The following is a 461,373-nucleotide window of genomic DNA, read 5'->3' on the forward strand; positions in this document are numbered from 1 at the left end:
GACCTATTGCGATACTCATGACATTGCGGTGGAAAAGAAGAAGGGCAAATCTCCTTATTCCATGGACGCCAACCTGCTGCACATTTCTTATGAGGGCGGCATTCTGGAAGATCCTTGGGCGGAAGCGGAAGAAGATATGTGGCGCTGGTCCGTATCTCCTGAGGCGGCGCCGGATCAGGCGACCTATCTGGAACTGACTTATAAAAATGGCGATATCGTCGCCATCGACGGCGAAGCCTTGGCGCCGCACGAAGTCATCGAGAAGCTAAACAAGATTGGCGGCGCTAACGGAGTGGGACGTCTCGATATCGTTGAGAACCGCTATGTGGGGATGAAGTCCCGCGGCTGCTATGAAACGCCAGGGGGAACCATCATGCTGCGCGCGCACCGCGCCATTGAGTCCATTACTCTGGATAAAGAGTTGGCTCACCTGAAAGACAGTCTGATGCCCAAATATGCTGAGCTGATTTACAACGGTTACTGGTGGTCGCCAGAGCGTCTTGCTCTGCAGAAATTGATCGACGAGTCACAGCAGCATGTCAATGGCGTGGTGCGGGTTAAGCTCTACAAAGGCAACGTGGTTGTCGCGGGACGTAAGTCTGAAGATAGCCTGTTCGACGACCGTATCGCCACTTTTGAAGATGACGGCGGCGTATACAATCAACGCGACGCCGAGGGCTTTATCAAGCTGAATGCGTTGCGCATGCGCATTGCCGCCGATAAAGGCCGTAGCATGAAATAGCGCCGGACTCGGTCCAAAATAAAAAAAACCGCCTGAATGGCGGTTTTTTTATGTCTGTCCAGCAGCCCTCCTCGCAACGGAGGGCGCTTTCTTTGTTGCTTGCCTTAGTTGCTAAGGTTTAACTGTTTGTTGGTTCTGGCTTGATAGTTCGCCTCTGTCTCCAGGCCGGTCGTTTCACCCGCCAATGCTGCGGTGGTGTCTACAGCAGCGGATGAGATTTCACCGCCCAGCGTGAAGAATGCGATGGATTCCGTTACGCCTTCAGCAAATGATGCTTGGCGGCGCGCAGTTTCTGCGGCTACGTCTGGGTAAGACGAGGACTCCGACGATGAGACGATCGGCAGTACGTACATAGCATGAGAACCATAGCTGAGGCGGCTGATTAATGTGTCAGGCGAGCCTGAGGGCGCTGCAGCGTCAAGCGTATTAGTGGCGCCCATTTGCTCGGCCAGTTTGTCCACGCCGGATAACAAGTCTGGATAAGGGGTTCCAAAGCTGGTTGTCAGCTGGGTGGTTTCCGTCTCAATAACATTGGTTTGATCGCTAATGTAGCCAGCTTGCGCGTTGCCGTTCACGTCAGGGCGTCCCGCCAATTCAATCATCAATACGCCTGTATCGTCAGCGGAAGTTTGGTAATTCCCGCTATAGTTAACCGACGTATTCAAGTTGTCAGCGAAGCTGATAGGGTCAACGGCGTCCAGCGCAGCCTGAAATACTCCCAGGAAAGTTTCATAACTGGTAGTTCCCTGGGCGATTCCGGCTGCGGACAAGCCGCCAATAATGGTGGGTGCGAATGATGGCGAATTCTCCAGCATGCGTACAATGCCTGAGGCCGGGGTTAATAACGCTGCGGCTTTAATGTTGTCCATTGGCGTGCTGTTGGCGACGGCGACAAACGGCGTGCCAATAAGTGTCCCTAATGAGTGACCCATAAAGAACACATTGTTGTTATCCAGATCGCCTGCATTGAAATCTGTGCCGTCTCCATCCAGGTCAATCGAGCTGATGGTCTGTCTCAGGTTTAGCAGGTCGATAACGCCTTGGCGATTCTTGTCGCGGCTATTGATAAAGCCAGTCAAGTTGATAAACAGACTGCCGGACGAGCCCGAGGCGCTGGCAGGGTCAAAGTTCATTGCTATCGCTTGTTGCGCTGCGTTGGCGGTGTAATCGAAGTGACGTTCGTTATCCGTGTGGGCGATGCCAGGGATGGTGCTGCCGGCGTTGGCGACAGTGTTCTCAAATGAGGCCAGCGCTAGAATGGCTGCGTTAAGGCTCGCATCTCCGCTTGAGCCGCCAGCTAAAACGCTGTTAATGATCGTTTGAGCTGTCGCCGCATCGACAGAGGCGGCCGCCATCACGAAACCAAGATTAAGCTGGCCATCCACTACTGCTTGGTTATTTGTGTCATTTGGGGCGAGTGATGCTGGTAGTCCGCTCTCTTGGCCTGCAGCCAAGAGCGTTGCAGCCAGGCCAAGCTTTTTCGCAGTCGAAGCGGGGGCTACGCCATGTACGACTTGATCAATCGCGATCGTGGCGAAACACTTTTCAGCCAAAGCTGTTCCGATTGACAATGCTGCGCTCCGATCTGTGGTAATACCGTGTTGGAATATCACGGTTTTCAGCGGAGGCGGGCAGTCAGTGGTGTTGTTTGGATAAATCGCTAACCAAGGGATGGATAATGCATCAACTCCGCTAGTGGTGGTGTCTGCGTCAGTCTGCTGTGGAAATGGGAAGACGTAGTTGACCACGGAAGAGGTTGCGTCACGAGTGGTGGTATCCCCTTGCGGTAATGCCAATCCTGCGGAGCTAAAGGCTGTATTTAGAGCGTCCGCCAATGCTTTGTTTGCCGTCCATGTGCTGGACTGAATTGTCGATCCGTCGGAGTCGGATGGAACGCCCAGATAATACGGTACACCAATGGTTCCTTGTGACACCATTGGTGTGATGCCATTGGTGTTGTCCAGTAAAGAGCTGGTTAATGCGGAAACCAGATTTACCGGTGTGCTGGAGCCGCTATTCGTCACTGTGCGCGCTTTTGGGGTAGGTAAAAGTGCGGAAAAGCTGGAGGTTAATGCTGTAGCTGCGCAACCTATCGCTGTGGCGCCTGTGAGGCCGTCACAACCAAATGGTGGAGCTGCGCTGAAAATAGGGCTGAAAGCCGCCTTTTGTGCGGTGGTTGGGAATGCAGTAACCGCCGCGTCTGCAGCAATTTTTATGTCAGAGTAGTCTACATCTGAATCGCTATCTACGCTTGTACCTGCCGTTATCACTGCTTTGGCGGCGCTGATGCGAATAAAGCCTGTTAATTGGTCGTTAAACCACTCCGCAGGGTTAGCTATGTACTCCATTACCTTCTCGTCCCCAGAGGTGGTGAAAGAGTAGGTTAGCGCTATATTGTTGACAGAAAGCGGGTTCATGCTCAGAGCGGAGCGCGTCGTGTTATTCAGTGTGAAGTAAGTTTCCGCAACAGGCTCCCAGAAGCTGTTAATAATGGTGCGCACAGGCTCAAGCTGGGAAGAGGGCAGATTGCCGCTACCGGTTAACAGGTAATAGTTGGGATCCATAGATATGGCTTGCCCTGTGGCGTCCTCAACTTCGTTGGTGACTATGACTAAATAGCGGGTCTTGGGCTTGAGGGGTTTGGTCGGTTGAATTCTTAAAGTGCTGGCGCCAGATAGCTCGATGACAGAGGCTTTGATGGCTGGCGCATCCGCTATTGCGGCGCCAAGAATAGCGGCTGCGGTAGCGGGGTCGCTTTCAGCGGACGCCAATAGTGCTCCGGCTGCTAAAGGTATAGTCGGCGGTTCAGAAATGGTTAAGCCCTGAATCGGTTCCCCGCTGGCATAGGCCAGCTCAAGTAAGAAAACGTTTTGATTAGGATTGGGGACCAGGCTTCCGCCGGAAGAAATAAACGAGTCGGTGCTTAAACTGCCGCCATCAAGCTCGCCGGAGAATGATATGTCGATGGGAGCGATGGTGGAAGCGCCGCTTAAAGACCCTAAAGCCGCGAGGACAGGATTGGCTGTAGAATCTGAAAAAGTGCCGTCTGCCGCGGTCTGGTCAAGTAGAAGATCGTTGGGAACGGGGACCAGGCTTGCGATAGGGTTGAATAGTGGCCAAATTTTGCCCTCAAACTGCCCCTCTAATGAGTCAGGCAAATCCCCATCAAATTCATTTTGCGCGCCAGCATTAGCATTGCCGCCGCCGTTGCCTCCACACCCCGATAAAGTGACCGCCGACGCTACCGCCAGACTGAGAAAGGTTTTCTTGAACATAGGTAGGACCTTCTTCCTTTTATTATTGCTTTCAGAATGTTCCCGGCGTGACTGAATTATTCGCTCCAGTTCTGCGCCAAAAAAGTTTTATCAGCATAGGTTAGATTTCATCGGCCTGAAAGCCGTGAAATCATACGCCGCACAATAAAATAAGCCTTTCGCCCGATGTGTTGGCGTCATCAGGGCGCAGGCATTTGGTGATTTTCTCATGCATCGTCAGGAGTTTAGCTCATTTTTTCTATGAGCGGACTCCCTAATTCACAAATGGGAAAAATAGATTAGGCCCAGTCCTTAGGGCTACGGTTGCAAAGGCGCTGTATTCGTTAACAGTTTAAGGCTGAACTTGGGGGGCGAATTAGGTACAATTTCCGCCTAAATCAAATAAGGCGGGCACTTGGCGTCCTTTGGGAGGCGTCGCTGTCAGCCAAAGCTGTGACTACTCCAAGAACCATGTAACAAGAGAGTGCGTGCATGACCACCGTGATCCGTCAAGACGATCTCATCGACAGCGTATTCGACGCGCTGCAGTTTATCTCCTACTACCATCCCGTCGACTTTATCAAAGCGGTTCATGCTGCCTATGAGCGCGAAGAGTCCACCGCCGCTAAAGATGCGCTGGCGCAAATTCTGATCAACTCCCGTATGTGCGCGGAAGGGCGTCGTCCTATCTGTCAGGATACCGGCATCGTGACGGTGTTCCTGAACATCGGAATGGATGTGCAGTGGGATGCGGATATGAGCGTCGAGGATATGGTAAATGAAGGCGTACGTCGCGCCTACCTGCACCCTGACAATATTCTGCGGGCGTCCGTCTTGGCTGATCCTGATGGCGCGCGCAGAAACACGAAAGACAATACTCCCGCCATTATTCATATGAAGGTCGTTCCTGGCGACAAAGTGGACGTGCACGTCGCGGCGAAAGGCGGCGGCTCTGAAGCAAAATCCAAGTTCGCCATGCTGAACCCGTCTGATTCTGTTGCAGAGTGGGTGCTGGAGCAGGTGCCGAAGATGGGCGCCGGCTGGTGTCCGCCTGGAATGTTGGGTATCGGTATTGGTGGAACCGCCGAAAAAGCAATGGAATTGGCCAAAGAGGCGTTGCTTGACCCTATCGACATTCAGGACTTGCAAGCGCGTGGCGCAGCTAACCGCAGCGAGGAGTTGCGTCTGGAGCTTTTCGAGAAAGTAAATGCGTTGGGCATCGGGGCGCAAGGCCTGGGTGGTTTGACGACGGTGCTGGACGTTAAGGTAAAAGACTACCCGACCCATGCCGCCAATAAGCCCGTCGCTATTATTCCCAACTGTGCGGCGACCCGCCATGCGCATTTCGTGCTCGACGGCAGCGGGCCTTCTCTGCAAACGCCCCCTAATCTGGATGAGTGGCCGGAAATCACCTGGGAGGTCGGAGCCAACGTTAAGCGTGTGAATATGGATTCGATCACTCGCGAGGAAATTGCGTCCTGGCGTCCCGGCGATACCGTGCTTCTGTCAGGAAAAATGCTGACGGGCCGCGACGCTGCGCACAAGAAAATGGTGGATATGCTCGCACGCGGCGAATCCTTGCCGGTGGATTTGAAAAATCGCTTCATTTATTACGTGGGCCCTGTGGACCCCGTGGGCGATGAAGTGGTTGGGCCTGCCGGGCCAACTACATCTACGCGGATGGATAAGTTCACTCGCACTATGCTGGAGCAGACCGGTCTTATGGGTATGATCGGCAAAGCTGAGCGCGGCCCTGTGGCGATTGAAGCGATTCGTGACAATAAGGCTGTCTATCTGATGGCTGTGGGCGGCGCAGCCTATCTGGTTTCTAAAGCAATCCGTTCTTCCAATGTCGTGGCCTTCCCTGAGTTGGGAATGGAGGCGATCTACGAGTTCGAAGTAAAAGATATGCCGGTTACCGTGGCGGTGGATGTAAATGGCGAGTCTGTGCATCAAACTGGTCCAGCGGAATGGCGTAAGCGCATTGCGGAAAGCGCTGTGAAAATAGTCGGCTAAGATAAATGTTGGCGATCTTTTTCTTGTGGAGTTAGGCTACAGCGACGCTGGGGCGAGCGCTCCGGCAAACGCTTAATTCAAAACAAGGAGAAAAAGCATGAGCGATACAATTCCAAGCTGCGAGGCCTGTAGACCTGACGCTGAAAAGGTGGATCCAGCGAAACTTGAGAAGTACTTGAGTCAGGTGCCCGAGTGGCGTTTGGAAGAGCGTAACGGCGTGCAAATGATCAGCCGCAACTACAAATTCAAAAACTTCGCTTTGGCGTTAGAGTTCACCAATAAGGTTGGCGCTATTGCTGAGGAAATTAACCACCACCCTGAACTGGTGACCGAGTGGGGTAAGGTCAGGGTTACCTGGTGGAGTCATACTATTAAAGGTCTGCATGAGTTGGACTTTGCGATGGCTAAGCGGTGCGAAGCAGTCTTTAACGCATAGAGGTCTGTCGCGTCCCGCTGGCGTCTCACAGCTGGTAGGAAAATAATGGAAAGAACATATCGACTGGTAATCGCCTGTCCTGATCGGGTCGGCATTGTTGCGAAAGTGACCACATTTCTGGCTACTTATAATGGCTGGCTGACCGAAGCGAGCCATCACTCGGATCCAACCAACGGCTGGTTCTATATGAGGAATGAGATAAAAGCGAGCTCGCTCCCTTTTGATCTGAACTCATTTCGCATAGCGTTTGAGCCAATCGCCCGGGAGTTCCAGATGTGCTGGCATGTGGCGGACTCGCAGCAACCCAAGCGTATTGTTCTGATGGCGAGCAAGGAGTCTCACTGTCTGGCGGACTTGCTGCATCGCTGGCATGCGAAAGAGATGGATGGAGAGATTGTCGGGGTTATCTCCAATCATGATGACTTGCGTCGCATGGTGGAGTGGCATGACATTCCCTATTATCACGTGCCGGTGGATGCAGATGACAAGTCCGTCGCATTCGCTGAGGTGGAGCGATTGGTGGATGCGCTGGATGCAGAGGTCGTCGTTCTTGCGCGCTACATGCAGATTTTGCCGCCGGAGCTTTGCGACAGGTACACGGGGCGCATCATCAATATCCATCACAGCTTTCTGCCGTCTTTCGCGGGCGCTCGTCCGTACCATCAGGCGTACAAGCGTGGCGTCAAGCTGATCGGCGCAACCTGTCATTACGTCACTCAGGATCTGGATGAAGGTCCAATTATTGAGCAGGATGTGATCAGGGTGAATCACAGCGATACCATTGAAGACATGGTGCGGCTGGGGAAAGACGTAGAGAAGCAAGTGCTTGCGCGAGGCTTGCGCTATCACCTGGAGGACCGGGTGATTGTTCATGAGAACAAGACCATCGTATTTGAATAAGGTCATTATTGACTGACATCAAACCCGGGGCGTTCGCTCCGGGCTCATGAGTTGGCGTTTCAGGTATATGGGCGTATCTTTAAGGTATCAGCGTAATTAAAGGAAGACGCTGACAGGGCGGTTAACAATAACCATCAGCAAATGCCTGCCTTAGGAGAGTCCCATGTTGCGATCCGTGAAAGTGCGCGATTATATGACCACCAATTTGGTTGTCTTTTCCCCTGAAACAGAACTGTTTGAAGCCATTCATAAACTCCTTAAAAACAGTATTTCCGGCGCCCCTGTCGTAGATGGTAGGGGGAATCTTGTGGGGATGTTGTCGGAAGTGGATTGCCTGAAAAGCATCCTGAGTGGTAGTTATTACGACTACGAATCTCTGGGCGGCACTGTTGCTGAGTATATGACCGTGGATGTGGATGTCGTCGGGCCGGAGGAGGACATTCTTGCTGTCAGTGAGCGCTTCATTAATGATCGTCGGCGTCGCTTTCCTGTAGTGGAGGAGGGGAAGTTGGTGGGGCAAATCAGTCGTAAGGATGTGCTGCGCGCTGTTGCGGACTTTGTCGCCCCCCAGCGGTTTCATCAGTCGGCCTGACTCGCTAAAAAGAGTGGCGCGCGTTGGCTGATGCGCGCCGCCAACTAGCCTCTCCTGTTGCTGGAGGGAGCGGTTTTTTGCGCCTAAAAAATATCTTATTCTCGCCCTAATTAACTTCGTTGCCGCCGCCTTCTATGCTAGACTTGACCGCTTGTGGCGCAGCCCTTGGTCGAGTAAAGAGTGTGCGATTACATGCCGCTTGAACTGACTCCCCGCCGGGTTCAACGACTGCAAGACGAGCGAACCAGGGTTTGGACAGACTGTGGGTAGAACAAGAACCGAACTATCCTTTCTAGAATAGGTTATTGCTATATTATGGCTGAACTCGCCAAAGAAATACTTCCCGTCAATATTGAAGATGAACTGAAACAATCCTACCTCGACTACGCGATGAGCGTTATCGTAGGCCGTGCCTTGCCGGACGCGCGAGACGGCCTTAAGCCGGTGCATCGCCGCGTTTTGTTTGCGATGAACGAGTTGGGGAACGATTGGAACAAAGCCTATAAGAAATCCGCCCGTGTGGTCGGTGACGTCATCGGTAAATATCACCCCCATGGCGACTCCGCCGTATACGACACCATTGTGCGTATGGCGCAGCCATTCTCGCTGCGATACACCCTGGTGGACGGGCAGGGCAACTTCGGCTCCATCGACGGCGATAGCGCAGCGGCAATGCGTTATACGGAAATCCGTATGGAGAAGATCGCCCATGAAATGCTGGCCGATCTCGATAAAGAAACGGTCGACTTCGCCCCTAACTACGATGGCTCTGAGCAGATTCCCGTCGTACTGCCGACCAAAGTGCCCAATCTCCTAGTGAATGGGTCCTCAGGCATCGCGGTAGGGATGGCGACGAACATTCCTCCTCATAACCTGACCGAAGTGGTCAACGGATGCCTCGCTTACCTGGATAACAGCGACATAACCATCGATGAGCTGATGGAGTTTATTCCGGGACCTGACTTTCCCACTGCCGCCATCATTAATGGTCGCGCGGGGATTTTGGAGGCGTACCGCACTGGCCGAGGCCGGATTTATATTCGTGCTCGCTATGAAATTGAGCAGGATAAGAAAACCAGTAAGGAAACGATTGTCATTACTGAGATTCCTTATCAGGTTAACAAGGCCAAGCTGGTTGAGAAAATCGCTGAGCTGGTCAAAGAGAAAAAGGTTGAAGGCATCACCGAGCTGCGTGATGAATCCAGTAAGGAAGGGATGAGGGTCGTTATTGAGTTGCGTCGCGGCGAAAACGCGGACGTACTCATGAACAACCTGTTCGCCCTTACGCCATTGGAAACCGTATTCGGCATCAATATGGTCGCCTTGATTAATGGCGAGCCCAAGCTGCTGAACCTGAAAGACTGTATTGAATGTTTCGTACGTCACCGTCGTGAAGTGGTGACGCGCCGGACCATTTACGAGTTGCGTAAAGCTCGTGAGCGCGGCCACATCCTGGAAGGTCAGGCGGTTGCGCTGGCGAACATCGACCCGGTTATCGCTGTTATCAAGGCTTCTTCCACTGGCGCGGAAGCCAAAGAGCGTTTGATGGCGCAAGGCTGGTCTCCGGGTGCGGTGACAGGCATGCTGGAGCGCGCAGGCGAAGACGCCTGTCGTCCTGATGACTTGGCGCCTGAATTTGGTCTGCGTGATGGCCTGTATTTCCTGTCTGAAGTGCAGGCGCAATCTATTCTCGACTTGCGTCTGCAAAAGCTGACTGGTCTGGAAATTGAAAAAATTAACGACGAGTACCGCAGCATCATCGAGCAAATTGCTGAGTTGCTGGAGATTCTGCAGAATCCAGAGCGTCTGATGGAGGTTATCCGTGAAGAACTGGAAGCTGTCCGCGAAGAATTTGGCGACGCTCGCGTAACGGAAATTACCGCTTCCAAGCGAGATCTTACGATTGCTGACCTGATCGCCGAAGAAGACATGGTGGTTACGTTGTCTCACAAAGGCTACGCGAAGACTCAGCCGCTGGAAGCGTATCAGGCGCAGAAACGAGGCGGCAAAGGCAAGGCCGCGACGGCGATTCGCGACGAAGATTTTGTCGAGAAGCTTTTGATCGCCAGCTCTCACGATACGATATTGTGTTTCACCTCTCACGGTAAACTGTATTGGCTTAAGACCTATGAAATTCCTCAGGCAAGCCGTACTGCCCGTGGTCGTCCGATCGTAAATATTCTGCCGCTGGCGGAAGATGAGCGCATCACTACCATGTTGCCGGTGCGTGAATACGCGGCTGATCACTATGTGTTCATGGCCACCCGTCAGGGGACCGTCAAGAAAACGCCATTAGAGAACTTCTCGCGTCCTCGCAGCAGCGGCTTGATCGCTTTGGCGCTGGATGAAGGCGATATGCTGATCGGCGCAGCCATTACCGATGGTAAGAAAGACGTCATGCTGTTCAGCAGCAGCGGTAAAGCCATTCGCTTCAATGAAGACGACGTGCGACCAATGGGGCGCACCGCTCGCGGCGTTAGAGGTATTCGTATGGCGGAAGGGCAAACTGTCGTTTCCCTTATCATTCCGCAAGAAGATGCATTCATCCTTACTGCAAGTCGTAAAGGCTACGGTAAGCGGACTGCGGTGTCGGAGTTCCCTGTATACGGGCGTGGAGGCCAGGGTGTTATCGCTATCCAGTGTTCTGAACGGAATGGCGACCTGGTAAGCGCGGTGCAGGTAATCAGCGGCGATCAGCTTATGTTAATCAGTAACCAGGGAACATTGGTGCGGACTCGTTCGGACGAAGTCTCTATCGTCGGAAGAAATACTCAGGGCGTGCGATTGATCCGTCTGTCTGAATCGGAAGACTTGGTTGGCGTAGAGCGGATTGCAGAGCCGGAGGAAGACGAAAATGACTTCCAGGGCGAAGAAGGTGAAGGCGCTGAAGTCATTGGTGGTGATGAGTTGGACTCTGGCGAATCAGGTGAGGAAGGCTCCGAGGCGGAAGAATAACTTTCGCTTCGGTTGGCTTGTCTGAGAAGTTTATTTGACCAAATACCGGAGAGCGGCCTGTATGGCTGAAAGAAAGTTTAATTTTTGCGCGGGCCCTTCCGCGCTGCCTACGGAAGTGTTGTTGCAGGCTCAGGCGGAACTGCTCGATTGGCGGGGTAAAGGCCTGTCAATTATGGAGATGAGCCATCGCAGTGACGATTTTGTCTCTGTGGCGGTTGAGGCGGAACGTGACTTTCGCGAACTGATGTCTGTGCCTGACAATTACAAGGTTCTCTTTGTGCAGGGTGGCGCTGCGACCCAGTTTGCGTCAGTGCCGCTTAATCTGCTGAAGCTTGGCGCTGAAGCGGATTATATCGACACGGGTATTTGGTCGAAGAAGGCGATTGCTGAAGCGGGGCGCTACCTTAAGGTGAATGTTGCCGCGTCAGCTAAAGATAATGGCTATTCCCGCATTCCTGCTCGCAGTGAGTGGCGTTTGAGTGAAAGTGCAGGTTATGTGCACTACACGCCGAATGAAACGATTGGCGGCGTTGAGTTTCTCGATATTCCTGACGTGGGTGATAAACCCTTGGTGGCGGATATGTCTTCCACCATATTGTCCCGTCCTGTAGATATCAGTCGCTTCGGGGTGATATACGCTGGCGCACAGAAGAATATTGGGCCCGCTGGCCTGACGCTGGTTATCGTGCGAGAAGATTTGCTGGGTTATGCTTCCGACAGTCTGCCCACCATGCTGAACTATAAAGTGGCTAGTGAAAATGACTCCATGGTCAACACTCCGCCTACTTTTTCCTGGTACTTGGCTGGCCTGGTATTCAAGTGGCTGAAAGGAAAAGGGGGGGTGCAGGCTATGGAAGCGATTAACTGCCGCAAAGCTGACAAGCTCTATTCGTACATAGACGACAGCGAGTTTTACGCGAACCCGATAGACCTGTCTTGCCGCTCTTGGATGAATGTGCCTTTTACCCTGAAAGACGACAGTCTGGATCAGAAGTTTCTACAAGAAGCAGAAGAGGCTGGTTTGCTTAATTTGCAAGGGCATCGTTCTGTTGGAGGGATGCGCGCCAGTTTGTATAACGCATTGCCGGAAGAGGCGGTGGATGCGCTGGTTGGATTTATGCAAGATTTCGCCGGGAGGAACGCCTGATTCATGACCTCTGAGCAGACCGAACTCGCCAAGCTGCGCGAACGAATAGATCAGATTGACCGTCAACTACTGGCGTTGATTTGTGAGCGGGCCAAGTGCGCGCAAAATGTCGCGGAAGTGAAAATGCGCGGCAATACAGGGCAGGATGTCGTTTTTTATCGCCCAGAGCGGGAAGCTCAGGTTTTACGGAAAATAATGGACGATAACCCGGGGCCGCTGAGTGATGAAGAGGTGGCCAGGCTGTTTCGGGAAGTTATGTCGGCCTGTCTTGCCCTTGAGGCGCCATTGCATATTGCGTTTTTGGGGCCTGAGGGCGCCTTTACTCATGCGGCTGCGCTTAAGCACTTCGGGCATTCCGGTGTCTGTCTGCCTCATTACGCTATTGATGAGGTTTTTCGTGAGGTCGAAGCGGGGGCGGCTCATTACGGCGTAGTCCCGGTGGAAACCTCCAATGAAGGCGTGATCAGCCACACTCTGGATGTGTTTGTTAATTCGCCTCTGCTGATCTGCGGTGAGGTGGAGGTGCGCACTCACCACTTCTTGATAGCCCCAGAACAAGTGGATGCCGCTGATATCAAGGTTGTTTACTCCTTGGCGCAGTCATTTTCTTTGTGCCGGCAGTGGCTGGATGAAAAGTGGCCGGGGGTGGAGCGTATTGCGGTACCCAGCCATGCGGACGCTGTAAAACGGGCGTCTGAGCGTCAGGATGCAGCTGCAGTAGCTGGTGAGCACTGCGCCAGACTGTATGGTATGAAAGTGCTGGCGAAAAATATCGAAGATCATCCTGATCAGATCGCCAGGTATTTGATTATTGGTAAAAATTCGGCTCCGCCAAGTGGGGATGACAAAACATCTCTGATGGTTACCATTCGCGATGAGCCGGGCGCTCTGTACAAGATGCTAGGCGTGTTTCATCGTCAAAATCTGAGCCTGACAAGAATTGATTCGCGTCCCGCCCTCAGTGGCGCACGTCGCTATCACTTCTTTGTGGACTTTATCGGCCATAAAGATCTGCCAGAGGTTGGTGTGGCGATTCAGGAGTTATCCCGGGACGCTCTTGACGTGCGATGTCTGGGGTCGTATCCCAAAGGCGTGCTTTAGGCGCGCCCTCCGCTGGTCTCAGTAGGTTGGCTTTTTTGGTATCTTAGCCCTTGAGGGCGTTTCAATTTATTCTTTATACGGACATGGCCGTCAAGCGCGCCTGATTAACAATGTTGCAATCCCGAGTTAAATGTTTGGCTGTTGTCGGACTGGGTCTGATCGGCGGTTCTTTAGCCAAGGCTGTGAAAGAGCGCAGTTTGGCGGAGAAAGTAATTGGTTATGATCGGCGCGATTCTGAGGCTGCATTAGCCGTGCGTTTGGGGGTTGTTGATGAGGCTGCCCCGGATCTTGTCACGCTTGCTTCACGGGCGGATGTCATTGTTTTGGCGGTGCCGGTTGGCGCGGTCGCTCCAGTGTTGGAGGAAATGAGATCGGCTTTGCGAAGCGATCACATTCTGACGGATGTGGGAAGTGTGAAAGGTGAGATAGAAAAAGCCTTTATCTCTGTATTTGGTGAAATGCCAGCGAATGCTGTGCTGGGGCACCCTATCGCTGGCTCTGAAAAGAGCGGCGTTCAGGCCGCTAATAGTGCTTTGTTTGAGAATCATAAAACCATATTGACGCCGGTTCCGGTGACGGACTCTCATGCGCTGGGAGTGGTGGCGGCTCTGTGGCGCGGCATTGGGGCGGAAGTGCTCTTCATGTCGGTGGCTCACCATGATGAGGTGTTGGCTGCAACCAGTCACTTGCCTCACTTGATCGCTTTTTCGCTGGTCGATACGCTGGCGGGGGCGGATGATAATAAAGAAATATTTCGCTATGCGGCGGGCGGCTTCAGGGATTTTACCCGAATTGCCGCCAGCGACCCGGTGATGTGGCGGGACGTTTACCTGACTAACCGGGATGCGGTGCTGAAAGTGTTGGATGCGTTTGACGCGGATTTAAAAAAGCTGCGCAGCGCTATTGCTGATGGGGACGGACAAACGTTACTTGGTGTGTTCACCCGGGCCCGGGCGGCCCGCGAACATTTCACAAAAATGCTTGAAGGAAAGGCTTACAAGACTGATATGGCTAACAATGTGACCTACGTTGCCGGGAAAGGCGGTCCGGTGTGCGGCGATATTCGCGTGCCCGGAGATAAATCGATGTCCCATCGCTCCATCATGCTGGGTTCGCTGGCGGAAGGCGTTACGGAAATTGAGGGTTTTCTTGAAGGGGAGGACGCTCTGGCCACCCTGCAGGCGTTCCGGGATATGGGTGTCGTCATTGAGGGGCCGGATCGCGGTTCAGTAAGAATAAATGGTGTGGGCATGCATGGCCTGAAACAGCCGCCAGGGCCTCTGTATTTGGGTAACTCCGGAACTTCCATGCGTTTGCTTGCAGGTTTGTTGAGTGGTCAGTCGTTCGATGTTGAACTGACGGGCGATGAGTCCTTGTCCAAGCGGCCTATGGAGCGGGTTGCAAAGCCGCTGCGGGAAATGGGTGCGGAAATCTCCACATCTGAGGGCGGACGCCCCCCTGTCAAAATTAAAGGCGGCTCCAAGCTATACGGTATTCATTATGACATGCCTGTCGCCAGCGCCCAGGTTAAGTCCAGTCTGGTCCTCGCAGGTCTTTATGCCGATGGTGAAACCTCTGTGACGGAGCCTGCGCCCACACGGGATCACAGCGAGCGAATGCTGCGTGGTTTTGGTTATCCTGTGGATGTGAATGGCCCCAAGGTGACGATTGAGGGCGGCCATAGGCTGAACGCTACCAAAATCGATGTCCCTTCGGATATCTCTTCCGCAGCGTTTTTCCTGGTTGCGGCGAGCATTACTCCCGGCTCGGATCTGACCTTGCGCCATGTCGGTGTCAATCCGACTCGTGTTGGCGTTATTAGTATTCTTAAGTTGATGGGCGCTGATATTGAGTTGTCCAACCATAAAGAAGTGGGTGGTGAGCCGGTGGCTGACATCCGTGTGCGCTATGCTCCTTTGAAAGGGATCCGTATTCCAGAGGACCAGGTGCCTTTGGCGATTGATGAGTTTCCGGTTCTGTTTATCGCTGCCGTGTGCGCTGAGGGAGAAACTGTGTTGAGTGGCGCGGAAGAGTTGCGGGTCAAGGAAAGCGACCGTATTCAAACCATGGCGGATGGTCTGGCGGCGCTGGGAGTCGGTAGCGAAGTAAAAGAGGACGGTATTGTATTGCGTGGCGCGGAAATCGGCGGCGGCGCAGTAGATAGTCATGGCGATCATCGCATAGCAATGGCTTTTGCCGTGGCGTCTTTAAGAGCTACCGGCGCTATTGTTATTAAAGATTGCGCTAACGTCGCTACGTCATTCCCTGGCTTCACGACTCTGGCGAATGAGGTTGGTTTTAATCTTCGGACTGAGGAGACAGCATGAAGGTGAGTTCTGGCATTCCTGTCATCACCCTTGATGGTCCCTCTGGCTCAGGCAAGGGAACCATCGCGCAGCTGACTGCGCGGGCGTTGGGATGGAATATTCTGGACTCCGGCGCACTGTATCGACTGACTGCCTTGAGCGCTGAGCGGCAAAGCGTTGATTTGGCTGATGAAGTCGTCGTAGCGAAAGTCGCTGAAACCTTGGATGTGCGTTTTGAAGCGGGAACTCCCGGTCAGCCGGTGTCCGTTATTTTAATGGGCGACGACGTGACTCTGGAAATCCGGACGGAAACCTGTGGCGCTATGGCCTCGCGGGTGGCAGCGTACCCTATGGTGCGCGCCGCTTTGTTGCAGCGGCAGCGGGACTTTCAGTCCGCGCCGGGGTTGGTGGCGGACGGGCGAGACATGGGGACGGTCGTGTTTCCTGACGCTCCATGTAAGATATTTATGACTGCAAGCGCCGAAGTAAGGGCGCGGCGAAGATATGATCAGTTGAAGCAGCAAGGCGAGAGTGTTAAAATTTCGCACCTTTTAAAAGAGATAAAGGAACGCGATGAGCGTGACACGAATCGGTCAAACGCTCCTTTGCGACCTGCGGATGACGCCGTAGTCCTTGATACTTCTGACTTTTCGGTGGATGAGGTGTTGGAGAAAGTACTCCAGATCTGGTCTTCCCGTCAATCCTGAGTGTCCATCACTACGGTAAATTAATTAACCGGTGATCTTTTTTCGGGAGTATGCCAGTAATGCCCGGAATAAGATTTTAATCGAACAGACCGTGCTTGCTGGCCGCGCGGATGAAAATGTTCAACAGGAAACACAATGAGCGAGAGCTTTGCTGAGCTTTTTGAAGAAAGTTTAAAACAAATTGATATGAAACCCGGCTCTATCGTTAAGGGCGTAGTGGTTGATATCGATGAAGACTGGGTTACTGTAAACGCAGGCCTTAAGTCCGAGGGTGTAATCCCTGTAGCACAGTTCCTGAACGAGAAAGGGGAACTGAATCTGCAAGTCGGCGACGAAGTTGAGGTTGCTCTCGACGCAGTTGAAGACGGCTTTGGCGAAACCCGCCTGTCTCGCGAAAAAGCGAAGCGTGCGGAAGCCTGGAAAGATCTTGAAAAAGCTTTCGAAGCAAACGAAGTTGTTAACGGCGTTATCAACGGCAAGGTCAAAGGTGGTTTCACTGTTGAACTGGGCGGCATCCGCGCATTCCTTCCTGGTTCCTTGGTAGATGTGCGTCCTATTCGCGACACTGCGCATCTGGAAGGAAAGGATCTCGAATTCAAAGTTATCAAGCTGGATCAAAAGCGTAACAACGTAGTTGTTTCACGCCGTGCGGTTCTGGAAGCGGAAAACAGCGCTGAGCGCGACGCTCTGCTGCAAACTCTGCAGGAAGGTATGGAAGTCAAAGGTATCGTTAAGAACCTGACTGACTACGGCGCATTCGTTGATCTGGGTGGTGTTGACGGTCTGTTGCACATCACTGACATGGCTTGGAAGCGTATCAAGCATCCTAGCGAAATCGTTAACGTTGGCGACGAAATCACCGTTAAGGTGTTGAAGTTCGATCGTGAGCGTAACCGCGTATCTCTGGGTCTGAAACAGCTGGGCGAAGATCCATGGGTTGCTATCAAAGAGCGTTACCCAGAGAACACCCGCGTTACTGCGCGCGTTACTAATCTGACTGACTACGGCTGCTTTGCTGAGTTGGAAGAAGGTGTTGAAGGTCTGGTTCACGTTTCAGAAATGGATTGGACCAACAAGAACATTCACCCATCCAAAGTTGTTCAACTGGGCGACGAACTGGAAGTGATGGTTCTGGATATCGACGAGGAGCGTCGTCGTATCTCTCTGGGTATCAAGCAGTGTCACGCTAACCCATGGGAAGAGTTCTCCGGCAACTTCAACAAGGGCGACCGTATCTCCGGTAAGATTAAGTCTATTACCGACTTCGGTATCTTCCTTGGTCTGGAAGGCGGCATCGACGGTCTGGTTCACCTGTCCGACATTTCTTGGAACGAGCCAGGCGAAGAAGCTGTTCGCAAGTACAAGAAGGGCGACGACCTGGAGACTGTGATCCTGTCTATCGATCCTGAGCGTGAGCGTATCTCTCTGGGTATCAAGCAGCTGGAAAGCGACCCATTTGCTGAGTTCACTCAGTTGAATGAGAAAGGCTCTATCGTTACTGGTACTGTTAAGTCCGTTGACGCCAAAGCTGCTGTGATCGCTCTGAACGACGAAGTTGAAGCAACTTTGAAAGCGTCTGAAATCAGCCGCGATAAAGTTGAAGACGCTCGCAACGTGCTGAAAGAAGGCGACGAAGTTGAAGCGAAAATCATCAGCGTTGACCGTAAAAACCGCGTGATCAACCTTTCCATCAAGTCTAAGGACATTGATGAAGAGAAGCAGGCGATTCGCGATGTCAAAGAGAAGCAAACTGAAGCTCAAGGTCCGACCACTATCGGTGATCTGATCAAAGAGCAATTGCAGCAGCAACAGTAATTTCTCTTAGATATATTCTCTAAAAAAACGGGCTATATGCCCGTTTTTTTTGTGTTTTTTTAAATCTTTAACTACACTTCTGACGAAGGCTACGATAAGGAAGCTTCTATGACCAAATCAGAGTTAGTCGAGATTATTGCGCAAAAACAACCACAACTTTCGATAAAAGACGTTGAGCTCGCGGTTAAAACGATCATAGAGTACATGTCACAATCTCTGTCCCAGGGGCAGCGCATAGAAATACGGGGATTCGGCAGTTTTAGTCTCCATTATCGCGCTCCACGGGTAGGGCGTAATCCCAAAACAGGTGAGACTGTCCATCTTCCTGCGAAGTATGTACCGCACTTCAAGCCTGGTAAGGAATTGAGAGATGAGGTTAACGCAAGTCTCAAGGCCGGTTATTAATCGCCGGCGTCAAACCGCTAATTAATTGTAAGTGCACGTTTTTCTATGCCTGACATCAAATCCAGGTATGGTAAGATAGTGCACCCAATTAGACCGGTTCGGGTGCGCTAATGTCCAAGCTTAAAAAAATCTTTTTGCTATGCCTTGTCTTCCTGATGGTGATTGTTGGTGTAGTATTTGTGCTGCTGAATAATTCCAAGCTGGAGCTAGACCTCTTCTTCTACCACACGGGGCCTGTGAATGTTTCCATTCTGATCGGGTTGGCGTTTGTTGTAGGGTTTCTATTGGGGATGGCGGTAACTAGTTTGACCGTTCTGAAGTTGAAAATTTTCGGTAAAAAAGGGCGTGATCGCGCCATAAAGTCATCTACGCAGGTTGTCGCCAGCAAATCATAAGGGCTTATGGAATACCTTGGCCAATTGTTGTTAATTGCCGTTGCAATAGGCATTGGTTGGCTGATCTGTTTTATTCAGGGGCGAGTTGGTCAGACTGCCAGAGCTATTAGGCGGGGCGGCGAATATCCTAAGTCCTTGCAATATCTTTTTGAGGCGTATGATGCGCCGACTCTGGACTCTTTTGTTCAGGAGTTAGAGATAAATCAGCATACGGTTCAGCTTCACCTCTCAATCGCCAACTTCTTTCGCCGTAAGGGCGAAATCGAAAAAGCGACGGCGATCCATCAGAATCTTCTTTCACATCCAGACGCAAGAATCAAACACGGTGAGCAGCTTACTTATGAGCTGGCTCAGGACTATATGTTTGTTGGTCTGTATGACAGGGCTGAAGCTCTTTTCATTGAGCTGGCGGCGTCCCGGCAGTGGCGGAAGCTGAGTACCGAGTGTCTTCTTGAAATCTATGAGCACGAAAAGGAGTGGGGAGTTGCGCGTGAGCGCGCTTTAACGCTGGACTTTAAGCGGGATCGAGACGTGCAGGTGCGGCTGGCTCAATACTGTTGTGAGATGGCTGAGCGCAGTATGCGGCGTAAGGAATATTCAGACGCAACGCGCCATCTTCGAGAGGCGCTGATGTATGACAAGTTTTGCGCTAGAGCAAGTATTCAAGTGGCTCAGGTTTGCGTCGCCACGGAGCAGTATCCTGAAGCGCTGGCGGAATTGAAGCGTATTGAGCAGCAGAACCCAATGTTTCTCTCGGAAGTCGTTGGGTTGGTGAAAGAGATATGCGAAAAGCTTAATGAGCGGGAGCGACTGCTGAAAATACTTCAAAGAATGTGGGAGCTGCAGCCGTCAGCGAAAGTAATGATTGCGCTGTCCGGCGCTCTCAACGAAAACGAGAATATGGAAGAGGCGATAGAGTTTCTTTTAGGGCAGTTAAATGCTCACCCTACTCTTGGTGGTGTGAAAGCGTTGTTGGTGTTGTTGGTTCCTTATGCGGACCCTGAGCCCAAGCGTTGGATTATGATTGTGAAAGGGGTGCTGGAGACGCTTTTGGAGAAGAATCACTCCTATTTATGTGAAAGTTGTGGCTTTTCGGGGCGGCATTTGCACTGGCAGTGTCCCAGTTGCAAAAAATGGGGAGTGGTGAAGCCGTTGCCATGGGTGTAGGTTTGGCGCGGTTAGTGGTTGGGTTATGGTAATAAGTGACGTGAGAGAAAGGTGAGACGATGGTAAGTGGACCAAGAGTTGTGGTGGCTTTGGACTTTTCTGATAGAAAACAGCTTGATGAGTTTGTCGCCAAGCTTGATCCAGGCTTATGTCGGCTTAAGGTTGGCAAGGAGCTGTTTACAACATTTGGGCCCGCTATAGTTGAGCAACTGCAGGTGCGCGGCTTTGAGGTATTTCTAGACCTTAAGTTTCATGATATTCCCAATACAACGGCGCAGGCGGTGAAAGCAGCGGCTGGTTTGGGGGTATGGATGGTGAACGTGCATGCGTCCGGTGGCAGAAGAATGATGGAGGCGTGTCGCGAGGTGTTGGAGCAAGGGCCTCATGCGCCGTTGCTGATTGCTGTTACGATGCTAACCAGCTTGAGTGATGAGGAGATCGTTGAGATAGGGTTTCCCTGCTCAGCTCAAGAGATGGTCGGCAGGCTTGCGGGTTTGGCGCAAAGTAGCGGAATGGATGGCGTCGTGTGTTCTGCTCAAGAGGCTCCCTTGTTGCGTCGTGCGCACGGCGAGGAATTTTGCTTGGTAACGCCGGGCATCAGACCTGCCGCGGCTGCGGCGGATGATCAGACGCGAATTGTTACTCCAGCTCAGGCGATTCTGGATGGAAGCTCATATTTGGTCGTGGGAAGACCTATTACCCGAGCATTAAATCCTCTGGATGCATTGCAGCAGATCGTCAAAGAAATTGAGTCGGTCTAAATTGGAGTTAGCTGTTGGTGGGCGAGGAGAGGTTATTCTCGTCGACCGATGGTGTGTAGAAAAAGTGGGCTTAATTTAGACAATAAAAAAGGCTGGTAAAACCAGCCTTTTTAAATTTGGCTCCCCGAGCTGGACTCGAACCAGCGACCCAATGATTAACAGTCATTTGCTCTACCAACTGAGCTATCAGGGAATGAAACCGTTAGTGGCGCGTATGATAATGACCTTTAATTTAAAGGTCAACACTTCGGAAGTGGTTTTTCTTTAGTGTTTTCAGCAAATAAAAAGCCCGCTGAACCGCGGGCTTTTTAACGCTCTTGGAGACTGTCTTGAGCGTTTATTTGATCGCTTTCGCGATGCGCTCCATGGCTTGTTCCAGATTTTGCATGCTGGTGGCGAAGGAGATACGCAAATGTCCAGGCGCGCCAAAAGCGGAGCCTGGAACCAGGGCGACGCCTGCTTCGGTCAGGAGATACTCAGCCAAGTCCAGATCGTTATAGATATTTTCCATACGATCGATCACGCCTTGGAATCCTGGGAATGCGTAAAAGGTTCCGTCCACGGGCAGGCAAGTTACGCCGGGCATGTCGTTAAAGGCTTTAACGACAAAGTCGTGACGTTTCTTGAACTCTTTTACCATTTCTCCAATGCACTCCTGTGGGCCGTTCAGCGCGGCGGCTGCGGCGGCTTGGGAGATGGAGCAGGGGTTGGACGTGCTTTGCGACTGAATTTTTTTCATGGCCGCGATCGCTTTGGCGGGGCCCGCCGCGTAACCGATGCGCCAGCCGGTCATGGAGTAAGCTTTGGAAACGCCATTCAGGACAAAAGTGCGGTCGTAAAGGTCTGGGCATACACTCAAAATATTGACGAAATCTTCGCCAGTCCACAGCGTATGCTCGTACATATCGTCTGTCGCCACCATCACGGATGGATGTTTGCGCAGCACTTCGCCTAAAGCGGACAGCTCTTCTTTGCTATAAGCCATACCGGTTGGGTTGGAAGGGCTGTTCATTACTACCAGGCGGGTTTTGCTGGTGATTGCGGCGTCCAACTGCTCCGCAGTGATTTTGAACCGCGTCGCTTCGGTGGTCTCAATGATGACAGGTTTGCCGTCCGCGACAATAACCATGTCGGGGTAAGACACCCAATAAGGCGCGGGGATAATGACTTCGTCACCTTCATCCAAAAGAGCTAAAGCAAGATTGAAAAAGCTTTGCTTGCCCCCGCTGGAGACCAAAATCTGGTTGGCTTCGTAATTCAGGTTATTATCGCGTTGGAATTTGCTGATAATCGCGTTCTTTAGTGCAGGGGTTCCATCGACTGAGGTATATTTGGTCTGGCCCGCGTTAATCGCGGCGATAGCGGCGTCCTTAATATGCTGGGGGGTATCAAAATCAGGTTCTCCGGCGCCTAAACCAATAATATCTTTCCCGGCGGCTTTGAGTTCCGCCGCGCGGTTGGTGACAGCCAGAGTGGGAGAGGGTTTGATTGCTTGAACACGGCGTGAGAGATCGATTTCCAACGGAGTAATTCCTCGATTTTGGTGGTTAAGCTTGATAAGTTGGCCAATGGCTTGAATTAAGGCGAACGGCGCGCCCAATCAATGGCCAAACGGTATAATTCTACAATGTCGTCGATTCATACGTAAGTGAGTAATGCAAAAGTTTCAGCTTAAAGCGAATTATCAGCCAGCGGGCGATCAGCCCGGCGCCATCGCCGGATTAGTGGATGGACTGCGCGACGGTCTGCTGCACCAGACATTGCTGGGAGTTACCGGCTCAGGGAAAACGTTCACCATGGCCAATGTCATTGCGGAAATGCAGCGGCCCGCTATGGTGATGGCGCACAACAAAACCCTGGCGGCGCAGTTGTATGGAGAATTCAAAGAGTTTTTCCCAGATAACGCAGTGGAATACTTTGTCTCCTACTATGATTACTACCAGCCGGAAGCTTACGTGCCGTCTTCCGACACCTATATCGAAAAAGACTCCTCTATTAACGACCACATTGAGCAAATGCGTCTGTCGGCCACCAAAGCGCTGATGGAGCGTAAAGATGTGGTGATCGTCGCCACTGTCTCCGCGATCTATGGTTTGGGCGATCCGCAGTCCTACAAAAAGATGATGTTGCACCTGGATCGAGGCGATAAGGTTGATCAACGATCTTTGTTGCGCCGGCTGGCGGAATTGCAGTACACACGCAACGACCTGGAGTTGCACCGGGCTAACTACCGGGTGAGGGGGGACGTCATTGATGTATTTCCTGCGGAATCCGAATCGGACGCGCTGCGTATTGAGCTATTCGACGACGAAATTGAATCGCTGTCCTGGTTTGACCCTTTAACGGGAGAAGTATACCGGCGCGTGCCGCGAGCGACTATCTATCCGAAAACCCACTATGCCACGCCGCGCCAGGTCATACTGGATGCGACGGATCAAATAAAGACGGAGCTGCAGGAGCGTTTGCAGCAGTTTCGCGGCTCCAGCAAGTTGCTGGAGGCTCAGCGGCTGGAAGAGCGCACCAAGTATGATCTGGAGATGATGTTCGAGCTGGGTTACTGCAACGGCATAGAGAACTACTCCCGGTATCTGTCCGGCCGTCAGGCGGGAGAGCCGCCGCCGACCTTATTTGATTATCTCCCTTCCGATTCCCTGCTATTTATAGATGAATCTCACGTGACGATTCCGCAGATCGGCGCTATGTATCGCGGCGACCGTTCCCGTAAGGAAACGTTGGTGTCCTATGGGTTCCGGTTGCCCTCTGCGTTGGATAACCGTCCTTTACGCTTTGATGAGTGGGAGCGTCTGGCTCCGCAAATGATTTTTGTATCAGCGACGCCCGGCAACTACGAGGCTGACCATCAAGGACAAGTAGTAGAACAGGTCGTGCGTCCCACCGGCTTGGTTGACCCGGAAATAGAAGTATTGCCGGCCTCCACTCAGGTTGATGATCTGTTAGGACAGATCCATGATCGGGTGGAGCGCAACGAGCGTGTGTTGGTGACCACACTGACCAAGAGAATGGCGGAGGATTTAACGGACTTCCTGTTGGATAAAGGCATTCGTGTGCGTTATCTGCACTCAGATGTGGAAACTGTCGAGCGGGTGGAGATCATTCGCGATTTGCGCTTAGGCGAGTTTGACGTGCTGGTAGGCATCAACTTGCTGCGTGAAGGTTTGGACATGCCGGAGGTTTCCCTGGTCGCCATTTTGGATGCGGATAAAGAAGGCTTCCTGCGTTCAGATCGTTCACTGATTCAGACTATCGGCCGGGCGGCGCGGAACGTGCGCGGCAAAGCGATCTTATATGCGGATAAAATCACTGGCTCCATGCAGCGAGCGATGGATGAAACCGAGCGTCGGCGTAATAAACAGATCAGCTATAACGAAGAGCATGGCGTTGTGCCACGTGGGTTGGACAAGAAAGTCGCCGACATCATGGAAGGCGCGCGGGTTCCTGGCTCCAAGAAAGGCGCGTCACAGCGCAGAGTGGCGGAAACAGCTTCTTCCTATAATGTAGAAACCGAAGCGAGAACGCCGCAGGAATACGCGAAAATGATACAGAAGCTGGAAACCGCTATGTACGAAGCCGCCCGTAATCTGGAGTTTGAGAAAGCCGCACAGTTGCGGGATCAACTCAAAGAACTGAAAGAAAAAGGCCTGCAATAAAAGAAGAAGTAATGGCGTTATTACAACTATATTGGCCCTACCTGACGGCGGGGGGGATAGGGCTTGCTCTCGCGCTTCTTGCGTTGATGGGGATGATGAGGCAACGCCGGCAGCGAAGAGAGCTTGAGCTGCGCAATGCTCAATTAATGGAAAAGCTCTTGGCTCGTGAGGACGAAGTGGCGCGTCTTCAGGATGCGTGTGCGGAAAAAACGCAACGCTGCGAGTCCCTGCAACGGGAAGTTGGTTTGCTGCAACAAAGTAATGCAGCGGTGAAGGCGCGGATGGAGTCTATCCATGAGCGTTATGTCAGTGCGGAGGCGGCGACCAGAAACAAAGACGCTGATTTGTCTGAGTTAACGCAGGCGCTTAGCGCCGCTCAGAGTGAGCTGGCGTCCTTGAAAACCGCCGCAGCGAAGGAGCAGTTACATCATCAGGAGAAGCTGAAGTTGTTGGAAGCGTCACGTGAGGCGCTGACGCAGGAATTTCAACTGTTGGCGAATCGCATCTTCGAAAGTAGCACGCAGAAACTGTCCGAGTTCAGCCAGAACAATCTGAAGACCATCCTCGATCCTTTGAATACGCAGTTGAATGACTTCCGTAAGAAAGTGGAAGACGTGTACGACAAGGAAGCGCAGCAGCGTTTCTCGTTATCTGCGGAAATCAAAAAGCTGCAAACCCTGAATGAGCGCATCAGTGATGACGCTATTAAGCTGACCAATGCGCTGAAAGGCGATAATAAGGCGGCTGGAACCTGGGGAGAAGTCATTCTGGAGCGCATCCTGGAGCGTTCCGGGCTGGTGAAAGGGCGCGAGTACGAAGTACAGAGCGCTCAACGAAATGAAGCCGGGCGCCGTATTCAGCCGGATGTGATTATTCGTCTTCCAGAGAATAAAAATGTTGTCGTCGACTCGAAAGTCAGTCTGGTAGCCTATGAGCAATACCATAACGCTACGGACGACAGCGCCCGCATGGACTACCTGAAACAGCATGTATTGTCTGTGCGGCAACATATTAAGGGGTTGAGCGGTAAGCGCTATCAAGACGCTTTAGGTCTGAACTCATTGGATTTTGTGCTGCTGTTTATCCCCATCGAAGGCGCCTTTGCGGCAGCGGTGCAGGGGGACCAAAGCCTGTTCAATGAAGCGTTTCAACAGAATGTGGTGATCGTCTCTCCTTCGACGCTTCTCGCGACTTTACGCACCATTCACAATATCTGGCGCTATGAGCATCAGTCGCAAAATGCGCAGGAAATCGCGCGGCAGGCTGGTTATTTGTACGACAAGTTCGTCAATTTCGTGCAGGATCTGGAGGAGGTCGGCCAGCGTTTGCAGCAGACGCAAGGCGCCTATGATACGGCTATGGGACGCTTGGCCACAGGGCGAGGCAATTTGATTACCCGGGTGGAGAAGCTGAAGCAGTTGGGCGCCCGCGCCGGTAAGCAATTGAGTGAATCTACACTGCAGCGGGCGCAAATGTCGGAAGAGGGCGACTCCCGAACGGCGTCGCTATCACTCGGTGACGGCGTCGGATTATGACGGAATGGTTTGCGGGCCTCTCTTGGCTCGAAGTCGCAACGCTGCTGGGAAGCAGTTTTCTAGGCTCTATGTTGACCGCCGCGCTTGGTGTTGGCGGCGGCGCATTTCTGATTGCCGTGATGGCGGATGTCGTGCCGCCGTTAGCCCTGATTCCCTTGCATGGCATTGTGCAAATGGGCTCTAACGCCAGCCGGGCCGCCTTGACCCGCAAGCATATTCAACCGCGTACAATTGCTTTCTTTTTGAGCGGCGCTCTCGTGGCGGCGCTCGCCGCAGTTTGGCTATTGGGGCGCGTCGATCCCGCCTGGATTCCTCCGCTGGTGGCGCTTTTCATCATCTGGTTGTGCTGGGGACCCATTCCTGAACTGGGATTGGGGAAAACCAAAGCAGGTTTGTTTTGCGGCGGTTTGTTGACGACACTGGCTACAATGATCGTTGGCGCAACCGGTCCCCTCGTGTCCGCCTGGCTCGGGCGTAGCGGCGTCGACCGCTGGACCTACACCGCTAACTTCTCCAGTTGTATGACGGCGCAACATTTGTTGAAAATTATGGTGTTCGGGTTAGCGGGGTTTGTTTTCACTCCCTGGCTTCCTTTGCTGGGTTTGATGGTGCTGGCGGGGTTTTTAGGCACCAAAGTCGGCTTGAAAATACTCGGTAAACTGCCCGAAGCGCGTTTTAAATCACTGTTCAAATGGGTGCTGACGTTGTTGGCGCTGCGTTTGTTGTGGCTATGGTGGCGAGGATTCTCCGCCTGAAACGCTGAACCCTGAAGTTGAATTCAGCCAGGGTTCAGGTAAGAAAGGATGTAATAGCGATAGTAATGATAGTTCCGCCTGTGACGCTGACGATGCGCCTCAGGTGGGAGATGAATAACCCAGAGTGGTTGAGGTGGTTTAATGGAAACCTATGATAGTTTGGTCTCCACAATTGCATTAATGATGGGCGTGTCCTGGGCCAGCGGCGTGAACCTGTACGCCGCAGTGCTGATGCTGGGGCTGGGCGGCGCCACCGGACATATCGATTTGCCGCCGGATTTGCAGACTCTGCAGGACCCGCTGGTGATCGCAGCTGCCGGATTTATGTACTGTGTGGAGTTTTTCGCGGACAAAACCCCTGGCGTGGACAGTGGTTGGGACGCGCTGCATACCTTTATTCGTATTCCTGCCGGCGCGGTGCTGGCGGCGGGCGCGGTCGGCGATATTTCGCCGGCGTTGCAGATCGCGGCTGGATTGGTCGGCGCCTCAATGGCGGCGACGTCTCACGCTACAAAGGCCGGAACGCGCCTGGCGATCAATACTTCTCCTGAGCCGTTCACCAATTGGGCGGCCTCGATTGGCGAAGACGTCATGGTTTTGGCAGGTTTGTGGGCGGCGCTGAATCACCCCTTTATTTTCCTGGTGCTATTGGGGCTGTTTATTGCATTGGCGATCTGGCTGCTGCCGAAACTATGGCGATTCCTGAAGCTGGTATTGCGCAAGATTGGCGGTTTTCTGGGGCTGGTGGATAAAGAGAAGGAGCCTTCTCCTTCAGTGGGGAGTTATCAATTTGGCTCCTTTTCCGCTGCGTCTGGTCCTTCTACACCCGGCGATGCTGACTTTACGACGCCAAATCCCGCGATTGAGGATAATCTCAGTCGGATTAAGAAGTTAAAGGAGTTATTGGACGCTGGCGCGCTCACACAGGAAGAGTTTGAGGCGGAGAAAAAGCGCATACTTGGGCCTTAGCCAATAACTAAAGGGAGGCGTTGTGGGCGAATTGCTCAGGGCGCTTCCTTCCAGACTTTGATCTCACCCAGCCAAGCCAGGTCGGCGGTACTTTCACGCATGCTTTTTACCATCTCCTGGGAAAGATGGCGCTCGTTTCCGGAAATCATCACTTCCACATGCACTTGGCCGTTGATGTAGTGCAAAATCAGCCGTTTGACTGAGCCTTCGGGCGTCAGGTCGCGCCAGCGTTGTTGCAGGATCTCTGTCACGTCATGGCGTAGCGGCAACAGAGGAGATCCGGCCCGCTTTTTGCCGTCAGTGTCATTCTCTGTATCTATGTGGTAGGTGATGTCGCTGATGTGCTCAAACTTCTCTCGAATCTTTCTAGCGACGTGCACGCCAATATAGTGCCCTTCCGAGACGCTTAGCGCTGAGTCCACTTGTAAGTGCAGGTCAATGACAATGTCCGGCCCCAGATAACGTCCGCGCAGATCATGCACGCCGCGAACGCCTTCCACCGACAATGCAAGTTCTCTAAGGGCGAGGACCTGTTCCTCTGGTAGCGCGGTTTCCACTAGTTCCTTGACGCTTTTGCCCGCCAGCTCAATGCCAATCTTGCCGACGAGAATCGCCACAATGATCGCCGCCACAGCATCGAGCCATGGGAAACCGGCTATAACGCCGAGTAGTGCGACCAGGACGACAACCGAGGAAAGGGCGTCACTGCGTGAATGCCAGGCGTTGGCGATAATCAGATCGGAACGTAGTTTCTTGCCGATATCCAGCGTGTAGCGATAGATCCACTCTTTACCGGCGATAGACAGGGCCGCCGCCAATAGCGCTGGCCATCCCGGAGTGACTTGGGCGTCTTGCTCCCATAGGCGCAGAATGCTGTCATAAGCCATGGCCCCCGCGACGGCGATAAGCATGGAGCCCAGCACCACTGTGCCCAGCGTTTCGAATTTCCCGTGACCGTAGGGATGTTCCCGATCAGGCTTCTGGTGGGAGTAGCGAGTGATGACAATCACCAGGATATCCGTTCCTGCATCAGTGAAAGAGTGGATGCCGTCCGCCACTAACGCGTGAGACTGTGCGATGACCCCAACAATGATTTTCAGCAACCCCAGCGCAATATCCAGAATCATTCCAATCAAGGTGACGCGATGGGCGGCGCGAGTCTTTTCGGCGGGGGTAGAGTATGTCATGCTGCTGTTTTACAAAGCTTTATCGTGAGAGCGATGAAGAATTGTAGCATGTTCCAACTATCCTGCGGAGAAGATGGAGGTTACGTGGGATGGGGCTGAGGATAATAGTTGAACCAGAGGCTTTAAGTTTTTTATACTGGTCAAAAAATAACCATAATAAATAGCGGAAAAGGTGCATACTATGAGTTCCCACACAGAAAGGCGTCGTTTTGAACGACTATCCGCGTCGATGAGCGTTCTGCTTGATCACCCTGTGACAGGGCTCCACGAGTTGAAAACAGTCGATCTTTCCGAAGGCGGCGTATTAGTGACCGGTGACTTTACCGGTAACGCCGAGGTCGGAGATCTGGTTTCACTGAAAGTCGTTGGCTTATTGCAGGAACGCAGTCCGACTGTCCCGTTGAAAGTGGTGCGCTGTGGCGCTAATGAAATGGCCTTGAACTTTGTTTGATGTCCGCCATTGCATTCATCAATTAAATCCACGTTAAACATTTTCAGTTGAGACAAAAAGGGGAGCGGTAGCTCCCTTTTTTGTTATTCTGACGGTTGTGGATAACTTGTCACCCTCTATAAATGAATGACTTACATATAAATCTGTGGAAATCCCGGCGAACTTTGCCATGTTTCGCGCCAAACCTAAGCGGCGATTTTGATAGATTTGAGTATCCTATTCCGGTGCAAAAAGTGACGTTATTCTCGGATTGGGGGAGGTAAGGTTAATAAGTGGTTGAAATTTAAGCGCAAAAAATAACTGATTAAAAAGTGATCAATTCGCTGGGAGGGCTGGAATTTCGTGGGGTCTGAGATTTTTCCCTACCGATATTAACAAAGTTATCCACAGATTTAGTGGATAAATTACAGTTCTGTCACAGATATCCCCAACATGTAGTTGTGGGTGGTCAAAAATAGTGCAAAACGCAATGTGAAGTTACTTTTCGTGAGGGGCGGGCGTCGATAAGCGTCGCGCCGGTGATGGGAAATAAACCTTTTAATGCGATTCTGGTTGGTTATAATACCGCGCCTGAAGTTCACCCCTCTTTTAAACTGTTCTACAGCAGTGGAATAGCCTTATGTCATATCAGTTAGCCCGACAGTTTCTGTTTCGCCTTCCGGCGGAAGCCTCCCATAATATTTCCCTGAAAATGCTTAAGATGGCTGATAACGCCGGCATGTTGGGAATGTTTATGCCCCAAATGTATTCCCGGCCGGTCGAGTTGATGGGAATTACCTTCCCCAACGCGGTGGGTCTGGCGGCGGGGTTGGATAAAAACGGCGATTACATCGATGGCCTGAGTAAACTGGGTTTCGGCTTTATCGAAGTCGGCACAGTGACTCCTAAGCCTCAGGACGGGAATCCGCTGCCGCGGCTCTTCCGTCTGGAGGAACGCAACGCAATTATCAACCGCATGGGATTCAACAATTATGGCGTTGATTACATGGCGGAGCGCTTGCGCAAGAAAAAATACGACGGGGTGATCGGCGTTAACGTCGGAAAGAACAAAGACACTCCCGCTGAGGAAGCCGCTTCGGACTATATCACTTGCATCAATAAGGTGTATCCCTACGCTTCCTATATCACGATCAACATCTCTTCGCCCAATACGCCTGGATTGCGCGCACTCCAGTTTGGCGACTCTTTGCGCAGCATGTTGCAGGATATCAAAGACTGTCAGGAGCGTTTGAACCAGCAGCATGGGCGCTATGTGCCTTTTGTCGTGAAAATTGCGCCAGACATGTCTGACGACGAGGTGCATATGGTTGCGCGCACTCTGCTGGACTACAACATGGACGGCGCTATCGCCACGAACACCACGTTATCGCGCGAGGGCGTTGAGAGTCTGGCTCATGGAAAAGAGCAGGGCGGCCTGAGCGGCGCGCCGCTGACCAAGCGTTCCACTCATGTGGTGAAAGAGCTGTGCGCAGCGCTGGAAGGGCGGATTCCTGTCATCGCATCCGGCGGCGTGATGAGCGCCCAGGATGCGGTGGAAAAAGTGCGTGCTGGCGCCAAACTGGTGCAGGTGTATAGCGGTCTTATTTATCGAGGACCGGTGCTGGTGCGGGAAGCGGCTGAAGCGATTGGCGGTCTGGAGGGCTAATCCCTCAATGAAAAGGCCCGCGATGCGGGCCTAAATGGGGTTGGGTGAACCCCTCCTTTATGAATGAGTGTCTAAGTGAATCAGGATGCTATGCCAGGGCTTCTGTGTATCCCTGAGACGCCGGTGTAACCATCCCAATGGTCCGCTCGGCCGTCGCGCCAGCCGTTAATCCACTCTTGACGCATGTGAGGATTGGCGGCGGGACATAAATCTTTTGACCGGCCGCTTACGCCGGCACGGTAACCCTTGAGGTACGCTCTTTCGAACATATCGCGCTTCTGTCTTCTCATTCTTTAATGACCTCACCAATTTCTGGGTTAGACAGGAATTCAAACAGATAAACTTTTGAATCGGAATTTGGACTAGAAAGCATCTCCTTATCATCTGATCGTGTACGAGGGATATATATCAGAGTAATAGCGCTACACTTTCAAGTTAAGCCAAATTTAATTTCGATGTACACGAATTATTTCATCTATGTGACGGTTTTTTTATAGTTTTGTGGAATTAAATCCGGTTAAGCGCTTGATCGCCTTAGAACCGTCTTTAACCCTTGATATGCAACGATTTGTAACGGCGTAGGAATATGAATGAATTTTCATTGTTTGCGAGCTGCCCCAAAGGACTGGAGTATGTGCTCGCAGACGAATTAAAGACTCTGGGCGCGGAAGTGCTTAAAACCAATCCCGCTGGAGTTGAGGCGAAGGCGGATCTTGCCGGCGTTTACCGAATTTGTCTGGGCTCCCGTCTCGCCAACCGAGTGCTGCGATTATTGCAGTCCACCCGCACTGCCACCCGGGATGGTCTGTATCAGGCTGCTTCCGAGGTGAATTGGAGTGAGCACCTGCGTCCGGGAGAAAGCTATTGGATCGCGGCGTTCGGCTCCAGCGGCGATATTCGGCACTCGCGCTTTGGCGCACAGGTAGTCAAAGACGCTATTAATGACCATTTTCGCGACCGTGATCTGGAGCTGCCGGTTATCGACAAGCGGTCCGGCGTACAGACCGTACAGTTGAATCTGGCGAAGACCATTACCCTTGGTCTGGATTTGGCGGGCAGAAGCCTGCACCAGCGCGGATATCGACAAGAGGGCGCGGCGGCGCCATTAAAAGAGAATCTGGCGGCGGCCATACTTTATCGCGCTGGCTGGCCGGAGTTGTGTGGAGAGGATGGGTGCTTCGTCGATCCCATGTGCGGTTCCGGCACTTTGGTGGTGGAGGCGGCGATGATTGCTATGAATGTCGCGCCGGGGCTGCTGAACCCGCACTTTCTGTTTGAAAAAGCGCCCTGGCATGATCCGGAAGTCTGGCGTGGAGTCTACGAAGAGGCCATGGAGAAAGCGGTGCTGGGCAAGCGACGCTGGCGCGGCGCCATATTCGGCTGCGACCTGAACCCCGCTGCTATCCGCACCGCTAAACGTAATCTGTCGCGCGCTGGACTTGATCGCTGGGTGAAGCTGGAAACCGCCAGCGCCATGGACTTCACTCCTGATACGGAAGGGTGTGGGCAGCGCTTGCTGGTATGTAACCCGCCCTATGGCGAGCGTTTGGGGCAGGAGTTGGAGCTGCGCTCGCTGTATCGGGCGCTGGGGCGGAGGCTGAAAACCGCATACGGTGAATGGAAAGCGGGTATTTTTACTTCCAGCGTCAACCTGGCCAAAGAAATCGGGCTGCGAGCGGACAAACAATACCATCTTTACAACGGACCTCTGGCCACAACGCTTTATTTGTTCGATGTTTATGGGAACCGACCTGAAGCAGAGGTCTCGCGCAAGCCGCAGAACGCCTCTCTAGAGGGGATCTCTGAGCAGGCGCAAATGTTCCGCAATCGACTGAGTAAGAATTTGGCGAAGTGGAGCAAATGGGCGAAGAAGCAGCAGCTTAGCGCTTATCGGATCTATGATGCGGATATGCCGGAGTATGCGGTCGCCATCGACTGGTATGACGGCGGAATCATCGTGCAGGAATATGCGCCGCCGAAATCAGTGGATGAAGAAAAGGCGCGCCAACGCCTGCTGGACGTGTTGGAAGTAACCCCGGCGGTGCTGGGGATTGATGGCGGGCAGCTGTTTCTCAAGCAGCGTAAAAAGCAAAAAGGCATGCTGCAGTATGAGAAAACGGACTCCAGTCGCAAGGAGCGTACGGTAGAGGAGCATGGTTGCCAGTTCTGGGTGAACCTGTCTGATTACCTGGACTCAGGACTTTTCCTTGATCATCGTCCAACCCGCTATTGGATTCAGAAGCATAGCTCGGGTAAGCGCTTTCTGAATCTGTTCTGCTACACCGGAGCGGCGTCTGTCCATGCGGCGGCGGGCGGCGCCGCGACCACCACCAGTGTGGATATGTCGCAAACCTACCTGGGCTGGGCGGAGCGTAACTTCCACCTCAATAAACTGACCGGTCCCCATCGTTTTGTGCGCGCCAACGTGCTGGAATGGCTGAAAGCTGAGCGCAACACTTACGATCTGATATTCCTTGATCCTCCCACCTTCTCTAACTCCAAGAAAATGGAGGATGTGCTGGATATTCAGCGGGATCATGCCGGGCTGATTGAAGATTGCATGCGCTTGCTGGCGCCGGGAGGCGTATTGATCTTTTCCTGCAACTATCGACGTTTCAAGCTGGACTCAGGCATTGAAGAGCGTTTTGTGGTGGAAAATCATACCGCCGCCAGTATTCCTGAAGACTTTAAGCGCAACGAACGGATTCACCAGTGCTGGCATATCCGCCATAGCGCTTGAGTGTGTGACGCTTGGCGCCGGGCCTAGAACTCGTATTTCAGGCCGGCGCTGAGCTGCATGGTGCGGATCGCCGTTTCCGTATCGCGGTGAATGCGGCCGAACTCCAGGACGCCCCAAAGGTCGCCAGTGACCTTGATTTCCGTTCCTAACGCATAACTGACGCTGAAGCTGCTTTCGGTGAGGTCTTCAGGGATGCTTTGATACGAGTCCGGGTCGTCTTTGGAGACCTTGCCTTTCATATGGGTGAACCCGAACAGGGCGTAGACGGATAGATAATCCGTAGCTGGATACTGTGCGCCCATATACCAGCTGGCGAAGTAGTCCATGCCGATATCCAGCCCTGGTTTTGCTTCTTCCTCATCTAGCCCCATGCCGGCGCGAAACTCGGTTTTGACGTAGTCGGTAAGATAGGAGCCATAGGTTAGCGTGACGCCTGTCGTGCTGGCGCTGTTACTGCCGTCGACTCGTTTGAAATCGAACTGGGTGGCGCTCAGCCCGACATAAGATTTGCCTTCTTTTTCTCCCTCCGCACGGCTGCCGGGGCTGGCCAGCAAAACCGCCAATACGGTGAGAGCAGTTGTGATCGAACGCGGATGACGAATGCTGCGCTTCATTATTTTTAGCTTTCCATGAGTTGTTTTTATCGGTGCGGCATGCGGCCAGAGTGGAGGCGCAATAGCTCGGGATTGTGACTTAAGCGGTTGGCGCAGTCACGGAAAAGCGTCACAAATCAATTTTCCGCCCTCGGTGAGGGGGTTAGAGTTCACCCATGTCCTGCATCTTGGTTTGGATGACCCTGCGCAGCTCGCTTTTTTCGAATTCGCTGGCGCGATGGATTAGCGGTAGGCGCAAGCGATGCAGGTGCAGACAGGGGATCTGGTCCTGGAATGGCTTCAGGTCGCCTTTGACCAGAATAGGCAGGAAAGGGTCGGACTCCGTGCGCATTTTATTAAGCACTTCCAGCGCCTTGCGCATAGCGATGGGCTTCGCTGGCGCTTCCGGGTCTTTGGGCTGTATCAGCATGAACATCCCTTTCTGCTTGATCAGTTCGCCGGGGATAATGTGAAAGCCGGTGCGGGTGACAGCCTCTTCTTCAATATGGTTGAACGTGTCGTGAAAGGCGTAAGGATCGGGCAATATGACCAGATTACGGTTATAGTCTTCAGGGAAGTGCATACTGTAATTGGTATAGATTTGCCGTACGGAGCCTGAGAAGACGCATAGTTTGTTCTCAAACTTCAAGACGAACTCCTGGGCTTTGCTACGATCGGCGAGCAAATCCAGGTCCCAGATCAGGTCTGAGTTCACGTTGTTCGATATTTCCATGTAGGCGCGTTTAATTGGCTGATACGTCTGATTAAAGCGTGAAGACACTGGAAGTTATCTGCAGTCCAGTAAAAACTTAGCAGTGAAGCGAGTAACCAACAAGCCACAAAGGTTTTCAGCAAGGTAATATATTGTTACTTAACCTCCGGCGAGCTTCGGCTTCCGATGAACAAACCAATAAATTCAATAATAAAGGTGCAAGTGAAATGAGTCAGGGAACTACCGGCAGTCTCTCCGCAGTCTCCAAGTCGCAGGGGGCGGAGCTTATCCATCAGGATGGGGCGTTGATGCAGGCGCTGGGGCAGGCGTTTTTTGAAGTGCAGGCTCTGGAACATGTGCTGGCCTGCTTGTACGGCGCCAGCCCTCATGGACTGGGGGATTCATGGAGTCGCGAACTGCGCAGGATGCTGTACACCATAGAAAGCGGCGGTGTGGAAAAAACCGTGGAAGAACTGATATTTGATCTGGAGTTGCCGCAGGATCACTGGTTGCAGTTGCAGCAGGCGCTGTACCTGCGCGAGTGGGTGATCAGCGGTTTCTTCAGCGAGTTCGGCAGCCGATTGCAGGTGCTGGAGGCGGAGGTCGGCGAAAAACTGGTGGAGCGTATGCGCGCCGCTTCTGAGGAAATTTCCAAGGCGGTGATGGATTTGCAGGAGCTGGTGTTTCAGCGCGAGATGGATTGCGATGAGCCTATGTCGGAGCAGGTCCAGCGGGCGGCGCGTTTTTATTGGGTTGGTGCGGAATAGGGCGGCTGCGCCGCCCGGCGTAATCAGCGCAGACGGCGGGTCAGTTCAGCCATGACAAAAACGTTGTTCTCCGCATTGAAGCCGGAAAGGCCGTTTTCCAGCAGTATTTCCTGGCGTCGCTCAAGAAAGGTCTCGAAGTCCAGTTCCGGCAGAAAATCCGTGATCCGCGCCAGTTCAAAGGGCATGTCGGCGTCGAAGGCTTCGTACAGGCGTTCCAGCAACTGGGAGTCAGGATCGAGGCCATCGACGTAAACGGTGGCTTCCGCCAGATCGCTGGACAGGGCGCGGATGACGTCTTTGCCGGTCTCGCCCTGTTCAAATAAATGCTCCCGGGATAAGCCGTGACTGTGCTGGTAACCGAAGTCCCAATCCTCCCAGTCGTCCTCTGGAATGATCAGCGCCTTTTGGATGGCTCCATCCGGGTCGGTCCAGGCGATACAGATAGGGTAGGCGTCATCGTCCGGGCTGCTGGCTTCGATGTCCAGGAACAGGGCGTCTTCCAGATGTTTGCTTTTCATAATCAGACTATTTGGGCTCGGCAAGTTATTGACATTCAATTATATTTGCTCAACCTTATTTCACCAAACAGACTTTGCAGGCGCCCGGGAGTCTGAATACGAAGGACGGCGTTGGAATCGGTTGTCGAGAGATTCCGGCGACTTGAGTCGTATTTTGTCCGTTTTATAGCTATGGATATATTAATGAAATCCTGTCTAGTCGCATGTTTTCTCTTTCTTTTTTGCATTTCCCCGGCTCAGGCCGCCTCTTCTGATATCCCGCAGCAGCTCGCCGACTGGTCCGGCTGGGTGTTGCACGACCATCTTGATAAAGACTGCACCGCAGCTCATGACGGGACTGGTGCGAAAGTGTGCCTTTGGCTCAGCGCGCTGGAGCTGGATCTGGACCTGAAGCGGCTGGACTTCCGTTTTCAGGCGGAAAGTCAGTATGAGGGCTGGCTGTCGTTGCCGGGCTCCGCGCAATTCTGGCCTCATGAAGTGAAGCTGTCCGGTAATCGGGTGGCGGTCATAAACGTGGACGGCGTGCCTTCTATCTGGCTCCAGCCTGGAAGTTACCGGGTTCAGGGACGCATCAGCTGGGAGCAATTACCGCAAAGCGTTCCACTGCCTAAAGCATTCGCCATGACCAAGCTGGGCGCCGTGGCGGCGCTGGAAGGTCGCGCATACGTGGATAGCGGTTCCGCGCTCTGGCTGGTGCGTGACCAGCTACAGGCGAACCTGCAGCCGGATTCATTGAAAATCAATGTGTTTCGCAAGCTGATCGATGACGAGCCAAAAATGCTGGAGACGCGTTTGCAGCTCGACGTTTCCGGTGGGGAGCGCGAGGAAGTCCTGGGCGGCTTTCGTTTGTCCGGCTGGGAACAGGTTTCTCTGACCAGCAACCTGCCCGCGCGCGTTGAGAAGGATGGTCGTCTGCGGATTCAGGTGCGTCCAGGCTCCTGGACGCTGGTGGCGCGCTTTCGGCAGACCAATCGTACGGATGCGTTCTCTATGGAGCCGGAGCCCGGGGGCGTCTGGCCTGAATCGGAATTGTGGGTAGTGGAGACGCAGCCGCAGTTGCGTCGCGTGGAGATAGAAGGGCGCGCCGTTGATCCGCAGCAGACGCTGTTGCCTGAGGAATGGCGGACATTGCCAGCGTTTCGGGTGGCGGAAGGTTCGCCCCTGGATTTGAAAGAAATTGAGCGGGGGATGACTTCTCTGGCGGGAAATCGTATTCGGCAGCGCACCCAGGGGTGGCTGGCGTTTGATCAAAGTCGCTGGATCTGGCGTGATCGCCTGACGGGTGAAATGTCGCAGGGATGGCGTCTGGAGCAAGGCGCGCCTTATGAGTTAGGCAAGGTGGATCTGTCGGGGCAGGCGCAGTTAGTCACGCAGTCTCGTCAGGACTCCAGTCGCGGCGTGGAAGTGCGGCGCGCTGACCTCGATATGACGGCGGTCAGCAGCTCGCCGGTTGAGCGTGAGGCCGCCGCATTTGTGATTCCTGCCAGTGGCTGGCGTGACGACAGCGGCAGTCTGGATCTTGAGAATGTCTCCAGCGACGTCAATCTTCCGCCGGGGTGGTGGCCCTTGGCTGCCTCCGGCGTGGACCGCAGTGCGGGAACCTGGTTTGACCGCTGGTCTCTGTGGGATTTGTTCCTACTCCTGTTGATTACTGCAGCGGTGGCGCGTATGGAGGGTATCGTGTGGGGCGGCGTGACGGTGGTGGCGCTGGGGTTCGCCTATCACGAAATCTATGCGCCAGTGGCGGTGTGGTTACTGTTGATTATCCCCAATGCGCTACTGCGCGTGGTTCGTCCCGGCTGGATGCTGAAACTGGTGACCGGCTGGCGTTGGGGTGCGTTGCTGATTCTGGCGGGTATGCTGCTGAACTATGGTGTGGCCCAGGTGCGTATGGCGATATATCCGCAATTGGAGCGTGATTCCGGTGTGGTTTACTTTGCGGATAATGCTGCGATGATGCGTGATATGGCGGTGGAAGAGGATGTGCAGGCTGATTATATGCTGCAGGAGTCGATGGAGCCCGCGCCGCCGGCGCTGATGAGCGCGCCTATGTCTTTGAGGGAAAAACAGCCCGAGGACGTGGCGCCGGAGGCTCCCGCGCCCACGGGGCCCGGGGTGCCGGACTGGAGCTGGCGAAAAGTGAATCTTACCTGGCAAGGGCCGCTTAGCGGGGATGAAAGCGCGAAGTTGTATGTGTTGAGTCCCATGCAGACGGGACTTGCGCGTATTGTTCATTTTGCGCTGTTAGTGGTGCTGTTGGCTTGCCTTGTGGGGCGGCGTGGCGGGCGCAGCGACAAGGGGGGGGATGATTCGCCGCAACCCGGCGTCACCACCAAGCTGGCGGGATTGGCGTTACTGGCCCCTCTGGCGTTGATGGCGCCGGCGGAGCGGGCGCATGCCGATACCGATTATCCCAGTCCAGAAATGTTGCAGGCTCTGGAGCAGCGTTTGACTGCGCCGCCGCCCTGTACTCCCCGTTGTGTGGATGTTAATTCCGCCAACCTGATTCTGGATGGTTACAGTCTGACCTTGTCGCTGGAAGTCAGCGCGCTGCAGCCGATTGCGTTGCCGATTCCCGCGCGCGCTGGTTTCTGGCGTCCTGAGAATGTGTTTGTCAACGGGAAGCGCTGGGATCGCTGGAGCGCTGGCGAAGATGGCGTCTGGCGTATTCCGCTGGAGGCCGGCGTGCAGGAAGTGGTGTTGGAAGGCGGCGTGCGCGAGGTCGATCAGTTTCAACTGGCGTTTCCCCTGCGGCCCCATCGATTTTCGGCGAAAGTGGCGGACTGGTCGATGTCCGGCGCAGGTAGCAATGAGCTGCTGAGTTCTAATATCAAGTTTGAGCGCACCAGCGTCAGCCAGCGAAGTTCGGAGTCGCGGCAATCTCTGTTTCAGGAACCGGCGCCCGCCTTCGTCAAGGTCTATCGGGAACTGGATCTGGGACTGAAGTGGCGCGTTCGCACCCGGGTGGAGCGAGTGGCGCCATTGCGGGGCTCTATTTCGGCCAGCATTCCGCTGCTGATGGGGGAGTCAGTGACGTCGGGAGATATCGACGTCAGCAATCAGCGGGCGTTGGTGACTTTGGATGATCGTCAGGACAGTATGGAGTGGGTGTCTAACTTGAGCTTCCGTCAGCGTATCGAGTTGCTGGCGCCGACGAATAGCGCATGGAGTGAGCACTGGTCGATTCTGGTAGGGCCGCAGTGGAGCCTTGAATACACTGGGCCAGCGCCTTACGAAATTATTCAGTCCGGCTATTGGCGGCCAAAATGGCGGCCTCAGCCGGGAGATTCCCTGTTCTTGTCCGTTTCGCCGAATAAGGCCGTTGAAGGTCGCATGCTGACGGTGGACAGCCTGAATGTGACTCAGAAAGTGGGCGGCAAGCAGTTGCAATATACGGCGGATATTCGTCTGCGCACCTCGCGCACTCAGCGCTACAGCTTTGACTTGCCGGATGGCGCAGTCCTGGATGCGGTAGAGCTGGATGGAAGAAATGTCGCCCGCAGTGAAGAAACCAATCGTGTGGATGTCGTGCTCGGTTATGGTGAACAATTCTTAAGCATACGCTGGCATGAGGAGACGCAAGGAACGCAATGGCGTTATCAGACGCCGGCTCTGCAGTTGCCGGCTCCTGTCAGTAACGTTCAACTTCAAATTCAGTTGCCGGATCGCCTGTGGCCGTTATGGGTGGGAGGTCCGCAAATGGGGCCGGCCATATTGTTCTGGGGCGTGCTGGCGGTGATGTTGCTGTTGGCGTCAGTGCTGGGTTGGCATAGCGGCAATCCACTGGGCGTGGGGCGCTGGGCGGTGCTGGCGGCCGGAGCGGCGTTGGGCTGGGTGCAGGGCTTGCTGGTGCTGGCGGTGTGGTTTTACGCGTTCAATTACCGTTATGAGCTGGTCCACGCCTTGCCGCGTTGGGGGCGTAGATTATATAGCGCGCTGTTGGTGCTGTTGACGCTGGCTGTGTTGGGGTGGGTAATCGCCAGTATTCCCAAAGGCTTGATTGGGCAGCCTGCGGATTATGTCGCCGGCAACGGATCTTTTGCGGGGCAATTGCGCTGGTATCAGGATGCGGCGGCGGGAGAGCTGCCGACGGCGTCGGTATGGACGGTTCCTGTTTTGTTCTATCGGGTGGCGATGTTGGTTTGGTCATTATGGTTGGCTTTCGCCATGATCAACTGGCTGCGCTGGGCCTGGGAAAAATTCTCTGAGCGTCTGCCGGAGGCGCCGGTCAAGCCTGGGCGCAAGGATAAGAAAGCGAATGCGGGGAAGGGAGATGAGAATTCTTCGCAAAACCAACTGGCCAAGCCGGAATCTCCCGTATAGGCTATGTGCAGTGCTTACGGTCGCTGTCGGCCCAGTGTCGACAGCCGTATAGAATCGGATAACGCGGTTACTTGAGTGAAGTATGAAAAAAGAAGAGTTTAATGAAGGATTATTGGCGTTTCTAAACGCCTCGCCGACCCCTTTTCATGCGGTCGCCAATATGGTGGAAATGCTGGAAAAAGCTGGTTTCAAGCGTTTGCACGAAGAATATGAATGGTCTCTGCAGGCCAATGAGCGTTACTTTATTACCCGTAACGGTTCTTCGCTGATCGCATTCAGCGGCGCGCAAGGACCGCTGGAGGTTAGCGGGGCCAGAATGTTCGGCGCGCACACCGACAGTCCCTGTCTGAAAATCAAACCCAACCCGGAATTGCTGCGCAAAGGCTATTATCAGCTGGGCGTTGAAGTGTACGGCGGCGTTTTGCTGAACCCCTGGTTTGACCGCGAGCTATCGCTTGCGGGTCGGGTGACTTATCTGAGCGGCGCCGGGGAAGTGAAAAGCACGTTGATCAATTGGGTGCGCCCGATTGCAATGATCCCCAGTCTGGCGATTCACCTGGATCGGGAGGTTAACAACAACCGCTCCATTAATCCTCAGAAAGATCTGCCGGCGGTATTGATGCAGTGTCGCGCTGACAGTCCGCCCGAATTCCGTGGCCTGTTGCTGGAGCAAATCAAACAAGAGCATCCTGCATTGGATGCGGAGCGCGTGCTGGATTATGAGTTGTGTCTGTATGACACTCAGCCCGCCAGTATTCACGGTCTGCAAAACGAATTCCTCAGCTCCGCGCGCCTGGATAACCTGCTGAGTTGCTATATTGGTCTGCAGGCGTTGTTGGATGCAGGTTCCAGTCAGCCTTGCTTCCTTGTCTTCAATGATCATGAAGAAGTGGGCAGCGTGTCTGCAGAAGGTGCGCAAGGGCCTTTCCTGCGCTCAGTGCTGCTACGTATTACGGAAGATGAGGCGCGTTTGAGTCAGATGATCAGCCGATCCATGATGATTTCCGCTGACAACGCTCACGGCGTGCATCCCAATTATGCGGATCGCCATGATGAAAATCATGGACCTCTGCTGAACAGTGGGCCGGTCATCAAGGTGAATTCGAATCAGCGTTACGCCACCAACAGCATCACCAGCTCGTTTTACCGTCGTCTTAGTGAGGAGCTTAAGCTGCCTTATCAGGTATTTGTGGTGCGGACGGATATGGCGTGCGGCAGCACCATCGGACCGCTTACTGCGGCGGAGTTGGGCGTCAAAACCCTGGATATCGGCGTGCCGCAATTTGCGATGCATTCCATCAGGGAAACCTGCGGTAGCGCAGATCCGCTGACGCTTTATGAAGTCAGCAAATCATTCTTCAATACGGCGACAATTCCACAAGCATGACGTAATCAAGGCCAGGGTAGGCGAGATAGTCCAAGGATGGGCTTTCTTGTGTAAAGTGTTTGCGCTTGAGGATTTACGTAAAGAAAGACAACGGCGCGACGCAGCTTTTGTGTCAGAAACGCATGGAAAAGCGAGTGATTAAAGACTAAATATGATTTCTAAATCTGGAAAAAGAAAAACAAGAAGGGAAGTGAAAAAGTGGTCGGGGTAGAGAGATTCGAACTCCCGACATCCTGCTCCCAAAGCAGGCGCGCTACCAGACTGCGCTATACCCCGAATGATCTTGACGATCCGAAAAGTTTGGCTCCCCGAGCTGGACTCGAACCAGCGACCCAATGATTAACAGTCATTTGCTCTACCAACTGAGCTATCGGGGAACGTCATTTTCGAGGCCGCAATAATAATGAGATGGGACTATCTCGTCAACCTTTTCTATTATTAAAAACGAAGGAAGTTGAAAAAAATTTTAAATCGCTGGGGAGAGGCTATGGAAATCAAGAAGCTGGCGGAGATTAAAAAGATATTGCTGGTTGTGGACCCGACCAAGGAAAGGCAGGAAGTCATTCCCCGTACGATTCGTCTCGCCAAGGCGCTGGGCGCGGAAGTGGAGCTGATGGTGGCGGAATATCAGCGGGCGTTGGAATCCAGTTACCCCTTCGACGCCAAGGCGCTCAGTTCGGCGAAAGAAAGTTGTCTGGCCAGTCGTGAACGCTGGCTGGAGGCTTTTGCGGAGCAGATGCGCGCGCATGGTATCGCCGTCACTCAGCATGTGCGCTGGGAGAAGCCTCTCTATAAAGCGGTGGTGGAGCGTTGCCGGGAGACGCAGGCGCAATTGATCATCAAAGCCACTCACCATCACTCGATTCTGCAGCGGGCGTTATTCACCAATACGGACTGGCATTTGATGCGGGATGCGGATGCGCCGATCTGGTTTGTGCGGGAAGAGCACCGCTGGGACGGGCATATCCAAGTGTTGGCGGCGGTGGACCCGATTGAGACGGAAGGCTCCATCAATCATTTGAACCCGCGCATCCTGGATATCGCCCACGAAATTTCCTGCCGCTTGCCCGCGGAGTTGAATGTCGTGCATGCCTATGAGCCGATTCCTACCGGCATGCTGGTGGAATTCGACGCCATCGTCGCCGACTACGAAGAGTATCGTGAGAAAGTGAAATCCAAGCATCAAAAGGCGCTGGATCGTCTGTTGGAGAGCTATGTGGAGTCAAGCACGCATGTGTTTTTCGAAGAAGGCTCGCCGGAGAAAGTGTTGCCCGCCTGCGTCAATCAGCATGGACATGATCTGGTGGTCATGGGGGCGGTATCCCGCAGCGGCGTCGACCGCATTTTTATCGGCAGCACCGCGGAGCGCGTGCTGGATAATCTGGAGTGCGATGTTCTCGTCATCAAATAGCAGCGTCCGCTGGCGGCGCAGCCTACTGCGCCTAACAAGTCTTGAAGCGGCCGACGTTTTCCTGCAACTGCGATGACAGTTGATTGATATTCTCGCTGTTGGATGAGGTGGTGTTCACCTGCCGCCAGCTTTCATCCAGCAACGTCTCCAAGGTATGCATGCTTTGCGCGATGCCTTCCGCGTGCTTGGCCTGTTCCTCGGTGGTTTTGGCTACCTGGTCGATCAAATCGCTGGCCTCTGCAATGCCGCTGTTGGTTTGATCCACGGTGACAGCCAATGTGCTCATCTGCGAGACGCTGTTCTGCGTCATGCTGTTGCTCAGATTGATCATCTTTTCCGTTTCTTCAGCGTCTTTTTGCAGACCTTCCATGATTTCGCGGATTTCTTCAGTGGAGTCCCGGGTGCGTAACGCCAACTGTCTGACTTCATCCGCCACCACGGCGAAACCGCGGCCATGCTCGCCGGCGCGGGCGGCTTCGATCGCCGCGTTCAGCGCAAGCAGGTTGGTTTGCTCGGCGATATTGTTGATGACCTGCAGCACTTCTGAGACTTTCTGGCTGCTGCTGGCCAGGCGTTGCATGGAGGCGTAGGAGGTCTCCATTTGCTGGGCCAGTCGGGAAAGCGTGTCGGTGTTGTTTTGCAGCAGGCGTTTCCCATTATCCGACTGCGAGGCGATGGACTGGGCGATTTCCAGCAATTTGCCCGCCTGTTGCGCAATGTCCCGGAAACTGTGGGAGATCAGTTGAGTGGATTCAGAGACAGTGACAAATTCGGCTTTTTGCTGTTCCAGACAGTTTTCGCCCTGATGAGCTACATCCTGCAAGGACTCCGCGGACTGCCCCAGTTCCTGAGACTTGTCGTTGATGCTGATGCATATCTGCTGAATGAGTTCGACGAAACGGTTGAATGCCCGCGCAAGCCGGCCAAGCTCGTCCTGCCCCAGATAGGTCAGGCGCCGGGTGAGGTCGCCGCCGCCCTGGGCGATGTCCTCCATGGTGGCGACTACATCTTTGATGGGTTTGCTGATCAGCCGCGACACCAGTGCAGTCAACACTGTGGAAATGACCAGCGTAACTACGAGAAACAGCAGCATTTTCACAATATTGGAGTCCAGTGACTCCGCGATGTAGCCGCTGACGCTGCGCAAGTCGCTCCAGATGCTGGCTTGTTCCTCCGCCACAATGTTCAGGGTGTTGTTGACTAGGGGGCGCAGCTCGCTGTCCAGCAGACTGTTTTGGCTGCGCGCGACATCGAAGATGGTTTTGGCCTTGCTCTCAAATTCTTTCACCAGTCCGTCGATCTCTCCAATCCATTTTTCATGTTCCGGTTTGCGCAGATGTTTTTTCAGATCGATCACGGCGTTTTGCGCGCCGTAGATCTCCATCAGGAAGGCGTCGGTCTCAGTAGGGGAGCCGGTGCGCAGGAACGCGTTCAGGTTGATGAGGGCGGCTTGTATGTGATTGCTGACCAGGATGGTCCACTGGATCAACACCTGGGCGCTGGAGGGGTCAAGCGTCACCCTGATATTGTTGGATAACTCCAGGGTTTTCGGCACAAGGGTTTCCTGCACCGTGGCGATGCCGCTGCGTAGCTCGCGGTTTTTCGGCAGCAGGTTGCTGCGAAACAAATCGTCGATGCGCAGGCTGGCGGTTTGCAGGGCGTCAGCGCTTTTCAGTTTGGTGAAATTGGCGTCGGAGAAATACTCTTGCGCCTGCGCGCTGGCCTGATTGTATTCCTCCAGTGTTTTATCCGTCGGCGTGCGTAGATATTGCTGTTGCAGGCTGGCGCGGGTGGACAGATTGGCGCTGAGATCGCTGGTCAGGCGCGCAGTTGGCTCGATGACAGTGGAGAAGTGGTTGGCGCGAGTGGTGATTTCCCGCAGCGATGCGATCACCATCAGCGCATAGGCCAGCAACAGGATCAGTATCAGCGCTGGAACCAGGCTCAACTTCAGCATCAATGGAAGATTCTGCAGACGCATTCCGCACCTCAGTTGTTACATCGCTATTGGCCAGCCGGGGTCATACCGCTCAGCAGGCTTATCAGCAAATCATGGATTTTTTTCGCTTGCGCATACAGGCTGTTCAGGGAAGCGTTGGCTTCTCCTGACGGCGCCGGGCTGCGCTGCTCAATATTGAGGCCGGCTTTCATGCGATGGATCTCCGCCAGCACGCTGCGCGCGCCGTCGTAAGCATCCAGCACGGTCAAGGCGCCGCTGGGGATGGCTTCCGGACTGGTGGGCTCCACCTCCAGATTGCGTTGCAGCCTGCCAAGCAGATGGTAGTCCTGGTACAGCGCAAGCATCACGTCACGCACGCTCTTATCGCTGTACTGATTCTTTTGCGGCTCGGTAAATTTAAGATTTTGCGCCCGGGCCAGCAGCTTCAGCTCATCTTCGATCAACTTGAATTGTTTTTGCGTATCGCCGATGTCCGGCGGCGGCGCCAGCACGGACAACACGTTGGTGAGCTTCCACAAACTTTGATAAACATCGGCGCCGGACTTGCCCAAAGGGCGTTCGAACTCTGCTTCCGTACTGATGGACTTGGCCTCCAGAATGGCGTTGAGGCCCTGGTCCGCTTGCTCTAACAGATCGTATACGTCTTTAGGTCTGAAAATCTGGAAGGGGAGTTGCTTATCTTCGATGGGAGTCAGGTTATTCAACGTCATCAACTGACGAATTTGCGCATAGGCGTCCAGCGCCTTCGCGTAGACCTGGTTGGGCAGCTTGTCCTGAAACACCGGTGCGTCAGATTCATCAACAGATTTGTTCTGAGCGGCGATCAGGCGCTGGGCCTTGATCTGCATCTGTTCGCTGATCTGGAAGACGTTGTTGTTATTGATTATCGCCGCGCCGACATGGCCGCTAAACGCCCACGCCGCCAGCAGACACAACAACCATCCCGGTCGAATCCGCGGGATCACCATATGGCCGGCCTCAATAGTATGACTTACTTTAAGACTAGCAATAGCTATTAAGAGTGCAAATAAGCGTCGCTTGGATCAATGACTTAGCAGAGAATTTAAATGCGGCAACACATTCTCCACCAGCTGCGGCTGGCCTTTGGCGTTGGGGTGAATGCCGTCAGATTGCATCAAGCTGGGATCAAGCGCGACGTTATCCAGAAGGAAGGGTACTAACGTGACTTTTTGTTCACTGGCCAGGTCTTGGTAGATCTGATGGAATCCTTCAGCATAGGCCGGTCCATAGTTGGGCGGAATGCGCATGCCGATCAGCATGGCCTTTGCGCCGGCGTCAGAGATGCTTTCCAGCATGGCCGCCAGATTGTTTTTAATGATGTTGAGGGGAAAGCCGCGCAGCCCGTCGTTGCCGCCCAGCTCCAGCAGGACGATATCCGGTTTGTGTTCCTTCAATAACGCCGACAGGCGGGCGCGACCGCCACCGGTGGTTTCACCGGAAATGCTGGCGTTGATCAACGTAAGCTTGGGGTAGGTGGCGCGCAGCTCGTTTTCCATCAGCGTGATCCAGCCGGATTCCAGCGGGATGCCGTAAGCGGCGCTGAGACTGTCCCCCAGCACGACGATTTTTACCGGCTGCGATTTATCTGTGACAGCCTGTGCGATAGGGCTTACCATCAGGCAGCAGAGCGCGAACAAAGTCCAGATGGACTTGATGACATGACGTTGAAACAGATTGAGGAATGAGGTTGCTAGCATGACTTCGGTTGATGTGCTTGAGGTTAAATCGCTGATGAAAAGTGTCTCCAATGGTAGCGGTCGTCTGGACATATTGAAAGGCGTCGATTTGCAAATCAAGGTGGGCGAGTCGCTGGCGATTATCGGACGCTCCGGTTCCGGCAAGACCACTCTGCTGAGCATCATGGCGGGCCTTGATCTGCCGTCAGCCGGTCAGGTGCGTATGCTGGGCAAGGATCTGGCGCAGCTGGACGAAGATGGCCGCGCGGCAATTCGCGCTCAGCATGTCGGCTTCGTTTTTCAATCTTTTCAACTCATTCCCACCATGACCGCACTGGAAAACGTGATGCTGCCGTTGGATCTTACCGGCGCGGCGGACAGCCGTGAGCGGGCGCGCCAGTGGCTGGATCGGGTTGGACTGCTGGAGCGGGAGGGGCATTATCCGCGTCAATTGTCCGGCGGCGAGCAACAGCGGGTTGCGGTGGCGAGGGCTTTCGCCACGGAGCCGGATATTCTGTTTGCGGATGAACCCACTGGAAATCTGGACCTGGAAACCGGACTGCACATCATGGATTTGCTGTTCGACCTGAACAGGCAGCATTCGACGACGTTGATTCTGGTCACTCATGACCGCGAACTCGCTGGCCGCTGCGGGCGTTCTCTCGCCCTGGATCAAGGCGTTCTGGAGGCCGCGTAATGACAGGTTCTACGCGATCGCTGCAACTCTGGCTGAGAGAGTGGCGACAGTCTTCATTCCGTTTGTTGTGGCTTGCGCTGTTTGTCGCCGTGCTGACGGTAGCGTCGATCACCGCTTTTACCGGGCGTTTGAAAGCCGTTTTTGATGACGGCGCTTCCCGCTTCCTCGGCGGCGATCAGGTGATCGAAAGCTCCGGTAATCTTTCTGACGCCTGGGTGAAAGAGGCGCAGCAATTGGGCTTGGATACGGCGTTTACGCTGGAATTCTCCACCATGCTGAACAGCGGCGACCAGTTTCAATTGGTCGCAGTCAAAGCGGTGGACGCAGGGTATCCGCTGAAAGGCGAAGTGGGTGTGGTGACTACGGCTGGCGCGCCATCGCAGGTTGTGAAGCAGGGGCCGGCGCAAGGCGAAGTCTGGCTGGCGCCAAGACTGTTCTCCCTGCTAGGCGTGCAGTTGGGGGACGCCGTTGGCGTTGGGCGTAAGCAGTTAAAAGTGACCGGGTTACTGACGAAGGAGCCTGACCCTTCTTTTTCTTTCATGAATGTCGCCCCCCGCGTTTTGATGAACTACGAGGATGTCGCCGCCACGGCGGTGGCGCAGCCTGGAAGCCGATTGAAATATCGCCTTTTGCTGGCTGGCGACGAGGCGCGACTGGAGCAGTTCAATGCGGGTATCGCGTCATCACTGACTGCCTCTGAACGCATTGTCTCGGCGAAAGACGGTCGTCCAGCGGTGTCGCGGGCGATAGAGCGGGCTGAGCGTTATCTGTTATTAGGCGGTGTACTGGGCGTACTGCTGGCGGCGGTGGCGCTCACTGTCACTGCGCAGTACTACGCTCAACAGCAGAAGGATACGGTAGCTCTGCTGAAAACCCTGGGGTGCCGCAGCGGTCAGCTACGCATGCGTTTTGCGTCACTGTTGTTAATTTCCGCTGCCACCGCGTCGATATTGGGTCTGGGGTGCGGACTGCTATTTGAGCAATGGGCGGTATGGGCCATGGGCGACATGCTGCCGCCGCTGCACACATCCCTGCCTCTGAACTGGATCTGGTTGCCGTTGCTGACACTGGCGATTGTGCTGGCGGCGTTCGCCTGGCCGGTGTTTCGGGCTCTGGCCAAACAGCCCCCTATGTTTATCCTGCGGCAGGCGGCGGCCAATGCGGACTTTCAGCGCATGCTCGGGTTCTCCAAGTCGCGCATGCTATCCGCTCTGATCGGCTTTGCGGCGTTGTTGATGGTCTACAGCGGCGAATTAAATATCGTTGCTGCTGTGTTGATCGGGTTGGCGGTGATGATCGCCGTGGCGGCCTGGCTCATGAATATGTGGGTGAAGCTGCGTCCGCCGCGCCGCACGGTCACTCCAGGCGCTCTGCGAGCCGGCGCCGATCAGTTGAAGCGTCGCCCCTGGTCGACGGTGCCGCACGTCCTGGCGCTGGGTAGCGCCTGGGCTTTGCTGCTGACCCTGTTTCTGGTGCGAACGGAGTTGGTGGATAACTGGCGGGCGCAAATTCCGGAAAATGCGCCTAATCACTTCTTTATCAACATCGCTCCTTATGAAGTGGAGCCGATGCGAACCATGTTTGAGCAGAATCATATCGCTGCGGCGCCGTTGTATCCCATGGTGCGCGGCCGTCTGACTCACATCAACGGCGAGCCCGTGCGGACGGTGGTCAGCAAGGAGCGGGAAGTCGGCGCCTTGAATCGGGAGCTTAATTTAACCTGGATGGCGGATCTGCCGGAAGATAATCGAATCCTGAGCGGTACTTGGTGGGTTGGGGCGTCAAGCGCGCAAGGCGGCGTTCCCGGCGTGTCCATTGAAAGCCAGTTGGCGCAGCGACTCGACGTGAAGTTGGGGGACTCTCTGACCTTTCAGATTGGCGGCGCCGCGTTGGAATCGAAAGTACAGAGCATCCGCAGCGTGCAGTGGGACAGCCTTAAGCCTAACTTTTACATGGCTTTTGCGCCCGGCGCACTGGATGGCTTCGCCGCCACTTATCTGACCAGCGCTTACTTGAGCGATAACAAAACCGAGATGGTGAATCAGGTTAATCGTCAGTTTCCCACCGTGTCGGTGCTGGAATTGGATCAATTCGTGGTGAAAGTGCGGGAAGTCATCGCGCAGGTGTCGCTGGCGATCGAAGCGTTGCTGGCGCTGATTTTCGCGGCGGCGCTATTGGTGGTGGCGTCGTTGCTGGCGCGCGAGGCGCCTTCGCGACGGGCGGAGACTGCGCTGTTTCGCGCGCTCGGCGCACACCGACGCGTCGTGATTGGCGCGACCGTAGGAGAATTCAGCCTGATAGGCGCCTTTGCTGGCGTCATGGGCGTTATCGTGGCCGAGAGTGTGGCGGGATTTCTACAATATCGCCTGTTTGAACTGCCTTTTAGCCTGCACTGGGAGTTGTGGTTGCTGGCGCCGTTAATCAGCGCCGCCGCGACGGCGGCGTACGCCTACTGGCGTCTACGGGGCGCTCTGCTGGCGCCGCCTCACGCGACGTTGCAATCCGGCTTTGTAGAGTAGGCTGGCGTAAATGGCGGAGGCGGGTGCACTGGCGTACAAGCCCGGTAAGGCGATGGCCAAGTATCTGCGTGAGTACGCGGAAGCGGAAAGCCATACGCTTGCGGGAATAGAAGGGCATTGGCGCGGCGTGATAATCATCCCGGCGTTTGCGGAGGATTATGAGGGGCTTGAGCGCGTCGCCGCAGCTTTATCCCACGCCGATTGCTTGCAAATCTGGGTGATCAACGCGCCGGTGGCGGCGGACGCGGATGCATTGACGATGACCCGTGCGTGTTTACGGCGCGCGCAAAGCGAAGGCCGCACCCTATGGCGCTACGCTAATCTGGAGCTGCTGGAGATCGATGGCTCAGCTATTCTGCTGGTGGATCGGTGCGGTGAGGAAACTCTGATTCCCAAAGAGCTGGGGGTGGGGCTGGCCCGCAAAATTGGCGGCGACATAGCTTTGGCTTTGATCGCGGGCGGCCATCTGCAAACGACTTGGATTCACTTCACCGACGCTGACGCGGAGCTTCCTGCGGATTATCTCAAACAGGCGGCCCAAGCTGACGGCGGCGTGGCGCTGGTTTACCCGTTTCGCCATCGTGGCGAAGGCGACGACAGACAGCGGCGCCTGATGCGAATTTATGAAAACAAGTTGCGCAGTTACGTGGTGGGCTTGCGGGCGGCGGGGTCTCCCTATGCGTATCACACTATCGGCAGCACATTAGCCTGTCGCGCGGACGCCTACGCCATGGTGCGAGGAATGCCTTTGCGTGCGGCGGGGGAAGACTTTTACCTGCTTAACAAGCTCGCTAAGCTGGGTCCGGTGTTGCAGCCGACGGGCGAAGCAATTGTTTTAAGCGGGCGGCTGAGTAGCCGGGTTCCTTTTGGAACCGGACCAGCATTGCAAACGGCGCTGGAAGGTGAGGGGACGATGGCCTTCTATCACCCGGCGACTTACCCCTGTTTGCGCATACTTCTGCAATCCGTGGCGATACTGTGGCGTTTGCGGGAGCAGCCGGAAGCGGCGATATCAGAGCTTGTCGGGGCGCTAAGCGCTTACACTGGGCGCGAGGATTTAGCCAACCAGGCTCTGGAGGCGTTCGCCGTCGCTGGAGCGGTGCGTCGTTTTGCTGCGCAATCCTCCACTGAGCAAGCCTTCCGTCGCCACTTTCACTGCTGGTTCGACGGATTTCAGACGTTGAAATGGATACACTGGTGGCGGGACAACCTGTACCCCAGTATCTACTGTGATCGCGCCGAGCAAGTACGCGCTTTGATGAATGAAATAGAGGATAAGGACGAAGTATGAGCCAAGCCTCACTCTCTGCTATGGCCGATGTGCACAAGGCGGCGCAGGAGTCTTTACTAATGACGTTGACTCCCTGGGAGTATGCCGCGGAGCCGGGAATGACGATTCGAGGCTGGCGCAGCCGCCCCTCGGGCAAACCGATACTGCACTTTATGCATGGCAACGGTTTCTGTGGATTAACCTATGAGCCTTTGTTGCGCCAGCTCGCCGAGCATTACGACTTGTTTCTCAGCGACGCGCAGGGACATGGCGACAGCGACGCCGGTGGGGCGTTTCGCGGCTGGAATGCAACGGCGGAAACCGCCTACGCCGCCTGGCGGCATTTTCGTGCGGATTATGGCGCGGTTCTGGCGCTAGGCATGGGACACAGTTTTGGCGGCGTGTTGACGACGCTGATCGCCGCGGCCCACCAGGATGCGTTTGATCAGGTGGTGGCGCTGGACCCGGTTTATTTCACTCCAACCATGTTGCGAGCGCTGACCGCTTATCGCTGGTTGCGATTGCGTGCGCCCAATCCCTTGGCCGCGCGGGCGGAAAATCGACGTGACGGCTGGGACGACAGAGCGGCTGCGCGTGAGTATTTTGAGGGGCGCGGCATGCTCAAAGGGTGGCGCGCCGACGCATTGGAGGCTTATATCCAACATGCGCTGCAGGAAACTGATAAGGGATTGACCTTGAAGTGTCCACCACGTCTGGAAGCGGCGGTGTTCGCTACCTTCCCGGATAGGTTGTGGCCTTCCATCAAACATGTGCGCCAACCCATGGCGATTATTTATGGAGAGAGTTCTTATCCGTTTGTCGTGAAATCCGCGCTGCGGGCGGCGTCAGTGAATCGTCGGGTGCGATTGCAGTCGCTTCCGGGCGGACATTGCTTTATGCAGGAAGATCCAGACGCCGCCTTAGCACATATCCTGGCTTGGGCGGCGTCCGCTGAGGGTTAGCGTAAACGGTAGCTATGCAGACGGGTGAGCAGCGATAAATCCTTGCGCTGCGCCGCCTCAGTCGCAATGGCGCTGAACACCGGCTTTGCCTGCTGGCCGGGACTGGCTGGCCCCAGGGTAAGAGTATCCTGCTTCATGACCCAGCCGCTGGCGTTTATCAAGGCCACTTCGACTACAATATTGTTCACTTCCAACGCGCTTTGATTGCTATAGGTAATGAAGGCGCGCCCCTGCTTATCTTTCAATGTCTGCAGTTGCAGATAACGCTCAGGATTCTTCGGCAAATCCAGGCGCGATAGCTTCTGGCGCGCTTCCTGGCCGTAAGCCCCTGACGCCTCCGCCGCTGCGCTGTAATGGCTGATGGCGGCGGCGGAGTTATTGCTTTGCGCCTCAATATCGCCCAGCGCCAGGTTGGCTACGGACGTCGGCAGTAAATCGTTGGCGCGGCGTAGATCCTGGGCGGCTTTGGCGCCGTCTCCCATCTCTTTATAAGCCAGGCCGCGCTTGAGAGTGTGGGCGAAGTAATCCGGGTTCAGCGACACGGCCTTGTCATACTCTTTCAAAGCGGCGGACTCTTTATTCTGCTTTTTATAGATGTCGCCGCGCAGGGAGTAAAACATCGCTTCCTCCGGCTCCAGCTTGATGGCCTGATTGGCCCGTTGCAGCGCTTTGTCGGCGTCGCCCGCTTTCAGGGCCTGGACCCCCTCGTCGTAGGCGTCATAGGCGGGAACCGTTTTGCGCAGGCGCGCCGTCGCTTTCATGAAGGCGTCTTTGCCGCGATAGTTGGACTTGGGTAGCGTCAGCGCGGTGCGTCGATTTTCCTCCACACGTTCAGGGGAGGGCGGATGTGAGGCGAACAAGCCTTCCAGCCAGTTCTGTGAATGCCCTTCAGCGAGTTTTACAAATAGTTGCTGCAGTTCCACTGCCGCCTGGGTGTCGTAACCGGCGGCGGCCATGTATTGCATGCCGTAGTGGTCGGACTCCAGCTCATGATCGCGACCATATTTCGCCACCGCCATCGTGGCGCCCATGGCGGCTCCGCCTACTAATATGTCTCGATAATCCTGATTGTCCAGCGCCAGTCCCAGGCCGGCCACACCGGCTGAGATGAGTAAATTCGACTGCATGCGCTTGGCGCTGTGACGGGCGGCGGCGTGAACGATTTCGTGGCCGAGCACGGCGGCCAGTTGCGCCTCGTCATCCAGCTTCGCCAACAGGCCCCGGTTGATGGCGATCTTGCCGGAAGGCAGCGCCCAGGCGTTGGGAACAGAGTTATTCAGCACCACGAATTCGTAGGGCAGGTCAGGGCGATCGCTGACTTTGGCGAGCTTTTCCCCCACTTGGCGAACATAGAAGGTCAGCTCCGGATCAAGATAATACAGTCCGCCCTGGGATTGTTGTGCGGGTTGGTACTGTTCCTGTCCCAGGCTCATCTCCTGCTGCTCGCTGATGATCATGATCTCGCGTTTGCCGGTGACCGGGTTCACGCTGCATCCTTGCAGCAAGATCAGGATTAGGCACAGGCTACATGTAAAGAGGCGTAGCATTATCTTCTCCAAGCGTCTAAATGAATTTCTACAAAAAATGGTCAAAAATAATATCAAAGTATCTAACGATTAAGGTGTTATGAATCTACTGGATTATTTTGCTCTCGTCTGGTTCTTATTGAATTGCGTCGGTTACACCTATTATTCGGAGCACCGCGCTAAAACCCGGCCCTGCCTGTCCAATACGTTGGACCTGTATCGCGCCGACTGGATGCGTCGTACGCTGATGCGGGACGCTCGCATCGCCGACGCTTCCGTAGTGGGCAGCCTGGAGCGCAACGGCGCTTTCTTCGCATCCAGCAGCTTGTTGATCCTTGCGGGTTTGATCACTGCTATAGGGTATACGGACAAAGCCATGTCCGTCTTTAGTGATCTACCCTATATCGCCCAGACCGGCAAGTTCATGTGGGAACTCAAGCTGGTGGTGCTGTGCGCAGTGTTCGTGTATTCCTTTTTTAAATTCACCTGGTCAATGCGGCAATACAACTTCTGTGGCGTGCTGATCAGCAGCGCGCCGTTGACCTATGAGGACAAAGTCAGCTCCGGCGCGCGCGAGGCGCTGGCCCAGTCCGCCGCACGGGTGGCGAATCTGGCCGGGGATTCTTTTAACCTGGGTTTGCGGTCATACTATTACGGACTCGCCGTACTGACCTGGTTTATCCATCCGATATTGTTCATGGCGATAACCAGCGCAGTGGTGGCCATCCTGTTTCAACGGGAGTTCCGGTCCCGCGCTCTGAAAGCGCTGCGCGCCGGTAAGACCTTTGAGGATGCGGCGGCGGGGAAAGAGTAATCGCGGAGCGTCGACAATGTATCGCATGTGACGTCGCCGCGGTTGAATCACTTCTGCGCTTGGGGCGATTGAGATTGATGAATTTGGTCGCCGCCACGCAGGACGTTCATTCAATTTATATAGCGACGGATAACTGAAACATGCAGCAGTACGAACCCTGGGAGAACGACGAGATTCGTTTCGGCCGGGTATCGAGGTTTCTGGATAGCCTTAATCAATGTCGAGAACTTGGCATCAAAGTGACTTGCGCCAATGCGGATGGCCTGGAGCTGGAACTGCCTTACAGCGAACACATCGTTGGCGACACCGATACGGGCGTCATTCATGGCGGCGCCATCACAACGTTGATGGATACCGCTTCCGGCGGCAGCGTATTGTGTTGTCTGCCCGAGCTGGAGTTGTGTCCCACCCTGGATCTGCGGGTGGACTATATGCGTCCGGCGCAGCCCGGCAAAACGGTCTACGCGCGCGCCCGGTGTTATCGGGTGACCGGCACGATCGTCTTCACTCGCTGTGAAGCGTTTCAACGGGGCCCGGATACGACAGTGGCCAACTGCGTCGCCACGTTCATGCGGATTGGGCGTGATGCGTCCCCCGATTGGTTCTGGGAAAAGATCGAGGGCAGGAAGTAATCATGGAGTCTTTACAGCAACACGTCGCCCAGGCGCACCGCAGCGGCGACTACAACAAACTCCTGGAACTGATTCCTTACGCCAGCACCCTTGGCGTGCGCTGTGAGCGTTTCGGCAATGAAGTGGTGTTTATTCTACCCAAGCGGGAACAGAATTTGGGCAATCCCATTTTGCCAGCGATTCACGGTGGCGTGATCGGCGGATTCATGGAGTTGGCCGCCGCCTTCCATCTTGCCATTTTCCTGGAGATCGACACTTTTCCCCGGATTGTCGACTTTTCGTTGGACTATCTGCGTGCAGGTCTGTATCAGGAGACCTATGCGGAATGTAAGCTGACCCGTCGCGGCAACCGCGTCGCCAATGTCAGCGTCAGCGCATGGCAGAAGAAGCGAAAGGACCCGATTGCTTTGGCGCGCGCGCACTTTTTGCTCGGCTGAGCCGCTTTATTGAGCCGCGGGTTGTCACCTGCGGCTTTTCCTTTATATACCTTCTTATATATGTTCTCGGTTTCCGAAGCTATTTGAGGGCTCGTCGCGCCAATGCGGGGATTAACCTGAGCCTTCTTAGCTAGGCGGGGGCGATCACTTCGCAATGAATCTCACCGTCGCTGAGACGGGCTTTGACTTTTTGTCCCGTGCGCACCTCTTTCTCGCTGCGAATAATCTGGCCGTTTTCGTCAGAGACGATGGCGTATCCTCGCGCCAGGGTGGCGATAGGGCTGACCGCTTCCATGTGTCCGCACAACTTGGCGAAGTGCTGAGACTTGTGTCTTAACACAGACAGAACGGCGGTTTGCAAACGGTGATCAAGGGCGTCCACGGTGGCGTAGCGGTTTTTTAAGGATTGCTTGGGGCTGGACGCCAACAGGCGGTCATGTAGATGCGTCAACTGATTGCGACGGGCGGATAGCAGGTTTTGCGCTTGCCGGTGCAGACGCATCTCCAGGTCATCCAGGCGTTGCGCGGATTCCTGCAGACGCCGACCAGGATGCTTGAGACGCTCCCGAAGCTGGTTGAGACGCATGCCTTCCTGGCGTAGCAGGCGCTGCGCGGCGGCCCCGAGCCTTTGTTCATAAACCAGAAAGCGGTGTTTCCACTCGGCCTGGTCCGGGCTGACTTTTTCCGCCGCAGCGGACGGCGTGGGCGCGCGCAGGTCGGCGACCAGATCGGCGATGGTGATGTCGGTCTCGTGGCCGACGGCGCTGACGATGGGAATAGCGCTCGCTGCGATGGCGCGGGCCACGGGTTCTTCATTAAAGGCCCACAGATCCTCCAGTGAGCCGCCGCCGCGGCCGACAATCAGCACATCGCAGGCATTAAGTCGGTTTGCGCTCGCTATCGCTGCAACGATGGCTGGCCCAGCTTCTTTGCCTTGGACAGGTACGGGGAACAGCAAGACGGGAATGGCGGGAAAGCGTCTTTTCAGTACGGTGAGAATATCGCGCACTGCCGCGCCGGTCGGAGAGGTAATCACGCCAACCTGTTTGGGCATGGCTGGTAATGGGCGCTTGCGGCTCTCTTCAAATAGCCCTTCACGGGATAGTTTGAGTTTCAGCTCCTCGAATGCGCGTCGCAGTTCGCCTTCTCCCGCCAGTTCCATACCTTCCGCAATCAACTGAAACTCGCCGCGTCCTTCATAAAGACTGACTTTGGCGCGCAAAGTAACCGCCTCGCCATCCCGGGGGCGCTGTTTCACAAACATATTGCGATTGCGAAACATGGCGCAGCGCACCTGTGCTTTGTCGTCCTTTAGAGAAAAATACCAATGTCCTGAACTGGGGCAACTGAAGTTGGAAATTTCGCCCGTCACCCAGACTTGCATGAAGCTGACTTCCAAAAGTCGGCGCACTTGACGGTTTAATTCACTGACGGAAAGGGGAGAATGGGGGCTGAGTTCGCTCATTACGCTGTATTTTTATCCAACTCTGTGGCTTGTTTTGCCCATTTGCAGGCGAAATACGGAATTTCTTAGAGAAAAGCGGGTATTAGGGAAGTCCGTAAGTTTACTGATTATGCCTTAAAATTTATAATAGTCCGATTAACTTATTTGCAAGCAAAAAGGCGATTCATATGCTGCGCATAGCTCAAGAAGCGCTAACCTTCGACGACGTTCTTCTCATCCCCGGTTATTCTGAAGTCCTGCCCAAAGACGTCAGCCTGACCACCCGACTTACCCGCGACATCACGATCAACCTCCCCCTTGTCTCCGCCGCCATGGATACCGTAACGGAAGCCCGTTTGGCTATCGCATTGGCGCAGGAAGGCGGCATCGGCATTATTCATAAGAATATGACGATCGACCAACAAGCGGCGGAAGTGCGTACGGTGAAGAAATTTGAAAGTGGTGTGGTGAAAGACCCCATCACTGTCTCACCGAGCAACACGGTCAGTGAAGTCCGCGCTATCACCATGGCCAATAATATTTCTGGTCTGCCGGTGGTGGACGGTAAGGATCTGGTGGGCATTATCACCGGTCGCGACATCCGTTTTGAAAATAACCTGAACAAGAAAGTTCAGGAACTGATGACGCCAAAAGAGAAGCTGGTCACCGTCACCGAAGGTTACGACATGGAAACGGTGAAGAACCTGTTGCACCGCCACCGTATCGAAAAAGTGTTGGTGGTGAACAACGAGTTCGAGCTTAAGGGCTTGATCACGCTGAAAGATATTCAGAAGGCGCAGGACTACCCGCGCGCATCCAAGGACGAGCAAGGGCGTTTGCGCGTCGGCGCTGCGGTCGGCACTGGCGATGGCACTGATGAGCGTATCGCTGCATTGGCCGCCGCTGGCGTAGACGTCATCGTGGTCGATACCGCGCACGGTCACTCCCTCGGTGTGTTAAATCGCGTGCGTTGGGTGAAGACTCATTTCCCTGAAGTACAGGTCATCGGCGGCAACATCGCCACGGGCGAAGCGGCTCTGGCGCTGGTTGAAGCCGGCGCAGACGGCGTCAAAGTGGGTATCGGCCCCGGCTCTATCTGTACTACCCGTATTGTCGCAGGCATCGGCGTACCTCAGATGTCAGCCATTGCGAATGTGGCGGCGGCCCTGAAAGACAGCGGCGTCCCCTTGATCGCAGACGGCGGCATCCGCTTCTCCGGCGATATCGCCAAAGCGATCGCCGCAGGCGCCTCCAGCGTCATGGTTGGCGGTCTGTTGGCGGGTACTGATGAATCTCCAGGTGAAGTGGAGCTGTATCAGGGCCGTAGCTACAAAGCCTATCGCGGCATGGGGTCTCTGGGCGCCATGGCGCAAAGCCAGGGCTCCAGCGACCGTTACTTCCAGGACGCCAGTTCAGGCGTTGAAAAACTGGTGCCGGAAGGCATTGAAGGTCGCGTCGCCAGCAAGGGGCCGTTGACCAATGTCGTGCATCAGTTGATGGGCGGCCTGCGTTCCTCTATGGGATACACCGGCTGCGCAACAATAGAAGAAATGCGCACCAAGCCCCAGTTCACCCGCATTACCAACGCCGGCATCCATGAGAGCCACGTTCATGACGTGACGATCACCAAGGAAGCGCCTAACTACCGTTCAGGCGGATAGGGACGCTCGGGTTGAAGATGGCGCTTATGCAATTCTCGTCAGGCTCGGCTCATAAACCGGGCCGCGCGTCGAGATTGCGCGCCTCGGCGCTCAGTGATAGCGGCTGGCGCCGAAAAGATGTTTTTTAAACTATGGCGGGGCTGAAAGGCCCCGCCCTTGTTTCTGTCTGAGGAAGGCTTCGAATGTCCGAAAATATTCATTCCCATCGTATTTTGATCCTGGATTTCGGTTCTCAATACACGCAGTTGATTGCACGCCGGGTTCGCGAAATCGGCGTTTACTGCGAAATTTACCCCTTCGATATGAGCGAAGCGGATATTCGCGAGTTCAATCCTAAAGGCGTGATCCTGGCTGGCGGCCCTGAGTCTGTGACGGAAATGGGCTCGCCGCGTGCGCCTGAGTGTCTGTTTGGCATGGATCTTCCTCTGTTGGGTATTTGCTATGGCATGCAGACCATGGCGGAGCAGATGGGCGGCAAGGTTGCAGGTTCGAATGTGCGGGAGTTCGGCTATGCGCAGGTGAAGATCGAACGCTCCGAAGACGGTTTATTTGAAAATATCAAAGATCATGTGGCGGACGACGGCAAGCCTTTGCTGGATGTCTGGATGAGCCATGGCGATAAAGTCGTGACTTTGCCGGAAAGCTTTGTGATTAGCGCTTCTACGCCCAGCGCGCCTATCGCTGCGATGCAGCATGAGAGCAAGCCCTGGTTTGGCGTGCAGTTCCACCCGGAAGTGACCCACACGCTACAGGGACGTCGCATGCTGGAGCGGTTCCTGGTGAATATCTGCGGATGTAAGCAACTGTGGACGCCTGGACGCATTATTGAAGACGCCATCACGCAGATTCGTAATCAAGTGGGGCAGGACAAGGTGCTGTTGGGTCTGTCCGGCGGCGTGGACTCCTCTGTGGTTGCTGCGCTGCTGCATCGCGCTATCGGAGATCAGCTGACTTGCGTATTCGTGGACAATGGTCTGCTACGTTTGAATGAAGGCGATCAGGTCATGGACATGTTCGCCAAGAATATGGGCATCAAAGTCGTGCGCGCCAATGCGCAGGAGCAGTTTCTGAGTAAGCTGGCGGGCGAAAACGATCCAGAGCGCAAGCGCAAGACCATCGGCCATACTTTCATTGAAGTATTTGATGAAGAAGCCGCCAAGATCAAAGACGTGAAGTGGTTGGCGCAAGGCACTATCTACCCTGACGTTATTGAGTCCGCCGCAGCGAAAACCGGTAAAGCCCATGTCATAAAATCCCACCACAATGTTGGCGGATTGCCGGAAGACATGGAGATGCAACTGGTTGAGCCTTTGCGTGAGCTGTTCAAGGACGAAGTCCGTAAGATCGGTCTGGAGCTGGGCCTCCCTTACGATATGGTATATCGCCACCCCTTCCCGGGACCGGGTCTGGGCGTGCGTATCCTTGGCGAAGTGAAGAAAGAATATGCGGATATTCTGCGCGAAGCGGACGCGATCTTCATCGAAGAGCTGCATCACGCGGAGCTGTATCACAAGGTGTCGCAGGCGTTTGCAGTGTTTCTACCGGTTAAGTCGGTTGGTGTAGTCGGAGACGCTCGTCGTTATGAATACGTCATCGCGTTGAGAGCGGTGGAAACCATCGACTTTATGACGGCTCGCTGGGCGCATCTGCCTTATGAACTATTGGAAAAGATCTCCAATCGTATTATTAATGAGATTTCCGGCGTGTCACGGGTGGTTTATGACGTTTCGTCCAAACCGCCTGCTACTATTGAGTGGGAATAATCACACTGATAGTAATCTGTTAATCGGAATAGCCTAGAGGGATTTGTCCCCATATAGAAGGAGCCTGAGGGCTCCTTTTTGTCGGAAGGTCCCTGGCGAAATTTGTAAAGTTGAAAGAGTATTATGCAGGACGGTTTTGATTCGTTTCCCGGGAAACCGGATGAGGACGAATACTGGATGCGGCGGGCGCTTGGCCTGGCGGCGCAAGCGCTGGCGTACGACGAAGTGCCGGTGGGCGCCATTCTGGTGCGGGATGGTCAGGTATTGGGGGAAGGGTGGAATCAGCCTATCCGCAGCCATGACCCTACCGCTCATGCGGAAATCAGTGCGATTCGCAAAGCCTCCGCGGTAGCGGGGAATTACCGCTTGCCGGGCTCCACGTTGTATGTGACGCTGGAGCCTTGTGTCATGTGTCTCGGCGCGCTGGTGCATGCGCGTGTGTCCAGACTGGTGTTTGGCGCCTATGAACCCAAAGCCGGCGCCGTATGCAGTAGCAGCCGCCTGCTGGATGAGCATAACTTTAATTGGAAACTGGAATGGACCGGCGGCGTGCTGGAACAACCCTGTTCGCAACTTCTCAGTGGTTTTTTTCAGCGCCGGCGTTCTGAAGCCAAAGACGAGCGACGGAAGCAACAGCCATCCTCTTAAGAATTCAGCTAACCTCAATGAAAATATTTAAGGATACGGATTAATGAAAGTATTAGTTACAGGCGGCGCCGGCTATATCGGCAGTCACGTAGTGCGTCAGTTGGGCGAAGCCGGGCATGACATCGTAGTGTACGACAACCTGTCCACTGGCCACCCCTGGGCTGTCACTTACGGCGAGCTGGTGCAGGCGGACCTGGCGGATACAGACGCGCTGGATGCGGTGTTCGAGAAAGGGCAGTTTGAGGCGGTGTTGCACTTCGCCGCCAACATTGTGGTGCCGGAGTCGGTAGAGAATCCGCTTAAGTATTACAGCAACAATACCCGTAATACGCTCAACCTGTTGGGCGCGATTCAGAAGCACAAGGTTCCATACATGGTGTTCTCTTCCACGGCGGCGGTCTATGGCATGCCGGAGAACACGATGATCACTGAAGAAACGCCATTAATGCCGATTAATCCATACGGCGCTTCCAAAATGATGAGTGAGCGCATGATTCAGGATCTGGCGTTCGCAACCGACCTCAACTACACCATTCTGCGTTATTTCAATGTGGCGGGCGCTGACCTGGAGAGCCGCATCGGCCAGGCGACGCCGGAAGCGACTCACTTGATCAAAGTGGCCTGTGAATGCGTACAGGGCGTGCGCGCCGGTATGAAAGTGTTCGGTACTGACTACGATACCCGCGACGGCACCTGTATCCGTGATTACATCCACGTAGATGACCTGGCCAAAGCCCACGTAATGGCGCTGGATCATATGAAGGCGGGCGGCGGCTCCAATATTTTCAATTGCGGCTACGGACGCGGCTTCACCGTGAAAGAAGTGATTGATGTCGTTAAAGCGGAGTCCGGCAAAGATTTCTCGGTTGAGGAAGTTGATCGTCGCGCAGGCGACCCTGACGCGCTGGTGGCGATGAACGATAAAATCAAATCTGTCCTGGGCTGGAAGCCCGATCATGATGATCTGAATGTCATCGTTAAGTCCGCTTTGAATTGGGAAGCGGTCTGGCAGAACAAACAGAAAGAGATCTGAGATTAAGCAATAGGAACGTGCACTCATGAAAATAGCCATCTTCGGCACCGGATACGTAGGTTTGGTGACGGGCGCCTGTCTGGCGGACGTCGGACATCAGGTGCTCTGCGTCGACGTGGACGAAAAGAAGATCCAGAACCTGAAAAACGGTTTGATTCCAATCTATGAGCCAGGGCTTGAGCCCATCGTGAAGCTGAATGTGGAGGCGGGACGCCTGTCATTCACAACCAATGCTGAAGAAGCCGTGGCGTTTGGCGACTTGCAGTTTATCGCTGTCGGTACGCCGCCGGACGAAGATGGTTCTGCGGATCTGCAATATGTTTTGACCGTGGCGCGCACAATCGGGCGCCACATGCAGGACTATAAAGTGGTCGTGGATAAGTCAACGGTGCCGGTTGGCACCGGCGATAAGGTTGGCGCCGCTATCAGCGATGAGCTGGCGAGACGAGGCGTTTCCTTGGATTTTGACGTTGTCTCCAACCCTGAGTTTTTGAAGGAAGGCGATGCGGTGGGCGACTTTATGAAGCCGGATCGTATTGTCGTGGGAGTGCAAAGTGAGCGCGCCGTCAGTCTGATGCGTGAAGCCTACGAGCCGTTCAACCGTAATCACGACCGAATGGTGGTGATGGATGTGCGTTCGGCGGAGCTGACCAAGTACGCCGCCAACGCCATGTTGGCCACCAAAATCAGCTTTATGAATGAAATCGCCAACCTGGCGGAACTGCTCGGCGCGGATATCGAACAGGTGCGTAAAGGCATTGGCTCTGACCCTCGTATCGGGTACCACTTCATTTATCCTGGCTGTGGTTATGGCGGGTCTTGTTTCCCGAAAGACGTCAAGGCGCTCGTACGCACCGCCAAAGATGTGGCTTACGATGCAAAGTTGCTGTCTTCGGTAGAGTCTGTAAACGACTCCCAGAAGCACGTGCTGTTCCGTAAACTCAGTGAACACTTCAATGGCAAGCTGGCGGGACGCACTTTTGCGTTGTGGGGATTGGCGTTCAAGCCGAATACGGACGACATGCGGGAAGCCTCCAGCCGTGTTCTGATGGAGTCGCTGTGGGCTGCTGGCGCCAAGGTGCAGGCGTTTGACCCGAAAGCGATGGAAGAAACCCAGCGAATTTACGCCGACAAAGACGAGCTGATGTTGTGCGGTACGAAAGAGCAGGCGCTGAAAGGCGCGGACGCGCTGATTATCTGTACGGAGTGGAAAGAGTTTCGCTCCCCGGATTTCGGCTATATCGTCAGCGCGCTGAAAGAGCCTGTGATTTTCGATGGCCGCAACCTGTATGACCCTGAACGCGTGCAGCGTAAAGGCGTGCAGTATTACGGCATTGGTCGTGGGCTAAGTATCAGCAAGGGTGCGGAAGCCTGAGTTCAGATAAAGGAGAAACGCTGTGAGTTTTGAGCTGCACGCGCAGTTGGCGAAAGACACGATAGTGATCGGCGATTTGCCTCTGTGCCGCCTGTTGCTGATGAATGACGCCCAGTACCCCTGGTGCATTCTGGTTCCGAGAGTGGAGGGTGTTCGCGAGGCTTATGAGTTAGGCCACGAGGCGCAAGAGCAGTTGACGCGCGAGTCGGCGATAGTCGGCAAGACGCTGATGGCGCTGTTCGATGGATATAAGCTGAATGTGGCGGCCCTGGGCAATATGGTGCCGCAGCTGCATCTTCACCATATCGTTCGCTTTCCCACGGATGCAGCCTGGCCGAAGCCGGTTTGGGGCGTGAGCCCGGCGCAGCCCTATTCAGAGCAGGATTCGCAGGCGCTCAAACAGAAGATTCACGGGGCGCTCAGTCCGCTGATCGCCATCACTGGTTGAGCCGCTGATATCACCCGCCTGGGCCGCTTGTTTTGGCGGCGCCAGGCTTCCTTTCTTGCACAAGTCCGCCTCTCAACACCATACGTAGCTGAGTGGACAGTTTTAGTTTCAGTTGCTTTCTTTCCGCTGCGTCGGCGTCCAAACCTTCTGAGCCGCAGTTAAACACCAGCACCACCAGCGCATCAGCGACTGCTTTCGGGTCTCGTAACGGCGCGCCGCCATTTTCTCCAAATCGCCCCAGGTCCGCCGCCAGCTCCGTAATAAAATGATCGGTTTCCGCTTTAATGGCTGTGCGAAAGCGCAACGAGACGCCGTTTTTTTCCCTCAGCAGTAAGCGAAACAGGTTGGCGTTGGAGTTCAGATACTCGAAAAAAGTATCGATGGAGGTTTCCACCAGGCCTCCTTTCTTGGCGACCCTTTTACGCGCTTGCCGCATTAGTCGGCGCAGGGTGATGCCTGCTTCGTCCACCAAAGCCAGGCCAAGCTCTTCCAGATCGTTGAAGTGGCGATAAAAAGAGGTGGGAGCGATGCCTGCTTCGCGCGCGACTTCTCTCAGGCTGAGGCTGGCGAAGTTGCGGTCTGGGCCGAGTTGTTGCAGGGCGGCGTTCATTAGCGCCTGACGGGTGCGCTCTTTCTGTTGGGCTCTCGTGGTCAATAGCGAAATCCTGATTGGACGATCGGCGTGCGCCGCACTCCTTCATAGGAGTGCGGCTTGTTCAAGGCGGGCTAGTATAACTCGTATTTCAGTGGTCGGATGACGGCGTTAAATACATCGACCCATTTTTGTGAGAACTGGCTGCCGGAGCGGCTGTTGATTTCCAGCACCGCTCTGATAAAGGGACGTTTATAGCGACTGGAGTAAATGCGTGGGTGAGAAATTGCTTCGAAGGCGTCCGCGATGGCGATGATCTTGGCGCCATCGCAAATCTCCCGGTCCCGCAGTCCAATAGGGTAGCCCTTGCCGCTGACATGCTCATGGTGTTGATCAATGATGCGGCGTGACTCCTGCCACTCAGGCATGTTGATCAGCAAGGCGCTGCCTACGCTGGTGTGCTTATGAATGCTGTGGTCTTCTGACTCGGAGAGACTGCTGCTTTTATGCAGGATATCGAGGGGAAGGAAGGACATGCCGATATCATGCACCAGCGCGGCGGCGCTGAGCTGAGCTGGATCTACTGGTTCGCGCGCGTGCCGATTCATCGCCAGGGCGAGTAAAAGCACACGTCTGTTTTTACCCAGCCAAAAACGTGACCGTGCTTCAGCCGGCGTCGCGAGACTGAGGAAGAACAGCAGGTCGGCGTTGGTATGGACATCGTACTTGCGCCACAGCGCCAGCAACTCGGAATAAACGTCATTCGCGTTGCGTCCCGCCGTTTGCGCGCTGACTTCCGGGGCGAGCAGCGCCAAAAGCTCCTGCATGGCCTCGTTGCGACCGTTCGCGACGGTCTTGGGAAGCTGACAAAGCAGATCGCTGATTCTGGCGTTCTCCACCATTTGAATATTTTCGAAGCTGCCGTTATCGATAGCGACGGCGCAAACCTGGATGCGCTCCATCGCCAGCAACAGCAGGTCGCTGATTTCCGGGCGGAAGTTCAATTGCTTGTCAGCAATTCCGGCCATGATGGTGTAAATGCCCTGCATCAATGATCCCAGTTCGATCTCGGCGAACTTTATTTCCTGTGCGATGGCTTCGTAGTTTGCACAGAGACGGGCGATCAGTGTGGCGTCGTTGGGCGCGGCTTCCAGCTCTACCAGATTTTTTTCGAAACTTTCACGCAAGTCCGACAGTATGTCTGGCCTGAGAGTGGTTGCATGGAAATAGGGAAGAGGGGATGGTTGGGCCATATCTTATTACCAGCATGGATACAGTCATACTTTGAAGTATAGCCAGAAAAATAGTTATTGCCCGACTTCGCCGCACGGGCGCCTTGGACCTCCCGGCGGCGTATGGGGAGCTAATGCGAGTGATTACGCAGTAGCGCGCTGCAGGCGGCTCATTTCGTCGTGACAGCGTTTCAAAGTGGGATAGATATCCTGCAGAGTGGCTTGAACGCCGGGGGCCTTCACTTCTTCGATGGCGTCGCGGATTTTTTCCAGGGTTTTGTCCTCGACTTCCTCCAGTTGCTCGATATACACATGTTCCGAATCGTCCTTGATGGCGGCCAGGATTTTTGCGTAATGCTCGCGCAGAATGCCGCCGAGAGTGTGTCCGGTCTCTTTTTCACCTTTTTCGAAGACAATATAGGGCTGCAACCGGCCTACTGCGCCTTCGCGAATGGCTGACATGCGTTCGAACACCAAACGCACCGCATTGCTCTTTACCTTGTCTTTGGCTTCGGTGTAGAAGTCAATGCCGTCGTTAAGCACCTTTACCAGATCTCTCAAGCTGTTTGTTTCTGAATTAGTCATCATTGATCTCCTCAGTATTCCTTGGATCTACTTCTTGCGGTTTGTCCGCAGTTCATAAGTAGTACAGCAACAGCCGTGCCAAGCGTAAAAACCCATTTAATTTATTGAAAAAATATGGGTTTTTGTCTGTGATAGGCGATCGACGGGAAATAATGGGAAGAAAGTCGTGTAAATAAGAAAAAAGGAAGGCCGCTTTGTTGTGGCTTTTACAAGGCGACCTGGAGGTAGAGAACGCCAATAGGCGTTAAAGCGAGTTTTTAGCGGGTAGCACGGCTGTCAGTTCGCCCAGAGAAACAGGCTTCATCAAGTGGTGCTGAAATCCTGCCTCTGAGGAGCGTTGTTTGTCCTCAGCATAACCGCTCAATGCAATGAGGCGGGCGTCTGGAAGGCCTTGGTCGCGTATTCTCCGGGCTAGACTGTAGCCGTCAGTATCGGGAAGGTTCAAATCCAACACGACCACAGAAGGCTTTATCCGCTCCGCCATTTCCAGCGCTTCGGCGCCGTTTGCAGCGCAGTGTACGCGCCAGCCCAAGTGCTCCAGCAGGGCGGCGGTAGCGGCGCTGGCGTCCGCATTATCTTCCACTAGTAATAAAGAGGGTGACTTGGCCTGTGTGTTCGGTAGATGACGCTCAATCAGTGTGAATAGCTGACTGACGTTGACCGGCTTGCTCAAATGATCCGTACAGCCGCTGGCCAGGCAGCGTTCCCGTTCACCACGCATGGTGGCGGCGGTCAGCGCCAGGACTGGCGTTTCGTGGCCGCGGCGACGCAGTTCGCGGGTAGCGGAGTGTCCGTCCAGCACGGGCATATGCATATCCATGATCACCAGATCAATCGGGCTATCCGATTGCGCGGCCTCAGATACGATGCGTACCGCCTCTGCGCCATTTTGCGCGTAACTGACTCGCGCTCCGGCGCTTTCCACCAGGTGGCCGATCAGGCGGCGAATATCCGGCAGATCATCAGCGACCAAAAGGTGGCCCTGCACTTGATGGGTTCGCGTCGCATGAGGTTCCGCCGCGCCGCCTGTTTCCAGGTCTGGTTGAATGCGTTTCACGCCTTCCAGCGGGCCGGGTTTGACGATAGCGGTGAAATCGCTGCCTTCACCAGGTCTGCTGCTCAGTCGAATGTCGCCGCCCAGTCGGTGCGCCAATTGACGACTGATGGCCAGGCCCAGCCCCGCGCCTTCGCCGCGGCGCATACTGTTGGCGTAAACCTGAGTGAAGGGCTGAAAGAGGCGCTTTTGGTCCGCGAGGCTGATGCCGGGGCCGGTGTCCAGCACTTTGAACTGGACTTTCTCCTGCTCCTCTTCCTTGATCATCTGTACGCGTACGGTGACTTCCCCTTGTTCGGTGAACTTGATGGCGTTGCCGATCAGGTTCAACAATATTTGTCGCAGACGAATAGGGTCGGTTTCAATATTTTCCGGTAGTGGCGAGTCGGCGATAAAGCTCAGTTGCAGGTTTTTATCCTGTGCGGACACCGCCATGAGAGAGTAAAGGTCGGCCAGAAATGCCTGCAGGTTGACGCGCACAAACTCCATTTCGAGCTTGCCCGCCTCGATCTTGGAGATGTCCAGAATGTCGTTGAGCAGGCTTAATAGATGCTGCCCATTACGTTGGACGATCTGCAGATAAGACAGGTTGTCGGGCGCATTGTCCTGCGCGATGAGCAGCTCGGTATAACCCAGGATGGCGGTCAATGGCGTGCGCAACTCATGACTCAGGTGCGCCAGGAATTCACTTTTGGAACGGTTTTCCGCTTCCGCCTTCAGTCTTTCCAGTCTCTCCGTTTCCATTTCCCGGCGCGCTAGCGCATAACGGATGGATCTGGCCAAATGGGCGGAATTAAGATCGGATTTCACCAGATAATCGACGGCTCCTCCACGAAGCGCGTCGGCGTCAAGGCGGCTGTCATCCTGGCCCGTAAGCATGATTATCGGGCCGTGAAAGCCCAGCTTGGGAGCCTCCCGTAATAGCATCAGGCCGTCATCCGGGCCTAAGCGATAGTCCATAAGACAGACATGGTGTTCGTCTCTGGCCAGGGCGGCGCGGGCTATTTCCGCGTTGCTGGCCCAATCCAGCTCGAATTGCGAGGGTGCTATCTGCTCCAGGAGATCCTTGGCGATGATATAGTCGTCTTCGTCGTCCTCCACCAGCAACAATTTGATCGGTGTGGGGAAGTTCGTCTGGTTCTCCGTCATTAGCGCCCTCCGTGATGATCAATGGCCGTGATTGGGCAATTCCACGAATTCGACCCAGTAATGTCCCAGCGCGCGCATGAGGGCGACCAGTCCTTCAAAGGTCACTGGCTTGGTGATGTACGACGCGGCGCCCAGATCATAGCCGCGCAGCATATCCTGCTCTGCTTTCGAGGTGGTGAGAATAACGACTGGCGTGCGTCGCAGCGCTGGGTCCGCCTTAATCTCCGCCAGCGCTTCGCGGCCGTCTTTGCGAGGCATATTCAGGTCCAGAAGTATGATGCCGGGAGTCGGCGAGTTGGCGGGATCTTCAAACTCGCCTTCTCGACGCAGATACTGCATCAGTTCAAAACCATCTTTCACAAATCGCAGCTCGTTCAGCACGCGGCTTTCGCGCATGGCTTCCAGGGCGAGCTGTCGATCATCTTCGTCGTCATCCGCCATTAAAATGACCAGTGGTCTCTTGGTGTCAGGCATATTGTTCAGGCTCCATTTCAGAAATAGGCGTATGCTGCAGCGGCAGGTGCACAATGAATGTGGCGCCCTGGCCGGGGGCGCTCTCGGCGTTAATGGCGCCGCTATGGCGTTCAACGATGCGACGGCATACTGCTAGCCCTATGCCGGTTCCCTCATATTCTCCGCGCTGGTGCAGGCGCTGGAAAGGGGTGAATATCCGGTCTTTGAATTTTTCTTCAAAGCCGATTCCGTTATCGCTGAAACGAAGCTCGCACCACTCCGTTTCCTCGCCTCCTTCCAGCAGTGAATGTTGATAGCTCTTCACGCTGATGGTGATTAGCGGCTGCTGTTCAGGAGGAATAAACTTCAATGAGTTGCCAATCAGATTTTGCATCAGCTGGCGCATTTGCGTGGGGTCCGCATCCAGAGTCGGTAGCGGAGATGCATTGATTTTGGCGCCGCTTTCATTGATGGGAATCTCCAGGTCCTCCAGCACCTCGTCGAGAATCTCGTTCAAATCCACTTGCGTGAATGGTTGCGCCTTGGTGGAAACCCGGGAAAAGGAGAGCAGGTCATTAATCAGGCGAGACATGCGCTCTGCGGCGGATTGCATGCGCCGAATATAGTCGGCGCCGCTGTCTTCCAACTTATCTGCGTACTTCTGTTGCAGGCGGTCGCCAAACGCGCGAATTTTTCTTAACGGCTCTTGCAGGTCATGGGACGCGACAAAGGCGAAATCCTGCAACTCCCGATTGCTGCGTTCAAGCTCTTTGGAAAAGTGAGTCAGCACAGCGGTGCGTTCGGAGACTTTTTCCTCCAGTCGATCATTCTCTGTCTGCAGAATTTCTGTGATGCGGGTGTGTTGGCGAAGATTTCTCTGCAGCAGGTAATAAACGAAGCCAATCAGCCCCAGGCTGGCCAGTGTGGCGGCCACCAGGGTGAAGATGGTTTCCCGCTGGTTCAAATAGGACTCGTGGCGTCGTTGCGCCAGTAGCGCATATTCTTCCGCCTCCATTTCCTCCACCAGCTTGCTGATGATGTCCATGAGGCGCTTGCCTTTGTCGGTATTCACGATTTCCGTGGCCGCCGCCACGTCGCTGTTTTTGCGCAGTTGGATCACTTCGCGCATTTCGCTGATCTTGCTTTGGGTGACCTGACGTAGGCGCAGGAAGCGTTCCTGCTGCCCTGGTATTTCCGAGTCAGTCGCCTGCAGCTGATTAAGGTAAATCTCCAGCGAATTCATGGCGTCATGGAAAGGCTCCAGATAGGCCTCGTCGCCGGTGATCAGGTAGCCCCGTTGACCGGTTTCAGCGCCTTGGATGGCCGAGAAGGTGTTCCTGATAATGCCGATCACTTGCAGAGTATGGGAGACGCTGCTCTCAATGCGCACCAACTCGCGCATGGCGCGGTAGGAAGTGAGTCCATTGATGACCAGTAGCAACGCCACGGCGGCGAAGGCGAAACGCCAGCGCCGGCTCAGCAATATTGGACTGTGATCCAGAAGTCTGTTAGGCATTATCCGCATCCGTTGCGCTGGCGTTGACCAAGTCGTTGATGCGCGCGCTACAGCGTTTGCATTCTTCCAGTATGCGCTCCACGCACACCAGGATTTCTTCCTTGTCGCGATTGGTCTGAAGTTGGAGCTTGGCCAGCTCCGCATTCACTGAAATGCTGTTCAACGGATTGCGGAGGTCGTGCGCTAATTTGGCGATATCGGCTTCCTGGGTCATAGGGGCATCCTGTCTCTTTTATTGGGAAATGACTTATACGGGCGTTTCCGTGTTTTCATTCTCTCCATAGCTGTTCAGGCGGTTATAGAGGGTTTTCAAGCTGATGCCGAGCATGTCCGCCGCGCGGCGCTTGTCGCCATCTAACTGGGCGAGGGTGAGGGTGATAAGCTCGCGCTCCATCTCCTCTATGGTTTTGCCCACCTGCAGTCCGGGGGAGCCCTGTCGCTCGCGGGCGAAAGGAGAGGCGAGATTGTCCGGCAGGCTCAGTTCGGATTGAGCTGGATCAGTCATAATGAACGCGCGATGAATAGCGTGACGCAGCTCGCGCACATTGCCTGGCCAGTCGTAATCCTGTAGTCGTTTGAGGCTGTTTTCCCCCAGTCCGAAAGCGGAGCCATTCTCTTCGTTCAGCTCCTGCAGGAAGCGTCTGGCCAATAGTGGAATATCTTCCCTGCGCTGCCGCAAAGGCGGAATCTGAATGGGGAATACGGCCAGACGGAAGTAGATGTCCTCACGCAGGCATTCGTCTTCCGCCAGCTGTTGCTGGGTGCGGTTGGTGGCTGAAACCACTCGGCAGTCCACTGGAATCTCTTCGGCGCCGCCGACTCGGATGACTTTATTGGTTTCAAGTACTCTCAACAGCGTTGGCTGCATGTCGATCGGCATCTCGGTGACTTCGTCGAGAAACAACACGCCGCCTTTGGCTTGTTCGAATAGACCGATTTTTCTGCTGACTGCGCCGGTAAATGCACCTTTTTCATGTCCAAACAGTTCGCTGCCGATTAACTCGCGGGAAAGCGCGCCGCAGTTGGCCGCCACGAATGGCCCTTGAGAGCCCCCGGCGGCATGGATGGCGCGGGCGACCAGTTCTTTGCCGACGCCGCTTTCGCCTTGCAGCAGCACATTGGCTCTGGTTTGGGCGACGCGTTCGATCATCTGGTAAAGCTCGCGCATGGCCGGCGATTCGCCGATCAAACTATTGAAGTGGCGGGGCGCGTCGATTTCCGACTGTTCCGGGCTGGTCTTTTCGATCAGCGCTTTTATCTGCTCAATATCAATGGGTTTGATCAGATAGCTGATGTTGGGGCCGCAGACCGTTTTCACTAGCGATTTTACAGTCGGGTGGCCCGTAACGATGGCGATGTGGTCGGGTTGCTTGCGGGAGCCATTCAGGGCGTCCAGCACATGTAGACCGCTTCCATCAGGAAGCATCAGGTCAAGTAATACAATATCGAACTGATCAGCCTGCAGAATCGCGTTGGCTTCAGCGACGCTGGCGGCGGAGCGGGCGTCATGCCCCAGCATTTCTAGGAGTGTCCGCGTGGCTTGTACGAAACCTTCATCGTCGTCCACGAGCAATATACTTGCCAAGGTGTGTTCCCTCGTGTGATTTTGAGTTCCCGCCGGTTAATATACCAACCGGCCGAATTGGGCGCTACCTGATAGTTGGGGCGAAAGTCGCTAGTATCAAGGGTTTACAGGTTAGGACTGATTTTGCGAAAAATAATGTTTATAATACAGCGCTTTTTTTGTCCGTCTGCGGTTGTTCCCTCTGTGGAATGACCTGTCCAAGGGCGTCTAGAAGCCTTCTAAACTTAATATGATTTTTTAGTTTTTTCTGGAAAAGAGGTCAGAGAAAAATGCCGATTTACGAATACGTTTGTAAATCCTGCGGGTTTGAGAAAGACGTTCTACAAAGCTTGAGTGAAGCGCCGTTAACCGACTGCCCAAGCTGCGAGAAGCCCGAGTTTAAGAAGAAGATTTCAGCGGCGGGTTTTCGTCTGAAGGGCGGCGGCTGGTATGAGACAGATTTTAAAACCGGCAAGAAGAAAAACTTGGCGGGCGATAGCGGCTCTTCGTCCTCTAGCGCGGGTTCCAGCTCTAAAAGCAGCAGTTCCGCGGACTGATCGGCGCGGCCCTTTATACATATCATGCAGCCGGAGCGCGGTCTCCGGCTGAAAATTAACAGACAGTAATCAGAATTTAAGACAGGATCAGGATTATGCGCAGTCATTATTGCGGTGAGGTCAACGAATCTCTTGTAGATCAAGAAGTTACGCTGTGCGGTTGGGTTCATCGCCGTCGCGATCACGGAGGCGTCATCTTTTTGGATCTGCGAGATCGGGATGGTGTCGCGCAAGTAGTGTATGACCCTGATACAAATGAAGTTTTCCAGTTGGCAGAGCAGATTCGCGATGAGTTCGTGGTGAAAGTCACGGGTCGCGTGCGCTTGAGACCGGATGGAAAGGCCAACGCCGATATGTCCACTGGTAAGGTGGAAGTTCTGGGCAAACAGCTGGAGATTCTGAGCACGGCGAAAACGCCTCCCTTCCAGTTGGACGAATTCGTTCAGGTGGGCGAGGACGTACGTTTGCGTTATCGCTACATGGACTTGCGTCGCCCTGAAATGCTCAACAAGCTGCGCTTCCGCTCCAAGGTCACCAGCTACATCCGTAACTTCCTTGACAGCAATGGCTTCATGGATGTGGAAACGCCAATCCTGACTCGGGCTACTCCAGAAGGCGCACGGGATTATCTGGTACCCAGCCGTACTCATGAAGGCAGTTTCTTCGCCCTGCCGCAGTCTCCGCAGTTGTTCAAACAGTTGCTGATGATGTCCGGCGTAGATCGTTACTACCAAATCGCCAAGTGCTTCCGCGATGAAGACTTGCGTGCAGACCGTCAGCCTGAATTCACCCAGGTGGATATTGAGACTTCCTTCTTAAGCGAAGACGAAATTATGTCCATCACCGAGCGTTTGGTGCGGGATATGTTCCGCGATCTGCTTGAGGTGGAATTGCCGGAATTTCCGCGTATGCCGTTCGCCGAAGCGATGAACCGTTACGGCAGCGACAAGCCTGACCTGCGTATTCCTTTGGAACTGGTGGATGTGGGCGACCTGCTGACCAACGTGAGCTTCAATGTTTTCAGCGGTCCGGCTAACGATCCGAAGAGTCGTGTGGCGGCATTGCGTCTTCCAAAGGGCGGCGAACTGCTGTCCCGTAAACAGATTGATGACTATACCAAGTTTGTTGGCATCTACGGCGCCAAAGGCTTGCCTTATATTAAGGTTAACGAAAAAGCCAAAGGTCTTGAGGGGTTGCAGTCTCCAATCGTTAAGCACATCGCTGACGTTATCGACCAGTTGTTGGAGCGTGTGGGCGCGGAAGATGGCGACATTATCTTCTTCGGCACCGACAAGACCCGCGTTGTCAACGAAGCGCTGGGCGCATTGCGCGTTAAGCTGGGCCATGATCTTAACCTGCTTGAGAAACAATGGGCGCCGCTGTGGGTTGTCGACTTCCCCATGTTTGAGGAAGACGGTGAAGGCGGCTGGACCGCTATTCACCACCCATTCACTGCGCCTTCCTGTGCGGTGGAAATGCTGGAATCCGATCCTGAAAACGCATTGTCCCGCGCTTATGACATGGTGTTGAACGGCACCGAATTGGGCGGCGGCTCCGTTCGTATTCACGATTCTGACATGCAGGAGACGGTGTTGCGCATTCTGGGCATTGGTCAGGAAGAAGCGCAAGAGAAGTTCGGCTTCCTGCTGGATGCGCTGAAGTTTGGTTGCCCGCCACATGGTGGTTTGGCGTTTGGTCTGGATCGTCTGGTTATGTTGATGACAGGCGCTCAGTCTATTCGTGAAGTGATTGCATTCCCGAAAACCCAGAGCGCGATGTGCATGATGACGCAGGCTCCTGGCAAAGTGGACCCGAGACAACTGCGCGAGCTGAATATTCGTCTGCGTAAAACCGAGCAGCCTGAATAAGTTTGAGTGACGCCAAAGCGCTGTCTTTGGCGTCGGCATGGCAAATCTATTTGTTGAAAGTAAAAGTATTTAGCGGAGAGTAACATGGCGGGGCACAGTAAGTGGGCCAATATCAAGCACCGTAAAGCGTCTCAAGACGCCAAGCGCGGAAAGATATTCACCAAGCTGATCCGGGAAATTACCGTGGCGGCGAAAAATGGAGCATTGCCTGAAGACAACCCAAGGTTGCGCGCGGTCATGGATAAAGCCCTGACCGTGAATATGAAAAAGGACACCATTGAGAAAGCGATTCAGCGCGGCGCAGGCGGCGGCGATGACTCCAACTTTGACGAGCTGACCTACGAGGGCTACGGTCCTGGCGGCGTCGCCGTGTATGTTGAGGTCATGACTGATAACCGTAATCGCACCGTAGCGGAAGTGCGCCATGCATTCAGCAAGCATGGCGGCAACCTGGGCACCGATGGTTCCGTTGCATACTTGTTCAGTAAGACTGGCGTAATTTTATTCGCGCCAGGCGTTGATGAAGATGCAGTGATGGAAGCGGCTCTGGAAGCAGGCGCTCAGGATGTTATCGCTAATGATGACGGTTCTGTGGAGGTGCAAACCGCCGCTGAAGACTTCATGTCTGTCAAAGACGCGCTGATGGCGGCGGGCTTGACGCCAGAATCGGCGGACGTCTCCATGGTGCCGGCGACCATGGCGCCTTTGGATGTGGAAAACGGCGAAAAGGTCATGAAGCTGATCGAAATGCTGGAAGACCTGGATGATGTGCAGAATGTCTACAGTAATGCGGACATTCCTGATGAAGTGCTGGAGAGCATGGGCAGTTAATTCGCGACATGCTGTACATGAGCTTCTCCTGAAAGGCGGCCTTAGCCGCCTTTTTTGTTGGCGTTGCCGCAGTTATTGAGGCTTGCGTCATCCGGGCGGCTCATATAGAAATGAAACGGTTCTGACGGGCTAAGTGGCCAATTTATGTTGAAAGTGTTAGGTATAGACCCCGGTTCGCGATTCACGGGTTATGGTGTGGTGGAATGGGGAGGCGGCAAGCCTCGCTATGTCGCCAGCGGTTGTATTCGCGTCACCGGGGAGACATTGGCGGAGCGCCTGCGGTGTATCTATCTGGGGGTGACTCAGGTCGTCAGCATGTATGCGCCTCACGAAGCGGCGATTGAGCAGGTTTTTATGGCTCGTAACGCGGACTCCGCGCTGAAGCTGGGGCAGGCGCGAGGCGTGGCGATTCTGGCCATGGCGGAACAGGGACTGCAGGTGGCGGAATACTCCGCCAAAAAGGTAAAGCAGTCTGTCGTAGGTAAAGGGAATGCGGAAAAGTGGCAGGTGCAACATATGATGCAGGCAATGCTGGCTTTGGAGGCCAAGCCGCAGGCGGACGCGGCGGATGCCCTGGCGATCGCTGTCTGCCATCTGCATACCCAGCAAAGTTTGATGCGTATTGGATCGGTGTCGGGCAGTCGCCGTGGTCGCATGCGATAAGTCCTTTTTACTGAGCGCTGGTTAATTGTTGGCCGCTTATGGTCGCATGTTAGGTTTTTGATGCGATTGCGCTCTTGAAATTATTGGCTGATATATAAAAGAAGAGGTTTCCCTTGATCGGAAGACTGGTCGGTAAGTTGGCGGAAAATCATCCGCCTTTCGTATTGTTGGATGTGAATGGCGTAGGTTACGAGGTGGAAGTGCCTTTGTCTGCACTGGGATATTTGCCCAAGTTGGGCGAATCCTGCTCTTTATTTACGCATTTCGTGGTGCGTGAAGACGCGCAACTGTTGTACGGGTTTATCCGTCGCGAAGATCGCGAACTGTTTCGCTTACTGCTGAAGGTCAATGGCGTGGGCCCGAAAATGGCGGTGGCGATTCTGTCTCACATGTCCCCGAATGAGTTTGTTGAGTGCGTTCGCGGCGATAATCTCACTCGCCTGACCAAGATGCCTGGCGTGGGTAAAAAAACGGCAGAAAGGCTGTTGATCGAAATGCGTGACCGGATCAAAGACTGGGACGCAGGAGATCGTGAATCGGCGACGCCGGAGCTGCTGAATCAGTCTGCTGGCGGGCATTCCCATCTTGAAGAAGCGGAAGCCGCTTTACTGGCTTTGGGCTACAAGCCGCAGGAAGCCAGTCGCGCGATTAACGCGGTATATAAGGACGGCATGGGGCGTGATGAGCTGATCCGCCTGTCCCTGAAGGGGATGGTAAAAACCAAGTAGCCACGCTATGATGCCCCGAACGTTTGACGCCAATAAAGACCTCAAAAACACCCCATGATCGAAGCAGATCGCATTATCTCGCCAAGCGCCACTCTGCAGGAAGATTCTCAAGATCGAGCCATACGCCCTAAAAGGTTGGAAGACTATGTCGGCCAGCCTCAGGTGCGTGAGCAAATGGAGATCTTCATCAATGCTGCGCGTGGACGCCAGGAAGCATTAGACCACACCCTGATATTCGGTCCTCCTGGGCTGGGTAAAACCACGTTAGCGAATATCATCGCCAACGAGATGGACGTCTCCATCAAAACCACCTCTGGCCCCGTATTGGAAAAAGCCGGCGATCTTGCTGCGCTATTGACCAATCTGGAGCCGAAGGACGTGCTGTTCATCGATGAAATTCATCGGCTCAGCGCGGCGGTTGAAGAGGTGTTATACCCGGCGATGGAAGACTACCAGCTGGATATCATGATCGGGGAAGGGCCGGCGGCGCGCTCCATCAAACTGGATCTGCCTCCGTTTACCCTGGTGGGCGCCACCACCCGGGCGGGACTGCTGACGTCGCCGCTGCGAGACCGTTTTGGAATTGTGCAGCGCTTGGAGTTTTACTCGGTTGAGGATTTGCGCCATATCGTTTCCCGTTCGGCCAGCTTGCTCGGCGTCTCTATTGATGACGGCGGCGCCCATGAAATCGCCAGACGCTCAAGAGGAACGCCCCGTATCGCCAACCGCTTACTGCGTCGCGTGCGCGATTATGCGGAAGTAAAAGCGGACGGCGCCATTACCAATGATGTGGCGGACAAGGCTCTCAACATGCTGAACGTGGATTTGCACGGCTTCGATCATATGGATCGCCGTCTGTTGCTGGCCGTCATGGAAAAGTTTGATGGCGGTCCGGTGGGCGTGGAGAGTTTGGCTGCGGCTATCGGTGAAGAAAAGGGCACGATCGAGGATGTGGTGGAGCCATATCTGATTCAACAGGGTTTCCTAATGCGCACGCCGCGCGGCAGGGTGGCGACTCAGGCGGCGTACGATCACTTCGGATTAACTATGCCGGAGTAGAGATGACAAGGCTTTTGGCGAAATTTTATTAAGGGAATTTAATGACTTCCGGCTCGTTTGTGTGGCCCGTTCGAGTATATATTGAAGACACTGACGCTGGCGGTATCGTTTTCTACGCCAACTATCTGCGTTTTATGGAAAGAGCTCGCACCGAGTTCATCCGGTCTCTTGGGTTCCCCAGACTGGAGACGGTGGATCTTGACGCCCAGTTCGTCGTGCATAGTTTAGCCTTGCAATATCACAGCCCGGCGCGACTTGACGACGAAGTGGCGGTAAGCGCCAACATTGTCAAATTGGGGCGCACCTACATGGAGTTTGAGCAGAACATCACTCGAGGCGCTAAGGCGGAACTGCTGGTCTCGGGTAGAGTCAAAGTCGCCTGCATCGACAAAGTCAGCTTTAAGCCCAGGCCGATTCCAGGAAATTTGGCCTCGGCGCTGCAAAAAGGTATAAACGTTTAGTTTTTGCGGCTCCGCTATGAAAGGCGGCGGCCCGCTCACGATAAAAACAGCAATAGGAGTCCTATAAGTGGAGGATAAACTTTCAATTTGGGCGCTGATTAGCAACGCCAGCTTTTTGGTGCAGATTGTCATGCTGATCCTGCTCGCAGCCTCGATTGTCTCCTGGATGATTATCTTCCAGCGCGCCAGAATATTTGGCTTGGCGCGCAGGGCGACCACCAAATTTGAGGAGCGTTTCTGGTCCGGTATGGATCTTAATCAGCTCTACCGCGAGTCCAGCGCCGCGCCGAACCCTAATAGCGGCATGGAGCAAATCTTCCGTTCCGGTTTCAAAGAATTCTCTCGTTTGCGCCAGCAAACCGGCGTCGATCCTGATGCAGTGATGGAAGGCACGCAGCGTTCAATGCGCGTCGCCATGTCCAGAGAGATGGATCGGTTGGAGGCCCACTTGCCGTTTCTGGCGACAGTCGGCTCCACCAGTCCTTATATCGGACTGTTCGGTACGGTATGGGGGATCATGAACTCCTTCCGTGGGCTCGCGCAAATTCAGCAGGCCACTATCTCTACCGTGGCGCCGGGTATTTCTGAAGCGTTGATTGCAACGGCCATGGGGCTTTTCGCCGCAATTCCGGCGGTAATCGCATACAACCGTTATTCGGCCAGAAGCGAGAGTCTCGCCAATTCCTTTCAGACTTTTGCGGAAGAGTTTTCCAGCATCCTGCATCGCAGAGTTCACGCAAAGTCCTCTTAAAAGGAGAACCAATCCTTGGATTTTACTCGCGTAAAGAAAAAGCAGATGGCGGAAATCAACGTCGTCCCCTACATCGACGTCATGTTGGTGCTGCTGGTCATTTTTATGATTACGGCGCCCATGTTGATGCAGGGCGTGGACGTGGATTTGCCGCAAACAGAGTCAGAAGCGTTACAGATTTCTCCCGATACGCCCCCTCTAGTGGTGTCGGTTGACGCGTTTGGCGCTTACTTCGTGGAAGTGGGCGACGACCGTTCCAAGCCCATGCCTCTGGATGATGTAGTGAAGCGGGTGAGCACCGTGCGGGAGGCCAATAAGTCTGTGATGGTCCTGGTGCGAGGCGACCGTAATGTGCCGTACGGAACGATAGTGGGGCTGATGGCGGCGTTGAAGGACGCTGGCGTGGCGAATGTCGGGCTGATTACAGAGAAGCCTTAAGCTGTTATGGGTGAAAGATAAGCTGTGATGGATAGCCCCGGTAATCAACCAAAAAGCGGATACATCGGTCCGGCGCTGTTTTCCGTTATCTTGCACTTGGGTATTGCGGGTCTGGCGTTTCTGGGCTGGTCCGCGCATACGCCCCCGACTCCTGTTGTTCCACATATGCAGGCGATGGTGATTGACGCCGAAACGTTGAAGCAAATGACCAAGCCTCAGCCTAAACCCGCGGTCAAGAAAGAAGAGCCGAAGCGGGAAGAAGAGCAACAAAAGAAACAGCAAGATCAGGAAAGGCAGCGCCAGGAAGAGTTGAAGCGTCAAGAGCAGGCGAAGCAGGAAGCTGAGCGTAAGGCTGCGGCGGAAAAAAAGCGTGAACAAGAGGCCATTGCGCTGAAGAAAAAGCAGGAAGAGGAGCGCAAGAAGAAAGAGGAAGAAAAACGTCAGGAAGACGAAAAGCGTAAGGCCGAAGAAAAGAAAAAGGCTGAAGAAAAACGCAAGGCGGAAGAAGAGCGTAAAAAGAAAGACGCTGAGCGTAAGAAAAAAGTGGAAGAAAAACGTCTGGCCGAGCAAAAGCAAAAAGAGCTTGAGCGTCAGATGAAAGAGGCGCGTGAGAAGAAGCGCCAGGAAGAGCTGAAAAAAGCGGAAGAGCTGAAAATGGCTCAGGAAGCGGCCGAGTATGAGCGTCGCTTGCAAGAGCAGCTTGAAGCGGAGAGTTCTGCACAGCGGCAACAGCGTGAACTAACTGAAGTTGAGAAGTACAAAGCGCTGATTTATTCCTCTTTGGTTCAGGCTTGGCTGCAGCCTCCGGGGGAGATCAAAGGCTTGAAGGCGGAGCTACAGCTTCAGTTGCTGCCAACTGGAGAACTTTTGTCCGTCAAGGTTGTTAAATCTAGCGGCAATAGCGCTTTCGATCAGTCTGCGATTGGCGCCGCGAATGCGGTAAGAAAATATTCTGTACCCTCTGATCCCAGTTTGTTTAATCGGGAATTCAGAAACGTAACCATTATTTTTAGTCCCAAATAAAAATCACTGCCTATTTGTAAATGTTCCAATGAAAAAACATATTTTTTTTACACTGGTGTTATTGATAAGCGGGTTGGCGAGAGCCGATCTGGTCATTGAAATTGATAAAGGGAGTCGGGCCGCTATACCTGTGGCGGTGGTTCCATTCGCCAATGAGTCAGGGCAACCGCTGGCGGAAGATATCGGGCAAATTGTCACTGAGGATTTAAAGCGTTCTGGAGATATAGAGCCTCTAGACCGCACCAAAATGCTAAGTATTCCCAGCAAGGCTGAGGAAATATATTTTCGCGATTGGGGATTGCTGGGGCAGCGTTACCTGCTGGTCGGCGGTGTTCAATACGATGCGCCATCGCAGGTCTATAAGGTGCGCTATGAACTCTACAACGTTCAATCGCAGCAACGTGTCCTTGGCAAAGTTCTCAGCGGCAAAAGCGAGAAGTTGAGAGACATGGGGCATGCTGTTGCTGATGCTGTGTACGAGGCGGTTACTGGGATTCGTGGTGTATTCTCCACACGTATCGCTTACGTCACTTTGGAAAAGAGCGGCAATAAGAATATTTACAGGTTGGAAGTGGCGGACGCCGATGGTCGCCGTTCGACGGAGCTTCTTAAGAGATCTATGCCCATTATTTCGCCTGCTTGGTCTCCGGATGGGAAAAAGTTGGCTTATGTTTCATTTGAGTCTCAGCGTCCTGCTATATATGTTCAGGATACTATCACCGGTACGCGCACGCAGGTTACTTCCTTTAAAGGTCTGAATAGTGCGCCGACTTGGTCTCCTGATGGAACCAAACTGGCGGTGACTTTGTCGAAAGACGGCAATGCCGAACTTTATGTGCTGGACCTGCGTAATAATTCCCTGAAGCGATTGACCAATCACTGGGCGATCGATACTGAAGCTTCATGGTCTCCAGACGGCAGAACTATTGCTTTTACTTCGGATCGCGGCGGCGGCCCGCAAATCTACTTGATGGATGCTTCTGGCGGCTCTCCCCGCAGATTGACCTTCGAAGGTCGCTATAATTCACGTCCTCGTTTTAGCGTTGACGGCAAGAAGGTCTATTATGTTCATCAACGTGACGGTTCATTCAATGTGGCGTCACTGGATTTGGAGTCAGGACAGGATCAGATTTTGACGCAAACCGAAATGGATGAATCTCCAAGTGTCGCGCCCAATGGAAGTATGATAATTTATGCAACCCAGAAAAACGGTAAGGGCGTATTGGCGGTTGTAGGAGTGAATTCCGGATCGAAGTATACCCTGCCGGCCCAGTTTGGCGACGTGCGGGAACCGGCCTGGTCCCCGTATATTTCAAGATAAAACAAGCTAAGTATGTAAGGAAAAGCTATGAATGTACTGAGTATTCGTAATATTTTCGCGCTGGTGTTGGTCTCTTTTATTGCAGCAGGTTGTACTTCAACCGATACCAAACCAGACGAAACTGTTGGCGTAGTTGATCAAGACGGCGCTGACGCAGGCGGCGTTGGCCTGGGCAACGGTTCTGGTTTGTCTGAAGAAGAATTGGCTGAGCAGCAGCGTCTGGCTGAGCAAAACGCAATGACTGCAGAGCAAGACGCTCTGCGTGAAGTGCGCGTATTCTACTTCGATTTCGACAAAACTATCGTGAAGCCAGATTCTCACATGTCTCTGCGCGCTCACGCGGCGTTGCTGGCGGCTAACCCTGCGGTAAAAGTGGTTCTGAACGGCTATGCGGATGAGCGTGGCACTAAAGAATACAACCTTGCGTTGGGCGAGCGTCGCGCGCAGGCGATCGAGCGTTTCCTGGTAGTCAATGGCGCCAGCGATAGCCAGATCGAAACTGTTAGCTATGGTGAAGAGTTCCCGGTTGATCCTTCTCACAACGAAGCAGCTTGGAACAAGAACCGTCGCGTAGTGATTGAGTACAAGTAATCTTATTTGAACTATTAAGGACGGATAGCCGAACTGATGTCTAAGAAAACTATTCGGAAGGTAACTCTCCTTGGCGTATTGGCGTGTGGAGCATTGTCTCCACTGGCGTTGGCGGCTTCGTCAACGACGACGCCAGTGCTGCAGGTGCGTCCGGCGCAACAGCAAGCCCCTTCTGCGGGCGGTTCTGCGGCGGAAATGCTCTACATGTTTGAGCAGATGCAACAGGAGGTGAGGGAGCTCAGAGGGCAAGTGGAAGAGCTCAGGCATCAGGTTGACCAGATGAAGAAGCAAGAGCGTGAGCGCTACATTGATCTGGATCGGCGAATATTGGAGTTGCAGCGCCAGGGGACTCAGACGCGGGAAACCCGTCCCCCTGTCGCTGTTGACGGACCTGCGCCCACGACGGGCGTGGATGCGTCAGTTACGCCAACTCCAGGTCCTGCGAGCAGCTCTGATGAGTCGCTGGTGTTGACGCCAAATAAAGCGCCTCCCTCTGCAGCGGAGCAGCAAGAGTATGATCAGGCGTTTGATTTGATCAAGCGGCGTGAGTATGACAAAGCGGTGGAAGCCTTACATGCTTTCATCAAAAAGTATCCGGAGTCTGATCTTTCCGCTAATGCGTATTATTGGTTGGGAGAGGTGTATCTGGTGATTCCTAAGCTCGAACAGGCGCGTCAGGCGTTTGTTGTGGTTGTGGGAAAGTATCCAGAACATAGAAAGGCTCCAGACGCCATGTATAAGCTTGGCGTTACCTTTCATCGTTTGGGCGATAACGCTGAAGCGAAGAAGTATTTGAGTGAAACTGTCAGCCGTTTTCCGGGCACTTCCCCTGCAAATTTGGCGAAAGATTATTTAAGACAGGTGCAGTGAGGGCGTCTGAAAAAAAGATGCGTTTTTTCTGAAAAAAATTTGAAAAAACCTCTTGTCATTTCCCTCAGAATCAGTAGTATATGCGCCTCGCTTGGGTCGTTAGCTCAGTCGGTAGAGCAGTTGGCTTTTAACCAATTGGTCGATGGTTCGAATCCATCACGACCCACCATTAAATTCCAGATTGTCGTCATCGAGACGATAGTCATCCAAGAAAGTTTCTTGGGTCGTTAGCTCAGTCGGTAGAGCAGTTGGCTTTTAACCAATTGGTCGATGGTTCGAATCCATCACGACCCACCATTCTTTGCAAAGCGGGGCCTTCAAGGCCCCGTTTTTGTTTCTCCCGCACTCCAGTTCCTTGCGCTCCTTATCTGTATGTCGATGAAAGGCTTAATCGGCGTTCATCATGTCGTATAATGTCGCTATGGCGGTAAAATGCTGTGGATACAAAATACTATTAAATACGGGTCAAAATTGATGAGTGCTATAAGCGACCGAATTTTTGTTCAGGAGCATCTCGCTCGAGAGCACGAAGCCAGTGAATTAAGTCCGGAGGAAGCGGAGCGCCTGAAGGCGGAGATAAAAGAGCTGTTGGTGCAGGAAGACGCTGTGCTGGTGGCTCATTATTACACTGATCCTTTGTTGCAGGCGTTGGCGGAAGAGACCGGAGGCTGCGTCGCAGACTCTCTGGAGATGGCCCGTTTTGGCAATCAACATCCAGCGTCCACTCTGATGGTGTGTGGCGTTCGTTTTATGGGGGAGACGGCGAAGATCCTTAACCCTGAGAAAACGGTTCTGATGCCCACTCTGGAGGCGACATGCTCACTGGACATCGGTTGCCCCGTAGAAGAGTTCTCTGCGTTCTGTGATGAACACAAAGACCGCACGGTAGTGGTGTACGCGAATACTTCCGCGGCGGTGAAGGCGCGCGCAGACTGGGTGGTCACATCCAGCATCGCCCTGGATATCGTCGAATACCTGCATGAGCGGGGCGAGAAGATCATATGGGCCCCTGACAAGCATCTGGGCGGCTATGTGAAAAACAAGACTGGAGCGGATATCTTGCTGTGGGATGGCTCCTGTATCGTGCATGAGGAGTTCAAATCAAAAGGTTTGTCTGACCTCAAGCAGCTCTATCCTGACGCTGCGGTATTGGTGCATCCTGAATCGCCGGAGGCTGTCGTGGATATGGCGGACGTTGTAGGCTCTACGTCGCAGTTGATCAACGCGGTCAAGAACATGTCGAACGAGCAATTCATCGTCGCAACGGATGCTGGCATTTTCTATAAGATGCAGCAAATGGCTCCAGAGAAAACGCTTATCGAGGCGCCGACGGCGGGGAATGGCGCTACTTGTAGAAGCTGTGCGCACTGTCCCTGGATGGCGATGAATGGGCTGGAGAATTTGCGTGACGTTTTGATCAGTAAGCGTCAGGAAATTATCGTGGAAGCGGATTTGCGGGAGAAGGCGCTTATCCCATTGCAGCGGATGCTTAACTTCTCCAAAGAGCGCCAGATGGCCGTAAAAGGCAACGCGTAATCATATGGCTATGAAGGCGCTTCGATATGGAGCGCCTTTAGTGCTAAAACTTAAATTCCTTTCCTGCCTCGGCAAAGTCTTTCATCCGTTTTTGGATGACCGTCATTCTTTGATAGTTCCCTTCACTTTTGCTGAGCGCCTGGCGTAACTGTTGCGTCGCTTTGGCGATATTTCCGGTCAGATAGAAATATTCCGCTCGCGCTTGATGTAGCTCGGCGATTGAGCCAGCCAATCCATGGGTTTCCGCCAGTTCATACCAGAGGCTGGGCTCGGCGCCGTAACTGGAGGTTAATCCGCGTAGCAGGCGCTCCGCCTCCTTGTGATCGCCCCGTTGATTCAGCAGGCGGGCCAAATCCATACTGAGCGGATAGTTGCCTGGATTGCGCTGCAGATGCTTGTTAAGCACCTGAATGGCTTCATCGTTTCTCTTGCTTGCCGCCAGCCAGTCCGCGTAGGCGATGACGATGGAGATTCGATTGCTGTCTACTTTAAGCAGTTGCTCCATTGCCTCTTTGGCGTCCTGCGGGCGCTCCACTTTGTTGGCGCTGATCACCTGTCCGTACAACGCAGCCAAGCGCGAATTTTCTGTGCCGCCGGTGGCTTGCGCCTTGAAAAGATTAAAGGCGTCCTCGGCGTTCTTGGCGTAATGCAAAAGCACGCGGCTTTGCATGATATAGTAGTCAGGGTCTTCTTTGTATACGCCGGCTGGATAGTTGGCGGCTCTGGCGGCGGTGTCCGATACGCGGCTCTCTGTCAGAGGGTGAGTGCGCAGGTATTCAGGAAATTGCTGTGCGTAGCGGTTGTTGCGCAGCATCTTTTCAAACATGGTGGACATGGCGCGAGGCTCCATGCCGCTGGCTGCGAGGGTTTCCAGACCGAGCCGGTCCGCCTCTTGCTCGTTCTGTCTGCTATAGCTCAATTGTTCCTGTATCGAATAGGCCTGTGTTGAGGCTAAGGCTGCGACGCCAGCATCTGAACCGGCGGTGGCGGCGATAATCACGCTCGCTAGAATTCCCGCCATGTTGAGAGCCGTGTGCATCTTGCTTTCTTCCAGGCGTCGGGCGAAATGGCGTTGGCTTAAGTGGGCGATTTCGTGAGCGAGCACGCCGGCCATTTCCTGTTCGCTTTGGGCATACAAAAACAAGCCGGCGTTGACGCCTATAACGCCGCCGGGAACGGCGAATGCGTTCAGGATATTAGAGTCGACGACTACCGTGGTCAGGTTGTGGTCCTGCAGCTCGCTGTTGGGCGCCAGTTTGTAGATCAGGTCTCGCACGTAAACTGTCAGTAACGGATCGGCGTACGTAGGAAGCTGAGAGCGCAGAGAGCGCAGCCAAGCCTGCCCCAACGCTTGCTCTTGGGCGGGCGTAATGATTGCGCCGCTGCTGTCGCCCAGCTCCGGTAGCGTTGATTCGTCAGCGTGAGTGACGGGGGGAAGAGTCAGGCTGAACAATAATGGGATAAGGTATTTTTTGCGCATGGGACCAGGTTTCGGCAGCAGAATCCGTCAAATGGCGGAATGCGTGATTTACACGACTTTAAGCTGTTTTGGAGAAATCTTCTAATACTTTAACGCCTGAGATTGTACGTCAATCGGCGGAAAGAAGTGACGTCTTATCAATTACAATATAGCAATATGTAGTTGATATCCCTATCATGCGGGGCGAATCAACCGGTATTTGGAGGGGCGATGTCTAATCAGGAAGCGGCGGTCAGCACGCTTGATTTGAGGGGCTTGAAATGCCCGATGCCGTTGTTGAAGACCAAGCAGAAACTGAATGCGATGGCCGCTGGCGAACAATTGTTGGTGTTAACGACGGATCCAGGTTCGCAAAGGGATTTTTCTTCCTATTTGCAACTTAGTGCGCACACTCTGGTGGAGAGCAGGGTGGAAGAGGGCGAGTTTCATTTCCTGATCTTGCGCGGCTGATTCTCTCCGGTGACATTAGATGTGAGCGCATTTCGATGTTAAAAGTATTTAAGAGCTGGTTTGACAAGTACTTCTCTGATGAGGAGGCCGTCATTCTGTTTATCCTGCTGGTGGCGGGCGTTCTGGTGATGGCGTTTTTCGGCGCCATGCTGGCGCCGGTGATCGGCAGTATTGTCATTGCTTATATTCTGCAGGGGCTGGTGATCAAGCTGCAGCGTCTGGGAATGGGGCATATTTATGCAGTGCTTTCCGTATTTGCGCTATTCGTAGGCGTGACGCTGGCGAGCGTGCTGCTGATCCTCCCGTTGATGGTGCGTCAGGTCACCTCCTTATTTCAGGAGCTGCCCACCATGATGACCAATCTGCAAACCTTGATAAAACTCCTCCCTGAGCAATACCCTCAATTCTTTACGGAAGAGAGTGTGGTGGGGCTGTCTCGTCAATTGACGACGGAAGTGAGCAAAATCACGCAGTGGGTTTTCTCTTTCTCTTTATCCAGCATTCCCACTTTGCTGGCGATCATGATCTATGCGGTGCTGGTGCCGATTATGGTGTTTTTCTTCCTGAAAGATCGCGGCGTCATTTTGAATTCGCTATCGACGCTGCTGCCTACAGAGCGTCGCTTAATGACCAATATCTGGGCGGAGGCCAACATGCAGTTCGCCAACTACATCCGCGGCAAGGTGTTGGAGATTCTGATCGTGGGGGTGGCGACCTATGTCGCATTCGTACTGATGGGGCTCAACTATTCTCTGCTGTTGGCGGTTCTGGTTGGGCTGTCGGTGGTGATTCCCTACATTGGTGCGGCGATTGTGACCATTCCTGTGGCGTTGATTGCGCTGTTTCAGTGGGGGTGGGGTCCTGATTTCATCTGGTTGATGGTGGCCTACGGCGTTATTCAGGCGCTGGATGGTAATGTATTGGTGCCATTGTTGTTCTCCGAAGTGGTGAACCTGCATCCAGTGGTGATTATTGTCAGCGTATTGGTATTTGGCGGGTTGTGGGGTATTTGGGGAGTGTTTTTCGCGATTCCTCTGGCGACCTTATTGAAGGCGATCTTTTCAGCCTGGCCAACCGTCAAAGCGGCGGGAGTGTAATGTCAGGACGAGCCCGGCGATCCGGGCTCGTCCATAAAATCAAGAAAGTTCTTTGGCTGCCTTTACAACGCTTTGGCGGCTTCCAGTACTTCCGCTACGTGTCCTTTCACCTTTACTTTGCGCCACTCGTTGCGCAGCACGCCTTCGGCGTCAATGAGAAAGGTTGAGCGATCAATTCCCATGTATTCCTTGCCATAAAGCTTCTTTAGTTTGATTACGTCGAATACCTTGCATACGACCTCGTCCGGGTCCGTGATGAGTTCGAATGGGAAGTCGTGTTTGGCTTTGAAATTTTGGTGGGTTTTCAGGCTGTCTTTAGAGACGCCGAACACCACTGTGTTCAGCTTTTCGAATTCGGCGTAGTTATCTCTGAAATCCTGGCCTTCTGTGGTGCACCCTGGAGTATGGTCCTTAGGGTAGAAATAAATGACGACATTTTTGCCTTTCAGGTCGCTCAGTCGAACGGTTTGATCTGGAGTGGCCTGGGCCTCGAAATCGGGAACGGTTTGTCCTGGTTGCGCCATGGTGGCTCCTTATTTCTGTTTTGGTCGAATTGATGGGGATTAATAGATGCGCGGAGCGCCTAACTGTGCGTTTTACGTTGGCGCTCTAATGACGGATGTGTGTCGCGCTAAGTTAAATTGAGCGCATTGGCTCCAGTACTGCGTCCAGATTAAGGTCGTCGCAGAACAGCATGAACTCTTCGCGCAAACTCGCCAAGTGCATATCCGCAGGAATGTTTACGGTCATGTTGATATTAAACATCTGCGTGCCGGAATGCGGGGCGCTGTAGGTGTTGGTCTGTAGCTCATCGATATTGATTTTGCGGGAATAAAAGAACTGCGCAATCCGGTAGACGATGCCTGGGTGATCCAGCGCCACTACATTGACGTTATAAGTGAGCGCGCGCGCTGGGCGTCGGGCCTGAGTCTGTTTAATGATCAGGTTTAGATCAAGCTTGCGGGCCAGGGGGGGGATTATATTTTCCAGTTTGGCGATGGCGTCCCAGCTGCCGGACACCATCATAACCAGGGCGAATTCAGTTCCCAGCACCGTCATGCGACTGTCGACAATGTTGCACTGGTAGTCTGAGCAGGCTTTGGCCAGTTCGTTAACGATTCCAGGGCGGTCTTCGCCAATAGCGGAAATGACCAGATAATTTTCTCTAGGCAATGTATTTCCCATTCTTAATGTATATGTGTAGATGGATTGCAACGCACATACTCCTCCGGGCCCCCGCCACTGTCAAGTGTCCCCGGGGCGTGGCGTTGCGGGTCCTTTTATCCGCGCCAGTCTTGTTAATATTAAGGGTGGGAAGTACCATACCCGGGTTAGTAGAGGAAGGGCTCTCGGCGCCGTCCAAGCGCTGTTGTGAAATCGCTTTACAGCACATTCCGGAATTATTCATGGCATTCCTATTCCGCATGGATGGCGAGCGTTGTCCATAGGCGGCGCGTTTTATTCCACAAGCGTCCTGCGACGCCGGTTTAGTGCGTAAAGAACTAGTTGTTAATACGTGGAGAACAAGATGATAAAAGGTAGCTTGGTTGCATTGGTGACTCCCATGCTTGAGGATGGCGCCATTGACTGGCCAAACCTTGACCGATTGCTCGATTTTCATATTGATAACGGCACTCACGGCATTGTCGCCGTAGGCACCACAGGGGAGTCCGCGACCCTGGATTTTGAAGAGCACGAAACAGTTATCAAGCGGGTGGTGGATTACGTCAACGGACGCATCCCCGTTATTGCAGGCACGGGCGCCAACTCCACGACCGAAGCCCTGCATCTCACGGCGCAGGCGAAAAAAGCCGGCGCTGACGCCTGTCTTCTGGTAACTCCCTACTACAACAAGCCCACTCAGGAAGGTCTTTTCCAGCATTTCAAAAAGCTGGCGGAAGCCGTCGATATTCCACAGATTCTTTACAACGTGCCAGGGCGCACCGCCTGCGATATGTCCAATGAGACCGCGCTGCGATTGGCGCAGATCCCTAATATAGTGGGGATTAAAGACGCGACGGGTAACCTGGAAAGAGGGCGGCAGCTTATTAACGCCTCCCCTGAGGGGTTTTCGGTTTACTCTGGGGATGACGGCACTGCGGTTGAGTTAATGCTCGCCGGCGGCAAAGGCAATATTTCCGTCACCGCCAACGTAGCGCCTAAATTATTGTCCAGCCTGTGTGAGTTTGCTTTGAAAGGCGATGCGGACGCCGCTCGCGCCCTGCAGGAGAAACTGCAACCGCTGCATAGCGCCATGTTCGTAGAATCCAACCCTATCCCGGTGAAGTGGGCGATGGCTGAAATGGGGCTGATCAGTTCCGGGATTCGTCTCCCGCTGACGGAGTTGAGCCCTGAACGCAGACCACAAGTGCGCGACGCTCTGCTGGCGTTGGATCTGATTAGCGAATAACGGGCGGCCTCTGTTTTGATGAAACGTTTATTAAGTAGTGTTCTTATTGCGGCGGGGCTGTCGGGATGCAGTCTCATGACTGACCGTTCCAATCAATATATGCAGGCTGAGCGCGGCGATCCTTTGGTCGTGCCGGAGTGGTATTCCACCCGTCGCTTACAGGACCGTTTCCCTGTGCCGCACGCGGAAAAGGCGTTTGTCGCCAGCAAGGACTTCGTGGTTCCGCCTCCGCCAGCGCCTGGCTCTGATCTGTTGCAAGAGCATTTCGCCATCAAGAAAACGGCTGACGATATCTGGTTGCTGGCCAGTGAGCCGCCAGGGAAAGTCTGGCCTGCGCTGAAACGCTATTGGGAGTCCATCGGCGGCAGCGTGGCGGAAGTGGATACCGCGGAAGGGCGCATGCAGGTGAGTCTGCCGATGAACTCGCTGAAAGCGTCTGAGTTTGTCAGCAAAATGCAGTTGCAGCCTTATGTCAGCAATGAGCAGTTGCAACTGCAAGTGAGAGTGCAGCAAGGTTTGAAAAGACTGAGCTCGGAGGTTCGAGTGACGGTCCAGGGTATGCCATTGATGGGGCCAACGCCTCAGCAGGAAAGCCTGTTGACGGATATGCGTCAGTATATGAGCGATCAAGGCGAGAGCTTGGGTAGTTACTCGCTGGTGGCGCAGAATATCGGCGGCGAGTCTCGCGTATCGCTGGTGGAGAATGCTGATCAACCCTATCTGCGGGTGGATCTCAATTATGACCGCGCTTGGTTTGCGCTGGGGCAGGCGTTAAATGACAGCCGCATTCCCGTGATTGATATCAACCGGAGCGAGGGTGTGTACTTCGTGCGCTTCGTCGAGAAAGAGCATGAGAAAAACACAAGCTGGTGGTCTGGCTGGTTTGGCGGTAAAGAGGAAGAGAAACTGTCCGACAGGTTCAACTTCCGTGTTTTGCTGTCTCCCGCAGACGATGGCGTACACATATCCTCCGAACCAACGTCGTCGGACGTTGGCCGGCAAGAGCAGTTGATCCTGCTGAACAAGATTCTGGATAACATGTCTTAATTCAACTAACTGCGGAGACGCCCTCAATGCAAAAGCTCGAAGAGCTGTATTCTGGAAAAGCCAAGTCGATCTTTAAAACGGATGACGCGGACCTGTTTGTAATGGAGTTCCGTGACGATACTTCCGCTTTCGACGGTGTAAAGAAAGCGAAGCTGAGCCGCAAGGGTGAAGTAAACAATAAATTCAATGCTTTCATTATGGGCAAGCTGGCGGAAGCTGGCGTGCCCGTCCATTTTGTTCGCCTGCTTTCCGAGCGTGAGTCCCTGGTGAAGCGTTTGCAGATGATTCCTGTGGAGTGCGTTGTGCGTAACGTGGCCGCCGGCAGCCTGTGTCGCCGTTTGGGAATTCGTGAAGGCATGGAGCTGACTCCTCCTACTTACGAACTGTTCCTGAAGAACGATGAGCTGCATGATCCGATGATTAATGAGCATCATGCGCGGGCTTTCGGTTGGGCGACGGACGAGCAGCTGGAGGAAATGAAGGCGCAGACTTTCAAAGTGAACGAGATTCTGAAGTCTTTGTTCGACGCCGCCGGCATGACCCTGGTGGATTATAAGCTGGAGTTCGGCTTGGTTGACGGCAAGGTTACGCTGGGTGATGAATTCAGCCCTGACGGCTGCCGTATCTGGGACAAGGCCACTGGTGAGAAAATGGACAAGGACCGTTTTCGTCAGGATCTGGGCGACGTCATCGAATATTACGAAGAAGTCGGCCGCAGGTTAGGCGTCCAGTTCTAATCACTCTCCTAATCGGGCCGGCCATCGCCGGCCCTTTTTGTAAATAAAGTTGGTTCAGCAAGCGTTCATAATCAATAATTAAGCTGTGCCCGGGAGCCTTCGCACGACGCCCGGCCTGACGCAGGCTCCTCTCATTACTTTAAGCCCATCTGGTAAAGCAGGGCGGGCTATTCGCCAATGAAATAGAGGAATAATTAATGAAAAGAGCAACGATGACGTTATTGGCGGCGATTGCCTGTAACGGCGCTTATGCTGATACGATTGGGCTGTTCGCCGGCGTGAGCGGCTGGAACGCGGACTTTACCGGCGACGTCCAGTCGGGTTCAGAATCCGTGGACCTGGAAAATGATCTGGGGTTGGGCGACGACACATTCATTCAGGGCTATGTGGCGTTTGAGCACTTTGTTCCCGGGCTGCCCAATTTGCGCCTGCAGTACACCGAGCTGAGCCAGAACGGCCAAGGCACGTTGACCAAAACATTCGATGGCGTGACCTTTACTGGCGATGTCGACACCGACGTGGATCTGACCCATACCGACCTTATAGCCTATTGGCGTCTTTTAGATAATGTCGTATCACTTGACCTTGGTCTGCAGGCCCGTATTTTTGACGGTGAGATCACAATTAAGCAAAAAGGCGCATCCACAAATGAAAGCACCACAGCCATCGACGAAGTCGTGCCGATGCTGTACGGCGCAGTGGGTGTGGACCTTCCTCTTACCGGCTTAAGCGCCGGCGCATCTCTTGCAGGCCTGAAATACAGCGACAACCGTATGCTCGACGTTACCGCCCGCATCAACTATGAAATTGAGGTGGTGGGCGTTGAGCTGGGTTGGCGTGAAATGCAACTGGAGCTGGACGATGTCAGCGATGTGGACGCTGATGTGAATATCGGCGGACCATATCTCGGAGTAAGCGTTCATTTCTGATGTGACTGCGCCCTGATTGTTTGCAGGGCGCTTGAGTTGTTTTTGAGCGCCTGGCGCACTGTTTTTCGTCAGGCGCGCTTCGAGACTGAATTCGTATAGGGGGATGTAAAATGAAAGTATTAGTAACAGGAACGGCCGGCTTTATCGGCTCTCATGTCGCATTGAGGTTGCTGGATCGTGGGGATGAGGTTATCGGTGTTGATAACCTCAATGATTATTATGAAATTTCCCTGAAAGAAGCCCGTCTCGCACGTTTGACGCCATACAAAGGCTTTACTGATGTGCGCCTGGATGTCGCGGATCGCGAAGGCATTGAAGCGCTATTCGCCAAACACAAGCCTGATCGCGTGGTGCACCTTGCCGCTCAGGCCGGTGTTCGTTACTCCATCGAAAACCCGCATGCCTATGTGTCCGCGAACCTGGTGGGACACATGAATATTCTGGAAGGCTGCCGTCATAACAAGGTTGATCATCTGGTTTATGCTTCCAGCAGCTCTGTATACGGCGCTAACGAATCCATGCCTTTCTCCGTGCATGACAATGTGGATCACCCTTTGAGCCTGTATGCTGCGACCAAGAAGTCCAATGAGCTGATGTCCCATACTTATAGTTCGCTGTATGGGATTCCGACGACGGGTTTACGCTTCTTTACCGTGTACGGTCCTTGGGGGCGTCCGGATATGGCGCTATTTATTTTTACACGCAAAATCATCGCTGGCGAGCCAATCGACGTATTCAACTATGGCAAGCACAAGCGCGACTTCACTTATATCGACGATATTGTGGAAGGCATCATCCGTACGCTGGATCACGTGGCTCCGAGCAACCTCGAATGGGACGGCATGCAGCCTGATCCAGGCACCAGCAAAGCGCCGTATCGCATTTACAATATCGGCAGCAACAATCCGGTGGAGTTGTCCCGCTATATAGAAATTCTGGAAGAGTGCCTGGGCAAAAAAGCGGAAAGAAATCTGCTGCCCATGCAGCCTGGCGATGTGCCCGCCACCTATGCGGATGTGCAGGCGCTGATCGACGATGTGGGTTATCGTCCCTCCACGACAGTGGAAGAGGGCGTTAAGAAATTTGTTGAATGGTATCGTGACTATTATCGTGTGTGATAGATGGACGAAATTAATCAGCTTCTTATAAACAACAAAAAATGGTCGGAGAAAATCCGTAAGGCTGATCCCGACTTTTTTCCAACTTTGGAGCGCCAACAGGCGCCCACTTTCATGTGGATCGGCTGCTCCGACAGCCGCGTGCCGGCGAATGAAATCGTCGGCATGCTGCCCGGAGAGGTCTTTGTGCACCGCAACGTCGCTAACGTGGTGGTCAACTCTGATCTCAATTGCCTTTCCTCCATCCAGTTTGCGGTGGAAGTCCTGAAAGTGCGGCATATTATCGTCACCGGCCATTACGGCTGTGGCGGCGTGCGTGCGGCGCTGGGCGCGGATCAGTTCGGCTTGATCGATAACTGGCTGCGGCATATCAAGGATATTTACGCCCAACATCAGGATGAAGTGGACGCCATTGAAGACATGGGCGAGCGCGTCAACCGCATGTGCGAGCTCAATGTCATGCATCAGGTGCGCCACGTTTGCCATACAGGCATCGTTCAGAACGCCTGGAGCAGAGGGCAGCCGTTGTCAGTGCATGGATGGTGCTATGGGCTTAGCGACGGGTTGCTCAAAGATCTGCAGGTGACTCAATCCGGCCCTGAGCAACTGGGTTCCGTGTATACCTATATTGGGAAATAGTAATTTCTGCCTGCTCCCGGCAGAATCCGACACAAATGGTCAAGGTGTAAAATCATGGGACAGCATATCGTAGCCGAGTTCATGCCGCTCAATGTGGCGGTGTTGACCGTTTCCGATACTCGCACGCAGGAGACGGATACCTCCGGACAGGCTCTTGTGGACGGCGCGCGGGGAGCGGGACATGAAATTGTTGATCGGACGTTGATTCCAGATGACGTCTATCTGATGAGGGCGGTGGTTTCCGCCTGGATTGCGGACCCGCAAGTGCAGGTGGTGTTGATCACCGGCGGCACTGGTTTTACCGGCAGAGACAGTACCCCGGAAGCGATCAAGCCGCTGTTCGATAAAGAAGTGGAAGGGTTTGGAGAGCTGTTTCGCGCCATATCCTATCAAGAGATTGGCACCTCTACTGTGCAGTCCAGAGCCATTGCCGGGCTGGCTAATGGCACGGTGGTTTTCTGCATGCCGGGCTCTACCAACGCCTGTAAAACCGCTTGGAATAAAATCATCGCCGAACAACTGGATGCGCGACATAAGCCTTGTAACTTTGTTGGCTTGTTGAAGCAGCCGGGAAAGTCTGCTGAGGGCTCAGAGAAGCCCGGCTGCGGACCTCGCGGATGAGCGCCTCCAATACTCAGGCGCATAGTCGCCACGGTTGTGACGCGCCGTCTTCTGGGCTGCGCCCTGTCGCGGACGCCAAGGGTATTCTGCAAGCGGCTGCGCAGCCCATCGTAGGGGATGAAATTGTTCCTCTGCTTGAAGCGGCTGGCAGAGTGCTGGCGGAGGATGTGGTATCGGCCATTATGGTCCCTCCAACGGATAATAGCGCTGTGGATGGTTACGCCATTCCCAGAGAGGCATGCGAGGCGGAGTTGGAAATAGCGCTGCCAATTTCTCAGCGTATCCCCGCGGGAGAAAGTCCGGCGCCCTTAAAAGCGGGTTCTGCGGCGCGCATTTTTACGGGGGCGGCTATTCCTGAGAGCGCCGCCGCTGTCGTCATGCAGGAGCACTGTCGGCTGGAAGGCGAGACCGTGGTTGTTCCCGCTGGGGTGCGACAAGGCAATAATCTGCGTCAGGCCGGTCAGGATATCCAGGTAGGACAGACTGTTGTTGGCGCAGGTAAGAAGCTGCTTCCGCAGGACCTGGGTCTGATCGCCTCCGTAGGCGTGGCGCAGGTTAAAGTGCGTCGCAAACTTCGGGTGGCGGTGTTGTCCACGGGCGATGAGTTGGTCGAGCCTGGCGCGCCTCTGCCGGCGGGAAAGATTTATAACTCGAACCGCTACACCCTGTGTGGCCTGTTATCTCGCTTTCAGTGCGAGATTATCGATCTTGGCGTGATAGCCGACACCTACGAGGCGACGGAGCGGGCGTTATTGCAGGTGGCAGCGGGTGCGGATTTGATTATCTCCAGCGGAGGCGTTTCGGTGGGAGAAGAGGATCATGTCAAGGCTGCGGTGGAAGCGAACGGGGAGCTGAATATGTGGCGGTTGGCCATAAAGCCCGGTAAGCCCCTTGCTTTTGGTCAGGTTGGCGCAACCCCGTTTCTAGGCCTTCCTGGTAACCCTGCCGCAGTGTTCGTGACTTTTTGCATACTGGCGCGCCCCTATATTTTGAAGATGCAGGGCGCTGCTGAGAGTGGGGCGTCTGCGGTGGCGCGCCTGCCCGCGTTGTTTGATATCCCCAGGCCTGGCGGGCGTGAGGAATATCTGCGCGTGAGAGTCTCAGTGGACGATGAGGGAAGGGCGGGGCTGGAAATGCATCCCAATCAAAGCTCAGGCGTGCTGTCTTCCGCAAGCTGGGCGGATGGCTTTGCTGTAGCGCCAGCAAATACGACGATTCAACGTGGAGATCTGGTAGAGTATATTTCCTTTATCTCCATGGGCTTGTGAGTACGTTTTTTAGCCGCATTTCGTGGAAAGAATCAAATATTTATCGGATGTGCGTAATATGAATAAAAGTGCTTGCTCAGGTCAGGCTTCTTTGTTATCTTACGCACCCGCTGACAGCAGGACCGTAGCTCAGTTGGTTAGAGCGCCACGTTGACATCGTGGAGGTCACCAGTTCGAATCTGGTCGGTCCTACCAATTCCCTTCTTTGTCAGTGATCTTTTTTAGTTTCTGAAATTATTCAAAAATAGTTTGTTGTCTTCGGCCCTTGTGGCGTCCGAATGGCTGGTTTGTATTGACTTTTTAGTGATACGATTGCCGAAAACCAGTCACGGAGCGGGGCATGAAGTATCTTCGAACCTTCTATCAGCGCCTTCGGGATTTTCGGCACAAGAAAAAGCTTACCCTTGAGGACATCGCTACCTTTTGTCAGGTGGATGTCACGGTTGTGGCTGGTTGGGAAAATCCCATTGAATCCCAGCGTTGTTTCCCTTCTATCGATAATCTGTTTGACCTTTGCGTAAAGACGGGCGTTTCCCTGGATGCGCTGCTGGACTTTGATCAGAACGAAAAAACCAATCCTCAGTTGGACTTACCCGGTTTTGAGTTGGGCGAGGATGGGGACTTGGATACGGTCATTGAGCGCCTGACCAAAGTGATGGAAGAGGCATTGCCCGACTCGACGGAGCGGCTGTTGCTGAAACGCTTTCGCGCCAGTGACGAAGATAAAAAGCGCTTTATCCTGCAGTTAATGAATAGCGGAGAATGATGCTTCCCTCAGTTCGCGTCTATTGTCTTTGTCTGTATGCTCTGTTCTGGATAGCAGGGCGCCCCAAATAAAAAAGCGCCCGTTTAGGCGCTTTTTTGGTGCATGGAAAAAGGTGATGAATTACATCAGGCCTTTTTTGTACACGTTTTCGTAGACATAGTTGGTGGCTTCAACAAAGCCATCGATGCTGCCACAGTCAAAGCGACGTCCCTTGAACTTATACGCCAGCACGCAGCCGTCTTTGGCTTGCTTCAGCAGTGCGTCGGTCACTTGAACTTCGCCGTTCTTACCGGGCTCTGTGTCGCGGATGATGTCGAAAATATCCGGCGTCAGAATATAGCGGCCGATAATGGCGTAGTTGGACGGAGCCTGGTCGACGGGCGGCTTTTCCACCATGTCTGTGACGCGGAACAGGCCTTCTTTCATTGGGTCGCCGGCGATGACGCCATACTTATGAACTTCGTCGTGTGGAACTTCCTGGATGGCCACAATGCTGCAACGGAATTGATTGTACAGCTTGGTCATCTGGGCCAGCACGCTGTCTTCGCCTTCTTCCACCATGCAGAGGTCGTCTGCAAGTACAACTGCGAACGGCTCGTCGCCGATCAGAGTCTGTCCGGAAAGAATAGCGTGTCCTAAACCTTTCATTTCATTTTGGCGGGTGAATGAGAATTTATTGTTATTTATCAGGCTGCGAATGCTGGAGAGAAGCTCTTCCTTACCGGTTCCCTTGATCTGTTGTTCCAGCTCATAAGAAATATCAAAGTGGTCCGCAATGGCCCGCTTACCCCGGCCGGTAACAAAACCGAAAGAGTTCATGCCGGCGGCGACTGCTTCTTCTACGCCGTACTGAACCAGTGGTTTGCTTACGACAGGCAGCATTTCTTTAGGCATGGCTTTGGTGGCGGGCAGGAATCGGGTTCCATAACCCGCTACCGGAAACAGGCACTTTTTAATCATATATTCTCCTTGAAGTTGTGTAGGGCGTTAGTCTACTTGGATTTAGTTATCTTGCAAATCTCGGTCCACCGTTTCCAAAAACGAAAAAAGGAGGGACTCACCCTCCTATTTTGACATTGATTTCATAACAACTTTATTAACAGTTGTTCAGCCGCACTTACTGTCGCCACAATTGAGACAGGTTTGGCATCCATCCATCAAGATCACAGATTTTTGGCTGCATTTCTTACACATTGTCGCGTTTGCAGGGAAGGCGGAGCCATCCGCATTCGCTTCATTTTTCTGCCGCGCCTCGTACTCTGCGCGTTTCTCCGCGATCATGCGTTTATGAGCGTCGCTCATTTCCTCGGACTCGATAATGCCCAGCGCTTTCATGTGCTTTTCAATGACTGCGCCGATTTCCGCCACCAGGGAGGGGACGAAAATACCACCTTTCTTGTAGTAGCCGCCGCTGGGATCGTGCACGGACAGCAGCTCTTCCAGCAGGAAGGTGATGTCGCCGCCTTTGCGGAACACGGCGGAGATAACCCGCGTCAGTGCGATAACCCACTGAAAGTGTTCCATGGATTTGGAGTTGATGAAGATTTCATACGGACGACGAGCTTCGTGGTCGGTGCCTTCATTCAACAGGATGTCGTTGATGGTGATATAAAACGCATGCTCCGACACCGGGGGTTTGATCTTGTACGTCGTGCCGAGAAGGAAATCCGGGCGCTCGATTTTTTCATTCATTTCAACCGGCTGTGGTTGCTCCTGAACCGGTTCGCTCGCCGGCGCAACGTCACTGGGCTTGTGAACTTTGTAGCCGACAATTTTCTTTTCAATTTTAACAGCCATGACTGTATACCCTTGTGTACGGTGGCTTTGCTCAGGTTTTCCCAGGAAAACCTAGCTGCAGGCGCATATTATGCGCCCATTTTTAACATTTTCTATGGAGAAACCCGGCGATTTTACGAAATCGCCAGGACTTCGCCTCAGTATTTTCCGTAAGTGCCTTCTTTCAAGGCGTCGAACAGGTTAGCGGCGGTGTGGGTTTCACCGTCGTACTCAACTTCTTCGTTGCCTTTCAGCTTAATGGTTTGGCCATCTTCGGTGGTGAACTCGTAAAAGGTGTTCTCCAGGTCTTTCTCTTTGACCAGTACGCCCTGGAAGGCTTCCGGGTTGAAGCGGAAGGTGGTGCAGCCTTTCAGGCCTTTTTCGTAGGCGTACATGTAAATGTCCTTGAACTCCCCATATGGGAAATCGGTCGGGACATTGGCGGTTTTGGAGATGGAGGAGTCCACCCACAGTTGCGCCGCCGCCTGAATATCCACGTGCTGCTTGGGCGTCACGTCGTCACTGGTAGTGAAGTACGCAGGTAGTTGCGCTTCGGCGTCCTCTGAGAATGGCATCGCTTTGGGATTGACCAGGTGGCGATACGCCAGCAGCTCATAGGAGAAAACGTCCATTTTCTCTTTGGTCTTCTTGCCCTGGCGAATCACGTTACGGGAATAGTGATGGGCGAAGCTGGGCTCAATACCGTTGCTGGCGTTGTTGGCCAGAGACAGGGAAATGGTGCCAGTAGGAGCAATGGACGTATGGTGGGTGAAGCGCGCGCCTTTTTTGGCCAGTGCGTCGACCAGCTTGGGATCAGCTTCCGCAACGCGCTGCATGTAGCGGCTGTACTTGGCGTGCAGCACTTTACCTTTCAGTTTGTCGCCGGCTTTGAGGCCGTCTTTCGCCATTTCCGGACGCAGGCGCAGCATTTCTTCGGTGACGACAAAAGTGTCTTCCATGATAGGAGCCGGACCTTTTTCTTTCGCCAGCTCCAAACCTTGGCGCCAGCCTTCCAGCGCCATTTCACGGCACACTTCTTCAGTGAAGCTGACGGATTCGTCTGATCCGTAAGGCATGCGCAGCATGGCCAGCGTGGAGCCCAGGCCCAGAATGCCCATGCCGTGGCGGCGCTTATACTGAATCTCGTGACGCTGACCTTCCAGCGGCAGACCGTTGATCTCCACCACGTTGTCCAGCATACGGGTGAAAATGGCCACAACCTTGCGATACTTATCGAAGTTGAACTTGGCGTTTTCAGTGAACGGATATTCCACGAACTTGGTCAGGTTCACTGAGCCCAGCAGACAGCTGCCGTAAGGCGGCAGAGGCTGTTCGCCGCAGGGGTTGGTGGCGCGAATGTTCTCGCAGAACCAGTTGTTGTTCATTTCGTTGACTTTATCGATCAGGATGAAGCCTGGCTCGGCGAAGTCATAAGTAGACGTCATGATGGCGTCCCAAATAGAACGCGCTTTAACTGTGCGGTAAATACGGCAGGCGACGCGGCCGCTTTCATCCGTCATATAGCCGTCTTTTACCGGGAAGTCGCGATACAGGTATTGGGTTTCGTCGTTGACGTCAATGTTGTCTTCTTCCGCTTCTTTGCGAGTGATGGGGAAGGAGAAACGCCAATCTTCGTCGTTTTGAACCGCTTTGATGAAGTCTTCAGTGATCAGCAGGGACAGGTTGAACTGACGCAGGCGACCGTCTTCGCGCTTGGCGCGAACGAAATCAAAGACGTCCGGGTGATGCACGTCGAAAGTGGCCATCTGCGCACCGCGGCGTCCGCCGGCGGAGGAGACGGTGAAACACATCTTGTCGAAGATATCCATGAACGACAATGGGCCGGAAGTGGTGGCGCCGGCGCCGGCTACATAAGCGCCTTTCGGACGCAGTGTGGAGAATTCATAACCAATGCCGCAGCCAGCCTTGAGGGTGAGGCCGGCTTCGTGGTTTTTCAGCAGGATATCGTCCATTGAATCCATGATGCTGCCGGATACGGTGCAGTTGATCGTGGACGTGGCGGGCTTGTGTTCTTCCGCTCCAGCGTTGGACATGATGCGACCGGCTGGAATGGCTCCGTTTTCCAGCGCCCATACGAAGTCCGCCAGCACCTTCTCGCGTATGCTGTCGGCTTCCACGGAGGACAGCGCCTTGGCGACGCGTTCGTAAGTACCCAGGATGTCTTTGTCCACTGGGCTTCCAGACTTGGTTTTCAGTTGGTATTTGGTTTCCCAGATATCGACGGAAGCGGGCTGCATATCAATAGGCGCGATAAGCTGCTGGACTTTGGCGTTCATAATATCCCTCAAATCTTCTAACCCCGAACAAGGTTTATTTTAAAACTGCAGTGTTGTTGGTCAGACCGCCAATTTCAGATAGCGCTGCGAGATACGACTGATTCGCAAGGTAAACTTCCTGTGTTGCGTTACAAAAACTGGCGACCACAATATGTTGTGCACCTTACTTGTGCGGCAGGTTGTGAAAAACCTGGTGTCCGATGAAGTTCTGTGTATGTCCGGGCCTTTGCGGCCCTGGAGAGAACGCGCCATTTTACGGGTAGAGACTCCCATCGGAGACTTGACTGTCAGAATGCGGGCTGTTAGCGGCTCTGACCCTATATATGGCGATTTCCGCAAAGTATAGCACTATATAATGTGATGTGAAGGCTTGTGAAAAAAATCATTTTAGCGTAGGTAAAGGCCTGTGGAAGGCGTTTATCAGACCTTTGGCCGCCGCATTTCTGGGCTGACGGGGAATATGACAGCAAGGTTGCATAGTAAAAATACGTCTATCAGGCGTCCACTATATATAGTGTTGCTATAAAGCTTAAAATTTAACCAAAATGATGCGCGGTAGAGGCTGATGAGCTGAAAGGAAGTAAGGCCGTGGCAGCCTTACTTTCTATACGGGATTGTCACAGGCTATACGGGCTTGCCACAGGTTCGTCTTAGGCGGAAGCCGGATGGGTGGGGATTTTCGGCGCCACTTTGGCGGCGACGCGAGGTTTCAGTTTGCTTTGGGACAGCAGCCAGGCGATGCAGTCCTTCAGTGTCTCTTCCGCATCACGAGGTTTGACTCCCAAATCTTTGGCCGCCTCGCTGCAATCATAGTACGCATAGCGGCCCACAACTTCGTAGACCAGATCGTAGGTAAATGGCGGTTTGATGTGCAGCAGCTTGCACAGTGTCTCCACCACGCGGGCGAATGTCAGAGTGAGGCCGCGGCCAGTCGGCAGGTGGATCGGTTTGACGCCGGTGAGGCGTTTCAAGGCCGCGCCAATTTCTTTAACTTCGATATTCTCTCCGCCCACGACGTAACGTTTGCAGTTTTCCCCTTTGCTTAACGCGGCGACATGAGCGGCGGCGACGTCGCGTACGTCAACCAGGTTTAATCCGCCAGGGTAGGTTTGCCCGAAACCGTTCAACCAATCCATCACTAACTGGTTGGAAGGAGTGATGCGATAGTCGTTCGGGCCCAACACGATAGCGGGGCAGATGACCACCAGGTGGATGTCATATTCGCGGGCCAGTTTCTGCGCGGCTTTTTCGCTGCGGGTCTTGGCGACGTAGTAGGCGTTTTGCGCGTCGTCGTTCCAGTCCTCGCCGCTGCGTAATGCATGCGGATCATAGGAAAAACCGATGGAGGCCACGGAGCTGGTGTACACCACACGCTTGACGCCGTGCTTATGGGCGGCCTTGAATACATTCTCCGCGCCTTGCAGCGCCGGTTCGACGATTTCCTCGACGGACTTGGCGATGGTTTTGTACACCGCGGCCATATGAATGATGGCGTCGCAACCTTCGGCGGCGGCTTCCACGGCGGCGGGGTCTTTGACGTCGCCGTAGGCGAACTCCGGCTTGAGTCCGTTGAGCCCGCGCAAATCTGAGCTTTTGCGCACAAAGGCGCGTACTTCATGGTTTTGGTCGAGTAGTTGCCTTACCACGTGGGAGCCGATATGTCCGTTTGCTCCGGTTACCAATACTTTCATGATGTCTCCAGCGTGATGGTCTTGTCTTTGTCTGTTGTAATAATCTAATCGGTCATAAGTACTATTAGCATTGGAATGCGGGTAGCTTAACTCCATCGGAGACGCGAGCCCAGACGAAATGCCCCTTGCAGGCGAATTTTTTGCCCTTTCTCGACTATGCTTAGTTCACATTGGTCATAAGTTATCCGGCCGATGGCGGATCAACCCAAAGGATCACTATTTTTCATGAGCGATGTGAACCGGACGCTTGCCCGCTCCATTCCAGAAACTGAAATACACGATGACGCGGATTTACTGACGAGGCTGGAGCAGCGTCTGGGATTTGTGCATGCGCGTCAGCGCCTGGGAATAGAACAGGATCATGCCCAACGGGTATTCGGCGGAGGAGGCATTAACTTTTTTCACCCGGAAAACTGGTACTCCATGCAAACTCTGATGCGCTGGACCTTCAAGCTGGCGGGAATGTATGAATGGGGGCGACGCAACGCCAGAAACATTCAAGTGACTCACAACCCTGTGCGGCACAGAAAGATTCCTGCTGTGTTCAAGGGCTTTCGCCTGCTGCATCTCACGGACCTCCATGTGGATATGGATGAAGCGATCACCGCTAGATTGTTGGAAATCACCGGTAGCCTGGAATATGACCTCTGTGTGATCACCGGCGATTATCGGGCGCAGACTTATGGTCCCGAAGAGGGCGCTCTGGAGGGAATGCGCCGCCTGCGTGAACGACTGCGGGGCGAGGCTTACGCCATTTTCGGCAATCACGACAGTATCCGTATGCTGCCGCCTCTGGAGGATATGGGCTATCGCATGTTGATGAACGAGTCTGCGCTGATTGAGAGAGAAGGAGAGAAAATCCAGGTCGTGGGCGTGGACGATCCTCACTACTATCGCGTGGACAATCTGCAGATGGCGGCGCAGGGCCTGGATATGTCCCGCTATACTCTGTTGTTGTCGCATACGCCGGAAATTTTCAAACAGGCGGCGCACGCGGGCATCGATCTCATGTTGTGCGGTCATACCCACGGAGGCCAGGTGTGTCTGCCTGGCGGAACTGCGATTACGCTCGACTCGGATTGTCCTCGCTTTGTTGGCAGAGGAAACTGGCGCTGGCGTGATATGGATGGCTACACCAGCACCGGCGCCGGCAGCTCGTTATTGCCGGTGCGCTTTAATTGTCCGCCGGAAGTGGTGGTGCATACGTTTTACCCGGGTTAAACCTGTTTTCCGTGGTGAAGTAGCGCTGAAACAGCAGTGGGTCATCCAAATGGCGCCGACTGGCGAAGGCGACGGCGTGATGTCCCCACTGTCGCATGGCCCCTGCGGAAGGGACGCCCATATTCCAAATCAGAAATCGCTCCAGTCGCTCCGTCCCCTCTACTAAACCATCAGGCTGGAACAGGCTTAGCCATGTATCGCCGTCGTGCATCAGGCGCAGAGCGTTGTAATCCTGTAATCGATAAGCCGGGGCTTTCTCTGGAATATTCTCGCGGGGACGGTGCTCCAGTCCCACGACATAATGCGCGCCTGAGCTTAAGTACAGGACTGGCGTCTCGGAGGCCAGTTCGGGCGGCGGCGGTAAGATGATCAGGCGTTCATCGTCTGGCGGCGCGCCCGCAAAGCGAATGTTGGGCTGAACGGGATACCATTTATGATAACAACCACAGGGATGCACGCTATCAAAGAACAGAGGGACGCCTTGTGGGTCCAGCGTCACTCGCCACATCAGGCCATCCAGGGTTCCTCCCAGAATGTCGAAGGGACTGGTTTTGGGGCGGCTGTTAAACCAGAAAACGTAGACAAGCTGCGGCAGCCACTGTCCTTGCCAGTAAGTCTGCGAGACCAGCGTATAGGCGGTGGGCGTCGCATCAGTGGTCCAGCTTTGCCCTTCGCGAACTGGGCGTCCGGGGATATCGAAGTCGCCTCGCGTTTCGACCACCAGATCCGGGCTGTAGTAAGCGAATAGGCGCCGCCATTCCTGCTTGGAAAGTGAAGGTAATCCCAGGCTGTCCTTGGGTAATGGGAAATTGAGTGGCGGCGCGCTGACCCGGGTGGCCGGTATGTAACGTCGCCATTCACCTGTTGGCTGATAATGTTGATACACCGCAGTCACCTCGTCATTCAAGACGTCAACACGCCAGCTGATCAGTGGCTGCAATACGGCGGATAATCCCAGCCATCGGCGTAGACTGATGTAATCCTCTGGATAACTCAGGGTCTGCAGATGACGCCAGAATGCGAGTTGGTCGACTAATTGATCAGCTCGCCGATGCAGACAGCTTTCCAGCGAATCGAGAAAAAACGGTTGAAGAAGGCGCTGGTTTTCCATGTTTCTGGCAAGGCGGCCTTTGGCGTAGGCGCGCGCCAGCCAGTCACGTCTTTGTTCTGTATCCAACGCATTCTTGCTCAGGAGCGACAGCGTGCGGTCCATGCGCAGGTATTCGTAATCGGGAACCGGCCAGTCTTGTCCGTCAAATGTATGCTGACGAGAGACTGCCTGCTGAAATTGGCTCCAATCGTCGGCGCAGGGAAGGGGCAAAGGCGTCGCTGGCGATTCTGACGGGTGGTAGCCTACGGAGGCGCAGGCGGACAAGGTCATTAATAAGACCGTTAACGTTAGACGCCTGATGGCGGTAATCATATCGTCCTCGTTACGCATGGGTGGGTTTCGCGGCCTGTTCAGACAGGGCAGGATGCGTGTCTCGAATAAGGCGGACTGACCCAGTTTTTGTCCTGACCGGCTGTTTTCGTAAGCGGCGGCCCGGACTATGATGAATAAACATCTGCCTATACAAGAATAATACTTGCGGAGGGAATCCATGTTGAATTTAGCCACTATTCTTACTGAGAGCGCCAAACGTCATCCTCAAAAGGAGGCGCTGGTGTGCGGAGCCGTTCGCCTGACCTACGACCAGGTTGAACATATGACGAATCAGGTCGCCAATAATTTGCTGGCGGCGGGTATTCAGCCCGGCGACCGGGTGGCGCTAAGCTGTCCTAATCTCCATTTCTTTCCTGTCGCTTACTTCGGCATCGTCAAAGCCGGTGCGGTAGCGGTTCCGTTAAATGTGTTGCTCAGCGAAGATGAAATCGCCTATCACCTGCGCGATTCGCAAGCCAAGGCCTATATCTGTTTCGAAGGCGTCGCTGACCTGCCGTTGGGGCCACGAGGCGTGGCGGCCTACCATGCTGTCGCCGAGTGTGAGCGCTTTTGGTTGATTCCCAGCGGAGCGGGATTGGTAAAAAGCGACATACCCGCGCTGTTTGATGAGCTTCTGTCGGGTGATGAACCTGCGCCGGATATTGTGACTCAGGCGGATGACACCGTCGTGGTTCTATATACCTCCGGCACTACCGGTAAACCCAAAGGCGCTGAGCTGACTCACGCTAATATTTTCCTGAATGTGGCGCAATTCGCCCGGCTCAGCGAAGCGCGCCTCGATGATAACCAGCTGGTGGCGTTGCCGTTGTTTCACACATTTGGACAGACGGTGCAGATGTGCGGCGGCTTTTATAACAGCAACAAACTGGTGTTGATTCCCCGTTTTGATCCTAAAGCCGTGGTGGACGCCATGGTGAAAGAGGACATTACCGTATTCTGCGGCGTTCCCACCATGTATTGGGCGTTGCTGCACGGCATTGAGCTGGACGAAGCCACGGTTGCGCAGATTCGCGACCGCTTACGGCTATGCGGATCGGGCGGGTCTTCTTTGGCCATTGAGATCCTGCGCGGCTTTGAAGCCAAATTTCAGGTGCCGATTCTGGAAGGTTACGGCCTCTCCGAAACGTCGCCGGTCGCCTCTTTTAATGTGTTGGATCGTCCTCGTAAGCCCGGCTCGGTGGGCGTGCCAATCTGGGGCGTGGATATCAAGGTCGTCGATGAGAAAGGCGCTGAGGTCGCCCGAGGGCAGCGGGGAGAAATTGTTATCCGTGGGCATAACATAATGAAGGGGTATCTGAATCGACCTGAAGCGACAGCGGACGCCATTCGCAGGGGCTGGTTTCACTCTGGCGATATTGGGTATATGGATGAAGACAGCTATCTGTTCATCGTGGATCGCCTGAAAGACATGATTATCCGGGGCGGATATAACGTTTATCCCCGTGAACTGGAAGAGACTATCTTGACGCACCCTGCGGTGTCTCTGGCTGCGGTGGTGGGCGTGCCAGACTCGCAATACGGCGAGGAGATCAAAGCCTTCGTTATATTGAAAGAAGGCGCCAGCGCCGACGCGGATGCAATCCGGGAGTGGTGCAAGAGCAAAATGGCGGCCTACAAATACCCGCGCCTGGTGGAGGTGTGCGATAGCCTGCCGATGACGGCCACCGGCAAAATTTTAAAGAGGGAGCTCAAATCACTTTAATTGCTGCGAACGCCAATGCCCTTGAGTACAAACAGGAAAGGGCATAGGCGATTTGTTATAAAAAATGACGAAAAGATGACGGCTTTTTCTTTTTGAGGGCGCTTATTAGGAGGAAAACAGGCAGTAACGACCCTGATATACGACTAAGGCCCCTCAGGCCTAAGGGAAAGAAAATGAAAGCACACATCTTTGCAGCACTGCTTGCGTTAATGATGGTGATGTTCCAAGTATTTCTAATGCAGAACAGCAGCGAAAAAACCGTTACCCAGAAAACCGGCGAGCAAGAAAACGCGCATGCCGCTATTCAAGAAGTCGCATTCAATTTCACTTGGCAAGAACCGCAACTGCTGAAAGCCGTTGACGAGCAGTGGAACTAGCGCGAAGGATCGCGCTGTCTGAAAATCTAGTTTGCTAGCCGCCCCTCAGCTCCCTAAAATACGAAGAATAAACAAGATTCTTCAGCATAGGGAATGCATGTTCCCCCGAATTCAGCAGGACTAAAGACTATGGCTGGCTCTCGCAACGTAACTCAGCTACTGGCCGACTGGCAGGCCGGTGATTCGCAAGCCCTTAATCATATTATCGAATCTCTGCACGGCGAACTGCGCACCATTGCGGGCCGCTACATGGCGGGCGAGCGTCAGGGGCACATGTTGCAGGCCACCGCGCTGGTGAATGAGGCCTATTTGCACCTGGTGGATGCAGAGGTTGCCTGGAACGATCGTATTCACTTTCTCGCCGTGGCGGCGCAGACCATGCGTCGCATCCTTGTAGACCATGCCCGTGCGCAGAAGCGTAAGAAGCGCGGCGGCGACGACATTCAGGTAACGCTGCATGAAGCGCAGATTTGCGATGACGGCAGTCAGCCAGACCTGCTTGACCTGGAAGACATCCTGCAAAAACTCTCCAATGTGGATGAGCGTAAGGCGCGCATCGTGGAGATGAGTTTCTTCGGAGGCATGACTCAGGAAGAAATCGCAGAATATCTGCAAGTTTCCCTCTCCACAGTGGAAAGGGACCTGCGTTTCGCCAAAGCCTGGCTGGTGAAAGAGCTTAAAATCTAGTCACGGCGCTCTGTTCAGAGCGCTATCTCTTTCAATTGCTGACTCACGATTTGCCGGTATTGGGGCTTGATATGCCCCACCAGCGAATTGATCAGAATTTCACGATTATCTGACGTGGATGCGTAACGCTGAATCAGTTTGGGAGCGGCCGGGCCGACATGGGCGGTTAGAGCCGCCGCCAGGCGCAACAGATACAAATCCGTCAACTCCTCCTTCACTACCGCTTCCTGATTCTCAATGCGATGATCCTGACGAGCCCTGTTTTTGGCCCCGGCCTGAGCGATAGGCTGAATAGTAGTGAGCCATTGCAGCACTTTGCCCATGGAGTCGAGGCGCTTTTCCGGCTTTTTATGCAGCATCGCCGTCAATAATCGCTTGAACAGCGGGTACTCCTGGAAAACCGCCAGACTGTAGTCCGGTTCTTCGTGCATGACGGCGTGTAATACGGTGGAGGATTTTTCGCCGTCGAACATTTCTCTGCCGGTCAGCATCTCATAAATCAACGTCGCCACGGACCATACGTCTGTCTGCAGGCCCATGTCGCGACCTTGCAACTGTTCTGGCGACATATAGCGCAGGGTGCCCATACGGGCTCCGCCCAAGGTGATATCGACGCCAGACAGCTTGGCGATGCCGAAGTCCAGTATTTTGACGATGCCGTCCTCGGAAAGCAGGATGTTGGCGGGTTTGATATCCCGGTGAATGATGTCGCGTTGGTGGGCCGCCTGCAGACCATAAGCAATCTGCTTGGCGATGCGGACTACCTGATCCGGCGCCAGCGCGCCTTTGGTCAGCGCATTTTCCAGCGTCTCGCCGCTATAGTATTGCATGGCGATATACATGCCGCCGTCACTCATGGCGCCGACATCATGGATAACGCAAACGTTTGGATGATCCAGGCGGGATATGGCTTTGGCTTCCTGCATCAGGCGAAAACGGACGCGTTCGTCGGTCGCGACTTCCGGCGCCAGACACTTCAGGGCCACAAAGCGCTCCAGTCGCGTATCTTCCGCCTTATACACCCAGCCCATGCCGCCTTCTCCGATCTTACGAATGATCTTGTAAGGGCCGACCATGACGCCGGGATGCATCTTCGGCAGCACCAGTGTGGCCTCGGCGGAGGCGATGTCATATTGCTTGGGGAGGATGTCGTCGACGTGCTCATCAGCCTGCACCAGTTGCAGGACTTCTTTCTTCAGCTCGTTGTCCTGGCAATGAATATCCAGATAAGCCCGTTGTTCTTCTGTGGATAGGTCCGCGATTGCTTCGAACAGTTCTTGTATTTGATTCCAGCGAGATACATCCATAATGCGCAGTAGCTTATTTGTCTTAGTTGCTGCTGTTCGGACCAGCGCCGGATGTCCAGGACGGCGTGGGTCGGTTTATTGGGGATAGCGAGTGTCCCGATGGCGCGGCGCATCGATATCCTCCAGTCCTGTGGAAATTATAGCCTCAGGTGCGGGCCAACCTCTGATTATTGCAATAATCCATCTGCGCAAACATTAACCTGAGGGCGGTTCGGCTTGGTTATATTAACCTCTAAGCGCTGAAATGTCGCAATTGCCCGTCGCTGGCGTTGCAGACGATGTTGATTCAGCCAATCATGGTTGGTGGACAAAGATGTTTAAGGAATGGGATATGGCTGAAAAACACCTGCTGATCGTCGCGCATGCGCCTTCCCCCAATACGCAAAGACTGATTGAGGCGGTGATGCGCGGCGCAGGGCATGAGGATATCGAGACGGTGACAACGACGTGGATTCCTCCGCTTCAGGCGACGCCGGAGGATGTGTTGGCCTGCGATGCGATTATACTCGGGACGACAGAAAACCTGGGATATATGAGCGGAGCCCTGAAAGATTTTTTCGATCGCTGCTACTACCCCTGTCTGGAGAAAACCCAGGGACTGCCTTATGCGTTATACATCCGCGCTGGCCATGATGGGACGGGAACCCGGCGGGCGGTGGAGAGCATTGTCACTGGTTTGCGTTGGCGCGCGGCGAGAGAGCCTTTGATCTGTCGGGGAGAGTTTCAGGAAGTATTTGTGGCGCAGTGTGAGGAGTTTGGCATGTATGTGGCGGCTTCGCTGGACGCCGGCATCATATGATAACGATTCTTTTGCTGTAGAGCAGAGAAGGGCGCATGATCACGCCCTTCAAAACCGAACCCAGGTCTTAGGCAAGAACAGGGAAAAGTCCTTTCAGGCCGTTGGCGATAAACTCAATGGCGATCGCCGCCAGAATTAAACCCATGATACGGGTGAAGATATTGATGCGGGTCTTGGTCAGGTGGCTGGAAAACCAGGGGATCATGGAGAACACAAGCCACAAGGTCAGGCAGAGTATCAAAATCGCCACGCCCACCAAGGCGTAGTGAGCCGCGTCAGTGCCCCGGTGGGCATAAAGAATTACGGTGCTGATCGCTCCTGGGCCCGCGAGCAGCGGCATTGCCAGGGGGACAATTGCGACAGAGTGATGATGCCCTTCCTCTTCCACGGTTTCTTCTTCTGTATGCACGGTGGCGCTGACTTTGGCGTGCAACATGGATATGGCCATCAACAGAATCAGGATGCCGCCGGCTACCCGGAATGAGTTGATTGTGATGCCGAAGAAGCTCAGCAGGTATTCGCCTAATAACATGGATATCAGCAGGATCAGGCCCACGGCGATGACCACGGATTTGCCGATTTTCTTACGTTCCGCTCCGCTGACGTTGGAGGTGAAGGCGACGAATATGGGAACCGCGTTAACCGGGTTCACGATGGCCATCAGGCCGATGAGAATCTTGGTGTATTCATGGAACTCAAGCATAGACGGCGCGCCTTTTACTCGTAAGTAAGGGGAGGTAAAAATTCGGCGCAATCATAGCGGCGGGCCGCTTAATAATCGAGGTAATAAATATACCTACCGTCAGGCGCCGCCATGCTCGTCCGAGTTCCGGCTGCCTATCCGGGACGGCTGAGCGTCCCGGATATCGACAGCTTACTGCATGTAAACGTCAGTAATGGATTTGGCTTCACCGGAGTCGGTGATGGCCTTGAAGCCGGCCTGCAGCGCTTTCAGCACTTCGGGGCTGGTTTCTTTGTTGATCGCCATATACATCGGGGTGGTTTTGAACACCAGGGCGGGAACCAGGTTAGTCATGTCTTCCACTTCCGACGCCACGTAAGGACCGGACAGGCCGTCAGTCACCCACAGGTCGATCTGATCCAGCGCCAGACGGCGTGGGTTCAGGCTGTCGTTGGCGATGGTGGATACATTGAAGCCGCGCTCGATGAGATAGTTGCTCATGACGTCGCCTTTGTAGCCGCCGATACGGTACTTTTTAGCCTGATCAAGGCTGGTCAGCTTCAGGTTGGAGCCCGGTTTGGCGAACAACGTCCATCTGATCTCCGCCAATGGTCCGATCCACTCGAAATAGGGGAGGCGGTCATCGGTTTTGGATACGCAGTAAATGGCGTGGTTGGGTTTGTTTTTGGAACGGTTCATGGACGTAGCCAGATCCCGCAGTTTCAGAGAATACTCAAGAGGCGTACGCTTCAGCAGCGCTCTCACCATCTCCGTACACAACCCTGCAATCTCTTCTTCTTTGTGGGCGAAAGGCTGCCCGCTCAGAGACATGTTATAGGGAGGGTAGTTCTCGGTAAAAATATGCAGCTTTTCCGCAGCCAAGCTTTTACCGCTGACAAGGGCCGCCAGTAGCATATAAGTCCAAAAAGCCAGTTTGGATCTCATATTCAAATATCACCTCTATTTACTTAAAAACGCTTCGTTGGCGCCCGGATGCATCCCGTGCGCCGGCCTTATTAACCAGGTTTGTGATTGTTCCGGCTGCGAGCGACTCCAAGCCTGCTGCTACCGACAATAACCCACACGCAAACTCCGGAAATCAATTCCGGGAATTCGTCCGTAAAAAACCCTTTATAGACGGAAGATTCTGTCAGATGGATTACTACATTTTTTTGGACGACTTGTCTGTGGCAAGTCTTTGGGCTCTGCGTCGGCATACGGCTGATTGCCGGTTTGGTCCGCGCGCCCGATTTGTTATATGAAAGGCGCAATTTTATAACACTTTGATGTAATGTTTGTGAGCTTATTGTAATGATAGTTCATGATTTGTTAAGCGCCACATCGGGCGCGGATTCTTGTCTGACGGGCGATTCCACGGCAGGAGAGTGGATGGCGGTGGGCTGACTGGCTCGTGGGCTGCATTAAGTTAAGTTTTATTCTTCATTATCCTGTCCGACAGTTTTGCCTCGTAGATATACCGATAGGAATACACAATGGATTGACGTGTTTTTGATAGGCGACAAACGGGATTAAATGTAATGATAGAAACGGACGAGCGTGCGTCGCCAGACAGGGCTGAATTTCGCATTTAACTGACTGGCGGAAAAAACTGTTTATCACAACTGACCACAACGGGAGACGAAGGTGTTGCTGGAAACCATGCGGCCAAAGTTGATTCGCCTGATGCAGCGTGAGGAAAAAGAATCCGTCGCGCTGCCTTTCAGCGTCTATCGGTGTCTGCAGCCGCAGAACCTGCACGGCGTGCCGTTCATTGATCCTTGTCTCATCATCGTACTGCGCGGGGCCAAAGTGTTGAGCTTGCAGCCGGAGTTGGCGTGTCGGTCAGGCGAATTCATTTTGGCGCCGGCGGGTATTGAGCTGCAATTCATGAACCTGCCGGAAGGGGAGTATATCGCTGTGGTGATTGGCTTCTGCGCATCCGATCTGGAAGCGATCCCCGTTTCCGCGTCTCCAGACAGGGACGGCGCGGCCATCGCCAAAGTGGACCGGACGCTGGCGGAATTTCTCAACCAGTGGATTAACTGGATAGACGTCAGTCCGCCGGAGTTGTGGGCGTTGCGGCGCAAGGAGCTGGCGCATTTGCTGTACGCCAAGGGCTACGGGTCTTTGTTGAAAAGTCGTAGCGGGGCGTCCTGGCGTCGTAAGGTGAGTGAGATTCTAATACAGGAGCCGGCGAAGGACTGGAGTCTATTGGAAATCAGCCGCTCGCTGGCGGTGAGCGAATCCACTTTACGCCGTCGCCTGCAATCGGAGAACGCCGGTTTCCGTGATTTGCTGGAGTCCGTGAGGTTGAGCATGGGATTGCATCTGGCGCAAACCACGCTGCTGCCGATCGCCCATATTGCGGATCAATGCGGATATCAGTCGCAATCTCGTTTCACTGAGCGTTTTAAGCAGCGTTTTGGCATGACGCCGAGTGAGCTGAGGCAAACCAGGCTGGAGGAATTAGGAGAGGGCATTTTGACGTGAGCGAAGTTTATAAAGTTTATCTGGACGATGAGCGTCCAACACCGTCGGGCTGGACCCGGGTTTATTGGCCGGATGAAGCCATTGCGCTACTGGAGACGGGCGCGGTGGTGGAGATCAGTCTGGATCACGATCTTGGCGACGATGAGCGGGGAACCGGCTATGACGTTGTGCTCTGGATTGAGGAAGCGGTGGCTACGAGAGGCTTCAAACCTCCGTTGATTCGGGTGCATTCCGCAAATTCCTCCGCACGCAAGAAGATGGAGTTGGGAATAGAGAATATCCATGCTCTGGCGAAGAGATTAAGTGCGGTCGTCGGTTAGGACTAACAAGACAACAGCGGCAAGTCTTTTGCGAGCTTTGGGGGCGGCTCCTTGTGCCCCCGGCCTTCCTGGCGGTTCAGATAATTCCTCCTGACCTGAATGCCTCTGTTCCGATTTAAAATTAAAGCTCCGTGCTGCCTGCTATTGCAGTCTGAATTGCGATCCCGGCGGATTGATCAATTCTCCCTCGTCATCGAAACGGGGCAGGTAATCCACGCCTATCCACGAATGCAGCATCGCTCCCCACAGTGAGACGCCTTCCAGCGCCTTACGCAGCAGCACCTTCGCGCGATGAGAATCGGCGGGATCGCAGTCTTCCGGAAACGACGTCAGATACTCCAGGCCCATGATGGAGTGGTGCTCGTCCGCTTCCACATGAATATCAAAGTAACAATGGCCGGCGTTCAGCTCGTACATTTTGGGCGCCACGACCTTGAAGAAGTCATTGGAGCAGCGCTCGATGCCGCTATTGATGGCGACAAGCCACTTCTCCTGATCCTGCTCAATCGCCAGTTGATAGGCCATATTGACGCAGGCGTTGGTGTATAGACTGGTGATGACGTTATCCAGCTCGGAAGCGTTGCGGATAAGCCCATGCTGCAACATCCAGTCACGCAACAGCATGTGATGATCCGCCTCGCCGAAAGCATGCTTGGCGTAAAACGGCATCATTGGATTGTTGCGTAGCGACGTCATACCCAGCATCAGCCCGAGCACTTTGGGAAAGGTCGCGGAATGATAGTACAGTTGCTCCGCCACAGGCTTGAACTGTCTGGCGTCGTTGAGGTTTCTTACCCAAGTAAAGAAAGGCAGCCGGGTGATATGGTCGCTGGCGCGGTAGATGGGCTCCACCAGCCAGGCATGTCTTTTTCTCAGCGCATCCATTTTTCCATGATCAACCACTTCATATACGGTCTGTTCAGTCATGATCCATCTCCTTTTGACTGTATTGAGAACATTGCGTCGCACCGAAATTGGGTCCTCGGGCGCGTCAATGAAGCGTTAGAACCTCCGTGGAGGTAAGGCTACTGTCCGTAATATCCGGCGCGCCGACAATTTGAAAACCGTAACGAATTGCGACGCCCCTGTAGTGATGCGTTATTGCTGTGAGAAAACAATGTGTTTGCGGCGCCAAATGCAACGAATTGTGTGAGAGGCCTAATAGTGCGATGTTGCTGTGAGGAGCTGAAACCTCCTGACGCTAAAGGCGATGGGCGCATATTTTGAGTGATAAAGAGTTAATAGCCTGAAGCGGTGGACGGGTGAATATCAATAAAACGTAACTGCTGGTCACACAAGCATGCAAAAACAAAACTGAACGCATCAGGCGAACTTTTGACGTTTTCAGGCGAACGCCGGCGGGCTCTTTTGGGTAGATTGAAAGCCTGTTATTTAACTCAGTCTGACTAATAAGGAGACGGCCATGAAAACGACGACGGCGGCATTATTGGGGCTTTTGGCGGCCAGCATGTCACATGCGGAGATGACCCTGACCAGCCCGGATGTGACGGATGGAGGCAAGCTATCGAAGCAGCAGGAATATAAAGGATTTGGTTGCGACGGAGGAAATCAGTCACCAGAACTGGAGTGGCGGGGAGCGCCAGAGGGAACCAAGAGCTTCGCCATCACCGCCTATGATCCAGATGCGCCCACTGGCAGCGGCTGGTGGCATTGGCAAGTGATCAACGTACCCGCCGATATTAATAAGCTGGAGCGCAATGCTGGCGTGGAGAACTCTACCGTTCTTCCCAAAGGGGCGCAGCAGATTGAGACGGATTATGGCTCCGCTGCATTCGGCGGCGCCTGTCCTCCTGCTGGCGATAAGCCCCATCGCTACCAGTTCAAGGTATATGCGTTAGGCGTGGAAAAGATCGATTTGCCTGCCGATAGCTCCAGCGCCCTGGTGGGCTACTATATTCACGCCAATATGCTGGACAGCGTGGCGATTGAAGCGACCTATCAGCGTTAGAACGTTTCCTGCTAAAACCTAACCTTTAGGAATCACTAGTCATAGTGGAACAAAAGGAACAACGAGCGTAGACGAAGCTGTGCTACGCTCGTTTTCTTTTGTGTCATTGGGAATATCAGGGAGCGTTGATGACTGCTGTCGAAGAAATTCTTTTTTGTTCGCCGCGAGATCCTATGGCGGCGACATTGGTGGAGGAACTGTCACAGGCGTTGCGTAATCTGACTGGCGATGACGGACGTTCGTCCTTCTCGGAAGCCGATGCGGAAACGCCGAACTCCGCGTTTGTGGTGCTGTTGCAAAATGGCGCGCCAGTCGCCTGTGGCGCGCTGCGTCCCCTGCAGGATGACTGTGCGGAAATTAAGCGCATGTACTCCCGGCGCCCTGGAGGCGGACTCGCTGTGCTGTTGGCTTTGGAGCGGCGCGCGAGGGAGCTGGGCTACCGTGAAATTTGTCTTTCCACGCGTAAAATCAATGATCGGGCGGTCTCCTTCTACCGTAAACATGGGTACGTCATTGCCGAGCCTTATGGGAAATATCGGGAGTCGGATTTGTCCGTCTGTTTCTCCAAACGGCTGCTACCAAATGCCTGAGAAAGGAAACCGAAGCGGCGTATTAGGTAACAGAAAATAACTCGAAAATTTTCCGCTTTGCCTCTATAAATTGTGATAGGCGTCACAAAAAAAGGCGTCTCTGCAGAATGAATGACGTTATAAGGACAAGACGGTCAATTCCCCATAAAAGGAATTCACACCGCGTACATAGATAGTAATAAGTAAATAGATAGTAGTAAGTAAATAGTATCCCTTCCGAACCCAAGCGTGTCCCGCTGGATTCTGATCTGCCAAAGCAGAAGGACCTGCGGACAGCCTGATGAATACGCCTGAGAAAATTCGAGGTGGACGCCATGTTCAGACGGTCTATAGCAGTACGCCTTTCCAGCGTGGTGGCTTTATGCATTGCGGTGGTGCTAGGTGTGGCTTCCTTTTTCCTGATTCGTTCGGTTGACAAATCTGTCACCCAACTCACCCGGTCGGACTTACAGCACTTGGTCGGCGCCGCTCACATGGCGGCCAAGGCATACAGTGAAGAGCTGGATAACGAGGCGGTGCGCCTGTCGGAAGTATTTGGCCTCACATTCCCCGGTGAGTTTAGCACCAGTGCAGGGGAAAAAGTGGATGTCGCGGGACAAAGCGTCTTTCAGATGTACTCCGGCGACACCCCGTTAGCGGGAAATTATACGGCGGTAGATAATTTCGCCAGCGCCACCGGCGGCAATGCGACGATCTTTGTGCGGCGTGACGATGATTTTGTGCGCCTGGTGACGTCAGTGAAAAAGGAAGACGGTTCTCGCGCTGTCGGCACACTACTGAGTCATTCTTCTCCTGCCTATGAAAAGAATCTGAGTGGCGAGGCCTACACCGGCAAAGTCACGCTGTTCGGGCGCGATTTTATTACCAACTATACGCCGATCAAGAACAGTCGCGGCGATGTGGTCGGCATTCGTTATATCGGCATTGAGTTCTCCAGCTCCCTGGCCAACCTGAAACGTCAACTCGGTTCTCAGCAAATTGGAGAGGAAGGGCTGCTCTTCGTGGTCAACGCCGATAAGGGCGAAGCCCGTGGGACCTTCCTGCTGCATCCTTCGCTGGAAGGCAAAAACGTAGTGGGACAGGACGGGCTTGGGCAGGCGGTTACCGCCATGTTGCAAAAGCATAATGGGGAAGTCACCTTCACAGCCCAGGACGCCAATGGCGTACAGCGCAGCTATCTGGCGTTTTTCCAGGAGGCGCCGGAGCTACGCTGGGTAGTCGCCGCCGCCATGCCCATGGACGAGATCTCCGCCACCAGCGACTGGCTGTTGAACGTGATGATCGTAACCGCTGTCTTGATTGTGGCGATCTTGTCCGTCGTCATTTGGTTCGCTACCAAGCGTATGGTCGGCAAACCGCTTGAAGAGGCCGTGTTCTGGATGGAGGAAATGGCGCATGGCGACTACTCCCGCGATATCGAGGTCAATCGCGAGGATGAGGCGGGCAGGCTGCAAGAGGCGCTTAACACCATGCACCGGCATATGCGCGACATTGTTAAAGATATCGCCTCCACTGCGACCGACTTGGCTTCAGCCTCGTACCAACTCTCTGATGCCAGCAAACAAGTGGCGGCAGGCTCCACACAGCAAAGTCAGGCGGCTTCCTCTATGGCTTCAACCATCGAAGAGCTGACCGTCAGTATCGACAGGCTGTCGGAAAACGCCGACGAAGCGCAACGCCTTTCATCGGAATCATTCCATACGGCGGAAGACGGCGCGGTGGTGATCGAGCGGGCGGGAGAAGAAATGCAGCGCATCTCTACGACTGTGAAGGAGTCTTCGGAAACGATTGGGGCGCTGGGAGAACTATCCGAGCAGATCTCTTCCATCATCATGGTGATTGAGACTATCGCCGGGCAGACCAATCTGCTGGCGTTGAATGCGGCGATTGAGGCGGCCCGGGCGGGAGAGCAAGGTCGTGGCTTCGCGGTAGTGGCCGATGAGGTGCGCAGTCTGGCGGCGCGCACGACTGAGTCGGCGCGGGAGATTACCTCCACTATCGCGAAGATTCAGGAAGGCTCACTGGATGCAGTGGAAACTATGAGTCGCGGCGTAGAGCAAGTGGAGCAGGGCGCCACATTGGCCGGACAGGCCGGAAGCTCCATTCATGGCATTCGTAATAGCGCCAAGCAGGTCATGGACGTGTTCAGTGATATCTCTCTCATGCTGCGTGAACAGGCTCAGGCCAGTACCGATGTCGCGCGCAATGTGGAGCAGATCGCCACCATGACGGAAACCAATAATCGTGCGGTGCAGGATGTGGCGACTGCGGCCCGCGAGCTGGAAAATATGGCCGGCGGCCTGAAGACGCTGGTGGGACGTTTCCGCACTTGATGCGCCGCTGCGAGCGGCCCGTTACTCTGCGTTAAGGTGACAAAGGACTGTCGCCTGCAGTATAAAGCGGTTTTAGCCGATGTAGATGGAGAGGACAATGCGTCCGGTACGAACCGCCTTGATTGGCCTGGGATTTTCCGGCCAGACCTTTCACCTTCCGTTTCTTAAAACCCTCCCTGAATTTGAAGTCAGCGCTGTATTGACTCAGCGTGAAGAGCTGGCGCAATCCTTGGCGCCTGAAGCCGCGCATTGCCGCACTATGACGGAACTGCTGCAACAGGATATTGAGTTGGTCGTCATCACCGCGCCTAATGTTGAGCATTATCCGCTGGCGCGACAAGCGCTGGAGGCGGGTGTGCATGTCCTGGTGGAGAAGCCGTTTACGCCCGAGTCCGAGCAGGCCAAGGCTTTATGTGAGCTGGCGGCGCAACGTAATCTTGTGCTCAGTGTTTATCACAATCGCCGCTGGGATGGAGACTTTTTGACGGTCAAGTCATTGTTGGAGAGCGGCAGGCTGGGCGACCTCTATCATTTTGAAAGCCATTTTGACCGTTTTCGTCCCCAGGTGCGCGACCGCTGGCGCGAGAAGCCAGGAGCAGGCAGCGGCTCGCTGTATGATCTGGGCTCCCACTTGATCGATCAGGCGCTGTGTCTATTCGGTCCCCCAAAAGCGGTCACCGCGCAAGCTCTGAAGCAGCGCCCGGGCTCTGAAGCAGTGGACTATTTTCATGTCGTGCTGGACTACGCGCCGCTGCAGGTGATTCTGCACGGCAGCGCCCTGACCGCCCAGCCTGGACCTCGCTTTCAGGTACATGGCGACCGCGCCAGCTATATCAAGCACGGGCTGGACCCGCAGGAGGATGCGCTGCGCGACGGGCAGGTTCCAGACAGCGCCAATTGGGGGCTGGAGCCAGAGCACAGTCATGGCTTGGTGACGGATGCGGAAGGCTCTCAGGCGCAGGCTACTCAAGCCGGAGATTACAAGCTTTTCTACCGGCAACTGGCGATGGCGATTCGCGGCGAAGCCGATAACCCTGTGCCGCCGGAGCAGGCGATGCAGGTTATCCGCATCATCGAACTGGCGCAGCAAAGCAGCGACGAAGGAAGACGCCTCGCATTCACTAAATAAAATTAAGGATATCTGATGGAAGTAACAGGACTGGATCATATCAACATTACGGCGCCGCTGGCCCTTTTGGAGAACGTGCGCGATTTTTATCTGCATGTGCTGGCGCTGCGACAAGGACCGCGCCCTTCTGGGTTTCGGCGTCAAGGTTTCTGGTTGTATGCGGGCGAAGCGCCGATTCTGCATCTGACGGCCTCTGAAACCGCTGGCAGCGATAGTACGACGACGGGGTATCTGGATCATGTGGCGCTGCGTTGTCGCGGTTTGCCGGAGACCTTGCGGCGGCTTGCGGAACACGACTTGAGCCACTCGGTTGAGGTTGTTCCCGGATTGGGGCAAACGCAGATTTTTCTGCGCGACCCTTCCGGCTTGGGCGTAGAGTTGAATTTTGTCGATGAATTTCCGCAGGATGCGGATCGATCAGTCTGACCTCGTCTAGCGAAACCAATAGGCTGTCAGCAAAGGGAGACGAAAACCATGCTGCAGGACAGAATCGATATCATTCGTGGAGACATCACCCGTTTGCAGGTTGACGCTATCGTCAATGCGGCGAATAGCGCTTTGTGCGGCGGCGGTGGGGTGGATGGCGCCATTCATCGCGCGGCGGGGCCGCAGCTGCTGCAGGAGTGTCGCACCTTGGGGCGCTGCGAGACGGGCTACGCCAAAGCGACTAAAGCATACAACCTGCCTGCGCAATGGGGGTTTCATGCTGTCGGGCCGGTCTGGCGCGGCGGCGACGCCAATGAAGACGCACAGCTGGCGTCCTGTTATCGGGAGTGCTTCCGCCTGGCGCAGCAATATGCCGTCACCTCTATGGCGTTTCCCGCCATCAGTTGCGGCGTATATCGTTTTCCTATCGCCAGGGCTTGCCAAATTGCAATGAGGGAGGCGGCAGCAGGGCTACAGCACAATCCCCAGATTGAACGGGTGATTTTCGCTTGTTTTGACGGCCAGGTAGAAGATGCGACGCGAAAAGCGTACGCGGAGATCGCTGGCTCGGACGAGTCGTCCTGAGCTTCAATTTACTGGTTTAGTGGATGTAATAGGGGGCGGGACTTCAAGCGCTTAAAAGCGTCGAGAGAAGAAAGGACGCGATATTCCTATTGGGAGAGAAGGAATATCGCTGCCGGCGGTTCAGGGACGGGAGCCCGTTTTTGAGTCGGTCCTCGCCCTGATTTCGCTCCTTGCCTTGCCGCTGTGAGGCGGTCATACGCGTCATCCGTGATGGCGGTTAGCCGCCGACGTCTTTATCCTTGCGCGTCTCAAGACTCTTCGACTACTTCACCGCGGATGTACTTCACTGTACCGGTGTACTGACCGTCGACCACTTTCTTGTCATCTGCAGACTTAGCTACCGGGATGCGCTTGCCTTGCTCAAAGCGGTAGTTTCCGCTGTAGTGAGCGTTAGGGGTAGGCACGTCCTGAACGCTTTCAGCGCGACGGTCCGCCAGGGATTCAGCGCTTGCTACGCCAGCCATTGCGGAAAGAGATAAAGCAGCTACTACTGAAAAAAGTTTTGAAGTTTTCATTTGAAATTTTCCTCTAGGTTTTGATTTCAATCGTTGTGTGGTGGCTACTTTATAGATACCATGATTGGGAATAAACATGCCTTTCTGAAATTCATTGTTTCTAAAAACGAAACAATACTAAGGGGGAAATCCGGATGGATAGAATTCAGGCAATGCGTGCGTTCGTCGCCACCGTTGATCATGGCAGCTTCGCGAAAGCGGCGGACATTCTTGATTTGTCCCGACCCGTGCTGACACGGCTGGTGTCAGGGCTGGAAGATAGTCTGGGCGCCAAGCTGTTGCATCGCACGACGCGTCGGCTGAGTCTGACGGAATCTGGAGAGCGCTTCCTGGAAGCCTGCCGCAATGTGTTCTCCCTGCTGGATGAAGCGGAATCCGATCTTTCCCAACAAACCCAATGCCCCAAAGGCGTTTTGCGACTGAGCGCGCCGATGGCGTTTTCTTTATTGCATCTGGAGCCGGTCATCGCAGAGTTCATGACCACTTATCCCAGCATTGAAGTGGATATGGAGCTGGCGGACCGCCGCGTGGACTTGGTGGAAGAGGCGTTCGACCTGTCCATCCGCATCGCTCACGAGCTGGAACCGGGCCTGATTGCACGCCGTATCGGCGGCACCGCGCTGGTCACCTGCGCTTCCCCGGAATACCTGAAAGTAAACGGCTTGCCGGAAACGCCAGATGACCTGAGAACCCATGAATGTATGGGGTTCTCGCTGGCCCGGCGCAACTCATGGAGTTTCTGGGAGAATGATAAGGTGCGCTACGTGGATGTGCGCGGGCGATTTAAGTCCAATAACGGCATCTTCCTCGCCAAGCTGGCGGAGAGCGGCAAGGGTATCGTGCAACTGCCTTGTTTTATCGTAAATGAGGCCCTGCGTGAGAAACGTCTGGTCACGGTATTGAAGGACTACCAGCCGCCGAATCTGGATATCTTCTGCGTGTACCAAAGCCGCGAATATCTACCCCAGAAAGTGCGGCTGTTTATTGATTTTATTAGTGAATACTTTTCGTGTAATTGTCAGAAAATAGTGACTTTGAAAAGCGCCTGAACCTATGGAACTTACATTTCTCGGCACCTCCTCAGGCGTGCCGACAAAAAGCCGCAATGTCTCCGCGGTATGCGTCAAAATGACCGAAACCAAAGATTGGTGGCTGGTGGATTGCGGAGAGGGGACGCAGCATCGTTTGCTGCATTGTCGACACACTTTGAAGCAACTGCGTGGTGTATGCATTACGCACGTGCATGGCGATCATTGTTATGGCCTGCCGGGCTTATTGGCCAGCGCCAGTATGAGCGGGCGCACCGAGCCCCTGACAGTGATTGGTCCGGCGCCTCTGCAAACGTTTTTGCAGGCGATGATTGAGACTACGCAGTTGCGCTTCACCTACGAGTTGCGTTTTGTGGATGTCGAAACCTTGTTGCATAGCGATTTCGTTGATGCGGACTTTCAACTGCGCGCTCATGCGCTTTCTCATCGGGTCCCTTCCTATGCCTACTCATTTACTGAAAGGCATGTGGAGGCGAAGCTGGATGTGGCGAGGCTGCAAGCGAACGGCGTACCTCCGGGTCCCATCTGGGGACGCCTGCAAAAAGGCGAGAGCGTGACCCTGGATAATGGCGCCGTGATCCATGGCGCGGACTATCTGCTGAGTGCGCGAGCGCCAAGACGCATGGTTATTGGCGGCGATAATGACCAGCCGGATTTGCTGAGGGAAGCGTGCGTTGGCGCTCAAGCGTTGGTGCATGAAGCGACTTATACCCGTGACGTAGCGGAAAAGGTCGGACAGGGCCCGCAGCACAGTTGCGCGCTGGCGGTAGCGCAATTTGCTGAGTCTGTGGCGGCGCCCAATCTGGTTCTTACGCACTTCAGCCCCCGCTATCTGGATAAGGCGGATGACAAAAGCGCTTCTATTCTCGATATTGAGCGGGAAGCCGCGTCAGCGTATTCGGGGAGTCTGTTTTTGGCGCGGGATTTTGAAGTCTACCAACTGGACAAAGAAGGGCGCTTACACAGAAGCGGAGACGTTGTCGTTGATATCTGACAGCGCTGACGGATGTCGCGCTCTGCTAAAACGGCCCGCCGCATCGGCGGCTGGACCCAAGCCTAAATCTGCAGGCGAGACCTGCAGATTTAGGTAATAAAAGCCATCTCTCAGCTAAGATTAAGGTAACTTATTCAGTTACCGGCTCATCCAGGATTTGCTCTTCGCTTGCAGAACCTGAAGCGGTGGCTTCACCAGTGTAGATGGAATATTCCTGTGGGCTGATAACGCCGTCTTTGTCGATGTCGACAGACGCCCAGTTGTTAGTCAGCTCAGTGTTGCTGCTGGCTTCAGATTCATCAAGCACGCCATCCTGGTTAGCATCCAGAGCTGAGAATTGTTGCTCGGACGGCATTTTTTCGGAGGCTCCCAAATCGCCTTCTGCATAGGCGGCGGAAACGGCCAAAAATGATGACAGTGCAAGTGCGCTCAGTTTGTTCATGTTAATCACCTCTCTGTGATCCTTTGAAATCTTTAAGTTGTCCGCAATGAACATTGTCCTTATCCAATGTTGGCCTTCGTACTCCTGTAGTAATCCCTGCCGATGCGGTTCCTAATGCGCTTTAGCGCTCACTGTAGAGATACCAAATTCGGTGCCAGAAAATAAAAATCATTATAAATCAAATGATTGGAGGCTTTCTGGGGAAGGGGTGGTCGAGAACGTTGTGCTGAAACGTCCCCGTTTTGCGACGCTTGGTTGTGGGTGAAGATAAGAATCCATATAAATCATAAGCTTAAGCGTCCGTGATTTGCGACAGTGCGTTTTCAGCGTTGGCGGACGCCTCTGGGAATTAGCGCTGATTGACTATTCCCAACTATATAGCCAGCCTGAGGCCGTTAAGGTTTCGCCATCGAAGGCGAATACCAGCTGGTCATGGGCGCCGCGCCAATCATAGACCCATAGTGAACCTTGCGGCTTGCCTTTCCATTCAGTCATGCGAACTACTGTGTCGAAATGCTGATCTCCCGGCTTGAGTGTGCGGTCGGGCGCTCCCATCAGCTCTCGGGTGCGAGTGGTGTCAAGACGCTCCGACGCGACTTTGGCGCCAAGCATCTGCATGACCTGATGTTTTTTGCCCTGCCACTTATCCACATCCTCATTCCATTGACCGCCGTTGAAGTGGCCTTTGACTTCGCGCAGTTCCCGATAAACGTCAGGGGCCTGGGCCTCAAGTCCAGGTAAGGGTTTACCTGTATTGGCGGGAGAGGCCTGTGCGCAGCCTGAAAGAATGGCCGTTGCGGCGAACGGTGCTAAAAAATGCCCTAATTTGCGGCAAAATGGTGTGATATGTCGCATAAAGCGCCCCTTTTTGGCGAGTTTTCCCTGCGTGTTTTAGAGAGTGCAAGACAGAGTTTTCTCGTCTCGATACAGCCTTTGATATTGCGGATTGTACTTATATTTGTCAGGAATAAGCAGTAGCGCAACCTTTCTGGATTGACACTAAACAGCTTAGCTTCTACGTTAATCGAGGCTGTTTAACGCTGTTCAAATTTGATGATTGGGAAATAGGCTTAATCTCTAAGGCCACTTTCAGCCTGAATAGATTTTGTCACATTATGCGTGTTAACAGCCTCAGTGGAACGTCGATTGCAGTAACGGACCGCGCCGCCCATACCCGGGCGCTGATAATAATCAAATCGATCTCCCTACAAGGGAAAAATAAATCACCGGGAACCTGGATTCCAAGGAGAAATAACAATGAAAAAGAAAGCTAGCGGCTTATCTGTGGCCACTCTCATGGCGGGCGCTTTGGTAAGTTGTTCCGCGCTGGCCGCCCCTGGACACGCCCACGACGCCTATCAACTACTCGAACAGGAAAAAGCGTCGGATAACATTTATAAAGCCTATTTCCCTAATCAGGATATCGCTCGCAAAGCGGCGATCAGTTTTCACGCCCAGATGCTGGAGTCCCACTACGACGACGGCTATCTGGTCATGCAGTTGCAGCCGGAGGAAATGAAAAAGTTGGAGCAATTCGGCTTCACCTTCGAAACGGCGACGGATTTTATTGAACAGCGCAACTCGATTCTGACCCAGATGCAGGGTTTGAGCAGTCTTGGCGTTTTCTCCGCGCAGTCGGTCAACGGCTCGGTAGCAAGCTCAGAAGCCATGCTGGCGGGTATTCCTGGTTACCCCTGCTATGAAACGGTAGAAGAAACCTTCGCTGCGGCGGAAGGGTTCGCCAGCAGCCATCCAGAGCTGGCGGAATGGATCGACGTTGGCGACTCCTGGGAGAAGAAACAGGGGGTTGGCGGCTTCGATATGCGCGTCCTGAAACTGACCAACAAAAATACCGGCGGCGACAAACCCAAGCTGTTCATCAACAGCGCCATTCACGCCCGTGAATACACCACTGCGCCTTTGGCGCTGGAGTTTGCGCGCTGGCTGGTCAATGGTTATGGAACCAACGCAGACGCCACCTGGATCATGGACAACCATGAAGTGCACCTGATGTTGCACACTAACCCGGACGGACGTAAGAAAGCGGAAACCGGTTTGTCCTGGAGAAAGAACGCCAACCGCAATTACTGCGGCTCTACCAGCAACAGTCGCGGCGCGGACTTGAACCGCAACTTCACTTTCGGCTGGAACAGCACCAATGGCGAAGGCTCTAGCGGCAGTCAGTGTAATGAAACCTATCGCGGCCCCAGCGCTGGCTCTGAACCGGAAATTCAGGCGTTGGAAGGATATGTGCGCAGTCTGTGGCCTGATCGTCGCGGTCCAGGCAAAAACGACCCGGCGCCCAGCGACACCAGCGGTATCCACCTGGATATTCACAGCTACAGCGAACTGGTGTTGTGGCCATGGGGCGACACCAATCAGGCGGCGCCTAACGGCACAGCGTTGCAGACATTGGGTCGTAAATTCGCTTTCTTCAACGGCTACTCGCCGCAGCAGTCCATCGGTCTTTATCCCACCGACGGCACCAGTGATGGCGTCAGTTACGGCGAACTCGGCGTAGCGGCTTACACATTCGAGCTGGGCACGTCGTTCTTCCAGAGCTGCAGCACCTACGAGAGCAAGATCAAGCCGGACAACCTGAACGCATTGATCTACGCGGCCAAAGTCGTGCGCACGCCTTATGTCACGCCAGCGGGTCCAGACGTCACCAGTCTGGCGCTGAGCGGCGGCGCTTCCAGCGGCGGTGTGGAGCCGGGTACGCAGGTGACCTTGACCGCATCCGTTACGGACACGCGCTTCAACAACAGCAACGGAACTGAGTCCACCCAGAACCTGACGGCGGCGGAATACTATCTGGATACGCCGCCCTGGGCCAACGGCGCTCAGGCCATCGCTCTGTCCGCTTCCGACGGCTCATACAACTCGAAGACGGAAGGCGTCACCGGCGTGATCGACACCACTGGCATGAGTGAAGGCAAGCACATCGTCTATGTGCGCGGCAAAGACGCCAGCGGCGCCTGGGGTGCGGTCAGCGCCGTGTTCCTGGTTATCGACAGCGATCCGACTATTCCGCCTGCGGAATACTGCGATGCAGCCGGCAACAGCTCGAATGACGAGTGGATTTCCGGGGTACAGGTCGGCGGCTTCCTGAAGTCTTCCGGCGCGTCCAAATACAGTGACTTTACGGAAGCCCAGGGCGGCGAAGTTGTGTCCCTGGTGAAAGGCGGCAATAGCGTTACCTTTACGCCTGCATTCTCCGGTCAGTCATACAAAGAGTACTTCAAGGCTTGGGTCGACCTGAACGGCGACGGCGACTTTGACGACGCTGGCGAGGAAGTCTTCGACTCCGGATCAGCCTCTTCTTCGCCCGCCAGCGGTACGTTGACCATTCCGGCGAGCGCGTCCTTTGAGAAGACCACCATGCGTGTCGCGATGCGTTATAACGCGGCTCCAACTCCATGTGGAACCTTCAATTATGGGGAAGTGGAAGACTACACCGTGTCCCTCGGCGATGGCGGCGAGCCGCCGACAGATCCAGATGCTTATGAGAATGACACCGACGTCAGCATCCCGGACAATAACGCCACTGGCGTCAGCAGCCCGATTGATGTGACTCGCAGCGGCGCTTCCGGCTCCGTGAGCGTAGCGGTGAAGATCAAGCACACTTATATCGGCGACTTGATCGTGGATCTGGTGCATCCGGATGGAACAGTCTATAACCTGCACAACCGCACTGGCGGTTCTACAGACGACATCGACCAGACCTACACTGTTGACGTGGGCGCGAAGGATTCCGCAGGAACCTGGAATCTGAAAGTACGTGACAGAGCCAACCGCGACACCGGCAACATCGACAAGTGGGGCATTACTTTCAAGTAAGCCTGCCTGACGTGCGCCATGGCGATGACGCTATCGGCATACTGAACTAGATTAAGGCTGTCCTTAGGGGCGGCCTTTTTTGTAGGGTTAATTTCTTTATAAAATTTTTATGTCCCGCGGGTATCGCAACAGGGCTTATGGGGCTAGAATTTTAATGCTTCCTGCGGCGCCGAAGTCGTTAAGGATAATCGATATTCAGGGAAGGTCCGCTGCGAACGGGAGAGTTCTTGTTCTTCATCACCGGCTTCGTTTGATTGTCGCCTTGTTCTTAACAGTAGCGCTGGCGGCCGTTGTGAAGTGTCCGGGCGCGTCGCGTTCGGGGTACGCTATCAATCGATACAGCCCGCCCTCGTGCGGTTAACAAGTTTGGGTGTCCTTCTTGTCGGCTGTCTAAGTCGGGCGGTGAAGGAGATCTTTCAATGGAAAACCCACAAAAAACACCCGTCTCTTCTTTCGTTGAACACAAGCTTTATAAAGTTTCCGGTATCGGCATTGCGACCTTTTTGGGGTCGGCATTGGCTGGCGGCATTCTGTTGGCGAAGAACTTTCGCCAGCTGGGTAAGGAGTCTCATGCCCGCAAGGCGATTGTTGGTTCGTTGGCGGCGACAATAGGCGTTATTATCGCCGCTCTGCTGGTTCCGGCGGAGTGGCATGTGCCCAAGCTGGTGTACTTCGCCCCGCAGATCATGGTGATGCTGCAGTTGGCGAATCTGTTTCAGGGCAAAGCCATCAGAGGGCACCGCGAAAGCGGCGGCGAGCTGGCGTCCAACTGGGCGGCCGCCGGCGTGGGCGTCACGGTGCTGCTAACCCTCGCCGTTTTGGCGGCTCCCGTCTTGTGGATGTTGCAATAGCGTAGGCTGACTACGCTGAGCGCCAATGCGTTCAGGCGGGCGTGGGCCTGCTTGAACGCATTCATCCACTGTCAGCCCGCCTCGCGTTTGCGGCGCACGGTGACTGACTCGCCACCGATCCCCCAGTTGTCCGCCTCCACCTCATCAATGATCACGAAAGTGGTGGCGGGATTCTTGTTCAGCGTTTCCTGCAAGAGACGGGTAACGCCTTCGATCAGCGCCGCTTTTTGCTCTGCGGTGGCGCCTTCGCGGGTGATTTTGATATTAACGTAGGGCATGCTGGCTCTCTTTAGTTGAGTTGGTTTGCGACTATTAATGGCCAGGTGTATGACAGGTAATAGCCAGATGTATGACAGGTAATCGTCAGGTGTATGACAGGGCCTGGCGGCGTTCACTCTGCTCCACGCTTTTTAAGGCCAGCAGCAGCAATACCCCCAGCGCCATCACAGCAGCGGCCAGATAAAGGCCGTCCGCGTAGCCGCCGCCTGTCGCCGCCAGCCTGCCGGTAAGGGCGGGGGAAAGAATCTGTGCGACGCCGTAGGTCAGGGTCATTTTGCCCATCATTTTGGCGGGGCGTGACGGGTAGAAACGTCCTGCCATCGTCAGCACTAAACTGACAATGCCCATAAACGTGGCCCCGAAAAGCGCGCCGCCAAGCAGCGCCATGGCGAGGCCGCCCTGTGTCGGCGCCAGTATGCTCAGAGCATGTAAGGCCGCTGCGATGATCAAAGCGTTGATGTCGCCGATGCGTCGCGCCAGCAAATCCCAAAGTATACAGGCGGGCGCCGCCGCGGCGCCCACAAGAAGAAATACAAAAGCGCCTTGCCCCTGTAAGGCCGGTTGCTGATCGACGATGGCCACTAAAAAGGTGGCGCTGACCACATACCCCACGCCAGCGCAAAAATAGGCGGCCATGAAAATACTCATATAAAGACGCGAGGGCGGTCGGTCTTGCATTGCGTCCTCATGTTGAGAACGGCTGGCGGTGGTGGGCGAGGGCAACCATAGCCAGGCGGGGATGGCGAACAGCAACCCGCATAGCGTCAACGCCACCCATTGCTCGCGCCAATCGAAGTGGGGAGTCATAAGATCCACGGCGAGAGAGCAACATAGAATGCCCAGACCGACGCCGCTGAAATGGATGCCCAACTCGCTGCGGTGACCATTGCGGATAAGCCAGTGCATGATCAGGCCGGAGCCAATTAACAAGCCTGCGGCGCTGCTCAATCCGGCGATGAAGCGCATGAACGCCCACACCCATACGTTGTCGCACAGCGCCATGCCGGCGGTGCTGATGAGGGCTATCAGTAAACCTGAGCGGTATAACTTGTCTTTCAGCGTCAGGCTGCTGATAGAAGCGGCGATCAAGGCTCCGCACAAATATCCCAGATAATTTACGCTGGCCAGCCAGCCGCCTGCGAAAGCCGATAGTCCCGCCTGCTGTTGCATGAGGGGCAGTAGCGGCGTGTAGGCGAAGCGCGCCACGCCCAACATCAGCATCAGACTGAGTATGCCCGCCGTCAGCACTTGCAAGCGTTGTAGTTGTGCGCTCATGGTTCACTTCCCGTTGTATCTCTGGGAGAGAAGATAAATAATACGACCTATCAATACAATCGAATAATAGAGAAGAAAATGTTCTCTAATGGAGAATAGTTATGGAGTTAGTCGCGTTGCGCACCTTTCTCGCCGTAGTGGAGGAAGGCGGCATCCTCGCCGCAGCGAGTCGGCTCAATACGGTGCAATCCAATGTCACGACGCGCATTCGCCGTCTGGAGCAGGAACTGGAGGTGCAGCTGTTCTTTCGCAAAGGGCGCGGATTGGAGCTGGCGCCTGCAGGACGGGTGCTGCAAAAACACGCGCGAGAAATACTGCAAATGGCGCAGCAGACCGCCGCTGCCGTGCGCTCTGCGGGTGAAGCCACCGGCGAGCTGCGCATCGGGACCATGGAGACTTTCGCTGCTGTCAGACTTCCCGCCGCATTGAAAAAAGTGCGCTCCCGACATCCCGGGCTGGATTTGCAGGTGCAGACGGCCACCTCCGCGGATCTCATTGAGCGCGTGCTGAGCCATAAGTTGGACTGCGCCTTTATTGGCGGCCCTTTGGATCACCCCATGCTGATCGCGGAGCCTGTGCTGGCGGAGGAACTGGTTTTGGTGACGGCGAAAGGCGAGGGCGATCTACAGGAGCCTCTGATTTTGTTTCGCGAAGGCTGCGTCTATCGCGCTCGCGCGCTGGCCTGGCAGCGGGAGTGTGGTCATCAGATTGCATCCGTTATGGAGCTGGGGACGCTGGAAGGCATACTGGGCTGTGTGGCGGTGGGGTTGGGCTGCACGCTGATGCCGCGAAGGGTGGTGGAGCAATCCCCCTATGCGAAGGAGCTGGCGATATCCGAATTGCCGGAGCATATCGCCCACACGCCTACGTTGATGATCCGTTATCGGGACATCCCTTTACGGGGAGGCATGCAGACTTTGCGGGACGCCGTCGCCGGCCGGCCCATGACAAAGTAACGTCTGCGCTACTCCCCGGGCGGCTTTGTGACTATACTGTCATCGCATTACAGTCGTGAGTATTCAGCAGTCAGGAGCCGTCAGTCCCATGACCGATTCGTCCGAAAATCTTTCCTCTTCTTCAATTCAGCCTAAAGGCGCCACGGGCATAAAACGCATTATTCTGGCGACAGGCTACTCGATAAATGGACTGCGCGCCGCATGGAGAAATGAGTCCGCAATCCGTCAGGAAATGGTCGCCGCTTTGATTCTGGTTCCTCTGGCGCTGTTTTTGTCCGTCACCATGGTGGAGAAAATACTGATGATCGGCAGCGTCTTGCTGGTGCTGATTGTGGAGTTGATCAACTCCGCCATTGAAGCTGTGGTCGACCGCATTGGCGCCGAGCGTCATGAGTTAAGCGGACGCGCCAAAGACATGGGCTCCGCAGCGGTGCTGGTGGCCTTGAGTCTGGCTATGTTCACCTGGATTGGCATTCTGATTTAAGTCTCTCGCCGCATGGGCGTTATGTTCATGCGGCCGTCTCGTTATAGTCTCCCGCATTCTTCGCTTCTTCCTCTGTCTCTTCTGTCTCACCTCCCGCCCTCGTCAGACGTCCTTTACTCGCTTTGATATTTCCTTGATGTTTTCTTGAGATTTGCTTGGCTCGTGGTTTTTTAAACTCTGCAGATAGCTCTGATGAGCGTGCGTTATTTGCAGGAGGGGGAGTTGATTCGGGCCAAACTTAACAAACTGTTGGGAGCGGGCATTTCGACATGGCTCATGTCGCTGGCGGTGTCCGTGTATCTGCTTTGCGCCTTCAATACCAAGTTTTTCACCACGGTTTTTCAGCTGCGGGGCGATGAAGGCTCCGGCGGCTTGATGTTTATGGTCAGCGTAGTTTTATTCCTGCTGGTCATTTTTAATCTTTTCCTGTCCCTGTTCGCCTTCAAGTACCTGTTCAAGCCAACGTTGATGTTCATTCTGGTGACGGCGTCACTCGCCGCTTACTTCATGAACGCCTATGGCGTCATGATCGACAAGACCATGATTCAAAATATGATGGAGACGGATTACCGGGAGTCTATGGAGCTGATGGACCCATGGTTATTTGTCTACGTTATTGCTTTGGGCATGGTTCCCGCTGCGCTGGTGGCGTGGATTCCCATTCACTACAAGCGGTTGCCGGGAGAGTTGATGAATAAGCTGCTGGCGGCGGTGCTCGCCGTTGTGGTGATTGGCGCAATCGCCGCCGCTTTCTATCAAAGCTACGCCTCCTTATTCCGCAACAATCGCTATATCCGCGACTTGATCGTGCCGGTTAACTATATCTACTCAACGTCTTCTTATATTCGCAAGCTGACTCCGAAAACGGAGGTCGCCTTCACTACGTTGGGAGAAGACGCCGCGCGTGTTGAATTGAGAAAAGTGTCCAGCGACCCCCAACGCAAGCTAGTGACGGTTCTGGTGGTCGGAGAGACCGCTCGCTCCCAGAATTTTTCATTGAATGGCTACGGACGCGAGACGAACCCCAACTTGAGCAAAGAGAAAGTGGTGAGTTTCGATAATTTTCATTCCTGCGGTACGGCGACGGCCGTATCCGTGCCCTGTATGTTTTCCCGCGCAGGGCGCTCGGACTTTGACGGCGGCATGGAGCGTTACACGGAAAATCTGCTGGATGTGTTCAAGCATGCTGGCGTGGAAGTGCTGTGGCGAGACAATAACTCCGGCTGCAAAGGGGTTTGCGATCGCGTGGAGTTTGAAAATCTGAACTCGGAACAACTGGCGGGCGTTTGTCGTCTGGATGAATGCTACGACATGGTGCTGCTGGACCGGTTACGGCAGAAAATTGAATCCGCCAAAGGCGATATGCTGATCGTGCTGCATCAGAAGGGCAGCCATGGACCCGCTTATTATCTGCGCGCGCCCAAGTCGTTTCAGCAGTATCAACCGACCTGTCACTACGTGCAGCTGCAGAAGTGCTCGCAAGAAGAGATTACTAACGCCTACGACAATACGATTCTATACACGGATTATTTCCTGTCGCAGGTAATCGGGTTGCTCAAATCCGTAGATGGCGCTGCGGACGCCTCTATGGTTTATGTTTCCGACCATGGCGAGTCCCTGGGGGAAAACAATATTTATTTGCACGGGCTTCCTTATATGATCGCGCCGGATGAACAAACCCATGTGCCTTTCATGGTGTGGATGTCCGAGCGTTTTGAGAAACGTTTTAATATCAGCTCAGAGTGCCTGCAGGCGGAAGCCTCCCAAAATTTTACCCAGGATAATTTGTTTGACTCTATGCTTGGGTTAATGGGCGTGCGGACGCAGGTTTACGAGCCGAAGCAGGATCTCTTCAGACCCTGTACCGGAACCGGTCTGGAAGTGGCATCTCCCTCAGGAGATCCGCGGGAAGAGGCGGGCGCTATGGCGGCGTCTCCAGGTTGAGAGTATTCTGAGGGCCTGCGCGGGGGGCGTGGGCTGCGATAAGTGGTAATTAAGCGGATCTGTAGGGAAATCGAAGGCGAATTATACGTGTTGAGTGATTGGAAAATGGCGGATCGTACGATTACCGACAAACTTCGGGTGCTCATCGTTGAGGACCATCGCAGTCTGGCGGAGAACCTGTTCGAGTTTTTGGGAGAAGAGCGCTACAGCCTGGATTTCGCCGCCGACGGTCTGACGGCCCTGCATCTGCTGGCGACGCAGCACTACGATGTTATTGTGCTGGATGTCATGCTGCCCGGAGTCAACGGTTTTACTTTATGCCGACGCATCAGAACGGATCTGGGCAAGAAAACCCCGATTATTCTGGTCACCGCCAGAGACTCCATTGAAGATAAAACCGAAGGGTTTAACAGCGGCGCCGATGACTATCTGGTGAAGCCCTTCAACATGCGCGAACTGGAGCTAAGAATTCAGGCCCTGTGCCGTCGCCGCCAATTGGCCGACGACGATCTGAGCGCCGGAGACATCCGCTATTCCCCAGGATCGTTGACGGTCATGACGGGGCAGGGCGAGCGCCTGGCTTTGAGCGGATACAGCGCCACCATCTTTGAAGCGCTGATACAGGCATATCCCAACTTTGTCGCCTATGAAACACTCAGTCAGCGACTGTGGGGGAATGCCGATGGCGACCCGCACACCATTCGTACGCATGTTTATGTATTACGCAAAACGCTGAAGACGACATTAAACCGTTCGATGATTCGCACTCTTCATGGCCGCGGATATCGCCTGGAGCCGGAACTGGCTTAGCATGGCGACCTCCATCTCCCGACGCGTTTTCACCATATTTTTCTGGAGCAACGTGCTGAGCCTGTTGCTGGTGATTGCTGTCGCCTGGGGAGGGCTGGAGGCGCTGGAGGCGACCGTTTTGGAGATGGACCAGCAGGCGGAGCTGGAGCACTTCCAGAGCCGCTATGATCCTGATAAGCCCCAGTTCAATCAAACCGCCACGCTGACCATGTTCTATTGGCCGGGGGAGGCGCCGCCTGAAGAAAAACTTCCCGCGGTTTTCCGTGGACTGACGGCGCCGTACAACGGTGAAGTGGATGTCGATGGCAAGGATTATGAAATCCTCGTCAACCAGGTGCCGGGAGGCGTGTATTACCTGGCCAAAGATCTGGCGCTGTTTGAGCAGCGCGAGACGCAGTCCACCATCGTTATTCTGGGGCTGGCGCTACTGGTTTGCGCGCTGAGCTTTTTTACCGCGCGTCTGGCCAGCCGTAAAATTTCCCGTCCGTTGCAGGGGCTCACTGGCGACATTGACGCCGCCGCGCCGACGGGGGGCTTCCGTTTACCTCTTGATTATCCCGACTCGGAACTGACCCAAATTTCCCAGGCGATCAATAAATTCCTGGATCAGATAGATGAACTGGTCAAGCGTGAACGCTCGCTGGTCAGTCTCGCCAGCCATGAATTACGCACGCCTATCGCAGTGATTCTGGGCGCGGTGGAAGTCATTGAACATCGGAATAAACTGTCTGCGGAAGACAAGAAAACCCTGGGGCGCATCAGCGCCTCCGCTCAGGAAATGTCCGCCAATGTGCAGGCGCTTCTCAAGCTGGTGCGGCGTACAAAAGAACCTTACGTGCCGGTCAGCTTTCCGGTGGGCGATATTCTGAAAGAGCTGGCGCAGGAGCATGGTCTGTCCGCGACCGAAAACGAGGGCAGGCTGGAACTTTCCCTATCGGCGCAGCAACCGGTTGCGCTGGGCGATCCCGTCCTAGCGAAAATTCTCATCAATAATCTCATCATTAATGCGCTGAACCATACTCAAGGCCAAGTCTATGTGACGGAGTACGTGAAGCATCTGGAAATTCGTGATGAAGGCGCCGGCAACATAAATGGCTTCTCACAGGAGGCGCCCAGCTCCAGCGGTTTGGGACTGTTTATCGTCACCCTGGTATGCGAGCACATGGGGTGGCGGTATGAATTGACCACGGATGAATCCGGCTCTCGTGTCAAAGTCTGGTTCTTAGCCGCCTGAGTTCCAGATTCTGTGGACCTCTCTAAACGATAAAACAGCTAAGCGCGGGCCGATATGTCGGCGGCTTTTCTGGCTGTTTTGATGTCTCAATTATCCTTCTGAATACCCTGTTTTCCCTCTTGTTAACTCCTCTCTAAGCCATCGACTTTTTGTTGTCTTGACCTGTTCTGATGTCCTGGTCAATGGCGCCGGATTTATACAATCCCTGCGTCTCCCACATGGATATTCTGAACCTATGACGACACGAGCCCCAGCGAGGCTTTAACGCCCAGGGGTTTCAAGCATGGCGCGGAAAACATGGGAGGAATTTCGACAATGAAACGGACTTGGGTATTGCTCGGAGGCGTTTTGGTCCTGGAGTGTCTGCAAACCGGGTTGCTCTGGACGCGAACTCAGGAAGCCAAGACGCAACCAGCACAGGCGATGGCTTACGAGGCGGCGCCAGCCAGGGTGATTGAGCCTTCTCCACAGTTCACCAGTGATGTGCAGGCGTTGGAGCGGCAGATCGCCAAACTGGAGCAGCTGCTGTCTCAACACAGGGAGCATAGCGTTCCCGCAGTGACGGTTACTCAGAGCCAGTCCGATAAAGGTTCTACGGCTCAGGAAGAGCGTCCCGCGCTCACTTATGACGAAAACTTTCAACAAGGGTTGTCTGTGGTGGAAAGCGCCGTATCGGCGGGCGCCTGGGGGCAGGAAGACAACCGCAGGATGTTCGAACTGAAACGGACCCTGACTCCGGCTCAGTACGAAGCGCTGGTGGATGAAATATCCACGGCGATCAACCAGGGCGCGCTGACGATGCAGGCGCCCCCAATCTTGTAAGCAATCATAAAGGAATATCTGTATGAAAAATCTAGGCAAAGCATTAATGATCGCGGCGGTATGCTCAGTCGCAACGACAGCGATGGCGCAACCTAACGGAAACGTGGAGGTGGCTGACTGGTTCAATAACCACATCATGTTGAGCGCTCAAATCGGAGATCAATATACGGGGGGGAACAGTGGCGGTGGCCAAATTTCCGCTAATCGCTCAGGGACTGGCATCAATTTTTCCGGGCATGATCCAAAAAACGGTAGAAACTTTACATGTAATGTGTATAAGGGCGATGCCTTGTATGAAGCTGCTTATAACGCTGTTACCGATTTGCGTGAAGGGGGCAGGGTGCTAATCATTCGGCCTGAAAATAGCAACAAGTGCAGTGAGTTCGTAATAACCGGCATTTCCTTCAACTTTAGTCAGTAATAGATGAGTTCAGCCCGGCCTCAGAGTCGGGCTTTTCTTGGCGTCAGCGTAGAAGCACAAAATACTCGCTTTGCAGCAAGCCTTGCGTCGAACGCATATCCTCCACTGCGCCTGTCAGGTTCTTCCCATTCAGATCCCAACGCCACTGTTCAGACCACCATGCGGATACTTCCGCTCTGTCGTGGCATTGTATTGGCGATAAGCGAAACTTTAAAAAACGGGATTCTGATTCACACTATGTTAAGGGCTTGTAAGGGTGTCAGGACTGGCTAAATCCATCCACTTGGCATACCCTAGCAAACTGGCGCCAAATGTTGGCGCAAGGGGCTAAATTCCATATTTGGAATTGTTTTTACAAGGAAAGTTGCTAAAAATGAATGGTAAACGACGCGCCTATGCGCCGGGCGTTATGGCGTCCGATATATCTCATCCGTTGTCTTCGTGTTATTCACGCGATATCCCTCCGTCTGACTCGACGGACAAGTCCTCTGACGCCGATGCTTTTGAGCCTGCCCAGGCGCAAGCGCGTCAGCAGGAGCATTATCTTCCCTGCCGTTTATTTAGAACCATGATCCTCGCCAACCTCAAGTCAGCCAGCACGTCTGCGCCAGCGCAAGACGATGACATTGAAGAGTGGCTGGAACATGTGGACCGTTTGATCTCAACGCCAGGGAAAAGCGTATGAGCTATAAAAGTCAGGATAAATAAAATGGAAAAAATGGATTATTTCAGAATGGACGCGACAGCGAAGGTCACTTTGGACTCGCTGAAGGAATTATACCTGCTGCCTCAGATAAGCCGTTACCAGCGGCTGCAAACGGCTTACCCCTGTGAATCGCCGGTGGAGTACAACCTCTACGAAGGCGTCGCTCGCTATGGCGATACGCGGCGGCGCATCCAGCTTATCGGCACCTATGCGACAGGCAGTCGCTCGTTTTGCTGGGCCTGGGCGAGCCCTAATCCGCTGCCGGAAACGGTGATACAGGCCAGCCTGCAGTTGGTGGCCTGGGCGGAAGCCGCCAAAATTGAAAGCTGGGGCGTTATCAAAGGCGTCTGCGAACCCGTGGAGCCTGTGGTGGTGTCATCCATTGCGGCGGGGGTATTGAATCATGATTATGTCTTCGACGTCTGGGAGTTCACGGAAACGCTGCATGGCTGTGTCCTGGTGGAGCACTCTGACGATCTGCCCAAATTGGGATTGCATGCTATCTGCCGGGTGCTGCAAACGGCATTGCGGCGGCTCTCCACGCGCCAGAAAACCCCTGTCCTGGAGTATCTGCGTCAGGAGGGCTTCAAACTGCGTGAGGAAGGTTCTTTCTGCTATGGCTCCCGGGCTGACGGTGAACTCACGCTAACCTTTGACGAACGGGGCGGCGTGCGCCAGATCACCCCCAGCCATTAATCGCTAACTGTCAGGCGGCCGCTTAGGAGCCAACTATCCTCTTCTTCGGGTAACGAAGTCTTCACGAAGCTTTAACAGTGTTTCATTAGCATTGTCTCGCTTTGGCGGCTTCACCACTAAACAAAAACCGAAGAAGAGGAACCCAGAGTGCCTGACTATAATAGACGACAATTTCTGTCACTCATGGCGGCAGGGACCGCCACGCCGTTCTTGCTTACTTTCAGTGCGGATAAAGCGCTCGCCGGCCTTAGCCGCGCCGCTTATCCGGATAAAGCTCCACTACCGCTCAACCGAACCGACCCCTCCGCCGTATTTGATCTGTCCGTCGCCTCCGGCGATCCCACCGCCAGCGGCGTCATGCTGTGGACTCATATCCGCTCCGAGCAATATGACCCAAACGAAAGCCTGACATTCCAGGTGGCGGTTGACCCTGGATTCACTCTGCTGGCGTTGGAAGGCAAAGTGCGAGGCGAGCAGTTCGGCGCGGACCGGGATCATACCGTTAGGCTGGACCTGGATGGCCAACTGAATGCGGACAGCTATTACTACTATCGCTTTCAGTACCGCGGCGTATTCAGTCGTACGGGGCGCTGTCGCACGGCTGCGGCCGTCGGGCAGTCCGTGGACAGCGTCAAGTTTGCGCTGCTGACCTGCCAGGATTACACCAACGGCTACTACGGCGCGTTGAACTGCGTCGCGGACGACAACAGCATTGATTACGTGGCCCACCTGGGGGATTTCATTTACGAGAGCGTCGGCGATCCCCGTTATCAGGACCTGCCTTTCGAGGATCGCAGAATAGAGCTGCCCAGCGGCTTCCCCGTGGCGATGAACCTGGAGGATTATCGCTTTTTACACCGCACCTATCGCAGTGATCCTTTTCTACAAAAGGCGATGGAGAATCATACCTGGATCATCACTACAGACGATCACGAGACCTGTAACGATTGCTATTGGGACTATGAACAGGACACGCTGGGATGTCCGGACCACCCATACAGCACGGACCCGCAATTCAATAACGACGCGGATTTGAAGCGTCAGCTCAAACTCGATTCACAACGGGCCTGGGCGGAATATATTCCTGCGCGCATCGACATTGACGAGGGGCGCACCCATCCCCATTTGTATTCGCGCATCTATCGGCAGTTCAGGTTTGGCGATCTGGTGAATTTGAATATGCTGGACACGCGCACCTACCGAACGCCTCATCCATGCGGCGAAGATGCGTTTCTGGGCCGTTACGTTCCTTTCGGCTGCGGTAATCTCAATAATCCCGAGCAGAGCATGATGGGTGAAACCCAGCGGGAATGGCTGATCAACACCATGGCGGCGTCGACGGCGCGCTGGAATATGCTGGGCAACCAAACCTACATGGGGCGTTTGGGCATCGACCTGGGGGAGAAAGCCAAGCTGCCATTCAATGTCGACGCCTGGGACGGGTATGACGCGGAGCGGATATGGCTGATGAACGAGGTGCAATCCAACTCAATCGAAAATCTCGTGGTGGTGACCGGGGATTTGCACACCTATATGGCTTCTCAAGTGAAGAAGAACTACGCGGATCTGAATCCGTTTAACTTCTCCAATCAGATTGGCGTTGAATTCATGACGCCTTCGCTGACGTCTGCAGGCCTGTTTGACGTGCTGCTGGCGCAGGCCCCGGACGACGAAGTCAGAGACTTCCTGCTGAATGCGACCAGCGAGGGCGCGGTGCGTCTGACCAACCCGCATATCCGTATGTTCAACAGCAAAGACCACGGTTATTCGACGATTGAATACACCGATGGCTACTGCGAGTGGATTGCTTACAAGGTCAACAAAAACCTCAATAGCGGCGAGCAGGAACGCAAGGCGCTGGCGCGTTATCGTAAATATGAAGCCTGGCCCTGGATGACACAAAAGTCGGTGCAAGGCTACTAATAATCAGGCGGAAAAATAGCTTCCTTTTATTTGTCCGCAACGACAGGGCCCACGCATGTCAGGACCTGTCTTCTGCGGCTAGCCGCCGCGCAAACGCATCTCTGAGCCTGCTTATTAACATGCCAATACCATTGCCATGTTAATAAGCACAGACAAATTTACTTTCTTTTGCATATTTTTAGCCCGTTTTCTTCATGAAAAACGGGCTTTTTGCATCTAACTGCTAAAATTTAAATATAAGTGACTATCAAGCCATGGAGGTGTGAATGGTCTTTTACCAAACCTAACAGCGCCAGACCTCTATGTCGGGAGACGCTTATGTTCGCCAACATGAAGCTCCGTACGAAGCTGGCCGCAACTGGCGTTGCGCTGCTGCTTCCTCTGATTTGGGTAACCTATCTTCTGTCCGATGAAATGGACATCCGCATCAATTTCGGCGCGCAGGAAATCCTTGGCGTTGAATATCTCAACCCTTTACAAAACCTGTTGGATCAAGCAGGCGAATATAAGGTCGCCGTCGCCGCTAACAGCAGCGTGACGCAGATCGTTTCGCGGCTTGAGAAAGCCATGTCCGCCCTGGAAAAAGAGCAGCAGCGTTCCGGCGCCGCGCTCAAAACGGCGGAGCAATATGCGAACCTGCAAAAGGCCTGGGGGCAGTCGCGGGCTAAGCCTGGCGTTACGGAAGCGGACGCGCTGATCGCCGCCACGCGGGAGTTGATCGCCAAAGCGGGAGATACTTCCAACCTGATTCTCGACCCGGATCTGGATACTTATTACGTGATGGATGCGTTGCTGCTGAAACTGCCCAACAGTCTGGATTTATTGACGCAGATGCGGGAATTCGGAACCGGGCTGATGAACAGCGGCTCAATGAGCGCCGATGACAAAACCCGTATGGTAGTTTTATCCGGTCTGTTGCAATCGGACCTGGACGGGGTGAATTACGACAGCAAAGTGGCCTATGAAAACAACGCAGCGGGAGACATGCCCCAGTCGGTTGCAAAAGCGGTGGATAGCTACACCCAGGCCATTGGCGGTTTTCTTGGTTTTGTGGAAAAAAACATTACTGGCCGCAGCCTGAATGTTGACGTGAATGGCTTTAAATCCGCCGCTCAGCGTGCCGTGGAAGGCAATATGGCGCTCTATCAGCAAGCCTCGCCGGCGCTGAAAAGCATGTTGCAACGGCGTATTGATGGTTTCTCTTCTCATAAGCTCGGGTTGTTGGCGGGAGTAATTTTATTTGAACTGCTGGCGATTGCATTCAGCGTCATGACGGTGCGTCGGATATTGAATCAATTAGGCGGCGAACCTGAATACGCCGCGGATATCGTGCGAGCTATCGCGGCTGGTGATTTGACCCGGCAAGTGAAAATCAGCGATGGCGATACGACAAGTTTGCTCGCAGGCATCCGTAATATGCAGACAGCGCTGCACGATCTGATCGTAAAAGTCAGCGACAGCGCGAGTAAGATCTTGTCGTTCTCCGCGGAAATCACCCAGACCACGGAAGCGATTGTCACCAGCTCCAGCCGCCAGAGCCATGCCACCGCCACCATGAGTTCAGCGGTGCAGGAAGTCGCCGCGAGCTTGCATGAAATGGTGGCCAGCGCGGGTGAGGCGAGATCGCTGTCACTGGAGTCCAATCAGCGCTCCAGCGAAGGCAAGGATATCGTTGAACAAGTGTCCGAGGACATTCGTCGGCTCTGTGATTTTGTGGGGGACTCGGCCAAATCCGTACAGAGTCTGGGGCAGCAGTCGGAACAGATTTACTCCATCGTCAATGTCATCAAGGGCATCGCCGAGCAGACCAATCTGCTGGCGTTGAACGCAGCCATCGAAGCCGCCCGGGCGGGAGAGCAGGGGCGCGGATTCGCCGTGGTGGCGGACGAAGTGCGTAATCTGGCTGCGCGCACCGCCTCCTCGACAGTGGAGATTACCGATATGATCCAGCGCATCAAAGATGATACTCTGGCCGTCGTCAAGCGTATGGATTCCGGCGTGGAGGAAGCCTCCCGCAGCGCCGGCCGCGTGACCTTGACGGTGGACACGATCGCCGCCATCAGTGACTTGTCGGAAAGCGTCAACCGCTCTGTGACGGAAATATCCACAGCTCTCGAACAACAGGCTCAGGCCAACGAACTGCTCAGCGAAAATGTCGATGAAATCGCGCAACTGGCCGAGCAGAATCACGGCAGCGTCGAGAAGACCGCCGACAATCTGAGCGAACTAAAAGCCTTGGCGGATACGCTGGAAACCGCCATCGCCAGCTTCAAGGTATGACGGCGTTAGCGCCGTCATCATCCGTTAAAACGCCAAAAATCGCATAAATGTTAGAAACCCTGACTGCAGAAGCCTAAAATAAGGACTGGTTGTCAGCTTAAGGATGTGCATGGAACTTTTTAAACGTCTTCCCCCAAATACTGCCGGTATAGATTTTTTTGTGGGAGATATTCACGGTCACTACAGTGAACTGATGAAAGCCCTGGAGGCGATAGATTTCAAATTCGACAAAGATCGGCTGATCAGCGTCGGCGATCTGATCGACCGCGGCGAAGAGAACGAACGTTGTATCGAGTTGTTGCATGAGCCCTGGTTTCACGCCTGTCTGGGCAATCATGAATGGATGATGATCGGCGCCTTCGTGTATGAAGATAGATATGACCTCAGCCTGCAGCGCGGCAATGGCGGCGAATGGCTGGATAATCACGATACCGATCAACTGACGGCATGGGCGCACCTGCTGCAACAGTCTTGTCCGCTGGCGATAGAAGTTCCCGGTAAAGGCGACAGGCTGATCGGCGTTACTCATAACGATGTAATCAACAGCGACTGGACGCGCATGGAATCGGCGCAAAAGGGCGATATCGACGAATGCGTATGGAGCCGGACGCGTTTTGCGTCAGCGCTGACCAACCCCTCATTGGCGGAGCCCATCAAAAATATCGACGCGGTCGTATCCGGCCATAATTCTCATACAGGCATACTTCTGGCTGGCAATCAGCTCTACATCGATACGCTCTGGAAGAGCGGCCAGCTGACTCTTCTGTCAGCCATGGAAGTCTTGGCGGTCGCGGCGCGCGGTAAGCTTCCCGCTTAGTTTCGTCCATTCACCCTGCATTAAATCTGTTTGTTTTTTGAGCTAAACTTGTGTTTGCGGCTACTGCAGCCGCTCGCATGAGCGTAATAAGCAAAAAAGGAATTTGCATATGAAAAACAGACTGTATTTGGTATTCACCGCTACGATTCTCATCCTCCTTCTCGGCTCTACGCCGGTTGTTCTTGCTGATGTCCTTAAAAATGGCGAAGCGCTTGAAAATCTGTCCGGCGCTAGAGATAGCGAAGTGAGCTACTCCATTGATGTTGGAGAAAAATCACTTAGTCTGGTTGTGGAAATATGGGGCGGCCAAGGCGACGCTGACCTGTATGTCGCTTTCAAGCGCGAGCCCGATAAGTCCGATTTCGACTGCCGGCCTTATGAATGGGGCAATAAAGAGACTTGCACCTTCAAGCCGCCGGAACAGGGTACTTACCACATCATGTTGCACGGCTATGACCAATATTCAGGCCTTTCTCTGAAAGCCACATACGTGCCGGACAGCGGCGGCGACCCCGACCCTGATCCGAAGTGCGCCGATGGCGGGGAAGGCCCTTCCGATGTGCAGAAGGAGTTATTGACCGCTCACAATAAAGCGCGCAGTCAGGGACGCAGTTGTGGCGGCGTTTATTATGACGCAGCGCCGGCTTTGACCTGGAACTGCAAACTGGGCAAGGCCGCCACTAAGCACACAAAAGATATGGTGGACAATAACTTCTTTAGTCACACTGGATCTGACGGCTCTAGCGTTAGCGACAGAGTGAGAGCGCAAGGTTATCAATACCGCACGGTGGGTGAGAATATTGCGGCAGGGTATTCCTCCGTCGAGCAGGTCATGGACGGATGGCTGAAAAGCCCAGGACATTGCGCCAACATCATGAGAAGCAGTTATACAGAACTTGGGGCTGAAAAAATCAGCACCTCAACTGCGGACTATCCGCACTACTGGACCTCCGTCTTTGGCGCGCCGCAGTAAATCGGCGCCTGATTCTTAAGCTAAACAGACCGCAGCCGCCGCTGCGGTCTTTGCTAGCAACCCAAACGCCCTCAGGACGGAATGGCGTCCAGGTTCAAGGTGGTGTCGAACTTATGCCGCTGCATGGAAATCAATGTGCGGAATTTGCGCATGTTGGGCTCAGCATAGAGCACCTCATTACAGAACTTATCGTAGGCGGTCATATTGGGGACCGTCACCACTAACACGAAATCCACCTCTCCGGTGACTTGATAACACTGCTTAACTTCCCTGGCGGCGGTCGCTCGCTTAAGGAACTGCTGATATAGATCCAGACGGTCTCGCTCCATCACCACTTCCACCACCATATGCAGGCAGGCGCCGAAGGCGTCCGGGTCGAGAATCGCCACCTGCTTCTGAATATAGCCTTCCTCGCGTAGCTTCTTCACGCGCTTGAGACAGGCGGGAGGCGACAGGCCAACGCTTTCCGCCAGATCGAGATTGGTTTGGCTACAGTCGTTCTGCAACAACGAGAGGATTTTCTTATCAATGCGATCTAGCGACATGGGTTAATAAAATTAAAAAATAATGGAAACAAACAAATTATATGAAAAGAAAAATGTAAAAGAGAGGAAATAATTAAATGTCTAACTTTTAAAATAGCAGGCATTAATGCACTTCAAGGGAAATGTCATGTCCGCCTCACAATCTGGCAGCAGTTGGATTTCGCGTTTAAAGCGGGAATCAGTCGAGCTGGCGAAAAGTATTCTCAAAGTCTATTGGACACTGATCAAAGTTACGGTTCCCGCCCTGGTCGCGGTGAAGCTGCTGGATATGGCGGGAGGAACCCAGTTATTGGCCTGGATATTGTCGCCGGTCATGAGTCTGGTGGGGTTGCCGGAGTCGATGGGCGTGGTCTGGTCCACGGTGTTGCTCACCAATATTTACACCGGTATGGCGTTGTTAGTGGATATTACGGCGCAGGACCCTTTGACGGTGGCGCAGGTATCCGTATTGGGCGCCATGATGCTGGTGGGGCATGGGTTGCCCGTTGAAGGCGCTGTCGCCAAGAGCGCAGGCGTCAGCTGGCGCGCAACTTTGGCTATTCGAGTGGGGGGCGGCTTGGCGCTGGGCGCTTTGTTGCATCTTTTCTATAGTGCGACTGGTTTGCTGCAGCAGCCTGCGCATTTCTTGTGGCGTCCAGCTGAAGGTCCGGCGGACATGTGGTGGGTGGCGCAGATCAAAACGTTGGGCGGCATCTTTTTTATTATTGTCTTCCTGATGACCTTTTTACGCATGCTGCGCTGGCTGGGAGTGGAAAAGTGGATGCACGCTTTGCTGTTTCCTGTGCTTCGGGTGCTGGGAATTGGGCGCGAAGCGGCGAACGTAACCGTCATCGGCGTCACACTGGGATTAAGTTTCGGCGCAGGATTATTGATAGAAGAGGCACGCTCAGGGCGTCTTACACGTCGAGATATTTTCCTGACGATTGGTTTTCTGGGGCTCTGCCATAGCCTGATTGAAGACACTCTGGTGATCATGCTGCTCGGAGCGGATATGTCCGCCATTTTATGGGGGCGTTTACTATTCGCCCTGGTCGTGATTGGCGTTCTGGCGCGGCTGCCGGCGCTAAACCGACGTTTGCAGGAAGCAGCCGCCTAGATTGTCTGCACGGCGTGCGTCGTATTCTGGTCTATGCTCAATCAATAGCCGGCTCCTGCATGCGCCGGCTTTTGTTTCCAAGGAGCACAGGAGAATACGAATGAGCGCCATCCCCATGTATTTCCCTCCCGCGCCTTTCCATATGGAAGACGCGAGAATTTGCGCCACCCTGGTGAATACCGCCTACGACATGTACGACCAATGGGTGGATCAGAAAAAGCCTCATAAAGATCATTTCAAGTGGACCCCGAAAGGGCCGGCGATGAACTATAGCCAGCCTATCTGGGGTGCGGAAACCTTACTGTGGATTTTTAAAACCTCGGAGCCTTTCGCCTTTGTCTCCTGGACGGATGCGGGAGATGTCTATCTGATGTTTCGCGGCACGGAGTCTCTGGATGACTGGATTGACGACGCTGAAGCCGGTCAGAGTCCCTATCCCCAGGTGTTTGGCTACGGCAAGGCGCATGACGGCTTTCTGAAGCTCTACGGCACGATGAATCAGGCTATTTTGGAGGCCTTACAGCAGGTAAGTAATCCCAAGAGTCTTTTGATTGGAGGGCATAGCCTCGGCTCTTCTCTTTCGACACTGGCGACGCCTGACGTCATCAATCATTCCGCCTATAAGCCCGGCGCTTTGAATGTGCGGCATTACAATCTGGCCAGCCCCCGAGTAGGCGACCCTGAGTTTGTGAATGCTTACAATCAATGCGGCGTACCCACTTATCGCATCGTTAACACCACGGACTTAGTGCCGGAAGTGCCTCCCGGCGTATTGGACCGCGATCTCTATGAGCATGTCGGGATTCCCGTGGACTTCACCGCGCAATACGGCTCCATGGCCGGCAATCACAGCGCCTCAGACTGCTATAGCTACGCGCTGAACCACCCCGACAAACCACAGTCAGACTAACTAACGAAATTAGTCATACAACTCATAAAAGCGGGCGGCGCTGATGGCGAAGGTCAACAGTCCGTCCGCATCATAAAGTCGTTCGTTGTCGTTCGGCGTCATACCTATTTTCTGCAGTATGGCGACTGAGGCCAGGTTGTCCTCTTTCGCAACGCCGAAAACCTGCTCGAACTCCTCCCGCCCCAGCGCATACTCGATACAGGCGACCGCAGCCTCTTTGGCGAAACCCTGTCCCGCATGGGCGCGCGCGACGCCGTAACGTAAATCGAAACAATCGGGACGGGGGCTCTCTTCCACGCCCACATAACCCACATACTCCGTACTGGACTTACAAATGATCATGAAAGAACCAAATCCGCGCTGCCAATGCTCCACCCGGTTGCGGACATAACTTGCAATCTGCTTTGTAGAGTAAGGTCCTTCGTTAGGCAGGAAACGGGTCGAAACAGGGCAGGAAAGAAAGCTTTTGAAGAACGGCAAGTCCGTGGATTCAACCGGGCGCAGAATTAATCTCGAAGTCTCAATCATTGTTACAGCGGGCGTCTCTTCTTAAAAAAGGGCGCTATTAAAGGCGATTTTGAGAAAAAATGGAATAAAATCAAAGTGATTTGTCTTTGTTTCTACTTACTTATAGAAGGGCGAATTATTTAATAGCCCTCAATATAAGGACTAGTGGCTAGTCGCTCAAAATATATGGAGTGTTCGGATTGGTGATCGCACGGATACTTAGCTTTTAATGAAGTCTTTGATCGGATACAAAACAACGCCGTAACTGAACTGATTGTCACGCCGTTGTGTAAATAATGGTCACTTCCTCTGATCAATATTTGGGAGTGGCGCATGGCGGGTGATTCAAACCAGAAGGTTGGGCGGATAAGACGCAAGTTGGCGACAGGCGTTAGGATTGCGATGGCGCTTGGCGCGGCGCCTGCCGTAGCGCAAGCGGGAGTGGTGGTGCTTGAGCCGGTTGCGGACACGGTTTTACAGGAGCAGTTAATTGACTCCAATCAGGGCGGCAGCCCTTATTTGTCTATTTCACCAGAAGCCAGTGTGCAGCGTGCGCTGGTAAAGTTTGACCTCTCTTCCTTGGCGGGTTACGCCGGTAACATCACCTCAGTTAAGCTGGCTTTGAATGTCGACTTTAACGGCAATGACTGGGCCGGAGGCGGGTCGTTGATCGATCTGCACCGTGCGCGGGAGGACTGGAATGAGAGTCAGGCGACATGGCGTTGCGCCAGCGCTCCGGTTTGCGGTTGGGATGGCGGAGATTTTAGCGCCGCCGCCACCGATAGCGTAGATGTTAAGAACATTAATAGCGGTTCCGTTCAGTTTGACGTGACGTCGGACGTCGCCCAAATGCTGGCGACAGGAACCAATTATGGCTGGGCGTTAAAGAAACGCCGGGAAGACAAAGACGGCAGTATTAGCTTCAGCTCGAAAGAGGGCGCAATAGCGCCTAGGTTGATTGTGACGACCAACGGAAGCGTTGATCTTCCTCCGTCCATAGAGATAGCTGCACCTACATTCCCGATTCTTATAGACTCCGATCCTACCTCCTTTGTTATTCGCTATTCAGATGACGTCGGCGTCGACTTGAGCTCATTAGTGGTGACATTGGACGGCGTCGACCTGACGACTTGCTCTGTAACCCTGAATATGGCGACTTGCGCCTATTCCGGGCTGACTGAAGGCGTGCACTTATTGCAGGCGGGCATTCTGGATAACTCTGGCGACGCCGCCAATTATGCAGTGGCCCAAGCCAGCTTTCTGTACCTGAATGAACTTGGCGGGGGCGGCGTAGCTTCTAAATGGCATACAGGGTCAGGTGCGCCATCGGCATCATTGGGCGCGGAAAGTGATCTGTATTTGGACAAGAGCAATGGCGACGTATATGAAAAAGTAAGTGCGGGATGGTCGCTGGCGCTGAATATTAAAGGCCCGCAGGGGGAGACCGGACTCCAGGGGGAAACCGGAGCGCAAGGGCCTCAGGGTATTGCAGGGCCGGTAGGCCCCCAAGGTGAAGTAGGTCCGGCTGGCGCTCAAGGTCCGCAGGGCGCGGCGGGACCACAGGGTGAAACCGGTGCGAAAGGCCCTCAAGGTCTGCAGGGAGAGCAGGGTGAAGCTGGTCCACAGGGAGTGCAAGGCGAGGCAGGACCTCAGGGTGTGCAGGGTGAAACAGGGCCGCAAGGGGTAGCGGGGCCGGTGGGGGCTCAAGGTCCTCAGGGGGAGGCCGGACCTGCTGGTCCTCAAGGTGAGGTGGGTCCTGCTGGTCCACAGGGACCTCAGGGTGAAAAAGGTGAGCCAGGAGCAGCCGGGATCGCCTCTAATGTATTCGCCGGGTTTATCAATCTGGATGCGCCAGGGAGCTCGGCTATTCCTGGCGGTTGGGCATTAAGCGAGATCAGCGATGGGCAGTTTGAGTTGACCCACAACCTGAACACAGAGTCAGTATCCTTTGTCGCCACAATGCAAGCATTGACTGGTGGCGCTGGTGATGCGATTACAATCAACCAGCTAACGCCGAATAGCATTACTTTTAGTCATGTCAATTCAACAGGCGCGCTGGTAACTGGAAACAGTTCAGGTTTGAACGCCCATTTCATTATTGTTGCACACTCAAGCATAGCGCCGTCGCCTGTAGGTGGAGGTGTATCCTGTAACGCCATTCTGTCGGCAAACCCCGGCGCAGCAAGTGGCATGTACACTATCGATCCTGACGGGGATGGTCCTTTAGAAGCGTTTGAAGCTTATTGTGACATGGAAACAGAAGGGGGTGGCTGGATGTTGGTAGCTCACCTAACTGACGGGATGTCCAATATACCTGTTATCGATGGCCTTTCCTCGTCAGATATTGGTGTCGTTAATGCAACCGTTTGGAGTCAGCTGCGGGATAACATGAGTGCAGGAATGATGTTTATTGATGAGTTCGGTAAGGTCTCGACAATCAGTCATGCCAAGCTCTATTCAGGGAACTGTCTTGCGTTGCAGGACAAAGATAATCTGAGTGAAAAAGAAAATTACAACGCTGAAAGCAAAGCCGCTACGATTTGGCACAATGAAAATACGGAGTGCAACCATCTGGGTTCAGACTATTCCATGATTGTTGTTCCGAATCCGTTGAACTCAGGCAATAACACTGGTGGCGCGGCTCTCTATCAATACTCGACGGTTAAGTTTGATAAATGGCCCTATGCGTCAGATGTTTCTTATAACGAGCAAAATGAGCTTTTTTACTTTATAAAATAATATAGTTTGGACTGAGCCCAGACGCCCTGAGAGAAACTCGCAGGGCCTTTGGGCTGGTTTTATAGTGAAAACTCCATATGCAACAAAGGAAACGGCTTGCCCATTCCATCTACAGGAGAGCGCCCGACAATATTAAAGCCGAAGCGTTCATAAAAGCCCACAGCCTGTGGGTTTTGTTCATTTACATCGACCTTGACGGCTTGCAGCTCATCAATCGCATGTCGTAATAAACATCCGCCTACGCCAGTTCCGCGAGCTTCAGCGGCGACGAACAGCATCTCGATATTTCTATCCGCGACGCCGACAAAACCTAGTATTTTTCCGTCTGCATTTTTTGCGCATCTCAGGTTTACCGCCTTCAGGTATTCATTGAGTATTAGCGGTCTGAAGAATTGAATATCTTCTTCAGATAAAAAGTCATGGGTGGCTCTCACTGAGGATTCCCAGACCTCGACAATTTCTGGATATTCATTGGCTTCAACGCGGCAGAGTGGTTGCGTTGGACTGTATTGGCGGGATAATTTTGACATAGACATAACTCCATTTAACGAGCATGGAAGATACTGTCTTTGTTTTTATTTATCAAATGCTTATAAAGCGGCAAAGGTCTGTAGGAAGGGCGCGCTATTAAGTGCGCCCTGATCTGTGCTTCTGTATAGCTTTACTTTGTATCTGCCGCTATCGGTTAGTTGGGGTGGTGAGCATTAGGCTCTGCTCGTGGTTCTGATGTTTAGCGTAGAGAGTAAATCAGAATTAGCCTTTTCCCAGCTTGTCTTCGGCGTCGAGATGTAGCAGGTTGCATTTAGCTCGGCGAAGATATTTGTCTATTGTCCTGGTTGAAACCTGTCTCTGTTCAAACTGTTCAAGGAGTTGCTCCAATACATAGGTGATTCTTTCTTCATCTTCAGGGGCGAGGTCCATACCTATAATGGTGCTTTGAATCGTCCACCTAAAGTCCGAAAAGCAATCCATCGTACAGTTGTTGCATGTGTTCTCTATCTCCATGATGTTGTCTAAAAGCGTAATGGTGTCGGACAACGCTTTTTGACTAAGGCGGCGTTTTACGACTTTCTCGCGGCTACTCTTTGCCAGATTTTCAATAATATAGTCGCACACTTGCGCCAGACGAGTCAGATCATCCAGCTTGTTATCGTCTAACAAGGTCAGGCAGATGGCGAAATAAGGATAGTTGATGAGAGTCTTGTTATTAAATCGGATGATTCTGTCTTTCTGTAGCGTCAAGTGGGTAATTATTTTCGCCTGCAGATCAGTAATAAAACCATCATGTGAGAAAAGGTAATATTGCTCTGGCCAGTTGACCAGGAAACAGTATTCGAAGTCATAGTAAGCAAGCGCTTCTAGAATATGCGCGCCAACGTTTAATGGCTCGCTCTCATGACTGCACCTTTCAAACAGAGAGATAATATTGCCCAAAGAGCTATTGGATCGCATTTGGTCCATCAAAAGGTTAGATAATTCTCTGTTTGACTCCTCAAGCTCCGTGTTCTTTTTCTCCAGTTCTGAGACTTTACTGTTACTAGAAGACCTTTTTTTATTATTGATGCTGGATCTTACAAAGTTGCCTAAGGAGGTAGGAGTATTACTCTGCGTTAATAAGTGAAGCATAAACATGAGCCTAATTTTAACTGTGTTCTGGGGCGTATCTATTTACGAAAAGATGCTCCTTTTGGATTTTTTTATGCTTCATTTCGAGGTATGGAAGCTGCGATTGAGTTAATCGTCTCTGTCAAAAGGAAAAGCGGCTCCATATAGCGCTCTCTTTCTTGTGCATCAACAAGCATTTTAAACGTAAAGTGCTTGTTGACGTTTATCCAGTAGTTCTCATGAAAAATGATATGAGGCGATTCTAATGCGGCCTCTGATATGTCTTCTACATCGGATAGTAAAAGATAGTCGCCATCAGAGAAGATCCATGTCTTTTTGTTTATGGACAGTCTGAATATATAGGCGGGAATATCGTAAAAGACAAGCGCCTGCTGTACGGAAAACGCCAGTTGGAAGGAGTCTCTGGTCGTTAGATAGTTTGTCAAGAGGTCAATGATTCTTTTGAAGTGACTGCTGTTATCAATCAAGTTGCAGCCGGAAATTCGCGTCCGATATACGCAGCTCTCAGTAGACTTAGGGCATAGGTCGGATATCAGTGTTGGTTTGGTCGCGCACAATTTTGCAGCCTCCGATACAGTAATCAAGATATTACATAACTTCCCCGGATAGTTAATTGCGTACCGATACTGAATTTATTAGGTGATTCTAAGTAATATTACTTATTATGGGGGTGGGTGAATATTAGCCACACGTTAAAATCGCTGAAATGCCGCAGAATTAAAGGGTTTTGGGTGGTTTTATGTAGTATCGAGCTAGGCGGGGTGGCGCCCTGGGCAGGATTCGAACCTGCGACCTTCCCCTTAGGAGGGGGACGCGCTATCCAGCTGTGCCACCAGGGCGTCAAGAGCGCTAAATAATAGCGGCATTGGGGCGTTCTCTCAACCCTCTATTTTCCGTGCGGGCAGGGCGCTTGAATGCTTTGCGCGAGTTGGGAAACTTTCCTGTGCGGCGGCTGTCTATTACTCTTATAAGTAATGACCCCGTAGTAAGGAGCCTCTGATGTTAGATGTACGACCGATGTTGATGGTTTCCAATTTTCCCGCAGTCACTCGCGGAACCCTGGAGACCCTGCAGGTCAACTTGGGGTACAAATGTAATCTTAGCTGCACGCACTGCCATGTCGCCGCCGGTCCCACCAGGACGGAGATGATGACGGAGGCGGTGATTGCGGATGTGCTTGAGTTCATCTCGGTAAAGAAAATCAAAGTGCTGGACCTCACCGGCGGCGCGCCGGAGATGAACCCATACTTTCGCTCCCTGGTGACGGAGGCGCGAGGGATGGGGGTGACGGTCATGGATCGCTGTAATCTTACGATCATGCATGAGGACGGACAGGAGGACCTGGGTGACTTCCTCGCTAAGCAAAGCGTTGAGATCGTGGCGTCGTTGCCGTGTTATGCAGAACAGAATGTGGATAAACAGCGCGGTAAGGGCGTTTATCAGGAGAGCATTTCTGCGCTGAAAAAGCTCAACGCTTTGGGGTATGGGCGTGAGGGCAGCGGATTAACTCTTAATCTGGTGTACAACCCGGGCGGTCCTTTTTTGCCGCCGGCCCAGGAAAAGCTGGAGGCGGACTACAAACGCGAGCTGTTGGATCATCACGGCATTGAGTTCAATCAGCTATTCGTGCTGACCAACATGCCGATCAGTCGCTTCGGCAGTGTTCTATTATCGAAAGGGCAGTTCAACGACTATATGCAACTGCTGCACGCCTCTTATTCCGAACATAATTTACATTCGGTGATGTGCCGCACGCTGATCAGCGTGGATTGGCAGGGATATGTGTACGATTGCGACTTTAACCAAATGCTGGACATTCCCTTGATTGCGTCAGACAAGCCCAAAGTGCATCTGCGAGACTTGATGACCGAGAACCTGGAAGGCTCCAGTATCGCCACGGCGGATCATTGTTATGGATGCACCGCCGGACAGGGCAGCAGCTGCGGAGGCGCGCTGGATTGAGCATACCCGTCAGCGTCATCATTCCTACTTTGAACGAAGCCGAATCTATTTCGGCTTTTTTGCGGGTATTGCAACCGCTGCGCGAAGCTGGATGGGAGCTTATTCTTTCTGATGGCGGCAGTCGCGACGAGACAGTGTCTCTCGCTGAACCGCGGGTGGATAAGATTATTGTCAGTACGCCAGGACGTGCGGCGCAGATGAATAACGGCGCCGAGAGCGCTAGCGGAGAGGTCCTGCTGTTTCTGCATGCGGATACACAATTGCCTCAAGACGCGATCGCACAATTGACTGCGTTTGTGGCGTCCAATGCTGACTGGGGGCGTTTTGATGTGGCGCTATCTGGGCGGCGATTCATGTTTCGCGTGGTGGAAACCCTGATTAATCTGCGCTCCCGCATCACCTCGGTTGCGACGGGAGATCAGGCGATTTTTATTCGCCGATCAGTTTTTCGACGGCTTGGCGGTTATGCGCGCATTCCATTAATGGAAGACGTGGAAATCTGCAAACGCCTGCGACGTCTGAGCCCGCCCTGTTGCATTCGCGCCAGAGTGATTACGTCCAGCCGGCGCTGGGAAACCCGTGGGATTTGGAAAACTATCTTTCTAATGTGGCGATTGCGTTTCGAGTATTGGCTCGGCGTCGCCCCTGACAAGCTGTTTCGTCGCTACTATGGGAGGCCGGGTAATGCCTGAGTGCTGCCTGATTCAGTTCGCCAAGCGTCCTATTGCCGGATTGGTGAAGACCCGCTTGATTCCGGAATTGGGCGCCGCGCGGGCGCTGGATGTGCATGAAGCCCTTCTGCGCAAAACGCTGAATGTCTTGCTTGAATCCGACCTTGGCCCGGTAGAGTTGTGGTGGGACGCTCATTGGGACGATGCCGACGCCATGCAACGCTTTCTGATTGCGACGGTGGAACCCTCGCACATGGCGCAGGCCAGGAAGCTGATGATCCGCTATCAAGAGGGCGCGGATCTGGGAGAACGCATGAGTCATGCTTTGGCGCAGGGACTAAGGCAATCCCAAAAGACGTTATTGGTGGGAAGCGACTGTCCGGTTATCACGCCAGACTATTTGCGCCAGGCGATGATGGCGCTGGATCACTCTGATGTGGTGCTCGGGCCGGCGGAAGATGGTGGGTATGTGTTGATTGGCGCGCGTAATATTACTTCGCTGTCTCTCTGCGGTATGGCCTGGGGCGTTGAGACGGTTCTGCAGGCGACTATTGCGCGATTAGGCGATGCTGGCCTGAGTCATCAGCTTTTGCCTGTTTCCTGGGATGTTGATGACTACTCCGACTACCTGCGCTGGCGTCAAGAGGAGGAACGCTCGCATTCCCGCGTCGATTAACCTGTTCTGAATAGCTTTTACTCTGCTACTTGCTTGATTATTAAAGAATCTAATTGCTATCCCTCCTTGAATTTAAGGCCCGTACAGCTACATTTCATGTATAAGTAGTAAGAATGTATAAGTACTGAGAACGTATAGGTAGTGAGAAGCTGGAAGCGCTCACGTAGCAGTTAAATGCGTGTCAGCGCCTAGCATCAGCGCAAGGTGCGCAAAGTGTTTGGCGGACAGGCCTGAAGATTATTCAAAATGAAAACAGCGTTAGTGACAGGGGCGGACGGATTTATCGGTTCGCATCTAGTGGAGATGCTGCACGCGAGAGGTTACCAAGTTCGCGCGCTTAGCTATTACAACTCGTTTAATGATTGGGGATGGCTGGAACAATCCGCCTGCCTGAAGGATCTGGATGTTTGGAACGGCGATATCCGTGATCCGCATTATTGCATCGAGCTCACCAAGGGCGTGGATGTGGTTTTTAACCTCGCTGCCCTGATTGGCATTCCCTACTCCTATACGGCGCCGGATACCTACGTCGACGTCAATATCCGCGGGACGGTGAATATTTGCCAGGGCGCCCGACTCAATGGCGTTGGCCGGCTTGTGCACGCGTCAACCTCGGAAGTCTACGGCACCGCCAAATATGCGCCTATTGATGAGAAGCATCCCTTACAGCCGCAGTCTCCCTACAGCGCCTCCAAAATAGGCGCTGAATCCATGGCGCTGAGTTTCCATAATGCGTTTCAGTTGCCGGTGACGGTGGCGAGACCTTTCAATACATACGGGCCCAGGCAGTCCGCCAGAGCAGTAATTCCCACCATCATCTCTCAAATCGCCGCGGGTAAGTCCTCGATCAAGTTAGGAGACCCAACGCCTACGCGGGACTTCAATTTCGTTGAAGATACATGCCTGGGCTTTATTGAGTTGGCGGAATGCGAGCAGGCGATTGGTCAGGTCGTTAACATCGGCTCCAATACGGAAATTTCCATTGGCGATACCTTCGAATTGATTTGTCGGCTGATGCAGGCGGAAGTGGTGATGGAGTCGGATCAACAGCGTGCGCGACCCGCAAACTCGGAAGTGTTTCGGCTTAAATGTGATAACGCTTTGATAAAAAGTCTCACCGGGTATGAACCGAAATACAGCCTTGAGCAGGGACTGCGCAGAACAATCGACTGGTTTACGCGCCCCGAGAACCTGAGGCGGTACAAGGCGGATATCTACAATGTCTGATCCCTTCGCCTCTGACCGCCGCCACGAATATAAACCACTGTTTGAGTTTATTCGCAACGCTTTTCCCAACCAGGGCGTGATCCCTTTGCATGAACCGAGGTTTAGCGCGCTTGATAAGCAGTATGTGAATGAAGCGATTGATTCAACCTTTGTCTCCAGTGTGGGAGCTTTCGTTGATAGATTCGAACGCCAGATTGCTGAATACACCGGCGCGGGCTACGCCGTCGCTGCGGTGAACGGTACGGCGGCATTGCACTTGGCGTTGGTTCTGTGCGACGTGCAGCCGGGAGATGAAGTCATTACCCAGGCGCTGACCTTCGTGGCTACCGGGGCGGCGATTCTGTATTGCCGCGCCAACCCCGTGATGGTGGATGTCGACAAAGATTCGTTAGGCATGAGTGCGGAAGCGTTACGGAACTGGTTGGAGAACAACGCCCGTAAGGAGGGTGTGGTGGCTGTCAATCAGGCTACGGGAGCGGTGATTAAAGCCTGCGTCCCAGTGCATGTGTTTGGCCATCCTTGCCGGGTAGATCAGATTAGAGATATTTGCCAGGAATGGGGAATCAGGCTGGTGGAGGACGCCTCGGAGTCTTTGGGCAGTTTCTATAAAGGGCGTCACACGGGTACGTTTGGCGATATGGGAGTGTTCAGCTTCAATGGCAATAAAGTGGTCACTACCGGTGGCGGAGGCGTTATTGTGACGAATAATGAACGCCTCGCCAAACGCGCTAAGTTTTTATCCACGACCGCGAAACAGCCGCACCCCTATGAGTTTTTTCACCCTGAACTGGGATACAACTACCGTCTTCCCAACTTAAATGCGGCTTTGGGTTGCGCCCAGCTCGAACAACTGGAAGGGTTTATTGAGGCCAAGCGCGAGTTGGCTCACGCCTACCGTGACTTCTTCAATCAGGCGGGCATGCCCGTAGCCTTTGTGGAAGAGCCGCTTGAAAGTCGATCGAATTACTGGCTGAACGCTATTTTAGTGTCGAGTGAGCAGGAGAAAACTGCGTTACTTGAAGCGGCCCTGGAAGAGTCCGTGCAGATGCGCCCAGTCTGGCGTTTGCTGCATGAGCTGCCAATGTTTGAGGGCTGCGCCCATGATGGATTGACGGCTTCCATTGAGCTTTCGCGCAGGCTGGTCAACCTCCCCAGCAGCGTGGTTCAAAGGCCATGACGAGATCCCGAAGAAAAATCTGTGTCGTCACCGGCGCGCGCGCCGACTATGGTCTGCTGTATTGGTTGCTGAAGGAAATCGAGGCGGATAACGCACTCATCTTGCAACTGGTGGCGACAGGCATGCATCTTTCGCCGGAGTTCGGCTCAACATGGAAGCAAATCGAAGCCGATGGGTTCCATATATCCGAAAAAGTGGAAATGCTGTTGTCCGGGGATTCGCCTCAGGCGATCAGCAAATCCGTTGGACTGGGCGTTATTGGGTTAGCGGACGCCTATGCACGGCTGCAGCCGGATCTTCTGGTATTGCTCGGCGACCGCTTTGAGGCTTTGGCGGCGGCGCAGGCGGCTATGCTGGCGCGTATTCCCATCGCGCATGTTCATGGGGGAGAGCTGACGGAAGGGGCGGTGGATGAGTCCATTCGCCACGCTATCACCAAGATGTCGCAGTTACACTTTGTCGCAGCGGAAGCCTACCGCCGCAGAGTCATTCAGCTCGGCGAAAATCCGCAAAGAGTGTTTAACGTGGGCGCGCCGGGGGTAGAGAACATCCGACGCCTGCCCCTGTTGAGCAAGGATGAGGTGGCGACTCGGCTAAAGGTCGATATGGGGCGTCCTGTATTACTGATTACCTATCACCCTGAGACGCTCAGTGAGACGGCTCCGGTGGAATCAATGCGCACGCTGCTGTCGGCGCTGGACGAGTACCCGAACGCCCTCAAAATCTTTACCTATCCCAATGCGGACGCCTATGGTCGTGAACTCATTGATTGTCTGCTCCGTTATCAGGAGCGCCACGGAGACAACGTGCTGGTGTCCTCTTCCCTTGGGCAGTTGCTGTACTTGAGCGTTATGCGCTGCGCTGACGCGGTGGTCGGCAACTCATCCAGCGGTTTGATTGAAGCGCCAGCGCTGGGGCGGCCGACGGTCAATATCGGCGGCAGGCAAGGGGGACGATTGCAGGCGGCTTCCGTCATCCAATGCGAAGAAGAACGCGCCAGCATTGTCCAAGGGATTGCTCGTGCGCTGGAGCCTGAATTCTTGGCGAGCCTGAACGGGATGACGCCGCCATATGGCGGTGGCGACACCGCCCGACAAATTGCGGAGGTTCTCAAACAGGCTCCATTAAAGTCGCTATTGCTCAAACCATTCTACGACCTGCCGCAAGGAGATGTGGAGTGAAGACGCTGATCATTGCGGAAGCCGGCGTGAACCACAACGGCGATGAGGCCATGGCGCATCAGCTGATTGAGGTGGCGAGCGTCGCCGGCGCTGATGTCGTGAAATTTCAAACATTCAAAGCGGACCTCTTGGCTACCGCGGAGGCGACCAAGGCCGCATACCAGAAAAGAGGTTCCCAGGCGGAGGAATCCCAACTGCAAATGCTGCGACAGCTGGAGCTGGAATACGCGGTTTTTAGGCGCTTGCGAGATGAGTGCGACCGGCGTGGAATCGGATTTATGTCTACCGCTTTCGAGAGCCGCAGTCTGAAGTTTCTGGTGGATGAGCTGGGCGTGGAGCAACTGAAGATTCCCTCTGGTGAAATCACCAACGCGCCTTTTCTCCTTGAACACGCCGCGGCTGTTCGAAAATCAGAGAAAGGGCGTCTGATTCTGTCTACCGGCATGGCGACGCTGGGAGAGGTGGAGTCTGCGTTAAGCGCGCTGGCCTTTGGGCTGTTGGCGGAAAGTGGAGAGCCGCCATCCCCGGAAGCCTTCGACGCCGCCTGGGGGTGTCGTGAAGGGCGCGAAGCGGTGCGCGCCAAAGTGACCTTGCTGCACTGTACGACGGACTATCCGACCCCGTTTGACGATGTGCGGCTACGGGTCATGCAGTCCTATCGGCAGGCGTTTGGAGTTCGGGCGGGGTATTCGGATCACACGCAAGGCGTCGCTATTGCATTGGCGGCGGCGGCTCTGGGCGCTGACGTCGTGGAAAAGCACTTCACCCTGGATCGTAACCTGCCGGGGCCGGATCATATGGCGTCACTGGAGCCGGACGAACTGCGGCAAATGGTGGCGGGCATCCGCGCGATTGAGCAGGCGCTGCAAGAGTCTGTCAAGGTTCCCAGCAAAGCGGAAATGGCAAACCGGAAAGTCGCCAGAAAAAGCCTGGTCGCTGCGCGAGCTATTAAAAAAGGGGAGCCTTTCGATGCGTTGAACGTCGCCGTCAGCCGGCCCGGCGGAGGCATGTCTCCCTTCCTGTACTGGCGGCTGCTGGGCGGGTCTGCAACCCGGGACTATCAGGCTGGGGAGCTTATTTGTGAATAAGCCCGTGCTGCTGATCGGAGGAGGCGGGCACGCTCGGGTGCTGATGGACATCCTCATCTTGAACGGGGCGGAGGTTATTGGCGTACTGGACCCGGGTTTTGCGCAGGGAACGCAATTGTGGCGCGGAGTGGAAGTGTTGGGAGGCGATGAACGCTTGAGCGACTATGACCCCTCTACGGTGGATCTGGTCAATGCGCTGGGATATTTGCCCGGCAAGATGGCGCGCAACCAGCTTTTCGCCAAATTATCCTCTCAGGGATACTGCTTTCCCACATTGGTTCATCCTCATGCCGTTCTGTCTGACGATATTAGTTTGGGAGAAGGGTGTCAGGTCATGGCGGGAGCGATCCTGCAGCCGGGCTGCGTCATTGGCCCCAATACCATTGTTAATACCCGCGCGGTCATAGAGCATGATTGCGTTGTAGGCCCGGACAATCATATTGCGCCAGGCGCAGTCTTATGCGGAGGCGTGCAAACAGAGAACGGCGTGTTTATCGGTAGTCATGCGACTGTTCTGCCGCAGGTTCGCATTGGCGTTAATGCATTGGTCGGCGCCGGCGCCGTAGCGGCAAAAGACATACCTTCAAACGGCAAACTGGCGCCGCCAAAAAGCAGTTTGCTCTCCTGATGCGGCAAATCCGCGCTGCCGCCTTGTGTCGCCTTTGTAACGGACTGTGGCGAAAGCGTAACCGCCTCTAAAGAATAAAGGAGAAAAGCCGATTAACAATTATGCAACGCGTCGCCAATTCACTCTCCTTCGCCTCTCCGCTCCATGCGTTGAACGGGGCGCATATCAAAGGCGGGAGGACTGGAACGAAGATTGCTGTGTTGCCATATATGTAATCGGGTTGGTCCAGCGGGATTTATCCGACTGGTTTGGAGGGTAGAAGTATGTGTGCCGATTGGCGTCAGGTATTGATCCAGCCGCAAGCAAGTATCGAACAGGCGATAGAGGTCATAGAAAAAGCCACTTTGCGCATTGCGTTGGTCGTTGACGAACAGCAACGGTTGCTGGGGACAGTGACGGACGGCGACGTGCGACGGGCGCTGATCAATCACACTCCCTTATCCGCTTCAGTCGTGCGGATTATGGAAAGCGAGCCCAAAGTTGCGGAAATCAATGATTCGCGGGCGCGTATTCTCTCCATCATGGAACGGCGCAAGCTGCTCCACATCCCTATTGTTGACAGTCAGCGCCGGGTGGTGGGGCTGGAAACTCTATTGAATATCGCGCAACAACCGCGCTACGACAATCCTGTTATGCTGATGGCGGGTGGCTTGGGAACGCGTTTGCGTCCGTTAACCAACAACTGCCCCAAGCCCCTTTTAAAAGTCGGCAATAAGCCTATTCTGGAAAATATTCTCGAGAGCTTCGCCTCGTCTGGCTTCTCTAATTTCTATATTTCGGTGTATTACAAGCCGGAAATGGTGATGGACTACTTTGGCGATGGCTCTAAATGGGGAGTCAATATTCAGTATGTGCGCGAGAATACGCCCCTGGGCACAGGCGGCGCGTTGGGATTGCTACCGAACGATATGCCTGATTTACCAGTATTGGTGATGAATGGCGACATACTGACCCGTGTGAACTTCGAACATTTGCTGCGTTTTCACCAGCAGCAGCGAGGGGCCGCCACATTATGCGTGCGTGAGTACGAATTCCAGGTGCCTTACGGCGTCGTACAAGCGGAAGATCAACGCATTACCAGCATTGTGGAAAAACCCACGCATTCCTATTTCGTCAATGCCGGCATATACGTCCTGGAGCCGCAAGTGATTCGGGATATCAAACCTGAACAGCACCTGGATATGCCGACTTTACTGCAGCAATTGATGGAGCGCCGTAAGGATGTGGCGATGTTCCCCATTCACGAATACTGGCTGGACATTGGTCGCATGAACGACTTTGAAAAAGCGCAGAAAGACTACATGGAGGATTTCGCGTGAGCCGTTTCACCTTCATTTGCAGAAAGGCTTCTTCATGATTGATGGTAAACGCGTACTGGCGATTATTCCCGCCCGTGGCGGCAGCAAAGGCCTTCCCGGTAAAAATATTCGTCCCTTATGCGGCGTTCCTTTGGTGGGGTGGCCGATCAGGGCGGCCCTTCAGTCCCGCTATGTGGATCGGGTGCTGGTGTCTACCGACTCGCCGGAGATTGCTGAGGTGGCGAAGAGTCAGGGCGCGGAGGTTCCTTTCCTGCGACCCGATGAGCTGGCGGGCGATTGCGCGCCGACAGCGCCGGTGTTGCTGCATACCCTGGATTGGTGCCGGCAGCATGGCGAGTCCTACGATTATTTAGTGCTGCTTGAGCCGACGTCCCCGCTCACTGAAGCTACCGACGTGGATAAGGCGTTGGAAATGCTATTCGGGTCGCGAGAGGCGCAAGCAATTGTCGGGGTGGCGGATGTCGATGTTCATCACCCAGTGTACTGTGCGGTGATCAATGAACGCGGTTTGCTGGCGCCTTACCAAGGCGGAGACTTCGCCGCCATGCCGCGCCGGCAGGATATTCCCGACGTGTATTACTTTGACGGAACCCTCTACATTTCCACAGTCGAAGCTTTACGTGAGAAAGGCGGTTTCTACCATGATCGAACACTGCCTTACGTGGTGCCTAAGTGGAAAGCCCTGGACGTGGACACTTTAACGGATTTCATCTGCGTGGAAGCGGTTATGCAACGCAGAGAAGAATTGAAGTCTATGTGAACTCTTTGAGCGTGGTCCTATGTCTGATTATCAAAGCCGATTGTTGAGTGTCATTCCTGGTGGAGCGCATACCTACTCCCGAGGTTTTGATCAATTTCCCGCCAATGCGCCGCAGATCCTGACCTCCGGCAAAGGCGCCTATGTATTTGACCCGGACAATAAGCGTTATCTCGATTACGGCATGGCGTTGCGCTCGGTGATTCTGGGGTATGCGGATGAAGCGGTGAGTCTGGCCGCCGTTGAACAGATCTGGGCGGGCAACAATCTCACACGGGCGTCGACCATAGAGCTGGAGGCGGCCGAACTGCTGGTGGACATGATCGACTCCGTGGATATGGTCAAGTTCACCAAGAATGGCTCCACCGCTGTGTCGGCGGCGGTGAAATTGGCGCGCGCCTATACCGGGCGTGATCTGATTGCGCGCTGCGGGCAGCATCCATTTTTTTCCTATGATGACTGGTTTATCGGCTCAACGCCTTTGACGCGAGGGATTCCCCAGAATGTAGTGGAGCAGACCAAGTGCTTTAACTACAACGATTTGGCGTCACTGGAGCAACTCTTCGCCGCTTATCCGCAACAAATCGCCTGTGTCGTCATGGAGCCTGCAACCTCGGAGCATCCTGCGCCGTCAGCTACTCACGAGGGCGAAACCTTTCTGCATGATGTGCAGCGCCTGTGCGCGCGTCATGGCGTCGTTTTTGTCCTTGATGAAATGATTACCGGGTTTCGTTGGGATCTGCGTGGGGCGCAGCATAAATATCGCATCAAGCCGGACCTTTGCACATTCGGCAAAGCCATGGCCAACGGCTTTTCGGTGGCGGCGGTGGCGGGGCGCAGAGAAATCATGGAGCTGGGCTCTATTGAAAAGAGCGGGGCGGAGCGCTTGTTTCTGCTGTCGACGACCCATGGCGCGGAAATGTGCGGCCTGGGGGCTTTTGTGAAAACGGCGGCCATGTTGCGGGAGCGCGATGTCGTTAATCATATCTGGTCATACGGGGCCAAACTGAAGTCCGGTATGAACGCTCTGGCGGCGGAAGCGGGAGTGGCGGATTACTTTCGTGTGGAAGGCATAGACTGTTCACCGGGTTATCTGACGTTGGATCGCGATGGAAATCCTTCGATGGCGCTACGCACGCTATTCAGCCAGGAAATGGTCCGGCAAGGCGTACTGATGCCATGGATCGCCTTGAGTCGGGAGCATGGCGAAGAAGAACTGGAGCAGACCTTGAGTGCGGTTAAAAACGCATTGAGGGTATATGCGCAAGCGCTGGAATCTGGATGGGAGAACTTGCTGGAAGGGCCCGTCATCAAACCTGTTTTTCGCAAATATAACTGATCTCAGCTATATAACATTGTATATACGGCGTTTTTCGACGCGGGCGGACGGCTGGCGCTCGAAAATACAATGGCGTACCAATTGCAGTCACTATAAAGAAATGGCGGGCGAGACAAATTTTCGTCACCCCGGCAAAGAACAGCAGCCTGTGCGAGAGAGGAAGCCATGACGACTCACAATCCACACGATGACTTTGTAGAGATTCAACCTATTACGCAGACCCCGCAATCTGCGCCCAAACCCGCCAAGCTGCCGCCGGTGACGCTGTCGCAACAGGATTTGGCGGACATTAACGCTCACCTCAATCAAAGCCCGGTAGACCTGCTGAAAGTGCCGGCAGTGCGAATGATACTGACCCGCAACCGCATGGCCCAGGTGAATCGCGAGAGTATCGAGCGGGCGGCGAACGTCGACTCCGCCGTTATCGATAACTGCATTGAATACAACATGTCCTGTCTGGCGGATGACGTCACTCATAATCGTCCGGAGCGCTTGATCGCCCCCTTGTGCCAGATCGGCTACATTGCGCGAAACATGCCGAAAATGCGAGTGCTGACGGTGGGACCGCGTTCGGAATCGGAGCTGCTTTGCCTGATATCCTCGGGCTTTAATGAAAATAATATCCGTGGTCTGGATCTGTTCAGCTTTTCTCCCTATATCGACGCTGGCGACATGCACGCCATGCCTTATCCGGACCACTCTTTCGACATCATTATCCTTGGCTGGGTGCTGGCATACAGCAAAGACAATAAAAAGGCGGCGCAGGAAGTATTGCGGGTGGCCAAGCCTGGCGCTCACATCGCCATTGGCTGCCAGGTGCAGGAAATTGTGGATGAGGCGTACTGGGAGCAATGGTCGAAAGCCAACAACAAACCCCATGTCACTGCGGGCACCAAGTTCAAACATACCAATGAGTTGCTGGCGTTGTTCGGGACCTCCATTGACCGGGTTATTTTTCAGGAGGACGCCCACCCAGAGTTTGAGGGCAAAACCTACGACATCATGACGATATTCAGGCTGAAGTAGAGCGAATTCTGGGACTGACGCATATCAGGGGGAAGCTTTATGTCCGCATCTGAAATCATGAGGCAAGTGTCGGAACATTATGACCTGCGAACCGGTTGTCGCCAGTATCATCTGGAGTGCCAGCAGGCTTTCACCCGGTTTCTGACCATGCCGGGATATTCATCTTTTTACAACAACGGTTTTGATCGCCTGCAGGTATTGGATACGGCGCATGTGGAGCGCGTTATGCAACAGCTGCAGCGCTTGCAGAATGATGACCGCAGCGCCTGGCTGGACCCTCACGTGGAGACCGTTAGATTTGACTACCGGAATGACGCGGACTGGATAAGAGAGATGTATGGAGCGGTGCTCAACCTGGACATGGACCGCATCCTGGTGAATTTCTTCCAGTCCGAGTACATGGTGCACTCGCTATGTTTTCATCGCACATTCCCCACGCAAGTGGAGGACGATGTGTCCTATCGCTGGCATCGGGACGCTGGGCCTACCGGGCATATAAAAATCATTATTTATTTCACTGGCGGAGAAATCAGCGGCGCGGGAACGGAAGCGCTGGACGTCAACGTCACCTATGAGCTGGCGGAGCAGGGGTATTCATTTCCACCGCTGAACGAACGTCGCTCGGATCTGGGCGAGTATTTCGACCGCGCCAATATTGTTTATAAGCCCTACGATCATTGTACGCGAGCTGGTGAAGCGCTGGTCTTCAGACCCCGGGACGTGTTGCATCGCGGCGTGTTCTCACGGGACCCGCACTCTCCCAGATATGTCGCGACGATGCTGTTGCTGCCCAGTCCGGTGCATTGGACTCAGGCGCATGAGTTGTGGCCACTATATGCGCAACAACGTTTCGCTGGAAAATCCATTGATATGCAGCATGGCCCAGTCCTGAAAGGGCAGGCTAAGGTGATGGTGCCTTGAGGTCAGTCAGAGTCAGTCGTATAGATAAGGCGTTATAGAAGTTGAACGAATGTATGAAGCAATTGGAAGGGAAAGTCGTCGTCATCACTGGCGGATGCGGTCTGCTTGGCGGGAAGTTTTGTCGTGCAGTGCTGCAGGCTGGCGGCAGGGTGGCGGTGGCGGATATAGATTTATCCCAGGCTGAGTCTTTTGCAGAGAGCCTGCAAAGCGAATTTGGCCGAGAGGCGGCGTGCGCGGTTAAATGCGACATCACTGATAAAGAAAGCATCCTGAAGGCCATCGCTGAAACCGAACGCGCAATGGGGGCGATCAACGCCCTGGTCAACAGCGCCTATCCCCGCAATAAGCAATACGGGCGCAGCTTTTTCGATGTGGAATATGAAGATTTTTGCGGCAATCTGTCATTGCATCTGGGGGGATACTTTTTGGCGTCACAACAGTTCGCCAGGCACTTTGTCGCACAGGGCGGCGGCGCCATTGTGAATATTGCCTCCATTTATGGGGTGACGGCTCCCCGCTTCGATATTTATCAGGGGACGACGATGACGATGCCGGTGGAGTATGCGGCGATTAAATCCGCGCTCATCCACCTCACACGTTACATGGCGAAGTACTTGCGCGGCACAGGCGTAAAGGTCAATGCCATCAGTCCTGGCGGCATTGCAGACGGCCAACCGGAAGCTTTTTTGCAGGCCTATGCGGAATATTGCAGCGAAAAAGGCATGTTGGACCCTGACGATATCTGCGGCGCGCTGGTGTTTTTATTGTCTGACGCTTCGCGTTACATCAATGGCGGCAACCTGATTGTGGATGATGGCTTCTGCCTCTAGATCCGCTACTCCTTAAAAGTATTAAACTGAATAATATTGCTATGAATACTGCTATGAAAAAGCTGAAGAGATGCACTCGGTGCCTGCTGCCCGAGACATATGAAACCATCGAATTTGATGCGAATGGCGTGTGCAATATCTGTCGGTCCTGGGAGATCAAGGCGGATCAGATTGATTGGGGCGCGCGCAAGACGTTGCTGGATCAGCTGATTGCAAAATACCGGGGTAAATACGATTACGACTGCATTGTGCCGTTCAGCGGAGGCAAGGACAGCACCTATCAACTTTACTACCTGGTCAAGGAGTATGGCGTCAAACCACTGGTCGTACGCTTCAATCATGGCTTTATGCGCCCGACTATTGAAGAAAACTGTACGCGCACATTCAAAAATCTGGGGGTGGACGTTATTGAATTCACACCCAACTGGAAGATCGTCAAACGTTTGATGCTGGAGTCTTTTCGTCGCAAGACCGACTTTTGCTGGCATTGTCACACAGGCATTTATTCATACCCCATGCAGATTGCGGTTAAGTTCAATGTGCCGTTGATCATCTGGGGCGAGCCGCAGGCGGAGATCACCGCGTATTACGATTATCTCAACGATGAGATCGAGTATGAGGATGAGAAGAAATTCAACATGATCCGCAATCTTGGCATATCCGCGGACGACATGTACGGCATGATCAATTCGCCGGAAGACCCGATCGACCGCCGTGATCTGGCCCCGTTCACTTATCCCAGCCTGAAAGACCTCAAGCGAATCGGCTACGCCTCCGTTTGCCTGGGAAGCTTTATCCCCTGGGATTATGAGAAGCACGTGAAAGTGATCAAGGAAGAGCTGGGCTGGCGGACAGACGAGGTGGAAAGCGCGCCGATAGCGGTGAACACCACTTGCGAGAAAATTGAATGTTTTATGCAGGGAACCCGTGACTACATCAAGTATTTAAAGCGTGGTTATAGTCGTATCACGCAAATAAACGCCATGAAGCTGCGTCGCGGCCGCATTTCTCTGGAAGAAGCTGAACGCTTGAATGAACTGGATGGGCGGCGACCGGAGTCTCTGGATATTTTCCTGGGATATGTGGGGCTGACCGAGCAGGAGTTTAATGAGATAGTGTCTGGAATGGTCATACCGCCTTTCGAACCTGACTTTGACCATCCTGTCCGCGGCGAACCGCTCTGGGACGCCATTAAATGGTACCGCGAGGATGAGCCTGGATGAATATCGGCGTATTGAACTACGGTATGGGCAATATCAAGTCGGTGCTCAACGCCATTGACGCCGTGGGGTACGACGCCCATGTCGTCGCCGCGCCGGATCAGCTAGCCGAATTGACGCACCTGATCATTCCCGGTGTCGGCGCTTTCGGAAACGCCATGGCCAATCTGGCGTCGGCGGCTTTACTGGAGGCGATCCACGACCACGTTCAACAGGGGCGTCCGTTGATGGGCGTCTGCCTTGGCATGCAATTGTTGGCGACGCAAGGCGAAGAGGGCGGCGTGAACGCCGGCCTTGATCTGATACCCGGTGTGGTGCGTCATCTGGAGGTCGATGGTCCGGTTCCGCATGTCGGATGGAATGCGCTGATTCATCATCAGGAACACCCGATTTTTCAGGGGGTGAAAAAGCATGTGGATTTCTACTTTGTGCATTCCTATTACTTTGCAGCGCAAGATCGCCACCACGTGATTGCGGAAACGGAATACGGCGCGTCATTCCCCGTCGTGGTCGGCCGGGACAATATCGTCGGAGTGCAGTTTCATCCTGAAAAAAGCCAGGATAACGGTTTGAAAATTCTAGAAAACTTTTGTGAATGGGACGGGCGATGCTGAAAAAGCGCATTATTCCCATGCTGCTGTTGAGTCAGGGGCGCATGGTGAAGGGGAAACAATTTTCCGCTTTTCGGGACACTGGCGATCCGGTTTCCGCCGCTCGCATATACAACGCTCAGTTTGCGGATGAACTGGTGTTTCTGGATGTGGACGCCAATCGCCAGGGAAGCGACTTTGAGCAATTGTTGAATCTCATTGATAAGGTGTCCTCCGAGTGTTTTATGCCGCTGAGCGTCGGCGGCGGAGTGAACTCTGTGGAGCAAGTGCGTCGCCTGGTGCAGTCCGGCGCGGATAAAGTCGTTATCACCACTGCCGCTATAGAAAATCCGGGGTTGATTAACGACGCTTCGGCTATCTTTGGCCGCCAATGCATTGTCGTCGGACTGGATGTGAAACGGGAAGATGGCGCATACCGCTTGTACTCTCATTGTGGTCGTCACAAAACAGAGCGGGAGCTGGAAGAGTTTATTCGCGACATGACCCAGCGCGGCGCCGGCGAGTTTATCGTCAACGCTATCGACCGCGACGGCATGATGCAGGGATATGACCTGGATATGATCAAGTGCGCCAAGGCGGTTACTGATCGGCCCGTGCTTGCCGCCGGCGGCGCCGGCACATTCGCGCACCTTGCTGCGGCCTTTCAGGAAGCGAACGCGGATGCGGTGGTGTGTGCGAGTATCTTTCACTTTGGCGACAACAATCCCATTCGCGCCAGATCGCATTTATTGAACGCTGGCGTCCCCATGAAACTCATCAAATAACCATGCAGCTATCTTTAGCCCCTGAGCATCTGGCTCATTATGTCAGTATGCAGCTTGATCATTTTTTCCCGGACGGCCGCAGCGTACAGACGGCGTTGTCTCAATCCCTGCCTGAAGCGCTGAAGCGACTGGAGTTCTGCTTTTCCCATATTCGTCTGAAATACTATGTCGAAAACGATGAGGCCGTGTTTAACCATCTTCACGGCGATCATTACGCTACCTTTTTGTATTTTCTCGCTAACCAGGCCTACCGCGACAGTCAGGTGACGCTGGCGGAAAAGGCGTTTCTTCTTAATAAAGCCTTGCACGGTGTAGACGCCTTCTATGGCGTGGAGCTGCCGCGTATCTTCCTGTTGGTGCACCCGCTTGGAACGGTGCTGGGTTCAGCCTCTTACAGCGACTATCTGACGGTGTACCAGGGCGTGACCATTGGCTCCACCTATCGCGGCGACTACCCAACGATTGGCGAGGGCGCGGTGTTCTGTTCCGGCTCCAAGCTGATTGGTAACTGTCGCGTCGGCGCTAACGTCACTTTTGCCGCGGATGCGTTCGTGCAAGGTATCGATACGCCGGATGACAGTCTGGTCGTGGGAAAATTTCCTGACTGCCGGATATCGCCCAATAAACTGGATAATCGACGGGTCAAGTTTGGCTGATAACGGAGTGAGCGGTTAGCGTCTCAAGAGGGAAGAGGGAAGAGGGAAGAAAAAAACGGCGGGCCTTGCAGCCCGCCGATAGTGGCATTTACCTTTTCACAAAATACAGCTTGAGATCATGGCCGATCACTTTGCCGATATCGGCCCCGAAGACTTCGGTCTGCAGTTGTTTCAATATTGGACCTGAGGGTTGCACCTTGTCGTCCCGGTCTTTGACCTGCGCCAGTTTCCAGTCCACCTCATTGCTAAGGTACGTCAGTACGGACTGAATCTGCGCGCGATCTTCGCCAGCGAACCAGGTGCTGCGACACCCTGTCAGGTTGTAAAAGTGCGGGTGGCTGAGCAATGGCGCCCAGGCGGGATCGTCCGCATTTTCAATAATGGCCCGGCGTAGCAGGCGAATATCATTGGAGCGTCGGGTCAGTCGATAGTGCTCAATGATCGTCTGAGCTTTATCCGTCACCTGGGTCAGTTCGCTGTCGCCGGTTGAAACCTGTACGACGCCGCCTTTACACACCATTCTCTTGATGCTTTCGATCAGGTTAAACTCCGCCTCGCTGAGAGAAGGAAACTTCTCAATCTTCAGGAAGTGAATCGTCGCTCCGTCCTCGATAAAACGCTGGGCGATGGAGTAGGGCCAGAATACGATATTTTCCAGATCATACTGTTCCGCTTTGCGAGCGCCAAAAGCGAGGTTCGCCAGATTCTCGTCGACAGCGATAACGTCCACGTCGTCAAAGTAGCGGGCGAATTCCACTGCTCTTTGTGACGACTCGGCGCCGAGAATCATCGCGCATAGGCGTTCGGGCAACTGCTGCGCCCGCGCCCCTAATACGCTTTCCAATTGTTTGCGCAACGATTGCTCGCTGAAGAACTCTATGTTGCGCCACACTGGGCAGGCCATGGCGACTTCCGCTGCGTCTTCCAGTAACTCAAGCTGTTTTTCCTGAAACCCTTGCTTGTAGCCTTCATCCTCCATGGGTAAGTAGAAGCTGGCTTCCATCAGCAGTTGCATGGACTGCGGCCAGTCGTCCAGGGAGAAAGCCGACAAAAAGCGCGAGTAGGCCTGAGGGAAGAGAGTGACGTACATGGCGGCGACGATAAGAGCGCCTGCGATATCCGTCACGCTGTTTTCCATTGTGCAGGACAGCAGAATCTTTCTGTTCAGGTCGCTGATTTGAGCGGTTTCATCTTCGGCGGCGTAGAGTGCTCCGCCGGTAGCGACATTGTAGACGCCGATGGCGATGGCCAGTTCCTGCAGCCCTTCGCGTAATTCGCCAGAGGCTGTCGTCTCGTCAAGGATGGCTTTGCGTATCAACGTGACGAACTGCTCTACGTCCGCATTTGGCATCACAGTTCTGGTCAGCGCCAAGAGCAGTAACGGGTCCTGCGCGGCGTCGTTGATGTCGATGCACACGTCAGGGTTGCGCAGGTCGTATTTCAACGCCAGCGCCTGTGCGGTAATGCGAGCCAGATTCTGATGAGGCAGGTCTTCTTGCTGCAGTAAATCCAACAGATCGCGCTCAATGGTTTCGGAGCGTCTTTCAACCTGCAGATGAGCGCAGCACTTGATCATGCCGGCGTACAGAGTGGGCCACTCCAGACCGTATTCCAGTAAGCGCCGATAGTGCATATAGGCAATATCGTAATTGCCCATCGCCGCCTGGCAGTGTGCGATGCCCAGAAAGGCGGCGGCGTAGCTTTTATCCTGTTGCAGCGCCTGCTGGAAATATTGCTCCGCCTGGGCGGGCTGATTCTCCATCAGATTCAGATAGCCAAGGTTGGCGATCAGTTGCGGCGCGTTGCGGTCTTGGGCCAGCGCCTGGTTGAAGAACCGGCGCGCTTCGTTAAGCCGTCCTTCATCCAGCTCTATTCGACCCAGCAGGCCCAGCGCCGAGGCTTGCGCTGGCTCCAGCGCCAGCGCTCGCTCTATGAGCGCTTTGGCGGCGCCTCTGTCCTCACTGCGTTGTTGATGCGACGCGCCTGGACGATTGGAGGCGCGGTATATCTCGTTCGCCTCTATCAGTAAGTGGGCGGCTTCAACACGGGTGGATTGAAGTTTTTCGTTTGCTTGCGCTGTTGCCTGCATGGTTCTTACCTCTGCTAGCTCAATTCAATCTCTGTTTAGCCTTGCAGCAGCTGCAGCACCTGCTGCGGCTGTGCATTAGCCTGGGCCAGAATCGACAATCCGGCTGACTGCAATACCTGGGTTCGGGACAGCTCGGCGGTCTCCGCCGCGAAGTCCGCATCGCGGATTCGCGAGTTGGCGGCGGTCAGGTTTTCTGACGCAATCGCCTGGTTGGATATGGTCGACTCGAAGCGATTCTGAATCGCGCCGAGATTCGCACGCTGGAAGTTGATGGTGTTCAACGCGTTGTCTACTGCACTGAGGGCCAGGATGGCGCCGTCCACCGTGGATATATCGATGTTTTGCACCAATTGTCCGGTGGAGTTGGAGCCGTAAGTGCCGACTTCGAACCCGCTCTTTTCTATCTGACCAGTCAGCGTATCCAGCTCGATGGCTCCGGCCGAGAGCAGGGTGATGGTGCTGGCGGTGACAGTGTCCACCGTGCCCAATCCAATTAAAGACGTGGTTGTAGAGGCGTTGGATATCTGAATGTTCCTGCCATCGTCGGCGATCATTCTGTAACTGCTGCCGAAGGCTTCCGCTTGCACCCCAGTTTGACCGGACTTGTTGTTGATCGCGGTGATAACCGTTCTTTGCACATCCGCCACGGTGTCATTGGAGCCGTAGGAGATGTTGATCTGCACGCCATTGATCTGGAAGTTGAAGTTTTGCGCGCTGCCGGTCACCAACGCCGTGGCGTTTTGGATCGTATCGTTTACCTCCGCCACAACGCCGGTCTGATCGCTGACCTTGTTGATCGCCACAGCTTTGGCGATGGCGCTGGAGTCCGTTTGCGTGCTGGAAGAGGTGTCAAAGTTGGTTTGCGTCGGGCCGATGGGAACGCCGTTGATAACCAGATCGCCGGCAGCGAACGGGTTGGCGTCCACCTGGTCGCTGATGGCGCCGCTGTTATTACCGCTGAAGGTGCCTACAGAAAGACCCGCGTTGCCAATGTTACCGGTTGTGGTGTCGAGTCCAATGGCGCTGCCGTCGCGTGATATGAGCGTAAAGGTGCCCGTGTAGGTAACGGCGGCGGAGGCGGCCGTGTCGGAAGGCGGCAAACCGAAGGCGGTGGAGTTGAGGGCCGTGCTTTGGATGACAATGTTGCGGCCATCCTCCGCCGTCAGCCTGATGCCGACCGTCGGGTTGCCGTCAAACGAGGCGGTGACGCCGGTTTGTCCGGATTTTTCATTGATCGCCGCTGCGACGTTCTCAAGATTGACCTGCGATGACAGGTTAGAGGAGATGGTCACTGCGATCGCCACGCCGTTTATCGTCACGGACGCTGACTGGGTGGTGGCGATAAAAGTGGTGGAGCCGCTGACGTAGGTGCCGTTAATCACGGCTTCTACGCCGGTGGATTCCGTCAGTTTGTTGATCGCCGCCACTTTGGCGATGGCGCTCTGGTCCTGGTTGGCGCTGGAGAACGCATCGTCAACGCCAGTGGATGCGCCAATGGCGATGCCGTTGATCACCAGGTCGCCGGCAGCGAGAGCCGCGGCTTCCGGTTCCGAGGATATGCCGTCGGTTTCCGCCGCTCCCAGTTTGTCCACCGTAGCGCCTTCAATACCGAAAGTGACCGATTCCCCTTCGTTGGCGCCGATTTGGAAGGTCACGTCAGTGAAGGTGCCGTCCAACAATTTGGTGCCGTTGAAGTTAGTTTGCTCCGATACCCGCTTGATCTCTTGAAGCAGCTGGTTGACCTCTTCATTCAGCGCTTTGCGATCCAGCCCGCTGTTGGTGGCGTTGGCGGATTGCAGCGCCAGGTCGCGAATACGCAGGAGGTTTTCGCTCATCGCGCCAAGCGCGCCTTCCGCTGTTTGCGACAGCGACACGGCGTCGCCGGCGTTGCGGATAGCGACGCTTAATCCTCGTACCTGGGAGGTAAAGCGGGTGGATATCGCCAAGCCGGCGGCGTCGTCCCGCGCGCTGTTGATACGAAGACCCGATGACAGGCGCGCCAGAGCGGTCTGGTTGGCCGACTGCGAATTATTAAGATTTCGCTGCGCGTTGATCGAGGCGATGTTGGTATTAATTATCTGAGGCATAACTTCCCCCTATTGCGTCTATACCAGCCGGGCCGTTTCCTTCGTAAGAGCCGCTCGGATGCGTAGCAACCGGCTACCTGACTTTGCCTGCCCCTCTATGCGAATAAAAATTGCGCAGAAAGGAGCGTTTCCACTGCCTATGCAAAAGCATTGCCAGAACTTTTGGGAAATTTTATGTGTTTGATTTTTAATCACAAAAAAACGCAGATAGGTTTGCGGGCAAGGGAGGCCTATGGATTTTGGCAGGAGTTTGCCAAGGGGCGGTCAAAAAGTTGCCGCTTGCCGCCAAGAGGAAAATGGGGATAACAATTGCTCTCTCCTTCATATAGATAGCGCCGCCTTGCAAAGAAAGGCGCGTAAGCTGACGCCTCCCTTTTTGAAGCGGCTGCGGAAATGGCGGCATGATAATTGCCGAGCTTGAAAGATAGAGGCGTTAAAAGTGGCGAAAACAGGAGTAATGGGCAGATCACTGCTACGCTAACTTTGTCTGTTCACTAAAAATTTTTCGAGTGACGGAAAATTGCCGCCCCAATTTTCTCGTTCGGAAAAACTAAAAAAGAGATAGAAGCAATGACCGATCAAGCGGAAATACTTAAGCCTTTCATCGAGCGCAGGGAAAAGAATTTAGCCTACTTCAAAGACCACTTTCCCGGCATTTATAAGCACTTCCTGAACTATCAGATGAAAAAATCCAAGCTGAATATCATCCCTGACGCTGGTGAAGTGGATATTCACGATGAAGGCCATTCCGTATACGGCGGTAAAGCCAAGGCCTATGCTCTGAACGAAATCAAGGAATTCACCAAGGTCTACAGTGAAGGCGGCAAGGTGGTTTCTATTGACCCGCCGTTTCCCGGCGATTACTGCTTCCCAAGGTTTTTCTTCAAAGCCGCTGACGCCATTATTCGAAAATCTCCTATTAATAAGTCGAATTTCAATCATTTTTGGCTGGGGGATTCTTATCCCTGCATTGTCTTCCTCGGGTGCGGCGTGGGTTATCACATTGAGGCCTTCCTGGAGCAGCACAAGGTCAACTACGCCGTGGTTTTTGAGCCTAATCTGGATCATTTCGCCGCGAGTCTGTACGCCGTCGACTGGGCGGAGATCTGCAGCAAGTATGACGGCGCGGAAGGGCGCACCATTCACTTTCTGCTGGGCGGGCAGGAAGACGAATACTCACAGTGGGCGCTGCTGTGGAATAACCTGGTTACGACACCGCCAGCTTTTCCTCTCGCGACGCTGTTTTATAATCATCGCGGCCTGAAGTCCCACGATAATTTATCTGAGAAGGTGTGCGACGACCTGTATGTGTTCCTGGTTTCCTGGGGCAATTATGACGATGAGGTCAACCAGCTCAATCAGGCGGCGCACAATATATATAGCGGCGTTGAGTTATTGCCGCCGCCTGTCAATGACATAACCGATGTGCCGGTGTGCATTGTCGGGGCGGGTCCCTCCCTGGACTTGCGCATTGATCAGTTACGGGAGATGCAACAGCGCGGCGCGTTGATCATTTCATGCGGCTCCTCCATCACTGCGTTGCATCCGATGGGAATCAAACCGGATATTCATGTCGAACTGGAGTCTGACTATCAATATGTGGTCGGGCAGTTGGAGCGGCTTAAAGATCCCGATTACTTGAATTCGATAAAAGTTATTGCTCCTATTCACATCAGCCCGATCGTATACCAGTTGTTTGGCGAACGGCGCGCATACATCAAAGAAGAGTGTGGGCTGGCGACCATGTTTCCCGAACATGGGCAGATCATCCGCGGGGGAACTCCCACTTGCACCAACCTCGGGTTAGCCTGGGCGCTGCACTACGGATTCAAGAACATCTTGCTGTTTGGAATGGACTTTGGGTTCACGGACAGACGCCATCACCATGCGCAAAGCTCGATCTATTACGACGACGACGCCCATGAGGCGTTCAAGCGCAGCGTGGATTACGACGGCCAGCATGTGTTTAAGGTGGAGGGTGTTGACGGCGGCTCCGTTTTGACGTCACCGCAATATTTCGCCGCCAAACGCAAAGCGGAAAACAGTCTGAGAGACTTCCCTGAGCGCGGCAAAGTCTACAACTTTTCTCATGGGGCCAAGATTGAGGGCTCTGAGTGGGTGGCGCCGGGACCATTACCGATTTCCCTGACGGCGCTCAACGCGAGCAGCGACAAGAAGCAGAAGGTGGTGGATTACCTCTACGCGTCGCAGCACGAAAAAATACCGGTAGACGTGCTTGAGAAGAAGCGAGACCGCTTAAATGTCTTGTTCGGGCAGTTCAGCGACGATGTTTCGACATTTTTGCAGGCGCCCATTATCAGCAAAGATGAAATGAACAGAGTCTGTAACCGCATCAACACTTACATGGAAGATCAGGTGCAAGTTAAAGCTAAAGAATTTTATTTCCTGTTGCGGGGCTCTATCAGACATTTTCTTTATATCGGTTTCGCGCATACGCTGGCCATTCAGAATGATGCGGAGAGGCTGACCTTCATGGAGGAATGGAGACAGACCATGCTGCGCTTTCTCCTTGATGTACATAAACATTTTCTTCAGGTTATGTACAAAAAATTCGACCTTGAGACAGATCCCTGGGTGCGCCGTTCGATCAATGATCCCGATGACTTTGCGTGAGCGTGAAGTCATGGGGTTAAGGCTTACATTTCATTACAAAGAGCAGGCAAAAATTAACTAAAGAATCTTCTCCTGAAGCCGTTACTAAGGACAACGGGTTAGCGCAGTTCGACCGGCCCTGCTGTGTAGAAGCGAGAACCTCTTAACCGAGTGAGAAGGGTTACAGGAGAAGCAAACATGCCTCAAATAATTAATACCAACATTGCGTCGTTGAATGCGCAGCGTAACCTGAACGCTTCACAGCGGTCAGGAGATACGTCGTTGCAGCGGCTTTCTTCGGGTCTCCGCATCAACAGCGCAAAAGACGACGCGGCAGGTCTGGCGATTTCAACACGTTTCGACGCTCAGATTCGCGGCACTAACGTCGCGGTTCGTAACGCGGGAGACGCGATCTCATTGGCGCAGACCGCTGAAGGCGCTTTGAGCTCAATGAAAGACAGCTTACAGCGTATTCGTGAACTGTCACTGCAATCTGCGAACGACACTAACTCAACTATCGACCGTGAAGCCTTGCAGGAAGAGGTTGGCCAGCTGATCAGCGAGATTGAAAACATCGCTGCAACTACCAACTTCAACGGTAAGAAACTGCTGGACGGCTCTTTCCAGAATTCCGTTTTCCAAACTGGCGCTAACCTGGGGAACACCATTAGCGTGACCATCTCCAAGCTGGACACCAGCACTTTGGGAACAGCGGACACCAGCGGTATTTCCAGCAGAACGACTACGACCGCTCTGGTTGTAGGCAGCACCGGCAATGAAATGGTTGCAGGGGACATCGTTATCAACGGCATCTCCGTGGGCGCATCTGTGGGTACCGACGACACGGCTTCCACCAGCCATGCGGCGTCAAGCGCCATTGCTAAGGCGGCGGCGATTAATGATGTATCCGATCAGACAGGCGTCACCGCTACTGTCGACGCAAACTATGTCGCGGGCACCACTACCGCCGACGCGACTGCGGCGAACGTGAGCTTGAACCTGAACGGGGTCAGCATCAACCTGAGTAAAGGCACCACCTTGACTGTCGAGCAGAACCTGCAAGCGACAGCGGACGCCATTAACGAAAAATCCGGCGCCACAGGCGTGCGCGCGGTCTTCGACGGCGACACCGCCAAGGGTATCTCCCTGGTGGCTGACGACGGTCGTAACATCGTATTGACTGAAACTACGAGCAACACCTTGGCTACCTTTGGTTTGGCCGCGGCAAGCTCCCTGGGTAACGCCTATGTCGGCACCTACTCGCTTTCAAGCGATGACGGCAGCGACATTGCACTGACCACGACTACAGGCAACATCGATAACGCCGGCTTTGAAGTAGGGTCATTCAGCGGAAACAACGCAGGTATTGTGAGCGATAATGGCACCACCACCGCTTTGGTGACTGGCGACATCGTCATCAACAACGTGGGTATCGGGCCCAGCTTGAGCACTGACGATACGGCTTCCACTGCGAATGCGGACGGTAGCGCCATCGCGAAAGCGGCTGCGATCAACCGTTCGTCTGACCAGACTGGCGTTACCGCGCTGGCTAACGAAAACCGTGTTAACTCAGGCAACCTGACTACCACGACTGCCTCTGCGACGATTACGGTCAACGGCGTGTCCATCACTGCGAGCTTCAGCACCACTGACGACGTCGCTGTGAAACAGGCTGCGATCATCGATGCGATCAACCAGAAATCCGGTCAGACTGGCGTTACTGCGGAAGTACTGGACTCTGACTCCTTCACTCTGGTGGCTGCGGACGGTCGTAACATCGACATCAGCGGCGCCACAGCGATGGCCAGCATCACCACCACGACCTTTGTCAGCTCTGTGACGCTGTTGTCTGGCGGTCAGATAGACGTTGAATCCAACACCAACTCTGCCGGTCTGGCGAAAGCGGGTCTGAGAATCGGTACATTCGGCGGCGCTGAAAGCGGCTCTCTGCTGCAGGATGTGGATATCTCTACTGTAGCTGGCGCTGAAGCGGCTCTGAAGGCGGTGGATAACGCATTGCAGACTGTAACGTCCAAACAGGCGGAACTGGGCGCCATCCAGAACCGCTTCCAGAACACGATTGCGAACTTGGAAGTGAACAACGAGAACCTGAACTCCGCCAACAGCCGGATCAGGGACGCAGACTTCGCATCCGAGACCGCAGCGTTGTCAAGGGCGCAGGTACTGCAACAGGCCGGTATCTCGATATTGGCGCAGGCTAATGCAAGACCCCAGCAAGTCTTGTCGCTCCTGCAGTAACGGAGTGAACTAACGTGAAATACCGGCCGGATGTTCTCTTCCGGCCGGTTTAAGCGTTAAGACATGCTAAGAGGTGAGATATGAATGACGTTAAGACTACTGAACTGAGTATGGCGGCGGCCACTAAACCCGTGAACCTGCCGTCTGCTCAGTCCGCGACGTCGTCACCTCCGATTGAACCTAAGGTTAAGTCCGGGGTAGCAACGTCTACGCCTGATACGCAGGCTGCGAAGCAGAGCTCTGCAGCCCAGCCCACCAACGACATTGCCAATAAGCAACAGCAACAGTTGGAGAGGGAGCAAAGCCACGAGCTTAGGGAAGCGGTGACCAAGTTGAATGAATACGTTCAATCTGTGCAGCGTGACCTGCAGTTCGAATTGGATGAGGTCTCGGGAAGAACGGTCATTACTGTTTTGGACAGAACCACAAAAGAAGTAGTGAGACAGATTCCCGATGACTTGGCCCTTAAGCTGGCTCGCAACTTGCAGCAGGATGAACCAGTTAATCTGTTTTCCGCCAAGGCGTGAGGCTTGGCGGAAAACAGATAGGGTTCGGCAGGAATTTACGATCCGTAACAAAAAAAGGGGCAAAGTTTTGCCCCTTTTTGCCGATAAATAAAGATATGATCGTACACACAATCCGCGAGGTTGGCGTCACATGGCAAGCGTTTCTTCAATAGGCATCGGCTCGGGAGTATTGACCAGCGAATTAATCGAGAAGCTGGCCAGTGCTGAGCGTGAGCCGACGGAAAAAAGGCTGAATCTTAAAGAAGATGAAGTGACGGCCAAACTCAGCGACTTGAGTCGTCTGAAAAGCGCAATTACCGACCTGCGTTTATCCGCTCGTACATTGAGCACGCCGGAAGCGATGTCCAGCAACACGGCGACTTCCAGCGGCTCTGCTGTTGGCGTCACCGCCAACACCTCTGCGAAAACAGGTTCATATGCGCTCACCGTCAGCAATCTGGCCGTTGCGCAATCATTGAGCTCCGGCACTTTCGCTGATAAAGACACCACCACTGTAGGAACAGGCACGCTGTCTTTCACTGTCGGCGGCGTCACCAAAAACCTGACCGTTGATAGCAGTAACAATACGTTGCAGGGATTGTCCGACGCCATTAACGATATGGGATTGGACGTTAACTCCTCCGTTATTTACAACGGCTCCTCCTACCAGCTTGTGTTATCCGCTTCAAAAACCGGTGTGGCGAATGCGATCTCTATCGCAGCGACGGATAACGATGGCAACAGTACGGATGGTTCGGGGATCTCCCAGTTTATTTATAACGCCACCAACCAGAATTTAACTCAGGACGTCGCAGCGGAAGACGCCGCCTTTACTTTGAATGGCGTATCCATCACCCGTTCGTTGAACACCGTCGATGACGTGGTGGACGGCCTGACTCTGACTTTAAATGCCGAAACCGCAAGCGCAGTCAACGTTACCGTTAGCAAAGACCTGAATGCTGTGACCGAAAGGGTCCAGGATTTAGTGGATAAATATAATGCTTTGCAGGAAATCATTAGCGAAGTCACCGCTTTTGACAGTGATACCGGAGAAAAAGGCACTTTGCTGGGCAGCTCCACTGTGCGCACTATCTCCACCCAGTTGCGTTCTACGCTGAGTTCAATTGTTCCCGGGCTGGAAAGCGCTAACGTCCGTAGTTTGTCTGAATTGGGAATTACGACCAACTCAGAATCGGGACAACTGGAGTTCAACAGCCTCACGTTCCAAAACAAGCTGCAAAGTTATCCGAATGACGTAGCGGCTTTGTTCGCCGACCAGGGGCGTACGACGGATGCGCAGGTCAAGTACGTCAGCGCCGGGATAAATACCAAGATTGGCTCGTACGCCGTTGATATCACCCAGGTGGCGACGCAGGGCGCTTTCACCGGCAATGTGGCGCTGGGCGGCTCAACAGTCATTGATGCGGATAACGACACCTTCAAGATCAAAGTCAACGGGGTGGAGTCCAACACCATTACTCTGACCGCCGGAACTTATACTGACAGTGAGTTGCTTGCGGAAATTCAGACTCAGCTGGATGCGGACACCAATATCGCAGGCTCTGGCGTGACTGTTTCGTTGGACGGCAGTAACCAGCTGGTGTTCACCTCTGGAGAATATGGCAGTACGTCCAAGGTCGAGATTACCGCCATCGACACCAATACCGCGGCGCAGCTGGGTTTGACTGTCGCCACCGGCGTAGATGGCCTGGATGTCGCCGGCACGATCAATGGGAAAGCCGCTACCGGTAAGGGCCAGTATCTGACCTCTGCGGACGGAGACTCGAAAGGGCTCAAACTGCAAATTACCGGCGGCGCCACTGGCGCACGCGGCACAGCGACTTATATTGAAGGGGTGGGAGACCAGATGGTCGACCTGGTGAACAATTATCTGTCCGCCGACGGTTTGATTACGGTCGCCATCAATGGCTTTAATTCACAGCTGGAAAAAATCTCTGAAGACCGGACGGAGTTGAACGATCGCATTACGGCCTTGACGGATCGGCTGGCGCGTCAGTTCACCGCCGCGGATTTGATTATTTCCCAGCTCAAGAACACGGAAAACTTTTTGTCCACGCAGCTGGAAGCGCTGGTGGCCAGCACCACTGGAAGCAAGGGTTAAGCGAAGGGCCTGATCCAGGCGCTTAAGATCACAGACGAGTAATTATGAGGTTGCTATTACAATGAACGCGTTACATCAGTATCAGAGCGTGAATCGTCAGACCAGCATTGTCGATGCGGATGGGCACAAGTTGATCCAGCTATTGTTCGACGGTGCGCTGGAGCGCATTACCATGGCGAAAGGGCAGATTCTCGCCAATAACTTTGAAGGCAAAAATCGGCTGATCGGCAAGGCGGTTGAAATCGTCGGCGGTTTGCGCGAGTTCCTGGACAAAGAAAAAGGCGGCGACATCGCAGAGCGTCTGGATGCTTTGTACGAATACATGGAGCGTCGCTTGTTTGAAGCCAACCTGCAAAATGACGCGACCATTCTGGATGAAGTGGCGGGCTTGTTGAAGCAAGTCAAAAACGGCTGGGACGGCATTCGTCAGGAAGCGTTGGAAAAAGGTCTCGTCTAACCTGGCCTGAACAGGCCGCTTTCTCGCAACCTTATAGAAACTCCGTCCGCTGTTGGCGGGCGGAGCTTCTAAACAAGGTTAAGTCCTCGCTCATGCGACGTTTCAATTCCCCATCAAACCTTCCATGTGCGCTTCCACACTGGCGGACAGGGCGTTCAGGTTATAACCGCCTTCCAGAATAGAAACGATGCGCCCACTGCTGTAAACCCGCGCCACGTCCATCAATAAACGGGTGATCCAGCGGTAGTCCCTTTCTTCCAGCTCCAGGTGCGCCAGGGGATCATGTTTATGGGCGTCGAAGCCCGCTGAGATAAGTATCAGTTGCGGACGGTGATCCTGCAGGCGGGCGAGCCAGTCTCTTTCAACGCTACGCCGGAATTGCAGACCGCGGGTGTGGGCGTCCAGCGGCGTATTGATGATGTTGGGGCGATCCACCGCATGGTGACTGAACGGATACAGCGGATACTCAAAGCTGGAGCAGAAAAGGACCCGCGGATCATCCTGAAAGATGTCCACCGTGCCGTTGCCCTGATGCACGTCGAAGTCCACGATGGCGATACGCTCCAGACCATGAAAATCCATGGCGTGGCGGGCGGCGATGGCGATATTGTTGAAGAAGCAGAAGCCCATGGATTTGCTGCGTTCCGCATGATGGCCAGGGGGACGCACGGCGCAAAAGGCGGTGTTCGCCTGGCCGCTGAGCACCATATCCGCCGCCTCTACCGCAGAGCCCGCCGCCAGATAGGCGGCGCGCATGCTGTGACGCATCAATGCCGTATCTGGATCGACCATGATGCGGCCTTTGTCCGGATTCAGATTTTCCAGTTGTTCAACGTAGCGGGAGGGATGCACCCGAATGATTTTGTCGCGGTCGGTTTCCTGCGGCTCGACCAGATCCACTTCCTGCAGTATGCCGGCGTGCTCAAGCCGGTCCATAATCGCCTGTAATCGCATGGGGCTTTCGGGATGCCCCTCGCCCATGTCGTGCAATGTACAGTCTTTATGATAGAAAAGGGCGGTTTTCATCTTTGTTTTCCTTTTAGAGGCTTTTAGTCTACTGCAAAGCGATAACGGCTTGAAACCGGAGATGGGGCGAATGTTATAGTCCGCGCCCGCGATTGAGGTGGGCGTATCGAATTACGCCAAGTCAGTCAAAGCGGGGGATCTTGATATCTGTCAAAGTGGCCGGTATTGGTCTATGTATCTTAGATATCGGCGGTGTTTCCGCAGTCGCCGGGTCCGGAGCCTGTCAACGCAAATGGAGAAAACAGATTGGGAACCCGACATTTAGAAGCGTTGTTCAACCCTAAGTCCATCGCGGTGATTGGCGCCTCCGAACGCTCCAATAATCTGGGCGGCATGGTGTTGCGTAATCTGATGTCCACGGACTATTCAGGCCGTCTGGTGGTGGTGAATGACAAGGGCTATCACGACGTGCATGGCGTCCCCTGCGTGAAACGGCCCCAGCAAATGCCGTTTCGGCCGGACTTGGCCATTATCTGTACGCCGCCGGAGAGCGTGCCGCGCATTGTTCGGGTGCTGGGAAACGTCAAAGTTAAAACCGCGATGATCCTGACCGGCGGCTTGTCGCGCACCCACAGCCGCAGTGGTCGGCCGCTGATGTATTCCGTTCAGGAAATTGCGTCTGAGTACGGCATTCGTATCCTGGGGCCGGAAACTATCGGTATGTTGTCCCCGGCCAGCAATCTGAACGCGACTTATATGCATATGGGCGTGTTGCCGGGCAAGATCGCTTACATTGGCCAGTCCGGCTCTCTCGCCAGTGCTGTAATTGACTGGGCGTTCACCCGGGGAATCGGCTTTTCGCACCTAACTACCCTGGGAGACGGCATTGACGTCGGGCTGGACGATCTGATCGATTACCTGGCCCAGGATCGCAGCACCAAAGCCATTTTGCTGCACATGGAGAACATTCATTCGCCCCGGCGTTTTATTTCCGCCGTGCGGGCGGTGTCGCGGGGGAAGCTGGTGATCGCAGTGAAAAGCGGACGCACTCCGGCATCGCAATGGCGTCCCGCGGAACTGCCCCTGGGGGTCGTGGACGGCGACAAGATTTTCGATGCGGTATTCCGGCGCGCCGGGGTGTTGCGGGTTAACGGCGCCGATGAGATGTTCGATGCGCTGGAGACGTTAACCCGGATGAAACCGGTGCGCGGCGAGCCTTTGCACATTATCAGCAATGGTCTGGGTCCAGGGGTGCTGGCGGTGGATCGGTTGGCGTCTCTAAATGGCGAGCTGGGTTCGCTGTCGCCGGAAACGGTGAGTGAACTGGGTAAGCATCTGCCGCCTTATTGGACGCGTCGTAACCCTATTGATCTCAACTATGACGCCAACCCGGAGCTGTATCGCCGCACCCTGGAGATACTCGGACGCGATCCGCACGTGTCCAATGTGCTGGTGCTGTACGCACCGTCTCTGACCGAAGACAGCCTGCAGGTGGCGGATGCGGTGATAGAAGCGGGTAAGCGCTCTCATCTGAATATTTTCACTTGCTGGCTGGGCCACAGCACGGTGTATGACGCCAGGGAAGCGTTTTTCCACAGTGGCGTACCTACGTTCTCCACGCCGGATAAGGCGGTGAAAGCCTTCATGCATATGGTCAATCACCAGCGCAGCCAGCGGGTGTTGCGGGAAACGCCGGAGTCCTACACCGACCCGGTGGTGGATCGCTCCCGCGCGCGCAAGACCATACAGAAGATATACGCATCAGGACGGCGGGTGTTGACCAATGCGGAGTCGCGGCAGATTCTCACTGACTACGGCATCAACATGCAGGATACCCGCTACTGCGAAACCGAAGAGCAGGTAGTGGAAGTGGCGCGGGAGTTTGGCTTGCCAGTGGACATCCGCATTTTGCACGAGCACAGCTGCATCCCTTTTAAAGACGAGAAGACCGGCCGCGGCCGCTACAAGGGCAGGGTGAAGGGGCTGGTGGAGGACGCGTCCATTCGCGATTCCTGTCGCTACCTGTTGACGCATTACAGGGAACATTTCCCGGACAGCGGCTTTTTAGGTTTCGCCGTGCAGCCCAGTTTTCAGACGGTTGGCGGAGTAGGGTTCAGTTTGGGGGTCACCCGCGATCCGGTGTTTGGGCCTTTAATGGTGTGCGGCGCCAGCGGCGCGGCGGTGAATGTGTCGGCGGATCGCAAGCTCGCTCTGCCGCCGTTGAACATGGTGCTGGCTCGGGATCTTTTGCTGCAGACGCATATGTTTCGCCTGTTGAAAGACTATAGCTATAACCCGGAGCAGGACATCGCCAAAATCTGCGAAACCCTGGTGATTCTGTCGCAGATCATTATCGATATCCCTGAAATCAAAGGGCTTGAGGTCATGCCGCTGTATTTCGATAAGCACGGCGCGGTGGCGGTCAACGCCATGATTGATCTCGACAAACCGGCGAAGCTGGCGATCCAGCCTTATCCACAAGAGCTGCGGGAATGGATCATGCTGCCCAAGTCGAAGCGCAAGGCGGAAATTCGCCCAGTGCGTGGAGAGGATGAGCCGAGTCACATCGAGTTCTATTCCGGCCTGTCGCCGGAATCGATACGTTATCGCTTCTTCCATTATCGGAAGTCCTTTACTCACGATGAAATGGTGCAGATGCTGCAGATCGACTACGACCGGGAAATGGCCTTTATCGCCATGTCTCCGAAGGAGAGCGGTTACGGTGAGGATACTCTTGGCACCGTGCGCGCGTGGACTGATGCGGACAATCTGCAGTGTGAGTTCGCCATCATCGTGCGTGATGACCTGCGTGGGGAAAACCTGGGGTGGGTGCTGATGCGCAAGATCATTGAGTACTGCCGGGAAAAAGGCACGGTGGAAATGGTGGGTTCGGTGTTGCCGGACAATAAACCGATGCTGCGTCTGGCGGAAAAGCTGGGATTCAGTGTTCGTTACGATGATGAGGAAGGGGTTATGGCTCTGCGCTTGCCGTTAAACGCGCCGGATGAGTGGCAGGCGGAGCGCTTGAAGTACAAATAAGTTGAACTGTGAAACTGCGCGAGCCGGTCCATCAGGTTTGGATTCGGCCCGCGCGGCGAGTGTGATTTACTCTTGAATCACCGCAGACATGTCTTCCCCGCCCAGAACCTTGATCAGGTCTTCCGTCATGCGGGAGAACTCAAGGGTCATCAGGCTGAAGTCGGCGGCGAAACGCTCGGCGGCTTCGCCAGTATCGCCGTCCTTCAACTGCTCCTGCAGGGTGTCCATAAACTTGATGCGTTTGATCTTCAGGTCGTCGCTTACAGCGAAGCTCAGCTTCTCGTCCCATTCCAGAGACAGTTGCGTTACCTGCATGCCGTTTTCAATATGCGTGGAGATAGCGTCCGTCAAAGACTCGGTGCCTTTGCAGCGAATGACGGTGTCGGAGCCGTCGCCGGAGCGCAGCTCACAGTTATCGCCGGAAACGAAAGGCGTCGGGGTGTTGTCTTTCTGCACCCAGTCGGAGAAATGCACCGCAGGAGCCTCATTCAGGGCGACGAAACGAATCGGCAGCGTGCCCATGGACTGACGCAGGAAGGAGGTGAACTCGTCCGCACGAGTCCCAGAGGACGTATCCACTACCAGCAGACCTTTATCCAGATCAATGTAGGCGGACATCAGACGCGAACGCTTAAACGCCTGGGGCAGTAGAACCGTGATGACCTGTTCCTTTAATTCGTTCTTTTCCTTCTTGCGCAATTTGCGCTGCTCGCGCTCTTCGATTTCCTGAGCGCGTTCTTCCACTTCTTCCTTAATGACGCTGGCGGGCAGAATTTTCTCTTCCCGTTTCAGAGTCAGCAACAGATAGCGGCCTTGTTGATAGACCAACGCGTCGCTGACCAAAGGCGCAGCGGGAACCCAGCCCAGACGATAAGTGTCGTTGGCCTGGCAGGGAGTGAAAGCATGTTCGCTCAAACCGGTTTCCAGGTCTTCCAAAGGCCAGGGCACGGGTTTGGTGAAACGATAAATCAGTGCGTTTTTGAAAAGCATAGGTCTCTATTTTCTTAGTGAAGAAGGAAATCGGGCCGGGAATTATGGTGGACCAGGAGGAATTTGGCTAGTTGAGGTTTCGTAATTCCCGTCCCGCGCGGACGACGGCAGGGCGAAGGCGCGCATTGTCGCCGGCCCTGATCGCGTATCAATATTTTTTATTGCTGTTACGGTAAAGCGTCGTGAAAAACTCAATCCGCTGGCGAAACAATCCCGCCATGGGTTCGGCGGCGTCGCCCAATACCATCATAATCTGATTCTGGGCGTTGTAAGCTGGCCAGTTCGGCAGCGTGGGATCGCTGGGCGAAGCGCTGCGCATGAAGTTAACCAGGTAGCGTTGAAAGCGCTGCGCCATGGTGACGTCCTGAGGCCGGAAATTGGCGTACATCTCTGGAATCAGGCTGTAAGTGCCGAATGTGAAAGGCAGGTGCCAGCCGTGAGGCGTTCCGGAGAACTGCTCGCGCAGATATTGCGGCGCGTAGTTGAAGTAGTAGAACCAGGCGCTGGAGCGGTTGGATTGCTCCAACGCCAGCCAGCGATTGGGGGCGTTGTAGCGCATATCGGAAAATACTTTTTCCGCAAACTGGGTGTCGCTCCAGTCTTCCGGATACAGGGCGCGGGCGGCGTCCTTCTGATCGCCCAGCGGCGCCAGAATGGTTTCCTGGGTCAGGTTCAGCTGCGGCGCGATACTGACTTCATAGCTGTTGACGCCAGTCAGCAGGGGAACCGGCGCGATCAGCTTGCGATCCACCGCATCCAATAAGGTGTAAGGCGCGGCCTCGTCGCCGATGATCGGGCCGAACGCCGCATCTGGCGGCAACTCGCTGTTCAGCTTTATTAAGGTTCCGGCGGGAATAGCGCGTAGTTGGGCTGCGTCGGCATCGGCGGCGACGCCGGCTTGCGTCGCGGCTTTCATGCCGGACTTTTTCGCCTGATTGCGGTCTTCCAGTTTGAGCCAGGGATCGCCGCTTTGAGCGATGACTTTATGAAACAATCCCAGCGCCTTGGGGGACGCCATGAGGTAGTAAGCGCTGACCGCGCCAGCGTCGTCTCCCGCCAAGGTGACATTGCCGGGATCGCCGCCAAAGGCGCTGATGTTTTCCTGCACCCATTTCAAGGCTTCGATCTGGTCCAGCAGCCCAAAGTTTGCCGGCGTGGTGACGTCCTCGCGAACCAGGGCGGGATGATCAAAGAAGCCAAAATATCCCAGACGATAGTTGATCGTGACTACCACAACCCCTTGGTTCGCCAGCTGTGCGCCGTTGCTCAGCGGATAGCTGACGACGCCGCTGCGGAAGTCTCCGCCGTGCAGCCAGACCATGACCGGCTTAGGCGCATCGGGCGCGCCTATTGGCGAGGAAGGCGTCCAGACATTGAGCGTCAGGCAGTCTTCACTGACTGAGGGGGCTGGCAGCCTGGTGTTGGGATCTTCTTGCGCGGATTGGGCGCACGGCGGGCCAAACTGAGACGTAACGCGTACGCCGCTCCAGGGCTGAACCGGCTGCGGCCGTCGCCAGCGGTTTTCTTTGATGGGCGGCGCGGCGTAGGGAATACCTTTGAAAGCGCGTACGCCAAGTTCGCTGACGCCTCTGATCAGTCCTGACTTGGTCTGCGCCAGCGGGCCGTTAAGGTCTTCCGCCTGGGCGCCGGACAGTAATAACCCGGAAAGCAGCATCGCTTTGGCCAATGTTGTTAAGACTTTGTATCCGGTGTTTCCTGAGTGCATTCTAAAACCCTTGAACTATTACCAGGCAGACAAATAGCGTCCTTCTATTTGTCTGCAACGGCAGGGCCTGCACAGGTCAGGCTCTGCCTCCCGCGGCTGGACGCCGCGCAGGCGCATCCCTGCGCCTGCGTATTAACATGGCGTTGATTTATGGGCGGTTTGCGCCGTGCTTGCTATAGTCCATTTGTTATATTTTGGCAGGGTGAATTAAAAGTCTTTTATAGTCAGGGCGTTAGGAAGCCCCTTATGGATGGCGACGCGGCGCGGTTCCGCGGCTTGTATTTATATCCGGCGTCACCCATTAATAGTTTTCAATGGATATCCCGTTTGCAGCCGGATATAACAGTGAGTTATTTAATGCGCCTCATGCAGCGTCTGAGTCTTGTCCAATGAATATCGATGAAATCAAACACTACTGTCTTTCACTTCCCGGTGTGGAGCGGATTGAGTACGGTGAGCCTTCCAATATTCTGGTGTTTTACGTGTTGGGGCGGAAGTTCGCCTACTTTAAAACCAGCGCGCCGGAACGCTGGCGTTTCAGTGTGAGAACCAGCCCTGAGCGCTTTCTCGAATTGACGGATCAGGAAGGGGTGAAACCGGCGCGCTATATGCACCGGTTTCACTGGGTGTCTATCGTGGACGCCGCCGCGTTTAACGAAGGCTATCTGCGTGAGCTGATCGACTGGTCCTACGACAAAGCCGCCGCGGGATTGCCGAAAAAGCGGCGCCTGGCGTTGGCGCAGCTGTCCTCGGACGCATAAAGCGGAGTGCGGCGGACTAAGGCGCTACTTGGTCCAACTGTCGATAATTTCCTGCAGTTTGCCGCTTTGCTTCAGTTGCTCGACCGCCGCTTTCATCTTCGAGATGAAGTCTTCGCGATAGGGAAAGCTCTGGTTTTTGGTATTTGAGAACGCCAGATAGGCGACTTCTTCACTGATGACCGCCGCCGGTTCGATTTTCAGGTCTTTCAGCGTTGGGTCGGAACGATTGTTTTCCAGCGTCCACATGACGGATAGCTTGTCGTTGGGGTGAGCGTCTATACGTCCCGCCGCCATTTTTTTAAGGTTGGCGACAATATCCGAGGCCTGACTCATGGTGAACATGGCTTTCTCTTCGTCGGACAAAGTGGCGTAACCGCTCTGTAAACCAACGCGCAAGCCTTTGAAGTCATCCGGCCACTTGCTCAATTGCTTTTTGCTGGCCATGTCCTGCGTGACGAACATTGCGACTGTCTCTGTCAGCAAGGGAATGGAGTAATCCATCCATGGGCGATCTTCTGGACGATAATAAGGAGGAAACAGCGCAAACTCTTCGCCGCTCTCCATTTGCGCCAGTGCGCGCTTCCAGGGCAAAGGTTTTAGCGTGATCGCGTAGTCTGGCGTCAGCTTGGCCGCCTCCATGATGATGTCCACATATATTCCCTTGGGTTTGCCGTTTTCCGCATAGCTATAAGGAGGATAGGCTTCATCCATCAACAGGGTGACGGACTGCGCGGCAGCGAACCCCACGAATCCCAACATCAGGGCGGCGAATAGAATTATTCTTTTCATACGGACTCCTCTTCAGTGGTTGTCATGAGTAAAAAAGCGAGCATGTGGACACATCAATGGCCGGCAGCGGGGGCATTTACGTCTCGGGTCCATTTGTTGACGATCTGCTGCAACCGGTTCTTATCCCTCATACGCGCCAGGGACTGATTCATTTTGGCGATAAAATCCGCCCGATATGGCCATTGTTCGGGCTGGATATTGGAAAAGGCGAGGTAGGCGACCTCCTCATTAATAATCGCGGCGGGAGTGATTTCCAGAGCGGCTAAAGCCGGGTCCTGGCGGTTGTGCTCCAACGTCCACACCACCGACAGGTAGTCATTGGGATGACCATCGATGCGGTTCAGCGCGATTTGTTTCAGGTTGGTCAGAATATTGGGCGACTCAGAAATGACGAACAGCTCCTTTTGTTGCGGCGACAGTGTGGCGAATCCCAGCTGCAGGCCGATACGCAGGCCTTTATAATCCTCCGGCCAGCGAGTGGGCTTGAGTCGCTCCAGCAACTCAGGGGGCGTAAATAGCACGACCGTCTCTTTAAAAAGAGGAACCGAATAATCCATCCAACTGCGACTGACGGGGCGATAGTAGGGCGGGAACACGGCGAAGGCGCGTCCGGTTTCAACCAGATTGAGCGCTCTTTTCCAGGGAAGCGGCTTAAACTTGACCTTATAGTCAGGAATGGATTGCATCGCCTCTTTGATGAAGTCGACATAGATGCCTTTGGCTTCATTGTTTTCGACATAGCTGTATGGCGGATACGACTCGTCCATAAGCAGGACTATGCTTTGTGCGTCAGCCCTCGTATACCCGGCCAGCAGGAGAAAAAAGGCGATGATGCTGAATGCTTTCATATGGCCCATAGGCTGGATACGGTTTATTAGAAGATATAGATCAGCGTTGGTTGTTTTTCAAACGATGTTAATGGAGATGGATGGAAGGTAATGGCTAAGAAGATCGTACTGCGGCTGGCAATATTTGTAGCGATGGCTGGGTTATTCTTAAGCGGAGTTGTGGTAGGCGTCCGATACAATTCAATGGACCTGCTGTGTCCGACGGAGGTCTCTCCTTACCGGTTGGAGATGGACTTGGTCAGAGAGGAAGGAATTATCTTTCCCCAAGGAACTATCGTGCCGTTGCGTCGCTGCGCCTACATGCAACGGTTTGAGTGGAATTTCGCCATTGATAATTCTGTGAGACTCTCACCGGCGCAAGAGGAAGACCCCGAGCACTACGGCTTTTCCGTCATCGCTCCCGCCGAGCAAGCCCGAAAATAAGCGGGCGCGGATACTGTTTATCCGCCACGTTTTTTTGCCCAGCAAGCGTTTTTCGACTTCACTTGTATAGTACTAATGCTTCATTGAAGACGGAAATGGGTGACTATTGTGTCAAACCTGAGTATTCGCTGGAAAATACAAATCGCATTCTTTGCTGTGGCTGTGGTGACTATTATTTACAACCGCACTCTCGCCGCGGTGGAGTTGCAGGCGCTCATTGATCTGGCGGAGAGCCGTCAGGTAGCGGCGGCGACCATCGCCGCCATGCAGGAAGAATATCGCTCATTCATGTTTAATGCGATTTGGGAGTCCAGCCTGCAGTTTCTGGTTCAGTTCGGCGTCATTTTTGTCCTGGGCAATTATTTTGTCCGTCCAATCCTGGCGTTGACCAAGTCGCTGAAGTCCGTGGAAAAAGGCGACTTTACCATCGAAGTGGAAATTACCAGTGAAGACGAAATCGGTCAGTTAGGCCGTCAGTGCAATCAGATGCTGGCGACGTTGAACCGGGTTATCGCCAGCGTAAACGACTGCTCCGTACACATGGGGCAGTCCGCCTACCAGATCGCCGCTGTCGCCCGGGAGATTGAGCGCATCAGTCAGGCGGAGGCGACTCGTTCGGAAGAGGTGAATGACGCCACGGAAAGTCTGCATCGAATATCCGAGAAGGTGATGGAAATTGCCCAGACCAATCGGGACGAGGCGATCAAATCCGAACAAAGCAGCACGGAAGGTATCGCCCTCGTGCAGGAAGTGCTGGACCTGCTGGTGCGCTTGGCGGGAGAGATTCGCAGCGCTGCCAGTCAGGTGTCCAGTCTGCAGTCCTCGGTGGGCACCATCGTAACTGCTCTAAAAGATATTCTGGAGATCGCCGACCAAACCAACCTGCTGGCGCTCAATGCGGCCATCGAGGCGGCGCGGGCGGGAGAGCAGGGGCGCGGCTTTGCGGTGGTGGCGGATGAAGTGAGGGCGTTGTCCCATCGAACCGCCGAGTCAGCGGAAGAAGTCTCACGCATTATTAACGATCTGGATCAGAACGTGACCACCAGCTGCAACACCATGTCGCGACTGGTGGATGAAGTGCAGTCCAATCGCGGCAAAGCGGAGCGCACCCGAGGCATCATCAGCGACCTGGAGGGGCATGTGAAAGGCTTTGTCGGCAGTTCGGAAGAAATATTCAGCAATGTGGAGACCCAGCTAAATCAGTTTTCCGCACTGGAGACGACATTGTCCTGTCTGTTCGAAACCTTGCGGGAAAACAGCGCCAAGATCGGCAATACCGCTAACATCAGCGACTCGTTGTTTGGTTTGACGCAACGGCTTGATCACGAGTTATCCGGGCTGGATTTCCGGCGGCAGAAAGCGGCTGAGGTCAAAACCAAGGACTCGGAAAGAAGGGCGGCCCCAAGGGTGGAAGGGACGCTGCTGGTGCGTATCGAGTCGGATGGCGGCGGCAGTGAAGGGTTGAGTCAGGACGTCAGCGAGACCGGTATGAATCTGGTGGTGAAAGAATACTATGACGTGGGAGACCGGTTGGTGCTGTCGATTCGTCTGCCGAGCCGGGATCAGAACCGCTACGACCAGCAGCAACCGGTGGCGGTCAACGCCAAAGTGGTCTGGAGAAAAACGGAAAGTCAGGGACGTTATCGTTACGGCGTGCACTTCGTCGAACTGAGTCAAACCTCCGCGAACTACGTGAAGGAGTGTTGTGAATTCTATAAAAACGTCGCCTGAGCGATGAACGCGAGGCGGCGCGTGCGTAACGCGTACGTAAATGGTAATAAAAATATAAAACGTCGTTCATGTGCCTGTGACAAGCTGGGGAGCGTTGCAGTTAACCGCTTGCGGCAGGCCGGTCATCCGAAAGTTAAGTTTTATTCCCCGCTGGTCCGTGCCAATATGAGACGTCAACTAGGGGAGACGAACATGTCAACGAAAAATAGGCGGCAGCAAACCCTGGGTGAAGAGATCGTAAACGCTTTGACTCACGGCATTGGAGCTGTGGTGAGCGTTTCAGCAGTTACGTTGTTGATCGTCTTCGCCAGTCTGCAGGAAGATCCCTGGAAGATCGTGGGCGTGTCGATATATGGCGGCGCGCTGTTTCTGTTGCTGCTGGCGTCCACGTTGTACCACGGCGTACAACATCCTCGGGCGAAATTCTTTTTAAATCTGTTTGATCACTGCGCGATCTATCTGCTCATCGCGGGCACCTATACGCCATTTTTGCTGGTGAACCTGCGCGGCGTTCTGGGTTGGAGCATGTTTGGCGTGGTGTGGGGGCTGGCTCTGGTGGGCATTGTCTGCAAGCTTTGTTTCCATGGGCGCTTCAAAACCATCCATCTGTTTAATTATCTGGTCATGGGCTGGGTCGGTATAGTGGCGACGCCAGAGTTGATGGAGAGTCTGTCCAGCAACGCATTCGCCATGATCATTGCTGGCGGGCTGGCTTACACCATTGGCGTTTTCTTCTACGTTTGGGACCGTTTTCCCTACGCCCATTCCATCTGGCATCTATTCGTGCTGGGCGGCAGCACCTGTCACTACATCGCTGTCTATAACGGCGTTCTGTAAAAACAAGGCGTAGCTGAGAGCTGCGCCTCGACTCGTCTATAGCACTAAACGAATTCGTAGCTCCCCATGTACAGAGACTGATACGTGTAGGACGCGTGCAGTCTTTGCGCATATTGTCCATTACTGGCTCCGGCGGCGATAAACAGTGGCGTCAGATGCTCATCGGTGGGGTGAGCCTGCACCGCGTTGGGAGCGAGGCGGCGATATTCGAATAACGCTTCCCAGTCATTCTGCGCCAGCTTTTCCTCCAGCCAGCCGACGAATTCCTGCGCCCACCTCGGCGCCGCCGCTTCATTGGGGCCAATTTCCCGCAGATTATGAGTCACTGAGCCGGACCCCATAATGGCGACGCCCTGTTCCCGCAAGGGCGCCAGCGTTGCGCCGAGTTCAAATAACTGCCGCGGCGAGAATCGGCGCGGCAGACTGATCGCAACCACAGGGACGCCGCCTTCCGGGTCCATCAGGCTGAGCGGAGCCCAGATCCCATGGTCCAATGCTTGTGATGTCGCGACCTGCGGCGATAGCGTCGCCAGGACCTGATCATTCAGTTTGTCGCTGCTGACGGGCGACCAGCGATACCTGTACAACGCCTCTGGAAAACCGTAGAAGTCATACTGGATATGCGCTGGCGCGGTGACGTTCACTGTCAGCGCCTCTGTGCGCCAATGGGGTGAAATCGCCACGACGCCTTGTAAATCCGTCAGGCGCGCATTTAACCCGCGCAAGAAGCGGTGGGCGGGCGCTTCGGCATGAACAATCAAGTCCGGCGACCCGTGAGAAATAAACCAGGATGGCGCTTTCATGGCGATCTCCTCATATCTAGCAGTACGCGATTTATTCGGCGGACAAATAACGTTCTTCTACTTGTCCGCAAACCACTGGCTCAGTGCATTCAGGCGCCTGTTTATCAACAGCTCGGCGCTTATCAAACTCGCAATCAAGACTGGCGCAATGCGGCGCGCTGAGCGGACTTCCCGCTGACAAGGTCGCGGAAGGAGAAAGCGCCGTCACCCAACAGGGCCTGCACCAGCGATGCGGCTAACAAAAATGCAGGATACTCCCAACCGCCGCCCTCAGCGCTGAACGCCCACCCATTAGCGCCGTGCACAAAAACGATGGCGCCCAGCAGAATTGGCGTCAACGCCAGAGCCACCCACTGTGTGCGATAGCCGATAATCAGCAAAGCGCCGCCGCCCAGCTCCGCCAGAATCGCCAGATAGGCGAACCAGCCAGGCAGGCCGAGAGAGCCGAAAAATCCTGCGGTTCCAGCAGGGGTGAACACCAATAGTTTCAGCAGGCCGTGAGCGATGAACATCGCGCCCAGAGACAAGCGTAACAGCAGGGCGGCGTAGGGGGCGGTAGCGTGATTAATCATGACTGAAGCTCCGAAAGAATACATTGAGTTAAGTTGCTGACAGTATGATTTCTATTTTAATGGCTAACAATTGATCGTATTGTGATAACACTGTTAACGATACATTAACAATGGCGTTGTTCCTGTTATGGATACATTGACCTCAATGAAGGCGTTTTGCGCGGTGGTGCAGGAGGGCGGATTTTCCGCCGCCGGCAGGAAACTGAATTTATCCAAAGTGCTGGTGAGCAAATATGTTGGGCAACTGGAAGACCGACTCGGCGCCCGCCTGTTCCACCGTACCACTAGAAAGGTCAGACTGACGCCGACCGGTGAGGCCTATTATTTGCGCGTCACGCCCTTGCTGCATGAACTCGATGACATTGAGGCGCGAGTGCGGGATGAGCATGGCGAACCAGAGGGCCTCTTGCGCGTCGCGGCGCCTACCTCCTTTGCGGAAATTCACTTGATGCAGCTTGTCGCCGTCATGCTGGACAAGCACCCGGGGCTGACCCTTGATATACGTCTGGCGGACCGCTATGTCGACTTGCTGGAGGAGCAGGTGGATCTGGCGGTGCGCATTGGTTACCTGCCGGACAGCAGTCTGGTGGCGCAAAAACTCGCGGATATCCCTATCGTCTGGTGCGCCAGCGCAACCTATCTGGAGCGTCAGGGGACGCCGCAGATTCCTGAGGACCTGATGCGGCACAGAGTGGTCTTCGACAGCAATTACAGCGGAGGCGACTACTGGCCCGTGGCGCAGGAAGGCGGCGTTGCGCGGTTGCCTTTACATAAGCGCGTCAGCGTCAACAGCGCGCGAGCGGCGAAAGAACTTGCGCTCTCCGGAATGGGGCTGGCGCGTCTGCCGGCCTTTGTTATCGGCGATGAGCTGGCGTCCGGGAAATTACGTCCGGTGCTGCAGGAATACTGGCCGGAGGCGTCCGCCGTTTATGCGGTTTATCCCCATCGCAGACACCTGTCCGCGCGGGTGAGGTTGTTCGTGGAGGAGGCTAAAGTTTATTTCAGTACCAATCCGCCGACTCCTCCCTTAGTATGATTGCCCGTTCAAGGGCGAACTTTGCTTATACAATGGTCGTACGTAGTTTTATCTATGATACGACTTGAATAAAAAATGCCGAAAAAAATAACTGTTAACCAGGATCACACAATTAGATAACAAAGATCGCAAACCAAGATAGAGGGAGTTTATGAGTACACACGAAACCCATCCTGCGCCGGCCGACATTGCAAAAAACGCATGGGCCGACAAAGAGACCTACTTGCGCATGTATCAGGAATCCATCGAGGATCCGGAAGGTTTCTGGAGGCAGCATGGAACGCGAATCGATTGGATCAAGCCTTACACCCAAGTTAAAGACGTCGACTACTCGCAGCAGAACCTGCATATCCGCTGGTTCCAAGACGGTACGTTGAACGCCTGTTATAACTGCCTTGATCGTCACCTGCCGCAACGCGCGCAGCAGACCGCCATCATCTGGGAAGGCGATGATCCCGCCGACGACGCCAAAATCACTTATCAAGAGCTCTACGACAAGGTTTGCAAACTGTCCAATGCACTGAAGGACATGGGGGTCAAGAAAGGCGATGTAGTGACTATCTACATGCCGATGATTCCAGAAGCCGCCATGGCGATGCTGGCCTGCGCACGGATTGGCGCGCCGCACTCGGTGGTATTCGGCGGTTTTTCGCCGGAAGCGTTGGCCGGACGCATCGAGGACTGTAAGTCCCGCTTCGTCATCACGGCGGATGAGGGCGTACGCGGCGGACGCATCGTGCCTCTGAAAAAGAACGTCGACGCCGCTGCGGAGATTACCGCCGGCAAAGGCGCGGAAGTGGATAAAGTGCTGGTGGTCAAACGCACCGGCAATGCGGTGAACTGGAGCGAAGGCCGTGACGTCTGGTATCACGACGCCGTCGCCAATGCGTCAACGGACTGCCCGCCGGAAGAAATGTCGGCGGAAGATCCGCTGTTCATCCTTTATACCTCCGGTTCCACCGGCAAACCCAAGGGCGTGCTGCACACCACTGGCGGCTACATGGTGTACGCCTCCATGACTCATCAGTACGTCTTTGACTACAAAGACGGCGATATCTACTGGTGTACGGCGGATGTGGGCTGGATCACCGGCCATAGTTACATCGTATATGGGCCGCTGGCGAACGGCGCGGTCACGCTGATGTTCGAAGGCGTGCCTAACTATCCTGACGCCTCCCGTTGCTGGCAAGTGGTGGACAAACACAACGTCAATATTTTCTATACCGCGCCTACCGCCATCCGCGCGCTGATGCGTCTGGGCGACGAACCGGTAGTGAAGAGCTCCCGCAAAACACTGAAACTGCTTGGCACGGTCGGCGAGCCGATCAACCCGGAAGCCTGGGACTGGTATTACGATGTGGTTGGCGAAAAACGCTGCCCCATCGTCGATACCTGGTGGCAGACCGAAACCGGCGGCATTCTGATCACGCCGCTGCCCGGCGCCACTGCATTGAAACCGGGCTCCGCCACGCTGCCGTTCTTCGGCGTCAAACCAGCGTTGGTGGATAACGAAGGCGCGTTGCTGGATGGGGCTGTATCAGGCAACCTGGTGCTGCTTGACAGCTGGCCTGGCCAGATGAGAACGGTTTACGGCGATCATCAGCGTTTTGTGCAGACCTATTTCTCCAGCTATCCCGGTATGTATTTCACGGGCGACGGCGCCCGTCGCGACGAAGACGGATACTACTGGATCACCGGTCGTGTGGACGACGTGTTGAACGTCTCCGGCCACCGTCTGGGCACCGCTGAAGTGGAAAGCGCGCTGGTGGAGCACGACGCAGTGGCGGAAGCAGCCGTCGTGGGCTTCCCTCACGATGTCAAAGGGCAGGGCATCTACGCCTATGTCACTCTGGGCGTGGGCTTTGAGCCTTCTGACGCTTTGCTGAATGAGCTGAAGCAGATGGTGCGCAAGGAAATTGGCCCCATTGCGACGCCGGATGTGATTCAATTCTCTCCCGGCCTGCCGAAGACCCGTTCCGGCAAAATCATGCGCCGCATTCTGCGGAAGATTGCGGCGGACGAGACGGACTCCCTGGGCGATACCTCCACTCTGGCGGACCCTTCGGTTGTGGATGATTTGATCAGTAATCGCGTCAGAGCCTGACCCAGGTTTCTGAAATGACAATGCAGCCCCTCCGCCGTCAGGCGTGAGGGGCTTTTTTTGTTCCCGCCGGATAATCCGGGCTAGAATAGCCGCCTGTTTTTATCGAGCTGTCCACTGGAACAACCGCCTATGCGCACTTTCAAGTTGTACGGAACCCTTGGCTGCCATTTATGCGATGTGGCGGAAGAGGTGATCAACGATGTACTGGAAGCCAATCCTGACGCATTGAACTTTATCGCCCTTGCGAAGGTCGATATCAGCGACAGCGATGATTTGATGACGGCCTACGCCGAACGCATTCCGGTGCTCGCCTGCGCGGAGACACAGGCGGAACTGGCCTGGCCCTTCGATCATCAGGCGTTTGTGAATTTTCTGAATCAGAACCTGAGGTAAAGATGCTGATTGTTGTATCTCCAGCCAAAACGCTGGATTACGAAACCCCCGTACCCACTACTGAGAATACACAACCACGATTTCTTCCCCAGAGCGCTGAGCTGGTTGATATCCTCAAGCAGCAGGAGCCTTGGCGCTTGAGTGAACTAATGAGTATCAGCGATGAATTGGCGACGCTGAACGCCAACCGCTATCAGTCCTGGTCGTTGCCGTTCGATAGCGACAACGCCAGACAAGCGCTGTTCGCCTTTAAGGGCGACGTGTATACCGGCCTTGACGCCTATAGCTTGAGCCAGGACGCGATCAGCAACGCCCAGCGTCAGTTACGCATTCTGTCTGGCCTGTATGGGGTTTTGCGTCCGTTGGACCTGATGCAGCCTTATCGTTTGGAGATGGGGACGCGTCTGCAAAACCCGAAGGGAGTCAACCTGTATCGTTTCTGGGGCGACGCCTTGACCCAGTCGCTCAACGAAGAAGCGCGGGAGACGGGGGCGGATGTGCTGATCAACCTCGCCTCCAATGAATACTACAAGGTGGTGAATGAGAAAAAGCTTGCCGTGCCGGTGATTACGCCTATGTTCCTGGACATGAAAGGCGGCAAATATAAGGTCGTCAGTTTCTGGGCGAAAAAGGCGCGGGGCATGATGACCCGCTACATATTGGAAAATCGTTTGCAGCGTCCTGAAGATATCAAAGGTTTTGATACGGACGGCTATCGCTACAATCCTGCGCTGTCCGACGGCGCGCAGTGGGCGTTTACCCGGGATCACTGAACGAAGCGTTCGGGGCGTCGCCAGGGAAACAACGAATCTTAATGACATGAGCTGATCCACGTGAGTGAAAACACCACCAAACCTAAACGAGAAATTCTGTTTACCCTGATCTCCGTGATGATCGCCGTTGCGGTGGGACTGACAGGCGTTGAGTTCGCTCTGGGCTACCTGTCGAAGCAGGCCGCCGCCAGTGAAAAAATGGACCCGGGACTTCTGCAATACGACGCCGAGTTAGGGTGGCGATTGGGGCGAAGCTGGAGCGGAACTCACGAGCACCAGGACTTCAAGGTGCATTATCAGACCAATCCTTTGGGGCTGCGCACGCCGGTTTCCACTTTGTCGGCGGACAAAAAAGTGGCGGTGGTAGGCGATAGCTTCGTATTTGGACTGGGGGTCAATGATGGCGAGACCTTTACGGATCTGTTGAACGAGCGCAGTTCCGAGTGGCGCTTCGCCAATTTTGGAACGCCGGGTTATAGCACCGACCAGGAGTTGCTGCTGTACCGGGATTTGGTGAGCAAATTCAAACCGACCAAGACATTATTGGTGGTCTATCTGGGCAATGATCTGCTGGACAATCGCCTCGCGTACCCCTTGCAGGCGATCTACGGCAAACCCTTCTTCGCGTTGAACGGCGGCGAACTGGAGCTGCAAAATACGCCTGTACCGCAAGCGCCGAAGCCGGCTGGGTATCCTTATACATTCACCAGTGAAATGACCCGCGGACTGCCGGAAGCCCCCTGGAAAAGTAGTCTGCGCGCCCTGCATATCGGTCAGCGGTTGTTGGCTTTGATGGATGATCCTGAGCAATACCGCTCACATTTCGCTAAGAAATTCGAACCGGACTTGCAACTGATGCAGGCTCTGGTGAGCGCAATGCGCAAAGAGGCGGAAACTGTCGGCGAAGGGGATAACGCATTCATGGTCGCGTTGTTGCCGGGACGTTCTTATATTGCTCAAACCCGGTCTTTGCCTGCTTATTATCAGGAGTTTGTTCGCGGGGCTCTGAAGCAACGATTTGAAGAGATGGGCATACCGGTTTTGGATGTGGCGGAGGAACTGAGCGCGCAGGCGCAACAGGACGGTGGGGACTGGTATCATCCAAATGAAGGGCACTTCACTCCCGCCGGCCATAAGGTGGTCGCGGACATACTCTGGAAAAGCCTGCAGGGGCGGTTGCAATAACCAACAAGGTAATGGGCTGTGTAACATTAAGCTTTAGGCGGCCCGGTCCTTTGTCTGTTTACTTATTAACCTTGCTGCGTATAATGGGCCCCGAATTTGGGAGGAGAAATTTATGTCCGTTGAGCAGTTTGAAAATCTGAGCCTGGTGGTTTTAATTTCGGTGTTGGTCGGTTTCATGGCCTTCATCATTTACGATTTGGCGAAGCGTTCCAAAGCAGGCAAGTTCGGTACTTTTATCCTGTTCACTGCATTGGGACTGGGTGTCCTGGGCTTTGTGATCAAAACCGTTCTGGTTGAAGTATTGAACGTCTAGTCGTCAGAGATTTGCAAAAAAGCCGCCCCGGAGTGATCCGCGGCGGCTTTTTTAATGCTCTTGCAATCTGCTTTTCTGGACAAGAAGCGTGCAGAGTGGAGGTGGGTTAACAGGATTCCCGCACTACCAGCTGCGCTGTCAGCAAACGATTATTGCTGGTGTCTCCTTTCAGAACCGCCTGTGCGGCCAGACGCCCTTTGGCGACGCTGGGCTGATGGACCGTCGTCAGGCTGGGGCGCCAGTGCGCGGCGTCGGGAATATCGTCGAATCCGACGACTTTAACGTCGTCGGGAACTTTGAAGCCCAGGTCCAGACTGGCCTGGATCGCGGCCAGAGCCAGACGGTCGCTCATGCACAGTAGAATGCGCGGACGCGGACTCGTGGACAAGGCTTCGCGGGCAGCCTGATAACCGTTCTGGAAATTGCTGTCGGGGGTGTGCCAGATCATATCCGGCCGGATGTGTCGGTCCATAGCCTCTGCGGCGGCAAGATAGCCGTTGAGGCGGCGTCTTGAAATCGATATCTCATCCCCAAACATTTCGGCGTCCTTAATGCGCCGCACCTCATTTAGGTTAAGCAGGCGCAGGCCAATAATGGCTGCTTCGCCGTCTGAGCGCTTAAAAGCATGCTCCGCGCTTTCACGTGCGCCGCTGAAATTATCCACATTGATGGAGGTATGGCTTTCGCCCAGATCGAAGTCTACGGTGATCAGCGTTTTCTGTTGCTGGAGAATGCGCTCCACGATGCTTTCGTCATTGGGGCGGCCGTACATGATAAATGCGTCGGGGACCGATTCAATGGAGCGGTGTTTGTAATAATCCGCGCGGGTAGGCAGCAGGAACATGTTGACGCCATTGCTGTCGAATACCTCGGCGACGCCTTGCAGAAACTGGCTGGCGACCGGATCGGTAAAGTTAAAATGCAATCGGTCCGCCACCATAACGCCAATAATGCCGCTGGTGCCGCGACGCAGGCTGGCGGCTGTGGCGTTAGGGCCGTTGTAGCCCAGTCGCAAACATTCTTTGAGGATATGGCTCCTCAACTTGGCCGATAGTTGGTCCGGCCGGTTATAAGCGTTGGATATGGTCGCGGTTGATACACCCAGCTCCGACGCCACATCTTTCAAGGTCAATTTCTTCACTGTTGCTCCTTGTTATTCGTCGCCGTCGTTCGGCAGGTTTTATTAAACATTCCACTTCCTTGTATGTTGATGAGTCCGGTTCGGCCCCTCGTGAGGGCATTCGGATAAATAGAGGATCCTGTCGCACAAGGGGTACAGCGCGACATGGCGGCATAGGGAGTCTAATTGGCTGGAAATTTATGTCCACTAATTTTGCGGCGAAAATTAGGTATTTTTACGTAAAAAGTGAAAGTGTAGCGTAGTTTGTACAGACAAACTTGTATTGTAGAAAAATTGTTAACAAGTGTTCACTTTTCTGTGAGGCTAAATATAATGCGCATCCCTTTTATATTCCCCTCGCTTCCGAGGGTGTTTTTAGTCGTTGTGGGTACATTCCCTTAAGGTAGTTTGATGAAGTCTTTTGTTGTAAATGCACTGGCTGTAGCAGCCTTGTCCGTTTCCTGTATGTCTGTTCAAGCGGAAGAAGTTCAAGATTCCCGTAGCCTGTATTTTGCTCTTACTGGCGGTTTTACTTTTGGCGGTGACGAGTTCGTACAGTCTGGCACTCTTGACGGTGTTGATGAGCTGGAAGCTGGCGGATTGGTAAATCTGGGGGTAGGCGCGTACTGGAAATCAAAGTCTCAGCCTCTGGCGGCTCAGGTAACCCTGAATTACCATTTTGACTATGCAGATGAAAATGATGTCGAAGCGACTTTTGACCGGATGCCTGTTGAAGCTGTTCTCTACTACACCGGTGTAGATAAGTGGCGTTTTGGCGCAGGCGTGCGCTATGTGGCCAGCCCTGAGTTAACTGCAGAGTATAAGAGCAACAAGTTTACTGCTGACTTGGACTCCAATATTGGATTTGTTGCTGAGGCAGGCTACTTCCTTTCTTCTACCGTCATACTGAATTTCCGGGCGGTAGCGGAAAAATATGACGTAGAATCATTGAATGTAAATGGTTCTCATCTTGACGTTCCTTCCAGTGCGTATAAGAAGGATATCAGCGGCAACCACGTTGGTGTGAACCTGGTCGCGCTGTTCTAATTAGCCGCAAGCGAACTCTCGTGTGTAAGAGCCTCCCACCGCAAGGTGGGAGGCTTTTCTTTTATATAGGGGCTGGGCTGTCCGCCTGCGCTTATTATCCTTCTCTTTACTTTTCCCGTCTCAACTCGGCTATAAGTCCAATTCAGGGCAGGTTGTAGTCCATCAATACCATTTTTGTTGACCAATAAGACCACTTTTTCTTCCAGATAAACCTAGTGATCCTCCGCCTGCAACTTTTGGCGTGATACGGACACTAACGCCGAACGATTGAAAAATAAGGCTTTGTCACGGTGTGCAATCGTTCACACAAATTGACTAGGCTCTTGGGCGGATTGTCTTGGCAGGGGGAATCCCTACACTGGTATGCGCCTTGGTACGTCGCATGCATACCTGTTAGAAAAAACAGAAGACGCCAGTTAAGCAAATTAAATACCAAAAAACTACCATATTGGAATATAGGAACTAGTTATCACTTTTGTGGTATCTAAATGGTATTTTTAAATTGACTGAAAGTCTCAAATAGGTATTATCTGGTATATGAAAGCATTTCCTTGCGCTTTTTTGTGATTTGCCGCTTACGGATATTGTGAGGAATACATAGGGCAATGCGACCTGATTTTCGGAGAGAAAAAGGAAAATTTAAAAGAGGTTCCGAAAAAGGGGCGACTGTGAAGTCCGGGTTGGATTGCGTTATGAAAGCGCTTTCGTTCAGTGATGGGTTGTGTAGCGTCGGCTGATGGGCGAACGGGAGAAAAGCTCTGGTTGATGAGGCTTCATTGATGAAGTCTGCGCCGGAGTTGCGCCGATTGTGATCGTTAAGATGGCGAACGGACTTTTCCTACTTCTAATAACGAATCGATAACCTTAGGACGATCCTATGTATATGGACAAAAAACACAGCAAATCCGGCTTTATGAAGACCGCGCTCTGTGCGGGCCTCATCGCCGCATCCCAGGCCTCCTGGGGCGTTGAATGCAGCCAGGTGTCCGGCGCCTGGCAGGATGGCGGAAACTACTCCGCCGGTCAGTATGTCACTTTTAACTCCGGCATTTACTCCGCTTTAGTAAACCACACCGCTCATCTGGGCGCTGGCTGGACGCCGGCGGTCGGTTCGTTGTGGCGTTATGAAGAGCCTGATCATTGTGATGGCGGTGGCGACTCCGGTGGAGATAACGGCGGAGACACTGGCGGCGATAATGGAGGCGACACCGGTGGCGATACTGGCGGCGACACTGGAGGAGATAACGGCGGCGATACCGGTGGAGACACTGGAGGCGATACCGGCGGCAACAACAACGGCGGCGATGATTGCGACGCCAGCGCGCCAGCCTGGAGTTCCTCTACGGTTTATACCCAAGGTAAGGAAGTCTTCCATAAAGGCGCTGTTTACAAGGCCAAATGGTGGACGCAAGGCGATGAGCCCGGCGCCAGTGAATGGGGCCCATGGGAATTGGTAGACGCGTCCGGCTGCCCTGGCGATGGCGGGGATAACGGAGGCGACGACGGCGGTGACAATGGCGACGGTGGAGATAACGGAGACGGCGGCGATAATGGCTCCGACGATCCGATCGACACCACCGGCTGGCCTAAGCCGTTGATGGAGAACAACAAGCCCTATCAGAACACCACAGGCAGCGTTGTCGGCACTTACTTTGTGGAGTGGGGCGTTTATGGCCGCAACTTCCCGGTAGAGAAAATACCGGCGCAAAACCTGACTCACCTCTTGTATGCCTTCATCGCCGTGTGCGGACCTAACGAATCACTGCGCGAGGCGAACCCGCAAGGCCACTCTGTGTTGATGAATGAGTGTAGCGATCAGCCTGATTACACAGTCACTATCCACGACCGCTTCGCGGCGCTTGAGAAGAGCTATCCCGGTGACAAGTGGGATGACCCCATGCGCGGTAACTTCGGCCAGTTGAGACGTCTGAAGAAAACCAATCCCGACATCAAGATCCTGCCTTCCATTGGCGGCTGGACGCTGTCTGATCCATTCTTCTACTTCGCCAACGACGCGCAGAAGCGTGCGGTGTTCGTTAGCTCTGTGGTCGACTTCCTGAAGACTTATAAGTTCTTCGATGGCGTCGATATTGACTGGGAATACCCAGGCGGCGGCGGAGCCAACACCGGTCTGGGCTCGCCACAGGATCGCGATGGCTACGCTGAGTTGATGCATGACCTGCGCGCTGCGCTGGATAAGCTGGAAGCGGAAACCGGCAAAGACTACCAGTTAACTTCGGCGGTAGGTTCCGCGCCAAGCAAGATTGACGCTGTGAACTACTCCAACGCAGTACAGTACATGGATTACGTCTTCGCTATGACCTACGACTACTACGGCGGCTGGAACAATCAATTAGGTCATCAGACTGGCCTGTACGCAGGCGATCATGAGATCCATGAAGGCTTCAGCTCTGACGCCACCATCAATAACCTGATGAGCGCAGGCGTGCCGGCCAACAAACTGGTGCTGGGCGCGGCCATGTACGGACGCGGCTGGAAAGGCGTCACCGGCGGTACAGAGACTGATCCATTCGCAGGAACCGGCGGCGGCAAGCACGCAGGCACCTGGGAAGACGGCGTGTTGGATTACCGCGCTATCGAGCAGAAGTTCCTGGGCGGCGCCAACGGCCAGGGCATCGATGGCTACAAGTATTTCTACGATGAAAAGGCGGAAGCGCCCTTCTTGTGGAACTTCTCCAACGGCTCGTTGATCACCTTCGATAACGCCCGTTCGGCCAAAGCCAAAGGCGAATATGCGCGCGACAAAGGTCTCGCTGGCGTATTCACCTGGGAAGTCGATGCGGATAACGGAAATATCCTCAACGCCGTTCATGAAGGCTTGGGGCATCCGCAACAGTAGCCCTTGTTGGGGGTAGAATCGGCACTACCCCTTTTTTTAGTACAGACGGTTTTTGCTACTGACGATTTTGACTAGTGACGATTTTAACCAGTGATGGTTATAGCAAGTAGGGAAGGCTGTAGGTAATTCGTCACTGACTTGGATCAAGTAGTAGCCGTAACGCTAAACCGGATGGGCTAAGCCCCCATCCGGTTTCCAAAGCACAGCGATGAGATCGCGTGCGGTAATCAACATTTTTTCGGATAAACACTAAACCGGCATTGACTGCCTTTGTCCAACGAGTGAAAAATGAAAACGCTTTCATGCAAAAGAGTGGTAAGTCAGCGCATTTTTCCTTTTGGAAGAGCTGAAGTGTCTATCCGAAAAAGTGCTCTGGTTTCTCCATTCAAAAAACCAATAAATAAGGAGAACTCGATGAACAAGAAACACTGGCCGGCTTCCGTGCTAATGACGGCGTCCATCGTCGTCGCGGGTTGCGGCAGTTTCGCCGCCAATGCGGAGATTCCGGAAGGGGTCTATCAGATCAAATCCAAAAAAAGCGGCTTATGTCTGGACGTTTGGAGCGGCTCCACGCAGCAAGCTGCGCGCATCGTTCAATGGCAGTGCCATGACGGCAATAATCAGCGCTGGAAAATTACGCCTGCAGGCGGCGGCAGCTACCGGTTGCTGGCTATGCACAGCGGGCTGGCGATGGATGTGGAGTCCGCCTCCACCGCCAACGGCGCCGGGCTGCAGCAATGGCCGGATAACGGCTCCGGGGCGCAGCGCTTCAAATTTGAAGATCTCGGTAATAATGAATTCCGCATTATCAATAGCGGCAGCGGCAAATCCCTGGATATCGAGGAAGCCAGCGTCGAGCCGGGCGTCAGGTTGCAACAGTGGGACTGGAACAGCGGCGATCATCAGCGTTTCTATCTGATGACGGACGGCGGACCCACGCCTCCTGGCGCGTCTATCCCCGGCAAGATTGAAGCCGAGGATTACAGCGCATTCTCCGACACTACGCCAGGCAACACTGGCGGCGGTTATCGTCAGGACGATGTGGACATCGAAGCGACGGCGGATCAGGACGGCGGATTTAATGTCGGCTGGACGGCTCCAGGCGAGTACCTGCGTTATAACCTGAACGCCGGCGAATCCGGCGAATATAAAGTCACTTTACGTGTCGCTTCCATTTACGCTGGTAAACAGGTGGTTGTGAAGCTTGACGGCGCGGACATCAGCGGCGCGCTGGAGGTCCCCAACACCGGCGGTTGGCAGAACTGGGCGGATATCAGCTTCAATGCGAACCTGTCATCTGGAGCGCATCAGTTGGAAGTCGCCTTCCTGACTGACGGCATTAACCTGAATTACATCAATTTCGCCAAAGGCGGCGATCCTACTGATCCCACCGATCCGCCCGGGTGGACGCTGGTATGGCGGGATGAATTCAACGGCGACAGCCTTGACCTGGGTAAGTGGGAGCACGAAGTCAACGGCAATGGCGGCGGCAACAATGAGCTGCAGTATTACACCGCGCGTCCGCAAAACTCCTGGGTGTCCGGCGGCAAGCTGCACATTCAGGCGCTGAAAGAGCGCTACACCGGACCCGAAGGAACTCGTGACTACACCTCCGCCCGTTTACGCACGCTTAACAAGGGCGACTGGAAATACGGCCGCTTTGAAATCCGCGCCAAGCTGCCATGGGGGCAGGGCATGTGGCCAGCTATCTGGATGTTGCCGACAGACTGGGTTTATGGCGGCTGGGCGGCCAGCGGCGAGATCGACATCATGGAGGCGGTCAACCTGAAAGGGGCGGGCGGCAATGAAATCTACGGCACGCTCCACTATGGCGGCGAATGGCCCAACAATACCCACACTGGCGATCACATGGCGCCTTCCTCCAGCGTGGTGGATCAATTCCATACCTACGCACTGGAATGGGAAGAAAACGAAATTCGCTGGTATATCGACGGCGTGCATTATCAGACGCAAACCGACTGGTACTCCACCGCTGCGCCTTATCCTGCGCCGTATAACCAACGCTTCCATATGATTCTGAACCTTGCCGTGGGCGGTAACTGGCCAGGCAATCCAAATGGATCAACTGTATTCCCGCAGTCGATGGAAGTGGATTACGTGAGGGTGTACCGCAAAAACTGAGGAAAGCGATTTTCCTCAGTATGGACCGATTAAGACAGTATCTCGTTAACAACAAGAAAGCCCCCGCCGCGACTTCGGTCGTTGGCGGGGGTAAAACCGCGGCCCGCCTGTTTGCAGTTAGGGTTGGTCGGCACAGCGTTCGGCACTGAATAGATAACAACAATGTGTAACAACGCAACGCCTCCAAGGGCATATAAAGGAGAACGTTCTTATGACATACCGAGGAAATCAAACCCGCTTGAAGCGTTTATCTCTGTGTGTGGCCATGCTGGCCGCAATGCAGGCGCAAAACGCAGCGGCGGAAACTCTGCATACCGCTGCGGCGCCCACTGGTTTTGATGCGCAGCAGTCGGCGCAGACGGTGTCGGAATTGGGGGTGACTTGGCAGGTGACGGACAATTTGCAGGATAGCTATAACAGCTTCCTGGCGGATTTGACCATTCATAACCGCGGCGCCACGGACCTGGAAGCGTCCGGGTGGACCATCTATTTCAACTTTGTGCGCGATGTGCTGGCGGTGACGCCATCGGATCAATTCAATGTCGAGCACATCAACGGCGACTTTTTCAAACTCACTCCGGCGGCGGGCTTCACCGGCCTGAAAGCGGGGGAGTCTCTCAAGGTTCAACTCAAAGCCAGCTTCTGGGCGATCAGTAAGTCCGACGCCCCGGCTGGCTTTTATATCGTTAAGAACGACGGCGCCGGCGGCCAGAGCGTTGAGGCGATCACTGACGTGACGCTGGGCGCGCAAACTACGCCGGAGCAAACGCAACGCTTTGATGGCGACAATATGCCGTTGGACACGGCGGAAGTGCGCTTTGAGCGCAACCGCCAATATCTGGCGGCGGCGCAAACTGGCCCAACGTTGTTGCCGACGCCGGCGTCCATGACTGTGAATGAGGCGGAGAGCCTCACTGTCGCGGCGCCTTTCAAACTCTACTTCGATCGTCGTTTCATGCGTGAAGGACGCTATCTGCAAAGCCAGCTTCAAGCGCTGGGCGTGCCGGTGGAAGTGGTGCGTCGCTGCACCGACGCGGCCAACGCCATCTGTTTGCAAGGCGCGCAAAGTCATGGGCGTCCTGGCTCCGATGAAAGCTATCAGTTGAGCACCAGCGCGGCTTCCGGCGTACGCATCGCGGCGGACTCTCCTACAGGCATGTTCTATGGCGTGCAATCGCTGCTGGGCCTGCTTCCTCTGGAAACCTATCAGGGCGGCGGATTGCCTGTGCGTCTGCCGGTGGTGGAAATTTCCGACGCGCCGCGTTTTTCGTACCGGGGCATGCATCTGGATGTGGCGAGACATTTTAGCCAGCCCGAAAGCGTCAAAAAGCTTATCGACGTCATGGCGCTGTACAAACTGAACAAACTGCATCTGCACCTTTCCGATGATGAAGGCTGGCGTCTGGAGATTCCCGGCCTGCCTGAGTTGACCTCCGTCGGCGGTAAACGGGGACATTCCGAGAACGAGCTGGATAATCTGGTTCCCTCATTCGGCTCTGGACCCTTTGCGGACAGCAATAATGGCTCCGGGTACTTCTCCCGTCAGCAATATGTTGAGTTGCTGCGTTACGCGGCTGAGCGTCATATCGAAGTGGTGCCGGAGTTCGATCTGCCTGGGCACGCCAGAGCGGCGATAAAGTCCATGGAATCCCGCGCCAAACAGTTCGCCGACGCGGGTAAGCCCTATCAGGGCAGAAACTTCCTGCTGAGCGATCCTGAGGACAAGTCGGAGTACAAGTCTGTGCAGGGTTGGAAGGACAACGTCGTGAACCCTTGTATGCCAACCACTTACTTCTTCATCGACAAAGTGGTCGGCGAGGTGTCGCGCATGTACCGTCAGGCCGGCCTGCGCATGCCTGCTTTCCATGTGGGAGCGGATGAAGTGCCGGCGGGCGTCTGGAAAAAATCTCCCGCCTGTACCCGTATGTTCGGTTCAGAGGAATTGAGCGCGGACGACGTGGAGATGCTGAACCGCTTCTTCAACGCCACCGTGACCGGCATCGTCGCCGCCCACGGAACCAAGATCGCCGGCTGGGAAGAACTGGCGTTCATGCATGAAGACGGCGGCAAAGTGGTCAACCCGCATTTTGTCGGCGGCATCATGGTTCCTTATGTGTGGAACAACGTGTGGGGCTGGGGCACAGAAGACAACGCCTACAAACTGGCTAACGCCGGTTACCCGGTGGTGTTGGCCAACGCCACCAACCTGTACTTCGACCTGGCCTACCAGAAAGACCCGGAAGAACCCGGTTATTACTGGGCCGGTTTTGTGGACACCCGTCGCGTGTATGAATTCACGCCGATGGATGTATTCAAAGCCGCGTGGGTGGATCGCATGGGCAACCCGTTGACGGACGATATGTGGAACGACCGCACCCGTCTGGCGGCGGATAAACAGGACATGATTCTCGGCGTGCAGGGCGAACTGTGGAGCGAGAACGTGAAAACAGAAGCTGACCTGTTCTATCTGGCGCTGCCCAAGTTGCTGGGACTGGCGGAGAGGGGCTGGTCGCCGCAACCGGATTGGGCGAACGAAGCGGATCAGGCGCAACGTCTGAGCGGGCTGAATCAAGCCTGGAGCGGATTCGCCGCGCGGGTCGGCGCCTATGACCTCAAGCGTCTGGACAGCTGGAACGGCGGTTATGACTTCCGCGTGCCGCCTCCCGGCGCCAAGGTGGCTGACGGCATGCTGGAAGCGAACTTGTCCTTCCCCGGTCTGGAGATCCGTTACACCCTGGACGGCTCCGAGCCAACAACCGAATCGCCACTGTATGACGGGCCCGTCGCCGTCAGCGGCGGCGTTAAACTGAAAACATTTACCCCTTCGGGTCGCGCCAGCCGCACAGTGGAGCTGAATTAGCCGCGGATTGGTAATTCTTGACCTACACTCCGGAGTTTTTGCTGGGAACTCCGGGGTGTCTTTTTGTCACTTGCGCAGACTTCTATTCAGGCGGACAATGCCTTTTCCGGATCAATGACATGCTGCAGTAGGAGTACGAATAGGGCGCTGTATTCGGATACACGCAATCCTGCCACGGAGGTCCTATGAGCAAGCAAGTGAAACCCATCCCGGATGGCTATCATTCCGTCACTTCCTATCTGATTGTCAAAGGCGCCGCTGACGCGCTGGCGTTTTATAAACGCGCTTTTGATGCTGAAGAAATCATGCGTATGAATGGCCCACATGGCTCCATTGGGCATGCGGAAATAAAGATTGGCGATTCCCGCGTCATGCTTTCCGATGAGTGCCCCGAAATGAAATTCGTTGGCCCGCAAACGCTGGGCGGAAGCCCCGTCGCATTGATGTTGTACGTTCCCGATGTAGACGCTACCTTCGCCAGGGCGATAGCCGCCGGCGCCAAAGAGCGGTTAAAGGTTGAAGACAAATTCTACGGCGATCGCAGCGGCAGCCTGGAGGACCCTTTTGGTCATGTCTGGCATATCGCCACTCATATTGAAGATGTCAGTGAACAAGAACTGGCGGAGCGGGCGAAGAAATTCATGGAAAGCCAAAGCTGACGCACATAAGGACGCATGCCGGAGTCCTCGTGTCATGGATTCCGGCTGCTTTTCACTTCTCTCCCTGTCTCCCCTTGTTACCTTCCCCCCAATCACTTCGGATGTTGGTTCTGGTAAGCGGGGCTTGACTCGTCGCACTGACCTAAAGTCGTGTTTTTATTCCCTGATGGACGTGGTTTTATCGAAGTCTCAGCGTGGTGGACGGTCATGCGCATGACCTGCGTCTGCGACGGGACTTATCGAATCAGAAGGAAAACGCGGGATGAAAATAGCCATACTGGGCGGCGGAGTCGCGGGCGTCAGCACGGCGATTGCGCTGACGCAAAAGGGTTTTGACGTGGCGATATACGAGCGTCGTTCAGCGCCAACGGATGTCGGCGCGGGCATTGTGATATGGCCAAATGCAGCCTATGTGCTCGATCAGCTTGACGTTCTGAATGATATTGCCGCGTTATCTGGACGTCCCACGCATATGCGTAGACTTTCTCTCCACGGCGAGGAGCTTGGCTCCCTAGACATTCTCGATATCAATCGGCGTATGGGCTATCCCAGCCTGTCTGTATTGCGGCGGGATCTGCAAAGGGCTTTGCTGGCGAAGCTAGATGCGTTGGGAGTCGAAATTCGCTATGGCCATGCGGTAGCGGATATTGAACAAGAGGGCCGGGACCGGAGCTGCATCCGCTTCGAAAATGGCGCGCAGGCGATGGCTGATGTGGTCATCGGCGCCGACGGGCGCATGGACTCCCCATCACGGCGCTACGTGCATGGCGACAGTCGGCCGGTATATCAGGGCTTTATCAACTGGGTGGGGGTTTATGAAGCGCAAGAGGATGTCTTCACTGATATGGCGGTGCGTGATTACTGGGGCGTGGGGGAACGTTTCGGCATCGTGCCGGTCAGCAAACGGACGGCGTATTGGGCGGGTGCGATAGTCAGTAAGTCCATAGAGAAGAGCAATCCGGAGCTGTACAAAAAGGAGCTGCTATCGGTCTTTTCCGCGTGGCCGTCGCCTGTCGCCAAGGTCATTGAAGAGACCCCCATTGAGAGCATTCATAAGGTCTATGTGCATGACCATGATCCTATCGAGTTATGGCATAAACGCAATGTGATCGTCATTGGCGATGCCGCCCATGCGCCGCTGCCTACGTCTGGGCAAGGCGCCTGTCAGGCATTGGAGGACGCCTGGCATTTGGCGAACTGTCTGCAAGAAAATCCCCGCGACCTGGATGCGGCGTTTACGGCTTTCACCGCTCTGCGCTCGGAAAAGACGGCGGATATCATTCGGGCGGGGCGCTCCCTGGCCGCAGCGCTGTTTAATACGGATGCATCCTTTTGCGAGGCGAGAAACGCCAACAGCAAAAGTTCAAACTTTGCAGAGATCGCCAAAGGGATGGCGCAATTCTGGGGACGTGGTCTGCCTTTAAATGCGTAGCTTGCGCCGCCGCATGCCGGGCCCCTGAGGGCCCTGAAGAATAGATCGCAGCTCGGTATTTCAGGTAAAACTTAGCTGTTCTCGATACGGAAGCCGACTTTCAGGCTGACTTGAAAGTGGCCGACTTCGCCGTTGACGATATGGCCGCGGGTTTCCGTGACTTCGAACCATTCGAGGTGCTTGATGGTGCGGGAGCACTCCCGAATGGCGTTCTGAATGGCTTCATCAATGCTGTTCTTGGATGAACCGACCACTTCCACTTTCTTGTAGGTATGATGATCTGACATGTGAACTCTCCTTTGTTTCTATGACGGACGCTCCTTCGTCAGTGTAGCAAGAAATGTCCTTGCTTAAATGTCGTCGTCGGAGCGGTTTGCTTCCGCCTGCTCGGACATCTTCATCATCAACGCCATGTTAAGATCTCGGTCGAAGTTCTCGCAGCAGGCTTCCGTGCGAATTTTGCATTGACCGCTCTCGGACTCGTAATTCAATTCGTAGCCGGTTTTTTCGCCGTGCTCGGAGCAGACCATGTCGCCCAAGGTCTCCTGGTAGGCGTTGACCAGGAAGTCTTCCGCCGCGCTTCTGTCTTCATCCTGACGAAACTCTTCAACGCTGACTTCCACGCCGTCCACTTTGTACTTAACGTTGCTCATAATTCTGAAACCCTTTGATGTTGTGGGCTGCAAGGATAAACCCTAAGCGCTCCGGTTTGAAGGCTTGATCATGGCGAGGGGAGAGAGTGATAAATAGGAGAGAGAAGGGGCGAGGGCGCGCGCCACTCAAGGTGACGAGGTTTCTTCGGGAGGCGAGTCCAGATGGATAACCCTGCGTTGCGACAAGTTCAATTCGGCAAGGTCTTCTCCCCAGTATTTCTCTATTAAACGGTCTATCAAACCGCTGCTGCGCGCGCGATTCATGCTGTCCGTCATCGCGTCCACATGGGACTGGGCGTCGTGAGAAAGGTAGAAATAGAAATCGCTTTGATATTGCAGCAACAGGTTTTTTTCAATGTCCAGGCCGGGGTACTTGTGTGACTCGCGGATAATTTCGTTCGCTCCACGGGGGAAGTAATCAATGCCGCGATTTCCCTGCGCCAGCGGGCGAAATGCTGCGGTCCAGTCGCCGTCGAAGATCATTACCGGCAGACGGTTATGCTCCCAGACGCGTCGGTCGTACCAGGCCTTACCAATTGCCGCCACTTTGTTCAGGTTACGAAAATCCTCCAGATCGCGAACCTGATCATAAATAGCCTGACGACCTTCCGGGATTAGCATAATCCGCTTGCTGATCAAGCCATTGGTGATAGGGACCGGCACCCGGACGTGGTGATTGTCGCGCTCCGCTGTGGGGAGCATCCAGGCGATAGTGACGTCGCCTTTGTCCAGCATCTGAATGACGCGTTTCTGCGGGAATGGCTGAGAGGTAGTAATTTCGTACTCATAGCCCGCCTGCGTTAGTGCGCTTTCTATTAATTCCCTATAGTAAGCGCCGTCTTTGCCGGCTTCGACGAAGTGAGCGACCTTGAGCTTAACGGTTTCTTTTTGAGCCCAGGCTGGCGCAGACGAGATGGCGGTCAGCAGACAGATCAGTCCGGCCAGGTAGCGCTGCGTTAGAAAAAGTATGTGAGTCAATCAATATGCCTCTAAGCGTCAATACCGGGACCCTCCTTGACAACATCCCTTGCTGGCGGCTGGATCAGGGACTGGCGACTCCCTCAGACTATTGTGAATGAAGGAGGAATCAGTCACTGGTAGACACAGAGAATACTGCGCATCTATTAAGTTTAGCAGGTGATGGGAATATTTCCGGGCGGTGAATTACGCGGGGTGCGCAGCGTAGGGCGCGTAGCGATAGTATTTGGGCGTGACGCAGATGCGCGCGTGAAGCCAGGACACCCCAAGGCCGGCGGTGCTGAGCCAGACGGGCTGCTCGCCAATGCGCGCCAGCGTTTCTCTGGCCAGGTATATCCAGAAAGCATCCACCTGTTGCGGCGGCGCATTGCGGATAAAGCGGGCCAGATGAGCGTAGTCGCAGTGTTTTGTCTGCGGCCGAGGCGCCACCAGACGGGCGTCGCCGCCCAGATTGTTGAATGCGGCCACCAGATCGGACTGACGAGAGGCGCGAAACGGCTTGGCGAAAGGCCGCCAGTCCGGCTGCAGACGTGTGAGCGGGCCGCTGTTGATCAAGACAAACTCACAAGCCTGGCTCTCATTGGCGCTGGATAAAGGCGGCGATTCCCAGAAATAGCCGGAACTGTCGGCGGAGGCGAAAATCGAATTGAAGAACGCTCGGAACGCCGGATTCTCCTCCAGAAGCTGTAAGGCTTCGAGATAGCTGAGCGGGGCTCCTTGATGAAACAGGGCATACCGACAGCCATCATAGTGTGCGAGTCGAGTGGCTTCTACGCTGAAATCCGCCATGAGGGTGGGTGGCCTAAGTGGGGTACAGGGGCGCGGGCTCACCCTGGTTATTGGACTCGGCTTTGATCGCCTGCTCGCTGCTCGCCACCAGCTTCAGCGCCAACTCGCTTAAATCCGCATTGGCGGCATGGGCGTTCGGCCCATACAGATCGCGCTGCAGCTGGTTGAGCGGCTCCCGACTGAGTTCGCGCAGCTGATTGAGCACATGGTGAGCATAGCGCTGTTCCAGGGCGGCTTGCTGCAGCCAGCGGGTATACAGGTCCACGAACTTGACGACATCGCTTTTCGCCAGCTTCTTCAACTGACTCAACTCGATATGCTGGGCGCCTTGGCGCGGATGCTCTCGCATGACAGGTTTGACGATAGTCGGCTTTCTCCACCAGGCGTATAAGGTGGCCAGCCAGGCGATCAGCAGCAGCCCGGATAGGGTGGGCCAAAATACGCCAGAGTCTGACGGGACGGAAGTGGGCGAGGACAACGGTTCAGGCGTTGAGTCCAGGCTTAAGTCGGTCTTGTCGTCCGCCAGCGTTGTCTGCGACGGCGCGGCAGGCGTATTGACGACGGCGGATTGAGCGCCGGGCAATACAGTAATGGTGCGTTCCGGCAGCGTCGCTACGCGCTCCACATCATTGGTCACGTCCCACCATGGAATGCTGACGGCGGGCAGGGTGTAGGTTCCCGGCTTGATCGCCACCAGGGCCTGGGTTTCCTTACGCTGGCCGGTGACGCCCGCCGCGTGCTCTTCCGTGTCGATACTTTCAGGCTCTGGATAGACTTTTACGCCGTCCGCACTGGCGCTATCGAGAGGAGGAATCTGTACGCCTTCGATGCCCAGCGCCTGCACGCTGATGGTTCGGGTTAAGGAGTCGCCGACTTTGATTTCCCGCGCCGGATCACTCCACACGTCACGGATGCTCAGGCTCTGCGCCGGCACCCATTGTTTGCCGGAAAATGAAGCGGGCGGGGCTTTGACGTCTATCTCCACAGCAGGCGATTTTTCCTCGCTGTAGAAACGGCGACCGATGCGGCGCTGGGCCAGGGTCCCAGTGAAAATCTGCTCGGGGATGGCGATCTTGCCGGCTTTCTGGGGGAAGATAACGTACTGTCGCTCCACCACGCTGAAGCGGCGGGAGCCGACGTAGCGAGTGTATTCCTTTTGCTTGCCCAGCTGTTTGACCAGAATGTCGGGATGGTCAGGGTGGGTCAACTCGCCACGCAGCATATCGTCGCTGTAGAACAGGCGGATGGTGTAAATCAGTTGTTGCTGCACGTAGACGGATTTGTTGTCCACCTCCGCTTCCAGGAAGACGGGCTTTTCTTCTTTCGCTACCGCCTGCTGGCTGGTCTCAACCACCTTGATGGCGATCGGCTGAGACTCATTGTCTTTATACTTGACCGCTGGAATCTCCAGATCGCCGCTGCGCTTGGGCAGCAGGGTGTAGACCCAGGTGATGATGGAGTTGTTCTTGTTGTTCTCGATCTGCACCCGATAGCTTTGCTGACGGTCCATGACCTCGAAGTCTTTGTCCAGCTCGCCGACATCCGGTTGCGGTACGGACAAGGTGTTCAAATTGAAGAAATCCAGGGCGGAGTCGACTTCCAGCTTGCTGGTGATCGTCAGCTGCAATGATTCATTCTGTCTGACTTCCTGGCGGTCCACACTGACGTTCAGGCTGTCCTCAGCCCAGGCTCCCAGGCTGAGAACACATAGCATGAGCAGGCATAAAATCCGGTTTACAGGAGTTACCATAGGGGTCTACCGCTGTCTTGTTTGGACGAAGAAGGACGCGAGCCTTGTTGATATTGTTGCAGAAACTTTCTGCGCAGCAAGCCGCCGGGATCGTCAGGTATCCTGCGCAGCCATTGCTCTGTCTGCTGGTCCTTCAATGAAATATTGTCTGATAGGGCGGCGGCTGCATCTTCCGACGGCTCTTTATCCGTGGCGTCTTCAGGTTCGTCAACCTTTCCGGCTGTCTGAGCCCCTTTGCCGTCCTCTTTTTTGTCGGCCTCTTGTTGCTCTGCGCTGGCGGCTTTGGAGGCGGCGTCTTTGGGATCAGCCTCGTCTTCTTTGTCCCCGTTTTGCGCCTGTTCCGCATTTTGCTGTTCTTGCGCATCCTGGGCGGAGGAGCCGTCCTGCTTATCCGCATTTTGATTTTGCGGTTGCCGCCGCCCTGGATCTCCGCCTTGTTGGCCCTGTTGCCCTGGGTTGTCCTGATCGGAGGGTTGTCCGTTTTGCTGCTGCGAGTTGGATTGATTCTTTTGCGAATCCGATGAGTTCTGCTGCTGACTCTGTTGTTGGTCCGCGTTCTTCTGATCCGATTGCTGCTGATCTTTATTCTGGTCCTGGCTCTTCTGTTGCTGTTGCTGCTTTTGCTGTTCCAGAAACTCTTCCAGCCTACGTTTGTTTTCCTCGGCGTCTGACAACTCTGGATCGCGTTTCAAAGCTTCGTCGTAAGCCTTGATCGCTTCTTCGTAGCGCTGCTGATAGGCCAGACTGTTGCCGCGATTGTAATGGGCGTTTGCCGAATCCAGTTTGCCGAATTCCGCTTCCGCTTTAGCGTAGTCGCCGGTGCGAAAATAGGCGGCCCCTTTACCCATTGGGCTGTCGTAGGCGTTCGCGGCGTCCTCGTATTGTTTATCCTGGTAGAATTCCCAGCCCCGCTGATTCGGCGTGGACCAGAGGTTCTCCCATTCCAACGCGTGAGAGACTTGCGGTTTCGCCAGCAGGACCAGCAGACACAATGCGACGCCAGCCTGACGATATTGCCAAAGCAGCAGAGGAATCACGATTAACAGCAGGAGGTAGCCGGCGTCATGCCATTGCTCGCCTTGCAGCGTGCTGTCCTCATTGGCGTCTTTGAAATGCGTGGAATTGGCGCTGGGCAACAAACGACGCAGGTCAGCGTTGTCCAGCGTCATTTTGCTGAAACGGTCGCCGGGGCGTCCTGTGATTTCGCGCATCAACGCAAAGTTCGGTTTCGCCACAACGACCTGGTCGCCCTGTTTGATAAAGCCCCGGTTGGGAATAGGGATTGGACCGCCGTCATCGGTGCCGACGCCCAGGACGGAAATGGATACGCCGGCTTTGCTGAGCTGGTCATTGATCGGCTGCACATCCACTTCTTCAACGCCGTCTGTGATCAACAGAATGCGGGCGTTGGCGGCGCCAGCCTGTTTGATGACGCTCAGGGCGGATTCAATACCCGCGGCGGCGTTGCTGCCCATTTCAGGCATGATAAACGGGTCCAGCGCAGGCAGCATGGCGCGCAGCGTATTGCCGTCTTCGGTTAACGGCGCCACGACATGGCCGCTGCCGGAGAACGCCACCAGTGCGGTTTGTCCTTCCTTACGGGCGTCAAGCAGATCATAGACTTTCTGTCTGGCGCGGGTCAGGCGATTGGGCGTCAGGTCGGTCGCCAGCATGGAAAGAGATAAATCCAGAGTGACCACCAACGCTTCCTGTTTCAGCGTGACTGGCGTTTCCTGTTTCGACCAGGTGGGGCCGGCCAATGCGACGACGGATAAAACCAGAATCAGCGGCCACAACCAGAAGCTGCTGCGTTTTACTGTTTGCGGGGGCGTCTCGCTCAGCGCGGCGAGAAACTCCGGCGGCAGTAAGGTGTGCCAGGAGTTTTGCCCGTTTCTGCGACGACGCATAAGAAACAGCAGCGCCAGTAACGCCGGCGCCAGCAATAACAGAGCGGGGCGTAGGAAGTGAAATTGCGTCAAAAACTCCATCATGGCGCCTCCTCCAGCTGCGTCGGCGCGCTCCGGCGAGTCAATCCGGCGAGGGCGGGCGCCAGCCAGCAAATTGACAACAGGGCGAGCGCGGCCAATAAGGGCGCCCAATACCACTCTGTTTTAGGACGGAAGAAACGCTGCTGCTGTTTGATCGGCTCCAATTGGTTGATGGATTCGTAGATCTGCTCTAATTCCCCGGTATTGCGGGCGCGGAAGTATTGGCCGCCAGTCTGGTCGGCGATGCTTCGCAGCAGGGTTTCGTCCAGGTCGGCGGAAGGGTTTTCCTTGCGGTAGCCGAAGATGCCGCGGCGAATGATTTCGTCTGCGCCAACGCCGACGGTATAGATTTTAATGCCGGCTTCGGCGGCCAGTTTGGCGGCTTGTTCGGGGGAGACTTCGCCGCCGGTGTTGGCGCCGTCGGTCAGCAGCACCAGTACTCGGGAGTCGGCGGGACGCTCCCGCAGGCGCTTGATTCCCAGTCCAATGGCGTCCCCAATGGCGGTGGCGTTGCCAGCGATGCCCAGGGTGGCTTCATTCAACAGTTCGCCTACTGTAATCAGGTCGTAGGTCAGCGGCGCCTGAATGTAAGGCTGGGCGCCGAACAGAATCAATCCCAGACGATCCCCCTGACGGACCTGGATAAAGTCGGTGACCACGGACTTTACCACGTCCAGCCGGGTGGCTTGATAGCCTTTCAACTGCAAATCAGTTTCCTGCATGCTGGGAGAGATATCCACCGCCAGCATGAGATCGCGGGCTTCGTAGTCCATGGGGATGGGCTCGCCCTGCCATTGCGGTCGGCAAACCGCGAGCACCAACAAGGTCCAGGCGAGGACTTGTAGTATCGCGCTCCAGCGGCCGCTGGGCGCATTGCTTGAACCGGCATCGGCGCCTTCCAGCACCAGCGCTGCCTGTTGATAGAAGGGAACCCGCAACGCCAGATTGCGTCCTTCTTCTTTCTTATGGCGCTTTTTGATTAACCAGGGAAGGGGGAGCGCCAGCAACAACCATGGCCAGGCGAGGGTCAGCACCGCAGCCTCCTTATCCAGCGCTGCGCGGCCTTGTAGGCGGCGTCTGGGGGCAGGTCTGGACGCGGGCTGTACAGGCTTCGCAGATAGGCGTCGATATGGCTGTGCTGACCTGCGGGCAGACGTTGCTTCAGGAAAGCTCCCCAGGCGTCGCCGGATAGCGGCAGAGCGGCTTGCAGGCCCAAGGTGCGGCAATGACGCTTCAGTACCAGATTGACGTTGGCGAGAAAATCGCCGGGACGACCATGGTCATTGAATTCGCGCCAGTGTTGTTCCAGTACGGTCAACGAGGCTTTGGTGCGCTTGTGGCGGCGATACAGCCACAGTCCGAGCCAGATGAGCCCCACCAGGGCGAAAAAACACTCCAGAATTACGAACCACCATCCCCAGGGCAACGGCCACCAGCCGGAAGGGGAGGGCTCCATGATATCCAGCAACTGTAAGGATTGCGTCGGGTCCATCAGGCGGCTCCTCGTGCGCCGTTGGAGAACTGCAGCTGGTACAGCTTCTCCGCTGGATCATCCCAGGTGGAGAGGCGGGCGCAGGCCAGGCCAATCGAGGCGAGCTCCTGCAGCAACTGGTTTTGCCACTGCTCGTATTCATTTTTCAGACGCTGGGACAGGCGCTCGTTGCGGGTGTCCAGATCCAGGTGAGCGCTTCCATCGGTAATGCGAAAGTTGCCGGGCGGCAGGGTCTGCTCCAACGGGTCAAATACCTGAAACGGCAATACCTGGCTGTGTCGGCGCAGATCGAACAGCAGATTTTTGCTGGTGGCGTCGAACTGGCGCCAGTCGGAAATAATAAAGCATTGGCTGCCGGGGCGTGCGATACGGCGCAACTCCAGCAGCGCATCGTTAAAACTGAATTTGGCGTCGCTCTGCTGCAGGCTCAGCGCCTGATTGAACGAGTTGACGCACTCCAGAATACGCAGTGCCTGACGGGGATGCCGGGAGGGCTTCAGCGCTTGATGTCCCAAATGAGAGAACACCAGTCCGCCAATACGATCGCCTTGCGCCAGACCGGCCCAGGCCAATAGAGAAGCGATTTCCGCCGCCAGTACGGATTTGAAGGCGCGACGGCTGCCGAAAAACAGGCTGATGGACTGATCCACCAGAATCAGTATCGGACGCTCAACTTCCTCGTGAAAAACTTTGGTGAACGGGCGACTGCGGCGGGCGGTGACTTTCCAGTCAATGGAGCGGGGATCGTCGCCTTCCTGGTAAGGACGATATTCGGCGAAATCCATGCCGCGCCCGCGAAAGCGCGACAAGTGCGCCCCCGCCTGCTGCTGCAGTTTGCGCGGATCAAAGCGCAAGCTGAGTCGGGCGGCGGCGATGCGCAGTTGAATGAGTTCATCCAATTGGCAGTAAACGCGATGTTGATTCATTGTGTCCTGTGGGCGCTGCAGGATTAATGTCAGGGAACGGGAACTTGCTCCAGCAAACGGGCGATGACCTTGTCTGTCGATACCCCTTCCGCTTCCGCTTTGAAGCTGGTGATCAGACGGTGGCGCAGAACGTCGAAGGCCATCGCCTGCACGTCTTCAGGGGCCACGAAATCTTTGCCGTTCAGCCAGGCGTGCGCGCGGGCGCATCGATCCAGGGCGATAGTGGCGCGAGGGCTGCCGCCGTACTCAAGCCACTCCGCCAGCTTGGCGTCGTATTTTTCGGGGAAACGGGTCGCCATGATGATCTGAACGATGTACTGCTCGACAGAGTCGGCCATATAGACGTTCAATACTTCTTTGCGAGCCTGGAAAATGGCTTCCTGCTCCAGAGGTTGAGTCTCTTTGACTTTAGGCCCCGCCGCCTCATGGCGAGCCAGACGCAGAATGTTCAGCTCGGACTCTGAGTCCGGGTAATCAATGCGGACATGCAACAGAAAACGGTCCAGCTGCGCTTCCGGCAATGGATACGTGCCTTCCTGCTCGATGGGGTTCTGCGTGGCCATGACCATAAACAGGCCGTTTAACGGATAACTGCGTCCGCTCACGGTAACCTGTCGCTCCGCCATGGCCTCCAGCAGCGCGCTTTGCACTTTGGCGGGGGCGCGGTTGATCTCATCCGCCAGCACCAGGTTGTGAAAAATCGGGCCTTTACGGAACTCAAAGTTCCCGGTCTCCGGACGATAAATGTCGGAGCCGGTGATGTCCGCGGGCAGTAAATCGGGAGTGAACTGAATGCGCTGGAAGTCGCCTTCAATATTGGAAGCCAGTTCTTTGATTGCTTTGGTCTTGGCGAGACCGGGCGCCCCTTCGACCAATAAGTGGCCGTCAGCGAGCAGAGATATCAGCAACCGATCGAGCAGGTGCGACTGTCCGATAATGGATTCACTGAGTTGGTTCTTTAGATCGAGAAGAGTGGCCTGTAAGGACATGCTTAACCTAATACCAGTGTTTGCGTAGTTCTTCCAAAAACGTCAACAAACCCTCGACGCATCCGCCGGAGGTTCCGGGCCTGTAGCGGGCTTAAGATGTTAGGAAACTCGGCTGCAGGCGTCCAGCGCCAACGTGAAAGCATTCTGCAATAATTAACATTGTTTCGTTATTAATTATTCGTCATAACAATAAACTATCGGTGCGACTCCAGCAGTCGTTCTCAAGCGACAAGCCCGTTGCGCAATGAGAAACCAAAGCTGCCTAACTCTCATGTTTTCAAAGTGCGTGCTGTAGAATACTGATTCAAGGGTGGTTAAGATTTTTTAACCTTGATTAAGAAGACTGCGCGACCTGATATTCATTTCGAATCGCAGTAGTAGTAATTGGAATAGTGGTTGTAAACGGCGGAATTATGAAAGTTGAACGATGGAGAAAAGTGGCCTCTGAAAAGACGTCTTTGTGGCTGGAAAAAATAGCGCTTGGGGCTGTGTGGCTATTGATTTTTACATCCGGCCATAACTTATGGAGTCCCTATCCGGTGCTGGGTCTGTTGGCCATTTTGCTTGGATTGGGCGCGCTTTGGCGTATTGCGCGACGAACCAAATATCGCTGGGTGTTGGACGCATTGTTGTCGTATGACGGGGATAGGGTGGTGTTTAATCTTTGTCCTGAGCGTAAAGAGACGCATCCGATAGAAGTAATAATTTCCAAAGTCGAGTTGATACGTTACAGCAGTACTTTTGTGTATTTTGAAGGCGCCTACCCCTATGCAAAGGAAGCTCCCTTCGCCAAAAAATTCCTGCCTCATATCAAAACGCTGATCGGTAAAATACAGGCGTCATATCCAAATATTAAAGTCGAAGAGGTCTGATAACGCGGCGGCTAAATGGGGTGGTTAAAATCCGTTCTTTTTCCTGCGTGTTATTGCCTAGGTATTTCCACTTATCGTAGAGGCGACGCAGGGGCGCTTTTCCACAAAGTGTGCTCTGCAACTCTATGATAAAAATAAGAAAAAAATTTCGTTAGCGACGATTTTTGATCTTTTGTAGTAGGTACTAAACTGTATTAAAAACGCGTATCCGCCCTGCTAGGCTCTTGGCTCCCAAACAGCATAAACAGATTTCAATACCTGAACTATTCTTAAAACTGCAGGCGTCATCTCTTTCAGTTCACTGCCTCGTTGTAAAAGAAGTTTTGGGGTCGTTGCTTTTTTGAGCCAATAATAAAAAGGTGCAAATTTAATGAAGCAGATTAGCGTAGAGACCAGGGAGCAGTTTTTTGAGCTTTTAGAGGAGGAGTTCAAAAAGAAACTGGAACCTGGCTTAGCGGAGGATGTGAACCGGTTCGCCCGGCTTTATCTCGAAATGTCGCCTCTGGACGAAATCCGTAGTCGCCGTCTGGCGGATATCTACGGCGCAGTCGTCGCCTGTTGGCACTTCCTGCAAGATCATCATCAAGACCAGCCCAAGGTCACCGTATTCAACCCGGACCTGGAAACGCACGGCTGGCAATCCACCCACACTGTCATTGGCATACTTCACAACAACATTCCCTTTATCGTTGACTCGGTGCGTATGGGGCTGAACCGCATGGAGTTGACGCTGCACTCCATTCAGCATGCGGTTCTGTACATCGAGCGTGACAGTTCCGCCAAACTCAAACGCGTTATCGGCCGTGACGAAGAGCCGGCGCGGGAGCTGGGCGAGTCCATGGTGTATGTGGAGATCGATCGTCATAACGATCCCGCTGATCACCAGCGCATCAAAGATGAACTGGAGACAGTTCTTGGAGAAGTGCGCACTGCGGTGGGCGACTACGAAAAAATGAAGTCGCACGCGCAAGAGCTCATCAGCGAGTTCGAGAAAGATATTCCCAATGTCAAAAAGACGGATTTAAAAGAAGCGAGCGAGTTTCTGAAGTGGCTGGCGGCAGACCATTTCACCTTCCTTGGCTACGACGAGTATCAATTCAAGAAGGCGGGCAAGGACACCATCATTCAGCAGGTTGCGGGTTCTGAACTGGGTATCTTGAAGAGCCATCCAGAACGTCCCGCAATGATGAAGATGAGCGATCTGCCGCAGAAAGCCCGTCGTCAGATGCTGCAATCCGAGATTTTCACCTTCGCCAAATCGTCGCAGCGCTCGCGGGTGCACCGTCCCGCTTATCCTGACTATGTGTCAGTGAAGAAGTTCAACGAGCAGGGCGAAGTTATCGGGGAGCGTCGCTTCCTGGGTCTGTATACCTCACGGGTTTACCACCAGCGTCCTGACGATATCCCATTGGTCAGACGTAAGGTTAAACACGTCCTGAAGCGCTCTGGCTTCAACCCCAGCGATTACGCGGGTAAAGAGTTGGATCAAATTCTGGCGGTTTATCCTCGCGATGAGCTGTTCCAGTTGGGGCGCGATGATTTGTTCGACGTGGCTATGGGTATTCTGTATATCCAGGAGCGTCGCAAAATTCGCCTGTTTATTCGCGAGGACGTATACGGACAGTTTGTCAGCGCCATTGTGTATGTGCCGAGAGATCTGTACAGCACCGATCTGCGTCTGCGCATTTCCGATATTCTGGTTAAAGCCACCGGCGCGGAAGACGTAGAGTTCACCACTTATTTCTCCGAGTCCGTGCTGGCGCGTACGCAGTTCAATCTGCGCGTACCGCAAGCGGAGCGTCGCGACCTGCGTCCGGCTGAGCTGGAAGAACGCATCATCGCCGCCGCTCAGTCCTGGCAGGATGGCCTGATGGAGAGCTTGTACGAAGCGCATGGCGAAGAACAGGCTAACTCCTATATTCATCTGTACGCCAATGCATTCAATGGCGCGTACAGAGAGGAATTTTCACCTCGCCGCGCGGTGATCGACATCGAGCATATCGCCTCATTGAGCGATGAGCGTCCGCTGGCGATGAGTTTCTATCGTGCACTGGAAGAAGACGAAAGCATTCTGCACTTCAAACTTTTCCACGGCGTTGTGCAAGTGCCGTTATCGGACGTGCTGCCGCTGTTTGAAAACCTCGGTCTGAGAGTGTTGGGCGAGCACCCGTTTGAAGCGATTGACCGTAACGGCAAAGTGGTCTGGATTCATGACTTCTCTTTGCAAAGCCGTGGCGGCGAAGTGATCGACATCCAGAAAATTCGCAAGAAGTTCGAAGAGCTGTTTCTGCGAGTGTGGACCAATGAAGCTGAGAACGACATCTTCAACCGCCTGGTGTTGGCGGCGCAGATGGATTGGCGGCAGATCGCCATGCTCCGCGCTTACGCCCGTTACATGCGTCAGATTCGCTTCAGCTATAGCCAGGACTTTATCGCCAATACCCTGGTCAACCACGTCCATATCGCCAAGTCCATTTACGAGCTGTTCGAAGCCCGTTTCAATCCAGCGAAAATTCAGAGCGAAGCCCAGTGCGGCGCTGCGCAACAGAAGCTGGAGATTGAGATCAACCAGGCTCTGGACGAAGTGGAGCACTTGAGCGAAGACCGCGTACTGCGCCGTTTTGTCGAACTGATCAAGGCGACGCTGCGCACCAACTACTATCAACGCGGCGAAGACAACGGCGTGAAGGGATACATGTCCTTCAAATTCAGCCCCCGCGACATTCCAGAAATGCCGCTGCCGCTGCCGATGTTCGAAATCTTCGTTTATTCCCCTCGTGTGGAAGGCGTGCACCTGCGTGGCGGTAAAGTCGCCCGTGGCGGTCTGCGCTGGTCCGATCGCTTTGAGGATTACCGCACGGAAGTGCTGGGTCTGGTGAAGGCGCAGCAGGTCAAGAACTCCGTTATCGTACCAGTGGGCGCCAAGGGTGGCTTCGTCGCCAAGCAGCTGCCTGAGAATGATCGCGAAGCCATGCTGAACGAAGGTATCGCTTGCTACAAAACCTTTATTCGCGGCTTGTTGGATGTCACCGATAATCTGTCCAGCGGCGAAGTGGTTCCGCCTCTGGATGTGGTGCGTCACGATGAAGACGACTATTACCTGGTTGTGGCGGCGGATAAAGGTACTGCAACGTTCAGCGACATCGCCAACTCATTGTCGGAAGAGTACAACTTCTGGCTGGGCGATGCGTTTGCGTCCGGCGGCAGCCAGGGTTACGACCACAAGAAGATGGGTATCACCGCTCGCGGCGGCTGGGTTTCTGTTGAGCGTCACTTCCGTGAAATGGGCGTGAATACAGCGACTGACGACTTCACTGTGGTGGGCGTGGGCGACATGTCCGGAGACGTGTTCGGCAACGGCATGTTGCGTTCTGAGCATATTCTCATGGTGGCCGCCTTTAACCATATGCACATCTTTATTGATCCGAACCCGGACGCCGCGTCCAGCTTCGCAGAGCGCAAGCGCCTGTTCGAACTGCCGCGCTCCACGTGGATGGATTACGACAGCAAACTGATCTCGGCGGGCGGCGGTATATTCTCGCGCAACGCCAAGTCGATTCCGATCAGCCCTGAAATGAAGGCGCGCTTCGGCATCAAGCAGGACCGTTTGCCTCCCAACATGCTGATTTCGCAGTTGTTGAAGGCTCCGGTTGATCTGCTTTGGTTCGGTGGTATCGGCACCTATGTGAAATCCTCAGAAGAGTCGCACGCAGACGTAGGCGATAAAGCCAACGACGCGCTGCGGGTCGACGCGAGCGATTTGCAGGTGAAAGTCATCGGCGAAGGCGGCAACCTGGGTATGACCCAGTTGGCCCGTATCGAATACGCCCTCAACTATGGTCGCCTGAACACTGACTTTATTGATAACGCTGGCGGCGTGGACTGTTCTGACCACGAAGTTAACATCAAGATCCTGCTGAACGAGATTGTCGCCGGCGGCGATATGACTATGAAGCAGCGTAATAAGTTGTTGGCGGACATGACTGACTCCGTCGCAGATCTGGTGTTGATGAACAACTACCGTCAGACCCAGGCGCTGAGTATTGCGGAGACTGATGCGGCGACCCGCATTGAAGAGTACCGTCGTTTGATCAACCACCTGGAGTCTATTGGTAAGCTGAATCGCGGCCTGGAATTTATTCCGGATGATGAAACCATCACCGAGCGTAAATCCATGAAGCGCGGACTGGTGAGACCAGAACTCTGTACGCTGATTTCCTACGTCAAAGGCTGGTTGAAAGAGACCTTGATCGACAGCGATCTGGTGGATCATGAGTATCTGGCTAACGAACTGCACACCGAGTTCCCGCAGATGCTGGTGGATAAGTTTGGTCGTCAGATGCGCGATCACCGTCTGCGTCGCGAGATTATCGCCACTCAGGTCGCCAACGACATGGTCAACCACATGGGCATTACCTTTGTGGAGCGTCTGCGTCAGTCTACTGGCGCGCCGGTGGCGGCGATCGCTCAGGCGTACGTTATCGCCAGAAACGTCTTCCAGGTGCAGAATCAGTGGGCGGCGATCGAAGCCTTGGATTATAAAGTCGGCAGCGGCATGCAGATCGCAATGATGTCCGAACTGATCCGTTTAGTGCGCAGAGCGACCCGTTGGTTCCTGAGAAATCGTCGCAGCGAACTGAATGTCATGGAGAACATGGACAAATTCTCCACTGGCATCGACTACATCGCGCACCACTTCAAGGAACTTCTCTCCGGCGACCAGCTCAAGCTGTGGCAGGAGCGCTATGACGGCTATCGTCAGGCCGGCGTGCCGGATGAGCTGGCTGCGACAGTCGCGGGAACGCCGTACCTGTACTCCGCTTTGGGCATCATTGAAGCGCAAGAGCAGACCAACGCCAGCCTGGATTACGTGGCGCGTATGTTCTTCCGTATGGGCGAAAGGCTGGATATGCAGTGGTTCGGGCATCAGCTCAATATCGCGCAGCCTGCGACGCATTGGCAGGCGCTGGCGAGAGAGAGCTTCCGTGAGGATCTCGATTGGCAGCAGCGTGCTCTGACGGTCGGTATCCTGCGCATGACAGACGCGCCGGAAGATATTGATCAGCGTATTGACGCCTGGTCAGAGTGCAATACGGACCTGATTGAGCGCTGGCGCGGTATGTTGACCGAGCTGAAAGCGACGAAAGATCCAGAGTTCCCCATGTACTCTGTGGCCCTGCGTGAACTGTTGGATCTGGCGCAGAGCACTTCGCACGCCACCACTAAGATCTGATAACGTAACGTAACGTAACGCCGGCGCAGCGCTTCGCTCTACTTGAGCAGGAGGGCTGCGCCGGTTTATTTTTAGAGAACTAATCAGTAACCGCAGAGTGGTCTGGAGATGCGGCAAATTATCGTCGACATCCATATATCCGTAGAGGAGTATTTGAACGTTTATCGCGGTAGCGCGAAAAACGTCAACGCCATAAGCCGGGAAGGGCTCAGGGTTCAATTCCCCGCCAATATCCTGCAGCGCTTCGTAACCCGAGAGGGTATCCGGGGTTCATTCGTCATCACTTTCGATGACGCCAATAAATTTCACTCCATTGAGCAATTGGCTTACTAGCCGGCTTTATTCGCTTCGCGTCAGCCAGTCCGGGTGCTGAAGTGCAATTTTCAATAACGCTGCGACGCTGATAGCGTCCGTAATTGCGCCGCTCAGCGCCATGTCTACGGCTTCTTGCAGGGGCAGTTGTCGCACTTTTAACTCTTCCGTTTCATCCGGATTCCAACCGACTTGCGTAAGCTTGCGCGCGACATACACCACGCCTTGTTCGTCAGTAACGCAGTTGCTGGTGTGCAGGCGCATTAACTCTGACAGCTCGTCGGCAATCAGTCCCGTCTCCTCTTGCAGCTCTCTGCGCGCGGCGTCCGCCGTCCATTCGTCGTGAGGCGCGCCGCCCATTGGGATCTCCCAGGAATAGCACTCCGTCGCATAGCGATACTGTCCCACCAGCCAGGTGTAGCCCTGGTCATCGACCGGCACGATGCCGACCGCCTTGTTCTTCATGTGCACAACGCCATAAATGCCGGGTTTGCCGGTGGGGGCGATGACCTCCCGGTGCTCCACTTGAATCCAGGGGTTAACATAAACCTGATTGCTGGAGAGGGTGCGCCAGGGATTGATTTCAGGGGAGTCTGACATAATGGATTCCTTGTGCGACAAAGCTCAGTGGCTCGAAATAATAAGAGTGAGTGGAAACTTATAACAAAAACGCCGGGGGAGAAACTCCGCCGGCGTTTTGGATGGTGTGGATTGAGTCTGGTGTTGAAATCAGGAGTGTTTGACGAACCAGTAACGTTCCCAGGCGACCAGAACCCTTTCTGGATACCAGGTTTTGCCCAGGCTGCCGTTGTAGCGGGCCAGGGCGCGAATCAGGTTGCCTTTTTCCTTGTCCAGATAGTGCTTTAGAATCGTGCAGCCGTAACGCAGATTGGTGGCCACATCGTGGAGATTGTCCTCCGGGCGTCCGATTTCATCGATCCAGAACGGCATCACCTGCATCAGGCCGCGAGCGCCTGCGCTGGATACGGCGTAGGGGTCGAAGCGGCTTTCCACATGCATGACCGACAAGACAATTTCCGGGTTGAGTCCGGCCCGGGTGGCCTCCAGGTGCACCAGCTTCAGCAGCTCAAGGCGCTTGTTGGTGTCCTTTATGTATTTCTCCATACGGGCGGACATGTCCACCAGCCACACTTCGGCGTCAAAGCGGTCAATAAAGCTTTTGGACTCATTGACCGTGCGTTTCAATACGGCCCGCAACTCTGGGTCCGGTTCCTGAGGGCCTGCTGCGAAGGAGGCCGTCGGCGCAAGCGCCAGCAGCATGAGCATCCCGAATAGCAAAGACAAGCCCTTGCCACGAACAAGGGCGGGGCGTACTGAATAACTGTACTGCATGATTCAACTGACTATTTTTTCAACTTCTCTTTAATGAAGTTTACAACAGTATCCACTGTCATATCTGTGCTGTCGGTATCACGACGGCCTTTGTATTCCACTTTACCTTCCGCCAGGCCGCGATCGCTGATGACGACGCGGTGCGGAATGCCTATGAGCTCCATTTCGGCGAACTTAACGCCAGGGCGCTCATTGCGGTCGTCCAGCAGAACGTCCACGCCAGCCTGCAGCAGTTCTGCATAAAGGCTTTCCGCTTTCTCGCGCACGACATCGGATTTGTGCATGTTCAATGGAACCAGGGCGACCTGGAAAGGAGCCAGGGCGTCTGGCCAGATGATGCCTTTGTCGTCGTGGCCCTGTTCAATCGCGGCGGCGACCACACGGGATACGCCAATACCGTAACAGCCCATTTGCATTACAGTGGCTTTGCCGTTTTCGTCCAGGACGGTGGCGTTCATGGCGGAGCTGTATTTGTCGCCCAGCTTGAATACGTGGCCCACTTCGATGCCTTTTTTGAGCACCAGAACGCCTTTGCCGTCTGGGCTGGGATCGCCTTCCACGACGTTGCGCAGGTCGGCGGTTTCTTTGATTTCGCAGTCACGTCCCCAGTTAACGCCAGTGAGGTGCTGACCTTCTTCGTTGGCGCCGCAGACAAAGTCCGCCAGCACGGCTGCGCTGTGGTCAACAATAGTGCGAAGGGGCAGATTCACGGGACCAATGGAGCCGGGCTTGCAGCCTACCGCCGCCTCGATGGCTTCGTCGCTGGCGAGCGTCAGCGGGGACGCCACGCCAGATAGTTTTTCCGCTTTGATTTCATTAAGGACATGATCGCCGCGCAGCACCAGGGCGATGATTGGGGCAGGCTTGCCTTCTTCCGCTTCGCCCAGCACCAGCAGGGTTTTCACGGTTTGCTCCGCAGGCAGATTCAAGAATGCGGAGACGCTTTCAATCGTGCGTTGCTCGGGCGTCGCTACCTTGGTCATGTCTTTGGAAGGCGCAGGCGCTTGCTTAAGCGTGGTCAGAGCTTCCGCTTTTTCCAGGTTGGCGGCGTAATCGCTTTCAGTGCTGAATGCAATCAAATCTTCCCCGGAGTTGGCCAGTACATGGAACTCATGGGAAGAAGACCCGCCGATGCTGCCGCTGTCCGCCTGCACAGGACGGAAGTCCAGGCCAAAGCGGGTGAATATGCGGGTATAAGCGTCGTACATGACCATGTAGGTCTCGTCCAGCGATTCCTGATTCACATGGAAGGAATAAGCGTCCTTCATCAGGAATTCTCTGGCGCGCATGATGCCGAAGCGAGGGCGGCGCTCATCGCGGAATTTCATCTGAATCTGATAAAAGTTAGCCGGTAGTTGTTTATAGCTTTTCAATTCATTGCGAATCAGGTCGGTGATGACTTCTTCATGAGTCGGGCCGACGCAGAAATCACGGTTGTGGCGGTCTTGAATGCGCAGCAACTCGCCGCCGTATTGCTCCCAGCGGCCGGACTCGATCCATAACTCTGCTGGCTGCACCGCCGGCATCAACACTTCCTGGGCGCCGGAACGGTCCATTTCCTCTCTGACGATGTTTTCAACTTTTTTCAGAACCCTCAAGCCAAGGGGGAGCCAGGTATAGAGACCTGCGGCCAGCTTGCGAATCATGCCTGCGCGCAGCATCAACTGATGACTGATGACTTCCGCGTCGGCAGGGGTTTCTTTCAGGGTGGCGATCAGGTATCGACTTGCGCGCATATATCTTCCCAGGAATACAAATAAATAAGGTTAACTACCGGTAATGGTTTATTTTTACTGCCGCACTATTGTAGAAGCGATGACTCCTTGCGTACAGGCGCGATTGTATTAATTGCGAATACGACGCCGAGCGCGGCCCGACGGCCGCCATGACGATCGGATTTATCGCAGATTTCCCCAAAACGGCCCGCCAAAGCGGCCTTTTTTCGCGTCATACAACAGTTTGTCATGAGAACGCAACCGGCCTCATGGTTTATGCCATATACCTGCTTGGCAACCCTGGGGCGATGAGGCAAACTCACCAGCGTCCGATGATACAGTTGAGCCTATGATGCTGACCGCGCACGAAATTCAAAACATCATCAGAACCGGCGTGCCGATGGCGGAGTCCATCGATTTCCGGGTTGATGAGGTCTCAGGCAAGAACGCTATCGCCAGAATCCCGTTTTCAGAAACCTTTGTGCGCCCCGGAGGAACCCTTTCCGGACCCATCATCATGTCGCTTGCGGATGCATCCATGTATGCAATTATCCTGGCGACTTTAGGGCGTGTGGAAATGGCTGTCACCAGCAATTTAAACATCAACTTTTTACAACGGCCCAAGCCGGAAGACCTGTTGGCGGAGGCGACTCTGCTGAAACTGGGTTCCCGGATTGCATTTTGTGAAGTAAATCTGTACTCGCCGAACAGCGATGGTTTGGTCGCACACGCAACGGGAAGTTACGCGTTGCCGCGGTAAGGGGGGGAGGAGCCCGCCAGGCGCGTCGCAGCTAGTAGACTGCTGTACCGCAATAATAGCCGTACCCACAACAATAAAAACCAAATGAAATGACTTTGATCAGAGTACTAACTCAAGAACGATCAGTACTAACCTCGTGGAATAACTACAGGAAGTTATGACTATGAACATTACCGCCAGTAAAAACTCAGAAGCGCTGCAGGAGCTCGAACAGCGCAGGCAGCCCGTGCAAGAACGCAGCCGGGAAAGAGTCGAGCTGATATTAAACGAAGCTGCCATTCTTATCAGTGAAGTTGGCGTGCAGGGAGCGAAAACCTCGGAAATCGCCCGTCGCGCGGGTATTTCCCTAGCGTCTTTGTACCGTTATTTCCCCAACAAGGCCGCTATAGTCAAGGCCTTGGCTGAGCGCCATATCAAAACGCTGAGCACCGTCATGGAGGAATTTGTAAACGAGTTTGATCTGGAGGAAGGGTTTGACAAGCTCATCGACACCTTCGCCCATTTCTACCGGTCCGAGCCGGGTTATAAGGAAATCTGGTCGGGCGTAGAGGCGATGCCAGAGCTGCAGCAATTGGATCTCGGTGAGCTGTTCGATAACGCCCAGGCCATTACCAATCGCGCCAAACTGCTGTATCCGCAAGTCGAACAAGAGCGTCTGTGGTTGATATGCGTGATGCTGCCCAGAGCCTGCGGCGCTATCCTGAGGCTGGCCATGACTATGGAAGAAAAGCCTGAGTCAATCATGCTGACGGAATTAAAGTTGATGGTGAAGTCATACTTGCGTCAACGTTTAGGTGAGCTGGACGCGGCGGCGTAACGTCGTGTGATCGGCTGCCCCGCATTGGGCCTGGAGTCAGGGAGTGCGGAAACCCACAAATGAAGACGTCCCGCAAATAAGCATGCGTCATCCCTGTCGCCAATACTTGGCGGCGTCTTCATACGGTGTATTACCGGAGGACTGAAAGCGAGTCAGTCAATGACGTCTTTCAGCGCCTCCTCAAGCGTATCGAATTGAAAACTGAAGTTTTCTTCCAATAAACGGGCTGGAATCGCCTTTTGTCCCGTTAGCAACATCCTTGATAGTTCTCCCATCGCTAACTTCAATGCAAATGCAGGCGCCGTGCAGAATGCGGGGCGATGAAGCAGCTTCGCCAAAGTGGCGGTGAACTCGGCGTTAGTGACTGGCGTAGTGCTGACGGCGTTGTAGGGGCCGCTGCAGGTAGGCGTTTCGAGTAAATGCAGTAGAACTCTCAACAGGTCCTGAATATGAATCCAGGGCATCCATTGACTTCCGTCGCCAAACTTTCCTCCCAGGCCAAGCTTAAAAACGGGCAGCATTTTCTGTAGGAAACCTTCTTTTCCCACCACCAGACCGATACGGGCGATAGCGACGCGCATGCCAATGCTCTCTGCGCTAAGGGCGGCAGCTTCCCATTCGCTGCACAGCTCATGGGTGAATTCCTCGTGGGGTGGGGTTTGCTCCGTCACTAATAGATTTTGCTGGTCGCCGTAATAGCCCACGGCGGATGCGGAAACCATGGCTTTGGGGGGCGTTTCCATTTGCTTGCACATGTCAATCAAGTCATGAGTCAGCGCAATGCGGCTTTGCTTCAGCTTTTGTTTGCGCGCTTGCGTCCAGTGTCTGTCGGCTACGGGTTCGCCGGCCAGATTGATGATGGCGTCAACAGGCGCTTCTATGAGATCCGCGCGTAGCTCTCCGATACTCCGGCAGCGCTCTCCCACCAAGTGGGCGACCTGCTCTGGTCTCCTGCTGAATACCGTGGTGTCGTGTCCACTGGCCCATAACGCCCGACACAGTTGTTTGCCGATAAAACCTGTGCCCCCGGTCACCAGGATGTGCATGCTCGGATCTCCTTAAACTCTTCCTTTATTAATACATAATTTGCCGACTTTACGCGGGTGGTGCGCAGTGGCGATGAGGTTATCTTGTGCCTATTCGGGCGGCTATACAATAAGTTGTTCAATAACCTGAAGTTGTTCAATAACCTGGGCTTAGCTCGCTCAGTTCAGAATATAGTCGTGGCAAGTTAAAAAGATGGCTAGTGGCCTCTCGCAAATACTGGTGGCCGTGTTAGCGTGCATTGGACTGAAGAAGGTCGCGAACAATGCCTTCTACGGTGGCGATGAAGAGAGGGTGCTCGCCAAGGGGCGGCAGCAGAGTGATGTCGACGCCGGACTCTTCGGTTAGCGTGGATATCATGGCGGGAACGTCTTCTCGCAAATGTTTGCCGGCGGCGAAAAAAAGAGGCAGTACGGCGATGGATTGTGCGCCTTGATCTCGTGCTTGTATTACGGCTTGTTCCAAGGTGGGTTCCGCAAGCTCCATGAACGCCAGGGAAACCTGAGTGGCGCTTTGGGACAGGCGTTCCGTCAGTGCGATAAAAGGCTGCAGCCAATTGTTGTCACGGCTGCCGTGAGCAAGAAGTATCGTATGGTCGAAAGTCATAATGAATTGCCGAATCTCCAATTTGTGCATGATACGCCGATAAGGCCGGTTTGGTTTGCCGCTTTTTTTATACGGGGCCTATTTTCTTGACTTGGACGCCTATAATCGAGAGCTTACTCAGTTTTAGGTGCGAAACGAATATCCATCTTGGTTTTTGCGCAGCGTTTTGTGTCGATGATGAGGGAGGGGGAATGTGGTCGGACAGCGAAATTTTACGTTATTGGTTTGGCGAGCAGGATGAGAGAGGGTTGCCGCCACAGGAAAATCTCCGGCGCTGGTTTACCGAGGCGAAGAGCTATGATCGTGAAATTCGCCGGCGCTTTTTAACGACGGTTGTTCTGGCCTCTGAGCAGGGACTGCGGCATTGGCGCGACAGCTCCGATGGCGTACTGGCCTTGATTCTACTGCAGGATGTTTTTCCGCGTTATATCTTTCGCGGCGGCGCCATGGCGTTTGATCAGGACAAAGAGTCCAGAAAAATAGCGCAGGAAGGGCTTAAAAAGGCGTTGGACGTCAGGCTGGAGCCGGTTCACCGGATCTTCTTCTACCTGCCGCTTCTGCATTCGGAGAAGATGCCTGATCAAGAGGAGTCGGTTGCGTTGTATCGACAGCTCGCTGCGACCTGCGAGGCGGGTCCGTTAAGGGATTTTGTCAGTGGTTTCGCAAGCATGGCGGAAACGAACCGGGGCGTTATTCGCCAATTTGGGCGTTTCCCCCACAGAAACAAGATACTGAAGCGTGCGAGCAGACCAGAGGAGGTCGAGTTTTTGGCCTCTTATCCAGCCGTATACGATTGATCCAGCCTGACGGCTAATTTCTTATTCTAATGCTGTTCACCTGTGAGGATTTTCTGTCTCCTGGGTCACAATGTTGACCTTTGCTGGCTGAGCCTTGTATCCCCCTTTGTTAACATGCGGGGTTCGTCACAGTTTCCTGGACTTTGCGTCAACGGCTCCTGAGTGACGTCTGGAGCCTGGAAGTAAAATAAGAGTTAGTTATGTCTAGTAGCCTTGAATTGGACTTTCCCGCTGTAGATCAGTCCTTATGTGAATCGATTCAATATCAGGGAAGAAAGGCCTCAAGGGTCAAAAGCGAGCAGCGACGCCGAGAAATATTGCAAGCCGCTTTACGCATAGTGGCGAAGGAGGGCGTGCAAGGCGTCAAGCATCGTGCCGTAGCGAAAGAGGCGGGTGTCCCGTTAGCCTCCACCACTTATTACTTCAAAGACATCAATGAGTTAATTACCGACGCTTTCATGCTGTTCGCGGAAAAAAGCCGCGAGAAGTTGGAGTTCTTCTATTCTGAATTACGTCGTCTTGCGGATGAGTATGATGCAGTCTCCGTCATGGAAGATGAAGGGCGCAGGCGCGAATTCGCCAACGCGTTGGTGGAGATGGGGACAAACTACGTGCTGGGTCAGGTCCGGCACCATAAGTCTGAACTCATGTCGGAGCAGGCGTTTTTAATGGAGTCTGTGCGGGATGAGAGTCTGAGTGCGCTGGCTCGGCGCTATAAAGACGCCTGGTTGTCCGGGTTGGTAGACTTTATGCAGTCGCTTGGCTACGAGACCTATACTGAGGATGCGGCCATTATTATGGGAATGGTGGGCAATCTGGAGCAGGAGGGCGCGCTTCAGGGCGGCAGCATTGATGACGATAAGGTGCGCAGGGTCTGGCGGCGCCTTCTTTATATGATGCTGGATATTCGTTAAGTTCCGGTTCCCCCTGCTTTTGTTTAACGAGATGAAAAAAAATCAAAATAGGGGTTGCGCGCTTGGAGAACGCTAATTATAATGCGCCCACTTCTGTTGAGGAGCACCTCGAAAGAAGCTGAAAAGCAAGCTAACATTATGATTAGCTTGATCTTTTAAGCGGGAATAGCTCAGTTGGTAGAGCACAACCTTGCCAAGGTTGGGGTCGCGAGTTCGAGTCTCGTTTCCCGCTCCAAATTTTCTCTTCAAGTTTTCATTCCAATCTTTTCAAATAATCAAGTTCTTGCTCCCAGTCTCCTATTGGTTTCTCTGGATTTTCGGCGTTTTCTTCAACCATCGTCTAAACTTAAAGCCAAGCAGGCCTGTATGGTCTGTAAGTTGGTATCTACCCTGGGGTATTAGGTTATGGCGAGTGTTTTGGACTCTGTTGATCAGCGCACCAAACTGGTGGGCGAGAATCGTTTGGAGCTTCTCTTGTTCAAGCTGGGGATGAGACAGATTTTCGCGATCAATGTGTTCAAAATTCAGGAAGTCCTCAAGCTGCCCAATTTGACGCAAATGCCGCATCGTCATCCTGTCGTGTGTGGCGTTAGTCATATACGCGATACCACAGTGCCGGTGATTAACCTGTCTCAGGCGATAGGATTTCGGCCACTACAGCCGGACAAGGATTCCACCATCATCGTGACGGAATACAACCGCACCGTGCAGGCTTTTCTGGTGGCCAGCGTTGATCGTATCGTCAATATGACCTGGGAGCAGATCTTGCCTCCGCCAAAAGGGGCGGGCGGTTCTCATTACGTTACGGCGATAACCCATTACAACGATCAGATTGTTGAGATCATCGATGTGGAGCGGGTGCTAGCGGATATTCGTCCGTATTCCACTGACGTTTCCGACACGGCGCTGACGGAAAGTATTCGAAAAGTTGCTCAGGGTAAGGAAGTCCTGTTAGTGGACGATTCGCCGGTGGCGATCAGTCAGGCGATTGGGACTTTGCAGAAAGTTGGGTTGAAAGTGATTACCGCCAGAAATGGCCTGGAAGCCTATAACCTTCTTAAGAAATGGGCTGACGAAGGTGTCAATGTGCCTGAAAAGCTTCTAATGGTGGTGACTGATGCTGAAATGCCGGCGATGGATGGCTACAGGCTGACTACGGAGATTCGTAACGATCCCCGCCTGAAAGACCTGTACGTGGTGCTGCATACTTCTCTAAGCGGTAGCTTCAACAAGGCGATGGTGGAAAAGGTAGGGTGTAATAACTTCTTGTCCAAGTTCCAGCCGGATGAATTGGCGGCGTTGGTGCAATCGCGGCTTAATTCATTGGCGGCTCGCTAGAGCGTCGCAAAGAGCGCTTGTCTCGACCCTTGTCCTCCGATGTAGACCTAATTAGACTGCCTGTTTCCGCCTGCTTAGAGTAGGCTGTTTTAGTTTTTCGCGTCGACGACCCACGCATTTTGTCCCTTCCCTGTATGCCCCGTGCGCTACGCCTGCGTTGAGGCTAGTGCGCGCTTAGGAGAGAGTTATGACGGATATCCGAGTTACCGAGTTAAATATTTACCCCATCAAATCCTGTGCGGGCGTTAGCCTTAGCAAAGTGGCGATTACGAATTGGGGGGCGGATCGCGATCGCCGTTTTATGTTGGTGGATGCCAATGGCAAATTCATCACGGCGAGAAAGCATCATCGGCTGGTATTGGTGAGGGCGGTTACTGCGGATAAGGGGCTGATGTTGTCGGCGCCGGGTATGAATGGCTTGTATATTGAGGCGCCGGATCAAGAGGGAGGCGCTCTGGAGACTGTGCAAGTATGGAAAGACGAGGTGTCTGCGTTGTTTGTCGATGCGCGCGCAGATGCCTGGTTCAGTGAGTTCTTGGGTGAGCAGGCGCGCCTCGTGTATATTCCTGAGCGCAGTTTTCGGCAAGTGGATCAGGCTTATTACGATGCGCCGCAAAAAGTCAGCTTTGCGGATGGCTACCCTGTTCTGGCGACCTCTGAGTCCTCGTTGGAGGATCTGAATGGCCGCTTAAAAAATCCTGTTAAAATGACGCATTTCCGCCCGAATATTGTGGTGGCTGGCGCGGACAGCTTCGCGGAAGATCATTGGCGTCGGTTGCGTATAGGCGAAGTGGAGTTTGCGGCGGTCAAGCCTTGTTCAAGATGCGTTTTTACGACGATTGATCCTGCTACGGGTCAGAAATCCCCGGACACTGAGCCGTTGCGCACTCTGGCGTCTTATCGCAAGACGGAACTTGGCGCGATTTTTGGGCAAAACCTGGTGCAATTGAATCACGGGATCATTTGCGTCGGCGATAAAGTAGAGCTGCTCGACTAAAGCGGTCGGGCCGAGGTGCTCTCTTTTCAAAGAACGAATTCAGAAACTATTAGATTTTAGAAGGTTACGATGGCGTTGCTACGGCTGAAAGATGTTTCCCTGGCGTTTGGAATGGCTCCGTTGCTGGATCATGCGGACTTGGTGATTGAGTCTCAAGAGCGGCTTTGTCTGGTCGGTCGCAACGGCGCAGGTAAGTCCACGCTTTTGAAAGTGTGCGCCGGTGAAATCAAGCCGGATGGCGGTGAAATAAATAGAGGCAGGGATCTGAAAATGGCCTATCTGCCGCAGGAGCTTCCAGAGCGGGGTGACGCCAGTGTGCGCTCGGTGGTGGCGGAAGGCTTGGCGGAAGTGGGAGAGTGGCTCGCGGCCTACGACGCGCTGACTCAGCAAGGCGCCGAAGGTAATGTGGCGGAGCTTGAGCGTCTGCACAACAAGATCGAAACTCATGACGGCTGGCGTTTGCGGCAGAAGGTCGAGGCAGTGATGCAGCGTCTGGAACTGCCTGGCGACAAGTCTATCTCCGAATTGTCTGGAGGCTGGCGTCGGCGTGTGTTTCTGGCGCGCGCGCTGGTGCAGGAGCCAAACCTGCTCATGCTGGATGAGCCTACCAACCATCTGGATATCGACATGATTACCTGGTTGGAGGAAGAGCTGTTGCAGTTCGGCGGCAGCGTACTGTTTATTTCTCACGATCGCGCGTTTATCGACCGTCTGGCGACGCGTGTCATTGAGCTGGATCGCGGCAAATTGTCGAGCTGGCCGGCGCCTTATGAAGCCTATCTGGCCAAAAAAGAGGAGCAGTTGGCGGCGGAGGAAAAAGAGTGGGAGCGCTTCGATAAGAAGCTGGCGGAGGAAGAGGTTTGGATTCGCCAGGGCATCAAGGCGCGCCGCACTCGTAATGAGGGGCGGGTCAGGGCGCTGAAGAAACTGCGAGACGAGCGCAGGCAGCGACGCGACCGCGTTGGGCAGGTGAGCCTGAAAGTGGATTCCGAGGAACGCTCCGGTAACCTGGTGGCGGAGCTGAAAAATGTCAGTTTTGGCTACGCAGACCAGCCCAATCTGGTGAAGGGTCTCAGCTGGCAGTTGATGCGCAAAGATCGGGTGGGCTTATTGGGCCCGAACGGTTGCGGTAAATCGACGTTTATAAAGTTGATCCTGGGCGGCTTGGAGGCGACGGAGGGCGTCATAAAACGGGGCTCCCGTCTGCAGGTGGCTTATTTTGATCAGTTGCGAGGGCAAATCGATCCGGAAGCCAGCGTCTGGGATAACGTCGCAAAAGGAAAAGACTTTATCGAGGTTGGCGGTCGTAACGTTCATGTCACCGGCTACCTGAAAGATTTCCTGTTTTCCCCGGAAAGATTGCGTACTCCCGCCAAGGCGTTATCTGGCGGTGAAATTAACCGGCTGTTGTTGGCCAAACTGTTCACCATGCCGGCGAACTTTCTGGTGCTGGATGAGCCTACCAATGACCTGGATATGGATACGCTGGACCTGCTGGAGAATCTGCTGGCGGAGTTTGACGGCACCATTCTGCTGGTGTCCCACGATCGTTTCTTCATCGACAACGTTGTGACCAGCACGCTGGTGTTCGAGGGAGATGGCAAGATATCCGAATATCCGGGTGGTTATAACGACTGGTTGGCGCAACGCCCGGTGGTCAAAGCGGAAGTCAAGCCCGCTGAAGTCAAGGCTCAGGCTGCCAAGCCGAAAACAGCGTCGGATGGCGGCAAAGCGGCCAAGCTAAGCTACAAACTGCAGCGCGAACTGGACGCTTTACCCAAGGAAATCGAGCGACTGGAAGCGGAAGTGGCGGCTATGCAGGAAGAGGTGTCTGCCGCTGACTTTTATAGTCGTCCCCATGAGGATGTGAATCGTGCGCTCACGTCTCTGACTGCGTTGGAGCAAACTCTGGAGAAGACCATGGAAAGGTGGATGGAGCTTGAAGAAATGGCGGGCGGGGGCTGATCGGGGGTTACAAATTTAAAAATATCGGCATCCGCAAATCCGCTACACTTGAGAATAAAGGAGTAACTTCAGCAGCCGACGGACTCCGTTGAGAAAGTGTTAGTCTTCTGTCGCCTCAATTGATTACGGAGAGATAAAGCCTTATGCGGGTGCGTTACGAATTCCGTTTCGATGATAACCGAGTGCTGGACTACATCATTGAAACGGAGAGAGAAGATAAGAGCATGCACTCAGAGCCGCCCGCCGAGTGGACTGAGCTGAAGAATTGTCAGTGCTCGAATTGCCCTCTCAAGAAGGACGCTGAACGCTATTGTCCCGCCGCTCTCGACATGCAAAAGATTGTGGCGGACTTTCGCTCCGAACCGGCTTTCCAGAAAGTCGAGGTCACCGTTTTCACCAAAGAGCGCAACTACCACAAGCGTACTGGTCTGGAAGAGGCGTTGCGCTCGTTGATGGGGTTGGTCATGGCGACCAGTCATTGCCCCATACTCGGCGAGTTAAGGCCTATGGCTATTCATCACATGCCGTTTTCCAACGGCGAAGAATTCATTCTCAGATCTGTTTCCATCTATCTGGTGCAGCAGTACTTTATGTTTCGCGATGGTGAAAAGCCTGACTGGGAGCTTAAAGGGCTGGTGGAGCGCAACCGTCGTCTTCAGCTGGTGAACCAAGCGTTGTGGCAACGCATTCACTCCGCCTGTGACGGCGACTCCAACTTGAAGGCGCTATTGAGCTTTTTTTCGTTGGCGTCGAGCGTCACATTCTCACTGGAGACGCAGTTGCAGAAGCTGCGCAAGTCGTTTGAATCGGGAGAGTGGGTGGCTCCGCTGTAGCGGAGCGCGTCAGTCCGAATTTTATTCCATTGAGTGCTTAGTCGCTAATGCGGACCGCGAGGACGTCACATTTGGCGCCATGTAATACGCCATTCGCCGTGGAGCCCAGCAATAACTGCAGTCCGTGGCGGCCATGGCTGCCGACAATGACCAAATCAATTCCATTCTCATCCGCGTAGCGATGAATTTCCCCTTCGGGGCGTCCCACCAGCACCGCAGCGGCGCTATTGGTCAGCGTGTGCTTTTCAATCAGTTTTTGTAGTTTTTCTTCGCTGTGTTTTTGCAGTTGCTGCTGAATGTCGCCCAGATCCAGCGGGATGTCGCCGCCATAGGCGTAACTGATGGGCTCGATAACGTGCGCCAGATGCAGGCGGGCCTGGGTCGCCTGTTGCATTTTCAGGGCTTTGGCGATGACCTGTTCGCCTTCATCGCTCAGGTCCAGGGCGACGAGAATATTCTTGTACATGGTGTGCTCCTTTTGGCTGCATTGTTCCGAAAGTGTTTTCCAAGTGTGTAACTTTTCGGTAGTGTCCGCAAAACTGAAAACAGCTTAATGCTAATGAAACATGCGTTGAGATGACAGCGGACAAAATCAGGTGAAAAAGTGTTTCCTGGTTTCGTAGGCGCTGACACGCTTTGAGTGGTCTTTGGACAGGATGAACGACGAATGACGACAGCTTTGATTATTATTTTTTGTGTGGTGGGAATCGTCGGTGGCTCAATTTTCTGGGTGTTGCCGAGCCCGGAAGAACGACGCCGCATGCATTTGCGGCAGCAGGCGCTCGCGGCGGGGTTTAGAGTGCGACAGACTTCGCCGGAAAAGCTGGACGACACTTTGAAAAACCTGGAGGCGGACGCCTGGCGCACCCACTTTTACTATAAGGCGATCCCAGCGTCACGCACTCCTCGCAGGGCGTTATACGCCAATCATGGGGGTGAATTGAAACAGCTGTCCATCAGTGGCAACTTCCCTCATGAGCTGCTCTCGGATGAGGATTTGCGTGAGCTGTCATCCCAGATTAAAGCCGTGCAGATCACAGGGCATGAAGTGGGCTTCCTGTGGGAAGAGCGGGGGACGTCGGAAGATTTGGAGCAGATGCTGCAGCGCGTCAACAAGGTGGCTGTAGCTGCTGGCGCGCGTTAATGGCGCGCCCTCGGATCTAGTGATGTGAGCTATGCAGCGGCCTGTCTAAGCGCCGCTGTAGGCTTTGGCGAGACTGTCCAGGTCGCTGATGATCCTTTTTGAATACAGATTCACGACGTAGGAAACGTTGTTTTCGTTGTAGTTGATATAAGAGTTCTTGATGAACTCCCATTTCGTGGAAATGGTGTCCAAAGTCTTGCGTGTGGCGTCGGTGTTTTGCTGTGACGCCAGGAGTCGGGCGATGTTCTTGTCAAAACTGATCGCCTGGACGTCCATGGGCTCTTCGCTTTTGGCTCCCTGGAATATTTGTGTCACGTTGGAGGCGCTGCGTGCGGAATACTTGGTCAGCATGCTTTCCAGGATGATTTTGGAGTTGCGCACCAGCTCAATTACCTCTGGGGGGCGGTGGCCTGAAATTTCCATGGTCTTGTCGTAGGTTCTCTCTGTCGCGCCTACCAGATCGATATTTACCTGCGCCATGTCGCCCACCAGCCGCAGGTCAGGGTAGCCCACCTTCACAATGTCGTTCATGTTGGTGTTCAGCAGTTCCTTGTACTTGAGCCAGGTGGCGCTCATAACGCTCAACTCTCCCTGCACCTCGACGATACCGTCCTGAGATTCCAGTGATTTGAACGCTGCATTCATAAAATCGATTTCCTGGTTCACCTCGGATTGGATGTCTTTGTCGCCAGGATTCAAAGTGAAGTTGTAATACGCATTGATGGTCTGGTAGGAGTGCGTCTGCACATCGTGCAAATGCTTGAGAATGGCTTCAGCCTGCGCATTGTTCAGCGCAAAGGAATGTGACGAATACAGGGCGAGAAGTGCAAGAAAACAACACCAGAGAGGATTCCGGTGTATACCCGATTGGCTCATAGACACGCTCTCCAGGAAATTTGGGCGCAGAAGGCCACCCGCTATTTTTATAATTATGTTTCCGACTTGTCGGTGCGGCTTCCCACTATATTTTTAAAATTATTTCCAACGACGCCTTCAATGGCCGGCCTAGCTACCAACCGCCGGTTTATAAGTAGAAAAAATAGGGGAAATGCCTGCGCTAGTCAAAAAGTTATAAGCTTATTGTCCTATTATGCGAATGAGCGCGGGGCGCATTCAGAGGACGCCTAACTTAAAAAGTAAGGTGAAATATACTGCATAATTTCATGAAAAATAAATCTTAAAAATTTTTAAAGCGGCCGAAAATGTCATAAGTGTAAGCAATTATTGACAAAAATCGCCGCCAAATTTTTTGGAAGAGATTGACAAACGGGCCAAAATTATCCATGTTGTTGCGACCTGATTCAAACGAGCGTATGAATTGTTGTTCGATGCATCGGCTTTGATTCCGAAGCTCCGGAGAAGGGCGGCCCGGCAAGGCGTCCGTTGGGACCCGTTTATAGGGCAATAAACCAGTGCTAAACAATGCTTGGAGATCCGTTGATGATTTACGCAGGTAAAGCCATCACAGTCAAAGAGATCGAGGATGGTATCGCGGTACTAACTTTCGATTTGCAAGGCGAGTCTGTTAATAAATTTAACCGCTTGACGCTGACTGAGTTGGCGGAAGCGACCCAGAAACTACAAAGTCAACAAGGCATTACCGGCCTTGTCGTTACCAGCAACAAAGATTGTTTCATCGTTGGCGCTGATATCACTGAATTCCAGGAATTGTTTGCCGGCTCCGAAGAAGAGTTGGTCGCCAACAACCTGGAAGCCAATAAGATTTTCTCCGCCGTTGAAGATCTGCCATTCCCCACCGTGACCGCTATTAACGGTATCGCTCTGGGCGGTGGTTTTGAGATGTGTCTCTCCACTGACTTCCGCGTCATGTCCACCAGCGCGAAAGTGGGTCTGCCGGAAGTAAAACTGGGGATCTTCCCCGGGTTCGGTGGAACAGTGCGTTTATCCCGTCTGGTTGGCGCCGACTACGCGATCGAGTGGATCTGCGCCAGTGGCGAGAAACGAGCGGAACAGGCCTTGAAAGAAGGTGCTGTAGATGCAGCGGTCGCCCCTGAGAAATTGATGGATGCAGCCCTGTCTGTGTTGCGTCAGGCGATCGAAGGCAAGTTGGACTACAAAGCGCGTCGGGAAGAGAAAACCGGCAAGCTGAAGCTGAACCCGATGGAAAGCATGATGGCGTTTGAAACCGCCAAAGGCTACGTGGCGGGCCAGGCTGGACGTAACTATCCAGCGCCTGTTGAAGCCATCAAGGTGATGCAAAAGCACGCGGGCATGACTCGCGACAAGGCGATCGAAGTAGAGGCCAAAGGTTTCGCGAAAATGGCGAAAACTTCTGTGGCGCACAGCTTGATCGGCTTGTTCCTGAATGATCAGGAGCTGAAGAAAAAAGCGAAAGACCTGGAGCCTAAAGCTGGCGAAGTTAAGCAGGCGGCGGTATTGGGCGCAGGCATCATGGGCGGCGGCGTGGCGTATCAGTCCGCGCTGAAAGGCACGCCCATCCTGATGAAGGATATCAATCAGTCCGGTATCGATCTGGGCCTGAAAGAAGCCAAGAAACTGCTGACCAAGCGCGTCGACAAAGGCCGCATGAATGCGAGTGAAATGGCGGATGTGCTGAACCGCATCACTCCGACGTTGAGCTACGGCGACTTCGGAACGGTGGATCTGGTGGTTGAAGCGGTTGTTGAAAACCCTAAGGTCAAAGACATCGTTTTGCGTGAAGTGGAAGATCTGGTGCGTGAGGACACTATCCTGACCTCCAACACCTCTACTATCTCCATCAACCGTCTGGCGCAAAACCTGAAGCGTCCGGAAAACTTCTGCGGCATGCACTTCTTCAACCCTGTGCACATGATGCCTTTAGTGGAAGTTATCCGTGGCGAGAAAACCAGTGAAAAAGCTGTCGCGACTACTGTTGCGTACGCCAAAGCGATGGGTAAAACGCCAATCGTTGTGAACGACTGCCCTGGATTCCTGGTTAACCGCATCCTGTTCCCTTATTTTGGCGGCTTTATTGGTTTGGTGCGCGACGGCGCCGATTTCCAGCAGGTCGACAAAGTGATGGAGCGTTTCGGCTGGCCGATGGGCCCGGCTTACCTGCTTGACGTGGTAGGTATGGACACAGCGAAGCACGCCGGCGACGTGATGGCGGAAGGTTTCCCTGATCGCATGAGCTATTCCGAAACAACTATTATCGACGTCATGTTCGATAAAGGTCGTTACGGTCAGAAGAGCGACAAAGGCTTCTACGCTTACGAGCTGGATAAGAAAGGCAAGCAGAAGAAAATTGTCGATGACAGCGTTGACGCACTGATTAAGTCTGTGCAGAAGTCTCAGCGCGACTTCTCTGAAGAGGAAATCATCGAGCGAATGATGGTGCCTTTGTGCATCGAAACCGTTCGCTGCCTGGAAGACGGCATCGTCGAGACTGCGGCGGAAGCGGATATGGGCTTGATCTTCGGCATCGGTTTCCCTCCGTTCCGTGGGGGCGCGTTGCGCTACATTGACTCTCTGGGCGTGGAAGAGTTCTGCAAGATCGCTGATAAATATGCGGATCTGGGCGCTCTGTATCATCCGACCCAAGGGCTGCGCGACATGGCTAAGTCCGGCAAGAAGTTTTTTGGCTAATTGCTGATAGAGAATTCCCGACGGAGAAAATGATATGAGTCTGAATCCAAGAGACGTTGTCGTTATCGACTGTGTTCGCAGCCCGATGGGGCGCGCCAAAGCGGGATGTTTCCGCAACGTGCGCGCAGAGACGCTGTCAGCGACGTTGATTGACGCATTATTCGACCGCAATGACAAAGTGGACCCTGCGGAAGTTGAAGATCTGATCTGGGGCTGTGTAAATCAGACCCTGGAGCAAGGCTTCAACGTGGCGCGGCAGATTTCCCTGCTGACCCGCATTCCGCATACTTCGTCAGCGCAAACAGTAAACCGCTTGTGTGGTTCCGCCATGTCCGCAATTCATACTGCGGCGCAGGCGATCATGACGGGCAATGGCGACGTGTTTGTGGTGGGCGGCGTTGAGCACATGGGGCACGTGCCCATGACTCAAGGTTTCGATCACAACCCGGCCGCAAGTAAGTATTCCGCTAAAGCGTCCAACATGATGGGCCTGACAGCGGAAATGCTGGCGAAAATGCACGGCATCAGCCGTCAGCAGCAGGATGAGTTTGGAGCTCGCTCCCACCGTTTGGCGCACGAAGCCACGCTGGAAGGGCGCTTCCGTAACGAAATCATCTCTATTTTAGGGCATGACGACGACGGCTTCCCTGCGCTGATCGAGAATGATGAGACGATTCGTCCTGAAACCACAGCTGAAAGTCTGGCGCAGCTACGTCCTGCTTTTGATCCTAAGAGCGGTACAGTGACAGCGGGTCAGTCTTCTCAATTGACGGATGGCGCATCCGCTATGCTGCTGATGTCCGCTGAGCGGGCTCAGGCATTGGGTCTGACGCCAATGGCGAAAATTCGCTCCATGGCTACTGCCGGATGCGATCCCGCCATCATGGGATATGGTCCTGTGCCGGCGACCAAGAAAGCGCTTAAGCGCGCAGGCCTGAAAGTGGAAGATATTGATTTCTGGGAACTGAACGAGGCGTTCGCCGCACAGTCTTTGCCAGTTATCAAAGATCTGAAGCTTATGGACGTGGTCGACCAGAAAGTTAACCTGAACGGCGGCGCTATCGCCTTGGGTCACCCTCTGGGTTGCTCTGGCGCGCGTATCTCCACTACCTTGCTGAATGTCATGGCCGCTAAAGGCGGTACGCTGGGCGTATCCACCATGTGTATCGGTTTGGGTCAGGGTATTGCGACCGTTTGGGAGCGTATCTAATACGTTGAGGCTTCGGTTTGGGGAAACCTGAATCGGAAGCAATGAAATCCGGCGTCCCGTAAGGGGCTCCGGATTTTTTTTATGGATGATGCTGGATGGCCTGGAATTAGCGCCAGGCTTTTACTGGGTTTCCTGAGAACGATTCTGGGTTTCGCCGTCTCGCATCAGGCTTTTGATCTTGTCGGATATTTCTTTGATCTGGTCGTTCTTGTTGGGGATTTCCAGGCGTGTGCGCTTGAGCGCCTCGCGAGCGTGTTTGAAATGCTTCTCGGCGCCGGCTTTGTCGTTTTGAGCCACCAGGCTTTCCGCCATTTGTAGTTGGCTGCCGACTTCCACGTCAAGCGCCATCTCGCGCAGGTGGTGGCTGTATTCCTCATAAAGAGGGACGGGTAGTGAGCCGCGCAGTTTGAAGCGTTGCAGCTTTTGCAGGCACTCAGAAAGAGAGCGCTGGATGGCGGCGACCGCTGCGTCGCTGGTCACCGTTTTCTGCGCCTGGGGAAGAAGAACGCCGGTTTTCAAGTCGCGCTCCCTTTGTTTTAGGTTGTCTAAAAGGATGCGCAGCTCTTCCGACTTGCGGTCCATTTTGGTCATGGACTGGGCGATTTCAATCATGGCGTGGTTGAGGCTGATGGCGATGTTGGCTGAATCGTCCACTCGCATGATGACCTGAAATAACGAATTTATTTCTTCGTATTTCTGTTTTAACGATTTCAGTTGGCTTTGACGGTAAGCTAACGCCTGCTGTCGCGAGTACATAACGCCGCTGACGATAATCGAGGCGGTTATGAAAATAGCGAGCAAGACGATTAAAGTTGTCATATAAAAGGCGGCGGAAGCATTTATAAATTTATGTGTCGTTCTTATTAAGTGTTAACGACATTGTGGGGTAGGGCAAGTTATCGGAGTTAAATAGACGCCGACAAACTGGGCCTGGCCGGCTATTTTTACATTAAATACCAGATTTTCTGGCAATCACTTGACCCGTCGACTACAACCTCTAATATATGACGGCTATTTCAACTAGGAGCAAAGAACCATCCGCTATGGGTAAATCGCTGGTAATCGTGGAGTCCCCTGCAAAGGCAAAAACCATAAACAAATATCTTGGTTCGGAATATGTAGTCAAATCCAGTGTGGGGCATATTCGTGATTTGCCGACCAGTGGAGGTAAGGAAGCATCATCTCCGAAAGAGCGTGCGGCGGAAGCGGCGAAAATGCGCAAGCTGCCTGCTGAAGAGCGCGAAAGCATCAAGAAACGTAAAGCCCGGGATCAGCTGATCTCTCGTATGGGCGTCGACCCTGAAAATGATTGGGCGGCCCGCTACGAGATCCTTCCAGGTAAAGAAAAAGTCGTTGAAGAACTGAAGCGTCTGGCGAAAAGCGCCGACCAGATCTATCTCGCAACGGACTTGGACCGCGAAGGAGAGGCTATCGCCTGGCATCTCAAAGAATCTATTGGCGGCGATGACTCCCGTTATCGTCGCGTGGTCTTTAACGAGATCACAAAATCCGCCATAACGGAGGCGTTCAAAAGTCCCAGTCAACTTGATTACAACCGCGTAAACGCCCAGCAGGCGCGCCGCTTCCTTGACCGCGTGGTCGGCTATATGGTGTCGCCGCTGCTGTGGTCCAAGATTGCGCGTGGTTTGTCCGCAGGGCGGGTGCAATCCGTCGCGGTTCGCTTGATTGTCGAGCGTGAGCGTGAAATTCGCGCCTTTACGCCGGAAGAATACTGGGAATTGCATGTGCTGCTATCCAAGAGTAAGCAGCAGGCTAAATTCCAGGTCGCCAAATATAAGGGTGAGAATTATCGGCCCACCAACAAAGAGCAGTCTGAGAAGCTGACTGCGTTGCTGGAGTCGCAGGCGTTCAAGGTCGTCAATCGTGAGGATAAGCCCTCTGTCACCAAGACGCCGGCGCCATTTATCACTTCTACCTTGCAGCAGGCGGCGAGCACCCGTTTAGGGTTTAGCGTTAAGAAGACCATGGTGTTGGCGCAGCGTCTCTACGAGGCGGGCTACATCACCTATATGAGAACGGACTCCACCAACCTGTCCGCGGATGCGGTGAGCGCCTGTCGTGAATTTATCGGCAAGAAGTTTGGTGATAAATATCTGCCTGAAAACCCGAAAACTTACGTGAGTAAGGAGCGGGCCCAGGAAGCGCACGAGGCGATACGTCCTTCTGATATCAATGTGGGCTCCAATCAGATTTCCGGTCTCGAAAAAGACGCCGAGAAGCTGTATGACCTGATTTGGCGTCAATTCGTGGCCTGTCAGATGGAAAACGCGCGCTTCCTTAGCACCAGTATTCAAGTGCAGGCGGGAGACTTTGAATTAAGAACCCGTGGTCGGCTTTTGCAATTCGACGGCTTCCTTAAAGTGCTGCCTGCGCAAGCGAAGAAGGATGATGAGGCGGAGTTGCCCGCGTTTGAAATTAATGATCAGTTGGATCTGGATAAATTGGAGCCAACTCAGCACTTCACCAAGCCTGCGCCGCGTTACACGGAAGCGACCTTGGTTAAGGAGCTGGAGAAGCGGAGTATCGGGCGTCCTTCTACGTATGCGTCAATCATCTCCACCATTCAGGAGCGCGGCTATGTGAAGCTGGCCAACCGGCGCTTCTATGCGGAGAAGATGGGCGATATCGTGACGGATCGTTTGACGGAAGCCTTCACAGATCTGATGGATTACGGCTTTACCGCGAAGATGGAAGGTCAGCTGGATGAGATCGCTTCTGGCAGCGAGGGCTGGAAACAGGTTCTTAATGCTTTCTACTCCGATTTCGCCAAAAAGCTGGAAAGGGCGGACATGGAAGGCGGTATGCGTGCTAATCAGGCGGTGCAGACGGAAATTACGTGTCCGACCTGTTCGCGTCCAATGCAGATTCGCACTGCGTCCACTGGCGTGTTCCTTGGGTGTTCCGGCTATGCGTTGCCGCCGAAAGAGCGTTGCAAGACGACAATTAACCTGATCCCTGGCGATGAGGTAATTCGCGCGGACGATGAAGAAGGCGAAGCGAATGCGCTGCGCGCGAAAAAGCGTTGCCCGATCTGTGATACCGCCATGGATAGCTATGTCATCGATGAGACCCGCAAGCTGCACGTGTGTGGTAATAATCCAGACTGTGAAGGTTATGAGGTCGAAGGCGGGCAGTTTAAGGTGGCTGGCTACGATGGGCCGACACTGGAGTGTGACAAGTGCGGCGCTGAAATGCAGCTTAAAACCGGCCGCTTTGGGAAGTACTTCGGCTGCACCAGTTCAACTTGCGGCAACACCCGCAAACTGTTGAAGAATGGCGAGCCTGCGCCGCCCAAGATGGAGCCGGTAGTCATGCCTGAGCTGGCGTGCGACAAAGTTGACGATATCTTTGTCCTGCGTGATGGCGCTTCGGGTTTGTTCCTGGCAGCGAGTAAGTTTCCCAAAAATCGTGAAACACGAGCGCCTCTGGTGGAGGAGTTGATTCCTCATAAGAAGGAAATTGACCCTAAATATCACTACCTGCTGGATGCGCCTACTCGTGATCCAGAAGGAAATCCGGCGATTATCCGCTTCAGTCGCAAGACCAGGCAGCAGTATGTCATGTCGGAGAAGGGTGGTAAGCCTACTGGCTGGTCTGCTTTCTACAAAGATGGAAAGTGGGCGGCTAAAGACAAGTAGTCTGTAAGCACGAAAAGAAAAGGGCGGTTTGATCACCGCCCTTTTTTGTTGTCCGATGTTTGAGTCGGCGCTTTGGGATAAATGGGTTGGTTTATCTCTTTAGGCGCGCCAGCAGGCTGGATGTATCCCAGCGTCCCCCGCCCATGGATTGTACTTCGGCGTAAAATTGATCGACGAGAGCAGTGATGGGGAGTCGAGCCTTGTTGTTTGAGGCCTCGCGTAAGCAGATGGATAAATCCTTGCGCATGAGGTCTACCGCGAAGCCATGTTCGTAGTCTCCGGCGATCATGGTCTTGTGGCGATTTTCCATTTGCCAGGATTGCGCGGCTCCTTTGGATATGACGTTCACCACTTGCTGCGGGTCCAGGTCAGCCTGTTCTGCGAAGTGCAGCGCTTCCGCCAGTCCCTGCACTAACCCTGCGATAGCGATCTGGTTGGCCATTTTGGTTAACTGGCCGCTGCCTGCATGTCCCATCAGGGTTGCTGCGCGACTGTAATGTTTGAGGAGGGGTTCCGCCTTCGTAAAGTCTTTTTCTTCACCGCCACACATTATGGTCAGCGCGCCGTTCTCGGCGCCCTGTTGTCCACCGGATACGGGGGCGTCAAGAAAGCCGATGTTGCGCTCTTGGGCGGCTTCAAACAGCTCTTTGGCGACACTGGCTGATGCAGTGGTGTGGTCGATGATCAGAGAGCCTTTGCGTAACTGATTGATCAGGCCTTCTTCGCCCAAGTAGATGCTGCGCAGGTCGTTGTCGTCGCCGACGCAAGAGATGATGACGTCGCATTGGGCGGCGTCCCGCAGCTTGCGGATGAACTTGCCAGTGTGGGTCTTCAGCCAGCGTTCCGACTTTTCGACGTTGCGGTTGTAAACGGTGACCTGGTGGCCATTGTTGGCGAGATGGCCGGCCATCGGGAATCCCATGACGCCGAGGCCGATGAAACAAATTCTTCCTAATGCGGCGGTTTCAGTTGATTCCATGTTTATCTTCCTGGAGTGGTTAAATCCAATGGGTTAATAGTGCGCGGGTTGCTCCAATAAAGAAAGGCCGCATAAGCGGCCTTTGCAAGTCAACCGGCAAACTATTTATTTGCTTGGGTAGTCTCTGGAGGTGTGTCCGGTGTACAGCTGACGCGGACGGCCGATCCGGTAAGAAGAGCTCACCATTTCGTGCCAGTGAGAGAACCAGCCGATGGTTCTCGCCATGGCGAAGATGACGGTGAACATGGAAACCGGGATGCCGACGGCGCGCAGGATGATGCCGGAGTAGAAGTCCACGTTGGGGTAGAGTTTTTTCTCTACGAAGTAGGGGTCTTCCAGGGCGATGCGCTCCAGTTCGCGTGCGATGCGGAACAATGGATCGTTTTCGCAGCCAAGCTCTTTCAGTACGTCGTCACAGGTCTGCTTCATGACTTTAGCGCGTGGGTCGAAGTTCTTGTAGACCCGGTGTCCGAAGCCCATCAGGCGGAAAGGATCGCTCTTGTCTTTGGCGCGCTGAATGAATTCTGGAATGCGGGATTCGTCGCCGATTTCCAGAAGCATGTTCAACACTGCTTCGTTGGCGCCGCCGTGAGCGGGTCCCCATAGCGCAGCAATGCCGGAAGCGATGCAGGCGAAGGGGTTGGCGCCGGAGGAGCCAGCCAGACGTACGGTTGATGTGGAGGCGTTTTGTTCATGGTCCGCATGCAAAACAAAGATGCGGTCCATAGCCTTGGCGACTACAGGATTGACCTGATAGGGCTCGCAAGGAGTGCCGAACATCATGTGCAGGAAGTTGCCTGCATAGTCCAGATCGTTTCTGGGATACATGAACGGCTGGCCGGTGGAGTACTTGTAGCACATCGCCGCCAGGGTGGGCATTTTCGCGATCAGACGGAATGCTGCGATTTCGCGATGGTGCTCGTCGGAGAAGTCCATTGTGTCGTGATAGAACGCGGACAGGGCGCCGACAACGCCGCACATGATCGCCATTGGGTGAGCGTCGCGCCGGAAACCGTTAAAGAAGTTTCTCAGCTGCTCGTGGATCATAGTGTGATTTTTTACCGTGCTACGGAACTCTTCCGCCTGCTCCGCAGTAGGCAGTTCGCCGTGTATCAGTAAGTAGCAGACTTCAAGATAGTCGGACTTTTCGGCCAACTGTTCTATAGGATACCCACGGTGTAGTAGTACGCCATTGGCGCCATCTATATAAGTGATTTGCGATTCGCAGGCTGCGGTTGATACGAAGCCTGGATCGTAGGTAAACAAACCTTCTTCAACCAATCCTCTGACATCTATGACGTCTGGGCCGGTGGTGCCGGAATAAACCGGAAGCTCGATTGTTTTACCATTGACCGATAACGTCGCTTTCTTGTCAGTCATGGTGCTCTCCTATATCGACTTAAAGTGATGCGTACGTGTTTACCGGGCATAGACGCCCGGTCGTGTTTACAGGCCGACTTCTAAGTAGGTCTGACGTTGTTTGCGCAATGGCGTCAATCACAACCGGCGCCGGTTAGGACCGGCGGGCGGAGACTGACGCTCGTCAGTGGCCTCTCAGCCTTTATTCTGGCTTTATACAAGGTCGGCTTAATAAAAAGCGAGGTCATCATAATGGTCTGACCGACTTTTTTTAAGCCCTTGTAATGAAAATACTGCCGATGGTGTTTAAAAAACACCAATTAAAATAGCTTATAAAGAGGAGGGGCGTTGCTTTATCAGTAAAGAAAACGGAGTCTTCGAATACGTAAAAAATACTTCCGGGTATTGAGCCGAGGGGCTTCACACTGCGTATGAAAGAATAAATTGCCGGCCCAAATCAGAAAAGCTCATGTCCGGCGCTAAATTAAGTGGGCTATAAACGGTTGTTGCGTTTGTAATTTACCAGGTGGGAAACTATAATCTGCAACCCGTAAGCGGAGGCCTCATAAGGATTCCCGCCGCCAAATAGGTCCATTCTTAAATAATCCGCCTGTATGGCTATAATCGAGTGTGAAGCTGTGAATAGCAAAAGACCTGTTAATCTAGATCTGACGAAATTCCATTTTCCTCTACCCGCAATTACATCTATTCTGCATCGGATATCAGGTGTAATTATCTTCATTGCAATAGCGTTCCTGTTGTGGGGGCTCGACGCATCTCTGGCGAGCAAGGAAAGTTTTGCTTCCCTTCAGTCAGTCATGGACAGTTTTCTTGCAAAATTAATTCTTTGGGGCATTCTCGCCGCATTGTTCTATCACTTCGTCGCTGGCATCAAGCACCTCATTATGGATGCTGGTTTCGGTGAAACCCTGAAGGGCGGGCAGATCGCAGCGAAGGTTGTGATAGCCGTTTCTGTTGTGCTCATTCTGTTGGCGGGAGTTTGGATATGGTAACCAGCGTCACCAATTTAGGCCGTAGCGGCGCATATGATTGGATGGTGCAGCGGGTCTCCGCTGTTGTGTTGGCTCTTTATACCGCATTTATGGTTGGCGTCCTGGTGTTTACGCCGGATCTGACCTATGAAGTATGGAGCGCACTGTTCGCCAAGACTTGGATGAGAATTTTCTCCCTGGCTGCGCTGGTGGCGCTTGGTGCGCACGCGTGGATCGGTTTGTGGACGATTACCACCGACTACATGAAAAACGGCGTGGTCCGTTTCGTTGCGCAAGCCGCGTGCGGAACCATCATGTTCGTTTACTTCATCTGGGGCGTGCAAATTTTGTGGGGGCTGTAATCCATGTCTAAACTTAGAACTCTTTCTTACGATGCCATCGTAATCGGCGGCGGCGGCGCCGGGATGCGCGCGGCGCTGCAGTTGACGCAGTCCGGCGTGAAAACCGCTTGTATCACCAAAGTATTCCCAACCCGTTCTCACACTGTTTCCGCTCAGGGCGGGATCACCTGCGCCATCGCCAGTTCGGACCCGAACGACGATTGGCGCTGGCACATGTACGACACCGTAAAGGGGTCGGACTATATCGGCGATCAGGATGCAATCGAATATATGTGTTCGGTAGGTCCTCAAGCAGTATTTGAACTGGAACACATGGGACTGCCTTTCTCCCGTACGGAGACAGGGCGCATCTATCAGCGTCCTTTTGGCGGTCAGTCCAAAGATTTCGGTAAGGGCGGCCAGGCTGCTCGCACCTGCGCGGCGGCGGACCGTACTGGTCATGCGCTGCTGCACACTCTTTATCAGGGCAACCTGCGCGGCGGCACTACCTTTTTAAATGAATGGTATGCGGTCGATCTAGTTAAAAACCAGTCTGGCGCGGTAGTTGGCGTAACGGCTATCTGCATCGAAACTGGTGAAACTGTTTACGTCAAAGCCAAGGCGACAGTTCTGGCTACTGGCGGTGCAGGCCGTATCTACGCATCCACCACTAACGCATTGATCAATACTGGCGACGGCGTCGGTATGGCTCTTCGCGCTGGCTTCCCGGCGCAGGACATGGAAATGTGGCAGTTCCACCCAACTGGTATCGCCGAAGCTGGCGTACTGGTGACGGAAGGTTGTCGTGGTGAAGGCGGTTATTTGATCAATGGCGAAGGCGAGCGTTTCATGGAACGTTATGCGCCTAACGCGAAAGACCTGGCTGGTCGTGACGTCGTCGCCCGCTCCATGATTATGGAAATCCTTGAAGGTCGCGGTTGCGGTCCCAACAAAGACCACGTATTGCTGAAGCTGGATCATCTGGGTGAAGAGACGTTACACCTGCGTTTGCCTGGCATCGTGGAGTTGTCGAAGACATTCGCGCACGTAGATCCTGCAAAAGAACCTATTCCGGTTGTTCCAACCTGTCACTATATGATGGGCGGTATTCCGACCAACATCGGCGGTCAGGCGCTGACTCAGGACGCAAACGGTAACGACAAAGTTATCGATGGCTTGTTCGCCTGTGGCGAAGCTGCATGCGTATCCGTACACGGCGCAAACCGTCTGGGCGGCAACTCGCTGTTGGATTTGGTTGTATTTGGTCGCGCAGCAGGACTTCACATCGAGAAGATGCTGAGAGACGGTTACGGCGTGGATGACGCATCTGAATCCGATATCGACGCAACTATGGCGCGTCTGGACAGACTGAACAGCGGCTCCGGCTCTGAAAAAGTGGCGGAAGTACGTAAAGACCTGCAGAACACTATGCAGCTATATTTCGGTGTGTTCCGCGATGGCGAAAGCATGCAGAAAGGTCTGAAGCTGCTGGAAGAATTGGGCGGACGTGTGAAGAACACGGTTCTTGAAGACAAGAGCATGGCGTTCAATACCGCTCGTATCGAAGCTTTAGAGCTGGATAACCTGTACGAGGTCGCTTATGCGACGGCTGTTGCGGCTGAAGAAAGAAAGGAAAGCCGCGGAGCGCACGCCCGTAACGACTACACTGAACGGGACGACGACAATTGGCTGAAGCACTCTCTTTACTTCCCTGTGGACAAGCGGGTAAGCAAGCGGGAAGTAAACTTCGCGCCTAAAATTGTGGAGCCATTTCCTCCAAAAGCTCGTAGTTACTAGTGTCGTTGGGGAGACAGAGTTATGTTGGTAAGCATCTATCGTTATAATCCGGAAGTTGACGAAGCTCCCTTCATGCAGGATGTGGAGCTGGAAGTCCCTGCGGGCAAGGACCTTATGGTTCTGGACGTGCTGGGACTGATGAAAGAGAAAGATCCGACCCTGGCGTATCGTCGTTCATGCCGTGAGGGCGTGTGCGGCTCCGACGGCATGAACATGAACGGCAAAAATGGCTTGGCGTGCATCACTCCTCTTTCTCAGGTGGTGAAAAACAACAAGCTGATTTTGCGTCCGTTGCCAGGGTTGCCGGTTATTCGCGATCTGGTTGTGGATATGGCGATTTTCTACAAGCAGTACGAGAAAATTAAGCCATTCGTGGTGAATGACAATCCGCCTCCGGCGATTGAGCGATTGCAGTCACCCGAAGAGCGTGAAAAGCTGGACGGCCTGTATGAATGTATTCTTTGTGCGTGCTGTTCTACTTCATGCCCGTCGTTCTGGTGGAACCCAGATAAGTTCGTTGGTCCCGCTGGCTTGTTGCAGGCATACAGATTCCTGGTTGACAGTCGCGACACTTCTACCGAAGAAAGATTGGCGAATCTCGACGACCCGTTCAGCGTATTCCGCTGCCGGGGAATCATGAATTGTGTAAGCGTTTGCCCGAAAGGCCTGAATCCAACCAGAGCCATTGGCCACATACGCAATATGCTCTTACAGCGTGCTACTTAAAACTATAATTTAAAAAATTACACTGTTACGGTCGTTGCTGAATTAGCTGTCTATACTAAGAAGCTAATAGCGCGCGCGTGTTGCAGAACATGCGCGCGACATAAACAAACTGAACTGGTAGGAAATCCACTCCCTCTATTTTAAGGACGGGGTGGTTTACTGTTGTAAACCTACGGGGTTATGCAGATGTCCTCTGCGCTATCTGTGGTTTGGCACGCCTTTGCGACGCTGGAACGAGCCGTAATCAGTGGCCTTAAGCAGATAGTTCCCTGATGCAACCAAGGCGAGCTATATGCACGAAAGCACGATGGAGCAGCTGTGGCGGACTTCCCATTTGGCAGGTGGGAACTTTGCCTATGTTGAGCAACTCTATGAGACCTATCTCACCGATCCTAACGGCATACCCCAGGCCTGGCGTGAGTATTTCGACAAACTGCCAAAAGAGGAAGGGCTGCCCAGTCAGGATATTCCTCACTCCGTCATTAAAGAGCAGTTCCTGAAACTGTCGCGCAGACGCGCAGCGGCTGTCGAAGCCAGTCCAACATCATTGGTCAGCACTGAGCATGAACGTAAACAGGTCAAGGTGCTGCAGCTGATTAACACCTACCGTTTTCGTGGACATCAGAAAGCCAAACTGGATCCCCTCAACCTGATGGTGCGCGAGCATGTCGCGGACTTGGAGTTGGAATATCACGGCTTGACCCGAGCGGACCTGGATACTGTATTCCAGACTGGTTCATTGTGCTTCGGCGTAGAGACCATGACCTTCGGCGAGATCATTCGCGGTTTAGAGTTTACCTACTGCGATACCGTCGGCGCCGAGTACATGCATATCGTTAACACTGAAGAAAAGCGCTGGGTTCAGCAGCGTCTTGAATCAGTGCGCTCGCATCCTGTATATGAGAAAGAGCGTCGCTATCACCTGTTAGAAAGATTGAGCGCGGCGGAAGGTCTCGAAAAATACTTATCTTCACGTTATCCAGGCACCAAGCGCTTTGGCCTTGAAGGCGGCGAGAGCTTGATTCCCTTGCTGGATGAATTGATTCAGAGAGCGGGAAGCTACGGCGCCAAAGAAATCGTTATCGGTATGGCGCACCGTGGTCGTTTGAACGTGCTGGTCAACACACTGGGTAAAAACCCCAAGGCGTTGTTTGACGAGTTTGAAGGCAAGCGTCTGTCGGATGAAGGTTCCGGCGATGTGAAGTATCACCAGGGCTTCTCTTCCAACGTTCTGACCCCAGGTGGCGAAGTTCACTTGGCGTTGGCGTTCAACCCTTCGCACCTGGAAATCGTTTCTCCGGTAGTGGAAGGCTCTGTAAGAGCGCGCCAGGATCGTCGTGACGATACTGCCGGTGATGCGGTTGTGCCTGTGATCATGCATGGTGACGCTGCGTTCGCAGGTCAGGGCGTTGTCATGGAAACGTTCCAGATGAGCCAGACCCGTGGTTACGGCGTTGGCGGCACTGTCCACATCATCATTAATAACCAGGTTGGTTTCACTACTCATCGCCGTGAAGACGCGCGCTCCACCGAGTATTGCACCGACGTTGCGAAAATGGTTCAAGCGCCCATTTTCCACGTTAACGGCGATGACCCGGAAGCGGTTCTGTTCGTTACACAGGTGGCGATGGATTACCGCAACACCTTTAAGAAAGATGTGGTAATCGACCTGTTGTGTTACCGCCGCCGTGGTCACAACGAAGCGGATGAGCCTTCTGCGACTCAGCCGTTGATGTATCAATGCATCAAAAGCCTGCCAACCACCCGCCAGATTTACGCTCAGCGGTTGATTAACGAAGGCGTCATCACCGAAGAAGAATCCGCTCGCCTGGAAAACGAATATCGCGATCTGCTGGATAAAGGCGATCACGTCGTTAAAAGCTTGGTGAAAGAGCCTAATAAAGAGTTGTTTGTTGACTGGTCTCCCTACCTGGGCCACAAATGGACAGCCAAGTGCAAGACTGGCATCAATCTTAAAACGCTGCAGAAGCTCGGCCGGAAAATGGATGTGCTGCCTGACGGATTCGTGCCTCAGCGTCAGGTCTCCAAAATCTTGGAAGACCGCAAGAAAATGACTCAAAGCGCTATGCCGGTGAACTGGGGTTATGCAGAGGTTATGGCGTATGCAACCTTGTTGCATGAAGGTCATAGCATACGTCTGACCGGTCAGGATGTTGGTCGCGGCACTTTCTCCCATAGGCATGCGGTTCTTCATAATCAGAAGGACGGCGGATTGCATATTCCGTTGCAGCATTTGGCGGAAGGACAGTCCGTGTTCGACATCTACGACTCCTACCTCTCTGAAGAGGCGGTGTTGGCGTTCGAATATGGCTACGCCACGACTAACCCGAAAACCCTGGTGATTTGGGAAGCTCAGTTCGGCGACTTCGCTAACGGCGCCCAGGTTGTTATCGACCAGTTCATCACCAGTGGCGAGCACAAGTGGGGCCGTTTATGCGGTCTGACCATGTTGCTGCCGCACGGCTATGAAGGGCAGGGACCAGAGCACTCTTCAGCGCGTCTGGAGCGTTATCTGCAGTTGTGCGCTGAGCACAATATCCAGGTCTGCGTGCCGACCACGCCTGCGCAGGTATTCCATATGCTGCGTCGTCAGGTTAAGCGTCCGCTGCGTAAGCCTCTGGTGGCGATGAGTCCGAAGAGTCTGCTGCGCCATAAAGACGCGGTCTCTACGGTTGAGGAGCTTGCCGAAGGTCACTTCCACACCGTCCTTGGCGAGATCGACGACCATATCGATCCGAAGCAGGTTCGTCGGGTCATTATGTGTAGCGGTAAGGTGTATTACGACTTGTTGGATAAGCGTCGTAATGAAAACATACAGGACGTGGCGATTATCCGCATAGAGCAGTTGTACCCGTTCCCCGAAGACGATCTGGAAGAAGTTTTGTCTGCGTACAAGAAGTTGACCAATATCGTCTGGTGTCAGGAAGAGCCAATGAACCAGGGCGCCTGGTACTGCAGTCAGCACCATATGCGTAACGTCCTCGCGAAGACGCACCCGAAACTCTATCTCGAGTACGCTGGACGTCCGGGCTCCGCCGCTCCTGCTGCGGGCTATGGCCATGTCCATGCGGAAGAGCAAGCTAAATTAGTTAACGATGCCTTTACTATTTAAACAGGCGCTTAGTTAGTACAAAGGATAAAAGATGGCGATCGAAATTAAAGCTCCTACTTTCCCAGAGTCCGTCGCGGACGGCGTAGTGGCGACTTGGCATAAAAAACCTGGGGAATCCGTGGCTAGGGACGAGCTACTGGTCGATATCGAGACGGATAAAGTGGTGCTCGAGGTTGTAGCGCCCGCAGCCGGCGTCATTGAGAAAGTTCTCAAAGGCGAAGGCGAGACGGTGCTTAGCGAAGAAGTTATTGCAGTATTTAAAGAAGGCGCGGCTGGAACGGCGGTGCCTGCCGCTGCGGAAGAAAAGCCACAGGCGGCGACTGAAGCCAAGGCGGGTCAGGAAGCGATTCTGAGCCCATCCGCGCGCAAAATGGCGGAAGAGAACAATCTGAATCCTTCCGACATTCAGGGCACAGGTAAAGGCGGTAGAGTGACCAAGGAAGACGTGATGAACCACTTGTCTTCCAACACTACCAGCGTTACTGCTGAAGTGAAGTCCTCCGCTCAACCTGCAGCGGCGCCGGCTATGCCTGCTATTGAATCTCCAGCTGGAGCGCGTCCAGAGAAACGCGTGCCGATGACTCGTCTGCGCGCCAGCATCGCGCGTCGTCTGCTGGATGCTCAGCATAACTCTGCAATGCTGACTACCTTCAACGAAGTCAACATGAAGCCGATCATGGATCTGCGTAAGCAATACAAAGATCTGTTCGAGAAGCGTCATAACGGCGTGAAGCTGGGCTTCATGTCCTTCTTCGTTAAAGCGGCCTGTGAAGCGTTGAAGCGTTTTCCCGCTGTGAACGCTTCTATCGATGGTAACGACATCGTTTACCACGGTTATCAGGACGTTGGCGTAGCGGTATCCACCGAGCGCGGTCTGGTTGTGCCTATCCTGCGCGATGCAGATCAAATGGGCTTGGCGGAAATTGAATCCACCATCGGCGACTTCGGTAAGAAAGCGCGCGACGGCAAGCTGTCAATCGAAGACATGACTGGCGGAACGTTCACCATTTCCAATGGCGGGGTTTTCGGTTCATTGATGTCCACGCCGATCCTGAACCCGCCGCAAACCGCTATTATGGGTATGCACAAAATCCAGGAGCGTCCGATGGCTGTAAATGGCCAAGTGGTGATTCTGCCGATGATGTACCTGGCGCTGTCATACGACCACCGCATGATCGACGGTAAGGAAGCGGTACAGTTTTTGGTGACTATCAAGGATCTGCTGGAAGATCCTGCGCGGATTCTGCTGGATATCTGATCCAGCGCATTCGCCGCCGAGTTTTCCGGCGCGTCATGCTCCCTCCGCGCGGTTGCGGAGGGGCATTGTCGGGAAACCTTTTATGTACCTATAACTAAGAATTGGAAAGTAATATGGCAGATAAATTCGACGTAATCGTAATCGGTGCGGGTCCCGGTGGATATGTCGCTGCGATACGCGCGGCGCAGCTCGGATTGAAAACGGCGTGCGTGGAAAAATGGAGCAACGAAGCAGGCAAGCCAGTATTTGGCGGCACCTGTCTGAACGTGGGATGTATCCCTTCCAAAGCGCTGCTGGAGTCTTCACACAAATTTGAAGAAGCCAAACACGACTTTGAAACCCACGGCATCATGGCGCAAGACGTAACTGTCGACGTAGCCAAAATGCAGGGTCGCAAGAACAACATCGTCAAGAACCTGACTCAGGGCATCGCTTCTCTGTTCAAGGCGAATGGCGTCACTTCCATCCATGGCGCAGGTAAACTGCTGGCCAACAAGCAAGTGGAAGTCACTGACAACGCGGGCAACGTTACCGTATATGACGCAGAAAACGTCATCATCGCAACGGGCTCCCGTCCAGTCGAAATTCCTCCTACTCCGCTTAACGAGCATGTTGTCGACTCTACCGGCGCGCTGGAATTCAGCGAAGTTCCCAAGCGTCTTGGCGTGATCGGCGCTGGCGTTATTGGTTTGGAGCTGGGTAGCGTTTGGGCGCGTCTTGGTTCTGAAGTTGTAGTTCTGGAAGCGCAGGATACTTTCCTGGGCGCAGTGGATCAGCAACTGGCTAAAGAAGCGCTCAAGCAGTTCACCAAACAGGGCCTGGACATTCGTCTGCGCGCCCGGGTGACTGGCTCTGAAGTGAAGCGTGGCGTAGTGAAAGTGTCTTACAGCGACACCAAAGGCGACCACGAACTGAAAGTGGACAAGTTGATTGTCGCCGTCGGCCGCGCGCCGAACACCGACAATCTGTTGGCCGCTGATTCTGGCGTAAACCTGGACGAGCGCGGCTTCATCTTTGTTGATGATCAGTGCAAGACCAATATGCCGGGCGTATGGGCTATCGGCGATGTTGTGCGTGGCCCTATGCTGGCGCACAAGGCGTCGGAAGAAGGCATCGTTGTGGCGGAGCGTATCGCTGGTCACAAAGGCCACGTCAACTATGACTGCATTCCATGGGTTATCTACACTCATCCGGAAATCGCCTGGGTTGGTAAGACAGAAGAGCAGTTGAAGGCGGAAGGCGAAGAGTACAAGGTCGGCACATTCCCATTCGCTGCAAGCGGTCGCGCTATGGCCGCCAACGCGACCATGGGCATGGTGAAGATTCTTGCTCATAAGGACACTGACCGTATTCTTGGCGTGCATATCGTAGGTCCTCAGGCGTCAGAAATGATCGCTCAGGGCGTGATTGCGATGGAGTTCGGCTCCAGCTCCGAGGACTTGGCCATGACTGTATTCGCGCACCCAACGCTTTCCGAAGCGGTGCACGAAGCGGCTCTGGCGGTGGAAGGCAAAGCCATCCACATTGCCCAGCGCAAGAAGCGCTAAGGCTGAATAAGGAGGGGATTGCCCCTCCTTTTGTTTTGAGAGCGTCGGGAAGGAGCGCGACCGCCCCTTCGGCGAATGCGGCGTAGGTGAGACGTCAAAGCGTCTGGCCAGCCGCCGTTGAAGAGACAGGGCGCCAAAACTGGGCTCTCGATTTAAAGAGTGTGTTAGAGAGGTCACCTAAGCGGACATGGCGCAGTTTTGCGCGCAGGCTGAGAAGTTTGAGTCTCATGCTGGAAGCCTGCTCGCGAGAACGTGAAACGTTGTGCTCGTTTGCACGGTGGTAAATAAGTCGAAAGCTGACTAAAAAGCGGAAAACGTTATGAATCTTCATGAGTATCAAGCTAAGCAACTCTTTGCGGACTATGGTCTGCCCGTCTCCAAGGGCTTTGCCTGTGAGTCCGCACAAGAGGCCATGTCTGCCGCTGACTCCATTGGCGGAAGCCAGTGGGTGGTTAAAGCGCAGGTTCACGCAGGCGGCCGCGGTAAAGCGGGTGGCGTTAAGTTAGTATCTTCCAAGGAAGAGATTAAGGCATTTGCTGAGAAGTGGCTTGGTCATAACCTGGTAACCTATCAGACCGACGAGAAAGGTCAGCCTGTTAACAAGATTCTGGTTGAGTCCTGCACGGACATCGATCAGGAACTGTACTTGGGCGCGGTAATGGATCGCGGCACGCGTCGCATCGTGTTTATGGCGTCTACCGAAGGCGGCGTTGAAATCGAGAAAGTCGCTGAAGAGACTCCTGAAAAAATCCTGAAAGCAGTTATCGACCCGCTGGTCGGCGCACAGCCTTATCAAGCGCGTGAACTGGCGTTCGCATTGGGTCTGAACAGCGATCAGGTTAAGCAGTTCACTAAAATTTTCCTGGGCCTGGCGAAACTGTTCCAAGATCTGGATCTGGCGCTGCTGGAAGTGAACCCGCTGGTTATCACTAAAGACGGCAACCTGCACTGTCTGGACGCGAAAGTGGTTGTAGACGGCAACGCTCTGTACCGTCAGCCGCGCATTCGCGACATGCACGATCCTTCGCAGGAAGATCCTCGCGAAGCTCATGCAGCCAAGTGGGAACTGAACTACGTTGCGCTGGAAGGCAACATCGGCTGTATGGTTAACGGCGCAGGCCTGGCCATGGGCACCATGGACATCGTTAAGCTGCACGGCGGCGCGCCCGCTAACTTCCTGGACGTAGGCGGCGGCGCGACTAAAGAGCGCGTGACTGAAGCGTTCAAAATCATTCTCTCCGACGACAACGTAAAAGCGGTTCTGGTCAACATTTTCGGCGGCATCGTTCGTTGCGACCTGATTGCTGACGGCATCATCGGCGCTGTAGAAGAAGTTGGCGTCAAGATTCCTGTGGTCGTACGTCTGGAAGGCAACAACGCCGAGCTGGGCGCTAAGAAACTTGCCGACAGCGGGTTGAACATTATCGCAGCGGAAAGTCTGACTCATGCTGCTGAAGCCGTGGTTAAAGCAGCGGAGGGTAAATAATGAGTATTTTGATCGATAAAAATACCAAGGTCATCTGCCAGGGTTTCACTGGCTCCCAGGGCACATTCCATTCTGAACAGGCAATTGCGTACGGCACCAAAATGGTTGGCGGCGTGACTCCTGGTAAAGGTGGTCAGACTCACCTGGGTCTGCCTGTGTTCAACACAGTTAAAGAAGCTGTAGAACAAACTGGCGCGGAAGCGTCTGTTATCTACGTTCCTGCGCCTTTCTGTAAAGACTCCATCCTGGAAGCGGCTAACGCAGGCATCAAACTGATCGTGTGCATCACTGAAGGCATTCCTACTCTGGACATGCTGGATGCGAAAGTGAAGTGCGACGAGCTGGGCGTGCGTCTGATCGGACCTAACTGCCCAGGCGTTATCACTCCTGGCGAATGCAAGATCGGCATCATGCCTGGTCACATTCACAAGCCAGGTAAAGTCGGTATCGTTTCCCGTTCCGGCACCCTGACTTATGAAGCCGTTAAGCAGACCACTGACTTCGGTTTCGGCCAGTCCACTTGCGTGGGCATCGGCGGCGACCCGATTCCTGGCTCCAACTTCATCGACATTCTGGAAATGTTCCAGAAGGACGCCCAGACTGAAGCGATCGTCATGATCGGTGAAATCGGCGGCACTGCGGAAGAAGAAGCGGCGGAGTACATCAAGAACAACGTCACCAAGCCTGTTGTTTCTTACATTGCCGGCGTAACAGCGCCTGCTGGTAAGCGCATGGGCCACGCCGGCGCGATCATCGCGGGCGGCAAAGGCACTGCGGCTGAAAAGTTTGCAGCGCTGGAGCAGGCTGGCGTTAAAACAGTTAGAAGTCTGGCCGATATCGGCAAGGCGCTGGCTGAAGTGACTGGCTGGAAATAAGTTTTCCGCCTGTCTGAAAAGCCGCCATATGGCGGCTTTTCTATTTTTCGCAGATGGTTATCGCCTTCAACCCAGTCGGTATAAAGGCCGGCATTCCACTCCCAAATTTCACTCCCGCCCTTTTAACGCTATAATCCCACGCAATTAGACTCATTTTTGGCGTAATTTCTGACGCCGTCATAACTGGTGCTTTAATAAAAACTTGGGGAAATAACTTGGCCTCTGTGGATTCGCAGCGTCGTGTGTTGTCGGGAATGCGACCGACGGGAAAACTCCATCTGGGTCATTACCATGGAGTGCTGAAAAACTGGGTACAGTTACAGCATGAGTACGAATGTTTCTTCTTCGTCGCCGATTGGCATGCTCTGACCACTCACTACGAAACCCCTTACGACATTGAACAGTCTGTGTGGGAAATGGTGATAGACTGGCTGGCCGCGGGCATTAATCCGGGCTCCGCCACCATGTTTGTACAGTCACGTGTGCCGGAGCACGCGGAACTGCATCTTCTTCTCTCCATGATCACGCCTTTAGGTTGGCTGGAAAGAGTGCCGACTTTTAAAGATCAGCAGGAAAAACTCAAAGAAAGAGACCTGGCCACCTATGGATTCCTGGGGTATCCGTTGCTGCAAAGCGCGGATATTCTGGTGTATCGCGCGGGCTGGGTGCCGGTAGGAGCGGATCAGGTATCGCATATAGAGATGACGCGCGAGGTGGCGCGGCGTTTCAACCATCTTTATGGTCGTGAGCCGGGCTTTGAAGAGCAGGCTGAAGCGGCGATCAAAAGAATGGGCAAGAAGACAGCCAAACTGTACGAGAGCCTGCGCAAGCGCTATCTGGAGCAGGGCGATGGCGAGGCGCTGGAGACAGCACGGGCGCTGCTGCGTGATCAGCAAAATATATCACTTGGCGACAGAGAGCGTTTATACGGATTCCTTGAAGGCGGGGGCAAAGTTATTCTGCCCGAACCTCAGCCACTGCTGACGCCCGAAGCGAAAATGCCTGGCTTGGATGGTCAAAAAATGTCCAAGTCCTACGGCAATACGATTGGTTTGCGTGAAGACGCAGACAGCATTTCGGAAAAAGTTCGCACCATGCAGACGGACCCACAGAGGGTGCGTCGCACGGACCCCGGTGATCCAGATAAATGCCCGGTGTGGCAGCTGCATCAAGTATATTCTGACGAAGCCACTAAGTCCTGGGCGCAGCAAGGGTGTCGCTCCGCCGGTATCGGCTGTATTGAGTGTAAAAAGCCGGTGGCCGACGCCATCATAGAAGAACAACGCCCAATGCGTGAGCGCGCCAAGCGCTACGAAGAAGACCCTGGACTGGTGCGCAGCATCATCGCAGAAGGCTGCGATCACGCGAGAGACGCCGCTAAGGCGACCTTGGAAGAAGTTCGCAGCGCCATAGGTCTGGCGTACGACTGATAATGCAAAACGCCGACGCCCCCTCGGACAGCCAGACAGAGCAGCTTCCGGTTCAGCAGGAACTGCCTTTGGCGATGGTGGGGGGCAGTCCGTTTACCGAGCTGCCTTCGGATCTATATATTCCACCGGACGCGCTGGAAGTTTTCCTGGAGTCGTTTGAAGGCCCGCTGGATTTGTTGCTGTATCTGATCCGTCGGCAGAATATGGATATCCTTGATATCAACGTGTCGGACGTCACCCGTCAGTACATGGATTACATTCGGGTGATGGAGGATATGCGCTTCGAGTTGGCGGCGGAGTATTTGGTGATGGCGGCGATGTTGGCGGAAATAAAATCCCGCTTCCTGTTGCCGCGGCGCAAGGACGATGATGAGGAAGAGGAAGACCCACGCGCGGAATTGATTCGACGCTTGCAAGAATACGAGCGTTTCAAAACAGCGGCGGAACGTATCGATGAATTGCCGCGCATGGATCGCGATTTCTATACGGCGAATCCGGAAATACCCACACTGCAGCGGGAAAAAAAGCACCCGGATGTGTCGTTGACGGAAGTTTTATTGGCGCTGCAGGAAGTGCTGAAACGCTCGGAGCTGTTTGAGCATCACCAGATTGAAAAAGAAAGGCTTTCCACCCGGGAGCGTATGACCCAGGTGCTGGAAAGAGTGTCGGCGGATCACTTCACCCTGTTTACGGATCTGTTTCCCTTTGATGAGGGAAAATTAGGTGTGGTGGTGACGTTTCTGGCGGTGCTGGAGCTGGTAAAAGAGTCTTTGTTGGAATTGGTCCAAACCGAAATGTTTGGCGAAATTCATGTGCGCGCCCGGGGTGAAATCGAGAACGAACCTGAGGTGGAAACGAGCGAAGGTGACGATGGCGGTTAATCTGACGCAGTTGATCGAGGCGATGCTGTTCGCCAGTGATAGACCCCTGACGGTGGATCAGTTGATGACGATGTTCGTCGAGGACTTTACGCCGCCGCAACGGGATGAGGTTAAGGCTGCGCTTAAAGAATTGACGGCGGCTTATGCCAAGCGTGCGGTCAACCTGGTGGAAGTGGCCAGCGGTTATCGATTCCAGGTGCGCGATGAGTTCGCGCCCTGGGTGGGGCGCCTGACGGAAGAGCGTCCACAGCGATACTCCCGCGCTATGCTGGAAACGTTGGCGATCATCGCCTATCGACAGCCCATTACGCGAGGCGACATCGAAGATATTCGCGGCGTGGCGGTCAGCAGCCAGATCATGAAAACGCTGCAGGAAAGAGAATGGGTGCGCGTCGTTGGTCATAAGGACGTGCCGGGCCGGCCGGCGCTATTCGCCACCACGCGCCAATTTCTCGACTATTTTAATTTAAAGACATTGGATCAGTTGCCGCCCTTGGCGGAGGTCAGAAGCTTGGAGGAAATCGGCCGGGCTCTGGAACTGGATCTGCAAGCAAATGCGGCGGACGCTTCCGAAACGATGGAAGCCGATCCGCCATCCTCCGACGCCACATTGCATTGATGAGGGTGTTGGTGATTACAGTTAAGGCGAAATAGATGATAGAACCTTCCGGTGAAAAGGCGCAGGGCGAGAAACTTCAGAAAGTGATCGCCCGGCAAGGGCTTGCCTCCCGTAGAGAGGCTGAAGAGTGGATCAGCGGCGGTCGCGTTCGCGTCAACGGCAAAGTCGCGCATTTGGGCGATCGCGTCACCGCTGAGGACAAGATCTCGGTCGATGGCCACAAGATCTCCATGGTGGACGCTGAGGAAACCATGGTGCTGGTATACAACAAGCCGGAAGGTGAGGTCACCAGCCGCAAGGACCCGGAAGGTCGCCCTACGGTGTTTGCGCGTTTGCCTAAACTGAAAAGTGGACGCTGGGTGGCGGTAGGACGTCTGGACATCAATACCACGGGTTTGTTGATCTTCACGACAGACGGCGAACTCGCCAACAGATTGATGCACCCCTCTTCGCAAATAGACCGTGAGTACGCGGTGCGCGTGCATGGTGAAGTGACTGAAGAAATGGTGACCCGACTGCAGGACGGCGTGCTGCTGGAAGATGGCCTCGCCAAATTTTCGGATATCAAGGAGGCCGGCGGTAGCGGCAGCAACCGTTGGTTCCATGTCGTATTGCAGGAAGGGCGCAACCGCGAAGTGCGTCGCCTTTGGGAGTCTCAAGGCGTTACCGTCAGTCGCTTGAAGCGAGTGCGCTATGGGTACATGTTCCTGCCCAGCCGTGTTCGCTTGGGCAATTGGGAGATGGCGGGACAAAAAGACGTCAATGTACTGTATGAAATGGCGGGAATGCAGCCGAAGACGATTGCGTCTCTGACGCCGCATACAAAGGAAAAATTGCAGCGCCAGCAGGGCAAGAGCGGCGCTTCCAAGCCTAAACCCTCCAATGGCCGTACTGGACGCGCCCCTGCGCGCAAACCGGCCGCCGCTTCGGACGAGCGCAGATCGGCGCCCTCACGTCAAACAACGGGTCGTAAACCAGGCCCTGGCAGACGTAAACCTCAGTAAGGGTTGAATGGCGGCGAACTCAGTTCGCCGCCTGGGTCAGCGTCTCTTCTTGATCCTGGGGCGCAATTTTGGTCCTGTTGCGACCCGCATGCTTGGCGTCGTACAGGGCCTGATCCGCACGCTCCAGAAAGTCATTCCGATTCTCAACGCCATCGTAGGTCGCTACGCCAATACTGATCGTGAAGGAGATATCATGGCCTTCATGTTGAAATGTGGTGTTTGCAACGGCCTCACGAAGACGCTCTGCAATGGCGTAGGCGCCCTCTGATTCCGTTTTGGCCAGCAACATGGCGAACTCTTCGCCGCCGAAACGGAAGCACAGATCCGAATCACGGCAATTATCCTGAACCACTTTGGCCAACTGTTGCAGCAATGCATCGCCAGCGGCGTGCCCATAGGTGTCGTTGACCTTCTTGAAGTAGTCGATATCGAAAAACAGCATCGACAGCTTGTATTTGTAACGGGTCGCCAGAGACACTTCTCTATGTAACTGATAGTCAAAAGCCCGTTTGTTGGCGACGCCGGTCAGGGAGTCGGACAACGCGGCGTTCATGGCTTCCTGGTAGCGCAAACCGTTGCGCAGAGGGTACACCAGGCTGCCAAGCAGTGTTTCGATGATATGGATATCGCTGTCTGTAAAGCGGTCGCCCCGATAGAAAGTGATTTCTCCCAAGGCTTCTTCCGCCAGCGTGAGGCGATAATTCAATTGATGCGGCGTTCCCCGTTTACGCGCTCCGCAAGTACGATTGTTATAAACGTGGGAGTAGCCGTCTATGGCGACCAGCGCGCTGGCTTCACCCACGAAAATCTGCAGTAACTCTTCAACTTCAAGCGTCGTTTGCAGCTTGCGCAGCATTGTCCCGGCGACGTGCTCCAGCCGCAGAGTCAGCGAGTCATTGGAAGTGGCGAGGGCAACAACCTTGTTATCAGCGCTCATTCGTTCTGTGGTCAGGTTGGACATGGAATGCTCCCGTCGATAGATACTACATGCGTATTGCTTATGCCTTGAGATATCCGCCGTCAGCGGCGAAAACGGCGCTTGCAAGGCTAACTCTGCCATTTCAATGCCAGCGGATTTTAATTCTTTGAAAAACAGCAATATGTAGTCAATTGAACCTAGGCAGGAACTTGCCGGTGTGACGGGGATTCGGCGCTTAGAAGGGGGCGACCGGCAACAGGCGTCAAATTGTTGTCGGCCGCAAGAGCGTGAAACTCCTTAAGTTTATTGAGGATTCTCCGCTGCGCTTGTGTCCTGCTGATAGTAATGGTTCACTTTGGGGTTCATAACCTTACGCCAGAGTGGCGGAGCCAGCGCCAGCAACACCATAGTGGCGTAGCCGGCCGGTAGTTGCGGAGATTCGTCGTAATGCCGCAGCGCTTGATAGCGGCGTTTGGCGTTGGCGTGATGATCTGAGTGCCGCTGCAGCTGAAACAGCATCAGGTTGGTGAGCAGGTAGTTGGAGTTCCATGAGTGCTGATGGGTGACGCGTTCATAGCCCCCATCGTCTTTGGCGCGCCGATGCAGACCATAGTGCTCTAGATAATTGACGGTTTCCAACAACAAAATGGCGACTACTCCCTGGCCAACAAAGAACAGTGCGCCCATCAGTCCCCAAGCTAAAGTAAAACCCGCCAACAAGGCTGCGCTGACGCCATACCACCAGATCAACTCGTTGTAAGGGGAGTGTGACGACAGTCCCTTCCTGGCCAGCCGCCGTTGCTCCAGCACCCATGCATTTTTGACATTGGAGAAAATGGCGCGAGGCAGGAAATGATAGAGGGACTGGTTGTAACGGGATGACGAGGCGTCCGCCGGAGTGGCGACATTTACATGGTGTCCCCGAATGTGCTCCACCTTAAACCCGCCATAACCCACCATAGCGAGTAGTAAGCCGCCTGCTGTTTGCTCCAGGACGGAGTTTTTGTGGATCAGCTCATGAGCGACCGTAATAGCCAGTCCGCCGACGACGCCTATGGAAAGCAGCCATCCAATCTTTCCCGCCCAGTGATAGAGATCGCTACTGAAAATGTGCGCGCCCCAAATGATCAGGAATAGATAGGCGGGGACGCAGGATAAGGTCAGCAGGGGGTAGTACAGACTTTTTTCCAAATGGGGCGTGTGAAGTTGTTCATCCGGGTTGCTGGCGTCTTTGCCAATAAGTGCGTCCAAAACCGGAACAATGCCGAATACGAACAATATCGTCATCCAGGCGCTTGCGTCACCCAGGCCGAAATGGGAAGTCAGCGCCCAGCTCAGAATAGGGAGACCCAGGGGGGTCATGAAAATCAGATACCCCCACTTCTTTATTTGCAGCATAAGTTGTGGACGAATAGGTCCAGGCATAGGAGGCTCCTTTTCTTGTTATTTGAGGAGTGATTTTTGTTTTATTGTTAGACAATCAAACAATTTGATCAAGGAGTTTTTACTTTTACTCCTCCATTTTCATTGGGCGGGGGTATGCTAGAATCGTGTCTCTTACCGCAACTCTTTGCTTAAACTGAGTTTTTAGGAACACACCGATATGAAGTTTCAGGCGCCGGAAAGCTTGGCCGAACAAATTGCGCAACATTTAGGTCGATTGATCATTACTGGAGAGTTGCGGGCCAATGAGCGTATTCAGGAGCTTAAGGTGGCTGGCGACCTGGAAGTCAGTCGCGGCTCAGTGCGCGAAGCATTGTTGATTCTGGAGCGTCGTCATTTAATCGAAATCTATCCGCGTCGTGGCGCAGTGGTGTCGGACCTCACCGTCAATCAGGTGGAAAGTTTGTATGACGTGTATGCGTCATTGCTGGTGATGCTGGCCCGTAAAGTGGCGGAGAGCTGGCGGGAGAGCGATTTGGCCCCGGTGATGAACCAGGTGCAGCAAATCAACCGGGCAGTGATGAATGAGGAGGCGTCATTCGAATCGGTCATCGACAGTGGTTTTTCGGTGATGAGTTACTGCCTGACGCTGGTGAGCAATCCCTATCTTGAGGAAATTCTGGAAAATCTGCGCCCGGCGATCAGTCGCACTTACCATTTGGCGATCAGGCGCAAGAAAGGGGAGCTTTACCAATCAATGAACTTCTACAACGGTTTATTACAAGCCGTGCAGCAGCGGGACTTCGCTGGCGTGAAGCTGGTTATCGAGAGCTTTGCGGAGCATCAAAAGAATCTGGTGATCAGTATCCTGCAGGAATCTTCCTGACCCCCGATACCTGGGCGAACTACTCCCTGCGTTCCGCTACATGCAGATAGCGAAGATAGGCGATCAGGCCGTCTTCCGCTTCCTCCAGCGCCTCATAAGGCCCCAGATGGATTTTTTCCCGCGTGCGGTAGTACCACTTGCCTTCCACAGCGAAGAAGCGGTCTGAGCGGTGATGTTTGTTCGATTGCTGGTCGTTACTACGTTTGCTGATTTCCATTGCGTACAACTCCTGTTCGACTAAAGATTAATTTAGTGACATGTTGGCTGATTTTCAATCAATAATTTTTGCGACGTTCTGTCCCATCATTGCTGCTGGGCCCTTGTCACATCACAACATCAGCGGATACAAGCGCTTAGCCTAGAGCCGCGGGAGCGCTGCGTTTCGCGCTGGTCCGCCCGGGTTTAATCCGTTAAACTCCCGCTCCATATCTGGACAAACCCTGTGACAGCTCCTGCAGCCTCCGCATCATGAGACTAAAATCCATCAAGCTTGCCGGTTTCAAGTCGTTCGTAGACCCGACAACCGTGCATTTCCCCAGCAATATGGCTGCGGTGGTGGGACCTAATGGATGCGGCAAATCTAATATTATTGACGCCGTGCGCTGGGTGATGGGGGAGAGTTCCGCCAAGCACCTGCGCGGCGAGTCCATGACGGACGTCATTTTCAATGGCTCTAACACCCGAAAACCGGTGGGACAGGCTTCCATCGAGCTGATCTTCGATAACGCCGGCGGTGTGTTGCAGGGCGAGTTCTCCAGCTACAACGAAATTTCCGTCAAGCGCAAAGTCACCCGTGACGCTCAGTCACTCTATTTCCTCAATGGCAACAAATGTCGTCGTAAAGACATTACGGATCTGTTTCTAGGCACCGGTCTGGGGCCGCGTAGTTACGCCATTATCGAACAGGGCATGATCTCCCGTCTGATTGAATCCAAGCCGGAAGAGTTGCGGGTTTTCATCGAAGAGGCGGCGGGGATCTCCAAGTATAAGGAGCGACGCAAGGAAACTGAGTCCCGGATGAAGCGGACGCGGGAAAATCTGGAGCGGCTTTCTGATATTCGGGAAGAACTGGATCGACAGCTGCAGCATCTGCATCGCCAGGCCAAGGCGGCGGAGCGCTACAAAGAGTTGAAGGCGGAAGAACGCGACAAGCGTGCGCTGTTAAATGCTCTGAAATGGCGAACGCTGGATAAAGGCGCCGCCAGCGTGCAGGAAGAATTGCGCGGCCAAGAGGTTGAGCTGGAGCGCCTGCTGTACGAACGCACCTCTCTCGACAGCCGTCTGGAAGGTTTTCGTGAGAAACGGGCGGACGCCAATGAAGCGGTGAATCGGGCGCAGGCGGATTATTACGGCAGCGGCGCTGAGATCGCCAAACTGGAACAGCAGATTCGCAACGCGAAAGAGCGCGAGCAGCAATTGCAGGCGGAAATGCAGCAGTTGCAGGAAACCAATCGCGAACTGAATGAAGAGTTGGAGCGCGAGCAGCAACATCTTCAGGAGCTGGAAGAAGAGTTGATGATGATTGAGCCGGAGCTGGAAGAGCATCTGGCCAAATCAGAAGAGTCCACGGAATTGTTGGCCCAGGCTGAAGACGCCATGCAATTGTGGCAACAGGAGTGGGATGACTTTTCCCGTAGCTCCGCGCACCTGCAGAAAACGGCGGAAGTGGAGCAGTCCCGTATTCAGCAGGCGGAGAAACTGGTTCAGCAGTTGATGGAGCGCAAGCGTAAGCTGGCGGATGAGCAAAGCCTCATCGGCGGCGCTCATGATGATGAAGATTTGGAGATTTTGCGCGAACGCATGCTGGAGCTGGAAATGCATGCGGATCAACAGGCGCTGTCTCATCAGGAAATGAGGGTGCGTGAGCAGGGAGAGCAGGAACGTAAAGAATCGCTCAACGCCAGAATCAATGACGCTCGTACCCGTGAACAAACCCTGAAGGGCGAACAGGCGTCGCTGTTGGCATTGCAAAAGCACGATAGCCAGGCTTCCCGACAGGAGGCGCTGGAGTGGCTGGCGCTGCATGAGATTGATCACGCGCCGACGCTGGGAGAGAGATTGAGCGTTGCGGTGCAGTGGGAGCCGGCGCTTGAAGCGGTGCTGGGCGCTCGCTTGTCCGCGCGCGTGGTCAGTCGTGAATTTCTGACTCGCCTGCAAGATGCCCCGCCCAAAGGTGTGGCGCTGGTGTGTGAGGACGAGGTCGCCAGCGAGGCATTGCGGTTCGCCAGCGCCAGCTCCGTTAACAGTGCGGTGGCGGCGTGGCTGGACGGCGTTCGTTCCGCCGACAGTTTTGCTGCGGCGATTGACCGTCGTTCTGAGCTGTCTGATGGCGCTTTCTTTTTGACGCCAGACGGCATGCAGGTCGGCCGGGACTGGATCATGGCCCCGCCGGCGAAACAGACTGGCGACGGCCTGCTCGCGCGCAATCGTCGGTTGGCGGAAATCGAGCAGGAAATGGAAGAGGTGGCGGCGCAGTTGGCGTCGTTGTCTCAGGATAAGGAAACCATTGACGCGGCCCTGAGTCGTTTTGATGAAGAAAGGGAAACGCTGCAAAAGGAATCGGTTGAGATCAACAAGCAATTGTTGCAGACCAAATCCGATTTGAGCGCTAAAGAAGCGCGACGCGAGCAGGTCCAGCGCAGGGTGGAGTCCATCGCCGCAGAGATTGCGGAGATACAGTTCCAGATCGACGAAGAACAGATGGGGCTGCAGGAAAGCAAGGGCGTGTGGAACGCCGCCTTGATGGACCTGGAAGGCAGCGTGGAAAAGAAGGAGCAGTTGCTCAATCGCCGCGATGACGTCCGGCAGAAGCTGGATGGTTTGCGCACTCAGGCGCGTATGGATCGGGAGCATGCGCACCAGATGCAGTTACGCGCCAGCGCGCTCAGCACGCGGAGAGAGTCGATACGGCAGGCGCTGGAAAAAAGCGACGCCAACTTGCGGCGCAACCGTGAACGTATGCAGTGGGTGGAGGAAAGCCTGCAGACTCTGCAAGATCCAAATGATGCGTTGCAGGAGCGTCTCGAAGGTTATCTTGAGTTGCGCATGCAACAAGAGGACATCCTGACCCGCGAACGTAACCGCCTCGCGGATTTGGAGCAGTTGATGCAGGGCGATGAGTCGTCTCGGCAGCGTAATGAAATGGTGATCCAGAACATGCGCAGCCGGATTGAATCTTTACGCATGCAGCATCGGGAAACGGATATTCGTAAAAACGCCTTGCGGGACCAGATGGCGGAGGATCAGTACGACCTCGAGAATGTGATCGGACTGCTGGCGGAAGATGCGGACGAAGGACAGTTGCAACGGGACATTGAGCAAATCGTCGGTAAAGTGGAGCGTCTCGGCGCGATCAATCTGGCGGCGATTGAGGAATATGAAGCCCAGTCCGAACGTAAAGTCTATCTCGATGGTCAGCATGAGGACTTGCAGGAAGCATTGGAGACCTTGGAGAACGCAATTCGCAAAATCGATCGCGAAACCCGCAACAAGTTCAAGGAAACCTTCGATCAGGTCAACGAAGGTCTGCAGAATTTGTTTCCCCGTGTCTTTGGCGGCGGTAGCGCCTATCTGGAGTTAACCGGGGAAGACTTGCTGGAAACCGGCGTCGCCATTATGGCGCGGCCTCCGGGCAAGAAAAACAGTACCATTCATTTGTTGTCGGGTGGAGAGAAAGCGCTTACCGCCATTGCGCTGATCTTCTCCATCTTCCAGCTCAACCCCGCGCCGTTCTGTATGTTGGACGAAGTGGACGCGCCATTGGACGACGCCAACGTGGGGCGCTATGCTCGAATGGTGAAAGAAATGTCGGGTCAGGTGCAGTTCATCTACATTACCCACAACAAGATCGCCATGGAAATGGCGGATCACTTGATGGGGGTTACTATGCATGAGCCCGGCGTGTCGAGACTGGTTTCCGTGGATGTTGAAGAAGCGGCCGCAATGGCTGCGTTGTAAGGGCGCGCTGGATTGTAAAGCAGCGGCGAATTGAATAAATTAACTCGCCAATCGATAAGAAATACAGGCGGGATCAGGTTGGCGAATACCATGATGATGTTTAGTTGGGGATATTAGATTAATGGATATCAGTTTGCGTGAATGGCTGATCATGATAGGCCTGCTCATAATCCTGGGCGTGGTTATAGATGGTTTTCGCCGAGTCAGAAGAGCGCGCAAGGATTCATTGGAAATCTCCCAGGGTATGGGAGGCAACTTCGAAAATACGCCTATCGATGATGACTTTAATCCAGAACTGCCAGGCAGTGGCTTCAGGGTGATCAAAGACGGCAAGCCAGCTGCGGAGCAGAACTACACTCGGCCGATTAAGGAAGTCAAATACAAACCTACCTTCAAACCCTCTGAGAAGCTTAAAGAAAGAGAGCGTCGGCAGGGCGAAGAACCCTACGACCAGGACATGGCGGAGCCGCCGATTCTGGAAGTGGATGAGGCCTTGGAAGAGTCTATGTCAAACCAGGGCTATGGACGCAGAGAGCCGGAGTTTGTGGAAGAGGACGAGATGGAAGAGCGCCTGCCGGAAGAGCAGGAAAGCTTCTCGCCTTATCAACGCTTCGAGCAGGTTAGGGATGAACAGTATGAAGAGGAGTACGTCGAAGAAGACGCGGAAGCGGATGACGACGGCCCATACAGAGACAGCCCCTATAAAGAGTTTCTGAAGCGGGATAATTTCCGCGTGCAGGGATATCAGGGCGGATACGACAGTCTGCATGAACATGAGCCAGAGCCTGAGGTGGAGTTCGAGCAGGAAGAGCCACAGGATGAAGTTGAAAAGGAAGAGGATCTGCATGCGGAGCCGATAGACAGGCCGGTCGCCCATGAGGAGTCCCAACATGAACCTATGCTTGCGTTTAAAGACAAGTTTCTGAAGAAAATCAGCGCGATTCAGCAACAGACCGGGCTCCACGCAGGAACCCCGCGTAGCGATGAAGCGCCGAAAAGTCGTGAGGAGAAAGGAGGCAGGGCAGGCTCGCCAGGAAAGTCGTCCAAGACGCTTCAAGAGATACTGGTGATCAATGTGCTGAGCAAGGACGAAGAAGGCTTCGATGGCGTTGCGTTACGCAATCTGGTCGAGGCCTGCGGCATGCAGATGGGCGATATGGCGATCTTTCATCGTTACGAACATGACTTCGATGAGGGTCCTGTCCAGTTCAGTATGGCGAACGCCATGGAGCCCGGCGTATTTGGAAAAGACATGGCGTCGCAGCGCTTTCCTGGCGTCTGCTTCTTTGTACGTCTGCCTGGACCGGATAACAGTATGCGCGCCTTCGATTACATGGTGGAAACCGCGCAATGCCTGGTGCGTAATCTGGGCGGCGAACTTAAGGATGAAAATCGCAGCGTCATGACGGCGCAGACTATTGAGCACTGCCGTCAACGCGTCAGGGAGTTTGAGCGTCGCATGTTGTCGTCCCGGGTATAAACCCGGGGCGCCGCTTCCGGGAATGTCCCGGAGTATTGGCTTGTAACGAAAAATACTGTCGTTATATTCGCTATACTTTAATCCGAATCAAAGACTTAGCAATTCCGCCGCATTGGGGTTCCCGTGCGGCGGAGTTGTCTGATAATTATTCAATAATCTGCCTCGGAAGAATGAACTCATGTCGGAAGTCCCTGCCGCCATTCAGGAAGAGCTGAATACGCTTCGCGAAACCATCAACGATCATAACTACCGTTATTACACACTGGATGATCCCTCGACTCCCGATGCGGAGTACGACCGTCTTATGCGTCGGCTGCGCGAAATCGAGGCGGAATTTCCGCAGACGATTACGCCGGACTCGCCGACTCAGCGCGTGGGCGCTGCGCCTGCGGATGGCTTCGAGACCGTATCTCACCGTCTGCCCATGCTGTCTTTGGACAATGCGTTTGAAGAGCAGGATCTGCTGGACTTCGATCGTCGCGTGCGTGAGCGCCTCAAGGAAGCGGAAGACGCGCGCATTGACTACTGTTGTGAACCGAAACTGGACGGCATCGCTATCAGCCTGTTGTATCGCGACGGATATCTGGTGCGTGGCGTGACTCGCGGCGATGGTTCTGCAGGTGAAGACATTACCGCCAATGTTAAGACGGTAAAAAACATTCCGCTTAAATTGCGTGGGGAAGGGTATCCCGCAGAATTGGAAGTACGCGGTGAAATTTATCTGCCCAAGGCCGCCTTCGACGCCATCAACAAAGATGCGGCGGCGAAGGGCGAGAAAACGTTTGTTAACCCGCGCAACGCGGCGGCGGGAAGTCTGCGCCAGCTTGATCCGCGCATCACCGCCAAGCGGGCGCTGGAAATGTGTTGTTACAGCGTAGGCTATTTCGAAGGTGAATTGCCGGGTACGCAGCACGATATCCTCACTCAACTGCAGCAGTGGGGCCTGAAGATCAACAGCCAGATGAAGTTGGCGTCAGGGGCGCAGGAGTGCCTGGATTACTATCGCCATATCATGAACATTCGTAACCAATTGCCATACGAAATCGATGGCGTGGTGTTCAAGGTTAACCGTATTGATCTGCAGCAGGAGCTGGGGTTTGTTTCGCGGGCGCCGCGTTGGGCTATCGCGCATAAATTCCCCGCCCACGAGGAAATGACTGAGCTGCTGGCGGTGGACTTCCAGGTTGGCAGAACCGGCGCCGTGACGCCAGTGGCGCGCTTGAAGCCGGTATTCGTCGGCGGCGTCACGGTCAGCAACGCTACCTTGCATAACATGGATGAAATTCGCCGCTTGGACGTGCATGTGGGCGATACGGTCATCATTCGCCGCGCGGGGGATGTCATTCCCCAGGTGGTCAGTGTGGTGCAGGATCGTCGCCCGGAAAACGCCGTTCCAGTGGATCGTCCCGAGCATTGCCCGGTTTGCGGCTCCGATGTGTTGCAGCTGGAAGGCGAAGCGGTCGCCCGTTGCTCCGGTGGGCTCTATTGCTCTGCGCAGCGGAAGGAGGCGATCAAGCACTTCGCATCCCGCAAAGCCATGGATATCGACGGCTTGGGCGACCGACTGGTTGAGTTGTTGGTGGAGAAAGAGCTTATCGACTCACCCGCCAGCCTGTATTCGCTGAAAGCGCCGGATGTAGCCGGGTTGGAGCGTATGGGGGAGAAATCTGCGCAAAACCTGATTAATGCAATTGAAGTTTCCAAACAGACGACATTCGCCCGCTTCATTTATGCTTTGGGCATCCGGGAAGTGGGCGAAGCCACGGCCAAGGTGTTGGCGCAACATTTCCCAACCCTGGATCTGCTGAAGCAGGCCACGGAGGAGGATTTGGTGGAGGCGCCGGATATCGGTCCTATCAGCGCAGGCCATATTCGTTCCTTCTTTCAACAGGAGCATAACCTGGAAACGATCGATGCGCTGTTGAATCAGGGCGTGAGCTGGCCTGAAGTGGTCGTGCGCAGCACGGAGACGCTGCCGCTGTCCGGTCAAACCGCTGTGGTTACCGGCACGCTTGCGGATTACAGCCGTGACGAGGCGAAGGATTTATTAACCCGTCTCGGCGCCAAGGTGTCTGGTAGCGTGTCCGCCAAAACCAGTTTTGTGGTGGCGGGAGAGAAGGCGGGCTCCAAACTCACCAAGGCGCAGGATCTTGGCGTGAAGGTGCTGGATGAAGACGCATTCAAGCAGCTATTGGAAGAGCATCAAGCGCATTTGGGTGGCGACGCCTGATTGCATTGATCTTTGATTCCCTGCAACGGCCGCTTCTGCGGCCGTTTTGCATTCCAGAGGGTGATAAGAACAGGGCTAGTCGCTTTCAAAGAAATAGAATTATCTGCCGGATACAAATAACCGGATGCAAATAAAAAGGCGGCAGTGTGATCCCGGTTGGGTTTCTGACCCCCTGCTGTGGTTACAAAAAACAAAGTTTTATAAGATTTTGTAAAACTTGAATAATAAAGCGTGGAATGCACATCTATGGGTCACCTGGGTCTGGCCCAGCGCAGCGGAGTTAAGTTGGCGCTGAAAACGCCTGCGCTGGTTATCACTTCTCTACTACTCGCCTCCTGCGGCAGCGATACCGCGCCGCCCGAAGCCATTCGCATATTGGGAAAACCACCAGGAACCGCTTATCTGGGCGTTGAATACACCTATGAGTTTGGTGTGGACGGCGGCGATGGGCTGGTGGACTTTTCCATGACCAACCAGCCGCGCTGGTTGGCGTTGGAGTACGTCGACAACACCTTCCGCAAAGGCATTATTATGCGGGGGATTCCCGGCGTTAATGGAGGCGGAACGGCGGAAGACGCGCTGACGCCTGGCGAGGCGCAGGAAGTTTCGCTGACGGTGTCTGACGGCTCCAGTGTAGGAGAGACCCGCTTTTCTATTTTCGTCGACACCAATACCTATGAATCGGAAGCGCTGACGGTCGCGGAAAACGCGGTTGGTGAGCGTCCCTCGAAGTTGATCGACTCCAACAATAACGGCCGGGAAGACGAGGGCGAGGAAAAGGAAGTAATTCCTTTATGTTTCACCGACGCGGAAGGGACGCCGCTGTTCTCTGAGGAAGACATCGCTTTCTTTGAACAGCGTCAGCAGGATGATTCGCTGGCGGTGCGTCCTAAACTCCACTACCTGCCGGTATTTCTGGAGCAACCCTCGGTTCAGCGCGTCATACTGCGCTACTCTCTGACCAGCGGTTCCGGCGACGGCGCGACGCCGGGAAGCGATTTTCTTATCGAGACAGCGAGAAAAGACGGGCTGGTCGTCCCTGTTGCGGACGGCTTTCTGACCTATGATCCGGGTGTGCGTTACTGTCATATTCCGGTATTTATTAATGACGATCGCGATGCGGAAAAAACCGAGAACATTGCGGTGTCGATCACTCACTACGAGGGTGGGCTGCTTGAGTTTGCCGATCCGGTCAATACCACTATCTCCATCACAGACAATGAGCCTGTCGCCAGCTTTAAGGTGTCCAAGGCGTCGGTGTCGGAAGGCAATTATCTGAATGTGGAAGTGACGCTGGATAAGGAGCCGGAACAGACAGTTTATGCAGAGTTTGTCGTGGATGCGGATAACAGCGACGGCGACTTTGAGGGCGCAGATGCGGATTTGCGTCTTTATACCGGGGACGGTGGGGCAGGCAGCCTGATTACGGACGGCGTCAGCGTGCCTTTTGAGGTGGGCGAAACCAGTAAAACCGTCAAGCTGCAGGCGACGGCGAATGGCGACGCTACGTTGCGGGATGAGAAAGTGACCTTTAATTGGCGACGCAGCGGCACGGTGAATCCTGGCGAAGAGCCTCTGGCTGTCTACATAAACCAATGGTTGAATGCGGTGGAGCTGCCGCTCAATAGCGGGGCGAGCGTCGCCGAGGCGATTTCGGGGGCCCAGTCGGAACTGTTTCTTGCACGAGTGAATGGTGAAAAAGGCGGCAAACCTGTTAACTCGGACATCATGATCTATGACCGCTTTGGCGTCTTGCATCAGAGCATTAAGCTGGAAGCGGCGACCTATGCCGTGCGCATCAAAGACATCTGGTTGTATGAGAAGATCAATCCGGCCAACGAGGATGAGATCACCCAGGATATATACGCGCTACTTGAGGTGGGCGGTTTGTTCGCGCCTCCCGTGGAGCCGCTGCAGGAAAGCGACCTGGGCGGTAAGGATGTGGTGGTGCAGAAGTATCAGCGCATCAACAATGTCGGCGCTTTCGAACTACAGTGGGCCAAGCAGATTGGCAGCGTTTGGGATGACGAGCCCGGCGCCCTGTCTGTTGACCTCAGTCAGGAAGTGCTGGTAGTCGGCGCAACGTCAGGCTTGGTTGGCGAAGGGGAAAACTCCGGGCGTCGCGACGCCATGTTGATTAAGTTTGATAAAAACGGCGCTCTCATGTTCGCCAAGACCTTTGGCTCTTCTGGCGACGATGTGTTGCTGGGAGCGTCCCCGGAGTCTTCCTCCAATCATAATGTCGTCGGTTTCAGCGATGGCGCGGTGGAGGATAACGGCTCCAGTCTTGGCGGTTATGACGCCGTTGTTGTGTCCTATAACGACGATGGTGATCCTCGCCGTGTGGCTCAGATCGGCTCCAGCTTTAACGATGCGGCGCTTGATGTCAGTACGGTGAGTAAAGGTTTCGTCTCCGCTGGTTACACCCATGGCGTGCTGGTCAGTGGAGAGAGCAATCGCGGCGGCCAGGACGGCTACCTCGCCTACCATCAAAACGCCAGTGAGATTACGGCCTATGCGCAAATCGGCGGCGCGGCGGCGGACTCTGTGCTGGATGTTAAGTCCCTGGGCAATGAAGTGTATGTGTCTGGCGTGACGGCGGGGGATATTTTTGACGCTGGCGCAGCTCAGGGCGGCGATGACGGCTGGCTGGCCCGTTATGACATTGTGAAAGAAGAAGTGTTGGATGACGGGGAAGAGCCGGGGGAAGGCGAGCAGGTGAACAAGCTGAAAAATATTTGGCGTTTCCAGCGCGGCGCGGCGGCCAACGAAAAGCTTTCTAATCTGGCCACCTTCGGCAGCGCTAAGTTGATCTCGGTGGAAGAAGCCCAGACTGACAGCGGCGTGACGGTAACCCTGAAGCCGCTCTCCACCGTCGATGGCGTGGACTTGAACGCCCCCTGCCGGGCGGACCCTAACGGAGACTGCTGATGGTCGGCCTGGGTTAAGCCCAGGCTTCCACCTCGAAATGGGCGATGGCTTTCAGGATGTCGGTGGCGGTCAGTACGCCAATCACATCGCCCTGAACATTGCGCACCAACGCGCCGTCCAGATCTCTCTCCACCAGGACCAGAGAGATCCGGCGTAGATCGGCGTCGTCGCCGACCATCAGGTAAGGCGCGCATAGAGCGGCCAGCGTTGCTTCTGGCTGCTCCAGTTTCGCCTGCAATAGCTCGCGCTCTACAAGAAAGCCCACCACTTCTTGATCGTCCCGCACCGGTAGATGTCTTACTTTGTGCTCGTGTAAAAAGCGCAATCCCTCATCCAGACTCCATTCCTGTTTGCCGTAAAGCACGGGCGATGACATGACGTCCTGGGCGCTAAGGCGGGAAATATCGCCTTCTGCTGCGCCCTCTTGTTCGCTGCCGGAGTAGGGAAAGTTTTCTCGCGCACCCTGATCTTGAGGACCAATGGGGTGAATGGCGGAGATGGATTTAAGCTCTTCCACGGATTTGACCCGAGGGTCCACGCTCAACGGCGTGATGATGCGGTGGCCAGCGTCGACCAGGTAGATCGGCATGAACGAAGCTCCTTGCGACAGGGCGCCGCGCTTGGCGCCCCAATGCAATCAGTCTACTCCTGGCTGAAGCGGGTTGGCAAAACGCGCTGGATCAGACTGTCTTCGATGGATGCTGGCGTTCCCTCCAGCCTGTCTGCTATCAGTTCGCCGGCAAGCGGCGCCAACGCCAGACCTTTGGAGCCCATGGCAGTCACGATCAATAAACCTTTCCCTCCCTGCTCTGGGATAAGTGGGCCGATGGCGGGCAGGTAATCTGGCAGCGCACTTCTGACAGAGGCGCGTCCTTGCAGGGTGGGTGGGCGTTCAGTTAGCTCGTCGCGCAAGGCGGGAGTAAGCTGGAACAGCTGCTCAAGATTAGCGTCGTTATCCGCCTCAGTCACCAGCGCGTCGGCGCAGTTGGGCTTAAACGTAGCGCCTGTAACCAGTCGGTTTTCAATAGGCGGCATCAGATAGCCCTCGCCGCATAAGACCGTATTCAACTGCGGTAATGCGGCGGGCTCCACCTGTAACGTGGTGACTTGTCCGCGAATGGGTTTGAGGGGGAGGGCGCACGCTGCAGTCGGTAGCATGGCCTGATTGTTGGCGGTGGCCAATATCACGGTAGCGCATTCCAGTTTCTGTGCGGATTCACCGGAATCGATATGGACGCGCCAGTCGCCTTCGCTGGTGCGCTCTAATGCGCTGACCGGCGAATTCAATCTCACCTCAATGTTAGGGTGTTGCAACAGGTGAGCGCATAGCTGCGGCGGAATCAACCAGCCGCCGCCGGGCAAATGCATGGCGCTGGCTGGCAGGCTGACGCCGGCAAGTTCCGACGCTTCCTGCTGGGTGAGAGGATGGATAACCTCTTCTGGGTAGCGATTGTGTTGGAAGAACTTCTGCTGTCTGACGGCTTCCTTGTCATTATGCGCAAGCTGCAGCACGCCGCAGGGATTCCATATGGGCGCAGGCAGGTTGGCGATCTGCGAGTAAAAGCGTTTGGCGTACAAAAAGGCGTTGGCGTGAATGCGTGTGTTGATGCTCCATTCCACGCCGGGCTTTATGTACAACGCGCCCTGTGGGTTGCCTGATGCGTCCGGGGCGATTTGATCCGCCGCTTCCAGTACGATTACTTTCCAGCCACGCGTAGCGAGGGCGTAAGCGACATTGGCGCCAGACAGGCCAGATCCAACCACCACGGCTTCCTTGCGGGGAAGGGCGGAGGGCTGGCTTGGCTCTTCCGTCTGGAATACGCCGACGGTCATGTCTCTTTTATAGCCGAACCCAGGCGCTTTGCTGACATTGAAGCCGTGCTCTTTTAAGCCGCGACGGATGAAGCCTGCGGCGGAGAACGTGGCGACGGTGCAACCCTGCGCAGCGTGGCTGGCGATCAGCGGAAACAACGATTCGCTCCACATCTCGGGATTCTGTTTTGGCGAGAAACCGTCCAGAAACCAGGCGTCGGCTTTAAAGCGGCAATCGGACAGCCAGTCCACGACATCGCCCAGGTATAACGTCAATGTGACGCCCTGACCGATGAAGCGACAACGGTGCACGCCCCGCATGGGGGCGGGGTATTGCGCTTGTAACTGCCGGGCGAACTCCGCCAGTTGCGGCCAGGCCTGATGACATCGAGCCAGATCTTCCAGCGTCAGCGGACAAAATTCCACGGAAGTGAAATGCAGGTGGCCGTCCGCAGGGCCGCATTCTCGCCAGAGCGCCCAGGCCATAAGGAAGTTGAGGCCGCTGCCGAAGCCGGTTTCCGCAATGGTGAATAGGGAGCCCGGCGGCGCCTTACTGAAACGCTCTCTCAGGCGATTGCCCGTGAGGAAGACATAATCTGTTTCCTCCGGGCCGCTTTCCTTGGAGAAGTAGATGTCGCCGTAAGCGTTGGAGATCGGCGCGCCGTTGTCGGACCAGGAGAGGTCTGCATAATCAAGTTGCGGACCTTTCACTGCTGGCTTGCAACCTCATCCAGTTTGATGGAGTTAATAGTGACGGTCTTGACTGGCACGTTCTGATAAGGGCCGGTGTTCTGCGTCGGCGCGTTGGCGATCTTGTCCACTACATCCATGCCGGACACGACTTCGGCGAATACCGCATAGCCGGGTCTGCCTTTGGCGCCGTTCAAATAGGCGTTATCGATAACATTGATGAAGAATTGCGACGTAGCGGAGTTAGGATCATTGGTTCTGGCCATGGCCAGGGTGCCGCGATCGTTCGCGAGGCCGTTATCGGATTCATTCTTGATCGGCGCTTTAGTGTCTTTTTTCTCCATGTTGGGCTTGAAGCCGCCGCCCTGAATCATGAATTGGGGAATCGTGCGGTGAAAGATCAAGCCGTCGTAGTAGCCGTCTTTGATATAGCCGACGAAGTTCTCAACGGTGACTGGCGCCTTGTCGTTGAACAACTTGATCTTGATGTCGCCCTCGGAAGTGCTGATGGTGGCTGTCGGCAGGTCGGCGGCCATCGCCGTCAAACTGATCGCCCAGAAAGCCAGGCCAAGTAATCCTCTTTTGCCCGCATTTACGCTGTGTCTCACTAGATTTCTCCATTGCTTTCGGATTCGTCGTGGATGTTCGGTTCGCCTTCGTCCTCTGAGCTGGCGGGTTCCGCTGTCTCAGAGGTCTCGTTGGCGGGAAAACCGTGGGCACGATTCTTACCTTTTCGTTTTGCCATGTAAAGCGCGCTGTCGGCTTGAGAAATCAATGTGTTGGGGGCGTCGCCCTGGGATGGAGCGAGCGCGCTGAAACCTACGCTGACGGTCAGGCGTTTCAGCTCCGGTGAGCCTTCATTCTCTATGTTGAGTTCGTAGATCTGGCGCACAATCTGTTCCGCCAGACGTTGCGCTGACGCCTGATCCGCGTGAGGCAGAATGACGGCGAACTCTTCGCCACCGTAGCGGGCGACCAAGTCGGCGGCGCGACGAGACGTTTGCGTCAGGCAGTCGGCGACATTAATGAGGCAGTCGTCGCCACGCTGATGTCCGTAGGCGTCGTTATAGGCTTTGAAGAAGTCCACATCCACCATCAACAGCGCCAGAGGTTTGTCGTCGCGCAGACATCGATTCCATTCCGTCTCCAGACTTTTGTTGAAGTGGCGGCGATTTGCGACCTGGGTCAGGCTGTCCATCAAGGAAAGCCGCTCCAGTTCTGCATGGGCGGCGCGCAGCTCCTCTTGCTCATACAGCAGGAGCAACTGTTGCAGGAAGTTTTTACGGGTTTCGTATTCCACCCGATAGCACACCAATACTGAAATCAGCGTGACAAAGGTGTGCAGGAACAGCAGCTCAGTGAACTGCGAGGCGTGCAGATGCATGAGAAAGTGCATCGCCAGCACCTGGGACAGCCACATCAATAGAGCAAAGGGAAATATGTAGTGGAACTGCAGGCGCAGCACCGTGCAGACGAATATGACGGAGATGATCGAGCCGGTCTGGTAATGAAACTGATCAATGGCGGCGGCCTTCATGGCGATGGCGATCAGGCTCAGGTGAATGCACAACGCCCCCAGGCACAGGGTCATCTGATAACGATTGCGCACCCAGGCGAGTCGGCTGGCCAGCGTCACCAGAATGATGCCGAGAGCGTCCGCCACCCTGATTTGCAGGGTTTGTTCAAATAGAGCGGGAATCACTAAATGATCGGCGAATGTGAAGAACACCAGCACCAGCGCGCCCAGTAGTGGGTATACCCGGTTCAGATGCAGATAACGGTTCGAGTGATAACGCTCAAACTCGCTTTCCAATTCGCCTTCGAATTGCAGTCCGTGCATGCCGTTGTCCAGCAGTCTGCGAACGTAGGTCGCGGTGTCTGCGGACATATCCTGGTGACTGTTCGGTAATGACAAATCCGCCCCCTGGGGTGTGGTTGCTGCAAGCGTCTCAGGTATTGAAAACCGGCTCTTCTATAAAAGTGTAACCAACCATGCTTTTACCGCCAGCGTTATAAGCGACAAATTATTAGAAATTCCTTAAAAGTTTCAGGCATCTAGGCGTCATAGCGAGAGAGGCTGCGGCGTTGGCCGCTAATACTCGGTAGTAAGTCATTAATACTTGGTTGTAGGCGATAGCAAAACCCATACAAAAATTAACCTATCTCGGGTGTACAAGTTTTAAACATCTTCCATTATTAAAGAGCTACTACTCAATAAAAAAGGAGTTATAGTCATGGCGACTCAGCAGCAAGCTATTGAAAGATCCCGCCTAGGTCGCCTCCTGGTGAACCGGGGATACATTACCGAAGGTCAGCTTAATGAAGCATTAACGGCGCAGACCGTTAATGGTCAACGCCTTGGTGAATTGTTAGTAGATTTTGGCTGGATAACTGACAAGGAGCTGCAACGTACCCTCCGGCACCAAAGCCGGTATCGCTACGCCGCGGCGTTCGTCGCTATGGCCGTGGCGCCGTTCCAGCCCATGGTGGCGTTCGCCGCCTCCCAGTCTGAAAATGAATCTTTACCGGTAGCCTCTGAAACCCTGTATCAAAATGCGGCGGGGCTGCAGGCGCTGGATGACAGTGAAATGAGCAATGTCGGCGCGCAGGGTTTCACTGAAGAGTTCCAGCAATTTTACAACATGGCCGCGAAGGCCCAGCTGGAAGGTCAGAATTCTGATAATCCTGATGAATTGCCTGGGCTGGACGGGGTTCAGGTGCTCGGGTCTCTCGGAAAACTATTGCTTCCAATCACTAATGTCCTGGACGCCGAAGTTGAAGTGGTCGGCGTGCAAATCGATCCCTCCCGCATCAAACCTTTGTTTAATGAAGACGGCGGCATGAACGTGACGCTTCCGAATCATATCGAGCGGGTCAGTTTCAACAATATTCGGCCGATGGGGGTATCGGCGGATGGTCCCACCATGGGCAGTATTCATTTGGAAGGGATCGAGTTTAGCGATAACTCGTATATCGTGGTGAAACCCTACTGAGTAGACGGTTCCTCCGCACGGCGGGCGAGGTAGTTAGAGCGCTCCGTCGGTTGCGGATCTTTTCCTTAGACGATGTTGTTTCAGGCCGCGCAGTTTGCGGCCTTTTTTATGGCTGTCTAGTCCTGATATAGGTTGACACCTATTTCGTCTCAAACGCCCGATGCACTGCGTCGGGCGTTTTGTATTTCAGGGCCAGATGAGGCCGCTCTCGGTTATAAATATCCACGGATTCATCAACCATCGTTCGAGCCTGCCCTAGATTCCCCGGTCGCATCAGCGGGAACTCCGTTTTCAAGATCCCGTTCACCCGTTCCGCCAACGCATTCTGATAGCAGTCATACCCGTCGGTCATCGAACATTGAATGCCGTGTTGACGGTGCAGCTTCTGGTCGCTGTCGCAACAGTATTGGACACCTCGGTCGGAGTGGTGGGTCAATGGCTGCCGCCCCGGCCGTTCACGCAGAGCCTTGCGCAAGGCCTGTTCCACATCCTCGCTGCGCAAGCTTTCATGTACATGATGACCCACGACCTTACGGGAGTAAGCATCGGTCACCAGACTCACGTAGCTCATGCCGGAGCGTGTCGGCAGATAGGTGATATCCGCCACCCAGATCTGGCTAGGCCGGCAGGCCACGACTTGCTCTGGGCCCGGCTTGAGCAGGTTTGGGTGACGTCGGAAGCGGTGATGACTGTGCGTGGTCTTGTGGTAAGCCCGGCGTCGGGGAACCAACAGGCGCCGGCTACGCAGCACCTGAAGCAGTTAATCCCGCCCCAGATGAAGGGTGTGATCCGACTGCTCATGGAGAAGATGCCGGAGCTTGCGAGCGCCGATCCGGGGCTGACGGAGACGAACAGTCCGGACAAAGTCCACCACCCGCTGCTCACGATCCTCCCTGGCTCGCTGCGCTCGTTCCGCCTGATACCAAGCTTGCCGGCTAATCCCCAAGAGACGACACGCCCTGCTGACGGTCAATCCGGCTCCGCGTTCTTGCGTGAGGACTTGCCGGGCCGCTTTTTTACGCACACCCCGTAATCCTTCTCCATCACATCGACAATCGCTTCGAAGAACTCAGCTTTCTGTTCGGCCAGACGCAGCTTCTCCTCAAGCTCCTTGATCCGCTGTTCCGGGGTTGGTGGGGACTTCGGCATGGTGGGATTCCTGTTCACACGGTGGGAGGTGACGCCAGGACTCCAGTCCTGGCTGCCATATCGACGCAACCACGTTAGCACCGTCGAACGGCCTTGGATACCGTAGCGGGCCTGAGCCTGTTTATAAGTCAGCTCTCCGCCTTCGACCTGATCCACCACCGCCTGTTTAAAAGTCAGAGTGTAGTCCCGTTGTGTTCGCTTAACTCGCTGATTCATCACATTCTCCCAAAGTTAGGGCTGGAATGTGTCAACTCTATTCAGGACGGGTCAGTCCAGGAATCTATGCCTGCGCGATGGCCTGGGCGTCGCCAACGCTTTTCTCCACGCCGTTTTTGCCGTACAGCTGCATTTGCTGGGACTGGCCGCGGATGATCTGCATCATCTTGGTCGTGCGCTGCTGTGAGCGGGCGATAATGCGTCCGTTGACTTCATTCAGCTTGTGTATATTGGCGAGGCTGCTTTCGCACTGGCGGTAAAGCTTCATCACGGGAGGCGCTTTTTCCTTCAGCAGAGAGAGAAAGCGATCGATGGGCAGTCCGGTTTTGCTGACCCACTGCGTACGAGTGCGCGCATGGCTTTCGATTTGTTGCAGGAGGGGGAGTTTGCATTCGATGATGCGCTGCAGCGTTTCAATATCGCTTTGCTCCAGAGAGTCGCGTTCCTGCTGCAGCACATCTTCAAGTTGGGAGAGAGTTTGTAGATCCTGTTTAAGCAGATCAATAAATACTTTCAGATCGGCGGACATGATGCCCTCACAGTGTTATCAGAAGTCTTGCTCAAAATTAAGCAATTTCTCTGCCACACTGCGTGAATTGATCTGATAGGATCCGTCGGCCAGCGCTTTTTTGATCTTTTCCACCCGTTCGCTATCCACGTCGGGCAGTTTCGCCAGTTGCTGTTCGACTTTCCTGATGTTCTGAGCCTGCGAACTGAGGACGACTTTATCCCCGGAATCTCCGCTTTTTTCGGGAGCCGCCGCATTTTTCCCGGCGTCTACATCGACTTTCTCAGTCTTCTGCAGGTTTTCCCGGGACTTGATATCGTTCACTGAAGGTGAACCGACACCCTTGATATTCATGGCCTTACTCTCTTAAAAACTTTAATTACCTAACTTATCGGCTCAATGCAGGGAAACTTTAGCGAGATTTTCAGAATTATTTTATGAATGTCGCCATTCTACCTGAAACAGCGCGACCTGTACGTTCACAGGGGCGTTCTGACGTGGCCTGATCCTATGACTTCCGCCCGCACCATGCGGTTGCTGGAGCTGTTCTTCACCATGATCTGTTGACCGCGTCTGCCATCCGCCATGGCGACCCCCGGCATTTTCACGCTGAAGTGGGAAGTGGCCGCTTCTATCACCACCATGTCGCCCTTATTAATAAGTTTAGGCGCTTCCAGCATATTTGGATAGGGCGCGGAGCCTGCTGTGACAGGGCGTCGCGTGATCATGCCGACCACGTCTTCGGTATTTGTGTAGAAACCATAGCGTAAGTCGATGATATTCAACTCTTTGGTTTCCAGATCCTCTGGCGCCAGCGCGTAATCCCGCGGCACGCCGGATTTGATGGTCACGATTTGTCTGTACCGCTCCATTTGTACGGGCACGTAGATCTGCCAGGGGCTTGGGGTGTCGCAGCTTACCTTTAGCGTCAGTCTTCCGCCGTTGGAGCTGGCTTCCTTGACGGCTGGCGTCTGTTCACAAGGGGAGAAGTTAAGGCGGGAGTCAGGTTCGGAGACTTCATAAACAACCCGTTCCTGGAGCTGTTCAGCCGCAGCTGCAGCGAATCGCATCATAAATTCTTCCACAGCAACGGAAGTTTGTTGCCGCCAGACCGGAATGGAATTGCATAAGGCCGGGGCTGAAAAAACGAGAATGCCGATATACATCAAGCCGGTTATGCGTATTTTCATTTTTTGTCCTATGCTTTACTTAGCTACCGGGTAGCCGCTTGCGCGTCGCCAATAAAATGACGGTGTGCGACAAGGCACGCAAAGTCTGTGCCGGGCTGGCGAGCTCATGCGGGGCGCCACCTCGTCAGCGCCCCGATCCGATAGTTCGGTAATCTACAACAAACAGCGGAGCGCCCTTTATGGCCGGGGTATTAGACAGCGTAAACCAACGTACTCAGTTAGTCGGACAGAACCGCCTGGAGTTGCTCCTGTTTCGGCTGCAGGGTGAGCAGATATACGGAATTAACGTTTTTAAGGTTAAGGAAGTTCTGCAATGCCCGAAGCTGACAATGATGCCTAAACGACATCCGGTGGTCAGGGGAGTGGCTCATATACGCGGTGAAACCATCCCTATACTTGACATGGGAATGGCCACCGGGCAGATGCCCGTTCCTGAAAAAGACGTCAACAACTGCTTTGTCATCATCACGGAATACAACCGTAAGACCCAGGGCTTTCTGGTGTCCGGGGTGGAGCGTATCGTCAATATGAATTGGGAAGATATGCATCCGCCGCCAAAAGGCGCAGGCAAAGACAATTATTTGACGGCGGTGACCCGCTTGGAAAACAAGCTGATTGAAGTCATTGATGTGGAGAAGATTCTCGCCGAGGTCTCTCCAACTCGGGATACCGTCGCGGATGAATTCATCGATAAGGAACTGGCCGCCAAGGCGATTGAGCATAAAGTGCTGGTGGTGGACGACTCCACTGTGGCGCGCCGCCAGATCGTACATTGTATGGATGCGGTGGGCGTTGAGGTCGTCACCAAAAATGACGGTCGCCAGGCCTTGGATTATCTTCGTTCGCTGGTCGCTGACGGCAGTCGCATTGACGATCATCTCAGTCTGATGATTTCAGACGTAGAGATGCCTGAAATGGATGGCTACACGCTGACGACCAACTGCAAAAATGATCCTTCATTGAAGGATTTGTACATCATGCTGCACACGTCTTTAAGCGGCGTTTTCAACAAGGCGATGGTGGCGAAAGTCGGCGCAGATGATTTCATGGCCAAGTTCAACCCCGATGAGCTGGCGCAGCGAGTGACATCTGTGCTGAAAACGATAGAAGAAAGAAGACAATAACACCGGCTGGCGTAATTACCTTCAGCTGTCGACGCGCTTGGCGCATAACCGGTCAGGGCAGGATATTTTCTGGTTAATAACGCAGACTACGATAAGTTTCGGGATTTCCTCCAAAAAGCATGTGGCATTGTACTAGGCGATAACAAACAATACTTAGTGCAAAGCCGCCTGCGGCGAATTATGGCGGATGAAAAGATTGAGACCGTGGGCGAGCTGGTCGACAAAATGAGTCGATCCATGCGCTCACCTTTGCGGGAGGCGGTGGTCGATGCGATGACCACCAACGAAACCCTTTGGTTCAGGGACGTTCATCCATTCCGAATTCTGGAAGAAAAAATACTCCCAGAGCTGAACGCCAACAAAGGCGTCACACAGATTCGCGTTTGGTCGGCGGCTTGCTCAACAGGGCAGGAGCCGTATTCCATTTCCATGGTGACGGATGAATACCGTCGTAAAAACCTGGGCGGCATGCGCGCTTCCCTCAGCATTGTGGCGACAGACCTGTCCGCCAGTGTGCTCAGCGCCGCGCGCAAGGGCGAATATGAAATGCTGGCCATTGGACGAGGGCTGTCCAAGGAGCGCATGACCAATTACTTCACCAAGACCCCCAACGGCTCCTGGAAAATCAAGCCGGAGGTTGCTCGTTGCGTGGAGTTTCGATCACTGAACCTGCTGGACTCCTATTCATTACTAGGAAAGTTCGACGTGATTTTCTGTCGCAATGTGCTTATCTATTTCTCGGCGGAGCTGAAGAAGGACATTCTGTCCCGCATGCACTCCGCTCTGAAGCCGGGCGGCTATCTGATACTCGGCGCCTCGGAGTCCCTGGGGAATCTCCCGGATAAGTTCGAGATGGTGCACTGCAGCCCAGGCATCATTTATAGAGCGAAGTAGACCACCGCAAGCCTCAGTGAAATATTTGCGAGATAGGGAATATTAGAGGTTGCCTTTCGAGGGGCATTCGTATACATTAGCGCACCTCAAAACACGGGTTGCAATAATCCTGTTTTGGTTCTCTGGTGAGGTGTCCGAGCGGTTGAAGGAGCACGCCTGGAAAGCGTGTATACGGTCACCCCGTATCGAGGGTTCGAATCCCTCCCTCACCGCCATTGAATTCCCTTCCGAATAAATTCTCCCCCAATCTCAACAACTGTAATTGTTTATCTTCGCCTGCTTTGAGTTTTCACTTTCAGCCTTTGCTGTTGTTTTTATCGGTTGTCGTGACGCAGGCAAGGCGGATTTTGACTGTTTGATTTAAGGAATAATGAAAGTACACGAAAGTTTTGACGCTTACCGCCAAAACCTCAATGTTATTGACCATTTGGACCGGTGGAAGCAAGAGCTATCCAAAAATATCGCTCTTAACCCTAAAGACGCCATTTCACATGGATTAATCAGTGAAATTGAGCTGGCGACGCTAAGGTTAAAATTGCTGTCCAAGACTGAAATATTCAGTGAAAGGGCGACCATTCAAAGAATTCAGCCTTCGCGAGACAAGCTTAATTATCGCCTGATGTGCGAATGCGGCTACAAAAACCGCGAAAAGTGGCGTGACGCCAAAGATGGTGGAAAATTGATCGGCGTCGAGGAAGGGACTTACGTCATTAATCGGTAAGTCCCGCCATATTTCCGGACTAGGAGGGGGCAAGCCAATAGTGCGTCAGGAAAACTTAAAAGCCGTCGCTATTGCCTGAACTAAAGTTGGCGTAAAAGAACCCTGGCATGCTCGCATCGTCTGGCATGCCTAATCCTGAGGGGCCGGAAAATCCAACGCCTGATCCATTTGGACCCGTGAAGCTTGGGGCAGACCCCATTGGTGCGCCAAAGCTGGCGCCTGAACCTAACCCCAGAGTAAGAGGCGTTGTCGCAGGATTACTCGGCAGCTTTGCCGCTGCTCGAATCGATTCGACCTGGTCTGCCGTTTCGACGCCAAAGTTCCCCTTTAAGCTCAACGAGTTACACATTGCATTGATGTCCGCGCCTGTCTGGGTCTTCATGTGTTTGGTCATCGCCCAGCCGGCGACGATGGTTCCTGTCCGGCCCTCTCCGTAGCCGCAATGCACGAGAGTGGCTCCTCTTTTCCTGTTTGCTTCAATGATTTCTGCTGCCTTTAGAAGTTGTGCAGGAGTGGCCGCTTTAAAGTCTGCGATTTTGAAATGGTAGTAAGAAATTCCGTAAGTCTTCAAAAGCGTCTTTGAGTGCTCCTCTAATGCGTATTCGTTAGAGCTGATAATGCAAGTAATGCCTTTCTTCTTTAAGAAGTCGACTTGAACAAAGCTAAGCGTATGGGGTTGGTCATGCCCTGCATAATTTGGCTGAGATGAGCGCACCAGAACACCAGGCAGAACCCATTGAAAATTGCGGAATCCAAACTGCGCTGTGTGGCCGATACTTTGATAATTGTTTAAACCGTAAATCATGATCGTCTCCTAAATGGGCTTTCGTGCATCAATCTTTGTTACTTTCAAAGACGACAACGAAGACGCATTTGGATGCGAGCTTCCTGATTTTTTTGATTACCGGGATTCAGATGACGTTCAATAATCCCGATGGAACAGAGTGTCTGAAATTGCGCGTGGCTTGATTATGTCAAACGAAAGGAGGCAAAAAGACTGGTGCATGAACACAAAACGGCCTTGATGTTTTTGGTCATGGCGTTACTGAATTGATGCGCTTATACGGTTACTGCGTTATGCAACAGGCTCGCGACAATCTGGAGTTGTGTCATAGTAGCCTGCCTCAAAGATTTTTTGTGCTATGTGAAGTGGTCCTTCAGTTTTTGCTATGGCAAGTTCGCTGGGTGTGGCGCCCAAAAGCACGCGCCAATTACTCATATGATTTCCGACTGGAAACTCTTCGTTAATGGATACGGGAGGAAGGACCAAAAAGCCGCCGTAGATGGTGTCTGGAATTCGCTCCTCATTGGTTTGAAGAAAGTCTCCGACCTCAAGGGTATCAAACTGATGTTCAAAATTAATCGCCCAGCCGACAAACTGCCTGATAAGTGGTGCAGAATCAGGGTCAGTGATCATCAAAAGCTCAAAGCAATTTTCGGAGTTTTGATCGCTGAAGCCAGATGTGACCAGGATGTCTAGCTCGTTTTCCTCGTCACAATAGCGAAGGACCCTGAGCGGCGAGTGCTCTGATTGCCAAATCACCTGTGGATCGTCATAGCCAAAAAGAGACCCATAAACAAAGTCTTCTCTGTCAGAGAGAGGGTAAGGGCCCAGTTCCGCCAGGCATTTCATCACAAGGCTGTCCACTCTTGGGTGAATATCATTTACCCCTTCTGAGCGAATGAGTTTGAGTTCACTCAGCCCGGTCCCACTTTCAAGCGAACTGAATAAGTCATCCAACTGCAAATAAGCCCAATAATCGACAGCATCAGTATCGCGATAATCGAGATAGTGCTTGATCTCTGGCTCATCCCCAAAACCCAGCACATATGCGTCCTTGTTATCGAATCGGAACCCAATAGTTACGTCTTCGCTTGATACAAAGCTCATGAAAGGGGAGCGTTTAACCAAGTGAATAAGGGCTTCGGCAGTTTTGTAGTGTGCTGTCATTAGCTTACCTCCTGCTTGTTACTTTTGACTTGGGGCGATCGAAGCATGGCTTGCTCATTACCGACATGCATAGGGAAGATAACCTGTGCTACTTTTGGCATACACTTTTGTAAGCTTCCTCAGCAGCTTGGTTTAAATACCATTCCCAGAACTCGCGACGCTTATTGTTGTTTGCGCCGGGATTTCCTGAGAAGCCTCCTGCGTAGGCTAGACTTGCGGAGAAGTCCGCACTCCAACCGTAAATTTCATCATCAATATCTTCTATCGCATCAGCATTTTCATTTTCCCAGATATCAGTGTCCAATTGGCAAATTTGGAAAGCATTAATAATAGACCAGCCAGAAAGGGTCGCCAGACCAATGTCAGGATTCTATCGACGTCTACTCTCATAACTGCCTCTCACCAGCATGATGACTAATCTGGCGGTAATTGGATTGACTGCTATCGCTAGGCTAAACAGGCCATTGAGGCAATAGAGCAAAGTAAAGGAAGAATAAGAAATGCCAATGATGGAGTAGGATACGACTCCCAGGCGTGTGTAAAGTGGATGCGGTGTGTTTTTCCTGAAGGCAATGTTCTCCAAGATTGAAAAAATCAGTATTTCTATCGTCATTGCAGCTAAAAGGATAGCGAGCAGAAGAATGGGGAGGACCATCAGTAACAAGCCATCTGACCAAGTGGAGGGATCGCCAGGCGTCTCGTTGGAGGTCAGGTTGTCTAAAATGGCCCATGCGGTTAATGGAATAAGAAAGACGCCATAAAAGAGCCCTCGCATGCATTGTGAGAAGCTTGAGCTCTTCATAACACTTTCTTCTGCGCTCTTAACCCCTTGGAATATTTTGCGAATCTGTTGTGTGATCCTGGCTAAATGAGTCATGTGGTTAGTGGGTGGATGAACCTATGCAAGTTTGCCGGATTGGCGTTTGGGCGCTAGCTCGACTGCCTGTAAGCCCCAGTGAAATAGCAGACATAACAGGCGAAGTTTGGACTCGGAGTATAATCGCAGACGAGCTCCGCCCTGCATGCAAATCGGCTTTAAATAATTATTTGTAATGACTGGTGCGCATGAGGGCGATAGCAACCTCTAAATCGTCGCTTCAAGCATCCATGCGTTCAATCCAAATCCGCCTGCCAGCAATACGATGAACAGAATCAACGATAATGCGATGGGCTTTGCCCCGGCTTGGCGTATGTCGCTCCAGCGGGTTTTGACGCCCAGAGCGGTCATGGCCAGGGTGAGGGCGAGCTGGGAGGTCCATTTCAATGCTTCCAATACAAACTCAGGTAGGGTGATCAAGCTGTTGATGGCTGCTGCGGCGATAAATCCCAAGACAAACCAGGGAATGGCGATCCTTGTTTGAGTATGGGCTCCGGCGGGTGCGCGGAATAGCAGGGCGCTGAGGGCGATGATGACCGGAGCCAACAACATCACTCTGATGAGTTTGGCGACTACCGCGAATTGCATGGCTTCTCCGCTGATGGATTGTCCCGCTGCGATAGCCTGGGCGACCTCATGCACGGTGCTGCCGATATAAATCCCGAATAGCGATGGTTCCATTGCAGTAAAGCGGTATATGACGGGGTAGATAAACATGGCTAAAGTGCCGAAAACGACCACTGTTCCGACTGCGACCGCGACATCCTTCTCTTTTGCGCGAACAACAGGTTCGGCGGCCATGATGGCGGCAGCTCCGCAAACTGCGCTGCCTATGGCGGTAAGCGTTGCTATCTCCTTAGGAAGACGTAGAAGCTTGACCCCCAGATAAATACCGATAGAGAGCACGAAAATGATAACGATGGCGTCCAGCAATACAGTGCGCCAGCCAATAGCGGCTATTTGCTGAAAACTGAGGTTGAAGCCGAACAGGATGATGCCCAGGCGCAGCAGTTTCTGCTGGCAGAAGTTAAGGGTAGTGGCGGCGCTTTGGGTGTTGTGGGTAGTCGCTGCGCCATAAAGCAGACCCAGCAGTGAGGCCAGGGGAAGGGCGCTGAGTCCCAAAGCGGCGATAAAGGGAATTTGAGCGAGTAGGATAGCGCAAACAGCAAGCGCGATCAGGCGGATTAGCATGGCGTGAGCCCCTTTATATTTTCGTTGGGGGGACTTTAAGAAAACGTCTATGATAAGTATATTGGATGTTTTTTAAGTAATAGTTTAGAAAAACCGATGAATGTGAGTCTGCGGCAATTGCGAGTGTTTGAGGCTACCGCCAGATTGGGGCGATTAACTCTGGCGGCTGAGGAGCAATGTCTTAGTCAGTCGGCGGCAAGCCAGTCCATTCGGGAAATGGAAAAGGCGCTGGGTTACGCTGTGCTCAATAAAGTGGGGCGTGAGCTGGAGTTGAGTGACGCTGGCAGGCGTGTACTGCCGCGCGTAAGACGAATTCTTGGTTTGGTGGATGGATTGGCGCTGCCTGACATTGAAAAAGTGGCCGGTCCTCTACGTGTGGCGGCCAGCGTTACAATTGCTTCCTATCTGCTTCCTTCACTGTTGGCGGAGTTCGTCAAACGCTATCCTGAAGTAGAGCCCGATTTGCAGATACAGAATACAGAGACGGTGCTTGCTTTACTTGAAAAAGGGCGTGCGCACATTGGCATGATTGAAGGGCCAGCCCTGCACCCCACATTGCACATCGCACCCTGGCTGTCTGATAGGTTGGCGATTTTCTGCGCGGCGGGACATCCTTTGGCGCAGGTTGATAACATTGGAGTGGAAGCGCTGGAGCAGTTTCTGTGGATCGTGCGCGAGACCGGGTCTGGTACGCGCGCGGTGTTTGATGCGGCGATGCAAGCCATAGGCGTGCGACCGCGCATTGCTCTGGCGTTGTCCCGGCAGGAGGCGATCAAGCAATCTGTGCGTGCGGGACTGGGTGTAGGCTGTCTGTCAGGGCTTTCGATTGTGGACGAAGTGCGCGAGGGTCTGCTGGTTGAGCTGAGCACACCCCTTAATCTGACGCGCCAGTTCTCTTGGATAATTTCGCCGGACAACAGCGAGTCGACCATGGTTAAGGCGTTTATTGAGTTATTGCAGGAGAGGGGGCGAGAGGCGAACCGTCACCTTACTGGAGAGGGAGAACGAATATGAAAAGGCAGTATTACGACATTATTGGCGATATTCATGGCCATGCGGATGAACTGATCAAATTGTTGCGACTGCTTGGCTATGTGGATGCTGGCGATGGTTACGCGCATCCAGAGCGCAAAGTCATCTTTCTCGGAGATTTTATTGACCGCGGAGAACACTTGCGACAACACCGTGAACTGTTGGCGCTGGTCATGAAAATGGTGAGTAGTGGTCATGCGTTGGCGGTGATGGGGAATCATGAATTTAATGCGCTGGCGTTCCACACCTTACACCAGGGAGAGTATCTACGCCGTCGTACGGAAAAGAATATCCGCCAGCATCAGGCTTTTCTGAACGAGTTTGAATCTGAGCCTGAATTGAAAAAAGACGTGCTGGCGTTTTTCCACAGCTTGCCGCTCTGGCTGGAGTTGGACGGCCTACGAGTCATTCACGCCTGTTGGCATGATGACTACATCGACATCGTTCGTACGCGCTCGCCCTCCGGGTTGCTGGATCTGGACATGCTGATTGACGCCTCCACTGAAGGACACCAGATGTTCACTGCCGTTGAAACCCTGATTAAGGGGGTAGAGGTAGAGTTGCCTGATGGAATCGTGTTTCATGACAAAGATGGAACCGAAAGGGGCGCTATTCGCGTGCAGTGGTGGCGGCGCGATGCGAAGACTTTAGGAGAGGTGGCGTTGCCTATTGGTTTGGAGATTGGCGACGCCGCACAACTTCCGGCTCCGGCAACGATGCCCAGATACGGAGAAGAACGGCCGCCTTGTTTTGTTGGTCATTATTGGCTGGCGGGCGAACCGGAGCCGTTGGCTTCCAATGTGGCCTGCCTTGATTATTCAGTGGCCAAGCAGGGGAAATTGGTGGCGTACCGCTGGAGTGGCGAGTCGGTATTACGGAAAGAAAACTTTATTCATGCTTAAGCGTGAATTGTTCCCAGTCAGTTTTGGGGAAAATGAAATACAGCAGAATGCGGCGTGAAGCCGGGTGATCGTAATCTCCTTCCGGGATGTTGAAGGGGAGTTTTCAGACGGAGTGACAGTAAAAAGTATGATGAATGCAGAGTCCATTAGATATCTACGGGAGCAAGGGCGTCATGAAGATGCGCGTAACCTTGCCGTGCAATTGACGGAAGATTTTCCTACCGACGCTGAGCTACAGTACGAGGCCGCCTGCGTTCATGACTATTTGGGATTGGAGGCGAAAGCTGTTCCGTACTATCTCAACGCAATTTCCGGAGAGTTATCGGAGACGCTGCTGCGAGGCGCATATTTGGGGTTGGGCAGCACTTATCGCGCACTGGGAGAATATGAGCTGGCGCTGAATACCTTTGATGAAGGGCTGGCGCAGTTTCCTGAAGCGCATGAGTTGCACGTGTTCAAAGCCATGGCTTTGTTCAATGTAGGGGAACCCAGGCAGTCTGTTGAAACGTTGCTGAAAGTGATCGCCGCTACCTCCCAGGACCCCTATGTGCAGGAATACAGAAGAGCCATCGCTCTTTATTCTGAAGATCTGACGAGAACCTGGCGGGAATGAAAGAGTATTTTCATACTGACTCAAAAAGGACGAAAAAATGAATGGAATAAATAAAGGCGTCAGTCTTTTCACTGGGGCGCGAGTAAATCTGAGACATATGGCCGTCTGTTTGCCGCTGCTTTTGGCGGCGCCGGCGGAGGTTTGGGCGGATGGGGACGCCGCAGACCAAAGACAATCCGCTGCGAAATCCATGGTATACCGGGTTGATAACGTACAGGTGAACATACTGGAAAGTTATCCGCCAATGCTGGAGATTCGGGCGGAAGGGATGATACCTACCGCAGGCTGGAGCAATGCTGAGCTGGTTGCTTTCCAATACATACAGGCGCCTCCAGACGGAATCTACGACTTTGGGTTTGTCGCCATGCCCCCTGATCAGCCGGCCGCGGAAGTCATCTCCTCCATGAGCGTGACATATCGCATGGCGGTGATACCGGATGGGTTGAAAGGTGTTCGCGTTCATGCGGAGAGTAACTCGAAGGCGGCCATGCTGGGGGAATCTGACGTGTCGCAATCCAAGAAAGTCTGTCTGAAGGGGCGGCTTACAGAGGAGGGTGTTGAGTGTCCTGCATTCAGGGACACACAAGGGCGTCTTTACACTCTGGGCGGTGACTTGAGTGGATACCGTCCGGGAGATGATGTGTATGTCACGGGCGAGGCGGCGGAGTATTCATTCTGCATGCAAGGCGTCACTATCTCCGTCGATTATATCGGCGCTTCCGCTCCGAACTGCTATGACGTCACTCAGCAGCAGAACACCGATTAATTGGCAAAGTTGGGTAAATGATCGCCGAAGCGCATTTCAGCAAGTCAAAACGCTATTACGAAGAAGAATATAGTCAGTGGCTCAAACACATTGACCGTTGGAGGAAGTTCGCCCCCTTATGGGCGGGCTTCCTGCTTGCGGCAGGCGCTGTGTCATGCGTGATTGGCGGCGTTTACCCTTTATCTTTTGGCGTGGTTGCGCTGATTTATGGCGCGGGCGCTTTCATTGCAATTCCCGCTCGGAAAAAGCGATGGATTACCCATCGAATGAAGAGCGGGAAGCGCGTTGCTGAAATCAAGGTTCGTTTTTACCAAGACGGTATTGGTTTCGGAGCGGGTGATGAGAAAAAGTGGCCTGAGTCGGTGTTTAAAACCGAAACAGGTATGTTTGTTCGCATGGAAAGCTATGGTCCGTTTATCTATATCCCCGCTGATGCAATTCAGCCCGCTCAGGCTGCAGGAATGCTTGGCGAAATCTATACGTAACAAAAAACGTTGACGCTGTTTCTATTTATATCTGTCCATTCGGTCAGAAAATAGAAATGCTTGCTTATTTGAACAACGATCAATTATTTGGAGAGTAGAATTGTTTCTTGACGACTAAATACTTTCTTGCCTCTGAAGCCTCTATGCATGAATGTCAGACAATCTAGATTGTATTTAGTTTGATCATGAGTCAGCCGTTGCGTTTATCTGTCTGGCAAGGGCGCCGCCGGGGTAAAAGTGGGGAGGAATTCCGTCTCGTTTGCTATAAATAGATCAAAAATTAGAAAACTTGGCCACGAAGACGAAAGGATATGTCTGTTCCATCTTGACACCGAAATCGCCCTGCATATACTTTGAGCAGTCTGTAAGTAAATCTGATATTTATGCAATACCATTTCGAAGTCCTGTCTATAGTCCTCGTCCTGTTTTCATAAGTAATAGAAAAACTTCCAGCAAAGCGGCCTTATGCAAGGCATTGATTTACTCAAGATTATTTAGGATATGACTATGTCCAATACTGTTACCGGCACTGTAAAGTGGTTCAATGAATCCAAAGGTTTTGGTTTTATCGAGCAAGAATCCGGTCCTGACGTTTTTGCTCACTTCAGCGCCATCACTGGTTCTGGTTTCAAAACTCTGACCGAAGGCCAGAAAGTCGAGTTCACAATTACTCAGGGGCAGAAAGGACCTCAGGCAGAGAACATCGTTCCGCTGTAAGCGGCGTATTTTTTGCGAACCTGAGCAAATACTGCAAAGGGATCGCCGTCTGATCGACAGATGAGACACAAAGGGCAGGGCTTGTAGCCTTGCCCTTTTTTGTTGTTTGATACATCACATCGCGCGGCGACTAATCGACGCCAGCGACGCACCGCAGTTATACCATCCAAAGGAACTTCACCTTGAGCGCCACCGCTTTCTCCTCTCTTTCATTGCATCCAGGACTGTTGCAGAACCTGTCCACGCTTGGGTACCACTCTATGACGGCTATTCAAGCGCAAAGCCTGCCTTCGATACTGGCGGGAAAGGATGTTATCGCTCAGGGTAAAACCGGGTCTGGCAAGACGGCGGCCTTTGGCTTGGGATTACTGAACAAACTCGATGTAAAACGCTTTTGCGTCCAGGCGCTGGTTTTATGCCCCACGCGGGAATTAGCGGATCAGGTCGCCAAAGAAATTCGCCGTTTGGCGAGAGCGATTCATAACATCAAAGTATTAACACTATGCGGCGGTATGCCGTTTGGACCACAAATCGGTTCATTGGAACATGGCGCGCACATCATTGTAGGGACGCCGGGGCGTGTTGAAGAGCATTTGCGTAAAGGAACATTGGTTCTAAACGAATTGCATACCCTGGTGCTCGACGAAGCGGACCGCATGCTGGACATGGGGTTTCAGGCGGCGCTGGACGCTATCGTGGAAAAGATGCCGCCGCAGCGGCAAACGCTGCTGTTCAGCGCTACCTATCCGAGCCAGATTCAGTCCATCGCGGAGCGAGTCATGCTCAGCCCCGTGATGGTCAAGGTGGAGTCTTCACATGACGACACCAGTATTCAGCAGTATTTCTACAAGGTGGAAGGCGATGCACATCGTTTGGAAGTATTGCGACTTTTACTGCTGCAGTATAAGCCAGAATCCACCGTCGTATTCTGCAACACCAAGCGCGAGACGCAGGAAGTGGCGGATATGCTGGTGAGCCACGGTTTCAGCGCTGTCGCCTTGCATGGCGATCTGGAGCAGAGAGATCGCGATCAGACGCTGGTGTGCTTTGCTAACAAAAGCGCATCTATTCTGGTGGCTACCGATGTCGCCGCCCGCGGCCTGGACATCGACGCTCTGGATGCCGTCATCAACTTCCATATCGCCCGTGACCCAGAGGTTCATGTGCATCGTATCGGGCGCACCGGCCGCGCTGGCGCGAGCGGTGTTGCCTGTACTCTCTATAGTGAGTCCGAGATGTACAAAATCGCCCGCCTGGAAGAGTATCAGGAGATTATCGTCAGCGCGGAACCTGCGCCAGCAACCAGTCTGCTGAAGAACCCGGCGTATAAACCGCCAATGGAAACCCTGCAGATCGATGGCGGTAAGAAGCAGAAAGTGCGCCCAGGAGATATTCTCGGCGCGTTGACAGGGGAAAGCGGGGTCGACGGCAAACTGGTTGGCAAAATTCACATTTTTGACAACTGCGCATATGTCGCCGTCGCGGGCAGCGTCGTCAAACTTGCTATGGATAAACTGGGCAAAGGGAAAATGAAAGGGCGATCGTTTCGGGTTAGAAAGATCAGGAATTGATGGGGAGTCGGGGCTTACTGTTACAAGTCAGCCCCGAAGTCTGAGATCTAAGAAGCGACTAGTTACCCTTGGCCTCTTTGCGTGCCGCAGGTCTCCCAGCGCCGCCAGCGCCTCTTCTGCGTTGTCTGCGAGGCGCGTTTGTATTGTTTCTCGCTGCGCCGTCTTGTCGAGGACCTTTTTTCTCGCCCTTTCTATCTTGACCGCGCTGATCCCCATTTTTGGCTACTTTAGGTTTCTTCGGCTTGCGCGCCTTCACGGGCTGAGTCGGCAGACGCGACTCCGGCAGCCGTTGTTCAGGCTCAAATCCGTCGATTTCTTCGCGTGGCAGGCGCTTTTGAATCAGTCTTTCGATATCGGCGAGTAATTTGAACTCGTCCGCACTGACCAGCGATACTGCTTGTCCTTCCGCGCCGGCGCGGCCGGTGCGTCCGATACGGTGTACATAATCTTCCGCTACTTGGGGCAGATCAAAGTTCACGACCTGCGGTAATTGATCAATGTCGATGCCGCGCGCAGCGATGTCCGTCGCCACCAGAATCTGTACGCTTCCCGCTTTGAAATCCGCAAGCGCTTTGGTTCTGGCGTTCTGACTTTTGTCGCCATGGATGGCGGCGGCATTGATGCCTTTGGCGCTGAGTTGCCGCGTCAGGCGGTTGGCGCCGTGTTTGGTGCGGCTGAATACCAGAGCCTGATCCCAGTTATTGTTGCGGATGAGTTGCGCCAATAGTGCGGACTTCTGCTTTTTATCAACCGGGTGAATCCACTGCTTGACCGTTTTGGCCGTGGTGTTGGGCGGACTCACGGAAATCTCCACCGGATTGTTAACCAGATCCTTCGCTAACTTGCGAATATCGTTAGAGAAGGTGGCGGAGAACATCAGGTTTTGCCGACGCTTCGGCAAAATGTCCAGAATCTTGCGAATATCGTGGATAAAGCCCATGTCCAGCATGCGGTCGGCTTCATCCAGCACCAGCACTTCCAGATCCTGAAAGCGCACGGCGTTTTGATTGTACAGGTCGAGCAGGCGTCCAGGCGTCGCCACCAGCACGTCTACACCGCGACGCAAGCGCATCATCTGCGGATTGATTTTTACCCCGCCAAAAACCACGGTGGAGCGCAGAGGTAATTTGCTGCTGTAGAGGGACACGCAATCGCCGACTTGAGCTGCCAGCTCCCGCGTCGGCGTAAGGATCAAGGCGCGAGCCTGGTTAGAGCGCGCCCGCTCGCCTTTAGAGAGGCGTTCCAAAATGGGCAGCGTGAAGGCGGCGGTTTTGCCGGTTCCCGTCTGCGCGGCCGCCATGACGTCTTTGCCTTCCAGTACGACAGGTATCGCCTTCAGCTGGATGGGGGAGGGCGATGTGTAGCCTTGTTCAGAAATAGCGTCGAGAATGGGGGCGGACAAGCCGAGGGAGGCAAAGCTCATATAGGATAACTTCTTCTTGCTGATACAGTGTTGGAGCCAGCCTCGCTGGCGGATGTGCAGCTTACAGTAAGCGTTCGCTCAGGACCATCATTTGAGCAGAGGACATGCCCCGATTGACAAAGGTCTCGATAAGTTATTTTAACGTTGTTTCCTGGGCTCTAACCCAGGAATAGCCGGGTGTGCTTCGTTCTCATCTCGCCGGGGCGTACGTAATTTACGCAGGGGAGCGTAGGTAAAATACAGTAACGGTGGCGCCTGTGGCGTTAGGTTAAAATGCTGTGCTTAATGGAGCGTAGACCGCCAGGTCTTTGTATTGATTGTATTTTTATGTTGAGGATGTTTATGTCTAGATCCACAAGCGTGGTTTTCGCCGTGGTTATGTCTTTAAGTTCAGCTTGTGCAAACGCATACGAGCACCAATTAGGCGCTTCTCTGGGTTTTGGCGATACCCGTGGTGACAACTCTGATGTCGGCTTTCATGTACAGCTGAACTATAGCTACTATTTCCATCCGTCTCTGGCGGTGGAAGCTACTTGGTTCGCCCAGCAAAATATCACTTCAGGCTTTACTTCTTATATTGGCAGCCTTGGTGAGTATACCGAATCTACCGAATATGATGGCTTTGCTCTGAGTATCAAAGGCGAGACGGCGCTTTCAGAGAGATTTAATGCATTTGCCAAAGTCGGCGGCGCTTACACTGATTATGGCGTGAGTATCGACTATAAGGATCGCGATAAGCAGGATGAAGACAAGACATACACTGGCGTGCGTCCGTATGGTGGTTTGGGTCTCAACTGGAAGAGAAAAGAAGGCGGTTTCGGGGTGACGATTCTGGAATATCAATATATAGGCTTGCCTAAAGGCTCGCATTCTAACGTCTTTCTTACCGGCATTACGTACTCCTTCTAGCACTTTTCTTTTCCGTAGTCGCTTTAACTCATGCCCCAATGAGCGAGTCCGTTGACTTGCGTCTGCGGGGAGCCGACTGCGTCCTGTAAAGGTAGAGTCTGGCGGCCGTTTAGAGCAGTATGCTGAGCGTGCAAATACGCTCATGCCTTAACGGCCGCGATTTATTTTTAATGTAAGTCATACCGGATACAAACCGGCATTGTGTGACGGTGGGCGACTGATTTATCCCGGAATTTCGTAGGGCGCGCGCCCTGTGGGCGAAAAGCGCTAAAAAGAAAGGGATCGAACAGAAGTGCTGTTAACCGCTTAGCGACGGAATGTCGCCTGGCTTTCGGCGTCGTGGTTGCTCTCGTCTTTCGATTTCAGACAGAACTCGCCGCCGCCTTCGAATCTGATTTTGATTCTGGCGTTTTCACAACAGATATCTTTGATAGTCTTGGATTTGATGTTGAAAAGCGATGCATAGTCGACTTCTCTTTCGCCATCGCCTGGCTTATCGTCAAAATCTTCCCACTCTTCCCAAAAACCTTTGCCTTCATCCAGGAAAAAGCGGAACCAAAGCTTGTGGTCTGTTTTCAGGTTGAGTAGAACCGGCGTATCGTCGGCGCTGTTGGCTTCCAATAAAGCCTTAAATTCTCGTACTTTATAACCATTCAGTTTTTTTACGCGGAAGTGGGTGTCTTGGAATTCTCTTGCCATATAGGTGTGGTGTCCACGGTGGGTTAATGAGAGGGAGGGGGGTACTGTACCCCTCATCGCAGGCCAGAGTCCAGTTATAACCGCCTCCGCGCTGAGATTACCCACCGTAAACACTCTTATATGGCGGAGGCGTTAGCCCTATAAACCATTGATCGGTTAAGCGAAAACCGCAAGGTTCTTACAGGGTGTATAAAAATGCAGTCAAATCCTGTTTTTCCTGCTTGTTCAATTTAACGCCGAGCACCAGGTTGAAAAACTCTACTGTGTCTTCCAATGTCAGCAGGCGGCCGTCGTGCAGGTAGGTTGGCGAATCTTTTATGCCCCGAAGCGGAAAGGTCTTGATGGGGCCATCAGCGCCAGCGAGCATGCCATTGATCATCTCTTCGTTGTAAAAGCGCTCTACTTTAAGATTGTGCATCAGATTGTCGGTGTAGTAAGGCGGAACATGGCATGCCGCGCACTGGCCTTTACCGAAGAAAATTTCCTGTCCTCGCAGTTCGGACTCCGTGGCCTTGTCAGGATTGAGCTTGCCGAATAGGTCCAGTTTGGGCGCAGGAGGAAAATCCAGTAACGCCTGAAACTCGCCCATGAAATGAACCTGGCTGCCTCGTTCCAGAATATTGACGCCTTTCTTGGTGGCGATGACCGGGTCGCCATCGAAATAAGCGGCGCGTTGCTCGAATTCGGTGAAATCTTCGACCGTCTTCAGCGCGCGTTGCGATCCAAACAGGCGTTGTACATTGACGCCGCGCAGGCTGGGCGTGTTGATACGGTGGCGACGCTCCTGCGGGCGTATATCTCCGACCAAGTGAGTGGCGTCGTTGGTATGCCCGTTGGTATGGCAGTCAAAACAGGCGACGCCCATGCTGGGTTGAGCGGAACGTCGATCCGTTGTGGCGTTGAACTGTTGTTGTGGAAAAGGTGTGACTAATAAACGCAAGCCTTCCAGCTGCTTGGGGTTGAGGACGCCGGAAAACATTTCGTAGTAATTCTGCAGGGTCACCTCTTCGCCATGAGAGACATCTCCAAGGTCCGGGCGGGTGGTGAGATAAATGGGCGCAGGAAACTCCGGTAGAAAATGAGCCGGCATGACGAAGTCCAGATCGAAACGCGTTAGATCTCGACCCTCCTGCTTTTTAATTTCATCAATATGAAACTGCGGAAACAGCATGCCACCTTCACTGTGATTCGGATGCGGCAGCGGTAGGAATCCTTTTGGAAACACGCCTTTCTGTTTGATCTGCGCCGGCGTCATCGTGGTGAGCTGCTCCCAGGTCACACCATTGGCCAGCTTCACCCGCACGCCCGTTTGCACTGGCTTGCCTCTTGACATGGTTATCTCAGAAGACGGTTTGTCCGCCAGATCGTAGCGTTCTTCCAGCAATGTTTTATGACGTGCGACGACTTGATCCTTAGCGCCTTCCATGCGTTGTTTGACGCTGTCGAAGGACTCTGAGTCCACGACTGGCGCATATGAGTTTCCGACCGCAGCGTTTAACGGTGAGGCCAAAGCTAAGGTTAAAAGGCTCGCGGCAAAGGCGAATCCATTGTGTTTTTTCATGACTTATCCCCTATCCAAACCAGTGAAAGCCAGTCTACACATTGCCCCTAAATCGCGTGATTGATTGTCTAAATTACCGTATTGCGCGCAGGTCTCTGGACAGGCTGCGTATCTGTTCCGCCGCCGCTAACGCCTTCTGCGCAAGACGCACAATCTCTTTGCCTTCCGGTGTGATTTCCACTAAATGCCGGTTACGTCGGAATATCTGGACGCCGAGGTAATCCTCGCACTTTTTCAACTGAATACTGAGAGTGGATTGCGTGACGTGACAGCGCTCTGCTGCGCGATGAAAGTGTAATTCCTCTGCGACCGCTACGATGTAGGCCAGTTCCTTCAGCGTCATCAGGAGCTCCTTTTTTTGTTATAGGGTGTGGCGACTTCCGCGCCGCTGGTGTGACTGCGGCAGAATAAAAACAAACGGCGGCGTATCAGGCACAAGATTAAAGTCGTTAAAAAAGAGGCTCCAATTGATTGCGCATAGCCTGAGAATAGGTTTTTTAAATGGAACTAATCTGCGCTGGTCTAATATCGGGTGGAGTGACACGGCTCAGATAGCCATGTCGCTATGCATTCATACTTTTGATGGATTGTTTGGCGGATAAGGCGGAGGGTTGTGACCGTAAGTAATCAAGCTTCTCTCCGGCTGCATGAAGCGAGCTACGCAGCCAAAGAGAAGGGGGGGAATAATAGGGGGGCTTATCCGCCTTGTGCGGCGGAGAAATTGATGTGCTCTTGCTTGAGTGCGGTGATGAAATCCTGGGTACGCTTTTTAATTGAGGCGTAGTCCAGATGATATTGCGTGTCATAGAAGGCAGTGGTGGGATACAGGCCCAACTGCGGCTCGCCAATCATCTGTACGCCCAAGTTGGCGTAAAACTCTTTAATCTGCTGAAAGCCGGATGTCTTGCGATACTCGGGGAAATCAATGGTGTTTGGCCAGGTGGCGTAAACCTTGATGTTGTTGGCCTTGGCGTATTCAACGAATGCTTTGATAGCCTGTGCGCCCCGGGATTCCGTATCAATACCAATATTCACCGGCTGATACAGGGACAACCGGCGCTTCACTTTGTCTGAAACGGCGGGAAAACTTTCCGGCAGTCTGTCGCCATGCTCGTTGGAGTCGAAGGTATTAAGCGATTTGTTCTCTTTAGAGGCAAAGCGCCAAACATCAACAATCCGGGTGAGGTCTGTGGCCATCAGTCCTTCGACAATCTCCGGCAGCGGCTTCTGTTTGAACCAGGTCGCTGCGCAACCCAAGCCGTAGTTCAGCTCAATAGGATTCCAGCTATCGTGCTTATACTGGGGATACTCAAACGCCAGTAATGCGGTGTCTCCGGGCTTCAGCGCGCGCTTGGCTTCACTCAGCGTGAGGTCTGGACCCATGGAGGCTTGCAGGCCGAAGTTCAGCGCATTGAGACTGAGTTCGTCGCTTAGCATTTGCGCGGAAAATCCGGCGCGTACGCCGGAGCCTCCGATAAGCAACAGATTGGGTCCTTGCATGCGCTCAGCCAGGTCTATGCGGGCGTTCACTTGATCGCACAGTGTCTGCGAAGATGCGGTCGGACGGCCGATCGTGCTGGCTGTAATCGCGGTGTTTATCGCCATCAGGGCGGCCGCGGTCGCCAGCGCGCCGATAATAAACTTAAGCGGATTGCCGCGCTCCTGTTGCGAATCAGTTTGTACGTGCGAGCCTGGTGTCTCGTTACTCATCTTGGTCATGATTTACGTCGTTTCCGTGTTACGAGTCCTGATGCTTTAAAACTGGAAGTAAAGGAATTCTGTTTCCGCTGCCGCGTTGATGGCGCGCAGGGAAATATACAGCAGCACGCCTACCACGATGGAACTCCACGCCCGCATACTGACCAGCGATGGCAGGTAGCGGCGCGGCGCCGGCAAGGATCTTTCGATCTCGTCGAAATCCGCTGTGGGACGCTCCGAGCGCAGCAGCTCCAAAGTGCTGGGCGCAAAGAACGCGATGACGGCGGCGCCAAACGTCCAGATCAGTCCCATGTAGAAATCCGTGCGGTAGTTTTCGGCGAACAGGAAAACGGAGTTCTGCAGTCCCAATGCTTCAACCAGCGGGCGGAATTCTTCCGGCGCGGAGAGGCCGTGGAAACCGAACATGGCGTTATAGAACGCCATGGCGGCGTCAAAGCTTTCTGCGCGAAACACCACCCAGGCGATAACCACGGCGAAGAACGTGATTGGCAGAGACAGGTTGCTGATCAGGCCTTTCAGCGGCTTCAGCATCGGTTTGTCAGCAATGGCGCGCCAGCCGTGGTTGATCATCAGGTAGGAGCCATGCAGGCCACCCCAGATGACGAAAGTCCAGGAGGCGCCATGCCAGAGTCCGCCCACCAGCATGACAATCATCAGGTTGATGTAGCGGCGCCAGCGTGATACGCGTCCTCCGCCCAGCGGGAAGTAGAGATAGTCCCGCAGAAACCGCGATAAGGTCATATGCCAGCGACGCCAGAAATCGATAATGGAGCGCGACTTGTATGGGGAGTTGAAGTTGGCGGGCAGTTTCACCCCGAACAGCATCGCCAGGCCGATCGCCATTTCTGAGTAGCCGCAGAAATCGAAGTAGATCTGGAATGTGTAGGCGAGGGCGGCGGCCCATGCGATGAAGAAGTGAATATCTCCCCCCTCGGTAGCCCGGGCGAAGAATGGCGTTGCGAATGCGCCCAGGGGGTCGGCGATCATGGTTTTCTTCGCCAGACCAATAGCGAATATCGCCAGACCGACGGCGGCGAGGCGCATTAACTTGTCATTGGACGGCGGCGCTTCGAACTGGTTCATCATTTCCTTGTGATGAACAATGGGGCCGGCGATCAACTGCGGGAAGAAACTCACAAACAGGCCATAGCGGGCGGGGTCGGTGGCTTCATCGCTGTCGCTGCGTGCGACGTCAACCAGGAAGGCGATCTGCTGGAAGGTATAGAAGGAAATACCAATGGGCAGCGCCAGTTTCGGCCAGTCCAGCTCAATGCCGAACAGGGCTTCGATATTGCCTTCGATGAATCCGAGGTATTTGAAAACGGCCAGCAACCCCAGGTTAAAGCACAGGCCGACCACCAGGTCGCTGCGTTGCTTGCGGGTGCGTATGCGTTCGGCAATCCACAAATTGGTCGCCAGCGAGCCGATCAGCAACGGCAGATAACGCCACTCCCACCAGCCATAGAAGCCGAGGGAGAGAATAAACAGAACTATAAACGCCGGGCGTTTCCCCAGCGCTCTACGCGCCAGATAAAACAGCAACAACGACAGGGGCAGGAATACAAATAAAAATTCGTTTGAATTAAATAGCATACTTAAATAACGTCCCTGCATTATTTAATTGGGCGCAGGCAGAAACAATAGCAAATTCAATCCATAAGAAGCCGCCGTCAAAACAAGGTTTGATGGTTGCGGAAGTTGGATTAAATCCTGGTGTTGTTCTGATTGAGCAGAGCGCCGCCTGTTGCTCCGCGCCTTATGAAATTAATAACAAAGTGTCCGCTTTTCCCCTTGTGCGGCGGCGTGAGGAATGCGTCACGGGCGTTAGTTTACGAGTAGATTGCTGCAATAAAAAGACCATTAGAGACAAAAGTCCTCTCACTTATCAAAGAGTGAGAAGACTTTCATAATTAAGCGTGCAATCAGGGCGCATTTTATATATTTAACGCCCTGTTTTGGTTCGCAAAATTTATATATTAAAAGTTGTTAACTTGTCATGTTAATCCGCATATACAGAGACAGGAATTGAATAGCCGTCATCAAACTTGATAATGATGGCGCCGGCTCTGGAATCGGAGCCCCCCATCTTTTGTGAATCAATGCTGATTTCCAGCTCTTTGGTTCCATCCCCGGATATCGTTCCATTCGACGGCGATACTTTTATCCAGTCCGCGTGCTGATTGATCAATACTTTGAAGTCAGTGTCTGAACCGCTGTTGCTGAGCTTGATGGTTTGGGCTCCGGGAGACTGGGCGTCCAGATCCACGCGATAGGCATCCGACGTGATTTTGATTGGGCGCACCGGGATCATTTTCGCCACGCCGTACTCGAAGGCGCCGATATCCGGGGCGGTCCCGACCACTTCGTTGGAGTAGTTGGCGATATATGTTCCTTTGTCGATGGCTGCGCTTTCTTCCAACAAATTGAACTTGCCTGCAGGCGCGTCACGGAAGTGCGGCGTTTCATTGGTTACGCCGTTCTCCTCCGCGCCGCCGTAGGCTTGTACTACGGCCGTCGCCGCCTGCGTGCTGTAAAGCAGGTCGAAATCGAAGTCGGAACCGGGCTCCTGCGCAATATCGCGAATGCTGTACTGACGCTCTGACCACCCGGCGCTGCTGACCAGCAGATTGTTGCGAGTGACGGCGTTGAAGGCGCGATCGCCGGAGTAACCGGTGCCGTGCAGGCTATTGGCCTTGGCGTAGACGGTATTGTGGAACAGGTAGGTTGTGCCTTCCGGTTTGACCGTCAACCCGCCCGCTTTGAAGGCGGTCCAGGCCATGCCGCGTTCGTCCCCCAGGTCGTGGATCAGGTTGCCGGCGATAAAGCTGGGTCCGCGCATGTTGGGAGCGATACTGACACCGTTGTAACCGGCTTCTAAACGATTGCCGTAAAAGCGCACATTGTGCTGCCCGCCATCCAGCTCAACCAGGTCGTCGTTACTGAAAGCGAAATAGTTGCCGTAAATATCGCTGTCGCGAATAAAGCCTCCGTCCCGGGAGCCGTTGGAGCGGCTTTCCACTACATCATTGAAGCGGTGTTTGTCGCCGCCGACAAAGTCGTTGTAACGCAACACGACTTGTCCGCGGTAAGCCGGTTCGGAATGCTTAGTGGAGATCAGGTAGGCATTGGGACCGGATGGATGTCCGAACTCCCAGGTGTTGGCGCCGGTTCTTGGGTCATGCACATAGCTGCGCTCGACGACGACAACGCCAGTTGATTCCAGCCAGAACGCGGAATCATAATTGATGGGGTCATCATCGCTGGGTTTCTCATAAGAGATACCGTCGTTAACCGCTCCGGAAGTGCGGCCCCAGCCAGCGACGTCGAGATTGCGGAAGCGCAGGTGATGAGCTTTCAGGCTGTGGATGGCATGCAGTCTACCGCCTTTGACTTTCAGGTTTTCAAACATCACGTAGCTGGCGCCGCCGATTTTAATGGCGGTGTAATTGTCGTAACCGCCATCAATCACGGTTTTTCCGTCGCCGACAATTTTGGCCCATCCATCCGCTGTCCCAGAGATATTGAGCGCTTCCAGATCCAGCATGCCCCCATCGTAGATGTCCGCAATGGAATACACCTTCTCCGGATTGATGGGCGGGTCCGTTGGCCAGGTTTTAAACTCCGCCTGGAAGGATTGAATAACCGAGCCGTTTTCCAGCAAAGATACCTTTACCTCATACTCGGTATTTTCCTCCAGACCGATAATGCCGCCGGCAAGCGCGTCATCGGTAGGGTCCGCAACGAGAGAATAGGCGTCATGCCAGTTCCCGTTTCCTTTCTTGCGGTAGTACACCTTGTTATTCATTTGTTGTAGATCGGTGCTGCCGTCCAGAACCAGACTGACGGATTCCAGCAAAGGGGTTGCGGTAATAGTCGCATCCAGTCCGGCGGAGGGCGGCTCAAGGTCGTCGATGACGACAGGAGGGACGGTTTCCTTGTCCGTCGATTCATCCTGGAGTGGTGGCGATGCGCAGCTTGTACAAATGGCTGCGATGTAAAACAGTTTCAACAACATACTTATACCGCGAAAACGATGTGAATTTATCGTTTGACGGAAGGAGCTGTTTACTCGATGTCTCATGATCAAATATCCCTTTATGCCGAAGCTGGCGGTCGGAAAGACGGCCGGCTCCCTGGTGAATGTATAAAGCCGGGGTTGAGCCCGGCTTTCATTGGCGGAACGATCAAACAGGAACCGGCTGGTTCCCGACTTACCTGCAAAAACAGAACCTTCAGTCAATATAGGACGCCAAAACCTGATTTTCCACGAGACAACATTAACAAGGAGCTTAATGCGCGACCTATCACGCCAGCCATGTGGCGGGCGTCAACCGACAGGGGCGACGAGTACAACGAAAAAATCTCCGGCGCGGTATCATGTATGGCGTTTTTATTGCTTCGGTAATTACTATAAGCCATTGATAAAAATGCTTAAATTTCCCGCTTGGCATAGTCCTGGCCAGTAAGCCTAGGGTATAAGGCTTGTTGAAACTTAAATTTATGTAAGAGAACCTATGCGCATTTTGCTTAAGAGCCCCAAGCCCGCCGCGCCAATGCTGGATTTTCTAATGTTTCACTTGTTAATAGACACCATGTCGTCACTTTTTTACGCGAAATGAAACATTAGAAAATTATCGTTAATGCACTTAAAGTGTGCCCCATTCGACAAAACTGCATTCCGGTAAAGCATGAATTACGGAAACGAGAGAGCTGCATGAGTAAGGAAATATCCGCCGCTGATATCAGCGTTATTATTCCCATCTACAACAGAGCCGATAAGCTGAGAGAAGCTCTTAACTGCATTTACAAGCAAACCGTCCTGCCCGGAGAAATTGTGGTGGTGGATGACGGTTCGAAAGATGACCCGGAAGCGGTCGTAAAAGAATTCAATGATCCGCGCATCAAGTTCAAGCGTCAGGAGAACGGCGGTCCCGGCGCAGCGAGAAATGCCGCGATGGCGATGGCGACCGGCCGTATTCTGGCGTTTCTGGATTCCGACGACGATTGGCTGCCGGCTAAGCTGGAGATGCAGATCGCCAAGTGGAACGAATTGGTGCGGGAAGGCAAAGATTGCGTGATGCTGGATACCTTTACGTCATCGTCATGTAACGGTGTGGTGAAGTGGCATAGAAAGCTCGTGAAGACGGGCCCCAGCTTTGAGGGCCTGATTCTGGAGAACACCATTAACGGCACCTCCAGCGTGATTTGTGAAAAAGACCCTGTGCTGCAGGTCGGTGGATTTCCCGAGACTTATCGTTTTGCGGAAGACCGGTTTGTCTGGCTGGCGCTGGCGCGTGCGGGCGGCTGTTATACCGTCCCGGAAATTCTGGTGATCAAAAACCACGAAGGCGACAACCTCACTGACGATATGGAGAAAAACCTGCAGCACAAGCTAGAGTTTATTCGTCATGTGGAGCGTGAATTCCAGCTGCCCAAGAAAGAAGTCGCCAAGATGAAACTATGGATGTTCGCTGACTTTTTAATGGCGTATCGCCGTCGCGGCAACTATGTGAAGTCGGCGGAAATGGGTGGCAAGATGTGGGCATGTGGAGATCTGCACCTTCTAGCTTCGCACCCTAAGGCACTGGCGGCCATGGCTCTGGTGATGGGGCGTCAGAAACTGCTGGCGATCACAGGCAAAAGTTAAGCGCCGACTCGCTACTCAGGACGACTCAAGACCCAAATAAAAAGCCGTTCCGGATTGTCCCGGAACGGCTTTTTTGTATCCCTTGAGCGTGATCGTTAAGACTTCATCAGGAAGGCTTTCAGATCGGAGACCCAGGTTTTGTGCAACAGCGTATACATGGTCAGATAGGTCATCATGCCGATGGCGATAATGGTGGCCGACAATAACGCTGGATGCAGTGTGGAGTAATAGGTGACGAAAGCGTAGACGGCGCCGACCATACAGGTGGCGGCGACGATGCTTTTGTACACTGTCCGCAGCCACTCGCTGGGCTCGATATGCAGCGCCTTCTTCAATCCAATTACTTTTGCCGGCGAGGCGATCAGTGTATGCACGATAAAGGCGCAAGCTCCTGCGAGGGCGCCCATTTCCGCACCCATAACTGCCGTAAAGACCAGGGCGGAACCGGCGGCGATCAACTCAGACGGTAGCGTCAGTTTGTTCTTGGCGACCGCCGTCAGTGCTGTGGGAACATAGATCAGCGTGTTGCCCACCGCCGCCACCAGCGCCAGAATCTGAATCAGCGGCGCAGCCGGACGCCACTCTTCACCGAACAATGTGGGAATCAGGTACGGCGCCACCAGGGCCAGTCCTACGAACATCGGCAATACGATGAAGCAGGTGGTGAGAGTGGTGAAGCAGAACATTTTCTGCAAATTGGGCAGATCATGCTGATTTCTGGAGAACGCCGGGAGGGCGTAGCTGAGCAAGCCGCCATAAATGGCGCTGCGAGGCATGTCTATCATTCTGCGGGCGAGACCGTATACGCCTACCGCCGCAGAACCGGCGGTGAGGCCCAGAATAATCGCGATGCCTCGGTTCATGGCGTCCCAGCTGGCGCCTCGCAACGCCAGCGGCCAGCCGACGGACAACAGCTCTCCAAACACGGACATGCGGAACTGGGAGCCAATATGCAGCTCACTTGTACGCATCATGATCACCAAGCTTACCAGGGCCATAATGACGCTCTGGACGATAATGGCGAAGCTACCGTATCCGGTCCAGGCAAGAGTCAGGCCCACTGCGGCGCCAATGAGCTTTCCGCCCATGGTGCGTTTCGCCAGAGACTTGAACTTGCCCTTGCGGCGCAGGTCCGCGACATAGATATGGCCGGTGGTCAGCAGGGGAATGTGCAGCACGGAGATGAACATCAGCCATTGGAAGCGTACGTCGTCGCTGGCGAACAGACTCCCGATCATGACGGCCGTGGCGGTGACCAGACTCACCACTAATCCGCCCCAGAAGGCGGAGTCAAAGTGAGCGGCCTGAACATCGTTCTGCCGCACCAACGGGTCTTCCAGAAAAGCCACATAAATAACGCCGATGCCTTGTCCAATGGAAAGGGCGAACAGCGCCAGACCCAGCTCACCGGGTCCCAGCAGCTTGGCGTAGATGAAGAAAGTGAAAACGGAAATGAGTACGATGCTGAATTTTTCAACGAAAACCCACATCAACTTCCATGCCCGATGGTTTAACACACTATTGACTCCGTATTACAAACTGACGAAAACGCCATTACACCAGCCAACAACGCACGTAGCGGTCGATTTTGTTGTAACAGTTATCCGATAAAAGCACCGGTCTGCCTAACAGCAGAGCCAGTATTGCACCATGCAGACGATCCGTATCGACCTGTCCATAACTCTGGTAAAAATTCACGGCCTTATTGATCAAGGCGTCGCTGAAGCGCACCCACAGCGGCGACGTGAACAGATTGACGTCGTGCTTACGCTCCAGTCCTGAAACGCGATTGAACAGACGAAACTTCTTCATATCCATAGAGGTGTACAAGGAGTTCCAGTCGAAAGCGTCCGCCGCGGCTGCGCTGGATACGGACTCGCAGTCCTTGCGGCGGAACATCAGCGTGCGTTCGGGCATTTGCTGCGGCCAGGTCCACTCGTCGATCAGCATGGTGGCCAGATCCGGAGCCATGAACAGCTGCTCCGGCTCCAATGCCTGCGCCATGAAGTTAAAGGACTCCTGATCGCGCACATACATTTTGAGGTTCTTATGCTCGCGATACAGCGCGCAGTTTTGCAGGAACTTCTCAGGCTCATTGAAGTGCACGGACTGCGGCATGATGAGGATAGGGTTGTTGGGAAACTGTTTAATTACTTTTTCCCGCAACGCCTGGTGAATACTGTAAATGTCGCCAAAGTTGCCGCCGCCATGTAACAACAGCACTCGATCCTCTGGAATGCGCGTGCGGAAAAAGCGGTCGGCGTTGCTGGTGGAGAAGCTCATTTCCACCTGCGCGCCCAGTTCCTCCAGCAGCGTCAGCGTACCTTTGTAAATCAATAGGTCGCCCAGGTTCAGGTGCAACGGATAATCCAGATAGACAACTTTCTTGCCGCGCAGCTCCGAGCCGAAGGTTTCAAGTAACTGCGCTTTCAGTTCGCGCCAGCGCGCCCGGTTAGGTTGCAGTGAATTGATTCCGGTTGGCTCCATCATTTGTCCCATTATTTGCTCTCCGCTGCTTGCTGGCCCGGCGCCACGCCGGCCTTCTTGAACCGATGTCGAATACGACGCCATCTGGATACGCCCTGGTTCTGGGAACAGGAGGCGATATAGGCTTTGGACGCGGGCGTTGACGCGACGCCGGGAAGTTTCCAGGAGGCAATGGCCTGCGGCAGCATGCCTAACCCCTGCATGAAGCCGACGGTGGAGTCGAGGATCAGTCCGGCGCGTAAGCCTTTGTATAACGTAAGCAGTGTGCCCAGGCACAACGAGGCGAATGGTGTTCTGAATTTAACGTCCATATAGAAACGGTTGCGCACATGGAAACGCCAGCGGGGTCCGTTCCAGTTGACCCGACGCTCCGCGGCGACCTTGTGACCGATCACCACTTCTGGCGAATAGCGGATTTTGTAGCCGCAGTTGATCAGCTTACGCGACAACTCCGCTTCTTCCTGCAGGAAAAACAGCGAGTCGTCGTAGCCGTTTACCTGATCGAACACGCTACGGCGAATCATGTGTCCCGCGCCAACGAAATGCGTGGTATAGAATGGTTTGTCGCCCCATTCGTGGGCGTTTTGGGTATAGCTCCAGCTGCTCAGGTCCTCGCAGCGGGTGCCAAAACGCAGAATGCGAAAGCCAATGGCGGCGAGATCTTTTTGTCGCTCCATGATTTCAACCGCATTGGCGATTTGGTGTTCGTCGGTGAACTCCGCGTCGTTGTCCAATGCGACGATATAGTCGCCGTTGCCCTGAAAGGCGGCCTGATTGCGTCCGCCTGGAACACCCAGATTGTTAACGTTGCAAACGAGGTCCACGTTCGGATATTGGCGGCAGAATGCGCGCAATTGATTCAGGCTCTCTGTTTTTGAGCCCTGATCCACAACGATTACGCGTAGCTCCACGCCGGTTTGCGTCAGTGCGCTGGCGATCGCGGCTTTGGTGTCTTCCAGCCGGTCCCAGGATAGTATGGTTATGTCCACTGTCGTCATAAGTCGCCCAGCTCCATGGTGTGAGGTTGTCTAAAATGTTCAAGCGGAACCGCCTTTTTGCAGGCATTCCGTATACCAGGTTTCTCTACGCTGATTTGCTTTTGTTGGCTTCGATGCGTCATGTTTACGCTCAACTCAGCTGCGCCGAACGTCGCGCGCGTTTCGTCGTTAGGCTCTGCAATGCAGTGATTCCAATACGCGCAGTCATTTTCCAGTTGCGTTTACTGGTCAGCCCGGGCAGGCCGCTGTAAAAGGCCGAAGCGGCTTCCTTCCAGCGCTGCTCCCGCAATCTGTTGCGGCACAGAGATAAGTAGTAGTTGGCGTATCTTTCTTTCAGGGGCTCCATTGGCACCCCTAACTTTCTGGCGGTGGCCAGATGTTTAAACAACACGTTGATGGTGTCGGTATAGAATCGGTCGGATTTAACGCTGGTGATATTGTCGCCGTGATGCACGTAGGTATAGGCGATGCCTTTGGAGCAGCCAACCCGGCCTTGCTCAGAGATGGTCATCCACAGGTCGTTGTCTTCTGCGAACACCAGTTCGCTATCGAAGCCGCCGACTCGTTCCAGTAGCGATCTGCGCACCAGCACCGCTTGCGTGGCGGCGAAGCCCAGGCCGTACAGAGCTTGCAGGAAGGGGCGCTGACGATAAGTCCAGCCGTCTGGAAAGGTTTGCTCGACAGCTCCCGCGAGACGCTGGTTAACGCTATAGGCTTTGAAGAACGACGAATGTTTCACAACCTCGTTCTCCATGACCTCGTAGTCGCTGATCACCAGATCCAGACTGACGCCCTGGGCTGCGCACTGTTCCAGCAGTGCGATCTGACGCTCCAACTTGGTGGGCGTCCAGCGATCATCGGAGTCGAGAAACGCCACCCATTGCCCCCGCGCCAGTTTCAGGCCGCTGTTGCGAGCAAGGGAAGGGCGCCCGGAGTTTTCCTGCAGGTGGTAACGCACGCGCGTATCCTTCGAAAAGCCGTTGACGACTTCCGCTGAGCGGTCCGTAGAGCCATCGTCGACCACAATTAACTCAAAGTCGGCGAAGGTTTGCGTCAGCACGCTCTCTATCGCCTGAGCAACCGTTTTTTCCCGGTTGTAGACGGGCATGATGACGGAGACCAGTGGCGCTTCTGCGGTCATGTCGGAGTTTGCTGTTGTCACGATAGTATTCCTGATTGCTGCCGTCGGCTCTTAAAACGTGTAGCCAAAATACTCGATCTCGTCCTTGTATATCCGACTTACCAGCTGCCTGGTTTCCTCGTCGTAATACTGCCGATAATCTTCGCCGTCGCCCTTGATTTTATGGGGCAGTTCAATGTGTTGAACGCCCATGCGCTGGCAGGCTTCTTTGAAATCCGCCTCCAGGTTTTCAAAGCGGCCGACGTAGTCGAGGGAGATGTCGCCGTTGTCATCCTTGAGCCAATAGGTTTGCGGACGCAGCATGCCTTTGCCGGCGAAAGCGTGCATGAAGTCTTTGAAAGACATGTCGCCTTCGATGCCAAAAGTGCGTTTGTGGGCTTCGTCGCGAATCACGTTTTTGTACATGGAGTACGCACGCGCCCAAGGATTTCGAACGAACGAAAACTTGAAGTAGTTTTTGTACTGCTCGTCGGAAACGGTGATTTTGTTTTTCGGGTTCATGTCGCTGCGGCGCTGATGTCTTACGCTGCGCGCCATATCCAGCAGGCGCGCTTTGGATGTCAACGTGCGCAGGTTAAGTCGCGGTTTCGCCATCAGCCTGATTGATCTGTGATCCTGGCCATTGCGTCCCTGGTATCCGTCAAGATGTCCCAAAGCGCTTTCAATGCTGGTGCCGGCGCATTTGGGGATATGGATAAAAATGCATTTGAATTCATGTGAGACCATGACTAACTCCATTCTGGCGTCAAATCAAAAACGCGACTGCGCAAGCCTGCGCAGCTATGGATGACGCGACTCATGCGCGCGCCTCCGCTGGGTCCGGCTGCACTTCGTACAGCGGAGTGGGCGAGAGTTCTCGCGAAAGCCCGTACTTGCCCGCCACGATGACAATGATCGAGAACATGAACATGTCGAAGCTCACGTGGTTCGGGATGATGAAACCGATATAGTTGACCGCCGCCTGAATCAGCAGCATGCTCGCCATTAATGCGAATACGGATGACTCAGGATGGAAGGTAAAGGCGCGGGCGATGCGCCAGAAAGACATCATGAAGGTAGCGATCAAAATGATTAGTCCGACGTAACCGCCGTTGAGGCGCGTCTCGACGTAACCGCTGTGGGCGTTGCCGATGAAGCCCCAGACTTTGACGAACGATTCGACATAGACGCTGGCCCAGAATGCGCCGTAGCCGTAGCCAAAGGTGGGGCGGTCATCCAGACTTGGTCCCAATAGCTCCCAGATGATGGTGCGGTTGGTCAGCGACGGGTCGCGTCCCAGGGACAGCAGAATCAGTTCATAGAAATAGTTTGCCAGTACGGCGCCGATCAACAGACCCACCGTCACCACGATGAGGCGATTGAAAGTCTTTTGAGAATTGCCGATCACCCGGCTGCCGTTGAAGATAGTGGTCAGGCCCATGCCGCCAAACACCATGGCCAGCGCGGTGGCGGAATTACTCAGAATAATCGCCACCACCAGGCCGCCGATGAGGACTCTATCCTGCCGGCTTTCATACATGCGCAAGCCATAGAACGTCATGAGCGCATACACGTAACAGCGGGCGCCTGCGTTTTTGTCGCCGAAAATGCCCAGCAGCGCGCCTTCCCGCAGACCGCCCTGAATAAAGCCGTTCTGGGGAGATATCACTGCGTATATCAACCCGGCGATGGCGGCGCACCCCAGAATTCTTGCAATGAGGCTGAGCAGGTATTCCGGCGTGTATTCTTGCAACAGCGCCAGCGCTGCGACAAAGACGATCATAAGACTGATGATACGCCGCACCGACACGCTGGGCTCGACCGACCACAGAATGGACAGCACGATATAGCCGAGCAATATCAGCCAGTAAATATGTCGCGACACAAAGGTGCCCAGGGAGCGGTCGCGCAGATGCAGCACGAAATAACCGCCTATGCCCAGTATGCTGAGCCCCACTAACTGGCGCACCATGTTGCCGCTAGCGGACTCCGCGATCATTTCCGCGCCGCCGTGGCCGCTTCTGCCGCCTCCGGACACTAATCCGGTCAGGAACGACATAAAGCCGGAGTAATAGAACATGACCAAGCCGAGAAAAAAATCTCTTAACTGATTGCGCGTAATCGTCACAAGATACGCCCGTTTTCGCAGTTAACCGATGACATCCGAATTCAACGCCCCCAGACAGTGACAGAACCGTTTAATACCGCACTGTAGGCTTGAGCGGATAGGGCGTCGCGATAGCGATCGGCCCGGTTTTTCAATTCAGCGTTGTCGCTGGGGTGCTCCATGCACTTGCGCAACGCCTGCGCCATGGCGTTGACGTCGTCAACCGGCACCAGCGGGGCCAAACGACCCTGGTCCAGAATTTCATCCGGTCCGGAGGGGCAGTTGGTCGCCAATACGGGAACGCCTGTGGCCATGGCTTCCACCAGGACGTTGGGGCTTCCTTCAAACCTCGAAGACAGCACGAACAGGTCCGCCGCTTTCATTTCCGCTAAAGGATTGGCGGCGTAACCGGGCAGATCGACTTTTTCCGTCAGTTGCAGTTGGCCGACGAGCGCGCTCAACTCTTCACGTAGCTCGCCTTCGCCAAAGATGACCAGTTTCAGGTTGGCGATATCTGCGACTTGCGCAAAGGCGCGTATGAGCGTGTCGAACCCTTTTTGATGGCTGAGCCTACCCACTGCGACGACGACGCGCATGGCGGGATCTTGTAGCCACGGGTGGCTGGCGGGCTCGTCCATCATGGTAAGAACTTTGGCGGTTAATACCGGATTGGGCGCCACGACAATGTCTTTGGGACGCAGCGACTCTGTCTCAATCAGATCGCGTGCGACGCCGCCGGATACCGCGATGATCGGGTTTGGCAGGCGACGATAAATTTTGGGGGCCAGCCAGTAGGTGAATTTCATCACCGCGCCAGTGTTGACCTTCTTGTCCAGGGAGTAGGTGTTGCGCTCGCTCACCACCAGACGACGCAGCATGCCGGTCATGGCGCAGGCCAGGGCGGCGGCCACGTTCACATGGGTCAGCGCGGATAGAATTCTATCTGGTCGCGCTTCACGCAAATAAGCCGCCAGTCTGGGCACGGAACTCAAGGTGCGCGGGGAGCCAAGCTCCACCAGCTTTACGGCTGAGGATAACTCCGCTTTGTTTACACCGCCCTCTGTCAGCAGGACCATGGTCACCGCTGTATTCTGTTCCGCCAACGCATTGGCGAGTCGCACCATCATTTTTTCGGCGCCGCCGCCCCGCAGGTCATGCAGGACGATGGCTACGCTTTGGGTTTTCATGCCATCCGCTCTCCGAACAGCTTGATGTAAGCGTCGGCGGCGTCAGCGTAACGGTATTTGCTCACCGCTTCCGCTTCAGGCGCTATGGGCGTTGTTAAGTTATCAACGATGGCTTGCGCCAATGCAGTCGGGTTCTGGTTGGGCGCCAGGCCGCCGTAACGACCATTGTCCAGCAATTCACGGGGGCCGGTTTCACAGTCGCTGGAAACCACTGGCACGCCCAAGGCGATGGCTTCCACCAATGCGGTAGGCAGGCCTTCATGGCGAGACGACATGACAAACAGTTTGGCGTGCTTGATGATCGCGTATGGATTTGGAGTGAAACCGTAGAAAATCACTTTGTCGGTCAGTCCGAGATCCGCCGCCTGCTTCTCCAGGGCTGCGCGGTCATCGCCTTCGCCCACGATAACCAGCCTGGGTAATGCAGGCTGTATAGTCAGCGCTTGTTTGTAAGCGTCCAGAAGCAAATCGAAGCCTTTCTGTTCACACAATCTGCCCACTGCGCAGAGATAGTCGCCCTGTATCGGTGCGGACTCTTCCGCCAAGGTAAATATACGCTCATCAATAATCGGGTTGGCCCGCGCTACGACCTTGTTACGGTTATAGGGCAGGAACGCCTTGATTTGGTGCGCGAGATCTTCTGAGACAGTAACGATGCGACTGCGGGTCAGCGCGTACATGCAATACAGTGCTTTGATGCTGCGCGGCGCCAGCTTTTGGTCTGAAACGTCAAAGGCGCAATGGCGGGTGAACAGCTTCATGACTCGGGGCAAAAACATGAGCGCAATCAGACTGATCAGGTTGGCGGTCTCTTTTGATGAGATAACCACGCCAATGCGATTATTCTTCACATGACGGCGAAATCTCAAAAATTCGCCGATAAGTTTAAGCGGGCTCTTGCGACTTGGCTCCACCAAGGTGACGGGCCAATCTTGGCGTAATTGACTGATGTCTTCTTCTTTGGAAAAGAACACATAAAACTCGGGATCGTATCCCTGGGCTTTTAAACTGGTGGCCAGATTGGCGGATACGCGCTCCACGCCGCCGCCTTTGGAGAACGTCTTCAGCAGAAACAGCACTTTCTTGCTTTCCGTATCTCTGTCGCCGCGGTAGCGGTTTTTATAGGCCAGATAAATCGTATGAGGATTAGTGATCAAGTAACGCCAGAACAGTTTGCGTGGGTTGAGGACCATGCGGTGCACCCACTCCAGACCGTTGTTCTGCACCCATTCCGGCGCTCTTTTATAGTGTCCGGTTAAAAAGTTGTAGCAACCGCCGCAGCTGATCACCACCGGTACTTTCAATCTGTCTTTGTGGCGAATACAGAACTCTTGCTCTTTGGGTTTGCCCAGACCAACCCAAAGCACGTCTGCGCCGGACTGGTTGATTTCCTCCACGATGTTCAATTCGTCCGCCGCTGAGAAATAACCGTCGCGTACGCCTACGATTTCTGCGTTGGCGTAGGTGTCGCTGTAGATTTTCGCCGCCTGTTCCACAACGTCCTTGAGGCCGCCTAAAAAGAAATGCTTGAGAGTAGGGGCGTAGTGAACCGGGATGTCGTGAATCATGTCAGTAGTGGCCGAACGTTCGGCGATAGGACGTTCGGAGAACCAGCGGGACAAGGTTACGACGCTTTGTCCATCCGCATGCACCAGATCGACATTGTTCATCAGTTCAAGGTAAGCGGGGTCGGAGCCCGCCAATGAAATCGCTTGCCCATTCGAGGAGAAAATCAAAAACGCCGACTGGTCCGGAGTGTAGTTTTGGCAGATTTCCCCCACCAGCAACGCGAGTTGTTTGCGGTCGAGACAACTGGTCCTGATTCCGCCGACGTTGGTGGTTGTGGCTTCGTTAAGCATTCTGACAGTCCCTTAAAACTTTGAGATCAATAATCTGGTGTTTGAGTTAATAACAAGCCGGTGTCGCCGCCCTGAGGCGAACCGCGCCCACGTCGCCGTTACAGGCGGCGTGGGCGTATACGACTAGCGAGCGATGCTGAGACCGCGGCCGATGCCGTAGTAATCCAGTCCGTACTTTTTCACGGTTTCAGGATCGTATAAGTTTCTACCGTCGAAAATGACCGGGCTCTGCAATGTTTGTTTGATCATTGCAAAGTCCGCCGCTCGGAAAGACTTCCATTCGGTGCAGATCACCAGCGCGTCGGCGCCTTGCAGCGCGGATTCTTTGGTGCCCACCAGAGACAGGTCGTCGCGGGCGCCGTAAATACGCTGGGTTTCTTCCATGGCTTCCGGGTCATATGCGCGGACTTTCGCGCCTGCGCGCCACAGTGCTTCCATCAGCACGCGGCTGGAGGCTTCGCGCATGTCGTCGGTATTGGGCTTGAAAGACAGTCCCCATAACGCGATGGTTTTGCCTTCCAGCTTGTGATCAAAATAGGCGCTGACTTTTTTGAACAACGTTTCTTTCTGACGGTAGTTGACCGACTCCACCGCCTTCAACAACTGTGCGTCGAAATCGATGCTGTCTGCGGCGCGAACCATGGCTTGCACGTCTTTAGGGAAGCAGGAGCCGCCGTAGCCGCAGCCTGGGTAGATAAAGTGGTAACCGATACGTGGGTCAGATCCGATGCCTTTACGTACGTTTTCTATATCCGCACCGAGCTTTTCCGCCAGATTGGCGATTTCATTCATGAAGCTGATTTTCGTCGCCAGCATGCAGTTGGCGGCGTATTTTGTCAGTTCAGCCGAGCGTACGTCCATAACAATCATACGATCATGGTTACGGTTGAAGGGCGCATAGAGTTCGCGCAGCTTTTCGACGGACCCTGGATTCTCAGAGCCTACAACGATGCGATCAGGCTTCATGCAGTCGGTGACCGCCGCGCCTTCCTTCAGGAACTCAGGGTTGGAGGCGACGTCGAAGTCAATGTTTTCGCCACGCTCGCTCAATTTCGCAGCGATGGCGGCGCTTACTTTGTCCGCGGTGCCGACTGGAACGGTGCTTTTGTTGATCACCAGCTTTGGCGAGGTCATGTAGCTGGCGATGGTGGCGGCGACGCCCAGAACATATTTGAGGTCCGCGGAGCCGTCTTCATCCGGCGGCGTGCCGACAGCGATGAACTGAATTTCAGCATGCTCGACGCCCAACTTGGCGTCTGTCGTAAATTTTAGCCGGCCCGCTTCAAAGTTAGCCTCTACGATAGGCGTCAGACCGGGTTCGTAAATTGGAATGATCCCCTTCTTCAGGTTCTCAACTTTCGCCTCGTCGACATCGACGCACATTACATCGTGTCCGACATCGGCAAGCACGGCCGCCTGAACAAGGCCTACATAACCGATTCCAAATACTGTTACTTTCAATTCTCTTCTCCTTGAAGATTAATTCAGCAATTGGCTGTTTTTTGTATTCGGCGGCGCGCAAATAATATTCGACATTCCGCTTAAATGAAGACTTACAAAAAATACGCCAGATTTATTACAGGTTTTACTTACAGCATGAAATTGTTCATTAATCGCACCCCGGAATAGTAGAGTCGGGGTTGTATCAGGTTGAGGCCGCCATAAAATTGCTTAAAGAATTTGAGATGTAAACTCTTTTTGCATCAAAATGGAGCCCCAGAGAATACATTCTGTCGCGACCGCTCCTCTTTGGGGCGGCGCGGGGCCTGTAGCCGCCGTAACCAAGCTGTAATACGCGAAGATACATTAAATTCCTTTCATGAAATGAAATTGTCTTTCCGAAACATTATTGTGTTAAAAGCTGCTTCACGGACGAATACAGACCCCTATTACAATACCAGAAGTAATGCCATGTTATTTATAGAACTTTTTGGCTAGTACAAAGGAAATATATGTGTGTGTTTCCGGCATTTTATACGTATAGGAGTACATTCTTGCTGAATTTTATAAGGTTTCATCCGTATTAAACGATATAATGCGACCCACTCACAGAAGTGGAACCTTATAAAATTTTTCATAATGAACTTAAGAGTGGACATGTTTTAATGCGCGCGGCGTTTTTTTGCCGCAGGCATGCTTCCTGCTTAGTCATCTGATGATCAAGACGAAACGAATTATCATGTTTTTCTTAAGTGCTAACAATCTCAAGTAATGCTAAAGGACTATGAAGAATGACAGTTGGCGGTAGTACCAAATCTAAACTTCTTTTTAACTTTAACAAGCATATAAAAAAATCCGTCCGCGATCGTCGCGGCGAGCTTCGTATTTTGGCTGCCTGCATCGCCGCACTGAGCGGCTCTTCGGCGTGGGCGGCTGCGGAGCCGTTTTCTTTCTCCGCCGGGCCAGTCAATGTTTACCCACAGGTGAAGGTGGAAGAAAAGTATAACGATAACATCTATCTGCAGAAGGACGACAAGAAAGAGTCCTTTGTCACTATCGTCTCCACCGGCGTGATGCTGGAGGCGCTGAAAGGCGATGATAGCTACTATCTCGGATACAAAATGAGTTCGGGCAGTTACGCCAGCGCCCACACCGACGACTACATCGACCATTTCGTCAACGGCAAGGCGTTCTGGACCCTGAACCATCGCAACACGCTGGAGTTGCTGGGTCGTTTTGAAGCAGGGCATGAAGATCGGGGCACCGGTATTAAGCAGGGCCCTGACGTGGCGCCACTGGAAGACCTGATTGAGTATGATCGCTCCGCCGCTGCGTTGACCTATACTTTCGGCTCCAAGACCTCTGATGGCCGCCTGACGCTGAAGCTGGCTGGCGCACAGACTGAATACACCAATCAGCGGGACGAAACCCGTCTGCGTGATCGCCGCACTCTCGAAACCGGAGCTGGCTTTTTCTGGCGGGTGGGGAACAAGACCGGTCTGGTGCTGGATGTGTCGCGGACACACACGGATTACATGAATGACCCGTCTCCTGCAGATGGCGCAGGCGGCAGCAAAGACAGCGATTACTACAAGTTTTTAGCCGGAGTTTCCTGGGCCGCTACGGATATCACCAAGGCCACGTTTAAAGTCGGCCGCGCGGAAAAACGTTTTGAAGATGAAAGTCGCGAAGACTTTTCCGGCGCCAGTTGGGAGACCATTGTCGATTGGGCGTTGAAGCCGTATTCAAAGCTGCGTTTCACTGTAGAGCGTAGCGCTGAGGAGTCTTATGGAAGAGGCGACTTTATTGACGAGAAGCGCGTTGGCGCATCCTGGACCCACAACTGGAACGATCGGATTACGAGCAAGGTCGCATACAACTGGACCCGCGATGTGTACGAAAATGACCCAGAGTCCCGTAAGGACGATACCTCCGAAGCGACGCTGGCGTTGGATTACGCATTCAGGGAATGGTTGAACGTCGGCGCGTCATGGAACTTTAAAGACAGAGATTCAACATTGGACAGCTATTCGCATACACGCAATCTGGCGACCATATATGTTAATGCAGGGTTTTAAAGTTAAATGCGGATAAAGTATCTTGTTCGTGTCGAAATTTATACAGGTGTGGTGTTTGGATGAATCATTACAGGAAGCATTGGGTAGCCATGGTCAGCGGTGTGTTTCTATCCGCTTTGATGCTGCTGGCTTCAATATTGATTCCGGCGCAACGGAGTTTTGCGGAAGAGGGGTTGTCTGAGTATACGCTTGGCTCAGGAGATTATGTGCGTGTTCAAGTGTATGGCGAAAGCGATTTGACGCTGGAGGCGCGGCTCAGCGATGCAGGTACGGTCTCTTATCCCTTTTTGGGCGAGATTAAGGTGCTTGGTTTGACGGTGAGTCGATTGCAGGAGCTTATCGCAAATGGTTTGAGGGACGGGTATTTGGTCGATCCCAAGGTCAGCGTCACCATATTGGAGTACAGGAAGTTTTTTATTAACGGCGAAGTAAAGAATCCGGGCGGATTTTCCTATCAGCCCGGGCTGACCGTGCGTAAGGCTGCGTCATTGGCCGGCGGTTTCACCAACCGCGCAAACAAGAACAAGATTTTTATCATTACCGAAAACGATCCGAATCAAACCCAGCGTCCCGCGGACCAGAGCACGCGCGTGCATCCAGGGGACATTATTATTGTGGAAGAGAGTTTCTTTTAAATGGATAACTTAAGATCAACGCCGCCGCGACATCTGGCGGACACGCCCGGCGACAAAGAGATCATCGATCTTCGACGTTATTGGAACGCTATTCTTGAATACAAGTGGGGCATCGTGTTTCTGGTCTTGCTGGCGGGCGGCGCCGGCTATGTGGCGCTCAAGTACATCAAGCCGATGTATCAGGCGACCACCACTGTACTGATCGAAAACAACCAGCCTAAAGTTATTAACATTCAGGATGTATATGGCCTGAACAGCAATAACCAGGAATACCTGCAAACCCAATACGAGATCCTGCGTTCCCGCAGTCTGGCCGAAGAAGTGGTGAAGCGGCTGGAGTTGGTCAATATGCCGGAGTTTGATCCATTCCGCCAAAAGGCTTTCAACTGGAAAGAGTGGGTGCCGCTGGAGCAGATTGAGTCTGTGTGGCCATTTGAACCTGAAACGCTCGACTTCCTGCGCATCAATAAGAAACCGCTGTCTGAAAAGGCCAAGTTTGAAGCCGTTGTCGGCATATTTATGTCGCGGTTAACGATTGATCCTGTGCGCAATACTCAGTTGGTGAAAGTTCGGTTTGACGCCAGAGATCCCAAGGTGGCGGCGTTGATCTCCAATGCTACGGCGACGCAGTTTATTGAAAGTCATCTGGCGGCGAAAATGGCGCTGACGGAGAAGGCGACCATGTGGCTGGGCGAGAGTTTGGAAGGGTTGCGTGAGAAGCTGCGTGAGTCGGAGAAGCGTCTGCAGGAGTTCCGTGAGGCTGAGAAACTGGTGGACGTAAGAGGGGTTAAAACCCTGAACGCGGAAGAGCTGTCCAAACTGACCGAACGTAATGTTGAAGCGCGTCGGGTGCGTATGGAAGCCGCCAACGTGTACCAGCAGATGACTATTTTTGGCGAAACGCCGCCTCCTGAATATCTGTTGGAGTTGCCGGCTATTCTGGAGAACCCGTTGGTGCGTTCTCTAAAGGAAAGGCAGGACGATGCTCAGCGTAAAGTCGATGAGCTGAGTAAGCGTTACGGCGAAAAGCACCCGAAAATGATTTCCGCGATGGCGGAGCTGAAGTCTATCAAATCAGAGTTGGAAACTCAGTTACAGCGTGCTGCGCGGGGCATTGAGTCCGCCTATAAGATTTCGGTGGAAAACGAGCGCTCTATCGCCAGACAGCTTGATCAGGCTAAGAACAGTTTGCAGGGCGTAAACCGGAAGGAGTTCCAGTTGCGTGAACTGGAAAGAGAGGTGGAGACCAACCGCAAGCTGTACGATCTGTTCATGTCGCGCGCTAAGGAAACTCACGAGGCGACAGGCTTGCAGGCGGCGCATGCGCGCATCATCGATTCCGCCATTCCGCCTGGCTCACCTTACAAGCCCAACAAGAAAATGATCTTCCTTATGCTGATCATGGCCGGTTTTGGTTTGGGTATTGTGCGCGCTTTCATTCGTGACGCTCTGGATAACACTATTCGCAGTACTGCTGATATCGAGGAGAAGTTCCGTCTGCCGGTATTGGGGCTGCTGCCATTAGTGAAAAGTAAGAAGTCGAAAGCGGCGTTTGAGGGTTTCCTGTCCTCTATGCATAGTCACTTTGCGGAATCTATTCGCAGCTTGCGCACGAGCTTGATTCTATCCCGTGTGGATCAGCCGTATAAGGTGATTCTGGTGACGTCTACGGTTCCGGGCGAGGGTAAGACCACCGTGGCGTTGAATCTGGCGGAAGCCCTAGGGCAGACCGAAAAAGTACTGTTGATAGATGGCGATATGCGCCGCTCTATGCTGGCCAAGTCGATTGGTTTGTCGCCAGACACGCCTGGGCTGTCTGACCTGGTGGCTGGCACTGCGGAAGTGGAGCACTGTCTGCACCGCCTCAATGGCACCAAGGCAAGTGTCTTGACGGCGGGGACGCAGCCCACTAATCCGTTGGAGATGATTTCCAGTAACCGTTTCCATTTGGTTCTGGCTGTTCTCAAGAAGCGTTATGATCGCATTATCATCGACTCTGGGCCTACTCAGGCGGTGAGCGACTCGTTGGTATTGTCTTCTTATTCTGACGCGGTGGTTTATATCATCAGGTCTGAAGATACGCCGGCGCCGCTCATTCAGAAAGGCATCAAGCGCTTGCGTGAAGTTAACGCCAACCTTGTCGGCGCGGTATTGAATCAGATTGATGTAGCGAAGCGTAAGAATCAGCATGAGTACATTCATTATTCTTCCTACAACACCTATCCGCTTAAGGAAACGAGTGTGACGGCGGCGAAAACCAAACGTCGGGTTGAGCCAACCGGAGTGTAGTTGCTCCAGTAACCTGAATCACGAAGCCCGCATATATGCGGGCTTTTTTGTGCGTGAGATTAAAGCCTTGTCGAATACTTGCGCTTAGCATCCTATCGTTAGCGTTTATGCATGGGGTGGAGTTGCGAGGAGCTCAGCTCTTTGCTGCTTCGTCATATTTCAACCCATATACGCCTTATGAGACTTATATAGAGGAAGGCGCTTCTTTTATCGTTTGTCCCTTTCTCGTCATCAGGGCCTGAAAGCCGGCGTTATAAACTATGTCTTAGCTGTAGTTATAGTTTTGTTTGTTCCGCAGGAGGCGGCAGTGTTGTTGGGGTAGAGAAGGATTAAGAAGTAAGAGAAACGTTGCTAAGGGCTGGCAGGCATGGATAGAGATGTTGAGATATGACTGGGCTGATGTGCAGATTGGGGTGTGTGAGCTTAAGCTGGCGGGTAATGCCTGTCCTTCCAATCCATCATTGGACCACCAGTTTGGCGTTGTGTTTCTTGATGCTTATTTGTTGAAATTACAAAGCTTTTGCAGGAGTGAAAATAGCGCGGGGGAGAGGAGAGGGCGGCCTTTCCCGGATTGGTGGGAAAGGCCTGAATTCGGAGCGGTCTTAGTAAGCTTTTTTGCCCACGAAACCTTTAAAGACGGTCATGAATATAATCTTGAAGTCCATGCTCAGAGACCAGTGGCGAATGTACTCCAAGTCATACCAGATGCGGCCGGACATGTCTTTCATTTCCGCTGTTTCGCCGCGGAAGCCGTTGACCTGGGCCAGACCGGTAATGCCGGGTTTGACCTTGTGGCGCAGCATATAGCCTTTAATGTGTTGGCGATAATACTCATTGTGCGCAACGGCATGAGGACGAGGGCCGACAATAGACATGCTGCCGCCAAGAACATTGAAAAACTGCGGCAATTCGTCCAGGGAAGTGCGACGTAAGAAGCCGCCGATTTTGGTCAACCTGGAGTCATTCTTGGTGGCCTGTTGAATATTGTCGCCGTCCTGACAGACTGTCATTGAACGGAATTTCCAAACCTTGATCGGGCCGCCGCCAATACCGTAACGAGTTTGCTTGAAGAGCACGGGGCCTGGCGAAGTCAGCTTCACCGCCGCAGCGATAATCAGCATTGGAATGGCCGTCACCAGTATAAAGAACAGACCCATAGCAATATCCGTCATACGCTTGGCGAACCCGTGATCCACCAGTGGAGAATCGTAAACGCTGATGGCGGGAATGCCGCGAATGGTGGTCAGTCGCGAGTACAGCAGGTTGAAGCTGAAGAAATCAGGAATGACGTAAGCGGTAACGGTGGTGTCCGCGAGTCTGTCCATCATGTCTTTGATTCTACGCTCCGCGCACATGGGCAGAGTGATGTAAATCGTGTCCACCTTGCCGCTATGGACATCCTCATAGAGCTTGTCGAAGCCGCCGCACAGGGCTTTTTCCTCAATAGTGACGCGACGGGTCAAATCCGTCATATCTATGCGGTCGTCGTAAAAGCCGGCGATCTTATAGCCGAGCCAGGGCATGTTGCTCAAGGAGTCGTAAAGTCTGACGCCCAGAGTTGTGGCGCCGACGATGCCTACCCGTTTGGAACTGACGTTGCGTCTGCGGATGCTGAACAGCGCTACGCGCCGCAACAAGTGCAGACTTACCAGGCCTGTCGGTACTGCGATCGCCCAATACGCCAGCGCTTCCAAATTAATATTCGGCAGCAGGCCCAGGATGGCGAAAGGCGAGATCAGCACTAATGCGAACATCCAGGATCTAACGACGTACCAGGCAAGCTTGCCGGTGGTCAGTCCGCGCATAAGGTAATAAATCTGGCTAATTTCCGCACAAAAGCCGAACGTAATAACGAACATGATGCTCAGCCAGGAATAAGATTCATTCCAGGCCACGTCAAAAAGCGCTAACGTTCCCAGCAAGCAAAAATGGATAGCTATGCTATCTATTGCGCGAAATAGAGCGAGAATTTTTGAATATTGCGGCCGAATAAGTGGCGACATGCCAGAGCTTAGCTCCGGTTCAGTCTTCGAACCGCTAAATTGAAAGATTCCCATGATCAGTAACTCCTCCTGGACGCCGGCGAAACAGGATTCCGGCCTGCTAGACTCTCTTTATAAAGGCATTTTCCGGGCCACAACATAAACTGCGCTTATTTATATATATGCGTACATTCCACAGTGCTATAAATGCACTGATTTGGTGACTGCTTATTACGTTGTGACCCAACTCCGTACATGTTCGGCTAACTATACAGTGATCAGATTACATATTTTTTATTAAATAAAACTAAGAACGAGGATCGGCGACTAAATTAACGATTATTTTGTATTCCGTAAATCGGACATTTAGCCATATTTTCAATTAGATTGTTTATTTGCGACCGCAATACCAATCTCCGCCAAACTCTAAAATTCCCTGCGGCAAATGCGTTTTCTCCACCAGTTTATTAAAGTGGTATAAGTCGATCGTTAGCTTTGCATTCATCGTTTTCATGACAGGTCTATCCGCCTTAAAAACGATAATTGACGGCATTTCCGAGTCGTAAAAGTCTTGCCGGTCGGCTTTGGCGTGGAGCACAAGTTTATGCGTAAGTTTACTAAATTCAACTGTTATTTCACCTGAGCAGGCATCAAGGGTCTTATGTACGCTTAAACCTTCTATTGATGGATAAAATGTCACGTTTTCTGTCGGCGACTTGTACTTACCCGCCCAGAGTTCAATAGGGATTCCACCGTCTTCTCCCCCTGAAAACATCAGTCTGACCTTATCTGAAGTCGCCATGATATAAGCGAAGCCTTTTCCTTGATTCCGGGTCCATAGTTTATCGATGTAAGCGATAGCCTGGCCTTCATGAGAGACATACTGATCGCTATATGAATAACGAGTCAGGGTGCCGAGGCTAAATACGAACCAGCGATTTTCTATAAATGGCAGCTCGCCGATTAATCCGAATGGAGTGGCGCCCGGGTTTGGCCAGCCCCAGTAATGATCATGGGCTCCAAGCCTTTCTGATGTGAAATAGAGGTCCGGAAGGGTCAGCTCAATGCGGTTCTGATTCGCTTCCACCACACCTGGAATGCTATAGCTGAATGAGTAGGGTTCCTCTGGGTCCCCGTCGGATAGCTGCACATCGTCAAAAAAATAGTCATAGACCCTGGTCGCCCCCACCCGAGGTGTAAACACCACGTGAATATAGCCTTTTTCCTGCAGGCTGGGTGCGTCGCCCATGATGTAAGTCTGCAGGCTCACCTTTATATAGCCCACGGCTGGATCGTTTATGTAATAAAACCACTGCTCATTCCAAGGGCTTTGTGTTGGTGAATGTGGCTTAATATCGTCCAAAGTGGTGGCGGTAGCATAATTAATGAACAAAGTCATTAATACGGTTAAGGCGCGTAATATCATTTTCAATCTCCGGATAAATTGCTATCCATAAAAAGATTTATATCTTTTGGTCTAGTTCCAGGTGGGTTGAAAAACCGCCGGCGTACATATATTGAACTGACGTCACCGGCGGTCTTTTTGCCGAATTAATACATCGTTATATATATTTCTTTATCGACATATATTGGCGTCGCCGTAATAGGCTCCGGAGGTGCAGGAGGTTCCTGTTGCGCAATGTTCATCCGCCTGGCAATAACATTCGCCTCTTGCATTGCAGCCTGGAGTTAAATAATTGTTGAGCGGATCTTCACCGCTGACTCTGCGCCAGAATGGATTTGTGAAAATATTGTAAGGATCTACTTCCGCTTTAAACGCGAGGAAGTCATTCCATTTAGGATAGCGAGTCGGCATATCCTCAAATATCGCTACGGAGTTTTTCCCCCAATGCGGTCGCGCGTGATATTTACGTAAGGACATTTGTTCTATTTCAAGGTTTACGAAATAGTTTTTGGGAACCGCCGCGCCTTCCTGTCTCAATGTGTATTCGATGCCGAGATAGGCGGAGTCGCGCCCTGCGTTCATGCCGAGATAACTTGGAGAGGCTTTGCCGAAACGAAAATAAATGCCGTTTAGAGGAAAGCAGGTGCGCGGATGCGCAGCGAGTATTTTCCTAACGTCAGCGATCCATGAAGGTAAATCGTCAATAGGGATTGCGACTTCCTGCAGGGCGATTGGCAAACGATCCCAGATGCATTTATTGGGGTCTCTGCATTTGAAATATTGCATGCGATCGGAGTGGCCAATGGGGGACTCCAGTACTTTCCCTGTGTCCACATCACGATAATAAGAGGTGGAGCGACTGCTGAATCTCACCGCCGCCGCCAGGCATTGCAAGCCGGACCCTGGCACTTCGTGCAGTGCGTCAAATAGCAATCCGAAGAAGTATTCCTGGGCGTCGGAGACATCGGCCTGAGCGTTGTAGGCGTTTCCGGGAGTATCCAGCGGCACAGGGTTGTAGGTGGTGACAGTGTATCTGCCGAGGCCGGGGAACCAGGCGATATTAGCGGAATAGTTGCTGCGGGCGATATTGAGGATAACGTCTTCCAGCTTGTCGTCGAAGCGAAAGCCTTGCACGCTGGCGGCGACTTTAAAGGCGTCTTCCAGTTGGATGGTCACTTCCACCACCACGCCCAGAACGCCAAGATTCACCCGGGCGGCGTTAAGTTGTTCGCCTGTGAGCGTGCGCACATCGCCAAGTCCGTCGACGATTTTCAGCTCCGTGACATAATCGGCGATCATATTGCTGGGCTTGGCCAGGGTGGACCCATGGGTGCCGCTACCGAGCATGCCGCCGATAGTGAACGTGCCGAGTTCCGTCACCATATTCACCGCCAACTCCTGGCTGCGCAGGAATTCGTTCAAGTCATTGAAGCGCATGCCCGCCTGTACGGTGACGGTTTTGGAACTGGCGTCGAAGGAGACGACCTTGTCCATGTTTTTCAAGGTGATCTGGACCTCGCCGTCCTGCGTGCAGGCGGCGTCAATTTGACTGGCGAACTTGCGGTTGCCGGTCATTACAGTGTGGCCTTCGGCCAGCGCGTTGCGGACGATGTCCTGTACTTCTTCTATCGATGCGGGGTCATAAATGGCCCCAGGCGAGCACTCATAGGTGCCTTGGTAGTTCTGTAGTTTTTCGGACTCCTGATTGCGGGAGTACAAGGATACGGAAAAGCCGGAAACAAGAATTAGGATCAGCAATAAAAGACTGGTTTTTATACGCGTCATGTTCGTTCTCCAAAAACTTATGCTTATTTTTTGTGGGCCGAACCAGCGCATTCATGAACTGCCTGATATGCGTCTAGCTGAATCTCGGAAGAATGTAGGTTTCTAAGACCTCCCTGACTTGTTGTGAGTGACATGGCATTTTTTCGCGGAAAAAGTCGGCGTAATCGGCTTTGTAGGCGTCAGCCGGGCGCGGCCCGATTTCCGGCCGCCATAGGGCGTGGTTGGTGGTGGCGAAGTTCAGATCCTGGTGTCCGAGTATGCACACCGGTCCCTGCGCCAGATTGCGCGCGTCGAACAGCCAGAACTCTTTGCCGTTGGACTGAGGGCCGCTGGGGTGTTTGCGAACGACGGCGGTGAAGATATAGCCGTCATCCTGAGCCAGAGAGCCTGGCCGCGACATAAACTGCGGCGTGCGCATAACGCAGTCTTCGGGGAATTGATAGGCGTCCGCAATGAGCATGTTGCGGCAATCCATATGCACCAGCGCTGAAGGAATAGCGGTTTGCGGCAGGTTGTCGTTATTGAAGAGACGGTTGGGGTATTTGCGATAGGCGTCCGCCACCCGTTTGACCAAGTGTTCGGGGCGATACCCGATGGCGGCCCAGTAAATATGGTCAAAGGTTTCTGGGAACTGGAAATGCCCCCTATAGGCCGGGTCGTTCATGTCCCACAACAGATATTCATCGCGGATAAGGCGAAAATCTTCTTTGATCTCCCAGGCGGAATCAGCGCTGACTTTAATGCGCGCCTGCACCAGTCCGCCGACATCCACCGGCGCGGTGGGATACCCGGCTACCTCGGAAGGAACCCAGCCGCCGAAGTGCAGCAACTCAAGGTAAAACTGCTGTTCGGACTTATCCATCGCTCCCAGATACTGCCCGTATAGGGTGACTTCACCATCGTAGTCGTCGTAGTTGCACATGATGTCGGAGGTATCGAAGTCCAGCTCGATATAATCCGCAACGACCTGCTCCGCGCCGCTGGCCAGATCCGCTTTGCGGATGATCCACACGGGAGTGCGGTGCTTCTGCGGAATGACGATGCGGGTTCCCATGATGCGGGTGGCTTCCACCCTGGCCGCGGTTTCGAAGATGAGAATATGGTTGCGCGTGACGCCAAGGGAGTGGGCGGTGGCGGTCAAATAAGCGTTGGCGCCCTGACGACTTACCACGTTCCAGGCTTCCAGCGCCCCCTGCAGATTCCACCTGATCAGGCGCAGATAACCATCGGAGGTTCCCAGCTCGCCGATGACGCCGCCGTAATTGATGGTGAAGCATTCGCCGCGCTCCAGATCAAAGAACGGATGCCCGGTAGTGCGCACTTGAGGAAACAGCCACTTGTCTGGAGTCAGAGCGTCTGCGATGGGCGGAAGGCTGGTGCGCCACTCGCCGGGATTGCCGACAGGCGTAATCAAGTCCAGACTCACGGCGTCAAACTCATAGGGAGGGCCGCCCTCGTAACTCAGTGCGAAGCGGTTATCTCCCATATAATTCGGCGCGGTGTTGCAGTAGTTCATAAAGCCCAGATTAGGGCTGTAGTAGACCGTGCCTCCCAGTAAATAAAATTTGTCGAATAACCCGCTGACATGCTCCTGCATGATGGACGAATGGGTTTCGATCATTTTGCGTTTGAAGGCTGTCTCATTGGGGCCGAAGTCGAGGCGGGTGAGGGCGCCTTTGCCCGTGGGCGTCAGTTGATTGCGTTCCAGCGGAATTCCTTCCGCCATAAACACATGGCCATGTATGTCGCCAGGCAGGGCGCCGGCGATGATGTCCAGCACCCCCTCGGATGGGGTCAGATCTCCTTGCATAATCGAAGTCGGAAATGAGGACTCCGGCAAAGAGGGATAGTACGCCAGCGCCGCATTAGGCAGTAGTGAGACGGCTCCGGCTGTCTTGATGAAATCTCTTCGATTCATGCTCTTTCCCTGTGCGTTATGAATAGAAACGTCAAATATGAACGGCGTTAAATAAAAAGAGCTGGGCGCTCTATGAACAAGGCATAGTGTTCTCCGTAGTCAATAGATGGTGTTGTTAGTCAATCCGGGCGAGGCGACATGAAGCGGGTATTGCGATGGGGCGATCCAACTTATCCATGTGCATATCCTTGGGCGGGGCAGGGCGCTGGTCCCTGTCCGGCCGGTCGTTCGATCCGGTCGTTTGGGATTACATCTGACTCACGCTTCTTCGAATGAAGAAAACATGACTGATAGTCGCATCACAGTTATAAGGGATAGCATATGGCCATTAAATGTCCAATTAACGAAAGCAATAAGTTCGTTTTTGTTGGATATAACGACGGAATTAACGATTGTCCACAGTCCCTAGGGTAAACGGCCAATCGAGCTCAGCGCCGAAACTGATTAAGGTGTCGCCCTTGAAATAGCGTGCGGAGGAAGGTCCCGCGACGCGTTGTCCATGTTGTTGAAAGTAATGGTGATAAATTATCGCTTATGGATGCGGATCCTAACTGCCCAGTCAATTTCCGTCGCCATGATGATCACTGCATTAATTATGGGAGGGCTTTCAGGCGCAATGCTTCACGTTCTAAATTCTGTTTGTCATAATGCGGGCATGTCGCCCTTGGTTAGGGCGCGGATCATCAGCGGCGCGCTTCGCGCCCGACATACCCTGAAAATGCGTGCACACGCGCTTTCTGAAGGAAAGGACTCAAGCTCCGTTTACGCCGGTATGCTTGAACATCGAATGACCGATAAGTGACTAATGGACTGGAGCTGCAGCGTGATCACCGTATCTCCTCAAATTCCCAACTATGAAATGCTTGATGAAGTCGCTGAAGGCGGAATGGCCAAAGTGTTTAAGGCCAGACAGCTTCTCGCGGACCGCATCGTCGCCATCAAGATTATTTCTCCGGCTATCTGTCTCAACAAAGAGTTTCGTCAACGGTTTATTCAGGAAGCGCAAATCACCGCCAAGCTGAATCACCCGAATATCATCCAGATATACGACATTGCGCCTTTTGAAGACACGTTCTTTATTTCCATGGAGTTCATGGAAGGCGGCTCGCTGACGGAGCGTATCCGTTCCGGTCGCCTGACCAGAGAAGAGTCGACGCGCATTATTCTGCAGTTGGCGGAGGCCATGAATTACGCCCACAAGCTGGGCTATATTCATCGCGACATCAAGCCGGGCAATATTTTGTTTCGCGCGGATGATACGCCAGTGCTGTCGGACTACGGCATCGCCAAATCCCTGTATCATCGCGGCGATCTCACTACGACAGGCTCGATACTGGGCTCGCCTCCTTATATGAGCCCCGAGCAGGCCATGGGACGACAGCTTGATCATCGCGCCGACTGGTACAGTCTGGGCATCGTGTTCTATCAGATGCTGACGGGGGCCGTACCGTTCGAGGCCACCGATCCGATCAGTCTGGGCATCAAGCACAAACAGGAACCGCCGCCGCCGTTGCCGTTGCATCTGCGCATGTATCAGCAGTTGATGGACTTGCTGCTGGCGAAGGAGCCAGAGCGCCGATTGTCGTCATTGGACGAGTTTCGCGCCCACCTGGAAGCGATTAAAAACGTCCCGGTGGATACGGAAGCAACCTGTCTGTTTACCGTCGAATCGTTAAAAACGGCTCATGGCGAAACAGTTGCGCAGGAGAGTCCTACCTCCACTCGCAGAACTGAGCGGGGCGGCTCTGTGTCTTCCGGTGTCTGGCGCGCGTTAGGCGTTGCCTTGATGATTGCTGCGGTAGTGGGATATGGGGCGTATAAAAATATGACCCGGCCCGCGCCGACCTTTCCTTTTGTGGTGGTGACGGAGCCGGTAGGGGCGACAGTGACGTTCGCCGGCGAGGAGAGCGCCTATACGCCGGGCGCTTCGCTCCCTGAGGGTGATTACGAAGTTGAGGTGACAGCTAAAGGATTCTGGCCGAAAACCTTTATGTTGAATCACAGCGCCGACCACCGTTCGCATTATGTTTCGCTGAAGCCGGCTAAGACCGCCTTCACGGTGGATGTGACGCCTGTGGACGCGAAAATTCGTATTCTCAATATTCAGCCCAAGTACGAAGAGGGCATTCCGCTGGACCCAGGCCGCTATTTGCTGGAAGTCAGCGCGCCTGGGTATGAGAAGCTGACCCGGTGGACGGAAATCAGTGGAGAGCAGTTTACCGAACAGGTGTTTTTGGTTGAGAAGGATGCGCTGGAATCTCTGAACATCGCCTTTGTCGATATTCCTGGCGGCAAGTACCGCATGGGCTTTGATGACGGTGGCGTATTATGGGGCGGCAATCCGGGGCAGGAAGTGACGCTGACGCCGTTCAAGATCATGGCCTATGAAGTGACCTTTGAGCAGTGGGACGCCTGCGTCGCCGATGGCGGGTGCACGAATAAAGCGGATGATCGCGGATGGGGCCGGGGACGTAATCCGGTGATCAGCGTGAGCTGGAATGACGCGGAAGAATTCGCCGTCTGGCTGACCGCCAAAACCGGCAGAAGCTTTCAGTTACCCACGGAAGCGCAGTGGGAGTACGCTGCGCGCGCAGGCAGTCGCAAGCGTTTCTCCTGGGGGGATCAGGTTGGACATAAATTCGCCAATTACGGTAAGGACGATTGTTGCGGCGGCTTGGTGAGCGGCGCCGATAAATGGCAGTTCACTTCGCCAGTTGGCTCATTCCCCGCTAACGAATGGGGCGTGTATGATATGCATGGCAATGTGTGGGAGTGGGTGCAGGATTGTTGGAGTGAGTCCATGAAAGGCGTTCCAGCGGATGGCTCCGCGCGCACGGCGGGAGACTGCCGACGCCGCGTTCTGCGTGGCGGCTCCTGGTACAGTCCGCCTAAGTCGATGCAGTTGGTCAGTCGCGACGCCAATGGCGTTGATGTCCGCTATCAAGTGAACGGGTTCCGATTGGTGGAGACGCCGATCCAGGCTCCCGCCGCAGGGGCGGCCCCTCAGTAGAGGAGGCCATTCTCGGGTTGCGTTGGTCAGCCAGGGCGGTACTCTAGCCGATCATAAATAAAGTTATGACCGGAGTTTATCGATGCCACCTGAGATATCCCTACTGCTCGCCGTTCTGCTTTACATGCCTCTACACCTGACCTTGATGGCTGTGTGCGCGAGAGCGTTTGGCGTCAAAGTCAGGGAGATCAGTATCGGTTCCGGGCCTCTCCTGCTGCAGACGGGCATTGTCAGCATTCGAGCAATTCTTCTCGCGGGCTACGTCAAACTCAAAGATTCGCGAGAAGAGCGAGATGAGAGGGGCGATGTTAAACCGGCGCCTGACGCCTACGACTGCCAGCCAGCCTGGATCAGAGCGGTCATCCCGCTTTCTGGATGCTTCTTTGTGCTGGCTTTCGCATTGGGTGTTTACGAGGACGGCTGGCGTAGTTTCGGCGCCGCCTTCGTAGAGATTTTTCTGGGGGCGTTTAGTCCCCTGTCCGTTGCACAGGAATATTTACGCGAAGGCGCCGTATTCGCCGCCAACAATAACTTCATTCTGCTATTCGCCCTGGTGGCGACCAAGCTATCCGCATGCAATCTATTGCCGCTGCCTCATATGAACGGCGGACAGGCGTTGATGGCGTTGCGCCAGCCGCGTCAAACGGAAGCTCAGCCGAAATGGATGCTCTGGCTGATCCTGCCGGGACTGCTGTTGCCGTTGAGTTGGATTGGAGCCTACGCCGTCTTTATCTGGCGTGCGTTCACTGGCGGTTGAATTCACACGGCCAGCTTGCATGGCCTGTTAGTGGGAGAGTGTATAGGCGGAGACTTCCCGCACGATGGTTTCGATATCGCAGGCATAGAAACCGGAGCTGTTAAAGCCGTTAATTTCTAATACATAAAGCTCTCCGGCGCAGACCGCAACGTCCATGACGAATACGGGAGCTGGACTCCATGTGGCCGCCATTGCTTCCGTAAATCTGATTACCGCCTCAGGCGCGCCAGCCGAGACCTGCATCCTACCGTCAGCGCGATAATGGCTGGCTGTGACGACTTTTCCTGCGACGATAAACAAACGCCACTCATGTTCAATGTCTTTGGGTTTCGCCGCTACCATAGGCAACGACAAATCCACCGTGAAGCCGCCGGGTCTGAGTTTATCCGCCCACTCCTTGAAGGCTTTGAAGGTGGTGATCGCTCCTGCAAACTCTTTTAAATCGCCATCCGGTCGGATGAAAAAGACTTCCTCGTCGTCAGCGCCGCTTTGCGCGAACTGTTCCATGGTCAGAATCCGGGCGTCTGCGTTTAACAGGCGGTCGCCATAGTGGCGAAGAGCTTCGGAGAACAAAAACTGGCGCTCATCGAAGTAAGCGCAGGGGCTCCATCTGCCGGAGCGATGCGTGTGCGTGATGAAGTTGGAAGAGCCATAGAAAATAGCCGGTCTGTCATTCGGTATATCAGGCAGGTCCGTCGCGAACGGAATGACCCGGGTCATAGCGCAGTCATAGCCCAGCCCGCGGCAGGAGGATTCTATCTTCGCTGCGTCATCGCTGTCGCCAAGGTTGCTTTGCACGACCCAGAGCAGGTTCGCGGACGTGTTTGATGTGCTCTTAGACGGTTGTTCACTCATGATTTGATAGACGACCCGTGTGAATAAACTGACTTATGACTGACGTATGAATAGACTTATAAATAAAGTGGCGCATGAAACAAATAGAGACGTAACTCATCGCCTGCGCCATTGAAGATCGTCCGGCATGCTTATATACTCGCTTAAGAACTTAGGTTTTGACGTTTTCTGGAGCTGATTTATGCGCATGCCCCGTGAAAGATAAACTGAAGCATCCTGCTTCCGCCAGCTGAGTTATTCTTGTTTCCCCTGATTTCAGGGCCTCGCCTAATTAATTGATCTAGCTTTAACTTTCGCGTTTCAGTCCAGAAACAGCGTCCATCTTTTTCTCGCCAGTTTGATCAACGCCTTCATATAAACCGCTGTTTCCAGCACTTTGCGGCATTCCATTTCGATAAAACCGACCTGAGCTTTTTCGAACCTGTCATAGTCGCCAGTCTCAATGGATATTTTCATGTAACGGTCGCTGTACAGGTCGTTGCAGGACTTAATGCAGTACTTGTCATGAGCGATGAACTGCATGGCCGCTGGCTTCAGATGTTTGGGCAGACTTTCCAGATTGCAGGAATCCATGAGGCCTTCTGAGGTGGAAAGATAGTACTGATAGGGCAGCCCTTTGTGCTTTTTGCTGGCGTCGCGTTGATATTGCGGTAGTTCGTTGCGGAAGGCTTCGAACTGGGAGCGAATGTGGCGCACATAGTTATCGAAAGGCGTTTGCAAATAACCGTTCATCAGCGCGCGTTTGCTGTCGATGTTGAGATCTTCTGACGGCCGCGTCAGGCCTAGCGGCAGCCAGCGTCGCCAGCGACTGACCTGTAACTTGCGGGCGATGGCTTTTACGGCTTCATCGATTTCCTTGCGGGTGGACAACATCAGGCCGAAGTCTTCGAACAGCATTTCCACCAATGCGTCCATTTGCGCCAGCGCCTGTTGCTGCGCATTGATCAAGGTCAGGTAATAGCGGGCGGCGGGAATCAGAATCTGAATAAGGATGGCGCCGAGCACCACGGCGACGATGCGTGGATCAATGGCGGCGATCCAGCTTTTGCCGGCTTCCGGGTGCAGGATATCCTGCAGCGGTGAACTGAAAATGCTGACGATCATAGCGATCAGCACGATGCTTAGCGCAATCCAGACGAAAAAAGAAACGCGTAGAAATCCCCAGGTCCACGGCATGCGGCCTATCCTTCGATATTGGGCTGATAAAAGGGAAATATTAGAAAATTAAAGCATTTGAAAGTCAAAGAAAGGTCGTTTCAGCAAGAATATTACGAGATTTTCACCCTAGGAGGACGCTTGGGCTTCCCACACCGCGCCGTTAGTTAAGGCGTGCAGGCGAAAGTAAAAGGTGGCTCCGCAGTTAGGTTCGGAATGGTAGCCGATCTGGCCGTGGTGACGCTGGACGATTTCTCTGGAAATGCTCAATCCCAGGCCGGTGCCGCCTTTGAGGCGGGTGTCGGAACTGTCCGCCTGGGCGAACTTCTGGAAGATTTTATTGCGGAACTCCGGCGGCACTCCCGGTCCCTGGTCTTGCACGGAGACTTCCCAATAGTGGGCGTGAGTATTCAATGTCAGCGACACGGCTTCGTCGGCGGGTGAGAATTTGACGGCGTTGGAGATCAGGTTATCCAGTACTTGCCGCAAACGATCCCGGTCTGCTTTCACCAGCGCGGGCGATGCGGGCGGTTCAAAGGCGAGGGTGACGGAGGCTTTTTCCGCGAGCTGCTGATTGGCGCTTAAGGCCTCATCGATAAGGTCTCTTAGGTCCAGACGTTCAAAACTGAACTCCAGACCGCCGGACTCTATTTTCTGAATATCAAGCAGGTCATTGATCAGGCGCAGCAAGCGTTCACAGTTGCTGTAGGCGATGTGCAGCATTTGTTTAGCCTGGTCCGGCAGCAGGCCGAGGCGGCCGGAATCCAGCAGCGCCAGTGAACCGTTGATGGCGGTTAACGGCGTGCGTAGTTCATGGGAAACCGTGGAAATAAACTCGTTTTTCAGGATATCCAGACGTTTGCGTTCGCTGATGTCGGCGATGAAACCGCTATAGCCATCCATTTTTCCGCTGGCGTCTTTGCTGCGCTGCAGATGGATTTCCACCCAGGGCGCCCGTTCCAGTTGCAGGGCGTTCAGGCGCAGCTCCAGAAACAGGCTGGACTCTTCCAGCCGGGCGATTTTCTGCAGCGCGTCCTTTAGCTTGTCGCAATCATCGGGGTGAAAGTAGTGAAACATTTCACGGCCGACGGCGTCGTCAGGATTTTCCCCGGTCAGGCCGCTCCAGGCGGGGTTGAGCACTCGCCATTGATAGGCTTTATCGGCCTGAAAGATCACCTGTTTTAACCCCGTGAATAATTCCTGATAACGGGTTTCCGCTTTGACCAGTCGTTGTGATTGATCGATGACCTCTTTCTCTATCTTTACAGTATGCGCAGTCTCCAGCAGTAAAACCGCGGTGAGCAGACTGCCGAACAGGACGGCCAGTATCAATGCGATCCAGGGGGTGATGGACGCGTCCTGTTTGATGAATAAACGCGTCGGCGTTATGGATATTCGCCAGATCCTTCCGGAGATATCCATCTGCATGGTTTGCGTGAACATATCCTCCAAAGGATTGTCCGGCGCACTCTGGCGAGAGATGAACAGCGCCTCGGGTTGTTCGGGTTCGGTGATATCGAAGATCTCGATATGAAACAGTTCAAGATTGATGTCTTGGGATAAACGATCAATCAGATTGCCGATCTGAACCGACCCTACGACAAATCCCATAATCCGGCGCTTCTGATCTGAGTTGGCGCTTTGCGGCGGACTGGAGTAAACCGGCGCAATACAGATGGCCCCTTTACCGTAGTTTCCTACCAGAGTGATCGGCGCGGTCAGCGTCAAGTCGCCCTTACGCATGGACTCCAGAATGGCGCTGCGGCGTATGGCGTTGGAATACAGGTCGAAGCCTTGCGCCGCGCGGGTGACTTCATTATTGGGCGTGACATACAACACCGGCACATAGAAATTGCGCTCCGAAGCGGGAATCTGCTGTTGGCCCAGGGTCTCGCGTATTTGATAGTCCTTCTCCAGCAACAATGTCGCCCAATGCTCGAAATTAGAGCGACTGGCTTTATCAATATAGGGCGCCCAACCCAGACCGCTGATGTCGCGATGGAAGTTGCGAAACTGTGAGGCGTAACGCTCGAAGTCCTGCGGCACGATGACCTTGGAGCCCTCAAACAGCAGTGCGAGAGCGCTGACGGCATTGGTGATCCCCTGTATCTGGTTGAAGGTGGACCAGCGTAGTTGCACGCCCTGCTGGCGCACGTCTTCTTTAATCTGTTTTTGGTCCGCCTGCACCAGATAATAATGAGAAATCACCGCGAGAGTGAAAGACGCCAGCCCTGGCAACGTCACCAGCAATCGCCGCTTCAGCGTGCTGTTTTCCTTTTGCAGCCATAGCAGCAGAATTGGGGCGAAGATCAGGACGCCGAAGGTGTCGCCAAACCACCACGCCAGCCAGTGAGCGCCTGCGTCCTGGATGTGTATGACGCCCAGGCTGGCCATCAGACCAATGCTGAGAGTTGCGCTGGTGACGCAGGCCACCGGTCCGCCGAGTATGAGCAGGCGCGCCACATCCTGCTTTTTTTCCAGAGAGGGACTGAAGTCCGCGCGCATGCGAATCAGGGTGGCGCCGATGACCGCCTCCAGCGGGGCGCCGATGGAAATGGCGAGCGCCAGTATGACCTTGCTGAAGGAGTCCGCCTGCTGCGATACCAGCTCCGCGGCGAAACTCGCCAGCCAGATGGCGGGCCAGATGCTGCGGCCATAATGGATCATGCCCGCCAATGCGATGCCTGCGGGTATCCATACCGGGCTGGCGTTGCTGCCGGGCAGTGACAATAGCAAACCGGCGCGGGCAGTGAGGAAATAGGCAATAGCCAGGGCGCACGCCGGAGCCAGAACGCTGAGCTGCGATGGCCACTGATGTTTCGCCATAGGCGCAGGCAACCTCCTGTTGGGCTAAAAAATGATCAGCGTCAGATTGATTATAGACACAAGTTTGCGTCACGGCGGCCGGATATAACCCTGGGGCATTTAACGCTTTGAAATCACTTACAGTTTTTTACATTTGTTTACCCTTGGGAACGGCTTCCTCGTGGGTTTGGCGGGTTGACTCCGGTATGATGCGCATGCCTTAGCAAAGGGTGACAGGTAGTTTCTTTTAGAAGTGTCAAACATTTAGCCGCAGGCGCTTTCCCCTCTTTTTCATATGGATTTCTTTTTGATGTGTCAGGGTGGTCAATGATCTCAGTAAAACAGTTTTACGCAATCACACTTGTCGGTTTCAGTGCGGCTATTTCCGCTAACACTTACGCGACGCCGGTCAATCTCGGCGCGGCGGCGAACTACAACGGATTCTTCCATGGCGATTTCACGTCTTCCCCAAATGACAGTGAAGGCGCGTTGGCGGTGGGCGGTAACGCCAGCCTTACCGGTTATACGCTGAACTCTTTCCGCGAAAATGATGGACTGGCGATTGTCGTCGGCGGCGATTACAGCCATGTTGGCGGCGATATCCACGGCGACGCTCTGGTTGGCGGGCAATTCACCACCGCCAGCGCGGGCATTTTTGGAACGGTGAAGGATCATGCGGTATTGCCGATTAATTTCGACGCCGAATTCGCCAAGCTGACGCAATTGTCAAAAGAGCTGTCTTTGGCGGATTCCCTTGGCGTGACTGAGCAGTGGGGCGCTTTGACTTTCAATGGCGATAGCTCTGGCGGTCAGCAGATCTTCAATATCAGCGAGAAGGACTTCGAATCGGTCTGGGGCTTCTTCGCCAAAGATATCGGCCAGCACCAGGAGCTGATCATCAACGTGGCGGGCGACGTCATCGACATTGATCCCGCCGACTACAAAATCAAAGCCAGCGACTGGTCCTGGGTGGGTAATGAAACCAGCGTGATCTTCAACTTCTATGAAGCGACGCAGATCAACCTGGCTGCTGGCTTCTATGGAACCATTCTGGCGCCGGGCGCGGATATCTTCGCTAACGGCGGTCATGTTGACGGTCAGGTGATTGCGCACTCCTGGCAAGGCGCCAACCAGCTGAACTGGCATCCTTATGAGCACAATGTGGAGCTGCCTGAGCCGGCGACCTTTGGCCTGATGTTGTCCGCGTTAGCGGTTGTAGGCGCTGGCGCACTGCGTCGCAAACCGCAGGCGTAACCAGTAAAAACAGTCAGTGGCTGTGAATAAAATACGATGAGAGAAGGCCCCGAATTCGGGGCCTTTTTCATGGTAGCAGCTTGCTGATCAGGAAGAGGCGGGCGCTTCCGTCGTCTCCGTAGCGTCGCCTTGTTGCCCCAGGTTGACTTCACTTTGTTCCGGCTCGGTCACGGGGGCGGCGCTGACGAAACGGGCGCGCTCCAGATCCAGCAGTGAGTCGACATGACTGGCGTCGATCTTGAACACTTGCGGGCGGTCGGAGCGGGTGAGGATGTAATAGTCGCCTTCCGCCGGTTTGCCGAAATTCAGCTCAAGAGACTGTTCCCCCTGGGCGTTCTTCTCTTTTAACTGCAGTGTAAAGCGAAGCTTGGGTTCGCTCAGGTTATATTCCGGCTTCACTTCCGCGCCCAGCACATCCTCGAAGCGCATGTCCGCCAGGGACGCCAGCAGTTTGTGAGCGGCTTCCTCATTGGTGACTTCGTCGCTCTGCAGGCCTTCCAGATCCCATTTATCGCCGTTCTTATTCAGCACGATATCCTTGATCTTGACCTGATCGATGCTCTCTTCGGGCACGGCGGTCAGCTTGTTGTCCACCCAGTCTTTACCGGCCATGGGAAGCTCATGGGTGGCGTAATTGACCGCGAACACGGCGTCCTGCTCATTCAGGCGCGCGTGCACTTTGCGATATCCCGGGGACGTGCCCAGATAGAGCGTGGCCAGCGTATTGTCGCCCTGGGCCAGCTCCAGTTTGCGTTGGAACTTATCCGCGGCGACTTCAAAGCGCTTGGCCCCGGAAGCGCTGGTGGCCACCGGCCAACTGGCCTTAAGCTCTTTCAGCTTGGTCAGCATGGCGTCCACTTTGCCGTTGGCGACAGGCAGGTTGTAGTAACTGGCCACTACCCAGCCGTTTTGGTCTTTTTTCAGGTCGACTTTCGCCGTTTCTTCGCCGTAGATATGAATGGCGTCAGGCTGCCTGGACTCCAGGTCGAGCAGCGCCTGATCGGTGTGGGTGTAGGCCGACTGCGAGCCAGGCCAATGCAGGGCGACGATAAGCGCCGCCTGCGCCGCCAGCGCGATGGAGAGTAATTTGGTCCACTTGGCGTTCATCTATCAAGCCCTCCCTAATTCCAGCATGCCGGCGTAATAGCTCTGCCGACGGTTGAACCATAAGCGGAACAATGCGTACAACAACGCCAGTCCAGCGATCGCCAGACCGTAGTTCAGATATTCCCAGAACTGCTGGCGCTCTGCGCTCATCGGGTAGAGCGTGTTGGCGAAATGGCTGCGTGAGCGGATTTGCAGCAGGCTGCGATCCTCCAGCGACCAGTCCACGGCGTTTTGCACTAACTGTATGGAGTTGAGATAAGGCGCCCGTTCTGTGGAGCTGATCAGGCTGATGGTCTGATCATTCAGGAACTCGTTAGAGGAGAACAGAATGATGCGCGCGGATTCCGGCGATTTATCGATGACGCCGCCGAAATGCGTTTTCTCTGCTTTGTCTTCCTTCTGGCCGGCCTTATTGCCGTCAGTGGAAGTCTGATCCGCTTTTTGCGCGTCGTCGGCTTTGCTCAACAGAGGCGACTCCTTGCCTTTAAACGAGGACTCGAAACGCCCTTCCAAAGCGACGCCCACCAGATAGGAGTCGGGTTCGCCTTCGCTGGTCCAGGGGCTGACGCGGCCGTCGGAAGAAACCCGGGGCGTTACGTCCAACTTGTCGGAGACCCAGGATTGCGGCGAAGAGTGCAGCAGTTCCGTGATCTGCAGCGACTTGGTTTTTTCCTTATCCAGCTCAATGGGGGAAGCCCAGCTCATGGTGACGTTAGGCAGACCGGACGTGATCGCGGAATCCTGATTCATGCCGGTATCGCGAATGTCGGCGAAATAGGGGTAATCCAGCAGACGTATCTCCCGGAACGACATGCCGCCCACATTACGCGTGACCGGAATGGGGAAGCTGGCGTTCTGTGGGTCCAGCACCATAGACTGCGCGAGGTTGATCCCGTAATTCTGCAGCCATGTTTCCAGCCCGGAGGTATGTTTGCCCGCCGTGAGAGAGTTGGAGGTCATGCGGGTTTGATAGGGCGAAGTGGACAACAGGACCGTGCCGCCTTTCATGAGGAACTGGTCAACGGCGAACAGTTGCTTGTCGGACAGGGACTCCGGCGCCGCCAGCATGAGGATATCCGCGTCTTCAGGAACCAGACCGTCTTTCAGGTCGACAGTTTTAACCGTCATCGTTTCCATCAGCTTGTCGCGCAACGTTTTAAAGCTGGGCGAGGTTTGCTGACCGAGCTGCTGCATGTAAGGGTTGGCGTCGCTTTCTGGAACCACCAGCGCCAGCGTTTTGGTGAAGCCCGCCGAGAAGCGTTTCAGGCCGCTTTCAATATTGCGCTTGAGGCCGTCTTTGTCGAGGGAGTCGGGCAGGGCGATCTGCACGTATTGCTTGCTGTCGTTCATCAACAGGTAGAAATAGAAACGGTCATTGGACAGCAGGCTGGTGGCCATCGGTTGCATGCCGAAATCCTGCTGAATCTTCTGCGCCAGTGAGCCGTCGCCCGCATTCGGGTCCTGCAGTTCATAACTGAATTTGCCGCTGGACTCCTGTTTGATTTCCGCCAGCACGTCATTCAGCTCCTGCGCCAACGTTTGCAGTTCTTTCGGCAGTTGCTGGGTGGAGGAGACGTAACCGTTCAGTTTTACCGGGGTGTTAATGGTGGCGAACAGGTCGCCCTGGCTTTGATAGGCGTACAGCACTTTCTTGATGGCTTTGGTGATGTCGTATTCCGGATTGCGCAGGCGCACGTCCAGATCCGACTCATTGCGATCCTTCACTTCGATCAGGTCGCGGAAGCCCAATACTTCGAATTGATCGCCGTAGCTGATCAACACGTTGAAATAGGAATTCACCAACGACGCTTGATACTTGTCCGACACTTGGAAGGGCACCGGGCGGATGCTGTATTTGTTGTTGGCTTCGTCTTCCAGTTCGGGATTGCTTTGCGGATCGACGAACTCCACGCGCACTTTATCGCCGCCGGCCACCTCATATTCCTTGATCAGATCCCGCAGCTGTGGAACCAAAGGCGCCAGCAGAGGGTGGGTCTTGGCGGAAAAGTAGCCGCGAATCAACAGCGGTTCCTGTAATTGATTCAGGTAGTCGCGGGTGGCGTCATTAATGGAGTACAAATTGCCGTCGGTGAGGTCCGCGCGCAGTGTTTTGACTTCGCTCAGCCATAGATTGGCGGCGAACAGGTTGGCGATCATCAGACCGGAGACGGCGTACCAGGCGCGATGGTTGGAGCGGGCGCCATGGCTGCTGGACCAACGCTGTTTCTCCAGCGCCAGCACGTTCAGCGCCAGAAACACACCGACCAGGCTGAGATAATAATAGAGGTCGCGCACGTCGATGATGCCGCGGGTGATGGATTCAAAACGAGAGCCGGTGCCCAGTTGCTTGAGGACTTCGCCCGTTGAGTATCCAAACAGGTCCACCAAGGTGTCCGAGCCCAACAGATACAACAACGAGCAAACCAGCACCGTGACGATCAGACTGACGATTTGCGACTCATTCTTGGCGCTGACATACAGGCCAATGGCGAGGTAGGCGGCGCCGAGACACAGCGTGGCCACATAAGCGCCGATAACCGGACCCCAGTCCAAATGCCCAAGATAAGACACGGTGAAGGGGATCGGCAGCGTCAGCGCCAGGGCGATGAGCAACAGAATGAAGCAGGCGATAAATTTGCCCAGCACCAACTGCAATGGCGTCACCGGCAGCGTCATTAAAAACTCGATGGTGCCCATGCGCTTTTCATCGCTCCACATGCGCATGGTCAGCGCCGCCACCAGGAAGATCAGCAACAGCGGCATCCATTCAAACAAGGGGCGCACGTCCGCGATGTTGCGGGCGAAGAAGGCTTCCACCCAGAAGAAAATAAACAGGTTAACCGCCAGAAAGGCGGCCAGGAAAACAAACGCCACCGGCGAAGAGAAGAACTGAGAGACTTCCTTGCCAGCCATCCGTAATACGCTTTTTTCAGGCAGCATAGGGAACCTCCGCAACTTGATTCACTTCCTTGAATACGGTCTCCAGGTCGCGCACTTCCGGGTGCAGCGCCAGGATGGGCACATTGGCGTTGATGAGTTTGCGCGCGACGTCGGACACAAAGCTTTCGTCCACCTGCGACAGAGAGGTATTGAGCGCGTAAGTGGACGTGCCGCCGTCAGTGGCGATGGGCTGGATGTCCCGCAAGGCGCCCAGATCCGCCAGTGCGCTCTTGATCTGCGCCTGGCCTGAACTGCTGCGCAGCAAGAGACGTTGCGATTTTTGCAGGTCCGCCAGAGAAGAATCCAGCGCCAGTTCGCCGTGACGGATCATCAGCACGCGGTCGCACATGGCGCTCACCTCTTGCATGATGTGCGTGGACAGTATCACGGTGGAGTGGCTGCGCAATGATGTGATGAGGTCGCGCATGTGCTGTATCTGTGAAGGGTCAAGGCCGTTGGTGGGTTCGTCGAGGATAAGGATTTTGGGGCGGTTGATGATGGCTTGGGCGACGCCGACTCTTTGCCGGTATCCCCGGGATAAGGTGCTGATGGGGTTGAGCGCCTTATCCCGTAAATCGGTGCGGGCGACGGCGTCTATCACCGCCTGGCGGCGCTTGTCCGCAGGGGTTCCTCTGAGTTGCGCGGCGTAGTCCAGATAATCCACCACCGTCATTTCCGGGTAAGTGGGTGGATTCTCCGGCAGGTATCCCATATTGGCGCGCAGTGCGAGTGAATGCTCGCGCAGGTCTTTGCCGTCGATGCGGATGTCGCCTGACGAAGGCTCAAGATAGCCCATCAGCATTTTCATGATGGTGGTTTTGCCGGCGCCGTTATGGCCAAGTAAGCCGACGATGCGGCCGCTTTCGATATTAAAACTCACGTTATTGACGGCGGTGAAGTCGCCGTAATGACGACTGAGGTTCTGGACATTGATCATGGAATCATGTCTCCCTTCTGACATTTACAACGAATAATGCTTATTGGTTATGTTTCGGCATTGCGCCGAGATGATTCCGGGGGGCGTGGGCTTTTGACTTTTCAATGTCGAAACGCCAATAAGCCCGATTCCCGGGCGCGATAAAAATAGGGGCTTAAATATAAGAAAAAAATACCGCGACCGAGCAAAATTAATGAAATTTAACCACTTGTCGCGTCTGGGGCGAACGCCGGGAAGTCCCGGCGCACAAGAAGCAGGAGTCAGGTGGAGGGATTATTAATTAATTGCAAGGCGTCGCTGAGGGTAGGGGCGAAGCGCAGAGCGCCCTCGATGGGTTTGACGTTGGCCTTGGCCAGGGTGCGCAACGGTTGAAACTGCAAGTCCGCCAGGATGAGTTGGCATCCACGTTGTTGGCGTGACTGGACGAACTTGTTAAAGGCGGAAAGCCCGCCGGCGTCCAGCAGGGACACTGCGTCCATGTACAGAATCAACCCCTGTTTCGTTTCCGTCAGCATGTCCAATTCGGAAAATACCCTGTCGGCCGCGGCGAAAAATAAGGGGCCGTTGATCTTGTACACAGCCCAATTGTCCGGCAGTGGCGTGGAGATCAGCTTGGGGTGGCTGGAGATATCGGAGACCTTGGTCATCATTGATATATCGCGCATGAACAGCAACGCCGCCATGACGATGCCGGCGGAGATCGCCAACACCATATCGAACAGCACGGTGAGCGTGAGGCAGGTCATCAATACTAGAATATCGCCGGTGGGGGCCTTCTTGATCAGCGCGACGACTTTATGCGCTTCGCTCATGTTCCAGGCTACCATCAATAATAACGCCGCCATGGAAGCCATTGGCAGATAGGCGAGCAAAGGGCCCAGGGCGATCAAACCCGCCAGAACCACGGCCGCGTGCACCATGCCGGAGACCGGGGACTCTGCGCCGGAACGGTAGTTGGCGGTAGAGCGCGCGATGGCGGCAGTCGCCGTGATGCCGCCGAAAAAGGGAACCACCAGATTGCCGATGCCCTGGCCGAGCAACTCGCCGTTAGCCTGATGGCGACGCCCGGTCATGCCGTCCAGAACCACGGCGCACAACAGCGACTCAATGGCGCCCAACATGGCGATGGAAAACGCCGCAGGTAGAAGCCGTTCGAAGGTGCTCCAGGTCCAGGCCAACGGCTGGCCGTCCGGGCCCGGTTGCAGCCAGGGCCAGGTGAAATCCGGAAATAGACTGGGAATGCCATGCCCCACGCCGCCGTCAGCCAGGGGATAGGTAAAACGAGAGCCGATAGTGTCTACGGGATGGCCCGCCGACGCCAGCGCGAGGGAAACGGCGACGCCGAGCAGTACGGCGGGAAGATGGCCCGGGACCGGCATCTTCAGGCGCGGCCACAGTATCAGTAACGCCAGGGTAAGAGACGCCACCAGAATGTTCGCCCAGTCCAGCGTCGGGAGCGCCAGCGCCAACGCATGGACTTTGCCAATATAGGTTTCCGGCATTTCGGCGAGGCTGAGCCCGAAAAAGTCTTTCACCTGCAACGTGGCGATGACGATGGCGATACCGGACGTGAAGCCCAGGGTGACGGGCTCTGGGATGTATTCAATCAGTCTGCCCAGGCGGGCCAAAGCCAGTCCTACCAGAATGAAGCCGGACATCAGCGTCGCCATCAATAGGCCTGCGAGTCCAAATTCCGAGGCGATGGGGAACAGGATCACCACAAACGCGGCGGTGGGGCCGGATATGCTCAGACGGGAGCCGCCGGTCAGCGCAATCAGGAACCCGGCGATCATGGCGGTATAAAGGCCGTGTTGCGGCGGCACGCCACTGGCGATAGCCAGCGCCATGGCCAGGGGGATGGCGATAATGCCCACGGTCACGCCGGCGATCAGGTCCTTGCGAAAGCGATGGAGGTTATAGGGTTCTTTGATGCAGCTATCGACAAAGGCGCTAGCCAGACGTACCGAACGCAAATGCGCGCGATGTGGCATATGGACTCCGAAGATGTGAGGTTAAGGGACTCGGCGCCAGACTGACCCGCCGTCATGGCGGGACGCAGCCCGGCGCGCCCTTAGTTTAGCATGGCGCGAGGGTGAAATTATTATGTGATTGATTTTAAAGATATTTTGTATCGACTGGAGCGTGAATTGTTATCAGAAGCTTCAGGCGAAATCGGCAGGAACCTGGAAAGTCATGTCCTCGCCAGAATAGGGATGTTTAAAGCTCAGGGATTGCGCGTGCAGCAACAGGCGGTCGCTGGCGGCCAGCGCTTCCGGAGACGCATAGAAACGGTCGCCGAGAATGGGATGGCCAAGGGACAGCATGTGAACGCGCAGTTGGTGCGAGCGGCCGGTAATGGGGTAGAGCTCCACCAGGGTGGCGTTATCTTCCCGCGATAACACGCGATAACCGGTCACCGCCGGTTTGCCGTGCTCGAAACAGACTTTCTGTTTAGGACGGTTGGGCCAGTCGCAGATCAGCGGCAGATCCACTTCGCCCTGGTCTTCCTTGATCACGCCCCAGACTTTGGCGATATAGGTTTTGCGCACTTCGCGCTCCATGAACTGCCGTTTCAGCTCTTTTTCCGCATTGCGCCTCAGGGCCAGCACCAGCACGCCGGAGGTCGCCAGATCCAGCCGATGCACCACATGAGATAAGGGATATTTCTCTTTTACCCGGCTCCAGACGCTGTCATACAAATGCGCGCCGCGCCCGGGAGTGGTAAGAATGCCGCTGGGTTTGTTGACGACAATAATGTCCTTGTCTTCATACAGCGTCTCCAACCAGGGCTCGGTTGGGGGAGAATAAACGAAATCGTCTTGCATAGGCGGAACGGCTGGCCAAGTGGAATAATAAGCTCCCAGGGACGGGATTTCGGCAGTTATAAGGCGGTTCGCAGGATAAATCAATCAAGTATTGTTATCGCCGAGCCGGCGGCCATACACTATCCGGCGCTGGTTAATGACGTTCAGCCTGTAAAGCAAACAAGAGATCCAATAAAAATAAAACTGGGACGGGAACCGTCGCGGGAGGATAGAGCATGGAGCGTAGTTATCTGACGACCTTATGTTTGTTGATTTTCCACCAGATTGACGCCGCTTACTGGAAGGAGTGGGAGATGTTTCAACTTCCGGGAGGCGTTCAGGGATATCTGATTTTCAATATGCTGGCGTTACCCATCCTGCTATACGGATATCGACAAGTGTTGCTGAAAAAACGCAACGCGCCTCTGTTTTCTTATGCCTGCGCGGGCCTCGGCATGCTCACGTTCCTGATTCACGCCGGCTTTTTTCTTACCGGATACGCGCAGTTCAAGCTGCCGCTGTCCATCGTGTTGATTACCGGCTGTCTGGTCAGCGGCCTTTGGCAGTTTTTCCAGACCCGGTTATTCGAAAGACATCAGCGCTGACGTCCTGGCTCAGCTTATGTCTAGGGAACCTCTGAAAAACTACCTGCGGCCGCCATTACTGCGTCAAAAGTCGCCTCAAAATGCTCATTTATTCACGATAAACTGCGCTTTTTCGCCGACTTTTTCCTTGCACTGGCGGCCTCGCCAACGTTTTTCAGAGGCTCCCTAGATTTGAAAAGCCATGTCCCGAATAAACTAAGGAACCTCTGAAAAACTACCTGCGGCCGCCATTGCAGCGTCAAAAGTCGGCTCAAAATGCTCATTTATTCACGATAAACTGCGCTTTTTCGCCGACTTTTTCCTTGCACTGACGGCCTCGCCAACGTTTTTCAGAGGCTCCCTAAGTCTTGAAGAAACTGAGCTTGTCATCCAGCGAGTCCGCCATATTGACCAACGACTCGCTGGTGGCGGCGGTTTTGTCCGCCATGGAGGCGTTGCGATGGGTGATATCCTTTAGCTGTTCCAGCTGGGTGAACACGTCGCGAATCCGGGTGGTTTGCACTGCATTGGATTGCGACACGCTGGAAATTCTGCCGCTGACTTCTTCAATGCCTGCGGCGATGGTTTTTAACTGCTCCGCCATTTGCGAGACCTGATCGGAGCCATTGCCCACGCCAGTCACCGCCAGTTCGATCAGGTTTTTGATGTCTTTGGCGGCGTCCGCGGAACGCTGCGCCAGGGCGCGCACCTCCGCCGCCACCACTGAGAATCCTCGACCTTGCTCACCCGCCCGGGCCGCTTCGACGGATGCATTCAGCGCCAGCAGATTGGTCTGGAAGGCGATGTCGTTGATAACCCGAATAATATTGTTGATCTTCTCGCTGGATGACTTGATGGAAGACATCGCCTCCAACGTGGTGGCGGATACGCTAAGGCCGAGCTGCGCCTCTTTGGCGGCGGTTTCGGAGACATTGCGCGTGGCGTTGGCCAGTTCAGAGGTGTTGTCCAGTTCTTCCCGCAATTCTCCAATCAGACGCGTTGCGCTTTCAATTGCAGAGGCCTGCTCCTCGGTGCGGCGGGATAAATCTCTGGAAGCGCTGGAGACCTCGCCGGTGCTGGCGGTGAGGTTTTTACTGTCGGAGCGGCATTGAATGGCGATCTCATGCAGTGACTTGATGGTCCGGCGCAGGTGTTCCTGTAATTCGCCGAACTGCCCGGGTTGTTTGTCCCGGGTCTTCAGGTCCAACTGACCCTGGCTCAGACGGCGGAAACTTTCTTCCAGCCTGGCGAAGCTGGAGGCCAGCGTCTCCAGTGTGTCATTGATCGCTATCTTCAGGTGATTGAGGTCGCCAGGGAAGGATTCTTCAATACGGTCGTCAAAAACCCCTTCGCGCATCGCCTGAAGTCGTTCCTGTACGAGGCGAATCGTGTGCTGGAACTGCTCCACGGCTTTATTGACCAGCGTGAGGGTGCGCGCGAATTCGCCTTGGGTGCGATGGTCCTCTTCCAGTGTGGTCAGGCGACCTGCGGCCATGGCCTCCATGACGGAGTTGATGCGGCCCATCGAACGCCCGGTGACGGCGATGGAGTGATTGATGTGCTCGCGCAACTGTTGCATATCACCTTTGTATTCGGAAGTGATGGGAGAATTGAAGTCGCCGTCGCCGAGTTTCTTCACGGAATCCCCGGCTTCACCGATAAATTTTTGCCAGCGATCGAACAAGTGATTGGTGGCGTTGGCCACTCTGCCCAGTTCGTCTTCTCGCACGCTCTCGATACGACGGGACAGATCGCCGCTTTCCTCAACGTCCAGCAGCACTTTTTCAATCTGGGACAGTGGCAGGCTAATGCTGCGTATGATCACCAGGGAGCAGGCGATGACCAGTGCAATGATCGCCAGAGCGATGATCAGGCCCGCAATCAGGCTGCTTTGAAACTCCGCTTTGATATCGTTCACATAGGCGCCGGTCCCCAATACCCACTGCCAGGGAGCGAATCCCTTCACAAAGGAGAATTTTTCCACGGGTTTGTCGAAACCGGGTTTGGGCCAGAAATAGTCAACCACACCTTCTCCGTCTGCTTTCACTTTCTCCGCAAACGCCACGAACAGGGCTTTGCCGTTGGGATCTTTGATTCCCGTGGCGTCTTTGCCGTTCAGTTCGGGTTTGATGGGGTGCATCACCACGTGGGGGTGGTAGTCATTCACCCAGAAGTAGTTGCCATTGTCGTAGCGCAGTTTGGAGATGTCTTCCAGAGCCCGGGACTTCGCTTCGGTTTCTGTGAGTACGCCATTTTGGAAAGACTGGTAGTGGCTCTCAATGATGGAATACCCGCTTTCCACCAGATGGCGGAGTTCTTTTTTGCGGGCTTCTTCCAGCGTTTTGTAGTGAGTGTAAAGCGCCAGAATCAACAGGATGAGCGTGCCTGCAATGGCGACTGCAATAAGAGCGTACATCTTTTGGCGCACGGAGATCGTATTCAGCATTAGAGCGACCTTCTCGGGTTCCTTGAGTGTGTTTAAAAGTCTAGGTCAACCCGGACGCAATTCAATTGGACGCTGCGGTTGCAAGCGGGTAATGGCGAGCTGTTCTATGACTCGAAAGTCGTCTGCAATGGCAGGATTAAGAGTGTTTGTAATCCTTTTGTCATAATCCGTTTGTATGTTGATATAGGCTTGCTTGTACTATTGTTTCTTTCCAACACGCCGCGATTTTGAAGGTTCATGTGACAGATGAAACTTCAGTAAAGCGGTCTTATCTTGTGATTGCTCATAGGGTCGTTGTTTTGCCTGGTCGTCAATTTTCCATACTTTTCATCAGTAGACTGAACACCTTTGTGTTAATGGTGGTGTTGCTGGCGATGGCTGGCGTGCTGGCTTTCAGCATGTATCGGCTGTCTTTGCCTGAACAACTGAATCTGGCCTACCAGGATACCCGCGCCACGGTAAACGAAACCCTGGCGGGACAACTCAACGGTTATCTCTCCACGGGGGAGGCGACGCTGCTGACCGCTATGGAAGGCACGGTCCGCGAGCTAAATGAGGTAAAGCTGGCGCAGTTCCCTCCGGATATCCAGACTGCGATTGCGGCGCCGCTGCAGACGTTGTCCGAATTCATGCGCACGGATCTGCGAGCCTCGGGCAAGCTTTCCGGCAATACCCAGCAATTACTGCAACAGAATGAGCGGGAGATTTCCGATCAATTGTCACTGCTGTCCGGATACGCCCGAAAGGGCATGGAAGAGAAGCCTGAGGCGGCGGGGGAATACTTCGTCAAGATCGCCGCCGCCTATGAAAGCCTGTTGGGGCTGAGTGAAAAGCGCGAAAACTACTTCAGAACTTCTGACGCCAGTCTGTATGAGACGGTCACCAACAGTCATCGCCAACTGGTGGATAACATCGCTGCGCTCGCGGGACTGGAGCCCCTTGGCGTGATGAGTGAGAACGAAGCAGACGACTTTCTCAGTATGCTGACGGGCGAGAGCGGGTCGGATGCTGAGCAATACGATCTGGTGGAGGACTATCGCAGTGAGCTGCAAAGTTTGTCCGGACGCTATCTGCGAGAGTTGGATAACACCCGTCAGATCATTGAGAACATCCATAACTCGCATGTGCGGGCGGAACAGCTGCTGACCGCGCTAACCTCGGCGATCAGCGACGTTCGCGCGGTTATCGACGCTCAGCGCGAACGCATTGTGCAGTCGGTGTATTGGGCCCTGGGCGTTTCTGTAGCGACAGTAATGATTCTCGCATTAGTGTTTGCATTCATTCAGGCGCGCATCGCCCGGCGCATCCAAGCGATTACGCCTTCTCTCAGGGCGCTGGCGAATGGGGACTTCACGGATAAACAGCGGATATCTTCCAGAGTGAAGGAAATTGATAGTCTGGGCCGTTCCAGCAGCGAGTTGCGCGATTATCTGTCGCAACTGGCCCGAACCATTACGGATCAAGCCAGCAGTGTGGTGGCGGTCAGCGCACAGATGAAGGCGCTGTCCAGCGCGTTGACGGATAAAATCGATGCACAGAATGACCTGGCGGCCATGTGCGCCACGGAAGTCAACGAAATGAGCGCCTCCATTCGCGATGTGGCGCAGACCACTCAGGACGCTTCTGATTCCGCCTCCCGCGCGACGGAGACGGTGAAAGCCGGGCAGCAAGCCATGGCGGCGGCGATCCAGGGAATGAATGACCTGCAGGACAGTATCGGCCATAGCAACGCCGTCATCGCACAGCTTCAGAAGGACAGTCAGGATATAGAGAAAGTATTGGCTGTCATTCAGGGCGTCGCCGAGCAGACGAATCTCTTGGCGTTGAATGCGGCGATTGAAGCCGCCCGCGCAGGCGAAATGGGGCGGGGTTTCGCCGTTGTTGCAGATGAAGTACGCCAACTGGCCCAGCGTACTTCCAGCTCCACCGACGAAATTCGCAGCATCATCGAGAAAGTGATGCGCGGCGCCAATGCGACGGTAGAGCTTATTACACGGCAAGACGCCATCTCTCGCGCAGCGGCCGAGAAAAACCAATTATCCGGCCAACAGTTACGCGAGGGCGAGAGCGCCGTCGCCACGATTTATCAAATGAGCACCGTTATCGCCTCCGCCACTGAACAACAATCCACAGTGACGGACAGCGTCAACCAGCACATTCAGAAAATCTCCAGCCTCAGCGATGAAAGCCGCCGCGCCGCCGAAGAAGGCGAACGCTGCAGCGAACAACTGGTCGCCATCAGCGGGCAATTGCAGCAGTTGGTGGATAAGTTGAGCTTATAGCGGGTATATTGCCCGCTCTGTTGTCACAGGTTCTGAACACAAGCCTCGTGGCGGCGTCATAAGCACTCAACTATACGCGACAGGCAATGAATCAAGACGAAATCCGCCAGCTGATTATTCAATCCGCCGACGCCAGAGGCTACACCAATCGCCTATTAATAAAAGAACTGCGGTCGCAGCTGACGCCATGCGATCCTTCCGAGTTATTTAATGGTTTGTACAGCCTGTTTCTATCCGACGACAGCAATTACAAAAATCGACAAGAACTGGCTGGCAGGCTGCTGTATAAGCTATACCCCCGGTTGCACTTAGATCTGCGGCGGGTGATAAAAGACTGCTTGGCGACCTACTACATCTGTGTGCAAGAGCTGCCGCTATATCTGGTCTTGCTCTGCGGCATAGAACGCGTTGTGATGGTCGTGAATGAACTGGCTGCGACGGAACTGACAGAAAGAGAAAGAATCAGCCTGAATGTTTTCAAATTTTGGCTGGGTATGGAGGACTGATCACTCCGATACGCCCGAACCCGCGTTGTCCGCCTTATAGGATTTATGTCGCGGCAACCACAACGATATCACCGCAGTCGTCGCGATAAAGCCGGCGGAGGTCCATAGGCAGGCGGCCAGTCCGGCGGTTTGGAACAGCCAGCCTGACAGGAGGGTTCCACATAGCCGTCCCAGGGCGTTGGCCATGTAGTAGAAACCGACATCGAGGGAGACGCCGTCTTCTTTGGCGTAGCTGACGATCAGATAGCTGTGTAGCGAGGAGTTGACGGCGAAGACGGCGCCGAACGCCAGCAGGCCCACGACGATGGTTGGACCGGGTGGAAACTGCAAGTACAGACCGGCGGCGATAACCGCAGGCGTCGCCGCCAACGCAGCGGCCCAGACGGTTGCGTTGACGCCGTCAGGCGTTGCGCCTGCGGTCAGCCTGGGGGCGATGGACTGTATGACGCCGTAACCGATAATCCAGGCGGCGAGAAAACCGCCCACTCCCCAGAAATCCCATCCCAGTTGCTCGCTGAGAAAGACGGGCAGGGCGACCACAAACCACACATCTCGTGAGGCAAACAGAAACAAGCGCGCTGCGGACAGAATATTGACCGCTCGGCTTTGCGAAAAAATATCCTTGAACTTGGGTTTGTTCTTCGCTTTGCCCATGTCCTGCTTCAGCCAATACAGGCTGGCGATCCAGATCACCATGATCGCTATCGCCATGCCCGCCACGGACCCACGAAATCCGGCCAGCGCCAGCAGGGCGCCGCCAAGAAAAAATCCGACGCCTTTCAGCGCATTTTTGGAGCCAGTCAGCAGCGCCACCCACTTATAGAGTTTGCTCTGGGCGTTGGCGGGGACCAGTAGTTTGATGGCGCTTTTGGCGCTCATCTTATTGAGGTCTTTGGCGACGCCGGACAGAGCCTGGGCGCTCATTACCCAGGGAATGTTTAACCAGGAAGACGGAACTGTCAGCATGGCCAGGGCGATGACCTGTAACGCCAACCCCAGATTCATGGTGCGGTTGAGACCGATGCGGGCGCCGAGCCAACCGCCGATCAGGTTGGTGACGACGCCGAAAAACTCATAAAAGAGAAACAGCAGCGCGATGTCCAGAGGCGCATAGCCGAGCTGGTGAAAATGCAGCACTACCAGCATCCGCAACGCGCCATCGGTCAGAGTGAACGCCCAGTAATTACCGGTGATCAATAAATACTGACGCACCTGCGGCGACAGGCTGGCGATGATGGACATAACGACTTCTGCTCCCAAGGTCCCGCTATGCTGCGCCGACCATGCGCGCCAGCTCTACCGTGCGGTTGGCGTAAGCCCATTCATTGTCATACCACGCGTAGACTTTCACTTGCGTCTCGTTCACCACCATGGTGGATAAGGCGTCGATGATGCTGGAGCGAGGGTCGGTGCGATAATCAATGGACACCAGCGGGCGCTCCTCATAACCGAGGATGCCCTTCAGTTCGCTCTCCGCGGCCTTTTTAAACAGCGCATTCACTTCTTCCACGGTGGTGGGCTTTTCTACTTCGAATACGCAGTCAGTGATGGAAGCATTGGCCAGCGGGACGCGAATGGCGTGCCCATTGAGGCGACCCGACAGCTCGGGAAAAATTTCCGTGATGGCGGTGGCGGAGCCGGTGGTGGTTGGAATCAGGCTCATGCCGCAGGCCCGGGCGCGTCGCAGGTCCTTGTGAGCGGCGTCGAGAATGGTCTGCGTATTGGTGATGTCGTGAATGGTGGTGATGGAGCCGTGGCGTAAATGCAGGTTTTCATGAATGACTTTCACCACGGGGGCCAGGCAATTGGTGGTGCAGGATGCGGCGGTGACGATGCGATGCGCTTGCGGAATGAAACAGTGATCATTGACGCCCATCACCACATTCAAGACGCCTTCTTCTTTTACCGGCGCGGTAACCACGACGCGTTTGACGCCCTGAGCAAAGTAGGCCTGCAGTAACTCTTTCTTGCGCATCTTGCCGGAGGCTTCGATCACAACGTCGCACTCGGACCAGTCTGCGCCGGGAATGGCTTTTTCCGCACTGAGAGCAATGTGCTTGCCGTTGATGTCGATACCATCATTGCTCGCTACGGCTTCGTGCGCCCAGCGGCCGTGGACGGAATCAAAATTCAGCAGGTGGGCGTGGGTCGCCGCATTGCCGGCGGGGTCATTGATCCTTACAAACTCCACCTCGGGCCAATCCCAGGCGGCCCGAAGCGCCAGACGACCAATACGGCCAAAGCCGTTGATGCCGATTTTTATTGTCATAACCAACTCCTGTTTGTGTTGTTTATCCAGCGGTATGGCGATGTCTGCAGACTTTAGCAGCAGGAACGGGCGCTGTCGGGTTTTATCGTACTGGCGCAGCAGCTTTTTTGCGCTGATGTAGCCATCGCTTCCTGCTTGGCGGCGCTTGCGTCGCCATAGGTGGGAATGTCTTCCAGACTATGAAAAGCTTCCCAGGCGACGCCGTCTGGGTCGATGGTCCAGTGTTTGTTGGAGCGGGCGTAGCAACAAGCGGCGCCTTCTTCCTCCGTCATGGGGCGTCCGGCGTCTTCCATTACCTGTCGCACCTGATCAAGCTCAGCTTCGCTCTCCACCTGGATGCCCAGGTGGTCCAACCCCTGTTTGGCGGAACGATTGGATATGGCGAAGTTGACCCGGGGATCATCCAGTTTCCATTTTGCGTAGTCGTCTTTAAGGATAGTCGGCTCAGCCGCGAACAGGCGCGAATAAAAGCGGACGCTGGCTTGCAGGTCATCGACGCTCAGGTGTACATGCAGTCGTTTCATGTCGCTCTCCTTATATATGTAAAAAGATATATATTTGTTGGGGTAACCACCGGCGTTAGTCGCAGCAGGCGGAACTGACGCCGGGCCTTGCGCACATGTCAGCGAGCCTGCTCCTGACCTCCTGCATAAACGCCTCATTACCTGAAGCGGTATGTTCCAGGGTGGCTTTTATCCAGTAGGGCAGGGTTGGATTCAGTCGATAGTAGACCCACTGCCCGCGCTTGCTGTCCAGCAGCAGGCCGGACTTGCGGAGCTGCGCCAGATGACGAGAGATCTTCGGTTGAATTTCCTGTAAGGCGTGAGTCAACTCACACACGCATAACTCGCCTTCGCTTTGTATCAGCAGCATCAGGCGCAAACGGGTTTCATCCGCCAGACACTTAAAGAATGAGACGGGAGACATGACAATTTCCTGTTTCGTATATGCGGAATATCATATATACGAAATTTCATATGTGTCAACGCCAATGAGCTGGAAAGATAAGCACGGAAAGTCGCAAAACGTGAGGTATGTGATAAGAGGAGAAGAGGAGAAGAGAATAAAGCAAAGGGAGAGGAGAAGTAGAATGAGATAGAAAATAAAAAGAGATAGAAAGGTGAAAAGGTAAAAAGAAAGGGCGCTGCTACGAGCGCCCGGAGGTAAGTCCAGCCTCTACTGCGCCGTCGCCAGCTTCGGCTTGATCAAACTGTTGGTCAGCGCCGTGCCAGCGAACACCACAAGGCAGCCGCTCAGCATATAAATAGTGACTGGCTCGTCGAGAATGACATACCCCCAAAACATCGCGAATACAGGAATCAAATAGGTCACGGTAACCGTCTTGGTAGGACCGATACGCGAGAGCAGGCCATAGAAAATAATGTACGCCAGAGCCGTGGAGAAGACCCCCATAACGATCACTGAAGTCCAGGCGGCCATGGAAATATCCCCTTGCGGCATATAACTCCAGGTGAACGGCGCCAGCGCCAGGGCGGCGGCGATCTGGCTGGCGGCGGCCAACACCATGGGCTGCACACCGGTCATGAAACGCTTGGTGTAATTGGCGGAGAAGCCGTAACTGAGCGTGGCGGTCAAGGCGGCCATAATCGCCAGGGTTGGTCCGCTCAGTGAGAACTCGCCTTTGCTGACGATCAGAATGGATACGCCAAGAAAGCCGATTAACAGCCCGACTGTTTGCCAGCGGTTAAGCCAGTCCCCCAGCCAGAGCGCGGCGATAATAGCGCTCCATAAAGGCACGGCGGCGTTCAGAATGGAGGTGAAACCGGCGCTCACGTGCAGCGTGGCGAATCCCAACAGGACGAAGGGCAGAGCGGAGTTGCTCACTCCCAGAAAGATATAGTGGGGCACATGGGCCCAGCGCACTTGATGTCGATATTTGATCAGCATAATGGGCGTCAGGCAGAGCGCGGCGATGGTTATGCGCAACTGCACCATCGCTACCGGACCGAATTCCGGCGCTGCGATACGCATGAACAGGAAGGAGGCGCCCCATAATCCTGCGAGGGCGAGCAGGTTGATCAAGTCTTTCTTTTCCATAGTCGACGCTCATACTGATACGGCTAAAGATGACAACATGCCTTCTTTTGCAAGCCAATGATATAGTTGGAAATATCCGGTTTTTGATAGGGCTCAGAGCGGTGCTTTTTCCAGCTCTAAAAGCGCCTGTTTTCTATTCAATCCACCGGCGTAACCGGTCAATGAACCATTGCCGCCGATGACGCGGTGACAGGGAATAATGACGGAGAGAGGGTTGCGTCCCACCGCCGCGCCGACCGCTCGCGTGGCGCGGGGGCGACCCAGAAAGTTGGCGATCTGCTGGTAGGTGGAAAGTCGCCCGGACTCGATATCCGACAAGGCGCGCCATACCTCCTGCTGAAACGCAGTGCCTTTGGGCGCCAGCGGGAGATCGAAACGCTGTAACTGGCCGGCGAAGTAGAGTTCAAGCTGGCGCGCCGCTTCCTGCAGAACGACGCAATCGGGATGATGGCGCCACGCTGGCGTCAGCTCCGGGTAATATTTCTGGCCATCGAAATAGCAGCCGGTAAGCTCGCCATTCTGAGCGGCCAGACGGACGCGCCCCAAAGGCGAGTCGATATCGATATAGTCAATCATGGGGTGTCTCCAAACTTCTCCATAAATGCATGACGGCGTAACCTCGCCATGGCCGCCAATCTTCAGCCGTCAGCGCAGCCAGTTTAGCGTCCACGCCGCCCAGGGCTTTACGTACGCCCACATCGGAGGCGGGAAAGCCATCGGGCCAGGACATGGCGCGCAAAGCGATATACTGGGCTGTCCAGTCGCCGATGCCTGGAATGGCGTGCAGCCGTTGTATTTCCTGCTCCACATTGGTGGCTGGAGTCAAGGTCAAATCCCCTCGCAACATCGACGCGGCGATCTCCTGAATGGCGCGAACCCGCGTTCTGATCACGCCAAGAGAGGCCAGCTCCTCAATGGGCAGGTCGACCAGCGATGCTGCACTGGGGAAGGCGCGGTGAATCTCCGGGAATGGGGTTTCAATAGGCTCGCCGAATTTGTCCACCAGCCTGGCCAGTAATGTACGCGCCGCCGCGACGGTAATCTGCTGTCCGATAATGGCGCGTACGGCGATTTCAAAACCGTCCATGCCGCCGGGAATGCGCAGCCCAGGTTCGTTTTGCGCTAAGGTCCCCAGCACTTTATTGATCTCCTGCGGGACGCAGGAAACATCGAAAAAGGCGCGCAGACGGTTGATGAGGTAGCCAATGTGGCGGCTGAGCGTACTGTCCAGACGAATGCGAATACGGGCGGCGTCTGCTTCATGGCTGGCTTCAAACCAGCCCACGGCGGAGTCCTCTCCCGCCTCGACTCGGACAATCCTGCGATAACGTCCGTCGACGACCGCGTCCACGCCGGCGATGGTCCTGGCGCTGAGAAAGCTGAGCAGGGCGTCCCAGGCGTACGGCGGACGGTAGGGCATCTCAAAACTGATCATCTCGCTCTGTGTGGGCGTTGAACGACGTCGCACTTTGGATGGGATCAAACCATAGTGCTTTTGAAACAGGTCATTAAAGCGGCGGGTGCTATTGAACCCAGCCGCCAGCGCCACATCCGTCATGGACAGGTCGCTCTCTGTCAGTAGCTGTTTGGCCAGCAGCAGGCGATGTGTTTGCGAATACTGTATGGGCGATACGCCAAACTCGCTCTGAAACAGGTCGCGCAGATAGCGGTCGCTGACGCCAATCCGCGCAGCCAGTTGCGCCAGTGAACGTCCACGCAGAAATCCTTGTTCAATCAGATTGGAGGCGGCGCGGGCGAGCTGCCGCTTACTATCCACCGCCGCGAGCCCGGGAGCGAGTTCCGGCCGGCATTTCAAACAGGGCCGGAAGCCGCCGTTCTCCGCTGCTGCGGCGCTTCGGAAAAACAGCGTGTTTTCTTTTTTCGGCTTGCGAACGGCGCAGACAGGTCGGCAGTATACGCCGGTGCTGGTGACGCCGACGAAAAAGCAGCCGTCGAAGCGGTGATCTCTGCTGATCAGAGCGTTGTAACAGGTGTCGTGGTCGAGGTTGGCGTTTGTCTTCATAGAGGCTATGCTAATCCTCAACACGAAGCCTGTCTCGCCATTTTCGGAACTGTTGTTTTTTCATTCCCGACAGACCGTTTTTCACTTCAGGCAGTTCGTTGTATTATCCGGAAAACCGGTCCCCGCAATTGCGCTGAATGATAATAACCAGGAGCTTATATGGCCTACACGCCCGAGCTGATTGATGAAATCGAGATCCTCGCTAAATACAATCTCACCACGACCCAGGAAGGGTTGAAAGTGCACCAGACTGCAGGGCAGAAAATGGTGACGGCGGCGAAAAGGCTGCATGCGAAAGGGCTGATCACCCAGGCGGACGGCGGCTACCTTACCAGCCTCGGCCACGACGCGGCGGAACACGCCCAGGCCCTGCTGACTATATTGAAGCCGGTTTGATGTGGCTGTATTAACGTGAAACAGATAAAGAAAAAGCGCCCCTCGGGGCGCTTTTTTGATGGAAAATCAGGCAGGCTTCCTTCTTCTCAGAAGAATCAAACTCGCTGACAAACCAAAAAGCGCGAGTGTACCTGGCTCTGGGACTGGTACTTGGTTCGCAACCACTTTTAGAACCAGGGTTTCATAGTCGGCGCCGGCTATGATTTCCCAAGCCCAACCCATTCCTCCACTCAAACCAGGGAAGGAAAAGTCACTAAACTCACCGACGATAGATGTCGCGCTGAGCAGGTTGAATGCATCCCCTAACTTTGGCTTGAAGGCGTCTTCAAGTTGAACTGTGACAAAGCCATCCAAAGCCGCTGTTCCGTCGATTGCTAGCGCAGCAGTGTCGTCGCTGAGCATCCAGTCGCCGATGGTAATGGACAGAACGCTGGCGCTGTCTTGCGTATAGTTGCCATTCAGCGCCAGTGAGCCGCCTTTGGACTCAATACGACCGCCTTCTTTGTTTTTCAGCTCTCCGACCATTTGGCCGTGACCGGAAATGGTTCCGTTGTTGTCAATAAATTGGGCCCCAAAGCTTCCATTTGAAAGGTTCACTTTCATATGACCAGATACCCAGCCTGAAGAGTATCCAGTAGTGCTTAGGTCACCAAAAACGCCGCCGTTAGTAACGTTAACTTCGCCGGAGAATTCGATAGGTGAATAGGGGTCGTACAAACCAATGCTGTTAAACTCAAGCTGTGAACCGGCCCCGTCAATATTAATCGTACCGCCACCGGCTAACATGCCCGCTTGGGCATAGGCGCCATCTCGATAGGTCAGTTCACCGCCAGCGCTAAGGTAACCGCCATGATAAATACGTGTGTCTGGGCCTTCCGCGGTAAATTTACCGCCAATAAAGGAGTCTGACAGGCCGGCGTAAGCTCCATTGGTAAAGAGGGCGACGCCATCATCTTGGTAGAATGCAGAAGAAAGACTTAAAGATGAGTTGTCAACGACCAGACTGGCTTCGCCACGTTGCTGTAAATAAAGTCCCTCAATTCCAGAATGGTCTTTCATGACGATTGAGCTGGATTTCCCCTCCATTTCCACCGCCAGATTAACCCACGATAGTTGGCTATGATTCATAACCATTTCGGAAGAGCCGCCAGCTGAACTCTTAATTGAGGTTAACGGAGGGTTATGGCCGCTCGGATTGTCTTGAAAAAGGATTTGTCCGTTATTGAACGTCAAACTTGTGTTTTCCCCACCTGTTCCGCCAATGGTGAGGTTTTTTTCGATTGCAAAGCTATTCTCTATCGTCAATTGGTCGTTGCGGACTTCTACACTTTCGATGGTGGTAGCGTCGCTATCATTAAACGTGACTGTATAGGGACTGGCTCCGCCTGTATTGAAAACTGCTGTATCGCCAGACTTTGGAGTTACTCCGCCTTGCCAGTTAGAGGCGTCGGAAAAGGCTCCATTTACAGGCCCTTTCCATTCGATGACTCCAGCGTTGGACAATGATGGAATGCTCAGGAGCAAAAACGGCAGGACTGAATATGTCCGTATGGGTTTCATTGAAACACCTCCAATGTGGCAGGTTATTCTTAGTAGTGGATTTGGTTTTAAATAATGCGCTTTAAAGCGCTTTTCCTGATTAAAACCCGGCAGTAATCGAATGGCGGAAGTATCTCTCCATGACACTGTGCGGATCTGTCCTCAGCAAAGTAACGTACTGAATTAGGACTAGAATATAATGCAAAATATATTCCATGATTGTGTGTTGTTTTGCATTTCATGGAAATAACATTTGTATGGATTGGCGTGGATGGCGATATGTGTAAAGTATTCAATACAAAATGCCGTTCTTTACTACAACAGTTGTCCTTTTATCAGAATATTTCTCGGCGTTATCTCGCGACTACAAAACTCCCGCATTGTCACTTCATAGCCCCGTTCTTGCAGAAATAGCGCGCGATCCAGCGCCAGCCAGATTTCCAGTGGGCGGCGAAACAGATGTCTCACCAGTTCTACTCTGCGTACTTCGCGATAACGTGAACGGCCGGCTGCCGCGAACTGGGCGTAGTCGATGTCCTTGGGCAGGGTGAGTTGTTTTTCCTGCGCAGCCCATGCGCAAAAGGTGGTAAAGTCGCCATTCAGCATTGCTTTGGGAAGCGATGGCGTAGGGAGGTATTCGTCTTTATTGCGTAACTGACGTTGTAGTACGTCGAATCCCAGACGCCATTGGCTTTCTTTCTCTCGCTGCGCGCGCTCTTTCGCTGAGGCAGTGACGGTTTCCTGCACCGCCAGGGATACGTCTTTCAGGGACAAGGTTAGACTGGCCCGACGGGCGGTCTCGGAGAGAGGTTGATATTGCTCGCCAAGACAGAGTTTGTGATAGCAGCATGGGGCAATGGCGACGCCATCCGCCGCACTGTCCACACCGGCGCGCAACAGGTTGACGTGTAACTGCCCACAGGCGTGCAGGCCCAGGCGCCACCCGCCGCGATAGGCTTCTTTGCTGGAATCGAACGGCTGTAGCAGGTCCTGTCGAACATAGTGGATCGGCAATTGTTGTTTATCCGCCAATGCTTGTCCGCTTTCACATAATTGCGCGTCCAATTCAAAGCAGCACATTGTTACCTCGTTGGCGCCGGCGATGGCGCGAGCGAGGTGACCTTTGCCTGAACACCAGTCGTGGACTTGTCCGCTCAGTGGCGGAAGGGCGGCGGCGAAGGCGGTAACTTGGCGCCACTTCCGTCCGGGCGCATGCAAGGCGTCAAAAGGTGAAAACGTCAAAGGGCGACTTGAAGCGGCGGCTAACTCACTGGCCCGTGACAACTCCGACAGCCAGGGCAGCAATGGTTGCGCGATTTCCTGAAACCGGGCTGGCTCGGCGGAGCAGACATCGACTTCTGCATCAGACAGGCAGCTGATCGCGTTATAGAGTTCCGGATGCAACTGGCGCCAACTCGGATGAGTTGTTTCAAAGGGGCGTGGTTTCCAAAAATAGTCATGCTCGGCGAGCAGGGCGTCGAGGGACTGGAAGCGTTGAAGTAGATCCAGATCGCCCCGCTCAGAAGCGGCGTCAGGATGTAGCGGAACAGCGGCTGACATTTAGTTTAATAATTGATCAGATGAAAGGTGCGCAGATTTTATAGCGAATTTGGGGTTTGGCAAGCGAAATGTGAATGCCTGATAACGGGAAAGTCCTTGTTGGAGAGGCGTTTCGCCGTGACCTTGCGCGCGCCTTTCGTTATATTGCACGGGTTTTGCTTAAGCCAAAAAACACACTCGCTTTTTCAGGTAGGAAAATATCCATGATGAGTACGACCGATCCGCTTTGGAAACAGGCGCTGGCTGGCGCGCAAATGCTATTTGTGGCATTCGGCGCACTGGTGTTGATGCCTCTCATTACCGGACTTGATCCCAATGTCGCATTATTCACCGCTGGCGTCGGCACCTTGCTGTTTCACCTGATTACCGGCGGGCAGGTTCCTATTTTTCTGGCCTCCTCATTTGCTTTTATCGCGCCGATTATGGCGGCGAAATCCACTTTCGGATTGCCCGCCACCATGGGAGGGCTGATCGCCGCCGGCTTGACCTACATGATTTTGAGCGCAGCGGTGAAGTTCAGAGGAACCGGCTTTCTGGATCGGTTATTGCCGCCAGTGGTGGTAGGGCCGGTGATTATGTCTATTGGTTTGGGGTTGGCGCCGGTGGCCGCCAATATGGCGATGGGCAAAAGCGGCAATGGCGCTCTGCAGCTGGTCCCCTATGAAACGGCGTTGATGATTTCTCTGCCCGCACTGGCGTTGACATTGATAGTGGCGGTCATGGGCAAGGGACTACTGCGTTTGTTGCCGATATTATGCGGCGTGGCGTTTGGATATGCGTTGTCGTTGGCTTTTGGTGTGGTGGACATGACGGCGGTAGTCAACGCCAACTGGTTCGGATTGCCCGCTTTTGTGGCGCCGGAGTTCAGTTGGGGGGCGATCCTGTTCATGATCCCCGTGGCCTTGGCGCCTGCCGTGGAGCATATCGGCGACATTCTGGCGATCAGCTCGGTCACTGGTAAAAACTACCTGCAAAAGCCGGGCTTGCATCGCACCCTGCTTGGCGATGGCGTGGCCACTTCTGTCGCGGCGGCGTTTGGCGGGCCACCCAACACGACCTACTCCGAGGTGACGGGCGCTGTCATGCTGACCAAAAACTACAATCCTAAAATTATGATCTGGGCGGCGGTTATCGCTGTCGCGCTGGCGTTTATCGGCAAATTCGGCGCGGCGTTGCAGACGATTCCGGTCCCGGTGATGGGCGGCATATTGTGTTTGCTGTTCGGTTCTATCGCTGCGGTGGGAATGAATTCACTGATTCGCCATCAGGTGGATTTGAGTGAAGCCCGTAACCTGGTGATCGTCGGCGTCACGCTGGTGTTCGGGATTGGCGGCATGGTGATCGGAGATAAAGATCTGGGGCTGAAAGGCATTTCACTTTGCGCCTTCGTCGCCATTATTCTGAATTTGTTGCTGCCGATGCCCGCTGGGCGCAAGGAGCATATTGAGCGTGTAGAGGATATGATCTGACTTTGTCTATATCGACAGGACCTGCGTATGTCAGGTCCTGTCCCCCATTGATTACCGACGCGCAGGCGCTTCTATGCGCCCGCCAAATCTCTTGCCAGACTAAAGTTAATGGGTGTGAGGAATGGGTACATGATAGATATCGCCACCCACTTCCAGCACATAATATTCCGGCGAGCCTCTGTAACGCATAATCATCATGGACTCGGCTGACTCAATATAGTGAGCTTCCACTTTAAGGGGCAGTTTTGCGTTAGGACGCATTTCCTCGCCTTTTTCGTTCAGTACGACCATTCTGCCGTCATTGGTCATCGTAATTCTGAATGATGCGTATTTGCCGACATTCTTGGGATCATGTCTTTCCCCGGTATTCGGATGGTTGGGGAAGTTGGGATCTCCGTCGCTGGGCTTGGTTCCGGGAGTATGAGCGCAGGCGCTGAGGGAAAGGGAAGATCCCAGCGCGAGGGTGTAAAGTAAGTTCATCAATCTCATTGTCGTCTCCTTGTTTTTTCATTTTTTATTTAGAAAGACAGCTGTATGCGGCTGTATAGAAATCTTTTCGGGTAATACCCCGGATAATCCAACTCACTGTTCAGAATTTCTTTGTTTTTATCGAAGAGGTTATCGACGCCAAACTGCAACTCTCCGAAACGGCGCGGCAGTTTGTAATCGAGGCGAACATTGAAGGTCCAAAGATTGGCGTCAAAGTCTCTTTGGTCACCTGAGGCGAACGACGCTTTTACTTTCTGGTCGGTGTATATGCTCTCCATTCGCATAGAGAAGTGTCTGGGGAGATAGAGTGTGACGCCTAATGGAAGACTATGTGTTTTCACTCGGTAAATAGATCCTGTGCCAAACTGCTTGTCTTCTAAATCCTGGTCTTCATATTCGTAGGCGATATCTACCGTCGCGGACGGAGAGAGGACGCCAAAGTAGTAGAGTTTGTAATTTTCAAATTCATGATGCGGCCTTTCAGGTTCTGCCTGCAGAAGTTTGGGATGGATATCCACGGTGCGCCGCATCGCTTCCAAGCCGGCGCCGAAGCGGCCGCCCAGCTTATAATCCGTTGCTGCAGCGTAGGTCTTTACATCTGAACCGTTGGGGTCGTCATACAACTGATTGAAACCGAGAATTTGCGCCGGTTCGATGGTGCGGTCAGCGGCAATATCGCGTTTGAGGGATCTAAATGTCGCTAATCGGAAAGTAAGTTGTTCAGTTGGCGTGAATTCAACGCCGATCTTGGGGGACCATTGTTTAACTTCGTCAGTGGCGCTGTCGCTAATATCGATATCCGGTAACGGGAATGGAAAATCAAAGAAAGTGTTGCGCGCTACTTCAAGCCGCAAGTTATCGTAGGCGGCGCCAATTAATAGAAATACTGATTCTGTGGGCTGGATTCCAAAATAGGTATATAGATTTCGGTGGGTGATGTCGTCGTCGCTATTGATATATCCAGTAGGATTCTGGATGTTCGTTTTCGTTTCAATCGAAGCCCTGCCAGCGCCGATTTGAGCATAGAAGTTTGAGGCGGTATGGATATATTGCACCTCATAAGTACGCGGCTTGCGGTCTGAAAAGGTATCTGCCGCAGCCAGCGCTTGCTCTTCCTCAAACTTCTGGCGAATAGCGGAAAACAGCCAGCTATTGTGATTGTCCAGGCGGCTGGCTAAGCCAAATCTGTAGGTTTTCGTGTCGACACTCCGGTCCTCGGGCTCTGCGTCTGGCTCAATGGATTGCAGCTTAAATAAATGATCATCTTTCTCAGCCTTCCGCGCTTCCAACTGAATGCTGATGGAAGGATGAATCTGCCACTGCAAAAGCCCATTGTAGATATCCTGTTCCTGATCCAGTCCGTTACGAAAGCCATCGCTTTCATAGTGATACTGGCCGAAGCTGGCGCTCACCGGGCCCTGTAAACCGGAGACGACGATGTCTTCTCCCCAGGTGTCGTCGCTGCCGACGAAGCCATTGGTCAGGCCGTAAACTCCATCTTGTAGAAACAAGGGATGGTATTCGTTGACGCCGCTGCGTGAGGGCCCAAGTCCTTCCACGATAGGCAGTCCAGTCTCGTAGAGTTGCGGTTGCAGCGGATAAGCAGTGATAGGTTGCCAGAGCTGCGCCTGCATGAGTTCGGAAACCCGGGCGGCCTGATGATTGGGTTGCGACAGGTAGCGATCTGCGAGCAAACGATGGCCATCGGCGCTGGTCGGATCTTGCCTGAGCGCTTCCCATCCTTCCAAAAGCACCGCCTGATCGAAGCCTGCTTCACCGTATGCGCGAGCCAACGCTGCGCTACGGGCGGCGGAGTCGCTTTGCAGCAGCCCGTCTGAACGGTAGACGGCGCGATTGCGGTTCAGTTGTTTGGATCGCTCCAATTCTTCTATGGCGCCAACGGGGTCATTGCCGAAGAGTTTGTTGACGCCGTCGTAGAAATACGGCGTCGGGTCCTGCGGATCGCGCTCTTTCGCCAGTAGCCACTGCTCGCTGGCGTCGTCGCTGCGTTTTTCTTCGAAATAGGCGCGCCCCAGGTAGCTGCGTAAGACAGCGTTGTTGGGGGACAGACTGACAGCGACTTCGAGGTCGTTGCGTCCGCTCTCCAGATCGCCGCCGCGCAATTTGCTCAGCCCCAGACCCAGCCATGCGTCAGGAACGCCAGGGTCTGCTTTGATCGCGCTTTGGAAATGAGCGTCAGCATCAGCCAGTTTGTGTTCAAACAACGCGATAAATCCCGCGGCGATTTGCGCTTGAGGATGCGTGGGAGCGATTTCCGTTGCGCGTCCGGCGGCATATTTGGCGTCGCTATATGCGCCGGAAGTAAGCTCAAGCTCAGCCAGACGGGTCCATGTGATGACGCTCTGAGGGGCGGCCACCGTCGCTCTTTCCGCGGCGGCAATGGCTTCCGGCAGATTTAAGTTGGCCTGCCAGGCGTAAGAGAGGGCGAGCTGTGCGGACGGGCTGTCAGCGCGCAGGGCGATGGCGTCCTGCGCCAGTTGCAACGCCTGTTGAGACTGACTGTTGACCGCAGCGAGCACGGCTTGCATGGCGAGGGCGAGATGCCCCTGGCGCGGATCATTTTGCAGGGGCTCCAGGAGGTTGCCTGCTTCCTGCTGTTGACCGGACGTTAACAGTATCGCCGCCTGCGCAAGCCTTAAGGACGGTTCGTTGCCTGAATCGGCGCGTAACGCCTGTAACGCTGCATCCGGGCGATTGCGATCAATCATCTCCTGGACTTGAGACAGTGTGGCGGCGCCAGCGCTGTCGCTCATGGCGGCCAGCTCCTTCAGCACTGTGCCTGGAGGGTAATAAATCGCCCAGGCAACCGTGTCCTGCGTATTCACCTTTAAACTGCGCAGGTGCGCGCCTGTATCGCTGCGCGCCTGTTCGCCCTGAGTCAGTCGCAGGCGTGCCGTGTCAGTGAAAGCCAGCACTTTGCCTTCGATCACGGTGACGGAGCCGCCTTGCGTCGCTTCTACGACAAACTCAGTGCCTTCCACCATGGCGTTCACGTAGGGGGTGTCGACTTCAAAGCGGTTGACGATTCGGCTGAGAAAATGCGCGACGCCTTGCTTGAGCTGCACCCAGAAACTTTGTTTCTCGACGTTGTCGGGAAAGCGCATGATGGCGCTCTGGTTCAGGCGCATGTAGGTGTTGTTGCGCAGATAGATGGAGGCGCGACTGTTTTGCCCTGTGCGCAGGGTATCGCCGGGGCAGAGATATTGATCGGGCGTCAGCGAGGTCCAGGCTTGTTGGGGGAGTGACTTTTCCAGCGTTCCCTGTACGGCGATGACTTTGCCCATCCAGTCCGCGCAGGGAGGGGCGGCGACGGAGGTTCCTGACAGCGTCAGGCTAAGGGAAAACAATGCTCCGCATGAAACACGATACGGCAACTGGCCACGCAGCAATAGGCCCACGGCGAACTCCTTAACGGGTACCGCATTTATTATTGATGTTCAGGCTGACAACTGCGTGAGGACAACACGCCGGATTTAAGAAACAGCTTCCGGCAAGCTCAATATCCGCCCAGATATATGACTATGTTTTTATATGGATGCGGCTCCAATGTTTGGAAGTTATCCCTAAGGATTAAATCCGGATACAGAGGAGATCATCCGTCTTTTGGCTTATTCAACACTTATGAAAGTGTCGCATAGTCATGTAATTATTCTGAGAGGATTGTAGCAGTAAATCCAGGCATTAGTGCCGGTAATTCAGTGGAAAAATTCCAATAAACTCATATAAATGGACTAGGCCTTGCTGAGTTGGGAAACAAATTCCGGTGGGCCTTTATATGTTGACTGTGAAGATATTGCATCACATTGGCGCAGATAAAATTTGCATACGGAATCGGCGCTATTTTCGTGCAGACGCGCAAAAATAACTCGCGCTTGCGCGATGTCTCCGAGGTCCAGGCAACGCAACGCTTGCCGAAACGCGAGTTCATTATCATGACTCCAGTTGTCCTGCATCAGGCTGAACAGGGCGACGGGATGCAGTTTGCCCTGTAGTAGAAATCGTCCCAGGGCGCGAAGTGAATGGGTATCCGCGCAGGCTTCGCTGATCAGCGTGTCCGTTCCCAGTAATTTATTGGCGTTTTCAATGCGCGACGTTGTGTTGACGATGTCCCCCATCGCCCGGTATTCGAAGTGGTCGGAAGCGCCGAAATGACCCAATACCACTTCGCCCGCATGCAGGCCGATGCGGGTGGGGAGCGGCGAGTCCGGATACTGTTGATTGAACAGGTCGATGGATGCGCGCAACGCCTTTAATGCGGGCTCGATTGTCGTCCATGTCTTATCGGTAGGGATATGCGGCCAAAGCGCGATCACCCCATCGCCCGCCACATCGGAAATGATGCCGCCATGCTGGCGAATTGGCGTGAGCACCGCCTGGTAGTAGCTATCCATGATTTGGCTCAGTCGCTCCGGGGACACGTTTTCAGACAGCGCTGTATAGCCGGCGGCGTCGGTTGCGAGGCACACGCCGAATAGTTTTTGCTGTTGCGGTAGTCCGGGCTGGCTGGCCAGACGCTTAATTTCATGCGCCGGAATATAGCGGCCAAAAGCCAGCTCCAGACGACGCTTCTGCTGGTCGATAATCTGCACGCGCCGCCATACCCCATGCAGCGCCGCAGCAGGAGTCAGCGCCAGGATAGGCGTCATCCACGGAAGCCAGACATAACTCTGTACAAACAACGCGTAGGCCAATGTCATGTAGCCTGCGGCAAGCAAACACAGCAACAGCAATCCACGTCCGGGAGAGGCGATATTGCTTAATGCGAACGCCAGCGCGGCGTAAAACAGCGTTGCGATGAACCAGACTCCCAGGTGATAACGCACCGCGCTGTTTTCCTGCAGATTGGCGTAAGCGGTGGCGGCCAGCTCTACGCCGCTGATGTCCAGGCCGGTGTCTGGCGTGAAGGGGGTATAAAAGCCGTCGCGCTGGTCGGGCTGATACTCCGCTGCATAGCCGATGAAGACCGTGGCGTCCCGTAAGAGGTCGGCGTAATCATCGGGGCGGGCGAGGAGATGCTCCATAAAAATGGTGGGTATGGATCGGGGCGGGCCATAAAAATTATACAGCTGCGATGGTCGTAGCTCCTGTAGGCGGGCGATGGAGTCCTCGCGATCTGGGGCGCGTTGCAACAGCGCCGCCGCCGGCATCGCCCAGCGTGGCGGGTTGGCGGGCTGAAGTAACCAGAAGCGGCTGATCTTGGAAGATACTTTCGGCAGTGCGAAAGGCGCTGTCGTCGCTGCTGCGCTTGCAAACAGGGGGAGCGGCTCGCTAATGCTGTCCGCAACAATGCGGCGACCATCCACGTTGGTGATGCGGCGCATGCTGAAAGCGAACAGCGCCACCTTGCCGCTACGGGTCATAGCGTCGGCGAAGCGTGCGTCCGCCGCGGGGTCACGGGCTTCTCTGAAATAGATATCGAACGCAATCAAACCGACCTGTTGTGCGTCCAATGTGTCCACCAGCTCCCCGTAAACCGACCGGGGCCATTCAGTGAGGCGGGCCGGGACCTGCAGGTAGGCAGCGGTGTTTTCCGTGATCGCTATCACCGCTACTTTGGGAGGAGGAGCGCGCTCGCCACGCAGGTGAAACAACGTATCCAGTCCGAAACCTTCCTCCATGCTCTGACCAACCGGCGTCATCAGGCCAAGCGCTAAAAGCAGGCTCAGCAGCAAGGGCGGCAGCCACATTTTCAAGTGCTGTCGAAGAGGCGGACGGTATCGTGTCTGTTCAGACATCTGATTAATTTTTACGGAAAAATCACTCACTAGCGCGTAACATATAAAACATAGCCGGGGACGGCGTAATAAGAAAAAATGATGTCGGAGCTAATACAGTATGAGTCTTTTATCGCAGATTCCACTTTTCTCCGGGTTCGACGCTGAACAACTCCAGCAATTGGAAAAGCATGCTGTTTTTCGGTGTTTCCAGAAAAACAGTATTGTCATTACGGAAGGCGACCGCAGCGACTCCCTTTATATCATTGTCTCAGGACGGGTTAGAGTGTTCTGTAGCGATGAAAACGGCAAGGAGGTCATTCTGAACGACCTCAAAGCCGGCGAATATTTCGGCGAATTGGCCCTGTTCGATGACAAAGAGCGCTCGGCTTCGGTGATGGCTACCGAACCTTGCCGCTTTCTGATGTTGAACAAATCCAGCCTGTTGGAAGCGTTCAGGCAGACGCCCGATCTTGCCTACAACCTGATTATTCACCTCACCCAACGCGTGCGCGCACTGACCAATAATGTGAAAAACCTGGCGCTGATGGATGTCTACGGCAGGGTCGCCAGCACTCTGCTACAGCTGTCGGAGCGCAAAGGCGACCGCCTGATTACGGAGATTCCGCTGACGCAGCAGGAGATCGCCAACCGGGTCGGCGCCAGTCGGGAGATGGTCTCGCGCATCATGAAAGATCTTGAGATAGGCGGATATATCAAGGTGGAGAAAAAGAAAATCGTCATTAACGACGCGCTGCCGGCTCACTACTGAGCCGGCGCGCGCAGTTCCTCGTCCTTCAAGGCGTTATTAGCGGCGTGGCGGTCCTTTTGTTTTGCGCCCATAGCTCCAGAATGGCTTCGTCACTGATCAGCGGCGGGTAGCGTAGGTAATCGGTGGTTAAAGCGACCGGGCGCAGTCCGGGCTGTACGCCTGGGAGGGCTCCGGGGGCTTTGTCTTGGTCGATTGCATTCTCCAGTGCGTAAGCGTTGGTCTGGATTACAGGAGGATGTTTATCGTCACTGATGGACATCCTTTCAAAGGCGATGCTTGCGGCGACGGCGCAAAAGAGGGCGACGGCGACCAGTGGCGCATCTATATAGACTTTCATAGGACGGCTCTTTTTGTAGTTGCTACTACTCTCGGAAGTTGAAACTCTGGATCAGCGTTGAAATTGCAATAGTTATTAGAGCAGCGGATGCAACAATCCTCTGTAACACAATGCACTTTCAATGTGTGGAAAATTCACTAACCGACCGTCCTCGCGAAGCATCTCCACCGTAATCCCGGCGCAGGCGCTTTGGTTGAACTCACCCGCTTCCCGGATACTGCCGGCTAGTCGCAAGGGGCCTGTCCAGGAGCCGCGAACGCGGCGGTTGGCCCTCTGTATTAAATATAGTCCAAATTTGAGATGGTGAGGCTGTCGTTACAAAATATCCGATGGGTTTCCTTGTGATGACTATCTGAAAGTTGGACTAACCTTTGATGGAAGGCGTAGTCATCGACTAAAACTCAAAGGGACATTGATAAAAGAGATAAATGGGAATGGACTGGAGTTGAATCGCGGGGCTGCTAAAATCCAGGTTGTCGCGCTACGAGCATTGAGCGAACAACATCGCTAGAATCCATAGGAGACGCTATGAAGAATGTGGATGCCAAAGTAGTAGAGGATTTCGGAAATGAGTGGGACGCATACCCTCAGGATGAGGTAGCTCAATGCTCTCTGGAAAAAGCTTTTAATCAGTACTTCGATATATTTCCCTTTGACTTGCTGGATGGTAATGCTGCCGGTTTTGATATGGGATGCGGAAGTGGCAGGTGGGCCAGTTTTGTCGCTCCGCGCGTAGGTAGGTTGACTTGTATTGATCCTAGTGAGAAGGCGTTGGAAGTCGCTAGGAAAAAGCTATCTAAATGTAGCAATATCAACTATGAGTGTGCGCCTGTGGATGGGGTTTCTGTTGAGCGCGGGAGCCAGGATTTCGGATATTGTCTGGGAGTGTTGCACCACATTCCTGATACAGAAGGTGGAATAAGGTCCTGCTCTGAGCTACTTAAAAGCGGAGCTCCGTTTTTGTTGTATCTTTATTACGACTTTGAAAATAGAGGGATGGCGTTTAAGTCGTTATGGCGTATCTCCGATATGATCAGAAGGTTTGTGTCCAGTCTCCCGTTCGCCGCAAAAAAGCCGCTTTCTACCGGTATCGCGGCGTTTGTTTATTTTCCCTTCGCAAGAGCTGCTTTGTGTCTCGAAAAGCTGGGTTTTGAGGTTGATGGAATTCCTTTGTCCGATTACCGCGGAAAAGAGTTTTACTATATGAAGACAGATGCTTTGGATCGGTTTGGGACCCGGCTTGAAAAGAGGTTCAGCCGGGAGAAAATTACAGAGATGTTGGAGAGGAACGGGTTCAGCAATGTTAGGTTTTCTTCCAATATGCCTTATTGGGTATGTTTGGCATTTAAAAAGTAACTAACACTATTCGCTTGGGCGTCAGGTAATAAAAGGCTGCCTGCCTAACCGATTGTTTTTAATTATGTTGAAAGGGGGAGCAGAGTCGCCAGAGCCTCAAAGTAGTGCTTCTGGGCGACTTGAGCTACCTGCAGGCCGTCCTGCATTGGGCGGTTCTGCTTATGGTAGCGCGCGTTAGGTGGTGGTTTGACATTGTTCGCTTTCCTAATTAAGCAAGCATCTATTTCAGCTGGAATGAGGCGCGAAATTTGTGATCCGCTTGCCGGTGTGCTGGGATTAAAGAGAGTATGTTGCTTGTATAGGGATGACAAGTTGAGTTGGGCCTGTTCAATCAGGCGTGAGACTAAGGAGGCGAAGATTCCCATCATCAGCGACGATGCCGGAACTTCGACTTGCCTTGGATAACTGCTTTGAGACGTACAGAAATCATGAACGCACCGCAATTCGACTGTGTCGAGCAGATTGGGGCCGCTTTGGCGGCGCATTGGTATAACGCCCTCGCAATTGAAATCAGTCCGGGACAACAGGTATCTCGCTTGCTGGCCACAGGCGACGATGTGGAGATGTGTCTGGGAGGGTTTGAGTGGATTTGCGATGGCGAGGAGAGGGCCGCTCTAATCGGCCTGCCAGATAAAGATCCCCATGGCGCCGCGATAGCTCTTCCGGAGAGCGTTAACGACGGCCATCGCTGCCTTTTCATTCTCAATCTGGCGGCGTTAATCGCCAACAAAATCGGCGCTTCTGACGACTTCACCGCCCTACAGGATTCCCAAATCACCGACGACCTGATCTCGATGCTGAAAACCGCGATTGAATACGAAATGCTGCATTCCCTGGGCGACGTCAAGCGCCAACTGGAGCAGGGCGGAGTGAAGTTCGCTGCTGACGCCGTGGTTGGCGTATACCGCCACGATGAACTCACCCCCACCATTCTTGAAGATTACGCCAATGGCCCGGAACAACTGGAATTCTGCTCCCACAAAATCACCCCGGAACAGGTGCTGGAAATAGTGGCCGACGCCTTCTACCGGTCTGAAGAGAGAAAGACATGGCTGAAACAAGGCGGACTGTTTGTGGTGGAGTGTGAGCTGTGACTGATTGAGTCAAGCGGCCAGAGCTAATCTCAGCTGCAGTGCGAGATCCGCTCTTATGCTTACCTACGGATACTTGCTCTGTGAGTTAGCTTCTTCTTATAAAGATCAAAAATAAATGCGATGCTGTGGGTTTCATAGCCCATCAGCGGACCTGTCTTCATGAGCCACTCTTGCAGTTTTGGAAGCGCTTCTTCCTTTAACAGAGAGCTCGAAATGGATAAATATTCCTTTGGCAGTGCCGTCAAAGTGATTGTCCACTTCGGCTCATATAAACCTTGCTCGATAAACTTATTGGGCGATGAATGGCGAGTACGAAGGCGAGAATACGTGGCTTTCAGGATGGTGACCGGCTCCTGCATACGGAGCTTGTAGCGATAGGAGCTTAGTGAGTACTCGTCTCCGAACCTAAAAATCGCCGATAACTCGCTATATTGAGGTACATCGATAAGAGCCTCCGATAATGCTTTGCTGTTTAACGGAAAGGCATGATCTTTGGGTATTTTATATCTCAATTGGGTGGGGATCTGATTCACTGCTAATGAAATCTGGCGGGTAAACGACTTGAGATAATAAGGTGAAATAGATCGCTTGTGTACAAGATGCGGCAGCCAAGGCCTTTTTCAGGCAATAAAAAAGCCCGATATAAACTCGAGCTTTAGGGGTACTGATTGCGGGGGCGGGATTTGATCGCGGCGGGCCTCCGCATACGACCGCCAAGGCCGTTTTCAGGCAACAAAAAAGCCAGCTAAAAAGCTGGCTTTAAGAATGCTGGTTGCGGGCGCAGGATTTGATCGCGGCGGGCCTCCGCATACGACCGCTAAGGTCGTCTTTCAGGCAATAAAAAAGCCAGCTAAAAAAGCTGGCTTTAAGAATACTGGTTGCGGGGGCAGGATTTGAACCTACGACCTTCGGGTTATGAGCCCGACGAGCTACCAGACTGCTCCACCCCGCGACAACGAGGGCGTATACTAAAGATCCGAGTGGCGTACGTCAATGGCAATTGCTAAAAAACTTTCGGAAAAATCGATATTTATCGGTGCGCTATGAGTAAAGCCCCAGTGGGCAAGGCTTTTCCGACGCAAATGGCGGAAGGGCAATCTTCTATCGGCTTTAAATTTCAGGGCCCAGCAGGGGATTCGGCGCCTTCCACCTTTCGAGCTAACCGTCTACTCCAGTTTGAAATATATACAGGGCTAGAGGCGACTCCTTTACAGCGACTATTTCTATCTAATATTCCGTCTCGCTGATAATGTGCTGGTATTGGGTCATCTGCTCTATTTCCTCTGGCCTGAAACCGCCAAATGTTATTTTTTTTTTAGAGAGGGCTGTCTGAGCGAACTTTATAACGTCTTCATTCGGCTCTGTGTTTACGTTCCACTCTTCAGGTATGAATTTAATGCACTTTGTAACTTCTTTCAGCTCTAAATAGTCTTTTGAAAGGATCTGTTTTACCTGATTTATGATTTCCCCTAGAGGCGGAATGTCCTCATCGTCTATAGGGACGTAGGCTTCTGTACAATAATAGTCGCAACCATCAAAGGCTATGCTGCACCTGTTGCTTAGGGCTAAGTTTCTCGTGAATATAATCCAAACGCACTTTTTATCCATAAATCCCTCTTAATGGCCGGGTATAAAGCCGGATTGATTGAAGCTTATAGGTGGTGTCATTTCGTTATTTGTCGTCACATTGTGGTCGGTTAGCGATCATTAACCAAATAGCAGGCTTTAATCATTCTGTGAAACCTGAATAGTCTGTGTTTAACAGAGAAAGGTATACCGAGTTCGCTATAAATATGGTGAGTGCATGAGGGAGCTTACGTAAATTGGCGCGGATTAGCCGTGACCTTCGCAGGCTTGCTATTAAGGCAGAAATTCTGGGCTGTACTTTAAAAAATATATAGAAAGGCCAGCTAGTTGTAGAGGGGTGTAAGGGGCGATTTTCAGGCAATAAAAAAGCCAGCTAAAAAGCTGGCTTTTAGGAATGCTGGTTGCGGGGGCAGGATTTGAACCTACGACCTTCGGGTTATGAGCCCGACGAGCTACCAGACTGCTCCACCCCGCGACAACGAGGTGCGTATACTAAAGACCTTGTTTGCATCCGTCAACCCCTTGTGAGAAAAACTTAACGGTGTGGTCAAATATTGCGCGGAGTTGGGCGCCGGCGCGAACAAACTACGAATGTTTGACTATTATTTAGCTCAAGCCAGTGTGTTCAGACGCCAATAGTCTCTCTTATGTGCAGAGCTGTTCGGCGTCTCGTATAGAGGTTGGACGCAGCCTCTAGAGTCAATAATAAATCAGTGATTTCAAGAAACAGCCCGAATGGGCATTTGAGATAGTGAGTCAGAACTTCGATGGATTCCCTGGAAGAGCTGTTCGCCCGAGCGCGTAAAAATGAAGAAATTGCGCGTAACCTGTTTGATATTGAGGTCGCGATCCTCAATGTCGCCAAGGTACAGCCGTTTCTTGAGCATCTGTTGCAAACCGTGCAGGACAAATTCGGCGTCAAGCATGTCTGGTACGCCATGGTTGAAAGCGCCCATACGGAATCCCTGATAAAAACCCTGAAAGCCTCGCCGGATCTGGTGGGGAAATGGGTGAGCGCGCCTTCTGTTGAGTATCTGGCGGCCACTAAAGGCGCGCGGGAGCCGCTGATGGATCACGCCGATCTGTATCGTTTCTTCTTTATGACTCCGCCGGAAATCCGCACGCAAATTCGCTCAATTGCGATACTGCCTTTGATTCTTGAAGGACGTCTGGCGGGCAGCTTGAACCTGGCCGCCGACGATCAGGAGCGTTATCGCGCGGATAAAGAATGCTTCTTTTTGCGTCAGCTGAGCGTCAAGGCGTCGCTATGCCTGAGTTCGGTAGTGGCGCGGGAAAAAGTCGCTGACCTGGCCACCCGTGATCCGCTGACGCAATTACGCAATCGCAGGGAAATGGAGGATGCGTTGGACGTGGAGATAAGTCGGGCGGCGCGTAATGAACAGCCTTTAGCGCTCGCATTTATTGATTGTGATGATTTTAAGTTGGTCAACGATGCTTACGGTCATGACGTGGGCGACGAGTACCTGAAGCATGTCGCTGAAGGGCTGTGTGTGATGCTGCGCAAGTCTGATCAGGCGTTTCGCTTCGCCGGGGACGAGTTTGTGGTGCTGTTGCCCAACCAGGACCAGGAGGGCGCTGAGCAAATTGCGGAGCGACTGTGCGATTACCTCTACGCTAATCCATTGGTCATTGACGACATGCGTATTCCCGTCAAAGTCAGCATCGGCGTGGCGTCCACCAGTCAGATCGGGACGGGAAGCGCGCGATCGCTGTTGAAGCTGGCGGACAAGCGTTTGTACGAAAAGAAAAAGCGTAAGCCCTGCGCGACGGCGCGACTGTCGTCTCAGGATCAGTGCTGACGCTCTCGCAGCACGCTTTCCCGATATTCTCCCGGCGTCATCCCAGTCCATTTCTTAAAAGCCCGATGAAAGGTGCTGGGCTCGGTGAATCCCACCTTGAAAGCGATCTCGTTGATGGACATTTCCCGGCGCGAAAGATAATAAATCGCCGCGTCTCGTCGCATATTGTCCTTAATCTCCTGAAACGACGTGTTTTCCTCTTTCAGACGCCGCCGCAGAGTCTGTGGGCTGACATTGATCTGGGACGCGATGAACTCAAAATCCGGCATTTGCTGGCTAAGATCGCGTCCTACCAGCGCCCGGATTTTAGATGTATAAGTATTGCTGTCGTCCGGTCGCGCAAGCAGGTCGGCGGGAGATGTTTTCAGAAACTCCTTGAGCGATGGCTCATCTTGAATCACCGGTAACTGCAGATAGCGTTTATGGAAGTAAATGCGTGTATCCGGCTGATTAAATTGCAGTGGGCAGTAAAACAAGTGGCGGTATTCACTGGAGTGTTCCGGCTCGGGATAATTGAAGCGGGCTTCGTCCAAAGCCACTCGCTGTCCGGTCAACCAGCAGGCGAGTCGGTGCCAGATCACCAAAAGACTTTCCTGAAAGAAGTGGTAAGGGTCGTGAAAAGTCGCCTCGGCGTCGACGATGAGCACGGCCTGATCCCCATGCACTTCCAGCTTCAAGGTCACCGGCTTTTCGAACAGAGAATAAAAGATACGGCCGCGGCGCAGCACGCTTTCCAGGTTATTGCAGTGCACCACCAGATAACACATGGTGGCGAAGGTTCCGGTTTTGCAGACGGTGTCCGTCAAGCCCATAAACTCGTCCTGCAGAACCTTCCAGATACATTGCATTAATTTAGTGTACTGCGGACCGCCCACACGACTGCGCGGGTTTTGGTACGCCTGCAGGGGGATGCCTGCGCAACGCAATAGTTCGGCAACGTCCTTGCCTTGTCTTTCCGCGCCGCTAAGCGCGGCGCGAACAAAATGACTGGAAACCGTAAGTTTTGCCATGTTTTTGGGTATACCGGCGGAGAATACTGTTCGTCGTGCCCTTGTGGGGCGCTAACCTATTGGAATCTATAGAAACTCTGATTCGCTCAGTCTTAACTAATTGCCTGTCATGATCAAGGATGATTTCGCCAATGGATTTGGCGCGGAATCCCATTGGCGCCTGAACAAGGGGCATGATAATGGAGATTGCTGAAGCGGCGCGTCCGGCTATCCGATAGTCATCGCGTTGATAATTACAATGAAATGGTGGTTTCTTTATATGGCTGCGCCTTTGTCCTCCCTGAAAATACTCGACTTCTCCACGTTGCTGCCCGGTCCCTGCGCCACCATGATGCTGGCGGATATGGGGGCGCAAGTTTTGCGAATCGAATCGCCCACGCGCACCGATCTACTGAGAGTCGTTTCGCCGATGGTGGGCGAGGTTTCCGCCAGTCACGCTTATCTGAACAGGGGAAAGCGCTCTCTGACCCTGGACCTGAAACAGCCTCAGGCTATCGATATCGTCAGAAAGCTGATTCTTGAGTACGACATACTGGTGGAGCAGTTTCGACCGGGAGTGATGCAGCGTCTGGGGTTGGATTATGAAGCCCTGAAGGCGATCAATCCCCGATTGATTTATTGCTCGATCACCGGATATGGGCAAAGCGGCCCTTATCGGGACAGACCAGGCCACGACATTAACTATCTGGCGCTAGCGGGCGTCAGTTCCTACAGCGGACGAGTGGAAAGCGGCCCGGCCCCGTTTGGCGTGCAGACGGCGGATGTGGCGGGAGGGTCGCATCATGCGGTAATGGGAATTCTGGCGGCGGTCGTGCAGCGCCAGCTAAATGACGAAGGGCGGCGCATTGATATTTCCATGAGCGATGCGGCGCTGTCGATGAATCACATGGCGATGGCGGGCTATCTGGCGACCGGAGAAGATCCGCAACTGGAAGCGGAAATCCTCAATGGAGGGGGGTGCTACGATTATTACCGCACTCAGGACGGACGCTATCTTTCCGTTGGGGCCTTGGAGCCGCAATTCGCCGAGGCGCTGTGTCGCGCTTTGGAGGTTCCTCATATGCTGCCGTTGATACTGAGCCCTCGGGAGCAGGACCGTCAGGCCAGTAAGCAAAAACTGGTGGAAATCTTCCTGGGTAAAACTCTGGCGGAATGGGAGCGGATATTCGCATCGATCGACGCCTGCGTAGAGCCGGTTTTAACCTTGTCTGAAGCGGAAAAACATCCACACTTCAACGGCAGGGAAATGTTTTGCCAAGTGAGTGACGATGTAGGCGTGAGTCGCAAGCAGTTGGCGTCCCCCATCAAATTTGAGGGAGACGCCTTCGTTCCTGGTCGCGCCGGCGCCGCATTGGGCCAACACAGCCGGGAAGTATTGACGGAGTTGGGCTTTAGCGACGATGAGATAGACGCCCTGATGGAACAGGGAGTTGCCTCATCGCCGAAAAGGCTGTCCCAATAAAGTTAGAATGTGCCGCTGACGGCGTTGTTGATGCGCTCCAACTCTCTGCCTGCCTCAGAGTTGTCCGTCACCGGCGCCACGATGCCCGCGCCCACAGTGTTGGCTACTGCGCCAGCGGCATTGATTGCGGCGTTTCCAAAATCGCCCTGGGCTGCGTAATGTACGGCGCTGCCAGCGAACATTCTGGCCTCCCGCATATGGGCTTCGCCCTGGGACAACGTGCCTCTCTCATGTTCAGACACGTTATTGGCGATGCTATTAGCCTGGTCGTTAGGCAATGGCACGCCGTTTTGCTGCAGGAAACTGTTTACGCCGTTGACCGCCTGGCCGTAGTAGGTTTGAGCGCCTTCGGTGCTGGCCGCGAGATAAGCCCGGCCGCTTGACGAACCCGTTGGGTGAGAGGAAGAGCCTCCTCCCAGATCAGAGCCGCCAAGTCGCGCACTGTCGTTAGACGGCGAGGCATGGTTCAGGCTCGACGAGGGATTGGTCGGATTGGATTGTTGGGTTGATTGCACTTGATTGGCGGATGATACGCCATGGATATTTGTCATCTGACGACTCCTATACTCGCATGAAGCTACTTGGGTGTACCGGCTGAGCGGAAGTAGACGCAGTCGGCGCTTTTTGACCAGTGCCGATAGCGTCTACCAGCTGCTCGCGGATTTGGGTGGCGCTTTCAATAAAGAAATCCAGTAAGTTGTTTAATTGAACCGCCTCGTTAACGTGCTCTGTCAGATATTGCATATGGAACGTCAGGCGATGGCTTTCCGGGTTGAGGGACAGGGTGGCGCCGCGAGTGCTTTTGCCCAGAAAATTCCACTCAAGCAGTTGCTCCAGCAGAGCGGCTTTGCTTGCTTCCGCGCTGGGCGCATGGCCGAAATCCGCATGCAGCAATAACCAGGGGCTGTCATTGGTTTGTACAATGGAATAGAGATGGCCATCTACAGAGAGAGAGCAGACGCCGTTATCGTCGAGCTTCATAAACGGCAGATTGTAATCCTGGCCTAATTGGCGCAGGAAAGAGTTGATTTTAGTTTGGCCGGTTTGGTCAACCATCTTGAACGTTCCCTCATACTGACTATTTGTCTGCACTGGGTAACGCTTTCTGAAGCAAAGTTGCGCCGGGTTTTAGCCCTGGCGCAACCAGATAGTAGGGAATTGAGGCCTAAGGCAGTCGATAGGCCGCCAGTTCGCCTTTCCACATGAGCGGCATCAGCACCAGTTTTTGTTCCGGAATATAGTCCAGGTCGGCGCTGCCGGGAGTAAGTTCGAATTCCGCCGGCGCCCTGTCCAGAGAGCTGAAATAGAACAGACGGCCGCGCATGAAATCTGTGGCCAGCAGGCCGTTTGCGCCATCGTCGGTGAGGCCGTCCAGGTTGCCAAGCGGCTGGTCGTCAATCAAATCGCTGATGCGTTTGTCGGACAGCTGAACCTGTTTTAGGCGGCCGGGGATGCGTGTGCTGAAGTCCGCCTGCAGATCCTGGCCCCAGGCGGCTACCAGCAGGCGATCGTGCTGCGCCCATAGACCATTGGGGAAATTCAGTTCCGCAGAGCTTAGCCAGATTTCCAGGGAGCCCTGATGCAGGCGGTAAATACGCTGCGCCAACAGGTCGGAAATATAGACATCGCCGTTGTCGGTGACCGTCACATCGTTGAGAAACTTGGCTTCCGGCGCTTCATAGGTATGAACGATTTTTCCGGTAGTGATGTCGATATCCAAGACCCGGGTCAGGTCCGCCACATAAAGGTGGTCGCCATAGACGCCCAGGCCCTTGGGCGCATTCAGGCCCTGCACCCAGTGCTTTTTCACAATGTCTCCGTTCTCCGTCAGTACGGAGATATAACCCAGTCCATTGGCGGCGTCAGCGCTTCCATTCATGCTGGATAACAGAATCTGATGACGTTTACGGTCGTAAATCGCGGATTCCGGTTGGTCGAAGCCGGAAGCGGTCCAGACATTCTGGAGAGAGGGTTGCGAAGGCGCCGCAGTCTCCGCTGATGCGGCGAAGGGCAGGGTGGCGAGTGCGAGCAGGCTGAGAAGTCGAGAATGCATGTTATCTCCTGAGACAGAACAATTAGGTTGTCGTTTGAATGCGCTCAGGTTATGTTTTTATGTGACCTTTTAAAATTCATGGATAATTAGGTGACATTATATGTACCTTTTTGTCGCGTGAAGCGACATAGGAAGGATGGCGTCATATGAAGCAAGAACAGGCCGCTAATCAGGGCAGCGATCGATCAGAACTGATCGCAGTACTTAAAACCGCATTGAAAGCCAAAGGGTTCACTTACCGCGACCTGGCGGAAATATTGGGCGTTTCGGAGCAGAGCGTTAAGCGGCTTTTTCGTGATCAGGATTGCTCCTTGAGCAGGTTGGAGAAAATTTGCGAGGCGATAGGCGTCTCTCTCCTTGATCTGATGCTGGTGGCGCGCAATCGTCAGGAGCCGCTTACCCAGATCACCCCGGAGCAGGAGCGTTTTCTAGCGTCCCATATCAGTCATTTCAATATTTTGTTTCTGCTCACGCAGGGGTACAGCGTCACCGATATTCAGGCGCGTCATAGTCTATCGCAGGCGCAGATGTACGCATTCCTACGCGCGCTGGAAGTCTGGCGCTTTCTGGATATCAAGCAGGGACTGGAGATTCGGCTGCGAGTGGAAGGGCATTTGAGCTTTCCTCTGGGAGGCGCGTTGCATGAACACATTAAAGGCATGAACAGCCGTTTCCTGTCACAGGTTCTAGACGAATATGAGCAGGAAGACCGGCTGTTTGACAGCGGATTTCGGCGCGTCTCGCAAAGCACCCTGCAGCGCTGGCGACGGGATATGGAAGAGCTGGTCCGCCAGGTGCGGCGCAGCGCGTATCAGGACGAACGGCTGCTGCCGGCGGAGCAGCTGGTTCCGGTAAAATGGACGCTGTGTTTGAGCCCCTTTGACTGGTTTGCGCAGTTAGAGGTGAATCCTGAGGATGCTCTGGCCGCTATACCGAAGCAGGAAATTTAAGCGGATTCAGTTAGCGCCTGGGTGTGAGGTAATCAAGATGGCGCGCCGGCGTTGTCGCGGAATTCGCCGGGCGTCGCCCCCGTATGACTCTTGAAGCTGCGGTGAAAGGAACGCACTTCCGCGAATCCAAGCTGGCGGGCGATATCCGGAATGGGGATGTCGGAGTGGGCCAGCATGTCCTGCGCCATCTCCAGACGCACCTCGTCGAGTAACTGCTGGTAGCTGCTGTGGGATTCGCTCAACCGTCTCTGCAGCGTGCGGGCGGTGACGCCAAGCCGTTCCGCCACCATATCCTGACGGCTGACGCCATGGCGTAATTGGTGGCGAATGGCGTTCTTCACACGGGTCAATAAGCTCAGATCTTCTTCATCCAGCGTTTTGATTTGAGCGCTGGCGTGGCTTTCCAACGTTTGCCGCAGCAACAGATCCGGTTGCCGTAAAGGCGTGTCCAACAACCTGTCGTTCACCACAAGCCCGCTCACGGGGCTGTCGAAGATGACCTCACACTGGAAAGCGCGTTGGTAGGCGGGTTCGAATTCAGGGCCTGGAGACGGGTGTTCAAATAGAACCTGCAAGGGCGCGGCGTTGTCCGCATTCGCGAGCCATCGGGCGAAGTTGACCCAGGACGCCAGCACATTGGCGATCATATGCGGGCGCACGTCCGGATCAGGATAGGCGCAGTCCCAGCGAATCAGCGTCTGCGCGCCTTCTTGCGTCAGACTGGTGACGCCCATGTCGCCAACCAGCTTTTCAAAGGGAATGATGCGCTCCACCGCCTCCCGCAAGGTGCTGCAACTCATGACGATATAGCCCAGCACGCTATAGGAGCCAGGTTGCACATAGCCGCCGCTCTTCAGTCCCAATAATGGGTCCTGAGCCTGCTGCGCCAGATCGCGCAACAAAGACTGAAATTGATCGCCATTGATGCGTTGATTCTGTCCGCCTTGCAGGATCACCGGGTCCACGCCGGCGGCGGCGAGGGCGCGCTCGCAGTCCAGGCCGGAGTCGGCGGCGAAGCGCAAATATTGATTAACGGCGGGAACGGAGGCGAATCCCAAGTGCTGGTTGGCGTTCATTTCTTAGTTTATTACATCGTTTATTGACGCATGTCGCCAAATGATACCGGGGCTGTCTTAATCCGACAGTGACTGACGACGGATTTTAATTAGTATATGCCGCAGAGAACAGGCCCGAAATGGCGACAGATCATAGGGCCGGGGTCCGTCGAATTAGCGACGCCGCTATTGACGGACGCAGACAGCGTAAGAAACAGGTTCACACCGGGAGACAAGTATGCGGCGTTGGAATGGCTGGGGCGACGAAAATAATGGGATGGAGCTGCCGCCGGGCGGCGTTGGGTTTCTACATGAACGCGTTGGCAAGGCGACGCCGCTCGCTGACGCGTCGCTGGAGAGCGTGCTGGCGCGAACGCCGCCGTCGCGTGTGCCTGCGCATCCTCTGATTACCACTGACGCCGAGACTCGCGTCAGACATGCGCGGGGGCAAAGTCTGCCGGACTGGCTGGCCATGCGCAGCGGCGATTTCGAGTTTTTCCCTGATGGCGTGGCCTTTCCCGAAAGCTCAGAAGACGTGCGCGAATTGCTGGACTTCTGTCTGGCGCGGGACATCGTGGTGATTCCCTACGGCGGCGGCACCAGCGTGGCGGGGCACATCAACCCGTTTGACTCGGACAAGCCCATCCTGACGATGGATATGGGACGTATGAACAGTCTGTTGGAGCTGGATGAAGAGAGCCAACTCGCGACTTTCGGGGCCGGCACGCCTGGCCCGCATCTGGAAGCGCAATTGCGGGCGCGTGGTTACACCTTTGGACACTTTCCGCAATCCTTTGAACTGTCCACGGTGGGCGGTTGGGTGGCCAGCCGCTCCAGCGGGCAGCAGTCCCTGCGCTATGGTCGTATCGAGCAACTGTTTGCCGGCGGTCGCGTCGAGACGCCCCGGGGAACGATGTATATCCCCACTTTTCCCGCCTCGTCGGCGGGGCCGGATATTCGTGAAATCATTCTGGGGTCGGAAGGGCGCATGGGAGTGCTCACGGAAGTGAAAGTGCGGGTGACGCCCCTGGCGGAAAAAGAAGATTTCTACGTCATCGTGTTCCCTTCCTGGACTCAGGCCAAAACCGCCGCCCGTGAGCTGGTTCAGGGCAAGGTGCAGTTGTCCATGCTGCGCGTCAGCAACGCGGTGGAGACGGAAACACAATTGGCGCTGGCGGGACATCCCAAACAGATCGAATGGCTGGAGCGCTATCTGAAGTGGCGCGGGGCAGGGGAAGGCAAATGCATGATGACCGTCGGCGTGACCGGAACCACCGAGCAGTGTCGCGCCGCCAGGAGCCAGCTCAATGTGCTGATCAAGCGTCGGCAGGGCGTCAACACCGGTACGTTACTGGGACGTAAATGGGCGCAAAAACGCTTCCTGATGCCATACCTGCGCGAAGCGCTATGGCGTGACGGCTATGTGGTGGACACCCTGGAAACCGCCACCGACTGGGATAATGTCGATCACCTGCTCAACAAAATCGAAGCCAATCTACGGGCAGGTCTGGAGCGGGAAGGGGAGCGAGTGCATGTGTTCACTCACTTGTCGCATTTCTACGGACAGGGCTGCTCCATATATACCACCTATGTTTTCAAATCCGGCTCCAGCTATGAGGAAACATTGGCGCGTTGGGAGCGCATGAAAACCTCCACTTCCGACATGATTGTCAACAATCGCGGCACCATCAGTCACCAGCACGGTGTGGGTAAAGATCACGCGCCCTACCTGCCGGTGGAGAAAGGGGAGTTGGGCATGTGCGCGATTGCGGCCTTATGTCGCGAGTTCGACCCGCAACAACTGATGAATCCGGGAACCTTGATCGCCAGTGTGGAGGAGCCGCAAACCGCCGCAAAAAAAGCCGCCAAACGGGGTGATGTATGGACAACCTGAGCTACTGGCGGCCACAGCAACGAGAAAAGCTTTGGGAGATGCTGGAGTCCGGCAAGCATGTCTGGGACATGGTGATTGTCGGCGGCGGCGTCACCGGCGCGGGTATTTTGAGGGAAGCCGTGAGATACGGCCTAAAGGCGCTGCTGGTGGAAAAGCGCGACTTCGCCTGGGGCGCTTCCAGTAAGTCATCGAAAATGGTGCATGGCGGGCTGCGCTATCTCGCCTCGGGGCAGATCTCGCTGACCCGTCACTCCGTGCGCGAGCGGCAGCGTCTATTGGAGGAAGCGCCTGGGCTGGTGGAGCCGCTTAACTTTTTGATGGGGCATTATCGGGGTGAATTTCCCCCGGGCTTTATTTTTCAGCGGGTGCTGGATGTATACGACCGCATGGCGGGCGCACGGAATCACGAAGCTTTTGCGCCGGAACAGGCTGCTTATCTGGTCCCGGGCATAAACGCCGAGGGGCTGCGCAGTCTTAGCCGCTTTGGCGATGCAGTGACGGACGACGCCCGGCTGGTGCTGAAAATTCTGCGCCAGGGCGTGGCGGAAGGCGGCGTAGCGGCGAATTACTGCGGCGCCAGAGAAATTGTGCGCGTCAACGGACGTATGCATGGCGTGGTGCTGCATGACGCCATCGCCGACCGCAATTGCGAAGTACGGGCGCGGGTCGTGGTGAACGCCACCGGCGCCTGGTCCGATCAATTACGCATGCAGGAAGGCTGCGATGCGCAAATACGGCCTCTGCGCGGCAGTCATCTGGTTCTGCCTCACTGGCGACTGCCGGTCGCCTATGCGGTGAGCGGATTTCACCCGGATGATAAGCGTCCCGTTTTTGCGTTTCCCTGGGAAGGCGTCACCGTGGTGGGCACCACGGATCTCGATCACACACAGGATATGGAGCAGGATGTCAGCATCAGCGCCGCCGAAATGGGGTACTTGATGCGCGGCGTGAATCACATGTTTCCGTCCTTAGGATTGCAGCCGGAGGAGGTCATGTGTACTTACTCCGGCATTCGCCCTGTCGTATCCAGCGGCGCGGCGGACCCTTCCAAGGAAAAGCGTGAACATTCGATCTGGAATGATAATGGACTGATTTCCGTCGCCGGGGGCAAGCTGACCACATTCAGATTGATTGCTTTGGATGTGTTGCAGGAAGCGGCCCGCTATCTCGACGGCGTGGCCTTCAATGCTTCGGACGCCCGGGTATTCGCCAATGGCGCGCCGCCATACAGCCCGGATTGCGGCGTCTCGGCGTCGGTGTATCGGCGGTTATGCGGACGCTACGGCTCTGCGGGGGCCGCAATGCTGGAGAAGGACAAAGAGCGCCTGCGGCCTATCGCCGGAACCAATCTGCTCTGGGGAGAGATTGATCACGCGCTGCAAAATGAATCCGTGGTTCATCTGGATGACCTGATGTTGCGACGCACCCGTCTGGGCCTGTTGGCGCCGAACGGCGCAGAGGCCATGCTGGAGGAAATCGGCCGGCGTTGTCAGCGCTATCTCGGCTGGTCGGAGGCGGTTTGGCGTGACGAGGCGAATCGTTACCGGAATCTGTTTCAGCGCCACTTTGGCGTACCAGGGATGACGGTGAACAATGAGGCGGCGCGGGCACAACGCAAGACTGAGGAGAGCGGGGCATGACCACGGCCGCATCCGCCCGTACCTACGTAATGGCCATCGATAACGGCACTCAGAGTGTGCGCGCCCTGTTGATCGACGACCTTGGCAATGTAGTTGCTAAAGGCAAGCAGCCTATAGAGCCTTATTTCTCAGAGCAGCCAGGATGGGCGGAGCAGCGTCCTGAGTATTATTGGGAAGCGCTGGGAGAAGCTTGTCGTCTGATGTGGCGCGACAGTCCGGTGGCGCCTGAAACGGTAGCGGCGGTCACGGTGACGACGCAGCGCGGCACGGTCATTTGCGTTGATCGGGATGGGACGCCGTTACGCCCCGCTATCATCTGGCTGGATCAGCGCCATGCGCAGGCGGAGGATAAATTGGGCGGCGTCTGGGATGTATTGTTCAAAGTCGCCAGGGTGGAGGAAACCGTCAAGCGCTTTCGGGAAAAGACCCAGGCCAACTGGCTGGCGCAGCAGCAACCGGATCTCTGGCGGCGCACGCACAAGTTTCTGTTGCTTTCGGGTTATCTGAATTTTCGTCTGACCGGAAATTATGTGGACTCCATCGGCAGTCAGGTCGGATACATCCCCTTTGACTATAAAAAGCTACGCTGGGCGCCGGCGCGAGACTGGAAGTGGCGCGCGATGCCAGTATGCCCGGAGCAATTACCTGAATTGGTTGAGCCGGGGCGGCCGGCGGGAGCCTTGACAACTGACGCCGCAGCCTGGTTAGGGTTACCCGCTGGCCTGCCGGTTATCGCCGCAGCGTCCGACAAAGCCTGCGAGATTATTGGTTCGGGCGGCTCAGCCCCTCACATCGGCTGCATGAGTTACGGCACCACCGCCACAATCAACGCCACTAACGCCAAGTATGTGGAAGCCATTCCTTATATGCCGCCGTATCCTTCCGCCATTCCCGGACGCTACTGTACGGAAGTCATGATTTATCGCGGTTTTTGGATGGTGAGCTGGTTCAAGAAAGAGTTTGGCCTGCGTGAGGAAGGCGTAGCGAAAGAACGGGGCATTGAGCCGGAACAATTGTTCGACGAACTGGTCGACGCTGTACCGCCGGGTTCTATGGGGCTGACTTTACAGCCCTATTGGTCCCCCGGCGTGCGCAGCCCGGGACCGGAAGCGAAAGGAGCGATTATTGGTTTTGGCGACGTGCACACCCGCGCTCATATGTATCGTGCGATCTTGGAAGGACTGGCGTATGCGCTGAGGGAAGGGCGGGAAAAAATTGAGAAGAAGTCCGGCGTCAAAATGCGCGTGTTGCGCGTATCCGGCGGCGGTTCGCAGAGCGACGCCGCCCTGCAGTTGACGGCGGATATCTTCAACCTTCCCGTGGAGCGCCCTCACACTTATGAGACATCAGCGCTGGGCGCCGCCATTGATGCGATGGTAGGACTGGGCGTGCATCGGGATTTTGACGCCGCCATCGCCGCCATGACCCGGGTAGGGAAAACCTTTCAGCCGCGGCCTGAGGTGGTAAGCGTATACGAGCGTTTATATTCCGAGGTGTACTTGAAAATGTACCGGCAGTTGCAGCCTCTCTATCAATCCATCAGGGAGATAACGGGCTATCCGGGTTAGATTGCGATGTGATGAAGACGGAAATTAGCGGGGAGATATAAACAAAACGGGGCGACAAACTGTCGTCACCCCAAAGAAACCTGCTAAGGATAAAAATGAAACAAAAAGGCAAGGAAACCTGGAGATCTGAATCCCAAAAGAAGCAGGGGGTACTACTTAACCCCCCTGCTCTAAGTGGGGGATACTACTCAAATCCACGATTTAATCTTAGTGTCTGCCGGCCCGAATCTCAGTTGTGTTTGAGTAATGGGTTGTTTTGCTTTTGTAACAAAAGAATATAACGGAGCGGCTGCTGAAACATTTCTGTTATTGACGTAAGTATTTGTTATGCCCGGCCAGAAAGGGCTTTAAGTTTATAACCCGATTGGAATAAGGGGGTTACGTAAACAGTGGTTTTCTGGCAGTTTCGAAGCCAAGCTGATGAAGATTATCGAGCAGACATAAAAAAACCGGGAAAACTGTCCCGGTTTTTTTATGGTGACGCCTCGGATCATGCGAGGATTGATTGCGAGACGAGGTTATTCTGCGTCTTTGGCTTCGTCGCTGACTTCCGGCCACAGCGCCAGAGCGATGGTGGCGGTCTCGTAGGCGTATTGCAGGCGGCGCAAGGCGACTTTTTCCACTTGCTGGGCTTTTGGCGTCGTGGTGCTGCCGTCGATGGCGCACACGCTGGTGCCCGCCTGAACGGAAACGAAGCCCGCGGTGGTTTTGAACGCCTTCAGGTTGATGCCGTCGTGAATGCGGCGATAGCAGCTGGTCGTGCACTGCTCCAGACTGGAAAACTGGCCAATGACCGCGAACTGATTCTCGGAGATGCGACAGACTGTATCCAGAGGTCGGGTCAGATGGCGCAGACGGCGAGATACGCCGTTGGCGATTTCTTCAAGAATGGCCGGGTTGAAGTGCTTCTTGATGGTCTGCCAGTTCTTGATGCCCAGCAACAGATAACTTGCCGCGCCGCCGCGGGATTCCATTTGACGCAGCGTATCGGTGAGGCGTTCGCGAGCCAGCACCTGATTGCCCAGACCGGTAGCCAGATCCAGCACATTGCGTTCCTGCAGTTCTTTGATGTTATCCATTAACAGTTGATTGGCCACCAGCAGGGTGTTCTGCATATCGGAAATCCGGTCTGCGGCGAACACGCGGGGCAGCAATTGTTTGTTCATCTCAGATTTATAAACAAAGTCGTCGACGCCGCGATCAAAGGCTTCAGCCAGTGCTTCCACGCCTTCTTTGGCGGTCAGCAGAATAATGTAGGTAAAGTGATTACTGGCTTCGTCAAGTTGCCGAACCTTGGCCGTCAATTCCAACCCATCCATTTCGGGCATCAGCCAGTCGGCGATTAATACGCTGACGGCGCGTTCTTCAAGCATTTGCAGAGCGGAGGGGGCGTTGTGGGCGATACGCACATCATGATAACCGGAGTTTCTCAATGTCTTGGCGATCATGGCGCTGCTGAATTTGGCGTCGTCGACCACAAGGATGGATAAATCTAGATTCGGCATGGAGTAAGTCCAGTTCAACCTTATTGGTTATACATTTAAAAATTCTCGATAGTTCAATAAACGCTCCGACGGATGGGATCGCCGGGATGGGTTGTATGAAGAGAGAACTTTCGTAACCGGCCGCGATAATCGGCCCGGGCTTGCCCCGCCGTCAGGCCTGGGCGGTTGGTCCGGACGTGCGTTCTTGCAAGACTTTATTTGAAATAACTTAGTTGTCAGAAGTATAGCTGCATTTTTCGTGCGAGTTATAATAAACGGCTTGTAGTTTATTGCTATCGGACACATGGCGGATCTTGCCGACACGCCCAGGTGTAACGTTGTGTTTACAGTTTTGCATGCAGCCGCGTCAGGATCGCCTCCGCGGGGGTTGCCGGGAAAGCTATTTGTTAGTGTGTCGGCCAGGAATACTGCTGTGAGTCCGTATTCGTCGCGGAGCTGACGAAACACGCTCGCCAGGCGCGACCTTTACTGCGCGGGCGGGTATGATGGGCGCAAACGTTAATGACTATTTGGAGAATTGAATGCCTTCGTTTGATATTGTTTCAGAAATAGACCGTCACGAACTCACCAACGCGGTGGACCAGGCCAATCGGGAACTGGAAATGCGGTATGACTTCCGGGGCGTCGAGGCTTCATTCACTCTGGCTGAAAAAGCGGTGGAAATGGCGGCGGAGCAGGAGTTCCAACTGGAGCAGATGCTGCTGATCCTCAACACCACATTGTCCAAACGCAAAGTCGATCTGCGCGTACTGGGCGACTCAACAGATCAAAAATCCGGCAAGCAAGTGAAGCGTTCTTACGCGCTGAAAGAAGGCCTGGAACAGAAAGTGGCGAAAGACATCGTCAAGAAGATCAAAGAAAGCAAAATGAAAGTGCAGGCCTCTATTCAGGGCGACCAAGTGCGCATTACCGGCAAGAAAAGAGATGATCTGCAAGAAGCCATCCAGTTGCTGCGCGGCGACGAGTCTCTGGATGTCCCAATGCAGTTCAACAATTTCCGCGACTGATTTTTTCGGGCCGGTCCCAGGCTGGCCTTTTCTCACCGCATATTCTTACTACATAGTAAGCTTCAGGATGCTGGAGCTTTGCCTCGCCTGATTATATCCTGAGCCACAGAATTTCTTCCGCAAACAAAAGGTTGTGAAACTTGGAAACGCCGTCCTCCTGGCGCGACGGGGTGCGCTATTACCTCGACAAACGCCTGTTGACCATTTTTGTATTTGGCATCTCCAGCGGCTTTCCCGCTGTCATGATTGGCTCGGCGGTCACGGCCTGGTTGAAGGACGTGGGCTATTCGCGCACGGATATCGGTTTTTTTGGTCTGGTGTTTCTGGCTTATTCGACCAACTTTTTGTGGTCGCCAGTGGCGGACCGCGTGCGCCTGCCCTGTTTGACCCGCGCGCTGGGACAGCGTCGCAGTTGGGTGCTGATGATGCAGGCTTTAGTGGCGGTATGTTGCTGGGCGATGTCAGGGGTGGATCTGGCGGACGACCTGCTCCTCGCCAAGTCCATTGCCCTGGCGCTGGCGTTTTTCGCGGCGACCCAGGATATCGCCATTGACGCCTATCGCATTGATGTGGTCCCGGAAGGCGACGGCAAGATGATGTCGGCGGCGTCCGCCATGGCCACCGCCGGTTGGTGGACAGGCTACGCCGGTCTGGGCGCCGCGCCTTTTATTCTGGTGGGGCGCTGGGACTGGGGGTGGGCCGACATGTATGTGTTGATGGCGGCCGTAGTCGTTCTGCTGATGGCGTTTACCTGGCTGGCGGCCAGCGAACCAACCAACAATCGCGAGGGCGGCCAGCAGGCGGCGGAATCCCGTTATGCACGGGTGCTGGGGTCAAAAGGCGAGGCGAAGCCGCTTGCCATGTTTGTCGCCCTGATGGTGATGATCGCGCTGGCGGTGTGGTCCATTATCGGCAAACCAGGGCTGGCGGAAGAGTGGCGCGCATCCACGCCGTTGACATTGTTTATCGCCATGGCGGATCTGGCGGCGTTGGCCTGGATGATCCGCACCTTGTGGCGTTGGGAGTCGCAAGCGGTGGAGGATACTCCTGAGAGTTCCACAATTCGCTGGGATCAACGCGCGCTTATTTGGCTGCTCACTACGTTTATCGAGCCCTTGGCGGAGTTCTTCCGCCGCAATGGCGTGCAATTGGCGGCGTCGATCCTGTTATTTATCTTCCTGTTCAAGATTGGCGAGGCCTTTCTCGGCAAGATGTCGGTGGTTTTCTATAAAGAAGTGGGCTTCACGGACGAAGAAATTGGCATTTATTCCAAAGCGGTTACCTGGTGGGTGACCATCGTGTTCTCGATATTGGGCAGTCTGGTCAATATCCGCTATGGGTTATATCGAGGCCTGATGATCGGCGGTATCGCTATGGCCGCCTCCAACCTGATGTTCGCAGCACTGGCGATGGTGGGGCCGAGCGTGCCCATGCTGGTGTCGGCGGTGGTGGTGGATGGCTTCACCTCCGCCTGGTCTACTGTCGCCTTTGTGGCGTTTCTGTCCGTCATGTGCAACCGCGCCTTCACGGCGGCGCAGTATGCGTTGATGGCTTCCCTCGGAACCTTGGGGCGAACCTTGCTGGCCTCCTATAGCGGCGCGTTGGTGGACAGTCTCAATGGCGATTGGGTGATGTTCTTTATCATCACTACGTTGATGATTACGCCGAGCCTGATCTTTTTAACTTTCCTGAGGGTGCGTCTGGAAGCCGTTCTGAAGTGAAGGCGAGGGCGGCTGGTTCAGGTCAGGGCGGCCATTGAAAGCGTTTCAGGGGGATGCGTCCGTTGTGAACCTCGACGCCCTCCTGCGTTAATGCGCTTTGCTGGCGGAAAAAAGACTTGGTTGTTGGCGGGAAAGAGATTTTTCCCTGGCTGTTGATGACCCTGTGCCAGGGAATGCTGGAGCCGTCTGGAAGCTGTTTCATGGCGTATCCCACATACCGGGACAACCCCGGCAGCCCCGCCAAGCTGGCGACTTGCCCATAGGTCGCCACTTTTCCAGGAGGAATCTGGCTGACAACGAACCAGATAGCTTGCAGTTTTTCCTGTTGGCTGAGTTCAGACATATCGGCGACGCTGGTTGGGCAAGTGAATTTAATAGAGAAAGGAAGCCGGACTGCGCTTTACGGCGAGATAAAAAGCAAGGGGCCGAAGCCCCTTTTTGCTAGATACGCAGCGCCCCGTCTACTTCGATGACGCGGCCGGAAAGATAGTCGTTTTCCAGAATGAAGCTCACCGTTTGCGCAATTTCATTCGGCTGACCCATGCGACGCAAAGGAATCTGTTTGGTCATCATCTCCAGCGCTTCGGGTTTCATCGAGCCGGTCATTTCCGTTTCGATAAAGCCGGGCGCGATCGCCATACAACGAATGCCGAAGCGCGCCAATTCCTTCGCCCAGCTCACGCTCATGCCCACGACGCCGGCTTTGGCTGCGGAATAGTTGGTCTGGCCGATGTTGCCGGCGCGGGAAATACTGGAAATATTGATGATGCAGCCCTTGCGGCCGCTTTCCAGCATTTTGGCGGCGGCTTCGCGTCCACACAAAAACACGCCGGTCAAGTTCACGTCGATGACGGACTGCCATTGCTCCAGGCTCATGCGGTGAGTGACCTGGCCGTCTTTATACTTGATCAGCATACCGTCCCGCAGGATGCCGGCGTTGTTGATCAATGCATCGACGCCGCCGAAGTCCTCGGCAATTTTGGCGAACACGCTTTCAACGTCGGCCTCTTTGGCGACGTTGCATAGATAGTACTTGGCTTCAGCGCCCAGCTCCTCGCATTTGGCGACGCTTTCCTGCAGTTTCTCTTCTGACAGGTCAATCAGCGCCAGACGGGCGCCTTTTTCTGCGAGATACAGCGCCATGGCGCGGCCCAGGCCCTGGCCGCCACCGGTAATCACAACCACAGAATCTTTCAATTGCATAACTTGTCCCACTCTCTCGATAGTGAAAAAACAATAATCTTTGTCCGTCGCGTTGAAATAGAAATAAACAACTCCATCTATAGTAACGACAGGTGAAGATACATACGCTTCATAGAGGGGAGCGGACCGCCAGGGGCGGGACTCCTCCACGCTGAATTACCGCTTACTATATTGAATTATATGGTGTTCTAGGGTTTGCGGCTGCGCCGGGAGGCGCTCGTAAAGCCAGTATTATGGCAGTAATTTCGCCGACCACCAAACGGTCCAGGAACCGATTTCCACCTGCATAACACTGGCTGATGTAACGACGGAATCATGCTAAGAAGAATACCTTTTCTTATCCCCATCATTGCGCTCATTGAGATTTATCTGATCATTGAAGTTGGCGGAGCCATTGGCTTCTGGCCGACTGTATCGATTTTTATCGTCACCGGAATTATCGGCGTGACCATGTTGCGACGGCAGGGATTTTCTTTGCTGAGCAGTCTGCAGGCGAAAATGCAGGCGGGCGAGGTTCCTGCGGGAGAAATGCTGGAAGGCGTCGCGCTGCTAATTGGCGGAGCCATGCTGGTGACGCCGGGCTTTTTGACCGATTTCATGGGATTCCTTCTGTTGACGCCGTTGACGCGCAAGTTGCTCATCGGCCGTATTGGCGGCGCGTTGTTGCGTAGCGGGCGAGTAGTAAGCCGCGGTTATAGTCAAACGACCTATTCTTCGACCTCTGAACGGGATGGCGCTTTCCGCGGAGATCCCTCTGGCGGCCCACGGCAAGGCGCTGGCGGGGATAAAGTGATTGAAGGCGAGTACACTCGAGAGGACTAGGAAAAAAATTTAAAAAAATTATAGCCGGGGTGTTGAAATCCTCGCCCCGGGCCCCATTTAAACCTCCACAATTTAAGCACTCGGCGTTCCTGGTCCAACCCGGATGTCCGGCTGCTGTTTAAAACCAAAAAGTCAGCTAGTTAAATGTTCTAACTGGGAGAAAAAGCGAAATGAAAATTCGTCCGTTACACGAACGTGTTGTCGTGCGCCGTAAGGAAGAAGAGACCAAAACTGCCGGTGGTATCGTATTGCCCGGCAATGCGGCAGAAAAGCCTTCACAGGGTGAAGTTCTGGCTGTGGGCGAAGGCCGTATTTTGGATAATGGCGATGTCCGTCCGTTGGCGGTCAAAGTCGGTGACAAGGTGGTTTTCGGCCAGTATGCCGGCAGCACCGTTAAGATTGATGGCGAAGAGCTGTTGATCATGAGCGAAAGCGACATCTTCGGCGTAGTCGAAGGCTAACACTCCGAAACTAAAGACTTTTGTCATCAACTAACAAGTAATGGGATTTTGTTATGGCAGCTAAAGACGTTAAATTTGGCGATTCCGCGCGTAAGCGCATGGTGGCGGGCGTTAATACCCTGGCCGACGCAGTTAAAGTCACTTTGGGTCCAAAAGGCCGCAACGTGGTTCTGGACAAGTCCTTCGGCGCGCCTACCGTCACTAAAGACGGTGTGTCCGTAGCTAAAGAAATTGAACTGAAAGACAAGTTCGAAAACATGGGTGCGCAAATGGTTAAGGAAGTTGCTTCCAAAACCAACGATGAAGCGGGCGACGGCACCACCACTGCAACTGTACTGGCTCAGGCGATCCTGAACGAAGGCCTGAAGTCCGTTGCAGCGGGCATGAACCCAATGGACCTGAAGCGCGGCATCGACAAAGCCGTTATCGCTGCGGTCAAAGAAATCAAGAACATCTCCCGTCCTTGCGAAGACTCCAAGTCCATCGCCCAGGTTGGCACCATCTCCGCCAACAGCGATGAGCGCATCGGCAACATTATTGCTGAAGCCATGGAAAAAGTTGGTAAGGAAGGCGTTATCACTGTTGAAGAAGGCAGTGGTCTGGAAGACGAGCTGGACGTGGTTGAAGGTATGCAATTCGACCGTGGCTACCTGTCCGCCTACTTCGTAAACAACCAGGACAGCATGAGCGCTGAACTGGAAGATCCTTTCATCCTGCTGGTTGACAAGAAGATCTCCAACATCCGCGAAATGCTGCCTGTACTGGAAGCAGTAGCTAAGTCCTCCAAGCCTCTGCTGGTGATCTCTGAAGATCTGGAAGGCGAAGCGCTGGCGACTCTGGTTGTTAACAACATGCGCGGAATCGTGAAAGTTGCGGCGGTTAAAGCGCCTGGCTTTGGCGATCGTCGTAAAGAAATGCTGCAGGATATCGCTATCCTGACTGGCGGCACCGTTATCTCCGAAGAAGTCGGCCTGAACCTGGAAGGCGCTACTCTGGATGACCTGGGCACCGCTAAGCGCGTTGTAGTTACTAAAGAAAACACCACTATCATCGACGGCGCTGGCGCTAAGAGCGACATTGAAGCGCGCGTTGCGCAAATCCGTCGTCAAATCGAAGAAACTTCTTCCGATTACGACCGTGAGAAGCTGCAAGAGCGTGTTGCCAAACTGGCTGGCGGCGTAGCCGTTATCAAAGTTGGCGCAGCGACTGAAGTGGAAATGAAAGAGAAGAAAGCCCGCGTTGAAGACGCGCTGCACTCCACCCGCGCTGCGGTTGAAGAAGGCGTGGTGCCTGGCGGCGGCGTAGCCCTGGTGCGCGCACTGCAGGCCGTTTCTGACCTGACTGGCGACAACGCTGATCAGAACGTAGGCATCAACCTGCTGCGTCGCGCGATGGAAGCTCCTCTGCGTCAGATCGTCGCTAACGCTGGCGGCGAGCCTTCCGTAGTTGTGGACAAAGTCCGTCAGGGCGAAGGTGCATTCGGCTACAATGCCGGCACTGAAGTTTACGGCGACATGCTGGAAATGGGTATTCTGGATCCTGCGAAAGTTACCCGTACCGCACTGCAGTCCGCTGCGTCTATTGCTGGTCTGATGATCACTACCGAGTGTATGGTTTCTGACCTGCCTGAAGACGACAAGAAAGGCGGCATGCCAGACATGGGCGGCATGGGTGGAATGGGTGGCATGGGCGGCATGATGTAATCATCCCCCATAACGCTCCCGCGGAAAAAACCCGGCTTCGGCCGGGTTTTTTTATGGCGCGAAGAACCTGACGCGGATGGTGGGGTCTATTAAGAATGTTTAACCTCAAACTCGTTGCCAATGTTGCAAATATTCTTTAGAAAACACTGCTATGCTTTTGTTACCATGTAAAAATTTTATAGCCTGTATTTTGAGGCGAAGATAAAAGTATTCTGCTGTTCGCGACAGTCGTCTTAAACCTCCCGGAGGCGGAGCCCGGTCAGTGATAATGGCCGCCGAGGCTTGGCGTAGTAGGGTTTGTCGATTCAACAATTAGAATGTAGTCCATTGCGCGTATGCATATGCTCAGTGGTTGATTGGGAAGGTTGTAGGCCAAAGAAGTGATAAAAAAAATTGTGGGATTGGTTATTATTGGCGGCCTGACCTATCTGGCGGGGTTGGTATTACTCGTGCCCGTAGAGTTTGTGTGGCGTCAGGCCGGCGTTCCCGCCAACCAACTTCCTGTGCGGGTGCAGAAGCTGCAAGGCACGCTTTGGGAAGGCAAAGCGCTGATTTCTCATTCTTGGGCCACCGGCGTGCTGGATTGGGATGTTTATCCATCTGGCCTGCTAATGATGGGCGACGCTCTGGCGCTGAATTTTCGCGCCAACAAAATCGATATTGACGCCAAAGCCGCACTGGATGGATTTGATCAAGTCCGGGTGCTTGCTGACGGTTCTCTGGATCTTGCGGCGCTTGCGCCGGCATTGCGCCGCCATCGTCTGAATCTGAGCGGAGAGCTGAAGATAAGCGGCTTGGATGTGACGCTGGACACCAATATGGGTCTTCCTGTGCGAGCTTCAGGGCGAGCGCAGTGGGCGGGCGGACCGGTTACTTATCCGATGGGCCGGGAAAATAAGACCGCCACAATGCCTCCGTTGCAGGGGCTGATTAAACAGGAGGGTGAGGAAATTCACCTGGAAGTACTGGATAGCACGGAAAACAAACCCGTTATGAGCGCTCAGGTAACGCGGGACGGCACGGCGAAGATACAAATTCGCAAACGGTTGCTGGACCTGGCGGGCGCGCCCTGGAGTAAACAGGCGAATCCTGACGACATTGTTTTCCGGGTACAGCAACGGATACTTTAACGACCCATGTTGACAGGCCATATTACTAAGATAACCTGGGTGCTCTTGCTCGCCATAGTCGTAACGCTTGCGTGGCAAGCCGCAAGAGTGACCTGGGGCGTTTGGGTGGGAACCCCGGACATTATCGTCATGCCGGTGGGCGGTGTGGCGAATGCAAACAAGAATCAGGCGATGCAGGCCAACTATCCTGCATGGAATTTATTCGGCAAGGCGGAAGATGCCTCCGCTAAAAAGGCGTTGAGCCAAGTGGACGCGCCAATCACTGCCTTAAGACTGGACCTGTATGGGGTCGTAGTCGGCGGTGAAGAGGGCGGATCAGGCGCTATCATTGCGGAAAAGGGAAAATCGGCCGAATATTATCGTATTAATGAAATGCTGCCAGGCGGAGCCAAATTGTCAGCAGTGTTTCCTGATCATGTGTTGATCAGTCGGAATGGCGCCTTGGAGAAGCTGGCGTTTGACGATTCCGTCGCTGTGGCGGGCAGCGCTATCGAACAGGTGGCGAGACCTAAAAACACTGGCGGAATTGACTCTCCCGAAGAGTTTGTCAGCGTCGCGCAGAAGAGATTGGAGGAAGATCCGCGCGGAGCCTTGGCTTCGGTGGGTCTGGCGCCAGTGAGTAGCGGCGAAGGAGCGTCCGGCTACCAGTATGATGGCAATAACCCAATGTTGGGCGCCATGAACCTGCAGAAAGGGGATGTGATTCGTTCGGTGAACGGTCATACCCTTGGCAACATCGAGCAGGATAGACAGATGATTCAGCAGCTGTATGAAAGCGGCATGCTGGAGGTGGAAATAGAACGGGATGGGGCGACTTTCACTATCAGTTACCCATTACGCTGAGCCAGTTACCCGCTGCGCTAAGCGACTTCCTCAAAGTAATGAAAATCAAAAAAAGATTGTTGAATGGACATGAAACATTTTAGAGCCTTTACATTTGCCTGGTTGTTGATTGCGGGTTTTTTCTCCGGCGTGGCGGGGGCCGAAGATCAGACATGGAAGGTCAACCTTAAAGACGCTGATATCCGCGCCTTCATTACTCAAATCGCCGACATCACCGGCTACAGCTTTGTAGTCGACCCCAGGGTGAAAGGCAAAGTCACCGTGGTCTCGAACGCCGCCATGGGGCGTGATGAAGTCTACGAAATGTTTCTTTCCGTGTTGAACGTACATGGCTTCGCGGCGATTCCTTCCGAGGGAATCATCAAAATTGTGCAGCAGAACGAGGCCAAGCAAACCGCGGAGAACACCTCGATTTTTAAGACGGTGCCGCAGGAGCAGTTGGTGACCCGGGTCATTCAGGTCAAAAACGCCAACGCCCTTGAGCTGGTGCCGATTCTGCGTCCAATGGTGGCCAAATATGGACACCTTGCCGGCGTCGCCGCCGCCAACGCTCTGATTATCAGTGATCACGTTAATAACATCGCCCGTATTGAGCGCATTGTCAGTGAGCTCGACAGCCCCTCTAACTATCAACTTGAAGTCATTCAGCTGAAAGACGCCTGGGTTGGCGACATGGTTAAGTTGTTAGAAGAGCTGGCCCCTTCCGAGCTGGGTAAAGGCGCGCCAAAAGGGCCCGCCAACAAGTTCAGCGTTGTAGCCGACGAGCGTAGCAACCGTCTGATTCTGAAAGGCGACGAAAACTTCCGTGACAAAATGCGCCTTCTTATCGCCAAGCTGGATCAGCCTGCGGCAGTAAGCGGCACCACCAAGGTTATCAATTTGCGTCATGCAGACGCAGAAGCACTGGCTGAGTTGCTGAAAGGCCTGATGGGCGATATTGCCCCTGCAAAAGGCGAGGGCGCGGCAGCAGCCCCTGGCGGCGGCAAAGTCAGCATCTATCCTGATGAAGGATTGAATGCGCTGGTTGTGCGCGCAGAGCCTTCCATGATGAAAGAGATCGAGGCAATCGTTCAGCAGTTGGATGTGCGTCGTGCGCAAGTATTGATCGAAGCTGCGATTGTGGAAATCAGCGATGGCCTGAGTCGCCAGTTGGGCGTGCAGATGGCCGCTGGGGATTTGACTGGCAAGTCTGGTCCGGCCACCGTTACTAACTTCACCAACGTGGGCATTTCCGCCTCGGCGATACTGGCGGCGATCGCCAGCAACTCTACGCCTTCCATTGGTGGCGATATCGCTGCCGTGGCGATTGGCGAGGCTGACGGCAAGAAAGGTTGGGGCGCCTTGATTCAGGCATTGGGCACCAGCGGGCAGGCTAACCTGTTGTCCACGCCAAGCATCATCACTATGGATAACCTGCAGTCTGAAATTATCGTTGGTCAGAACGTGCCTTTCCGTACCGGACAGACCGGCACGGGCACCGACGGCACCAGCAACCCGTTCACTACTATTGAGCGTCAGGACGTCGGCTTGACCTTGCGTGTGACGCCAAGCATCAGTGATGGCGATCTGGTCAGATTGGAAATCGAACAGGAAACCTCTTCCATTGCGCCTTCCAACGAAAGCGCGTCGGATATCATCACCAATAAGCGTCAGATCAAGACCTCCGTCTTGGCGGACAATGCCGAAACTATCGTGCTGGGTGGTCTGATGAGCGAGAACTACAAGCTGTCAGAAGCCAAGGTGCCGCTGCTGGGGGATATCCCGCTGTTAGGCGCGCTGTTCCGCAGCACCAAGCGCGAAAAAGACAAGCAAAACCTTCTCGTGTTCCTGCGCCCGACTATTCTGCGCAACAAGGAAGAAGCCAAGAAGGCGAGCCAGGATAAGTATGATCAACTGTGGGAGCTTAACTTGAGCATCAAACGCGATCATAAAGGCGATAAGCATGCAGAGACCATGATCAAGCCTTCTATGGATAGCGTATACAGAGAGAACGCGTTCGAGCAGTAGTACTTCTCAGTTCAGGCGGCGGACAGGCTCCGCCGCCTTGCGCCTGATTCCTTCCTTTTCCTCTTTTTTCTAATTCTCAATCTCGTCGCTGGGCTCCAGGGGCGGCATCGGACACCCCATAACCGCCGTTGCGGCGCGCAGCAACTCATATTCCTTTAAGCTGACATAGCCATCGTAACTGACGCATTGTGCGAAAGCCTCGACCACAGCGGGTTTAAGTAACGCTGACAGTTGTGACAATCTGTTGAGCGCATCCGTAAGCTGATCGGAAGCAAGTCTGGAGTGAAAGGTTGCTTGCAGGTGAGGGAAGTTCTGCGACATCACTTGTTTGAAAAACTGACTGGGATTGGTCTCTGGGCTTGCGCCTGAAGCTGCGACGCCCAGACGAGCAAAAGCGGAAAGCATCAGTGCAATCTCATCGCTGGCCTGTTCGTAGCGGGTCAGAGTGTTTCGTTGAGGCGCGAAGTTCTCATCGAGCTGGGTGCGTAATAGGGCGAGGATGGCGAATTCCGAAAGTGTCGTGCGTTCGTCTAGGGCGACAATTTGCTGCGCCGTAGCGACGACGTGAGAGCGAGCGGCGATGTCGCCTCCTTTCAGCGCGCCAAGACAGACTTCTAAAAGCGGTAAACGGTGATTGGCCGGTAATGTCGTGATCTTGCGTTCAAGACTGTCGAAATCTGGCGTGCTCTTTATCGGGATTCCCGATGAGTGCAGGATGGTGTCGCCCACGGGCAATCTGACTGGCGACTCCAGCAGCAGTAGAGCATAGATCATGATTTCCGCCTGACTTGGCGTATGCAGGGCGTCGCCAAAGGTGGTCTGCAACCGTTGCAGTGTTCGCTGGCTCCAGTCTTGTGTCGCCTGCGTATGACGTCCAACTTGCCTGGCGATGCCTGCGCTTTTGATTTGCTCCGTGGAGGGCGGCGTGCTTTGTGGAGCGAATCCTGATGTGGCCGGTGGAGCGCTTGAGGTTGTTGCTGCAGTTTGTTGCGCTTGACCTTGGTTGCGGCGCGCGCGCTGCTTGGTCAGAAAAAGCGGGTCCACGGCGCGAATGCGCTCGTCCAGCGGCGGATGGGAAGCGAACCAGGCGCTCAGTTTCAGACTTTCGCCAAAACACATATGGTTGATCTCTTGGGCGCTGGACGTATGTCCCAGGTAGGAGTGTGTCTGACTTTCCCTGATCTTGAAGAGGGCGCCAGCGATACCTTCTGGGTTGCGGGTAAACTGCACCGACGACGCGTCCGCCAGATATTCCCGTTGGCGGGAAAGCGCAGCTTGAATTAATCGGCCAAAAAACAGACCAATATAGCCCAATACGAACAGAGTGAATCCCGCCGCTACGACAATGATTACCCCGCGTGCGTCGCGTGAGCGCCTACCGCCGCTTCTGCTGGACATTCGCAACAGAAAGGCTCCGGTGGAGCCTATCAGAAGGATGCCCGCGAGAACGGCGATAATCTGCACGTTCAAGCGGGTGTCAGCGTTCAGAATGTGGCTGAATTCATGGCCAATGACGCCTTGTAGTTCATCCCGGCTTAGTGAGTTAAGCGTACCGGCGGTGACGACCAGAGACATGTCCTCAAGCGTGTAGCCCGCCACAAAGGCGTTGATGGCCTCTTCCTTGTCCATAATGTAAATGCTGGGGATGGGCACGCCGGAAGCGATGCTCATTTCCTCCACGACATTGACCAGTCGGCGTTCATTCTGGTTTTGAGTTGTCGCGTTGATCTGGCGTGCGCCGACCATTTGCGCAACGGAGCGTCCGCCGCGGCTCAACTGTAAAAAACGTTTGCCTGCGCCCACTGCGACAATAGCGATGACCGCCAGCGCCACCCACCAGGCGGGGCCAGCCAGCCAGGAGCTTGGGGTCATGCGCGCGTCCACGAACTGGTGGTAAGCGATGAACCCGGCGATATTAATGGCGAGCGCAATGCCGATCAGAGCGGCGGTGAAATGGAGCAGGAGTAGACCGGAGAGCTTGCGAGCGCGCTCTTGCTTGGCGAAAAAATCCATGACTTGTCAGGAATTAATTAAAGCTGACTTTGACAGCCTGACGAGCCTCGGCGGACTCAACCTCAAACATCTCGGTTTCTTTGAAGCCGAAAAAGCCGGCGATAAGATTGCTGGGGAACTGTTCACGATAGGTGTGATAGGTCATTACAGCGTCATTGTAAGCCTGACGGGCGAAGCCAACTTTATTTTCCGTGCTGGTGAGCTCTTCCATTAACTGTTGCATGGTTTGATTCGCTTTAATGTCCGGATAGTTTTCAGACACGGCGTAGAAGTTCGCCAAAGCGCGGTTCAGCATGCCCTCGGCCTGAGACAGCTGTTTGATGCGGTCTCCTTCTTCTGGTCGTTGCGCCGCCGCCTGTTGCGCATTGATCGCTTGGTTACGCGCCTGCATGACTTTCTCCAGCGTGTCCTGCTCATGCTTCATAAACGCCTTGGCGGTCTCCACCAAGTTGGGAATCAGGTCATGTCGGCGCTGCAACTGTACGTCTATTTGAGCGAAAGCGTTTTTGAAGCGATTCTTCAGAGACACGAGTTTGTTGTAGATGGATATCAGATAGAAGGCGACGGCGATGATGACGACAATGCCGATAATCGCGGAAATGCTCATTGATAGACTCCCGTAAAAGAATGTTTTCCCGCATGTTAAATGAGGGCGTTACGTATGTTCCACCCGTACGCGCGGCGTCAGGTGCGATGAGTTGGTGATCAGGTCTGCGGCGCGTGACTGACTTTCATGAACTCAATGAACTCTTCCGGCGGCACCGGCTTGCTGTAATAGTAGCCCTGCGCCAGCGTGCAGCCGTCATGCTTCAGGAAACGCTCCTGCCGAGGCGTTTCCACGCCTTCGGCGATGACATCCAGGCGCAGGCTTTTGCCCAGCTGGATGATGGCGTGCACGATTTGGGTGTCGTCTTCGTCTTTCATCAGGTCGCGAACAAACTGTTTGTCGATTTTGATCTTGCGGATAGGTAACTGCTTCAGGTAACTGAGCGATGAATAGCCAGTGCCGAAATCATCCACGGCGCACTGAATGCCAAATTCGCTCAGGTGGCGCAGGGAAGTGATGGCCTGATTCAGGTTCTCCATGAAGCTGGTTTCCGTGACCTCCAGCTCGATGAGCGAGGTGGGGATCTGGCGGCTTTCGATGATCTTCAGGACATGTGGCGCGAACTCTTTCTGTCTGAGCTGGTTGGCGGACAGGTTGATCGCCACTTTGATATTAAAGCCTTGGTTGCGCCACTGGTTAACCTGGGCGCAGGCCTCGTGCAGCACCCAGTCTCCAATTTCAAGAATGGTCTCATTGGCCTCTGCAATGGGGATGAATACGTCTGGGGGCACCAGGCCGCGTTCAGGATGACGCCAGCGCAGCAGCGCCTCACAGCCCACAACCTGCTTCGAATTCAGATCCATTTGCGGCTGGTAGACCAAAAACAGCTCGTTGTTTTGTATGGCCTTGGAGAGATCCTTTTCCAGCTTTTTACGTTCGCGGATTTCGCTGTCGAGACTGGCGACGTAGAACTGAAAGTGATTATTGGCGACCGACTTGGCCAGCATCATAGTTTGCTCAGCCTTTTGCAGGATTTTCTCTGCATCGCGGGCGTCATCTGGGTAAATGGCGATGCCGATGGTGCAGGATACGGGAGTCAGTTGATCCTCAATCTCAAACGGGCGACTGATTTCCCGCAGCAGTGACTCAGCGAAAGCCGCCACCCGGTAACTGCTGCTGACATTAAACAGGATCAAGGCGAACTGGTCGCCGCCAAGTCGGCAGACCGTGTGTACGCCGTCCCGCTGCGATAGCAGCCTCTCAGCGAAGGCTTGTAGCAGCTTGTCTCCCTGGCTATAGCCGAGTTGCTCATTGATCGACTTGAAGTCGTCAATGCCGACGCAAAAAACCGCAAACTTCTGGTTCAGCGCCTCAGAGTCGTCCACCGCCGCGGCGATATAATTACTGAACAGGGAGCGGGTTGGCAGGCCGGTGAGGGAGTCGTACTGGGATAGTTTGATGATCCGCGCTTCCGCCGCCTGACGCTTCTGTTGGTGCTCCTCGATGGACTGCAAAAGGCTGTTGGCGGCGCGCACCCAGCTGCCCAGTTCGTCTCTTTCGTGTTGACGGGGCACCGGAAGCGACTGTAACCCGGGCTCAGCGGGGTTAATGCGCAGTAGGGAGTTGATAATGGCCTTGAGTGGCGCCGTTAACAGGAAGTGATAGACCAGATGCAGGACGAACGCCAAGAGCAGAGCGCGCAGCAGGCCAGTCATAAAAATCAGTATGGAGCGCTCCAAAAACAGCGCTGATTTGGGTGCGGTATCGACGACGATCTTCAGCTCGCCGTAGTAAGTCGGTTGCGGCGTTGGGCGGAATAAGGAAATGGCGTACTCGCGCTCTTTGCCGAAGATGGCGTCGGTCATCCAGCGACTCTGGGTTTCCTGCAGGGGTTTGGAGAGTTCAGCCAGAATCGTTTGATTGGGGTGAGCGATAGCCGCGTAGCGAATAGACGGTTTTTCGAACAGGCCTTCCAGAACCTGTTGCGCCAAGTCGGGGTCGATGCTGTAAACCGCCTGGGTGGCGGGGTCGCGCACAATGGCCAGGGTTTGTCTGGCCTCGTTGTCCATTTCCTCCACGGCGCGCATGGATTCAAAAATAATCTGACCAATGCTGAGTAAAACGCCTACCGCCAAAGCGGTAAACAACACCCAGTTCATTAATTTGGCGGACAGGCTATGTCGCCATTTTACTGGAGCGTTTTGCTTTTCTTGAACCATGCTGATTGATTGCTTCGACGCCGGCGGTGGTGTTTGTGTCAATCTTATTATCCCCTGCTATGGAAAGTGTAGTTATATACGGGACAAAGTAACAGCTTAGGCGCGCGGGTGCAGAGGGAATGGCGGAGAGAAACTGGGTATGCTGAGGGAGAAATGAGGCGAGGAAGAACAGGATCTGTCAGGGCATGAATCACGTCGGGGCGCTGGGCCCCGACGTTGGAACGGATTAAGCGGCCAGGTTTTTGGCGACGAAATCCCAGTTCACCAGATTCCAGAACGCATTCATGTAGTTAGGACGAACGTTTCTGTAATCGATGTAGTAAGCGTGTTCCCAAACGTCAACGGTCAGCAGTGCGGTTTTGCCGTCAGTCATTGGCGTACCTGCGTTGCTGGTGTTGAAGATTTCCAGTGAGCCGTCAGCGTTTTTGACCAACCAGGTCCAAGCGGAACCGAAGTTGTTAACGGCTTTGTCAGTGAATTGGGTTTTGAAGCTTTCGAAGGAACCGAAAGTTTTGTTGATGGCGTCGGCCAGCTCGCCAGTAGGCTCGCCGCCGCCGTTAGGGCTCAGGCAGTGCCAGTAGAAAGTGTGGTTCCAGATCTGGGCGGCGTTGTTGAAAACGGGGCCGCTCTTGGAAGCCATGATAATCTCTTCCAGAGACTTCCCTTCGTATTCAGTTCCGGGAACCAGACCGTTCAACTTATCAACATAAGTTTTGTGGTGTTTACCGTAGTGGTATTCGATAGTTTCTTCGGAAATGTGCGGCGCTAGCGCATTCTTTTCGTAAGGGAGAGCAGGAAGTTCAAATGCCATGAGATTTTCTCCGTCTTTTAAGTGTGTAATCCCGTGTAAGTCTCTGATTCTAGAGTATACAGACTGAGTAAGAAGAGATAGCTCCGAATCTCCGGAAATTCAGCCTGCAGGCTCAGGGTCATCACAGTATCACCCTGGGTATTGATGCCGGCCAGATGGCGACCGACAGAACTCTTTTGTTAGATCGCGCAGAATGATATCACCCGCATATATGGAGTGCTATCAAGGGTTTTTCAAGATTATTTATCAGACTTATTAATAAAATTAATAAGCTAGGGGCGCGCCAGGGGATGTTGGTTATAAGAAATACAGGTAGTTTGTTGGGGACGCCGGCCCATAAAAATGGGCCGGAAAAACACTAGTCAAAGTGAGCCAGCGAGGAAGTGAAAGGCGTATGCTCCGGCACGAATGGGAGGCACTTTTCCACTTTGGCGATCAACGCTTTGTAGTCTTCCGCGACAATGTTGATATGCCCGAGTTTGCGACCTGTGCGTTCTTCTTTTCCATACAGATGCAGGTGCGTGTCGCTGAGCGTCAATACGCTTTCGCGGTCAGCATGACGACCAATCAGGTTGATCATGCAGCTGACGCCGACAGGCTGGGTGTCGCCCAAAGGTAAACCGGCGACGGCGCGCAAATGGTTCTCAAACTGCCCTGTGTGCGCTCCATTCATGGACCAGTGACCGGAGTTGTGCACGCGCGGCGCCATCTCATTGGCCAAGAGGCCGTCAGGCGTTTCAAACAGCTCCAGAGCCAGGACGCCCACATAGGACAGATGCGCCATCAGCGTTTCAATATACTCAGCCGCTTTCTGCGCCAGATCGTCGCTAATGCGCGGAGCCGGGGCGATGGTGTAACGCAGAATGCCGCCATGATGAATGTTTTCCGCCAGAGGGTAGGTGACGGTTTCACCTGTGCTGCTGCGGGCGGCGATGATGGATATTTCCCGGGAGAAATTGACAAAGGACTCGACAATCAGTCGGGGGTGTCCAATGCTGTTCCAGGCCTCTTCCGCCTCATCGACGGACTTCAGTACTGCCTGGCCTTTGCCGTCGTAACCTTCCGTGATGGATTTCGCCACGACGGGAGTTCCCAGTTCGCGAGCGGCCTCAGCCAATTCCTCTGGGCTGTTGACCAGACGATATTTGGGAGTAGGGATGCCTAACTGAGTAAACAGCGCCTTTTCGTGTTCTCTGTTCTGACACACGCGCAGCGCTTCCACTCCCGGGTAGAGCGGCTTACGATCGGCGATATTCTGCGCCAGATCCAGGGGTAAATGCTCAAACTCGTAGGTCACTACATCGACGAAATCAAGGAAGCGATCCAGCTCCGACTGGGTGTTGTCGGGGTCGCTGAAAATCGTGCCAAGGCCCGCAGACGGGGCCCCGGAAGTGTCGTAAAGCGCAAATTCAAAGCCCAGCGGCATACCCGCCAGCGCCATCATGCGGCCAAGTTGGCCGGCTCCGAGAATGCCGATTCTTTTCATGATTGCCTTGGATCAGCGTTGTTAAGAACAGTGTCTGTCTGCTGTTTGCGGAACGCTTTTACGGCGTCCATGATTTTGCTGTCCTGCAAGCCCACAATCTGAGCCGCCATCAGTCCTGCGTTAGTAGCGCCGGCTTTGCCGATCGCCAGCGTGCCCACGGGGACGCCTCCGGGCATTTGTACGATGGACAATAATGAGTCTAGACCATTCAGTGTCTTGGACTGCACGGGGACGCCCAGCACCGGCAACGAGGTTTGTGACGCGGCCATACCGGGCAGGTGGGCGGCGCCGCCAGCTCCGGCGATGATTATCTTGATGCCTCTGCTTTCGGCGGACTTGGCGTAGTCAAATAGCAGGTCCGGCGTACGGTGAGCGGAAACAACTTGCACTTCATAGGGAACGCCCAGCTTGTCGAGCATCTCGGCGGCGTGCTCCATGGTAGGCCAGTCGGATTTGGAGCCCATAATAATGCCAACTAAAGGCTGCATGATTTCTCCTTAGTAACCCTGTCATTATTGGATAAATTCGCCTATGGGGCGCGAATTTGCGGGTGGTCGAGGCATACTGTTTAAAAAAGAGGCGCATAGTTTAGTGAGTCGGTACATGGGATGCAAACGAAAGCGGACCCTTGCCGACTCTCGCCGCAGGCGGCGGAGATCCTGCGTTCGCGGAGCCTTTATCTGGCTCAGGAAAAACGGAATAATAGCGGGTTGCTTCATGCCTGTTCTGTCGCAAATATGGTAAAGCTGGATAAGGGCGCGTGTACGGAAACTTCGGCATTGTCTAAAATGCCATGGCGCAACCGCGCAGAATCGGGCGTTTGCCGATACACTATATAAATACAGTCCACTAGCGAGGATACATGGAGACAATTAAGCCCGAGAAAGACGAGGTTGATCGATTTCAATCACAGCGCCATAAAGCGCCTGCGGCGAAACCTGCTGAGCCCAAAAAGGCTGCGCCGGTTGCGGAGGCCCCGGTGGAGGCTTATGTCAGACTGTCCCGTCCCGCACAATGGGCGATCGTCTTTGTATTCATTCTGGTGCTGACTTTTGCGCTGATTGGATATTGGCAGGTCAAAACCCAGCAGCAAACCATTCTGTCTCTGCAAACCCAGCTGCAGCAGGCGACTCAGTATATATCCCAAAGTAAGCTTGTGACTGCGCGTCTTGAAGGTCAAATCAATCAGACCGACGCCACCATGGCGCAAAGCGGAAATGAAATGGCCAGGGAACTGAAAACCTTGGACTCTGAGATCCGCAAGTTGTGGGATGTATCCAATAAGCGCAATAAACAGTTGATTGAGGATAACCAAAAAGCGCTGACATCCCTGCAGGGCGACTTTAAACAGTCGCAGGAGCGGATCAAAGCGCTCAGCGGTGAGATAAATGGCCTGACGGTTATCGGTGAAAATCTTGGCAAGTCTCAGGAAGCCCAGGCGCTGCAGATTTCCGCGTTGGCGGATGATATGGGGCGCACTGATGAAGCCCTGGAGAGGAAGCAGGCTGAGTTGGCGCAGCTTCTGAAACAGAGTTCCGACAAGCTGGAGAAATCCATCTCTGAGCAAACCGTGGCTATCGCCAAGCTTGAGCGCATGATCGGCAAAATGAATGAGCAGAACCTGGACGGCAATCTCAAAGAGCTTGAGAAGAAAGTCAGCGCTATCGACGCCACCCGTAATCAACTGGTGCAACGCTATGTTGAGCTGGATCGTCGCATGAACGAAATTGGTCTGCAATTGAAGGCCATCAAGAAATAGCCCTCGCTATTGCGCCTAAGTGAAGCTTAGGCGCGCGCCTGCAGCGTATGAATCAATCTTTACTCTTATTCTTTTACGGCCGCGGCGTGTTGACGATCGTGGTCGCGTCAAAATCCACCGCTTGAAATTGCGGCTCGATTCTTACTTCCACGTATTGGCGAAAAAGCAGCGCCGCCGCGACGGACGTTTCCAGCGTCGCCAATTTGTTGGGGTCGTATAGTGCAGCCTCTCTTTCATCATTTCGCGCTCGTTGCGCTTCTTCATAAACCGGGCCGCCCGCCGCTGGCGGAGAGAACAGGCCGGGAACAAAAATGCTCGATAGCTGTGGATTCTGAAGTAGAGCGAGTGAAATTGAGTCCAGAGTTGAGCGTTCTACGGTATCGGCAATAGGTATGTAGTTAATTTGCGCTTCAGAGAAGGTGATATCGAGCGCTTGTCCGTCATCAAGCTCGATATGCACGCTGGCTTCAGTGGAGGGCTCATCCAAGGCTTTCCATTCCATCTCGTAGGGAAGCTCTTCTGCTGAAACGCTCAACGCTGCGCCGAGCAGCAGCGCCATCAAAGTGAGTGTGGACAAGCGATCCGCATGCGGATCAGGCGCGGTGGCGAGGACATCCGAGTCGTTCATGAGTAGTGACCCTTGCGCATTTTTTATAATTGGTTGTGACTGATTGTAGCAATTCAGCCGAACGGGAATGTGGAGCCGTTTCAAAATACGGCTTAATTGTTGTCATTCGCCGTTCCCTGTTGAAAATTCAACCTGCTCGTCAGGTGACGCTTGTATGCAGGCAAAATGACTGTAAAGAAATGTAGTGCAAAGTAACGCGTTGTAGCGAATTCTTGCTCCAATTCTCAGCTGACGAAGCAAACGGTTGTTAGAATCATTCCCGTCTGGAGGGTTTGACCCCAAGGGAGTCGTCCCGCAACACCCTCCGCCCCAATAAACAAGAGCCATGATTTGTGAAATGGTCATGAAAGCGACGCCCTTATAGACGGGGGAGTGAGTATGCAGCGATATCCTAGCCTCAGAACGCTTGTCCTACTGCTGGTGACGGCGGTGGCAATGAGTGGGTGTAAGATCTATCAATCCATGGGGAAGAGCGTAGGGGCCTTTGTGCATCCGGTCAGCGGCCCTAAATTCGTGCATATTCCTGACTCGGAGTGGGATAGTGCGTCTTCTGCGCTTATCTATTTTTACCGACCTCACAGTGACTGGGCGTCAGAAGAGATCGAGTCTCCCAGCGTGTATGTCGATGACAGTCAATATTTCAACTTTCGCGACAACAGTTATACCTGGCTGCAGGTGGCTCCGGGAGAGCGACGCATCACTATGCGCAGACCTCTGTTGGGCTTCGAAGGCATAGGCGGCTTTACCCTGAGCGATATGACGGATCAGATACTCAGTGTCGATGCGGGCAAAATTTACTATCTGCGTTATTCCGAAATCAGCAAACCAGATCCAAATCCGGAAATCGAAACCGACTCGCCCTGGGCGGAAGGGGATTTACAGTTGGTGGCCGCTGACTTCGCTTATAACGAAATCGTGGAGACCCGCTTTCTTAATAGTGATCTACTGGCGCCTAATCATGCCGCCACCTCTATTGTGAAAGAAAATATAGAGTATTCATTTGAGCGGGAGCAGGAAGAAATTGAGGTCGCCCGCGAGGAAGAAATTGAAAGGTTGAAGGAGCAGGGCTATTACCGTCCCGATAAATGGTGGTGCATGTATATGTGCGGCGGCGGGCCGACCAAGCGGCTGAAGACGGATCGTATGCAGCGTGAGCTGGACAAGCGTAAAAACGCTTACGAGGAGCAGCTGGCGGAAAGTGAAAGTTCATCCTGGTGGTGGCCCTTCTAAAGGCGGAGCGATCGCCACATTAAATTTTCAATTCTATACCGTCACCCGGTTCTATAGGGTGACATCAGGGTTTAACATCTATCATTTACTGTAAGGGCTTCGTTTGAAGCAGAGGCTGCGGCGACGCCGCGCTTCTGAAATATGGGTAAGGTTTTCAGCCGGTTAATTTTGGATGTAAGCGGCGGCGAATCAACGGCGGACAGGAAACAGAAAAAGGACTTACTGAACTATGAGCGTGACGACCATGTTTCAAGACCATGTACAAAAGACTAAAAGCTTTGTTGACCGTGTGAAGGATGTATATAGCAGGGCCTACGATAAGGCGTTGCAGACGGGAAAAGGCGGCTTGGCCGGCGCCACGCGCATCAGTGCGGCGCTTGAGCCCAAGGTGCGACAAAGTATCGACTCGGCCCATCATTTCTTTGATGGCATCAATCAATCGCTGGCGGATAAAGCCATTCCCGAATGCCGACGTTCTAATGTCGAGTCCGCTCGCCTGGAGGAAAAGTCGTGCGCAGCGCGACATGGAATCAGTGACGCTGGCGCTTCGCGTCAGGATATTTGAGATTGCGCCCGCGAGGTCATCACGCTTCCGGGTATGGTAAGGTAGCCCCATTTTTCACATTGTTGTTAGGAGAAAAATCATGAGGCTATTGCATACGATGATCCGGGTCGGCGACCTGGATCGCTCCATCGGTTTTTACACTGAAGTGCTGGGTATGCGTCTGTTGCGGCGTAAAGATTACCCGGAAGGCCGTTTCACCTTGGCGTTTGTCGGCTACGGCGATGAGTCGGAAAACACCGTCATTGAGCTGACTCACAACTGGGATACCGCTGCATATGAATTGGGCTCCGGGTTTGGGCACCTCGCCATAGAAGTGGAAGACGCCTATCAAGCCTGCGACGCTATTCGTGAAAAAGGCGGGCAGGTAGTTCGGGAGGCGGGACCCATGAAGCACGGAACCACAGTGATTGCGTTCGTTAAAGATCCTGATGGCTATATGATTGAGCTGATCCAGCGCTAACTTTTGTTCTGCCTGCACAGACTTTTATTTCTCAATAGAATAAGCGCCTTAATATGGCGCTTTTGATCGACTTTTCAGCGAAATAGCAACTGCGAAAACTTTTTTAAACATTGCGCTTGACACACCATGGGGCGATCAGTACTATGCGCATCGTCTTCACGGGGCAGCCAAGCGGTTAGCAAGGTTGATTCGGAAGCGCCTCTTGATTCAGAGTGACGTGGGGGTGGTTAGCTCAGCTGGGAGAGCATCGCCCTTACAAGGCGAGGGTCGCAGGTTCGATCCCTGCACCACCCACCAAATTCTGAAATAGAGATCGCGGAGCGGTAGTTCAGTTGGTTAGAATACCGGCCTGTCACGCCGGGGGTCGCGGGTTCGAGTCCCGTCCGCTCCGCCAATTTCTATTTAGTCAAGAGCCAGTTCATCTGGAACTGGGTGGTTAGCTCAGCTGGGAGAGCATCGCCCTTACAAGGCGAGGGTCGCAGGTTCGATCCCTGCACCACCCACCATCTTCCCCAAAGATGGATTTTCGCGGAGCGGTAGTTCAGTCGGTTAGAATACCGGCCTGTCACGCCGGGGGTCGCGGGTTCGAGTCCCGTCCGCTCCGCCAACTCTTTCCCTCTTATTTCCTTCTTGCTTTAACCTCACCTCTTAGTTTTCTGATTTCAATCACTAATTTATTTTTATTCCTGATTTATTCTGTCGTTTTTCTTTGTCATTTTCCTGACATAGCTGTTTGATAGCTTGGACGTTAACCATTAGCAAGGAGCCGTAACCGTGCAAGAATATATTGATGATCTCATTGATGTTGATTACGAAGAGTTTGAAGACGACGAATTCGTCGATGACGCCGTAGAGCTTTAATTCAGTCTCTTTTTTCTCGCTCAGGCATTTTCGCCTGTCGCTGTATCTTCGTCCGTTCGGCCAGAAGTGTGCTGGTCCTTGAACGGCTTCGGGTTGACGCCAAACCACCTCTTAAACGCCCGATGAAATGCAGCTGGTGAAGAAAAGCCCAGTAGATATGCTATCTCGCCAATCGTTAAGTCTGTGGCTTTGAGGTAAGTCTCCGCGACCTGCTTGCGAGTCTCGTCCAAAACTTGTTGAAACTGAACGCCTTCCTTTTTTAATCGTCTTTGAAGCGTCCACTCCGATAGACCGAGTTGCTTGGCGGTTTCGGTGAGGCCCACTTCGCGCCCTTGCAGCATGGGGGTGATAATCTGCTTGACTCGTTCGGTCAGACTGGTAGCCCCAACCAGGGTGGTGAGTTCCCGGTTGCAGATACTGACAATTTCGCTATGTGTCGCCGGATTAGCGTAAACCGAAGGTAGTGACAGCGCTTCTTTCCGAAAAATTAAGGCGTTACGAGAGCGACCGAACTTAACGGGACAATTGAAAGCCTGTTGATAATGTTGGGCGTAAGGCGGCGCTTCAAATTCAATTTCCACCTCTTTCAGCAATCGCTCCTGTCCGGTAATCCAGTGCGCCAGCGCGCTCCATCCACTGAGCAGACAATCCACCACGAAATAGTTGAACTCATTATAGGGACTGATGGAATAAAACTGGGCGACGCCGCTTCCTGTCGTCAGGTAAAACCGGCTGCTCCCGCGTTTGTTTACGCTGCTCAGACTTTCATAGTGAATCCATAGCCGGATCGCCCGTTCAAGGTTTGGGCTGGTCATAGCGGCATAACCGGAAAGTCCCATATGGGAAATGCGTAGCGCCTGCCCCATAAATAATCCCAGTGCGGGCTGGTTGGCGGTGCTGATCAGGGCCTGCCCGATACGCATGAAGCGGGATATGCTGATGCGCGCTTTGGGGGAGGCGAGCGTCTCTGTCGTAACCCCGTATTCGTTGAGGACCGGCATTGGGTCGACGTTAAGCCGGTGACAGGCCTCGCGCATTAGTTCTACGAAATTGACGGATATGTCGCCGAGCTGCATGGGACTTTCTCCTGGCGGGTTAAAAGTGACGGATAGGTGTATTTTATAGATAAAAAAATGTTATCCAAGGGTATTGGATGTCTTGCATGACAGAGCTAATTTATATGGCAAATCCCGTAGCCTTGATTGCTGCGTATAACTCGAGGCGGAAGCTGCTTAGTTACCGGCATTTCGCTCATTAAAGTGAATATTCAGGAGTGTTTCATGCAACAGAACTCATCTGGCGCGAGTAAGTATCCGCATCTGTTGGCCCCTTTGGATCTGGGCTTCACCACCCTCGCCAACCGGACTCTAATGGGCTCCATGCACACAGGGTTGGAAGAGTCGCCGAATGGCTTTCAGCGTATGGCGGCGTTTTACGCTGAGCGCGCGAGAGGTGGGGTAGGGCTCATCGTAACCGGCGGTATCGCTCCGAACCCTGAAGGGGCGGTCGCTCAGGGCGCTTCCAAGATGGATTCTGACGCGGATGCGGAAAAGCACAAGATTATCACGCAAGCCGTGCATGAAGCCGGCGGCAAGATCTGTATGCAGATTCTGCATGCAGGGCGCTACGCCTATCATCCCAAGCTGGTGGCGCCTTCCGCCATTCAAGCGCCGATCAATATGTTCAAGCCGCGCGAACTGTCCACTGACGAGGTGGATGAACAGATAGGCGCCTACGCAAGCTGTGCGGCTCTGGCGCAACAGGCGGGCTACGATGGCGTTGAGATCATGGGGTCGGAAGGCTATTTCATCAACCAGTTCATCGTGAGTCACACCAACAAGCGGACCGACAAGTGGGGCGGCGACTACGAGAGCCGGATTCGCATGCCGATAGAGGTCGTGCGTCGTGTGCGTGAGCGAGTCGGCCCGAACTTCATCATTATTTACCGCCTTTCCATGCTTGATCTGATTGACGACGGCAGCAACTGGGAAGAGGTGGTGTTACTGGCCAAGAAGATCGAAGAGGCGGGCGCCACCATCATCAACACGGGTATCGGCTGGCATGAAGCGCGCGTCCCCACGATCGCGACAATGGTGCCACGCGCGGCGTTCACCAAAGTAACCGCGAAACTGAAGAAAGACGTCAATATTCCGCTGGTGACAACTAACCGCATCAATATGCCGGATGTGGCGGAAAAAGTGCTGGCGGATGGCGATGCGGACATGATCTCCATGGCTCGTCCTTTCCTGGCGGACGCAGATTTTGTCGTGAAGGCGTCAGAAGATCGGGCGGATGAAATCAATACTTGTATCGCCTGTAACCAGGCCTGTCTTGACCACACCTTCCAGATGAAGCTGACTTCCTGTCTGGTGAATCCTCGCGCCTGTCATGAGACCGAGTTGGTCTACGTGAAAACCGGTGCGAAGAAAAAATTGGCGGTTGTCGGCGCCGGCCCTGCCGGTCTGGCTTTCGCTACGGTGGCGGCGGAGAGAGGTCATGATGTAACGCTGTTTGACGGCGCGGATAAGATAGGTGGCCAGTTCAATGTCGCCAAACTGATTCCGGGTAAAGAAGAGTTTTATGAAACCTTACGTTATTTCGACCGTATGCTGAAAAAGCATAATGTCGATGTGCGCCTGAATACCCGTGTGAGCGCTGAAGACTTGAAGGCTGGCGGTTACGATGAAGTGATTCTCGCTACCGGTGTCGCTCCTCGCATACCTGAGATAGAAGGGATCGATCATCCAAAAGTGATGGGGTATCTGGATGCGCTGTTAGGACGTAAGCCGATAGGGAAAAGGGTTGCCGTTGTCGGCGCTGGCGGTATCGGGTTTGACGTCAGTGAGTTTATTACCCATGAAGGCAAGTCGCCCAGCCTGGACGTTTCCGCGTTCATGAAGGAGTGGGGTGTGGACTTGGGTGTAGAGCATCGTGGTGGCGTTCAGGGCGTTGCGGCGCATATCGAATCGTCTCCCAGAGAGGTCTATCTGTTGCAACGGAAAACCTCCAAGCCGGGTAAAAATCTTGGCAAGACGACGGGCTGGATCCATCGCGCTTCGCTGAAGAACAAGCAGGTGCGGATGGTCGCCGGTTGCGAGTACGTCAAAATTGATGATGACGGCTTCCATGTGAATGTTAACGGCGAGGCCAAGTTGTTGCCGGTGGACAATGTGATTATTTGCGCAGGTCAGGACCCTTTGCGTGAGCTGCAGCAGCCGCTTGAAGCGGCGGGCATGTCGGTGCATCTGATTGGCGGCGCCGATGTGGCGGCGGAGTTGGATGCTAAGCGCGCGATTAATCAGGGTAGCCGACTGGCCGCTGAAATCTGATTTCTCCTCTCTGGACTCAGTGAGAGCTGAGTCCATTTCAACCTTTCATTTTTTGCGCAAACCAGGTCGAATGGCCTGATTTGTGCGCCCTTTCCCCAACTGAGCGCGACCTGCCCAACTGACATTTCCAAGGTTGCGTGCTAAGTTTTCAACAGCTTCATTAATAATCAACGTATGCGCCGGAGCCGTTTTAAATGGCCCGGGGGCGAAAAAATATCGGTGTTTAAACGCTTGGTAAGCGCTAACGAAACAATTTTCTGTTATTTTGGTGCGCTTACAAAAAATAACAACATCGACAATGGGCTTCTGGACAACGTAGCTTAAACAACAAGCAAAGAAAGAAGGGCTTATTATCTAGGACATTGGCATGCCCAAACCTCAAAAAGATGATATTTACGAAGCGGTTCTCTTCTTGGAGGATCAGTATGTAGCGCGGCAAATGCGCTATTCGGAATTTGAGGCCATATTGGACGGCGTGGTTGCTCTGAATGATCTGGCTGATACGGAAATAACGGCTGTTTATGCAGAGCTGAACAAACAGCTGGTGCCTCGAGCGCTGGTATTTTTTACGGTCTATTTCGACGAGGAAGGCATCGCGGATTCGGAGTGGAACGTCCCGCTGAAGCGGTTGGCGAAAATTTCCGGCTCCGGCCCTGATCTCGGCGCAGGTCCTATACGGCTCGCGTGTCGCAGTCAATGCGCTATCTCCTGGCATCAGCGGGATTTGTGGGACCCGGACATGAAGCCGGGCGGCAATGACTTTCAGGTGATTAAAAAATCCCTGCAGGAAAACCGCCTGGGCTTTGAAGTGGTTGGTGAAGTGGTTGAGGAGGAAGAGGATATTCCTGTCCTGACTCCCACTCAGGCTGCGCCGCAACCGGCGGCGTCCGCTTCTGCGCTGGAAGAGCAGGAGCGTATTCATCGTACGAAACTGGCGCGCTTGCTGAAAGCGCAGCGCCTGCGCATCAAAACGTTGAACAGCCAGCACGAAGCGGAAATTGAAGAGCTCAACCGGCAGCACCGGTTGGAGATGCAGGCTCTGAAGACCAAAGTGCAGGATATGGAGCAAAGCCTCCAGCACACTAAAGTGCTTTACGACCAGACCAAAATCAAACTGCAGAAGCGCAGCGATCAATACCTGTCTCTGCAAGAGGAAATGGTTCAGTTCAAAAAGCGTCAATCCATGCTGGAGAAAGAACTCAGTAAAGGAGACGGAGGCGAGGAGGCGGAACGTCTGCGCCAGCGCCTGGAAAGCGAACTGACGATTGTCAAAGAGCAATTACAGCGTCGCGAGGCGGAGCTGGTTTATCGCGACGAGCGTGAGGAGCAGCTGCGCCAGGAGATTCAAACCCTGAAGGATGAGTCTGAGGATGGCGGGGGAGATATTCTCAATAAGCTGTCCGAACTGGATGTGGTGTTTGTGGTGTATCACCCTGGCGCAGGGCATATCACCATCCCGGCGAAAGATGTGTTGCGCTATATTCAGAATCCTGTCTCCTATGCGGCGGAGCGTTGTTTTGTAACGGAGCGGCACTACAAAGAGTGGCTGGACCATTACGAAAACGCGGTATGCGAACACGAAATTCCTGGCAAAGGATTGTGTGGCGAGAGCGTCCCTCGCGTGACCGTGCCCGCTGAGTTTGTTGCAGGCGAAAGCAACCGTTGCGAGAAGCATCAAGAATAGTTCGTGTCCCCTCTGCTGTATCAACCTGATTGCGTCATTCAACCGCTCAGTCACCCTGTGGCTGAGCGCGCTGGCGTTCGTTTGTGGATGGCGCGGGGCGATTTGGTTCATGAGTCTGTATCCGGCAACAAGTGGTTCAAGCTTAAATACAGCCTGCTGGAAGCGGAGCGAAGCCAGGCGTCGGGATTGCTGAGCTTCGGCGGCGCTTATTCTAATCACCTGCATGCGCTCGCTGCGGCGGGCCGTATGCTGAATATTCCCACCTTTGGCGTTGTGCGCGGCGCCTGGCGGTGTGAGCTGACGCCCACTCTGCAGGATGCTCAAAAGTGGGGGATGCGTTTGCTGTTCGTCAGCAATGAGGCGTATCGCCGCAAAGATGACCCTGCCTGGGTGGATGAAAGCATTGAGGGCTGGAGGCTGTCAGAGCTAATCGCTACGCAAAAGCTGATGGTTATCCCCGAGGGCGGTAGCAATGCGCTGGCGTTAAAGGGAGTATCTGAGTGGGCGCAGCAAATCTATTCCCATTTTTCCTCGACTCCAGTGTCTATATTCTTGCCTTGCGGAACCGGCGGTACGATGGCGGGGTTTGTCGCCGCTGACTCGCATCATGAGTTGGTCGGCGTGCCCGTGTTGCGCGCCGGGGACTCTATTGCAGTTAAGATCAATGAGTTGTTGGCTTTGAATAACCAGCAGCCAGGAACTCCCTTTCGCTTTATGCAGGGTTATGAGTTTGGTGGTTACGCCAAGACCAGCCCCGAGTTGATGACCTTCATTCAGGCATTTTTCGATCATACAGGCGTTGGGTTGGAGCCTGTCTACACGGGGAAAATGGCGTATGCGGCGCTGGATTGGTTGCGCCGGGGCGAGGCTCCCAGAGGCTCAGACGTTGTGCTTGTGCACACTGGCGGCATGCAGGGCGCGCGGGGGTTTGTCGAGTCGCCTTGAGTCCTTCGACTAGTTGTTCAATGTCGCTCTTGCTGATTCCGCCCAGTCGTCGCTAACGACGAAATATCGGGCCGTTTCCAGCCATCCGCCCGCTGGCGACTCCGCCAATGCGATCAACATCTGTGGCCGGCCGCTCCTTTCCGTAGAGTTCAATTCCCCGTACAATTTTTCCCAGCTCATGACAGTGGCCTGATCGCCGGGATGTATTAAAAGGGACGATAGCCAGTGTGATTTAGGGGCGAGTATCCAGTTTGTAGCTGTTCCCTCCAATTGGGGTAGGGCGCTGACAGGCAGCCATTTGCCGCGTAAGTGGTCGGTTGCGGCGAGTGAGGAGGGTGCGACGCTGTCTGGGTCAATCAGTGGATAAAACAGATAGCCTTTCATAACGATTTGACGGCTGACATCGTTAATGCCTAGGCTCGCCAGCGCTTGTCGGGCTTCGGGCGTTTCTGAGAGTAAAATCTGGCTGTTGAGCAGCTTGTTTAACTTAAGATCCAGCCGGTCCAGGTAGTTGGGGCCAAACCAGTGGGCGTCCCCGCCTTTCGCTGATGGCGTGGATAAGCCGAGATAGTATTTGATGGCGACTTCCTGATGGACATAATTGCCTTCGGGGTCCTGCAGGATAAAGTCAAACTCGCCGTAAGTCTTTTTACGGTCTTTCACTTGCAAGCCATGGGCAATCACGCGCCAGGCGCTAAGCCGGTCGACGCCGAAGCGCCAAAGTGATTCAAAGTAAGGGCCCAGAAAACGGCTTTTTAAGTCTTTCTCCATATTTAGCAGGTCCATGGCCAGCGTCCGGTCTGTGTCGCTCAGCGCTATGGGCGCCTGACGATCGAACTGTGTTGGCGCCATGTCGGCACTGGCGGCCAGCTCCGGGCTGTTACAGGTCCACTGTAAATCTCTGATCAGTTGTTGTGGCGTTCGCTTCACAAATTAAACTTCCGTTAGTGCCCCGACCGGCGCTTTGGTCGTTGAGCGCAGTCACTGACTGGGCTGCAGCGGGGCGCGAGGGTGAGGAAAAAGACAAAAACCGCCCGTTGGGCGCATACAAGCCGGGGCAGTTTGGGTAACATAACAAAAACGCTTGATTAAGGGCATGTATGGAACAGTTTCGTAATATCGGTTTGCTGGGCCGGATGGGCAGCGTGCAGGTGGTGGAGACGCTGAAGCGGCTCAAAAACTATCTGGTCGGCGAAGGTTACGCGGTGATCCTGGAAGAAGCTACCGCAGCGGTGTTGCCAGGGCATAACGTGCAGGTGTCCAGCAAGAAAATGCTGGGAGAAATCTGCGACCTGGTGATTGTGGTCGGCGGCGATGGCAGTTTGCTGGGCGCAGCGCGTGCGCTGGCCGGGTGCAATGTGCCGGTGCTTGGCGTCAATCGCGGCAGATTAGGCTTCCTCACTGATATTACTCCGACGGAAATGGAGCCTCAGCTGGCGGAAGTGTTGTCCGGCAAATATGTCGAAGAGTCCCGCTTCCTGTTGGACGCCTACGTCAAGCGCAATGGCGAGCCCGTGGGCTATGGATGCGGCCTGAATGACATTGTCCTGCACCCTGGCAAATCCACCCGTATGATTGGGTTTGACCTTTATATTGAAGGACAGTTCGTCAACAGCCAGCGTTCCGACGGATTGATCGTTTCCACGCCCACCGGCTCCACCGCCTATGCGTTGTCCGCAGGCGGCCCGATTATGCATCCGCGTCTGGACGCTATCGTGCTGGTGCCCATGTTTCCCCATACCCTGAGCAGCCGCCCGATTGTGGTGGACGGCAATAGCGAAATTAAGATCATTATCGGCGATTACAACGAAACCTATCCTCATGTCAGTTGCGATGGGCAGACGCACGTCACCTGCGCGCCGGGCGATACGGTCACGATCTGCAAGAAGCCGCAGAAGCTGCGTTTGATTCATCCCATGAATCATAATTTCTATCAGATCTGCCGGGATAAACTGGGCTGGTCAAGCAGTAGAGATCAGGGAGGGCAGTAGTCTAATGTCCGAGAGCCAGAAGTACCGAGGCTTTGACTTCATCGGCGATGTCCACGGATGCGCCAGAACCCTGGAAGCATTGCTGGAGAAGCTCGACTACCGGAAAATCAACGGCGTATACAGCCATAAGCATCGTCAGGCCATTTACGTTGGCGATATCGTCGACCGCGGTCCTCGTATTCGCGAAGCGCTGCATGTCGTGCGGGATATGGTGGAGCACGGGAGTGCGCGTATTGTCATGGGCAATCATGAGTATAACGCCCTGGGCTATTGCACCCGGGCGCGTCCAGGCAGCGCCCATACCTATTTGCGCGAACATACGCCCCGTCATGAGCGATTGATTCGGGAAACGCTGGATCAGTTCGCTAATTACGGGCATGAATGGAATGAATTTCTTGAATGGTTCATGACGCTGCCGCTGGTGATTGACGATCAGAGTTTCCGGGTTGTGCACGCATGCTGGGATCATGATCTGATTTCACAGTTTCTGGAGCATCACCCCGATGGTCTTATCACGGAAGACTTTCTACATGCCTCCACCGTGCGTGACAGTTTTGCAGGCCATGTGATGGACCGGCTGTTACGCGGCACGGATATGAAACTCCCTGATGGCATGTCTATTCGCAGCAGCGATGGCTTTGTGCGCACCGCATTTCGCACTAAGTTCTGGAAGGCGGAGCCTGAAACCTACGGCGACGTTGTGTTTCAGCCGGACGCTCTGCCTGACGAAGTGGCGGAAAGACGCTTGTCGGAGCGAGAGCGACGCATGCTGTTGTTCTATGGTCTGGATGAACCGCCTTTGTTCGTCGGGCATTACTGGCTGCAAGGCGCGCCGCGTCCCATTCGCCCCAATATCGCCTGCCTGGATTACAGCGCAGTGAAGTACGGCAAACTGGTGGCCTACCGGCTCGAAGCGGGAGCCCGCAAACTGACGGCGGACAACTTTGTCTGGGTCGATGTCATGCGTGAAGCGGGGGGCGCCGCCGGGCGCTGAACACATGGAAAAAGTTTGCGATATCCCTATCGAAGAAGACATTGAGTCGCTGTATCGCTATCTCCGCAGCAGAGGCGTTGCGATATGGGTCACCGAGAATGAAGGACGGCAGGAAATATGGGTGAAAGATCCCGCCGCCAAACCTGTCGTGCTGGACTGTTATCAGCGCTTCAAAGAAGATCCTGGCGTTCGCGAGCGACTGGATGAGGCTGTAAGCGAGCAACCGCAGTCCAACGGCAACAGTCTGACAATGCAGTTCAAGCCTTTCCCCTGTATCGCATGGTTACTGCTGACGTTGCTGGCGGCGGCTTTGTACACCGGCTTCGGCGACTTTCAGAGCAGTCGTTATTTCTTCATTATCGATCGTTTTCAGTTGCCTTACGGGGACTTGCCCTCCCGTGTGCAGTCCTTGTTGTTTACGCTACAGCAAGGGGAGTGGTGGCGTCTGCTGTCTCCCGCATGGTTGCACCTGGGGCTGGCGCACTGGCTGTTTAACTCTCTTGCGTTGTGGATCTTTGGGCGCTCTCTGGAAGTCTTGTTCAGCCGGGGTGGATTCGTTTCGTTCATTCTGGGGGCGGCGATCTTCAGTAATCTCGCCCAATATCTGGTGGCGGGGCCTGCGTTCGGTGGTTTCTCAGGCGTCGCTTACGCTTTGGTTGGCGCCCATGCGGCGGGTTGGGCGTTAGCGCCGAGTATGCGAATGTGGGCGCCTTCCGCGATGGTGATTTTCAGTATTGTGTGGATGTTGGCGGGGATGTTGGGCGTCTCTGATCAATTTGGCGTGTCGTTCGCCAATACCGCGCACTTCGTCGGCTTTTGGTTTGGCTTGACGTCAATGGCGTTGTGGCTAAAAACAAGTGGGAAAAAGATGGGGAAGGCATCAACGGAGCATAACGGTTAAACCAAGTTGCAGAGCTGATTTATCCAGCCTCCGTTGATGCGCATCCCCCAAGTAGCTGTGAATACTCTGATGAGAGCTGTGTGGGATCAAACACACAATGCAAATGATAATGATTATCATTTGTAAGTCAACACTTTTTCACCAGAATTTTATTGAAATGTCGGATCGCCCTTATGTTATAGTCCGCAACATTGTGCTGGAGACCCCTTATGTCCTTTGAAAATGCAGTAAAAAACCTGACTCCGGAGATCTATGAGGCCATGAAGACAGCCTTGGAGTTGGGGAAGTGGCCGGACGGCAAAAAATTATCAATGGAACAGAAAGAGCTCTGCATGGAGGCGCTTATCACCTACGAAATTTCCCACAATGTGCCTGAAGAGCAGCGGGTGGGGTATATAGAAAGAGATCGGCCGACGCCTTGTGCTTTGAAGGCGGCCGCGGCTGAATCTTCTTCCGGCGTATGGACGCCCGACAGCGGCGTTTCCAAGCATTGATCGAAGCTTCGCTTTCGTTGCGACGGGAGCGCGCGTTTCGACAATAACAATAATTGAGAGATGAATTTAGAACCAAGGGGACTCACTTGAGGGAAGTAGCTCAAGGCTGTCTGGAGAAAATGTTCAGCCAGCTCGATAACCCCGTCAACTACAGCCTGGTGGTTGGCGATGAACGGGTGGAGTTGAATCCTCTGCTCGGCAAATCACTTCAGATTAAATTCAGCGGTAAGATTGTCTGCAATCATTGCGGCCGCTCGACTAAAAAGAGCTTCAGTCAGGGGTTCTGCTTCCCCTGCTTCAAAAAACTGGCGCGTTGCGACAGCTGCATTATGAGCCCGGAAAAATGCCACTTTTTCGCCGGCACCTGCCGGGAGCCTGAGTGGGGGGAAACCCACTGCATGGTTCCGCATGTGGTGTATCTGGCCAACTCATCGGGAGTTAAAGTCGGCATTACCCGTAAAACCCAGACGCCTACCCGCTGGATTGATCAGGGCGCAACTCAGGCTCTGCCCATCATGGAAGTCACTACGCGCCGGATGTCCGGGTTAGTGGAAGCGATCTTCCGGCAATCGGTGACGGATAGAACCAATTGGCGCGCAATGCTCAAGGGCGATCCTGAGCCGCTGGACCTGGTCGCGGAAAGAGACCGTTTGCTGGCCGAGCTGGAAGGGTCGCTGGAAGGTCTACGCTGCGCCGAGGGCGCGGATAACATGGAAATTTTGACGTCTGCGGAGGTGGTCGACATCGCCTTTCCAGTGATGCAGTATCCGCAGAAGGTGGTTAGCCTGAATCCGGAAAAAGAGCCGGAAATTAGTGGTACATTACTCGGTATCAAAGGGCAGTATCTGATCCTGGATACCGGCTGCATCAACATTCGCAAATTTACGTCATACGAAGTTTCAGTCGCCGCTTGAGCGTATATGGAAGCTCGCCTACGGAAAACTTGAGCATAATTACTATGAAAGAAAGTCAACCTCGCACTATTTATCTGAAAGATTATCGTAAACCGGACTTTTTGATCGACGCCACGGACCTGAACTTCCAGCTTTATGAAGATGGGGCCCGAGTCACTTCTCAGCTCCACATCAGGCGCAATCCTGACGCTGATGCGTTTCGTGACGTTCTGGAGCTTGATGGCGTTGAGCTGCAATTGGAGCGTTTGCTGCTGGACGGGCGCACGCTGAACCCGGATGAGTATCAGCTGGACGACGAGACGCTGAGACTGGAGCGTTTGCCCAAGCAGTTCGTGCTGACCGTGGTCACCTGGATCAAGCCGCAGGAGAATACCTGTCTGGAAGGGCTGTATCGCTCCAGTTCGATGTTCTGTACTCAGTGCGAGGCGGAAGGTTTCCGTCGCATTACCTATTATCTGGATCGCCCGGACGTCATGTCCTCCTTCACCACTACGATTGAAGCGGAGAAGGGGCGCTATCCTGTACTGCTGTCCAACGGCAATCCTGTTGCTTCTGGTGAGAGCGGCGATCGTCATTGGGTTAAGTGGGAAGATCCTTTCAAGAAGCCCTGTTATCTGTTTGCTCTGGTCGCCGGCGATCTGCGCTGGGTGGAGGACAGCTTCACGACCATGAGTGGGCGCGAAGTGCAACTGCGTATCTATGTCGAACCGCAGGACCTGAATAAGTGCAGCCACGCCATGGACTCTCTCAAGCGCTCCATGACCTGGGACGAAGAAGTATATGGCCGTGAATATGACCTGGATATCTTCAATATCGTCGCCGTCAGCGATTTCAACATGGGCGCGATGGAAAACAAAGGGCTGAATATCTTCAACTCTTCCTGTGTGCTGGCGAACCCGGAAACGTCTACAGACAGCGCGTTTCAGCGTATAGAGGCGATTGTCGCTCATGAATACTTCCACAACTGGTCCGGCAACCGGGTGACCTGTCGCGACTGGTTTCAGTTGAGCCTGAAAGAAGGTTTTACTGTTTTCCGCGACGCGGAATTTTCTGCGGACATGCATTCGCGCGCTGTGAAGCGCATCGAAGACGTCGCCTTGCTGCGTACTATGCAGTTCGCCGAGGATGCGGGTCCTATGTCGCATCCGGTGCGCCCGGATTCCTATATGGAAATCTCTAACTTCTACACCCTGACCGTATATGAGAAGGGCAGTGAAGTGGTGCGCATGCTGCACACGCTGTTGGGAGCGGAGAAGTTCCGCGAAGGTTCTGATCTTTATTTCTCCCGCTTTGATGGGCAGGCAGTGACTACCGATGATTTTGTCGCCTGTATGGAAGAAGTCAGCGGGCAAGACTTTGCTCAGTTCAAGCGGTGGTACAGTCAGTCCGGAACGCCTGTGGTGTCAGTGACGGATCATTATGATGCGGAGACGAAAGAGTACCGTCTCGACGTCAAACAAAGCTGTCCTCCTACGCCAGGGCAACAGGAAAAGCAGCCGTTCCAGATTCCGTTGGCGGTTGGTCTGCTGGACAGTTCGGGCAAAGACATGTCCTTGACACTGAAAGCAGGTCAGGGCGAAGCCTCCGGCGCGGATGGCGATCTCACCCGAGTCCTGCAGGTTAGAGAGTCCGAACAAAGCTTTGTTTTCACCGGCGTAACGGAAAAACCGACGCCTTCGCTGTTGCGTGGTTTCTCTGCGCCAGTGCGACTGAATTATCCCTATGACAGAAATCAGCTTACTTTCCTCATGTCTTTTGACAGCGATGGCTTCAACCGTTGGGATGCGGGACAGAAACTGGCTGTTTCCGTCTTCAATGAGTTGATAAATGCTGAGTTGCAAGGCGAACAAGCGGAAATCGACGAACGCTACATCGACGCCATGCGCCAGGTATTGCTGGATGACAAAGGCGACCACGCCATGCTGGCGAAAATGGTGCAGACGCCCGGTGTTTCGCTGCTGGCGGAACAAGCCGAAGTGGTCCATGTCGACGCCATCCTCAACGCCCGTCAGCGGGTGCATGAGCGAATCGGCGCGTCTTTGTCGGAGTTGTTGTTGAGCAAATATCGTCAGCTTCACGCTCAGTCGGGCAATGCATTAGACAGCGTTTCCATGGGCCTGCGAGCTTATAAGAACGCCTGCTTGATGCTGCTCGCTCAGGGCGGCGCGCAAGAATTCGTCTCCTTGGCGAAGCTGCAGATGCAGCAGGCGCAGACTATGACAGACGAGTTCGGCGCTCTGGCCGCTCTGGTTAACGGGCCGGATATTGAGGCGGGGCAATCGGCGTTGGCTGACTTCCTGTGTAAGTGGAAGAAAGATCAGTTGGTCATGGAGCAGTGGTTCAGCGTGCAGGCGGCCAGCGAGCATCATGGCGCACTGGAAAGCATTCAGGCTTTGACGGCCCATGAGCTGTTCTCTGAGCGCAATCCAAACAAAGTCCGCTCGGTGATTGGAACCTTTGGCGGGCAGAACTGGCGTCACTTCCATGCTGCAGACGGCTCCGGCTATCGCTTCCTGCGCGAGTGGATCATAAAAATGGATGGTCTGAATCCGCAGATTGCTTCCCGTCTGCTGACGCCTCTGACTCGTTGGCGTAAATTGGAGCCGCAGCGCTCTGCGCTTATGCAGAAAGAGCTGCAGGAAATCATGGCGCATCCCGGCCTGTCCAGAGATGCGTACGAAGTGGTGTCAAAGAGCCTGAAATAGGCGTAACTTGTAGAGAAAATGTCGATAAAAGTCCGTTAAGTCCCGGAGGAATAGACAAAATTACTTGCTGAACTAAGCTTTTACATACAATAAAGCCCTGTTGAAGCAGAGCAAAAATAAGAATAAAGCAGGAGATGACCTCTAAGTCCGGCGCTCAATCACTCAGCTGAGCGCCGCGTCCGCCGAAAGAGTCGTTCAATAATCCAGCTGTCTTCGATTAGGAATAAGAGTATCTATGATGCAGAATAAAAAAGTACTGCTTGGAAGCTTATTGCTGTTTTCCTTATACGCCGCCTGCGCAGGGGCGGCCGTCAGTCCCGCTGAAGCCAAAAAACTAACGGGAGAGCTCACTCCTTTCGGCGCAATTCGCGAAGGCAATGGCGCTGACATTCCCCGTTGGGAAGGGGGGATTACTCAACCTCCGAAAGAATATCAGCGGGAGGGGCAGCACCATCCGGACCCCTTTAAAGAAGATAAACCTAAAGAAGTAATTACAGCCCAGAACTTCACCAAATACGAAAAGTATCTGAGTGAAGGGTTAAAGGCGCTGTTTAAGACTTATCCCACCACATTCAAGATCCCGGTGTACGTTACCCGACGCTCGCATTCCGCGCCGGACTGGGTGAATCAGAACACCTATGAAAACGCGGTCAAAGCCGATCTGACCAAAGATGGAAATGGCGTTACCGGCGCCTATGGCGGCATTCCATTCCCCGTGTTGCATGGTTCGAACGAGCGCAAGGCGTTGCAGGCGATCTGGAACCATCTTACGCGCTGGCGCGGCGTATTCGTCACCCGTCGCGCATCGGAAACGGCGGTGCAGCGCAACGGCGAGTTCAGTCTGGTTAACTCTCAGCAGGAAGTGTTCTGGAACTTTTATAACCCGGAAGGCAGCGAAAAGGATCTGAAGAATATCCTGTTCTACTATCTGTCGTTCACCATTTCTCCTGCGCGTCTCGCTGGCGGGGCGGTGTTGGTGCATGAAACCCTGGATCAGGTGAAGGAACCCCGCCAGGCATGGGGCTATAACGCCGGGCAACGACGTGTCAGAAGAGCGCCGAATCTGGCCTATGACTCGCCAATCGCCGCCTCGGACAATCTGCGTACGGCGGATGACACGGATATGTATAACGGCGCTCCGGATCGCTATGACTGGAACTACCTGGGGCTGAAGGAAATGTATATTCCTTACAACAGCTATCAAATATCCCAGGTCGGTTTGAAGTATGCGGATGTGCTGGGCGTTTCCCATATCAATCCTGACTACACCCGTTTTGAAAAGCATCGGGTGCATGTCATCGAGGCCAAGCTCAAAGCGGGCGAGCGGCATATCTATTCCCGGCGCGTGTTTTATATCGATGAGGACAGCTGGAATATCGCCTTGGTGGATCAGTACGACGGCCGTGGCGAGCTGTGGCGCGTCAGTATGGCGTTCCTGAAAAACTTCTACGAGCTGCCCTCCACATGGACGGCGTTGGACGTGTTTTACGATTTGCAGGCGCGCCGGTATCACGTACAGGGCTTGGACAGCGAAGAGCGTTCCACGCGGGTGTTCACCAATGAAGTGCCGGATCGCCGTTACTTCAGTCCGCAGTCGCTGCGGCGGCGCGGCATACGCTAGAGCGCTTGCAGTTGGCGCGATAGCGGCTAATTTTTTAAGGGGCGCCGTGAGGCGCAATGTGCAAAAGGAATAAGTGGGCGTAGACAGTGATGGGCTCAGAAAAAGGCAGGAATAAATGAAGTTAACGACGGTTCTGCGGAAAATGACGTTCGCGTGCGCGTTATGTGCGTCGCTGAACTCTCCTTGGTCGCTGGCGGGCGATGTGCTCAGCACTCCGGCAATGAAAACTGAATTGGCGCCCTCCACGTTGCTGGTGGACGTGGTGAAAGCTGGCGAGCGCCTGGTGGCGGTTGGGCAACGGGGCCATATCATTTATTCCGATGATCAGGGAGGAAGCTGGACGCAGGCCAATTCGCCTGTGTCGACATTACTGACCTCCCTGTATTTTGTGGACGCCAAGCAAGGCTGGGCGGTGGGCCACGGCGCAGTGGTGCTGCATACAGAGGATGGCGGCGTCAATTGGAGCAAGCAGTTTGACGGTGTGGCCGCGAACGAGATGGTTATCGCGCAGGCGCAGAAGCGCGTAGCGAATTTGAAGGCGCAACTGGAAACGGCTCCAGAAGAGGAGGCGTCAGATCTGGAGTATCAGCTTGAAGACGCCAGCTTTGCTCTTGAAGACGCCATGGCGGATGCAGAAGTCGGCCCGGGCAAGCCTCTGCTAGACGTTTGGTTTAAGAATGCGCAGGAAGGTTTTGTTGTCGGCGCCTATGGATTTTTCTTTCATACGGAAGATGGCGGCGCCAGTTGGACCAACTGGGCGCCCAGGCTGGAAAACACCGAACGCTTTCACTTGAATGCGATTGCGCAGATCACCGGCGGCGCCATGTTTATTGTCGGCGAGGCAGGCTACGTCTTCCGCTCGACGGATTTTGGCGAAACCTGGGAAACCCTTGAGTCGCCTTATGACGGCTCACTGTTCGGCGTGAGCGGTAATGGCAACGTTAATGAAGTGTTTGTATTTGGTCTGCGTGGGCATCTGTTCTATTCCCAGGATTCGGGCTCCACATGGGATCGCGTGGGGGTTGATGTAGAGGAGTCGCTGATGAGCGCTGCGATAGGCGAGGGTGGCCGCATGGCGGTCGTCGGCAATTCCGGCGTTATGCTGTTAAGCCAGAACTTCGGCGAAGACTTCAAGGTGCATCCGCAGGCGAACCGCCTGGGCTTGTTGGCGGCGACATTCCTGTCTCCCGACCAATTGTTGCTAGTCGGCGAGGGCGGCGTGAAAGTCCTCAAAAGCATAAGCAAGCTGAACTAGCCATAGTTCGATAGCAACCCACAGTAGAATAATCAGACAGGGGAAACTTGAATGTCGAACAAGTTACACGATCAAGGCGATCACTTCATTTTAACGCCGAAGGCGGAGCCGTGGCTGGAGCGGCTGGTGTTTAACAACCGCCTGATCATTCTTATCGCTTTCCTGGCGATCACCGTTTTCATGGCTTTCAGCGCGGCCAAAATCAAGCCGGACTCCAGCTTTGAGAGATTGATCCCGCTGGAGCACCCTTACATCCAGAATATGCTTGAGAACAGGGACGACCTGGAGAATCTCGGGAACTCCATTCGTATCGCGGTGGCCGTCGAGGAGGGGGATATCTTTACTGATTCCTACATGGAAACTCTGAAGCAGATTACGGATGAAGTGTTTTATCTGCGCGGCGTGGACCGCTCTGGCGTACGTTCTGTATGGACCCCCAATGTGCGTTGGGTGGAAGTTACCGAGGAAGGTTTTCAGGGCGGAACAGTTATTCCCGATGGGTACAACGGCAGTCAGGAAAGCCTGGACAAGCTGCGCCAGAATATTTTGCGCTCCGGCGAAGTGGGAAGGCTGGTGGCGGACAATTTCCGCTCAGTCATTATTTATGCGCCTCTGCTGGAGGTGGACCCGGATACCGGGCAATCGCTGAATTACGAACAATTCTCTCGTGATCTGGAGACGAATATCCGGGAGAAGTTTCAGGCGCAAAACCCCAATATTCATATCTACGCCATTGGTTTTGCGAAGAAGCTGGGGGATCTGATCGAAGGCATGCGCTCTGTCGTGTTGTTCTTCCTGGTCGCCATTGTGCTTACCATCGTGCTGTTGTACTGGTACTCGCGCTGTTGGTCCGGCACTTTGACGCCGGTTCTGGCTTCCATCGTGGCGGTGATCTGGCAGGTCGGGATCTTGCGTCTGCTGGGATATGGGATTGATCCTTACTCTATTCTGGTGCCGTTTCTGGTGTTCGCTATCGGCATCAGCCATGGCGTACAAATCGTCAACGCAATGTCCATTGAGTCGGCTCGTGGGTTTGACGCCACCACTTCCGCGCGTTTGGCGTTCAGGGCGCTGTATATCCCTGGGATGCTGGCGTTGGTGAGCGACGCGATGGGCTTCCTGACGCTGCTGTTTATTAAGATTGACGTCATCAAGGATCTCGCAGTCACCGCCAGCATTGGCGTAGCGGTGATCATCATCACTAACCTGGTGTTGCACCCGATTATTCTTTCCTATGTGGGCATCACCAAGTCTGGGATCAAGCATCAGAAGAACCGGGGCGAAGAGCGCGACCGAAAATGGCTGCGCATGTCTTATTTCGCACATCCTTCGGTGGCGCGAGTATCTTTGTTGATCGCATTGGTCGGCGCCGGCCTGGGGATTTACTACAAGCAAGGCCTGAAGATCGGCGATCTGGACAAGGGAGCCGCTGAACTGCGCCCTGACAGCAGATACAACCGAGACAATGACTTTATCATCAACAACTACAGCACCAGCTCGGACGTCATGGTGGTGATGGTGAAGACGGATAAGGAAAAATGCTCCAGTTATCCGGTCATGAAAGGAATGGATGATCTGCAGTGGGTGCTGGAAAACACGCCTGGCGTCGAGTCGACCGCCTCGTTGGCGACTGTATCCAAAATCGTCACCAAAGCGCTGAATGAAGGTAACTTCAAGTGGTACGAACTGTCCCGTAATCAGCAGATTATCAACTCTTCCATCCAGCGTGCGCCGTCCGGGCTGGTGAACTCTGACTGCAGTATGACGCCCTTGTTGGCTTTCCTGGAGGATCACAAGGCGGAAACCTTGCAGCGGGTGGTGGACACCATAGAGGCCTTCTCACGCGAGAACGCCAATGACGACTACCAATTGCTGCTGGCGGCGGGCAACGCCGGCGTGGATGCGGCCACGAACCAGGTTATTTCCAAAGCCAAGGACCTGATGCTGATCTTCGTTTACTCGGTGGTCAGCGTACTCTGTTTTGTCACGTTCCGTTCTATCCGCGCGGTGTTGTGTATCGTTGTACCCCTTGGCTTGACCTCAATCCTGTGCGAAGCGCTGATGACGCAGATGGGGATTGGCATCAAAGTTGAAACTTTGCCGGTGATTGCACTGGGAGTGGGCATTGGCGTGGATTACGGCATCTATATCTACACCAAGTTTGAACACTATATCCTGGAAGGCAAAAGCTTGCAGGATGCGTATTTCGAAACGTTGCGCTCCACGGGTAAGGCGGTGATGTTTACGGGGATTACGCTGGCGATTGGCGTATGCACCTGGATATTCTCGCCCATCAAACTGCAGGCGAATATGGGGCTGTTACTGTTCTTTATGTTCCTCTGGAACATGGTTGGCGCATTGTGGCTGCTGCCGGCATTGGCCCGTTTTCTGCTTAATCCAGAGAAGATGGTCGCCAAGGCGAAAGCCGCGGAAGGGGGCGTTTGACACGTCAGACGATATAGTCGTCGTATATCTCTGTAACGAACGGGCCCGGTCAAGGGCCCTTCTTTGACTATAATTAATTGGTAAGCGTCTGGAATTGAATAGTAAATTGGGTTGTAAAGCGGCTTGCGGGCCTATACATCACCCGGTTTACGTAAAGCAGTCTTGAAAGCAGGTACTCATCTCCCAATGCCATTGATTAACGCTATGCTGCGCTTCTTGGTTCTGAGCATTGCAGCGCTATGCGCCACATTGACGTATTCCGCAGACACGCCTTCTCACATCAGTATCGCTACCGGCAATGAAACCGGAGTGTATTTTCCTACCGGCGGCGCAATTTGTCGGTTGGTGAACAAGTCCAGTAAGGAATATGGCTTTCGCTGCTTCGTTGAGAGCACGGACGGGTCGCCCTACAACCTGCGCGCATTACGCGCCGGTGAAGTGGACTTCGCAGTTGTGCAGTCCGACTGGCAATTTCATGCCTACCATGGCAGCAGTATTTTCAAAGAAGCAGGACCTCATAAGGAGCTACGCTCCGTGTTCGCTATCCACCCGGAGGCGTTTACCATCGTGGCGCGTAAAGACGCCAATGTGAAAAGTTTTAAGGACTTGAAGGGTAAGCGGGTCAATGTGGGTAATGAAGGATCTGGCCAGCGTGGCACCATGGAAGTGCTGATGAATGCGTATGGCTGGTCCCTCAATGATTTCAAGTCCGCCTCGGAAATCAAGGCTATCGAACAACCGAGAGCGCTATGTTCCGGCCAGATTGACGTAATGCTATATATCGTGGGCCATCCAAGCGGCGCAGTGAAAGAGGCGACAACTCTGTGCGACAGCGTGCTGGTGTCGGTGGAAGGTGACGAAATCGACAAGCTCATTCGCGCCAACACTTACTATCGCCGCGCTGTGGTGCCCGGTGGAATGTATCGGGGTAATGAGCGGGACGTGAACACCTTCGGTGTTGGCGCTACCTTTGTGACGACGACGGCGGTGTCCGATGAGGTGGTCTACAGTGTGGTTAAGGCGGTGTTCGAGAACTTCGATCTGTTTCGACGCTTGCATCCCGCGCTGGCTAATCTGAAGAAAGAACAGATGATCTTCGATAGTCTGACCGCGCCGCTGCACGCCGGCGCTGAAAAATACTATCGGGAAATGGGCATGATCGGTAACTGATCGTCGAGTCTGTTTCCCCAAGGCCGACCTTAGCGTCGGCGCAGAGCTTTTTTACGTATGTTGTCCCAGAGCAGCTGATAGGCGAGGGTGGCCGGCGACCTGGGCGCAAATACCGGCAAGGGCTCGCGAAACTCCCCCATCTTTTCCACATCGCTACAGTAAGGTATAAAGCCGATAGGCGTCTTGCCAAGCGTTTTTTTGCAGCTGGCGGTGAACTCCTGGTGAATGCTCTTGCGGCGATCAATCATGGTCAACACGGGATACAGCTTGGCCAAATCGATTTTCTTCTGCTCCATCATCTCCGACACATGACGATAAGTTTCAAACGACAGATGGGTCGGTATCATTGTGACCAGCACGGCGTCGGCGGCTTTGAGTATGCGTAACGCCAGTTCCGATAAAGTAGGGGGGCAGTCTAGTACCAGCACGCCGTAAGTCTCGCTTAGCATGGATAACCAGGAGTCGAGCTTGCCTCCGCTGACGCCGGTGAGATTGACGTCGATATTACGGTTGCTCATATCGGAGGGGATGATATCCAGTCGGTCATAACCTGTTCCCTGAATTAACTCCCCCAGCGCAAGCTTGTCCTTGATCAGCTTGCTCGCCTTCTTACGCTTGCTGTTCTCAACCTGAAAGTACCAACTCGCCGCCGCTTGGGCGTCAAAGTCCCACAAAAGTGTTGGCTGGCCGCTTCCGGCGCTGAGATAGGCAATGTTGACGGCGGTGGCGGTTTTTCCTACCCCGCCTTTGAGATTGTATACCGCTATGGTTTTCATGGAGTCTGATGGCGCCTTGTTGTTATGGTCGGCTGGAGCCTTTATTAACCGGCGACGACGTTATACTTCCTTGGAGCGCCGGTGAGTGTGGAGAGTCAGGCTTTGCCGACAGGGTTTTATAATTCGGTTACTCTGTCAGAGTTATATAGGCTTTAACTGTAAAATCAAGAAACAATCGCATGCCTGAGCGCTTTTGGCGTGGTAACGCAGACGCATAGTTGCTAGAATCTGTGCCCCTGAAATTTGTGTGCAAGTGGTCTTTGGTATGGACCACCACTGGTGAAGGATAGTTTTTTATGCCCGTAATTACATTGCCTGACGGCAGTAAGAGAGAATTTTCCAACCCTGTAACCGTGCTGGATGTCGCTGCCGACATCGGTCCCGGATTGGCCAAAGCCGCCGTGGCGGGTAAAGTGGATGGAACACTGGTCGACTGCTCTCATGTTATTGATAAAGACGCCGATCTGGCGATTGTAACGGAGCGGGACCCTGAAGGCGTGGAAGTGATCAGACACTCCAGCGCCCACTTGCTGGCGATGGCGGTGCAAAGCATTTTTCCCAGTGCACAGGTAACTATCGGTCCGGTTATCGAAGACGGCTTTTATTACGACTTTGCGTTTGAGCGTCCTTTCACTCCAGACGATCTGGTTAAGATCGAAGAAAAGATGCAGGAATTATCCGACGCCGATTTGCCGGTCACCCGCTCGTTGATGTCTCGTTCCGAGGCGGTAGAGCTGTTCAAGAAAATGGGTGAAGAATATAAGGTCGAAATCATCGCCAGTATTCCAACCGAAGAAAACCTGTCTTTCTACTCTCAGGGCGACTTCATTGATTTATGCCGCGGCCCGCACGTTCCCAGCACAGGTAAAATCAAAGCCTTCAAACTGACCAAAGTGGCGGGCGCATACTGGCGTGGCGATTCCAACAATGCCATGCTGCAGCGTATTTATGGCACAGCCTGGGGTAACAAGAAGGACCTCAAGGCTTATTTGCACAGAATCGAAGAAGCGGAAAAGCGCGATCACCGTAAAATCGGTAAAAAACTGGGGCTGTTCCACATGCAGGAAGAGGCGCCAGGCATGGTGTTCTGGCACTCTGACGGCTGGACCTTGTACCAGGTAATCGAGCAATACATGCGTAAGCAACTGCGCAAGCACGACTACAAAGAAATCAAAACGCCTCAAGTGGTTGAGCGCACTTTGTGGGAGAAGTCCGGACACTGGGAGAAGTTCCGCGACGATATGTTCACCACTCAGTCTGAAGATCGCGACTTCGCCATCAAGCCGATGAACTGCCCCTGTCACGTTCAGGTGTTTAATCAAGGGCTTCGCAGCTATCGTGATCTGCCGCTGCGACTGGCCGAGTTCGGTTCCTGTCACCGTAATGAAGCTTCTGGCGCGCTTCACGGCCTGATGCGAGTGCGTGGTTTCACGCAGGATGATGCACATATTTTCTGTACGGAAGAGCAAATCCAGGAAGAAGTCGGCAAGTTTATAGACTTCCTGCACGAGGTTTATGCGGACTTCGGCTTCTCTGAGATCATCTACAAGCTGTCCACGCGTCCAGAAAAGCGCGTGGGTTCAGACGAAATCTGGGATAAGTCAGAAAAAGCGCTGGCTGATGCGCTGGACGCCAAAGGCTTACCTTGGGATGAATTGCCCGGTGAGGGCGCGTTTTACGGTCCGAAGGTTGAGTTTTCACTGAAAGACTGTCTGGGGCGTCTGTGGCAATGTGGTACTGTGCAGGTGGATTTCTCGATGCCGGGCCGCTTAGGTGCGCAGTACGTATCCGATGAACAGGTCCGAAAAACGCCTGTCATGTTGCACCGGGCGATTTTGGGCTCCTTTGAGAGATTTATCGGCATTCTCATCGAGCATTACGAAGGGGCGTTCCCTTCCTGGCTGGCGCCAACTCAAGTGGCAATCCTCAATATTACCGACAAACAAGCGGATTATTGTAAAAAAATAGGCGAAATCCTGAATGATAAAGGGTTTAGGGTGCGTCTGGACTTGAGAAACGAAAAAATCAACTATAAAATTCGCGAGCATACTTTGAACAGAGTCCCCTTTTTGGCAGTGGTCGGGGACAAAGAAGTCGAAACTCAATGTTTAGCTATCCGGACTCGTCAAGGCGAAGACCTCGGCGTAATGTCCATTTCTGCGTTTGAAGAATTGCTTCAAAATGAAGAAGCCAAACGCAGCCGTAGCTAAAAATGATTAATTAACACGGAGAAAACACGATTAAGCGCAATACGCCACAAGGCAAATCCGATCGTCCAAAAATAAATGAGAACATAACTGCTCCCGAAGTCCGGCTGATAGCATCCGACGGGAAGCAGGTCGGTATAGTTCCTATAAAAGAAGCCTTGGAAAAAGCAGAGCAGGAAGGCTTGGATTTAGTGCAGATCGCGGATTCTGACCCGGTAGTCTGCCGCATAATGGACTACGGGAAAAAGATTTTTGAAGAGAAGAAACAGAAAGCTGCTGCTAAGAAAAAGCAGAAGCAGACGCAAGTAAAAGAAATGAAATTTCGACCAGGGACGGAAGAAGGGGATTATCAGGTAAAGCTGCGCAACCTGATACGTTTCCTAGAGCACGGGGACAAGGCCAAAGTATCCATTCGCTTCCGCGGACGGGAAATGGCTCACCAAGAGCTCGGACTGCAGTTACTGCAAAGGGTCGAAAAAGACCTGGAGGAGTTCGGCGTCGTGGAGCAAAGGCCCAAGATGGAAGGGCGTCAGGCTATGATGGTGGTAGCCCCGAAAAAGAAAAAGTAGCCTTCTCAGCAATATAGAGGCTGCTCATTTATATCTAAATGAATGCGGAGTATTCATATGCCTAAGATGAAAAGCAAAAGCTCGGCGGCGAAGCGGTTCAAAAAAACCGCTAACGGCTTTAAACACCGCCAATCCTTCACCAGTCATATTTTGACCAAGAAGAGCACCAAGCGTAAGCGTCACCTGCGTCCTAAGAAGCAAGTGAACCCTTCGGATGTTCCATTGATCAAGCGTATGCTCTGCCAGTAATTAATACGGAAGGATTGAAATATGCCTCGAGTTAAACGTGGTGTAACGGCTCGCCGTCGCCATAAGAAAGTTCTGAATCAAGCCAAGGGTTACTACGGAGCGCGTAGTCGTGTATTCCGTGTAGCCAAACAAGCGGTTATCAAAGCCGGACAATATGCTTACCGTGACCGTCGTCAGCGTAAGCGTCAATTCCGCGCGCTGTGGATTGCCCGTATTAACGCCGGTGCGCGTGACAACGGTCTGTCCTATAGCCGTTTGATCGCTGGTCTGAAGCGCGCCAACGTCGAAATCGACCGTAAGGTCCTGGCGGATCTGGCTATGAACGAAAAAGCAGCTTTTGCTGCTGTAGTTCAGAAAGCTAAAGAGGCCCTGGCGTAATCTAACTTTTCAGCAAATCTTTGATTTTGTTGATTAATATTTGATAGGGGAAGGGGCTGCTCTTCCCCTATTTTTGTTTCTCGGAGCGGAAAAATGGAGAATCTTGAAGGCATTGTTGATCGCGCCAAAGACGCCGTCGCCAAGGCGGAGAGCGAGCAGAGCCTTGAACAACTAAGAGTTGACTACCTTGGCAAGAAAGGGCAAATCACCCAACTTCTGAAAGAACTGGGACGTCTTGACGCTGCGGAGAGACCTGCGGCGGGAGCAAAGATCAATGAAGCCAAGCTGTTGGTGCAAGACCTTATCAACGAAGCCAAAAGCGAGCTCTCCAGCAAAAACGAAGCAGTCAAACTGGCTGCGGAATCAATCGACGTAACCTTGCCCGGGCGTAAAGAGTCATTGGGAACTCTCCATCCTGTCACTCGGACGATGCTACGTATCGAGGACTTCTTCGCGCGATCTGGATACACAGTGGAAGAGGGACCTGAAATCGAAGATGACTATCATAACTTCGAGGCCCTTAATATCCCGTCTCATCATCCCGCGCGCGCCATGCACGATACCTTTTATTTTGATCCGACGACATTACTGCGCACGCATACATCCCCAGTGCAGATTCGGGTAATGGAATCAAGCAAGCCTCCATTCCGCATGATTTGCCCCGGAAGAGTTTATCGTTGTGACTCGGATATGACTCATACGCCCATGTTCCACCAGGTCGAAGGTTTGATGGTGGATAAGCATGTCAGCTTCGCTGACTTGAAAAGCACAATCGTTGAGTTTCTGCGCGAGTTCTTTGAGAAAGACCTTGAAGTACGTTTCCGTCCGTCTTACTTCCCGTTCACAGAGCCTTCCGCTGAAGTGGACATTGAGTGGGGAAGAAACGAAGACGGTTCAATCAAGTGGTTGGAAGTGATGGGCTGCGGCATGGTTCATCCTAAAGTGTTTGAAGCGGCGGGCGTGGACTCTGAAACCTATTCAGGGTTTGCCTTTGGTATGGGCGTTGAGCGATTGGCGATGCTCCGGTACGGCGTGAACGATCTGCGGATGTTTTTCGAAAACGACATGCGTTTTCTTGATCAGTTCTAACCTCAGACGTGATTACCCCTTAAAACACGGTAAGGATTAATAATAGGCTTTGTGATATGAAATTCAGTGAATATTGGTTACGAGAGTGGGTCGATCCGCAGCTGAGCTCTGAGGCATTGGTTCAGCAAATCACTATGGCGGGCCTGGAAGTAGATGCTGCCGAGCGCGTAGCCAAGCCTTTTAGTGGAATCGTGGTAGGTGAGGTGCTTTCAGTCGAGCCCCACCCCGATGCAGATAAGCTTCGCGTCTGTAAGGTCTCTGATGGTCAGGAGCAGTTCCAGGTAGTATGTGGCGCTCCCAATGTCGTGGCGGGAATGAAAGTTCCGTTCGCTAAAATTGGCGCTGTGTTGTCCGGCGACTTCAAAATTAAAAAAGCTAAGCTGCGAGGCGTAGAATCCCAGGGCATGTTGTGCTCGGAAGAGGAGCTAACGCTGGCGGAGAAGTCCGATGGCTTAATGCCGTTGGCCGCAGATGCGCCTGTTGGCGCTGACGTTCGCAGCTATTTGAAGCTGGATGACAATATTATTGATGTCGATTTGACTCCCAACCGTAGCGATTGCCTCAGTATTCTGGGCATGGCGCGGGAAGTGGCCGCTCTCAATAAGATTCCTTTTGATGCGCCTGAAGTGAAGAAAACGGCGGCAGTCACTGAAGACGTATTCCCTGTTCGTATCGACGCTCCAGAGGCCTGCCCGCGATATGTGGGGCGCGTTATTAAAGGGGTGGATTTGTCTGCGCCTACACCTCAGTGGATGGTCGAAAAACTGCGCCGAAGCGGAATTCGCAGTATTGACGCAGTGGTGGACGTCACTAACTTTGTTATGATCGAGCTAGGTCAACCCATGCACGCGTTTGACCTCAACGAGCTTGCGGACGGTATCGTTGTTCGGATGCCTGCGCCGGGCGAAAAGTTAGTTCTGCTGGACGGTCAGGAAATAACTATTAACCCTGATACGTTAGTCATTGCTGACAAAGAAAAGCCTCTAGCCCTGGCTGGCATTATGGGGGGCGAGCATAGCGGCGTTTCTGAAAAAACCAAGGACATATTCCTGGAAAGCGCGTTCTTTGCTCCTTTGCATCTGGCTGGAAAAGCGCGTTCATATGGTTTGCATACGGACTCATCTCATCGCTTTGAGCGTGGTGTCGACTACGCTCATCAGGCGCGCGCCATAGAGCGGGCCACCGAGTTGTTGCTTGAGATCGTGGGCGGTCAACCTGGTCCGGTTACTGAAGTCTGTAGCAAAGAGCACTTGCCTGCCAAAGCATTGGTAGACTTGCGCCATGCTCGTGTTGATGAGCTGCTTGGCGTTCACCTTGATCGCACCAGAGTAGAGGAAATGCTCGCAAGGTTGGGTCTTAGCGTACACAAGGTGGCTAAAGACGGCTGGACTTTCAGCGCCCCGACCCATCGCTTTGATATCAGTATTGAAGTGGATCTGATCGAAGAAGTGGCAAGGTTGTATGGCTACAACAAGCTGCCCGTTACCGAGCCGATGGCTCCGTTGGGAATTAAGCCGTTGCCGGAGAGTAAAGTATCTCTACGTCGCTTGAAACTACACTTGGTGTCGAGAGGCTATCAGGAAGCGATTACATACTCTTTCGTAGATCAGAAAGTGTTGAGTCTGCTGACTCCTGAGGAAGATACCATTAATTTGGCGAATCCTATCGCCAGCGATATGGCTGCGATGCGTACGACCCTCTGGGCAGGCCTATTGCAAACTGCTCTATATAACCAAAATCGCCAACAAAATCGCATTCGCCTTTTTGAATCTGGCCTACGCTTCCTTAAGAAGGACGGCCAAATTCAACAGGACCCGATGTTGGCGGGGTTAATTATGGGCGCCAGTATGCCGGAAGGCTGGGAAGGCAAAAAGCGCACGGTTGACTTCTATGATGTGAAGGGAGATCTAGAGTCGCTTTTGGAAATTCCTGGCTGTAACTTGAGTTTCAGAGGCGCTCAGCATCCAGCATTGCACCCTGGACAGACGGCTGAAGTGTTGAAAGATGGGCAACCTATCGGTGTGTTAGGCGCACTGCATCCCAGAATTGCTAAAACTTTGAATTTAAATGGCCCACTTTATTTATTTGAGCTATGCTTAAATTCAATAGCAGACGGGCAAGTGCCTTCTTTTAAAGGAGTTTCCCGCTTCCCGGAGATCCGAAGAGACCTTGCTATTGTAATAGATGAACAAACACCTTACGCGGATGTCGCCCTGGCGATTGCTCAGAGCGCAGGGGAATGGCGTGTTCACCACGAACTGTTCGATGTATATCATGGGGAATCGGTCGGTGCGGAAAAGAAGAGCCTGGCCATCAGTATCGTGTGGCGCCATCCTGAAAGAACATTACGCGACGAAGAAATCACGGAGGCATTTGACAACGTGGTGAAAGAACTTGGTAATCGTTTCGGTGCGTCTTTGAGGAGTTAGTCATGGGAGCTTTAACGAAAGCAGATATGGCTGAGCGGCTTTATCAGGAAGTGGGTCTCAATAAGCGTGAAGCTAAGGAAATGGTCGAGGCCTTCTTTGACGAGGTCAGGGATGCATTAAGCCACAACGAGCAAGTAAAGCTGTCAGGATTCGGCAATTTTGACCTGAGGGACAAAAAACAGCGTCCTGGCCGTAACCCTAAGACTGGTGAGGAGATTCCTATCACCGCCAGACGGGTTGTTACTTTCAGACCAGGTCAAAAATTAAAGGCTAAAGTAGAAGCTTATGCTGGAACCCAGTCATAACGACGAGCTCCCACCCATTCCAGGAAAACGCTACTTCACCATTGGTGAAGTTAGCGATCTATGTAGTGTTAAGGCTCACGTGTTGCGATATTGGGAGCAAGAGTTTCCTCAACTCGCTCCCGTAAAGCGGCGCGGAAATCGCCGTTATTATCAACGCCAGGATGTGTTGATGATTCGTCAGATCCGAGACCTTCTATATAACCAAGGTTATACAATCGGTGGCGCCAAGCAGAAATTGGCGGGCTCCGAAACCAAGGAAGACGCTACACAGGCCAAGCAACTCATACGTCAGATGATTATTGAGTTAGAAGAAGTGTTGTTGGTCCTTGAAGCCTAGTAGGTTTCAAGGACTGTCACCCCAAAGTAAAAAACTGAATTATTTAGTTTTTTAGGGGTTGAAGGGCGAGGTGTTTTTATCTATCATACGCACCTCTTCGAGTCGGGGCGTAGCGCAGCCTGGTAGCGCACTTGCATGGGGTGCAAGGGGTCGAGTGTTCAAATCACTCCGTCCCGACCAATTTTCCTTTCTAGTATCAATAAGTTACACCACTATTTACTTGTGGTTAATTTTAAATCTTGCAAAAGATTTGCAAAACCTCCCGTTAAATTTCAGCTATTTTTAGGTCTGCGACGGCATTTATCCACCTAATTTCGCTGTGTTCGGAATCGTAGTTCTTCACCATTTTTTCTGAGGTCCACCCAGTCGCTTGGGACCTTTCCTCGGTCTTTGTGCAACTCTTTGCCGCAGGCTCGAATACTATCCCCTCGTGATAGTACTCGAGAAGGGGGCAGGAAAACTCCTAATAGAGCTTATCTCTATATATTGCTCTGCTGCTAGTTAAAATTTTCACCAATTAACAACAAACCTTGGCTTTTATAAGGGTGTATTTGGTATGAGTTGAGAGACGATAATATTAGGCCTTTTCTTTGTAAAAGCGGATTAAACGCTCACTGAGAGAGGATATATCCTCAAGACGATCTGTGAGCAACCATAATAGGTTGGCTTTAATTCCGGGGCCCAATATCTCGCCTTCCTCGCAGTCTGCTGACAATGCGACAGCTATTGCAGACGCTTGTGAAGTAAATCGCCCCATTTCATCGAACATATCAATGAGTTCGTTATCCATATTGGTTGTTCTCCAGTTAATTTGGGAAATGTTTGTATTTAGTCGGCTGAGTTTGAGTGAAACCTCCTGGTAGTTTTCCCTTGGCTGATAGGAATACTTTTAATGAAGACCTGCTGGTTGACGTGCTGTTTCTAGTGTTGCGGATGTATAAAAGTTTGGTAGTTGTGAGCTTGTAAATGGTTGGCCTAAAAAGTTCATTTTTGAGTGTTTGTCAGGTTTGTTTTGGGATAAAAAGCATGCTGTATATCTATACGCATTATTTATGAATTCAGATTATCTCCAAGTGCTAATATGTGATGAAATATATTGTAGGGTGTTGTCTGTTCGCTGAAGTGACGCTTTTTATAATGCTATTTTTGAGTGTATAAATACTTGATGGTAAAAATTTTAATTGGCATTAAATAAGTATAATTAATAGGTGCGATTCTATCTGAAGTGTCTAGGCCTGAAATAGGTTGACACCTATTTCGTCTCAAACGCCCGATGCACTGCGTCGGGCGTTTTGTATTTCAGGGCCAGATGAGGCCGCTCTCGGTTATAAATATCCACGGATTCATCAACCATCGTTCGAGCCTGCCCTAGATTCCCCGGTCGCATCAGCGGGAACTCCGTTTTCAAGATCCCGTTCACCCGTTCCGCCAACGCATTCTGATAGCAGTCATACCCGTCGGTCATCGAACATTGAATGCCGTGTTGACGGTGCAGCTTCTGGTCGCTGTCGCAACAGTATTGGACACCTCGGTCGGAGTGGTGGGTCAATGGCTGCCGCCCCGGCCGTTCACGCAGAGCCTTGCGCAAGGCCTGTTCCACATCCTCGCTGCGCAAGCTTTCATGTACATGATGACCCACGACCTTACGGGAGTAAGCATCGGTCACCAGACTCACGTAGCTCATGCCGGAGCGTGTCGGCAGATAGGTGATATCCGCCACCCAGATCTGGCTAGGCCGGCAGGCCACGACTTGCTCTGGGCCCGGCTTGAGCAGGTTTGGGTGACGTCGGAAGCGGTGATGACTGTGCGTGGTCTTGTGGTAAGCCCGGCGTCGGGGAACCAACAGGCGCCGGCTACGCAGCACCTGAAGCAGTTAATCCCGCCCCAGATGAAGGGTGTGATCCGACTGCTCATGGAGAAGATGCCGGAGCTTGCGAGCGCCGATCCGGGGCTGACGGAGACGAACAGTCCGGACAAAGTCCACCACCCGCTGCTCACGATCCTCCCTGGCTCGCTGCGCTCGTTCCGCCTGATACCAAGCTTGCCGGCTAATCCCCAAGAGACGACACGCCCTGCTGACGGTCAATCCGGCTCCGCGTTCTTGCGTGAGGACTTGCCGGGCCGCTTTTTTACGCACACCCCGTAATCCTTCTCCATCACATCGACAATCGCTTCGAAGAACTCAGCTTTCTGTTCGGCCAGACGCAGCTTCTCCTCAAGCTCCTTGATCCGCTGTTCCGGGGTTGGTGGGGACTTCGGCATGGTGGGATTCCTGTTCACACGGTGGGAGGTGACGCCAGGACTCCAGTCCTGGCTGCCATATCGACGCAACCACGTTAGCACCGTCGAACGGCCTTGGATACCGTAGCGGGCCTGAGCCTGTTTATAAGTCAGCTCTCCGCCTTCGACCTGATCCACCACCGCCTGTTTAAAAGTCAGAGTGTAGTCCCGTTGTGTTCGCTTAACTCGCTGATTCATCACATTCTCCCAAAGTTAGGGCTGGAATGTGTCAACTCTATTCAGGACGGGTCAACTTTTGAAAAAAAGCCCCTGGGGAAGGGGCTGAGTTTACTCTAGCTCTAAACTAGTGAGGTTTACTCAGTGTGAAATCTTTTCCTTGAACAGGGTAACCTTGTCCAGAAGATATTTGATTCTGTTTTCGAGGTTGTTCTTGTAGGTTTCGAGTCTTGGTTTGACTTCTTTGTCCACCGCTTTCTCGGCCTGCATTTTTGCGTAGGCGGACATCATGTTTGCGTTCCAGCGTATTCTGCCGCGCACGTCATAGGTGGCTGCGTCGATGTTGCGGGCGAAGTCTTTGAGGGTGTTGTTTTTGGTTCTGATTCGGGCGACGACGGCCTTTAAACTCTTATCTTCGTTATCCAAATCTGCGCCCAGTTGATTCAGGACCTTTTTCCCTTCCTGCTCAACCGTACTCAGGCCGGATTGCAGTTGGCGTTGTAGCTGGTCCCTTAAAGTAGTTAGCCGGTCCATTTGGTTTTTTGAGTTTTTTGCCGACATTTTAGCGCCTTGAAATCGGGTTATATGGCTAAATTTGAATCAAATACTAGAAGCAAAAATTAGAATAATCATCCTAATTTGCAGACAGTCGAGCAGGAGATTTAAGGTTGGGAAACCCGCCGGTTTGAAGCCGGCGGGAGCAGAGCAGGGGATTAGTCGGCCCAGGTTAGAATCTGTCGAACAAGCTTTTCAATACCTGTGGCGGCTTCTGAAATCCGGCCAGCCAGCATATAGGCTGGCGTGGAGACGACTTTACGTTCTTCATCCACGACTACATCGTCCACGGCGCAGTTCACGTGCTGCCCGCCCATACTTTCAATGGCTCCAGCGACGTCTCTATTGTCGCCAATGGTGCATTTGACGCCGGCTCCATAGATATGGGGAATCATGGTTGGCGCGATGCAGACATAACCGGCTGGTTTGCCAGCTTCGGCGAAGGCTTTGGCGACTCGCTCCACCTGTGGGAGGATTTTCATGTCGACGCCATCGACAGCGAAGGTGGATAGGTTTTTCGCGGCACCGAATCCGCCGGGAAAGATCAGTGCATCAAACTCATCGGGATTTAGCTCCGAGAGTTCTTTGATGTCGCCGCGCGCCAGGCGGGCGGATTCCAGTAATGCGTTGCGTGACGCTTCCGGCACAGGCTCTCCGCTGATGTGATTCACCACTTGCACCAGATTAATGTCTGGTGCGAAGCACTGATATTTCGCGTCGTTGCTGTCCAGCGCCAAAAGAGTGATGACGGACTCGTAGATCTCCGCGCCATCGAGATACCCACAGCCTGACAAAACCACAGCAATATTAGCCATTGTAACTCCTCCCTTTTTCTCAGCTCAGCTTTAATCAGTCTTAACTATATATGCCGACATACTTTAGCCCGGCGGGTTTGCATTTTCTATGCTATGGTGAATTTAGACTCACCAGAACAATCCGCCATGAATTTGAGATCGCTTTGGTTCAAATTCGGAGCAATTTGTGTCTGCTTCGCCGTGATTTTGATCATGATCTTTATGGCGGGGTTGCAGGTATTTTTTGCTCCAATGGCCAGGGACTTGGAATCTCAGCGCGCCCGTCTTGATATAGACCGGGTGACCGGCGCTTTATTCCATGAATTAACCAATCTGCATCAATATACCTTGGACTGGGCTGCCTGGGACGACACCTACCGCTTTGTTGAATCACCTTACCCTGAATACATAGAGTCCAATCTCGGCGACGCTACATTCGTTAATCTCAAGATCGACGCGATGATGCTTTATAAGCCCAATGGCGAGGTGGTTTGGGGAAAGACGTGGGATCAGGAAACCGGGGAGACGCTGTATGTGAAAGAGTTGCCCTTGGACGGCCCGCCTGATCCTGGTTTTATCCTGGGGGTGGCGCTCGGCGATTTTAAGGACCCGTATTCGGGATATTCCGGGATTATGGGGACTGAATCAGGGCTGATGTTTGTCAGTGTGCGGCCAGTGTTTCGCTCCAACCTGACTGGACCGGCGAATGGCGTGTTGTTGTTTGGCCGCTTGGTGCGCGGGCGGTTGTTACAGAATCTGCAGCAGTTGGTGGGGGTTCCATTCGCAGTCTTTTGGATGCATGACCCCAAGCTCAATGATGACTTGCGCGATATCGCCGACAGATTGACGGTGGATGAACCTATTTATACCCGGGAAGTCAGCAACTCCAAGTTGGAGGGCTACACGCTGATTCCCGATATTGAGAGCGATCTTAGCATTTTGGTGCGCATCAACGCCGACCGTGATTTTTTTAATCTGACCGCAGCGACGTTTGACCGGGCGATGAGCTACGCCTCCTATTTATTAACGGCAGTATTGGGTATCTTCGCCTTCCTTGTATTGATGCTGGTGCTGCGCCCATTGGCGCGACTGGAGGCCTATGTCAGGCGTGTTCAAAGTCAGCCGCAATTGGAAAAGCTGGATCTGCCCAAGCTGCCTAGAGACGAAATAGGAAAGCTTGGCAGGGCGTTTTATCAGTTGTTATGTCAGTTGCAGGAGCAAAGCGAAAAGCTGCGTGAGATGTCGTTTCGTGATGAGTTGACGGGGCTGGCGAACCGTCGAGCGGTCATTGGATATCTGGACGAGCGCTGGAAACTGGCCTTGGAGCAGAAGTCGGATATCGCAGTTATTATCTGCGATGTTGACTACTTTAAGGACTTTAATGATCACTATGGTCATGACATGGGCGATGAAGTGCTCAAGGAGGTCGCCTCGGCGTTGCGTCGAGGCGCTAACAAGCGGCTTGATCTAGTCGCCCGATATGGAGGAGAAGAGTTTTTAATCGTGTTGCCCGGCGCTGACCTGCATATTGGAGAGCAGGTGGCTGAGCGCTTGGTTAAGCGCGTCTATGAAATGAAACTCCCTCACCATTTTTCGCAAGTCGCCCAGTATGTGTCCGTAAGCTGTGGCGTCGCGGCTGGTTCTCCTGGCGAAGACGAGACAAAAGAAGAGTGGATTCGATTGGCGGACGAAGCCTTATATAAAGCCAAGGAATCTGGACGAAATCGATTCGCTGCGATCAATCCTGCGGATTTACGCAATTTAAAGCGCAGCGGCTCCTACAATTCAGTCAATCCTTAAGCATTTTTCCACCCGCACCTAGGCGTTATATTAAGCGCTTGACTCCGTTTCCAACGTTATCTCGAATTCTTGGTGATCTTTTATGCGTTTTGCTGCACAGCTTTCGTCTGCTCTGAGCTTCGTTTTATCCGGCTGCGATTCATTTACGGTAAAAGAAGCGGAAATTCAGGGCAGTATTAACAAGCAGCTCCCTATCCAAGGCATTATCAATGTGCAGGTCCGTGCGCCGGAAGACTTGGGTGGACTGGGTGGCATCCTGCCGGACCTTATGCGCCAAAGCCTGTCCGTACAGGCGCAACTGGACCTGCAGCGACTGAATATTGCTTTGTTGGGCGATAAAGGCGGATATGTCATGTTGGATGCTGAGCCGATGTTGTCCACCCGAATTTTGGGCGTTGGTATTGAGGAGCCGCTCCGAATTACTGGAAGTGCGGCGATACGATGGGAGGCGGATTCAGGCGCTCTGTATCTGGATAACATTAAAGTGCTGAATGTCGAGTCTCGCTTTATTAATCGTTTCGTGCCTGAGGGCGTTCGCAAGCCTTTGTGGAGCAGTATTAGCGATTGGCTGAATGCATATTATGGGGCTTATCCTGTCTATAAGTTGAAAGAGCCCGTTGGTATTGCAAGTAAAATTGTTGGCGCTGTGCGAGAAATTACGGTCGAAGACGATATGGTGAGGTTCCGCTTATAGCGGGCGATGTCGCCAGGCTCTCTGTCTCGAATACCCGCGAATCCCTGTATACCCTTTAGGATACGGAGATTCTCGGATTTTTATTCCTATAGATATGACTAAACTTCATCTTTACTTGTCGGTGATTGGCTGATCGTCGTCAGGAAGTCGAGCCATGCCGGGCTCTTTAACCGGGTGGCAAAAGAAGTAAAGTTGTATTAATGAAATAGGTACCAGCTGTGATTAGACGTTTTGCATCTTATGGCGCACTGGACGCGTTCATAGCAGCCAACACAGTGCTGCTGGTTCAATGCTGGCCTGACGTTAACGGCGAATGGGTCGCTGAATTCAAGGCCTAA

General features: G+C 54.0%; 391 protein-coding genes, 16 tRNA genes and 2 pseudogenes (1 of these 409 only partly in view). 249 read left to right on the forward strand and 160 right to left on the reverse strand.

Features of this window, described 5'->3' with window-relative positions:
* Positions 1–742, forward strand: partial view of an argininosuccinate synthase gene (locus ACQYWX_RS07835; RefSeq protein ID WP_127969249.1) — the 3' portion only. It extends 473 nt beyond the left edge of the window; only the last 742 of its 1,215 coding nucleotides appear in the window; its start codon lies beyond the left edge, outside the window; it ends in the stop codon at positions 740–742.
* 104 nt (positions 743–846) lie between these two features.
* On the opposite strand, the gene ACQYWX_RS07840 is transcribed toward ACQYWX_RS07835, so the two are convergent.
* The gene (locus ACQYWX_RS07840; RefSeq protein ID WP_431688410.1) at positions 847–4,017 is read right to left on the reverse strand and encodes an Ig-like domain-containing protein; all 3,171 of its coding nucleotides are present in this window, start codon (positions 4,015–4,017) and stop codon (positions 847–849) included.
* A 471-nt stretch (positions 4,018–4,488) separates the two neighbouring features.
* On the opposite strand from ACQYWX_RS07840, the gene ACQYWX_RS07845 reads away from it, so the two are divergent.
* The 14 genes from ACQYWX_RS07845 to pyrF all read left to right on the forward strand — a co-directional run bounded on the left by ACQYWX_RS07845 (position 4,489) and on the right by pyrF (position 20,699).
* The gene (locus ACQYWX_RS07845; protein ID WP_216737297.1) at positions 4,489–6,012 is read left to right on the forward strand and encodes a fumarate hydratase; all 1,524 of its coding nucleotides are present in this window, start codon (positions 4,489–4,491) and stop codon (positions 6,010–6,012) included.
* Positions 6,013–6,109: 97 nt separating this feature from the next.
* Positions 6,110–6,448: a 4a-hydroxytetrahydrobiopterin dehydratase gene (locus tag ACQYWX_RS07850; RefSeq protein WP_431688411.1), complete on the forward strand. Its 339-nt coding sequence runs from the start codon at positions 6,110–6,112 to the stop codon at positions 6,446–6,448.
* A gap of 45 nt (positions 6,449–6,493) precedes the next feature.
* Positions 6,494–7,348 (forward strand): formyltetrahydrofolate deformylase, encoded by an 855-nt coding sequence (purU, locus tag ACQYWX_RS07855; RefSeq protein ID WP_216737296.1) that lies wholly within the window; start codon positions 6,494–6,496, stop codon positions 7,346–7,348.
* Positions 7,349–7,511: 163 nt separating this feature from the next.
* Positions 7,512–7,940, forward strand: a complete 429-nt coding sequence (locus ACQYWX_RS07860) for a CBS domain-containing protein (protein ID WP_216737295.1) — start codon at positions 7,512–7,514, stop codon at positions 7,938–7,940.
* Positions 7,941–8,255: 315 nt separating this feature from the next.
* Positions 8,256–10,895, forward strand: a complete 2,640-nt coding sequence (gene gyrA / locus ACQYWX_RS07865; RefSeq protein ID WP_431688412.1) for a DNA gyrase subunit A — start codon at positions 8,256–8,258, stop codon at positions 10,893–10,895.
* A 61-nt stretch (positions 10,896–10,956) separates the two neighbouring features.
* Positions 10,957–12,042 carry a 3-phosphoserine/phosphohydroxythreonine transaminase gene (serC, locus tag ACQYWX_RS07870; RefSeq protein ID WP_431688413.1) on the forward strand — a complete coding sequence of 362 codons (1,086 nt, stop codon included), beginning with the start codon at positions 10,957–10,959 and terminating at the stop codon, positions 12,040–12,042.
* A gap of 3 nt (positions 12,043–12,045) precedes the next feature.
* Positions 12,046–13,143, forward strand: a complete 1,098-nt coding sequence (gene pheA, locus ACQYWX_RS07875; protein WP_216737292.1) for a prephenate dehydratase — start codon at positions 12,046–12,048, stop codon at positions 13,141–13,143.
* A 110-nt stretch (positions 13,144–13,253) separates the two neighbouring features.
* Entirely contained in the window at positions 13,254–15,470 is a 2,217-nt protein-coding gene (locus ACQYWX_RS07880) for a bifunctional prephenate dehydrogenase/3-phosphoshikimate 1-carboxyvinyltransferase (RefSeq protein WP_431688414.1), read from the forward strand.
* Positions 15,467–16,156 (forward strand): (d)CMP kinase, encoded by a 690-nt coding sequence (gene cmk, locus ACQYWX_RS07885; protein WP_431688415.1) that lies wholly within the window; start codon positions 15,467–15,469, stop codon positions 16,154–16,156. The genes ACQYWX_RS07880 and cmk overlap by 4 nt, the downstream gene beginning before the upstream one ends.
* Before the next feature lie 135 nt (positions 16,157–16,291).
* On the forward strand, positions 16,292–17,971 hold the full coding sequence (gene rpsA, locus ACQYWX_RS07890; protein WP_216737289.1) for a 30S ribosomal protein S1: 1,680 nt from the start codon (positions 16,292–16,294) through the stop codon (positions 17,969–17,971).
* Positions 17,972–18,079: 108 nt separating this feature from the next.
* On the forward strand, positions 18,080–18,376 hold the full coding sequence (locus tag ACQYWX_RS07895) for an integration host factor subunit beta (protein ID WP_011398732.1): 297 nt from the start codon (positions 18,080–18,082) through the stop codon (positions 18,374–18,376).
* Between the two features lie 110 nt (positions 18,377–18,486).
* Positions 18,487–18,771: a hypothetical protein gene (locus tag ACQYWX_RS07900; protein ID WP_431688416.1), complete on the forward strand. Its 285-nt coding sequence runs from the start codon at positions 18,487–18,489 to the stop codon at positions 18,769–18,771.
* Positions 18,772–18,777: 6 nt separating this feature from the next.
* Positions 18,778–19,938, forward strand: a complete 1,161-nt coding sequence (lapB, locus tag ACQYWX_RS07905) for a lipopolysaccharide assembly protein LapB (protein ID WP_431688417.1) — start codon at positions 18,778–18,780, stop codon at positions 19,936–19,938.
* Between the two features lie 59 nt (positions 19,939–19,997).
* Positions 19,998–20,699: an orotidine-5'-phosphate decarboxylase gene (gene pyrF / locus ACQYWX_RS07910; RefSeq protein WP_431688418.1), complete on the forward strand. Its 702-nt coding sequence runs from the start codon at positions 19,998–20,000 to the stop codon at positions 20,697–20,699.
* 117 nt (positions 20,700–20,816) lie between these two features.
* On the opposite strand, the gene ACQYWX_RS07915 is transcribed toward pyrF, so the two are convergent.
* Both ACQYWX_RS07915 and ACQYWX_RS07920 read right to left on the reverse strand, forming a co-directional pair.
* Positions 20,817–20,892: transfer RNA gene (locus tag ACQYWX_RS07915), tRNA-Asn, on the reverse strand.
* Between the two features lie 144 nt (positions 20,893–21,036).
* A complete protein-coding gene (locus ACQYWX_RS07920; RefSeq protein ID WP_431688419.1) occupies positions 21,037–22,221 on the reverse strand; it encodes a pyridoxal phosphate-dependent aminotransferase in 1,185 nt (394 codons plus the stop codon).
* 133 nt (positions 22,222–22,354) lie between these two features.
* Between ACQYWX_RS07920 and uvrB the strand changes: the two genes are divergently transcribed.
* The 4 genes from uvrB to ACQYWX_RS07940 all read left to right on the forward strand — a co-directional run bounded on the left by uvrB (position 22,355) and on the right by ACQYWX_RS07940 (position 27,626).
* Complete coding sequence (uvrB, locus tag ACQYWX_RS07925) at positions 22,355–24,367, forward strand: excinuclease ABC subunit UvrB (RefSeq protein WP_216737285.1); 2,013 nt, start codon at positions 22,355–22,357, stop codon at positions 24,365–24,367.
* An 11-nt stretch (positions 24,368–24,378) separates the two neighbouring features.
* Entirely contained in the window at positions 24,379–25,902 is a 1,524-nt protein-coding gene (rmuC, locus tag ACQYWX_RS07930) for a DNA recombination protein RmuC (protein WP_431688420.1), read from the forward strand.
* Complete coding sequence (locus ACQYWX_RS07935) at positions 25,899–26,657, forward strand: sulfite exporter TauE/SafE family protein (protein ID WP_216737283.1); 759 nt, start codon at positions 25,899–25,901, stop codon at positions 26,655–26,657. The genes rmuC and ACQYWX_RS07935 overlap by 4 nt, the downstream gene beginning before the upstream one ends.
* A gap of 141 nt (positions 26,658–26,798) precedes the next feature.
* Positions 26,799–27,626, forward strand: coding sequence for a DUF4126 family protein (locus tag ACQYWX_RS07940; RefSeq protein WP_431688421.1), 828 nt, complete (start codon positions 26,799–26,801; stop codon positions 27,624–27,626).
* Positions 27,627–27,661: 35 nt separating this feature from the next.
* Here ACQYWX_RS07940 and ACQYWX_RS07945 read toward each other — a convergent pair whose 3' ends face one another.
* A complete protein-coding gene (locus ACQYWX_RS07945) occupies positions 27,662–28,813 on the reverse strand; it encodes a cation diffusion facilitator family transporter (RefSeq protein ID WP_431688422.1) in 1,152 nt (383 codons plus the stop codon).
* A gap of 181 nt (positions 28,814–28,994) precedes the next feature.
* On the opposite strand from ACQYWX_RS07945, the gene ACQYWX_RS07950 reads away from it, so the two are divergent.
* The gene (locus ACQYWX_RS07950) at positions 28,995–29,264 is read left to right on the forward strand and encodes a PilZ domain-containing protein (RefSeq protein ID WP_216737280.1); all 270 of its coding nucleotides are present in this window, start codon (positions 28,995–28,997) and stop codon (positions 29,262–29,264) included.
* 619 nt (positions 29,265–29,883) lie between these two features.
* Positions 29,884–30,909 carry a quinone-dependent dihydroorotate dehydrogenase gene (locus ACQYWX_RS07955; RefSeq protein WP_216737279.1) on the forward strand — a complete coding sequence of 342 codons (1,026 nt, stop codon included), beginning with the start codon at positions 29,884–29,886 and terminating at the stop codon, positions 30,907–30,909.
* A gap of 80 nt (positions 30,910–30,989) precedes the next feature.
* Here ACQYWX_RS07955 and rmf read toward each other — a convergent pair whose 3' ends face one another.
* Complete coding sequence (gene rmf, locus ACQYWX_RS07960; protein ID WP_216737278.1) at positions 30,990–31,199, reverse strand: ribosome modulation factor; 210 nt, start codon at positions 31,197–31,199, stop codon at positions 30,990–30,992.
* A gap of 296 nt (positions 31,200–31,495) precedes the next feature.
* On the opposite strand from rmf, the gene rlmKL reads away from it, so the two are divergent.
* The gene (gene rlmKL / locus ACQYWX_RS07965) at positions 31,496–33,649 is read left to right on the forward strand and encodes a bifunctional 23S rRNA (guanine(2069)-N(7))-methyltransferase RlmK/23S rRNA (guanine(2445)-N(2))-methyltransferase RlmL (protein WP_431688423.1); all 2,154 of its coding nucleotides are present in this window, start codon (positions 31,496–31,498) and stop codon (positions 33,647–33,649) included.
* A 23-nt stretch (positions 33,650–33,672) separates the two neighbouring features.
* Here the strand turns inward: rlmKL and ACQYWX_RS07970 are convergent, their stop codons facing one another.
* Both ACQYWX_RS07970 and ACQYWX_RS07975 read right to left on the reverse strand, forming a co-directional pair.
* A complete protein-coding gene (locus ACQYWX_RS07970; protein WP_431688424.1) occupies positions 33,673–34,263 on the reverse strand; it encodes a porin family protein in 591 nt (196 codons plus the stop codon).
* Positions 34,264–34,405: 142 nt separating this feature from the next.
* Positions 34,406–34,975: a hypothetical protein gene (locus tag ACQYWX_RS07975; protein ID WP_216737275.1), complete on the reverse strand. Its 570-nt coding sequence runs from the start codon at positions 34,973–34,975 to the stop codon at positions 34,406–34,408.
* 206 nt (positions 34,976–35,181) lie between these two features.
* Here ACQYWX_RS07975 and ACQYWX_RS07980 point away from each other — a divergent pair, with 206 nt between their 5' ends.
* The gene (locus tag ACQYWX_RS07980; RefSeq protein WP_216737274.1) at positions 35,182–35,721 is read left to right on the forward strand and encodes a hypothetical protein; all 540 of its coding nucleotides are present in this window, start codon (positions 35,182–35,184) and stop codon (positions 35,719–35,721) included.
* A gap of 23 nt (positions 35,722–35,744) precedes the next feature.
* On the opposite strand, the gene ACQYWX_RS07985 is transcribed toward ACQYWX_RS07980, so the two are convergent.
* The gene (locus ACQYWX_RS07985; RefSeq protein WP_279503425.1) at positions 35,745–36,239 is read right to left on the reverse strand and encodes a hypothetical protein; all 495 of its coding nucleotides are present in this window, start codon (positions 36,237–36,239) and stop codon (positions 35,745–35,747) included.
* A gap of 183 nt (positions 36,240–36,422) precedes the next feature.
* On the opposite strand from ACQYWX_RS07985, the gene ACQYWX_RS07990 reads away from it, so the two are divergent.
* Entirely contained in the window at positions 36,423–40,562 is a 4,140-nt protein-coding gene (locus tag ACQYWX_RS07990) for a hypothetical protein (RefSeq protein WP_431688425.1), read from the forward strand.
* Positions 40,563–40,644: 82 nt separating this feature from the next.
* Positions 40,645–41,949, forward strand: coding sequence for a M18 family aminopeptidase (locus ACQYWX_RS07995; RefSeq protein WP_431688426.1), 1,305 nt, complete (start codon positions 40,645–40,647; stop codon positions 41,947–41,949).
* A gap of 199 nt (positions 41,950–42,148) precedes the next feature.
* On the opposite strand, the gene ACQYWX_RS08000 is transcribed toward ACQYWX_RS07995, so the two are convergent.
* Positions 42,149–42,225, reverse strand: a tRNA-Pro gene (locus ACQYWX_RS08000).
* Positions 42,226–42,250: 25 nt separating this feature from the next.
* Positions 42,251–42,326: transfer RNA gene (locus tag ACQYWX_RS08005), tRNA-Asn, on the reverse strand.
* Between the two features lie 110 nt (positions 42,327–42,436).
* On the opposite strand from ACQYWX_RS08005, the gene ACQYWX_RS08010 reads away from it, so the two are divergent.
* Entirely contained in the window at positions 42,437–43,360 is a 924-nt protein-coding gene (locus tag ACQYWX_RS08010) for a universal stress protein (RefSeq protein WP_431688427.1), read from the forward strand.
* Between the two features lie 31 nt (positions 43,361–43,391).
* Here the strand turns inward: ACQYWX_RS08010 and ACQYWX_RS08015 are convergent, their stop codons facing one another.
* From ACQYWX_RS08015 to ACQYWX_RS08025, 3 genes are all read right to left on the reverse strand, one after another.
* A complete protein-coding gene (locus ACQYWX_RS08015) occupies positions 43,392–45,341 on the reverse strand; it encodes a methyl-accepting chemotaxis protein (RefSeq protein WP_431688428.1) in 1,950 nt (649 codons plus the stop codon).
* Between the two features lie 23 nt (positions 45,342–45,364).
* Positions 45,365–46,288: a hypothetical protein gene (locus tag ACQYWX_RS08020; protein WP_279503435.1), complete on the reverse strand. Its 924-nt coding sequence runs from the start codon at positions 46,286–46,288 to the stop codon at positions 45,365–45,367.
* A 75-nt stretch (positions 46,289–46,363) separates the two neighbouring features.
* A complete protein-coding gene (locus ACQYWX_RS08025) occupies positions 46,364–47,038 on the reverse strand; it encodes an arylesterase (protein ID WP_431688429.1) in 675 nt (224 codons plus the stop codon).
* On the opposite strand from ACQYWX_RS08025, the gene ACQYWX_RS08030 reads away from it, so the two are divergent.
* The 4 genes from ACQYWX_RS08030 to ACQYWX_RS08045 are packed head-to-tail and all read left to right on the forward strand — an operon-like array spanning position 47,037 to position 52,465.
* Positions 47,037–47,714, forward strand: coding sequence for an ABC transporter ATP-binding protein (locus ACQYWX_RS08030; protein ID WP_431688430.1), 678 nt, complete (start codon positions 47,037–47,039; stop codon positions 47,712–47,714). The two genes, ACQYWX_RS08025 and ACQYWX_RS08030, sit on opposite strands and share 2 nt — an antisense overlap.
* A complete protein-coding gene (locus ACQYWX_RS08035) occupies positions 47,714–50,233 on the forward strand; it encodes an ABC transporter permease (RefSeq protein WP_431688431.1) in 2,520 nt (839 codons plus the stop codon). Before ACQYWX_RS08030 ends, ACQYWX_RS08035 begins: the two co-directional genes overlap by 1 nt.
* 10 nt (positions 50,234–50,243) lie before the next feature.
* On the forward strand, positions 50,244–51,524 hold the full coding sequence (locus ACQYWX_RS08040; RefSeq protein ID WP_431688432.1) for a hypothetical protein: 1,281 nt from the start codon (positions 50,244–50,246) through the stop codon (positions 51,522–51,524).
* Positions 51,521–52,465: an alpha/beta fold hydrolase gene (locus tag ACQYWX_RS08045; protein ID WP_431688433.1), complete on the forward strand. Its 945-nt coding sequence runs from the start codon at positions 51,521–51,523 to the stop codon at positions 52,463–52,465. Before ACQYWX_RS08040 ends, ACQYWX_RS08045 begins: the two co-directional genes overlap by 4 nt.
* On the opposite strand, the gene ACQYWX_RS08050 is transcribed toward ACQYWX_RS08045, so the two are convergent.
* Positions 52,462–53,952 carry a M48 family metalloprotease gene (locus ACQYWX_RS08050; protein ID WP_431688434.1) on the reverse strand — a complete coding sequence of 497 codons (1,491 nt, stop codon included), beginning with the start codon at positions 53,950–53,952 and terminating at the stop codon, positions 52,462–52,464. The two genes, ACQYWX_RS08045 and ACQYWX_RS08050, sit on opposite strands and share 4 nt — an antisense overlap.
* Positions 53,953–54,091: 139 nt before the next feature.
* On the opposite strand from ACQYWX_RS08050, the gene ACQYWX_RS08055 reads away from it, so the two are divergent.
* From ACQYWX_RS08055 to ACQYWX_RS08065, 3 genes are all read left to right on the forward strand, one after another.
* A complete protein-coding gene (locus ACQYWX_RS08055; RefSeq protein ID WP_216737263.1) occupies positions 54,092–54,805 on the forward strand; it encodes a DUF599 domain-containing protein in 714 nt (237 codons plus the stop codon).
* A gap of 140 nt (positions 54,806–54,945) precedes the next feature.
* Positions 54,946–55,437 (forward strand): PaaI family thioesterase, encoded by a 492-nt coding sequence (locus tag ACQYWX_RS08060; protein WP_279503447.1) that lies wholly within the window; start codon positions 54,946–54,948, stop codon positions 55,435–55,437.
* Positions 55,438–55,439: 2 nt separating this feature from the next.
* Complete coding sequence (locus ACQYWX_RS08065) at positions 55,440–55,874, forward strand: PaaI family thioesterase (RefSeq protein WP_206618130.1); 435 nt, start codon at positions 55,440–55,442, stop codon at positions 55,872–55,874.
* Positions 55,875–56,004: 130 nt separating this feature from the next.
* Here ACQYWX_RS08065 and xseA read toward each other — a convergent pair whose 3' ends face one another.
* Entirely contained in the window at positions 56,005–57,339 is a 1,335-nt protein-coding gene (gene xseA, locus ACQYWX_RS08070) for an exodeoxyribonuclease VII large subunit (RefSeq protein ID WP_431688435.1), read from the reverse strand.
* A 167-nt stretch (positions 57,340–57,506) separates the two neighbouring features.
* Here xseA and guaB point away from each other — a divergent pair, with 167 nt between their 5' ends.
* The 6 genes from guaB (at position 57,507) to ACQYWX_RS08100 (ending at position 64,246) form a co-directional block, all read left to right on the forward strand.
* Positions 57,507–58,979 (forward strand): IMP dehydrogenase, encoded by a 1,473-nt coding sequence (gene guaB, locus ACQYWX_RS08075; RefSeq protein WP_431688436.1) that lies wholly within the window; start codon positions 57,507–57,509, stop codon positions 58,977–58,979.
* A gap of 182 nt (positions 58,980–59,161) precedes the next feature.
* A complete protein-coding gene (guaA, locus tag ACQYWX_RS08080; RefSeq protein ID WP_431688437.1) occupies positions 59,162–60,742 on the forward strand; it encodes a glutamine-hydrolyzing GMP synthase in 1,581 nt (526 codons plus the stop codon).
* A gap of 123 nt (positions 60,743–60,865) precedes the next feature.
* Positions 60,866–61,390 (forward strand): tRNA adenosine(34) deaminase TadA, encoded by a 525-nt coding sequence (gene tadA, locus ACQYWX_RS08085; RefSeq protein WP_127969294.1) that lies wholly within the window; start codon positions 60,866–60,868, stop codon positions 61,388–61,390.
* 43 nt (positions 61,391–61,433) lie between these two features.
* The gene (gene galE, locus ACQYWX_RS08090; protein WP_431688438.1) at positions 61,434–62,423 is read left to right on the forward strand and encodes a UDP-glucose 4-epimerase GalE; all 990 of its coding nucleotides are present in this window, start codon (positions 61,434–61,436) and stop codon (positions 62,421–62,423) included.
* 25 nt (positions 62,424–62,448) lie between these two features.
* Positions 62,449–63,798 (forward strand): UDP-glucose dehydrogenase family protein, encoded by a 1,350-nt coding sequence (locus ACQYWX_RS08095; RefSeq protein WP_431688439.1) that lies wholly within the window; start codon positions 62,449–62,451, stop codon positions 63,796–63,798.
* Positions 63,799–63,820: 22 nt separating this feature from the next.
* Positions 63,821–64,246, forward strand: coding sequence for an HIT domain-containing protein (locus ACQYWX_RS08100; RefSeq protein WP_431688440.1), 426 nt, complete (start codon positions 63,821–63,823; stop codon positions 64,244–64,246).
* Positions 64,247–64,256: 10 nt separating this feature from the next.
* Here the strand turns inward: ACQYWX_RS08100 and fabR are convergent, their stop codons facing one another.
* The 8 genes from fabR to ACQYWX_RS08140 all read right to left on the reverse strand — a co-directional run bounded on the left by fabR (position 64,257) and on the right by ACQYWX_RS08140 (position 72,412).
* Positions 64,257–64,901, reverse strand: coding sequence for an HTH-type transcriptional repressor FabR (gene fabR, locus ACQYWX_RS08105; protein ID WP_216737256.1), 645 nt, complete (start codon positions 64,899–64,901; stop codon positions 64,257–64,259).
* Positions 64,902–64,972: 71 nt separating this feature from the next.
* Positions 64,973–66,091: an HD-GYP domain-containing protein gene (locus ACQYWX_RS08110; protein ID WP_216737255.1), complete on the reverse strand. Its 1,119-nt coding sequence runs from the start codon at positions 66,089–66,091 to the stop codon at positions 64,973–64,975.
* Between the two features lie 123 nt (positions 66,092–66,214).
* Positions 66,215–66,658, reverse strand: coding sequence for a ferritin-like domain-containing protein (locus ACQYWX_RS08115; protein WP_431688441.1), 444 nt, complete (start codon positions 66,656–66,658; stop codon positions 66,215–66,217).
* Between the two features lie 241 nt (positions 66,659–66,899).
* Positions 66,900–68,858, reverse strand: a complete 1,959-nt coding sequence (locus tag ACQYWX_RS08120) for a response regulator (protein WP_431688442.1) — start codon at positions 68,856–68,858, stop codon at positions 66,900–66,902.
* An 18-nt stretch (positions 68,859–68,876) separates the two neighbouring features.
* A complete protein-coding gene (locus tag ACQYWX_RS08125) occupies positions 68,877–69,332 on the reverse strand; it encodes a response regulator (protein WP_127969302.1) in 456 nt (151 codons plus the stop codon).
* Complete coding sequence (locus ACQYWX_RS08130; RefSeq protein WP_216737252.1) at positions 69,325–70,827, reverse strand: sensor histidine kinase; 1,503 nt, start codon at positions 70,825–70,827, stop codon at positions 69,325–69,327. Before ACQYWX_RS08130 ends, ACQYWX_RS08125 begins: the two co-directional genes overlap by 8 nt.
* Positions 70,820–71,041, reverse strand: coding sequence for a histidine kinase dimerization/phospho-acceptor domain-containing protein (locus ACQYWX_RS08135; RefSeq protein ID WP_011398684.1), 222 nt, complete (start codon positions 71,039–71,041; stop codon positions 70,820–70,822). Before ACQYWX_RS08135 ends, ACQYWX_RS08130 begins: the two co-directional genes overlap by 8 nt.
* Positions 71,042–71,074: 33 nt before the next feature.
* Positions 71,075–72,412 carry a sigma-54-dependent transcriptional regulator gene (locus ACQYWX_RS08140; RefSeq protein ID WP_431688443.1) on the reverse strand — a complete coding sequence of 446 codons (1,338 nt, stop codon included), beginning with the start codon at positions 72,410–72,412 and terminating at the stop codon, positions 71,075–71,077.
* A gap of 269 nt (positions 72,413–72,681) precedes the next feature.
* Between ACQYWX_RS08140 and ACQYWX_RS08145 the strand changes: the two genes are divergently transcribed.
* The 16 genes from ACQYWX_RS08145 to nadA all read left to right on the forward strand — a co-directional run bounded on the left by ACQYWX_RS08145 (position 72,682) and on the right by nadA (position 85,088).
* Positions 72,682–72,948 carry an FmdB family zinc ribbon protein gene (locus ACQYWX_RS08145; protein WP_011398682.1) on the forward strand — a complete coding sequence of 89 codons (267 nt, stop codon included), beginning with the start codon at positions 72,682–72,684 and terminating at the stop codon, positions 72,946–72,948.
* A 95-nt stretch (positions 72,949–73,043) separates the two neighbouring features.
* Positions 73,044–74,816: an aspartate--tRNA ligase gene (gene aspS / locus ACQYWX_RS08150; protein WP_216737250.1), complete on the forward strand. Its 1,773-nt coding sequence runs from the start codon at positions 73,044–73,046 to the stop codon at positions 74,814–74,816.
* An 84-nt stretch (positions 74,817–74,900) separates the two neighbouring features.
* A complete protein-coding gene (locus tag ACQYWX_RS08155; protein ID WP_431688444.1) occupies positions 74,901–75,647 on the forward strand; it encodes a YebC/PmpR family DNA-binding transcriptional regulator in 747 nt (248 codons plus the stop codon).
* A 144-nt stretch (positions 75,648–75,791) separates the two neighbouring features.
* Positions 75,792–76,310: a crossover junction endodeoxyribonuclease RuvC gene (gene ruvC / locus ACQYWX_RS08160; protein ID WP_216737248.1), complete on the forward strand. Its 519-nt coding sequence runs from the start codon at positions 75,792–75,794 to the stop codon at positions 76,308–76,310.
* Positions 76,311–76,423: 113 nt separating this feature from the next.
* Positions 76,424–77,038: a Holliday junction branch migration protein RuvA gene (gene ruvA / locus ACQYWX_RS08165; protein ID WP_431688445.1), complete on the forward strand. Its 615-nt coding sequence runs from the start codon at positions 76,424–76,426 to the stop codon at positions 77,036–77,038.
* Positions 77,039–77,092: 54 nt separating this feature from the next.
* Positions 77,093–78,097, forward strand: a complete 1,005-nt coding sequence (gene ruvB / locus ACQYWX_RS08170; protein ID WP_127969309.1) for a Holliday junction branch migration DNA helicase RuvB — start codon at positions 77,093–77,095, stop codon at positions 78,095–78,097.
* Between the two features lie 41 nt (positions 78,098–78,138).
* A complete protein-coding gene (gene ybgC, locus ACQYWX_RS08175; protein ID WP_216737247.1) occupies positions 78,139–78,558 on the forward strand; it encodes a tol-pal system-associated acyl-CoA thioesterase in 420 nt (139 codons plus the stop codon).
* A 67-nt stretch (positions 78,559–78,625) separates the two neighbouring features.
* A complete protein-coding gene (gene tolQ / locus ACQYWX_RS08180; RefSeq protein WP_127969311.1) occupies positions 78,626–79,309 on the forward strand; it encodes a protein TolQ in 684 nt (227 codons plus the stop codon).
* A 15-nt stretch (positions 79,310–79,324) separates the two neighbouring features.
* Positions 79,325–79,747 carry a protein TolR gene (gene tolR / locus ACQYWX_RS08185; protein ID WP_253938354.1) on the forward strand — a complete coding sequence of 141 codons (423 nt, stop codon included), beginning with the start codon at positions 79,325–79,327 and terminating at the stop codon, positions 79,745–79,747.
* Between the two features lie 27 nt (positions 79,748–79,774).
* Entirely contained in the window at positions 79,775–80,770 is a 996-nt protein-coding gene (gene tolA, locus ACQYWX_RS08190) for a cell envelope integrity protein TolA (protein ID WP_431689504.1), read from the forward strand.
* Positions 80,771–80,798: 28 nt separating this feature from the next.
* A complete protein-coding gene (gene tolB, locus ACQYWX_RS08195) occupies positions 80,799–82,091 on the forward strand; it encodes a Tol-Pal system beta propeller repeat protein TolB (RefSeq protein ID WP_431688446.1) in 1,293 nt (430 codons plus the stop codon).
* Between the two features lie 27 nt (positions 82,092–82,118).
* Entirely contained in the window at positions 82,119–82,682 is a 564-nt protein-coding gene (pal, locus tag ACQYWX_RS08200) for a peptidoglycan-associated lipoprotein Pal (protein ID WP_216737244.1), read from the forward strand.
* 36 nt (positions 82,683–82,718) lie between these two features.
* Positions 82,719–83,552: a tol-pal system protein YbgF gene (gene ybgF / locus ACQYWX_RS08205; protein WP_216737243.1), complete on the forward strand. Its 834-nt coding sequence runs from the start codon at positions 82,719–82,721 to the stop codon at positions 83,550–83,552.
* A gap of 93 nt (positions 83,553–83,645) precedes the next feature.
* Positions 83,646–83,721 (forward strand) — tRNA-Lys (locus ACQYWX_RS08210).
* A 52-nt stretch (positions 83,722–83,773) separates the two neighbouring features.
* Positions 83,774–83,849, forward strand: a tRNA-Lys gene (locus ACQYWX_RS08215).
* Positions 83,850–84,026: 177 nt separating this feature from the next.
* Positions 84,027–85,088: a quinolinate synthase NadA gene (gene nadA / locus ACQYWX_RS08220; protein WP_127969316.1), complete on the forward strand. Its 1,062-nt coding sequence runs from the start codon at positions 84,027–84,029 to the stop codon at positions 85,086–85,088.
* A 43-nt stretch (positions 85,089–85,131) separates the two neighbouring features.
* On the opposite strand, the gene ACQYWX_RS08225 is transcribed toward nadA, so the two are convergent.
* On the reverse strand, positions 85,132–86,568 hold the full coding sequence (locus ACQYWX_RS08225) for a M48 family metalloprotease (protein ID WP_431688447.1): 1,437 nt from the start codon (positions 86,566–86,568) through the stop codon (positions 85,132–85,134).
* Positions 86,569–86,778: 210 nt separating this feature from the next.
* Between ACQYWX_RS08225 and ACQYWX_RS08230 the strand changes: the two genes are divergently transcribed.
* Both ACQYWX_RS08230 and ACQYWX_RS08235 read left to right on the forward strand, forming a co-directional pair.
* On the forward strand, positions 86,779–87,018 hold the full coding sequence (locus ACQYWX_RS08230; protein WP_127969318.1) for a sulfurtransferase TusA family protein: 240 nt from the start codon (positions 86,779–86,781) through the stop codon (positions 87,016–87,018).
* A gap of 35 nt (positions 87,019–87,053) precedes the next feature.
* Positions 87,054–88,115, forward strand: coding sequence for an AI-2E family transporter (locus ACQYWX_RS08235; protein WP_216737241.1), 1,062 nt, complete (start codon positions 87,054–87,056; stop codon positions 88,113–88,115).
* 62 nt (positions 88,116–88,177) lie between these two features.
* On the opposite strand, the gene ACQYWX_RS08240 is transcribed toward ACQYWX_RS08235, so the two are convergent.
* Together ACQYWX_RS08240 and ACQYWX_RS08245 are read right to left on the reverse strand one after the other, a co-directional pair.
* A complete protein-coding gene (locus ACQYWX_RS08240; RefSeq protein WP_216737240.1) occupies positions 88,178–88,639 on the reverse strand; it encodes a peroxiredoxin in 462 nt (153 codons plus the stop codon).
* Positions 88,640–88,751: 112 nt separating this feature from the next.
* Positions 88,752–89,288 carry a glycine cleavage system protein R gene (locus ACQYWX_RS08245; protein WP_347815413.1) on the reverse strand — a complete coding sequence of 179 codons (537 nt, stop codon included), beginning with the start codon at positions 89,286–89,288 and terminating at the stop codon, positions 88,752–88,754.
* Positions 89,289–89,643: 355 nt separating this feature from the next.
* Here ACQYWX_RS08245 and dapA point away from each other — a divergent pair, with 355 nt between their 5' ends.
* The 10 genes from dapA to ACQYWX_RS08295 all read left to right on the forward strand — a co-directional run bounded on the left by dapA (position 89,644) and on the right by ACQYWX_RS08295 (position 97,650).
* Complete coding sequence (gene dapA / locus ACQYWX_RS08250; RefSeq protein ID WP_431688448.1) at positions 89,644–90,525, forward strand: 4-hydroxy-tetrahydrodipicolinate synthase; 882 nt, start codon at positions 89,644–89,646, stop codon at positions 90,523–90,525.
* Between the two features lie 75 nt (positions 90,526–90,600).
* On the forward strand, positions 90,601–91,572 hold the full coding sequence (bamC, locus tag ACQYWX_RS08255; RefSeq protein ID WP_216737238.1) for an outer membrane protein assembly factor BamC: 972 nt from the start codon (positions 90,601–90,603) through the stop codon (positions 91,570–91,572).
* A 26-nt stretch (positions 91,573–91,598) separates the two neighbouring features.
* Entirely contained in the window at positions 91,599–92,309 is a 711-nt protein-coding gene (gene purC / locus ACQYWX_RS08260) for a phosphoribosylaminoimidazolesuccinocarboxamide synthase (protein WP_431688449.1), read from the forward strand.
* A 197-nt stretch (positions 92,310–92,506) separates the two neighbouring features.
* On the forward strand, positions 92,507–93,238 hold the full coding sequence (locus tag ACQYWX_RS08265; RefSeq protein WP_216737236.1) for a TIGR04219 family outer membrane beta-barrel protein: 732 nt from the start codon (positions 92,507–92,509) through the stop codon (positions 93,236–93,238).
* Between the two features lie 110 nt (positions 93,239–93,348).
* Positions 93,349–94,356: an NAD-dependent epimerase gene (locus ACQYWX_RS08270; RefSeq protein WP_431688450.1), complete on the forward strand. Its 1,008-nt coding sequence runs from the start codon at positions 93,349–93,351 to the stop codon at positions 94,354–94,356.
* Positions 94,357–94,359: 3 nt separating this feature from the next.
* On the forward strand, positions 94,360–94,995 hold the full coding sequence (gene can / locus ACQYWX_RS08275; protein ID WP_216737234.1) for a carbonate dehydratase: 636 nt from the start codon (positions 94,360–94,362) through the stop codon (positions 94,993–94,995).
* A 54-nt stretch (positions 94,996–95,049) separates the two neighbouring features.
* A complete protein-coding gene (gene moaB, locus ACQYWX_RS08280) occupies positions 95,050–95,616 on the forward strand; it encodes a molybdenum cofactor biosynthesis protein B (RefSeq protein WP_431688451.1) in 567 nt (188 codons plus the stop codon).
* Positions 95,613–96,884: a molybdopterin molybdotransferase MoeA gene (locus ACQYWX_RS08285; RefSeq protein WP_431688452.1), complete on the forward strand. Its 1,272-nt coding sequence runs from the start codon at positions 95,613–95,615 to the stop codon at positions 96,882–96,884. Before moaB ends, ACQYWX_RS08285 begins: the two co-directional genes overlap by 4 nt.
* A 118-nt stretch (positions 96,885–97,002) precedes the next feature.
* Positions 97,003–97,079, forward strand: a tRNA-Val gene (locus ACQYWX_RS08290).
* A 145-nt stretch (positions 97,080–97,224) separates the two neighbouring features.
* Positions 97,225–97,650: a helix-turn-helix domain-containing protein gene (locus ACQYWX_RS08295; RefSeq protein WP_279503504.1), complete on the forward strand. Its 426-nt coding sequence runs from the start codon at positions 97,225–97,227 to the stop codon at positions 97,648–97,650.
* Between the two features lie 120 nt (positions 97,651–97,770).
* Here ACQYWX_RS08295 and galU read toward each other — a convergent pair whose 3' ends face one another.
* From galU to ACQYWX_RS08315, 4 genes are all read right to left on the reverse strand, one after another.
* Positions 97,771–98,610, reverse strand: a complete 840-nt coding sequence (gene galU / locus ACQYWX_RS08300; RefSeq protein ID WP_127969330.1) for a UTP--glucose-1-phosphate uridylyltransferase GalU — start codon at positions 98,608–98,610, stop codon at positions 97,771–97,773.
* 147 nt (positions 98,611–98,757) lie between these two features.
* Positions 98,758–99,447 (reverse strand): NrdJb, encoded by a 690-nt coding sequence (locus ACQYWX_RS08305; RefSeq protein WP_431688453.1) that lies wholly within the window; start codon positions 99,445–99,447, stop codon positions 98,758–98,760.
* A 137-nt stretch (positions 99,448–99,584) separates the two neighbouring features.
* Positions 99,585–101,723, reverse strand: a complete 2,139-nt coding sequence (locus ACQYWX_RS08310; protein ID WP_216737229.1) for an adenosylcobalamin-dependent ribonucleoside-diphosphate reductase — start codon at positions 101,721–101,723, stop codon at positions 99,585–99,587.
* A 650-nt stretch (positions 101,724–102,373) separates the two neighbouring features.
* Positions 102,374–103,414: an NAD-dependent epimerase/dehydratase family protein gene (locus tag ACQYWX_RS08315; RefSeq protein ID WP_431688454.1), complete on the reverse strand. Its 1,041-nt coding sequence runs from the start codon at positions 103,412–103,414 to the stop codon at positions 102,374–102,376.
* A gap of 225 nt (positions 103,415–103,639) precedes the next feature.
* On the opposite strand from ACQYWX_RS08315, the gene ACQYWX_RS08320 reads away from it, so the two are divergent.
* On the forward strand, positions 103,640–104,635 hold the full coding sequence (locus ACQYWX_RS08320) for a metallophosphoesterase (RefSeq protein ID WP_431688455.1): 996 nt from the start codon (positions 103,640–103,642) through the stop codon (positions 104,633–104,635).
* Here the strand turns inward: ACQYWX_RS08320 and ACQYWX_RS08325 are convergent.
* Positions 104,589–106,058, reverse strand: coding sequence for a hypothetical protein (locus tag ACQYWX_RS08325; protein ID WP_431688456.1), 1,470 nt, complete (start codon positions 106,056–106,058; stop codon positions 104,589–104,591). The two genes, ACQYWX_RS08320 and ACQYWX_RS08325, sit on opposite strands and share 47 nt — an antisense overlap.
* A 178-nt stretch (positions 106,059–106,236) precedes the next feature.
* On the opposite strand from ACQYWX_RS08325, the gene ACQYWX_RS08330 reads away from it, so the two are divergent.
* The 3 genes from ACQYWX_RS08330 (at position 106,237) to ACQYWX_RS08340 (ending at position 108,845) form a co-directional block, all read left to right on the forward strand.
* Positions 106,237–107,781, forward strand: a complete 1,545-nt coding sequence (locus tag ACQYWX_RS08330) for a long-chain-fatty-acid--CoA ligase (RefSeq protein WP_431688457.1) — start codon at positions 106,237–106,239, stop codon at positions 107,779–107,781.
* 173 nt (positions 107,782–107,954) lie between these two features.
* Entirely contained in the window at positions 107,955–108,158 is a 204-nt protein-coding gene (locus tag ACQYWX_RS08335) for a hypothetical protein (RefSeq protein ID WP_216737224.1), read from the forward strand.
* Between the two features lie 129 nt (positions 108,159–108,287).
* Complete coding sequence (locus ACQYWX_RS08340; protein ID WP_011398644.1) at positions 108,288–108,845, forward strand: sigma-70 family RNA polymerase sigma factor; 558 nt, start codon at positions 108,288–108,290, stop codon at positions 108,843–108,845.
* Positions 108,846–108,859: 14 nt separating this feature from the next.
* Here ACQYWX_RS08340 and ACQYWX_RS08345 read toward each other — a convergent pair whose 3' ends face one another.
* Positions 108,860–110,152 (reverse strand): serine/threonine protein kinase, encoded by a 1,293-nt coding sequence (locus ACQYWX_RS08345; protein WP_431688458.1) that lies wholly within the window; start codon positions 110,150–110,152, stop codon positions 108,860–108,862.
* A 331-nt stretch (positions 110,153–110,483) separates the two neighbouring features.
* Here ACQYWX_RS08345 and ACQYWX_RS08350 point away from each other — a divergent pair, with 331 nt between their 5' ends.
* Positions 110,484–110,951: a flavodoxin family protein gene (locus ACQYWX_RS08350; protein WP_431688459.1), complete on the forward strand. Its 468-nt coding sequence runs from the start codon at positions 110,484–110,486 to the stop codon at positions 110,949–110,951.
* Between the two features lie 67 nt (positions 110,952–111,018).
* Here ACQYWX_RS08350 and ACQYWX_RS08355 read toward each other — a convergent pair whose 3' ends face one another.
* Both ACQYWX_RS08355 and ACQYWX_RS08360 read right to left on the reverse strand, forming a co-directional pair.
* Positions 111,019–111,654, reverse strand: a complete 636-nt coding sequence (locus tag ACQYWX_RS08355; RefSeq protein ID WP_011398640.1) for a YchE family NAAT transporter — start codon at positions 111,652–111,654, stop codon at positions 111,019–111,021.
* Positions 111,655–111,825: 171 nt separating this feature from the next.
* A complete protein-coding gene (locus ACQYWX_RS08360) occupies positions 111,826–112,578 on the reverse strand; it encodes a substrate-binding periplasmic protein (protein WP_127969340.1) in 753 nt (250 codons plus the stop codon).
* A 699-nt stretch (positions 112,579–113,277) separates the two neighbouring features.
* Between ACQYWX_RS08360 and ACQYWX_RS08365 the strand changes: the two genes are divergently transcribed.
* Positions 113,278–114,123 carry a helix-turn-helix transcriptional regulator gene (locus tag ACQYWX_RS08365; RefSeq protein ID WP_431688460.1) on the forward strand — a complete coding sequence of 282 codons (846 nt, stop codon included), beginning with the start codon at positions 113,278–113,280 and terminating at the stop codon, positions 114,121–114,123.
* The gene (locus ACQYWX_RS08370; protein ID WP_431688461.1) at positions 114,120–114,443 is read left to right on the forward strand and encodes a cyclic-phosphate processing receiver domain-containing protein; all 324 of its coding nucleotides are present in this window, start codon (positions 114,120–114,122) and stop codon (positions 114,441–114,443) included. Before ACQYWX_RS08365 ends, ACQYWX_RS08370 begins: the two co-directional genes overlap by 4 nt.
* A gap of 141 nt (positions 114,444–114,584) precedes the next feature.
* Here ACQYWX_RS08370 and ACQYWX_RS08375 read toward each other — a convergent pair whose 3' ends face one another.
* The gene (locus tag ACQYWX_RS08375) at positions 114,585–115,370 is read right to left on the reverse strand and encodes an iron-containing redox enzyme family protein (RefSeq protein WP_216737219.1); all 786 of its coding nucleotides are present in this window, start codon (positions 115,368–115,370) and stop codon (positions 114,585–114,587) included.
* Positions 115,371–115,866: 496 nt separating this feature from the next.
* Here ACQYWX_RS08375 and ACQYWX_RS08380 point away from each other — a divergent pair, with 496 nt between their 5' ends.
* From ACQYWX_RS08380 to ACQYWX_RS08405, 6 genes are all read left to right on the forward strand, one after another.
* Positions 115,867–116,412, forward strand: a complete 546-nt coding sequence (locus ACQYWX_RS08380) for a YbhB/YbcL family Raf kinase inhibitor-like protein (RefSeq protein ID WP_431688462.1) — start codon at positions 115,867–115,869, stop codon at positions 116,410–116,412.
* A gap of 128 nt (positions 116,413–116,540) precedes the next feature.
* A complete protein-coding gene (locus ACQYWX_RS08385) occupies positions 116,541–117,002 on the forward strand; it encodes a GNAT family N-acetyltransferase (protein ID WP_431688463.1) in 462 nt (153 codons plus the stop codon).
* A gap of 314 nt (positions 117,003–117,316) precedes the next feature.
* Entirely contained in the window at positions 117,317–119,335 is a 2,019-nt protein-coding gene (locus tag ACQYWX_RS08390) for a methyl-accepting chemotaxis protein (RefSeq protein WP_431688464.1), read from the forward strand.
* Positions 119,336–119,432: 97 nt separating this feature from the next.
* Positions 119,433–120,464 carry an oxidoreductase gene (locus ACQYWX_RS08395; protein WP_431688465.1) on the forward strand — a complete coding sequence of 344 codons (1,032 nt, stop codon included), beginning with the start codon at positions 119,433–119,435 and terminating at the stop codon, positions 120,462–120,464.
* Positions 120,465–120,479: 15 nt separating this feature from the next.
* On the forward strand, positions 120,480–120,890 hold the full coding sequence (locus tag ACQYWX_RS08400; protein WP_431688466.1) for a hypothetical protein: 411 nt from the start codon (positions 120,480–120,482) through the stop codon (positions 120,888–120,890).
* A 48-nt stretch (positions 120,891–120,938) separates the two neighbouring features.
* Positions 120,939–121,475 carry an O-acetyl-ADP-ribose deacetylase gene (locus ACQYWX_RS08405; RefSeq protein ID WP_431688467.1) on the forward strand — a complete coding sequence of 179 codons (537 nt, stop codon included), beginning with the start codon at positions 120,939–120,941 and terminating at the stop codon, positions 121,473–121,475.
* Between the two features lie 248 nt (positions 121,476–121,723).
* Here ACQYWX_RS08405 and ACQYWX_RS08410 read toward each other — a convergent pair whose 3' ends face one another.
* Positions 121,724–121,990, reverse strand: coding sequence for a hypothetical protein (locus ACQYWX_RS08410; RefSeq protein WP_216737212.1), 267 nt, complete (start codon positions 121,988–121,990; stop codon positions 121,724–121,726).
* Positions 121,991–122,124: 134 nt separating this feature from the next.
* Between ACQYWX_RS08410 and ACQYWX_RS08415 the strand changes: the two genes are divergently transcribed.
* Complete coding sequence (locus ACQYWX_RS08415) at positions 122,125–123,039, forward strand: LysR family transcriptional regulator (RefSeq protein ID WP_216737211.1); 915 nt, start codon at positions 122,125–122,127, stop codon at positions 123,037–123,039.
* Positions 123,040–123,043: 4 nt separating this feature from the next.
* Positions 123,044–124,033, forward strand: a complete 990-nt coding sequence (locus ACQYWX_RS08420; RefSeq protein ID WP_431688468.1) for a ribonuclease Z — start codon at positions 123,044–123,046, stop codon at positions 124,031–124,033.
* Positions 124,034–124,163: 130 nt separating this feature from the next.
* Here the strand turns inward: ACQYWX_RS08420 and ACQYWX_RS08425 are convergent, their stop codons facing one another.
* Positions 124,164–124,475 (reverse strand): hypothetical protein, encoded by a 312-nt coding sequence (locus tag ACQYWX_RS08425; protein WP_279503536.1) that lies wholly within the window; start codon positions 124,473–124,475, stop codon positions 124,164–124,166.
* A 363-nt stretch (positions 124,476–124,838) separates the two neighbouring features.
* On the reverse strand, positions 124,839–125,330 hold the full coding sequence (locus ACQYWX_RS08430; RefSeq protein ID WP_431688469.1) for a hypothetical protein: 492 nt from the start codon (positions 125,328–125,330) through the stop codon (positions 124,839–124,841).
* Positions 125,331–125,732: 402 nt separating this feature from the next.
* On the opposite strand from ACQYWX_RS08430, the gene ACQYWX_RS08435 reads away from it, so the two are divergent.
* Together ACQYWX_RS08435 and ACQYWX_RS08440 are read left to right on the forward strand one after the other, a co-directional pair.
* Positions 125,733–128,315, forward strand: coding sequence for a M14 family zinc carboxypeptidase (locus ACQYWX_RS08435; protein ID WP_431688470.1), 2,583 nt, complete (start codon positions 125,733–125,735; stop codon positions 128,313–128,315).
* Positions 128,316–128,734: 419 nt separating this feature from the next.
* Complete coding sequence (locus ACQYWX_RS08440; protein ID WP_431688471.1) at positions 128,735–129,166, forward strand: hypothetical protein; 432 nt, start codon at positions 128,735–128,737, stop codon at positions 129,164–129,166.
* A gap of 71 nt (positions 129,167–129,237) precedes the next feature.
* Here ACQYWX_RS08440 and ACQYWX_RS08445 read toward each other — a convergent pair whose 3' ends face one another.
* Both ACQYWX_RS08445 and ACQYWX_RS08450 read right to left on the reverse strand, forming a co-directional pair.
* The gene (locus tag ACQYWX_RS08445; protein WP_431688472.1) at positions 129,238–129,444 is read right to left on the reverse strand and encodes a tautomerase family protein; all 207 of its coding nucleotides are present in this window, start codon (positions 129,442–129,444) and stop codon (positions 129,238–129,240) included.
* A gap of 85 nt (positions 129,445–129,529) precedes the next feature.
* Positions 129,530–130,720: a YbfB/YjiJ family MFS transporter gene (locus ACQYWX_RS08450; protein ID WP_431688473.1), complete on the reverse strand. Its 1,191-nt coding sequence runs from the start codon at positions 130,718–130,720 to the stop codon at positions 129,530–129,532.
* Positions 130,721–130,821: 101 nt separating this feature from the next.
* On the opposite strand from ACQYWX_RS08450, the gene ACQYWX_RS08455 reads away from it, so the two are divergent.
* The 13 genes from ACQYWX_RS08455 to ACQYWX_RS08515 all read left to right on the forward strand — a co-directional run bounded on the left by ACQYWX_RS08455 (position 130,822) and on the right by ACQYWX_RS08515 (position 144,786).
* Complete coding sequence (locus ACQYWX_RS08455; RefSeq protein ID WP_431688474.1) at positions 130,822–131,676, forward strand: LysR substrate-binding domain-containing protein; 855 nt, start codon at positions 130,822–130,824, stop codon at positions 131,674–131,676.
* An 88-nt stretch (positions 131,677–131,764) separates the two neighbouring features.
* Positions 131,765–132,160, forward strand: a complete 396-nt coding sequence (locus ACQYWX_RS08460) for a diacylglycerol kinase (RefSeq protein ID WP_279503545.1) — start codon at positions 131,765–131,767, stop codon at positions 132,158–132,160.
* 192 nt (positions 132,161–132,352) lie between these two features.
* A complete protein-coding gene (locus ACQYWX_RS08465) occupies positions 132,353–134,104 on the forward strand; it encodes a phosphoethanolamine transferase (protein WP_431688476.1) in 1,752 nt (583 codons plus the stop codon).
* An 87-nt stretch (positions 134,105–134,191) separates the two neighbouring features.
* Positions 134,192–134,914, forward strand: a complete 723-nt coding sequence (locus ACQYWX_RS08470; RefSeq protein WP_206618045.1) for a response regulator transcription factor — start codon at positions 134,192–134,194, stop codon at positions 134,912–134,914.
* Position 134,915: 1 nt separating this feature from the next.
* The gene (locus ACQYWX_RS08475) at positions 134,916–136,148 is read left to right on the forward strand and encodes a sensor histidine kinase (protein ID WP_279503553.1); all 1,233 of its coding nucleotides are present in this window, start codon (positions 134,916–134,918) and stop codon (positions 136,146–136,148) included.
* Positions 136,149–136,463: 315 nt separating this feature from the next.
* On the forward strand, positions 136,464–136,970 hold the full coding sequence (locus tag ACQYWX_RS08480) for a hypothetical protein (protein ID WP_431688477.1): 507 nt from the start codon (positions 136,464–136,466) through the stop codon (positions 136,968–136,970).
* Between the two features lie 22 nt (positions 136,971–136,992).
* Positions 136,993–137,391: a hypothetical protein gene (locus tag ACQYWX_RS08485; RefSeq protein ID WP_431688478.1), complete on the forward strand. Its 399-nt coding sequence runs from the start codon at positions 136,993–136,995 to the stop codon at positions 137,389–137,391.
* 373 nt (positions 137,392–137,764) lie between these two features.
* Positions 137,765–138,076, forward strand: coding sequence for a hypothetical protein (locus ACQYWX_RS08490; RefSeq protein WP_431688479.1), 312 nt, complete (start codon positions 137,765–137,767; stop codon positions 138,074–138,076).
* Positions 138,077–138,100: 24 nt separating this feature from the next.
* Complete coding sequence (locus ACQYWX_RS08495) at positions 138,101–138,793, forward strand: DUF6882 domain-containing protein (RefSeq protein WP_216737196.1); 693 nt, start codon at positions 138,101–138,103, stop codon at positions 138,791–138,793.
* 147 nt (positions 138,794–138,940) lie between these two features.
* Positions 138,941–140,716: an alkaline phosphatase D family protein gene (locus ACQYWX_RS08500; RefSeq protein ID WP_431688480.1), complete on the forward strand. Its 1,776-nt coding sequence runs from the start codon at positions 138,941–138,943 to the stop codon at positions 140,714–140,716.
* A gap of 318 nt (positions 140,717–141,034) precedes the next feature.
* The gene (locus tag ACQYWX_RS08505; protein ID WP_431688481.1) at positions 141,035–142,996 is read left to right on the forward strand and encodes a methyl-accepting chemotaxis protein; all 1,962 of its coding nucleotides are present in this window, start codon (positions 141,035–141,037) and stop codon (positions 142,994–142,996) included.
* Between the two features lie 109 nt (positions 142,997–143,105).
* A complete protein-coding gene (locus ACQYWX_RS08510) occupies positions 143,106–143,813 on the forward strand; it encodes a metallophosphoesterase (RefSeq protein WP_256446012.1) in 708 nt (235 codons plus the stop codon).
* A 109-nt stretch (positions 143,814–143,922) separates the two neighbouring features.
* Positions 143,923–144,786, forward strand: a complete 864-nt coding sequence (locus ACQYWX_RS08515; RefSeq protein WP_216737192.1) for a CAP domain-containing protein — start codon at positions 143,923–143,925, stop codon at positions 144,784–144,786.
* Positions 144,787–144,857: 71 nt separating this feature from the next.
* On the opposite strand, the gene ACQYWX_RS08520 is transcribed toward ACQYWX_RS08515, so the two are convergent.
* Positions 144,858–145,331, reverse strand: coding sequence for an Lrp/AsnC family transcriptional regulator (locus ACQYWX_RS08520; protein ID WP_431688482.1), 474 nt, complete (start codon positions 145,329–145,331; stop codon positions 144,858–144,860).
* A gap of 127 nt (positions 145,332–145,458) precedes the next feature.
* On the opposite strand from ACQYWX_RS08520, the gene ACQYWX_RS08525 reads away from it, so the two are divergent.
* On the forward strand, positions 145,459–146,427 hold the full coding sequence (locus tag ACQYWX_RS08525) for a hypothetical protein (RefSeq protein ID WP_431688483.1): 969 nt from the start codon (positions 145,459–145,461) through the stop codon (positions 146,425–146,427).
* A gap of 100 nt (positions 146,428–146,527) precedes the next feature.
* A complete protein-coding gene (locus ACQYWX_RS08530) occupies positions 146,528–147,337 on the forward strand; it encodes a lipase family protein (protein ID WP_431688484.1) in 810 nt (269 codons plus the stop codon).
* A gap of 9 nt (positions 147,338–147,346) precedes the next feature.
* Here the strand turns inward: ACQYWX_RS08530 and ACQYWX_RS08535 are convergent, their stop codons facing one another.
* The gene (locus ACQYWX_RS08535) at positions 147,347–147,865 is read right to left on the reverse strand and encodes a GNAT family N-acetyltransferase (RefSeq protein ID WP_431688485.1); all 519 of its coding nucleotides are present in this window, start codon (positions 147,863–147,865) and stop codon (positions 147,347–147,349) included.
* 312 nt (positions 147,866–148,177) lie between these two features.
* On the opposite strand from ACQYWX_RS08535, the gene ACQYWX_RS08540 reads away from it, so the two are divergent.
* Positions 148,178–150,583, forward strand: coding sequence for a DNRLRE domain-containing protein (locus ACQYWX_RS08540; protein WP_431688486.1), 2,406 nt, complete (start codon positions 148,178–148,180; stop codon positions 150,581–150,583).
* Positions 150,584–150,642: 59 nt separating this feature from the next.
* Here the strand turns inward: ACQYWX_RS08540 and ACQYWX_RS08545 are convergent, their stop codons facing one another.
* From ACQYWX_RS08545 to ACQYWX_RS08560, 4 genes are all read right to left on the reverse strand, one after another.
* Positions 150,643–151,113, reverse strand: a complete 471-nt coding sequence (locus ACQYWX_RS08545; RefSeq protein WP_431688487.1) for an acetyltransferase — start codon at positions 151,111–151,113, stop codon at positions 150,643–150,645.
* Positions 151,114–151,336: 223 nt separating this feature from the next.
* Entirely contained in the window at positions 151,337–152,209 is an 873-nt protein-coding gene (locus ACQYWX_RS08550) for a hypothetical protein (RefSeq protein WP_431688488.1), read from the reverse strand.
* A 71-nt stretch (positions 152,210–152,280) separates the two neighbouring features.
* The gene (locus ACQYWX_RS08555; protein ID WP_431688489.1) at positions 152,281–152,676 is read right to left on the reverse strand and encodes a hypothetical protein; all 396 of its coding nucleotides are present in this window, start codon (positions 152,674–152,676) and stop codon (positions 152,281–152,283) included.
* Between the two features lie 295 nt (positions 152,677–152,971).
* Positions 152,972–153,048 (reverse strand) — tRNA-Arg (locus ACQYWX_RS08560).
* A gap of 160 nt (positions 153,049–153,208) precedes the next feature.
* Between ACQYWX_RS08560 and arsS the strand changes: the two genes are divergently transcribed.
* From arsS to ACQYWX_RS08650, 18 genes are all read left to right on the forward strand, one after another.
* The gene (arsS, locus tag ACQYWX_RS08565) at positions 153,209–154,171 is read left to right on the forward strand and encodes an arsenosugar biosynthesis radical SAM (seleno)protein ArsS (protein ID WP_431688490.1); all 963 of its coding nucleotides are present in this window, start codon (positions 153,209–153,211) and stop codon (positions 154,169–154,171) included.
* On the forward strand, positions 154,168–154,863 hold the full coding sequence (locus ACQYWX_RS08570) for a TIGR04283 family arsenosugar biosynthesis glycosyltransferase (RefSeq protein WP_431688491.1): 696 nt from the start codon (positions 154,168–154,170) through the stop codon (positions 154,861–154,863). The genes arsS and ACQYWX_RS08570 overlap by 4 nt, the downstream gene beginning before the upstream one ends.
* The gene (locus tag ACQYWX_RS08575) at positions 154,856–155,518 is read left to right on the forward strand and encodes a TIGR04282 family arsenosugar biosynthesis glycosyltransferase (RefSeq protein WP_431688492.1); all 663 of its coding nucleotides are present in this window, start codon (positions 154,856–154,858) and stop codon (positions 155,516–155,518) included. Before ACQYWX_RS08570 ends, ACQYWX_RS08575 begins: the two co-directional genes overlap by 8 nt.
* A gap of 246 nt (positions 155,519–155,764) precedes the next feature.
* Positions 155,765–156,745, forward strand: coding sequence for an NAD-dependent 4,6-dehydratase LegB (locus ACQYWX_RS08580; protein WP_279503592.1), 981 nt, complete (start codon positions 155,765–155,767; stop codon positions 156,743–156,745).
* Positions 156,738–157,922 (forward strand): LegC family aminotransferase, encoded by a 1,185-nt coding sequence (locus ACQYWX_RS08585; RefSeq protein ID WP_431688493.1) that lies wholly within the window; start codon positions 156,738–156,740, stop codon positions 157,920–157,922. The genes ACQYWX_RS08580 and ACQYWX_RS08585 overlap by 8 nt, the downstream gene beginning before the upstream one ends.
* Positions 157,919–159,103: a UDP-N-acetylglucosamine 2-epimerase gene (gene neuC, locus ACQYWX_RS08590; RefSeq protein WP_431688494.1), complete on the forward strand. Its 1,185-nt coding sequence runs from the start codon at positions 157,919–157,921 to the stop codon at positions 159,101–159,103. Before ACQYWX_RS08585 ends, neuC begins: the two co-directional genes overlap by 4 nt.
* Positions 159,100–160,191 carry an N-acetylneuraminate synthase gene (gene neuB / locus ACQYWX_RS08595; protein WP_431688495.1) on the forward strand — a complete coding sequence of 364 codons (1,092 nt, stop codon included), beginning with the start codon at positions 159,100–159,102 and terminating at the stop codon, positions 160,189–160,191. The genes neuC and neuB overlap by 4 nt, the downstream gene beginning before the upstream one ends.
* Positions 160,184–160,819, forward strand: a complete 636-nt coding sequence (locus ACQYWX_RS08600; protein ID WP_431688496.1) for an acetyltransferase — start codon at positions 160,184–160,186, stop codon at positions 160,817–160,819. Before neuB ends, ACQYWX_RS08600 begins: the two co-directional genes overlap by 8 nt.
* Positions 160,820–161,082: 263 nt before the next feature.
* Positions 161,083–162,138 carry a nucleotidyltransferase family protein gene (locus tag ACQYWX_RS08605; RefSeq protein WP_216737831.1) on the forward strand — a complete coding sequence of 352 codons (1,056 nt, stop codon included), beginning with the start codon at positions 161,083–161,085 and terminating at the stop codon, positions 162,136–162,138.
* Between the two features lie 34 nt (positions 162,139–162,172).
* A complete protein-coding gene (locus ACQYWX_RS08610) occupies positions 162,173–162,898 on the forward strand; it encodes a cytidylyltransferase domain-containing protein (protein WP_431688497.1) in 726 nt (241 codons plus the stop codon).
* Positions 162,899–162,917: 19 nt separating this feature from the next.
* The gene (locus ACQYWX_RS08615; protein ID WP_431688498.1) at positions 162,918–164,234 is read left to right on the forward strand and encodes a glutamate-1-semialdehyde 2,1-aminomutase; all 1,317 of its coding nucleotides are present in this window, start codon (positions 162,918–162,920) and stop codon (positions 164,232–164,234) included.
* Positions 164,235–164,399: 165 nt separating this feature from the next.
* Positions 164,400–165,260: a class I SAM-dependent methyltransferase gene (locus ACQYWX_RS08620; protein ID WP_011398589.1), complete on the forward strand. Its 861-nt coding sequence runs from the start codon at positions 164,400–164,402 to the stop codon at positions 165,258–165,260.
* 39 nt (positions 165,261–165,299) lie between these two features.
* The gene (locus ACQYWX_RS08625) at positions 165,300–166,181 is read left to right on the forward strand and encodes a hypothetical protein (protein ID WP_431688499.1); all 882 of its coding nucleotides are present in this window, start codon (positions 165,300–165,302) and stop codon (positions 166,179–166,181) included.
* A gap of 53 nt (positions 166,182–166,234) precedes the next feature.
* On the forward strand, positions 166,235–167,011 hold the full coding sequence (locus ACQYWX_RS08630) for an oxidoreductase (protein ID WP_216737826.1): 777 nt from the start codon (positions 166,235–166,237) through the stop codon (positions 167,009–167,011).
* 53 nt (positions 167,012–167,064) lie between these two features.
* Positions 167,065–168,234: an N-acetyl sugar amidotransferase gene (locus ACQYWX_RS08635; RefSeq protein WP_431688500.1), complete on the forward strand. Its 1,170-nt coding sequence runs from the start codon at positions 167,065–167,067 to the stop codon at positions 168,232–168,234.
* On the forward strand, positions 168,231–168,845 hold the full coding sequence (hisH, locus tag ACQYWX_RS08640; RefSeq protein WP_431688501.1) for an imidazole glycerol phosphate synthase subunit HisH: 615 nt from the start codon (positions 168,231–168,233) through the stop codon (positions 168,843–168,845). The genes ACQYWX_RS08635 and hisH overlap by 4 nt, the downstream gene beginning before the upstream one ends.
* Entirely contained in the window at positions 168,839–169,606 is a 768-nt protein-coding gene (wbuZ, locus tag ACQYWX_RS08645) for a glycosyl amidation-associated protein WbuZ (RefSeq protein ID WP_431688502.1), read from the forward strand. Before hisH ends, wbuZ begins: the two co-directional genes overlap by 7 nt.
* A gap of 2 nt (positions 169,607–169,608) precedes the next feature.
* On the forward strand, positions 169,609–170,262 hold the full coding sequence (locus ACQYWX_RS08650) for a serine acetyltransferase (RefSeq protein WP_431688503.1): 654 nt from the start codon (positions 169,609–169,611) through the stop codon (positions 170,260–170,262).
* Between the two features lie 88 nt (positions 170,263–170,350).
* On the opposite strand, the gene ACQYWX_RS08655 is transcribed toward ACQYWX_RS08650, so the two are convergent.
* Together ACQYWX_RS08655 and ACQYWX_RS08660 are read right to left on the reverse strand one after the other, a co-directional pair.
* Complete coding sequence (locus tag ACQYWX_RS08655; protein ID WP_431688504.1) at positions 170,351–172,351, reverse strand: tetratricopeptide repeat protein; 2,001 nt, start codon at positions 172,349–172,351, stop codon at positions 170,351–170,353.
* Between the two features lie 35 nt (positions 172,352–172,386).
* Positions 172,387–174,438, reverse strand: coding sequence for a flagellin (locus ACQYWX_RS08660; RefSeq protein ID WP_216737820.1), 2,052 nt, complete (start codon positions 174,436–174,438; stop codon positions 172,387–172,389).
* Positions 174,439–175,008: 570 nt separating this feature from the next.
* Between ACQYWX_RS08660 and ACQYWX_RS08665 the strand changes: the two genes are divergently transcribed.
* The 5 genes from ACQYWX_RS08665 (at position 175,009) to fliS (ending at position 182,395) form a co-directional block, all read left to right on the forward strand.
* A complete protein-coding gene (locus tag ACQYWX_RS08665; protein ID WP_431688505.1) occupies positions 175,009–177,072 on the forward strand; it encodes a motility associated factor glycosyltransferase family protein in 2,064 nt (687 codons plus the stop codon).
* A gap of 177 nt (positions 177,073–177,249) precedes the next feature.
* Positions 177,250–179,310 (forward strand): flagellin, encoded by a 2,061-nt coding sequence (locus ACQYWX_RS08670; protein WP_216737818.1) that lies wholly within the window; start codon positions 177,250–177,252, stop codon positions 179,308–179,310.
* 80 nt (positions 179,311–179,390) lie between these two features.
* A complete protein-coding gene (locus tag ACQYWX_RS08675; protein WP_279503620.1) occupies positions 179,391–179,837 on the forward strand; it encodes a flagellar protein FlaG in 447 nt (148 codons plus the stop codon).
* A 130-nt stretch (positions 179,838–179,967) separates the two neighbouring features.
* Positions 179,968–181,938 carry a flagellar filament capping protein FliD gene (gene fliD, locus ACQYWX_RS08680; protein WP_431688506.1) on the forward strand — a complete coding sequence of 657 codons (1,971 nt, stop codon included), beginning with the start codon at positions 179,968–179,970 and terminating at the stop codon, positions 181,936–181,938.
* A gap of 61 nt (positions 181,939–181,999) precedes the next feature.
* Positions 182,000–182,395 carry a flagellar export chaperone FliS gene (gene fliS, locus ACQYWX_RS08685; protein ID WP_127969402.1) on the forward strand — a complete coding sequence of 132 codons (396 nt, stop codon included), beginning with the start codon at positions 182,000–182,002 and terminating at the stop codon, positions 182,393–182,395.
* A gap of 102 nt (positions 182,396–182,497) precedes the next feature.
* Here fliS and ACQYWX_RS08690 read toward each other — a convergent pair whose 3' ends face one another.
* Positions 182,498–183,421, reverse strand: a complete 924-nt coding sequence (locus ACQYWX_RS08690) for a histone deacetylase family protein (RefSeq protein ID WP_127969403.1) — start codon at positions 183,419–183,421, stop codon at positions 182,498–182,500.
* Positions 183,422–183,667: 246 nt separating this feature from the next.
* On the opposite strand from ACQYWX_RS08690, the gene ACQYWX_RS08695 reads away from it, so the two are divergent.
* On the forward strand, positions 183,668–186,400 hold the full coding sequence (locus ACQYWX_RS08695; RefSeq protein WP_431688507.1) for a GNAT family N-acetyltransferase: 2,733 nt from the start codon (positions 183,668–183,670) through the stop codon (positions 186,398–186,400).
* Between the two features lie 66 nt (positions 186,401–186,466).
* Here ACQYWX_RS08695 and ACQYWX_RS08700 read toward each other — a convergent pair whose 3' ends face one another.
* Positions 186,467–187,390 carry a recombination-associated protein RdgC gene (locus ACQYWX_RS08700; protein WP_216737814.1) on the reverse strand — a complete coding sequence of 308 codons (924 nt, stop codon included), beginning with the start codon at positions 187,388–187,390 and terminating at the stop codon, positions 186,467–186,469.
* A 148-nt stretch (positions 187,391–187,538) separates the two neighbouring features.
* Complete coding sequence (locus tag ACQYWX_RS08705; RefSeq protein ID WP_431688508.1) at positions 187,539–189,116, reverse strand: carboxylesterase/lipase family protein; 1,578 nt, start codon at positions 189,114–189,116, stop codon at positions 187,539–187,541.
* A gap of 389 nt (positions 189,117–189,505) precedes the next feature.
* Between ACQYWX_RS08705 and ACQYWX_RS08710 the strand changes: the two genes are divergently transcribed.
* On the forward strand, positions 189,506–189,877 hold the full coding sequence (locus ACQYWX_RS08710; RefSeq protein WP_431688509.1) for an MmcQ/YjbR family DNA-binding protein: 372 nt from the start codon (positions 189,506–189,508) through the stop codon (positions 189,875–189,877).
* 24 nt (positions 189,878–189,901) lie between these two features.
* Here the strand turns inward: ACQYWX_RS08710 and ACQYWX_RS08715 are convergent, their stop codons facing one another.
* Together ACQYWX_RS08715 and ACQYWX_RS08720 are read right to left on the reverse strand one after the other, a co-directional pair.
* On the reverse strand, positions 189,902–190,666 hold the full coding sequence (locus ACQYWX_RS08715; protein ID WP_216737811.1) for a substrate-binding periplasmic protein: 765 nt from the start codon (positions 190,664–190,666) through the stop codon (positions 189,902–189,904).
* A 53-nt stretch (positions 190,667–190,719) separates the two neighbouring features.
* Positions 190,720–191,433 (reverse strand): substrate-binding periplasmic protein, encoded by a 714-nt coding sequence (locus tag ACQYWX_RS08720; protein ID WP_431688510.1) that lies wholly within the window; start codon positions 191,431–191,433, stop codon positions 190,720–190,722.
* 171 nt (positions 191,434–191,604) lie between these two features.
* On the opposite strand from ACQYWX_RS08720, the gene ACQYWX_RS08725 reads away from it, so the two are divergent.
* The 3 genes from ACQYWX_RS08725 to trhA all read left to right on the forward strand — a co-directional run bounded on the left by ACQYWX_RS08725 (position 191,605) and on the right by trhA (position 194,505).
* The gene (locus tag ACQYWX_RS08725) at positions 191,605–191,937 is read left to right on the forward strand and encodes a hypothetical protein (RefSeq protein WP_431688511.1); all 333 of its coding nucleotides are present in this window, start codon (positions 191,605–191,607) and stop codon (positions 191,935–191,937) included.
* A gap of 99 nt (positions 191,938–192,036) precedes the next feature.
* Positions 192,037–193,668, forward strand: a complete 1,632-nt coding sequence (locus tag ACQYWX_RS08730) for a methyl-accepting chemotaxis protein (RefSeq protein WP_431688512.1) — start codon at positions 192,037–192,039, stop codon at positions 193,666–193,668.
* Positions 193,669–193,860: 192 nt separating this feature from the next.
* Positions 193,861–194,505 carry a PAQR family membrane homeostasis protein TrhA gene (gene trhA / locus ACQYWX_RS08735; protein ID WP_431688513.1) on the forward strand — a complete coding sequence of 215 codons (645 nt, stop codon included), beginning with the start codon at positions 193,861–193,863 and terminating at the stop codon, positions 194,503–194,505.
* A 44-nt stretch (positions 194,506–194,549) separates the two neighbouring features.
* Here the strand turns inward: trhA and ACQYWX_RS08740 are convergent, their stop codons facing one another.
* Together ACQYWX_RS08740 and ACQYWX_RS08745 are read right to left on the reverse strand one after the other, a co-directional pair.
* Positions 194,550–195,308 (reverse strand): DODA-type extradiol aromatic ring-opening family dioxygenase, encoded by a 759-nt coding sequence (locus tag ACQYWX_RS08740; RefSeq protein WP_431688514.1) that lies wholly within the window; start codon positions 195,306–195,308, stop codon positions 194,550–194,552.
* Between the two features lie 134 nt (positions 195,309–195,442).
* Positions 195,443–195,880: a DoxX family protein gene (locus ACQYWX_RS08745; RefSeq protein ID WP_431688515.1), complete on the reverse strand. Its 438-nt coding sequence runs from the start codon at positions 195,878–195,880 to the stop codon at positions 195,443–195,445.
* A gap of 127 nt (positions 195,881–196,007) precedes the next feature.
* Here ACQYWX_RS08745 and ACQYWX_RS08750 point away from each other — a divergent pair, with 127 nt between their 5' ends.
* The 6 genes from ACQYWX_RS08750 to ACQYWX_RS08775 all read left to right on the forward strand — a co-directional run bounded on the left by ACQYWX_RS08750 (position 196,008) and on the right by ACQYWX_RS08775 (position 201,684).
* Positions 196,008–196,916 carry a LysR family transcriptional regulator gene (locus tag ACQYWX_RS08750; protein WP_431688516.1) on the forward strand — a complete coding sequence of 303 codons (909 nt, stop codon included), beginning with the start codon at positions 196,008–196,010 and terminating at the stop codon, positions 196,914–196,916.
* 151 nt (positions 196,917–197,067) lie between these two features.
* The gene (gene acs / locus ACQYWX_RS08755; protein ID WP_216737803.1) at positions 197,068–199,020 is read left to right on the forward strand and encodes an acetate--CoA ligase; all 1,953 of its coding nucleotides are present in this window, start codon (positions 197,068–197,070) and stop codon (positions 199,018–199,020) included.
* A 129-nt stretch (positions 199,021–199,149) separates the two neighbouring features.
* Positions 199,150–199,413 (forward strand): glutaredoxin family protein, encoded by a 264-nt coding sequence (locus tag ACQYWX_RS08760; RefSeq protein ID WP_431688517.1) that lies wholly within the window; start codon positions 199,150–199,152, stop codon positions 199,411–199,413.
* A gap of 2 nt (positions 199,414–199,415) precedes the next feature.
* Entirely contained in the window at positions 199,416–200,186 is a 771-nt protein-coding gene (gene yaaA, locus ACQYWX_RS08765) for a peroxide stress protein YaaA (RefSeq protein WP_431688518.1), read from the forward strand.
* Positions 200,187–200,246: 60 nt separating this feature from the next.
* Positions 200,247–201,371, forward strand: a complete 1,125-nt coding sequence (locus ACQYWX_RS08770) for an SGNH/GDSL hydrolase family protein (protein WP_431688519.1) — start codon at positions 200,247–200,249, stop codon at positions 201,369–201,371.
* A 112-nt stretch (positions 201,372–201,483) separates the two neighbouring features.
* Entirely contained in the window at positions 201,484–201,684 is a 201-nt protein-coding gene (locus ACQYWX_RS08775) for a DUF2788 domain-containing protein (protein ID WP_127969420.1), read from the forward strand.
* 106 nt (positions 201,685–201,790) lie between these two features.
* On the opposite strand, the gene ACQYWX_RS08780 is transcribed toward ACQYWX_RS08775, so the two are convergent.
* On the reverse strand, positions 201,791–202,825 hold the full coding sequence (locus tag ACQYWX_RS08780; RefSeq protein WP_431688520.1) for a LacI family DNA-binding transcriptional regulator: 1,035 nt from the start codon (positions 202,823–202,825) through the stop codon (positions 201,791–201,793).
* A 390-nt stretch (positions 202,826–203,215) separates the two neighbouring features.
* Between ACQYWX_RS08780 and ACQYWX_RS08785 the strand changes: the two genes are divergently transcribed.
* The 6 genes from ACQYWX_RS08785 to ACQYWX_RS08810 all read left to right on the forward strand — a co-directional run bounded on the left by ACQYWX_RS08785 (position 203,216) and on the right by ACQYWX_RS08810 (position 213,804).
* On the forward strand, positions 203,216–203,851 hold the full coding sequence (locus ACQYWX_RS08785) for a hypothetical protein (RefSeq protein WP_431688521.1): 636 nt from the start codon (positions 203,216–203,218) through the stop codon (positions 203,849–203,851).
* 877 nt (positions 203,852–204,728) lie between these two features.
* Positions 204,729–206,711 carry a glycosyl hydrolase family 18 protein gene (locus ACQYWX_RS08790; protein WP_431688522.1) on the forward strand — a complete coding sequence of 661 codons (1,983 nt, stop codon included), beginning with the start codon at positions 204,729–204,731 and terminating at the stop codon, positions 206,709–206,711.
* 414 nt (positions 206,712–207,125) lie between these two features.
* The gene (locus tag ACQYWX_RS08795; RefSeq protein ID WP_431688523.1) at positions 207,126–208,853 is read left to right on the forward strand and encodes an RICIN domain-containing protein; all 1,728 of its coding nucleotides are present in this window, start codon (positions 207,126–207,128) and stop codon (positions 208,851–208,853) included.
* 211 nt (positions 208,854–209,064) lie between these two features.
* Positions 209,065–211,713: a family 20 glycosylhydrolase gene (locus ACQYWX_RS08800; protein WP_431688524.1), complete on the forward strand. Its 2,649-nt coding sequence runs from the start codon at positions 209,065–209,067 to the stop codon at positions 211,711–211,713.
* Between the two features lie 185 nt (positions 211,714–211,898).
* A complete protein-coding gene (locus ACQYWX_RS08805; RefSeq protein ID WP_216737794.1) occupies positions 211,899–212,372 on the forward strand; it encodes a VOC family protein in 474 nt (157 codons plus the stop codon).
* Between the two features lie 262 nt (positions 212,373–212,634).
* A complete protein-coding gene (locus ACQYWX_RS08810; RefSeq protein WP_431688525.1) occupies positions 212,635–213,804 on the forward strand; it encodes an FAD-dependent oxidoreductase in 1,170 nt (389 codons plus the stop codon).
* Positions 213,805–213,875: 71 nt separating this feature from the next.
* On the opposite strand, the gene ACQYWX_RS08815 is transcribed toward ACQYWX_RS08810, so the two are convergent.
* The 10 genes from ACQYWX_RS08815 to ACQYWX_RS08860 form a co-directional block, all read right to left on the reverse strand.
* Entirely contained in the window at positions 213,876–214,091 is a 216-nt protein-coding gene (locus ACQYWX_RS08815; protein ID WP_127969428.1) for a dodecin, read from the reverse strand.
* 63 nt (positions 214,092–214,154) lie between these two features.
* On the reverse strand, positions 214,155–214,457 hold the full coding sequence (locus ACQYWX_RS08820; RefSeq protein WP_216737792.1) for a hypothetical protein: 303 nt from the start codon (positions 214,455–214,457) through the stop codon (positions 214,155–214,157).
* Positions 214,458–214,583: 126 nt separating this feature from the next.
* Complete coding sequence (locus tag ACQYWX_RS08825; RefSeq protein WP_431688526.1) at positions 214,584–215,435, reverse strand: substrate-binding periplasmic protein; 852 nt, start codon at positions 215,433–215,435, stop codon at positions 214,584–214,586.
* A gap of 186 nt (positions 215,436–215,621) precedes the next feature.
* Positions 215,622–216,224 carry a DUF6940 family protein gene (locus tag ACQYWX_RS08830; protein WP_431688527.1) on the reverse strand — a complete coding sequence of 201 codons (603 nt, stop codon included), beginning with the start codon at positions 216,222–216,224 and terminating at the stop codon, positions 215,622–215,624.
* Between the two features lie 13 nt (positions 216,225–216,237).
* Positions 216,238–217,974, reverse strand: a complete 1,737-nt coding sequence (locus ACQYWX_RS08835) for a BatD family protein (protein ID WP_431688528.1) — start codon at positions 217,972–217,974, stop codon at positions 216,238–216,240.
* A complete protein-coding gene (locus tag ACQYWX_RS08840) occupies positions 217,968–219,965 on the reverse strand; it encodes a vWA domain-containing protein (protein WP_431688529.1) in 1,998 nt (665 codons plus the stop codon). Before ACQYWX_RS08840 ends, ACQYWX_RS08835 begins: the two co-directional genes overlap by 7 nt.
* On the reverse strand, positions 219,962–220,996 hold the full coding sequence (locus ACQYWX_RS08845; protein WP_431688530.1) for a vWA domain-containing protein: 1,035 nt from the start codon (positions 220,994–220,996) through the stop codon (positions 219,962–219,964). Before ACQYWX_RS08845 ends, ACQYWX_RS08840 begins: the two co-directional genes overlap by 4 nt.
* Positions 220,990–221,454, reverse strand: a complete 465-nt coding sequence (locus tag ACQYWX_RS08850; RefSeq protein ID WP_431688531.1) for a DUF4381 domain-containing protein — start codon at positions 221,452–221,454, stop codon at positions 220,990–220,992. The genes ACQYWX_RS08845 and ACQYWX_RS08850 overlap by 7 nt, the downstream gene beginning before the upstream one ends.
* Positions 221,454–222,380: a DUF58 domain-containing protein gene (locus ACQYWX_RS08855; protein ID WP_431688532.1), complete on the reverse strand. Its 927-nt coding sequence runs from the start codon at positions 222,378–222,380 to the stop codon at positions 221,454–221,456. Before ACQYWX_RS08855 ends, ACQYWX_RS08850 begins: the two co-directional genes overlap by 1 nt.
* A gap of 29 nt (positions 222,381–222,409) precedes the next feature.
* Entirely contained in the window at positions 222,410–223,369 is a 960-nt protein-coding gene (locus ACQYWX_RS08860; RefSeq protein ID WP_127969437.1) for an AAA family ATPase, read from the reverse strand.
* A 413-nt stretch (positions 223,370–223,782) separates the two neighbouring features.
* Here ACQYWX_RS08860 and ACQYWX_RS08865 point away from each other — a divergent pair, with 413 nt between their 5' ends.
* The 3 genes from ACQYWX_RS08865 to ACQYWX_RS08875 all read left to right on the forward strand — a co-directional run bounded on the left by ACQYWX_RS08865 (position 223,783) and on the right by ACQYWX_RS08875 (position 229,807).
* A complete protein-coding gene (locus tag ACQYWX_RS08865) occupies positions 223,783–224,241 on the forward strand; it encodes a hypothetical protein (protein WP_431688533.1) in 459 nt (152 codons plus the stop codon).
* A gap of 370 nt (positions 224,242–224,611) precedes the next feature.
* The gene (locus ACQYWX_RS08870; protein ID WP_431688534.1) at positions 224,612–229,474 is read left to right on the forward strand and encodes an NAD-glutamate dehydrogenase; all 4,863 of its coding nucleotides are present in this window, start codon (positions 224,612–224,614) and stop codon (positions 229,472–229,474) included.
* A gap of 108 nt (positions 229,475–229,582) precedes the next feature.
* Positions 229,583–229,807, forward strand: a complete 225-nt coding sequence (locus ACQYWX_RS08875; RefSeq protein WP_431688535.1) for a DUF2835 domain-containing protein — start codon at positions 229,583–229,585, stop codon at positions 229,805–229,807.
* Between the two features lie 6 nt (positions 229,808–229,813).
* Here ACQYWX_RS08875 and ACQYWX_RS08880 read toward each other — a convergent pair whose 3' ends face one another.
* The 3 genes from ACQYWX_RS08880 to ACQYWX_RS08890 all read right to left on the reverse strand — a co-directional run bounded on the left by ACQYWX_RS08880 (position 229,814) and on the right by ACQYWX_RS08890 (position 232,875).
* A complete protein-coding gene (locus tag ACQYWX_RS08880) occupies positions 229,814–230,386 on the reverse strand; it encodes an NUDIX domain-containing protein (protein WP_431688536.1) in 573 nt (190 codons plus the stop codon).
* Between the two features lie 129 nt (positions 230,387–230,515).
* Positions 230,516–231,139, reverse strand: a complete 624-nt coding sequence (locus tag ACQYWX_RS08885) for a lytic transglycosylase domain-containing protein (RefSeq protein ID WP_431688537.1) — start codon at positions 231,137–231,139, stop codon at positions 230,516–230,518.
* Between the two features lie 11 nt (positions 231,140–231,150).
* Complete coding sequence (locus tag ACQYWX_RS08890) at positions 231,151–232,875, reverse strand: proline--tRNA ligase (protein ID WP_431688538.1); 1,725 nt, start codon at positions 232,873–232,875, stop codon at positions 231,151–231,153.
* A 328-nt stretch (positions 232,876–233,203) separates the two neighbouring features.
* Here ACQYWX_RS08890 and ACQYWX_RS08895 point away from each other — a divergent pair, with 328 nt between their 5' ends.
* Together ACQYWX_RS08895 and ACQYWX_RS08900 are read left to right on the forward strand one after the other, a co-directional pair.
* Positions 233,204–233,614: a PaaI family thioesterase gene (locus tag ACQYWX_RS08895; RefSeq protein WP_011398530.1), complete on the forward strand. Its 411-nt coding sequence runs from the start codon at positions 233,204–233,206 to the stop codon at positions 233,612–233,614.
* A gap of 163 nt (positions 233,615–233,777) precedes the next feature.
* A complete protein-coding gene (locus ACQYWX_RS08900) occupies positions 233,778–234,431 on the forward strand; it encodes a TetR/AcrR family transcriptional regulator (protein WP_253938430.1) in 654 nt (217 codons plus the stop codon).
* A 152-nt stretch (positions 234,432–234,583) separates the two neighbouring features.
* Here ACQYWX_RS08900 and ACQYWX_RS08905 read toward each other — a convergent pair whose 3' ends face one another.
* Positions 234,584–235,477 (reverse strand): TIGR01777 family oxidoreductase, encoded by an 894-nt coding sequence (locus ACQYWX_RS08905; protein WP_431688539.1) that lies wholly within the window; start codon positions 235,475–235,477, stop codon positions 234,584–234,586.
* Positions 235,478–235,706: 229 nt separating this feature from the next.
* Entirely contained in the window at positions 235,707–236,081 is a 375-nt protein-coding gene (locus ACQYWX_RS08910; protein ID WP_216737775.1) for a sirohydrochlorin chelatase, read from the reverse strand.
* 191 nt (positions 236,082–236,272) lie between these two features.
* Here ACQYWX_RS08910 and ACQYWX_RS08915 point away from each other — a divergent pair, with 191 nt between their 5' ends.
* The 7 genes from ACQYWX_RS08915 (at position 236,273) to ACQYWX_RS08945 (ending at position 242,925) form a co-directional block, all read left to right on the forward strand.
* Complete coding sequence (locus ACQYWX_RS08915) at positions 236,273–236,878, forward strand: DUF924 family protein (protein ID WP_216737774.1); 606 nt, start codon at positions 236,273–236,275, stop codon at positions 236,876–236,878.
* Between the two features lie 200 nt (positions 236,879–237,078).
* On the forward strand, positions 237,079–237,792 hold the full coding sequence (locus ACQYWX_RS08920) for a TetR/AcrR family transcriptional regulator (protein WP_216737773.1): 714 nt from the start codon (positions 237,079–237,081) through the stop codon (positions 237,790–237,792).
* 159 nt (positions 237,793–237,951) lie between these two features.
* A tRNA-Gly gene (locus ACQYWX_RS08925) sits at positions 237,952–238,027 on the forward strand.
* A gap of 170 nt (positions 238,028–238,197) precedes the next feature.
* Positions 238,198–239,130: a chemotaxis protein CheV gene (locus tag ACQYWX_RS08930; RefSeq protein ID WP_216737772.1), complete on the forward strand. Its 933-nt coding sequence runs from the start codon at positions 238,198–238,200 to the stop codon at positions 239,128–239,130.
* 187 nt (positions 239,131–239,317) lie between these two features.
* A complete protein-coding gene (locus ACQYWX_RS08935) occupies positions 239,318–240,127 on the forward strand; it encodes an MOSC domain-containing protein (RefSeq protein WP_431688540.1) in 810 nt (269 codons plus the stop codon).
* A gap of 69 nt (positions 240,128–240,196) precedes the next feature.
* On the forward strand, positions 240,197–242,092 hold the full coding sequence (locus tag ACQYWX_RS08940) for an ATP-binding cassette domain-containing protein (protein WP_216737770.1): 1,896 nt from the start codon (positions 240,197–240,199) through the stop codon (positions 242,090–242,092).
* Between the two features lie 143 nt (positions 242,093–242,235).
* Complete coding sequence (locus ACQYWX_RS08945; RefSeq protein ID WP_216737769.1) at positions 242,236–242,925, forward strand: DUF6901 family protein; 690 nt, start codon at positions 242,236–242,238, stop codon at positions 242,923–242,925.
* Between the two features lie 37 nt (positions 242,926–242,962).
* Here ACQYWX_RS08945 and ACQYWX_RS08950 read toward each other — a convergent pair whose 3' ends face one another.
* Positions 242,963–243,391, reverse strand: coding sequence for a universal stress protein (locus ACQYWX_RS08950; RefSeq protein ID WP_431688541.1), 429 nt, complete (start codon positions 243,389–243,391; stop codon positions 242,963–242,965).
* 201 nt (positions 243,392–243,592) lie between these two features.
* On the opposite strand from ACQYWX_RS08950, the gene ACQYWX_RS08955 reads away from it, so the two are divergent.
* Positions 243,593–244,069 (forward strand): hypothetical protein, encoded by a 477-nt coding sequence (locus tag ACQYWX_RS08955; protein ID WP_431688542.1) that lies wholly within the window; start codon positions 243,593–243,595, stop codon positions 244,067–244,069.
* A gap of 45 nt (positions 244,070–244,114) precedes the next feature.
* Here the strand turns inward: ACQYWX_RS08955 and ACQYWX_RS08960 are convergent, their stop codons facing one another.
* Positions 244,115–244,945: a hypothetical protein gene (locus ACQYWX_RS08960; RefSeq protein ID WP_431688543.1), complete on the reverse strand. Its 831-nt coding sequence runs from the start codon at positions 244,943–244,945 to the stop codon at positions 244,115–244,117.
* Positions 244,946–245,509: 564 nt separating this feature from the next.
* Between ACQYWX_RS08960 and fadB the strand changes: the two genes are divergently transcribed.
* Entirely contained in the window at positions 245,510–247,657 is a 2,148-nt protein-coding gene (gene fadB, locus ACQYWX_RS08965; protein ID WP_216737765.1) for a fatty acid oxidation complex subunit alpha FadB, read from the forward strand.
* Positions 247,658–247,691: 34 nt separating this feature from the next.
* Positions 247,692–248,867, forward strand: coding sequence for an acetyl-CoA C-acyltransferase FadA (gene fadA / locus ACQYWX_RS08970; RefSeq protein WP_127969457.1), 1,176 nt, complete (start codon positions 247,692–247,694; stop codon positions 248,865–248,867).
* Positions 248,868–248,987: 120 nt separating this feature from the next.
* Here fadA and ACQYWX_RS08975 read toward each other — a convergent pair whose 3' ends face one another.
* A complete protein-coding gene (locus ACQYWX_RS08975) occupies positions 248,988–249,686 on the reverse strand; it encodes a hypothetical protein (RefSeq protein WP_279502402.1) in 699 nt (232 codons plus the stop codon).
* 224 nt (positions 249,687–249,910) lie between these two features.
* Between ACQYWX_RS08975 and topA the strand changes: the two genes are divergently transcribed.
* Positions 249,911–252,526, forward strand: coding sequence for a type I DNA topoisomerase (gene topA, locus ACQYWX_RS08980; protein WP_431688544.1), 2,616 nt, complete (start codon positions 249,911–249,913; stop codon positions 252,524–252,526).
* Positions 252,527–252,617: 91 nt separating this feature from the next.
* On the opposite strand, the gene ACQYWX_RS08985 is transcribed toward topA, so the two are convergent.
* Together ACQYWX_RS08985 and gltA are read right to left on the reverse strand one after the other, a co-directional pair.
* Complete coding sequence (locus ACQYWX_RS08985) at positions 252,618–253,505, reverse strand: NAD(P)-dependent oxidoreductase (RefSeq protein WP_431688545.1); 888 nt, start codon at positions 253,503–253,505, stop codon at positions 252,618–252,620.
* A gap of 105 nt (positions 253,506–253,610) precedes the next feature.
* Positions 253,611–254,885 (reverse strand): citrate synthase, encoded by a 1,275-nt coding sequence (gene gltA, locus ACQYWX_RS08990; protein ID WP_216737761.1) that lies wholly within the window; start codon positions 254,883–254,885, stop codon positions 253,611–253,613.
* A gap of 617 nt (positions 254,886–255,502) precedes the next feature.
* On the opposite strand from gltA, the gene sdhC reads away from it, so the two are divergent.
* From sdhC to rluB, 13 genes are all read left to right on the forward strand, one after another.
* Positions 255,503–255,877: a succinate dehydrogenase, cytochrome b556 subunit gene (gene sdhC / locus ACQYWX_RS08995; RefSeq protein WP_216737760.1), complete on the forward strand. Its 375-nt coding sequence runs from the start codon at positions 255,503–255,505 to the stop codon at positions 255,875–255,877.
* Positions 255,871–256,218 (forward strand): succinate dehydrogenase, hydrophobic membrane anchor protein, encoded by a 348-nt coding sequence (sdhD, locus tag ACQYWX_RS09000; protein WP_216737759.1) that lies wholly within the window; start codon positions 255,871–255,873, stop codon positions 256,216–256,218. Before sdhC ends, sdhD begins: the two co-directional genes overlap by 7 nt.
* 3 nt (positions 256,219–256,221) lie before the next feature.
* A complete protein-coding gene (gene sdhA, locus ACQYWX_RS09005) occupies positions 256,222–257,994 on the forward strand; it encodes a succinate dehydrogenase flavoprotein subunit (RefSeq protein WP_216737758.1) in 1,773 nt (590 codons plus the stop codon).
* 21 nt (positions 257,995–258,015) lie between these two features.
* Positions 258,016–258,720, forward strand: a complete 705-nt coding sequence (locus tag ACQYWX_RS09010) for a succinate dehydrogenase iron-sulfur subunit (protein WP_431688546.1) — start codon at positions 258,016–258,018, stop codon at positions 258,718–258,720.
* A gap of 292 nt (positions 258,721–259,012) precedes the next feature.
* Positions 259,013–261,853 carry a 2-oxoglutarate dehydrogenase E1 component gene (locus ACQYWX_RS09015; protein WP_216737756.1) on the forward strand — a complete coding sequence of 947 codons (2,841 nt, stop codon included), beginning with the start codon at positions 259,013–259,015 and terminating at the stop codon, positions 261,851–261,853.
* A gap of 31 nt (positions 261,854–261,884) precedes the next feature.
* Entirely contained in the window at positions 261,885–263,111 is a 1,227-nt protein-coding gene (gene odhB, locus ACQYWX_RS09020) for a 2-oxoglutarate dehydrogenase complex dihydrolipoyllysine-residue succinyltransferase (protein WP_431688547.1), read from the forward strand.
* 113 nt (positions 263,112–263,224) lie between these two features.
* The gene (lpdA, locus tag ACQYWX_RS09025; RefSeq protein ID WP_127969467.1) at positions 263,225–264,658 is read left to right on the forward strand and encodes a dihydrolipoyl dehydrogenase; all 1,434 of its coding nucleotides are present in this window, start codon (positions 263,225–263,227) and stop codon (positions 264,656–264,658) included.
* Between the two features lie 319 nt (positions 264,659–264,977).
* A complete protein-coding gene (gene sucC / locus ACQYWX_RS09030) occupies positions 264,978–266,144 on the forward strand; it encodes an ADP-forming succinate--CoA ligase subunit beta (RefSeq protein WP_127969468.1) in 1,167 nt (388 codons plus the stop codon).
* Positions 266,144–267,019: a succinate--CoA ligase subunit alpha gene (gene sucD, locus ACQYWX_RS09035; protein WP_216737754.1), complete on the forward strand. Its 876-nt coding sequence runs from the start codon at positions 266,144–266,146 to the stop codon at positions 267,017–267,019. Before sucC ends, sucD begins: the two co-directional genes overlap by 1 nt.
* Before the next feature lie 254 nt (positions 267,020–267,273).
* Positions 267,274–268,449, forward strand: coding sequence for a tryptophan--tRNA ligase (locus tag ACQYWX_RS09040; protein WP_431689505.1), 1,176 nt, complete (start codon positions 267,274–267,276; stop codon positions 268,447–268,449).
* 2 nt (positions 268,450–268,451) lie between these two features.
* Positions 268,452–269,330 carry a segregation and condensation protein A gene (locus ACQYWX_RS09045; protein WP_431688548.1) on the forward strand — a complete coding sequence of 293 codons (879 nt, stop codon included), beginning with the start codon at positions 268,452–268,454 and terminating at the stop codon, positions 269,328–269,330.
* On the forward strand, positions 269,320–269,949 hold the full coding sequence (gene scpB / locus ACQYWX_RS09050; RefSeq protein ID WP_279502389.1) for an SMC-Scp complex subunit ScpB: 630 nt from the start codon (positions 269,320–269,322) through the stop codon (positions 269,947–269,949). The genes ACQYWX_RS09045 and scpB overlap by 11 nt, the downstream gene beginning before the upstream one ends.
* Before the next feature lie 35 nt (positions 269,950–269,984).
* On the forward strand, positions 269,985–270,953 hold the full coding sequence (gene rluB / locus ACQYWX_RS09055; RefSeq protein WP_431688549.1) for a 23S rRNA pseudouridine(2605) synthase RluB: 969 nt from the start codon (positions 269,985–269,987) through the stop codon (positions 270,951–270,953).
* Positions 270,954–270,972: 19 nt separating this feature from the next.
* On the opposite strand, the gene ACQYWX_RS09060 is transcribed toward rluB, so the two are convergent.
* A complete protein-coding gene (locus ACQYWX_RS09060) occupies positions 270,973–272,013 on the reverse strand; it encodes a diguanylate cyclase (protein WP_431688550.1) in 1,041 nt (346 codons plus the stop codon).
* 162 nt (positions 272,014–272,175) lie between these two features.
* Positions 272,176–273,297 carry an alkane 1-monooxygenase gene (locus ACQYWX_RS09065; RefSeq protein WP_431688551.1) on the reverse strand — a complete coding sequence of 374 codons (1,122 nt, stop codon included), beginning with the start codon at positions 273,295–273,297 and terminating at the stop codon, positions 272,176–272,178.
* 178 nt (positions 273,298–273,475) lie between these two features.
* On the opposite strand from ACQYWX_RS09065, the gene ACQYWX_RS09070 reads away from it, so the two are divergent.
* Positions 273,476–274,141: a GntR family transcriptional regulator gene (locus ACQYWX_RS09070; RefSeq protein WP_011398496.1), complete on the forward strand. Its 666-nt coding sequence runs from the start codon at positions 273,476–273,478 to the stop codon at positions 274,139–274,141.
* A gap of 19 nt (positions 274,142–274,160) precedes the next feature.
* Here ACQYWX_RS09070 and ACQYWX_RS09075 read toward each other — a convergent pair whose 3' ends face one another.
* Positions 274,161–274,358 (reverse strand): DUF6316 family protein, encoded by a 198-nt coding sequence (locus ACQYWX_RS09075; protein WP_127969476.1) that lies wholly within the window; start codon positions 274,356–274,358, stop codon positions 274,161–274,163.
* Positions 274,359–274,609: 251 nt separating this feature from the next.
* Between ACQYWX_RS09075 and smc the strand changes: the two genes are divergently transcribed.
* The 4 genes from smc to ACQYWX_RS09095 all read left to right on the forward strand — a co-directional run bounded on the left by smc (position 274,610) and on the right by ACQYWX_RS09095 (position 284,739).
* The gene (smc, locus tag ACQYWX_RS09080; RefSeq protein WP_431688552.1) at positions 274,610–278,098 is read left to right on the forward strand and encodes a chromosome segregation protein SMC; all 3,489 of its coding nucleotides are present in this window, start codon (positions 274,610–274,612) and stop codon (positions 278,096–278,098) included.
* A 121-nt stretch (positions 278,099–278,219) separates the two neighbouring features.
* Entirely contained in the window at positions 278,220–279,578 is a 1,359-nt protein-coding gene (zipA, locus tag ACQYWX_RS09085; protein WP_431688553.1) for a cell division protein ZipA, read from the forward strand.
* A 178-nt stretch (positions 279,579–279,756) separates the two neighbouring features.
* A complete protein-coding gene (ligA, locus tag ACQYWX_RS09090) occupies positions 279,757–281,808 on the forward strand; it encodes an NAD-dependent DNA ligase LigA (RefSeq protein WP_431688554.1) in 2,052 nt (683 codons plus the stop codon).
* Between the two features lie 246 nt (positions 281,809–282,054).
* Positions 282,055–284,739, forward strand: a complete 2,685-nt coding sequence (locus ACQYWX_RS09095; RefSeq protein WP_431688555.1) for a hypothetical protein — start codon at positions 282,055–282,057, stop codon at positions 284,737–284,739.
* Between the two features lie 13 nt (positions 284,740–284,752).
* Here ACQYWX_RS09095 and ACQYWX_RS09100 read toward each other — a convergent pair whose 3' ends face one another.
* Genes ACQYWX_RS09100 through ACQYWX_RS09115 form a run of 4 tightly spaced genes read right to left on the reverse strand, consistent with a single transcriptional unit; the run spans position 284,753 to position 289,156 of the window.
* A complete protein-coding gene (locus ACQYWX_RS09100; RefSeq protein ID WP_431688556.1) occupies positions 284,753–285,328 on the reverse strand; it encodes a CBS domain-containing protein in 576 nt (191 codons plus the stop codon).
* Positions 285,329–285,381: 53 nt separating this feature from the next.
* Positions 285,382–287,262: a bifunctional tRNA (5-methylaminomethyl-2-thiouridine)(34)-methyltransferase MnmD/FAD-dependent 5-carboxymethylaminomethyl-2-thiouridine(34) oxidoreductase MnmC gene (gene mnmC / locus ACQYWX_RS09105; RefSeq protein ID WP_431688557.1), complete on the reverse strand. Its 1,881-nt coding sequence runs from the start codon at positions 287,260–287,262 to the stop codon at positions 285,382–285,384.
* The gene (locus tag ACQYWX_RS09110; RefSeq protein WP_431688558.1) at positions 287,259–287,849 is read right to left on the reverse strand and encodes a peptidylprolyl isomerase; all 591 of its coding nucleotides are present in this window, start codon (positions 287,847–287,849) and stop codon (positions 287,259–287,261) included. Before ACQYWX_RS09110 ends, mnmC begins: the two co-directional genes overlap by 4 nt.
* A complete protein-coding gene (locus ACQYWX_RS09115; protein WP_431688559.1) occupies positions 287,849–289,156 on the reverse strand; it encodes a GGDEF domain-containing protein in 1,308 nt (435 codons plus the stop codon). The genes ACQYWX_RS09110 and ACQYWX_RS09115 overlap by 1 nt, the downstream gene beginning before the upstream one ends.
* A 319-nt stretch (positions 289,157–289,475) precedes the next feature.
* On the opposite strand from ACQYWX_RS09115, the gene ACQYWX_RS09120 reads away from it, so the two are divergent.
* Positions 289,476–290,234: a type II secretion protein ATPase gene (locus tag ACQYWX_RS09120; RefSeq protein ID WP_431688560.1), complete on the forward strand. Its 759-nt coding sequence runs from the start codon at positions 289,476–289,478 to the stop codon at positions 290,232–290,234.
* Between the two features lie 139 nt (positions 290,235–290,373).
* On the opposite strand, the pseudogene ACQYWX_RS09125 reads toward ACQYWX_RS09120, so the two are convergent.
* The 4 genes and pseudogenes from ACQYWX_RS09125 to flgA all read right to left on the reverse strand — a co-directional run bounded on the left by ACQYWX_RS09125 (position 290,374) and on the right by flgA (position 293,297).
* Positions 290,374–291,599: pseudogene (locus tag ACQYWX_RS09125) on the reverse strand (IS3 family transposase).
* A 64-nt stretch (positions 291,600–291,663) separates the two neighbouring features.
* On the reverse strand, positions 291,664–292,128 hold the full coding sequence (locus ACQYWX_RS09130; protein ID WP_216737739.1) for a flagella synthesis protein FlgN: 465 nt from the start codon (positions 292,126–292,128) through the stop codon (positions 291,664–291,666).
* Positions 292,129–292,146: 18 nt separating this feature from the next.
* Positions 292,147–292,461: a flagellar biosynthesis anti-sigma factor FlgM gene (flgM, locus tag ACQYWX_RS09135; protein WP_431688561.1), complete on the reverse strand. Its 315-nt coding sequence runs from the start codon at positions 292,459–292,461 to the stop codon at positions 292,147–292,149.
* A gap of 125 nt (positions 292,462–292,586) precedes the next feature.
* Entirely contained in the window at positions 292,587–293,297 is a 711-nt protein-coding gene (flgA, locus tag ACQYWX_RS09140) for a flagellar basal body P-ring formation chaperone FlgA (RefSeq protein ID WP_279502365.1), read from the reverse strand.
* Positions 293,298–293,476: 179 nt separating this feature from the next.
* Between flgA and ACQYWX_RS09145 the strand changes: the two genes are divergently transcribed.
* The 4 genes from ACQYWX_RS09145 (at position 293,477) to ACQYWX_RS09160 (ending at position 296,036) form a co-directional block, all read left to right on the forward strand.
* On the forward strand, positions 293,477–294,421 hold the full coding sequence (locus ACQYWX_RS09145; protein ID WP_011398482.1) for a chemotaxis protein CheV: 945 nt from the start codon (positions 293,477–293,479) through the stop codon (positions 294,419–294,421).
* A gap of 126 nt (positions 294,422–294,547) precedes the next feature.
* Complete coding sequence (locus ACQYWX_RS09150; protein WP_431689506.1) at positions 294,548–295,315, forward strand: CheR family methyltransferase; 768 nt, start codon at positions 294,548–294,550, stop codon at positions 295,313–295,315.
* Between the two features lie 124 nt (positions 295,316–295,439).
* Positions 295,440–295,530, forward strand: a tRNA-Ser gene (locus ACQYWX_RS09155).
* Between the two features lie 155 nt (positions 295,531–295,685).
* A complete protein-coding gene (locus ACQYWX_RS09160) occupies positions 295,686–296,036 on the forward strand; it encodes a hypothetical protein (protein ID WP_431688562.1) in 351 nt (116 codons plus the stop codon).
* Between the two features lie 55 nt (positions 296,037–296,091).
* On the opposite strand, the gene ACQYWX_RS09165 is transcribed toward ACQYWX_RS09160, so the two are convergent.
* The 5 genes from ACQYWX_RS09165 to ACQYWX_RS09185 all read right to left on the reverse strand — a co-directional run bounded on the left by ACQYWX_RS09165 (position 296,092) and on the right by ACQYWX_RS09185 (position 300,055).
* Entirely contained in the window at positions 296,092–296,841 is a 750-nt protein-coding gene (locus ACQYWX_RS09165) for a protein-tyrosine phosphatase family protein (protein WP_431688563.1), read from the reverse strand.
* A 270-nt stretch (positions 296,842–297,111) separates the two neighbouring features.
* Entirely contained in the window at positions 297,112–297,987 is an 876-nt protein-coding gene (locus ACQYWX_RS09170) for a hypothetical protein (protein WP_431688564.1), read from the reverse strand.
* A gap of 88 nt (positions 297,988–298,075) precedes the next feature.
* Positions 298,076–298,291 carry an Imm5 family immunity protein gene (locus tag ACQYWX_RS09175; RefSeq protein ID WP_216737168.1) on the reverse strand — a complete coding sequence of 72 codons (216 nt, stop codon included), beginning with the start codon at positions 298,289–298,291 and terminating at the stop codon, positions 298,076–298,078.
* A 66-nt stretch (positions 298,292–298,357) separates the two neighbouring features.
* On the reverse strand, positions 298,358–298,789 hold the full coding sequence (locus ACQYWX_RS09180) for a hypothetical protein (RefSeq protein ID WP_431688565.1): 432 nt from the start codon (positions 298,787–298,789) through the stop codon (positions 298,358–298,360).
* A 282-nt stretch (positions 298,790–299,071) separates the two neighbouring features.
* Positions 299,072–300,055 carry a YeiH family protein gene (locus tag ACQYWX_RS09185; RefSeq protein ID WP_431688566.1) on the reverse strand — a complete coding sequence of 328 codons (984 nt, stop codon included), beginning with the start codon at positions 300,053–300,055 and terminating at the stop codon, positions 299,072–299,074.
* 96 nt (positions 300,056–300,151) lie between these two features.
* Here ACQYWX_RS09185 and ACQYWX_RS09190 point away from each other — a divergent pair, with 96 nt between their 5' ends.
* The 7 genes from ACQYWX_RS09190 (at position 300,152) to dbpA (ending at position 306,141) form a co-directional block, all read left to right on the forward strand.
* Positions 300,152–301,069 carry a LysR family transcriptional regulator gene (locus ACQYWX_RS09190; RefSeq protein ID WP_431688567.1) on the forward strand — a complete coding sequence of 306 codons (918 nt, stop codon included), beginning with the start codon at positions 300,152–300,154 and terminating at the stop codon, positions 301,067–301,069.
* Positions 301,066–301,989: a metallophosphoesterase gene (locus ACQYWX_RS09195; RefSeq protein WP_431688568.1), complete on the forward strand. Its 924-nt coding sequence runs from the start codon at positions 301,066–301,068 to the stop codon at positions 301,987–301,989. Before ACQYWX_RS09190 ends, ACQYWX_RS09195 begins: the two co-directional genes overlap by 4 nt.
* A 112-nt stretch (positions 301,990–302,101) precedes the next feature.
* Complete coding sequence (locus ACQYWX_RS09200; protein ID WP_216737163.1) at positions 302,102–302,602, forward strand: tetratricopeptide repeat protein; 501 nt, start codon at positions 302,102–302,104, stop codon at positions 302,600–302,602.
* A 37-nt stretch (positions 302,603–302,639) separates the two neighbouring features.
* A complete protein-coding gene (locus ACQYWX_RS09205; RefSeq protein ID WP_216737162.1) occupies positions 302,640–303,368 on the forward strand; it encodes a DUF5818 domain-containing protein in 729 nt (242 codons plus the stop codon).
* Between the two features lie 17 nt (positions 303,369–303,385).
* The gene (locus ACQYWX_RS09210) at positions 303,386–303,853 is read left to right on the forward strand and encodes a hypothetical protein (protein ID WP_216737161.1); all 468 of its coding nucleotides are present in this window, start codon (positions 303,386–303,388) and stop codon (positions 303,851–303,853) included.
* Between the two features lie 507 nt (positions 303,854–304,360).
* Positions 304,361–304,570: a cold-shock protein gene (locus ACQYWX_RS09215; protein ID WP_011398470.1), complete on the forward strand. Its 210-nt coding sequence runs from the start codon at positions 304,361–304,363 to the stop codon at positions 304,568–304,570.
* Positions 304,571–304,752: 182 nt separating this feature from the next.
* A complete protein-coding gene (dbpA, locus tag ACQYWX_RS09220) occupies positions 304,753–306,141 on the forward strand; it encodes an ATP-dependent RNA helicase DbpA (protein WP_431688569.1) in 1,389 nt (462 codons plus the stop codon).
* Positions 306,142–306,199: 58 nt separating this feature from the next.
* On the opposite strand, the gene ACQYWX_RS09225 is transcribed toward dbpA, so the two are convergent.
* A complete protein-coding gene (locus ACQYWX_RS09225) occupies positions 306,200–307,564 on the reverse strand; it encodes a DEAD/DEAH box helicase (RefSeq protein ID WP_431688570.1) in 1,365 nt (454 codons plus the stop codon).
* A 342-nt stretch (positions 307,565–307,906) separates the two neighbouring features.
* Here ACQYWX_RS09225 and ACQYWX_RS09230 point away from each other — a divergent pair, with 342 nt between their 5' ends.
* On the forward strand, positions 307,907–308,473 hold the full coding sequence (locus ACQYWX_RS09230) for an outer membrane beta-barrel protein (RefSeq protein ID WP_164887222.1): 567 nt from the start codon (positions 307,907–307,909) through the stop codon (positions 308,471–308,473).
* Positions 308,474–308,779: 306 nt separating this feature from the next.
* Here ACQYWX_RS09230 and ACQYWX_RS09235 read toward each other — a convergent pair whose 3' ends face one another.
* The 6 genes from ACQYWX_RS09235 to ACQYWX_RS09260 all read right to left on the reverse strand — a co-directional run bounded on the left by ACQYWX_RS09235 (position 308,780) and on the right by ACQYWX_RS09260 (position 316,467).
* Entirely contained in the window at positions 308,780–309,172 is a 393-nt protein-coding gene (locus ACQYWX_RS09235; protein ID WP_216737157.1) for a hypothetical protein, read from the reverse strand.
* A gap of 178 nt (positions 309,173–309,350) precedes the next feature.
* Positions 309,351–310,733 carry a cytochrome B6 gene (locus ACQYWX_RS09240; RefSeq protein ID WP_431688571.1) on the reverse strand — a complete coding sequence of 461 codons (1,383 nt, stop codon included), beginning with the start codon at positions 310,731–310,733 and terminating at the stop codon, positions 309,351–309,353.
* A 73-nt stretch (positions 310,734–310,806) separates the two neighbouring features.
* Positions 310,807–311,076, reverse strand: a complete 270-nt coding sequence (locus ACQYWX_RS09245; RefSeq protein ID WP_127969502.1) for a LysR family transcriptional regulator — start codon at positions 311,074–311,076, stop codon at positions 310,807–310,809.
* Positions 311,077–311,429: 353 nt separating this feature from the next.
* Positions 311,430–312,452 carry a hypothetical protein gene (locus ACQYWX_RS09250; protein WP_431688572.1) on the reverse strand — a complete coding sequence of 341 codons (1,023 nt, stop codon included), beginning with the start codon at positions 312,450–312,452 and terminating at the stop codon, positions 311,430–311,432.
* A 36-nt stretch (positions 312,453–312,488) separates the two neighbouring features.
* The gene (locus ACQYWX_RS09255; protein ID WP_431688573.1) at positions 312,489–314,045 is read right to left on the reverse strand and encodes an MBOAT family O-acyltransferase; all 1,557 of its coding nucleotides are present in this window, start codon (positions 314,043–314,045) and stop codon (positions 312,489–312,491) included.
* A gap of 406 nt (positions 314,046–314,451) precedes the next feature.
* Entirely contained in the window at positions 314,452–316,467 is a 2,016-nt protein-coding gene (locus ACQYWX_RS09260; RefSeq protein WP_279502338.1) for a BACON domain-containing protein, read from the reverse strand.
* A gap of 699 nt (positions 316,468–317,166) precedes the next feature.
* Between ACQYWX_RS09260 and ACQYWX_RS09265 the strand changes: the two genes are divergently transcribed.
* Complete coding sequence (locus ACQYWX_RS09265; protein ID WP_431688574.1) at positions 317,167–318,099, forward strand: glycosyltransferase family 2 protein; 933 nt, start codon at positions 317,167–317,169, stop codon at positions 318,097–318,099.
* Positions 318,100–318,194: 95 nt separating this feature from the next.
* Here the strand turns inward: ACQYWX_RS09265 and ACQYWX_RS09270 are convergent, their stop codons facing one another.
* From ACQYWX_RS09270 to ACQYWX_RS09310, 9 genes are all read right to left on the reverse strand, one after another.
* Positions 318,195–319,589, reverse strand: coding sequence for an oligosaccharide flippase family protein (locus ACQYWX_RS09270; RefSeq protein ID WP_431688575.1), 1,395 nt, complete (start codon positions 319,587–319,589; stop codon positions 318,195–318,197).
* Positions 319,590–319,653: 64 nt separating this feature from the next.
* A complete protein-coding gene (locus ACQYWX_RS09275) occupies positions 319,654–320,598 on the reverse strand; it encodes a polysaccharide pyruvyl transferase family protein (RefSeq protein WP_431688576.1) in 945 nt (314 codons plus the stop codon).
* Positions 320,598–321,584: a glycosyltransferase family 2 protein gene (locus ACQYWX_RS09280; RefSeq protein ID WP_216737149.1), complete on the reverse strand. Its 987-nt coding sequence runs from the start codon at positions 321,582–321,584 to the stop codon at positions 320,598–320,600. The genes ACQYWX_RS09275 and ACQYWX_RS09280 overlap by 1 nt, the downstream gene beginning before the upstream one ends.
* Before the next feature lie 130 nt (positions 321,585–321,714).
* The gene (locus ACQYWX_RS09285) at positions 321,715–322,746 is read right to left on the reverse strand and encodes a glycosyltransferase family 2 protein (RefSeq protein WP_279502333.1); all 1,032 of its coding nucleotides are present in this window, start codon (positions 322,744–322,746) and stop codon (positions 321,715–321,717) included.
* A 30-nt stretch (positions 322,747–322,776) separates the two neighbouring features.
* The gene (locus tag ACQYWX_RS09290; protein WP_279502332.1) at positions 322,777–323,451 is read right to left on the reverse strand and encodes a sulfotransferase family protein; all 675 of its coding nucleotides are present in this window, start codon (positions 323,449–323,451) and stop codon (positions 322,777–322,779) included.
* 70 nt (positions 323,452–323,521) lie between these two features.
* Positions 323,522–324,832, reverse strand: a complete 1,311-nt coding sequence (locus ACQYWX_RS09295) for an O-antigen ligase family protein (RefSeq protein ID WP_216737146.1) — start codon at positions 324,830–324,832, stop codon at positions 323,522–323,524.
* A gap of 41 nt (positions 324,833–324,873) precedes the next feature.
* A complete protein-coding gene (locus ACQYWX_RS09300; protein ID WP_431688577.1) occupies positions 324,874–325,998 on the reverse strand; it encodes a glycosyltransferase in 1,125 nt (374 codons plus the stop codon).
* The gene (locus ACQYWX_RS09305) at positions 325,995–327,857 is read right to left on the reverse strand and encodes a WecB/TagA/CpsF family glycosyltransferase (protein WP_431688578.1); all 1,863 of its coding nucleotides are present in this window, start codon (positions 327,855–327,857) and stop codon (positions 325,995–325,997) included. Before ACQYWX_RS09305 ends, ACQYWX_RS09300 begins: the two co-directional genes overlap by 4 nt.
* Before the next feature lie 123 nt (positions 327,858–327,980).
* Positions 327,981–329,318: a UDP-glucose dehydrogenase family protein gene (locus ACQYWX_RS09310; protein ID WP_216737143.1), complete on the reverse strand. Its 1,338-nt coding sequence runs from the start codon at positions 329,316–329,318 to the stop codon at positions 327,981–327,983.
* An 866-nt stretch (positions 329,319–330,184) separates the two neighbouring features.
* Here ACQYWX_RS09310 and ACQYWX_RS09315 point away from each other — a divergent pair.
* The 3 genes from ACQYWX_RS09315 to ACQYWX_RS09325 are packed head-to-tail and all read left to right on the forward strand — an operon-like array spanning position 330,185 to position 334,299.
* Entirely contained in the window at positions 330,185–331,375 is a 1,191-nt protein-coding gene (locus tag ACQYWX_RS09315; RefSeq protein WP_431688579.1) for an outer membrane beta-barrel protein, read from the forward strand.
* A 59-nt stretch (positions 331,376–331,434) separates the two neighbouring features.
* Positions 331,435–332,010: a polysaccharide biosynthesis/export family protein gene (locus tag ACQYWX_RS09320; RefSeq protein WP_216737141.1), complete on the forward strand. Its 576-nt coding sequence runs from the start codon at positions 331,435–331,437 to the stop codon at positions 332,008–332,010.
* The gene (locus tag ACQYWX_RS09325; RefSeq protein WP_216737140.1) at positions 332,011–334,299 is read left to right on the forward strand and encodes a GumC family protein; all 2,289 of its coding nucleotides are present in this window, start codon (positions 332,011–332,013) and stop codon (positions 334,297–334,299) included.
* A gap of 602 nt (positions 334,300–334,901) precedes the next feature.
* Here ACQYWX_RS09325 and ACQYWX_RS09330 read toward each other — a convergent pair.
* The 4 genes from ACQYWX_RS09330 to ACQYWX_RS09345 form a co-directional block, all read right to left on the reverse strand.
* On the reverse strand, positions 334,902–336,356 hold the full coding sequence (locus tag ACQYWX_RS09330) for an undecaprenyl-phosphate glucose phosphotransferase (protein ID WP_431688580.1): 1,455 nt from the start codon (positions 336,354–336,356) through the stop codon (positions 334,902–334,904).
* Between the two features lie 316 nt (positions 336,357–336,672).
* Positions 336,673–337,707, reverse strand: a complete 1,035-nt coding sequence (locus ACQYWX_RS09335) for a hypothetical protein (protein WP_431688581.1) — start codon at positions 337,705–337,707, stop codon at positions 336,673–336,675.
* 150 nt (positions 337,708–337,857) lie between these two features.
* The gene (locus ACQYWX_RS09340; protein ID WP_431688582.1) at positions 337,858–339,471 is read right to left on the reverse strand and encodes a D-arabinono-1,4-lactone oxidase; all 1,614 of its coding nucleotides are present in this window, start codon (positions 339,469–339,471) and stop codon (positions 337,858–337,860) included.
* 73 nt (positions 339,472–339,544) lie between these two features.
* Complete coding sequence (locus ACQYWX_RS09345; RefSeq protein WP_431688583.1) at positions 339,545–341,389, reverse strand: carotenoid oxygenase family protein; 1,845 nt, start codon at positions 341,387–341,389, stop codon at positions 339,545–339,547.
* Between the two features lie 499 nt (positions 341,390–341,888).
* Here ACQYWX_RS09345 and ACQYWX_RS09350 point away from each other — a divergent pair, with 499 nt between their 5' ends.
* The 3 genes from ACQYWX_RS09350 (at position 341,889) to ACQYWX_RS09360 (ending at position 345,156) form a co-directional block, all read left to right on the forward strand.
* Complete coding sequence (locus ACQYWX_RS09350) at positions 341,889–342,191, forward strand: hypothetical protein (RefSeq protein WP_216737136.1); 303 nt, start codon at positions 341,889–341,891, stop codon at positions 342,189–342,191.
* A gap of 21 nt (positions 342,192–342,212) precedes the next feature.
* Entirely contained in the window at positions 342,213–344,399 is a 2,187-nt protein-coding gene (locus ACQYWX_RS09355; RefSeq protein ID WP_431688584.1) for a bifunctional serine/threonine-protein kinase/formylglycine-generating enzyme family protein, read from the forward strand.
* 82 nt (positions 344,400–344,481) lie between these two features.
* Complete coding sequence (locus tag ACQYWX_RS09360; protein WP_431688585.1) at positions 344,482–345,156, forward strand: site-2 protease family protein; 675 nt, start codon at positions 344,482–344,484, stop codon at positions 345,154–345,156.
* 27 nt (positions 345,157–345,183) lie between these two features.
* Here ACQYWX_RS09360 and ACQYWX_RS09365 read toward each other — a convergent pair whose 3' ends face one another.
* The 3 genes from ACQYWX_RS09365 to ACQYWX_RS09375 all read right to left on the reverse strand — a co-directional run bounded on the left by ACQYWX_RS09365 (position 345,184) and on the right by ACQYWX_RS09375 (position 349,992).
* Positions 345,184–346,011 (reverse strand): ATP-grasp domain-containing protein, encoded by an 828-nt coding sequence (locus tag ACQYWX_RS09365; protein WP_431688586.1) that lies wholly within the window; start codon positions 346,009–346,011, stop codon positions 345,184–345,186.
* Between the two features lie 300 nt (positions 346,012–346,311).
* Positions 346,312–347,187 carry a hypothetical protein gene (locus tag ACQYWX_RS09370; RefSeq protein WP_431688587.1) on the reverse strand — a complete coding sequence of 292 codons (876 nt, stop codon included), beginning with the start codon at positions 347,185–347,187 and terminating at the stop codon, positions 346,312–346,314.
* Positions 347,188–347,295: 108 nt separating this feature from the next.
* Entirely contained in the window at positions 347,296–349,992 is a 2,697-nt protein-coding gene (locus tag ACQYWX_RS09375) for a CHASE domain-containing protein (protein ID WP_431688588.1), read from the reverse strand.
* A 306-nt stretch (positions 349,993–350,298) separates the two neighbouring features.
* Between ACQYWX_RS09375 and ACQYWX_RS09380 the strand changes: the two genes are divergently transcribed.
* The gene (locus ACQYWX_RS09380) at positions 350,299–351,225 is read left to right on the forward strand and encodes a choice-of-anchor A family protein (RefSeq protein WP_431688589.1); all 927 of its coding nucleotides are present in this window, start codon (positions 350,299–350,301) and stop codon (positions 351,223–351,225) included.
* Positions 351,226–351,312: 87 nt separating this feature from the next.
* Here the strand turns inward: ACQYWX_RS09380 and ACQYWX_RS09385 are convergent, their stop codons facing one another.
* The 5 genes from ACQYWX_RS09385 to rluA all read right to left on the reverse strand — a co-directional run bounded on the left by ACQYWX_RS09385 (position 351,313) and on the right by rluA (position 359,034).
* Complete coding sequence (locus ACQYWX_RS09385; RefSeq protein WP_431688590.1) at positions 351,313–352,332, reverse strand: DUF4340 domain-containing protein; 1,020 nt, start codon at positions 352,330–352,332, stop codon at positions 351,313–351,315.
* Between the two features lie 3 nt (positions 352,333–352,335).
* The gene (locus tag ACQYWX_RS09390) at positions 352,336–355,272 is read right to left on the reverse strand and encodes a Gldg family protein (RefSeq protein ID WP_431688591.1); all 2,937 of its coding nucleotides are present in this window, start codon (positions 355,270–355,272) and stop codon (positions 352,336–352,338) included.
* The gene (locus ACQYWX_RS09395; protein WP_431688592.1) at positions 355,262–356,209 is read right to left on the reverse strand and encodes an ABC transporter ATP-binding protein; all 948 of its coding nucleotides are present in this window, start codon (positions 356,207–356,209) and stop codon (positions 355,262–355,264) included. Before ACQYWX_RS09395 ends, ACQYWX_RS09390 begins: the two co-directional genes overlap by 11 nt.
* Before the next feature lie 260 nt (positions 356,210–356,469).
* Positions 356,470–358,200, reverse strand: a complete 1,731-nt coding sequence (gene dauA / locus ACQYWX_RS09400; protein WP_431688593.1) for a C4-dicarboxylic acid transporter DauA — start codon at positions 358,198–358,200, stop codon at positions 356,470–356,472.
* 171 nt (positions 358,201–358,371) lie between these two features.
* Positions 358,372–359,034, reverse strand: a complete 663-nt coding sequence (gene rluA, locus ACQYWX_RS09405) for a bifunctional tRNA pseudouridine(32) synthase/23S rRNA pseudouridine(746) synthase RluA (RefSeq protein ID WP_431688594.1) — start codon at positions 359,032–359,034, stop codon at positions 358,372–358,374.
* Positions 359,035–359,249: 215 nt separating this feature from the next.
* On the opposite strand from rluA, the gene ACQYWX_RS09410 reads away from it, so the two are divergent.
* On the forward strand, positions 359,250–359,618 hold the full coding sequence (locus tag ACQYWX_RS09410) for a DUF6713 family protein (RefSeq protein WP_431688595.1): 369 nt from the start codon (positions 359,250–359,252) through the stop codon (positions 359,616–359,618).
* 340 nt (positions 359,619–359,958) lie between these two features.
* On the opposite strand, the gene ACQYWX_RS09415 is transcribed toward ACQYWX_RS09410, so the two are convergent.
* Positions 359,959–362,043, reverse strand: coding sequence for a methyl-accepting chemotaxis protein (locus tag ACQYWX_RS09415; protein WP_431688596.1), 2,085 nt, complete (start codon positions 362,041–362,043; stop codon positions 359,959–359,961).
* 299 nt (positions 362,044–362,342) lie between these two features.
* Between ACQYWX_RS09415 and ACQYWX_RS09420 the strand changes: the two genes are divergently transcribed.
* The gene (locus ACQYWX_RS09420) at positions 362,343–364,325 is read left to right on the forward strand and encodes a methyl-accepting chemotaxis protein (RefSeq protein WP_431688597.1); all 1,983 of its coding nucleotides are present in this window, start codon (positions 362,343–362,345) and stop codon (positions 364,323–364,325) included.
* An 86-nt stretch (positions 364,326–364,411) separates the two neighbouring features.
* On the forward strand, positions 364,412–364,831 hold the full coding sequence (locus ACQYWX_RS09425) for a hypothetical protein (RefSeq protein ID WP_431688598.1): 420 nt from the start codon (positions 364,412–364,414) through the stop codon (positions 364,829–364,831).
* Here the strand turns inward: ACQYWX_RS09425 and arsJ are convergent, their stop codons facing one another.
* From arsJ to ACQYWX_RS09460, 7 genes are all read right to left on the reverse strand, one after another.
* Positions 364,832–366,073, reverse strand: coding sequence for an organoarsenical effux MFS transporter ArsJ (gene arsJ, locus ACQYWX_RS09430; protein WP_431688599.1), 1,242 nt, complete (start codon positions 366,071–366,073; stop codon positions 364,832–364,834).
* Positions 366,074–366,098: 25 nt separating this feature from the next.
* The gene (locus ACQYWX_RS09435) at positions 366,099–367,100 is read right to left on the reverse strand and encodes an ArsJ-associated glyceraldehyde-3-phosphate dehydrogenase (protein WP_127969540.1); all 1,002 of its coding nucleotides are present in this window, start codon (positions 367,098–367,100) and stop codon (positions 366,099–366,101) included.
* A gap of 53 nt (positions 367,101–367,153) precedes the next feature.
* Complete coding sequence (locus tag ACQYWX_RS09440) at positions 367,154–367,624, reverse strand: ArsI/CadI family heavy metal resistance metalloenzyme (RefSeq protein ID WP_431688600.1); 471 nt, start codon at positions 367,622–367,624, stop codon at positions 367,154–367,156.
* Between the two features lie 55 nt (positions 367,625–367,679).
* On the reverse strand, positions 367,680–368,027 hold the full coding sequence (locus tag ACQYWX_RS09445) for a metalloregulator ArsR/SmtB family transcription factor (protein WP_431688601.1): 348 nt from the start codon (positions 368,025–368,027) through the stop codon (positions 367,680–367,682).
* Positions 368,028–368,276: 249 nt separating this feature from the next.
* The gene (locus ACQYWX_RS09450; RefSeq protein WP_431688602.1) at positions 368,277–369,158 is read right to left on the reverse strand and encodes a DMT family transporter; all 882 of its coding nucleotides are present in this window, start codon (positions 369,156–369,158) and stop codon (positions 368,277–368,279) included.
* Positions 369,159–369,251: 93 nt separating this feature from the next.
* The gene (locus ACQYWX_RS09455) at positions 369,252–369,734 is read right to left on the reverse strand and encodes a methylated-DNA--[protein]-cysteine S-methyltransferase (RefSeq protein ID WP_431688603.1); all 483 of its coding nucleotides are present in this window, start codon (positions 369,732–369,734) and stop codon (positions 369,252–369,254) included.
* Complete coding sequence (locus ACQYWX_RS09460) at positions 369,727–371,181, reverse strand: AlkA N-terminal domain-containing protein (RefSeq protein WP_431688604.1); 1,455 nt, start codon at positions 371,179–371,181, stop codon at positions 369,727–369,729. Before ACQYWX_RS09460 ends, ACQYWX_RS09455 begins: the two co-directional genes overlap by 8 nt.
* Before the next feature lie 159 nt (positions 371,182–371,340).
* On the opposite strand from ACQYWX_RS09460, the gene ACQYWX_RS09465 reads away from it, so the two are divergent.
* On the forward strand, positions 371,341–371,577 hold the full coding sequence (locus ACQYWX_RS09465) for a TIGR02647 family protein (RefSeq protein WP_011398411.1): 237 nt from the start codon (positions 371,341–371,343) through the stop codon (positions 371,575–371,577).
* Positions 371,578–371,643: 66 nt separating this feature from the next.
* Here ACQYWX_RS09465 and ACQYWX_RS09470 read toward each other — a convergent pair whose 3' ends face one another.
* Both ACQYWX_RS09470 and ACQYWX_RS09475 read right to left on the reverse strand, forming a co-directional pair.
* Positions 371,644–373,263 carry a PEP-CTERM sorting domain-containing protein gene (locus tag ACQYWX_RS09470; RefSeq protein ID WP_431688605.1) on the reverse strand — a complete coding sequence of 540 codons (1,620 nt, stop codon included), beginning with the start codon at positions 373,261–373,263 and terminating at the stop codon, positions 371,644–371,646.
* Between the two features lie 168 nt (positions 373,264–373,431).
* Positions 373,432–374,676, reverse strand: coding sequence for a methyltransferase (locus ACQYWX_RS09475; protein WP_431688606.1), 1,245 nt, complete (start codon positions 374,674–374,676; stop codon positions 373,432–373,434).
* A 203-nt stretch (positions 374,677–374,879) separates the two neighbouring features.
* On the opposite strand from ACQYWX_RS09475, the gene ACQYWX_RS09480 reads away from it, so the two are divergent.
* The gene (locus ACQYWX_RS09480) at positions 374,880–376,145 is read left to right on the forward strand and encodes a uracil-xanthine permease family protein (RefSeq protein ID WP_216737113.1); all 1,266 of its coding nucleotides are present in this window, start codon (positions 374,880–374,882) and stop codon (positions 376,143–376,145) included.
* A 105-nt stretch (positions 376,146–376,250) separates the two neighbouring features.
* Here ACQYWX_RS09480 and ACQYWX_RS09485 read toward each other — a convergent pair whose 3' ends face one another.
* The 3 genes from ACQYWX_RS09485 to ACQYWX_RS09495 form a co-directional block, all read right to left on the reverse strand.
* On the reverse strand, positions 376,251–376,634 hold the full coding sequence (locus tag ACQYWX_RS09485; RefSeq protein ID WP_216737112.1) for a hypothetical protein: 384 nt from the start codon (positions 376,632–376,634) through the stop codon (positions 376,251–376,253).
* A gap of 29 nt (positions 376,635–376,663) precedes the next feature.
* On the reverse strand, positions 376,664–380,053 hold the full coding sequence (locus ACQYWX_RS09490) for a FecR domain-containing protein (protein ID WP_431688607.1): 3,390 nt from the start codon (positions 380,051–380,053) through the stop codon (positions 376,664–376,666).
* 333 nt (positions 380,054–380,386) lie between these two features.
* Positions 380,387–382,390: a CHASE2 domain-containing protein gene (locus ACQYWX_RS09495; protein WP_431688608.1), complete on the reverse strand. Its 2,004-nt coding sequence runs from the start codon at positions 382,388–382,390 to the stop codon at positions 380,387–380,389.
* A gap of 100 nt (positions 382,391–382,490) precedes the next feature.
* Here ACQYWX_RS09495 and ACQYWX_RS09500 point away from each other — a divergent pair, with 100 nt between their 5' ends.
* Positions 382,491–383,141: a Crp/Fnr family transcriptional regulator gene (locus tag ACQYWX_RS09500; RefSeq protein WP_216737109.1), complete on the forward strand. Its 651-nt coding sequence runs from the start codon at positions 382,491–382,493 to the stop codon at positions 383,139–383,141.
* A gap of 25 nt (positions 383,142–383,166) precedes the next feature.
* Here the strand turns inward: ACQYWX_RS09500 and ACQYWX_RS09505 are convergent, their stop codons facing one another.
* Entirely contained in the window at positions 383,167–383,478 is a 312-nt protein-coding gene (locus ACQYWX_RS09505) for a hypothetical protein (protein ID WP_431688609.1), read from the reverse strand.
* 528 nt (positions 383,479–384,006) lie between these two features.
* Between ACQYWX_RS09505 and ACQYWX_RS09510 the strand changes: the two genes are divergently transcribed.
* Positions 384,007–384,834 (forward strand): class I SAM-dependent methyltransferase, encoded by an 828-nt coding sequence (locus ACQYWX_RS09510; RefSeq protein ID WP_216737107.1) that lies wholly within the window; start codon positions 384,007–384,009, stop codon positions 384,832–384,834.
* A 428-nt stretch (positions 384,835–385,262) separates the two neighbouring features.
* Positions 385,263–385,928, forward strand: a complete 666-nt coding sequence (locus ACQYWX_RS09515; RefSeq protein WP_431688610.1) for a hypothetical protein — start codon at positions 385,263–385,265, stop codon at positions 385,926–385,928.
* Between the two features lie 59 nt (positions 385,929–385,987).
* Here the strand turns inward: ACQYWX_RS09515 and ACQYWX_RS09520 are convergent, their stop codons facing one another.
* The 4 genes from ACQYWX_RS09520 to ACQYWX_RS09535 form a co-directional block, all read right to left on the reverse strand.
* Positions 385,988–386,461, reverse strand: a complete 474-nt coding sequence (locus ACQYWX_RS09520; protein ID WP_431688611.1) for a hypothetical protein — start codon at positions 386,459–386,461, stop codon at positions 385,988–385,990.
* Between the two features lie 342 nt (positions 386,462–386,803).
* Positions 386,804–386,880 (reverse strand) — tRNA-Met (locus ACQYWX_RS09525).
* A 275-nt stretch (positions 386,881–387,155) separates the two neighbouring features.
* Positions 387,156–387,536: a hypothetical protein gene (locus tag ACQYWX_RS09530; protein ID WP_431688612.1), complete on the reverse strand. Its 381-nt coding sequence runs from the start codon at positions 387,534–387,536 to the stop codon at positions 387,156–387,158.
* A 377-nt stretch (positions 387,537–387,913) separates the two neighbouring features.
* Positions 387,914–387,990 (reverse strand) — tRNA-Met (locus ACQYWX_RS09535).
* A 292-nt stretch (positions 387,991–388,282) separates the two neighbouring features.
* Here ACQYWX_RS09535 and ACQYWX_RS09540 point away from each other — a divergent pair.
* Positions 388,283–389,335 (forward strand): GGDEF domain-containing protein, encoded by a 1,053-nt coding sequence (locus ACQYWX_RS09540; RefSeq protein ID WP_279502257.1) that lies wholly within the window; start codon positions 388,283–388,285, stop codon positions 389,333–389,335.
* On the opposite strand, the gene ACQYWX_RS09545 is transcribed toward ACQYWX_RS09540, so the two are convergent.
* Positions 389,326–390,345, reverse strand: coding sequence for an AraC family transcriptional regulator (locus ACQYWX_RS09545; RefSeq protein ID WP_279502254.1), 1,020 nt, complete (start codon positions 390,343–390,345; stop codon positions 389,326–389,328). The two genes, ACQYWX_RS09540 and ACQYWX_RS09545, sit on opposite strands and share 10 nt — an antisense overlap.
* A gap of 259 nt (positions 390,346–390,604) precedes the next feature.
* Here ACQYWX_RS09545 and ACQYWX_RS09550 point away from each other — a divergent pair, with 259 nt between their 5' ends.
* Positions 390,605–391,807: a CaiB/BaiF CoA transferase family protein gene (locus ACQYWX_RS09550; protein ID WP_431688613.1), complete on the forward strand. Its 1,203-nt coding sequence runs from the start codon at positions 390,605–390,607 to the stop codon at positions 391,805–391,807.
* Positions 391,808–391,809: 2 nt separating this feature from the next.
* Here the strand turns inward: ACQYWX_RS09550 and ACQYWX_RS09555 are convergent, their stop codons facing one another.
* From ACQYWX_RS09555 to ACQYWX_RS09565, 3 genes are all read right to left on the reverse strand, one after another.
* Complete coding sequence (locus ACQYWX_RS09555) at positions 391,810–392,358, reverse strand: hypothetical protein (protein ID WP_431688614.1); 549 nt, start codon at positions 392,356–392,358, stop codon at positions 391,810–391,812.
* Between the two features lie 10 nt (positions 392,359–392,368).
* The gene (locus ACQYWX_RS09560) at positions 392,369–392,863 is read right to left on the reverse strand and encodes a CesT family type III secretion system chaperone (protein ID WP_216737101.1); all 495 of its coding nucleotides are present in this window, start codon (positions 392,861–392,863) and stop codon (positions 392,369–392,371) included.
* Between the two features lie 109 nt (positions 392,864–392,972).
* On the reverse strand, positions 392,973–393,860 hold the full coding sequence (locus ACQYWX_RS09565) for an SMP-30/gluconolactonase/LRE family protein (RefSeq protein WP_431688615.1): 888 nt from the start codon (positions 393,858–393,860) through the stop codon (positions 392,973–392,975).
* Between the two features lie 146 nt (positions 393,861–394,006).
* Between ACQYWX_RS09565 and ACQYWX_RS09570 the strand changes: the two genes are divergently transcribed.
* Entirely contained in the window at positions 394,007–394,810 is an 804-nt protein-coding gene (locus ACQYWX_RS09570) for a helix-turn-helix domain-containing protein (RefSeq protein WP_431688616.1), read from the forward strand.
* A 32-nt stretch (positions 394,811–394,842) separates the two neighbouring features.
* On the opposite strand, the gene ACQYWX_RS09575 is transcribed toward ACQYWX_RS09570, so the two are convergent.
* Positions 394,843–395,886, reverse strand: a complete 1,044-nt coding sequence (locus tag ACQYWX_RS09575; protein WP_431688617.1) for an AraC family transcriptional regulator — start codon at positions 395,884–395,886, stop codon at positions 394,843–394,845.
* A gap of 217 nt (positions 395,887–396,103) precedes the next feature.
* Here ACQYWX_RS09575 and ACQYWX_RS09580 point away from each other — a divergent pair, with 217 nt between their 5' ends.
* From ACQYWX_RS09580 to ACQYWX_RS09590, 3 genes are read left to right on the forward strand one after another with little or no spacing between them, the layout of a single operon-like run.
* Positions 396,104–397,759 (forward strand): FAD-binding oxidoreductase, encoded by a 1,656-nt coding sequence (locus ACQYWX_RS09580; RefSeq protein WP_431688618.1) that lies wholly within the window; start codon positions 396,104–396,106, stop codon positions 397,757–397,759.
* A complete protein-coding gene (locus tag ACQYWX_RS09585) occupies positions 397,747–399,399 on the forward strand; it encodes a glycerol-3-phosphate dehydrogenase/oxidase (protein WP_431688619.1) in 1,653 nt (550 codons plus the stop codon). The genes ACQYWX_RS09580 and ACQYWX_RS09585 overlap by 13 nt, the downstream gene beginning before the upstream one ends.
* Complete coding sequence (locus ACQYWX_RS09590; RefSeq protein ID WP_431688620.1) at positions 399,396–400,967, forward strand: FGGY-family carbohydrate kinase; 1,572 nt, start codon at positions 399,396–399,398, stop codon at positions 400,965–400,967. Before ACQYWX_RS09585 ends, ACQYWX_RS09590 begins: the two co-directional genes overlap by 4 nt.
* A 518-nt stretch (positions 400,968–401,485) precedes the next feature.
* On the opposite strand, the gene ACQYWX_RS09595 is transcribed toward ACQYWX_RS09590, so the two are convergent.
* Entirely contained in the window at positions 401,486–402,472 is a 987-nt protein-coding gene (locus tag ACQYWX_RS09595; protein WP_127969570.1) for a response regulator, read from the reverse strand.
* A gap of 521 nt (positions 402,473–402,993) precedes the next feature.
* Between ACQYWX_RS09595 and ACQYWX_RS09600 the strand changes: the two genes are divergently transcribed.
* Together ACQYWX_RS09600 and ACQYWX_RS09605 are read left to right on the forward strand one after the other, a co-directional pair.
* Entirely contained in the window at positions 402,994–403,479 is a 486-nt protein-coding gene (locus ACQYWX_RS09600) for a YajQ family cyclic di-GMP-binding protein (protein WP_216737094.1), read from the forward strand.
* A gap of 140 nt (positions 403,480–403,619) precedes the next feature.
* Positions 403,620–405,200 carry an AmpG family muropeptide MFS transporter gene (locus ACQYWX_RS09605; RefSeq protein ID WP_431688621.1) on the forward strand — a complete coding sequence of 527 codons (1,581 nt, stop codon included), beginning with the start codon at positions 403,620–403,622 and terminating at the stop codon, positions 405,198–405,200.
* Positions 405,201–405,222: 22 nt separating this feature from the next.
* Here ACQYWX_RS09605 and ACQYWX_RS09610 read toward each other — a convergent pair whose 3' ends face one another.
* Together ACQYWX_RS09610 and ACQYWX_RS09615 are read right to left on the reverse strand one after the other, a co-directional pair.
* Positions 405,223–405,543 (reverse strand): MGMT family protein, encoded by a 321-nt coding sequence (locus ACQYWX_RS09610; protein WP_431688622.1) that lies wholly within the window; start codon positions 405,541–405,543, stop codon positions 405,223–405,225.
* 98 nt (positions 405,544–405,641) lie between these two features.
* Entirely contained in the window at positions 405,642–406,403 is a 762-nt protein-coding gene (locus ACQYWX_RS09615; protein ID WP_216737091.1) for an SDR family oxidoreductase, read from the reverse strand.
* Between the two features lie 315 nt (positions 406,404–406,718).
* On the opposite strand from ACQYWX_RS09615, the gene ACQYWX_RS09620 reads away from it, so the two are divergent.
* From ACQYWX_RS09620 to gspD, 6 genes are all read left to right on the forward strand, one after another.
* Positions 406,719–407,225: an FxsA family protein gene (locus ACQYWX_RS09620; RefSeq protein ID WP_431688623.1), complete on the forward strand. Its 507-nt coding sequence runs from the start codon at positions 406,719–406,721 to the stop codon at positions 407,223–407,225.
* Positions 407,226–407,395: 170 nt separating this feature from the next.
* Positions 407,396–407,686, forward strand: coding sequence for a co-chaperone GroES (gene groES / locus ACQYWX_RS09625; protein WP_127969576.1), 291 nt, complete (start codon positions 407,396–407,398; stop codon positions 407,684–407,686).
* A gap of 53 nt (positions 407,687–407,739) precedes the next feature.
* A complete protein-coding gene (gene groL / locus ACQYWX_RS09630; RefSeq protein ID WP_127969577.1) occupies positions 407,740–409,389 on the forward strand; it encodes a chaperonin GroEL in 1,650 nt (549 codons plus the stop codon).
* 380 nt (positions 409,390–409,769) lie between these two features.
* Entirely contained in the window at positions 409,770–410,519 is a 750-nt protein-coding gene (gene gspN / locus ACQYWX_RS09635) for a type II secretion system protein N (RefSeq protein ID WP_431688624.1), read from the forward strand.
* Between the two features lie 6 nt (positions 410,520–410,525).
* Complete coding sequence (locus tag ACQYWX_RS09640) at positions 410,526–411,362, forward strand: type II secretion system protein N (RefSeq protein ID WP_216737088.1); 837 nt, start codon at positions 410,526–410,528, stop codon at positions 411,360–411,362.
* A gap of 63 nt (positions 411,363–411,425) precedes the next feature.
* Positions 411,426–413,369: a type II secretion system secretin GspD gene (gspD, locus tag ACQYWX_RS09645; protein WP_127969579.1), complete on the forward strand. Its 1,944-nt coding sequence runs from the start codon at positions 411,426–411,428 to the stop codon at positions 413,367–413,369.
* Positions 413,370–413,438: 69 nt separating this feature from the next.
* Here the strand turns inward: gspD and ACQYWX_RS09650 are convergent, their stop codons facing one another.
* From ACQYWX_RS09650 to purE, 6 genes are all read right to left on the reverse strand, one after another.
* Positions 413,439–415,382, reverse strand: coding sequence for a M48 family metallopeptidase (locus tag ACQYWX_RS09650; RefSeq protein WP_431688625.1), 1,944 nt, complete (start codon positions 415,380–415,382; stop codon positions 413,439–413,441).
* A 13-nt stretch (positions 415,383–415,395) separates the two neighbouring features.
* Entirely contained in the window at positions 415,396–415,989 is a 594-nt protein-coding gene (locus tag ACQYWX_RS09655; RefSeq protein ID WP_216737085.1) for a LemA family protein, read from the reverse strand.
* Positions 415,990–416,087: 98 nt separating this feature from the next.
* The gene (locus ACQYWX_RS09660; protein WP_431688626.1) at positions 416,088–418,148 is read right to left on the reverse strand and encodes a putative bifunctional diguanylate cyclase/phosphodiesterase; all 2,061 of its coding nucleotides are present in this window, start codon (positions 418,146–418,148) and stop codon (positions 416,088–416,090) included.
* Between the two features lie 226 nt (positions 418,149–418,374).
* Positions 418,375–418,959 (reverse strand): superoxide dismutase [Fe], encoded by a 585-nt coding sequence (gene sodB, locus ACQYWX_RS09665; RefSeq protein ID WP_127969583.1) that lies wholly within the window; start codon positions 418,957–418,959, stop codon positions 418,375–418,377.
* 358 nt (positions 418,960–419,317) lie between these two features.
* On the reverse strand, positions 419,318–420,445 hold the full coding sequence (locus tag ACQYWX_RS09670) for a 5-(carboxyamino)imidazole ribonucleotide synthase (protein WP_431688627.1): 1,128 nt from the start codon (positions 420,443–420,445) through the stop codon (positions 419,318–419,320).
* Positions 420,442–420,933, reverse strand: a complete 492-nt coding sequence (gene purE / locus ACQYWX_RS09675; RefSeq protein ID WP_127969585.1) for a 5-(carboxyamino)imidazole ribonucleotide mutase — start codon at positions 420,931–420,933, stop codon at positions 420,442–420,444. Before purE ends, ACQYWX_RS09670 begins: the two co-directional genes overlap by 4 nt.
* A gap of 374 nt (positions 420,934–421,307) precedes the next feature.
* Here purE and ACQYWX_RS09680 point away from each other — a divergent pair, with 374 nt between their 5' ends.
* The gene (locus ACQYWX_RS09680) at positions 421,308–422,204 is read left to right on the forward strand and encodes a hypothetical protein (protein WP_431688628.1); all 897 of its coding nucleotides are present in this window, start codon (positions 421,308–421,310) and stop codon (positions 422,202–422,204) included.
* Positions 422,205–422,277: 73 nt separating this feature from the next.
* On the opposite strand, the gene ACQYWX_RS09685 is transcribed toward ACQYWX_RS09680, so the two are convergent.
* Positions 422,278–422,832 carry a hypothetical protein gene (locus ACQYWX_RS09685; RefSeq protein ID WP_431688629.1) on the reverse strand — a complete coding sequence of 185 codons (555 nt, stop codon included), beginning with the start codon at positions 422,830–422,832 and terminating at the stop codon, positions 422,278–422,280.
* A 378-nt stretch (positions 422,833–423,210) separates the two neighbouring features.
* Here ACQYWX_RS09685 and ACQYWX_RS09690 point away from each other — a divergent pair, with 378 nt between their 5' ends.
* The 7 genes from ACQYWX_RS09690 (at position 423,211) to ACQYWX_RS09720 (ending at position 425,694) form a co-directional block, all read left to right on the forward strand.
* Positions 423,211–424,062, forward strand: coding sequence for a DUF2846 domain-containing protein (locus ACQYWX_RS09690; protein WP_431688630.1), 852 nt, complete (start codon positions 423,211–423,213; stop codon positions 424,060–424,062).
* Between the two features lie 229 nt (positions 424,063–424,291).
* Entirely contained in the window at positions 424,292–424,627 is a 336-nt protein-coding gene (locus ACQYWX_RS09695; RefSeq protein WP_279502213.1) for a hypothetical protein, read from the forward strand.
* A gap of 79 nt (positions 424,628–424,706) precedes the next feature.
* A complete protein-coding gene (gene gloA / locus ACQYWX_RS09700) occupies positions 424,707–425,087 on the forward strand; it encodes a lactoylglutathione lyase (protein ID WP_431688631.1) in 381 nt (126 codons plus the stop codon).
* A gap of 221 nt (positions 425,088–425,308) precedes the next feature.
* Positions 425,309–425,384 (forward strand) — tRNA-Val (locus ACQYWX_RS09705).
* A gap of 20 nt (positions 425,385–425,404) precedes the next feature.
* Positions 425,405–425,481, forward strand: a tRNA-Asp gene (locus ACQYWX_RS09710).
* Between the two features lie 36 nt (positions 425,482–425,517).
* Positions 425,518–425,593: transfer RNA gene (locus tag ACQYWX_RS09715), tRNA-Val, on the forward strand.
* A gap of 24 nt (positions 425,594–425,617) precedes the next feature.
* A tRNA-Asp gene (locus ACQYWX_RS09720) sits at positions 425,618–425,694 on the forward strand.
* A 274-nt stretch (positions 425,695–425,968) separates the two neighbouring features.
* On the opposite strand, the gene ACQYWX_RS09725 is transcribed toward ACQYWX_RS09720, so the two are convergent.
* On the reverse strand, positions 425,969–427,024 hold the full coding sequence (locus tag ACQYWX_RS09725) for an AraC family transcriptional regulator (protein ID WP_431688633.1): 1,056 nt from the start codon (positions 427,022–427,024) through the stop codon (positions 425,969–425,971).
* Between the two features lie 204 nt (positions 427,025–427,228).
* Here ACQYWX_RS09725 and ACQYWX_RS09730 point away from each other — a divergent pair, with 204 nt between their 5' ends.
* The 3 genes from ACQYWX_RS09730 (at position 427,229) to ACQYWX_RS09740 (ending at position 431,906) form a co-directional block, all read left to right on the forward strand.
* Entirely contained in the window at positions 427,229–429,277 is a 2,049-nt protein-coding gene (locus ACQYWX_RS09730) for an FAD-dependent oxidoreductase (RefSeq protein ID WP_431688634.1), read from the forward strand.
* A gap of 367 nt (positions 429,278–429,644) precedes the next feature.
* Positions 429,645–430,961 (forward strand): DNA repair ATPase, encoded by a 1,317-nt coding sequence (locus ACQYWX_RS09735; protein ID WP_279502207.1) that lies wholly within the window; start codon positions 429,645–429,647, stop codon positions 430,959–430,961.
* Between the two features lie 3 nt (positions 430,962–430,964).
* Positions 430,965–431,906, forward strand: coding sequence for a 1-aminocyclopropane-1-carboxylate deaminase/D-cysteine desulfhydrase (locus ACQYWX_RS09740; RefSeq protein WP_431688635.1), 942 nt, complete (start codon positions 430,965–430,967; stop codon positions 431,904–431,906).
* Between the two features lie 9 nt (positions 431,907–431,915).
* Here the strand turns inward: ACQYWX_RS09740 and ACQYWX_RS09745 are convergent, their stop codons facing one another.
* Positions 431,916–432,836: a DUF1853 family protein gene (locus ACQYWX_RS09745; RefSeq protein ID WP_431688636.1), complete on the reverse strand. Its 921-nt coding sequence runs from the start codon at positions 432,834–432,836 to the stop codon at positions 431,916–431,918.
* 170 nt (positions 432,837–433,006) lie between these two features.
* Between ACQYWX_RS09745 and ACQYWX_RS09750 the strand changes: the two genes are divergently transcribed.
* From ACQYWX_RS09750 to ACQYWX_RS09795, 10 genes are all read left to right on the forward strand, one after another.
* Positions 433,007–433,897: an NAD(+) kinase gene (locus ACQYWX_RS09750; protein WP_127969596.1), complete on the forward strand. Its 891-nt coding sequence runs from the start codon at positions 433,007–433,009 to the stop codon at positions 433,895–433,897.
* A gap of 4 nt (positions 433,898–433,901) precedes the next feature.
* The gene (locus ACQYWX_RS09755; protein WP_216737071.1) at positions 433,902–434,891 is read left to right on the forward strand and encodes a metallophosphoesterase; all 990 of its coding nucleotides are present in this window, start codon (positions 433,902–433,904) and stop codon (positions 434,889–434,891) included.
* 4 nt (positions 434,892–434,895) lie between these two features.
* Positions 434,896–435,792 carry a rhomboid family intramembrane serine protease gene (locus ACQYWX_RS09760; RefSeq protein ID WP_431688637.1) on the forward strand — a complete coding sequence of 299 codons (897 nt, stop codon included), beginning with the start codon at positions 434,896–434,898 and terminating at the stop codon, positions 435,790–435,792.
* Positions 435,793–436,001: 209 nt separating this feature from the next.
* Positions 436,002–436,286, forward strand: coding sequence for a YeaC family protein (locus ACQYWX_RS09765; RefSeq protein WP_216737069.1), 285 nt, complete (start codon positions 436,002–436,004; stop codon positions 436,284–436,286).
* A gap of 86 nt (positions 436,287–436,372) precedes the next feature.
* The gene (locus ACQYWX_RS09770; protein WP_216737068.1) at positions 436,373–437,200 is read left to right on the forward strand and encodes a DUF2797 domain-containing protein; all 828 of its coding nucleotides are present in this window, start codon (positions 436,373–436,375) and stop codon (positions 437,198–437,200) included.
* 44 nt (positions 437,201–437,244) lie between these two features.
* Entirely contained in the window at positions 437,245–439,905 is a 2,661-nt protein-coding gene (pepN, locus tag ACQYWX_RS09775; RefSeq protein WP_431688638.1) for an aminopeptidase N, read from the forward strand.
* Positions 439,906–440,140: 235 nt separating this feature from the next.
* On the forward strand, positions 440,141–441,526 hold the full coding sequence (locus tag ACQYWX_RS09780; RefSeq protein WP_431688639.1) for a DUF1329 domain-containing protein: 1,386 nt from the start codon (positions 440,141–440,143) through the stop codon (positions 441,524–441,526).
* 115 nt (positions 441,527–441,641) lie between these two features.
* A complete protein-coding gene (locus tag ACQYWX_RS09785) occupies positions 441,642–442,781 on the forward strand; it encodes a WD40/YVTN/BNR-like repeat-containing protein (protein WP_431688640.1) in 1,140 nt (379 codons plus the stop codon).
* 51 nt (positions 442,782–442,832) lie between these two features.
* On the forward strand, positions 442,833–445,226 hold the full coding sequence (locus ACQYWX_RS09790) for an efflux RND transporter permease subunit (RefSeq protein WP_431688641.1): 2,394 nt from the start codon (positions 442,833–442,835) through the stop codon (positions 445,224–445,226).
* A 186-nt stretch (positions 445,227–445,412) separates the two neighbouring features.
* On the forward strand, positions 445,413–446,396 hold the full coding sequence (locus ACQYWX_RS09795) for a TAXI family TRAP transporter solute-binding subunit (RefSeq protein ID WP_216737063.1): 984 nt from the start codon (positions 445,413–445,415) through the stop codon (positions 446,394–446,396).
* A 29-nt stretch (positions 446,397–446,425) separates the two neighbouring features.
* Here the strand turns inward: ACQYWX_RS09795 and ACQYWX_RS09800 are convergent, their stop codons facing one another.
* Positions 446,426–447,172, reverse strand: a complete 747-nt coding sequence (locus ACQYWX_RS09800; RefSeq protein ID WP_279502186.1) for a ParA family protein — start codon at positions 447,170–447,172, stop codon at positions 446,426–446,428.
* A gap of 296 nt (positions 447,173–447,468) precedes the next feature.
* On the opposite strand from ACQYWX_RS09800, the gene thrS reads away from it, so the two are divergent.
* The 9 genes from thrS to ACQYWX_RS09845 all read left to right on the forward strand — a co-directional run bounded on the left by thrS (position 447,469) and on the right by ACQYWX_RS09845 (position 454,915).
* Positions 447,469–449,382: a threonine--tRNA ligase gene (gene thrS / locus ACQYWX_RS09805; protein WP_431688642.1), complete on the forward strand. Its 1,914-nt coding sequence runs from the start codon at positions 447,469–447,471 to the stop codon at positions 449,380–449,382.
* A 107-nt stretch (positions 449,383–449,489) separates the two neighbouring features.
* Positions 449,490–449,948: a translation initiation factor IF-3 gene (infC, locus tag ACQYWX_RS09810; RefSeq protein ID WP_431689507.1), complete on the forward strand. Its 459-nt coding sequence runs from the start codon at positions 449,490–449,492 to the stop codon at positions 449,946–449,948.
* 57 nt (positions 449,949–450,005) lie between these two features.
* Positions 450,006–450,197, forward strand: a complete 192-nt coding sequence (gene rpmI / locus ACQYWX_RS09815; protein WP_011398345.1) for a 50S ribosomal protein L35 — start codon at positions 450,006–450,008, stop codon at positions 450,195–450,197.
* Positions 450,198–450,218: 21 nt separating this feature from the next.
* Positions 450,219–450,575 (forward strand): 50S ribosomal protein L20, encoded by a 357-nt coding sequence (gene rplT / locus ACQYWX_RS09820; RefSeq protein ID WP_011398344.1) that lies wholly within the window; start codon positions 450,219–450,221, stop codon positions 450,573–450,575.
* A 93-nt stretch (positions 450,576–450,668) separates the two neighbouring features.
* Complete coding sequence (pheS, locus tag ACQYWX_RS09825; protein ID WP_216737060.1) at positions 450,669–451,664, forward strand: phenylalanine--tRNA ligase subunit alpha; 996 nt, start codon at positions 450,669–450,671, stop codon at positions 451,662–451,664.
* A gap of 56 nt (positions 451,665–451,720) precedes the next feature.
* The gene (gene pheT / locus ACQYWX_RS09830; RefSeq protein WP_431688643.1) at positions 451,721–454,093 is read left to right on the forward strand and encodes a phenylalanine--tRNA ligase subunit beta; all 2,373 of its coding nucleotides are present in this window, start codon (positions 451,721–451,723) and stop codon (positions 454,091–454,093) included.
* 2 nt (positions 454,094–454,095) lie between these two features.
* The gene (gene ihfA, locus ACQYWX_RS09835) at positions 454,096–454,398 is read left to right on the forward strand and encodes an integration host factor subunit alpha (protein ID WP_011398341.1); all 303 of its coding nucleotides are present in this window, start codon (positions 454,096–454,098) and stop codon (positions 454,396–454,398) included.
* The gene (locus ACQYWX_RS09840; protein WP_011398340.1) at positions 454,379–454,735 is read left to right on the forward strand and encodes a MerR family transcriptional regulator; all 357 of its coding nucleotides are present in this window, start codon (positions 454,379–454,381) and stop codon (positions 454,733–454,735) included. The genes ihfA and ACQYWX_RS09840 overlap by 20 nt, the downstream gene beginning before the upstream one ends.
* Positions 454,736–454,838: 103 nt before the next feature.
* Positions 454,839–454,915: transfer RNA gene (locus ACQYWX_RS09845), tRNA-Pro, on the forward strand.
* A 397-nt stretch (positions 454,916–455,312) separates the two neighbouring features.
* Here ACQYWX_RS09845 and ACQYWX_RS09850 read toward each other — a convergent pair.
* The 4 genes and pseudogenes from ACQYWX_RS09850 to elbB form a co-directional block, all read right to left on the reverse strand.
* The gene (locus ACQYWX_RS09850) at positions 455,313–455,525 is read right to left on the reverse strand and encodes a hypothetical protein (protein WP_431688644.1); all 213 of its coding nucleotides are present in this window, start codon (positions 455,523–455,525) and stop codon (positions 455,313–455,315) included.
* Positions 455,526–455,987: 462 nt separating this feature from the next.
* Positions 455,988–457,213, reverse strand: a pseudogene (locus ACQYWX_RS09855) (IS3 family transposase).
* Positions 457,214–457,333: 120 nt separating this feature from the next.
* A complete protein-coding gene (locus ACQYWX_RS09860) occupies positions 457,334–457,753 on the reverse strand; it encodes a hypothetical protein (RefSeq protein ID WP_431688645.1) in 420 nt (139 codons plus the stop codon).
* 152 nt (positions 457,754–457,905) lie between these two features.
* A complete protein-coding gene (elbB, locus tag ACQYWX_RS09865) occupies positions 457,906–458,562 on the reverse strand; it encodes an isoprenoid biosynthesis glyoxalase ElbB (protein ID WP_431688646.1) in 657 nt (218 codons plus the stop codon).
* Between the two features lie 126 nt (positions 458,563–458,688).
* Between elbB and ACQYWX_RS09870 the strand changes: the two genes are divergently transcribed.
* Both ACQYWX_RS09870 and ACQYWX_RS09875 read left to right on the forward strand, forming a co-directional pair.
* Positions 458,689–460,341 (forward strand): diguanylate cyclase, encoded by a 1,653-nt coding sequence (locus ACQYWX_RS09870; RefSeq protein ID WP_216740333.1) that lies wholly within the window; start codon positions 458,689–458,691, stop codon positions 460,339–460,341.
* Between the two features lie 82 nt (positions 460,342–460,423).
* Positions 460,424–461,035 (forward strand): DUF1439 domain-containing protein, encoded by a 612-nt coding sequence (locus tag ACQYWX_RS09875; protein ID WP_216740332.1) that lies wholly within the window; start codon positions 460,424–460,426, stop codon positions 461,033–461,035.
* The last annotated feature ends 338 nt before the right edge of the window (positions 461,036–461,373 follow it).

It is taken from the genome of Hahella sp. NBU794, from assembly GCF_050749805.1.
GTDB lineage: Bacteria > Pseudomonadota > Gammaproteobacteria > Pseudomonadales > Oleiphilaceae > Hahella.

Excerpts from the sequence above, each read along its gene's own strand:
- ACQYWX_RS08760 (WP_431688517.1), top strand. The coding sequence starts at position 199,150 with ATGCGCACTTTCAAGTTGTACGGAACCCTTGGCTGCCATTTATGCGAT.
- ACQYWX_RS07860 (WP_216737295.1), top strand. The coding sequence starts at position 7,512 with ATGTTGCGATCCGTGAAAGTGCGCGATTATATGACCACCAATTTGGTT.
- ACQYWX_RS08015 (WP_431688428.1), bottom strand. The coding sequence starts at position 45,341 with ATGCGTCTGCAGAATCTTCCATTGATGCTGAAGTTGAGCCTGGTTCCA.
- ACQYWX_RS08715 (WP_216737811.1), bottom strand. The coding sequence starts at position 190,666 with ATGAAAAGAATAATTCTATTCGCCGCCCTGATGTTGGGATTCGTGGGG.
- ACQYWX_RS09870 (WP_216740333.1), top strand. The coding sequence starts at position 458,689 with ATGAATTTGAGATCGCTTTGGTTCAAATTCGGAGCAATTTGTGTCTGC.
- ACQYWX_RS08135 (WP_011398684.1), bottom strand. The coding sequence starts at position 71,041 with ATGACCCAGGAAGCCGATATCGCCAAATTAGCGCACGACCTCCGCAAT.
- ACQYWX_RS09540 (WP_279502257.1), top strand. The coding sequence starts at position 388,283 with ATGGATTCCCTGGAAGAGCTGTTCGCCCGAGCGCGTAAAAATGAAGAA.
- ACQYWX_RS08675 (WP_279503620.1), top strand. The coding sequence starts at position 179,391 with ATGAATGACGTTAAGACTACTGAACTGAGTATGGCGGCGGCCACTAAA.
- ACQYWX_RS08065 (WP_206618130.1), top strand. The coding sequence starts at position 55,440 with ATGGAGTCTTTACAGCAACACGTCGCCCAGGCGCACCGCAGCGGCGAC.
- ACQYWX_RS09615 (WP_216737091.1), bottom strand. The coding sequence starts at position 406,403 with ATGCAATTGAAAGATTCTGTGGTTGTGATTACCGGTGGCGGCCAGGGC.
- ACQYWX_RS08635 (WP_431688500.1), top strand. The coding sequence starts at position 167,065 with ATGAAAAAGCTGAAGAGATGCACTCGGTGCCTGCTGCCCGAGACATAT.
- bamC (WP_216737238.1), top strand. The coding sequence starts at position 90,601 with ATGACTGACCGTTCCAATCAATATATGCAGGCTGAGCGCGGCGATCCT.
- ACQYWX_RS09215 (WP_011398470.1), top strand. The coding sequence starts at position 304,361 with ATGTCCAATACTGTTACCGGCACTGTAAAGTGGTTCAATGAATCCAAA.
- ACQYWX_RS08740 (WP_431688514.1), bottom strand. The coding sequence starts at position 195,308 with ATGAAAGCGCCATCCTGGTTTATTTCTCACGGGTCGCCGGACTTGATT.
- ACQYWX_RS08325 (WP_431688456.1), bottom strand. The coding sequence starts at position 106,058 with ATGATTACCGCCATCAGGCGTCTAACGTTAACGGTCTTATTAATGACC.
- ACQYWX_RS09370 (WP_431688587.1), bottom strand. The coding sequence starts at position 347,187 with ATGCCGTGGACCTGGGGATTTCTACGCGTTTCTTTTTTCGTCTGGATT.
- flgA (WP_279502365.1), bottom strand. The coding sequence starts at position 293,297 with ATGAAAATACGCATAACCGGCTTGATGTATATCGGCATTCTCGTTTTT.
- rpmI (WP_011398345.1), top strand. The coding sequence starts at position 450,006 with ATGCCTAAGATGAAAAGCAAAAGCTCGGCGGCGAAGCGGTTCAAAAAA.
- ACQYWX_RS09735 (WP_279502207.1), top strand. The coding sequence starts at position 429,645 with ATGCCCAAACCTCAAAAAGATGATATTTACGAAGCGGTTCTCTTCTTG.
- ACQYWX_RS08615 (WP_431688498.1), top strand. The coding sequence starts at position 162,918 with ATGTCTGATTATCAAAGCCGATTGTTGAGTGTCATTCCTGGTGGAGCG.
- ACQYWX_RS09685 (WP_431688629.1), bottom strand. The coding sequence starts at position 422,832 with ATGAACGACTCGGATGTCCTCGCCACCGCGCCTGATCCGCATGCGGAT.
- ACQYWX_RS08125 (WP_127969302.1), bottom strand. The coding sequence starts at position 69,332 with ATGCCTGACACCAAGAGACCACTGGTCATTTTAATGGCGGATGACGAC.
- ACQYWX_RS09755 (WP_216737071.1), top strand. The coding sequence starts at position 433,902 with ATGTCCGAGAGCCAGAAGTACCGAGGCTTTGACTTCATCGGCGATGTC.
- ACQYWX_RS08230 (WP_127969318.1), top strand. The coding sequence starts at position 86,779 with ATGTCTAATCAGGAAGCGGCGGTCAGCACGCTTGATTTGAGGGGCTTG.
- ACQYWX_RS08515 (WP_216737192.1), top strand. The coding sequence starts at position 143,923 with ATGAAAAACAGACTGTATTTGGTATTCACCGCTACGATTCTCATCCTC.
- sucD (WP_216737754.1), top strand. The coding sequence starts at position 266,144 with ATGAGTATTTTGATCGATAAAAATACCAAGGTCATCTGCCAGGGTTTC.
- ACQYWX_RS08270 (WP_431688450.1), top strand. The coding sequence starts at position 93,349 with ATGAAAGTATTAGTAACAGGAACGGCCGGCTTTATCGGCTCTCATGTC.
- ACQYWX_RS08860 (WP_127969437.1), bottom strand. The coding sequence starts at position 223,369 with ATGTCCTTACAGGCCACTCTTCTCGATCTAAAGAACCAACTCAGTGAA.
- ACQYWX_RS09415 (WP_431688596.1), bottom strand. The coding sequence starts at position 362,043 with ATGCTGAATACGATCTCCGTGCGCCAAAAGATGTACGCTCTTATTGCA.
- can (WP_216737234.1), top strand. The coding sequence starts at position 94,360 with ATGGACGAAATTAATCAGCTTCTTATAAACAACAAAAAATGGTCGGAG.
- ACQYWX_RS09545 (WP_279502254.1), bottom strand. The coding sequence starts at position 390,345 with ATGGCAAAACTTACGGTTTCCAGTCATTTTGTTCGCGCCGCGCTTAGC.
- ACQYWX_RS08855 (WP_431688532.1), bottom strand. The coding sequence starts at position 222,380 with ATGAATCAACATCGCGTTTACTGCCAATTGGATGAACTCATTCAACTG.
- ACQYWX_RS09455 (WP_431688603.1), bottom strand. The coding sequence starts at position 369,734 with ATGATTGACTATATCGATATCGACTCGCCTTTGGGGCGCGTCCGTCTG.
- ACQYWX_RS07990 (WP_431688425.1), top strand. The coding sequence starts at position 36,423 with ATGAAATCCTGTCTAGTCGCATGTTTTCTCTTTCTTTTTTGCATTTCC.
- ACQYWX_RS08110 (WP_216737255.1), bottom strand. The coding sequence starts at position 66,091 with ATGGCCCAACCATCCCCTCTTCCCTATTTCCATGCAACCACTCTCAGG.
- gltA (WP_216737761.1), bottom strand. The coding sequence starts at position 254,885 with ATGACTGACAAGAAAGCGACGTTATCGGTCAATGGTAAAACAATCGAG.
- ACQYWX_RS08725 (WP_431688511.1), top strand. The coding sequence starts at position 191,605 with ATGGCTAAGAAGATCGTACTGCGGCTGGCAATATTTGTAGCGATGGCT.
- ACQYWX_RS08045 (WP_431688433.1), top strand. The coding sequence starts at position 51,521 with ATGAGCCAAGCCTCACTCTCTGCTATGGCCGATGTGCACAAGGCGGCG.
- ACQYWX_RS08610 (WP_431688497.1), top strand. The coding sequence starts at position 162,173 with ATGATTGATGGTAAACGCGTACTGGCGATTATTCCCGCCCGTGGCGGC.
- ACQYWX_RS08460 (WP_279503545.1), top strand. The coding sequence starts at position 131,765 with ATGACCGATTCGTCCGAAAATCTTTCCTCTTCTTCAATTCAGCCTAAA.
- ACQYWX_RS08540 (WP_431688486.1), top strand. The coding sequence starts at position 148,178 with ATGGCGGGTGATTCAAACCAGAAGGTTGGGCGGATAAGACGCAAGTTG.
- ACQYWX_RS08340 (WP_011398644.1), top strand. The coding sequence starts at position 108,288 with ATGGCTGGCTCTCGCAACGTAACTCAGCTACTGGCCGACTGGCAGGCC.
- tolB (WP_431688446.1), top strand. The coding sequence starts at position 80,799 with ATGAAAAAACATATTTTTTTTACACTGGTGTTATTGATAAGCGGGTTG.
- ybgC (WP_216737247.1), top strand. The coding sequence starts at position 78,139 with ATGACTTCCGGCTCGTTTGTGTGGCCCGTTCGAGTATATATTGAAGAC.
- galU (WP_127969330.1), bottom strand. The coding sequence starts at position 98,610 with ATGATTAAAAAGTGCCTGTTTCCGGTAGCGGGTTATGGAACCCGATTC.
- ACQYWX_RS09465 (WP_011398411.1), top strand. The coding sequence starts at position 371,341 with ATGGCCTACACGCCCGAGCTGATTGATGAAATCGAGATCCTCGCTAAA.
- uvrB (WP_216737285.1), top strand. The coding sequence starts at position 22,355 with ATGCAAAAGTTTCAGCTTAAAGCGAATTATCAGCCAGCGGGCGATCAG.
- ACQYWX_RS09875 (WP_216740332.1), top strand. The coding sequence starts at position 460,424 with ATGCGTTTTGCTGCACAGCTTTCGTCTGCTCTGAGCTTCGTTTTATCC.
- ACQYWX_RS09640 (WP_216737088.1), top strand. The coding sequence starts at position 410,526 with ATGTTGACAGGCCATATTACTAAGATAACCTGGGTGCTCTTGCTCGCC.
- ACQYWX_RS08950 (WP_431688541.1), bottom strand. The coding sequence starts at position 243,391 with ATGTACAAGAATATTCTCGTCGCCCTGGACCTGAGCGATGAAGGCGAA.
- ACQYWX_RS08395 (WP_431688465.1), top strand. The coding sequence starts at position 119,433 with ATGCGTCCGGTACGAACCGCCTTGATTGGCCTGGGATTTTCCGGCCAG.
- ACQYWX_RS09395 (WP_431688592.1), bottom strand. The coding sequence starts at position 356,209 with ATGATCAATGTCCAGAACCTCAGTCGTCATTACGGCGACTTCACCGCC.
- ACQYWX_RS09255 (WP_431688573.1), bottom strand. The coding sequence starts at position 314,045 with ATGCTATTTAATTCAAACGAATTTTTATTTGTATTCCTGCCCCTGTCG.
- ACQYWX_RS09760 (WP_431688637.1), top strand. The coding sequence starts at position 434,896 with ATGGAAAAAGTTTGCGATATCCCTATCGAAGAAGACATTGAGTCGCTG.
- ACQYWX_RS08690 (WP_127969403.1), bottom strand. The coding sequence starts at position 183,421 with ATGAAAACCGCCCTTTTCTATCATAAAGACTGTACATTGCACGACATG.
- ACQYWX_RS09045 (WP_431688548.1), top strand. The coding sequence starts at position 268,452 with ATGCAAAACGCCGACGCCCCCTCGGACAGCCAGACAGAGCAGCTTCCG.
- ACQYWX_RS08455 (WP_431688474.1), top strand. The coding sequence starts at position 130,822 with ATGGAGTTAGTCGCGTTGCGCACCTTTCTCGCCGTAGTGGAGGAAGGC.
- ACQYWX_RS09510 (WP_216737107.1), top strand. The coding sequence starts at position 384,007 with ATGAAGAATGTGGATGCCAAAGTAGTAGAGGATTTCGGAAATGAGTGG.
- ACQYWX_RS09480 (WP_216737113.1), top strand. The coding sequence starts at position 374,880 with ATGATGAGTACGACCGATCCGCTTTGGAAACAGGCGCTGGCTGGCGCG.
- ACQYWX_RS07850 (WP_431688411.1), top strand. The coding sequence starts at position 6,110 with ATGAGCGATACAATTCCAAGCTGCGAGGCCTGTAGACCTGACGCTGAA.
- ACQYWX_RS08550 (WP_431688488.1), bottom strand. The coding sequence starts at position 152,209 with ATGCTTCACTTATTAACGCAGAGTAATACTCCTACCTCCTTAGGCAAC.
- ACQYWX_RS08420 (WP_431688468.1), top strand. The coding sequence starts at position 123,044 with ATGGAACTTACATTTCTCGGCACCTCCTCAGGCGTGCCGACAAAAAGC.
- ACQYWX_RS08385 (WP_431688463.1), top strand. The coding sequence starts at position 116,541 with ATGACTGCTGTCGAAGAAATTCTTTTTTGTTCGCCGCGAGATCCTATG.
- ACQYWX_RS08875 (WP_431688535.1), top strand. The coding sequence starts at position 229,583 with ATGCGGCAAATTATCGTCGACATCCATATATCCGTAGAGGAGTATTTG.
- ACQYWX_RS08800 (WP_431688524.1), top strand. The coding sequence starts at position 209,065 with ATGACATACCGAGGAAATCAAACCCGCTTGAAGCGTTTATCTCTGTGT.
- ACQYWX_RS09580 (WP_431688618.1), top strand. The coding sequence starts at position 396,104 with ATGCGGCGTTGGAATGGCTGGGGCGACGAAAATAATGGGATGGAGCTG.
- ACQYWX_RS08670 (WP_216737818.1), top strand. The coding sequence starts at position 177,250 with ATGCCTCAAATAATTAATACCAACATTGCGTCGTTGAATGCGCAGCGT.
- pepN (WP_431688638.1), top strand. The coding sequence starts at position 437,245 with ATGAAAGAAAGTCAACCTCGCACTATTTATCTGAAAGATTATCGTAAA.
- ACQYWX_RS07950 (WP_216737280.1), top strand. The coding sequence starts at position 28,995 with ATGAGTTCCCACACAGAAAGGCGTCGTTTTGAACGACTATCCGCGTCG.
- ACQYWX_RS08650 (WP_431688503.1), top strand. The coding sequence starts at position 169,609 with ATGCAGCTATCTTTAGCCCCTGAGCATCTGGCTCATTATGTCAGTATG.
- arsS (WP_431688490.1), top strand. The coding sequence starts at position 153,209 with ATGTTAGATGTACGACCGATGTTGATGGTTTCCAATTTTCCCGCAGTC.
- ACQYWX_RS08525 (WP_431688483.1), top strand. The coding sequence starts at position 145,459 with ATGTCCGCCTCACAATCTGGCAGCAGTTGGATTTCGCGTTTAAAGCGG.
- acs (WP_216737803.1), top strand. The coding sequence starts at position 197,068 with ATGAGTACACACGAAACCCATCCTGCGCCGGCCGACATTGCAAAAAAC.
- ACQYWX_RS08850 (WP_431688531.1), bottom strand. The coding sequence starts at position 221,454 with ATGGACCCGACGCAATCCTTACAGTTGCTGGATATCATGGAGCCCTCC.
- pyrF (WP_431688418.1), top strand. The coding sequence starts at position 19,998 with ATGGTAAGTGGACCAAGAGTTGTGGTGGCTTTGGACTTTTCTGATAGA.
- ACQYWX_RS08465 (WP_431688476.1), top strand. The coding sequence starts at position 132,353 with ATGAGCGTGCGTTATTTGCAGGAGGGGGAGTTGATTCGGGCCAAACTT.
- topA (WP_431688544.1), top strand. The coding sequence starts at position 249,911 with ATGGGTAAATCGCTGGTAATCGTGGAGTCCCCTGCAAAGGCAAAAACC.
- ACQYWX_RS09205 (WP_216737162.1), top strand. The coding sequence starts at position 302,640 with ATGAATGGAATAAATAAAGGCGTCAGTCTTTTCACTGGGGCGCGAGTA.
- ACQYWX_RS09270 (WP_431688575.1), bottom strand. The coding sequence starts at position 319,589 with ATGTGGGTTTTCGTTGAAAAATTCAGCATCGTACTCATTTCCGTTTTC.
- ybgF (WP_216737243.1), top strand. The coding sequence starts at position 82,719 with ATGTCTAAGAAAACTATTCGGAAGGTAACTCTCCTTGGCGTATTGGCG.
- ACQYWX_RS09290 (WP_279502332.1), bottom strand. The coding sequence starts at position 323,451 with ATGGTCTCACATGAATTCAAATGCATTTTTATCCATATCCCCAAATGC.
- ACQYWX_RS08375 (WP_216737219.1), bottom strand. The coding sequence starts at position 115,370 with ATGACTGAACAGACCGTATATGAAGTGGTTGATCATGGAAAAATGGAT.
- ACQYWX_RS09185 (WP_431688566.1), bottom strand. The coding sequence starts at position 300,055 with ATGCTAATCCGCCTGATCGCGCTTGCTGTTTGCGCTATCCTACTCGCT.
- ACQYWX_RS07945 (WP_431688422.1), bottom strand. The coding sequence starts at position 28,813 with ATGACATACTCTACCCCCGCCGAAAAGACTCGCGCCGCCCATCGCGTC.
- ACQYWX_RS09145 (WP_011398482.1), top strand. The coding sequence starts at position 293,477 with ATGGCCGGGGTATTAGACAGCGTAAACCAACGTACTCAGTTAGTCGGA.
- flgM (WP_431688561.1), bottom strand. The coding sequence starts at position 292,461 with ATGAATATCAAGGGTGTCGGTTCACCTTCAGTGAACGATATCAAGTCC.
- ACQYWX_RS08330 (WP_431688457.1), top strand. The coding sequence starts at position 106,237 with ATGTTGAATTTAGCCACTATTCTTACTGAGAGCGCCAAACGTCATCCT.
- ACQYWX_RS08900 (WP_253938430.1), top strand. The coding sequence starts at position 233,778 with ATGAACATTACCGCCAGTAAAAACTCAGAAGCGCTGCAGGAGCTCGAA.
- ACQYWX_RS07845 (WP_216737297.1), top strand. The coding sequence starts at position 4,489 with ATGACCACCGTGATCCGTCAAGACGATCTCATCGACAGCGTATTCGAC.
- lpdA (WP_127969467.1), top strand. The coding sequence starts at position 263,225 with ATGGCAGATAAATTCGACGTAATCGTAATCGGTGCGGGTCCCGGTGGA.
- ACQYWX_RS09585 (WP_431688619.1), top strand. The coding sequence starts at position 397,747 with ATGGACAACCTGAGCTACTGGCGGCCACAGCAACGAGAAAAGCTTTGG.
- ACQYWX_RS08240 (WP_216737240.1), bottom strand. The coding sequence starts at position 88,639 with ATGGCGCAACCAGGACAAACCGTTCCCGATTTCGAGGCCCAGGCCACT.
- ACQYWX_RS08520 (WP_431688482.1), bottom strand. The coding sequence starts at position 145,331 with ATGTCGCTAGATCGCATTGATAAGAAAATCCTCTCGTTGTTGCAGAAC.
- ACQYWX_RS08060 (WP_279503447.1), top strand. The coding sequence starts at position 54,946 with ATGCAGCAGTACGAACCCTGGGAGAACGACGAGATTCGTTTCGGCCGG.
- ACQYWX_RS09555 (WP_431688614.1), bottom strand. The coding sequence starts at position 392,358 with ATGACAAATATCCATGGCGTATCATCCGCCAATCAAGTGCAATCAACC.
- ACQYWX_RS09240 (WP_431688571.1), bottom strand. The coding sequence starts at position 310,733 with ATGAAAAAACACAATGGATTCGCCTTTGCCGCGAGCCTTTTAACCTTA.
- ACQYWX_RS09235 (WP_216737157.1), bottom strand. The coding sequence starts at position 309,172 with ATGGCAAGAGAATTCCAAGACACCCACTTCCGCGTAAAAAAACTGAAT.
- ACQYWX_RS08795 (WP_431688523.1), top strand. The coding sequence starts at position 207,126 with ATGAACAAGAAACACTGGCCGGCTTCCGTGCTAATGACGGCGTCCATC.
- ACQYWX_RS09750 (WP_127969596.1), top strand. The coding sequence starts at position 433,007 with ATGGAACAGTTTCGTAATATCGGTTTGCTGGGCCGGATGGGCAGCGTG.
- ACQYWX_RS09690 (WP_431688630.1), top strand. The coding sequence starts at position 423,211 with ATGCAGCGATATCCTAGCCTCAGAACGCTTGTCCTACTGCTGGTGACG.
- ACQYWX_RS08945 (WP_216737769.1), top strand. The coding sequence starts at position 242,236 with ATGCGGGTGCGTTACGAATTCCGTTTCGATGATAACCGAGTGCTGGAC.
- cmk (WP_431688415.1), top strand. The coding sequence starts at position 15,467 with ATGAAGGTGAGTTCTGGCATTCCTGTCATCACCCTTGATGGTCCCTCT.
- ACQYWX_RS08115 (WP_431688441.1), bottom strand. The coding sequence starts at position 66,658 with ATGATGACTAATTCAGAAACAAACAGCTTGAGAGATCTGGTAAAGGTG.
- ACQYWX_RS09100 (WP_431688556.1), bottom strand. The coding sequence starts at position 285,328 with ATGCCGATCTACCTGGTCGACGCTGGCCACCGCATCATCACGCCGTTG.
- ACQYWX_RS07975 (WP_216737275.1), bottom strand. The coding sequence starts at position 34,975 with ATGGAAATATCGAACAACGTGAACTCAGACCTGATCTGGGACCTGGAT.
- ACQYWX_RS09265 (WP_431688574.1), top strand. The coding sequence starts at position 317,167 with ATGAGTAAGGAAATATCCGCCGCTGATATCAGCGTTATTATTCCCATC.
- ACQYWX_RS09335 (WP_431688581.1), bottom strand. The coding sequence starts at position 337,707 with ATGATATTACGCGCCTTAACCGTATTAATGACTTTGTTCATTAATTAT.
- ACQYWX_RS09445 (WP_431688601.1), bottom strand. The coding sequence starts at position 368,027 with ATGTCTCCCGTCTCATTCTTTAAGTGTCTGGCGGATGAAACCCGTTTG.
- pheA (WP_216737292.1), top strand. The coding sequence starts at position 12,046 with ATGACCTCTGAGCAGACCGAACTCGCCAAGCTGCGCGAACGAATAGAT.
- ACQYWX_RS09060 (WP_431688550.1), bottom strand. The coding sequence starts at position 272,013 with ATGGCAGAGTTAGCCTTGCAAGCGCCGTTTTCGCCGCTGACGGCGGAT.
- ACQYWX_RS08435 (WP_431688470.1), top strand. The coding sequence starts at position 125,733 with ATGAAAAAGAAAGCTAGCGGCTTATCTGTGGCCACTCTCATGGCGGGC.
- ACQYWX_RS08580 (WP_279503592.1), top strand. The coding sequence starts at position 155,765 with ATGAAAACAGCGTTAGTGACAGGGGCGGACGGATTTATCGGTTCGCAT.
- ACQYWX_RS08040 (WP_431688432.1), top strand. The coding sequence starts at position 50,244 with ATGGCGGAGGCGGGTGCACTGGCGTACAAGCCCGGTAAGGCGATGGCC.
- ACQYWX_RS09440 (WP_431688600.1), bottom strand. The coding sequence starts at position 367,624 with ATGAAACGACTGCATGTACACCTGAGCGTCGATGACCTGCAAGCCAGC.
- ACQYWX_RS08705 (WP_431688508.1), bottom strand. The coding sequence starts at position 189,116 with ATGCACTCAGGAAACACCGGATACAAAGTCTTAACAACATTGGCCAAA.
- ACQYWX_RS09840 (WP_011398340.1), top strand. The coding sequence starts at position 454,379 with ATGCTGGAACCCAGTCATAACGACGAGCTCCCACCCATTCCAGGAAAA.
- ACQYWX_RS09300 (WP_431688577.1), bottom strand. The coding sequence starts at position 325,998 with ATGAAAACCCAAAGCGTAGCCATCGTCCTGCATGACCTGCGGGGCGGC.
- ACQYWX_RS09590 (WP_431688620.1), top strand. The coding sequence starts at position 399,396 with ATGACCACGGCCGCATCCGCCCGTACCTACGTAATGGCCATCGATAAC.
- ACQYWX_RS08905 (WP_431688539.1), bottom strand. The coding sequence starts at position 235,477 with ATGCACATCCTGGTGACCGGGGGCACAGGTTTTATCGGCAAACAACTG.
- dauA (WP_431688593.1), bottom strand. The coding sequence starts at position 358,200 with ATGCCACATCGCGCGCATTTGCGTTCGGTACGTCTGGCTAGCGCCTTT.
- rmuC (WP_431688420.1), top strand. The coding sequence starts at position 24,379 with ATGGCGTTATTACAACTATATTGGCCCTACCTGACGGCGGGGGGGATA.
- ACQYWX_RS08940 (WP_216737770.1), top strand. The coding sequence starts at position 240,197 with ATGGCGTTGCTACGGCTGAAAGATGTTTCCCTGGCGTTTGGAATGGCT.
- odhB (WP_431688547.1), top strand. The coding sequence starts at position 261,885 with ATGGCGATCGAAATTAAAGCTCCTACTTTCCCAGAGTCCGTCGCGGAC.
- ACQYWX_RS08475 (WP_279503553.1), top strand. The coding sequence starts at position 134,916 with ATGGCGACCTCCATCTCCCGACGCGTTTTCACCATATTTTTCTGGAGC.
- ACQYWX_RS08895 (WP_011398530.1), top strand. The coding sequence starts at position 233,204 with ATGATGCTGACCGCGCACGAAATTCAAAACATCATCAGAACCGGCGTG.
- sodB (WP_127969583.1), bottom strand. The coding sequence starts at position 418,959 with ATGGCATTTGAACTTCCTGCTCTCCCTTACGAAAAGAATGCGCTAGCG.
- ACQYWX_RS07895 (WP_011398732.1), top strand. The coding sequence starts at position 18,080 with ATGACCAAATCAGAGTTAGTCGAGATTATTGCGCAAAAACAACCACAA.
- ACQYWX_RS08320 (WP_431688455.1), top strand. The coding sequence starts at position 103,640 with ATGAGCGATGTGAACCGGACGCTTGCCCGCTCCATTCCAGAAACTGAA.
- ACQYWX_RS08535 (WP_431688485.1), bottom strand. The coding sequence starts at position 147,865 with ATGATTGAGACTTCGAGATTAATTCTGCGCCCGGTTGAATCCACGGAC.
- ACQYWX_RS09550 (WP_431688613.1), top strand. The coding sequence starts at position 390,605 with ATGGCTGCGCCTTTGTCCTCCCTGAAAATACTCGACTTCTCCACGTTG.
- ACQYWX_RS08810 (WP_431688525.1), top strand. The coding sequence starts at position 212,635 with ATGAAAATAGCCATACTGGGCGGCGGAGTCGCGGGCGTCAGCACGGCG.
- ACQYWX_RS08505 (WP_431688481.1), top strand. The coding sequence starts at position 141,035 with ATGTTCGCCAACATGAAGCTCCGTACGAAGCTGGCCGCAACTGGCGTT.
- ACQYWX_RS07985 (WP_279503425.1), bottom strand. The coding sequence starts at position 36,239 with ATGAAAAGCAAACATCTGGAAGACGCCCTGTTCCTGGACATCGAAGCC.
- ACQYWX_RS09165 (WP_431688563.1), bottom strand. The coding sequence starts at position 296,841 with ATGATTTACGGTTTAAACAATTATCAAAGTATCGGCCACACAGCGCAG.
- ACQYWX_RS09410 (WP_431688595.1), top strand. The coding sequence starts at position 359,250 with ATGGAGCGTAGTTATCTGACGACCTTATGTTTGTTGATTTTCCACCAG.
- tolA (WP_431689504.1), top strand. The coding sequence starts at position 79,775 with ATGGATAGCCCCGGTAATCAACCAAAAAGCGGATACATCGGTCCGGCG.
- ACQYWX_RS09670 (WP_431688627.1), bottom strand. The coding sequence starts at position 420,445 with ATGAAAAGAATCGGCATTCTCGGAGCCGGCCAACTTGGCCGCATGATG.
- ACQYWX_RS07840 (WP_431688410.1), bottom strand. The coding sequence starts at position 4,017 with ATGTTCAAGAAAACCTTTCTCAGTCTGGCGGTAGCGTCGGCGGTCACT.
- ACQYWX_RS09595 (WP_127969570.1), bottom strand. The coding sequence starts at position 402,472 with ATGCCGAATCTAGATTTATCCATCCTTGTGGTCGACGACGCCAAATTC.
- ACQYWX_RS09600 (WP_216737094.1), top strand. The coding sequence starts at position 402,994 with ATGCCTTCGTTTGATATTGTTTCAGAAATAGACCGTCACGAACTCACC.
- ACQYWX_RS08575 (WP_431688492.1), top strand. The coding sequence starts at position 154,856 with ATGCCTGAGTGCTGCCTGATTCAGTTCGCCAAGCGTCCTATTGCCGGA.
- ACQYWX_RS09225 (WP_431688570.1), bottom strand. The coding sequence starts at position 307,564 with ATGAGCTTTGCCTCCCTCGGCTTGTCCGCCCCCATTCTCGACGCTATT.
- ACQYWX_RS09655 (WP_216737085.1), bottom strand. The coding sequence starts at position 415,989 with ATGAGCATTTCCGCGATTATCGGCATTGTCGTCATCATCGCCGTCGCC.
- ACQYWX_RS09230 (WP_164887222.1), top strand. The coding sequence starts at position 307,907 with ATGTCTAGATCCACAAGCGTGGTTTTCGCCGTGGTTATGTCTTTAAGT.
- ACQYWX_RS09620 (WP_431688623.1), top strand. The coding sequence starts at position 406,719 with ATGCTAAGAAGAATACCTTTTCTTATCCCCATCATTGCGCTCATTGAG.
- moaB (WP_431688451.1), top strand. The coding sequence starts at position 95,050 with ATGGGACAGCATATCGTAGCCGAGTTCATGCCGCTCAATGTGGCGGTG.
- ACQYWX_RS08790 (WP_431688522.1), top strand. The coding sequence starts at position 204,729 with ATGTATATGGACAAAAAACACAGCAAATCCGGCTTTATGAAGACCGCG.
- ACQYWX_RS08355 (WP_011398640.1), bottom strand. The coding sequence starts at position 111,654 with ATGCTTGAGTTCCATGAATACACCAAGATTCTCATCGGCCTGATGGCC.
- ACQYWX_RS09560 (WP_216737101.1), bottom strand. The coding sequence starts at position 392,863 with ATGGTTGACCAAACCGGCCAAACTAAAATCAACTCTTTCCTGCGCCAA.
- ligA (WP_431688554.1), top strand. The coding sequence starts at position 279,757 with ATGTCGGAAGTCCCTGCCGCCATTCAGGAAGAGCTGAATACGCTTCGC.
- nadA (WP_127969316.1), top strand. The coding sequence starts at position 84,027 with ATGAGTGCTATAAGCGACCGAATTTTTGTTCAGGAGCATCTCGCTCGA.
- ACQYWX_RS09350 (WP_216737136.1), top strand. The coding sequence starts at position 341,889 with ATGTTGTTGAAAGTAATGGTGATAAATTATCGCTTATGGATGCGGATC.
- xseA (WP_431688435.1), bottom strand. The coding sequence starts at position 57,339 with ATGAGCGAACTCAGCCCCCATTCTCCCCTTTCCGTCAGTGAATTAAAC.
- pal (WP_216737244.1), top strand. The coding sequence starts at position 82,119 with ATGAATGTACTGAGTATTCGTAATATTTTCGCGCTGGTGTTGGTCTCT.
- ACQYWX_RS08130 (WP_216737252.1), bottom strand. The coding sequence starts at position 70,827 with ATGCCTAACAGACTTCTGGATCACAGTCCAATATTGCTGAGCCGGCGC.
- ACQYWX_RS09250 (WP_431688572.1), bottom strand. The coding sequence starts at position 312,452 with ATGACCAAGATGAGTAACGAGACACCAGGCTCGCACGTACAAACTGAT.
- ACQYWX_RS09130 (WP_216737739.1), bottom strand. The coding sequence starts at position 292,128 with ATGTCCGCCGATCTGAAAGTATTTATTGATCTGCTTAAACAGGATCTA.
- ACQYWX_RS08095 (WP_431688439.1), top strand. The coding sequence starts at position 62,449 with ATGAAAATAGCCATCTTCGGCACCGGATACGTAGGTTTGGTGACGGGC.
- ACQYWX_RS09785 (WP_431688640.1), top strand. The coding sequence starts at position 441,642 with ATGAAGTTAACGACGGTTCTGCGGAAAATGACGTTCGCGTGCGCGTTA.
- ACQYWX_RS08985 (WP_431688545.1), bottom strand. The coding sequence starts at position 253,505 with ATGGAATCAACTGAAACCGCCGCATTAGGAAGAATTTGTTTCATCGGC.
- ACQYWX_RS08035 (WP_431688431.1), top strand. The coding sequence starts at position 47,714 with ATGACAGGTTCTACGCGATCGCTGCAACTCTGGCTGAGAGAGTGGCGA.
- thrS (WP_431688642.1), top strand. The coding sequence starts at position 447,469 with ATGCCCGTAATTACATTGCCTGACGGCAGTAAGAGAGAATTTTCCAAC.
- ACQYWX_RS09245 (WP_127969502.1), bottom strand. The coding sequence starts at position 311,076 with ATGACGCTGAAGGAACTGGCCTACATCGTAGCGGTCGCAGAGGAATTA.
- ACQYWX_RS09660 (WP_431688626.1), bottom strand. The coding sequence starts at position 418,148 with ATGGTTCAAGAAAAGCAAAACGCTCCAGTAAAATGGCGACATAGCCTG.
- ruvC (WP_216737248.1), top strand. The coding sequence starts at position 75,792 with ATGTTGAAAGTGTTAGGTATAGACCCCGGTTCGCGATTCACGGGTTAT.
- ACQYWX_RS07970 (WP_431688424.1), bottom strand. The coding sequence starts at position 34,263 with ATGAAGCGCAGCATTCGTCATCCGCGTTCGATCACAACTGCTCTCACC.
- ACQYWX_RS08315 (WP_431688454.1), bottom strand. The coding sequence starts at position 103,414 with ATGAAAGTATTGGTAACCGGAGCAAACGGACATATCGGCTCCCACGTG.
- ACQYWX_RS08655 (WP_431688504.1), bottom strand. The coding sequence starts at position 172,351 with ATGCAGGCAACAGCGCAAGCAAACGAAAAACTTCAATCCACCCGTGTT.
- ACQYWX_RS09275 (WP_431688576.1), bottom strand. The coding sequence starts at position 320,598 with ATGGGACAAATGATGGAGCCAACCGGAATCAATTCACTGCAACCTAAC.
- ACQYWX_RS08490 (WP_431688479.1), top strand. The coding sequence starts at position 137,765 with ATGAATGGTAAACGACGCGCCTATGCGCCGGGCGTTATGGCGTCCGAT.
- lapB (WP_431688417.1), top strand. The coding sequence starts at position 18,778 with ATGGAATACCTTGGCCAATTGTTGTTAATTGCCGTTGCAATAGGCATT.
- ACQYWX_RS08405 (WP_431688467.1), top strand. The coding sequence starts at position 120,939 with ATGCTGCAGGACAGAATCGATATCATTCGTGGAGACATCACCCGTTTG.
- ACQYWX_RS09435 (WP_127969540.1), bottom strand. The coding sequence starts at position 367,100 with ATGACAATAAAAATCGGCATCAACGGCTTTGGCCGTATTGGTCGTCTG.
- ACQYWX_RS09320 (WP_216737141.1), top strand. The coding sequence starts at position 331,435 with ATGAATCATTACAGGAAGCATTGGGTAGCCATGGTCAGCGGTGTGTTT.
- ACQYWX_RS07880 (WP_431688414.1), top strand. The coding sequence starts at position 13,254 with ATGTTGCAATCCCGAGTTAAATGTTTGGCTGTTGTCGGACTGGGTCTG.
- arsJ (WP_431688599.1), bottom strand. The coding sequence starts at position 366,073 with ATGTCCATCATCGCCAGCCTGTCGCCGCAGGTGCGTCAGTATTTATTG.
- ACQYWX_RS09485 (WP_216737112.1), bottom strand. The coding sequence starts at position 376,634 with ATGAGATTGATGAACTTACTTTACACCCTCGCGCTGGGATCTTCCCTT.
- ACQYWX_RS08775 (WP_127969420.1), top strand. The coding sequence starts at position 201,484 with ATGTCCGTTGAGCAGTTTGAAAATCTGAGCCTGGTGGTTTTAATTTCG.
- fadB (WP_216737765.1), top strand. The coding sequence starts at position 245,510 with ATGATTTACGCAGGTAAAGCCATCACAGTCAAAGAGATCGAGGATGGT.
- ACQYWX_RS08495 (WP_216737196.1), top strand. The coding sequence starts at position 138,101 with ATGGAAAAAATGGATTATTTCAGAATGGACGCGACAGCGAAGGTCACT.
- ACQYWX_RS08025 (WP_431688429.1), bottom strand. The coding sequence starts at position 47,038 with ATGCTAGCAACCTCATTCCTCAATCTGTTTCAACGTCATGTCATCAAG.
- ACQYWX_RS08710 (WP_431688509.1), top strand. The coding sequence starts at position 189,506 with ATGAATATCGATGAAATCAAACACTACTGTCTTTCACTTCCCGGTGTG.
- ACQYWX_RS09505 (WP_431688609.1), bottom strand. The coding sequence starts at position 383,478 with ATGAAAGTCTATATAGATGCGCCACTGGTCGCCGTCGCCCTCTTTTGC.
- ACQYWX_RS08295 (WP_279503504.1), top strand. The coding sequence starts at position 97,225 with ATGAAGTATCTTCGAACCTTCTATCAGCGCCTTCGGGATTTTCGGCAC.
- ACQYWX_RS08975 (WP_279502402.1), bottom strand. The coding sequence starts at position 249,686 with ATGACAACTTTAATCGTCTTGCTCGCTATTTTCATAACCGCCTCGATT.
- ACQYWX_RS07980 (WP_216737274.1), top strand. The coding sequence starts at position 35,182 with ATGAGTCAGGGAACTACCGGCAGTCTCTCCGCAGTCTCCAAGTCGCAG.
- ACQYWX_RS08620 (WP_011398589.1), top strand. The coding sequence starts at position 164,400 with ATGACGACTCACAATCCACACGATGACTTTGTAGAGATTCAACCTATT.
- ACQYWX_RS08890 (WP_431688538.1), bottom strand. The coding sequence starts at position 232,875 with ATGCGCGCAAGTCGATACCTGATCGCCACCCTGAAAGAAACCCCTGCC.
- ACQYWX_RS08360 (WP_127969340.1), bottom strand. The coding sequence starts at position 112,578 with ATGAGATCCAAACTGGCTTTTTGGACTTATATGCTACTGGCGGCCCTT.
- gyrA (WP_431688412.1), top strand. The coding sequence starts at position 8,256 with ATGGCTGAACTCGCCAAAGAAATACTTCCCGTCAATATTGAAGATGAA.
- ACQYWX_RS08820 (WP_216737792.1), bottom strand. The coding sequence starts at position 214,457 with ATGAGCAACGTTAAGTACAAAGTGGACGGCGTGGAAGTCAGCGTTGAA.
- ACQYWX_RS09160 (WP_431688562.1), top strand. The coding sequence starts at position 295,686 with ATGAAAGTACACGAAAGTTTTGACGCTTACCGCCAAAACCTCAATGTT.
- ACQYWX_RS08885 (WP_431688537.1), bottom strand. The coding sequence starts at position 231,139 with ATGCAGTACAGTTATTCAGTACGCCCCGCCCTTGTTCGTGGCAAGGGC.
- ACQYWX_RS09780 (WP_431688639.1), top strand. The coding sequence starts at position 440,141 with ATGATGCAGAATAAAAAAGTACTGCTTGGAAGCTTATTGCTGTTTTCC.
- ACQYWX_RS08720 (WP_431688510.1), bottom strand. The coding sequence starts at position 191,433 with ATGGACGAGTCGTATCCGCCATACAGCTATGTCGAAAACAATGAAGCC.
- ACQYWX_RS08815 (WP_127969428.1), bottom strand. The coding sequence starts at position 214,091 with ATGTCAGATCATCATACCTACAAGAAAGTGGAAGTGGTCGGTTCATCC.
- ACQYWX_RS09040 (WP_431689505.1), top strand. The coding sequence starts at position 267,274 with ATGCGACCGACGGGAAAACTCCATCTGGGTCATTACCATGGAGTGCTG.
- ACQYWX_RS08930 (WP_216737772.1), top strand. The coding sequence starts at position 238,198 with ATGGCGAGTGTTTTGGACTCTGTTGATCAGCGCACCAAACTGGTGGGC.
- fliD (WP_431688506.1), top strand. The coding sequence starts at position 179,968 with ATGGCAAGCGTTTCTTCAATAGGCATCGGCTCGGGAGTATTGACCAGC.
- ACQYWX_RS08920 (WP_216737773.1), top strand. The coding sequence starts at position 237,079 with ATGTCTAGTAGCCTTGAATTGGACTTTCCCGCTGTAGATCAGTCCTTA.
- ACQYWX_RS09305 (WP_431688578.1), bottom strand. The coding sequence starts at position 327,857 with ATGCTTAACGAAGCCACAACCACCAACGTCGGCGGAATCAGGACCAGT.
- ihfA (WP_011398341.1), top strand. The coding sequence starts at position 454,096 with ATGGGAGCTTTAACGAAAGCAGATATGGCTGAGCGGCTTTATCAGGAA.
- ACQYWX_RS08700 (WP_216737814.1), bottom strand. The coding sequence starts at position 187,390 with ATGCTTTTCAAAAACGCACTGATTTATCGTTTCACCAAACCCGTGCCC.
- wbuZ (WP_431688502.1), top strand. The coding sequence starts at position 168,839 with ATGCTGAAAAAGCGCATTATTCCCATGCTGCTGTTGAGTCAGGGGCGC.
- ACQYWX_RS08445 (WP_431688472.1), bottom strand. The coding sequence starts at position 129,444 with ATGCCCTACGTTAATATCAAAATCACCCGCGAAGGCGCCACCGCAGAG.
- ACQYWX_RS09365 (WP_431688586.1), bottom strand. The coding sequence starts at position 346,011 with ATGAGTGAACAACCGTCTAAGAGCACATCAAACACGTCCGCGAACCTG.
- ACQYWX_RS08745 (WP_431688515.1), bottom strand. The coding sequence starts at position 195,880 with ATGATTAATCACGCTACCGCCCCCTACGCCGCCCTGCTGTTACGCTTG.
- pheT (WP_431688643.1), top strand. The coding sequence starts at position 451,721 with ATGAAATTCAGTGAATATTGGTTACGAGAGTGGGTCGATCCGCAGCTG.
- ACQYWX_RS08915 (WP_216737774.1), top strand. The coding sequence starts at position 236,273 with ATGTGGTCGGACAGCGAAATTTTACGTTATTGGTTTGGCGAGCAGGAT.
- ACQYWX_RS08480 (WP_431688477.1), top strand. The coding sequence starts at position 136,464 with ATGAAACGGACTTGGGTATTGCTCGGAGGCGTTTTGGTCCTGGAGTGT.
- ACQYWX_RS09330 (WP_431688580.1), bottom strand. The coding sequence starts at position 336,356 with ATGGGAATCTTTCAATTTAGCGGTTCGAAGACTGAACCGGAGCTAAGC.
- scpB (WP_279502389.1), top strand. The coding sequence starts at position 269,320 with ATGGCGGTTAATCTGACGCAGTTGATCGAGGCGATGCTGTTCGCCAGT.
- rpsA (WP_216737289.1), top strand. The coding sequence starts at position 16,292 with ATGAGCGAGAGCTTTGCTGAGCTTTTTGAAGAAAGTTTAAAACAAATT.
- ACQYWX_RS08605 (WP_216737831.1), top strand. The coding sequence starts at position 161,083 with ATGTGTGCCGATTGGCGTCAGGTATTGATCCAGCCGCAAGCAAGTATC.
- ACQYWX_RS08870 (WP_431688534.1), top strand. The coding sequence starts at position 224,612 with ATGAAGCAGATTAGCGTAGAGACCAGGGAGCAGTTTTTTGAGCTTTTA.
- ACQYWX_RS09095 (WP_431688555.1), top strand. The coding sequence starts at position 282,055 with ATGGGTCACCTGGGTCTGGCCCAGCGCAGCGGAGTTAAGTTGGCGCTG.
- tadA (WP_127969294.1), top strand. The coding sequence starts at position 60,866 with ATGCAGGACGGTTTTGATTCGTTTCCCGGGAAACCGGATGAGGACGAA.
- guaB (WP_431688436.1), top strand. The coding sequence starts at position 57,507 with ATGCTGCGCATAGCTCAAGAAGCGCTAACCTTCGACGACGTTCTTCTC.
- ACQYWX_RS09075 (WP_127969476.1), bottom strand. The coding sequence starts at position 274,358 with ATGGAAATCAGCAAACGTAGTAACGACCAGCAATCGAACAAACATCAC.
- ACQYWX_RS09280 (WP_216737149.1), bottom strand. The coding sequence starts at position 321,584 with ATGACGACAGTGGACATAACCATACTATCCTGGGACCGGCTGGAAGAC.
- ACQYWX_RS09210 (WP_216737161.1), top strand. The coding sequence starts at position 303,386 with ATGATCGCCGAAGCGCATTTCAGCAAGTCAAAACGCTATTACGAAGAA.
- ACQYWX_RS07900 (WP_431688416.1), top strand. The coding sequence starts at position 18,487 with ATGTCCAAGCTTAAAAAAATCTTTTTGCTATGCCTTGTCTTCCTGATG.
- ACQYWX_RS08345 (WP_431688458.1), bottom strand. The coding sequence starts at position 110,152 with ATGGATGTATCTCGCTGGAATCAAATACAAGAACTGTTCGAAGCAATC.
- ACQYWX_RS08400 (WP_431688466.1), top strand. The coding sequence starts at position 120,480 with ATGGAAGTAACAGGACTGGATCATATCAACATTACGGCGCCGCTGGCC.
- serC (WP_431688413.1), top strand. The coding sequence starts at position 10,957 with ATGGCTGAAAGAAAGTTTAATTTTTGCGCGGGCCCTTCCGCGCTGCCT.
- ACQYWX_RS08865 (WP_431688533.1), top strand. The coding sequence starts at position 223,783 with ATGAAAGTTGAACGATGGAGAAAAGTGGCCTCTGAAAAGACGTCTTTG.
- ACQYWX_RS09610 (WP_431688622.1), bottom strand. The coding sequence starts at position 405,543 with ATGTCTGAACTCAGCCAACAGGAAAAACTGCAAGCTATCTGGTTCGTT.
- ACQYWX_RS08960 (WP_431688543.1), bottom strand. The coding sequence starts at position 244,945 with ATGAGCCAATCGGGTATACACCGGAATCCTCTCTGGTGTTGTTTTCTT.
- hisH (WP_431688501.1), top strand. The coding sequence starts at position 168,231 with ATGAATATCGGCGTATTGAACTACGGTATGGGCAATATCAAGTCGGTG.
- ACQYWX_RS09500 (WP_216737109.1), top strand. The coding sequence starts at position 382,491 with ATGAGTCTTTTATCGCAGATTCCACTTTTCTCCGGGTTCGACGCTGAA.
- ACQYWX_RS08390 (WP_431688464.1), top strand. The coding sequence starts at position 117,317 with ATGTTCAGACGGTCTATAGCAGTACGCCTTTCCAGCGTGGTGGCTTTA.
- ACQYWX_RS09425 (WP_431688598.1), top strand. The coding sequence starts at position 364,412 with ATGAATCAAGACGAAATCCGCCAGCTGATTATTCAATCCGCCGACGCC.
- neuC (WP_431688494.1), top strand. The coding sequence starts at position 157,919 with ATGACGAGATCCCGAAGAAAAATCTGTGTCGTCACCGGCGCGCGCGCC.
- ACQYWX_RS09070 (WP_011398496.1), top strand. The coding sequence starts at position 273,476 with ATGAAGTTTCAGGCGCCGGAAAGCTTGGCCGAACAAATTGCGCAACAT.
- ACQYWX_RS09180 (WP_431688565.1), bottom strand. The coding sequence starts at position 298,789 with ATGAAGAGCTCAAGCTTCTCACAATGCATGCGAGGGCTCTTTTATGGC.
- ACQYWX_RS08545 (WP_431688487.1), bottom strand. The coding sequence starts at position 151,113 with ATGTCAAAATTATCCCGCCAATACAGTCCAACGCAACCACTCTGCCGC.
- ACQYWX_RS08410 (WP_216737212.1), bottom strand. The coding sequence starts at position 121,990 with ATGAAAACTTCAAAACTTTTTTCAGTAGTAGCTGCTTTATCTCTTTCC.
- ACQYWX_RS09170 (WP_431688564.1), bottom strand. The coding sequence starts at position 297,987 with ATGACAGCACACTACAAAACTGCCGAAGCCCTTATTCACTTGGTTAAA.
- ACQYWX_RS09380 (WP_431688589.1), top strand. The coding sequence starts at position 350,299 with ATGATCTCAGTAAAACAGTTTTACGCAATCACACTTGTCGGTTTCAGT.
- ACQYWX_RS09450 (WP_431688602.1), bottom strand. The coding sequence starts at position 369,158 with ATGGAAAAGAAAGACTTGATCAACCTGCTCGCCCTCGCAGGATTATGG.
- galE (WP_431688438.1), top strand. The coding sequence starts at position 61,434 with ATGAAAGTATTAGTTACAGGCGGCGCCGGCTATATCGGCAGTCACGTA.
- ACQYWX_RS09120 (WP_431688560.1), top strand. The coding sequence starts at position 289,476 with ATGGCGACTCAGCAGCAAGCTATTGAAAGATCCCGCCTAGGTCGCCTC.
- ACQYWX_RS09765 (WP_216737069.1), top strand. The coding sequence starts at position 436,002 with ATGTCCTTTGAAAATGCAGTAAAAAACCTGACTCCGGAGATCTATGAG.
- ACQYWX_RS09795 (WP_216737063.1), top strand. The coding sequence starts at position 445,413 with ATGCCATTGATTAACGCTATGCTGCGCTTCTTGGTTCTGAGCATTGCA.
- rlmKL (WP_431688423.1), top strand. The coding sequence starts at position 31,496 with ATGAATGAATTTTCATTGTTTGCGAGCTGCCCCAAAGGACTGGAGTAT.
- purC (WP_431688449.1), top strand. The coding sequence starts at position 91,599 with ATGCAAAAGCTCGAAGAGCTGTATTCTGGAAAAGCCAAGTCGATCTTT.
- ACQYWX_RS09570 (WP_431688616.1), top strand. The coding sequence starts at position 394,007 with ATGAAGCAAGAACAGGCCGCTAATCAGGGCAGCGATCGATCAGAACTG.
- ACQYWX_RS08425 (WP_279503536.1), bottom strand. The coding sequence starts at position 124,475 with ATGAACAAACTGAGCGCACTTGCACTGTCATCATTTTTGGCCGTTTCC.
- ACQYWX_RS08120 (WP_431688442.1), bottom strand. The coding sequence starts at position 68,858 with ATGACGGAGAACCAGACGAACTTCCCCACACCGATCAAATTGTTGCTG.
- sdhA (WP_216737758.1), top strand. The coding sequence starts at position 256,222 with ATGTCTAAACTTAGAACTCTTTCTTACGATGCCATCGTAATCGGCGGC.
- ACQYWX_RS09195 (WP_431688568.1), top strand. The coding sequence starts at position 301,066 with ATGAAAAGGCAGTATTACGACATTATTGGCGATATTCATGGCCATGCG.
- ACQYWX_RS09495 (WP_431688608.1), bottom strand. The coding sequence starts at position 382,390 with ATGTCTGAACAGACACGATACCGTCCGCCTCTTCGACAGCACTTGAAA.
- ACQYWX_RS08380 (WP_431688462.1), top strand. The coding sequence starts at position 115,867 with ATGAAAACGACGACGGCGGCATTATTGGGGCTTTTGGCGGCCAGCATG.
- ACQYWX_RS09390 (WP_431688591.1), bottom strand. The coding sequence starts at position 355,272 with ATGCTGCCTGAAAAAAGCGTATTACGGATGGCTGGCAAGGAAGTCTCT.
- ACQYWX_RS08880 (WP_431688536.1), bottom strand. The coding sequence starts at position 230,386 with ATGTCAGACTCCCCTGAAATCAATCCCTGGCGCACCCTCTCCAGCAAT.
- ACQYWX_RS09260 (WP_279502338.1), bottom strand. The coding sequence starts at position 316,467 with ATGTTGTTGAAACTGTTTTACATCGCAGCCATTTGTACAAGCTGCGCA.
- gspD (WP_127969579.1), top strand. The coding sequence starts at position 411,426 with ATGGACATGAAACATTTTAGAGCCTTTACATTTGCCTGGTTGTTGATT.
- ACQYWX_RS09860 (WP_431688645.1), bottom strand. The coding sequence starts at position 457,753 with ATGTCGGCAAAAAACTCAAAAAACCAAATGGACCGGCTAACTACTTTA.
- ACQYWX_RS08225 (WP_431688447.1), bottom strand. The coding sequence starts at position 86,568 with ATGCGCAAAAAATACCTTATCCCATTATTGTTCAGCCTGACTCTTCCC.
- purU (WP_216737296.1), top strand. The coding sequence starts at position 6,494 with ATGGAAAGAACATATCGACTGGTAATCGCCTGTCCTGATCGGGTCGGC.
- ACQYWX_RS08335 (WP_216737224.1), top strand. The coding sequence starts at position 107,955 with ATGAAAGCACACATCTTTGCAGCACTGCTTGCGTTAATGATGGTGATG.
- fadA (WP_127969457.1), top strand. The coding sequence starts at position 247,692 with ATGAGTCTGAATCCAAGAGACGTTGTCGTTATCGACTGTGTTCGCAGC.
- groL (WP_127969577.1), top strand. The coding sequence starts at position 407,740 with ATGGCAGCTAAAGACGTTAAATTTGGCGATTCCGCGCGTAAGCGCATG.
- ACQYWX_RS08305 (WP_431688453.1), bottom strand. The coding sequence starts at position 99,447 with ATGGCTGTTAAAATTGAAAAGAAAATTGTCGGCTACAAAGTTCACAAG.
- ACQYWX_RS09325 (WP_216737140.1), top strand. The coding sequence starts at position 332,011 with ATGGATAACTTAAGATCAACGCCGCCGCGACATCTGGCGGACACGCCC.
- ACQYWX_RS09460 (WP_431688604.1), bottom strand. The coding sequence starts at position 371,181 with ATGAAGACAAACGCCAACCTCGACCACGACACCTGTTACAACGCTCTG.
- ACQYWX_RS08020 (WP_279503435.1), bottom strand. The coding sequence starts at position 46,288 with ATGGTGATCCCGCGGATTCGACCGGGATGGTTGTTGTGTCTGCTGGCG.
- ACQYWX_RS08935 (WP_431688540.1), top strand. The coding sequence starts at position 239,318 with ATGACGGATATCCGAGTTACCGAGTTAAATATTTACCCCATCAAATCC.
- ACQYWX_RS07935 (WP_216737283.1), top strand. The coding sequence starts at position 25,899 with ATGACGGAATGGTTTGCGGGCCTCTCTTGGCTCGAAGTCGCAACGCTG.
- ACQYWX_RS08625 (WP_431688499.1), top strand. The coding sequence starts at position 165,300 with ATGTCCGCATCTGAAATCATGAGGCAAGTGTCGGAACATTATGACCTG.
- sucC (WP_127969468.1), top strand. The coding sequence starts at position 264,978 with ATGAATCTTCATGAGTATCAAGCTAAGCAACTCTTTGCGGACTATGGT.
- ACQYWX_RS08530 (WP_431688484.1), top strand. The coding sequence starts at position 146,528 with ATGAGCGCCATCCCCATGTATTTCCCTCCCGCGCCTTTCCATATGGAA.
- ACQYWX_RS09790 (WP_431688641.1), top strand. The coding sequence starts at position 442,833 with ATGTCGAACAAGTTACACGATCAAGGCGATCACTTCATTTTAACGCCG.
- ACQYWX_RS08585 (WP_431688493.1), top strand. The coding sequence starts at position 156,738 with ATGTCTGATCCCTTCGCCTCTGACCGCCGCCACGAATATAAACCACTG.
- fliS (WP_127969402.1), top strand. The coding sequence starts at position 182,000 with ATGAACGCGTTACATCAGTATCAGAGCGTGAATCGTCAGACCAGCATT.
- ACQYWX_RS08830 (WP_431688527.1), bottom strand. The coding sequence starts at position 216,224 with ATGGCGGATTTCAGCGTAGAAGCCACTCGACTCGCACACTATGATGGC.
- ACQYWX_RS08630 (WP_216737826.1), top strand. The coding sequence starts at position 166,235 with ATGAAGCAATTGGAAGGGAAAGTCGTCGTCATCACTGGCGGATGCGGT.
- rmf (WP_216737278.1), bottom strand. The coding sequence starts at position 31,199 with ATGAGAAGACAGAAGCGCGATATGTTCGAAAGAGCGTACCTCAAGGGT.
- ACQYWX_RS09475 (WP_431688606.1), bottom strand. The coding sequence starts at position 374,676 with ATGTCAGCCGCTGTTCCGCTACATCCTGACGCCGCTTCTGAGCGGGGC.
- rplT (WP_011398344.1), top strand. The coding sequence starts at position 450,219 with ATGCCTCGAGTTAAACGTGGTGTAACGGCTCGCCGTCGCCATAAGAAA.
- ACQYWX_RS08265 (WP_216737236.1), top strand. The coding sequence starts at position 92,507 with ATGAAAAGAGCAACGATGACGTTATTGGCGGCGATTGCCTGTAACGGC.
- ACQYWX_RS08450 (WP_431688473.1), bottom strand. The coding sequence starts at position 130,720 with ATGAGCGCACAACTACAACGCTTGCAAGTGCTGACGGCGGGCATACTC.
- pheS (WP_216737060.1), top strand. The coding sequence starts at position 450,669 with ATGGAGAATCTTGAAGGCATTGTTGATCGCGCCAAAGACGCCGTCGCC.
- ACQYWX_RS08750 (WP_431688516.1), top strand. The coding sequence starts at position 196,008 with ATGGATACATTGACCTCAATGAAGGCGTTTTGCGCGGTGGTGCAGGAG.
- ACQYWX_RS08840 (WP_431688529.1), bottom strand. The coding sequence starts at position 219,965 with ATGATGGAGTTTTTGACGCAATTTCACTTCCTACGCCCCGCTCTGTTA.
- ACQYWX_RS09015 (WP_216737756.1), top strand. The coding sequence starts at position 259,013 with ATGCACGAAAGCACGATGGAGCAGCTGTGGCGGACTTCCCATTTGGCA.
- ACQYWX_RS09730 (WP_431688634.1), top strand. The coding sequence starts at position 427,229 with ATGCAACAGAACTCATCTGGCGCGAGTAAGTATCCGCATCTGTTGGCC.
- ACQYWX_RS08055 (WP_216737263.1), top strand. The coding sequence starts at position 54,092 with ATGAATCTACTGGATTATTTTGCTCTCGTCTGGTTCTTATTGAATTGC.
- ACQYWX_RS09360 (WP_431688585.1), top strand. The coding sequence starts at position 344,482 with ATGCCACCTGAGATATCCCTACTGCTCGCCGTTCTGCTTTACATGCCT.
- ACQYWX_RS08145 (WP_011398682.1), top strand. The coding sequence starts at position 72,682 with ATGCCGATTTACGAATACGTTTGTAAATCCTGCGGGTTTGAGAAAGAC.
- zipA (WP_431688553.1), top strand. The coding sequence starts at position 278,220 with ATGGATATCAGTTTGCGTGAATGGCTGATCATGATAGGCCTGCTCATA.
- ACQYWX_RS09345 (WP_431688583.1), bottom strand. The coding sequence starts at position 341,389 with ATGAATCGAAGAGATTTCATCAAGACAGCCGGAGCCGTCTCACTACTG.
- ACQYWX_RS09800 (WP_279502186.1), bottom strand. The coding sequence starts at position 447,172 with ATGAAAACCATAGCGGTATACAATCTCAAAGGCGGGGTAGGAAAAACC.
- ACQYWX_RS09010 (WP_431688546.1), top strand. The coding sequence starts at position 258,016 with ATGTTGGTAAGCATCTATCGTTATAATCCGGAAGTTGACGAAGCTCCC.
- ACQYWX_RS08285 (WP_431688452.1), top strand. The coding sequence starts at position 95,613 with ATGAGCGCCTCCAATACTCAGGCGCATAGTCGCCACGGTTGTGACGCG.
- guaA (WP_431688437.1), top strand. The coding sequence starts at position 59,162 with ATGTCCGAAAATATTCATTCCCATCGTATTTTGATCCTGGATTTCGGT.
- yaaA (WP_431688518.1), top strand. The coding sequence starts at position 199,416 with ATGCTGATTGTTGTATCTCCAGCCAAAACGCTGGATTACGAAACCCCC.
- ACQYWX_RS09565 (WP_431688615.1), bottom strand. The coding sequence starts at position 393,860 with ATGCATTCTCGACTTCTCAGCCTGCTCGCACTCGCCACCCTGCCCTTC.
- ACQYWX_RS08010 (WP_431688427.1), top strand. The coding sequence starts at position 42,437 with ATGGAAATCAAGAAGCTGGCGGAGATTAAAAAGATATTGCTGGTTGTG.
- ACQYWX_RS08785 (WP_431688521.1), top strand. The coding sequence starts at position 203,216 with ATGAAGTCTTTTGTTGTAAATGCACTGGCTGTAGCAGCCTTGTCCGTT.
- ACQYWX_RS09530 (WP_431688612.1), bottom strand. The coding sequence starts at position 387,536 with ATGGATAAAAAGTGCGTTTGGATTATATTCACGAGAAACTTAGCCCTA.
- smc (WP_431688552.1), top strand. The coding sequence starts at position 274,610 with ATGAGACTAAAATCCATCAAGCTTGCCGGTTTCAAGTCGTTCGTAGAC.
- ACQYWX_RS08155 (WP_431688444.1), top strand. The coding sequence starts at position 74,901 with ATGGCGGGGCACAGTAAGTGGGCCAATATCAAGCACCGTAAAGCGTCT.
- ACQYWX_RS08350 (WP_431688459.1), top strand. The coding sequence starts at position 110,484 with ATGGCTGAAAAACACCTGCTGATCGTCGCGCATGCGCCTTCCCCCAAT.
- ACQYWX_RS09340 (WP_431688582.1), bottom strand. The coding sequence starts at position 339,471 with ATGACGCGTATAAAAACCAGTCTTTTATTGCTGATCCTAATTCTTGTT.
- ACQYWX_RS08510 (WP_256446012.1), top strand. The coding sequence starts at position 143,106 with ATGGAACTTTTTAAACGTCTTCCCCCAAATACTGCCGGTATAGATTTT.
- ACQYWX_RS09850 (WP_431688644.1), bottom strand. The coding sequence starts at position 455,525 with ATGGATAACGAACTCATTGATATGTTCGATGAAATGGGGCGATTTACT.
- ACQYWX_RS07940 (WP_431688421.1), top strand. The coding sequence starts at position 26,799 with ATGGAAACCTATGATAGTTTGGTCTCCACAATTGCATTAATGATGGGC.
- rluB (WP_431688549.1), top strand. The coding sequence starts at position 269,985 with ATGATAGAACCTTCCGGTGAAAAGGCGCAGGGCGAGAAACTTCAGAAA.
- rluA (WP_431688594.1), bottom strand. The coding sequence starts at position 359,034 with ATGCAAGACGATTTCGTTTATTCTCCCCCAACCGAGCCCTGGTTGGAG.
- dapA (WP_431688448.1), top strand. The coding sequence starts at position 89,644 with ATGATAAAAGGTAGCTTGGTTGCATTGGTGACTCCCATGCTTGAGGAT.
- ACQYWX_RS08805 (WP_216737794.1), top strand. The coding sequence starts at position 211,899 with ATGAGCAAGCAAGTGAAACCCATCCCGGATGGCTATCATTCCGTCACT.
- ACQYWX_RS09695 (WP_279502213.1), top strand. The coding sequence starts at position 424,292 with ATGAGCGTGACGACCATGTTTCAAGACCATGTACAAAAGACTAAAAGC.
- trhA (WP_431688513.1), top strand. The coding sequence starts at position 193,861 with ATGTCAACGAAAAATAGGCGGCAGCAAACCCTGGGTGAAGAGATCGTA.
- ruvB (WP_127969309.1), top strand. The coding sequence starts at position 77,093 with ATGATCGAAGCAGATCGCATTATCTCGCCAAGCGCCACTCTGCAGGAA.
- groES (WP_127969576.1), top strand. The coding sequence starts at position 407,396 with ATGAAAATTCGTCCGTTACACGAACGTGTTGTCGTGCGCCGTAAGGAA.
- ACQYWX_RS08415 (WP_216737211.1), top strand. The coding sequence starts at position 122,125 with ATGGATAGAATTCAGGCAATGCGTGCGTTCGTCGCCACCGTTGATCAT.
- ACQYWX_RS09725 (WP_431688633.1), bottom strand. The coding sequence starts at position 427,024 with ATGCAGCTCGGCGACATATCCGTCAATTTCGTAGAACTAATGCGCGAG.
- ACQYWX_RS08440 (WP_431688471.1), top strand. The coding sequence starts at position 128,735 with ATGGAAAACCCACAAAAAACACCCGTCTCTTCTTTCGTTGAACACAAG.
- ACQYWX_RS09680 (WP_431688628.1), top strand. The coding sequence starts at position 421,308 with ATGGAGACAATTAAGCCCGAGAAAGACGAGGTTGATCGATTTCAATCA.
- ACQYWX_RS08660 (WP_216737820.1), bottom strand. The coding sequence starts at position 174,438 with ATGCCTCAGATAATTAATACCAACATCGCCTCGATCAACGCGCAGCGA.
- purE (WP_127969585.1), bottom strand. The coding sequence starts at position 420,933 with ATGCAGCCTTTAGTTGGCATTATTATGGGCTCCAAATCCGACTGGCCT.
- ACQYWX_RS09375 (WP_431688588.1), bottom strand. The coding sequence starts at position 349,992 with ATGGCGAAACATCAGTGGCCATCGCAGCTCAGCGTTCTGGCTCCGGCG.
- ACQYWX_RS08910 (WP_216737775.1), bottom strand. The coding sequence starts at position 236,081 with ATGACTTTCGACCATACGATACTTCTTGCTCACGGCAGCCGTGACAAC.
- elbB (WP_431688646.1), bottom strand. The coding sequence starts at position 458,562 with ATGGCTAATATTGCTGTGGTTTTGTCAGGCTGTGGGTATCTCGATGGC.
- ACQYWX_RS08955 (WP_431688542.1), top strand. The coding sequence starts at position 243,593 with ATGACGACAGCTTTGATTATTATTTTTTGTGTGGTGGGAATCGTCGGT.
- ACQYWX_RS08665 (WP_431688505.1), top strand. The coding sequence starts at position 175,009 with ATGACCGATCAAGCGGAAATACTTAAGCCTTTCATCGAGCGCAGGGAA.
- ACQYWX_RS07995 (WP_431688426.1), top strand. The coding sequence starts at position 40,645 with ATGAAAAAAGAAGAGTTTAATGAAGGATTATTGGCGTTTCTAAACGCC.
- ACQYWX_RS08430 (WP_431688469.1), bottom strand. The coding sequence starts at position 125,330 with ATGCGACATATCACACCATTTTGCCGCAAATTAGGGCATTTTTTAGCA.
- ACQYWX_RS09190 (WP_431688567.1), top strand. The coding sequence starts at position 300,152 with ATGAATGTGAGTCTGCGGCAATTGCGAGTGTTTGAGGCTACCGCCAGA.
- ACQYWX_RS08235 (WP_216737241.1), top strand. The coding sequence starts at position 87,054 with ATGTTAAAAGTATTTAAGAGCTGGTTTGACAAGTACTTCTCTGATGAG.
- sdhD (WP_216737759.1), top strand. The coding sequence starts at position 255,871 with ATGGTAACCAGCGTCACCAATTTAGGCCGTAGCGGCGCATATGATTGG.
- ACQYWX_RS09065 (WP_431688551.1), bottom strand. The coding sequence starts at position 273,297 with ATGCCTGGACCTATTCGTCCACAACTTATGCTGCAAATAAAGAAGTGG.
- ACQYWX_RS09575 (WP_431688617.1), bottom strand. The coding sequence starts at position 395,886 with ATGAACGCCAACCAGCACTTGGGATTCGCCTCCGTTCCCGCCGTTAAT.
- ACQYWX_RS08835 (WP_431688528.1), bottom strand. The coding sequence starts at position 217,974 with ATGGTAACTCCTGTAAACCGGATTTTATGCCTGCTCATGCTATGTGTT.
- ACQYWX_RS08310 (WP_216737229.1), bottom strand. The coding sequence starts at position 101,723 with ATGAACGCCAAAGTCCAGCAGCTTATCGCGCCTATTGATATGCAGCCC.
- ACQYWX_RS09385 (WP_431688590.1), bottom strand. The coding sequence starts at position 352,332 with ATGAACGCCAAGTGGACCAAATTACTCTCCATCGCGCTGGCGGCGCAG.
- ACQYWX_RS09515 (WP_431688610.1), top strand. The coding sequence starts at position 385,263 with ATGAACGCACCGCAATTCGACTGTGTCGAGCAGATTGGGGCCGCTTTG.
- ACQYWX_RS08485 (WP_431688478.1), top strand. The coding sequence starts at position 136,993 with ATGAAAAATCTAGGCAAAGCATTAATGATCGCGGCGGTATGCTCAGTC.
- aspS (WP_216737250.1), top strand. The coding sequence starts at position 73,044 with ATGCGCAGTCATTATTGCGGTGAGGTCAACGAATCTCTTGTAGATCAA.
- ACQYWX_RS07955 (WP_216737279.1), top strand. The coding sequence starts at position 29,884 with ATGTCATATCAGTTAGCCCGACAGTTTCTGTTTCGCCTTCCGGCGGAA.
- ACQYWX_RS08030 (WP_431688430.1), top strand. The coding sequence starts at position 47,037 with ATGACTTCGGTTGATGTGCTTGAGGTTAAATCGCTGATGAAAAGTGTC.
- gloA (WP_431688631.1), top strand. The coding sequence starts at position 424,707 with ATGAGGCTATTGCATACGATGATCCGGGTCGGCGACCTGGATCGCTCC.
- ACQYWX_RS09650 (WP_431688625.1), bottom strand. The coding sequence starts at position 415,382 with ATGGATTTTTTCGCCAAGCAAGAGCGCGCTCGCAAGCTCTCCGGTCTA.